This window comes from Nocardia sp. NPDC046473, from assembly GCF_040645995.1.
Taxonomy (GTDB): domain Bacteria; phylum Actinomycetota; class Actinomycetes; order Mycobacteriales; family Mycobacteriaceae; genus Nocardia.
Window position 1 is genome coordinate 1 of the sequence record NZ_JBEYZJ010000003.1, and the last position, 460,048, is coordinate 460,048.

The 460,048-nt window shown below is 67.2% G+C and carries 437 protein-coding genes, 2 tRNA genes, 1 other RNA gene and 1 pseudogene (1 of these 441 cut by a window edge); 227 read left to right on the plus strand and 214 right to left on the minus strand.

Going from position 1 to position 460,048, the window contains the following annotated elements; all coding sequences use genetic code 11:
* Positions 1–751: 751 nt before the first annotated feature.
* Positions 752–1,000 (minus strand): phosphopantetheine-binding protein, encoded by a 249-nt coding sequence (locus ABZ942_RS09990; RefSeq protein ID WP_357380394.1) that lies wholly within the window; start codon positions 998–1,000, stop codon positions 752–754.
* Positions 1,001–1,531: 531 nt separating this feature from the next.
* Between ABZ942_RS09990 and ABZ942_RS09995 the strand changes: the two genes are divergently transcribed.
* From ABZ942_RS09995 to ABZ942_RS10020, 6 genes are all read left to right on the plus strand, one after another.
* On the plus strand, positions 1,532–4,711 hold the full coding sequence (locus tag ABZ942_RS09995; protein WP_357380395.1) for an NACHT domain-containing protein: 3,180 nt from the start codon (positions 1,532–1,534) through the stop codon (positions 4,709–4,711).
* A gap of 190 nt (positions 4,712–4,901) precedes the next feature.
* Complete coding sequence (locus ABZ942_RS10000) at positions 4,902–5,969, plus strand: hypothetical protein (RefSeq protein WP_357380396.1); 1,068 nt, start codon at positions 4,902–4,904, stop codon at positions 5,967–5,969.
* Between the two features lie 153 nt (positions 5,970–6,122).
* Positions 6,123–6,935, plus strand: coding sequence for an SAM-dependent methyltransferase (locus ABZ942_RS10005; protein ID WP_357380397.1), 813 nt, complete (start codon positions 6,123–6,125; stop codon positions 6,933–6,935).
* A 105-nt stretch (positions 6,936–7,040) separates the two neighbouring features.
* On the plus strand, positions 7,041–7,517 hold the full coding sequence (locus tag ABZ942_RS10010) for a hypothetical protein (RefSeq protein ID WP_357380398.1): 477 nt from the start codon (positions 7,041–7,043) through the stop codon (positions 7,515–7,517).
* A 15-nt stretch (positions 7,518–7,532) separates the two neighbouring features.
* Positions 7,533–8,270, plus strand: coding sequence for an ATP-binding cassette domain-containing protein (locus ABZ942_RS10015; protein ID WP_357380399.1), 738 nt, complete (start codon positions 7,533–7,535; stop codon positions 8,268–8,270).
* Positions 8,267–9,118: an ABC transporter permease gene (locus tag ABZ942_RS10020; protein WP_357380400.1), complete on the plus strand. Its 852-nt coding sequence runs from the start codon at positions 8,267–8,269 to the stop codon at positions 9,116–9,118. The genes ABZ942_RS10015 and ABZ942_RS10020 overlap by 4 nt, the downstream gene beginning before the upstream one ends.
* On the opposite strand, the gene ABZ942_RS10025 is transcribed toward ABZ942_RS10020, so the two are convergent.
* The 6 genes from ABZ942_RS10025 to ABZ942_RS10050 form a co-directional block, all read right to left on the minus strand.
* Positions 9,119–10,516 (minus strand): cytochrome P450, encoded by a 1,398-nt coding sequence (locus ABZ942_RS10025; RefSeq protein ID WP_357380401.1) that lies wholly within the window; start codon positions 10,514–10,516, stop codon positions 9,119–9,121.
* Entirely contained in the window at positions 10,509–10,640 is a 132-nt protein-coding gene (locus ABZ942_RS10030; RefSeq protein WP_357380402.1) for a hypothetical protein, read from the minus strand. The genes ABZ942_RS10025 and ABZ942_RS10030 overlap by 8 nt, the downstream gene beginning before the upstream one ends.
* A gap of 901 nt (positions 10,641–11,541) precedes the next feature.
* Positions 11,542–12,672, minus strand: a complete 1,131-nt coding sequence (locus ABZ942_RS10035; RefSeq protein WP_357380403.1) for a sigma-70 family RNA polymerase sigma factor — start codon at positions 12,670–12,672, stop codon at positions 11,542–11,544.
* A gap of 324 nt (positions 12,673–12,996) precedes the next feature.
* The gene (locus tag ABZ942_RS10040) at positions 12,997–13,266 is read right to left on the minus strand and encodes a molybdopterin dinucleotide binding domain-containing protein (protein WP_357380404.1); all 270 of its coding nucleotides are present in this window, start codon (positions 13,264–13,266) and stop codon (positions 12,997–12,999) included.
* 489 nt (positions 13,267–13,755) lie between these two features.
* Positions 13,756–14,619 carry a hypothetical protein gene (locus ABZ942_RS10045; RefSeq protein WP_357380405.1) on the minus strand — a complete coding sequence of 288 codons (864 nt, stop codon included), beginning with the start codon at positions 14,617–14,619 and terminating at the stop codon, positions 13,756–13,758.
* A gap of 12 nt (positions 14,620–14,631) precedes the next feature.
* A complete protein-coding gene (locus ABZ942_RS10050) occupies positions 14,632–15,291 on the minus strand; it encodes a maleylpyruvate isomerase family mycothiol-dependent enzyme (protein WP_357380406.1) in 660 nt (219 codons plus the stop codon).
* 81 nt (positions 15,292–15,372) lie between these two features.
* On the opposite strand from ABZ942_RS10050, the gene ABZ942_RS10055 reads away from it, so the two are divergent.
* Positions 15,373–15,810 (plus strand): MarR family transcriptional regulator, encoded by a 438-nt coding sequence (locus ABZ942_RS10055; RefSeq protein WP_357380407.1) that lies wholly within the window; start codon positions 15,373–15,375, stop codon positions 15,808–15,810.
* Between the two features lie 353 nt (positions 15,811–16,163).
* Complete coding sequence (locus ABZ942_RS10060; protein WP_357380408.1) at positions 16,164–16,646, plus strand: nitroreductase/quinone reductase family protein; 483 nt, start codon at positions 16,164–16,166, stop codon at positions 16,644–16,646.
* Between the two features lie 753 nt (positions 16,647–17,399).
* Here ABZ942_RS10060 and ABZ942_RS10065 read toward each other — a convergent pair.
* The 3 genes from ABZ942_RS10065 to ABZ942_RS10075 form a co-directional block, all read right to left on the minus strand.
* Complete coding sequence (locus tag ABZ942_RS10065) at positions 17,400–18,164, minus strand: heparin lyase I family protein (RefSeq protein ID WP_357380409.1); 765 nt, start codon at positions 18,162–18,164, stop codon at positions 17,400–17,402.
* A 498-nt stretch (positions 18,165–18,662) separates the two neighbouring features.
* Positions 18,663–20,021 carry an IS110 family transposase gene (locus ABZ942_RS10070; RefSeq protein WP_357380410.1) on the minus strand — a complete coding sequence of 453 codons (1,359 nt, stop codon included), beginning with the start codon at positions 20,019–20,021 and terminating at the stop codon, positions 18,663–18,665.
* A gap of 340 nt (positions 20,022–20,361) precedes the next feature.
* Positions 20,362–20,434: transfer RNA gene (locus ABZ942_RS10075), tRNA-Ala, on the minus strand.
* Positions 20,435–20,556: 122 nt separating this feature from the next.
* Here ABZ942_RS10075 and ABZ942_RS10080 point away from each other — a divergent pair.
* Positions 20,557–21,957, plus strand: a complete 1,401-nt coding sequence (locus ABZ942_RS10080; protein ID WP_357380411.1) for a DUF222 domain-containing protein — start codon at positions 20,557–20,559, stop codon at positions 21,955–21,957.
* Between the two features lie 401 nt (positions 21,958–22,358).
* Here ABZ942_RS10080 and ABZ942_RS10085 read toward each other — a convergent pair whose 3' ends face one another.
* The 7 genes and pseudogenes from ABZ942_RS10085 to ABZ942_RS10115 form a co-directional block, all read right to left on the minus strand.
* Entirely contained in the window at positions 22,359–23,162 is an 804-nt protein-coding gene (locus tag ABZ942_RS10085) for an SAM-dependent methyltransferase (RefSeq protein ID WP_357380412.1), read from the minus strand.
* 109 nt (positions 23,163–23,271) lie between these two features.
* Positions 23,272–24,009, minus strand: coding sequence for a thioredoxin domain-containing protein (locus tag ABZ942_RS10090; protein WP_357380413.1), 738 nt, complete (start codon positions 24,007–24,009; stop codon positions 23,272–23,274).
* Between the two features lie 817 nt (positions 24,010–24,826).
* Positions 24,827–26,005: pseudogene (locus ABZ942_RS10095) on the minus strand (MFS transporter); the annotation flags it as partial.
* 37 nt (positions 26,006–26,042) lie between these two features.
* Positions 26,043–27,683 carry a phosphoglucomutase (alpha-D-glucose-1,6-bisphosphate-dependent) gene (pgm, locus tag ABZ942_RS10100; protein WP_357380414.1) on the minus strand — a complete coding sequence of 547 codons (1,641 nt, stop codon included), beginning with the start codon at positions 27,681–27,683 and terminating at the stop codon, positions 26,043–26,045.
* A gap of 47 nt (positions 27,684–27,730) precedes the next feature.
* Positions 27,731–28,030: a CrcB family protein gene (locus ABZ942_RS10105; protein ID WP_357380415.1), complete on the minus strand. Its 300-nt coding sequence runs from the start codon at positions 28,028–28,030 to the stop codon at positions 27,731–27,733.
* The gene (locus ABZ942_RS10110) at positions 28,027–28,368 is read right to left on the minus strand and encodes a DUF190 domain-containing protein (RefSeq protein ID WP_357380416.1); all 342 of its coding nucleotides are present in this window, start codon (positions 28,366–28,368) and stop codon (positions 28,027–28,029) included. The genes ABZ942_RS10105 and ABZ942_RS10110 overlap by 4 nt, the downstream gene beginning before the upstream one ends.
* Before the next feature lie 61 nt (positions 28,369–28,429).
* Positions 28,430–28,636: a CrcB family protein gene (locus ABZ942_RS10115; RefSeq protein ID WP_357380417.1), complete on the minus strand. Its 207-nt coding sequence runs from the start codon at positions 28,634–28,636 to the stop codon at positions 28,430–28,432.
* A 456-nt stretch (positions 28,637–29,092) separates the two neighbouring features.
* On the opposite strand from ABZ942_RS10115, the gene ABZ942_RS10120 reads away from it, so the two are divergent.
* Positions 29,093–30,250: a lipase family protein gene (locus ABZ942_RS10120; RefSeq protein ID WP_357380418.1), complete on the plus strand. Its 1,158-nt coding sequence runs from the start codon at positions 29,093–29,095 to the stop codon at positions 30,248–30,250.
* Positions 30,251–30,488: 238 nt separating this feature from the next.
* Here the strand turns inward: ABZ942_RS10120 and ABZ942_RS10125 are convergent, their stop codons facing one another.
* The gene (locus ABZ942_RS10125; protein WP_357380419.1) at positions 30,489–31,988 is read right to left on the minus strand and encodes an MFS transporter; all 1,500 of its coding nucleotides are present in this window, start codon (positions 31,986–31,988) and stop codon (positions 30,489–30,491) included.
* A gap of 117 nt (positions 31,989–32,105) precedes the next feature.
* Between ABZ942_RS10125 and ABZ942_RS10130 the strand changes: the two genes are divergently transcribed.
* Positions 32,106–32,777, plus strand: coding sequence for a TetR/AcrR family transcriptional regulator (locus ABZ942_RS10130; RefSeq protein ID WP_357380420.1), 672 nt, complete (start codon positions 32,106–32,108; stop codon positions 32,775–32,777).
* Positions 32,778–32,830: 53 nt separating this feature from the next.
* A complete protein-coding gene (locus ABZ942_RS10135; RefSeq protein ID WP_357380421.1) occupies positions 32,831–34,129 on the plus strand; it encodes a D-arabinono-1,4-lactone oxidase in 1,299 nt (432 codons plus the stop codon).
* Positions 34,130–34,141: 12 nt separating this feature from the next.
* Here ABZ942_RS10135 and ABZ942_RS10140 read toward each other — a convergent pair whose 3' ends face one another.
* The gene (locus tag ABZ942_RS10140; protein WP_357380422.1) at positions 34,142–34,894 is read right to left on the minus strand and encodes a Sir2 family NAD-dependent protein deacetylase; all 753 of its coding nucleotides are present in this window, start codon (positions 34,892–34,894) and stop codon (positions 34,142–34,144) included.
* A 127-nt stretch (positions 34,895–35,021) separates the two neighbouring features.
* On the opposite strand from ABZ942_RS10140, the gene ABZ942_RS10145 reads away from it, so the two are divergent.
* The 3 genes from ABZ942_RS10145 to ABZ942_RS10155 all read left to right on the plus strand — a co-directional run bounded on the left by ABZ942_RS10145 (position 35,022) and on the right by ABZ942_RS10155 (position 37,398).
* Positions 35,022–35,924, plus strand: a complete 903-nt coding sequence (locus tag ABZ942_RS10145; protein ID WP_357380423.1) for an oxygenase MpaB family protein — start codon at positions 35,022–35,024, stop codon at positions 35,922–35,924.
* Between the two features lie 519 nt (positions 35,925–36,443).
* The gene (locus tag ABZ942_RS10150; RefSeq protein ID WP_357380424.1) at positions 36,444–36,857 is read left to right on the plus strand and encodes an arsenate reductase ArsC; all 414 of its coding nucleotides are present in this window, start codon (positions 36,444–36,446) and stop codon (positions 36,855–36,857) included.
* 139 nt (positions 36,858–36,996) lie between these two features.
* Positions 36,997–37,398: a VOC family protein gene (locus ABZ942_RS10155; protein WP_357380425.1), complete on the plus strand. Its 402-nt coding sequence runs from the start codon at positions 36,997–36,999 to the stop codon at positions 37,396–37,398.
* 89 nt (positions 37,399–37,487) lie between these two features.
* On the opposite strand, the gene ABZ942_RS10160 is transcribed toward ABZ942_RS10155, so the two are convergent.
* The 3 genes from ABZ942_RS10160 to ABZ942_RS10170 all read right to left on the minus strand — a co-directional run bounded on the left by ABZ942_RS10160 (position 37,488) and on the right by ABZ942_RS10170 (position 39,662).
* Positions 37,488–38,249, minus strand: coding sequence for a helix-turn-helix transcriptional regulator (locus ABZ942_RS10160; RefSeq protein ID WP_357380426.1), 762 nt, complete (start codon positions 38,247–38,249; stop codon positions 37,488–37,490).
* A gap of 70 nt (positions 38,250–38,319) precedes the next feature.
* Positions 38,320–38,826: a hypothetical protein gene (locus ABZ942_RS10165; protein WP_357380427.1), complete on the minus strand. Its 507-nt coding sequence runs from the start codon at positions 38,824–38,826 to the stop codon at positions 38,320–38,322.
* A 260-nt stretch (positions 38,827–39,086) separates the two neighbouring features.
* Positions 39,087–39,662, minus strand: coding sequence for a transposase (locus ABZ942_RS10170; protein ID WP_357381827.1), 576 nt, complete (start codon positions 39,660–39,662; stop codon positions 39,087–39,089).
* A 686-nt stretch (positions 39,663–40,348) separates the two neighbouring features.
* Between ABZ942_RS10170 and ABZ942_RS10175 the strand changes: the two genes are divergently transcribed.
* The 7 genes from ABZ942_RS10175 (at position 40,349) to ABZ942_RS10205 (ending at position 46,338) form a co-directional block, all read left to right on the plus strand.
* Positions 40,349–41,119: a dienelactone hydrolase family protein gene (locus ABZ942_RS10175; RefSeq protein ID WP_357380428.1), complete on the plus strand. Its 771-nt coding sequence runs from the start codon at positions 40,349–40,351 to the stop codon at positions 41,117–41,119.
* A 212-nt stretch (positions 41,120–41,331) separates the two neighbouring features.
* Positions 41,332–42,723 (plus strand): phosphatidylglycerol lysyltransferase domain-containing protein, encoded by a 1,392-nt coding sequence (locus tag ABZ942_RS10180; protein WP_357380429.1) that lies wholly within the window; start codon positions 41,332–41,334, stop codon positions 42,721–42,723.
* 8 nt (positions 42,724–42,731) lie between these two features.
* The gene (locus ABZ942_RS10185) at positions 42,732–43,661 is read left to right on the plus strand and encodes a threonine/serine dehydratase (protein ID WP_357380430.1); all 930 of its coding nucleotides are present in this window, start codon (positions 42,732–42,734) and stop codon (positions 43,659–43,661) included.
* A gap of 88 nt (positions 43,662–43,749) precedes the next feature.
* Positions 43,750–44,295, plus strand: a complete 546-nt coding sequence (locus ABZ942_RS10190) for a thioredoxin family protein (protein ID WP_357380431.1) — start codon at positions 43,750–43,752, stop codon at positions 44,293–44,295.
* 81 nt (positions 44,296–44,376) lie between these two features.
* Entirely contained in the window at positions 44,377–45,300 is a 924-nt protein-coding gene (locus tag ABZ942_RS10195) for a hypothetical protein (RefSeq protein ID WP_357380432.1), read from the plus strand.
* Positions 45,301–45,377: 77 nt separating this feature from the next.
* Positions 45,378–45,581: a hypothetical protein gene (locus ABZ942_RS10200; RefSeq protein WP_357380433.1), complete on the plus strand. Its 204-nt coding sequence runs from the start codon at positions 45,378–45,380 to the stop codon at positions 45,579–45,581.
* A 43-nt stretch (positions 45,582–45,624) separates the two neighbouring features.
* The gene (locus ABZ942_RS10205; RefSeq protein ID WP_357380434.1) at positions 45,625–46,338 is read left to right on the plus strand and encodes an SGNH/GDSL hydrolase family protein; all 714 of its coding nucleotides are present in this window, start codon (positions 45,625–45,627) and stop codon (positions 46,336–46,338) included.
* Here the strand turns inward: ABZ942_RS10205 and ABZ942_RS10210 are convergent.
* The 3 genes from ABZ942_RS10210 to ABZ942_RS10220 form a co-directional block, all read right to left on the minus strand.
* Complete coding sequence (locus tag ABZ942_RS10210; RefSeq protein WP_357380435.1) at positions 46,335–46,943, minus strand: dihydrofolate reductase family protein; 609 nt, start codon at positions 46,941–46,943, stop codon at positions 46,335–46,337. The two genes, ABZ942_RS10205 and ABZ942_RS10210, sit on opposite strands and share 4 nt — an antisense overlap.
* Positions 46,944–47,020: 77 nt before the next feature.
* Positions 47,021–47,737 (minus strand): class I SAM-dependent methyltransferase, encoded by a 717-nt coding sequence (locus ABZ942_RS10215; protein WP_357380436.1) that lies wholly within the window; start codon positions 47,735–47,737, stop codon positions 47,021–47,023.
* A 108-nt stretch (positions 47,738–47,845) separates the two neighbouring features.
* Entirely contained in the window at positions 47,846–48,802 is a 957-nt protein-coding gene (locus ABZ942_RS10220) for a helix-turn-helix domain-containing protein (RefSeq protein ID WP_357380437.1), read from the minus strand.
* 152 nt (positions 48,803–48,954) lie between these two features.
* Between ABZ942_RS10220 and ABZ942_RS10225 the strand changes: the two genes are divergently transcribed.
* Positions 48,955–49,404: a hypothetical protein gene (locus ABZ942_RS10225; protein ID WP_357380438.1), complete on the plus strand. Its 450-nt coding sequence runs from the start codon at positions 48,955–48,957 to the stop codon at positions 49,402–49,404.
* A 3-nt stretch (positions 49,405–49,407) separates the two neighbouring features.
* On the opposite strand, the gene ABZ942_RS10230 is transcribed toward ABZ942_RS10225, so the two are convergent.
* The 6 genes from ABZ942_RS10230 to ABZ942_RS10255 all read right to left on the minus strand — a co-directional run bounded on the left by ABZ942_RS10230 (position 49,408) and on the right by ABZ942_RS10255 (position 54,078).
* Positions 49,408–49,761: an HPF/RaiA family ribosome-associated protein gene (locus ABZ942_RS10230; RefSeq protein ID WP_357380439.1), complete on the minus strand. Its 354-nt coding sequence runs from the start codon at positions 49,759–49,761 to the stop codon at positions 49,408–49,410.
* Between the two features lie 120 nt (positions 49,762–49,881).
* Positions 49,882–50,541, minus strand: coding sequence for a VC0807 family protein (locus tag ABZ942_RS10235; protein ID WP_357380440.1), 660 nt, complete (start codon positions 50,539–50,541; stop codon positions 49,882–49,884).
* A gap of 118 nt (positions 50,542–50,659) precedes the next feature.
* A complete protein-coding gene (locus ABZ942_RS10240; protein ID WP_357380441.1) occupies positions 50,660–51,475 on the minus strand; it encodes a mycofactocin-coupled SDR family oxidoreductase in 816 nt (271 codons plus the stop codon).
* A 25-nt stretch (positions 51,476–51,500) separates the two neighbouring features.
* Entirely contained in the window at positions 51,501–53,030 is a 1,530-nt protein-coding gene (locus ABZ942_RS10245; protein WP_357380442.1) for an NAD(P)/FAD-dependent oxidoreductase, read from the minus strand.
* A 13-nt stretch (positions 53,031–53,043) separates the two neighbouring features.
* Positions 53,044–53,649, minus strand: a complete 606-nt coding sequence (locus tag ABZ942_RS10250) for a TetR/AcrR family transcriptional regulator (RefSeq protein ID WP_357380443.1) — start codon at positions 53,647–53,649, stop codon at positions 53,044–53,046.
* Positions 53,650–53,739: 90 nt separating this feature from the next.
* Positions 53,740–54,078 (minus strand): hypothetical protein, encoded by a 339-nt coding sequence (locus ABZ942_RS10255; protein ID WP_357380444.1) that lies wholly within the window; start codon positions 54,076–54,078, stop codon positions 53,740–53,742.
* A gap of 194 nt (positions 54,079–54,272) precedes the next feature.
* On the opposite strand from ABZ942_RS10255, the gene ABZ942_RS10260 reads away from it, so the two are divergent.
* Positions 54,273–55,028: an AAA family ATPase gene (locus ABZ942_RS10260; protein ID WP_357380445.1), complete on the plus strand. Its 756-nt coding sequence runs from the start codon at positions 54,273–54,275 to the stop codon at positions 55,026–55,028.
* A 3-nt stretch (positions 55,029–55,031) separates the two neighbouring features.
* Here the strand turns inward: ABZ942_RS10260 and ABZ942_RS10265 are convergent, their stop codons facing one another.
* On the minus strand, positions 55,032–55,436 hold the full coding sequence (locus tag ABZ942_RS10265) for a hypothetical protein (RefSeq protein WP_357380446.1): 405 nt from the start codon (positions 55,434–55,436) through the stop codon (positions 55,032–55,034).
* Positions 55,437–55,539: 103 nt separating this feature from the next.
* On the minus strand, positions 55,540–56,475 hold the full coding sequence (locus tag ABZ942_RS10270) for an aminoglycoside phosphotransferase family protein (RefSeq protein ID WP_357380447.1): 936 nt from the start codon (positions 56,473–56,475) through the stop codon (positions 55,540–55,542).
* Between the two features lie 103 nt (positions 56,476–56,578).
* Between ABZ942_RS10270 and ABZ942_RS10275 the strand changes: the two genes are divergently transcribed.
* Together ABZ942_RS10275 and ABZ942_RS10280 are read left to right on the plus strand one after the other, a co-directional pair.
* Positions 56,579–56,830 carry a glutaredoxin domain-containing protein gene (locus ABZ942_RS10275; RefSeq protein WP_357380448.1) on the plus strand — a complete coding sequence of 84 codons (252 nt, stop codon included), beginning with the start codon at positions 56,579–56,581 and terminating at the stop codon, positions 56,828–56,830.
* 321 nt (positions 56,831–57,151) lie between these two features.
* Positions 57,152–57,700 carry a hypothetical protein gene (locus ABZ942_RS10280; RefSeq protein WP_357380449.1) on the plus strand — a complete coding sequence of 183 codons (549 nt, stop codon included), beginning with the start codon at positions 57,152–57,154 and terminating at the stop codon, positions 57,698–57,700.
* Positions 57,701–57,733: 33 nt separating this feature from the next.
* Here the strand turns inward: ABZ942_RS10280 and ABZ942_RS10285 are convergent, their stop codons facing one another.
* Positions 57,734–58,882: a hypothetical protein gene (locus ABZ942_RS10285; RefSeq protein ID WP_357380450.1), complete on the minus strand. Its 1,149-nt coding sequence runs from the start codon at positions 58,880–58,882 to the stop codon at positions 57,734–57,736.
* Positions 58,883–59,513: 631 nt separating this feature from the next.
* Here ABZ942_RS10285 and ABZ942_RS10290 point away from each other — a divergent pair.
* From ABZ942_RS10290 to ABZ942_RS10330, 9 genes are all read left to right on the plus strand, one after another.
* Positions 59,514–60,563 carry a family 2 encapsulin nanocompartment cargo protein terpene cyclase gene (locus tag ABZ942_RS10290; protein ID WP_357380451.1) on the plus strand — a complete coding sequence of 350 codons (1,050 nt, stop codon included), beginning with the start codon at positions 59,514–59,516 and terminating at the stop codon, positions 60,561–60,563.
* A gap of 461 nt (positions 60,564–61,024) precedes the next feature.
* Complete coding sequence (locus tag ABZ942_RS10295) at positions 61,025–62,392, plus strand: family 2B encapsulin nanocompartment shell protein (protein ID WP_357381829.1); 1,368 nt, start codon at positions 61,025–61,027, stop codon at positions 62,390–62,392.
* 3 nt (positions 62,393–62,395) lie between these two features.
* A complete protein-coding gene (locus ABZ942_RS10300) occupies positions 62,396–62,599 on the plus strand; it encodes a hypothetical protein (RefSeq protein ID WP_357380452.1) in 204 nt (67 codons plus the stop codon).
* Positions 62,600–62,615: 16 nt separating this feature from the next.
* Complete coding sequence (gene ispH, locus ABZ942_RS10305; RefSeq protein WP_357380453.1) at positions 62,616–63,587, plus strand: 4-hydroxy-3-methylbut-2-enyl diphosphate reductase; 972 nt, start codon at positions 62,616–62,618, stop codon at positions 63,585–63,587.
* Positions 63,584–65,401 carry a 1-deoxy-D-xylulose-5-phosphate synthase gene (locus ABZ942_RS10310; RefSeq protein WP_357380454.1) on the plus strand — a complete coding sequence of 606 codons (1,818 nt, stop codon included), beginning with the start codon at positions 63,584–63,586 and terminating at the stop codon, positions 65,399–65,401. The genes ispH and ABZ942_RS10310 overlap by 4 nt, the downstream gene beginning before the upstream one ends.
* Positions 65,402–65,405: 4 nt before the next feature.
* Positions 65,406–66,539: a flavodoxin-dependent (E)-4-hydroxy-3-methylbut-2-enyl-diphosphate synthase gene (ispG, locus tag ABZ942_RS10315; protein ID WP_357380455.1), complete on the plus strand. Its 1,134-nt coding sequence runs from the start codon at positions 65,406–65,408 to the stop codon at positions 66,537–66,539.
* Positions 66,527–68,254 carry an FAD-dependent oxidoreductase gene (locus tag ABZ942_RS10320; RefSeq protein WP_357380456.1) on the plus strand — a complete coding sequence of 576 codons (1,728 nt, stop codon included), beginning with the start codon at positions 66,527–66,529 and terminating at the stop codon, positions 68,252–68,254. Before ispG ends, ABZ942_RS10320 begins: the two co-directional genes overlap by 13 nt.
* Positions 68,251–69,387, plus strand: coding sequence for a polyprenyl synthetase family protein (locus tag ABZ942_RS10325; protein WP_357380457.1), 1,137 nt, complete (start codon positions 68,251–68,253; stop codon positions 69,385–69,387). The genes ABZ942_RS10320 and ABZ942_RS10325 overlap by 4 nt, the downstream gene beginning before the upstream one ends.
* On the plus strand, positions 69,384–70,253 hold the full coding sequence (locus ABZ942_RS10330; protein WP_357380458.1) for a geranyl diphosphate 2-C-methyltransferase: 870 nt from the start codon (positions 69,384–69,386) through the stop codon (positions 70,251–70,253). The genes ABZ942_RS10325 and ABZ942_RS10330 overlap by 4 nt, the downstream gene beginning before the upstream one ends.
* A gap of 165 nt (positions 70,254–70,418) precedes the next feature.
* On the opposite strand, the gene ABZ942_RS10335 is transcribed toward ABZ942_RS10330, so the two are convergent.
* Positions 70,419–70,913, minus strand: a complete 495-nt coding sequence (locus tag ABZ942_RS10335) for a hypothetical protein (protein ID WP_357380459.1) — start codon at positions 70,911–70,913, stop codon at positions 70,419–70,421.
* Between the two features lie 268 nt (positions 70,914–71,181).
* On the opposite strand from ABZ942_RS10335, the gene ABZ942_RS10340 reads away from it, so the two are divergent.
* The 3 genes from ABZ942_RS10340 (at position 71,182) to ABZ942_RS10350 (ending at position 72,712) form a co-directional block, all read left to right on the plus strand.
* A complete protein-coding gene (locus tag ABZ942_RS10340) occupies positions 71,182–71,523 on the plus strand; it encodes a metalloregulator ArsR/SmtB family transcription factor (RefSeq protein ID WP_357380460.1) in 342 nt (113 codons plus the stop codon).
* A 65-nt stretch (positions 71,524–71,588) separates the two neighbouring features.
* Positions 71,589–72,092: an SRPBCC family protein gene (locus ABZ942_RS10345; protein ID WP_357380461.1), complete on the plus strand. Its 504-nt coding sequence runs from the start codon at positions 71,589–71,591 to the stop codon at positions 72,090–72,092.
* Positions 72,092–72,712, plus strand: coding sequence for a dihydrofolate reductase family protein (locus tag ABZ942_RS10350; RefSeq protein ID WP_357380462.1), 621 nt, complete (start codon positions 72,092–72,094; stop codon positions 72,710–72,712). The genes ABZ942_RS10345 and ABZ942_RS10350 overlap by 1 nt, the downstream gene beginning before the upstream one ends.
* Positions 72,713–72,726: 14 nt before the next feature.
* On the opposite strand, the gene ABZ942_RS10355 is transcribed toward ABZ942_RS10350, so the two are convergent.
* Positions 72,727–73,077 carry a hypothetical protein gene (locus ABZ942_RS10355; RefSeq protein WP_357380463.1) on the minus strand — a complete coding sequence of 117 codons (351 nt, stop codon included), beginning with the start codon at positions 73,075–73,077 and terminating at the stop codon, positions 72,727–72,729.
* A gap of 152 nt (positions 73,078–73,229) precedes the next feature.
* Here ABZ942_RS10355 and ABZ942_RS10360 point away from each other — a divergent pair, with 152 nt between their 5' ends.
* Entirely contained in the window at positions 73,230–73,640 is a 411-nt protein-coding gene (locus tag ABZ942_RS10360) for a pyridoxamine 5'-phosphate oxidase family protein (protein WP_357380464.1), read from the plus strand.
* A 1-nt stretch (position 73,641) separates the two neighbouring features.
* Here the strand turns inward: ABZ942_RS10360 and ABZ942_RS10365 are convergent, their stop codons facing one another.
* The gene (locus tag ABZ942_RS10365) at positions 73,642–73,887 is read right to left on the minus strand and encodes a hypothetical protein (protein WP_357380465.1); all 246 of its coding nucleotides are present in this window, start codon (positions 73,885–73,887) and stop codon (positions 73,642–73,644) included.
* An 11-nt stretch (positions 73,888–73,898) separates the two neighbouring features.
* On the opposite strand from ABZ942_RS10365, the gene ABZ942_RS10370 reads away from it, so the two are divergent.
* On the plus strand, positions 73,899–74,294 hold the full coding sequence (locus ABZ942_RS10370; RefSeq protein ID WP_357380466.1) for a helix-turn-helix transcriptional regulator: 396 nt from the start codon (positions 73,899–73,901) through the stop codon (positions 74,292–74,294).
* 3 nt (positions 74,295–74,297) lie between these two features.
* On the opposite strand, the gene ABZ942_RS10375 is transcribed toward ABZ942_RS10370, so the two are convergent.
* The 4 genes from ABZ942_RS10375 to ABZ942_RS10390 all read right to left on the minus strand — a co-directional run bounded on the left by ABZ942_RS10375 (position 74,298) and on the right by ABZ942_RS10390 (position 77,947).
* Entirely contained in the window at positions 74,298–74,891 is a 594-nt protein-coding gene (locus ABZ942_RS10375; RefSeq protein WP_357380467.1) for an ATP-dependent Clp protease proteolytic subunit, read from the minus strand.
* Positions 74,892–74,893: 2 nt separating this feature from the next.
* Positions 74,894–75,496, minus strand: coding sequence for an ATP-dependent Clp protease proteolytic subunit (locus ABZ942_RS10380; protein ID WP_357380468.1), 603 nt, complete (start codon positions 75,494–75,496; stop codon positions 74,894–74,896).
* Positions 75,497–75,707: 211 nt separating this feature from the next.
* A complete protein-coding gene (locus ABZ942_RS10385) occupies positions 75,708–76,883 on the minus strand; it encodes an acyl-CoA dehydrogenase family protein (protein ID WP_357380469.1) in 1,176 nt (391 codons plus the stop codon).
* A gap of 203 nt (positions 76,884–77,086) precedes the next feature.
* Positions 77,087–77,947, minus strand: coding sequence for a helix-turn-helix transcriptional regulator (locus ABZ942_RS10390; protein ID WP_357380470.1), 861 nt, complete (start codon positions 77,945–77,947; stop codon positions 77,087–77,089).
* A 101-nt stretch (positions 77,948–78,048) separates the two neighbouring features.
* On the opposite strand from ABZ942_RS10390, the gene ABZ942_RS10395 reads away from it, so the two are divergent.
* On the plus strand, positions 78,049–78,798 hold the full coding sequence (locus ABZ942_RS10395; protein WP_357380471.1) for an SDR family oxidoreductase: 750 nt from the start codon (positions 78,049–78,051) through the stop codon (positions 78,796–78,798).
* A gap of 50 nt (positions 78,799–78,848) precedes the next feature.
* On the opposite strand, the gene ABZ942_RS10400 is transcribed toward ABZ942_RS10395, so the two are convergent.
* From ABZ942_RS10400 to ABZ942_RS10410, 3 genes are all read right to left on the minus strand, one after another.
* Entirely contained in the window at positions 78,849–80,417 is a 1,569-nt protein-coding gene (locus tag ABZ942_RS10400; RefSeq protein WP_357381831.1) for an ABC transporter substrate-binding protein, read from the minus strand.
* Positions 80,418–80,631: 214 nt separating this feature from the next.
* The gene (locus ABZ942_RS10405; protein ID WP_357380472.1) at positions 80,632–82,353 is read right to left on the minus strand and encodes a thiamine pyrophosphate-dependent enzyme; all 1,722 of its coding nucleotides are present in this window, start codon (positions 82,351–82,353) and stop codon (positions 80,632–80,634) included.
* Between the two features lie 45 nt (positions 82,354–82,398).
* The gene (locus ABZ942_RS10410) at positions 82,399–82,671 is read right to left on the minus strand and encodes a GlsB/YeaQ/YmgE family stress response membrane protein (protein ID WP_357380473.1); all 273 of its coding nucleotides are present in this window, start codon (positions 82,669–82,671) and stop codon (positions 82,399–82,401) included.
* A gap of 149 nt (positions 82,672–82,820) precedes the next feature.
* Between ABZ942_RS10410 and ABZ942_RS10415 the strand changes: the two genes are divergently transcribed.
* Genes ABZ942_RS10415 through ABZ942_RS10430 form a run of 4 tightly spaced genes read left to right on the plus strand, consistent with a single transcriptional unit; the run spans position 82,821 to position 85,922 of the window.
* Entirely contained in the window at positions 82,821–83,576 is a 756-nt protein-coding gene (locus ABZ942_RS10415) for a glycosyltransferase (protein WP_357380474.1), read from the plus strand.
* 44 nt (positions 83,577–83,620) lie between these two features.
* On the plus strand, positions 83,621–84,565 hold the full coding sequence (locus ABZ942_RS10420) for an acyl-CoA dehydrogenase family protein (RefSeq protein WP_357381833.1): 945 nt from the start codon (positions 83,621–83,623) through the stop codon (positions 84,563–84,565).
* Positions 84,547–85,299, plus strand: coding sequence for a PIG-L deacetylase family protein (locus tag ABZ942_RS10425; RefSeq protein ID WP_357380475.1), 753 nt, complete (start codon positions 84,547–84,549; stop codon positions 85,297–85,299). Before ABZ942_RS10420 ends, ABZ942_RS10425 begins: the two co-directional genes overlap by 19 nt.
* Positions 85,296–85,922 carry an SAM-dependent methyltransferase gene (locus ABZ942_RS10430; RefSeq protein ID WP_357380476.1) on the plus strand — a complete coding sequence of 209 codons (627 nt, stop codon included), beginning with the start codon at positions 85,296–85,298 and terminating at the stop codon, positions 85,920–85,922. The genes ABZ942_RS10425 and ABZ942_RS10430 overlap by 4 nt, the downstream gene beginning before the upstream one ends.
* Positions 85,923–85,941: 19 nt before the next feature.
* Here ABZ942_RS10430 and ABZ942_RS10435 read toward each other — a convergent pair whose 3' ends face one another.
* Together ABZ942_RS10435 and ABZ942_RS10440 are read right to left on the minus strand one after the other, a co-directional pair.
* Positions 85,942–86,523, minus strand: a complete 582-nt coding sequence (locus tag ABZ942_RS10435) for a TerD family protein (protein WP_357380477.1) — start codon at positions 86,521–86,523, stop codon at positions 85,942–85,944.
* A gap of 120 nt (positions 86,524–86,643) precedes the next feature.
* Positions 86,644–87,078: a MarR family transcriptional regulator gene (locus ABZ942_RS10440; RefSeq protein WP_357380478.1), complete on the minus strand. Its 435-nt coding sequence runs from the start codon at positions 87,076–87,078 to the stop codon at positions 86,644–86,646.
* 202 nt (positions 87,079–87,280) lie between these two features.
* Between ABZ942_RS10440 and ABZ942_RS10445 the strand changes: the two genes are divergently transcribed.
* On the plus strand, positions 87,281–88,705 hold the full coding sequence (locus ABZ942_RS10445) for a pyridoxal-dependent decarboxylase (protein ID WP_357380479.1): 1,425 nt from the start codon (positions 87,281–87,283) through the stop codon (positions 88,703–88,705).
* On the opposite strand, the gene ABZ942_RS10450 is transcribed toward ABZ942_RS10445, so the two are convergent.
* The 5 genes from ABZ942_RS10450 to ABZ942_RS10470 all read right to left on the minus strand — a co-directional run bounded on the left by ABZ942_RS10450 (position 88,702) and on the right by ABZ942_RS10470 (position 92,010).
* Positions 88,702–89,361, minus strand: a complete 660-nt coding sequence (locus ABZ942_RS10450) for an RraA family protein (protein ID WP_357380480.1) — start codon at positions 89,359–89,361, stop codon at positions 88,702–88,704. The genes ABZ942_RS10445 and ABZ942_RS10450 overlap by 4 nt on opposite strands.
* Before the next feature lie 66 nt (positions 89,362–89,427).
* Positions 89,428–89,751: a hypothetical protein gene (locus ABZ942_RS10455; protein ID WP_357380481.1), complete on the minus strand. Its 324-nt coding sequence runs from the start codon at positions 89,749–89,751 to the stop codon at positions 89,428–89,430.
* Between the two features lie 3 nt (positions 89,752–89,754).
* Positions 89,755–90,498, minus strand: a complete 744-nt coding sequence (locus ABZ942_RS10460) for an amidase domain-containing protein (protein ID WP_357380482.1) — start codon at positions 90,496–90,498, stop codon at positions 89,755–89,757.
* Between the two features lie 539 nt (positions 90,499–91,037).
* Positions 91,038–91,289 carry a hypothetical protein gene (locus ABZ942_RS10465; protein WP_357380483.1) on the minus strand — a complete coding sequence of 84 codons (252 nt, stop codon included), beginning with the start codon at positions 91,287–91,289 and terminating at the stop codon, positions 91,038–91,040.
* Between the two features lie 61 nt (positions 91,290–91,350).
* Entirely contained in the window at positions 91,351–92,010 is a 660-nt protein-coding gene (locus ABZ942_RS10470) for an MspA family porin (protein ID WP_357380484.1), read from the minus strand.
* Between the two features lie 517 nt (positions 92,011–92,527).
* Between ABZ942_RS10470 and hemF the strand changes: the two genes are divergently transcribed.
* Positions 92,528–93,436: an oxygen-dependent coproporphyrinogen oxidase gene (gene hemF, locus ABZ942_RS10475; protein WP_357380485.1), complete on the plus strand. Its 909-nt coding sequence runs from the start codon at positions 92,528–92,530 to the stop codon at positions 93,434–93,436.
* 49 nt (positions 93,437–93,485) lie between these two features.
* On the opposite strand, the gene ABZ942_RS10480 is transcribed toward hemF, so the two are convergent.
* The 12 genes from ABZ942_RS10480 to recQ form a co-directional block, all read right to left on the minus strand.
* The gene (locus ABZ942_RS10480) at positions 93,486–94,250 is read right to left on the minus strand and encodes a class I SAM-dependent methyltransferase (RefSeq protein WP_357380486.1); all 765 of its coding nucleotides are present in this window, start codon (positions 94,248–94,250) and stop codon (positions 93,486–93,488) included.
* Between the two features lie 65 nt (positions 94,251–94,315).
* A complete protein-coding gene (locus ABZ942_RS10485) occupies positions 94,316–96,085 on the minus strand; it encodes a sugar-binding protein (protein WP_357380487.1) in 1,770 nt (589 codons plus the stop codon).
* 104 nt (positions 96,086–96,189) lie between these two features.
* Positions 96,190–96,867 (minus strand): amidohydrolase family protein, encoded by a 678-nt coding sequence (locus tag ABZ942_RS10490; RefSeq protein WP_357380488.1) that lies wholly within the window; start codon positions 96,865–96,867, stop codon positions 96,190–96,192.
* Complete coding sequence (locus ABZ942_RS10495) at positions 96,824–97,153, minus strand: helix-turn-helix transcriptional regulator (RefSeq protein WP_357380489.1); 330 nt, start codon at positions 97,151–97,153, stop codon at positions 96,824–96,826. Before ABZ942_RS10495 ends, ABZ942_RS10490 begins: the two co-directional genes overlap by 44 nt.
* Entirely contained in the window at positions 97,110–97,427 is a 318-nt protein-coding gene (locus ABZ942_RS10500; protein ID WP_357380490.1) for a hypothetical protein, read from the minus strand. The genes ABZ942_RS10495 and ABZ942_RS10500 overlap by 44 nt, the downstream gene beginning before the upstream one ends.
* A gap of 176 nt (positions 97,428–97,603) precedes the next feature.
* Positions 97,604–97,975, minus strand: a transfer-messenger RNA (tmRNA) gene (ssrA, locus tag ABZ942_RS10505).
* Between the two features lie 79 nt (positions 97,976–98,054).
* Complete coding sequence (locus tag ABZ942_RS10510) at positions 98,055–98,918, minus strand: DMT family transporter (RefSeq protein WP_357381835.1); 864 nt, start codon at positions 98,916–98,918, stop codon at positions 98,055–98,057.
* Positions 98,915–99,388: an SsrA-binding protein SmpB gene (gene smpB / locus ABZ942_RS10515; protein WP_357380491.1), complete on the minus strand. Its 474-nt coding sequence runs from the start codon at positions 99,386–99,388 to the stop codon at positions 98,915–98,917. The genes ABZ942_RS10510 and smpB overlap by 4 nt, the downstream gene beginning before the upstream one ends.
* Before the next feature lie 65 nt (positions 99,389–99,453).
* Positions 99,454–99,690, minus strand: a complete 237-nt coding sequence (locus ABZ942_RS10520; RefSeq protein WP_357380492.1) for a hypothetical protein — start codon at positions 99,688–99,690, stop codon at positions 99,454–99,456.
* A gap of 67 nt (positions 99,691–99,757) precedes the next feature.
* A complete protein-coding gene (locus tag ABZ942_RS10525; RefSeq protein WP_357380493.1) occupies positions 99,758–100,825 on the minus strand; it encodes a metallophosphoesterase in 1,068 nt (355 codons plus the stop codon).
* Between the two features lie 101 nt (positions 100,826–100,926).
* Positions 100,927–102,417 carry an alkaline phosphatase gene (phoA, locus tag ABZ942_RS10530; protein WP_357380494.1) on the minus strand — a complete coding sequence of 497 codons (1,491 nt, stop codon included), beginning with the start codon at positions 102,415–102,417 and terminating at the stop codon, positions 100,927–100,929.
* Positions 102,418–102,650: 233 nt separating this feature from the next.
* Positions 102,651–104,528, minus strand: coding sequence for a DNA helicase RecQ (gene recQ, locus ABZ942_RS10535; RefSeq protein ID WP_357380495.1), 1,878 nt, complete (start codon positions 104,526–104,528; stop codon positions 102,651–102,653).
* Positions 104,529–104,755: 227 nt separating this feature from the next.
* On the opposite strand from recQ, the gene ABZ942_RS10540 reads away from it, so the two are divergent.
* The 3 genes from ABZ942_RS10540 to ABZ942_RS10550 all read left to right on the plus strand — a co-directional run bounded on the left by ABZ942_RS10540 (position 104,756) and on the right by ABZ942_RS10550 (position 106,924).
* A complete protein-coding gene (locus ABZ942_RS10540; RefSeq protein WP_357380496.1) occupies positions 104,756–105,724 on the plus strand; it encodes an SMP-30/gluconolactonase/LRE family protein in 969 nt (322 codons plus the stop codon).
* A 64-nt stretch (positions 105,725–105,788) separates the two neighbouring features.
* On the plus strand, positions 105,789–106,301 hold the full coding sequence (locus tag ABZ942_RS10545) for a GNAT family N-acetyltransferase (protein WP_357380497.1): 513 nt from the start codon (positions 105,789–105,791) through the stop codon (positions 106,299–106,301).
* On the plus strand, positions 106,301–106,924 hold the full coding sequence (locus ABZ942_RS10550) for a histidine phosphatase family protein (RefSeq protein WP_357380498.1): 624 nt from the start codon (positions 106,301–106,303) through the stop codon (positions 106,922–106,924). Before ABZ942_RS10545 ends, ABZ942_RS10550 begins: the two co-directional genes overlap by 1 nt.
* A 117-nt stretch (positions 106,925–107,041) precedes the next feature.
* Here the strand turns inward: ABZ942_RS10550 and hisN are convergent, their stop codons facing one another.
* Together hisN and ABZ942_RS10560 are read right to left on the minus strand one after the other, a co-directional pair.
* A complete protein-coding gene (hisN, locus tag ABZ942_RS10555; protein WP_357380499.1) occupies positions 107,042–107,827 on the minus strand; it encodes a histidinol-phosphatase in 786 nt (261 codons plus the stop codon).
* Between the two features lie 164 nt (positions 107,828–107,991).
* Positions 107,992–108,582, minus strand: coding sequence for an NAD(P)H-dependent oxidoreductase (locus tag ABZ942_RS10560; protein ID WP_357380500.1), 591 nt, complete (start codon positions 108,580–108,582; stop codon positions 107,992–107,994).
* 141 nt (positions 108,583–108,723) lie between these two features.
* On the opposite strand from ABZ942_RS10560, the gene ABZ942_RS10565 reads away from it, so the two are divergent.
* From ABZ942_RS10565 to ftsX, 6 genes are all read left to right on the plus strand, one after another.
* Positions 108,724–109,572 (plus strand): helix-turn-helix transcriptional regulator, encoded by an 849-nt coding sequence (locus ABZ942_RS10565; protein ID WP_357380501.1) that lies wholly within the window; start codon positions 108,724–108,726, stop codon positions 109,570–109,572.
* An 83-nt stretch (positions 109,573–109,655) separates the two neighbouring features.
* Entirely contained in the window at positions 109,656–110,771 is a 1,116-nt protein-coding gene (prfB, locus tag ABZ942_RS10570; protein ID WP_357380502.1) for a peptide chain release factor 2, read from the plus strand.
* Positions 110,772–110,887: 116 nt separating this feature from the next.
* Positions 110,888–111,733 carry a mechanosensitive ion channel family protein gene (locus ABZ942_RS10575; protein WP_357380503.1) on the plus strand — a complete coding sequence of 282 codons (846 nt, stop codon included), beginning with the start codon at positions 110,888–110,890 and terminating at the stop codon, positions 111,731–111,733.
* 13 nt (positions 111,734–111,746) lie between these two features.
* A complete protein-coding gene (locus ABZ942_RS10580) occupies positions 111,747–111,944 on the plus strand; it encodes a hypothetical protein (protein WP_357380504.1) in 198 nt (65 codons plus the stop codon).
* 94 nt (positions 111,945–112,038) lie between these two features.
* Entirely contained in the window at positions 112,039–112,728 is a 690-nt protein-coding gene (gene ftsE, locus ABZ942_RS10585) for a cell division ATP-binding protein FtsE (RefSeq protein ID WP_150402602.1), read from the plus strand.
* On the plus strand, positions 112,728–113,633 hold the full coding sequence (gene ftsX / locus ABZ942_RS10590) for a permease-like cell division protein FtsX (protein ID WP_357380505.1): 906 nt from the start codon (positions 112,728–112,730) through the stop codon (positions 113,631–113,633). The genes ftsE and ftsX overlap by 1 nt, the downstream gene beginning before the upstream one ends.
* Before the next feature lie 58 nt (positions 113,634–113,691).
* Here ftsX and ABZ942_RS10595 read toward each other — a convergent pair whose 3' ends face one another.
* Positions 113,692–114,060, minus strand: coding sequence for a MerR family transcriptional regulator (locus tag ABZ942_RS10595; RefSeq protein ID WP_357380506.1), 369 nt, complete (start codon positions 114,058–114,060; stop codon positions 113,692–113,694).
* A gap of 59 nt (positions 114,061–114,119) precedes the next feature.
* Here ABZ942_RS10595 and ABZ942_RS10600 point away from each other — a divergent pair, with 59 nt between their 5' ends.
* Positions 114,120–114,881, plus strand: a complete 762-nt coding sequence (locus ABZ942_RS10600; RefSeq protein WP_357380507.1) for an alpha/beta hydrolase — start codon at positions 114,120–114,122, stop codon at positions 114,879–114,881.
* 67 nt (positions 114,882–114,948) lie between these two features.
* Here the strand turns inward: ABZ942_RS10600 and ABZ942_RS10605 are convergent, their stop codons facing one another.
* A complete protein-coding gene (locus ABZ942_RS10605) occupies positions 114,949–116,466 on the minus strand; it encodes a hypothetical protein (protein WP_357380508.1) in 1,518 nt (505 codons plus the stop codon).
* A 133-nt stretch (positions 116,467–116,599) separates the two neighbouring features.
* On the opposite strand from ABZ942_RS10605, the gene ABZ942_RS10610 reads away from it, so the two are divergent.
* Both ABZ942_RS10610 and ABZ942_RS10615 read left to right on the plus strand, forming a co-directional pair.
* Positions 116,600–117,991: an acyl-CoA dehydrogenase family protein gene (locus tag ABZ942_RS10610; RefSeq protein ID WP_357380509.1), complete on the plus strand. Its 1,392-nt coding sequence runs from the start codon at positions 116,600–116,602 to the stop codon at positions 117,989–117,991.
* A gap of 34 nt (positions 117,992–118,025) precedes the next feature.
* Positions 118,026–119,255, plus strand: a complete 1,230-nt coding sequence (locus tag ABZ942_RS10615) for an acyl-CoA dehydrogenase family protein (RefSeq protein ID WP_357380510.1) — start codon at positions 118,026–118,028, stop codon at positions 119,253–119,255.
* A 58-nt stretch (positions 119,256–119,313) separates the two neighbouring features.
* Here ABZ942_RS10615 and ABZ942_RS10620 read toward each other — a convergent pair whose 3' ends face one another.
* Genes ABZ942_RS10620 through ABZ942_RS10630 form a run of 3 tightly spaced genes read right to left on the minus strand, consistent with a single transcriptional unit; the run spans position 119,314 to position 120,694 of the window.
* On the minus strand, positions 119,314–120,159 hold the full coding sequence (locus tag ABZ942_RS10620) for a class I SAM-dependent methyltransferase (RefSeq protein ID WP_357380511.1): 846 nt from the start codon (positions 120,157–120,159) through the stop codon (positions 119,314–119,316).
* 17 nt (positions 120,160–120,176) lie between these two features.
* The gene (locus ABZ942_RS10625; protein WP_357380512.1) at positions 120,177–120,515 is read right to left on the minus strand and encodes a VOC family protein; all 339 of its coding nucleotides are present in this window, start codon (positions 120,513–120,515) and stop codon (positions 120,177–120,179) included.
* Positions 120,515–120,694, minus strand: coding sequence for a CopG family transcriptional regulator (locus ABZ942_RS10630; RefSeq protein WP_357380513.1), 180 nt, complete (start codon positions 120,692–120,694; stop codon positions 120,515–120,517). Before ABZ942_RS10630 ends, ABZ942_RS10625 begins: the two co-directional genes overlap by 1 nt.
* A 1,251-nt stretch (positions 120,695–121,945) precedes the next feature.
* Between ABZ942_RS10630 and ABZ942_RS10635 the strand changes: the two genes are divergently transcribed.
* From ABZ942_RS10635 to ABZ942_RS10660, 6 genes are all read left to right on the plus strand, one after another.
* Positions 121,946–122,578 (plus strand): hypothetical protein, encoded by a 633-nt coding sequence (locus ABZ942_RS10635; protein ID WP_357380514.1) that lies wholly within the window; start codon positions 121,946–121,948, stop codon positions 122,576–122,578.
* A 111-nt stretch (positions 122,579–122,689) separates the two neighbouring features.
* Positions 122,690–123,193 carry a winged helix-turn-helix domain-containing protein gene (locus tag ABZ942_RS10640; protein ID WP_357380515.1) on the plus strand — a complete coding sequence of 168 codons (504 nt, stop codon included), beginning with the start codon at positions 122,690–122,692 and terminating at the stop codon, positions 123,191–123,193.
* A gap of 360 nt (positions 123,194–123,553) precedes the next feature.
* Complete coding sequence (locus ABZ942_RS10645) at positions 123,554–125,179, plus strand: acyl-CoA synthetase (RefSeq protein ID WP_357380517.1); 1,626 nt, start codon at positions 123,554–123,556, stop codon at positions 125,177–125,179.
* 170 nt (positions 125,180–125,349) lie between these two features.
* Positions 125,350–127,008, plus strand: coding sequence for an acyl-CoA synthetase (locus ABZ942_RS10650; protein WP_357380519.1), 1,659 nt, complete (start codon positions 125,350–125,352; stop codon positions 127,006–127,008).
* Between the two features lie 168 nt (positions 127,009–127,176).
* Positions 127,177–127,740: a hypothetical protein gene (locus tag ABZ942_RS10655; RefSeq protein WP_357380521.1), complete on the plus strand. Its 564-nt coding sequence runs from the start codon at positions 127,177–127,179 to the stop codon at positions 127,738–127,740.
* A gap of 413 nt (positions 127,741–128,153) precedes the next feature.
* A complete protein-coding gene (locus tag ABZ942_RS10660; RefSeq protein WP_357380523.1) occupies positions 128,154–129,644 on the plus strand; it encodes a PepSY-associated TM helix domain-containing protein in 1,491 nt (496 codons plus the stop codon).
* 214 nt (positions 129,645–129,858) lie between these two features.
* Here the strand turns inward: ABZ942_RS10660 and ABZ942_RS10665 are convergent, their stop codons facing one another.
* The 4 genes from ABZ942_RS10665 to galK form a co-directional block, all read right to left on the minus strand.
* A complete protein-coding gene (locus ABZ942_RS10665; protein ID WP_357380525.1) occupies positions 129,859–130,350 on the minus strand; it encodes an FBP domain-containing protein in 492 nt (163 codons plus the stop codon).
* 214 nt (positions 130,351–130,564) lie between these two features.
* Entirely contained in the window at positions 130,565–130,819 is a 255-nt protein-coding gene (locus tag ABZ942_RS10670) for a hypothetical protein (protein WP_357380527.1), read from the minus strand.
* Positions 130,820–130,828: 9 nt separating this feature from the next.
* Positions 130,829–132,568, minus strand: a complete 1,740-nt coding sequence (locus ABZ942_RS10675; RefSeq protein WP_357380529.1) for a sodium:solute symporter family protein — start codon at positions 132,566–132,568, stop codon at positions 130,829–130,831.
* A 216-nt stretch (positions 132,569–132,784) separates the two neighbouring features.
* Positions 132,785–133,918, minus strand: a complete 1,134-nt coding sequence (galK, locus tag ABZ942_RS10680) for a galactokinase (RefSeq protein ID WP_357380531.1) — start codon at positions 133,916–133,918, stop codon at positions 132,785–132,787.
* Positions 133,919–134,401: 483 nt separating this feature from the next.
* Between galK and ABZ942_RS10685 the strand changes: the two genes are divergently transcribed.
* Positions 134,402–135,892 carry a GGDEF domain-containing protein gene (locus ABZ942_RS10685; protein ID WP_357380533.1) on the plus strand — a complete coding sequence of 497 codons (1,491 nt, stop codon included), beginning with the start codon at positions 134,402–134,404 and terminating at the stop codon, positions 135,890–135,892.
* 4 nt (positions 135,893–135,896) lie between these two features.
* Here ABZ942_RS10685 and ABZ942_RS10690 read toward each other — a convergent pair whose 3' ends face one another.
* Both ABZ942_RS10690 and ABZ942_RS10695 read right to left on the minus strand, forming a co-directional pair.
* A complete protein-coding gene (locus ABZ942_RS10690; protein ID WP_357380535.1) occupies positions 135,897–136,676 on the minus strand; it encodes a DUF6319 family protein in 780 nt (259 codons plus the stop codon).
* 149 nt (positions 136,677–136,825) lie between these two features.
* A complete protein-coding gene (locus ABZ942_RS10695; protein ID WP_357380537.1) occupies positions 136,826–137,455 on the minus strand; it encodes a TetR/AcrR family transcriptional regulator in 630 nt (209 codons plus the stop codon).
* Positions 137,456–137,694: 239 nt separating this feature from the next.
* On the opposite strand from ABZ942_RS10695, the gene ABZ942_RS10700 reads away from it, so the two are divergent.
* The 5 genes from ABZ942_RS10700 (at position 137,695) to ABZ942_RS10720 (ending at position 143,965) form a co-directional block, all read left to right on the plus strand.
* Complete coding sequence (locus ABZ942_RS10700) at positions 137,695–139,062, plus strand: NAD(P)-binding domain-containing protein (RefSeq protein WP_357380539.1); 1,368 nt, start codon at positions 137,695–137,697, stop codon at positions 139,060–139,062.
* A gap of 4 nt (positions 139,063–139,066) precedes the next feature.
* Positions 139,067–140,212: a serine hydrolase domain-containing protein gene (locus tag ABZ942_RS10705; protein ID WP_357380541.1), complete on the plus strand. Its 1,146-nt coding sequence runs from the start codon at positions 139,067–139,069 to the stop codon at positions 140,210–140,212.
* The gene (locus tag ABZ942_RS10710; RefSeq protein WP_357381837.1) at positions 140,212–141,252 is read left to right on the plus strand and encodes an NAD(P)-dependent alcohol dehydrogenase; all 1,041 of its coding nucleotides are present in this window, start codon (positions 140,212–140,214) and stop codon (positions 141,250–141,252) included. Before ABZ942_RS10705 ends, ABZ942_RS10710 begins: the two co-directional genes overlap by 1 nt.
* A gap of 16 nt (positions 141,253–141,268) precedes the next feature.
* Positions 141,269–142,927, plus strand: coding sequence for a class I adenylate-forming enzyme family protein (locus tag ABZ942_RS10715; RefSeq protein WP_357380542.1), 1,659 nt, complete (start codon positions 141,269–141,271; stop codon positions 142,925–142,927).
* Between the two features lie 180 nt (positions 142,928–143,107).
* Positions 143,108–143,965, plus strand: a complete 858-nt coding sequence (locus tag ABZ942_RS10720; RefSeq protein WP_357380544.1) for an alpha/beta fold hydrolase — start codon at positions 143,108–143,110, stop codon at positions 143,963–143,965.
* Positions 143,966–143,974: 9 nt separating this feature from the next.
* Here the strand turns inward: ABZ942_RS10720 and ABZ942_RS10725 are convergent, their stop codons facing one another.
* Entirely contained in the window at positions 143,975–144,259 is a 285-nt protein-coding gene (locus ABZ942_RS10725; protein ID WP_357380546.1) for a hypothetical protein, read from the minus strand.
* Between the two features lie 203 nt (positions 144,260–144,462).
* On the opposite strand from ABZ942_RS10725, the gene ABZ942_RS10730 reads away from it, so the two are divergent.
* On the plus strand, positions 144,463–145,464 hold the full coding sequence (locus ABZ942_RS10730; RefSeq protein WP_357380548.1) for a DoxX family protein: 1,002 nt from the start codon (positions 144,463–144,465) through the stop codon (positions 145,462–145,464).
* Here ABZ942_RS10730 and ABZ942_RS10735 read toward each other — a convergent pair.
* Complete coding sequence (locus ABZ942_RS10735) at positions 145,461–145,892, minus strand: STAS domain-containing protein (protein WP_357380550.1); 432 nt, start codon at positions 145,890–145,892, stop codon at positions 145,461–145,463. The genes ABZ942_RS10730 and ABZ942_RS10735 overlap by 4 nt on opposite strands.
* Before the next feature lie 90 nt (positions 145,893–145,982).
* Positions 145,983–146,660: a hypothetical protein gene (locus tag ABZ942_RS10740; RefSeq protein ID WP_357380552.1), complete on the minus strand. Its 678-nt coding sequence runs from the start codon at positions 146,658–146,660 to the stop codon at positions 145,983–145,985.
* A 298-nt stretch (positions 146,661–146,958) separates the two neighbouring features.
* Here ABZ942_RS10740 and ABZ942_RS10745 point away from each other — a divergent pair, with 298 nt between their 5' ends.
* Genes ABZ942_RS10745 through ABZ942_RS10780 form a run of 8 tightly spaced genes read left to right on the plus strand, consistent with a single transcriptional unit; the run spans position 146,959 to position 157,484 of the window.
* The gene (locus ABZ942_RS10745) at positions 146,959–147,834 is read left to right on the plus strand and encodes a TauD/TfdA family dioxygenase (protein WP_357380554.1); all 876 of its coding nucleotides are present in this window, start codon (positions 146,959–146,961) and stop codon (positions 147,832–147,834) included.
* Positions 147,831–148,370 carry an FcoT family thioesterase gene (locus ABZ942_RS10750; RefSeq protein ID WP_357380556.1) on the plus strand — a complete coding sequence of 180 codons (540 nt, stop codon included), beginning with the start codon at positions 147,831–147,833 and terminating at the stop codon, positions 148,368–148,370. Before ABZ942_RS10745 ends, ABZ942_RS10750 begins: the two co-directional genes overlap by 4 nt.
* The gene (locus ABZ942_RS10755; protein ID WP_357380558.1) at positions 148,367–149,905 is read left to right on the plus strand and encodes a long-chain-fatty-acid--CoA ligase; all 1,539 of its coding nucleotides are present in this window, start codon (positions 148,367–148,369) and stop codon (positions 149,903–149,905) included. Before ABZ942_RS10750 ends, ABZ942_RS10755 begins: the two co-directional genes overlap by 4 nt.
* A gap of 5 nt (positions 149,906–149,910) precedes the next feature.
* A complete protein-coding gene (locus ABZ942_RS10760; RefSeq protein ID WP_357380560.1) occupies positions 149,911–150,147 on the plus strand; it encodes a phosphopantetheine-binding protein in 237 nt (78 codons plus the stop codon).
* Positions 150,114–154,613: an amino acid adenylation domain-containing protein gene (locus tag ABZ942_RS10765; RefSeq protein ID WP_357380562.1), complete on the plus strand. Its 4,500-nt coding sequence runs from the start codon at positions 150,114–150,116 to the stop codon at positions 154,611–154,613. Before ABZ942_RS10760 ends, ABZ942_RS10765 begins: the two co-directional genes overlap by 34 nt.
* Entirely contained in the window at positions 154,607–155,656 is a 1,050-nt protein-coding gene (locus ABZ942_RS10770; RefSeq protein ID WP_357380564.1) for an ABC transporter substrate-binding protein, read from the plus strand. Before ABZ942_RS10765 ends, ABZ942_RS10770 begins: the two co-directional genes overlap by 7 nt.
* Positions 155,653–156,699, plus strand: coding sequence for an iron ABC transporter permease (locus tag ABZ942_RS10775; protein ID WP_357380566.1), 1,047 nt, complete (start codon positions 155,653–155,655; stop codon positions 156,697–156,699). The genes ABZ942_RS10770 and ABZ942_RS10775 overlap by 4 nt, the downstream gene beginning before the upstream one ends.
* On the plus strand, positions 156,696–157,484 hold the full coding sequence (locus ABZ942_RS10780; protein WP_357380568.1) for an ABC transporter ATP-binding protein: 789 nt from the start codon (positions 156,696–156,698) through the stop codon (positions 157,482–157,484). Before ABZ942_RS10775 ends, ABZ942_RS10780 begins: the two co-directional genes overlap by 4 nt.
* Positions 157,485–157,486: 2 nt before the next feature.
* Here ABZ942_RS10780 and ABZ942_RS10785 read toward each other — a convergent pair whose 3' ends face one another.
* Positions 157,487–158,269, minus strand: a complete 783-nt coding sequence (locus tag ABZ942_RS10785) for a glucose 1-dehydrogenase (RefSeq protein WP_357380570.1) — start codon at positions 158,267–158,269, stop codon at positions 157,487–157,489.
* 87 nt (positions 158,270–158,356) lie between these two features.
* Between ABZ942_RS10785 and ABZ942_RS10790 the strand changes: the two genes are divergently transcribed.
* Positions 158,357–159,208, plus strand: a complete 852-nt coding sequence (locus ABZ942_RS10790) for a helix-turn-helix transcriptional regulator (protein WP_357380572.1) — start codon at positions 158,357–158,359, stop codon at positions 159,206–159,208.
* 8 nt (positions 159,209–159,216) lie between these two features.
* Here the strand turns inward: ABZ942_RS10790 and sigC are convergent, their stop codons facing one another.
* Positions 159,217–159,783, minus strand: a complete 567-nt coding sequence (sigC, locus tag ABZ942_RS10795; RefSeq protein ID WP_357380574.1) for an RNA polymerase sigma factor SigC — start codon at positions 159,781–159,783, stop codon at positions 159,217–159,219.
* Between the two features lie 142 nt (positions 159,784–159,925).
* Here sigC and ABZ942_RS10800 point away from each other — a divergent pair, with 142 nt between their 5' ends.
* Positions 159,926–160,669: a zf-HC2 domain-containing protein gene (locus tag ABZ942_RS10800; RefSeq protein ID WP_357380576.1), complete on the plus strand. Its 744-nt coding sequence runs from the start codon at positions 159,926–159,928 to the stop codon at positions 160,667–160,669.
* Positions 160,670–160,679: 10 nt separating this feature from the next.
* Entirely contained in the window at positions 160,680–162,941 is a 2,262-nt protein-coding gene (locus ABZ942_RS10805; RefSeq protein ID WP_357380578.1) for a heavy metal translocating P-type ATPase, read from the plus strand.
* 69 nt (positions 162,942–163,010) lie between these two features.
* Here ABZ942_RS10805 and ABZ942_RS10810 read toward each other — a convergent pair whose 3' ends face one another.
* Positions 163,011–164,984: a cytochrome c oxidase assembly protein gene (locus ABZ942_RS10810; protein ID WP_357380579.1), complete on the minus strand. Its 1,974-nt coding sequence runs from the start codon at positions 164,982–164,984 to the stop codon at positions 163,011–163,013.
* 111 nt (positions 164,985–165,095) lie between these two features.
* Complete coding sequence (locus tag ABZ942_RS10815; RefSeq protein ID WP_357380581.1) at positions 165,096–165,926, minus strand: mycofactocin-coupled SDR family oxidoreductase; 831 nt, start codon at positions 165,924–165,926, stop codon at positions 165,096–165,098.
* A gap of 230 nt (positions 165,927–166,156) precedes the next feature.
* Here ABZ942_RS10815 and ABZ942_RS10820 point away from each other — a divergent pair, with 230 nt between their 5' ends.
* Entirely contained in the window at positions 166,157–166,393 is a 237-nt protein-coding gene (locus ABZ942_RS10820; RefSeq protein WP_357380583.1) for a hypothetical protein, read from the plus strand.
* 6 nt (positions 166,394–166,399) lie between these two features.
* Here the strand turns inward: ABZ942_RS10820 and ABZ942_RS10825 are convergent, their stop codons facing one another.
* Positions 166,400–167,692, minus strand: a complete 1,293-nt coding sequence (locus tag ABZ942_RS10825) for a cytochrome P450 (RefSeq protein WP_357380585.1) — start codon at positions 167,690–167,692, stop codon at positions 166,400–166,402.
* Positions 167,693–168,068: 376 nt separating this feature from the next.
* Between ABZ942_RS10825 and ctaD the strand changes: the two genes are divergently transcribed.
* Together ctaD and ABZ942_RS10835 are read left to right on the plus strand one after the other, a co-directional pair.
* Positions 168,069–169,772, plus strand: a complete 1,704-nt coding sequence (ctaD, locus tag ABZ942_RS10830) for a cytochrome c oxidase subunit I (protein WP_357380587.1) — start codon at positions 168,069–168,071, stop codon at positions 169,770–169,772.
* A gap of 61 nt (positions 169,773–169,833) precedes the next feature.
* Positions 169,834–170,481: a class I SAM-dependent methyltransferase gene (locus tag ABZ942_RS10835; RefSeq protein WP_357380589.1), complete on the plus strand. Its 648-nt coding sequence runs from the start codon at positions 169,834–169,836 to the stop codon at positions 170,479–170,481.
* A 61-nt stretch (positions 170,482–170,542) separates the two neighbouring features.
* Here ABZ942_RS10835 and ABZ942_RS10840 read toward each other — a convergent pair whose 3' ends face one another.
* Together ABZ942_RS10840 and ABZ942_RS10845 are read right to left on the minus strand one after the other, a co-directional pair.
* Positions 170,543–171,061, minus strand: a complete 519-nt coding sequence (locus ABZ942_RS10840) for an AAA family ATPase (RefSeq protein WP_357380591.1) — start codon at positions 171,059–171,061, stop codon at positions 170,543–170,545.
* Positions 171,062–171,091: 30 nt separating this feature from the next.
* Complete coding sequence (locus ABZ942_RS10845) at positions 171,092–171,637, minus strand: PadR family transcriptional regulator (protein ID WP_357380593.1); 546 nt, start codon at positions 171,635–171,637, stop codon at positions 171,092–171,094.
* A 45-nt stretch (positions 171,638–171,682) separates the two neighbouring features.
* Here ABZ942_RS10845 and ABZ942_RS10850 point away from each other — a divergent pair, with 45 nt between their 5' ends.
* On the plus strand, positions 171,683–172,255 hold the full coding sequence (locus ABZ942_RS10850) for a peptide deformylase (RefSeq protein ID WP_357380595.1): 573 nt from the start codon (positions 171,683–171,685) through the stop codon (positions 172,253–172,255).
* A 175-nt stretch (positions 172,256–172,430) separates the two neighbouring features.
* Entirely contained in the window at positions 172,431–172,832 is a 402-nt protein-coding gene (locus tag ABZ942_RS10855) for a hypothetical protein (RefSeq protein ID WP_357380597.1), read from the plus strand.
* Here the strand turns inward: ABZ942_RS10855 and ABZ942_RS10860 are convergent, their stop codons facing one another.
* Positions 172,833–173,651 (minus strand): amidohydrolase family protein, encoded by an 819-nt coding sequence (locus ABZ942_RS10860; RefSeq protein ID WP_357380598.1) that lies wholly within the window; start codon positions 173,649–173,651, stop codon positions 172,833–172,835.
* A gap of 385 nt (positions 173,652–174,036) precedes the next feature.
* On the opposite strand from ABZ942_RS10860, the gene ABZ942_RS10865 reads away from it, so the two are divergent.
* A complete protein-coding gene (locus ABZ942_RS10865; protein WP_357380600.1) occupies positions 174,037–175,557 on the plus strand; it encodes a HAMP domain-containing sensor histidine kinase in 1,521 nt (506 codons plus the stop codon).
* 5 nt (positions 175,558–175,562) lie between these two features.
* Here ABZ942_RS10865 and ABZ942_RS10870 read toward each other — a convergent pair whose 3' ends face one another.
* From ABZ942_RS10870 to ABZ942_RS10880, 3 genes are all read right to left on the minus strand, one after another.
* Positions 175,563–176,348, minus strand: coding sequence for a PIG-L family deacetylase (locus tag ABZ942_RS10870; RefSeq protein WP_357380602.1), 786 nt, complete (start codon positions 176,346–176,348; stop codon positions 175,563–175,565).
* Positions 176,349–176,577: 229 nt separating this feature from the next.
* A complete protein-coding gene (locus ABZ942_RS10875; protein WP_357380604.1) occupies positions 176,578–177,903 on the minus strand; it encodes a deoxyribodipyrimidine photo-lyase in 1,326 nt (441 codons plus the stop codon).
* Positions 177,904–178,020: 117 nt separating this feature from the next.
* Positions 178,021–178,587 (minus strand): lipocalin family protein, encoded by a 567-nt coding sequence (locus ABZ942_RS10880; protein ID WP_357381838.1) that lies wholly within the window; start codon positions 178,585–178,587, stop codon positions 178,021–178,023.
* 131 nt (positions 178,588–178,718) lie between these two features.
* Here ABZ942_RS10880 and ABZ942_RS10885 point away from each other — a divergent pair, with 131 nt between their 5' ends.
* The 5 genes from ABZ942_RS10885 to ABZ942_RS10905 all read left to right on the plus strand — a co-directional run bounded on the left by ABZ942_RS10885 (position 178,719) and on the right by ABZ942_RS10905 (position 183,755).
* A complete protein-coding gene (locus tag ABZ942_RS10885; protein WP_357380606.1) occupies positions 178,719–179,081 on the plus strand; it encodes a hypothetical protein in 363 nt (120 codons plus the stop codon).
* 90 nt (positions 179,082–179,171) lie between these two features.
* Positions 179,172–180,017, plus strand: coding sequence for a MerR family transcriptional regulator (locus tag ABZ942_RS10890; protein WP_357380607.1), 846 nt, complete (start codon positions 179,172–179,174; stop codon positions 180,015–180,017).
* 363 nt (positions 180,018–180,380) lie between these two features.
* Positions 180,381–181,703 carry an FAD-dependent oxidoreductase gene (locus ABZ942_RS10895; RefSeq protein WP_357380609.1) on the plus strand — a complete coding sequence of 441 codons (1,323 nt, stop codon included), beginning with the start codon at positions 180,381–180,383 and terminating at the stop codon, positions 181,701–181,703.
* Entirely contained in the window at positions 181,700–182,422 is a 723-nt protein-coding gene (locus ABZ942_RS10900; RefSeq protein WP_357380611.1) for a DUF1365 domain-containing protein, read from the plus strand. Before ABZ942_RS10895 ends, ABZ942_RS10900 begins: the two co-directional genes overlap by 4 nt.
* A 76-nt stretch (positions 182,423–182,498) precedes the next feature.
* Entirely contained in the window at positions 182,499–183,755 is a 1,257-nt protein-coding gene (locus ABZ942_RS10905) for a cyclopropane-fatty-acyl-phospholipid synthase family protein (protein WP_357380613.1), read from the plus strand.
* Positions 183,756–183,764: 9 nt separating this feature from the next.
* Here the strand turns inward: ABZ942_RS10905 and ABZ942_RS10910 are convergent, their stop codons facing one another.
* Positions 183,765–185,108 carry a TIGR01777 family oxidoreductase gene (locus ABZ942_RS10910; protein WP_357380615.1) on the minus strand — a complete coding sequence of 448 codons (1,344 nt, stop codon included), beginning with the start codon at positions 185,106–185,108 and terminating at the stop codon, positions 183,765–183,767.
* Between the two features lie 86 nt (positions 185,109–185,194).
* On the opposite strand from ABZ942_RS10910, the gene ABZ942_RS10915 reads away from it, so the two are divergent.
* Complete coding sequence (locus ABZ942_RS10915; protein WP_357380617.1) at positions 185,195–186,172, plus strand: SDR family NAD(P)-dependent oxidoreductase; 978 nt, start codon at positions 185,195–185,197, stop codon at positions 186,170–186,172.
* An 85-nt stretch (positions 186,173–186,257) separates the two neighbouring features.
* Positions 186,258–187,064 (plus strand): nuclear transport factor 2 family protein, encoded by an 807-nt coding sequence (locus ABZ942_RS10920; RefSeq protein ID WP_357380619.1) that lies wholly within the window; start codon positions 186,258–186,260, stop codon positions 187,062–187,064.
* Between the two features lie 53 nt (positions 187,065–187,117).
* Here ABZ942_RS10920 and ABZ942_RS10925 read toward each other — a convergent pair whose 3' ends face one another.
* A complete protein-coding gene (locus ABZ942_RS10925; RefSeq protein ID WP_357380621.1) occupies positions 187,118–188,014 on the minus strand; it encodes a sterol desaturase family protein in 897 nt (298 codons plus the stop codon).
* A 206-nt stretch (positions 188,015–188,220) separates the two neighbouring features.
* Between ABZ942_RS10925 and ABZ942_RS10930 the strand changes: the two genes are divergently transcribed.
* The 3 genes from ABZ942_RS10930 to ABZ942_RS10940 all read left to right on the plus strand — a co-directional run bounded on the left by ABZ942_RS10930 (position 188,221) and on the right by ABZ942_RS10940 (position 190,736).
* The gene (locus tag ABZ942_RS10930) at positions 188,221–189,384 is read left to right on the plus strand and encodes a histidine kinase (protein ID WP_357381840.1); all 1,164 of its coding nucleotides are present in this window, start codon (positions 188,221–188,223) and stop codon (positions 189,382–189,384) included.
* Positions 189,381–190,052 (plus strand): response regulator transcription factor, encoded by a 672-nt coding sequence (locus tag ABZ942_RS10935; protein WP_357380622.1) that lies wholly within the window; start codon positions 189,381–189,383, stop codon positions 190,050–190,052. Before ABZ942_RS10930 ends, ABZ942_RS10935 begins: the two co-directional genes overlap by 4 nt.
* Positions 190,053–190,172: 120 nt before the next feature.
* Positions 190,173–190,736, plus strand: a complete 564-nt coding sequence (locus ABZ942_RS10940; RefSeq protein WP_357380624.1) for a hypothetical protein — start codon at positions 190,173–190,175, stop codon at positions 190,734–190,736.
* A gap of 54 nt (positions 190,737–190,790) precedes the next feature.
* Here ABZ942_RS10940 and ABZ942_RS10945 read toward each other — a convergent pair whose 3' ends face one another.
* Positions 190,791–191,597, minus strand: coding sequence for a VOC family protein (locus ABZ942_RS10945; RefSeq protein WP_357380626.1), 807 nt, complete (start codon positions 191,595–191,597; stop codon positions 190,791–190,793).
* Positions 191,598–191,800: 203 nt separating this feature from the next.
* On the opposite strand from ABZ942_RS10945, the gene ABZ942_RS10950 reads away from it, so the two are divergent.
* Positions 191,801–193,063 (plus strand): MFS transporter, encoded by a 1,263-nt coding sequence (locus ABZ942_RS10950; RefSeq protein ID WP_357380628.1) that lies wholly within the window; start codon positions 191,801–191,803, stop codon positions 193,061–193,063.
* A 3-nt stretch (positions 193,064–193,066) separates the two neighbouring features.
* Here ABZ942_RS10950 and ABZ942_RS10955 read toward each other — a convergent pair whose 3' ends face one another.
* A complete protein-coding gene (locus tag ABZ942_RS10955) occupies positions 193,067–193,693 on the minus strand; it encodes an SDR family oxidoreductase (RefSeq protein ID WP_357380630.1) in 627 nt (208 codons plus the stop codon).
* 103 nt (positions 193,694–193,796) lie between these two features.
* Between ABZ942_RS10955 and ABZ942_RS10960 the strand changes: the two genes are divergently transcribed.
* A complete protein-coding gene (locus ABZ942_RS10960; protein WP_357380632.1) occupies positions 193,797–194,495 on the plus strand; it encodes a TetR/AcrR family transcriptional regulator C-terminal domain-containing protein in 699 nt (232 codons plus the stop codon).
* 14 nt (positions 194,496–194,509) lie between these two features.
* Here ABZ942_RS10960 and ABZ942_RS10965 read toward each other — a convergent pair whose 3' ends face one another.
* Positions 194,510–195,199: a S1 family peptidase gene (locus ABZ942_RS10965; protein ID WP_357380634.1), complete on the minus strand. Its 690-nt coding sequence runs from the start codon at positions 195,197–195,199 to the stop codon at positions 194,510–194,512.
* Between the two features lie 359 nt (positions 195,200–195,558).
* Between ABZ942_RS10965 and ABZ942_RS10970 the strand changes: the two genes are divergently transcribed.
* A complete protein-coding gene (locus ABZ942_RS10970; protein ID WP_357380635.1) occupies positions 195,559–196,005 on the plus strand; it encodes a GNAT family N-acetyltransferase in 447 nt (148 codons plus the stop codon).
* A gap of 50 nt (positions 196,006–196,055) precedes the next feature.
* Here ABZ942_RS10970 and ABZ942_RS10975 read toward each other — a convergent pair.
* A tRNA-Met gene (locus ABZ942_RS10975) sits at positions 196,056–196,129 on the minus strand.
* 551 nt (positions 196,130–196,680) lie between these two features.
* On the opposite strand from ABZ942_RS10975, the gene ABZ942_RS10980 reads away from it, so the two are divergent.
* The gene (locus tag ABZ942_RS10980; RefSeq protein ID WP_357380638.1) at positions 196,681–197,241 is read left to right on the plus strand and encodes a transglycosylase family protein; all 561 of its coding nucleotides are present in this window, start codon (positions 196,681–196,683) and stop codon (positions 197,239–197,241) included.
* A gap of 236 nt (positions 197,242–197,477) precedes the next feature.
* Here the strand turns inward: ABZ942_RS10980 and ABZ942_RS10985 are convergent, their stop codons facing one another.
* A complete protein-coding gene (locus ABZ942_RS10985) occupies positions 197,478–200,474 on the minus strand; it encodes a UPF0182 family protein (protein WP_357380640.1) in 2,997 nt (998 codons plus the stop codon).
* Positions 200,475–200,846: 372 nt separating this feature from the next.
* Here ABZ942_RS10985 and ABZ942_RS10990 point away from each other — a divergent pair, with 372 nt between their 5' ends.
* Positions 200,847–201,455 carry a PPA1309 family protein gene (locus tag ABZ942_RS10990; RefSeq protein WP_357380642.1) on the plus strand — a complete coding sequence of 203 codons (609 nt, stop codon included), beginning with the start codon at positions 200,847–200,849 and terminating at the stop codon, positions 201,453–201,455.
* A gap of 2 nt (positions 201,456–201,457) precedes the next feature.
* Here the strand turns inward: ABZ942_RS10990 and ABZ942_RS10995 are convergent, their stop codons facing one another.
* On the minus strand, positions 201,458–202,483 hold the full coding sequence (locus tag ABZ942_RS10995; protein ID WP_357380644.1) for a PDZ domain-containing protein: 1,026 nt from the start codon (positions 202,481–202,483) through the stop codon (positions 201,458–201,460).
* A 126-nt stretch (positions 202,484–202,609) separates the two neighbouring features.
* Between ABZ942_RS10995 and ABZ942_RS11000 the strand changes: the two genes are divergently transcribed.
* The 4 genes from ABZ942_RS11000 to ABZ942_RS11015 all read left to right on the plus strand — a co-directional run bounded on the left by ABZ942_RS11000 (position 202,610) and on the right by ABZ942_RS11015 (position 207,018).
* Positions 202,610–204,040: a zinc-dependent metalloprotease gene (locus ABZ942_RS11000; RefSeq protein ID WP_357380646.1), complete on the plus strand. Its 1,431-nt coding sequence runs from the start codon at positions 202,610–202,612 to the stop codon at positions 204,038–204,040.
* A gap of 86 nt (positions 204,041–204,126) precedes the next feature.
* Positions 204,127–205,032, plus strand: a complete 906-nt coding sequence (locus tag ABZ942_RS11005; RefSeq protein WP_357380648.1) for a hypothetical protein — start codon at positions 204,127–204,129, stop codon at positions 205,030–205,032.
* A 77-nt stretch (positions 205,033–205,109) separates the two neighbouring features.
* Positions 205,110–206,453, plus strand: a complete 1,344-nt coding sequence (locus ABZ942_RS11010; protein WP_357380649.1) for an AarF/UbiB family protein — start codon at positions 205,110–205,112, stop codon at positions 206,451–206,453.
* A gap of 145 nt (positions 206,454–206,598) precedes the next feature.
* Positions 206,599–207,018 (plus strand): SSI family serine proteinase inhibitor, encoded by a 420-nt coding sequence (locus tag ABZ942_RS11015; protein ID WP_357380651.1) that lies wholly within the window; start codon positions 206,599–206,601, stop codon positions 207,016–207,018.
* Here ABZ942_RS11015 and ABZ942_RS11020 read toward each other — a convergent pair.
* A complete protein-coding gene (locus ABZ942_RS11020; protein ID WP_357380653.1) occupies positions 206,955–208,349 on the minus strand; it encodes a solute carrier family 23 protein in 1,395 nt (464 codons plus the stop codon). The two genes, ABZ942_RS11015 and ABZ942_RS11020, sit on opposite strands and share 64 nt — an antisense overlap.
* Positions 208,331–209,434, minus strand: a complete 1,104-nt coding sequence (locus tag ABZ942_RS11025) for an aryl-sulfate sulfotransferase (protein ID WP_357380655.1) — start codon at positions 209,432–209,434, stop codon at positions 208,331–208,333. Before ABZ942_RS11025 ends, ABZ942_RS11020 begins: the two co-directional genes overlap by 19 nt.
* 142 nt (positions 209,435–209,576) lie before the next feature.
* Here ABZ942_RS11025 and ABZ942_RS11030 point away from each other — a divergent pair, with 142 nt between their 5' ends.
* On the plus strand, positions 209,577–210,185 hold the full coding sequence (locus tag ABZ942_RS11030; RefSeq protein ID WP_357380657.1) for a helix-turn-helix domain-containing protein: 609 nt from the start codon (positions 209,577–209,579) through the stop codon (positions 210,183–210,185).
* Positions 210,186–210,348: 163 nt separating this feature from the next.
* Here ABZ942_RS11030 and ABZ942_RS11035 read toward each other — a convergent pair whose 3' ends face one another.
* From ABZ942_RS11035 to ABZ942_RS11045, 3 genes are all read right to left on the minus strand, one after another.
* Positions 210,349–210,633 (minus strand): WhiB family transcriptional regulator, encoded by a 285-nt coding sequence (locus tag ABZ942_RS11035; protein ID WP_357381842.1) that lies wholly within the window; start codon positions 210,631–210,633, stop codon positions 210,349–210,351.
* A 176-nt stretch (positions 210,634–210,809) separates the two neighbouring features.
* The gene (locus ABZ942_RS11040) at positions 210,810–211,136 is read right to left on the minus strand and encodes a hypothetical protein (protein WP_357380659.1); all 327 of its coding nucleotides are present in this window, start codon (positions 211,134–211,136) and stop codon (positions 210,810–210,812) included.
* A 111-nt stretch (positions 211,137–211,247) separates the two neighbouring features.
* The gene (locus ABZ942_RS11045; protein WP_357381844.1) at positions 211,248–213,416 is read right to left on the minus strand and encodes an ATP-dependent DNA helicase UvrD2; all 2,169 of its coding nucleotides are present in this window, start codon (positions 213,414–213,416) and stop codon (positions 211,248–211,250) included.
* Positions 213,417–213,467: 51 nt separating this feature from the next.
* Between ABZ942_RS11045 and ABZ942_RS11050 the strand changes: the two genes are divergently transcribed.
* Entirely contained in the window at positions 213,468–214,733 is a 1,266-nt protein-coding gene (locus tag ABZ942_RS11050) for a low temperature requirement protein A (RefSeq protein ID WP_357380660.1), read from the plus strand.
* Here the strand turns inward: ABZ942_RS11050 and ABZ942_RS11055 are convergent.
* The 3 genes from ABZ942_RS11055 to ABZ942_RS11065 are packed head-to-tail and all read right to left on the minus strand — an operon-like array spanning position 214,728 to position 216,043.
* Positions 214,728–215,180 carry a MarR family transcriptional regulator gene (locus ABZ942_RS11055; protein ID WP_357380662.1) on the minus strand — a complete coding sequence of 151 codons (453 nt, stop codon included), beginning with the start codon at positions 215,178–215,180 and terminating at the stop codon, positions 214,728–214,730. The genes ABZ942_RS11050 and ABZ942_RS11055 overlap by 6 nt on opposite strands.
* Positions 215,181–215,189: 9 nt before the next feature.
* Positions 215,190–215,624 (minus strand): EVE domain-containing protein, encoded by a 435-nt coding sequence (locus ABZ942_RS11060; protein WP_357380664.1) that lies wholly within the window; start codon positions 215,622–215,624, stop codon positions 215,190–215,192.
* Complete coding sequence (locus tag ABZ942_RS11065; RefSeq protein WP_357380666.1) at positions 215,621–216,043, minus strand: hypothetical protein; 423 nt, start codon at positions 216,041–216,043, stop codon at positions 215,621–215,623. Before ABZ942_RS11065 ends, ABZ942_RS11060 begins: the two co-directional genes overlap by 4 nt.
* A gap of 121 nt (positions 216,044–216,164) precedes the next feature.
* Here ABZ942_RS11065 and ABZ942_RS11070 point away from each other — a divergent pair, with 121 nt between their 5' ends.
* Positions 216,165–216,395, plus strand: a complete 231-nt coding sequence (locus ABZ942_RS11070; RefSeq protein ID WP_357381846.1) for a mycoredoxin — start codon at positions 216,165–216,167, stop codon at positions 216,393–216,395.
* Positions 216,396–216,455: 60 nt separating this feature from the next.
* On the opposite strand, the gene nudC is transcribed toward ABZ942_RS11070, so the two are convergent.
* Both nudC and ABZ942_RS11080 read right to left on the minus strand, forming a co-directional pair.
* Entirely contained in the window at positions 216,456–217,358 is a 903-nt protein-coding gene (gene nudC / locus ABZ942_RS11075) for an NAD(+) diphosphatase (protein WP_357380668.1), read from the minus strand.
* Between the two features lie 45 nt (positions 217,359–217,403).
* Positions 217,404–218,468 carry an NAD-binding protein gene (locus ABZ942_RS11080; RefSeq protein WP_357380670.1) on the minus strand — a complete coding sequence of 355 codons (1,065 nt, stop codon included), beginning with the start codon at positions 218,466–218,468 and terminating at the stop codon, positions 217,404–217,406.
* Between the two features lie 131 nt (positions 218,469–218,599).
* Here ABZ942_RS11080 and ABZ942_RS11085 point away from each other — a divergent pair, with 131 nt between their 5' ends.
* Entirely contained in the window at positions 218,600–219,013 is a 414-nt protein-coding gene (locus tag ABZ942_RS11085) for a hypothetical protein (RefSeq protein WP_357380672.1), read from the plus strand.
* On the opposite strand, the gene ABZ942_RS11090 is transcribed toward ABZ942_RS11085, so the two are convergent.
* Both ABZ942_RS11090 and ABZ942_RS11095 read right to left on the minus strand, forming a co-directional pair.
* A complete protein-coding gene (locus ABZ942_RS11090; protein ID WP_357380673.1) occupies positions 218,970–222,818 on the minus strand; it encodes an ATP-dependent DNA helicase in 3,849 nt (1,282 codons plus the stop codon). The two genes, ABZ942_RS11085 and ABZ942_RS11090, sit on opposite strands and share 44 nt — an antisense overlap.
* A gap of 199 nt (positions 222,819–223,017) precedes the next feature.
* Entirely contained in the window at positions 223,018–226,818 is a 3,801-nt protein-coding gene (locus tag ABZ942_RS11095) for a PD-(D/E)XK nuclease family protein (RefSeq protein WP_357381848.1), read from the minus strand.
* Positions 226,819–226,913: 95 nt separating this feature from the next.
* Between ABZ942_RS11095 and ABZ942_RS11100 the strand changes: the two genes are divergently transcribed.
* The 6 genes from ABZ942_RS11100 (at position 226,914) to ABZ942_RS11125 (ending at position 231,746) form a co-directional block, all read left to right on the plus strand.
* Positions 226,914–227,690 (plus strand): alpha/beta fold hydrolase, encoded by a 777-nt coding sequence (locus ABZ942_RS11100; protein ID WP_357380675.1) that lies wholly within the window; start codon positions 226,914–226,916, stop codon positions 227,688–227,690.
* Positions 227,691–227,693: 3 nt separating this feature from the next.
* Positions 227,694–227,990 carry an MGMT family protein gene (locus ABZ942_RS11105; RefSeq protein ID WP_357380677.1) on the plus strand — a complete coding sequence of 99 codons (297 nt, stop codon included), beginning with the start codon at positions 227,694–227,696 and terminating at the stop codon, positions 227,988–227,990.
* 40 nt (positions 227,991–228,030) lie between these two features.
* Positions 228,031–228,774, plus strand: a complete 744-nt coding sequence (locus ABZ942_RS11110; RefSeq protein WP_357380679.1) for a VOC family protein — start codon at positions 228,031–228,033, stop codon at positions 228,772–228,774.
* An 89-nt stretch (positions 228,775–228,863) separates the two neighbouring features.
* Positions 228,864–230,597 (plus strand): NTP transferase domain-containing protein, encoded by a 1,734-nt coding sequence (locus tag ABZ942_RS11115; protein WP_357380681.1) that lies wholly within the window; start codon positions 228,864–228,866, stop codon positions 230,595–230,597.
* 44 nt (positions 230,598–230,641) lie between these two features.
* Positions 230,642–231,400 (plus strand): class I SAM-dependent methyltransferase, encoded by a 759-nt coding sequence (locus ABZ942_RS11120; RefSeq protein WP_357380683.1) that lies wholly within the window; start codon positions 230,642–230,644, stop codon positions 231,398–231,400.
* 145 nt (positions 231,401–231,545) lie between these two features.
* Positions 231,546–231,746, plus strand: coding sequence for a hypothetical protein (locus tag ABZ942_RS11125; RefSeq protein ID WP_357380684.1), 201 nt, complete (start codon positions 231,546–231,548; stop codon positions 231,744–231,746).
* 70 nt (positions 231,747–231,816) lie between these two features.
* On the opposite strand, the gene ABZ942_RS11130 is transcribed toward ABZ942_RS11125, so the two are convergent.
* Positions 231,817–231,942 carry a hypothetical protein gene (locus tag ABZ942_RS11130; RefSeq protein WP_357380686.1) on the minus strand — a complete coding sequence of 42 codons (126 nt, stop codon included), beginning with the start codon at positions 231,940–231,942 and terminating at the stop codon, positions 231,817–231,819.
* 14 nt (positions 231,943–231,956) lie between these two features.
* On the opposite strand from ABZ942_RS11130, the gene ABZ942_RS11135 reads away from it, so the two are divergent.
* The 5 genes from ABZ942_RS11135 to mtnC all read left to right on the plus strand — a co-directional run bounded on the left by ABZ942_RS11135 (position 231,957) and on the right by mtnC (position 237,765).
* Complete coding sequence (locus tag ABZ942_RS11135) at positions 231,957–234,269, plus strand: arylsulfatase (protein ID WP_357380688.1); 2,313 nt, start codon at positions 231,957–231,959, stop codon at positions 234,267–234,269.
* Positions 234,270–234,373: 104 nt separating this feature from the next.
* Positions 234,374–234,721: a DUF1330 domain-containing protein gene (locus ABZ942_RS11140; protein WP_357380690.1), complete on the plus strand. Its 348-nt coding sequence runs from the start codon at positions 234,374–234,376 to the stop codon at positions 234,719–234,721.
* Between the two features lie 127 nt (positions 234,722–234,848).
* Positions 234,849–236,507 (plus strand): S-methyl-5-thioribose-1-phosphate isomerase, encoded by a 1,659-nt coding sequence (mtnA, locus tag ABZ942_RS11145; RefSeq protein WP_357380691.1) that lies wholly within the window; start codon positions 234,849–234,851, stop codon positions 236,505–236,507.
* Positions 236,504–237,079: a cupin gene (locus tag ABZ942_RS11150; protein WP_357380693.1), complete on the plus strand. Its 576-nt coding sequence runs from the start codon at positions 236,504–236,506 to the stop codon at positions 237,077–237,079. Before mtnA ends, ABZ942_RS11150 begins: the two co-directional genes overlap by 4 nt.
* Positions 237,076–237,765 (plus strand): acireductone synthase, encoded by a 690-nt coding sequence (gene mtnC, locus ABZ942_RS11155; protein WP_357380695.1) that lies wholly within the window; start codon positions 237,076–237,078, stop codon positions 237,763–237,765. Before ABZ942_RS11150 ends, mtnC begins: the two co-directional genes overlap by 4 nt.
* Positions 237,766–237,769: 4 nt before the next feature.
* Here the strand turns inward: mtnC and ABZ942_RS11160 are convergent, their stop codons facing one another.
* The 5 genes from ABZ942_RS11160 to ABZ942_RS11180 all read right to left on the minus strand — a co-directional run bounded on the left by ABZ942_RS11160 (position 237,770) and on the right by ABZ942_RS11180 (position 240,471).
* Positions 237,770–238,204, minus strand: a complete 435-nt coding sequence (locus tag ABZ942_RS11160) for a YdeI/OmpD-associated family protein (RefSeq protein WP_357380697.1) — start codon at positions 238,202–238,204, stop codon at positions 237,770–237,772.
* Between the two features lie 19 nt (positions 238,205–238,223).
* A complete protein-coding gene (locus ABZ942_RS11165; RefSeq protein WP_357380698.1) occupies positions 238,224–238,676 on the minus strand; it encodes a VOC family protein in 453 nt (150 codons plus the stop codon).
* Positions 238,677–238,831: 155 nt separating this feature from the next.
* Entirely contained in the window at positions 238,832–239,089 is a 258-nt protein-coding gene (locus ABZ942_RS11170) for a hypothetical protein (protein ID WP_357380700.1), read from the minus strand.
* Between the two features lie 29 nt (positions 239,090–239,118).
* Positions 239,119–239,997 (minus strand): hypothetical protein, encoded by an 879-nt coding sequence (locus tag ABZ942_RS11175; RefSeq protein ID WP_357380702.1) that lies wholly within the window; start codon positions 239,995–239,997, stop codon positions 239,119–239,121.
* 63 nt (positions 239,998–240,060) lie between these two features.
* Positions 240,061–240,471: a cupin domain-containing protein gene (locus ABZ942_RS11180; protein ID WP_357381850.1), complete on the minus strand. Its 411-nt coding sequence runs from the start codon at positions 240,469–240,471 to the stop codon at positions 240,061–240,063.
* 229 nt (positions 240,472–240,700) lie between these two features.
* Here ABZ942_RS11180 and ABZ942_RS11185 point away from each other — a divergent pair, with 229 nt between their 5' ends.
* A complete protein-coding gene (locus ABZ942_RS11185) occupies positions 240,701–242,404 on the plus strand; it encodes a metallophosphoesterase (protein WP_357380704.1) in 1,704 nt (567 codons plus the stop codon).
* Position 242,405: 1 nt separating this feature from the next.
* Here ABZ942_RS11185 and ABZ942_RS11190 read toward each other — a convergent pair whose 3' ends face one another.
* From ABZ942_RS11190 to nirB, 8 genes are all read right to left on the minus strand, one after another.
* Positions 242,406–242,747, minus strand: a complete 342-nt coding sequence (locus ABZ942_RS11190; protein WP_357380706.1) for a TfoX/Sxy family protein — start codon at positions 242,745–242,747, stop codon at positions 242,406–242,408.
* A 42-nt stretch (positions 242,748–242,789) separates the two neighbouring features.
* Entirely contained in the window at positions 242,790–243,767 is a 978-nt protein-coding gene (locus tag ABZ942_RS11195; protein WP_357380708.1) for an alpha/beta hydrolase family protein, read from the minus strand.
* A gap of 40 nt (positions 243,768–243,807) precedes the next feature.
* On the minus strand, positions 243,808–244,521 hold the full coding sequence (locus ABZ942_RS11200) for a DUF6875 domain-containing protein (RefSeq protein ID WP_357380710.1): 714 nt from the start codon (positions 244,519–244,521) through the stop codon (positions 243,808–243,810).
* Positions 244,518–248,666 carry an amino acid adenylation domain-containing protein gene (locus tag ABZ942_RS11205; protein WP_357380712.1) on the minus strand — a complete coding sequence of 1,383 codons (4,149 nt, stop codon included), beginning with the start codon at positions 248,664–248,666 and terminating at the stop codon, positions 244,518–244,520. Before ABZ942_RS11205 ends, ABZ942_RS11200 begins: the two co-directional genes overlap by 4 nt.
* 246 nt (positions 248,667–248,912) lie before the next feature.
* Entirely contained in the window at positions 248,913–249,671 is a 759-nt protein-coding gene (locus ABZ942_RS11210; protein ID WP_357380714.1) for a sirohydrochlorin chelatase, read from the minus strand.
* Positions 249,668–250,879, minus strand: coding sequence for a uroporphyrinogen-III synthase (locus tag ABZ942_RS11215; protein WP_357380716.1), 1,212 nt, complete (start codon positions 250,877–250,879; stop codon positions 249,668–249,670). Before ABZ942_RS11215 ends, ABZ942_RS11210 begins: the two co-directional genes overlap by 4 nt.
* A 5-nt stretch (positions 250,880–250,884) precedes the next feature.
* A complete protein-coding gene (nirD, locus tag ABZ942_RS11220; protein WP_357380718.1) occupies positions 250,885–251,286 on the minus strand; it encodes a nitrite reductase small subunit NirD in 402 nt (133 codons plus the stop codon).
* Between the two features lie 64 nt (positions 251,287–251,350).
* Entirely contained in the window at positions 251,351–253,861 is a 2,511-nt protein-coding gene (gene nirB / locus ABZ942_RS11225) for a nitrite reductase large subunit NirB (protein ID WP_357381852.1), read from the minus strand.
* Positions 253,862–254,432: 571 nt separating this feature from the next.
* Between nirB and ABZ942_RS11230 the strand changes: the two genes are divergently transcribed.
* Positions 254,433–255,692, plus strand: a complete 1,260-nt coding sequence (locus tag ABZ942_RS11230; protein ID WP_357380720.1) for an ABC transporter permease — start codon at positions 254,433–254,435, stop codon at positions 255,690–255,692.
* 59 nt (positions 255,693–255,751) lie between these two features.
* Positions 255,752–256,180: a hypothetical protein gene (locus tag ABZ942_RS11235; protein WP_357380722.1), complete on the plus strand. Its 429-nt coding sequence runs from the start codon at positions 255,752–255,754 to the stop codon at positions 256,178–256,180.
* Between the two features lie 20 nt (positions 256,181–256,200).
* Here the strand turns inward: ABZ942_RS11235 and ABZ942_RS11240 are convergent, their stop codons facing one another.
* Positions 256,201–256,818, minus strand: coding sequence for a WHG domain-containing protein (locus tag ABZ942_RS11240; protein WP_357380724.1), 618 nt, complete (start codon positions 256,816–256,818; stop codon positions 256,201–256,203).
* 85 nt (positions 256,819–256,903) lie between these two features.
* Here ABZ942_RS11240 and ABZ942_RS11245 point away from each other — a divergent pair, with 85 nt between their 5' ends.
* The gene (locus ABZ942_RS11245; RefSeq protein ID WP_357380726.1) at positions 256,904–257,650 is read left to right on the plus strand and encodes an alpha/beta hydrolase; all 747 of its coding nucleotides are present in this window, start codon (positions 256,904–256,906) and stop codon (positions 257,648–257,650) included.
* A 95-nt stretch (positions 257,651–257,745) separates the two neighbouring features.
* On the opposite strand, the gene ABZ942_RS11250 is transcribed toward ABZ942_RS11245, so the two are convergent.
* Entirely contained in the window at positions 257,746–259,002 is a 1,257-nt protein-coding gene (locus ABZ942_RS11250) for an MFS transporter (protein WP_357380728.1), read from the minus strand.
* 65 nt (positions 259,003–259,067) lie between these two features.
* On the opposite strand from ABZ942_RS11250, the gene ABZ942_RS11255 reads away from it, so the two are divergent.
* Positions 259,068–259,739 (plus strand): FCD domain-containing protein, encoded by a 672-nt coding sequence (locus ABZ942_RS11255; RefSeq protein ID WP_357380730.1) that lies wholly within the window; start codon positions 259,068–259,070, stop codon positions 259,737–259,739.
* 215 nt (positions 259,740–259,954) lie between these two features.
* Positions 259,955–261,463, plus strand: coding sequence for a nitrate/nitrite transporter (locus ABZ942_RS11260; protein WP_357380732.1), 1,509 nt, complete (start codon positions 259,955–259,957; stop codon positions 261,461–261,463).
* Between the two features lie 76 nt (positions 261,464–261,539).
* Here ABZ942_RS11260 and ABZ942_RS11265 read toward each other — a convergent pair whose 3' ends face one another.
* The 3 genes from ABZ942_RS11265 to ABZ942_RS11275 all read right to left on the minus strand — a co-directional run bounded on the left by ABZ942_RS11265 (position 261,540) and on the right by ABZ942_RS11275 (position 264,851).
* Positions 261,540–262,394, minus strand: coding sequence for a TIGR02569 family protein (locus tag ABZ942_RS11265; protein ID WP_357380734.1), 855 nt, complete (start codon positions 262,392–262,394; stop codon positions 261,540–261,542).
* A 189-nt stretch (positions 262,395–262,583) separates the two neighbouring features.
* Positions 262,584–263,768 (minus strand): adenylyltransferase/sulfurtransferase MoeZ, encoded by a 1,185-nt coding sequence (gene moeZ / locus ABZ942_RS11270; RefSeq protein WP_357380736.1) that lies wholly within the window; start codon positions 263,766–263,768, stop codon positions 262,584–262,586.
* Between the two features lie 96 nt (positions 263,769–263,864).
* On the minus strand, positions 263,865–264,851 hold the full coding sequence (locus ABZ942_RS11275; RefSeq protein ID WP_357381854.1) for a DUF3152 domain-containing protein: 987 nt from the start codon (positions 264,849–264,851) through the stop codon (positions 263,865–263,867).
* A 504-nt stretch (positions 264,852–265,355) separates the two neighbouring features.
* On the opposite strand from ABZ942_RS11275, the gene ABZ942_RS11280 reads away from it, so the two are divergent.
* Positions 265,356–266,012, plus strand: a complete 657-nt coding sequence (locus ABZ942_RS11280) for a TetR/AcrR family transcriptional regulator (protein WP_150402487.1) — start codon at positions 265,356–265,358, stop codon at positions 266,010–266,012.
* Between the two features lie 212 nt (positions 266,013–266,224).
* On the opposite strand, the gene ABZ942_RS11285 is transcribed toward ABZ942_RS11280, so the two are convergent.
* Together ABZ942_RS11285 and ABZ942_RS11290 are read right to left on the minus strand one after the other, a co-directional pair.
* Positions 266,225–266,452 carry a DUF3107 domain-containing protein gene (locus ABZ942_RS11285; protein WP_040738278.1) on the minus strand — a complete coding sequence of 76 codons (228 nt, stop codon included), beginning with the start codon at positions 266,450–266,452 and terminating at the stop codon, positions 266,225–266,227.
* Between the two features lie 163 nt (positions 266,453–266,615).
* Positions 266,616–267,167 (minus strand): YceI family protein, encoded by a 552-nt coding sequence (locus ABZ942_RS11290; protein ID WP_357380738.1) that lies wholly within the window; start codon positions 267,165–267,167, stop codon positions 266,616–266,618.
* Positions 267,168–267,269: 102 nt separating this feature from the next.
* Between ABZ942_RS11290 and ABZ942_RS11295 the strand changes: the two genes are divergently transcribed.
* A complete protein-coding gene (locus ABZ942_RS11295) occupies positions 267,270–268,106 on the plus strand; it encodes a helix-turn-helix transcriptional regulator (RefSeq protein WP_357380740.1) in 837 nt (278 codons plus the stop codon).
* Between the two features lie 3 nt (positions 268,107–268,109).
* Here ABZ942_RS11295 and ABZ942_RS11300 read toward each other — a convergent pair whose 3' ends face one another.
* Genes ABZ942_RS11300 through ABZ942_RS11310 form a run of 3 tightly spaced genes read right to left on the minus strand, consistent with a single transcriptional unit; the run spans position 268,110 to position 270,838 of the window.
* Positions 268,110–268,799 (minus strand): ferritin-like fold-containing protein, encoded by a 690-nt coding sequence (locus ABZ942_RS11300; RefSeq protein WP_357380742.1) that lies wholly within the window; start codon positions 268,797–268,799, stop codon positions 268,110–268,112.
* Positions 268,800–268,857: 58 nt separating this feature from the next.
* A complete protein-coding gene (locus ABZ942_RS11305; protein WP_357380744.1) occupies positions 268,858–269,925 on the minus strand; it encodes an alpha/beta fold hydrolase in 1,068 nt (355 codons plus the stop codon).
* Between the two features lie 55 nt (positions 269,926–269,980).
* On the minus strand, positions 269,981–270,838 hold the full coding sequence (locus ABZ942_RS11310) for a hypothetical protein (protein WP_357380746.1): 858 nt from the start codon (positions 270,836–270,838) through the stop codon (positions 269,981–269,983).
* A 367-nt stretch (positions 270,839–271,205) separates the two neighbouring features.
* On the opposite strand from ABZ942_RS11310, the gene ABZ942_RS11315 reads away from it, so the two are divergent.
* From ABZ942_RS11315 to ABZ942_RS11335, 5 genes are all read left to right on the plus strand, one after another.
* On the plus strand, positions 271,206–272,966 hold the full coding sequence (locus tag ABZ942_RS11315) for a DEAD/DEAH box helicase (RefSeq protein ID WP_357380748.1): 1,761 nt from the start codon (positions 271,206–271,208) through the stop codon (positions 272,964–272,966).
* A gap of 27 nt (positions 272,967–272,993) precedes the next feature.
* Positions 272,994–274,229: a PQQ-binding-like beta-propeller repeat protein gene (locus ABZ942_RS11320; protein WP_357380750.1), complete on the plus strand. Its 1,236-nt coding sequence runs from the start codon at positions 272,994–272,996 to the stop codon at positions 274,227–274,229.
* 141 nt (positions 274,230–274,370) lie between these two features.
* Complete coding sequence (locus ABZ942_RS11325) at positions 274,371–274,982, plus strand: acid phosphatase (RefSeq protein WP_357380752.1); 612 nt, start codon at positions 274,371–274,373, stop codon at positions 274,980–274,982.
* Positions 274,979–275,464, plus strand: coding sequence for a GNAT family N-acetyltransferase (locus tag ABZ942_RS11330; protein WP_357380754.1), 486 nt, complete (start codon positions 274,979–274,981; stop codon positions 275,462–275,464). Before ABZ942_RS11325 ends, ABZ942_RS11330 begins: the two co-directional genes overlap by 4 nt.
* 10 nt (positions 275,465–275,474) lie before the next feature.
* The gene (locus tag ABZ942_RS11335; RefSeq protein ID WP_357380756.1) at positions 275,475–276,161 is read left to right on the plus strand and encodes an endonuclease V; all 687 of its coding nucleotides are present in this window, start codon (positions 275,475–275,477) and stop codon (positions 276,159–276,161) included.
* Positions 276,162–276,187: 26 nt separating this feature from the next.
* Here ABZ942_RS11335 and ABZ942_RS11340 read toward each other — a convergent pair whose 3' ends face one another.
* Positions 276,188–276,616, minus strand: coding sequence for a hypothetical protein (locus ABZ942_RS11340; RefSeq protein WP_357380758.1), 429 nt, complete (start codon positions 276,614–276,616; stop codon positions 276,188–276,190).
* Positions 276,617–276,712: 96 nt separating this feature from the next.
* Between ABZ942_RS11340 and ABZ942_RS11345 the strand changes: the two genes are divergently transcribed.
* Together ABZ942_RS11345 and ABZ942_RS11350 are read left to right on the plus strand one after the other, a co-directional pair.
* The gene (locus tag ABZ942_RS11345) at positions 276,713–277,657 is read left to right on the plus strand and encodes a diacylglycerol kinase family protein (RefSeq protein WP_357380760.1); all 945 of its coding nucleotides are present in this window, start codon (positions 276,713–276,715) and stop codon (positions 277,655–277,657) included.
* Between the two features lie 252 nt (positions 277,658–277,909).
* Positions 277,910–278,164 (plus strand): WhiB family transcriptional regulator, encoded by a 255-nt coding sequence (locus tag ABZ942_RS11350; protein ID WP_011211115.1) that lies wholly within the window; start codon positions 277,910–277,912, stop codon positions 278,162–278,164.
* A 231-nt stretch (positions 278,165–278,395) separates the two neighbouring features.
* Here ABZ942_RS11350 and ABZ942_RS11355 read toward each other — a convergent pair whose 3' ends face one another.
* From ABZ942_RS11355 to ABZ942_RS11370, 4 genes are all read right to left on the minus strand, one after another.
* Complete coding sequence (locus tag ABZ942_RS11355; RefSeq protein ID WP_357380762.1) at positions 278,396–279,910, minus strand: histidine kinase N-terminal domain-containing protein; 1,515 nt, start codon at positions 279,908–279,910, stop codon at positions 278,396–278,398.
* Between the two features lie 20 nt (positions 279,911–279,930).
* On the minus strand, positions 279,931–280,146 hold the full coding sequence (locus ABZ942_RS11360; RefSeq protein WP_357380764.1) for a biotin/lipoyl-binding carrier protein: 216 nt from the start codon (positions 280,144–280,146) through the stop codon (positions 279,931–279,933).
* 291 nt (positions 280,147–280,437) lie between these two features.
* Complete coding sequence (gene rsrA / locus ABZ942_RS11365; protein ID WP_357381856.1) at positions 280,438–280,707, minus strand: mycothiol system anti-sigma-R factor; 270 nt, start codon at positions 280,705–280,707, stop codon at positions 280,438–280,440.
* A 20-nt stretch (positions 280,708–280,727) separates the two neighbouring features.
* Positions 280,728–281,561, minus strand: coding sequence for a sigma-70 family RNA polymerase sigma factor (locus tag ABZ942_RS11370; protein ID WP_357380766.1), 834 nt, complete (start codon positions 281,559–281,561; stop codon positions 280,728–280,730).
* 173 nt (positions 281,562–281,734) lie between these two features.
* Between ABZ942_RS11370 and ybaK the strand changes: the two genes are divergently transcribed.
* A complete protein-coding gene (ybaK, locus tag ABZ942_RS11375; RefSeq protein WP_357380768.1) occupies positions 281,735–282,229 on the plus strand; it encodes a Cys-tRNA(Pro) deacylase in 495 nt (164 codons plus the stop codon).
* 72 nt (positions 282,230–282,301) lie between these two features.
* Positions 282,302–282,607, plus strand: a complete 306-nt coding sequence (locus tag ABZ942_RS11380) for a hypothetical protein (RefSeq protein ID WP_357380770.1) — start codon at positions 282,302–282,304, stop codon at positions 282,605–282,607.
* Positions 282,608–282,634: 27 nt separating this feature from the next.
* Here ABZ942_RS11380 and ABZ942_RS11385 read toward each other — a convergent pair whose 3' ends face one another.
* Complete coding sequence (locus ABZ942_RS11385; protein ID WP_357380772.1) at positions 282,635–283,414, minus strand: SOS response-associated peptidase; 780 nt, start codon at positions 283,412–283,414, stop codon at positions 282,635–282,637.
* 207 nt (positions 283,415–283,621) lie between these two features.
* Between ABZ942_RS11385 and ABZ942_RS11390 the strand changes: the two genes are divergently transcribed.
* The 3 genes from ABZ942_RS11390 (at position 283,622) to rsgA (ending at position 287,658) form a co-directional block, all read left to right on the plus strand.
* A complete protein-coding gene (locus tag ABZ942_RS11390; RefSeq protein ID WP_357380774.1) occupies positions 283,622–285,130 on the plus strand; it encodes an aldehyde dehydrogenase family protein in 1,509 nt (502 codons plus the stop codon).
* Positions 285,131–285,352: 222 nt separating this feature from the next.
* The gene (aroA, locus tag ABZ942_RS11395) at positions 285,353–286,645 is read left to right on the plus strand and encodes a 3-phosphoshikimate 1-carboxyvinyltransferase (protein WP_357380776.1); all 1,293 of its coding nucleotides are present in this window, start codon (positions 285,353–285,355) and stop codon (positions 286,643–286,645) included.
* On the plus strand, positions 286,642–287,658 hold the full coding sequence (gene rsgA / locus ABZ942_RS11400) for a ribosome small subunit-dependent GTPase A (RefSeq protein ID WP_357381858.1): 1,017 nt from the start codon (positions 286,642–286,644) through the stop codon (positions 287,656–287,658). Before aroA ends, rsgA begins: the two co-directional genes overlap by 4 nt.
* 37 nt (positions 287,659–287,695) lie before the next feature.
* Here rsgA and ABZ942_RS11405 read toward each other — a convergent pair whose 3' ends face one another.
* From ABZ942_RS11405 to ABZ942_RS11415, 3 genes are all read right to left on the minus strand, one after another.
* Positions 287,696–288,097: a nuclear transport factor 2 family protein gene (locus ABZ942_RS11405; protein ID WP_357380778.1), complete on the minus strand. Its 402-nt coding sequence runs from the start codon at positions 288,095–288,097 to the stop codon at positions 287,696–287,698.
* A gap of 130 nt (positions 288,098–288,227) precedes the next feature.
* Positions 288,228–291,080 carry a preprotein translocase subunit SecA gene (secA, locus tag ABZ942_RS11410; protein WP_357380780.1) on the minus strand — a complete coding sequence of 951 codons (2,853 nt, stop codon included), beginning with the start codon at positions 291,078–291,080 and terminating at the stop codon, positions 288,228–288,230.
* 204 nt (positions 291,081–291,284) lie between these two features.
* The gene (locus ABZ942_RS11415) at positions 291,285–291,977 is read right to left on the minus strand and encodes an Rv3235 family protein (RefSeq protein ID WP_357380782.1); all 693 of its coding nucleotides are present in this window, start codon (positions 291,975–291,977) and stop codon (positions 291,285–291,287) included.
* Between the two features lie 22 nt (positions 291,978–291,999).
* On the opposite strand from ABZ942_RS11415, the gene ABZ942_RS11420 reads away from it, so the two are divergent.
* The 4 genes from ABZ942_RS11420 to ABZ942_RS11435 all read left to right on the plus strand — a co-directional run bounded on the left by ABZ942_RS11420 (position 292,000) and on the right by ABZ942_RS11435 (position 296,800).
* Positions 292,000–293,421: a wax ester/triacylglycerol synthase family O-acyltransferase gene (locus ABZ942_RS11420; RefSeq protein WP_357380783.1), complete on the plus strand. Its 1,422-nt coding sequence runs from the start codon at positions 292,000–292,002 to the stop codon at positions 293,419–293,421.
* A 10-nt stretch (positions 293,422–293,431) separates the two neighbouring features.
* Entirely contained in the window at positions 293,432–293,971 is a 540-nt protein-coding gene (locus ABZ942_RS11425; RefSeq protein ID WP_357381860.1) for a hypothetical protein, read from the plus strand.
* A 149-nt stretch (positions 293,972–294,120) separates the two neighbouring features.
* Complete coding sequence (locus ABZ942_RS11430; protein ID WP_357380785.1) at positions 294,121–295,278, plus strand: ferredoxin reductase; 1,158 nt, start codon at positions 294,121–294,123, stop codon at positions 295,276–295,278.
* An 82-nt stretch (positions 295,279–295,360) separates the two neighbouring features.
* A complete protein-coding gene (locus ABZ942_RS11435) occupies positions 295,361–296,800 on the plus strand; it encodes a fatty acid desaturase (protein WP_357380787.1) in 1,440 nt (479 codons plus the stop codon).
* 55 nt (positions 296,801–296,855) lie between these two features.
* Here ABZ942_RS11435 and ABZ942_RS11440 read toward each other — a convergent pair whose 3' ends face one another.
* Positions 296,856–297,854, minus strand: coding sequence for an endonuclease/exonuclease/phosphatase family protein (locus ABZ942_RS11440; RefSeq protein ID WP_357380789.1), 999 nt, complete (start codon positions 297,852–297,854; stop codon positions 296,856–296,858).
* Positions 297,855–298,220: 366 nt separating this feature from the next.
* Between ABZ942_RS11440 and ABZ942_RS11445 the strand changes: the two genes are divergently transcribed.
* The 3 genes from ABZ942_RS11445 to ABZ942_RS11455 all read left to right on the plus strand — a co-directional run bounded on the left by ABZ942_RS11445 (position 298,221) and on the right by ABZ942_RS11455 (position 300,732).
* A complete protein-coding gene (locus tag ABZ942_RS11445) occupies positions 298,221–299,495 on the plus strand; it encodes a fatty acid desaturase (protein WP_357380791.1) in 1,275 nt (424 codons plus the stop codon).
* Positions 299,496–299,674: 179 nt separating this feature from the next.
* Positions 299,675–300,295 carry a 5,6-dimethylbenzimidazole synthase gene (gene bluB, locus ABZ942_RS11450; protein ID WP_357381862.1) on the plus strand — a complete coding sequence of 207 codons (621 nt, stop codon included), beginning with the start codon at positions 299,675–299,677 and terminating at the stop codon, positions 300,293–300,295.
* Positions 300,296–300,486: 191 nt separating this feature from the next.
* Complete coding sequence (locus ABZ942_RS11455; protein WP_357380793.1) at positions 300,487–300,732, plus strand: hypothetical protein; 246 nt, start codon at positions 300,487–300,489, stop codon at positions 300,730–300,732.
* Positions 300,733–301,808: 1,076 nt separating this feature from the next.
* On the opposite strand, the gene ABZ942_RS11460 is transcribed toward ABZ942_RS11455, so the two are convergent.
* The gene (locus tag ABZ942_RS11460; RefSeq protein ID WP_357380795.1) at positions 301,809–303,101 is read right to left on the minus strand and encodes an acetyl-CoA C-acyltransferase; all 1,293 of its coding nucleotides are present in this window, start codon (positions 303,099–303,101) and stop codon (positions 301,809–301,811) included.
* A 318-nt stretch (positions 303,102–303,419) separates the two neighbouring features.
* On the opposite strand from ABZ942_RS11460, the gene ABZ942_RS11465 reads away from it, so the two are divergent.
* From ABZ942_RS11465 to ABZ942_RS11480, 4 genes are read left to right on the plus strand one after another with little or no spacing between them, the layout of a single operon-like run.
* Positions 303,420–304,127, plus strand: coding sequence for a helix-turn-helix transcriptional regulator (locus tag ABZ942_RS11465; protein ID WP_357380796.1), 708 nt, complete (start codon positions 303,420–303,422; stop codon positions 304,125–304,127).
* A gap of 1 nt (position 304,128) precedes the next feature.
* Positions 304,129–304,566: a hypothetical protein gene (locus tag ABZ942_RS11470; RefSeq protein ID WP_357380798.1), complete on the plus strand. Its 438-nt coding sequence runs from the start codon at positions 304,129–304,131 to the stop codon at positions 304,564–304,566.
* Positions 304,567–304,615: 49 nt separating this feature from the next.
* Complete coding sequence (locus ABZ942_RS11475; protein WP_357380800.1) at positions 304,616–305,131, plus strand: hypothetical protein; 516 nt, start codon at positions 304,616–304,618, stop codon at positions 305,129–305,131.
* Positions 305,128–306,207 carry an MAB_1171c family putative transporter gene (locus ABZ942_RS11480; RefSeq protein WP_357380802.1) on the plus strand — a complete coding sequence of 360 codons (1,080 nt, stop codon included), beginning with the start codon at positions 305,128–305,130 and terminating at the stop codon, positions 306,205–306,207. The genes ABZ942_RS11475 and ABZ942_RS11480 overlap by 4 nt, the downstream gene beginning before the upstream one ends.
* Before the next feature lie 142 nt (positions 306,208–306,349).
* Here the strand turns inward: ABZ942_RS11480 and raiA are convergent, their stop codons facing one another.
* From raiA to ABZ942_RS11510, 6 genes are all read right to left on the minus strand, one after another.
* Complete coding sequence (gene raiA, locus ABZ942_RS11485) at positions 306,350–307,069, minus strand: ribosome-associated translation inhibitor RaiA (RefSeq protein ID WP_357380804.1); 720 nt, start codon at positions 307,067–307,069, stop codon at positions 306,350–306,352.
* A gap of 227 nt (positions 307,070–307,296) precedes the next feature.
* Positions 307,297–307,941, minus strand: coding sequence for a ComF family protein (locus ABZ942_RS11490; protein WP_357380806.1), 645 nt, complete (start codon positions 307,939–307,941; stop codon positions 307,297–307,299).
* Positions 307,942–308,040: 99 nt separating this feature from the next.
* The gene (gene lpqB, locus ABZ942_RS11495; RefSeq protein WP_357380807.1) at positions 308,041–309,861 is read right to left on the minus strand and encodes an MtrAB system accessory lipoprotein LpqB; all 1,821 of its coding nucleotides are present in this window, start codon (positions 309,859–309,861) and stop codon (positions 308,041–308,043) included.
* Positions 309,862–309,937: 76 nt separating this feature from the next.
* Positions 309,938–311,656 (minus strand): MtrAB system histidine kinase MtrB, encoded by a 1,719-nt coding sequence (gene mtrB, locus ABZ942_RS11500; protein WP_357381864.1) that lies wholly within the window; start codon positions 311,654–311,656, stop codon positions 309,938–309,940.
* A 115-nt stretch (positions 311,657–311,771) separates the two neighbouring features.
* Positions 311,772–312,458 carry an MtrAB system response regulator MtrA gene (mtrA, locus tag ABZ942_RS11505; RefSeq protein ID WP_174567705.1) on the minus strand — a complete coding sequence of 229 codons (687 nt, stop codon included), beginning with the start codon at positions 312,456–312,458 and terminating at the stop codon, positions 311,772–311,774.
* 69 nt (positions 312,459–312,527) lie between these two features.
* Entirely contained in the window at positions 312,528–313,175 is a 648-nt protein-coding gene (locus tag ABZ942_RS11510) for a dTMP kinase (RefSeq protein WP_357380809.1), read from the minus strand.
* 125 nt (positions 313,176–313,300) lie between these two features.
* Here ABZ942_RS11510 and ABZ942_RS11515 point away from each other — a divergent pair, with 125 nt between their 5' ends.
* The gene (locus ABZ942_RS11515) at positions 313,301–313,549 is read left to right on the plus strand and encodes a hypothetical protein (RefSeq protein ID WP_357380811.1); all 249 of its coding nucleotides are present in this window, start codon (positions 313,301–313,303) and stop codon (positions 313,547–313,549) included.
* 56 nt (positions 313,550–313,605) lie between these two features.
* Here the strand turns inward: ABZ942_RS11515 and ahcY are convergent, their stop codons facing one another.
* Positions 313,606–315,090 (minus strand): adenosylhomocysteinase, encoded by a 1,485-nt coding sequence (gene ahcY, locus ABZ942_RS11520; RefSeq protein ID WP_357380813.1) that lies wholly within the window; start codon positions 315,088–315,090, stop codon positions 313,606–313,608.
* Positions 315,091–315,191: 101 nt separating this feature from the next.
* Here ahcY and ABZ942_RS11525 point away from each other — a divergent pair, with 101 nt between their 5' ends.
* On the plus strand, positions 315,192–316,238 hold the full coding sequence (locus tag ABZ942_RS11525; protein WP_357380815.1) for a glycerophosphodiester phosphodiesterase: 1,047 nt from the start codon (positions 315,192–315,194) through the stop codon (positions 316,236–316,238).
* An 18-nt stretch (positions 316,239–316,256) separates the two neighbouring features.
* On the opposite strand, the gene ABZ942_RS11530 is transcribed toward ABZ942_RS11525, so the two are convergent.
* The 8 genes from ABZ942_RS11530 to cofD form a co-directional block, all read right to left on the minus strand.
* A complete protein-coding gene (locus tag ABZ942_RS11530; RefSeq protein WP_357380817.1) occupies positions 316,257–317,438 on the minus strand; it encodes an alkane 1-monooxygenase in 1,182 nt (393 codons plus the stop codon).
* A 295-nt stretch (positions 317,439–317,733) separates the two neighbouring features.
* Positions 317,734–318,354, minus strand: a complete 621-nt coding sequence (locus ABZ942_RS11535; protein WP_357380819.1) for a TetR family transcriptional regulator — start codon at positions 318,352–318,354, stop codon at positions 317,734–317,736.
* A gap of 40 nt (positions 318,355–318,394) precedes the next feature.
* Positions 318,395–318,577, minus strand: coding sequence for a rubredoxin (locus ABZ942_RS11540; RefSeq protein ID WP_357380821.1), 183 nt, complete (start codon positions 318,575–318,577; stop codon positions 318,395–318,397).
* Entirely contained in the window at positions 318,574–318,747 is a 174-nt protein-coding gene (locus ABZ942_RS11545) for a rubredoxin (protein ID WP_357380823.1), read from the minus strand. Before ABZ942_RS11545 ends, ABZ942_RS11540 begins: the two co-directional genes overlap by 4 nt.
* Entirely contained in the window at positions 318,744–319,994 is a 1,251-nt protein-coding gene (locus ABZ942_RS11550; RefSeq protein ID WP_357380825.1) for an alkane 1-monooxygenase, read from the minus strand. The genes ABZ942_RS11545 and ABZ942_RS11550 overlap by 4 nt, the downstream gene beginning before the upstream one ends.
* Before the next feature lie 183 nt (positions 319,995–320,177).
* Positions 320,178–320,696, minus strand: a complete 519-nt coding sequence (locus ABZ942_RS11555) for an NUDIX domain-containing protein (protein ID WP_357380827.1) — start codon at positions 320,694–320,696, stop codon at positions 320,178–320,180.
* On the minus strand, positions 320,693–322,033 hold the full coding sequence (locus tag ABZ942_RS11560) for a coenzyme F420-0:L-glutamate ligase (protein WP_357380829.1): 1,341 nt from the start codon (positions 322,031–322,033) through the stop codon (positions 320,693–320,695). The genes ABZ942_RS11555 and ABZ942_RS11560 overlap by 4 nt, the downstream gene beginning before the upstream one ends.
* A complete protein-coding gene (gene cofD, locus ABZ942_RS11565; RefSeq protein WP_357380831.1) occupies positions 322,033–323,031 on the minus strand; it encodes a 2-phospho-L-lactate transferase in 999 nt (332 codons plus the stop codon). The genes ABZ942_RS11560 and cofD overlap by 1 nt, the downstream gene beginning before the upstream one ends.
* A 522-nt stretch (positions 323,032–323,553) precedes the next feature.
* Here cofD and ABZ942_RS11570 point away from each other — a divergent pair.
* The 7 genes from ABZ942_RS11570 (at position 323,554) to ABZ942_RS11600 (ending at position 330,082) form a co-directional block, all read left to right on the plus strand.
* A complete protein-coding gene (locus ABZ942_RS11570) occupies positions 323,554–323,787 on the plus strand; it encodes a WhiB family transcriptional regulator (protein ID WP_029901515.1) in 234 nt (77 codons plus the stop codon).
* A gap of 190 nt (positions 323,788–323,977) precedes the next feature.
* Complete coding sequence (locus ABZ942_RS11575; RefSeq protein ID WP_167768837.1) at positions 323,978–324,457, plus strand: metallopeptidase family protein; 480 nt, start codon at positions 323,978–323,980, stop codon at positions 324,455–324,457.
* Positions 324,458–324,692: 235 nt separating this feature from the next.
* Positions 324,693–325,082 carry a DUF3499 domain-containing protein gene (locus tag ABZ942_RS11580; protein ID WP_191093956.1) on the plus strand — a complete coding sequence of 130 codons (390 nt, stop codon included), beginning with the start codon at positions 324,693–324,695 and terminating at the stop codon, positions 325,080–325,082.
* 53 nt (positions 325,083–325,135) lie between these two features.
* Complete coding sequence (locus ABZ942_RS11585) at positions 325,136–326,512, plus strand: phosphomannomutase/phosphoglucomutase (protein ID WP_357380833.1); 1,377 nt, start codon at positions 325,136–325,138, stop codon at positions 326,510–326,512.
* A gap of 118 nt (positions 326,513–326,630) precedes the next feature.
* The gene (locus tag ABZ942_RS11590) at positions 326,631–327,833 is read left to right on the plus strand and encodes a tobH protein (protein WP_357380835.1); all 1,203 of its coding nucleotides are present in this window, start codon (positions 326,631–326,633) and stop codon (positions 327,831–327,833) included.
* Positions 327,833–329,050 (plus strand): mannose-6-phosphate isomerase, class I, encoded by a 1,218-nt coding sequence (gene manA / locus ABZ942_RS11595; RefSeq protein WP_357380837.1) that lies wholly within the window; start codon positions 327,833–327,835, stop codon positions 329,048–329,050. The genes ABZ942_RS11590 and manA overlap by 1 nt, the downstream gene beginning before the upstream one ends.
* Positions 329,051–329,161: 111 nt before the next feature.
* Positions 329,162–330,082 (plus strand): cation diffusion facilitator family transporter, encoded by a 921-nt coding sequence (locus tag ABZ942_RS11600; RefSeq protein ID WP_357380839.1) that lies wholly within the window; start codon positions 329,162–329,164, stop codon positions 330,080–330,082.
* Here ABZ942_RS11600 and ABZ942_RS11605 read toward each other — a convergent pair.
* Entirely contained in the window at positions 330,079–331,533 is a 1,455-nt protein-coding gene (locus ABZ942_RS11605) for an NAD(P)/FAD-dependent oxidoreductase (RefSeq protein ID WP_357380841.1), read from the minus strand. The two genes, ABZ942_RS11600 and ABZ942_RS11605, sit on opposite strands and share 4 nt — an antisense overlap.
* 53 nt (positions 331,534–331,586) lie before the next feature.
* A complete protein-coding gene (locus ABZ942_RS11610; RefSeq protein WP_357380843.1) occupies positions 331,587–332,177 on the minus strand; it encodes a TetR/AcrR family transcriptional regulator in 591 nt (196 codons plus the stop codon).
* A gap of 106 nt (positions 332,178–332,283) precedes the next feature.
* On the opposite strand from ABZ942_RS11610, the gene ABZ942_RS11615 reads away from it, so the two are divergent.
* From ABZ942_RS11615 to ABZ942_RS11625, 3 genes are all read left to right on the plus strand, one after another.
* Positions 332,284–332,709 carry a DUF4267 domain-containing protein gene (locus ABZ942_RS11615; RefSeq protein WP_357380845.1) on the plus strand — a complete coding sequence of 142 codons (426 nt, stop codon included), beginning with the start codon at positions 332,284–332,286 and terminating at the stop codon, positions 332,707–332,709.
* 185 nt (positions 332,710–332,894) lie between these two features.
* Positions 332,895–333,110 carry a DUF4287 domain-containing protein gene (locus ABZ942_RS11620; protein ID WP_357380847.1) on the plus strand — a complete coding sequence of 72 codons (216 nt, stop codon included), beginning with the start codon at positions 332,895–332,897 and terminating at the stop codon, positions 333,108–333,110.
* Positions 333,111–333,162: 52 nt separating this feature from the next.
* Positions 333,163–333,429: a hypothetical protein gene (locus ABZ942_RS11625; RefSeq protein WP_357380848.1), complete on the plus strand. Its 267-nt coding sequence runs from the start codon at positions 333,163–333,165 to the stop codon at positions 333,427–333,429.
* A 240-nt stretch (positions 333,430–333,669) separates the two neighbouring features.
* On the opposite strand, the gene ABZ942_RS11630 is transcribed toward ABZ942_RS11625, so the two are convergent.
* Positions 333,670–335,037 carry a cation:dicarboxylase symporter family transporter gene (locus ABZ942_RS11630; protein WP_357380850.1) on the minus strand — a complete coding sequence of 456 codons (1,368 nt, stop codon included), beginning with the start codon at positions 335,035–335,037 and terminating at the stop codon, positions 333,670–333,672.
* Positions 335,038–335,162: 125 nt separating this feature from the next.
* Between ABZ942_RS11630 and ABZ942_RS11635 the strand changes: the two genes are divergently transcribed.
* A complete protein-coding gene (locus ABZ942_RS11635) occupies positions 335,163–336,761 on the plus strand; it encodes a sensor histidine kinase (protein ID WP_357380852.1) in 1,599 nt (532 codons plus the stop codon).
* Positions 336,758–337,456, plus strand: coding sequence for a response regulator (locus tag ABZ942_RS11640; protein ID WP_357380854.1), 699 nt, complete (start codon positions 336,758–336,760; stop codon positions 337,454–337,456). The genes ABZ942_RS11635 and ABZ942_RS11640 overlap by 4 nt, the downstream gene beginning before the upstream one ends.
* 51 nt (positions 337,457–337,507) lie before the next feature.
* Here ABZ942_RS11640 and ABZ942_RS11645 read toward each other — a convergent pair whose 3' ends face one another.
* From ABZ942_RS11645 to rfbD, 3 genes are all read right to left on the minus strand, one after another.
* Positions 337,508–338,587 (minus strand): NDP-sugar synthase, encoded by a 1,080-nt coding sequence (locus tag ABZ942_RS11645; RefSeq protein WP_357380856.1) that lies wholly within the window; start codon positions 338,585–338,587, stop codon positions 337,508–337,510.
* A gap of 130 nt (positions 338,588–338,717) precedes the next feature.
* On the minus strand, positions 338,718–339,614 hold the full coding sequence (locus tag ABZ942_RS11650; protein WP_357380858.1) for a glycosyltransferase family 2 protein: 897 nt from the start codon (positions 339,612–339,614) through the stop codon (positions 338,718–338,720).
* A 91-nt stretch (positions 339,615–339,705) separates the two neighbouring features.
* Positions 339,706–340,575: a dTDP-4-dehydrorhamnose reductase gene (gene rfbD, locus ABZ942_RS11655; RefSeq protein WP_357380860.1), complete on the minus strand. Its 870-nt coding sequence runs from the start codon at positions 340,573–340,575 to the stop codon at positions 339,706–339,708.
* A 293-nt stretch (positions 340,576–340,868) separates the two neighbouring features.
* Between rfbD and ABZ942_RS11660 the strand changes: the two genes are divergently transcribed.
* The 3 genes from ABZ942_RS11660 to ABZ942_RS11670 all read left to right on the plus strand — a co-directional run bounded on the left by ABZ942_RS11660 (position 340,869) and on the right by ABZ942_RS11670 (position 344,554).
* Positions 340,869–342,293, plus strand: a complete 1,425-nt coding sequence (locus ABZ942_RS11660) for an LCP family protein (RefSeq protein WP_357381867.1) — start codon at positions 340,869–340,871, stop codon at positions 342,291–342,293.
* Between the two features lie 3 nt (positions 342,294–342,296).
* Entirely contained in the window at positions 342,297–343,019 is a 723-nt protein-coding gene (locus ABZ942_RS11665; RefSeq protein WP_357380862.1) for a TIGR03089 family protein, read from the plus strand.
* Positions 343,020–343,246: 227 nt separating this feature from the next.
* Positions 343,247–344,554: a cytochrome P450 gene (locus ABZ942_RS11670; protein WP_357381869.1), complete on the plus strand. Its 1,308-nt coding sequence runs from the start codon at positions 343,247–343,249 to the stop codon at positions 344,552–344,554.
* A 67-nt stretch (positions 344,555–344,621) separates the two neighbouring features.
* Here the strand turns inward: ABZ942_RS11670 and ABZ942_RS11675 are convergent, their stop codons facing one another.
* On the minus strand, positions 344,622–346,208 hold the full coding sequence (locus tag ABZ942_RS11675) for a carboxylesterase/lipase family protein (RefSeq protein ID WP_357380863.1): 1,587 nt from the start codon (positions 346,206–346,208) through the stop codon (positions 344,622–344,624).
* A gap of 150 nt (positions 346,209–346,358) precedes the next feature.
* On the opposite strand from ABZ942_RS11675, the gene ABZ942_RS11680 reads away from it, so the two are divergent.
* On the plus strand, positions 346,359–346,583 hold the full coding sequence (locus ABZ942_RS11680) for a zinc ribbon domain-containing protein (RefSeq protein ID WP_357380865.1): 225 nt from the start codon (positions 346,359–346,361) through the stop codon (positions 346,581–346,583).
* A gap of 39 nt (positions 346,584–346,622) precedes the next feature.
* Here ABZ942_RS11680 and ABZ942_RS11685 read toward each other — a convergent pair whose 3' ends face one another.
* The 4 genes from ABZ942_RS11685 to ABZ942_RS11700 all read right to left on the minus strand — a co-directional run bounded on the left by ABZ942_RS11685 (position 346,623) and on the right by ABZ942_RS11700 (position 350,286).
* A complete protein-coding gene (locus tag ABZ942_RS11685) occupies positions 346,623–346,898 on the minus strand; it encodes a SelT/SelW/SelH family protein (protein ID WP_357380867.1) in 276 nt (91 codons plus the stop codon).
* 14 nt (positions 346,899–346,912) lie between these two features.
* Positions 346,913–347,302: a YchJ family metal-binding protein gene (locus tag ABZ942_RS11690; protein ID WP_357380869.1), complete on the minus strand. Its 390-nt coding sequence runs from the start codon at positions 347,300–347,302 to the stop codon at positions 346,913–346,915.
* A 103-nt stretch (positions 347,303–347,405) separates the two neighbouring features.
* Entirely contained in the window at positions 347,406–347,861 is a 456-nt protein-coding gene (locus tag ABZ942_RS11695; RefSeq protein ID WP_357380871.1) for a hypothetical protein, read from the minus strand.
* A 7-nt stretch (positions 347,862–347,868) separates the two neighbouring features.
* Positions 347,869–350,286: an AAA family ATPase gene (locus ABZ942_RS11700; protein WP_357380872.1), complete on the minus strand. Its 2,418-nt coding sequence runs from the start codon at positions 350,284–350,286 to the stop codon at positions 347,869–347,871.
* Positions 350,287–350,710: 424 nt separating this feature from the next.
* Between ABZ942_RS11700 and ABZ942_RS11705 the strand changes: the two genes are divergently transcribed.
* From ABZ942_RS11705 to ABZ942_RS11720, 4 genes are all read left to right on the plus strand, one after another.
* Complete coding sequence (locus ABZ942_RS11705) at positions 350,711–353,584, plus strand: SWIM zinc finger family protein (protein ID WP_357380874.1); 2,874 nt, start codon at positions 350,711–350,713, stop codon at positions 353,582–353,584.
* Complete coding sequence (locus ABZ942_RS11710; protein ID WP_357380876.1) at positions 353,581–354,681, plus strand: AAA family ATPase; 1,101 nt, start codon at positions 353,581–353,583, stop codon at positions 354,679–354,681. Before ABZ942_RS11705 ends, ABZ942_RS11710 begins: the two co-directional genes overlap by 4 nt.
* Positions 354,682–354,720: 39 nt before the next feature.
* A complete protein-coding gene (locus ABZ942_RS11715; protein WP_357380878.1) occupies positions 354,721–357,159 on the plus strand; it encodes a DUF5682 family protein in 2,439 nt (812 codons plus the stop codon).
* A gap of 94 nt (positions 357,160–357,253) precedes the next feature.
* On the plus strand, positions 357,254–358,414 hold the full coding sequence (locus ABZ942_RS11720) for a VWA domain-containing protein (RefSeq protein WP_357380880.1): 1,161 nt from the start codon (positions 357,254–357,256) through the stop codon (positions 358,412–358,414).
* Between the two features lie 213 nt (positions 358,415–358,627).
* Here ABZ942_RS11720 and ABZ942_RS11725 read toward each other — a convergent pair whose 3' ends face one another.
* The 4 genes from ABZ942_RS11725 to ABZ942_RS11740 all read right to left on the minus strand — a co-directional run bounded on the left by ABZ942_RS11725 (position 358,628) and on the right by ABZ942_RS11740 (position 363,534).
* Positions 358,628–359,455, minus strand: a complete 828-nt coding sequence (locus ABZ942_RS11725) for a phosphatase PAP2 family protein (protein WP_357380882.1) — start codon at positions 359,453–359,455, stop codon at positions 358,628–358,630.
* 231 nt (positions 359,456–359,686) lie between these two features.
* Positions 359,687–362,215: an FtsX-like permease family protein gene (locus tag ABZ942_RS11730; protein ID WP_357380884.1), complete on the minus strand. Its 2,529-nt coding sequence runs from the start codon at positions 362,213–362,215 to the stop codon at positions 359,687–359,689.
* Complete coding sequence (locus ABZ942_RS11735) at positions 362,215–362,991, minus strand: ABC transporter ATP-binding protein (protein WP_357380886.1); 777 nt, start codon at positions 362,989–362,991, stop codon at positions 362,215–362,217. The genes ABZ942_RS11730 and ABZ942_RS11735 overlap by 1 nt, the downstream gene beginning before the upstream one ends.
* A gap of 105 nt (positions 362,992–363,096) precedes the next feature.
* Entirely contained in the window at positions 363,097–363,534 is a 438-nt protein-coding gene (locus ABZ942_RS11740; RefSeq protein ID WP_357380888.1) for a MarR family transcriptional regulator, read from the minus strand.
* A gap of 30 nt (positions 363,535–363,564) precedes the next feature.
* On the opposite strand from ABZ942_RS11740, the gene ABZ942_RS11745 reads away from it, so the two are divergent.
* From ABZ942_RS11745 to cqsA, 4 genes are all read left to right on the plus strand, one after another.
* Entirely contained in the window at positions 363,565–364,671 is a 1,107-nt protein-coding gene (locus ABZ942_RS11745; protein ID WP_357380890.1) for a substrate-binding domain-containing protein, read from the plus strand.
* Positions 364,672–364,773: 102 nt separating this feature from the next.
* Positions 364,774–365,052, plus strand: coding sequence for an FmdB family zinc ribbon protein (locus ABZ942_RS11750; protein ID WP_357380892.1), 279 nt, complete (start codon positions 364,774–364,776; stop codon positions 365,050–365,052).
* Positions 365,053–365,068: 16 nt separating this feature from the next.
* Entirely contained in the window at positions 365,069–366,322 is a 1,254-nt protein-coding gene (gene fmdA / locus ABZ942_RS11755) for a formamidase (protein ID WP_357380894.1), read from the plus strand.
* 207 nt (positions 366,323–366,529) lie between these two features.
* Positions 366,530–367,768 (plus strand): alpha-hydroxyketone-type quorum-sensing autoinducer synthase, encoded by a 1,239-nt coding sequence (gene cqsA / locus ABZ942_RS11760; RefSeq protein WP_357380896.1) that lies wholly within the window; start codon positions 366,530–366,532, stop codon positions 367,766–367,768.
* Between the two features lie 60 nt (positions 367,769–367,828).
* Here cqsA and tuf read toward each other — a convergent pair whose 3' ends face one another.
* From tuf to ABZ942_RS11800, 8 genes are all read right to left on the minus strand, one after another.
* Positions 367,829–369,007 carry an elongation factor Tu gene (tuf, locus tag ABZ942_RS11765; protein WP_357380898.1) on the minus strand — a complete coding sequence of 393 codons (1,179 nt, stop codon included), beginning with the start codon at positions 369,005–369,007 and terminating at the stop codon, positions 367,829–367,831.
* Between the two features lie 391 nt (positions 369,008–369,398).
* Positions 369,399–369,635: a hypothetical protein gene (locus tag ABZ942_RS11770; RefSeq protein ID WP_357380900.1), complete on the minus strand. Its 237-nt coding sequence runs from the start codon at positions 369,633–369,635 to the stop codon at positions 369,399–369,401.
* A gap of 508 nt (positions 369,636–370,143) precedes the next feature.
* Complete coding sequence (locus ABZ942_RS11775) at positions 370,144–370,350, minus strand: hypothetical protein (RefSeq protein ID WP_357380902.1); 207 nt, start codon at positions 370,348–370,350, stop codon at positions 370,144–370,146.
* A 380-nt stretch (positions 370,351–370,730) separates the two neighbouring features.
* Complete coding sequence (locus ABZ942_RS11780) at positions 370,731–371,657, minus strand: hydroxymethylglutaryl-CoA lyase (RefSeq protein WP_357380904.1); 927 nt, start codon at positions 371,655–371,657, stop codon at positions 370,731–370,733.
* Positions 371,654–371,812 carry a hypothetical protein gene (locus tag ABZ942_RS11785; RefSeq protein ID WP_357380906.1) on the minus strand — a complete coding sequence of 53 codons (159 nt, stop codon included), beginning with the start codon at positions 371,810–371,812 and terminating at the stop codon, positions 371,654–371,656. The genes ABZ942_RS11780 and ABZ942_RS11785 overlap by 4 nt, the downstream gene beginning before the upstream one ends.
* The gene (locus ABZ942_RS11790) at positions 371,809–373,026 is read right to left on the minus strand and encodes a CoA transferase (protein WP_357380908.1); all 1,218 of its coding nucleotides are present in this window, start codon (positions 373,024–373,026) and stop codon (positions 371,809–371,811) included. Before ABZ942_RS11790 ends, ABZ942_RS11785 begins: the two co-directional genes overlap by 4 nt.
* 136 nt (positions 373,027–373,162) lie before the next feature.
* Entirely contained in the window at positions 373,163–374,092 is a 930-nt protein-coding gene (locus ABZ942_RS11795; RefSeq protein ID WP_357380910.1) for a TauD/TfdA family dioxygenase, read from the minus strand.
* A 615-nt stretch (positions 374,093–374,707) separates the two neighbouring features.
* A complete protein-coding gene (locus ABZ942_RS11800; RefSeq protein ID WP_357380912.1) occupies positions 374,708–375,478 on the minus strand; it encodes a deoxyribonuclease IV in 771 nt (256 codons plus the stop codon).
* Positions 375,479–375,607: 129 nt separating this feature from the next.
* On the opposite strand from ABZ942_RS11800, the gene ABZ942_RS11805 reads away from it, so the two are divergent.
* Complete coding sequence (locus tag ABZ942_RS11805) at positions 375,608–377,257, plus strand: protein kinase (RefSeq protein WP_357380914.1); 1,650 nt, start codon at positions 375,608–375,610, stop codon at positions 377,255–377,257.
* Positions 377,241–379,073, plus strand: a complete 1,833-nt coding sequence (locus ABZ942_RS11810) for a serine/threonine-protein kinase (protein WP_357380916.1) — start codon at positions 377,241–377,243, stop codon at positions 379,071–379,073. The genes ABZ942_RS11805 and ABZ942_RS11810 overlap by 17 nt, the downstream gene beginning before the upstream one ends.
* A gap of 30 nt (positions 379,074–379,103) precedes the next feature.
* Here the strand turns inward: ABZ942_RS11810 and ABZ942_RS11815 are convergent, their stop codons facing one another.
* On the minus strand, positions 379,104–379,937 hold the full coding sequence (locus ABZ942_RS11815; RefSeq protein WP_357380917.1) for a GNAT family N-acetyltransferase: 834 nt from the start codon (positions 379,935–379,937) through the stop codon (positions 379,104–379,106).
* A 121-nt stretch (positions 379,938–380,058) separates the two neighbouring features.
* Complete coding sequence (locus ABZ942_RS11820) at positions 380,059–380,349, minus strand: hypothetical protein (RefSeq protein ID WP_357380919.1); 291 nt, start codon at positions 380,347–380,349, stop codon at positions 380,059–380,061.
* Positions 380,350–380,643: 294 nt separating this feature from the next.
* Here ABZ942_RS11820 and ABZ942_RS11825 point away from each other — a divergent pair, with 294 nt between their 5' ends.
* On the plus strand, positions 380,644–381,156 hold the full coding sequence (locus tag ABZ942_RS11825) for a hypothetical protein (protein WP_357380920.1): 513 nt from the start codon (positions 380,644–380,646) through the stop codon (positions 381,154–381,156).
* A gap of 38 nt (positions 381,157–381,194) precedes the next feature.
* On the opposite strand, the gene ABZ942_RS11830 is transcribed toward ABZ942_RS11825, so the two are convergent.
* Entirely contained in the window at positions 381,195–382,322 is a 1,128-nt protein-coding gene (locus tag ABZ942_RS11830) for an acyl-CoA dehydrogenase family protein (RefSeq protein WP_357380922.1), read from the minus strand.
* Positions 382,323–382,331: 9 nt separating this feature from the next.
* Positions 382,332–383,504: an acyl-CoA dehydrogenase family protein gene (locus ABZ942_RS11835; RefSeq protein WP_357380924.1), complete on the minus strand. Its 1,173-nt coding sequence runs from the start codon at positions 383,502–383,504 to the stop codon at positions 382,332–382,334.
* 268 nt (positions 383,505–383,772) lie between these two features.
* On the opposite strand from ABZ942_RS11835, the gene ABZ942_RS11840 reads away from it, so the two are divergent.
* Positions 383,773–384,666 (plus strand): hypothetical protein, encoded by an 894-nt coding sequence (locus ABZ942_RS11840; protein ID WP_357380926.1) that lies wholly within the window; start codon positions 383,773–383,775, stop codon positions 384,664–384,666.
* 42 nt (positions 384,667–384,708) lie between these two features.
* Here ABZ942_RS11840 and ABZ942_RS11845 read toward each other — a convergent pair whose 3' ends face one another.
* A complete protein-coding gene (locus ABZ942_RS11845) occupies positions 384,709–385,854 on the minus strand; it encodes an epoxide hydrolase family protein (protein WP_357380928.1) in 1,146 nt (381 codons plus the stop codon).
* Between the two features lie 96 nt (positions 385,855–385,950).
* Here ABZ942_RS11845 and ABZ942_RS11850 point away from each other — a divergent pair, with 96 nt between their 5' ends.
* The gene (locus ABZ942_RS11850; RefSeq protein ID WP_357380930.1) at positions 385,951–386,943 is read left to right on the plus strand and encodes a YafY family protein; all 993 of its coding nucleotides are present in this window, start codon (positions 385,951–385,953) and stop codon (positions 386,941–386,943) included.
* Here the strand turns inward: ABZ942_RS11850 and ABZ942_RS11855 are convergent.
* On the minus strand, positions 386,928–387,854 hold the full coding sequence (locus tag ABZ942_RS11855; RefSeq protein ID WP_357380932.1) for a hypothetical protein: 927 nt from the start codon (positions 387,852–387,854) through the stop codon (positions 386,928–386,930). The genes ABZ942_RS11850 and ABZ942_RS11855 overlap by 16 nt on opposite strands.
* A gap of 168 nt (positions 387,855–388,022) precedes the next feature.
* On the opposite strand from ABZ942_RS11855, the gene ABZ942_RS11860 reads away from it, so the two are divergent.
* The 4 genes from ABZ942_RS11860 to ABZ942_RS11875 are packed head-to-tail and all read left to right on the plus strand — an operon-like array spanning position 388,023 to position 391,318.
* Positions 388,023–388,748, plus strand: a complete 726-nt coding sequence (locus ABZ942_RS11860) for an alpha/beta hydrolase (protein ID WP_357380934.1) — start codon at positions 388,023–388,025, stop codon at positions 388,746–388,748.
* A 38-nt stretch (positions 388,749–388,786) separates the two neighbouring features.
* Positions 388,787–389,227, plus strand: a complete 441-nt coding sequence (locus ABZ942_RS11865; protein WP_357380936.1) for a hypothetical protein — start codon at positions 388,787–388,789, stop codon at positions 389,225–389,227.
* Positions 389,220–390,554 (plus strand): hypothetical protein, encoded by a 1,335-nt coding sequence (locus tag ABZ942_RS11870; RefSeq protein WP_357380937.1) that lies wholly within the window; start codon positions 389,220–389,222, stop codon positions 390,552–390,554. Before ABZ942_RS11865 ends, ABZ942_RS11870 begins: the two co-directional genes overlap by 8 nt.
* On the plus strand, positions 390,551–391,318 hold the full coding sequence (locus ABZ942_RS11875) for an ESX secretion-associated protein EspG (protein ID WP_357380939.1): 768 nt from the start codon (positions 390,551–390,553) through the stop codon (positions 391,316–391,318). Before ABZ942_RS11870 ends, ABZ942_RS11875 begins: the two co-directional genes overlap by 4 nt.
* A gap of 31 nt (positions 391,319–391,349) precedes the next feature.
* Here the strand turns inward: ABZ942_RS11875 and ABZ942_RS11880 are convergent, their stop codons facing one another.
* Together ABZ942_RS11880 and ABZ942_RS11885 are read right to left on the minus strand one after the other, a co-directional pair.
* Entirely contained in the window at positions 391,350–391,973 is a 624-nt protein-coding gene (locus ABZ942_RS11880) for a phosphoribosyltransferase family protein (RefSeq protein ID WP_357380941.1), read from the minus strand.
* Positions 391,974–392,106: 133 nt separating this feature from the next.
* Positions 392,107–392,955, minus strand: coding sequence for a carbon-nitrogen hydrolase family protein (locus ABZ942_RS11885; protein ID WP_357380943.1), 849 nt, complete (start codon positions 392,953–392,955; stop codon positions 392,107–392,109).
* A gap of 62 nt (positions 392,956–393,017) precedes the next feature.
* Between ABZ942_RS11885 and ABZ942_RS11890 the strand changes: the two genes are divergently transcribed.
* Together ABZ942_RS11890 and ABZ942_RS11895 are read left to right on the plus strand one after the other, a co-directional pair.
* Positions 393,018–394,808, plus strand: a complete 1,791-nt coding sequence (locus tag ABZ942_RS11890) for a DEAD/DEAH box helicase (RefSeq protein ID WP_357380945.1) — start codon at positions 393,018–393,020, stop codon at positions 394,806–394,808.
* Between the two features lie 259 nt (positions 394,809–395,067).
* Positions 395,068–398,433 carry an AAA domain-containing protein gene (locus ABZ942_RS11895; protein WP_357380947.1) on the plus strand — a complete coding sequence of 1,122 codons (3,366 nt, stop codon included), beginning with the start codon at positions 395,068–395,070 and terminating at the stop codon, positions 398,431–398,433.
* A 10-nt stretch (positions 398,434–398,443) separates the two neighbouring features.
* Here ABZ942_RS11895 and ABZ942_RS11900 read toward each other — a convergent pair whose 3' ends face one another.
* Complete coding sequence (locus ABZ942_RS11900) at positions 398,444–399,622, minus strand: amino acid deaminase/aldolase (protein WP_357380948.1); 1,179 nt, start codon at positions 399,620–399,622, stop codon at positions 398,444–398,446.
* Positions 399,623–399,782: 160 nt separating this feature from the next.
* Positions 399,783–400,262 (minus strand): TetR family transcriptional regulator, encoded by a 480-nt coding sequence (locus ABZ942_RS11905; RefSeq protein WP_357380950.1) that lies wholly within the window; start codon positions 400,260–400,262, stop codon positions 399,783–399,785.
* A 416-nt stretch (positions 400,263–400,678) separates the two neighbouring features.
* On the opposite strand from ABZ942_RS11905, the gene ABZ942_RS11910 reads away from it, so the two are divergent.
* Positions 400,679–401,425 carry a tyrosine-protein phosphatase gene (locus tag ABZ942_RS11910; protein WP_357380952.1) on the plus strand — a complete coding sequence of 249 codons (747 nt, stop codon included), beginning with the start codon at positions 400,679–400,681 and terminating at the stop codon, positions 401,423–401,425.
* A gap of 7 nt (positions 401,426–401,432) precedes the next feature.
* On the opposite strand, the gene ABZ942_RS11915 is transcribed toward ABZ942_RS11910, so the two are convergent.
* The gene (locus ABZ942_RS11915) at positions 401,433–402,698 is read right to left on the minus strand and encodes a long-chain fatty acid--CoA ligase (RefSeq protein ID WP_357380954.1); all 1,266 of its coding nucleotides are present in this window, start codon (positions 402,696–402,698) and stop codon (positions 401,433–401,435) included.
* Positions 402,699–402,790: 92 nt separating this feature from the next.
* The gene (locus tag ABZ942_RS11920; protein WP_357380956.1) at positions 402,791–403,585 is read right to left on the minus strand and encodes an enoyl-CoA hydratase/isomerase family protein; all 795 of its coding nucleotides are present in this window, start codon (positions 403,583–403,585) and stop codon (positions 402,791–402,793) included.
* Between the two features lie 38 nt (positions 403,586–403,623).
* Here ABZ942_RS11920 and ABZ942_RS11925 point away from each other — a divergent pair, with 38 nt between their 5' ends.
* The 7 genes from ABZ942_RS11925 to ABZ942_RS11955 all read left to right on the plus strand — a co-directional run bounded on the left by ABZ942_RS11925 (position 403,624) and on the right by ABZ942_RS11955 (position 416,213).
* Entirely contained in the window at positions 403,624–404,646 is a 1,023-nt protein-coding gene (locus ABZ942_RS11925; protein ID WP_357380958.1) for a glutathione S-transferase C-terminal domain-containing protein, read from the plus strand.
* Positions 404,647–404,745: 99 nt separating this feature from the next.
* On the plus strand, positions 404,746–405,477 hold the full coding sequence (locus ABZ942_RS11930; protein WP_357380960.1) for a hypothetical protein: 732 nt from the start codon (positions 404,746–404,748) through the stop codon (positions 405,475–405,477).
* The gene (locus ABZ942_RS11935; RefSeq protein WP_357380962.1) at positions 405,474–406,478 is read left to right on the plus strand and encodes an ATP-binding cassette domain-containing protein; all 1,005 of its coding nucleotides are present in this window, start codon (positions 405,474–405,476) and stop codon (positions 406,476–406,478) included. Before ABZ942_RS11930 ends, ABZ942_RS11935 begins: the two co-directional genes overlap by 4 nt.
* Entirely contained in the window at positions 406,475–407,257 is a 783-nt protein-coding gene (locus ABZ942_RS11940) for an ABC transporter permease (protein ID WP_357380965.1), read from the plus strand. Before ABZ942_RS11935 ends, ABZ942_RS11940 begins: the two co-directional genes overlap by 4 nt.
* A 53-nt stretch (positions 407,258–407,310) precedes the next feature.
* Entirely contained in the window at positions 407,311–410,988 is a 3,678-nt protein-coding gene (locus ABZ942_RS11945; protein WP_357380966.1) for an ABC transporter ATP-binding protein, read from the plus strand.
* A 126-nt stretch (positions 410,989–411,114) separates the two neighbouring features.
* Positions 411,115–414,891 carry a multifunctional oxoglutarate decarboxylase/oxoglutarate dehydrogenase thiamine pyrophosphate-binding subunit/dihydrolipoyllysine-residue succinyltransferase subunit gene (locus tag ABZ942_RS11950; RefSeq protein WP_357380968.1) on the plus strand — a complete coding sequence of 1,259 codons (3,777 nt, stop codon included), beginning with the start codon at positions 411,115–411,117 and terminating at the stop codon, positions 414,889–414,891.
* Between the two features lie 632 nt (positions 414,892–415,523).
* On the plus strand, positions 415,524–416,213 hold the full coding sequence (locus ABZ942_RS11955; RefSeq protein ID WP_357380970.1) for a hypothetical protein: 690 nt from the start codon (positions 415,524–415,526) through the stop codon (positions 416,211–416,213).
* 84 nt (positions 416,214–416,297) lie between these two features.
* Here ABZ942_RS11955 and ABZ942_RS11960 read toward each other — a convergent pair whose 3' ends face one another.
* Positions 416,298–416,930, minus strand: coding sequence for a TetR/AcrR family transcriptional regulator (locus tag ABZ942_RS11960; RefSeq protein WP_357380972.1), 633 nt, complete (start codon positions 416,928–416,930; stop codon positions 416,298–416,300).
* A gap of 68 nt (positions 416,931–416,998) precedes the next feature.
* Here ABZ942_RS11960 and ABZ942_RS11965 point away from each other — a divergent pair, with 68 nt between their 5' ends.
* The 7 genes from ABZ942_RS11965 to ABZ942_RS11995 all read left to right on the plus strand — a co-directional run bounded on the left by ABZ942_RS11965 (position 416,999) and on the right by ABZ942_RS11995 (position 425,660).
* Positions 416,999–418,525, plus strand: coding sequence for an NAD(P)/FAD-dependent oxidoreductase (locus ABZ942_RS11965; RefSeq protein ID WP_357380974.1), 1,527 nt, complete (start codon positions 416,999–417,001; stop codon positions 418,523–418,525).
* Positions 418,522–419,352 (plus strand): SDR family oxidoreductase, encoded by an 831-nt coding sequence (locus ABZ942_RS11970; protein WP_357380976.1) that lies wholly within the window; start codon positions 418,522–418,524, stop codon positions 419,350–419,352. Before ABZ942_RS11965 ends, ABZ942_RS11970 begins: the two co-directional genes overlap by 4 nt.
* A 16-nt stretch (positions 419,353–419,368) precedes the next feature.
* Entirely contained in the window at positions 419,369–420,283 is a 915-nt protein-coding gene (locus tag ABZ942_RS11975; RefSeq protein ID WP_357380978.1) for an alpha/beta hydrolase, read from the plus strand.
* Between the two features lie 118 nt (positions 420,284–420,401).
* Positions 420,402–422,195, plus strand: coding sequence for a long-chain fatty acid--CoA ligase (locus ABZ942_RS11980; protein WP_357380980.1), 1,794 nt, complete (start codon positions 420,402–420,404; stop codon positions 422,193–422,195).
* A 191-nt stretch (positions 422,196–422,386) separates the two neighbouring features.
* Positions 422,387–423,043 carry a hypothetical protein gene (locus ABZ942_RS11985; RefSeq protein ID WP_357380981.1) on the plus strand — a complete coding sequence of 219 codons (657 nt, stop codon included), beginning with the start codon at positions 422,387–422,389 and terminating at the stop codon, positions 423,041–423,043.
* A gap of 80 nt (positions 423,044–423,123) precedes the next feature.
* A complete protein-coding gene (locus ABZ942_RS11990; protein WP_357380983.1) occupies positions 423,124–424,962 on the plus strand; it encodes a molybdopterin-dependent oxidoreductase in 1,839 nt (612 codons plus the stop codon).
* Positions 424,963–425,033: 71 nt separating this feature from the next.
* A complete protein-coding gene (locus ABZ942_RS11995; protein WP_357380985.1) occupies positions 425,034–425,660 on the plus strand; it encodes a Uma2 family endonuclease in 627 nt (208 codons plus the stop codon).
* A 77-nt stretch (positions 425,661–425,737) separates the two neighbouring features.
* Here the strand turns inward: ABZ942_RS11995 and ABZ942_RS12000 are convergent, their stop codons facing one another.
* From ABZ942_RS12000 to ABZ942_RS12025, 6 genes are all read right to left on the minus strand, one after another.
* Positions 425,738–427,219, minus strand: a complete 1,482-nt coding sequence (locus ABZ942_RS12000; RefSeq protein WP_357380987.1) for a DHA2 family efflux MFS transporter permease subunit — start codon at positions 427,217–427,219, stop codon at positions 425,738–425,740.
* Positions 427,216–427,977 (minus strand): PadR family transcriptional regulator, encoded by a 762-nt coding sequence (locus tag ABZ942_RS12005; RefSeq protein WP_357380989.1) that lies wholly within the window; start codon positions 427,975–427,977, stop codon positions 427,216–427,218. Before ABZ942_RS12005 ends, ABZ942_RS12000 begins: the two co-directional genes overlap by 4 nt.
* Before the next feature lie 249 nt (positions 427,978–428,226).
* On the minus strand, positions 428,227–428,943 hold the full coding sequence (locus ABZ942_RS12010) for an ABC transporter permease (protein ID WP_357380991.1): 717 nt from the start codon (positions 428,941–428,943) through the stop codon (positions 428,227–428,229).
* Entirely contained in the window at positions 428,940–429,608 is a 669-nt protein-coding gene (locus tag ABZ942_RS12015) for an ABC transporter permease (protein ID WP_357380993.1), read from the minus strand. Before ABZ942_RS12015 ends, ABZ942_RS12010 begins: the two co-directional genes overlap by 4 nt.
* Positions 429,605–430,765, minus strand: a complete 1,161-nt coding sequence (locus ABZ942_RS12020; RefSeq protein WP_357380995.1) for an ATP-binding cassette domain-containing protein — start codon at positions 430,763–430,765, stop codon at positions 429,605–429,607. The genes ABZ942_RS12015 and ABZ942_RS12020 overlap by 4 nt, the downstream gene beginning before the upstream one ends.
* 10 nt (positions 430,766–430,775) lie before the next feature.
* Positions 430,776–431,663: an ABC transporter substrate-binding protein gene (locus ABZ942_RS12025; protein ID WP_357381871.1), complete on the minus strand. Its 888-nt coding sequence runs from the start codon at positions 431,661–431,663 to the stop codon at positions 430,776–430,778.
* Between the two features lie 244 nt (positions 431,664–431,907).
* On the opposite strand from ABZ942_RS12025, the gene ABZ942_RS12030 reads away from it, so the two are divergent.
* Both ABZ942_RS12030 and ABZ942_RS12035 read left to right on the plus strand, forming a co-directional pair.
* On the plus strand, positions 431,908–432,807 hold the full coding sequence (locus ABZ942_RS12030) for an ABC transporter substrate-binding protein (protein WP_357380997.1): 900 nt from the start codon (positions 431,908–431,910) through the stop codon (positions 432,805–432,807).
* A 41-nt stretch (positions 432,808–432,848) separates the two neighbouring features.
* Positions 432,849–433,064 carry a hypothetical protein gene (locus tag ABZ942_RS12035; RefSeq protein ID WP_357380999.1) on the plus strand — a complete coding sequence of 72 codons (216 nt, stop codon included), beginning with the start codon at positions 432,849–432,851 and terminating at the stop codon, positions 433,062–433,064.
* Between the two features lie 9 nt (positions 433,065–433,073).
* Here ABZ942_RS12035 and ABZ942_RS12040 read toward each other — a convergent pair whose 3' ends face one another.
* The 4 genes from ABZ942_RS12040 to ABZ942_RS12055 all read right to left on the minus strand — a co-directional run bounded on the left by ABZ942_RS12040 (position 433,074) and on the right by ABZ942_RS12055 (position 437,689).
* The gene (locus ABZ942_RS12040; protein WP_357381873.1) at positions 433,074–434,261 is read right to left on the minus strand and encodes an NADP-dependent malic enzyme; all 1,188 of its coding nucleotides are present in this window, start codon (positions 434,259–434,261) and stop codon (positions 433,074–433,076) included.
* A gap of 447 nt (positions 434,262–434,708) precedes the next feature.
* Complete coding sequence (locus ABZ942_RS12045; protein WP_357381000.1) at positions 434,709–436,475, minus strand: FAD-binding protein; 1,767 nt, start codon at positions 436,473–436,475, stop codon at positions 434,709–434,711.
* A 96-nt stretch (positions 436,476–436,571) separates the two neighbouring features.
* Complete coding sequence (locus ABZ942_RS12050; RefSeq protein WP_357381003.1) at positions 436,572–436,820, minus strand: hypothetical protein; 249 nt, start codon at positions 436,818–436,820, stop codon at positions 436,572–436,574.
* A gap of 14 nt (positions 436,821–436,834) precedes the next feature.
* Positions 436,835–437,689, minus strand: a complete 855-nt coding sequence (locus ABZ942_RS12055) for a PHP domain-containing protein (RefSeq protein WP_357381004.1) — start codon at positions 437,687–437,689, stop codon at positions 436,835–436,837.
* Between the two features lie 139 nt (positions 437,690–437,828).
* On the opposite strand from ABZ942_RS12055, the gene ABZ942_RS12060 reads away from it, so the two are divergent.
* Positions 437,829–438,905 carry a magnesium and cobalt transport protein CorA gene (locus ABZ942_RS12060; protein WP_357381006.1) on the plus strand — a complete coding sequence of 359 codons (1,077 nt, stop codon included), beginning with the start codon at positions 437,829–437,831 and terminating at the stop codon, positions 438,903–438,905.
* A gap of 6 nt (positions 438,906–438,911) precedes the next feature.
* On the opposite strand, the gene ABZ942_RS12065 is transcribed toward ABZ942_RS12060, so the two are convergent.
* From ABZ942_RS12065 to ABZ942_RS12075, 3 genes are read right to left on the minus strand one after another with little or no spacing between them, the layout of a single operon-like run.
* Positions 438,912–439,493, minus strand: coding sequence for a suppressor of fused domain protein (locus ABZ942_RS12065; RefSeq protein WP_357381008.1), 582 nt, complete (start codon positions 439,491–439,493; stop codon positions 438,912–438,914).
* A 3-nt stretch (positions 439,494–439,496) separates the two neighbouring features.
* The gene (locus ABZ942_RS12070) at positions 439,497–439,988 is read right to left on the minus strand and encodes a general stress protein (protein WP_357381010.1); all 492 of its coding nucleotides are present in this window, start codon (positions 439,986–439,988) and stop codon (positions 439,497–439,499) included.
* 4 nt (positions 439,989–439,992) lie between these two features.
* Positions 439,993–440,964, minus strand: coding sequence for a CoA ester lyase (locus ABZ942_RS12075; RefSeq protein ID WP_357381012.1), 972 nt, complete (start codon positions 440,962–440,964; stop codon positions 439,993–439,995).
* A 57-nt stretch (positions 440,965–441,021) separates the two neighbouring features.
* Here ABZ942_RS12075 and ABZ942_RS12080 point away from each other — a divergent pair, with 57 nt between their 5' ends.
* The 9 genes from ABZ942_RS12080 (at position 441,022) to ABZ942_RS12120 (ending at position 448,675) form a co-directional block, all read left to right on the plus strand.
* Positions 441,022–442,308: a CBS domain-containing protein gene (locus ABZ942_RS12080; RefSeq protein ID WP_357381014.1), complete on the plus strand. Its 1,287-nt coding sequence runs from the start codon at positions 441,022–441,024 to the stop codon at positions 442,306–442,308.
* Entirely contained in the window at positions 442,301–442,864 is a 564-nt protein-coding gene (locus tag ABZ942_RS12085; RefSeq protein ID WP_357381016.1) for a DUF1003 domain-containing protein, read from the plus strand. Before ABZ942_RS12080 ends, ABZ942_RS12085 begins: the two co-directional genes overlap by 8 nt.
* A gap of 120 nt (positions 442,865–442,984) precedes the next feature.
* On the plus strand, positions 442,985–444,397 hold the full coding sequence (locus ABZ942_RS12090) for a lytic murein transglycosylase (protein WP_357381017.1): 1,413 nt from the start codon (positions 442,985–442,987) through the stop codon (positions 444,395–444,397).
* Positions 444,398–444,510: 113 nt separating this feature from the next.
* Positions 444,511–445,374 (plus strand): lytic murein transglycosylase, encoded by an 864-nt coding sequence (locus ABZ942_RS12095; protein ID WP_357381019.1) that lies wholly within the window; start codon positions 444,511–444,513, stop codon positions 445,372–445,374.
* Between the two features lie 19 nt (positions 445,375–445,393).
* Complete coding sequence (locus ABZ942_RS12100) at positions 445,394–446,530, plus strand: Mrp/NBP35 family ATP-binding protein (RefSeq protein WP_357381021.1); 1,137 nt, start codon at positions 445,394–445,396, stop codon at positions 446,528–446,530.
* 72 nt (positions 446,531–446,602) lie between these two features.
* A complete protein-coding gene (locus ABZ942_RS12105) occupies positions 446,603–446,923 on the plus strand; it encodes a DivIVA domain-containing protein (protein ID WP_357381023.1) in 321 nt (106 codons plus the stop codon).
* The gene (locus ABZ942_RS12110; RefSeq protein WP_357381025.1) at positions 446,920–447,528 is read left to right on the plus strand and encodes a DNA-3-methyladenine glycosylase I; all 609 of its coding nucleotides are present in this window, start codon (positions 446,920–446,922) and stop codon (positions 447,526–447,528) included. The genes ABZ942_RS12105 and ABZ942_RS12110 overlap by 4 nt, the downstream gene beginning before the upstream one ends.
* Positions 447,529–447,669: 141 nt before the next feature.
* Positions 447,670–447,837, plus strand: coding sequence for a DUF3117 domain-containing protein (locus ABZ942_RS12115; protein WP_011211259.1), 168 nt, complete (start codon positions 447,670–447,672; stop codon positions 447,835–447,837).
* Positions 447,824–448,675: a putative RNA methyltransferase gene (locus tag ABZ942_RS12120; RefSeq protein WP_357381027.1), complete on the plus strand. Its 852-nt coding sequence runs from the start codon at positions 447,824–447,826 to the stop codon at positions 448,673–448,675. The genes ABZ942_RS12115 and ABZ942_RS12120 overlap by 14 nt, the downstream gene beginning before the upstream one ends.
* A gap of 114 nt (positions 448,676–448,789) precedes the next feature.
* Here the strand turns inward: ABZ942_RS12120 and glgA are convergent, their stop codons facing one another.
* Entirely contained in the window at positions 448,790–449,947 is a 1,158-nt protein-coding gene (gene glgA / locus ABZ942_RS12125; RefSeq protein WP_357381875.1) for a glycogen synthase, read from the minus strand.
* A 137-nt stretch (positions 449,948–450,084) separates the two neighbouring features.
* Here glgA and glgC point away from each other — a divergent pair, with 137 nt between their 5' ends.
* Entirely contained in the window at positions 450,085–451,299 is a 1,215-nt protein-coding gene (gene glgC, locus ABZ942_RS12130) for a glucose-1-phosphate adenylyltransferase (protein ID WP_357381029.1), read from the plus strand.
* 16 nt (positions 451,300–451,315) lie between these two features.
* Here the strand turns inward: glgC and ABZ942_RS12135 are convergent, their stop codons facing one another.
* From ABZ942_RS12135 to ABZ942_RS12145, 3 genes are all read right to left on the minus strand, one after another.
* Positions 451,316–451,537, minus strand: a complete 222-nt coding sequence (locus ABZ942_RS12135; RefSeq protein ID WP_357381031.1) for a hypothetical protein — start codon at positions 451,535–451,537, stop codon at positions 451,316–451,318.
* A 377-nt stretch (positions 451,538–451,914) separates the two neighbouring features.
* A complete protein-coding gene (locus ABZ942_RS12140; RefSeq protein ID WP_357381033.1) occupies positions 451,915–452,145 on the minus strand; it encodes a hypothetical protein in 231 nt (76 codons plus the stop codon).
* Positions 452,146–452,229: 84 nt separating this feature from the next.
* Complete coding sequence (locus tag ABZ942_RS12145) at positions 452,230–452,868, minus strand: O-methyltransferase (protein WP_357381877.1); 639 nt, start codon at positions 452,866–452,868, stop codon at positions 452,230–452,232.
* Between the two features lie 291 nt (positions 452,869–453,159).
* Between ABZ942_RS12145 and sigE the strand changes: the two genes are divergently transcribed.
* The 8 genes from sigE (at position 453,160) to ABZ942_RS12185 (ending at position 459,399) form a co-directional block, all read left to right on the plus strand.
* A complete protein-coding gene (gene sigE, locus ABZ942_RS12150; RefSeq protein ID WP_357381035.1) occupies positions 453,160–453,819 on the plus strand; it encodes an RNA polymerase sigma factor SigE in 660 nt (219 codons plus the stop codon).
* Positions 453,820–453,881: 62 nt separating this feature from the next.
* Positions 453,882–454,268, plus strand: coding sequence for a hypothetical protein (locus tag ABZ942_RS12155; protein WP_357381037.1), 387 nt, complete (start codon positions 453,882–453,884; stop codon positions 454,266–454,268).
* A gap of 10 nt (positions 454,269–454,278) precedes the next feature.
* Complete coding sequence (locus tag ABZ942_RS12160; RefSeq protein WP_357381038.1) at positions 454,279–455,835, plus strand: trypsin-like peptidase domain-containing protein; 1,557 nt, start codon at positions 454,279–454,281, stop codon at positions 455,833–455,835.
* 78 nt (positions 455,836–455,913) lie between these two features.
* Positions 455,914–456,330 carry a Sec-independent protein translocase protein TatB gene (gene tatB, locus ABZ942_RS12165; protein WP_357381040.1) on the plus strand — a complete coding sequence of 139 codons (417 nt, stop codon included), beginning with the start codon at positions 455,914–455,916 and terminating at the stop codon, positions 456,328–456,330.
* A 91-nt stretch (positions 456,331–456,421) separates the two neighbouring features.
* The gene (locus tag ABZ942_RS12170; protein ID WP_357381042.1) at positions 456,422–457,279 is read left to right on the plus strand and encodes a hypothetical protein; all 858 of its coding nucleotides are present in this window, start codon (positions 456,422–456,424) and stop codon (positions 457,277–457,279) included.
* Positions 457,280–457,426: 147 nt separating this feature from the next.
* Positions 457,427–457,987, plus strand: a complete 561-nt coding sequence (locus tag ABZ942_RS12175; RefSeq protein WP_357381044.1) for a hypothetical protein — start codon at positions 457,427–457,429, stop codon at positions 457,985–457,987.
* A 22-nt stretch (positions 457,988–458,009) separates the two neighbouring features.
* Positions 458,010–458,231: a hypothetical protein gene (locus ABZ942_RS12180; RefSeq protein ID WP_357381046.1), complete on the plus strand. Its 222-nt coding sequence runs from the start codon at positions 458,010–458,012 to the stop codon at positions 458,229–458,231.
* 91 nt (positions 458,232–458,322) lie between these two features.
* A complete protein-coding gene (locus tag ABZ942_RS12185) occupies positions 458,323–459,399 on the plus strand; it encodes an XdhC/CoxI family protein (RefSeq protein ID WP_357381047.1) in 1,077 nt (358 codons plus the stop codon).
* Between the two features lie 72 nt (positions 459,400–459,471).
* On the opposite strand, the gene ABZ942_RS12190 is transcribed toward ABZ942_RS12185, so the two are convergent.
* Positions 459,472–460,048, minus strand: partial view of a xanthine dehydrogenase family protein molybdopterin-binding subunit gene (locus ABZ942_RS12190; RefSeq protein ID WP_357381049.1) — the 3' end only. 1,667 nt of this gene lie beyond the right edge of the window; only the last 577 of its 2,244 coding nucleotides appear in the window; its start codon lies beyond the right edge, outside the window; its stop codon occupies positions 459,472–459,474.

The following is a 460,048-nucleotide window of genomic DNA, read 5'->3' on the forward strand; positions in this document are numbered from 1 at the left end:
ACTCCGAAGAGCGAATCAGAAATATCTAAACTAGAGTCCGAAAATCTAGCAAAACAAAACGCCAGCAAAAAGATTTGCTGACTAAATGTCCGACCCCACCAACCGGGGGGTATGAGAGGCCGGAACCAATTCAAATAATTGGCACTGACATTCATCGACACACTATTGAGTTCTCAAAGAACACACGCACACACCATCGCACAGACAAAATCCGCTTGATCGGTGAGGCAACTTATACAGCTTAGCTCGGCTAAGAAACAAGTACTGTCTCCGAGAGAGCTAGTGTGATTTCAGGCGCTCCTCGTACTACCTCGTTTCCCGGTCCATCCGCTCAGCGTTTCCGCTGCGCTTCTCGGCTCCGGGTCGGTGTCCGTGTCGCTCTGACCTGGAATAAGTTACGCGGCGGCGAACGCTACGTCAAATCGCCTGCGCAGCCCGAGAATTCGCAGGCCAAAGGGCCCGGCACGGTGCCTGTCGCGGTTTACCGGTCTCGAGAGTGCTCACGGTCACACCACCAAGCGATCACCCCTACCTAACGAGCAAGGCCCGCACAGCGGCTAGAGGTCGCGGTTGATCGAGGAGTGGGCGCGGCGGCGCGTGAACGCGCTTGCACCCTGGTGCAATTGACCTCGCACGGTGATCGGACGTACGCACATCGTTTCTACGGCAAGCTCGGATTCGAGGCCGTCCGCCTGGATTCACACTGACCGCAGACTTCTCAGTCGGCGTCTTACGCCTTCTTCGCCGAGCTTCAAGGGGCCAACACGTCCCGCACTGTCAACGTCACGCCCAGGGACGGCAGGCGACTGATCAACCGAATCACCAGAAGCGAGTGACCGCCGAGATCGAAGAACGAGTCGTCCACGCCCACTGTCGGCACATCCAGCAGTTCAGCGAACAGTTCGCCCAGCAGCTGCTCACGTCGCGACTCTGGCGCACGTCCGGAACCGCGCCACGTGCCGGACCGCCGGACGCCGGACGAACACGACCTGCGCCGCATGGGGATCGACCCGGATACCCCGCACCTTCACTTGGTCGGCGGCCCGGCCGACGAATTCCAGCCGTCCATCCGACTGCCACCTATCCCCTGGCCAGGAAATCATCGGCAAGGTACAGCTCCCCGGGCACGACCAGATCCAAGCCATGGCTGGCATCTCGGCACCGCCGTACGTGAGACAGTTTGCGCCCCGACGGGCTGCCACGAGCCGAAGCCCGAGGATCGATGCGCGGGGAAACCATGAGGACTCAACCTTTTCCACCACACCTGGGCACGGCCCCAACGTGCCGACCTCCTGGGGCCGGGACGACACAGTCGTGTCGAATAGGCAAGCCGGTCACCGTTGAAATCCTCGCCTAGTTCGTCCAGCACACACACAACGGCCAGCGCTCGGCCTGATCTGTGCAGAGCGTTTCCTGTTCTGCACCAACTGTTTCCATGTTCAGTGGCCGTTTGCGGCGGATCGGCTGCCTGACGATCGCGGCAGTGGCATCATCGAGGCGATCGTTCTCACGAACGCCTGGAGGGGATCCCATGAGCGCCGAATTGCTGGCGGTGCGGCTCGGAACCACGCTGGTCAGCCGCGTGGCAAGCCTGATGCTGGCCAGAGCGCATCGCAATGACGGGACCCGGCTCGACATGGACGAGCTGATCCGACGGCAGATCCCCGGCCTGCGATCACAACGAAGCGTTCGGCGCCAGTTCGAGCAGGTCGCGGACGCGGTTGCGGCTCGTGTCGAACCGATGTTGGCCAACGAGTTCCGGGATGTCGACGGCACGGAACGCACAGCGGTGGTCAATGCCATCGCAGATGCGTTCACCCGTACGGATTTCTCCGATGCCGCTGTTTTCCAGTCGAATGCCGATCCAGCACAGTTGTCACGTCGTATTTTGGCGGCGGTACCACCCCCGGTAGGTTTCAGTGCGTCCGGGACAGCTCTCTACAACCGACTCGTAGCCGAGTGCTGTGAATACTATGTGCAGATTGTGCGGCACTTGCCTGTTTTCACAGAACGTGCCGTGGCTGAACTCCTGAGCAGGGTCGACGAAATTGGTCAAGATATTGCCAAGGTTATCGAGCAGTTGCCTCGGCGTTCACTGTATGCGCCCGATGGCGCCGATCATGATGAGGCTTTTCGACAGGAGTACCTCGAACTGGTCAGTAAGTCTCTCGACGAGGTGGAGGTGTTCAGCTTCGCCACCGAGACGCCACCGCGCACCAAACTCTCCGTGGCATATATAAGCCTGAGCGTGTCGATGGATCGTTTGTTGTCAGACGATTCCAATTCGCAGCGGCACGCGCATATCCAGCTTCGCGTCGAGGAAGCACTGAGTGACAGCAATCGTGTGCTGCTCCGCGGCGAAGCCGGTTCCGGCAAGACGACTCTCCTGCGTTGGTTGGCTATCAATGCGGCACGCGGAAGTTTCACTGGTGCGCTGACCTCGTGGAATCGACTGACCCCCGTCCTGGTCCGGTTGCGGAGATACTCGTCACGCGAGTTTCCCAAGGTCGGCGAACTGCTCGATGACGTGGCCGGACCGATCACCGGCCATATGCCGCCTGCCTGGGTCGACCGGCAACTATCGGCTGGGTCCGTGTTGCTGTTGGTCGACGGGGTCGACGAACTACTACAAAAAGATCGCGGCAGAGTCCGAGAGTGGATTACTCGAATTCTGCACTCCTATCAGAATATTCGGGTAGTGGTAACTTCCCGGCCCGTTGTCGTGGATCAAGACTGGCTGATCGAGGATGGTTTCACATCTATATCATTCGAGCGAATGTCAACCGAAGATTTGAACGCGTTCGTTCGTCAGTGGCATCAAGCCGTCGCCGCCTCAGGACAACGACTGCCGTGCGCTGTCGAAGAGCTGCCGCACTACGAGCGGTCGATCATCGCAAGTCTTCGAGATCGGAAGCATCTGCACGCAATATCTTCCAACCCGTTGCTTGCGGCCGTGCTGTGCTCGCTACATCTCATCAGATACCAGAAATTGCCGCGGAATCGTATGGAACTTTATCAGGTCGCGGTAGAGCTGTTGATCGATCGTCGTGACGCCGACCGGCATGTGCCAAGTGCCGAGGAGATTCAGCTCAGCATCGCCGACAAGGTCAGCATATTGCGGGATCTGGCATGGCGACTTTCCGACAACAACCTGAGCGAACTCGATATCGACCTTGCGCAGGGCTATGTATCCGAAAAGCTTGCCACGATGCGGCACATCTATTCATACCCCGATCAAGTCATGGATCATCTGCTGAACCGGTCGGGGATCTTGCGTTCCCCTGCAGTGGGACGGTTAGAGTTTGTACACAGAAGTTTTCAAGAGTATCTTGCTGCCGCCGAAATCGCCGCGCAGGACCGTATCGGAAATCTGATCGGACGTGCCGACCAGGATTTGTGGCGGGACGTCGTTGTCATGACCGCGGGGCATGCCAACAGACGGCAGCGCAACGAACTTGTTACTGGGATCCTGAATCGCGCCAATTCCGGAGGGGCGAGCGAGCGGCAGCTGCGCATGCTGGCCATCTCCTGTCTCGAGACGATCGAATCCATGCCGCCGGAGCTTGCTGATCGACTGAAGGTCAACCTCGTCGATCTGGTGCCTCCGCAGAACTATGACGATGCGGTAGCCCTGGCCTCGATCGGGGACCCCATCTTGTGGGAGCTTCCGCGCGATCTCGATGGACTGTCTACGACCACAGCTATTTCCACCATTCAGTGCGTCATGTTCGTCGGTGGCGCATGGGCTATGGAGCTGTTGGCCGGGTACGCCGAGGACCCGAGATGGGAGATCCATGAGAAGCTGTGTGAGGCTTGGCATTACTTCGAACCATCCGAATACGCTCATCGAGTGTTTCCGAAGATATCGGCCGAGGCGAACCTTGCCCTTGTGCTCAGACATCCGAGCCAGGTAGCGCCGATCCTGACATTACCCAACGTCGGTCACCTCACCGTGGCGTACCCGATGAACCTCGCCGATGTTCCCTTCGACAAGCTCCTGGTGGCATCGTCGCTGAGTTTCCTCAGCCTGACCAGTGTCAATGATCTGGATCTTTTGTCGACAACCCCTTCGGCCAGCAACATCCGGGCTCTCGATCTCGTTGCGGGCGATGAGAAGGCCGAGATCACCAACCATGCCTCACTTGCGGCACTGACCGGCCTGTCGACTCTCCGCTTCGGCGGATGGCGTGCACTCCCCGCTCTTGTGGAGATTCCGCTACCTCCGAAAATCTACTCCCTCGGTATCGGTGAAATATCCGATACCGACAGCCTCCAGCATCTCACCCAGTACCGGGGTCTACGAGAACTGGATCTTGCCGGCCGTGGCGCGGCCACCGTACTGACCTCGATTGCGCAACCGCTGGCGGTGGAGCGGCTATGGCTCAGCCGATGCGATCTGGACCAGCAGATATCCACCCTTGGAGTCGTCTTTCCCGCACTTCAAGAATTGCACCTGCTCGATACCGTGCTGCCCGACGACCTGAGCGGAATCGCCGAACTGCCATGGCTGAGTGAGCTAAAGCTCGTCAACTGCACCGGTACGCGCAGCAACCGCGTAAATCTGCGTTCCATAATGCGGTCGAGCAACTCCACGCAGTTGAATATTACTGTGACCGACACTGCCTTCACCGAACCAGAATCGAGAATGACCGAGACCGGCCGCATCACCGTGCGACACGGTAGACAATCGGATCCGGCGATCAAGTTCTGAAGACCTATGAACATCCTCCTGCTCGTGCGATGGGAGACCAAGCCCGACAAAGTCCATCAGGAGGACGTTCCCCACATCGCGGGATGTCACATGCGTATCCGAGGTCTCCCGGCAGTTGAGCAACCCGCACATCTCGGGACGGTCGATATGCGACACTGGCGCTGTGCAGCCTAGGCGCAGGATTCACTTCGTGGGCAGCTTGCCCGCGCCGTTGGACAGTCCAGAGAAGGCAATGGCGTTCGCCGTCGACACAGCCGGTGAATTCCTGGACGGCATGGTTCCGGGCGGTGAAGCGGAACCAGTTCGCGCCCAGTGGTATGTCAGACCCATCATCGACCGGCTCGGTAAAGTCCCGGCGCTGGCGCCCGTGCGCAGCGGTGATTGGTCGACGCTGCGTTCCCGCGACACGTTTCGGCTTCGGGCAGGACGATCGCTGGGCGAAGCCGATATCGATGCCGCGCTCGGTTATGCGGCGGAGGTCAGCCGTGCCATGGACGCGTTGGCCGACGTGCGCCGCACCGATCCCGGACTTCGCTTGCAGGTAGGCATACCAACGCCCTTTGTCATCGGTTTCATCGCCTTCGAGGCGCGGATGCTCAGGTGGCGGCGCGGCTCAGCCGGCCGTGGTGACCGAAGCTTCCCCTATTACCACCCGATTGTCGACGCCACTGTCCGAGAGATCGTCCGTATCCATGAAGCGTTGCGGGACAACGTCGTCTTCCAACTCGAACTGCCGGCGGAGACGCTCGTCTGCGCGGCGACACCCCCGGTCCTGCGGCAGGGCCCAGCCACCGTGGCGGGCCGAGCGATCGCACGCCTCGTCGCACGGGCGCCCCATGATGCCCGTTTCGGAGTGCACCTGTGCTACGGGAGCCTCGACGACAAGCCGGTCGTGCGGCCGAGATCGACGGCCCCGGTCGTCGCGCTGGCAAACGCGATAGCGCGCTACTGGCCTGCGGGGAGGCATCTCGATTTCGTCCACCTCCCCATCGGCGACGGCAAACAGGCGCCGGTTCGGCCGCAGTACTACGCACCCCTTGCCCGCCTCAAATTACCTACCGCCACAAGGGTTATCGCCGGACTTGCGCATCCGACGCAGCCGCTCGCGCAAGCACGACAGGGCCTGGCGGCGGCGGAGTCGGCCTACGGCGGCCGGTTGGACGTCGCGTCCCCATGCGGTCTCGGCCGCTATACAACCGTCGAGCGGGCCCGGTCTGCGGTGGCACAGGCGGTCGCCTTGGCTGAAACAGATCTGTAAAACGTTGTGTCGGAACACGGTTCGCCGGTGATTCAAACCGGGGGGCCGGTTCGGGCGAGCAAAGCAGCGCCGCGTTCGGACAACGCACCACATCCGGGTGACAGATCTATGAACGCCACCCGCCTGAGGTAGCGATCGGCTACCGTTACACCCGTGGTCGAAGGAACTGAAGGGCCGGTGTCGGAGAACGACCGAACGCCGCAACCGTTCAACGGCAACCTGCCGAATTCTGCCCGGGTGTATGACTACCTGCTAGGCGGAAAGGACAATCGCGACATCGACCGAGACATTGCCGATCAAATGCTCGCTCAGGCGCCCGAAGTCACGACCGTGGCCTGGTTCGCCCGGAGTTTCGCGCTTAAAGCGGTCAAGATGGCCGCGGAAGCCGGCATCCGTCAGTTCGTCGATCTCGGCTCGGGTATCCCGAACTCGCCCAACGTGCATGAGGCGGCTTGGGAGATCGAGCCGTCAGCGCGGGTGGTGTATGTGGATTACGACCCGGTTGTGCACGTCCATTGCGAGGCGCTGCTGGCGGACCCCCGTGGTGTCACCGCACTGCTGGGCGACATTCGCCATCCCCACGATATCCTCGATCAGCTGAAGAGCAACGCCCTGATCGACTTCAACGAGCCGGTGGCGATCTTGCTCATCGGTGTGCTGCATTACATCACGGACGACGAAAACCCCGCCGAGATCATCGCCGCCTTCCGCGATCAGTTGGCGCCAGGCAGTTACCTGGCGATCACTCATGGTTCCCTCGATTCCTCCCCGGAGATCCTCCAGGTGCTCACCGGCACCAAGAGCACTTCAGCCCAAGTCGAATTTCGGTCCGCAACACAGACGGAGGCCTTCCTCGCCGGCTTCGAGCTGTTCGAACCCGGTGTGGTGCCAGTACAGCAGTGGCTCCGGTCCGACTTGCCGGAGACTCGAATGGTCATGGACGGTGCCATCGGCCGCAAACCCTGAGGATCCGGCCGGAACAGGAGTAACCTCGAATGCGCCAATTGTTGTTGGCCGCCTGAACATTCGAGCGTGATTCAGGCACTGCTTCAGTCAATCAGAGGATGAAAGATGAAGACCCTCAAAATTGTCGCCGGTATCGTGTCGACGATCATAGCGGTCGCCGTCACCGGCTCTTCGGTTGCCAATGCCCCTATCGCCTCCGCCGCTCCCGGCGAGTTCCTCATCACCAAAGACGTCCCCACCCTGGACGATCTGCACGACCAAGTCGTGTTCCTGATCGAAACACCCGCCTCGGACGAGGCCAAGGCCGCCAATATGGAAGGCGGCATGCGGGCGGTCGTGGTTGCGCGCACCCTCTACAACACCGGCCTGTTCCGAGCCCCGATCGGGTCGAATGACATCACCGGTCCCGAAACCCATGACGGCAACGTGCACACCGCTATGTTGCGCAGCAAGTCAGCGGGACGACCGGATTTGGTTGCGCGTGTGGTCTGGAAGCGCATCGACGGTGTCTGGAAGCTGTCCAACAGCTCCGTGTGCGAGGGCATCAAGGCCGTCGGACTGGCGATTGCCTGCGACTTCTGACCGGCTGCGGGCGCCGTGATCGAGATCCGTGACCTCACGCTGAGCTACCCGGGCGTGACAGTCCTCGAGGTCCCCGAACTGACCGTGGCAGACGGGGCACTCACCTACCTGATCGGTCTCAACGGCACCGGCAAAACCACGCTGCTGCGGTGTATCTGCGGCATCATCGCGCCTGCCACCGGCACCGTCCGGGTCGACGACACCCTCATCCGGGCCAAGCACACCACCCCGGCAACTCTCGGAATGCACCTCAACTACCGAGCCTTCGACCCACGCCACACCGCACGTCGGCACCTGCGCTGGATCGCCCGAGCCCGTGGGATATCCCCCGGCCGGGTCGGCGACGTCCTCGAGATCGTCGACCTCGGCCGGGTCGCAGATCGCAGGCTGGGGCACTATTCGCTCGGCATGCTCCAACGTGTCGGCATCGCCGCCGCATTGCTCTCCGAGCCGCGAACCCTGCTGCTCGACGAGCCCCTCAACGGCCTCGACATCGCGGGCATCCGCTGGATACGCGAACTGCTGCGCCACCTCGCCGACAACGGGACCTGTGTCCTGGTAGCCACGCACCTACTCGATGAGGTCGAACGCAACGCCGACCACATCGTCATCCTCGGCAACCAGCGCATTCTGACCGACCAGCCATTCGCACACCTCATGAACACCCTGGGTCCTGGCGAAACCACTCTCGAAGACGCCTACCTGCGCATCGCCGGCCTGCCCACCCACCGTGCGTTCGGCGTGGCCCCATGAACAGCCCCGGTCCGGCCACCCTGATCCGCCGCGGCATCGCCGCCGAATGGACCCGCACCACCGGACGCAGCTTCCTGTGGACCGCCGCCGTCCCCCTCACCTTCGTGCTGCCGCTGATCGTCACCTTCGGAATCGCCGCCGTCGCAGAACGACTCGCCACCGTCCCCGGACAGAGCTACGTAGCCGCGGTCTCCACCACGAATTCCGTGTACTGGGTGATCACCTTGTCCGTGTCGGTCATGATGGTCACCGCCGCCTACGCCCACGCCACCCAATGGCGCGGTCAGACAAGCGATCTCAATGCCTTCCTGTTTCCCCGATCCTGGACGGTCGCGTTGGCCCGGTGGATCTACTACGGCACCATCGCGGCGATCTCGACAGTTGTGCTGCTCGTCGTCGTCATGGTGACGCTGCCACACCAATTCCCCCAGATCTATGGGGATGTGGACATCACCGACTCCGCCGGTATCCGGTTCCTCTGGACCGTCCCGACCTACGCGTTCGCCGCATGCGGAGTGGGTGTCGCGGCCGGGTCACTGATTCGCACTCCGTCCGCCGCCGTCGCCGTCCTCCTGTTCTGGGTCTATGTGGCCGAGAACTCCCTCAATCTGCTACCCCATGGCTTCACTCTGCAGTCCTACGCCCCGTTCCTCAACGCCGTCGCCGCGACCGGCCAGCAAGTCGCCTTCCTCCCCCGCTTCGGCCGCAACGGATCTCTGCTCTACTTCCTTCTGGTCGCCGCCACCCTCTTCATCACCGCAGCCGTCCTCCCCAGCCTCATTCGCCGGTTGTCCGGGAACCGCAGAATGGCGCTCGCCAAATCAGGCACAACCCCACCAGCCCGGTGATTACGGCGTCGACTGATGCCCAGAGACTGGACGAACCTCGAGCGGAAGCCTGCCCATCGCCGGGATCGGACCCATGGCACGCGGGAGCTTCTTGGTGGGCACCGGCTGGAATTCCCACTTCGACAGCAGACTGTGCAGTGTCGTTTGCATTGACATCCAGGCATAGTTGCTACCGATACACATCTGGTTGCCCATGCTGAATGGAACGAAGCTCCTGCATTTCGAACCGGAGCTCGTGGCCGGCCACCGATCGGGGTCGAAAGTGTTCGGATCGGCGAAGATACGCGGGTTGCGGTGAATAGCGGCCAGGCTGTAGCCGATATCGGTCCCCGCGGGAAAGGTGAAACCGTCGAGTTCGACCGTCGCGACGGTACGTCTGGTCTGCAGTAGCGGCGAATGGAACCGCGTGACCTCGTTCAGGAACCGGTTCAAATAGTCGAGTTGGTCCAGGCTTCGGGGGCTGAAATCTCCTGCTGCGGAGATCTCTTGCTGCAGTTTCGACGCCACCTCCGGACGCTGTGACAACTCGTACAGTGCCCAGGTCAACATGGCGGTCGAGGCGTCGATCCCGCCGAAGAGAATGGTCACGGCCTGCTCTGCCAGGAACTTGTCACTACGGTGTTCGTCACCGAACGAATTCAGCAAGATGTCGATCAGGTCGTTCCGGCGCTCACCGCTGACCCGGCGCGCGACGAGCAGCTGCTGACAATAGTCCCGCAGTTGCGTTCCAGCCGACAGGAATTTGCGGTTCACCGGCAATGGCAGGCTCGCCAACCGCTTCGGCAGCACACTGCCCACTATGGCGCCTGCGCCTATGCTCTCGATCAGACCCGAGATGAGTTGCAGCTCCTCGGCATCGGGTTCGTGCGAGAACATGGACCCGAGTAGGTCGGCGATCACTAACCCCAGCAGCTCGGAACGGACCTCGATAATCTGGCCTGGCCGCCACGAACTCGCCAACTCGTCCGCGTTACGCTTTACGGTCTGCGCGTAGCTCTCCAACTCTGTCCGATGGAACGCTGGTTGCAGCAGACGACGAAGAGCCCTGTGCTGCAAACCATCCGCGACAATCAGCGATTCCTCGAATATGAGACGGATGCGTTCGAAGAGGAGCCCTCGCTCGTAGGCATCGGAGTTCTCTACCAACACCCTGTGCAGTAATTCAAAATCGGTAATGACGTAGACAACGCGACTTCCGATATCGACACGCACTATTTTCCCGACGCCGACCAGATCCACCATGAACTGGACGGGATCACGCCACAATTTCCACCCGTGCCCGAGAACCGGCAAACGTCCAGGCGCGCACGGGACGTCACGGAGATCCACCGCATGCGGCCTTTCTATCGGCAGGTTCGAGGCCAGAGACTTCGAGTGATCGGACGACATCTCAGACATCAGCGATCCCGCTCCTTCCCTGATGCTCGTCGGCGATGTCGCCGAACAACCGGTCCACGCCGTCGGCGGCACGACGCTGGATGTCCTGTCTACGCGAAGCGGTCCTTACGACTAGATCAGTCACAGCCAACTCCCGGATCAGCGGTCGAGCAACGATCTCCGCACATCTGTCGACAAACCTGCCTCGGTCTCAGACTTCCCCGATCGTCCACGCAAGGACTCCGGTTCGAATACGTGTCGACCGGGCTGGACCACTGAGGCCTGTTGCCCATCAACACGTTACATTAGCCGGGTTCTTGAACCGGCCCCGACTATATGCCGAAACGCCAACGGCCCGAGCGTCATTCACGGCCGAATCACACCTTCCCATTGATGCCGATCGCGGTCGGACAGCTGGTCCGGGCTCACCACCTTGTCGTAGGCAATGAACACGCTGAAAGAGATGGGTGCGACGAACGGAGCGAGGACGACCGCTCGCGGCGACGAACGAGTCACAGTCGCGGCACGGGAGGCAGTGCGCGCAGATCTACCTGAGCCGCTGTCACGTTCCGTACCCGCCTCGACATGCACCAAGGGGCTGATGCTGGTACGCGACCGTGACCGCGCCGAGGGCGTGAGGCTCGCGCAAGCTGCACTGAACGCGCTACCCGGGAAGTATTCACTCACGGTCAGGATGCTCATGGGCGAGAGCACTGGCCCGGCAACGACCGCCGTCGGCCGGCAGGAGCCTCCCAGGTGACTACTCGCGCTGTAGCCAAATCCGCATGATCGCAACGACAAACCCGCCTGCCGCCGCAATAACCGCAGCAGACGCTGCTCCGAAAACCACCAGGGCAACCACCGAGGCAAGGACGGCCACCAGCACCAGGCCATTGTGTTCGATATCGCGCCCTGTGGGACAAGGCGGTGTCGGCTGATTACAACCTGGCGGATCGCCTGGAGCCGGAGTTACGATCGCTGACATTCCGTTTCGTTCTCCGCTCGGGCATCTCGCACAATTTCCATATTTCGGCCGAGTAATGCGGTCACGCATCGAAGAACCGGGAGGCCTGTACACGGATCCGGTTCAACCGTTTCGAGACCGCGCTGTGGTTGCGATATCCCATGATCTCGGCGATCTCAGTCAGGTTGGTGATCCCACTGTAGACCAGAACTACCACTTCCCTGTCTTTCTCATTGAGCAGTGCCAGGAAGTCTCCATACACCATGCGGTCCACTATCTCCGTCTCCGGCCCCTGGACAGGGATGATGTCGGTCAGTTCGACAAAGCGGACCTTGATTTGGGATCGTTTTCGATACAGTTTTCGCTCGAAATCCTCCCGGGCGTACGTCCATCGATCAGAGAAATCGTCTTCGGCACGGTTGGAACGGACAGCATCTAGAATCCCTCTCAGCTGTTCATTCTTGTCGGCCTGATCAACGGTTCGGCGGACCATGTCTGCCGCCTCCCGCTCTCCCCTCCACATATCCATGACCGCGGTATCAACTGGGAGCTTCTCGCGCAGCGTCTGTTGGATTGTCGCTCCTACCGGGGGGATCCAAAAGTCGAGGTTATGTGCAAGCAATCGAATTGGGTCCGAGGCCGTGAACCCGCTTATCGGTGACCCAGGAACAAGGTGACGCCATACGGTCGATGCCCATGCCCGCGAGAGACGATTCTCGAAGTCCAGGGGAAGCTGAGGCTCTCCAGGGAACCAATCCATTCGATATGGCCAGTGCCCGCGAGATAGCAACGGAAGACCGTACCGCTCTACGGTTGACCGGGAAAGCAGATGGAAGAGTGCCAGGTACTCGGGGTAGCGCGACCGCGTGCGCAGGACCAACAGAGCATTTGCATTGTTGCTGCCCAGCGCCTTCTCCAGCCTCGAGGGGATCCCATGCCCTGTACATGCGGTAGCCCAGCCCAGCTGCCGAAACTCCCAACAACCGTTCCAACCCTCGACCGCGAGAGCCAGCCTCGGGTTGTTGCGTGGGTCGGCGGGCATGGGAACAGTCACGTACTCGGGAGGCGGCGCAGCTCCAATCGAGGGGTCGAAGGTATGCATGCCTACGCTGATTCTCTGTAGACACGGGTACTGATCAGACGCTGCCCGCTCATCGCCGGCGCCCAGCATCGCAGCGAGACGTGTGTTGGGCAACCTACGTTCATCGAGCATGGTCGAATCCGTCGCAACTAAATCGGTGAAGCTCATATACACGTCACGACAGCCAGGTCGCGTTTCGTTCCGTCGATCGTAAACCCCCTGGTGCGAAGTCCTAGTTCGCGGTCGAGATGTTGAAACATCGCCGCAAGCAGCTGACGGCGCGGAAGCCGGCATCGACACTCTGGTGTTCCCGTCTGCGGCACGGACGTCGCGCGCCAGAACGTCGGCCATGCATGACAGCGGGTTCGCGATGCGCTCGGCATCCCCGTGGGACGCCGGATCCCTTCCAGGCCGGTAACCCAACGGTTTCCACGGAGGTAAGGCCGTGGTGGAAGATCAGCCGGTCTGGTCGTCTTTTATCGCCTCGACTCGCGCGGGAACGTGTTTGTACCACGGTGTTCCGATGATGGGGTCTTGGTGTCGGGCGCTGGTCAGCTCGTTCGGGGAGACGCCGGTTGTGACCGAGTTTCCGTTGGCGTCGGGGTAATCGAGGCCCATGCCGTTGGGGAGGGCCACATGCCCGGGCCGCATGGTGTCGGTGATTTCGATGGTGACGATGGCGGTGCTGGTTTCGGTGGTGATGCGTGCTTGCGTGTTGTCGGTCAATCCCAGCCGGTCGACGACCTAACTCCGGGTGCCCGAGCGGTGTTGTCACGGGTCAGTGGCAACACCCCAACCGGATTTTGGTGCTGTCCGGCATCCGCTCATCAGGATAAGACGTTCTGCACCGCACTTATCCGTGCTGACTTCAGTCGACACGAGTGAGTGGTAAGGCCGGCGGTGCGCGCGTTTCGAGCGGAAGGCAGCCAACCTCAAACTAGTCGGCTACCAACGCATCTGGAACGTTTGCCTCGGCCGAATGTCGAGCGATTCGGGCCCGTCTCCCGGATCCGTTGATGAATCCGCCTGAGCGGTCTGCGACTTCGCCGTCAGATCGACAACTCGACGGCGAGGTGGAGTTCCACGAGACCGGGAGCATGGGCTCGATCCGAGCCCATGCCGACACGGCCATGACACCGACACACCCGAATCCACACAGCGGGTTGGCGACGCCTTGAACAAACTGCATGCCAACCTAGCGGCTGGCGGCATTTGTCAGCAGGGCTCGTGAACGGTGTTGCTCCACAACCAGCCCGTAAGGTCGTTGGGATTGCTGCGGCCATCGCTGGCGGAGAAGTGGACCGTGCGCGCCCCGTGACAGATTGGGCCGGTGGGGAATCGGAAGTTTCCGTCTCGGTCCGCGCTGATCTCGAACCGTCTCTCGGGCAGGTTCGGGTCGAGACCGTTGTCGTATACGGCACGAGCGTGCACGGCAGCCGATGGCAGGAATTCGCCGCCGCTGACGGTGAAGGCCCCGCCGCCATCGGGTTGCACCGCGATGTGTGGTGGTGGTGCGGGCGGCGGAGTGGTGCCTGCCTGCGGGATCCGTACCCAGGACCGCACGGACCAGCCGTGACAGGCCGCACCGCCGAGGTCTTTATCGCAGCCCTCGACACGCACCTCGTACTTTCCGTCCCCGAACGGATGTGGGGTTTGAGCGCGGCCCGTCGTGCCGCCGGGGTCCGGTGTGATGTCGCGCTGATCGACGTGGCCGCGCAGGTCGTCCCAGTGGACGATGAAAAAGCGGTACGGATGGGTTGGACCCCAGTCCGAGTAGATGGTGTGATCGACTGCCCAGTTGGCAACTGGTCCCTGGTCCGCGGACCAGACGATTTCACCGTGGTCGAACGACTGTGCGCGGCCGTTGTCCCGCCCTCCTTCCGGTGACGTGGGGCAGCCGAGCGGACCGTATTGGGCGCGCAGAGCCTGCCATTTGGACCCGATGGCGCCATAAACCGGGACTCGGCATCCGGTGTCCTGCTGGGCGATCGGGTGCGCCGAGGTGCTCGCCGCAGCGGCTACTACGTTGGCGGCGATCACGGCTGCGAAGACAACTTTTGCGGATCGGAACAGTGACATGGTTTTCTTCTTTCAATGGGGGTGGCGCTCGACACGAAGGCGAGCCGCGAGGGCCCTAACGCCCTCTCCCGCAAGGTGGTCCAGACCGGCCGGGCGACCGGTGATGACAAGCAGTAGCGCGACTATCGGTCCGCGGACCTGCGCGCCACTGCCGATCGTCCAGTCCAGGTCGGTAGCAGTGAGGCGGAAGCCGTCGAGTCGGTGCTCGTTCCAGACGGGCCAGCCGACCTGCCAGGCACGCGAGGCCGCCGCCGCGGCGGCCGTTGCGGGAACGCCGATATGACGCCCCAAGGGGATGGCGATGTCCTGGCCATGGACGATGACGTCGAACAGTGTGTTGCCGAAGTTGGTGAGTGCAGGCAGCTTTCGAGAGCTTGCGTTGTCATGGATGTCGCTGACCAACTGCGCGGTGGGTCGTTCGGCAGCGGCGCGGGTGAGGCGATCGATCGCACGGTTGTAATCGCCACGCGCCCGCACCAGTGTGCGAGCGATTTCGCTCATCGGCGGGGAAAGCGGGGTGAGGCACAGATGGGCGGCCACGTCTCGAATGCGCCAGCCCGCGCACAGTGAGGGCATCTCCCATTCCTCGGCACTCAGCCCGCCGAGCACGTCCGCGATCGCGAGACGCTGTTGCTCGATCACCTGCCATGCGCGGTCCTCGTCGAACGCCACGGGTTCCACCTCCGCTAGCATTAAGTCAGCTTCTCTGACTAATTTAATCAGCTTATCTGACTATCTACAAGGGAGTAAATCGTGTCCGAGGCCGTCCCGAACGTCGCAACGTTGATGTTCATCGCTTACCGGTCGGTAGAGAATCGGGTCTTCGCCGCGCTGGCCGATGCGGGCTTCGGCGAGGTCACCCACGCCCAGGGACGACTACTGGCCCGAATCAACCCTCAGGGCAATCGGCTCACCGACCTCGCCGAACAGTCTCAGATCACCAAGCAGACTGCAGGATTCCTCGTCGACCAGCTCGAGCACGCCGGATACGTGGAGCGGATACCCGACCCGACCGACGGCCGCGCCCGCCTCATCCGACTCGCCGACCGCGGCATCCGCGGCGCCCAGACCGCCAACGCCGAAGCTGCAAGGGTCGAAGCCGAATGGGAGGAACACCTCGGCGCGCGGCAGATGGCCCAGCTGCGCACGATCATGACCCATCTGCGCGAGATCACCGACCCCTACACCTGAGCGCACCGCTCGTCGTCTCCGCGGATTTCGAGGCACTGCCGCGGACCAGCGATAAGGCGATACGCGTCCGCACAAGGTCAGAACGGTTCGAACCGGTTTTCAGCCACCCGCACCCCGAGCAGTGACCCGGTATCGGGTGACATCGGTGGACCACACCGCGCCCTGAGCCGGGGATATGTTCTCGCCGAGAGAGTTTCCGCGGGCTGGTCCATCCGTGGACCCAGCGGTGAGCGAACTGACTACCGCCGAGAAAGCGCACGTTCCGCAGCAGGCACCGGCTTGCCGAAACCAGAACGCACTAGCCGCGACCCGCGCGTTAGCGAACGTCCGCATCTGGCGAGAAGCGCGCATCCATGGGGACGCGCACTTCTGCCGATTATGTGATCCTCGTTGTCCGCAACAACATCCGAATCGACGATCGGAACGGAATGTTCGAGTACAACCCTGAAGTCATCGCCGAGTTCCGTGCCAACCGCGGCCGGGTCGGCGGCCGATTCGCCACGTTCGAGCTGGCATTGCTGACCACCGTCGGCGCCCGGACCGGCCTGACGCGCATCAGCCCTGTCGTGTACTTCACCGACGGTGGCGACATTTTCGTCATCGCCTCCGCCGCCGGTTCCGACCGGAATCCGGTCTGGTATCACAACCTCGTCGCCAACCCGGAACTCACCGTCGAGGTCGGTGCCGACAGCTACCGGGCCGAAGCGACGCCCACCGAGGGTGAAGAGCGGACCCGGCTGCTCGCGAAGGCCATAACCGTCCAACCGGGTTTCGCCGAGTTCGAGGCCAAGACACGGCGACTGATCCCGGTGCTGCGGATCACCCGAATCAGTTGATTCGTGGCCTGGCCACGGGGCGGGCGTTTCGAGCGGACGGTGGCCGGCGTCTGATTGGCTGGCTACCAGCATCTCTGGAACGTCCGCCGACAAAGGCCAGGAAAGCGCGGAGGACATAAATGATCACCTCCCTGCAAGCGCGACCGATGCCACCAGAAAGGATACGGCGAACGAGGTAGCAGCAGCGAAGAAGGCCGCAAAAGCCGCCCGTGCCGCTGCCGGCGCCCGTACCGACGTCGCCTTGGCAAACGCGGCCACCGAGGCCGAGAACGCCGCGATCGTCGTCTACAAGATGGACGGCCCGAAGATTCCACTGATCAAAGAATAAGCCCGCTGGAATCCAACGATGTGATGCCGCAGCGGCCGCACGTGCCGTACGGCGCGCGTTGGTCAGTCGATCAGATCGGCTGTCTAACAGGCTGGACACGCCGACGCCACAGTCTGTGGGCTCGCCTGGATCCGCACTCCCGCACCGGCCTGGTAGACGCGCTCGAGTCTCAGAGCGGCCAGGTGCGGGAAGACAACAGCCACCAAACCAAGATCAGCACACCGGAACCATGATCAAACATCAAGCAGCAGGGCGTATTTCACCTCAACCATGCCCGTCCAGCAACACACGGTAATGCCGAGAAGCGCGCACTACTGCAATGCTGGCCGACCTGTTCCAGTCCCTGTGCCATGCACCGGCACTGGAACAGACCGACCAAGCTCATTGTGTTCTGGTGAGTCCGTTCGCCACCCGCTCGGAGCAGGTCATTTGATGCGGCGAATCCGGGGGCTGTCGAGGTAATGCTTCAGATTCTGGCCGGGGTTGTTCCGGTTGTAGACGCCCCACTTCGGAGACCCTGAATAGTCCCAGGTGCGCCCTCGGAACTCCTGCGCCTGGGTCGGGCCGTTGTTGTCGTCCCGGCTGAAGTCCTGGGCTTCCCCGTTGAGGTACAGGCGAATCCATCCCTGTGTACGATTTCCCGAGAAGCGGACACGGAGGCGAATGTCTTGCCACTGACCGGATTCGATCGCTCCCTCCCAGATGGTCACTGATTGCCTGGATTCGTTCGAGTGAACGAGATCCAATCCGAGGCCACTCCCAGCCTTCTTGCTCACTTTCAAGTGAAACGGAGAGTCCTGCACGCCGCCTTGGTAGGACCTCCAGTCGAAAACAATGTAGCTGCCGAACTTCTGGCTCTCTTCGTCGGTCATGGGCATCAGCAGACTGCTCCAGCTGATGTCGTAGATCTCTCCCTCGTCCCATGCCTCGTAACGAGCACCTGGTTCGTAGAGCGGCACGATCCCACTGGACTGACAGCGAACGCTTGTGTCGTGGGATGGCTTGTCGAACAACCACACCCGACCGCGCGTCTCCTGCGGGTCGTCGACGACCTTGATGCTGGCCTCGGTATCCACATCGACCTGAACCTGATGGAATATCTCCAACGGGTCCTTGTCGTAATCCGACTTGTCCGCCGAGCGAGGAGTGGTAGTCCCCACCCAGTCCAGATACCTCTCGCTACTACTCATCCAACACCCTTCCCATCCGCCGAACCGCAACCATCCTCTGCTCTCGCAGAGGCCCTACCAGCAACCTTGTGCAGAACACTCGACCCGCACCACTCGGCTTCGTGGCGGAGCGAATGACGCCTCGCCACATACGAGATGGCCCTAGGGCGATGTTGATCGTTCAAGGTTGCTGCGATGTAAGTTAGCGGACTGCCCGGCCGGCGGGCTACCAATGACCCAGGCGCGGAGATCATCTCGGCGATCACAGCACTTTGCCGACCATGCTGCGGGCGGACATCCGCTCATCAGCGTAAGACGTTATAAGTCAAGCGGTTCGGTCGGTGCTCCGTGGTCTGTCGTCGTCCCGGCATAGCGTTAATGGGGTTGGTGCCCGGCAGCGTGTAATCGGGTTTGTGTGACGACAGGTCGGAGCTGCCCATGATGAGCGACGAGATCACCAGGGTTGTGTCTCGATGCCGCGTGGGGCTCGCCCCGACCTTCCGCTCGACCGGGCCGCCGTTAGGCGGCGGTCGAGATCATGGTGGTTGCCGAGGTGGTCGTGCCGTGGGTGGCGATGTGCGGGTTCCAGGGTTGTCGGGTCGTAACGACCGCGTGGAGCTGGCGCAGGATCGCCGCGGCGATCACGGCCTGAGCTTGGGTGGGGGTGAGCGGGTTGGCCTCTCGGGTGGTCAGATGCCGATAGCGGGCGGCATAAACCGGGTTGGCGCGTTGGGTGCCCCACACGCCTCTCCAGGCAGCCACCCGCAGCCCGGGACGGCCCGCCCCGGTGAGTCGGGCGCGGCCGGTGAAGGCACCGGACTTCTTCTCCCTCGGTGCGAGACCAGCGTGTTTGACCACCGCCCGAGCGGTGGGAAACCGTGCGGGGTCGCCGGTTTCGGCCAGGATCGCCGCGGCTCCGACCGCGGACAACCCGACGATCGAGGTGACCAGCTCGGTGAGCTTCAGTTCATCGAGGATGCTGGTCATGCGGGCCTCGGTCTCAGCCAGGCGCCGCTTGCCCTCGGCCCAGTCCTCGACCAGCAAGTGCACCCGTTCCAGCGCACCGCGCCGATGCGCGAGCACCCCAGCCCGATCATCGAGTGCGGCAAAGAGTTTCCCGGTGATCCGAAAACACGCCCGCTTCGCACCACCGCGGGTGACCTCGCCACGGACCAGGCGCTCGAGCCGGTCTCGGCCCAACCGGCGGCTGCGCGCGAAATCGCCGCCATCGCGACCGCAGATCACCCCTAACGCCGCCATCCAGGTCCGGGATTTGAACGGTTGCTGGGCAGCCTCGAGCGCGGCCGGCCACACGCACTCGAGCAAAGCCCGGATCTGCTGGATCTGGGAGACCATCTCGACCAGCAGTTGCTCGCGGCGCGCACCCAGATGCCGCAACCGGCCCCAGGTTTCATCGACCGGCTCGGGGGCATAGCAGCGCAACTGCGCGGTCAACCGCGCGATCAGCACCGCGTCTTTGTCGTCGGTCTTGTCCGTGGTCAAATCCTCGGCACGGCGTGACCACGCGGTCATCGCGGGCTGCACACACACGAATAACATGCTCCGATCAGCGGCCAGCTGCCCCAGCACTCGCCACCGATGCCCGGTCGGTTCACACGCCACCGTCACCCCAGCGAACCCGGCCGCAGCGGCGCGTTGCCCGGCCCAGTCCAACGCGGCACCCATATCCCAGGCTCGGCACCGGAACGTTCTGCGGGCCAGGACTTTCGAATCATGGTCACACACGACGACCATCTGTTTACGATCGGCCAGATCAATCCCCACGATCGCGTTCTCGATCGGCACCAAGGCCCGCAAACGCGCCAAACGCGCGTTGCGGTTGCGATCACCCCGGGACACACCGCTACCGTTACCCATGGAACGTCCTCCTCACGGCGATGGGACACCAAGCCCGACAAGCGCATCAGGAGGACGTTCCCCACGTCCACGGAATCGACGCACTAAACGTCTTTCTATGCCGCTGCGCGGGCGGCTCGGATCGACTAAAATCGCTGGCTGGCGATCGAGTCCGGCTGCGGCTTAAGACATCCTCTATGCCGCTATGGAGCGATTACCATGGCCAAGTACTACGCCGCGCAGCGTACTAGCAACGACCGAGTTGCGTGCCGCCGACCACGACGCCCTCAAACGCGCGGTTCTTATGCTGTCCAGAAACAGAAATCCGCAGGCCCTGGCGACCTGCGGATTCTTAATGAAGTGGAGCTAAGGGGACTCGAACCCCTGACCCCCACACTGCCAGTGTGGTGCGCTACCAGCTGCGCCATAGCCCCGAGTGGGTTGCTTTCAGGTTTCCCTGACTGCCTGAACGAAGTTACACCACGGGTACGGCGGCGGCCAAATCGCGTTGAATCGGGGGTGGCGGAGTGGGACCGGCGGTCGTAGACTCGAACGCATGTTCGAAGGAAACGATCTCTCAGCGCTGGACTTTCAGGCCATGAGCGATGAGGGGCTGATCGACGCCCTTCGGACTGCGCATGGGGCTTCGGCGGCGGCGCAAGCGGCGGAGGTGTTCGCGGTACGGGAGTTGTATCGGCGGCATCGGGCGGCGAATGCGGAGCCGGGGCCGGGTGGCGTGCGGGCAGGTGAGTTCGCGGCTACGGAGGCGGCGGTGGCGTTGCAGGTCGATGAGGGGTCTGCAGCGGCGATGATCGATGTCGGGTTGGCGCTGGAGGATTGGTTGCCGCGCACGCGGGCGGAGTTCGCGGCGGGGCGGATCGACCTGGCGAAGGTGCGGGTGATCATCGACAACACGCGTGCGGTGGCCAGGGATGTGCTCGGCGAGTTGGAGCCGAGGTTGCTGGAGACGGCGGAGCGGACTACGCCGGTGCGGCTGCGACAGGCGGCGCGGCGGTGGGCGGCGCGGCTGGATCCCGGTGGGGCGCAACGGCGGCGGGAGCGGCGCCAGGATGATCGGGACGTCCGGATTCGGGCGGTGCAGGACAGCATGGCGGTGTTCGACGGGCTGCTGCCCGCGCCCGGCGCGCAGACGGTGGCCATGCGGCTGCGGGAGATGAGTTTGCAGGTGTGTGCATGGGATCCGCGGACGATGCCGCAGCGGCGCGCCGACGCGCTGGTGGCGCTGGCCGACGGGTCGGGGCAGTTGCGGTGCACATGTGGGCGCGGTGTGCGATGTCCGAAGGAGGATATGGTGGGCGACCCGCCGCGCCGGCCGTTGATCCAGATCGGGATTCCGGCCGACACCTTGCTCGGAATGCGGGACGCGCCCGCGTTTCTGGCCGGGTACGGACCGATCGATGCCGCACTGGCCCGGATCCTCGCCGAACATGCCCGGTTCCAAGTGATTCCGGAACAGTCGGACGATGACCCGGGCACGCGGGCACCACGCCTGGATCGGGAAGTGCGTGCGCGGGACGGGATGTGCCGGTTCCCGGGATGCACGATTCCCGCGGCCGAATCGGAACTCGATCGGTCACTCGCCGAAGCAACGGTGCTGTGCGCGCGTCACCATCGCCTGAAAACGTTGGCAGACAACAAGAAAGCGCCATGGGAAACTTGGTTGGCCGACCCGGATCGATTGCAGTGGACCGCGCCGACCGGCGAGGTGCACACCACCGCCCGCGAAGGCGCCCGATACCTGTTCCCGCACAGGGACATCGACGTACCGACCGGCCCGACCGACGCCCCACCCCAGGCACTCGCGATCAACCTCCCCGACGACCTCGCCTACCCCTTCCGCGGCCACGTCCTGGTCCACCGCCAACTGTGCCAAGTCACTCCGGAGGACGAAATCCCCGATGACACAACAACTCCCGCGATCAGCACGGCGCAGTGAACCGCCGAACCGATGCGCGAACCCACTGACCAACTGAAAACTCGACGCGCGGCGGTCCCGGCCGACTGGGGAAGCAGGACCGCGCCGTCGAACGGGCCGAGCCGCCGACTGGTGGAGCCGGCGGCTCGGCCCATGAACCAACCGACTCGACGCCGAGAGAATGTCCGGGCCATCGAACGCGACCGTCCTGCGACCAACCGAATGCTCGGCGGTCCGGCTGACTGGGGAAGCCGGGTACCCCACCGAGCGGGCCGAGTCCGCGACGAGTTCGTTGGCTCGGCCCCCGAACCAACCGAATGCTCGGCGCCCGCGGTCCCGGGGAACTCCTGGAGTCGGATCGCCCACGTCGAGCGGGGCCGGGCCGCGACAGGGTGGTGTGTCCGGCCCGGCCCCACCCACGCTCAGGACTTGACGGCAATCCCGCCGACGATGATCTCCTCGACGAGAGTCAGCTTGTCGCGCACGATCTTGTCTGGTCGCCAATACGACAGCGGCACCAAGCCGGGCTCGACCAGGTCGCAGCCGCGGAACAAACGCATGATCTCCTCGCGGGTGCGGAACCGCCCGGTACCGAGGAAGTCGAGGAACGACTTCTCCAACGCGCGCGATTCGTCACCGGTGTCGAGGAAGTGGGTGATGAACAGGTGGCTGCCCACCGGCACGGCATCCAGGTACCCGTCGACCACGCCCTCGGGATCCTCGTCGTCGTGCAGGTGATGCAACATGCCGACGAGCATGATGGCCACCGGTTCGGAGAAGTCGATCATCTTCTGCACCTCCGGATGGGCCAGCACCGCGGCGGGGTCGCGCAGATCGGCGGTGATGACGCGCGTCTGACCGTTCTCGCCCAGTAGTGCGCGCCCGTGCGCCAACACGATCGGATCCTTGTCGACGTAGACGACCTTGGACTCCGGCTGCAGCGCTTGCGCGACCTGGTGGGTGTTCTCCATGGTGGGCAGGCCTGCACCAAGGTCGAGGTACTGCTTCAGTCTCGCTTCGCCTGCGAGATATTTGACCCCGCGGCCGAGCACCGCCCGATTCAGTTTGGCCAGCTCATCGACCTCGGGCATGGTTTCCCGCAGGTGGTCGAGCACGACTTCGTCGGACGGGTAATAATCCTTACCACCGAGTAGCGCGTCGTAGACTCTCGAGATACTCGGCTTCGACACATCGAACTCGACTGGGGCCGACTCGGAATTCGTCATCGTTCATCCCTTTACGCGCGATACTCGGGCACATGACCGCTTTCAAAAAAGCCTAGCCACGCAAGTCGATGTCGCGCGGCGCATTTGCTCGATCCATGTCAAGTCGTCATCAGCGGGTCAGGGCGACTACCCAGTCCTCGTTGTTCACCTCGATCTTCGTCTTTCCGTCGAACACGGCGGGCGTTGCCGCGGAGCCGCCGAGGGCCGCGCCGAGGGCATCGGTCGTCGCGGTCGCGCTGGTGCGGGCCGCGTCGACCTTGGCGCCGGTGGAGATGCACTGCAGCACCGACTCCGGCGCGCCCGCGACCCTGGCCTGCGCGGCGAGTTCGTCGTTGCTGAGGTCGGCGCCGCCCTCGCTCGGGCGTTTGGTGGTGAACAGTTCGGTGTGGAACTTCGAGTACACCGGACCCGAACCACCCTCTGCGACACACTGATTGGCGGCCACCGCGCGCGACGAATAGTCCTTGCTCCGTGAGCGGGGATCGAGGAAGTTCACCAGCCGGTAGCGCACCGCCAGCTTGCCCTCATCGATCTGCTGCGCGATCTCCTGACCGTAGATGCGTTCCATGTTGCCGCAGCCGGGGCAGATCGGATCCTCGAAGATATCGACCGTCTTCGGCGCACCGGGCCTGCCGAGCAGAATCGAACCGTCCGGCTCCAGCATCACGTGCACACCGGGATCGTGCGCGGCCCCGTACCCGTCGTTGCGCACACTCGCCTCGTCATGCCCGCTGCGGATCGCCACGATAACGATCACCGCGATCAACGCGAGGGCAACGGCGCCCAACGCATAGGTGGTCTTGCTGGACATGGGCCGCGGGGTGTAGTTCGAACGCGCTTCGCTCACCCCAACACTCTGCCGCAACCGACCAACACCCCCGCCGCCAACCCCCACCCGCTGCGAGACTCCGCACACCTGGTCCACCCGTCAACCGTCCGACCGCCATGTACAGGTCCCGCCGCGCACAAATTCGCGCCACGCGCACAACCCATCCAGTAATAACGGACGCAGCAGACAAATCCGTGCGCGGCCTCACCGCCGCGCACGCGCCTGACTGAGGACACCGCCGCAGCGAGCCCACAACGGGAGCCTGGCGCGACTGCCGCGCACGAATTCTCGGCAAGCGCACAACTCATCCAACAATTTCGCGCGCGGCAGGCAAATCTGCGCGCGGCCGTGCCTCTGCCACTTTCCGTGGCTGAGCTGACAACACAGCCACGCTCGACACCGCGCACCTGCTGCGTATGCATTCGCACTACGCGCACAACTTGTTCGGCGAGTTCGTGAGAGGGAGGCGAATCCGTGCGCAGGATCCCTGTCGCTACCCGGCTGTGACGCAACGACCTCGGCGGGGCAGAAGGGGAATGCGCGGCGGCTAGCGCGCGACCGAATTGCGGGCATTCGGTTCGGTGTCCACGTCGGTCACCTCGCCCCGCATCGGGCCGCCGATACCTGGCACCTCAGCTATGGGCCGCGCCGCACTGCCGATATCGGGCATCACCCGCTCGGCGGTAACAGGCTCGGCAATCGGTGGCACCGGACTGTCGGCGATCGGTGCGCCCGCCGCATCGTTCACCGCGTGGTCGATGTCGGGATCATGCCCCGCCAGGTGATGATCGGCCCCGTTCGCACCACAGCCGTGGTCGCATTCCGACTCCCGCACCGGATCTTCCCGCTTACGCAACGGCTCCGGCACCACCGCCCACGCCACCGCCGCGACGGCGAGCAGCGCGCCGGTGACGGCAAGCGCGAGGCCATACGACGCCTGCTGCGCCAGCGCGCCCACCGCGACCGGGCCGAGCACCGTGCCGAGATCGGCCGCCATCTGGAAGCCCGCGAGCACCGGTCCGCCGCGGGCGTTCGGGCCGATGATGTCGGCGACCGCGGCCTGCTGGGTCGGCGTGAACATGCCGGCGCCGAGGCCGGCCACGAACGAGGTGGCGAGCAACCAGGGCAGCGTGTCGGCGATGCCGAGACCGGCCGTGCCGAGCGCACAGATCAACGACCCGGTGATCAGAAAAGGCTTGCGCCCCCAGCGATCGGAGTATCGACCGGCCAGGAAGAGCACCGCGATATTGCCCGCCGCGAACACGGTCAACGCCACCCCGGCCATGCCGGGCGTCTGATGCAGCACCTCCACGACGAGCAGCGGCACCAACGCCATGCGCACACCGAATATCGCGGCCCCGTTGGCGAAGTTGGACCACAGCACCGCCCGATACTCCGGCCGGACCCACGCTTCCCGGAACGACATCATCCGCAGGCCGCCAACGGGTTCCGGCGCGGCAAGCTGCGAATTCCGCAGGGCCAGATACACCGCGACGGTCACCACGAGCAACGCGACCGCGTAGATCACGAACGGCATCCGCAAGCCGAACCCGGACAGTGCCCCACCGACCAGCGGACCGCTGACCGACCCGATCAGAAAACCGGTCGACCACAGCCCGGACACTCGACCGCGCGCAGCAGGCGGCGACATCCGAATCACCAGCGCCAGCGACGACACGGTGAACATGGTCGACCCGACCCCGCCGAGCGACCGCAAAACCATCAGCTGCCAATAGCTTTGGGCCAGCGCACTGGCACCGGTGGACAGCGCGACGATCAGCAGACCGGTGAGATAGACCGACCGCTCCCCCAACCGCTGCACCAGCCGCCCACTCACCGGCGCGAACAACAACCGCATCAACGCGAACGCGCTCACGATCGCCGAGGCCGCCGCGACGCCGACCCCGAAGCTGCGGGCGAACTGCGGCAGCACCGGGGCGACCAGCCCGAACCCGATCGCGATGACGAACGCGCCGCCGACGAGCACCCAGATCTCGATGGGCAGTGGCTCCACCCGGTCGCTGGACCGTGCCGCGCCGACTGCCGACGATCTACTCACCGGCTAGCGCCTGTCCCACCACTTCCTCCGCGGCCGCCTGCACCTGCGCGAGGTGCTCGGGACCGTGGAACGACTCCGCGTAGATCTTGTATTTGTCCTCGGTGCCGGACGGCCGGGCGGCGAACCACGCGTTCTCGGTGGTCACCTTGAGCCCGCCGAGCGGCGCGCCGTTGCCCTTCGCCCTGGTGAGCACGGACGTGATGGGCTCACCGGCGATCTCCTTGGTGGTGATCATGTCCGGAGTCAACTTCGCCAGCAGCGCTTTCTGTTCCGTCGTCGCGGCCGCGTCGATCCGCGCGTAGGCGGGACTGCCGTACCGGCGTTCGAGTTCGACGTAGCGCGCCGACGGGCTCTGCCCGGTGACCGCGGCGATCTCGGCGGCGAGCAGCGCGAGCAGGATGCCGTCCTTGTCGGTGGTCCACACGGTGCCGTCCATCCGCAGGAACGACGCGCCCGCGCTCTCCTCACCACCGAAAGCGAGGCTGCCGCTGAACAATCCGGGCACGAAGAACTTGAAGCCGACGGGCACCTCGTGCACGTCGCGGCCGAGCACGCTGACCACCCGATCGATCATCGACGAGGTGACCACCGTCTTGCCGATCTTGGTGAGCGCGTCCCACCCCATCCGGTTCGCGACGAGATACTCGATGGCCACCGCGAGGAAGTGGTTCGGGTTCATCAGCCCGCCGTCGGGCGTGACGATGCCGTGCCGGTCCGCGTCGGCGTCATTGCCGGTGGACAGGTCGTAGTCGTCCTTGATCGCGATCAGCGAGGCCATCGCGTAGCGCGAGGACGGATCCATCCGGATCTTGCCGTCGCTGTCGAGGGTCATGAACCGCCAGGTGGGGTCGACGAACGGGTTGACCACCTCCAGCTCGAGGTCGTAGCGCTGCCCGATCTCTTCCCAGTAGTCGACGCTCGCGCCGCCCATCGGGTCGGCGCCGAGCCGGATGCCCGCGCCACGAATCGCGTCCAGGTTCAACACGTTCGGCAGGTCGGCGATGTAGTGGTCGAGGTAGTCGTAGCGCTGGACGTTGGTCTCCAGCGCGTGCTGCAGGGTGGTTCGCTTGATCCCGGCGAGCCCGCTGCGCAACAGTTCGTTGGCGCGCGCGGCGATGGCGTCGGTGGCCGTGTTGTCGGCCGGACCGCCGTGCGGCGGGTTGTATTTGAAGCCACCGTCGCGCGGCGGATTGTGCGACGGAGTGATCACGATGCCGTCGGCCTGATTGCGGGTGCCGCCCCGATTGTGGCGCAGCACAGCGTGACTCAGCGCCGGCGTCGGCGTGTATCGGTCGCGGGCGTCGATCATCGCGGTCACGTCGTTGGCGGCGAGTACCTCGAGCGCGGTGACCATGGCGGGCTCGGACAGCGCGTGGGTGTCCCTGGCCAGATACACCGGACCGGTAATCCCGCGGGTCGCACGGTATTCCACGATCGACTGGGTGATCGCGAGTATGTGCGCCTCGTTGAACGCGGTGTCCAGGCTGGAGCCGCGATGTCCCGACGTGCCGAAAACCACCTGCTGTGCCGGATCCGACGGATCCGGAATCTGGCTGTAGTACGCCGTGACCAGATGTGCGATGTCTTCCAGATCGGTGGGACGCGCGAGTCGCCCTGCTCGATCATGGGCCATGCTCGGGTCTCCCTTCCGTATCGGCTGCGCCCTGCTCGTCATCAGGATCATGGCCACAACCACTGTGTCGTCGACGCGGCGACGAAGACCGCGATCAGGCAGGCCGCGACCGTCACCGGCCGGAGCGTCTCGTGACCGAAGGTGCTGAACCCGGTCAGCGCGCCGCGAAAACCCGTACCGGCGGCGGCTGTCGGCCGATTGCCCGCACTCGCGCCGCTCAATCCACCGAGCAGCGCCGAACCGACAATGTTAACGGTCTGCGTGCCAAGTGGCAGCAGAGCACCGAAACGTGCTGGTACGACAGGATCTACGCGACGCCGAACGGGCGCGTCGAGCGGCAGGATCATCGGGCGGCTCCCTGCCACAGTTCCAGCGGCGAGAGCGCGACGTTGAGAGTGGTGAACAGCTCGGCGTTCTGCTCGACGAACGCGCGCAACCGGTCGGCTTCGTCGACGAGCATCAGCACCAGCGGCAGATGGTCGGCCATGTCCAGGACGCGCGTGGTGTGGATCCGCGAGGACGCGCCGTAGCCTTCGATGCCACGCCACACGCTCGCCCCGGCCAGGCCGGTGTCGCGGGCGCGTCCCATGATCTCGGCGTACAGGGGGGTGTGCCGCCATTTGTCGTCCTCGTCGAGCAGCACCGTCAGTCGCGCCGCGGGTTGCCACTGTCCTGCGTCTCCCACTGCCTGGCCCCCTTCCGTCGTGCCGTTGCCGTTGACTGTCGAGTGATTCCCGTTTCCAGCCTCAGCGACGCCACCACCGTTCCCCCGAGCTAGCAGGCGCCTGGACCGCGGCGCCCGATTCGAGCAGTCTACGAACCGCGACACGGTAGGTGGAAAAGGTGGTGAAGCCGCCGAGCACTCCGATACCGGGAAAGGGACGCAGCAGTTTCTGGGCTACCCATCTCGCGATGCTCAGAACCATCAGAATCCCGATAGCAAAGCATCCCATGACATTTACCGCGAGCGTCGACCAGGGGACCCGCTCGCGCCACCGCGACCGGACACCCGCCGCCGCTGTCGCCGACGAGTGCGCCGAACGAGATCTGCCCGGGCTCCGACGGTTCGATCAGCGCGGTACCCCCCGCCTGCTGCCCCTCCGCGCCGAATGCCACCTGCGCAATGTTATCGGTTGGACCGGTCGGTCCGTTCAGCCGGACCTACCGGGAAAGACACTACGAACAGCGTTGTTCGTTGACATCCGGCCGAGTTCCGCGTACGAATGGCCTGAAGGTTTGGCCGAAGTTGCCTCCACCCCTCACTTACTCAGGTCGGAGCAACGATGGCGGCACAGCGGGCACAACCGAATGCGCAACCGGAGACGGCGGAGGCTCGCCGACCGGCGCGTCAGCAAACCTCAGGCAGACGACAGCTAGCCGTCGGCCGTACTCTGCGTCGACTCTCGATCGTGGCCCTCGCGACGGCCTCGGCCGGGCTCGGACACCTGGCGCCCGCGGTGGCCGCACCGATCTATCCGGTGCCCGACGGCGACGGCTTCTACAGCGCGCCACCGGATGTCGCGAACTTCCAGCCGGGCGACGTGATGCGCAGCAGGCCGGTGGCCGCCAACGGTTTCCCGGGCGCGACGGCCTGGCAGCTGCTCTACCGGTCGACCAATTCCGCCGACGAACCGATCGGCGCGATGACGACACTGCTGCTGCCGCCCGGTGGCGGCATGAACCGGCCGATCGTGTCGTATCAACCGTTCGTCAACTCACTCGGCATGCAGTGCGCGCCCTCGCACAGCATCTTCGACGGCACCATGCAGGAGGCGCCCGCGCTGAACGCACTGCTGGCCAGGGGCTGGGCGGTCGCGGTGCCCGATCATCTCGGACCGACCAGCGCCTACGGTGCCGCGCGCCTCGGCGGCAGGCTGACCCTCGACGGCATCCGCGCCGTAAAGCGTTTCGGCCCAGCCGATCTCGGCGGCAGCGTGGTCGGCATGGCGGGCTATTCGGGTGGCGGCATGGCGACCGGGTTCGCCGCGGCGCTCGCGCCGGAATACGCGCCGGAGTTGCCGATCGTCGGCGCGGCGCAGGGCGGTGTCCCGATGAACATCGGCAAGCTGGCCCAGGACGTCGGGCTGCAGCGGAGCCCGCTGTTCGGCCTCGGCTTCGCGGCCGCCATCGGACTCGAGCGCGAGTACCCGGCCGAGTTGGAGATGGCTCGGATCCTGAACCCGGCCGGCTTCGCGCTGCGCAGCCAGATCGCGAACGCCTGCACCAACGACATCATCAACGCAGGCGCGAACAAGAGCTTCAACGATGTCTTCTACGGCGCGATGGACGCCGACCCGACGGTGGTCCGCATCCTGCACGAGAACAGCATCGAGATCTACCCCGGCGTCCCGCGCACCCCGATCTACGAATGGCACGGCGCCAACGACCAGGTGTCACCGCAGCTGGTGCGTGACGTCCTCGGCCGGTACTGCGGCCAGGGCGTCCGCGTCCAGCTCGACCTGATCCCCGGCGCCGACCACGGCACCGCGATGGTGCCCGGCGCGATCAACGCGTTCAACTACCTCGGCGACCGCTTCGCCGGTATCCCGGCACCCAGTAACTGCTGAGTCGGTCAATACAACACAGCGCCCGCAGTCTTCGTTGACTGCGGGCGCTGTGTCGTTCGAGCGAACGCAACACTCGGGACTCTGGCGACCACCACAGCGCGAGTTCTGCGAGCGCGTTCGCGGCCCGTCTCGCGTCCGAGTGGTCGAAGCGCATGCGCCGCAGGCGCGAGTCTCGACCACTCGGACGCGAGACACCCGGGGCCGCGAACACGCCGCGGCCACGCGGCCAATAACACCGTCAGTGCGCGAGCACCGGCTCACCTTCCGACGGCACCGGCACCGTGTTCGGCATCAGCACCGCGGTGATCACCGCGCCTGCCACGAAGATCGCCGTGGCCCACCAGAAGCTGGTGGTGTAGCTCTCTACCGCGGACTGCGCGACGGTCAACGGATCCGGCGCACGGGTCGACAGGTAGTTGGTGGCGGCCGAGGCGGCGATGGTGCTGAGCAGCGCCGTGCCGATCGAGCCACCGACCTGCTGGCTGGTGTTGATCATCGCCGAGGCCACACCGGCGTCCTCGTGGTGCACCCCGGAGGTCGCCCCCTGGAACGCGGTCGACATCGCACCACCGAGGCCGAGGCCGAGCAGGATCAGTGCGGGCAGGATGTGCGAGGAGTATCCGGTCTCCAGGCCGATCTGGGTCAGCCAGGCCATACCGCCCGCGGCGATCAGGAAGCCGCCCGACATGACGACCTTCGGGCCGAGCTTCGGCAGCACGAACGAGGGCACCGTGGTGGACGAGACGACCATGGCCGCCACCATCGGCAGGAACGCCAGGCCGGTCTTGATCGGCGAGTAGCCCATGCTCAGCTGCATGTAGTAGGTGAGGAACAGGAAGATCGCGAACATCCCGATGCCCATGACGAACACGGTCAGGAATGAGCCACCGCGGGTGCGGTCCAACACGATGCGCAGCGGCAGCAGCGGATGCGCGACCTTGGTCTCCAGCCAGGCGAACACACCGATCAGCACCGCGCCGCCGATGAGGAAGCTCAGCGTGACCGGATTGGTCCAGCTGGTCGACTCGGCGTGCGAGAAGCCGTACACGATGCCGAACAGCGCGGCGGTCACCACGATGGTGCCGGGGATGTCGAGTTTGGGCCGGTTCGTGGTCACGTGCTTGGCCAGCAGCAGCACTGCGCCGACCAGGGCGACGGCCGCGAAGGCCAGGTTGACGAACATCACCCAGCGCCAGTTCGCCCACTCGGTGAGCATGCCGCCGAGCAGCAGGCCGATCGCACCGCCCGCACCCGCGACCGCACCGAAGATGCCGAAGGCCTTGGCCCGCTCACTCGGTTCGGTGAAGGTAACGGTGAGCAGCGACAACGCGGCCGGGGCCAGCAGTGCGCCGAATACACCCTGCCCGACGCGCGCCGCGACCAGCATCTCGAAGCTGGTGGCCGCGCCACCGACCGCGGAGGCGCCGGCGAAGCCGATCAGGCCGATGATGAAGGTGTTGCGGCGACCGAAGAGGTCGCTGAGCCGGCCACCGAGCAGCAGCAAGCTGCCGAACGCCAATGCGTAACCGGTGACCACCCACTGCCGGTCGCCATCGCTGAAGCCGAGGTCGCGCTGGGCGGCCGGCAGGGCGATGTTCACGACGGTCGCGTCCAGCACGACCATGAGCTGTGCCACGCCGAGGACGGCGAGCACCCACCAACGCAGGGCGTGCGAGCCGCGACGGCCCTGATCCGTTTTAGCGGGGGCGGGTGCCCCACGGTCGAACGTGGTAGTCATGTGTCCCCTTTGTCTCGAGTATTGATGCGGAGTTGATGCCTCCGGTTATCGTAAGAAGCTACCACCATAACGGAGAGAACGCCTCCGCTTAATCCCGATACTTGATAGGATGTGAGTGTGAATCACGCCACGGCCCTCTCTCCGCCCCGCCGCCTGCGTGCCGATGCCGCACGAAATCAGCAGCGGATCATCGCCGCGGCGCGCGAACTCTTTGCCGATCACGGACTCGAGATCACCCTCGACGACGTCGCCGAACGCGCAGGCGTCGGCGTCGGCACCGTCTACCGACGCTTCGCCAACAAGAAGGAACTGATCACCGAAGTCTTCGAACAGAGCATCAGCGAGTTCGCCGAGGCGGCCGACGCCGCCTACCGGCACGCCGATCCCTGGTTCGGCCTGGTCGAGTTCTTCGAGTACGCCTGCAGGCACATGGCGAAGAATCGCGGCTTCAGCGAGGTGATGCTCGAGCTGGAAGACGACGTCGACCGGTTCGTCGTCGTCCGCGACCGCATCAAGCCGACCGTCACGGCCATCGTCGATCGCGCCCGCGACGCCGGCGTGCTCGCCCCGGGCATCGAGCCCTCCGACTTCTTCGCGCTGATCCACATGGTCGACGGCATCGCCGAGTTCGCCAGGCCGGTCAATCCCGATGTCTGGCAGCGCTACATGGCGATCGTGCTCAACGGCGTACGAGCCGACGGCACGCCGCCGCAGCAGCTATTGATGCCGCCGCTCAACGACAGCGAGGTAGAGCAGGCCAAAGGCGCCTGCGCGGGACGCAAAAGGTAACAACTGCGTTATTAGCAGGCCATACCACACGCCGATCCCCTACAGTTGGTCACATGACCAACTCGTGGGTGAACTGGGCTGGCGATCAACAGTGCGCGCCGGCCACCATCGCCTCCCCGCGCACCGCCGATGAGGTCGCCGAGATCCTCGGCCGAGCGAGCGACGCCGGACAGATCGTGCGCGTCGCCGGAGCGGGACATTCGTTCACCGACACCGTCCTGACCGATGGCGTGCTACTGAACCTCGCGAACCTCAACCGCGTGCTCGACGTCGACACCGCCACCGGACGCGTCCGGGTCGAGGCGGGCATCACCCTCAACGCCGCGAGCAACGCGCTGCACGAGCACGGCCTCGCCTTTCCCAACCTGGGCGACATCGATGTACAGACCGTGGCGGGCGCCACCGCCACCGGTACCCACGGCACCGGGTCCACCCTGCAAAACCTCTCGGCCGCACTGCATTCCATCGAACTAATGCTCGCCGACGGCAGCCGGGTCGAGTTGAACGCGCAGACCGACCCCGAGGGCTGGCGCGCGGCCAGGGTCAGCATCGGCGCGCTCGGCGTGATCACCGCCGCGACGCTGCAGCTGGTGCCGTCGTTCGTGCTCGAGGGCATCGAGCGGCCGGTCCCCGTGGACGACATCCTCGCCGACCTGGACGCCTACGTCGACGACAACCAGCACTTCGAGTTCTACATGTTCGGGCACAGCCCGCTGGCGATGACCAAGCGCAACAATCCCGTCGACCTACCCGAGCAGCCGCGCGGCAAGGCCGTCGACTGGCTCACCGACATCCTGATGTCCAATTACACCTTCGACGCGCTGTGCAAGCTCGCCCGCCGGCAACCGCGGCTGGTGCCGTACATCCAGCGCGGCGCCGCCTACGCGGGCAGCTACCGTCGCCAGGTCGACCGCTCCTACCGGGTCTTCGCGTCCCCGCGCCTGCTGCGCTTCACCGAGATGGAATACGCGATTCCGCGCGAGCACGCCGCGACGGCGATCCGCGAAATCAAGGATCTCTCAACCAAATTCCATACCGCGATGCCGATCGAGGTCCGCTGGGTCGCCCCCGACGACGCGTTCCTCTCCCCCGCCGCCGGGCGCGACACCTGCTACATCGCGGTGCATCAGTACCGAGGCATGGCGTACGAGCCGTACTTCCGCGCCTGCGAGGCGGTGTTCGACAAGTACAACGGCCGCCCGCACTGGGGCAAGCGGCACTTCCAAACCGCAGACACGTTGCGCGAGCGCTACCCCGACTGGGATCGCTTCGCCGAGGTGCGCCGCAGGTTCGATCCGAAGGGCCGCTTCAGCAACGCCTACCTGAGCCGGGTCCTCGGCCCCGTCGACTGAACATGCGTTCGGTCATGCGCGGGCGGCGAGTATCTCGGCGACCAGGCGTGGCACGGCGGTGCCGATGGGTTCGCGGACGAGCTCCGTGGCCATCGAGTCATACGGCGTCGCTTCGTTGTTGACGATGATCAGGTCCGCGCCGTTCTCGACGGCGATGGCGCACATCGAGGCTGCGGGCTCGACCTGCAGCGAGCTGCCGATCGCCAGGAAGATGGCGCTGGTCTGCGCGGACAACGCGGCCTTCATCATGGTGCGCCGGTCCAGCTGCTGGCCGAACATGATGGTCGCCGACTTCAGCACGCCGCCGCACTGCGGGCACGGCGGGTCCGCCTCGCCCGCCGCGACGCGGTCCAGCACCGCGGCCATCGTTGTCCGGTAATCACATTCGACGCAGACCACCTCGAACATGTTGCCGTGGATCTCGATCACCCGGTCGGTCGGCGAACCGGCGCGCTGGTGCAGCCGGTCGATGTTCTGGGTGATGATCGTGACCGCGCGTCCCGCCTGCGCCAGCTCGGCGAGCGCGACGTGCGCGGCGTTGGGTCGGGCCGCCCAGGCCGGGTTGTCCCGCCGGGCCAGCCACGCGCGTTGGCGCAGTTCCGGATCTGCCAGGTAGTTGTCGTAGGTCGAAAGCAGTTCGGCGATCGGATCTTTCGTCCACACGCCGCGCGGACCGCGAAAGTCGGGGATGCCGGAGTCGGTGGAGATGCCCGCCCCGGTGAGCACCCCGATGCGGCCGTCGCGGCTGCGCCACTCGCTCGTCATAGCAGCAAAGCCTAGGGCGCACGGAACCCTCGCGTCATCCACGCTCGGTCAACCCTACTCAAGATGATGAGAGAATGTTACGCTAATCCTCTCATCGCTTTATGGGTGTTGATCAAAGGAGATCACGATGACCGCGTCCGCCGCCCTCGAAACCACCAGCGCGCGTGCGCGCCGTCCGTTCGAGCCGGGTACCCGCCTGTGGGATGAGACCGGGCTGATCACCTTCTCGTTGACCGCCGGTTCCGCCTTTCTGCTGCAGACCATGGAGCCGAGCATCTCCGCGGTGGTCGACGAACATTCCACCTTCCGCACCGACCCGATGGGTCGCGCGCTGCGCAGCATCGCGTCGGTGATGATGTGGATCTACGGCGGCGAGGAGGCCCTCGTCGAGGCCGATCGGCTGCGCACCATGCACGCCTCGCTCAACACCACCGACGCGCACGGCGTCCGGCACAAGGCGCTGGCCTCGGGGCCGTGGGCCTGGGTGCTGCACACCGGAACGTTCGCCTTTGCCGAAAACGCGAAGTACTTCGCCCGCAATCCGCTCTCTCCGGCGGAGAAGGAGGCGGTCTACCGGGAGATGGCGCAGTTGATGCGCAACTTCTCGGTGGCGCCCAAGGAGATTTCGGCGAGCTATGCCGAGTTCGAGACGTTCTTCGCCGACATGGTGGCGAACCAGTTGCAGGCCACCGGGACCGCGCGCGACTACCTGCGGGTGATCCGGTCGGTCGCGCCGCCGAAGCAGTTGCCGCGGATCTTCGCGCCACTCTGGCGGCGGGCCGTCGCCCCGGTCGGGCGGATGCAGTACTTCGTGACGGTGGGTACGACACCCGAGGTCGCGCGGGAAAAGCTCGGACTGACCTGGAGTGAATCCGATGAGCGCAGGCTGCGGGCGCTGGGTTGGGTGATCGCCCGCACGGTTCCGCTGCTTCCGGAACGGGTGCGGTACTTCCCGATCGCCTATGAGGCCCGTCGCCTCGAGCGTGATCGTGCGCGACTGCGCAAGATGATCGACTTCCGTCCGATCTGAGCAGCTGCGACGGCGCTGTGGCCACCTCCGGCTACGGCGCCGTTTTTGTTGTGCGGCAGTAGCTTTCGGCAATCACCAACGCGTGTGTTGCCATCTTCTCAGTTGACACGAACGCGGGTGATACCGCCCAGTTCGGACATCGGCCGATTACACGCTGGCAACCCGTTGTGCGCCAACGACTCTCGCCACGCGCCCATTGCCCGAGCAGAATCCGGCGCCAGCCTTCTTACAAAACCGTCCAGTCCGAAAACGACGTCCTGCCGATCCCGACAAGCACAGCATCGCAGCAACCGAGGGGCGTCCGCGCAACCGCTGTGCAGCAACAATTTTCGAGCCCTATGCCCTGAACCGCAACGGGCGTCAATGCGGACGAGGACCTGTCCGCAGTAACGATCTTCGTCGCGCTGGTATACGTATCCCGTACGCTTCGACAGCGTTTCGGCCTCAACACGCCGGATAACCCTTATCTGGCAGCACAGACAGTCCAAGCTTCAGATCCGCTCACCGAAAGGCGCTTCTATGCCGCACAAGCCCAGCGTGCTGTTCATCTGCGTGCACAACGCGGGCAGATCGCAGATGGCCGCCGGGTTCCTCACCGCGTTCGCGGGCGACCGGATCGAGGTGCGAACCGCGGGCAGCGCACCGTCCGCCGCACTCAACCCGGTCGCGGTCGCCGCGATGGCCGAGGTCGGCATCGATATCTCGGGCCAGACCCCCAAGCCGCTGACGATGGACGCGGTGGGCATCTCCGATGTGGTGGTGACCATGGGCTGCGGCGACGCCTGCCCGTTCTTCCCCGGCATCAGCTATCGCGACTGGGTGCTGCCCGATCCGTCCGGGCAAACCATCGACGTGGTCCGCACCATCCGCGACCGCATCCAAATCCTGGTCGAAAACCTGATCGCCGAACTCGTCCCCGCCCTCGCCCGCTGAGCGTCTTCGCACATCCGCTTCGTTCCTCGCACACCCTCTGCATGGCGGGGGCTGTACAGCGCGAATCGCGCGTGCGAAGAACCGCGCACTGTCCGATTCGTTCAAGACCGGCCGGGGCCTGGCTGATTACCGTGCGGGTATGACTCCACAACTCGACGTCATCGGCATCGTCGTCACCGATATGCCCGCCTCGGTCGCCTTCTACCGCCGCCTCGGCCTCGACTTCCCCGCGGGCTCCGAGGCAGCGCCGCACGCCGAGACCGCCCTGCCCAACGGTTTCCGGCTGGCACTCGACACCGAGGCCACCATCCGGTCCTTCCACGCCGACTGGCAACCTCCGACCAGCGCGGGTCGCATCGGACTCGCTTTCCGCTGCGCCGGCCCCGCCGAGGTCGACTCCGTCTACACCGACCTCACCGACGCCGGCTACCACGGCGAGCTGAAGCCCTGGGACGCCTTCTGGGGCCAGCGCTACGCCGTCGTCCAAGACCCGGACGGCAACGGCATCGACCTCTACGCGGCGCTCCCGACCACCGACTGAGCCGACTCCGCCCGCGCGGTGCTCGCCTGGATGATCAGTCACCGCGGCGGGCCGATTCCTGTGCTCGGCCCGTAACCCGACACGACTTGTCAGCCCACCATCCGCAGTGGGTCCGGTCCTTCCGACACCGCCCCGGTCGACCGAGTCAGTACCTGCCCCAACGGCATTCCGGTGAGATCGCGCACCTCCCGTGCCAAGTGCGCCTGATCCGCGAACCCGGTCGACGCGGCGGTGTCGGCGAACGACATCCCACGCCGCGCCGCCGCCAGCGCGCGCTGCATCCGCAACACCCGCGCCAACGTCTTGGGCCCATAGCCGAACGCCGCCAGCGAACGCCGATGCAACAGCCGCGTATTCAGCCCGGCCGCCTCGGCGGTCGCCCCCACCGACCACCCCGCGTCCAACGCCGCGACCACGCGCCGCAACACCGGATCGGGCGGCGCCACCTCCTCGACCCGCCGCAACGCGATCCGCTCCAATGCCGACACCGGATCATCGGCCTCGCCGAGCTGCTCACTCAACCGCCGCACCGTCCTCGACGACCACACATCGGCCAGCTCTATCCGCTGATCCCGCAACTCATCCGCAGGCACCCCGAGCAACGCAGGCGCAGTCCCGGGAAAAAACCGAAGCCCCACATACCGCGTCCCCACCGCCACCACCGGCCGATAGGCCCGAGTGTCCGGCCCCGCGACAAGCAGCCGCCCGCCAACCCACAACAGATCAATACATCCGTCCGGTAACACCGGCGACCCGGCGTCGTCGCCAGTAACCGTCCGCGTCCACACCACGGCCTCCCCGAACCTGGACGGCCGCTCCCGATACCCCAGACCATCCCAGGCATCGTCCACATCCTCGACGCTACCGCCACCCTCCGACATGCTCGACGGTCGACGATTCAGTGGATCCGAACAGGCGGGCTCAGCGTGGTGGCGGGGTGGGGAACACGCCGCGCGGCACGACCCGGACGAACGCGTCAGGGTGTGCGGCGGCGATTTTCGAATCAGGGTCGGTGCAGCCGACCGTGACATCGCCGACCGGGGCGGCGGAAAACGTCCACACCGTCATCCAGTCCTTGCCATTCACCGATTCGGTCTTTTTCACATCCGAGGAACGGAGATCTTCGTTCCGGCCGGAACTGTCGACCACCGTGCAGCGCAGCTCATTTGCGGCCGGTCCCCACTCGGCGGGCATCCGGATATCCATCACGGCGTCGGCCGGAACGGCGACTTTTTTGGTCTCGCCGAGCGCGATCCGCACGCCACCACCGGTTTCGCTGTCGTCGCCCGAAGCGGACGTGCTCGGTTCCGAACTGGAGGTCCCCGGATTACTCGACGAGGACGATTCCTTGCTCGCCGACTTGTCGTCGGAACACCCCGACACGACGACCGCGACCAGCGCCGGACCCACCAGCCAAATCAATTTCACAGATCAAACCCTCTCGTCGCGCCCACTTACCCGGCGATTGGTACGGATCAGCGATCGAACTGCGGGGTGCTCGTCGTGATCATGTGCACGCCGCCGACAGACAGAGCATGACAACTTCGGAGTCGAATGGAGACTACACGCGCCCGAAATCGCCGATTTATTCAGTAATTTGCCGGAGTAATGTTGGCTCGTTCGTTGTCACCATTACACGGAGACTCGTCTGTTAACGCTTCCCTTGCCTGAAGCAGGAGATTCACAGCTCAGACCGCAACCGAACCACCCACCTGAGGGAGGTGACCCGCTTGTCTCACGTCCTCGACACTGTTGTGGCCGCGTTCTGCCACAACCAGAATCACTCTGGCAGCGTTCCGATCCCGACCAGCGGTATAACCGCAGTCGCAACACCGGAAGGTTCTCTCGCACAGTTCCATTCGCTTGGCTCTCGCAAAACAGTCACTGCACGTCATCGACGTATAGGCGGGCTGAACCAACACCACCCTCCGGCCAGCCCGCACACCACACTCGATCAACGCTCGCTTCGCCGCACCGATCGCCGCATCCGCGGCTTTACGCGCCATCGTGGACTTCGCCAGAAACTTCGGCCGGAAATCCTCCACCGCCACCAACCCATGCTCGGCGACAACACGTCTCGCCCACACCCGCGAATCATGTCGGGTTTGACGGGCCGCTTTCTCGAGCAGCTTCGCAGCCTCGCGAGTCGCCCGCTGATAGCCGCGAGACTGCGGGCGCCCTTTGCCGCTGCGCCGACGCGCCATGCGGCGTTGCGCTTTCGCCAGTTCCGCCGCGCACCGCTTCCGGTGCCCCAGAAAGGGCAGGTCGAACCGGGTGTCGCTGGCCGTAGCCGGTAACGCTCACACCCCAGTCGATACCGACACCACCGGTCGCTACCGGCACGGTTTCCACCTCCCGGTGGACGACGAACGAGGCATACCAATGCCCTACACTGTCCCAGGTGATACGGACCGACGTCGGGTCCGACGGCAGCTCCCGCGACCACACCACCGGGATACTCACCCCCTTCGCCAGGACCAGCCTGCCGTCACCGATGCTGAACCCGCGCACGGTGTACTCCAGCGACGGCAGCGCCTTCTTCCGTGGCTTGAACGCTGGCCGACCACGCCCCTTGACCTTGAACGAATCCTCGAGGGCCCGCGCATAAGTGCGCAGCATCTGCTGCTGGGCCACCTGCGACCCCTCCCGCAACCACCCTGTCCGCCCCCGCGCCTCAGTCAGCAACTTACCCAGCTTGCCGAAACTCAGACGTGCACCCGACTTCTGCTGATACACAGCCTCATTCCACTGAAACCGGCACCGACCCCACTCCGCGACCAACGCCCGCTCCGCCCGCACACCAGGACGCAGCCGATAGCTATACCGCACCACCTCCTCCACACCCGACAACCTAACCGCCACCACCGACAAACCACACCACCCAACCAGCGAAAGGAGGATGGCGCTTCCCCTCCCCCTCGAACGAGGGAGTACCCGCGCCAAACACCTGATGACTTCACCTGTCGCGTTCCACGCGGTCGAAATCCCACTGCCCGACGGCACCGCCGACGCCTACTTCGCCCATCCCGACGACGGCGCCGCCCACCCGGGGCTGCTGTTCTATCAGGACGCGCTCGGCCTGCGACCGTGGCTGCGTGAGATGGTGGAAACCATTGCCGCGCATGGGTTCGCCGTACTCGCGCCCAACGTCTTCTACCGCTCCGGCCACGCCCCGGTGCGGCCCGTGCCCGATTTCACCGAGCCGAACGCGATGGGCGAGTTCTTCGCAGCCCTCGGCCCGGTGCGCGCGGCACTCACCCCCGACAAGGCCATGCAGGACGCGCACGGCTACCTCGCGTGGCTGTCCGCCAACGAGCTGGTGGCGCCGGGCGCGCTGGCGACGACGGGCTACTGCATGGGCGGCCGGCTCGCGCTGCGCACCGCGGCGACCTTCGGTGACCAGGTGGCCGCGGCGGCCAGCTTCCACGGCGGTTTTCTGGCGGCCGACGACCGGCCGGACAGCCCGCACCACACCGCGGCCGATATCACCGCCGAACTGTTCACCGCGCACGCCGACCACGACTCGTCCATGCCCGCCGAGGACATCACCCGCCTCGAGCAGGCGCTCGACAAGGCGGGCGTTCGCTACACCTCGGTCGTCTATCCGGACGCCCAGCACGGTTTCACCATGCGGGACACGCCCGCCTATCGCGAGGACGCATACCAGCGCCACCTGCATGATCTCCTGGCTCTGCTGAATCGCACCGTCAACGCGGAATAAAGAACTATTCATCCGATGTTTTGGCTGGAGTCGGCATCGACTCCAGCCGCCAGGCCGGGTGTGCCACTACGCGACCAACCGGCCGGTTTTCGGGGGCCGTTGCCGCTGGAACCGCCGGTTCCGCATAGTGTTGTGAGTAGGCGATCATCGGGAGGACCACATGGCAGAGCTGGTGTGGATGGAGGAACGCGACAACGGGGTGGAGTCCAGGCGTGAGTGACGAACGGGGCATGGCAGCGGCGGCTCAGCGCTACTCGGGCTTCACCGGGTACCGGCAGGCCGCACTCACGACCACTCCTTCTACCCGTCCGGTCTTCATCGGCGTCGCGCTGATCGTCAGCGTGTTCCTGGTGTACGCGGCCCACCCCGCAGCGAAAGACGGCGCGGACCACGCATGGTTCGTCGGTATCGCGGTGGCGGGCGTCTTCGTCGCCCGCGGTCTGCACCTGCGGCGTCCGATCACCTTGGCGCACTTCGCGGTCGCCGTCCTGGTGCTGGCGATCGCGAGCCTCGCCTACCGCGCGGAGCACCCCGGCATCGGTTTCGTGCTGCTCGCCTCCAGCGGATTCATCATGGTGCTGCCGCAGTCGAGCAAGCCACAGCCCGAACAGCTCTATCGCGTCGCCGAACTGGTGGGCCGGACCGAACTGGACCCGCTGGCCCCGTTCGCCCTGCACTCCTCGAAAACCTACTTCTTCAACGCGAACTCGACCGCCGGAATCGGCTACCGCACCCGCTTCGGCATCGCCGTGGTGGCGGGCGATCCGATCGGCGACCGCGCGGCGTTCCCCGCCTTGCTCACGGACTTCTCCGAATTCGCGATCAACCAGGGCTGGCGGATCGCGGTGCTCGGCGCGAGCCCGGACCTGGCCGAGATGTGGCAGCGCCGCGCGCTGGATCACCGTGGGCTGCACGCCGTTCCGATCGGCCGCGACGTGGTGATCGACGTGGACAACTTCGCCCTGGTCGGCAGGAACTTCCGCAACCTGCGCCAAGCCGTCAGCCGCACCCGCAATTTCGGCGTCAGCACCGAGATCGTGGACGAGTCCGCGCTCACCGACGCCCAACGCGACGGGCTGCTCGCCATCGTCGACTCGTGGGGCAGGGGCAGGCAGACCCGCGGTTTCTCGATGATCCTGGACCATCTGCTGGACGGGCGGAACCCGAACATGCTGGTGGTCATGGCCAAGGACGAGGACGGCACGCTGTCGGGCTTCCAGCGCTACGGTGTCTCCAACCGCGGCCGCGAGCTCACCCTCGACGTACCGTGGCGGCGCAAGGACGCGCCGAACGGCCTGGACGAGCGGATGATCATCGACCTGGTCGACTACGCCCGCGAGCACGACATCCACCGGATCTCGTTGGCCTTCGCGCCGTTTCCCGAGCTCTTCGCCGACAAGGCGAAGTCGCGCACGGCGAAGCTGATCTATGTGGCTGTGCACCTTGGTGATCCGCTGATCCGGCTGGAGTCGCTGTATCGGTTCCTGCGCAAGTTCCACGCGCTGACCGACCAGCGCTACGTGCTGATCCGCTGGCGCGAGGTCGTCATCGCCGCCGCCGCGCTGCTTACCCTGGAGTTCGCACCGCACCGCCGCGAACACTGAGGAAGCCGATGGAACTGACCCACAGCGATATCAAGGCCGCCGTCGAGCGGGTGGCGGGCCGGGTCCGGCCGATTGCCCTCGCCGACGACGGGCACCTGAGCTTCGCGCTGGAGTTCCTGCAGCACACCGGCAGCTTCAAAGCGCGTGGCGCGCTGAACTTCCTGCTCGCCCATCGAGAGAACGGCACGCTGCCGGACACGGGCGTGACCATCGCGTCGGGCGGCAATGCCGGACTGGCCTGCGCCTGGGCCGCGCGCAGCCAGGGCGTGCGGGCCACGGTGTTCCTGCCGGCCACCGCGCCGAAGGTGAAGGTGGACCGGCTGCACTCCTATGGCGCCGAGGTCACGCTGATCGGCACGCAGTACGCCGACGCGCTTGCGGCCAGTCGCGAATTCGCCGCGACGACAGGCGCTCTGCTGTCGCACGCCTACGACAACCCGCTGATCGCGGCGGGCGCGGGCACGCTGATGGAGGAGATCCATCAGCGACTCCCCGACCTCGACACCGTGGTGGTCGCCGTGGGTGGCGGCGGGCTGTTCGCCGGAATAGCCACCGCCGCGGATCATTACGGCGTCCGGACGATCGCGGTGGAGCCGTCGCGCTGCCGTGCCCTCAACGCGTCGATCGAGGCGGGGCACCTGGTCGACGTGGACATCGATTCGATCGCCGCCGACTCCCTCGGCGCCCGCCGGGCCACCGAACTGGCGCTGTATGCCGCGCAGAACTACAACGTCACCTCGGTCCTCGTCGACGACGTCGACATCATCGCGGCGCGGCGCGCCATCTGGGAAGACCGCCGCCTCGTCGTCGAATACGGTGCCGCCACAGCGCTTGCCGCACTGCGCGGCGCCAATCCACCGTTCCGGCCGGCGCCCGGCGAGCGGGTATGCGTCGTGGTGTGCGGCGCGAATACCGACCCGGCCGGTCTGACGACGTAAGCGCGCGATGGCGCCGCCCGGATTTCCGGCGAACACCGCCGAGCGGCGTTAGGCTCGTACCGTCTTCGATCCCGACGGAAGCACTTCCATGGCGCTCGCATCCCGCATGGTTCCCCTCGGCACACCGGCACCGGACTTCACGCTGCCCGATCTAGATCACCGGACGCATTCGCGCGCGGACTTCGCCGGCGGGCCCGGCCTGCTCGTCGTCTTCGCGTCCAACCATTGCCCGTACGTCAAGCATCTCGAATCGGCGCTCGGTGAGGTGGTCGATTCGCTCCCCATGCCGACGGTGGCGATCTGCACCAACGACGCCGCCACCCATCCCGACGACGCGCCGATCCGGCTGCGCGACCAGGCCATTCGCGCGGGCTGGACGTTTCCCTACCTCGTCGACGAGGCACAGGAGGTCGGCCGCGCCTTCGAGGCCGCGTGCACCCCCGACTTCTTCCTCTACGACGCGGCCCTCACGCTCGCCTACCGCGGCGCCTTCGACGAATCCACCCCCGGCAACGGAAAACCGTTGACCGGCAACGAGTTGCGTGCCGCCATCGAAGCCGTGCTGGACGGCAAGCCGGTGCCGCAACCGCACCGGCCGAGCATGGGCTGCTCGATCAAGTGGCGTACCGACTGACGATCCGCGACGACAAGCAGTGCCCGGTGGGCGAAAATAGCAACGTCAAGGACTCGACCGTCCGACGAAAGGGGAGGGACGTTGGCAACCATCGTCCTCGTACACGGGATCGCGCAGGAGCAGGCCGCAGCCGACACACTGGAGGCGCAGTGGCTGCCCGGACTCGCGGGCGGGGTACGCAACCACGGCGACAACGACCTAGCTGATCGCCTGTGGCGCAACGGTTTACCCGGCGACATCTCGACCAGGATGGCGTTCTACGGCAATCAGTTCCTGGCCAAGGGCGCCCAGGGCACCGCGGTGGGCGACCTCGACGACGAGCAGCTCGAGCTGATGGAGCAACTCGCCGAGGAGTGGTTGGCGACCGCCGCCGAGCACGCGGGCGACCAGCGCGACCGGGCGACCGCCCAGCGGTTGGTCGCCGTGCCACCGCCGGACGCTCGACCGCAGGGCGCCCAGGCCGCACTGCGCCCGGCCCTCAACGCACTGGTCCGGCTGCGCTGGTTCGCGCCGTTCGGCATCGGGCTGGCCGAGAAGTTCGTGGTGCGAGCCCTTTCCCAAGTGACCCGCTACTTCACCGATGAGTCCGTCCGTGAGTACGCCCAACAGCAGGTGCTCGCCCACGTCGGCCCCGAGACCAAGCTCGTCGTCGCCCACTCCCTCGGCTCAGTGGTGGCCTATGAGGCGCTGCACCGGGTCGATCAGGAGGTGACCCTGCTGACCATGGGCTCGCCGCTCGGATTGCGCACCGTCATCTACGACCGGCTCCACCCGAAGCCGTCCACCGTCCCCAAATCCGTTGCCAGCTGGCACAACCTGGTCGACCGCGACGACCTCGTCGCCGCCCACCTCGACCTCGTCCCGTTCTTCCCACCGTTCCCCGGCGCCGAGGTCGCCCCGATCACCGAGGAACCGGTCGACAACGGCGCCAGCCCGCACGACTCCACGAACTACCTGACCAAGGAGATCACCGGCGGCATAGTCACCAAAGCACTGACGGGCTGACCATTCAACCCGCGTCTGCATGTCCTGATCGAAAACGCCAGCGCGCCGATCAGGAAAGTCAGTGCCGCGGCGCATATTTGACTGCTACCGACCAGCCAGAACGCGAACCGCACCCGACGGACCGTCGCGCCAAGCAGATCGTTCTGACACCGACAGGCAAGCGCCGCCGCGCCACCGCCGTCGAGCTACTCGGAGCCGAGTCGCCACTCACCTCGCTCACTGCCACACAGCAGCAAGCCCTGCGCGATCTACTGCACGCCATGGCGGAAACCCAGGACTGAACACCACTTGATATAGACATACGTACGCACGTATTGTTTGTCTATGACCGTGGCGATCCCCACCACCGAAGAAACCGATCCATTCTGCCTGCCGCCCCTGGAGGCCGCGGCGCTGCTCTACGACGCCCCGTGGCAACGATTCGGCGTGATCGGCGACAGCTTGTCCGCGGGCACCGGCGACCCGAGCCCGGGCTACGCCACCCTCGGCTGGCCCGATCGCGTCGCCGACATCCTGCGCCGCGTGCGTCCCGACCTCGAGTATGTCAACACCGCGACAGACGGGGCGACCACCGTGGAAACCCTACGGCGCCAAGCAGATCAGATGCTCGAGTTCGCCCCCGACCTCCTGCACCTACCGTCCGGCGCGAACGATATCGTCCGCCGCACACCCGATTTCGGCGAGATCGAACAGAACCTGCGCGACATGTACCGCATGGCGGCGAGCACCGGAGCCAGGCTGACCGTCTTCACCCTCGGCAAAGCCTATGTCGTGCCGGTCTTTCCGGACTGGCGCGACCGCGTCCGTCGAGTCAACGACCTCACCCGAACGCTGGCCGCGGAATTCGGCGCCACGGTAATCGACATGTGGGACCACCCGATCAACGATCGCCCGAACCTGTTGAGCGCGGACGGTATTCACTTCAGCACCGCCGGCCAGGCGGTGCTGGCGGCCGAAGTGGTCAAGCAGCTCGCGCATTTACTGGAAGCCCCCACGATGCGGGCCGGGCACGGCGGCCCGCATCGGATCGACCACTAGTCCTTCGGCAGCGCGGCTTTCGCTTCCTCGTAGCCGCCGGTGGGCGCCGCCTCGTCCTTGGTGTAGACGAGGTGCAGCACACCGGTGCTGAACGTCTCCGAGGAGAGCAGCCGCAGCGGCAACGTCGAGTCGCGATCGTCGAACAGCCGCAGGCCCTTACCCACCACGATCGGGTGCACCAGCAGATGCAGCTCGTCCAGCAACCCGGCCGCCAGCAGCTGACGCACGATGGAGACCGAACCGCTCATCCCGATATCGCCGCCGGGCTCGTTCTTCAGCGCGGCCACCGCCTCGAGCAGATCACCCTTCAGCACCTCGGAATTACGCCAGGTGAGGTCCAGGTCCTGATGCGAGACAACGATCTTGCGGGCATCGCCCATCGACTTGGCCATGCCCGCGTCCTCGCCGCCCGCATCCTCGCGGTCCGGCCAGGCCGCCGCGAAGCCCTCGTAGGTGACCCGCCCGAGCAGCAGCGTGTCGGCGGTCCCCAACTGCGCGGAGACCGCCGCACCCATCTCCTCGTTGAAGTACGGGAAGTGCCAGTCCTGCGGGTCCGCGACGACGCCGTCGATCGCAACGAACATGCCTGCGGTGATTTTCCTCATCGTCCATCTCCTGGATCAGTAGTGCCGGTGTTGCCTGATCTGACGGAGCGACGATCGGAAAATCATCGGCCGCGGCATCAGACCCGTTCAGCCTCCACTACCCAGATCGGCAGCAGCATCGAACCCGCCGAGTCGAACTCGAGCTGTGCCGCGCTGCGGTCCATCACCGCCTTGAACTCCGGCGACGGCTTGATCGCGGTCAGCTTGCCCGCGCGCAGCTCGGTGAGGTTCCAGTCCGGCGCTCGGAAGGTCGCGCGCAGTTCGTCCTCGCCGATCGAGTACGGGGCGTACGTGTCGGAGAAGTCGGCCTCGGAGAAACAGAATTGGATCAATCGCGCGCCGGGCCGCATCACCCGGCGCAGCGCGGCCACGTGCGCCTGGCGCTGCTCGGGATCGAGGCAATGTGCGAGGGCACTGCTGACGACGGTGTCGAACCGGCCGTCATAGCCGGTGAGCACGGTCGCGTCCGCGACGGCGAACTCCGCGGTGACACCGCCCTCGGCGGCCTTGGCGCGCGCCTTCTCGATCGCGGTCGGCGCGAAATCCAGCCCGGTCACGTGATAGCCGAGGCCGGCCAGGTAGATCGTGGTATCCCCTGGGCCGCAACCGATGTCGAGCACGTCGCCGGTGATCCGGCCCGCCTGCTCGAACTCGACGAGCAGCGGTTGCGGCCTGCCGATCTCCCATGGCAGCCGGTCCATGGTCAGGCCCTCGACGATGGTGCCGCCTTGATAAGCCTGTTCGAAATCGATGGTCGTCGGGTCGAGCTCGGGTATTCCGTCATTGGCGGTCATAGCTAACCTGTCCCTCGCCTTGATGGTGGATCGGGAAATTCAACGGCTGAATTCTAACCAGAAACGGAGTAAGAGTCTCCGTTTTGACGTGACATGCTTTCCGCCGATTCAGCCGCCGACGGCGGCCCCATGGAAGGCGGCGCGGTAGCTGTGCGGACTGGTGCCGACTATCCGCTTGAAGCGGTCCCGGAACGCGGTGGGCGAACCGAAACCGACCTGCCCCGCGATCCGGTCGACCGGGTGGGCGGTGGACTCGAGTAGGTACTGCGCCTGGCGAATTCGCGCCCGCAGCAACCACTGCAGCGGCGTGGTTCCGGTCTGTTCCCGGAAGCGGCGGTTGAGCGTGCGCGTGCTCATCCCCGCCTGCGCGGCGATCTCGTCGAGGGTCAGATCCTTTGCGAAATTGTCCTGCAGCCACCGTGTTACGGGTTCCAGCACCGAGCCGCGCGGAGTCGGCGGCTGGTCGTGCACGATGAATTGCGCCTGTCCCCCTTCACGTTCCAGCGGCACGACGGACAATCGGGCCGCGTCGGCGGCGACGGCAGAGCCTTGATCACGACGAATCAGGTGCAGGCACAGGTCGATTCCCGCAGCAGCGCCCGCCGAAGTGAGCACTTGACCGTTGTCCACGTAGAGCACGTCCGGGTCCACCTCGATGGCGGGATAGCGGGCCGCGAACTCCGTGGCGGCGGCCCAGTGCGTTGTCGCGCGGTGTCCGTCCAGCAGACCGGTGGCCGCCAGCACGAACGCGCCGACACAGATCGACGCGATGCGGGTGCCGCGGTCCGCTGCCTGCCGCAGCGCATCGAGGACCTCGTCCGGGACCGGCAGCGCGAGATCGGCGCGGCCGGGCACGATGATGGTGTCCGCATCGGCCAACGCCGTCAGGTCGAACGGCGGCCGCAGCGTGAACGCCCCGGCGTCCACCGTCTCCGTGACACCGCAGACCCGCACCCGGTACGCGGCTCGACCGTCGGGCAGCCTGGCCGCGCCGAACACGTCGATCGGCGTGGTGAGGTCGGAGGGGATGACCTTGTCCAGTGCGAGCACAGCCACGACATGCATGACCTCAGCGTAGGCGGCCACCTGATTCGAGCCAATGCCTGTGACCTGCGTCATTCGCCAAAATACGATGTCGGGGCGGCTGGCGAGAATCGACCGGTGTGTGGCAGTTTCGCCTATTCCTCACCGGCCGATTCACCGTTAGCCTCGCCGCTGTGACGAAGTTTCTGCTGTCGGTCCATGTGCTGGCCGTGATCCTCGCCGTCGGACCGGTGACGGTCGCCGCGAGCATGTTCGCGCCGACCACCCGCCGAGCCCTGGCCGAGCCCGGTAGCGAACCGGTCGTGCTCGCCACACTGCACCGCATCTGCCGGGTCTATGCCTACCTCGGCATCCTCGTCCCGATCTTCGGCGCGCTCACCGCACTGAGCCTCGGCGTGCTCACCAACACCTGGCTGATCATCTCGATCGGCCTGACCGCGGCCGCCGCCGGCGTGCTCGGGCTGCTGATCCTGCCCGGCCAGCACAAGATCCTCGCCGACCTGCCTGGCACCACGCCGACGCTGATCCGCCGACTCGGCATGGACACAGGCATTTTCAACCTGCTGTGGGTGGCCGTCACCGTGCTGATGATCGTCAGGCCGGGTTCGACCACCGGGGCGTGACGCCTACTCGGGCGCGGCCATGTGCCTGATCGTCTCGCCGCCCTTGGCGTGGTGCAGGCGGCCGAATTTGCTGTCGAGCAGGTGCGCCATGCTGTCCGCCGCGCCACGAATCGCCTCTTCGAGGGTTTCCCCGCGATGGGTGGCCGCCACCGGATGCTGTCCGGCGGGCCGCGCCTCCAGCACGCACTGCTTGTCTTCCGGCCCGCCCTTCTCACCGTTCAGGTCGGTCAGGTGGGCCTCGACCCGCGTCAGCTGATCGCTGAAACGGTCGAGCACCGAGGCGATCTCGGCTTCCGCCCACCGCATCAGGTCTTCGCCGCCGTGGATGCCGCTTCCGGTATTGATCTGGATCTGCACAGCTTTCTCCATTCCGTTAGGTAGCAAACTCCACGAAACCGACACTACCTGCGCGAACCCTGTGGTCGATGTCATAACGAAAGGCCCGGTCCGCGTGGACCGGGCCTATTCCGCTACTGATCAGGCGCGTTGACCACGCTTGCGGGCCAGCATGGAGATCGCGAACAGCGGCCCGACCACACAGATCATCAGCACCGGCGACAGCCACGCCATCGTGTGGACCGGCAGCTGGTAGGCGAGCACGACCCGCAGCACACCCTCGCCGAGCAGGCCGCCGCCCCACAGCACCGACAGCGCGGTGAACGCCCTGCGCTTGTCGGGATTGGTGCGGTAGGCCGCCTCGAATTCGGCCAACTTGGCCGGGCCGCTCGCGGCGATCCCCTTGCGCGCCGCCAGGTAGATCAGCGGCTTGCCGATCATGGCGCTGATCAGAAACGCGAGCCCGATCAGTACCGTGCCCACGGAATCCTTGGCGATCATCAGCCGAGCATCGCCGGTGACCAACGAGAGCACGAGCCCGACGACGAAGCTGCACAGGACGATTGCCGAAATCACCTCGAGGCGCCGGGACCGGATCGCCAGAAAGATCAGCATCGCGGCGGAGAGCACGGTACCGGCGAGCAGTCCGGCGAAATCGCTGTAACCGAGCGCGTGCATGGCGAAATAGGCGCCCACCGGGACGGCGATATCGCGGGCGAGCGGCGCCAGCCAGGTGCGCACGCCGCCGGACGACTCGGTGGGCTGATCGACCGTGCTGGTGTCGGCGTTGGTCATGGTCATCGGAGTTCTCCTCGTCGGCGTATTCAGCGGTGCGCTACGAGAATTGACGCTACGGGCGCCGACGAGCGAGCGAATCTGTCAACCATCACGACTGCGGCATGACAGATGTCATGCCGGGTTACCGAGCCAGGTAACCCTTGTCGACGGGGATCTGGGCGCCGGTGATGACACCCGACGCATCCCCCGCCAGCCACACCACGACCTCGGAGATCTCCTCGGGTTCCACCAGTCCGTCGGTCTTGAGCAGGTTCGGCTGGAAGCTGTAGACGAAGGTGGGGTGCTTCTCGAACATCGAGTACATCGACGTGTCGTTGCCGAGCGGGGTGTTGGTGCCGTACGGCAGCACCGTGTTCGCCCGGATGCCGTACTCGCCGAGCTCGATGGCCAGGGACTTGGTCAGCCCGACGACGCCGAATTTGCTTGCGGCGTAATGGCCGCAGCCGGGCGGCGCCTTGACACCCGCCGAGGAACTGACGGTGATGATCGATCCGCCGTTGCCCGCCTCGATCATCGCGGGCACCGTCGCCTTGATGGTGTTCCACACGCCGACCAGGTTGACGTCGATGGCCTCCTGGAACTGTTCGGGCGAAATCTCCCAGAGCCGGCCCCAGCTGCACACCCCGGCATTGGCGACCACGATGTCGAGGCGGCCGAAGGTGGCGATGGCCTCGGCCACCGTGTCCTGCAGCCCGGCCAGGTCGCGCACGTCGACCTGCTTGGACAGCATCTTGCGCCCCTCGCCCTCGACCAGCCGGGCCGTTTCGGCCAGGTCCTCGGGCTCGGCCATCGGATATCCGCTGAACGGCGTGGCCTGCGCGCAGACATCGATGGCGACGATGGCGGCGCCGGCCCTGGCCAGCCGGACCGCGTGCGAACGTCCTTGTCCGCGAGCGGCTCCGGTCACCAGTGCGACTTTTCCGGCGAGTGCGGTCATAGTGTTCCCTCGATTCTCGATGGATTCAGTTGTGTGCTGTGAACGAGTAGTCGTCGATCGGCGAGAACCGGCTGAACCACAGTGCGCCACTGATGGTTTGCGGCCGGTAGTAGAGCGCCTCGCCCTGTGAGTTGACGAAATAGGTGCGCAGGCCGGGGTTGCAGTCGACGGTGTAGGTGCTGATGACCTTGCCGTGCCGGTTCATCTTGCGGACCCAGCGACCGAACGCTTCGGTACGGACCTGTGCCACAGTGGCTTTCCGTCGGCCCGCCTCGGTGATGACCCGGACGGCATGGCGCGCGGTGAGGTCGACGAAGGTATGCCAGGCCGCGCCGACGAAGCCCTGCGGCGCGACCAGCGACCAGCGATTGGGCAGGCCGGGATGGGCCGAGCCGCCATAGCTGCGCAGTCCGTTGCTCCGGTACTCATCGGCCAGATCGAAGCCGTTGGGGCCCAGGGTCTTTCCGGCCTGGTAGGTTTCCGGATCGGTGAACAGCTCGTAGCCCGTTGCCAGGACGATGAGGTCGTACGGACGTTCCACGCCGTCAGCCGTGCGAATGCCGTCGGCGGTGATGCGCTCGATCGGATTCGCCACCAGCGACGCCGAATCCGATTCGAGCGCACTGAAGAAGCTGCTCGACAGCACGGGGCGCTTGGCGAGGATGCCGTAGCGCGGCACCATCGCCTTCCGGTCGGCGTCGTTGCTCACCTTGCTCCGCAACAGGATTCGATACAGGCCGCGCCAGATCTTGTCGTACTGGGGCAACACGGCGGCGAGCAGTTTGCGCGGCAGCAACGGAAGTACGTTGCAGATCAGTTGCAGCGGCAGCTCCATGATCGCCAGCACCGATCCGTTGATTGCCGCGGCGACGCCTGGGATGGCCAGAATCCGTTGCGCGCGTGGCGAAAACGCGAAGTCGGGCTTAGGCAGAATCCAGGAGGGAGTGCGCTGATAGACGTCCACCTGCTCGGCCGCGTCGACGACCGCCGCGACGATCTGCACCGAACTCGATCCGGTGCCGATCACCGCCACTCGCTTACCGGCACAGGAGTATCCGGCGTCCCACGCGTTCGGGCGCAGTATCGTCCCGCCGAATTCGTCGGTGCCCGCGATGGTGTCGGTCGATTTCGCGTTGATGTATCCGCCGACGGCATTGATGACGAACCGTGCCCGGACCGGCTCATCCCCGGCGATGTCGAGCACCCAGACCTGGTCTTCGTCGTCCCATACTTCGCGCTCTACCGTGCAGTTGCCGCGAAAGTACTTGTACAGGTTGAGATCCGTGGCAACCTGCTGGTTGTATCGCTGGATCTCGGCGCCCTCCGGGAACAGCCGCGACCAGTCGGCCTTGCGAGCGAAGGGGAATTGGTAGAAGAGGGTCGGTATGTCGACCGCCAGGCCGGGATACACATTGTCGCGCCAGCTGCCGCCGAAATCGCCTGCCCGATCCAGGATTACGAAATTCGTTAGGCCGGAACGCAATAGGTGATGCGCCGCGGTGATACCTCCGGGCCCGGCTCCGATGATCGCGACCTCGAAGTCTGCACTTGCCATCTGTTTCTACTCTCTAGGTGACACGGGGTGCGAGACCGTTCAGCAGGAAGTCGCTGGTGCGAGCCCGCACGTCGTCCGCACTGCCGAAACCGGCTACGGCGAACGGCAAGATCTCCAAACTGAGCAGCACACGCACGATCCAGTCGCCCGCATGCAGCGGCTCCAGCCCGGGGTCCACTTCGCCGCGATTTTGCGCCTCGGCGACCAGCGTCGCCCAGAAGGTGGCCCAGCTGAGGCACAGGTTGTCGCCGTAATGCTCCAGCAGCGTGACGATGATGCTTTCGGTGCGCAGCGCGGGCGAAAAGGCTTGCGGCGTCTTGACGTGGTCGTAGATCATCGCCGCCGCCGCGCCGATCTGATCGCGCAGCGTCGGCAACGGCCGCACGCCCGCCGCCAGTCCCTCGATGAAGGCGTTGCACAGGTACGCCAGCCCGGCGTTGATCGCGGTTTCCTTGTCGCCGAAGCCGTTGTAGACCGTCCCGCGCGATACTCCGGCGATCTTGGCGACCTCGGTCAGCCGAAAACCGTTGACCCCGAAGCGCCGAACGCATTCCGCCGCACCTTGGACCAGTTCGATCGAGGCTTCTCCCCAGGGTGCGTCCTGCGCCGCGCTGCTCATGTTGAACATATTGCGTCAATATGTTCAAAGCGTCAAGAGTGGGTCGACGAATTCCGCGGACGGAAGGTGTCTCGACGGGCTACGAGTGCGTCAATCCCACAGTGCCGCAACGACAGTCTGATAGTCGCCCGATTCGAGGGTCGGTCGCCCGGTCGCGAGCAGCCACCGTTCGACCGCGCGATCGCCGTCGGTGCGATACGTCCGCTGCTCACCGCGCGCGATCTCGATGACGCCGCGCCGCACCCGCAGGATCTCCTCGTCCGACAGTCGCGCGATGAAACCCCGGTAGGCACTGTCGTTTTCGACATCACCCACCGTCGATCGCGGTGCCGCGGCGATCAATCCGTGTAGCTGCGCCTCGTCCCCGGGCGCCAACTGCCACTTCGGATTGGGCTTGTCGGAATGGATGTCGAGTTCGACCCTGATCATTACCGTTCCCCTGACGACAGCGCGCCGCTCACCACAGCGGCAATAACCGTCCCGCGCGAAGACTCCGGCAACACTGACCTCCGCATGGGCGCCTGGATGGGGAGATGGTAGCCCCGGGGCGCCGCGCCCACCACTCGGCGAAACAAATTCTGACCAGGCAATTCCGCACGCGGTCTGCGCATTTACCATGGGGCGTGCGCAAGGACGTCGAGACACCCGGATTCCTCCGCGAGATGCGGTTCGCGTCGGATGGCGTCGACATGGCCGAATATCCGTTCTGTCTGCCCGCCGTGACGCATCTCGCCGAGGTGGGCAGCCTCGCGCTGTCGCCGGGCGTGACGTTCTTCGTCGGCGAGAACGGCAGCGGGAAGTCGACGCTCGTCGAGGCGCTCGCGGTCACCCTCGGCATGAATCCGGAGGGCGGCAGCCAGCATTATCGCTTCACCACCCGCTCGACCGAGTCGGTCCTCGGCGACCATCTGACGGTGAAGTGGGGCATCGACAAGCCTCGCAGCCGATTCTTTCTGCGCGCCGAGTCGTACTACAACGTCGCCACCCAAACCGAGGAGCTCGGGCCCGACCAGTTGGCGATCTTCGGTGGCGTGTCGCCGCACGAACGCTCCCATGGCGAGTCGTTCGTGGATCTGATGCGGCTTCGGTTCTTCCCGAACGGCCTGTACCTGCTGGACGAGCCAGAGGCGGCATTGTCACCGCGTGGCTGCATGGCAGTACTGGCGCTGTTGTCGGACCTGACCGCGAAGCGCTGCCAGTTCGTGGTCGCGACCCACTCCCCGATCCTGCTCGCGCTGCCCGGCGCCACCATCTACGAGATCGCCGAGGACGGCGACATCGGCGAGGTCAGCTACGACCAGGCGCTACCGGTCCGCCTGACCAGGGATTTCCTCGCCGATCCGGACCGCTACCTGCGCCACCTGGTCGATGGGGAGTAGCGCTCAGCCGCCGAAGACATTGCAGCCGTAGCCCAGGTGCACGCCGTTACCGACCCGCAGGTCCACGCTGGCCGCAACGCTGTCGTCGGGCGCCTGCGCGGCACTGATCGTGTGCAACCCCGGCGTCGCGGGTACCCAATCCACGAGCGCGACACCGCCGGACGGTCTCACCGTAGCGAACGGAATCCCGTTGTCGTAGAACACAACCGGCTGCACCACATCGGTCAGCTTCGCTTTCGCCTGATAGGTACAACCGGTCCCATAATTGGTCGCCGACCCGAAATTGATCCCCGGCGACATTCCGACCTGCGTCACCGTCGCGCCCGCGCCGGGCATGACACCCACCGCAGCGGCGCCGACCATTCCCGCAACAACCCCGACTCGCATCCAGATGGTTCGCTCCGCCATGAATTCGGTCCTAAGTCCTGGGCGCCGGAGCACCACGCCCCAGCGAGATACCTTGCATCCTCACTCCCCCAGCCCACTTCTGTGACACAAACGGCCGAATGTTTCAGATCAGTCCGCGAATGTCGTCGGCGATACCGGGCAACGGCGTCGTCTCGCCGATGGAGGCGAACCAGTCCCACAGCTCGAGGGCGTGATAGAGGCGATAGAGCGTCGATCGTTCGGACCAGTCGTCAGGTAGCGGGCCATAGCCCTGCGCCAGCGCAGCTCGCTTTACCGGGTTACCGCGGATGGCGTAGTAGTCGGTCTTGGCGAGATCCAGGAGTGGGTCTGCGGCAGCGGCGTTCTCCACATCGATGAAGCCGGTCACCGTCCAGTTGCCTGCGTCTTGCTGCACGAGAACGTTGCCTTCATGGAAGTCGTTGTGGCACAACACCGGAGCTTCGCAGCGACGGAACAGATGAGTTCGTTTCGCAACATAGGCACGGATAGCTGCGTGCAATGCCGAGTCACCACCGAGTTGTTCGAACTCGGCGAGCTTCTTGGTGAACTGGCGTGTCATGTAAGCGGTGTTGTCCGGCTCCGGATCGAGTATTCGGGTCGTCAGATAGCCGTAGGCGGACAGCTCGATGTGATGAATCGCCGCGAGGGCCGCGCCCAACTGCCGGTAGACGTGGGCAAGCTGCGCGTCGTCGAGATAAATGCTGATGTGTGAAAGCGGTTGGCCGGGCAGCGTCGTCATGACCGTGCAGGCACAACCCAGCGGCCCGATATCCGGCTCCACCCGCAGGATCACCGGAATCGGAACCACGCCGCCGGCCTGCAACAGCCGATACACGTGAACCTCTTTGGCCTGCTTCCAGCGCCACTGATCGGCATATAGCTTCACGATCACCGATCGCGCAGGCTCCGCGCAGCGCACTTCGTAGACCGAGCTCAGCTGCCCGCCCGTCCGAGCGCGAATATCGGTCACAACCGCATCCGGCCATACCGGACGGAGGATTTCGGTGGCCTGGTCCTCGTCGAGAGGTCGATCGAACACGCACTCGACCGTAGACAAGGCCGCATCGCCGGTCGACCGAATTTCCCATACGCTCGAAAGGACCCGCACGCGCCCAGGACAACGAACGCACCGAGGACTAGTGATGACCGATTCCGGACCGTCCGATCCCATCACCGTCTATTGGCGCTGGGGTTGTCCCTACTGTCTGCGGCTCGGTGCCCGGCTGCGGCTTGCGCGGATTCCGTTCCGGCGGGTCGACATCCGTGATCCGAAGGCCGCGGCCGAGGTGCGGGCGATCACCGGCGGGGACGAGATCACGCCGACCGTGCTCGTGCACGGGCGTGCGCTGGTGAACCCGAGTATCGGCGAGATTCGCGTCGCACTGGCGGGTTGATCAGTCGGCAGACAATTCGAACTTCAATAACGTATTCGTTGCCAGGACAGTTCTGGATGGGTGTAATTTTCAGTCATTTCAGAGCATTTCACGCACTCCCGCGTACACCCGCTGAGCTGGCATTTTGCCGCACCTCACCGGGTACGCTAACCTTTCCGCGATCCATCTGATTCCGCTGGTAGGGCATGTGGCCGCCGCACATAGCCTGCCCTTGCGGCCCGTGATTCGGGTCGACAATCGGGCCCCGGACAATGCGATGGACGCTGTTCGAAAATTCTCATGAGCACGCCAGAGTCTGCTTCACAGTTTCAGATGGCAGTTATGCCAGGAATCCATGACGCACAGGTGGCTCTTGGCTCGGCTGCCGGCGTCGCCGAAACAGCAATGGGAGGTAGCGTTTCTATGCGTACATCGAAGGTTCTGGCCGGCAGTGCGCTGGCGATCGCCGCGGCGATGCAGATCGGTTTGGGCGGTGCGGCTTCGGCCGCTGAAGGCGAGTCGCTTGCCGTCGCCGCCGCGGCCGTCGATAAAGACGGAAAACTGATGGTCGACGTCCTCTACACCTGCGCCACCGATGCGAAGCACAAGATGCTGAGCATCTCCGCCGAAGAAACGGACAAGGACGGCAAGACCGTCGCCGAAGGCACGGGCACCGGCAAGCTCGTCATTACCGACTACGACCCCGACACGAAGAAGAACACGGAGAAGCCGGGGTGCAACGGAGAACAGCAGCGGTTGACCGTCACCGTCGAGCCGGATGACGAGGCGAAGAAATTCGTCAAGGGCGGAATGGGCACCGTAACAGTATCGTTCAGCGATGACGTCCAGTTCAACGCGAAGCAGAGCGGCGTGAAGTTCATCGGCTGGTAGCACAACGACGACCAGTCGGCCCCGGTCCGGGAGTCACATGAACGATGTCTCCTTGGTCAACCCGAGGGATTCGTCGCCACCGGTGATGATCGGCTGACAGTTGCCGATGCCGGTCGCACCGGTGGAATCGGTTACCCGGACCACGGTGTCGCGGATCTGATGTAGGCGGCGAGCGGATTCGTAGGTGGAGCAGTCCTCGATCCGCTCGCCGTCCACGTGCAGCCCCGGCCCGAGCCATGAACCGTGGTGCCGCCCTTCGAATCCGAAGTAGAGCCCGGCACCGAGATGAAACCCGGTGTCCGACAAGGTCTCCACCTTCAGCACTCGCTCGGTGCCGTCTTCCGTCGTCGCACGGAGCTCACCACCGAGCAGCCGCCGGTTGTCCGGGTCGAAGGACAGGTCAGGCACCAGGTCCTGCCACTTCTCGAACCGACCGTCCGCATGCTCGACCCCGCCCATCACCGTCTTGCTGAAAAACCCGTCCATCTGCACGATTTGGTAGTGCAGGTGCAGTCCGTATCGTGACCCGTCCGCCCGAGTCATCAGAATCGGCGCCCAAATCATCCGGAACGACACCTCCGGCGGCAGATCCATCGACTCCACATCACCGAGCGGCACGCCGACGTCGTACCGCACACCCCACGAGTGATCTCTGGTCGACACCCAGTCGTCGAACGTGGTCCGCACCCCATCGATGCTGACCCACCCCCTGGCGGTACCGATCTGGTGATAGCGCACCAGATCCGACATCACCCGATACCCTCGCCGCATGTGCGTGCGATCCTCGAGCTGCGCGGGCAACGCCGCCTCGAACGTCCACTCGAAAGCCACCGGCTGACAATCGTTTTCCGCCAAGCTGAAGCGAATCTTCCGCAGCGGCTCCACGATCTCGTACTCGATCGGCCCCACCGACAAAACCTCCGGCGTCGGCAGCAACGTCCGACTCCCCCGTACCGTCACCTGCTCGACCCCGCGCGAAACCCCCGCGTACCCGTCGAGCACATTGCGATTCTTGTACTGCCCCAACCCGAACCCGAGCTGCACCGACCCATCCGGCGCGCAAGCCATCGCACACACCTTCTCGGTCCACGCCAAGTCACTGGTGCCGACCGTAGCAACGGTATCGACGATCTGATGATTAAAACCTTCGTCGGCAGCGCCGAGCGGTCCGATCGGATTCACACCCCCGTCGTAACACCCCGGCCTGTCCTCCGTCGACCCCCGATCCCGCCCACCGGTCGAGGAGCGTCGTCTCGGCCCCCGGCGGACAGCGCCGTCGTTTCTGTCGACCGCTCGCAATAACAACACGAGCGCGAAATACCAAGCACCACAGAGATTAACAGCAATTCGACAGCAATAGCGAAAGGAGTTCGAGTCAATTTCCCTCGCACACAACGAATTTCGACAACCCGGACATCACACAGCAAGCCGACATCAACCATCGGATCCGAACTGCGAACCTTACTGCGAAGTACGGGTTTACGCAGAATAGCCGATGGCTATAAACTACTCATGGGCGTACCTTGATCAGATCGTTCGTCGGGATCGTTCCCGAGATCATCACACACGCAACGGCTTCCACAGTGCGTTGTGCGCCGGTATTCGCTACAGCCAAAAGAATCCACCATTGCGATCGCCCCGACCCGACCACAGCGGGTTCGCGGCATTCGTATCATCGTCGAGCGCCGAGCCGACATCCCACGGCAGCGCTGACCGAGGGGAAATGCACATCATGGAGACGCTGGCTTCCGACCTATCCACACCACCACCCGCTCAACCGACAAACGCATTAGCTACGAACGCATTACAGCGTGTGCTGACAGCGCCGACCGGGGTGGGTACCGCCGCGGCCCGCGCACCAGGTCTACCCACACCCGCCCCGCCCTATCTGGAAAGACAGTGGGGCGACGGCTCCGCCCCGCCGCTGTATTGCCCTGCGCCGGAACGAAACGACGTAGCGCTCGCCGCAGAGGTCGAGCAGCGCCTGGCCGCATGGGCTCTCGACGTCGGCTTCTCCCCCGACGAGATCGACCATCTCCGCGCGGTCGGCTTCGGCAGCTTGATGATGCTCACCCATTCCCAGAGCAACGACCCGGACCTGCTGCTGCTGGCCGCTCAACTGAATACCGGATGGTGGGCGGCCGACGACTACTACGCCGACGACACCGCCCTCGGCGCGGTACCCGAACTACTGTCCCCCAGACTGGCCCTGGCGATGGCCGCCATGGACCCGCTGCCACCCGCAGGTGAATTCACCCCGCCGCTCGAGCGCGCGCTGCAATCCGACCTGGTACTTCGCACCCTGGGTTCGGCCGTCGACCACCTGCACAGGCACGCGACCCCAGCCCAGATCCAGCGCGTCTGCTACTCCACCTTCTCGATGTTCGTGGCCTGGACCGCCTACGCCACCTGGCGGCACACCGGCGACCTACCCACCGCCTGGGAATACCTCGGGGCACGCCAGCACGACAGCTTCTACACCTCGATGACACTGATCGATGTGGTCGGCGGATACGAACTGCCTGCCAACCTGTTCTACGAGCCGCGAGTGCGCCGTGCGGCAATCCGGGCCGGCACCGCCGCGGTCCTCGTCAACGACCTCATGTCGGTAGCAAAAGACGCCGCCGACGAGGTGCCGGTCTGCAACATGGTGCTGCTGATAGCGGCCGAGCGGAACTGCTCGATCGAGCGCGCGACCGAGATCACCGTCGACCTGCACAACAGGATCGTCCGCGACTTCCGAGCGGGCCACGACGAGCTGCGCGCGGTACCGTCGCCAGAACTCCAACTGTTCCTGCACGGGTTGCAGGCTTGGCTGGGCGGCGGATTCGAATGGCATAACACCAATCCGCGGTATCACTGACGATACCGATCCTCCACGGGTCGACGGGGCAACGGCGACACCATAAGGGAGGTTGGTACCCGCGGTGCGTGAAAGCGCCGCCATGCTCCGGTCAAATCTGCCGTATCACAAACGCTCAAGCCGCTGCATGCTTCGACTCGGTCAGTAATGTCGGAGCATTTACCGTCACGCGCGGAATATTGATTCCGAGCAGCGTGTGACGTAATTGATCGCGCCCATTTTCCGAGCATTCTTTCGCCGAAAAACATTGGTAGATAAAGGTTTACGAGACATCCGATCAGGGCATACCATAGATCAGGAAGTCGAATTCATATTCTCGGAACCCGACCTGAAAGCCGCGAAAGCGACGGGTCGCATCGCATCCGTATTCCACCCCCAGCAAAGAGGGCATCGCCATGACTGTTACGCGAGACTCCGAAACCTCTCGACTTGCCGAAGGCCCTGCCGAAGTGACCAAGCAAATGTCGCTCAGCACCGCCGCCGCCCGAAACTTGGCCACCACCACCAAGACTCCGCCGCAGATGGCAGGCATCACCTCGCGCTGGCTGTTACGTCAGCTGCCCTGGGTACAGGCCTCCGGCGGGACCTATCGGGTCAACCGCAGGCTTTCCTGGCGCCGCGGCCGCGGTCGCGTGTCGTTCGTCCAGAACGGCGCCGACAATGTGCGGATCATCCCGGAGTCGCTGGCGGAGATCCCCGTCCTGCACGGTTTCAAGGACAACGACGTACTGACGGAATTGGCAAATCGGTTCTCCCCCAGAGACTTCCAGCCGGGCGACCTGCTGGTCGAGGAGGGACATCCGGTCCGCGAGGTGTTCATCCTCGCGCACGGCCGCCTCGATCGCATCACCACCGGCGAGTACGGCGAGCAGGAATTGCTCGGCGTGCTGACCGACGGCGACCACCTCGGCGACGAGGCGCTGATGCAGGCGGATCCGCTGTGGACCGCCAGCGCGCGCGCCTGCACGGCGGGCACAATCCTTGTGCTGCAATGGGATTCATTCCTCGAGCTGCTCGACAGCTCACCCGAGTTGCGCGAGCACCTGCGCAAGGTCGTGAACGAGTCGAGCCGGCGGGTCAATTCGAAGGGTGAGGCCGAGATAGCCCTGGTCGCAGGCCATCAGGGCGAACCCGTGGTGCCCTCGACCTATGTCGACTACGAGCTGAGTCCCCGCGAATACGAACTCTCGCTGACCCAAACCGTGCTGCGGGTACACACCAGGGTCGCCGATCTCTACAACGAGCCGATGAATCAGATCGAACACCAACTGCGGCTCACCATCGAGGAGATGCGCGAGGAGCAGGAGTGGGAACTGTTGAACAACAGGGACTTCGGCCTGCTGCACAACACCGACTATGACCAGCGATTCTCCACCCACTCCGGCCCACCGACCCCCGACGACATGGACGACCTGATCTCCATGCGCCGCAACACCAAACTGATCCTCGCCCATCCCAAGGCGATCGCCGCGTTCCTGCGCGAATGCAACCACCGCGGTCTGACGCCGGGCATGACCTCGGTCGAGGGACACAATGTGCTGGCCTGGCGCGGGATACCGATGTTCCCGTGCTCGAAGATCCCGATCAGCGAGCGGCAGACCTCCTCGATCATCGCCATGCGCACCGGCGAAAAGGACCAGGGCGTGATCGGGCTGCACCAGATCGGTATCCCCGACGAATTCGAGCCGAGCCTGAACGTCCGATTCATGGGCGTCGACGATCGCGCCCTCATCGAATACCTGGTAACCGCCTACTACTCGGTCGCGGTGTTGGTCCCCGATGCCATCGGGATCATGGAAAACGCCAATGTCGCGGCCCCGAAGGGTTGAGCCATGACCGGTCTTCCCTCCTCGATCCCACCCGGACCCACCGGGCTGGGAACGGCGTCCGCCCGCATCGTGGACGCTCTGCGGCGCGGCGGCGGCCCGCCCCGTCCTGCCGCCGCGCCGCCACCCGGGCCGGTCGATCCGGTCGACGAAACCGTCACTGCCACCACACCCCCGAGCAGCCGCACGCCCGTGCACTGCACCCGCTGAACGAGCGGAGGATCGCATGGCCACCACCGAAGACGCCGGCCGGAACCGCCCGAGGACGGTACTGCTGGCCTCGCCGCGCTCGTTCTGCGCGGGCGTCGAACGAGCCATCGACACGGTGGAACGGCTACTCGCGGCGCCGGGCCGCAGCGAGCCGGTGTACGTGCGCAAGCAGATCGTGCACAACAGGTACGTGGTGGACGATCTGGCGGCCCGCGGTGCGGTGTTCGTCGAGGAACTGGACGAGGTCCCGGCCGGCGCGACAGTGGTGTTCTCCGCACATGGTGTCTCGCCCGAGGTGCGCGAGCAGGCTCGGGACCGCGGGCTCACCACCGTCGACGCCACCTGTCCGCTGGTCACCAAGGTGCATTCGGAGGCTCGGCGTTTCGCCGCCCGCGGCGACACGGTGGTGCTGGTCGGACACGCGGGCCACGAGGAGGTGGAGGGCACCCGCGGCGAGGCGCCGGAGGCAACCGTCGTCATCGATGATCCCGCCGAGGCCGCCGCGCTGCGGGTCGCGGACGAGTCCAAGGTCTCGTTCCTCACTCAGACGACACTGTCGGTCGAGGAGACCGAGGCGACGATAGCGGCGCTGCGCCAACGCTTTCCACTGTTACGCGGACCCGGTAGCGCCGACATCTGTTACGCGAGTACCAACCGCCAATATGCCGTGGAGCAGGTCGCCGCGCGCAGCGACGTGGTCCTCGTTGTCGGTTCGACGAACTCGTCCAACTCCCAGCGCATGGTCGAGGTCGCCGAACGGCACGGTACCCCGGCGCATCTCGTCGAAGACGCCTCCGCCATCCAGCCCGCCTGGATCGCGCCCGCCACGATCATCGGTCTCTCCGCGGGCGCCTCGGCGCCCGCGGTCCTGGTCGACGCGGTGATCGCGGCGCTGCGTTGCTGGGGACCGATCACGGTCGAGGAGTGCGTCACCACCGTGGAGGATGTGTCCTTCGCACCACCGACTCCCGTCAGGCGCCGATCATGAAGTCCCCCTTGCCTTTACCTGAGACACTGCTCGCCGGGCTGTCCGGTCCGGACGACCTCCGGGCGCTGCCGAGGGACCGCCTGGCCGCGCTGGCCGCCGAGATCCGCGAGCTGATCATCGGCACCGTCCTGACGACCGGCGGCCACCTCGGCCCCAATCTCGCTGTCGTCGAGCTGACCATCGCGCTGCACCGGGTGTTCTGTTCGCCGCGCGATACCTTGCTGTTCGACACCGGACACCAGTCCTACGTGCACAAGATCCTGACCGGCCGCGGGCACGCGTTCGCCACCAGCCTGCGGCAGCCCGGCGGGCTGTCCGGGTATCCGAATCGGGCCGAGTCTGTCCATGACGTCATCGAAAATAGCCACGCGTCAACGGCACTCGCCTATGCCGACGGTATCGCCAAAGCCCGCGCGCTGACCGACTGCCGGGATCGCGCCGTGGTCGCCGTCGTCGGCGACGGCGCGCTCACCGGCGGCCTGGCCTACGAGGCGCTCAACAACATCGGCGCGGCCCAGCACCGGCCGGTCATCGTGGTCCTCAACGACAACGGCCACTCCTACTCGCCGACCTTCGGCGCCATCGCGGCGCACCTGGCGCAGTTGCGCGGGACGGTCGGCCGGGATTCGCGCACTGCGTCGTGGTCGCGCCCCGCGAACCCGACCGTGTTCGAACAGCTCGGGCTGGCCTACCTCGGGCCGTTCGACGGCCATGACGTCGGCGCACTGGAAACCGCACTGCGCCAAGCCAAGAGCCTGGGCAGGCCGGTCGTGGTGCACGCGGTCACCGTCAAGGGCAAGGGCTACGGACCGGCCTGCGCCGATCCTGAACGGATGCACACGGCGAGCCCGAAACCCGTTGTCCCCAAGCCAGGTTCGCCGACCGCCTCGTGGACCGACATCTTCGCAGGCGAGCTCGTCGACCTCGGCGCCAGGCGCGGTGACGTCGTGGCGATCACCGCGGCGATGCCGGGCCCGACCGGCCTGACCCGGTTCGCCGAGCGCTATCCGGACCGCTGCTTCGACGTCGGCATCGCCGAGCAGCACGCGGTGGCCAGCGCCGCGGGCTTGGCGATGGCGGGCCTGCACCCCGTGGTCGCCCTGTATTCGACCTTCCTCAACCGCGCCTTCGACCAGCTGCTGCTCGACGTCGCGCTGCACAGACTGCCGGTCACCTTCGTGCTGGATCGGTCGGGCATCACCGGCCCGGACGGTCCGAGCCACCACGGCATGTGGGATCTCACCCTGCTCGGCACCGTTCCTGAACTACGGGTAGGCGTGCCGCGGGACGCGGTTCAGCTGCGGGTGATGCTCGATGAGGCCGTGGCGCACACGGCGGGGCCGACCGCACTGCGTTTTCCGAAGGCCTCCGTCGACGCCGCCATCGCCGCCATCGATCGGGTCGGCAGCCTTGATCTGCTGTACCGCTGCGGAGCGCCCCAGCTCCTGCTGGTGCCGATCGGGCCGATAGCCGCGGAATGCGTTGCGGCGGCGCGGAACCTGACCGACAGCGGCATCGGTGTCACGGTGGTCGACCCACGCTGGCCACTGCCGGTACCCACGGAGCTGCTCGAGCTCGCCGCCGAATACGAGCATGTGATCACCGTCGAGGACAACATCCGGCACGGCGGCATCGGCGCCCACCTCACCCGCGCGCTCGGCGATGCCGCCATCGACCTGCCCGTGACCACCATGGGCCTGCCGCAGCGCTTCCTCGGACACGGCAAGCGCGCCGAGATCCTCATCGCCGCAGGGCTTTCCGCCACAGGCATCACGGAAACCGCGCTGCGCCACGCGAACCACCTCAGGAGGTAGTCCAGTGACCACCAGTGAGCTAGACCGATCCGCTCCGCCGCCCGGATTGCCCCGCCGCCACACCCGCAGGCTCACCGTCGGCACGGTACCGGTCGGCGGCGGCGCACCGATCTCGGTGCAGACCATGACGACCACCCGCACGGCCGACGTCGACGCGACGCTGCAGCAGATCGCCGAGGTCACCGCGGCGGGCTGCGACATCGTCCGGGTCGCGGTGCCGACCCAGGAGGATGCCGATGCGCTGGCCGCCATCGCGGCCAGGTCGCCGCTGCCGGTCATCGCGGACATCCACTTCCAATCCCGTTACGTCTTCGCCGCCCTGGACGCCGGCTGCGCGGCCGTGCGGGTAAATCCCGGCAATATCAAGCAGTTCGACGATCGCGTCGGCGACATCGCCAGGGCCGCGATGGCGGCCTCGGTGCCGATCCGCGTCGGTGTCAACGCGGGCTCGCTGGATCGCCGGATGCTGGCGAAATACGGGTCCCCCACCCCTGAGGCACTGGTCGAGTCGGCTTTGCTGGAGGCGGCGCTGTTCGAGGAGCACGGCTTCACCGACCTGAAAATCGCGGTGAAACACCACGATCCGCTGACGATGATCACCGCCAACCGGCTGCTCGCCGAGCGCTGCGACTATCCGCTGCACCTCGGCGTCACCGAGGCGGGCCCGGTGCTGCAGGGCACCGTGAAATCAGCGGTCGCGTTCGGCGTACTGCTCGCCGAGGGGATCGGCGACACCATCCGCGTCTCGCTGTCCGCCCCGCCGGTCGAACAGGTGAAGGCGGGCAATCAGATCCTGCAGGCACTCGGGCTGCGGCCACGCAGCCTGGAAATCGTCTCCTGCCCGGGCTGCGGGCGGCTCCAGGTCGACATCCACCAGTTGGCGAAGCGGGTGGAGGCGGCGTTCCAAGGCTTCCCGCATCCGCTGCGCGTCGCGGTGATGGGCTGCATCGTCAACGGGCCCGGCGAATCCAAAGAAGCCGACCTCGGCGTGTCGTCCGGCAACGGCAAGGGCCAGATCTACGTCAAAGGTCGCGTCATCCGCACGGTCCCCGAGAACCAGATCGTCGATGCCCTGCTTGCGGAAGCGATGACGCTGGCCGAGGCGGCCGAATCCGAGGAGCAGCCATGGCCCATGTGATCACGCAACAGTGTTGCAACGACGCGAGCTGCATCCCCGAGTGTCCGGTCGACTGCATCAGGCCGACGCCGGATCAGCCGGAATTCGCGCGCGCCGAGATGCTGTACATCGACCCGGCCTCATGTATCGACTGTGGCGCCTGTGTCGATGTCTGCCCGGTGGACGCGATCTCGCCCGATGAGGATCTGGTCGGCCTGCCCGCTCGGTTCACCGACATCAATGCCGCCTACTTCCGCAGGTATCCGCTGCAGGCCGATGTCACCAGTCCACTGCCCGCCCCGCAGCGCCTGCCGAAGGGACATCCGCCGCTGCGGGTCGCCATTGTCGGGTCCGGCCCAGCCGGGTGCTACGCCGCCGCGGAACTGCTGGCGCGCGCCGACGTCGAGATCACCATGCTCGAAAAGCTGCCCACACCATGGGGTCTGGTGCGCGCCGGGGTGGCGCCGGACCATCCGGATACCAGATCCGTAACCGACACCTTCGCACAGACGCTGACGGCGCTCCGTTGCTACCTGAATACCTCGGTGGGCGAGCATATTTCGGTCGCCGAGTTGCTCGAACATCATCATGCGGTCATCGTCGCGGTCGGCGCCGCGGCGGACCGGCGGCTCGGCGTGCCCGGCGAGGACCTGCCCGGCTGCCATTCGGCGACCGAGTTCGTCGGCTGGTACAACGGCCATCCCGGCTACTCCGAGCACAGCTTCGACCTGTCCGGGGAACGCGCCGTGCTCGTCGGCAACGGCAATGTGGCGCTCGACGTCGCCCGCATGCTCGCCGCGGAGCCCCGCGATCTGGCCCGCACCGATATGGCCGACTACGCGATCGCGGCGTTGCAGGACAGCAAGATTCGAGAGGTGGTGGTGCTCGGGCGGCGCGGGCCCGTGCAGGCGGCGTACACCGGCCCGGAGTTCCTCGGGCTCGCCTACCTGCCCGGGGCCGATGTGCTGATCAACGAATGCGAACTCATGCTCGACCCGCACAGCCAGGCACTGGCCGACGATCCGGGCGCAGATCCGTCGTTGCAGCTGAAACTGAAGCTGGCCCAGCAGTACTCGCGCACCGCCCCACTCCCGATCCTCGGACGCAAACACATTCGGCTGCGCTACCTCGTCACGCCCGTCGCCGTACACGGCACCGATCGGGTCGAGTCGATCGAGCTCGCCCACACCGAGATCGTCTCGCGCGATGGCGAATTGGTGGCGCGAACGACCGACCGCACCGAGACGGTCGGCACCTCACTCGTCTTGCGATCGATAGGTTCGTGCGGCGTCGCACTGCCCGGTTTGCCGTTCGACGAGCGGCGCGGGGTGATTCCGAACGATCGGGGACGCGTGCTGAGCGCCGAACAGCGGCCGATGGCAGGGGTTTACGTGACCGGTTGGATCAAACGCGGCCCGGTCGGCGTGATCGGCACGAATCGAACCTGTGCACAGGAAACCGTCGACCGGTTGCTCGCGGATTTCGCCGACGGATCACTGGCCGAACCCGCGCGCAGCCGGGAATCGCTGACCGAGTTGCTCGCCGAACGGCAGCCGGACGCCATCGACCACGCGGCCTGGCAGGCCATCGACGCCGCGGAGCGCGCCGCGGGCCGGCGACACGGGCGCCCGCGAGTGAAGCTCACCAGCATCGAAGCCTTGCTCCATGCCGCACGATCGGCGACCGAGACCGGGCCGGATCGCACCGGATCCGCAACCGAAAGGGCAAGCGCGTGAACGCTTCCACCACCTCTTCGCCGCCGGCAGATCTGGTATCTATCCGGCGACAGATCGACACCATGCTGGCCGACTTCGTCGCCGCCAAGGCGCGCGCCGCCACCGCGACCCGCCTGCCGGTGGACCTGGCCGAGGCCGTGCGGGAATTCCTGTCCGCAGGCGGCAAACGCATCCGGCCGCTGCTCTGTGTCCTCGGCTGGCTGGCCGCGGGCGGCAGTCCGGACATCCCCGAATCGGTCCTGCGGGCCGCGGGCGCACTGGAGATGTTCCACGCGGCAGTTCTCATCCACGACGACATCATCGACAGCAGCGACACCCGCCGTGATCGGCCGACGGCGCACCGTGCGCTGGCTGTACGCCACCAAACCCGTTCCGATGCCGATTGTTTCGGCGAGCACGCGGCCATCCTGCTCGGCGACCTCGCCTTCATCTGGTCCGGCGAACTGCTGCACACCGCGGGACTGACGCCCCGCATGCTGACAGCCGCGCTGTCAGTGCTCGACGCCATGCGCGGCGACGTCCAGTACGGGCAATACCTGGACCTGCTCGCCACCGGGCACCCCGACGCCGACCTCGACCGCGCGTTGCAGATCATCCGCTACAAGACCGTCGCCTACACCTGCCAACGCCCACTGCAACTCGGTGCCGCGCTCGCCGACGCCGCGCCGGAGGTTCACGCGGCGCTGCTCGCGTACGCCAGCCCGCTCGGTGAGGCCTTCCAACTCCGCGACGACCTGCTCGGCGTCTTCGGCGACCCCGCTGTCTCCGGCAAGTCCAGCGCCGACGATCTACGTGACGGCAAACATTCGGCCCTGATCGCCATCGCCTTCGCCCGCGCGGACGCGGCGCAGGCAGCGCAGTTGCGTGCGCTGCTCGGTAACCCGGAACTCGACGAGAAGGCGGCGGCGCATTGCCGCGCCATCATCGCAGCGACCGGGGCCGCGACCGAGATCGGGCGGATGATCGCGGGCCGTCGCGACCTCGCGCTTGCCGCTCTCGACGCTCGGCCGCTGCCACCGTCGGCGAGTAATGCGCTGCGCGCGATGGCGATTCGCATCACGGCCATCGACACCAGCTCCGTAACAGCAGCACATCCAGCGGAGATCCGACAACCCGAGGGAGTGAAACCATGACCATCACCGAACCGCCCACCCCGCAGGCCGAACCGGTACTGCGCAGCGCGTACCAGCAGTCGATCGCCGAGTATTGGAACAGGGAGAAGGACCCGGTCAACATCAAGCTCGGCGAGGTGGACGGGCTCTACCACCACCACTACGGCATCGGCGACTACTCCCCCGATGTGCTGACTATGCCTGCCGCGGAACGCGATTCGGCGATCATCGCCGAAATGCATCGCCTCGAGACGGCGCAGGCCGATGTGCTGCTCGAGCATCTCGGCGCCATCGATGCCGCGGACCGAGTGCTCGACGCAGGCTCCGGCCGCGGCGGCACCAGCTTCATGGTCAACCAGCGTTTCGGCTGCCAGGTCGACGGCGTCTCGATTTCCGAATCCCAGGTCAACTTCGCGAATACCCAAGCCGCACAACGCGGTGTGGGCAAACAGGTCCGCTTCCACTTCCGCAATATGCTCGACACCGGGTTCGACGCCGGGTCCGTGCGGGCGATCTGGACCAATGAGACCACCATGTATGTCGACCTGCAGCAACTCTACAGCGAATTCGCCAGGCTGCTCCAGCACGGCGGTCGCTACGTCTGTATCACCGGCTGCTACAACGATCTCACCGGCGGCCGCTCCCGCGCGGTCAGCCAGATCGACCAGCACTACATCTGCAATATCCATCCGCGCAGCGAGTACTTCAAGGCGATGGCCGCCAACGGTCTGGCACCGATCGCCGTCACCGACCTGACCGCCGCAACAATCCCCTACTGGGAATTGCGCGAACGTTCCTCGGTGGCCACCGGCATCGAGAAGGCCTTCCTCACCGCCTATCGGGAGGGCAGCTTCCACTATCTGCTCATTGCCGCAGACCGCATCTGAGATTCGAGGCGTGGGTCCACTCGGTGGCGCGCGGCAATGGTTTCGGCCAGCGCCACCGGTTGGTCTCGGGCGACGAGGTGTCCGGCATCGGGAATGCGGGTCACCGTACGGGTATCGCCGATGACCTGCAAACCACCCAAGCCTGTCTCGGCGCTGGGGACAGATTCAGCACCTCGACTTGCGGGAGCGGGCGGCTGCCCGGAGCAGCTCCGCGAGCACTCCGAAAGCGAGCACCACCACGCCGACCGCCAATGCCCGCCCTGGCGCGTCGGTGGTGAGGGTCTCGCCCAGGCTCTGGCCGGGTAGGAATACCAGCGCGGTGATCGTGACCGCGGCGAAGCACAGCCCGTACGACAGCGCCGCCGCGACCAGCGGTCGCAGTGTCCGCAGCGGCGTCAGCGGTGTGTGCGCCAGCCGCCAGGCGAACCCACCGCCGCCGACCAAGGTGAACGCGAGCCATCCGTAGTTGGTGGTGCTGAACCCGTTGATGCCGTGAAAGTCGAAGTGGCGGGCGCCGCCGATCACCAGATCGACGGTCGCGGCGGCAGCGAGGGACGCAAGCCACGGCCACATCGGCACGAATGCCATGGCCCCGTGCCATACCGCGCCTGGGCGCCACACCACGTCCGGCCCTGCACCAGAGGTTTGAGAATCCGCCATCCGAGCCTCCCCTGCGATTAGCTCCCGCAACAAGTCCCATCGTGCGCGCGCCAGCGGACAGCCACATCAGGGACAACCCCGGAATTCCCCCTGAGGACGTTCCTCGCCACCACGACCTATCGGAAAATTCACTGCCCCTATGCAGATCGGCTGGCCAACTTGGTCAGCGAGCGGCCTATTCGAAGTCCCCAAGCCTGATCAGCGCCGTGTTCCCCCTTCGAGATCGTTGACGACTTGACGCATGCCGATATGGGAATATGATCAAGGCATGGCACGAGCAGCGACGACGTCGGATGTTTTCAACGCGATCGCCGAGCCGCAGCGCCGGGAGATCCTGGTGCTGTTGCGGGCGGGTGAGCGACCGGTGACCGAGCTGGCCCAGGCGCTGGGGATGACTCAGCCGGGGGCGTCCAAACACCTGCGGGTGCTACGGGAGGTCGGGTTGGTGCGGGACCGCAAGGTGGGCAAGCAGCGCGTGTACGGCCTCGACGGTCGCGGGCTGCGACCGGTGCACGAGTGGACCGGCGGGTTCGAGCGGTTCTGGAACGAGAGCTTCGATCGGCTGGACACGTACGTGCAGGACCTCGAGCAAGCAAGGCAACGAGATTGACCGATGGCTGCGGAACACACCAAAGACCAAGCACCACACAAGAAGACACACGAAGGGAAACTCCGATGGGTTCGGCAGAAATGGCAACGGCGGGCGTCGACACCGCCGACCGCGAGATCGTGATCACCCGGGTCATCAGTGCCCCACGGGAGCTGGTGTTCGAGGCGTTCACCGAAGTCCGGCACCTGTCGCACTGGTGGGGACCGAACGGATTCACCACCACCACTCGGGCGTTCGACTTCCGCGTCGGCGGTGCGTGGGACTTCGTGATGCACGGCCCGGACGGGACCGACTACCAGGAGTGGATCTCCTGGACCGAGATCACCCCGCCGGCGCGAATCGCGCTGCGGCACGGCGAGTTCCGCGCCGACCCGAACGCCTTCGAGTCGGTCTTGACGTTCGCGCCCGACGGCGCGGCGACCCGGATCGAGATGCGCACCCTGTTCCCCACCAAGGAACTGCGCGACGAGGCGGCCGAGAAATACCACGCGATCGAGGGCGGCAAGCAGACGCTGAACAACCTCGCTGCCTACGTCACCGAGATGGTCCGGAAGGGGGCGGCGAGCTGATGGCCGGGAAGGTTTTCTTCAGCGTGTCGATGTCGCTGGACGGTTTCATCGCCCCCGAGACCGCCGGGGAACTGATGGGCCAACAGTGGATGGAACTGCAGCAGTGGGTATTCCCGCAGCGGTTCTTCCGGGAGAACCTGAAGCTCGGCGCGGGCGGCGAGGAAGGGCTCGACAACGACATCGTGCGGGAGACGTTCGAGCGCACCGGCGCGAGCGTCATGGGCAAGCGTATGTTCGACGCCGGCGAGCAGATGTGGCCCGACGAAGCACCGTTCCGCACGCCGGTCTTCGTCGTGACGCACGAGAAGCGTGATCCCTGGGAACGGCCTGGCGGCACCACCTTCCATTTCGTCAACGACGGCATCGAGACGGCACTCGACCAGGCTCGCGCGACCGCAGGCGACCGAGACGTCCGCGTCGCGGGTGGCGGCGCGACGATCCTGGAGTACGTGAACGCGGGCCTGGTCGACGAGTTCTCGATCGCGCTCGCGCCCGTGCTGTTCGGCTCCGGAATCGGCCTGTTCGAGGGCGTGGACGCGAGCCGGGTGGCTCTGGAGCCGGTCCGCGCGCAACCGACGCAGCGGGTGACCCACCTGACGTACGCAGTCCGGCAGCGGTAACTGCCGACCTCAGGTCAGCGGCGGCGGAGGCGGGCTCGCGGGACCTGGCCGTCGGCGGAGGTGGCGCCCTGGCGTTCACTGGCGAGGGCGAGCATGGCCAGGCCGGTGTCGCGGATCAGCATGTCGAGATCTTCGACGAGTGCGGTGACGGTCGCGCGGACCTGGGGTTGGGCGACTGGGTCGAGGTCGTCGAGTACATGGTGCAGTTGCAGCCCGACGTCGAACAGGTGGCGGACCAGCCGGTCGCTGGCATCGGCGAATTCGGTACTGCTGCCCGGCTTTTCGAGCGGCACCGCGGCGGATCGGTGCGGCAGGCGGATGCGCGTCGGGTTGCCCGTGTAGCCGCGCCGCGCGGAATATGGCATGCAGTCCTCCTCGATCGATAAGTGGCTCGACGCCACACTCGAGCCACCCTTCGGGACTCCAGGCAATCCTCAATTTTACGGATACTCGGGCAATTTTCGCCATCGGGTGTCCATGCCCCGAAACGACCCGAAACAGGTGGGACAATGGGGACATGCCCGCCAACCGCGCAAGCGAGACGCGTGAGCTGTCGGTAGAGGACTCCCTGGACCTGCTCCACACCGTCCGCTTCGGCCGTATCGCGTTCTCGCGGCATGCTTTACCCGCGATCCGTCCTGTCCGGCACACGGTCGTCGACGGCTGCATCGTGATCGCCGCCGACCCGGCCATGATCCGCACGTTGCACCGACAGGTCGTCGCCTACGAGGTCGACACCATCGATCACCAGACCAACCTCGGCCGCTGCGTGATCATCACCGGCGTCGCCGACACCGTCACCGACCAGCAGGAGCTCGCGCACTACCAGCCGCACCTGCAGCCGGAGGTCGGGTTGGACGGCCAGCTGATCGTGATCGATCCGGACATCATCACCGGCATCGAGTACATCGACAGCAACGGCGCCTGACCTACGACTGCGCGCCCGGCACCGGATAGACGGCGTCCACCTCGACTTCGACCAGACAACCGGCAGACTGGCCACCTCCAGCGCGAAACGAGTCGGTCGCGCGGCATTGCGGACCACCGGCCGGATCGCCGTGCACGACCCACCCTCCTCGAACTTGCTGCGCACCTGCGCCGCCCGGCTGACGCTCGTTGCGGCGTAGTTGTCTGCCGTGGGCGAACATCGGCCGGATCGGCTCGGCCAGGTGCAAGACTCGTCGATATGGCAGCAGAAGAGGATGGCGTCGTAGTCGATCTCGATGCGCACCGCCGCGGCCAACCGCGCCGCAGGGTCGCTGCGCCTGAGCCGCGCCGGGATCCGGTCGATGCCGCGTCGCCGCTGCTGCGGGCCGTCTATGGCGAAGTGCTGCGCGACGAGCGCCAGGATCAGGACCGCACGCTGGCCGAGGTCGCGACCGAGGTCGGCATGTCCAAGCAGTACCTGTCCGAGATCGAGCGTGGACGCAAGGAAGCCTCCTCGGAGATGCTGCACTCGATCTGCGGGGCGCTCGGGCTGCGCATCGAAACGCTGCTCTTTCGCGGCGCTCGGAGACTGGGCGCGCTGCGGCATCTCAACCGCCCGGTCTCCGAGGCGCGCGTCGAACTGCTTGCGGCCTGATCGTCAGTGGTCGCGGGTGAAGATCAGCTCGTCGGCCAGGCCGTACTCCACGGCTTCCTGCGCGGTGAAGACCCGATCGCGGGCGGTGTCCTTGCGTAACTGCTCGATGCTCTGACCAGTGTGTTTGCTGAGGATCGCCTCGGTCTGCGAGCGGATCCGCATCACCTCCGCCGCTTGCAGCGCCAGGTCTGAGATGGTGCCCTGCCCCTGCGCCGACGGCTGATGCAGCAGCACGCGGGAGTGGTTGAGGACGTAACGGCGCCCGGCCGTGCCCGCCGACAACAGCACCGCCGCGGCCGACACCGCCTGACCCATGGCATAGGTCTCGATTGGCGTCCGCAGGTACTGCATGGTGTCGTAGATGGCCAGCATCGCCGTGTTCGAGCCGCCGGGGGAGTTGATGTAGAGGCTGATCTCGCGATCCGGCGACTCCGACTCCAGGTGCCACAGTTGCGCCATCACCACATTCGCCACGCCGTCGTCGATCTCGGTGCCCAGGAAGATGATTCGATCGTTGAGCAACCGGCTGAAGACGTCGAACGAGCGCTCGCCGTTCGGGGTCCGTTCGATGACATTGGGAATCGTGTACTGAGACATGGTCACAACCCCGCTCGGTGTGCATTGGTGAATGGTGCGATCTGCGCGAAGTTGGCGGCGATCTCGTCGACGATGCCGTATTCGCGCGCCTGTTCCGGCGTGAACCAGCGATCACGGTCGCTGTCCGAACGGATCTCCTCCAGCGAATGCCCGGTCTCCGCGGCCAGGATCTGCTCCGACTGCAGCTTCATGTACTCCAGGTTCTCCGCCTGGATCGCGATGTCCATCGCGGTGCCGCCGATGCCCGCGGACGGCTGATGCATCATGATCCGGCTGTGCGCCAAGCTGATTCGCTTGCCCTTGGTGCCCGAGGCCAGCAGCACCTGCCCCATGCTGGCGGCGAATCCGACGGCAACGGTCGCCACGTCGTTCGGGATCAGCTTCATCGTGTCGTAGATGGCGAGCCCGGCGAGCACCGACCCGCCCGGCGAATTGATGTAGAGGACGATGTCGCGCTTGTCGTCCTCGCTGGCCAGCAGCACCAGTTCGCTGCAGGCCCGCTCCGCCATCGCGTCGTCGACCTCACCGGTCAGTTGGATCGTCCGATGGCGGAACAATCTGTCGGCTAGTTGTCCCCGGTAGTCCAGGTGCGATGTTTCGATCATGGATCAGGTCTATCCCCGCCGGACCCTCAGCTGTCGCTGTGTCTGCCGACAGCAGACCCGAGTGTGCGCTGACGACGGATGGTGTTGCGGAAGTGGGTCCGACGACGGCCCGTACACCAACGAGATTCCCGGCCCGGCGGGTTCGATCGGCGTGCCGTGCCGCCGCTACGTCAAGCGCGTCGACTGACCCGCTCAGCGCAACTGACCCCGCTCAGCGCACGCCGAGCACGAGCGGGAATTCCGGCTGCCCGCCGAGCAGGAACGCGCCTGCGGTCTGGATCATCTGGTCGTGCGCCATGAGATGGGTTGTCATGGTGCTCATGTCACGCAGCCAGACATCGAGCGGGTTCGGCTTGTAGACGGATTCGGTGCCGACCAGCTCGCACAGCCGGGCGATGATGTGCCGACAGGCGCGGTATGAATGCGTGCGGGTCAGCAGGGTCTGGATCCGGATGTCCGCGGGCAGATCGGCGAAACGGTGCTCGTCCAACGCATCCCACTGCGTGCGCAGGCTGTCGACGACCGCGCCGCGGGCGACGATGTACTCCATCTCGCACTCGCCCAGAATGTATTGCGCCCGATAGTTGTCCGCCCACTTCTGCCCGGTGGCCGCGATGACCTTGCCCTGCGCGAGCTCCCGGACGTAGTCCAGCGCGGCCCGCGTCGCGCCGAGCGGAATGCCCGGCATCACCCGGGCCAGCGTCTCCGGTTCGGCGAGTTTGCCGGTGCCGCTTCTCGGTTCGAAGAAGTCGAAGCAGTGGTGCTCGGGAATGAACAGGTCGTCGGTCGCGTAATCGTTACTGCCGCTGCCACGCAGGCCGGTGCTGTCCCAGGTATCGAAGACCTGGACCTGATCGCGCCGCATGCAGAACATCTTCGCGATCGGCGCGCCGTCGGCGCTGGCCATGTCGTCGCCGTCGAAGATCATCGCGCCGGCGACCACGAGGTCGGCATGGTTGATGGCGCTGCCCAGCTTCCAGCGGCCGGTCAGCCGGTAGCCGCCGTCGGTCCGCACCGCTCGCCCCGAGGGCGCGATCAGTCCGGCGGTGATCAGATCCCGCGTCGGCATCAGCTCGGCCAGGGCCTGCTTGTCGAGGAATCCTGCGTAGATGCCGGTCGCCGCCCCGATCATCGCGCACCAGCCGGTGGCGGTGTCGCCGTAGGCCAGTGCCTCGAACACCTCCATCTGCTGCAGCGAGGTCAGTCCCGGCCCGCCGAGCTCGGCACTGAATCCGATCGCGTAGATGCCCATCGACCGCAGTCGTTCGACGATATCGGCGGGCAGCTGCCGCGCCGCTTCGATCTCCTGCCGTCGCTTCGCCACCTCGGGCGCGAAGGCACGCGCCGCAGCAAGCAGTTCTTCCGCCGACGATGCTCGTCCGCTCACCATTACCCCAATCAGGTCCAGCCGCAATCGAATTGGCGTCACTGCCTGCAATAGCAGGGTAGCCCGGATGTCGACCTCCGACGCCGGAAACCATGTTCCCGGGAACGGCACAGGTCTGCCCGTGCGGCGAGCACGCCTGTGCTCGAGTATGTCCCGCCACCGCGACCCCCGCCAGCATCCGGATCGCTGACCGAACCGACGGGCTAGTCGTGCACTGTCGCGTGCGATTCCCGCAGCACCGGATCGCCGACCGCGACCATGCTGCCGAGCAACGCCAGCGCACGCTCGGACTCGGAGCCAGGTTCCGCGTGATAGGCGATGAGCAGCTGCCCAGGCGCACCGTTCACGGAGAACGTTTCGTACGACAGCGTCAGCTCGCCGACCATGGGATTGAGGAACCGTTTCTTTCCGGCGGTTTTAGCCCGGATGTCGTGGCGTGCCCACAGCTTTCGGAAGTCGTCGCTCTTCAGCGACAACTCGCCTACCAGCTCGGTCAGCCGCGGATCGTCGAGATCGCCCGCCGACGCCCGCAGACTCGCCACCGTCTCCGCGGCGTGGATGGCCCAGTCCGGGTAGACATTTCGCGCCTCCGGATCGAGAAACATCATCCGGACCTGATTGATGCCGGGCACCGAACACGCATTGACCGCGACGGCCAGCGGATTCGCGGCGAGCACGTCCAGGTGCCTGCCGAGCACCAGCGCGGGCGTGTGCGGCCACGCCTGCATCAGGGCGAGCAGGCCGGGGCTCACCCGCTCGGGCCGCTGCGGCGCGCGCCTGCGCCGCAGCACCGGGCGCGCCAGCTCCCGCAGATGCGCGACACCTTCCTCGTCCAGCGCGAACACCCGCGCCAGCGCGACAACCACCTGCTCGGACGGGTGCCTGTCGCGACCTTGCTCGAGTCGCACGTAATAGTCCGCGCTCATCCCGGCCAACATCGCGACTTCCTCACGACGCAGCCCGGCCACCCGGCGCTGGCCGCCACCGGACATCCCGAAATCCTCCGGGCGGACCAGCTCGCGCCGTGCCCGCAGAAAGGCGCCCAGTCGGTTGTCGGAGTCCATCCTTCGAGGGTAGGGCAGCGTCCGGCAAGCTGGGTGGCCCTCCCGCTACCAGGAAGTCCGTACCCTGGCACGAGGCCGTGACCAGCACGAATGTTGTGGTCATGACAAACAACCTCACCGGCCGCGTCGCGGTCGTCACCGGAGCGTCCAGTGGAATCGGCGCCGCCACCGCCCAGCGGCTCGCGGCCGACGGCGCGAAGGTCGCGCTGCTCGGACGGCGCAAGGATCGGCTCGAAGAGCTGGCCGCCCAGATCGGTGGCGAGGTGCTCGCCGTCGAGGCCGACGTGTCCGTACAGCAGTCGATGTTCGACGCCGCGGCCACCGTGCGGGCCGCGTTCGGGCCGATCGACCTCGTCGTCGCCAACGCGGGCGTCATGCTCGCCGCACCGTACGAGTCGGCGGACACCGACGAGTGGGGCCAGATGGTGGGCACCAACATCAATGGATTGCTCTACACCGGAAGGGCTTTCAGCGATGATCTGCTCGCCGCGGCGAGCAACGGCCAACGCGCCGACCTGGTGCACATCGGTTCGATCGGTGGGCACCTGGTGTTCCCCAACTACGCCGTCTACTGCGCGACCAAAGCCGCGGTCGCGCACCTGACCCGCAACCTACGCGCCGAATTCGGACCGCGCGGTGTTCGAGTGAAGACCATCGAGCCCGGTTTCGTCGGCACCGAACTCGGCGCGGGCATGCGCGACGAGGACCAGAAGGCGGGCCTCGCCGAATGGCGCAACGGGTTCGAAATCCTTGTCCCCGAGGACATCGCGGACGCGATCGGCTACGCGGTCGGCGCCCCGAAGCGGGTCAACATCGCCGAAATGATCGTCGTACCAACCCCGCAGGGCTGAGACAGCCGAAAGGCCCGCCGGCGCAACGTCGGCGGGCCTTTCGCGATCGGTTACTTCTCGATGCCCTCGAAGTCGAACAGGCCGTTCCAGGCCAGCTCGGCCTTCTTCACCTTGTCCGAACGGCCCGCGGCGGCCGCGTAGTCGAACATCGGGATGTCGGCCATGTCCTTGAAGAGCAAGGCCTGCGCCTGGCCGACGAACTTGTACGACTCGTCCAGGGTGGGGGCCGCCAGCGCGGCGTCCAGCAGCTTGTCGAAGTCCAGATTCTTGTATTTGACGTCGTTGCCGTCGGAGTAGCTGTAGTACTGCGAGCTCAGGAACTGCAGCATGGTCGGGTAGTCGCCCTGCCAGCCGTAGCGGAACGCGGTGCCGATGGTTCCGGCGTTGATCGAGTCACGGATGTTCTTGAACGTCGGGTACGGCGTGCCGACGGCATCGATACCGAGGGTGTTCTTGATGCTGTTCGCCGTCGCCTCGACCCAGCCCTGGTGGCCACCATCGGCGTTGTAGGCGATCTCGTAGCGACCCGACCACGGGGCGATGGCGTTGGCCTGGGCCCACACCTTCTTGGCCTCTTCCGGGTTGTACTTCAGCACCTCGTTGCCCGGCACGTTCGGGTTGAAACCGGGCAAGGTACGCGCGGTGAAGTCGAGCGAAGGCACCCGGGTGCCGTGGAAGATGTTCTCGCAGATCTGCTCTCGGTTGATCGCCATCGAGAGCGCCTTGCGGCGCAGCACCCCTTCCTCGCCGCCGAAGTGCGGGGCGGTGGACTGGATGCCGACGGCCGCCTTATACGCGATCGGCTTGGTGATCGCGCGATCGCCGAGGTCGTTCTTGTAGGTGCCCATCGCGCTGTCGGGAATGACATCGAGAGCGTCGAGATTGCCCGCTTGCAGATCGGCGTACGCCGTGTCGAAGGACTGGTACATCACAAAGCGCAGGCCCTTGTTCTTGGGTGCGCGGCCGCCCTTGTAGTCGGGGTTGGGCACCAGGTCGATCTGCACGTTGTGCTGCCAGGCGCCGTTCTTCGCGAACTTGTACGGGCCGTTGCCGATCGGGTTCTCGCCGAACGCCTTGATGTCCTTGAACGCAGCCTCGGGCAGCGGGTAGAACGGCGCGTAGCCCAGCTCGGTCTCGAAGTCGATCGATGGCTGCTTCAGCGCGACGGTGAAGGTGTGGTCGTCGACCACCTTCAGCCCCGACATCGTCTGAACCTTGGCATCTTTCGCCGACACCTCGTCGAACCCGACGATCGGGCCGAACACATAGCTCTGCAGCTGCGCGTTGGTGGCCAGCGCGCCGTAGTTCCACGCGTCGACGAACGACTTGGCCGTTACCGCCGAGCCGTCGGAGAACTTCCAGTCCGGCTTGATGGTGATCGTGTAGTTCTTCCGGTCGGTCGTCTCGATCTTCTGCGCCATCTCATCGTGCGCAGTTCCGTTGGCGTCGTAGTACTTCAAGCCCGCGAACAGCCGGTCGACCACTCGCCCGCCCATGTTCTCGTTGGTGTTGGTCGGCACCAACGGGTTCTGCGGCTCACCGGCGTTGGTCGTGACGATGCCGGCATCGCCGCCGTCATCACCCGACGAGCATGCGGTCAGCCCCAGGCTTGTGGCCATCAGTGCGGCCGCGAGTAGCGCACCAGCTCTTGTGAATCTCACGCGTTCTCCCGATTTCGAACAGGTCATCGGGACACGCCGGGACACGCATCAACCGCACGCGCCCCATCCCGATCACCTTGGAATGTTCTCGGACAGTAACCATTCCGAGACCAATTGTCATGGGATCCACCGATGATCGGACCGGGGGCGCGTCGCCGTACGCGACAATCTGTCAGGCGCGACTCTCCAGGGTCTCCTTGACCTTGGCGATCGCGAAGCCCCACGCCTGGTCGAAGGTCGGTTTCGGCGGGATCGAGATCTCGTCCGGGTTGGTGACGACATCGAGCAGCACGGGTCGACGCGACGCGAAAGCGTCCGCGACCGCCTTGTCCAGGTCCTCAGGATCGGTCACCCGGCGCGATTCCAGGCCCATCGCGGCCGCGACGGCGGCCAGATCCGGATTGTCGAGCACGGTGCCGAACTCGGGCAGGCCGCCCTCCTCCTGCTCGAGTTTGACCATGCCGAGGCGCCCGTTGTTGAACACCACCAGCGTGACCGGCAGGTCGTAGGTGACCGCGGTGCGCAGGTCGCCGAGCAGCATCATCAGCCCGCCGTCCCCGCAGAACGCGACGACCTGGCGTTCGCGGTCGAGGATCTGCGCGCCGAGGGCCTGCGGCATCGCGTTGGCCATCGACCCGAAGTTGTAGGAGCCGATCAAACGCCGGGACCCGCGCAGGCTGAGGAAGCGGGACAGCCACACCGTGGACATGCCGGTGTCCGAGGTGAAGATCGCGTCGTCGGCGGCGTGCGTGTTCACCGCCGCGGCCACCGCCTCCGGGCGGATCAGCTGGTCCGGGTTGTCCAGGTGGCGCCGGATGCGGCCGAGCAGTTTGCGGTCGTGTGTGGGTTCGGCCAGGCGCTGCTGGAGTTCGGTCCACCGGTGGTACTCCGATTGCGCCTTCTTCAGGTGCTTGTCTGAGGCCTTGGTGTCCAGCTTCAGCAGGAGTTCACGCAACGCGGGGCCGGTGTGGCCGACCAGCGCGACGTCGACCGGCGTGCGGCGACCGATGTGGTCGAGGCGTGCGTCGAGTTGGATGACGGTCTTGCCGGTGGGATACCAGTCGCGGTACGGGAAGTCGGTGCCGACCATGAACAGCACGTCGCAGTCCTCGAGCGCCGAATTGGCGGCGGGGTTACCGATCAAACCGGTTTGACCGACCGCATACGGATTGTCGTGCTCCAGACCTTCTTTGGCCTTGATGGTGAGCACCATCGGTGCCGACAGCTGTTCGGCGAGCCGCAACACCTCTTCGCGCGCTTCCCTGGCCCCGATACCGACGAGCAGGGTGACCCTGCCCGCCTTGTTGAGCGTCTCCGCAGCCTGCACGATTTCGGTCGCGCCAGGGACAATCGTGCGGTCGCGCGCGACGAACCTCGGGCGCACGTCGGTGTCCAGCTTCAGACCACCGATGTCTCCCGGAATGGTCAAAACGGAGACGCCCTGCCGGGACACCGCCGCGTTCACCGCCTGTTCGAGCAGTCTCGGCAGCTGCGCGGCGTTGGTGACCGTTGCCGTGAACTCCGAGACGTCACGGAAGACCGCGTCATTATCGACCTCCTGGAAGTACTCGCTGCCCATCTCGGAGGTCGGCACCTGGCCGCAGATGGCCAGTACCGGTGCGTGTGATTTCTTGGCGTCGTAGAGACCGCCCAGCAGATGGATCGAACCGGGGCCGACGGTGCCCGCGCACACGCCGATGGTGCCGGTGAGCTGGGCTTGCGCGCCAGCGGCATAGGCAGCCACCTCTTCGTGTCGCACGCCGATCCATTCGATCCGATCCTCGCGACGGATCGCGTCGGTGATCGGGTTGAGCGCGTCGCCGACGACACCCCAGATCTGGGTGACGCCCTCGTCGGCCAGCGCAGTGACGATCATTTCCGCAACCGTGGTCATAGTCGACTCCTCCGCGTCATAGACGGTTCTGCTGGGCGGCCGCTGTCATCGAGACACTCGCCGACCGGTGACCAGACCCACCAGGAACAACAGGATCACCGCGCCGGCGATACAGGTGAAGAAGCTGAACCACAGCCCGCCACCCTCGACGTCGACACCGAACAGCTTCAGCAAGAACCCGCCGAGCAGACCGCCGACGACACCTACGACGATATTCAACAGAATGCCCTGCTGGGCGTCCGTCTTCATGATCTTGCTGGCGATCCATCCGGCCAGACCGCCGATGATGATCCACCCGATTATGCCGAGACCCAGCATGATGTCCTCCTGTTGGTCGTTGGCACGCCGGAAAAAAGCGCGCTGCGCCGGTCATACCCCCGGACGGGCAGACCAAGCAGAGCGGCGAGGTTCACCACATCGAGACGCGCTGACCGTTTGCCGGTGCCGCCGCAGGGTAGCCGGGAGCCATGACCGACTCCCGTCCCCGCGACAGAGTCCCTATCCCGCACGCCGGCGATGCCGCGCTCGGTGGCGCCGTCGCCCGGATGCTGGTCGTCGTTCCGGTGCGCAACGAGCAACGGCTGCTGCCCGCCTGCCTATCGGCGTTGGCGCGGGCCGCGGGGCACGTCGATGTTCCGGTCCGGATCCAACTCGTGCTCGATGCGTGTACCGATGAGTCCGCGGGCGTGCCCACCTCGAATGTCGAGGTGATGACGATCGACGAGCGCAATGTCGGTGCGGCCCGCGCGCTCGGATTCGCCCATGCCGGCGCGACCTGTGCGGCCGAGACCTGGTTCGCGACAACCGATGCCGACTCCGAAGTCGATGATCTGTGGTTACGTGCCCAGCTCGACTACGCGCGTGCCGGAAGTGATGTGGTCGCCGGCATCGTCGGCGTGCGCGAGTGGGCTGATCATGCCGCCGCCACCCGGCGGAGCTACGAGCAGCAGTACCGCACGAGCGGCGCACACGGCCATGTGCACGGCGCGAATCTCGGCTTCCGGGCCGATGCCTATTGGCGGGTCGGCGGCTTCCGGCAGCTGCGAACCGGCGAGGACGTCGACCTGGTGTCCCGCATGGCGGCCGGCGGGGCGTCGATCGAATGGGCCGAAGACGTCGTCGTCACCACCTCGGCGCGCCGTGTGGGCCGGGCACCGCGGGGGTTCGCTGCTCATTTGCGGAGAATTGAAAGCACGTATCGCACCGAGAGTAGGAGTGCCTGATGCCGCCGACTGAGGTTCTCGACGCTTCGGCAGCGCCGAGCGCGATGGCGGGCGCGCTGCGGCGGCTCGCGGATTCCGGTCGGCTCGAGCTGCCTTATCCCGGATCAGGACGCACCATCGAGCGCTGGCGCCGCCTGGCTGATCTCACGTTCGGCAATGTGGTGGTCGGGCGGATGGCGGAGGCGCACGCCGACGCCGCGGCGATTCTGGCGGAGCTCGGCGGTGGTGTGGTCGAGCGTGGGCAGATATGGGGAGTGTGGGCGGCCGAGCCGCCGAAGCCGGTGCTGCAGGCGCGATTCGGGTCCGGTGGATGGACTCTGGCGGGGCGCAAGCCGTGGTGTTCCGGCGCGACGATCTGCACGCACGCCCTGGTCACCGCGCGGGCCGGGGACGAGCGCAGGTTGTTCGCCGTCGACCTCGATCAGTCGTCGGTCCGCGCGGTGCCGGGCACCTGGCACGCCGTGGGGATGCAGGAATCCGATTCCGGCGCAGTGGATTTCACCGCTGCCGTCGCCGAGCCCGTCGGCGGTCCCGGCGCATACCTGACCCGGCCGGGCTTCTGGCACGGCGCCGTCGGCGTCGCCGCCTGCTGGTACGGCGGTGCCGCTGCCGTCGCCCGCACCCTGCACGACCGCGCCACCGACGAGCACGCCCTGGCCCACCTCGGCGCGGTGCTGAGCGGATTGCGCGCCGCCGCACTGTGTTTGACCGATGCCGCGCGTCAGATCGACGCCGACCCCACCGACCGTTCCGGCCTGGCGCGGATCCGCGCCGGGACGGTGCGGGCGGTGGTCGAGGACGCGGCGACGGCGACCATCGACCGGGTCGGGCGCGCGCTGGGGGCCGGCCCCCTGTGTGCCGACGCCGAGCACGCGCACCGCGTCGCCGACCTCACCGTCTACCTCCGCCAAAGTCATGCGGAGCGGGATCTGGCCGACCTCGGCCGTGCCTACGCGGAAAAGGAGTTCTCATGGTTGCCGAACCACTGATCGATCTCGCCGCCCGGGGCACTCCGGAGCGCACCTGGACCCGGTGGCGTAACCGTCGCCCGGAACTGTCGCTGACCGGCTGGCGGCATTTGATCGTCGTCGCGCCGCACCCCGACGACGAGGTGCTCGGCGTCGGGGGCCTCATCGCGCTGGCCCGCTCGCACCAGCTGCCGGTCACCGTCGTCACGGTGACCGACGGCGAGGCGTCCCATCCGGGCTCGCCCACCTGTTCGCCCACCGAGATCGCGGAGCGGCGGGTGGCCGAATCTCGCCGTGCCGCACAAGAATTGGGTGTCGAAGCGCCGATTCGGCTCGCCATCGGCGACGGCAGGGTCGCCGCCGACGAGGCGGCGGTGACCGAGGCGTTGGCGGGCATTCTCGCCGACTGCGGCCATGCGGGCGCGTGGTGCGCGACGACCTGGCGCCGCGACGGTCACCCCGACCACGAGGCCGTCGGCCGGGCCGCCGCGGCGGCGTGCGCGGGTACCGCGACCCGACTACTGGAGTTCCCGGTGTGGATGTGGCACTGGGCAACTCCCGAACATCCGGTGGTCCCCGCCAGCCGTGCCCGCACGTTGACCTTGCCCGCGACGGCGGTCGACGCCAAGCTGCGCGCCCTCTCGCAATTCCACAGCCAGATCCTGCCGATGTCGGCGGATCCCGCCGACCAGCCGATCCTGCCGCCGCACGTGCTGGACCGGTTCACCGGCAACACGGAAACGTTCTTCGTATGAGCGAGACCGGTTTGGCCGCAAGCTATTTCGAGGGCATGTACGCCAACGATCCGGACCCGTGGGGCTTCACCACCCGCTGGTACGAGCAGCGCAAGCGTGCACTCACCATGGCCGCGCTGCCGAAACCCCGCTACCGCAGCGCCTTCGAACCCGGCTGCTCGATCGGCACCCTCTCCGCGGAACTCACCGGCCGCTGCGATCGACTGGTCTGCACCGACATCGCGGCCCAGGCCCTCGATTCAGCGGGCCAACGCATCGACCGGCTGCCCGAATCCGCGCGCGGCGCAGTCGAATTCCGCCGCTGGGCGCTCGGCGAGCCGTGGCCCGACGAACATTTCGACCTGATCGTACTCAGCGAAGTCGCCTACTACCTCGACTCCGTCAGCCTGCGAACCGCTTTCGGCCACGCCGTCGACCACCTCGGCCCCGACGGCACCCTGCTCTGCGTGCACTGGCGCCGAAAAGTCCCCGAATACCCCCTCTCCGGCGACCACGTGCACGCCATCGCCCGCACCACCCAGGGCCTGACCGCTCTGGCCGGCTACCACGACGAAGACCTACTCCTCGACGTCTTCACCGCAGGCAACCCGATCTCCGTCGCGACAACCGAACACATCGAGTAAGCGACGTCCCCGACCTTCGTCAGGCCATCGCGAAGCGGAGCAGGGCCTGCTTGTCGCCCTGCTTGATCTTGCCTTTGCGGTTCAGCACCTCGAGCTGCCAGACGGAGCCGGAGCGGAAGGCGCGGGCCACGGCGTTGGCGTTGTCCGCGCCGAGCAGCGACGGCCAGATGTCAGCGACCTGCTGACTGCTGCCACCGCTCGCGTCGTAGACCTTGAAGCTGATGTTGTTGGCCTTCTCGAACGAGCTGCCCTTTTTGAAGGCGGCCGCGACGAAGACGATGGCGTCGATGCCGCCGGGCACGTCCGAGAACGTGACGTGGACGGTCTCGTCGTCGCCGGCGGCGGCGCCGGTCTGTTCGTCACCGCTGTGCAGGACCGACCCGTTGCCGAGCGGGTCGAGGGAGTCGAGTCCGGCGAAGCGGACCGGCTCGGCGCCCTGCATGAGGATGGCGATCAAGTCCAGGTCGACGCCCTTTTTGCGGCGTGCCCAGCCGAGTGCCCCGCCGCTGGTCCCCGCCGACGGATCCCAGCTCACGCCGACACTCAGCTTGGTGACGCCGGCGAGATCCGCGGCGCCGTCTTCTTTCTTGAGCGTGATCATGGGTTCAGATTAGCGGGCGTTCCGTAACTTCAAGCGCCGGAAGGATTCTCATGCGGGCGATCGACGAGAACAGCCGCACCGCTCTGAAAGTTATTGATAGCCAATAGCTCTCGCCACTGATCAGGCAATGGAATTGGCCTTCGACAGCAGCCGATGCAACTGCCGCTGCTCCCTGGCGGACAGTCGGCGCAGCGGCAGATGCTGGGTCATCGCGTCGACCAGCTTCTCGCGTTGCGCGAAGCCCGCGGCGGTCAGGGCGACCACTTTCACTCGCTTGTCGTCCGGTCCGGGTAGTCGCTCGACGGTGCCGCGTTTCTCCAGCTTGTCGATGATGAAGGTGACCGTCGACGGGTCACTGCAAGTGCGGCGGGCGAGCTCGGACATCGACGGCAGTGCGGCCGTCGGGGTGAGATGCCAGAGCACATTCGCCGACGGCACGGTGAGATCCAATTCACGCAGGACGCTCACGAGCGCGGCGTCGAGCTGGTCGGATACCGAGCGCAGCTCGGCGAGCAGGCGATAACCCAGGTCCGCTTCAGGCAGGTCCGCTGTCACGCAGCACAGTGTAGCCAGCTACTTGCAGTCTCCTACGAAGTTACTTTGACACTCAAATCTTGATGCGGTGATTTCGGCGGTTTTGTCGGTTGCTCGGAGGTTGAAGATCACCTGCGCTTTCGGCGTGCCGCGGTGGCCGGTGGCCAATCACCTTGGCCGACTGGCTATTTACAAAGGGGGTTGGTGCGCGGTTCGGTGAGGCATGGCTGATCCGCTCGAAGAACAAGACGTCGCGGCGCAGGCGCTGGCATTGGTGAACCAGGCGGCAGGGCCGTACCTGGCGAGTCTGCCGGAGCGACTGGTGCACGACGCCGCCCACGACCCACGCATCGATGACCTCGGCGGTCCACTGTCCGAGCACGGCACCGGCGCGCTGGCGGCGGTCGAGGAGTTGCTCGCGGTCGGCACCCGCGCGGCCGTGCACACCGCCGGACCGCGCTTCTTCCATCTCGTGGTGGGCGGGGCGACCCCGGCAGCGCTGGCCGGCGACTGGGTAACCGCACTGCTGGACCAGAACTCGGGGCTGTGGGTCACCTCGCCACTGGCATCGCGCACCGAGACCGTCGTGCTCGGATGGCTCAAGGATCTGTTCGGACTGCCTGCCGAATTCGGCGGGGTGCTCACCCCCTCCGCCACCTTCGCGAACCTGACCGGGCTGGCGGCGGCCCGCTACTGGTGGGCCGAACGGCACGGGGTGGACGTGGTCGCCGACGGCTTGGCCGGACTGCCGCAACTGCCGGTCCTGACCAGTGGATACGTGCACGCCAGCACCCGCAAGGCGCTGCAGATCCTCGGTTGCGGCCGAGATACCTTGCGCACCTTCGTCCGCGACGATGCCGGGCGAATCGACCTGGCGGCGCTGCAGCGAGCGCTGGTCGAACTCGACGGCGCGCCTGCGGTGATCGTCGGCAACCTCGGCGAGGTGAATACCGGCGATTCCGATCCCATCGACGAACTTGCCGATCTGGCCGAGCAGTATCGTTGCTGGCTGCATGTCGACGGTGCGTTCGGGCTGTTCGCGGCACTTTCACCGCGCACAGCACACCTCGCCCGCGGCGTCGAGCGCGCCGATTCGATCACCGCCGATGGTCATAAATGGCTGAATGTTCCGCAGGAGAGCGGGTTTTCGTTCATCAAGGACAACTCCCTGCTCGGCAAGACATTCGGTGGCTGGGGTGCGGCGTATCTGCCGACGCTCGACGACGGACAGATCAGCTACAACATGCACGGCCCCGAATCCTCGCGCCGCGCAAGAGCATTCCCCATCTGGGCGACCTTGCGGGCCTATGGTCGTGCCGGGTACCGGGAGATGGTCGAACGCCATCTCGATGTGGCCGCCCACCTCGGCCGAATCGTCGACGAGGCACCCGATTTCGAACTACTTGCCCCAGTCCAGTTGTGCGTCACCTGTTTCCGCTACCGCCCACCGAGCGTGCCGGAATCCGAACTGAACGCCCTCAATGCCCGCCTGGGCGCGGCGATCCTCGAGGACGGTCGCGTCTACGTCGGCACCACCACCTACCGAGACATGACGGCGCTGCGACCGACCTTCGTGAACTGGCGCATCACCGAGCCCGAGGCGGACCTGCTTGTTCAGGTCATCCGGGAGATCGGACCTCAGCTCTAGGCCAGGAACTGGAGTGCTGAGTGCTCACCGTTCTGCAGGGCGGCGGTGTGCGCGGCGACGTTGATCCCGTCGCTCAACGTCGCGCCCGCATCCAGTTTCGCGATGACCCTCGCTTCCGCCGCTTTGATGGCCGTCGCAGCCTCGAACAGCGACTCGATTCGATCGGGATCGACGACGACGATGCCCTCTTCGTCCGCGAGGACCAGGTCACCGGGCGAGATCGGGACACCGCCGCAGGTCACCGGAACCTGCAGCGCACCGAGCTGAGACGTGCTCCCCGCCATGGGTGTGACGAATCGGCTGTAGATCGGCAGCTCACAGCCGCGGACATACCCGATATCGCGGTAGCCTCCGTCGACGATGATCCCGCCGAGCTCACGGATAACCGCGCCGCGCGCGAAAATCTCACCGGCGAAGGCGATTTCACTGCCACCACCGTCGACGACAATGACGTCACCGGGTGCTGCGGACTCGATTGCCCGCAGCACACCGAAGAAGTCTCCCCGACATTGCACGGTGAACGCCGGCCCGACGATCCGCACCCCGGCAGATCGCGGCCGAATCCCGCTGTCCATCACCCGAATCGACTTGTCGGCATCGCAGAGCGCCGTCGTGTCCAGCGCATGAAACTTCGCGACAAGCTGATCAACCAGCATCGGCGCCCCTTCAAGGCTCGGAGTATGCCGTCGGTTCGACTGTACTTTCCCAGCCCGGCGCGGGCACTACAGCGGGTCTTGGATATTGAAGGTGTAGATCTCCCCGTCGTACCAGAACAGCACCGCCATGGCAGCTTCCGGCGGGTCGACTCGACAGTACTCGAGACCGGTCAGCGGAATAGCTTTCTTCGCCACACATTCCACCGGACCCCGGGATTTCGGAATGGGCCCTTTCAACGCGAAGCGGTTGCCGGACACCGCAATCGTCTCCGGCCCCTGCCAATACCAATCAGGCCTACCGAACAACCACCAGTAGTAACCGAAGACGACCGCAACCACGAAAACAACAGCAGTCAGCAAAACCGTGACCACCTTTTTCCGCCTAGTCATCTCTCATCCTTCACCTGGATACGTCATATGCGCGAACAGATAATCGATGGGGACGTTCGACGAATCATACTTCGGTAGCCACCACGGTTCGTGGCGGCGATTGCTCGTATGCATGTCGACGACATCACCCCATACCCGCGTGCCGTCGGGCATGGTGACCCAATCCTTGCCGACGTAGACCGCAACGTGATCCATTCGCCCGTCCGGCGTTTCGCCGTCTCCGTGATCGTAGAAAATCAGGTCGCCCGGTTGGAGCCCCATCTTCGAAGGCAGGTTCGGGTCCGGCACAGTATCGATACTGTCGCGCCGGAACCCGCCCGACAGCTTTCCCCGCGGACCGCCCCTGGACCCATCGTTGGTGAGAATGAATCTGAGCAGCGAAGGGGCGTAGGTCCATGTCCTGGAATCTTCCCAGTCCCTACCGAACAAGTTCTCGTCATAGGCCGAGAACCATGCGTTCGGATCGTTGTCGTTCGGGTCGTTGAGCGAGTCACGGGACATGATCTGCGAGAATCCGCCCGCCGCCAGTACTTGAGAGGCAAAGTTGGCGCAATCACTCTGCGTGTCCGAGTCGTAGAACGGATACTCACTGTTCGGATTCATCACGTGCGCCTCGGCGTAATCGACCGCGGACTGCCGGGATGAGGACAGGCCGTCACGGACGAAAGTGCGTGACGGCATCGCGGCACCGAGGCTCGTCCTCGACCGGCGCACCAGCGGCGCAAGGAACGCGGCTGCGCCGGTCAACAGCAGCAGGGGGACGTGCCCGCCGGAACCCGGACCGCTGGAGTCACTTACGGACTCCACGGCGGGCGGCGCCGGTGGCGCTTCGGTCGATGCCGGTGGAATTGCCGGCGGCTGCTGAGGTACCGCGATCTGCTGTGGCAGCGGCACATCGGGGACTCCCGGCACGGGCATCGGTTCCGGCTGCGGCCGGCTGCCGGGCAGTTGAGTTCCGGGCACGGCGACGATCGGTGCGTTGCTACCAGGCGGCAGCGGTGGTGGCGTGAGCGCTCCGGCTTGGCTGCCGCCGCTGTTGACGCTCGGGGGTTGGCCAGGCATCGCCGGCTCAGGCAACGGTGGCGGTGCGGTTGGCGGCCCCGGGGGTGGTGTCGGCGGGAGCGACGGCGTGTCGATGCAGGGCCAGCCCGGGTGCATCTGCTGCCATTCCGCGCATGGCACAGCGGAAGCGGCGGGGGTGGCGAAGGAGGCGAATCCGACTCCGATGCCTGCCGCAGCGGCCACGAGGGCCGCCCCGGCCAGCCGGTTGATCGTTGCCGGGCGGGTCATCGGCCGCTCCGGCGTGCCTTTACCTGCGCATACGTGGTGTCGATACCCCACCAGGTCAGGCGTCCGGCGATGGACATGTAGAGGAAGAACGCCAGGTAGACCAGGATCGCGCCGTAGTCGTCGGCCCAGCCCGGCATCCGGTCCAGGCGGGCGAACGCGGCGATCAGCAGGAACAGCCCGGCCAGCAGGGCCATCGGTGCCCATGCGGCGTTGTTCGGTTCCGCAGCGGTGCGATCGGTGCTGGTCATGACTTTTGGGTGTCCTTCCGGGATCCCGCTACTGGATTGGAATGCGTTGCGCGGGTGAGGGTTAGAGCCAGATGGGGTCGCCGTAGGCGGTGGTGGTGTTGTCCGCGGTGGGGGTGGACATGGTCGCGGTGGCGAAGGAGCGCAGCGAGACCGGGCCCATGCAGGCGTCGACCTTGACCTCGACTTGGTCCATGGCGATCGAGGCGCGTCCGGAAGCGAGGGCCTTCTTGCCGAACTCGACGGTCGCGATCGAACCGGGCTTGAGGGTCGTCGAAACATTCGGCGAGACCGAGGCATTGACGCCGAGGCTGACGCTGGGCGGGTAGGAGATGTTGAGGGAAGCGTTGGGGCCGAACGACATTCCCAGACTTGTCGTCAGGCCGCTGGAAACGTCTATCTGGCAACCGATTTGATAGCCGAAACTGACCACCGCGGCACTGACGGGTTGAGTGCCCTTACCGGTGACCTCGGCGATCGCCTTCAACGACACGAACCCCTCGCGGGTGAACATCGTCGCGGCCAGGTTCGGGTATCGGTCCAGGGTTTCCGAGGTCTTGGTGACCGTCAACGTCCAACCGTCATCGGTCGTGACCACACGCGCCTTGTCGGCAACCGCGTCCGCCGACGCCGTTCCTTGCCCATTGGCCAGCAACCCCACTGTTATCGAGCTCGTGCACAGCACCGCTGCCACACCGCTCCGCCGAAACGCAACCCTGCTCATCGAAATCCATCCTTATCTCGTCGAGTTTCAGCCCAGAATCAGGCAGGGCGGCGTTGTCCTCCAAGATAAGGAAAACTCATGCAGCTAACTTTTGGCAACCTTATAGTTGCGACGAATGGCCGCCGTGACCATCCGTTAACCATTTGGACATCCGACCAGTCCAGGCCGAAGCCGGTGATCCAGGATTCAACAACCGATTTATGGCGTTCATCACGCCAAGGCCGTTATCACTGCTTCCACACCAATCGGTGGCGACGGTTGCCTGCGACAGAGTGCGCACGCCTAGCCTCGCCGCGCCGAGCCGACCACGTGGCCATGTGCGGTCAGCAATCCGGGCGCCACCAGGGTCACGCTCCGCCCACAACCGTACGCGGATCCTTCGGAGCCGGGATCGGCATCCCGTCGGTATCTTCGGCGGCAATCTCACTGATGCCACGAGAATTCGGGTGTCACCTCCCTCGTCATCGCATGCGATGCTGGATACGAGCCGAAGCGGATGGGAGACCGAGGAGGCCGGGTGGGGAATTCACGCACGCAACACATCGCCGATCGACTCATGCTGGAACAGCAACGGTTGGTGGCGGCTTTCGAAAAGTTCGACGAGACAGGACGATTCCGGCCCGCGCCCTGGCAGCGCCCGGAGCTCGGCGGCGGACTGGCCTGCGTCTTAGCGGACGGTCAGATCTTCGAACGGGCCGGTGTGAACGTCTCGCTGGTCAGCGGCAAAGGCCTGCCGGAAGTCGCCGCCGGATCGGATATCGCAGGCAGGCCGTTCACCGCAACCGGCATCTCGCTCGTCCTGCATCCGGCCAACCCCTTCGCGCCATCCTTCCACGCAAACTTCCGCTACTTCGAAATCGACGCCACCACATGGTGGTTCGGCGCAGTCTGCGACCTCACCCCCGCCTACGGATTCGACGAAGACGCAATCCACTTCCACCGACCCCTCCAGAACTGGTGCACTCGCCACGGCCCCAACTGGTACCCGACCGGAAAAGCCGCCTGCGACAAGTACTTCCAGATCCCGCATCGCAACGAAATGCGCGGCATCGGCGGAGTCTTCCTGGACCGCCTCACCGGCGAATTCGACCCGCTCCTGGCATTGATCACCGACGGCATCACCACCATCCTCCCCGCCTACCTGCCAATCCTCCGCCGCCGCTGCCCCACCCCCTACGGCAAACGAGAACGCGAGTGGCAACTACTCCGCCGAGGCCGCTACATCGAATTCAACCTCGTCCACGACCGAGGAACCCGCTTCGGCCTACAGACCCAGGCCAACACCGAAGCGGTCCTGATGTCCCTCCCACCCATCGCCACCTGGCAGTCCCACACCACCCCCCAGCCCAACACCCCGGAAGCCGACACCGCCCGCTTCCTCCAACCCACCGACTGGGTATCGAAACCCGATATCCCAGCAAGCTGATCGCGTCGTGAGGAAGCAGTTTCGAGCAATAGACCGTGTCGGCAGTTGATCATGGGCGAGAAAAGACTGCGCGCACCAGTGGGGGACGTACCGGGAGGAATTCGACCCTTATTGCCGGGTCGGCGGCTGCGGCGAGGGCGGTCAGCGCTTGGGGGCGGTAGGCGCGGAGCATGCTGATGATCGCGTCGTGCAGAAACGGCAGGATTGTCAACGGGCCCTTGCGGAATGCGCCGGGCGCCGCGATGACGAGTCCCAGCGCCGGGATCAGCGGGAGCATCGGGGTTGGTAGCCGGGCCAGGTCGATCACCAGGAATTTGGTGCCGATGCGGGTGGCCTCGGCGATGGCGCGCCAAGCCTGCGCGGGCGGTAGGTGGTGGAATGACATCGCGAAAACAACTAGGTCGTAGCTGTTTTCGGCGGCGTCGAGGGCGGTGGCGTCCATTACCCGAGTGGTCGCGCGTTCGTGCGCGGCGATGGTGGCGACGGAGGTGGGGTCCAGGTCGGTGATGGTCACCGTGGCGGTGGGGTGTAGTTCGAGGATCTTCGCCGACAGTTTCCCGTGGCCCGCACCGAGTTCGAGGATTCGCGGGCTGTCGATGTCGGCGACCAATGCCAGTGCGGTGCGGGCGTTGTCCTCGTGCCAGTCCTGACGGTCCAGCTCGCTGATGACCACCTGCTTGATGCGATCCGGCACGTCGTAGCGGTCGATGTACTCGAGCACGTCGGTCTGCATCCGCCGGTCCAGCCACGATGCGCTCGGGCCGCCGCGCGGCATCGTCTCGATGTCGACGACACATGATTGCTGCTCAGTCATGACGTACCAAAATCCCTTACTCGGCGGTGTTTTCACGGTACCGGGTTCAGGTGACGCGAGCCGACCTAGCGGACGGGCCTAGGATTGCCCGCGATCGGGACTCCGGTGCGCTCGGCCTGGGCAAGCGAGGCAGGTGAGTCGGCGCTACGGGCGGCGGTTTGCGGTATCGCGGGCGGCATTTCGGCTGTCGGCTGCGGCCGATAGTCGGCGAGGGTCGCGGTGCCCCACACGTAGGGATCCGCTTGGGCGCTGCCGAACGGTGACCAGGCGAGGCGGGTTTGGCCGGTCTTGTCGTCGGTGTCGGAGTCGTAGACGAGGATGTTCATCGCGAACCTGGCGGGATCGACCGGTGCGGGCAACGCGGTGAGCGGGATCTTCACCTCGACCGAGTAGCCGCGGTACGGCTCGGTGACGTTCGCGGCCAGCCGCATTCCCGGCGGCGTCGCGCCCTGATGGTTGTCGGCGTCACGCTCGGCCGCTGGGCCGCTTCGGGTGTACGGCAGGATGCCGGTTTTGAAAGTGGTTGAGGTGTCGTCGGATTCGCCGCGGGGATCGATGACGATCTCGACCGAGTCGGTGCGCCAATGCCTTTTGAGGTCATCGGCCGACAGCTCGGCTCCTTTTCGATCGTCGGTCACGTTGACCAACACGTACAGGTCGTCATCGTGCCTGGCCAGTTTCGCAGTCGCCGAGCAACTACCACCACCCTGCCAAACCGCAAGCGGCAGTTCAGGTCCCGGGTACTCCCCCGGCCCCTCGACGCCGTTCAGGACCGGAGCGGTCGCGACGGCCGGGATCGTGGTGGTCGGGTTCGGCGGGTAGTCCGGCTGGACTCGGTTGGCCAACCAGGGCAACCCGATTCGGTCGGCCCAGCCGGCGAACTCGGCGTACAACGGTTTCAGCCCCGTTTGCCGCTGCACCGGAACGTCGACGTACCGGCCGTCCTCGGCCAGCACGGTGAACCAGTCGGCAGGGAGCTGCTGCGGATCCGTCGGCAGCTGCGCGGGCTTGGCCGCGAAACCCTGTGTCAGATATAGGCGAGTCGCGTCACGCCCGACCTGCGCCCAAGTCGCATTGTGTGCACGCGAGCGGACACCGGACCATACGCCCATCACCGGCAACCCGGACTTCGGATCGGTGCGCCGTTGTTCGGCTACGTCCGGTCCGAGCAACGAGTCGAACCCGTAGTTCTGGGCAAGCAGCCGGGTGGGATGCCATGTCGCCAGCCCCTCGCCGCCGATCTGCTCGGGATATGCATGCGGGTCACCGGCCAGCCGGAACGCCTCGATACCGAGGCGAGCCGAAAGCTGGTGGCCACCATGCTGATTGAACGGTCGAGGATCCATCACCACGATCGTGTGCGGGGTGGTCAGGCGAACCAACCGCACCAGCCTGGCCAGCGTGTCCTGCTCATCCCAGATACGCGCGGTCAGCGGTGCGGACAAGGTGTACCAGAAGTCCGGCTTGTCGAGATAGTAGATGTTCTCGATCCCGGCAAGCGCCGTCGCTTTGCGTTCCTCGGTCTCGCGGATCAGCCCCAACTCGGGCCCTTCTTCCAGACCCACCGCATTGCCGCCGCCCTCACCACGCGTGACGGTGACGACGGCGGTAGTCCAACCCAGATCTTCGTGCCACTGGCCGAAGGTCGCGAGGTTGCTCGATTCATCGTCCGGATGCGCGCCGACGAACAACACATCCGTATGAGCAGGATCCCCCGCCGCGTCCCGGCGCTTATTGTCCGAAGAACAATCCGCCAGCACCAAGGTTGCGGCAGCCAAGGCCGAGGCGAGAACAGCCCGGCGACTCAGCACGGTCTCGAAGCCTGCTCCCGCCATCCCCTACCTCCAGTCGTTGCCCACCGTGTCGCACGTCGAATCACAACACATCGGCAATCGCGTCCCGCACACCGGTGATGAACTGACCTGTTGAACGCCAGCGATCAGATGCCGAACAATGCGGCGGCATTGGATTCGAGAATCGCCTTCGCGGCAGCGGGATCGATGGATGGGTCGCTGATGTAGTCGATCGCGCGGACGAACACATCTCCGTCTTCATACGGGAAGTCGGTACCCAGCAACAGACGGTCGGCACCGAGTGAGTCGACGGCGGCACGCAGGGCGGGCAGGTAGCCGTGGCCCACCCACATGCGGTGGGCGGCGATACTTGGCAGCTCCGGCGTGTCGGGCGCTTCCCACGCGTACTGATTGTCCGCGCGCTGCAACAACATTGGCAACGCACCGCCGAAGTGCGCGTTGATGATTTTGATGTTGGGGTAGTGGGTCGGGATGCCGCTGGTGATCAGTTGCAGAACCGAGATGGTGTCCTCGATCGGCGCCCCGGCCATCCAAGCCATGTTGTGGTCCGCGATCAGCGGCGAGCATGCGCTGTTACCTGCCGGGTGGAGGAACAGCACAGTGCCGCGTCGATCGAGTTCTGCGAAGATCGGCGCGAATTCGGGCTCCACCAGCGCACGATCGAGGACAGTCGTGTGAGCAGCGGCGACCTGCTTTGTAACACCAGCATGGCGCAGGCGGCTGGTGCCCGAAGGGCCAGGGAACGTTCCCCGAAACAGGCTAGGCGACCTTGACGCTCCAATCGCCAACGTGAGCGACAACATCCAGGGTTCCTCCGAGCGCGATGATGTAGTCACGAACCAAGTCCATGGACGTGATCTTGCCGTGCTCGATCTGTGAAACCCTGGCCTGTGAAACTCCCATCAGCTCGGCGACCTGGGCCTGCGTCGCCCCGCACTGCTTGCGGAGTTCAGCGAGCTGGTGTCCGCGCTGCTCCGCACGCATTTGCTCGCGGCTCTCATCTCGCGCTGCGACACGGTCAGGGGAATCCCATGTCGGGTCGATTTCACGAGCTCGACGCTTGGCCTCTTCCCAAGACACACCCTTCATGACTCATCCTTCGTTGCTCGGTAGTCCTTATAGCGCTGTTCGGCGAGCGGGATCGCATCTCGGAACCAGCCGGGGTTCGAGGGCGAAGCTCTTTGAGGTTGTGCAGTGCCTTGCTGGACTGGATCCGATCGACCAACGGTCTTCCCAGCTCCGGTCCACGCTCGGCCAGTTCGTCCAGCGCTTCCTCAATCTTGTCGGCGATCATCGGCTCGTTCTTCACCAGGTCGAGGAACCAGTCGTTGACTGGCTCAAGTAGCAGGATGCTCCATCGCACCGAACAATTATAACTAATCCTTATGCCGGTCGGGGTTCGATGCAGCATCAGGGACATGGCGGGAATCGAACCGCGGGCCGGGTAAATCCGCAGGTACAAGCACCGTCCGCTATGCGACTCGATCCAGTCACCGGTAAAACGAAAACCCGCAGGTCCTTGACCTGCGGGCCTTCTAACAGTGGAGCTGCCGGGAATCGAACCCGGGTCCTCTGCCGTGTTTCCAGGGCTTCTCCGTGTGCAGTTCGCTGTGTCTCTACTTGGATCTCTGGGTCTCGCGAACAAGCTCAGATGACGATCCCAGTCGCTGTTTGATGTTCCATTCTGGTCCGCGACCGGCCAGAACGGTAAGTCCCGCTAGCTGATGCCAGTACCCGGGTCGTGGGACGAACCCGGACTGACAGACTTGCTCTGCTACTTAGGCAGCGAGAGCGAAGTCGCGCTGATTGGAATCGGCGCTTAATTGGTTGCGATGACGCTTACGGTGGTCTCTCGCCTGCACCGACACGCTTCCCCTGAATCTACGTACAAAGTCGAAACCGTTCAGCCCCGTACGTCCCGGCACCTTGCCGGGCTGTTCATGCTAACACCGGCCACAGACCGGTTCTTCCCATTATCCGGCGGGTGTCCTCACGCTGCGGCGATGAGCCCGACGGCGATGAGGGCGAGCACCATGCCGACCTGCTGTTGCCGGCCGACGCGTTCGCCGAGCAGCACCATGGCGAGCAGGACGGTGGCCGCGGGGTACAGCGAGCCGATCACGCTGACCAGGGAGAGCAGCGAGCCGTGGAACGCGTGCAGCAGGGCGATGTTGGCGATCACGTCGAGCACGCCGATGTAGCAGGCCAGACGCAACGGCTCGCCACGCAAGCGTTTGAACTGCCTGGCGGACAACGCGGTCACCCACACCACGCCGGTGGCGGCGCAGCGCTGCGCGAGCAGCGGCCACAGCCCGGACGACGCGGCGGTCTGATGCAGGAAGACGAACATGAAGCCGAAGGCCAGTCCGGATCCGACCGTCAGCAGCGCGACCTTCTTGGTGAACCGCAACTCACGTCCGCCGGTGATCTCCTCGGTGACAGCGTCCGGTGATTCCCGGCTGACCAGCAGAACGGCGACCAACGCGAACGCGATACCGATGAAGGCGAGCAGCCCGGGTCGCTCCCCGATCACCAGCCCGACCAGTACCGGAACGCCCGCCACCAGCACCGCGGTCAGTGGCGAGACGACCGCCATCGGCCCGCTGGCGAGCGCGGCATAGAACCACCAGACCGCGACACCGCTGGCGACGCCTGCGGCCAGGCCCCAGCCTATCGATGCGGCGTCCGGGGTCCCGTCGACGAACGGCAGGAGCAGCAGCACCAGCAGGACCGAGAACGGATACGAATAGATGACGACCCGCAGCGCGGTCACCTTTCGGGCCGCGACACCGCCGTAGAAGTCGCTCACGCCGTAGCCGAGGGCGGCGAGCAGAGCGAGCAGGACCGCGGTCAGCGCATGCCTTTGATCCGCCGCCCTAGCTCACGAGTGACCTCGCGCTCGGCGTCCCGCTTCGCCAGATCCTGCCGCTTGTCGTAGTCCTGCTTACCCTTGGCGAGGGCCAGTTCGACCTTGACCTTGCCGTCGGAGAAGTACATGGACAGCGGGACCAGCGTCTGGTTGCCCTCGCGGGACTTGCCGACCAGGCGGTCGATCTCGCGCTTGTGCAGCAACAGCTTCCGGATCCGGCGCGGCGAATGGTTGGTCCAGGTGCCGTGGCTGAACTCCGGGATGTGCAGCCCACGCAGCCACACCTCGCCGTTGTCGACCGTCGCGAACGCGTCGACCAGCGAGGCCTTGCCCTCACGCAGGCTCTTGACCTCGGTGCCGACCAGCGCGATCCCGGCCTCGTAGACGTCCAGGATCGTGTAGTTGTGCCGCGCCCGGCGGTTGGTCGCGATGACCTTGCGCCCCTGTTCCTTCATAACGATCAACCTTAAGTGACGCGGCAACCGGATTATTCCCTGGTAGTAGCGCGGCACCCGCGGCACTAGCCACCTGGGCGCAGGGTGACCCAGAGGGTGAGCAGGGCGATGAAGGCGACGACGAGCAATACCGTGGAGAATCGGGGTCGGCCGGGTCGTGGAGGCGGGCGATGCCGCAGCCACACACTCTCGACGGTCGGGTCGATCCCCCGGCGAGTGTTCGGCGGTGCGTCCGGAACATCGGTGCTTGGGGAATTGCCCGACGAGTCGCCCCCGTCGTCCGGGCCGTCACCGTGAGCCATAGCGAGCACGGTAGCCCGCGCCGCCGCGACACGCCGCAATTCCCGCGTGCCGCAACATAGTTGGTACTCAGGCGAGACGTCGGGCGAAGACCTGGGTTGCGGCGGCGGTCGCCACGTCGACGGTGAACACGCGCAGGTCGACGGTGGCCGGGGTGAGATCCAACACCATGAAACCGAGCTCGTGATAGTTCTCGAACAGCGCGGGGTGCTTGCCGCGCGGGGTCACCGCGGGCTCGGCGGAAACGGTCTTGGCGGCGGCCCCGGACACGATCTGGCGGGTGCCCTTGGACTCGACGGTCGGCTCCAGCACCTGAAGCGAATGGTCGTGTCCGGAAAGCAGGAACTGGCAGGCGCCGGCGACGTGGTCCTCGATGAGGTGCTTCACGTGGATGCCGTTGATCGGATCGATGGGCAGGTTCTCGTAGTGGCCCGCGTCGCCGTGCGGACCGTTGTTGAGGTACGGCTGGTGGGTGCAGGCGATCTTCCAGGTGGCGGTGGATTCGGCGATGGCCCGGTCGAGCCAGGCGCGCTGCTCGTTCATGAACTGCCCGTCCACCGACCAGTAGGGCGACAGGATCGGCGGAATATAGGCGGCGAGCGGGTTGACGTCGAGGACGAAGAACTCGACAACGGGGTTCTGCTCCGGCGCCCGGACCGAGTAGTACCGGCTCGGCATCCACCAGCGCGGCGAGTTCGCGTGGTACTCGACCTCGTGGTTGCCGCGCGCCAGCCAGGCGCCGTCACCGGGGAAGACGGAACTGGTGTCGTGGTTGCCGAGCACCATCAACCAGGGGAAATCCAGTCCGGCATTGGGGGTTTCGAACTTGTCGGCGAATTGGCGGTCGGTGCCGCTGTTCGGGCCGAGTTCGTAGATGTTGTCGCCGAGGCCGAGCGCGAGGTCGACGGGTTCGCGGCGATGGAACTCGCGCATCGCGTTGGCGACCGCCCACTGGGTACGTGTCCCGGTGCCCGCGTCGCCGGTCACCAGCACCCGCAGCTTGCGGCCGGTCGGGAAGGGAAACTTGGTGACACCGGCCGCGACCGGCACCGCCTGTGCGGGCGAGAGGCCGACCAGCGACGCGACGCCCGCCGCGCCGGCCAGGAAGCCCCGGCGACCAAAACTGTTGTCAGGCATGCGATGTCCTCCGCAGTCCGGTGCCCCGCCCGGCGACCATCTTCGCCCATCGGGCGAACAATGGCGATGCCGGGGCGGGGCACCGGATCAACTGGGGAGGACTACTTCGCGGCGGCGACCGGCTTCTTGTTCCGGTCCAGGCCGAGCGCGTCGGACATGGTGAAGAACAGGTCGGTCTGGTCGGTCAGGCCGACCACGTTGGCCGCACGCGGGCCGTAGGCGGCGACCCGCAGCTGGGTGCCGGTGTGCTCCTGCGAACCGCCCGCTTCGGCGTTGCCGTAGGAGACGCCCATCTCGGCGCCGTCCTTGGTGACGACCTTGCTGGTCAGCGAGAGCGACTTGGTCTCCAGCGGCACGATCTGGCTGCTGTGCGCGTGGTCGGCGGTGACGATCACCAGGGTGTTGCCGTCGTTCTTGGCGAATTCGAGCGCGGCCTGCACGGCCTCGTCGAGGTCGACGGTCTCACCGACCTGACCACACGGGTTGGCGTTGTGGTCCTGCTTGTCGATCGAGGCGCCCTCGATCTGCAGGAAGAAGCCATCCTTGCGCGGCTTGAGCAGGTCGATCGCCTTGCGCGTCATGGTCGCCAGGTCGGGCTGGGTGGCGGCGCGCTCGGGGTTGGGCTTGCAGGTCTGCGCGGGCAGGTTCAGACCGTTCTGCACAGCGTTGTCACCGGTCCAGCGGACCGGCATGTTGCCGGGCGTGAACAGGCCGAGCACCGGCGCGTCCTGGTCCGCCTTGGTGACGCCGTCGAGGCCGGCCTTGTCGGCGACGAGGTTGTAGCCGCGCGCCTTGGCCTGGTCACGCAGGGTCTGGCCCTGCCACTGGCCGCCCGCCGCCTTCTGCTCGAAGCTCTTCGAGCCACCGCCGAGGGTGACATCGGCGCGCGTGTTGAGCAGCTGCTCGCTGATGGAGCCGAGGCCGCCCTTCTCCAGCGCGTTGGTCGGGCACTTCAGTGCCGTCTCCTCCGGGCCGTAACACTTGCGGTCGGTGACGTGTGCGGCGAGCACGGCCGGGGTGGCGTCCTGAATTTCGGCGGTGGTCACGTTGCCGGTGGCCTTGCCGTTGGCCTTGGCGATCTCCAGCAGGTTGGTCTGCGGGGCACCCTTGAGGTCGACGCCGATGGCGCCGTTGTAGGTCTTGGTTCCGGTGGACCACGCGCTGCCGCTGGCCGCGGAATCGGTGACGTAGTCCGGCTTTCCGGTGTTCTTGTCCAGCGAATAGTGGGTGTAGGAGCCGGTGAGCGGCAGCGCGTCGATGCCCTTGAAGTAGCCGCCCGCACCCTCGGCGACGTTGCGCGCCACCGTGATTTCGGAGTCGCCCATGCCGTCACCGATCAGCAGGATGACGTTCTTGGCCTGGTTACCGTTGAGCGAGGCGCGCAGGGCGTCGGTCCGCTCGCCGGTGGTGCGGCGGGCGCCACCGTTCTCGGTCACCGTGCCTTTGGCGTTCGGGCTGAGGAGATCGCCGTTGCCCTGCTTCGTGGAATCGGACGAACCGCAGGCGGCCAGGGTCCCGACGAGAACGGCGGCGCCCAGAATGGCGCCCGCACGGAACCGGCGGGGCATGGAACGCGACGAGACAGGGGGCATGAGCGAAAACTCCATTGTTCGTAGATACGTCGGTTGGTGGGAGCCTTGCGATCGCTTCTGAACAAAAAGGGCATAGCGGGCAACCAGGCGGTTACCGGACGATTTCCCATTAGCGGGGTCCGCATGGGTCTGCCAGCTGCGCGACACACGAAAACTACTGCCGCACAGTAACTTTCACACAGGATGAGGTGTCGAACCCACCTTCTGGCCATTTGACCAGAAGGTGCAGAATGTCACTCTCCGGCCAGGACCTCGAGCACCTGCTCGCCGTACTTGGCCAGCTTGTTCTCGCCGACGCCGGTGACCGTGCCGAGCTCGGCCAGGCTGGTCGGCTTGCGCGCAACGATCTCGCGCAACGTGGCGTCATGGAAGACGACGTAAGCGGGAACGCCCTGTTCCTTGGAGGTCGCGGCCCGCCATTCGCGCAGCCGCTCGAACACGGGCTGATCCGCCGGTGCCATGTCGGCGGCCGGGGTCTTGCCCGCCTTGGCCGCGCGCGCCGGCTTGGTCGGCCGTTCGCGCTCGCGGCGCAGCAGCACCTGACGTCCGTCGAAGAGCACCTCGTTGCTCGCGTCGGTGAGCGTCAGCACGCCGTAGTCGCCGTGCACCGCGAGCAGCCCGCCCGCGAGCAATTGCCGCACCACGCCACGCCATTCGATATCGCGCAGATCGGTGCCGATGCCGAAGACCTTCAGCTCGTGATGATCGTGCTGGAGCACCTTGGGGTTCTTCTTGCCGAGCAGGATGTCGACGATGTGACCGGCCCCGAAGCTCTGGCCGCGTTCGCGTTTGAGCCGCAGCACCGTGGACAGCAGCTTCTGCGCGGGGACGGTGCCGTCCCAGGATTCGGCCGGGGTGAGGCAGGTATCGCAGTTGCCGCACGGCTGCTGGTCGTGCTGACCGAAGTAGTTGAGCAACTGCACGCGCCGACAGGTCACCGTCTCGCACAGCGCGAGCATGGCGTCCAGGTGCAGCTGCAATTGCCTGCGATGGGCGGCGTCGCCCTCCGAGGAGTCGATCATCTTGCGTTGCTGCACAACGTCGTTGAGGCCGTACACCATCCACGCCGTGGAGGGTTGACCATCACGGCCCGCCCGGCCGGTCTCCTGGTAGTAGCCCTCCACCGACTTCGGCAGATCGAGATGCGCGACGAAGCGCACGTCCGGCTTGTCGATGCCCATGCCGAAGGCGATGGTCGCGACGACGATCAGACCGTCCTCGCGCAAGAACCTGGTCTGATTCTCGGCGCGGGTGCGGTTGTCCAGGCCCGCGTGGTACGGCACCGCGCTGACGCCGTTCTCGGTGAGGAACGCCGCGGTCTTCTCCACCGAGTTGCGGGACAGGCAGTAAACGATGCCCGCGTCACCCGCGTGCTCGGTGCGGATGAATTCCAGCAGCTGGCGATCGGGCTTGTTCTTCGGCTCGATCCGGTACTGGATATTCGGCCGGTCGAAGCTCGCGACGAAGCGGCGGGCCGCGCCGAGGTCGAGGCGCTGCACGATCTCGTCGCTGGTTTTCGCGGTCGCGGTCGCGGTCAGCGCGATGCGCGGCACATCCGGCCAGCGCTCGTGCAGCATGGACAGCGCCAGGTAGTCGGGCCGGAAGTCGTGGCCCCACTGCGAGACACAGTGCGCCTCGTCGATGGCGAACAGCCCCACCTTGCCGCGATCGAACAACTGCGCCGTCGTTTCCAACCGCAGCCGCTCCGGCGCCAGGTACAGCAGATCCAACTCCCCCGCCACGAACTGTGCCTCCACGGCGCGGCGCTCGTCCGGGAACTGGGTCGAATTCAAAAAGCCCGCACGCACGCCGAGCGCGCTGAGCGCGTCCACCTGGTTCTGCATCAGTGCGATCAGCGGCGAGATCACCACCCCGACGCCGGGCCGCACCAGCGCGGGCACCTGGTAACACAGTGACTTACCACCGCCGGTCGGCATGAGCACCAACGCGTCACCACCCGCGACCACGTGCTCCACGATCTCGCGCTGATCGCCGCGGAAGCTGTCGTAGCCGAAGACTCGGCGTAGAACCTCTTGCGCCGCACCGGATCCGGTGCCTACACCGGGATCGGTGTCGGTCGCCGTGGCCGCGAATGCATCGGGGGGAGTCACCCGGCCCATCCTACGAGCGCACGCTCGCGGCGCTACCGGTACGTCGCCCGGATTTCCCAGCTCGGGTCCCGAGTGGTCCACATGTGGATAAAACCAAAACCGGTTGAGCAAGGCCGCGACACTGACCTGCGGCTCCCGTCGATAGGCCGGAATTCAGCGCACTGCTCAGGTCCCGAGCTGCTGTTAGGTTGGCGCACATGGCAATAGGGATGGGGAGTGATCGACCTATGGCGATCAGCACGGGGACTGCTCGAATTCGGTCGGTGCTGCTCACCGCGGCGGTCGCGGCGAGCATCGTCGCTGCGGCGCCGACGGCGACCGCGGACGCCTTGCCGCCGATGTGCGCGGATGGCTGGGAAGCGACGACTCTGGTCGAGGGAGCGGGCAACCTGGAGAACCTCGACGCCGACGGCAACGGCGGGTTCTATGTCACCGGCCTCCTGGACGGATTCCTCGCCCGGGTGGACAGCGCCGGTCGATTCGAGAAGGTGTTGACCGGGCTCGATCATCCGGCGGGTGTGCGGGTGGCCGGCCCGTACGTCTATTTCGTCACCGGGGACGGGCTGACGGAAGCGCCTGGCACATTGCAGCGGTACGAGGTGGCGACCGGTGCGGTGACGGTCCTGCTCACCGGCCTGAACGGTCCGAACGGTCTGCTGCTGCTACCGGACGGCGATCTGCTGTTCACCACCATCGGCGCCTCCGGCCCGCCGACCGGAATCTCCCGCTACCGGCCGTCCACCGGCAAGTACACGCGCACCTGGTCCGACGTGCCGCTGTCCAACGGCATCGCGTTGGCGCCCGACGGAATGTCCATCTACGCAGACAACCTGACCATGCGGATCTTCCGCATCCCGCTGGACGCCCCCGATAAGCAGGTCGTCGTCGCCGGCATCCCGAACCTGATCTCGCTCCCCGACGACATGGAGGCGACCCGCGCGGACACGCTGTACGTCGCCGACCACGCGTTCGGCTCGATCAACAAGGTGAACACCGCGACCGGCGCGTCCTGCGCGATCATCACCGGCCTGATCAAGCCCGGCCCGATGCGCAACCCACCGGACGGAACCACCTCGGTCCGGATCGCCCGCGACGGCGACAGCTGGGCTTTGTACATCACCGGCATGGACGGCACCCTGCGCCGACTACGGCCACCGGCAGGCATCGACCTCACCCCCGTCACACCCACCCGGTAGAAACGAAGGAGCCCGCCCGTATTCCCAACGCGGATCGGGCGGAGTTCGTGGAAAGGAACCAAGCATGCCGGAAGCGGCTCCCATGATCATGGCCACGCCCGACGACGCCGAGGACATCGCCAAGCTGCGCGATCGGCTCGCGCAGTGGATGGTCGACAACGGCATCAACCAGTGGACGCCCGGCGAGTACCCCGCCTCGGTCGTCGCCGAGGAAGTGACGCGCGGCGAATGGTTCGTCTGGCGCGACGAGACCCGCTCGCTGATCGCGGTGGTGCGCGTGGTCTGGCGCGACCCGGAGTTCTGGGGAGCCGACGATGCCGAGGCGGGCTACATCCACGGATTGATGGTCGCCCCGGAATGGCGCGGACACGACCTCGGCGGGCGGATCATCCAGTTCTGCACCGACCACACCCTCGCCAACGGCATCACCCGGCAACGCCTCGATACCGCCGCCAACAACCCGGTGCTCCGGAAGTACTACACCGCACAGGGTTTCACCGAGCTCCGCGAGGCACCGCTACCGCCCCAGTTCCGCGGCACGACCACCGTCGTACTGATGGAGAAGATGCTGGCCTGATGACCGGAACGGCCACCCGGTATCTCTATCTCGCCCGGCATGGCGAGGCGACACCGGACGAGAGCACCCTGAGCGAACGAGGTCGCAGCCAGGCCTGGCTGCTCGGTGAGCGGCTGCGGCACAGCCCACTGACACAGGTCCACCACGGTCCGCTGCCCAGGGTGACCGAGACGGCGCAGCTGATCGTCGACCGCTTGGACGGGGTGCCCCTGCGTGCTGCGGCAGCCGCGGGCGACTACCTGCCCTACTTGCCGAGGAAGGACGAACTACCCGCGGAGTCCGCGGACGCCCTGCTCGGCTTCCTCGCCCAATTCCCCGCCGAGCAGCGCGACCACGGACCGCGGCTGGCACAGCAGGCCGTCGAGCAGTTCACCGGCCCGGTCGAGGGCGACGCACCGCGCCACGAGCTGGTCGTCACGCATGCCTTCCTCATCGGCTGGCTGGTGCGGGCCGCGCTCGACGCGCCGAGGTGGCGCTGGATGGGGTTCAGTCCCGCCAACACCGCACTCACCGTAATCCGTTATGCCCCAGGCAGACCCGACTCCGTGCTGCTCTTCAACGACACCGGCCACCTGCCACCGGACCTGCGCTGGACCGGCTTTCCACCGGAGCTCCACCTCTGAGCGGGCCGTGCCTCGACCACACCGAAGGCGTGACACGACAGACGCAGTCTCGCCGCGCTACGACCCGAGCCGCCGTCGAACCCGGCCGGACAACCTCCGCACCGACGCCCGCGCGACTCAGGGCTGCAACCGACGCAACGTCTCGTCGTGCAACAGACCGTTGGTTGCCACCGCGTCGCCACCATGCGGCCCCGACTGCCCGGCAAGGGAGGTGAACCGCCCACCCGCCTCACGGACCAGAATGTCGAGCGCCGCCAGATCCCACAGTGACACTTCGGGTTCGGTCGCAATATCGAGCGCACCCTCCGCGAGCAGGCAATAGGTGAAGAAGTCGCCGTAACCACGAACCCGCCACACCTCGTCGGTGAGCGCGAGGAAGTTCTCCCGCAATCCGCGCTCCCGCCAGCCGGACAGACTGGCGAAGCCAAGGCTCGCCGAGCTGAGCTCACCAACGGCGGACACCGAAATCGCCTTCGGCGCTTCGCCATCGAAGCTGGCCCAGGCACCCGCCCCGGCCGCCGCCCACCAACGCCGGGACAAGGCGGGCGCACTCACCACGCCCACCACCGGCACACCGTCTTCCAGCAGTGAGATCAACGTCGCCCAGATCGGCACGCCGCGGACGAAGTTCTTCGTGCCGTCGATCGGATCGATCACCCACTGCCGCCCGGTGAACTCGGCGTCCCCGCCGAACTCCTCCCCCAGCACCGAATCGTCCGGTCGCTGCTCGGAAAGCACCTGCCGGATCGCCTTTTCCACCGCGAGATCGGCATCCGACACCGGCGTCAGGTCCGGCTTCGCGTCCACCTTCAAATCGAGCGCCCCGAACCGGGCCCTGGTAATGCCGTCGGCCGCATCGGCCAACCGCAGCGCGAGTTCGAGGTCAGAAGAGTCCACAGCCACGCCCGCACCCTATCCGGTCACCGCACCACCCGATCCGAGCGGCACGACTCCGACCTTCCGCACAGACAGCTGTGAGCAGCCGAGAATCTGAATTGCCGGATCGCGATGCCCCTCGGACCCTGGCGCCGGACTGCGTAGCCGCTGGACCGTCCTTTCAGCGCCCATCACCCCACCGCGACAACCGTGCGCGCCGCCGCCAAAGCATCAGCCCACCACTGCAACTGATCCAGCATCGCCAACGCCGCCGCTGCGGGCTCGTCCGGTTCGCGAAGCCGGCCTGCCTCATCGAAGAGCAGGTAGTAGCGCGGAAACGAAACGTAGTTACGCACAGTATGGGCGTTGAGCTCGTTGAATATCTGCCGCAGATGTTCGATGGCAAGCAACCCACCGCTCGCGCCGCTGTACCCGACGAAACCTATTGCCTTGGCATCCCATTGGGTGAAATGCCAGTCGATCGCAGCCTTCAACGCAGCCGGAATGCTGCGGTTGTAATCGGGCGTGACGATCACGAACGCGTCCGCCGCCGCGAGCCGCTCGGTCAGATCGAGCATGCCGTCCGGTCGCTCGGGATTCGGATCGATCGCCGGTGACACAGCGGGCAACGCCAACGGCAAATGCGCCTCGGCCAGGTCGATCACGTCCACCTCGAACGCGCCGTGCTCTCTGGCATGCTCGGTGAACCATTCGGCCACCACCGGTCCGAAGCGTCCTTCCCGGACGCTGCCGATGATCACCGCGAGTTTCAATGCCGACATCAGACTTCCTCCCACAGATTCGCCGACCGTGCTCGGCCGCAGCTCCCAATCTGCTGGCCATTGCCACACCCAGGAAGACCGCCGTAAGAGTGGTAGTGACAGGGACACCCGCCAACCGCCACCACTTGTTACGTTCGAAGAGTGAGCGACAACGAGCTGGGCCTATTCCTGCGCACCAGGCGCGAGGCGGTCACCCCGGCCCAGGTCGGCCTGGCCACCGGCCCACGCCGCCGCACCCCTGGCCTGCGCCGCTCCGAACTCGCCACCCTTGCCGGGGTAAGCGTCGAATACATCACCCGACTCGAGCAGGGCCGCGATCGCCGCCCCTCACCACAGGTGCTTTCCGCGCTCGCCGACGCGCTGCGCCTCCGCACAAGCGAGCGAGTGCACCTGCACGTCCTCACCAAATCCGCCGACGCGGGCTTCAACTGCCTCGGCGGCGGCCAACCGCCGCGCGAGGTGCGCCCCGCGGTCCGCGCCATCCTCGACCGCCTCGAACCCGCACCCGCAGTGGTCGTGAACAGACTCACCGAGGTCCTTGCCCACACCGACGGCTACCACCGCCTGATGGCTCCGTTCGGCCTGTTCGACACCACACCGGCGAACCTGGCCCGCTTCGTCTTCACCGACTCGCGCGCCCGCACGGCCTACCCGGACTGGCATCACCTCGCAGACCAGATGGTCGCCACCCTCAAACACGGGCCCTTCCGCAAGGATCCACACATCGCCGCGCTCGCCGACGAACTCACCGTCACGGTCGGCCCGGAATTCACCGACCGCGTCGAGACCATCCCCAGCCTCCCGACCGCCACCGGCATCACCCGATTCGACCACCCCGACGCGGGCCGGCTGCGGCTGGCCTACGAGATCCTCGACCTCTCCGCCGACGACGACCAGCACCTGATCGTCCACCTCCCCGCTGACGAATCGACCGCCGCCGCCCTCGACCAGCTCGCGGGCCGCCGTCCGGGCGCACTGCGCGTGGTCTGACTCCGGGTGCGGGTGCCGAACGCAACCCATTCGAAGCGCACTGCTGATTTAGTAGCTGCGCCATACCAGTAGGCTTGACCATCGTGCATCCTGACGTTTCTGCTGATCTCGCCGAACTCGACGCCACGCTCAAGACGGTCGAATCGGTCCTCGACATCGAGGAGCTGCGCCGACGCATCGATGAGCTCGAGCACCAAGCCGCGGATCCCGATCTGTGGAACAACCAGGATCACGCTCAGCAGGTGACCAGCGAGCTCTCGCACGCGCAGGGCGAACTGCGCCGCGTCGAGGAATTGCGCCAGCGTCTCGACGATCTGCCGGTGCTGTACGAACTGGCCGAGGGCGAAGAGGGCGAGTCGCAGGTGAGCGCGCTCGCCGACGCCGACGCCGAACGCGCCGCACTGCACGGTGACGTAGAGGCGCTCGAGGTCCGCACCTTGCTGTCGGGCGAATACGACAAGCGCGACGCGCTGGTCAACATCCGCTCCGGCGCCGGTGGCGTGGACGCCGCCGACTGGGCCGAGATGCTGATGCGCATGTACATCCGCTGGGCCGACCGGCACAAGTACTCCGTCGAGGTCTACGACACCTCCTACGCCGAAGAGGCGGGCATCAAGAGCGCCACCTTCGCGGTGAAGTCGCCCTACGCCTACGGCACGCTGTCGGTCGAGATGGGCACGCACCGGCTGGTGCGGATCAGCCCGTTCGACAACCAGGGCCGCCGCCAGACCTCGTTCGCCGAGGTCGAGGTGCTGCCGGTGGTCGAGACCACCGATCACATCGAGATCCCCGAGGGCGATATCCGCGTCGACGTCTACCGGTCCTCGGGCCCCGGCGGACAGAGCGTCAACACCACCGACTCGGCGGTGCGCCTGACGCACATCCCGACCGGCATCGTGGTGACCTGTCAGAACGAGAAGTCCCAGCTGCAGAACAAGATTTCGGCCATGCGCGTGCTGCAGGCCAAGCTGCTGGAACGCAAGCGGCAGGAAGAACGCGCCGAGATGGACGCGCTCAAGACCAACGAGGGCGCATCGTGGGGCAACCAGATGCGCTCCTACGTGCTGCACCCGTACCAGATGGTCAAGGATCTGCGGACGAACTACGAGGTCAACAACCCGTCGGCGGTGCTCGACGGCGATATCGACGGCTTCATCGAGTCGGGTATCCGCTGGCGCATGCGCGAGCAGCCGAGCTAGTTCGTTGCGGGTAGCGCAATCGCCGCCGGACGCGGCCGCTTGCGCGGAATGGTAGGACGTACGGCGGTAACCTGTCTGGCGTGCGTCCAGTTGGGAGTTCAGTCGAGGTGTTGACCATGTCACTCGCAACGACCTCGGAAACCACGAACTGGCTACGTTCCAACGGGCTCGAGATCGTGCTGTTGATCCTCGGCGCCGTGCTGTTCAGCCGGTTCGCCACCTTCCTCAGGGATCGGATCACCCGCAAGATCGACGCCGAATTCCGCGGCGGCGACGCGCTGGTGCGCACCGAGGCGGCCAAACACCGGCACGCGCTGGCGCAGGTGGTCACCTGGGTGGTGCTGACCATCGCCTACGTGCTGATCGGCGTGGAGGTGCTGCAGCGGCTCGGCTTCGCGGTGACCGGCCTGGTCGCCCCGGCCGCGGTGCTCGGTGCCGCACTCGGTTTCGGCGCGCAGCGCATCGTGCAGGACATCCTGGCCGGGTTCTTCCTGATCACCGAACGGCAATACGGCTTTGGTGACGTAGTTCGCATCGCGGTGACTGGAGCCTCGGAGATGGCAGAGGGTACGGTCGAGGACGTCACGTTGCGGATCACCACACTGCGCAATTCCGACGGTGAAGTGATCACCGTGCCCAACGGCCAGATCGTGAAAGTGACGAATCTGTCGAAGGATTGGGCACGCGCCGCAATCGACGTTCCGGTGTCCGCGAGCGCGGACATCACCAGGGTCAACGAGATCCTGCACGAGGTCGGTACAAAGGCGTACGAAGATCCTCGACTCAAACCACTGCTACTCGACGAGCCCACGGTGATGGGTGTCGAGGACTTGACCGTTGACCAGATGAACATCCGAATGGTTGCCCGCACCTTGCCGGGCAAACAGTTCGAAGTCGGCCGCGAACTGCGGGTGCGAGTAGCCGCGGCGTTGCGCCGGGAGGGAATCAGTGAGACCACGTAGAACCATCTCGCTCTTGAAGGAAGCGGTGCGCCCCACCGCCATGCTGAAGGAATCGAGACCACGTCGCTCCACCGCGATCCTGATGGCTGCTTGGGTCGCCACGTTGGTGCTTTACCTGTTCGTCAAGCCCGATCAACCTTTCGCGCCTGGCTCCGAGCCGACCCTGAACACCGTTCCAGCAGCGGTGAATCCAGCGGTCGCGCCGCGCTGATCCGGACAAACGCCACGCTGAGCTCGGCGGACTCGCCGGGCGTCGGCGATCGGCAACGCGGTAGATACAGCGTTGCTGGTTACACTGGCTCCCCGTGATCACCATGCGGAACGTCACCAAGTCGTACAAGACCTCGACGAGACCCGCGCTGGACAACATCACCGTCGATGTCGACAAGGGCGAGTTCGTCTTCATCATCGGACCGTCCGGCTCGGGCAAGTCCACCTTCATGCGGCTGCTGCTGAAAGAGGAGAGCCCCACCGCGGGGCAGATCCAGGTCGCCGACTTCCGAGTGGACAAGCTGCCCGGCCGCAAGGTACCGAAGCTGCGCCAGCGGATGGGGTGCGTCTTCCAGGATTTCCGGTTGTTGCAGCAGAAGTCGGTGCACGACAACGTCGCGTTCGCGCTGGAGGTGATCGGCAAGCGACGCCAGTTCATCGACCGCACCGTCCCCGAGGTGCTCGACATGGTCGGTCTCGGCGGCAAATCCGATCGACTACCGTCCGAGCTTTCCGGCGGCGAGCAGCAGCGGGTCGCGATCGCCCGCGCCTTCGTGAACCGGCCGCTGGTGCTGCTGGCCGACGAACCGACCGGCAACCTGGATCCGGATACCAGCGGCGACATCATGATGCTGCTGGAGCGGATCAATCGGATCGGCACCACGGTGCTGATGGCCACCCATGACAACCACATCGTCGATGCCATGCGCAGGCGAGTGATCGAACTCGATCGCGGCCGCCTGGTGCGCGACGAGGCGACCGGTGTCTACGGGGTGGATCGCTGATGCGCGCGAGTTTTCTGTTCAGCGAGGTCTTCGCCGGTCTGCGGCGCAATGTCACGATGACCATCGCGATGATCCTGACCGTCGCGGTCTCGCTCACCATGCTCGGCGGCGGTCTGCTCGCGGTACGGATCGCGGACAAGACCGAGCAGTACTTCCTGGATCGGCTGGAGGTGCGGCTGTATCTCACCGAGGACGTCTCCGCCAACGATCCGGACTGCTCCCGCGATCCGTGTAAGGCGCTGATGGCGGATCTGAAGGCGACCAAGGACGTCGAATCGGTCCAGTACCTGAGCCGCGACGACGCCGTTCGCGAGGCCAAGGAGAAAACGTTCAAGGACCAGCCCGAGCTGGCCAAGTACGTCAGCGAGACACCGCTGCCCGCGTCGCTGCGGGTGAAGATGAAGAACGCGGAGCTGTATCCGCAGATCTACGAGAAGTTCTATCAGCGGCCAGGCGTCGGCATGGTGCGCAATGACAAGGATATCGTGGACCGGCTGGTCAGCTTGTTCGACGGGTTGCGTAATGCGGCATTCGGGCTAGCCGTACTGCAAGCGTTGGCCGCGTTGCTGTTGATCGCGAACATGGTGCAGATCGCCGCTTTCACCCGGCGCACCGAGGTCGGCATCATGCGGCTGGTGGGTGCGACGCGTTGGTATACGCAGCTGCCGTTCCTATTGGAGGCAGTGGTCGCCGCGTTGGCCGGTTCGCTCGTCGCGGTGGGCGGGCTGTTGCTCGCGCGGCCGTTGGTGATCGATCGAGCGCTCGGAGATCTGTTCGCCAGCAAGGTTTTTCCGCGGATCACCGGGGACGACATCGCGATGGTCGCGTTGGTGATCGCGCCGGTCGGCATCGTCTTCGCCGCGCTGACCGCGTATGGCACGTTGCGGTACTACGTGCGCGAATAGTGTTGAGCCACTAGCGAGAGCCGGTCCAGAGCCTGGGCCGGCTCTCGTCGGCTATCGGTCAGCTCGCTGGCATTGCCTCCCTGATCGAAGCGCGCTTCACGGCGAGCAGCTCCCGCTGTCGCTCGAGTGCGGCGATCTTGTCGTCCAGGTCGCTGTGGCGGCTCTCGACAACGTCCAGGGACATGTCGCAGGCTTGAATCTCCTTGTTGACGTGGTCGATCGCGCAGGGCATCAGGCTGCGGATGTCTTCGGTCGACAGGCCCGCGGCCAGCATGTCCCTGATGTGGCCCACCTGTTCCGGCGCGTCGGCGGCGTACGAGCGGTAACCGAGCGCGTCACGCTGCGGCTGCAGCAGGCCCTGCTCCTCGTAGTACCTGAGCAGACGGGTACTCACCGAGGTGCGGCGCGCCAGTTCTCCGATCAACATATGACCTGCCTCACTCTCGCCTTGCCTTCACACTCATGTGAATTCCTAACTTGGCTGGCATGACAGCAATTCCCCTGCGGACCACGGTGCACGGCACCGGACCGGGCCTCGTCCTCGCACACGGGGCGAGCGGCACCATCGAGACCAACTTCGGTGTGCTGATCCCCGCGCTCGCCGCGACACATACTGTGGTCGCCTCCGACTATCCGGACAGCGATATCCCGCTCACCCTCGACGGTCTCGCCGACGCGCTCGTCGCTGCCGCGGTCGATGCCGGGGTCGAGACGTTCACCATCGTGGGTTACTCCCTCGGCAGCACGGTTGCCGTGCGCGCCGCGGTGCGCCATCCGGACCGGGTGCGCGGACTGATCCTCGCCGCGGGATTTGCCAAGGCAGACAACCGCGCCCGCCTCGCCGTGCAGATCTGGCAGGACCTGCTCGGCCGCGGTGACACCACCACGTTCGCCCGCTTCGCTCTCGCACACGCGTTCAGCGCCGCATTCTTCAACGGCCTGCCCGCCGACCAGATCGACGAACTCGTGCAAGTCGGCGCGACAACCATCCCCGGCGGCACGCGCCGGCAGGCCCACCTGGTCGAAATCGTCGACACCACTGTCGATTTGGGGCGCGTCACCGTGCCGACGTTGGTCGTCAGTGCCACCGAGGACCTCTTGGTCGATCCGTCGAATTCCCGCTTTCTGGCCGAGACCATCCCCGGCGCGGAATACGCCGAGATCGCGGCAGGGCATGTGCTCATGGCCGAACAGCCCGATCAGTGGCGCAAAACCGTCGAGGACTTCCTCACTCATCACCGCCTGTAGCTCAGTCGCCGAACGGGACATGGCGGCGTCATGTCCCGTTCGACGCTCGATGCAGTCTTGTCCGGCGTCAGCCGAGGTGCTTGGCATGTGGCCATAGCTCGGACCAGGGAGCGCGGAGGTTTCGGCAGATGAACAGGGGTGCGCCCTGTTCGTCGTTGTCGATGTCGCGGGTGTTGTCGATGCGGCCTGCGGGTTCGACGTCGGTAAAGGCGCGTGCCAGCTGGTCTCGATCGATGCCGACTGCGAGCACCTCGGTGGCGGTGTCGCTCGGTGGCCCCCACCACCAGTAGGAGTTGTGGCCGGAGTGGGGTTTCGGCAGGTTGTAGGGCGCACCGAAGCGTTCGATGGCACCGGCCTCGCCGTAGTTGCCGGTGAGGATGGCGACGTCGCTGCCGAGTCGCGCACGCACCTCCCCTACCTGGCGGGTGAACTCGGGCCAGCCGATCGTTTCGCCCGCGTCGTAGTTGATCGCGAGGACCGGCGAGTCCTTCAGCACGGAAATCGGCAGTACCGGCAGGAACAGCACCGCTGACGAAATCACGTTCAGTGCGACCACGAAACTCACTGCCGCCCAACGAATTCTCCGCTGACCCAGCCACGCGGCGAACGGGACCGCGCCGGCCGCGAGCAGGATCGGATACATCCCGCCCAGGTAGTATGCCTTCCCTCCGGTCGCCAAGAACAACACGAAGAGCAGGCCGTAAGCGACGGCGAAGGCACGATATCGAGTGTCGCGAGCCAGCCGCCACAAGCCGAACACCCACAACGGCGCCAACAGTGGTCCGATCAACCCGAACTGCAAGAGCACGAACATGATCGGCGAATCCGACGTCCCCGAGGAACCGCCCGCGATTGCCCGGCTCATCTCCCACTGCGGCCACCCGTTGCGCGCCTGCCACACCAGGTAGGGCAGCCAGAGCAGCACCGCGATAGCGATGGCCATCGGAAAGAACTTGGTGGCGAACAGCTTTCGGGGGCCGAATACCAGCAGCGATACCAGCAACGCGAGCACCGGGAAGATCAGCAGCAGCTTGTTCTGCAACCCGAGACCGACCACCAGGCCGATCAGCAGCCACCACCGTGGACCGCTGAGCCGGAACATATTTCGGCGCGCTCCGGCCGCACGACCTTCAGCCGCAATGTCTTCCGGCCGATCATCCTCGCGGAGTCCACCGATCTCCCGGATCAGTATCAGCACCACCAGCGACACCACCGACCACGCGGCCAGATCGAACACGGCGGTGCTCAACAAGTGCCCGGCCCCCATAACCACCGCCGCACTCGCCACCGTGGCGGCCGCCAGCGCCTGCGCTCCCCGCCCGCCCCCGAACTCCCGCGCCATCAGCCCGGCGCACACCACCACCAGGGTGGCCGCGAGCACTGCGGGCAGCCGCAGCAGCAATAACGAATCGGGATCGATCGCCGCCATCACCTTGGCAATCAGCGGCGTTAGCGGCGGCTGATCCGGGTACCCCCACGAAGGGTGGCGACCAGCCGCCAGAAAGTACAACTCGTCCCGGTGATACCCATAACGTGGGGCACATGCGATCAGGACAACGGCGAACAGCGCCGCGACAATAGGCACCCGGCCAGCCTGGCATAGATATGGGGCGTATGCTGCACCTCGACGCGGTTCTTACTCTGGAGTAAGATAGTCTTACTCAGGAGTAAGATAGCCGGGGCCAAGACCTCACCCCACCCACCCGAGAAAACAGGTGATGATGAGCACTCGAGACAGCGCAACGAAGCGAAGTCCAGACACGTCCGCAGTCGGCCTCAGCCACCCCAAGCGGGACTGGATGGGCGCGGCCATGCGGGTGATGACGACCATTACCGGGTCGGAGCTCGCCGAGAAGTACAACCTGCGCAAGCCGATCGAGCGAGTCACCTACGAAGGCACCAAGACCGGTTTCCGCACGCTCGGCGCCGCCACCCGCGCCTTCGCCAAGGTCACCGGCAACGGTGCGCCGAAGCGGCTCGCGCCCAACGAGGCGAAGACGAAGGACTTCTTCGACCTCACCCCGAGCGACGAGCAGCAGATGATCGTCGAGACGGTGCGGGAATTCTCCGAAGAGATCCTGCGCCCGGCCGCCTACGACGCCGATGCCGCCGCGAAGGCCCCGCGTGACCTGCTCGAGCGCGCCGCCCAGCTCGGCATCACGCTGATCAACGTCCCCGAGGAGCTGGAGGGCGCGGCGTCCGAGCGCGGCGCGGTCACCAATTCCCTTGTGGCCGAGGCGCTTGCGCACGGCGACATGGGCTTGGCGCTGCCGATCCTCGCGCCGAGCGGCGTCGCGGTCGCGCTGTCCCAGTGGGGCACCGACGCGCAGCAGAAGACCTACCTGCCCGCCTTCACCGGCGAGAACGTGCCGCAGGCCTCCGTGGTGATCAGCGAGCCGCGCGCGCTGTTCGACCCGTTCGCCTTGCAGACCAAGGCCGTTCGTTCGCCGAGCGGCTACCGGATCTCCGGCGTGAAGAGCCTGGTGCCCGCCGCCGCGGATGCCGAGCTGTTCCTGATCGCCGCCGAACTCGACGGTCGCCCTTCGCTTTTCATCGTCCCGTCGGACACCCCGGGCCTGGTGGTCGAGGCCGACCCGAGCATGGGTCTGCGTGCCGCCGGTCTCGGTCGCCTGCTGCTCGACAATGTCGCGGTCGGCGCCGAAGCCATCCTCGGCGACGGTGACGCCAAGCAGCGCGCCGAGGACTACGCCGACGCCGTTCGGCTGGCCCGCCTCGGTTGGGCCTCGCTCGCGGTCGGCACCGGTCAGGCCGTGCTGGACTACGTGATCCCCTACGTGAACGAGCGCGAAGCGTTCGGCGAGCCGATTTCGCACCGGCAGGCGGTCGCCTTCATGGTCGCCAACATCGCGATCGAGCTCGACGGCCTGCGGCTGGTCACCCTGCGCGGCGCCTCGCGCGCGGAGCAGGGTCTATCCTTCGCCCGTGAGGCCTCGCTGGCCCGAAAGCTGGCCACGGACAAGGGAATGCAGATCGGCCTGGACGGCGTGCAGCTGCTCGGCGGCCACGGCTTCACCAAGGAACACCCGGTCGAGCGCTGGTACCGCGATCTGCGGGGCATCGGCGTCGCCGAAGGTGTCGTGCTCATCTAACCGGCCCGTTCCTTACCTTCCAGGAGACCTCCCCATGATCAACCTCGAACTCCCCAAGAAGCTGCGGGCCAGCGCCAACCAGGCCCACCAGGTCGCGACCGAGATCTTCCGGCCGATCTCGCGCAAGTACGACCTCGCCGAGCACGAGTACCCGGTCGAGCTGGACACCATGGCCGCCATGGTGGAAGGCCTCGCCGACTCCGGCACCCAGAAGATCGGCGGCGCTGCGGGCGGCCGCGAGGACGACAGCGAGTCGGACGCGCACGCCACCGAGCTGCTCGGAAACAGCAACGGCGGCAACATGTCCGCGCTGCTGAACGCCCTGGAGACCTCCTGGGGCGACGTCGGCCTGATGCTCTCGATCCCCTACCAGGGTCTTGGCAACGCGGCCATCGCGGCCGTCGCCACCGACGAGCAGCTCAAGCGCTTCGGCAAGGTGTGGGCCTCGATGGCCATCACCGAGCCGTCGTTCGGTTCCGACTCTGCCGCCGTCACCACCACCGCCGTGCTCGACGGCGACGAGTGGGTACTCAACGGCGAGAAGATCTTCGTGACCGCAGGCCAGCGGTCCACCCATATCGTGGTGTGGGCGTCGGTCGACAGGAGCCTCGGCCGCGCGGCGATCAAGTCGTTCGTCGTGCCGCGCGACGCTCCCGGTCTCTCGGTGGCCCGGCTCGAGCACAAGCTCGGCATCAAGGCCTCCGACACCGCCGTGCTGCTGCTGCAGGACTGCCGGATTCCGAAGGACAACATCCTCGGTAGCCCGGAAGTCAACGTGGAGAAGGGTTTTGCCGGGGTCATGCAGACCTTCGACAACACCCGTCCGCTGGTGGCCGCGATGGCGGTCGGCGTGGCCCGCGCCGCCCTCGAGGAGCTGCGTGCCATCCTGACCGACGCTGGTGTCGAGATCTCCTACGACACCCCACCGAACAACCAGCACGCCGCGGCCGCCGAATTCCTGCGCATGGAAGCCGATTACGAGTCCGCCTACCTGCTGTCGCTGCGCGCCGCGTGGATGGCCGACAACAAGAAGCCGAACTCGCTCGAGGCCTCCATGTCCAAGGCCAAGGCCGGCCGCACCGGCACCGACGTCTCGCTCAAGGCCGTCGAGCTGGCCGGCGCCATCGGCTACTCCCAGCGCACCCTGCTGGAGAAGTGGGGCCGCGACTCCAAGATCCTCGACATCTTCGAAGGCACCCAGCAGATCCAGCAGCTCATCGTGGCTCGCCGGGTGCTCGGCAAGACCAGTGCTGAGCTGAAGTAGTAAGTCGCACAACGGAAACCGGCGTCGGTCCACTGTGGACCGGCGCCGGTTTTTTGTGTTAAGTGGTGGCGATCAGGAAGTCTTCTCCGGTCGAGGGGCGGAGGCCGTCGGTGCGGTCCGCGAAGTAGCGGTCGGCCAGAGCGGTGCCCGAAACATGTTGGGTGGCTTTGAAACCAGCTTGCTCCGCTAGTTCCTGTATTTCCGGTGGGGTGTAGAAGCTGATGAACGGGGTTCCGGCGGCGCGGGCCCCCTTTTCGGAGGCTTGGAGTCCGGAGCGGTCGGGGGCGGCGAGTAGGTCGGTTGGCAGGAGGAAGGTCATTGCGAGCGTCGAGCCGGGGGCCAGCGCGGATAGCTGTCGCAAGGTGGCTGCGGTGGTTTCCTTGGTGAGGTACATGCTTACGCCGGTGGAGGTGACGACTGCGGGGCGGGCCGGATCGAAACCGGCGGCAAGCAGTTGGTCCCACCAGGATTCGGTTGTCTCGAAATCGACCGGGACCAGCCGCAGCCAGGTGGGGATGGCGAGGTCGAGATCGGTCAGGCGCTGCCGTTTCCAGGCTTGGGTGGCTGGTTGGTCGATCTCGAAAACGGTTAAACGAGAGGCTATCTCGGGTCTGCGCTGAGCGAAGGTATCCAAACCCGCGCCCAGCAAGACGTACTGGTCGACACCTCGGTCGGCCTGTTCGGCTACCAGGTCTTCGATGAATCGCGCGCGGGCCACCATCGATGCCCGGAATCCGCTGGTACCAACAGGATCCATATCCGGACGGCTGCGCCAGTCCGCGTCGGGTGCGACGAGTCGCAGGCCGAGCTCGTCCTCTAGTACATGTGGCGGCGGGTCGACCTGGACGTGCATCGCCCGCCACAGGGCGGTTCGTACGGCCGTGTTGTCCGGCACCTCTGCCATGCGGGTTCTCCTTACGGCTACTTCTCGGCCTGCAGGGTCCAGAGACGTCCGTCCGGGTCGCGGACGGTCATTTCCCTTGTCCCGTAGTGGGTTTCCTCGAGCGGCGTGACGACCTCGACGGCCGAATCGGTCGCGATCGCCTCCGTATCGGTCGCTTTCAGCACGAGTTGCATCCCGGGCGTCTTGTTCTTGGGCACCTCGGCGATGAATACGTAAGGGCCGTCACCGTTTCGGAGCTGACCGGAGTCGTGGTCGGTCTCGAACTCCAATTCATAGCCCAGCGCCTGGAAGAACTTCGCCGCCTTGCCCCAGTTGTGCGTCTCCAGGAAAACAGCCTCAATGCCATTGGTAGTCATCAGGATTCCTTTTCGATCGAGTTGCGTCGTTGCCCGTCGGCGTCATCGAGGTAGGCGCGCAGCGCCGCGGCAACCAACGCCGACAGTGAGAGCCCCGACTCGATGGAGTGGTGTTTGACCTGCTTGATCAGCCCGACCGGCAGGTACACGTTGAACTGCTTAATCTCCTCATCGCCCACGCTAGGATGCTAGCATCCTAGAAAGCTAAGCGCTACGGCCCGCTTTCGCCGAGAACGACACCGCAGCAGGACGCCTCGAACTACCTGCACACATGCGGGAGGACTTGGTAAGATCGGGTCATCACGAGAGTGATGCCGAGCGGTGGGACCGCCGCTGCGAACGACGGCCCCACCTGATGGGCTGGGTTACCTAGCCTGCCAAACTCGGCGGACCAGGATGAGCGCCCCGGCGATTACGACAGCAGATGCAAACGTGATGCCGTAATCGACCGGGGCCTTGCTCTTTACCCGGCGATGTTTCGCCATTCCCCACCACCTCCTCCCTGGGCGCGATGTTTGGACCGTGTCCATCGCCCCTCGGAAGGAAGTGGCACCACAATACCTGGGCCTACCAACAACTTTCGGCCCGATTCGCAAATCAGTGCGAACACATCCGTTTCACAATTCGCGCTCGACGGCGCACCACCCTGTACGCAAACCTTTTGGCGGCGAACGAATTACAGCATTTTAGCCAGATAGGAACGTTCCCGACGGGGACATCCTCCACCGACAGGCCGGATCTCGCAGTCGTCTGGCAGGCAAGCGCCCGCTCGAGGTAAAGTCGATGTGTCACCTGTGGGTGACGCCGAGCGGTGAGACCGCTGCTCCAACAGCGGCCTCACATGTGGGTATTTACCTATGCGCCCGCACTCGGCGGACCACAACGAGCGCCCCGGCGATCACGGCAGCAACTGTGAGGATGATGCCGTAATCGACCGGGGCCTTGCTCTTTTTCCGGCGATGTTTCGCCATACCCACCACCTCCTCCCTGGGCGCGATGTTTGGACCGTGTCCATCGCCCCTCGGAAGGAAGTGGCACCACAATACCTGTGCCCACCAACAACTTTCGGCCCGATTCGCAAATCAGTGCGAACACATCCGTTTCACAATTCGCGCTCGACGGCGCACCACCCTGTACGCAAACCTTCTGGCGGCGAACGAATTACAGCATTATGGCCAGATAGGAACGTTCCCGACGGGATATCCTCCACCGACAGGCCGGATCTAGCACGGTCAGTCGTTGCAGCACAGCCGCCGTCCGGGACACGCGCTCCCCCAACGTGTCCCTAGCGCAAAAGCGACACGTGCGGGCGGATAGTGGACCCGGGTAGGGAATCGCTGGCAACGTAACGGCCCGCGTTTCTTGATCGACAAATTCAGCGGACGAATTTTCTTTCGAGCTGTACCAGAGACCTCGAGGAGCAACTGGATATGGAACGACTGAGCGTGACGCGTCGACTCGCCAGCGTCTTGGCCGCCACGGCGGTGGTAGCGAGTGTTTTTGCGGGGAATGCCGGTGCCGAACCGGCGAGCGTTGACTGGGCCGGTGCGGTGCAGCAGTTGCGGGCCGCGGCCGCGGGGAATCCGGCGGCCGAGCAGGCGGTGGATCGGCTGGTGGCTTCCGGGCAGGTGCGTAAGGCGGGGCAGGTGGCGTTGCCCGCGCAGCCGTTCCAGATTCCGGCGCAGTCGGATATCGGGCGTGGTGACGGGCCGGGTGTGTACGGGTCGGGCATCGCGCTCGGGCTCGACGGGTTCCGGTTCGGATTCTTCGGCGGGCCCGGCACGATCGCGCCGAATCAGGGTGGCGCCAAACTGGAAGTGCTGTGGATCAACGTGTCCACCGGGCAGAGCGGGACCGAGGTGCTCTACGAACACCAGGACGTTCCCGTGGACACCACGATCCGGACGCGACCGCTCAATCCCGGCGGCGGCATGATCGTGGCCGCGGTGTACGGCAGCCTGTGGCACCGCTGGTCGGTTCCGGTGAGCGATGCGAATCCGGACGGATACCAGTACCAGCTGGGCACGATCTCGGTTCCGTCGTTCGGCGCCGTCTACAACTGATCGATTCGACGCTTCGGGTCCCGCGACGTGCGTCGTGGGGCCCGAACTGTCACCGGAGGACCCGCGATCGACCTCTTGTCTGGAATTACGTAATTCCGTAGCTTCGGTGGCGTGAGTCTGGAAGAGCGGGTTGCGGAACTCGAACGGCGGCTCGACGAATTGGCCGAGGTGCACGCAAACGGTCACGTGGCGGCGAACAGCGATGACCGCTGGGCGGCGGTCCGCCTGCACGAGGAGTTCGTCGCGGACGACGAGCCGAACGGCGGCGTCCTCTTCGCCGGTTCGGTCCGGCTACCGACCGACGAGCACTACGGGTGGCAGGCGACGTTCACCACCGGCGACCTTATCGAGGACGACTGGGCCGAGACTGCGGAATGCCTTGCCGCGCTTGGCAATCCGGTACGGCTACGACTCCTGCGGGAAATCATGGGTGGCCGGCGGACCGCGGCGGAACTCGTCGGACTGGAGGGTGTCGGCACGTCCGGGCAGGTCTATCACCATCTGCGACAGCTGGCGGCGGTCGGCTGGCTGCACACCGCGGGCCGCGGGCGTTTCGAGGTGCCCGCGGCCCGGTTGGTGCCACTGCTCATCGCATTGGCCAGCGCACGGCGCTGACCGCGGGCTCAGCAGTTATCGCTACCGCAACTGCACGAGCCGCCAGACTGGCACCCGCACTGGCAGGACGGACCGCACGAGCAGTCCGCCGGTACCGCAGTCGATCGAACAAGCTTGATGATCATCGTTGACTCAGCTCCATTCTCTCTCTTCGACTACCCCCTACCGGTATCGAACGCGCTCCGCGCGGCGCTGTCAAATAGCCGTCGGCGCGGTCGGCGCGAAACACCGATGCCCGATAACTCGACACGTAGCTGTGTGACACCCGACACGCCGCTGCTACGGTTATGACCTCAGTTACGCCGTTCGTATATCGCTAGGTCGAGTACCGACGCGAGTTTGCTGGTGGAGGTGTTCGACATGAAGGTGGCGCACGCGCTTGAGAACCTCAAGGCGCTCGGGGTGCTCCGGTCCCGCGGTGTTTCCGATCCGCGCAAGCCGCTGGAAACCCTTCGGACACTGAGGGAATCGCAGATCTTCGGCCCGCAGGCCACCTTGATCCGGCACAACGCGCGCATCGCCCCGGACTCCCCCGGCTTGGCCGACGAGCGCGGCGAACTGACCTACGGCCAGATCGACAAGCAGTCGACCGCGATCGCGCGGGGTTTGCAGGCGGCCGGGATCACCGAGGGCACCGTCGTCGGCGTGCTGGCCCGCGATCACCGCGGCCTCATCCTGGCGATGGTCGCCGCGAGCAAGCTCGGCGTGCGGATCGCGCTGATGAACACCGGGTTCGCCAAGCCGCAGTTCGCCGAGGTGTGCCAGCGCGAGAAGGTCAAGGCGATGCTGCACGACAGCGAGTTCCTCGGCCTGCTCGACGCACTGCCGGCCGACCTGCCGCGCTTCCTCACCTGGGTGGACGAAGGCACCGAATTGCCCGAGGGCGCACAGACTCTCGACGATCTGATCACCGGCAACTCCAGCGCCGAGCTGCCCAACCCGAGCAAGCCGGGCGGCTTCATCATCCTCACCAGCGGCACCACCGGCCTGCCGAAGGGCGCGACGCGTGCCAAGGTGTCGCCGCTGGCTACCGCGCAGTTCTTGGACCGGGTCCCGTTCCCGTTCCGGGGCGCCCAGGTGATCGTGTCGCCGATCTTCCACAGCACCGGTTTCGGCAGCTGGCTCGTCGGCATGGCCATGAGCAACAAGGTGGTGATGCGCAGGCGCTTCGACGCCGAGGCCACGTTGAAGCTGATCGCCGATCACAAGGCGGAACTGCTGGTCGCGGTGCCGACCATGCTGCATCGGATGACCGAACTGGACCCGGCGATCCGCGCCAAGTACGACATCTCCTCGCTGAAGGTCATCCTGCTCGCGGGCTCGGCGCTGTCGCCGGAGCTCACCGTCAAGGCCACCCAGGTGTTCGGGCCCGTCCTGTACAACCTGTACGGCTCCACCGAATGCTCGGTCGCCAGCATCGCCAATCCGGAGGAGCTCGCGCTGGCCCCCGGCACCGTCGGGCGCGCGCCGATCACCTGCGAGGTGCGGCTCTACGACGACAACGACAAGCAGGTCAGCGCAATCAACACCACCGCGCGCATCTTCATCCGCAGCGGCACACCGTTCGAGGGCTACACCGACGGCCGCCACAAGCAGATCATCGACGGCTACATGTCCAGCGGTGATGTCGGTCACTTCGACGAGCACGGCCTCTTGATGGTCGACGGCCGCGACGACGACATGATCGTCTCCGGCGGCGAGAACGTCTTCCCGCAGGAGGTGGAGAACCTGCTGCTGGAGCGCACGGACATCTACGACGCGGCGGTCGTCGGCGTGGACGACGCCGAATTCGGAAAGCGGTTGCGCGCCTTCGTCGTTCCCGAGCCGGGCTACACACCCGACGGCGAGGAGATCAAGGCCTACGTCAAGAACAACCTGGCCCGCTACAAGGTGCCGCGCGAGGTGATCTTCCTCGACGACCTGCCGCGCAACCCGACCGGCAAGCTGCTGCGCCGGGTGCTGGTGGAGCACGAGGTCACCCCCTGATCTCGGCGCGGCGACCCCAACTGGTTACCCATCGGTAGCCGCTGTTGAGATACGTGACACATCGGGTTACAGATGCTTGCTACTGTTAGCGATAGCACTGGATCCCGAAGCTGCGGTCCGCACCACCCATCGGCTCACACCGGGTGGGGCCGCCGGAAGGTTGTTGTCGAATGGTTGTCTCCTTCCCCGCGTTGAGTGGCACTGCCCGCAAGGCGGGCGATCTCGCCCTCGGCGTGAACGTCATGGTCAAGCGGCGGCTGTTCAATCCGCTCCGGCTCGATCACGCCCTGCGGTCCGCGTTCAACGTGGTCAAGTTCGGCCCGTTCGCCGGCGTCGCCATGCATGCCGCGCAGACCAGGCCGGACGCGGGCGCCATCGTCGACGAGCGCGGTGAGCTGACCTTCGGCCAGCTGAACGAGCAGTCGAACGCGTTTGCCCGCGGCCTCGCGGCGCACGGCATCCAGCCGGGTGACGTGGTGGCGGTGCTGGCCCGCGATCACCGCGGCATGGTGCTGAGCCTGCTCGCGGCGGGCAAGCTCGGCGTGCGCGCGGTGCTGATGAACACCGGGTTCGCCAAGCCGCAGTTCGCCGATGTCGCCGCGCGCGAAAAGGTGAAGGCGGTGCTGCACGACAGCGAGTTCGTCGACCTGATGAGCGCCATCCCCGCCGAGATTCCCCGGGTGCTCACCTGGGTCGACGCGAAGGACAACGTCGATCCGTCGATCGCGACCATCGAGTCGCTGTCCGCGGGACAGTCCACCGCCGCGCTGCCCGCCCCCGCGAAGGCCGGCGGCATGATCATCCTGACCAGCGGCACCACCGGAACGCCCAAGGGCGCGCCGCGCGACAAGGTGAGCCCGTTCGCCTCGGCCCAGTTCGTCGACCGAGTGCCGCTGCCGCACAACGGCACCATGGTGATGGCGGCGCCGATCTTCCACGGCACCGGCCTTTCCCAGTTCACCATCGGCGTCGCCCTCGGCAACCGGGTCATCTTCCAGCAGCGCCGCTTCGACCCGGAGCAGACGCTGGCCAACATCGTGAAGTACCGGGCCGATTCGCTGGTGGTGGTGCCGACCATGCTGCAGCGCATCCTCGACCTGGACGACGAGGTGCTGGCCAAGTACGACCCGAGCACCATCAAGGTGATCTTCGCGGCGGGCTCGGCCATCGCCCCCGACGTGGTCACCCGCACCCTGGACTACTTCGGCGACACCCTCTACAACCTGTACGGCTCCACCGAATGCGCGGTCATGACGGTCGCCACCCCCGAGGACCTGCGCAAGGCGCCGACCACCGCGGGCAAGGCCCCGGTCGGGATCCGGATCGTGTTGCTGGACGAGAACCGCAAGCCGATCACCCGGCCCGATGTCACCGGAACGATCTTCGTCGACAACGGTTTCGCGTTCAGCGGCTACACCGACGGCCGCACCAAGGAAATGGTGGACGGCATGATGAACAGCGGCGACGTCGGGCATTTCGATGCCGAGGGCCTGCTGTACATCGACGGCCGCGACGACGACATGATCGTCTCCGGCGGCGAGAATGTCTTCCCGCTCGAGGTGGAGAACCTGATCGCCGGGCGCGAGGACATCTTCGAGGCCGCCGTGGTCGGCGTCGACGATCGCGAATTCGGCAAGCGGTTGCGCGCGTTCGTGGTTCCCGGGCCGGACTCCACGCGCGACCCGCAGGAGATCAAGGACTTCGTCAAGGCGAACCTGGCCCGCTACAAGGTGCCGCGCGAGGTGATCTTCCTCGATGAGCTCCCCCGCAACGCCACCGGCAAGCTGCTGCGCAAGCCGCTGATCGAGATGGAGATCGAAGCGAGCTGACCGCACACCTGCGTCTCCTGATTTGCCGCATGCGATTCCGAGCGCGGCAAATCAGGGGACGTGCGGCTGTGATGTGCGCGTGATCGGCGTGCGAGTTCGATCTTCTGTTGTTCGTCCGGCGTTTGTCACTGGGGAATTTGCGCGCAATTCGTCGGCTACTATCAGCGCGTGAGTATCGAGTTCGGCCGGTCTGCCGCGGGGTATCGCGGTGCCATCGCGCGGGTGCGCGGTGGTTCGGCCGGGGCGATCTCGGGAACCATTTCCGTTGCGGCACACGGCTGGGCGTCCGGCGGGATGGTGCCGGACGGTACGACGCTTGCCTTGCTGGTTGCCGCCGCCGCGATTATCGGCGCGCTGGTGGCCGGGCTCGCGCCGCTGCGGGACACCTCGGTCGGGCTGGTCACGGCGCTCGTCGCCGGGCAGCTGCTCGGCCACTTGACCATGGGATTCAGCTCCGGGCACATGCATCACGGCGATGCCCAGCTGACGCCGGCGATGCTCAGCGCACACCTGATCGCGGCCGTTGCCGCCGCCATTGTCATCCGCGGTGCGGAAGCCGCCTATCGAGCCGGAACCGCGGTGCTCTTCCGGGTACTGCGGCCGCGCCGGTCAGCACCAGTTCTCGCCGACCCGGCACCGCTGCGCACCAGCCACCGGGATCGCGTCATCCTGCGCCTGTTCGCCGCCGAATCGCGGCGAACCCGCGGCCCACCGCTCGCCGTCGCCAGCTGACTTCGCCTTAGCGCTGCACCCACGAAGCGCGTGTTCCCATGAGCGCCTTGATCGTTCCAGCGAACATTTGGCTAGTCTTCGCATGCGAGTCGACTTATCGGCGAATGGCGAACCGAGATTCCCACCGCCGTTGTCCCTCGCCGTCTCGTCGACATGACCATTCCGTCGAACTCGTTGCCACCGTGGCGTTGCGGCACCGACGTCCGCGCAAACCCTGCTGATCAGTGGGCGTCATCACCGCACTCGCGGGTCCGGGGCGTCGAACCATGTCGATCCGACCCCAATTCCCTCGACATGCGTTGTCGCCCAACCGATGCCGCCGGCCATGCCGCACCTGAAGCACCGATCCCGACCGCACCTCGGGAACAACGCCCGCCCCCACCGGGTTCCCGAACCGCAGAAACGAAATGACCGTGAGCACAACAGAAACCATCACCGCTGAAGCCGAACTACCACCGCCCACCCCCGAGCCGACACCGCGGCCGACCCCCGCACGCAACAAACCGACGGCCCGAAATGGGTTGTACGCGTTGGCCATGCGCCTGCATTTCTACGCGGGCATCTTCGTCGCCCCGTTCATTCTCGTCGCCGCCGTCACCGGCGCCCTCTACGCCATCTCACCTACCCTCGAGTCGATCGTCTCGCGTGACCTGCTGACGGTCGAGGCGGGCGGCGCGCCGAAGCCGCTGGCCGAGCAGATCAACGCCGCCGTCGCGACCCAACCGAACCTCACACTGGCCGCGGTCGCGCCCGCAGCCGGCGCCGAGGACACCACCCGCGTGCTGTTCAACGACCCGTCACTCGGCGAATCCGAACGCCGCGCCGTCTTCGTCAACCCGTACACGGCCCAGCCGGTCGGCGACTCCGTCGTCTACGGCAGTTCCGGCGCACTCCCCCTGCGCACCTGGATCGACCGCCTCCATCGCGACCTGCACCTGGGCGAGCCCGGCCGCCTCTACAGCGAGCTGGCCGCGTCCTGGCTGTGGGTCATCGCGCTGGCCGGTCTGCTCGTATGGGTGCGCCGCGTGCGCACCAGGCGGAACCGGAACTCGGCGGCCTGGCTCTTCGCACCGGACCGCGCGCAGAACGGCCGCGGCCGCACGGTGAACTGGCACGGCTCCGTCGGCATGTGGGTGCTGCCGATCATCCTGCTGTTGTCCGCGACCGGCATGACCTGGTCGATCTACGCGGGCGAGAACATCACCGAACTGCGTCAGCAGCTGAGTTGGACCACGCCGACCGTCGCCACGGCACTACCGGGATCCGCCGCACCCGAACACCATTCGGGCGGCGAGCACCACGAGGGCCACGTGATGACACCCGCCACGGTCGACCCGATCTTCCGAATCGCCCAGGTAGACCGCGTCTACGAGACGGCCCGCGCCAACGACGTGACGCAGGCCGCGGAGATCACCTTCCCGGCCAAGTCGGATCAGGCCTTCACCGTGAAGGAACGCCGGATGCCGGGCACCTACACGGTCGACGCGGTCGCGATCGACGGCGCCACCGGCGCGGTCACCGACCGGCTCGCCTACGCCGACTGGCCGTTGATGGCCAAGCTCACCAACTGGGGAATCCAATTCCACATGGGCTTGCTGTTCGGTCTGCTCAACCAGTTGCTGCTGCTCGTCGTCATGATCGGACTTATCACCGTGCTGGTGCGCGGCTACCTGATGTGGTGGCGCAGGCGGCCGACCCGCCGGACGGGACGGCCCGCGCTGGGCCGGGCGCCGAAACGGGGAGCGTTGCGCCGGACCTCGCCGTGGTTGGCGGTGCCGGTGCTGGCCGCGGCTTTGCTGGTCGGCTGGTTCGTCCCGCTGGTCGGGCTGAGCCTGCTCGCCTTCCTCGCCATCGACGTGCTGATCGGCCTCACGGCACGGACGCGTACCGCGAAAGCCGGGTAATAGATGGTTCCTCTCCGGATGAGGCGGTCTGGCTGCGGCCAGGCCGTCTCGACCGGAGAGGAACCTCGCGCACCCCGAGTGTGCTTGCCCTGTCGCGGAACTCGGGGTGCGGGTTCGACGAGCCGAGTGTCAAGTGTCGGCGCATGGCATCTACCTCCATTTCGAATAGTGCGGACTGCTTCAGCTAGCGATGTGCATCAGCTAGCGGCTGGATCTAGGTGTACAGCCTGGCGACGAACGCCTGCATATTGGCGAGCATCCGCTCGACCTTCTGCTCGGGATTCAAATTCTCCCGGTACCGATTGCCCAGTGCCGGAGTCTTTTTGCCCCGCGCGTACAGCGAGCAGGCCAGGTCGGTGCACATGTAAGTGCCGACCGTGTTGCCCTTGCGTCCGGACGGACCCGCCTTGGCCGCCGTCAGCAGGGACACGCCGGTGCCGGTGTGCGTGGTCAGGCAGATCGAGCACATCTGGGCCCGACCCGACCCACCGGTTTCGTAGCGCAGCGCGACCCCGATCAGCTCGTCGTCGTCCTTCGGGATGACCAGATAGCACCGGCCGGGCAGCGACGGGTCGCTCCAGCCGAGAAAGTCGAGATCGTCCCAGGGGCGATCGTCGAGATCTTTTGGCACCGGCAGCTTTTTGGCCTCGGTCTTGGAACAGTTGATGAACGACGACCTGATGTCGCGCTCAGTCACTGGTTTCATGGCGGTTCACTCCATTCCTGATTCATTAGCCGAACAAACCGAACTGACGTTACGGGGCGGGGCGGCCATCGAACAAACGCATTTCGCTCAGGAATACCAGCTGTTCAGCTACTTGTGAACAGAATCACCGACCGATCGGTCTGCACTGCGTATTGTGCAACGCACAACGAAAAGCCCCGCCCGGTAGACCAGGCGGGGCCTTTACGCACGCTCGCTACGGGGTGGCCGACGGCTTGTCGTCGATCTCCGCGGCGGGCGATTTCTCCGGCACGGCGATCGGACGCAGCAGCACCCAGGCGATGAAGAGCAGGCCGACCACGCCCATCCCGATCCCCGCCCAGAGGTTGACGTTGATATTGCCGGTCTTGGCCTGGTCGGCAGCGGTATTGCTGACCAGGCCGGTGATGATCAGGACGACGCCATAGCTGCCGAGCAGGGTGCCGACGATGGTGCGGATGTCGAAAAGCATTGCGGCTCCTTATCCGACGATGATGTTGAGGGCGATGACGAGGACCAGGGCGATGCCCGCGAGCAGCACCGGGCGCTGATACCAGGGCAGCGAGTCCTGGTCCGGATCGGTGCGAGCTTCCTTCGGGGTTTCCGAATAGACCAGGCCGACGAGTTCGGCCACCGGCTTCGGCTTGGTCACCTGGGTGACCAGCACGCTCACCACGATGTCCACCACGAACGCGACGCCGGCGGCCAAGAAACTCGAACCCTGACCGGACAGGTGGAACACCTTGGTCTGGTGCAGGATGAAAACCACCACGGCGGAACCGGTTCCGAACACCAGACCCATCCAGCCCGCGGTCGGCGTCATCCGTTTCCAGAACATGCCGAGGATGAACGTCGCGAACAGCGGTGCGTTGAAGAAGCTGAACAGGGTCTGCAGATAGTCCATCATGTTGCTGAAGCTCGACGCGATGAACGCGGTGAAGATCGCCACCACGGTCGCGCCGACAGTGGCCAGCCTGCCGATGGTCAGGTAGTACCCATCCGGGCGGTCCTTGCGCACGTACTGCTGCCACAGGTCGTAGCTGAAGACCGTGTTGAACGCCGAGATGTTGGCCGCCATGCCCGCCATGAATGCCGCGAGCAGACCGGCGATGCCGACGCCGAGCAGGCCATTCGGCAGCACCTCCTTCATCAGATACAGCAACGCCTGGTTGTAGGTGGTGTCGCTGGTGAAGTCCGGATTCGCGACCTTGGCCGCCTTGTACTCGCTCATCTGCGGCACCAGCACCGCGCTGATCATGCCGGGGATCACCACGATCAGCGGGATGAACATCTTCGGGTAGGCGCCGAGGATCGGGGTGCGCCGGGCCGCCGAGATGGAGTGCGTGGCCAGCGCGCGCTGCACCTCGACGAAGTTGGTGGTCCAGTAGCCGAACGAGAGCACGAAGCCGAGCCCGAACACGATGCCGATCACCGAGAGGATGTTGTTGCTGAATCCGCTCAGTTCGTTACCCGGCCAGGATTCCAGTTGCGTCCCGCCGCCGGGCGACGCGGTCACCTTGTCCCGCAACCCGTCCCAGCCGCCGACCTTGTGCAGGCCGACCAGCGTGAGCGGCAGCAGCGCGGCCACGATGACGAAGAACTGCAGCACCTCGTTGTAGATCGCGGCCGACAGCCCGCCGAGGGTGATGTAGGAGAGCACGATCACCGCCGCGATGACCACCGACAACCACAGCGGCCAGCCGAGCAGCACGTTCAGGATGCTGCCGAGTAGATACAGGTTGACGCCCGCGATCAGCACCTGGGCGATCGCGAAGCTGAGCGCGTTCACCAGGTGCGCGCCGGTGCCGAAGCGCCTGCGCATGAACTCGGGTACCGAGCGCACCTTCGAGCCGTAGTAGAACGGCATCATCACCACGCCGAGGAACAGCATGGCCGGGATGGCGCCGATCCAGAAGTAGTGAAAGGTCGGGAAGCCGTACTGGGCGCCGTTTGCCGACATGCCCATGATCTCGACGGCGCCGAGGTTCGCGGAGATGAACGCGAGACCGGTAACCCAAGCGGGCAGCGAGCGCCCGGACAGGAAGAAGTCGATGCTGGACGAGACGCGCTGTCTGGCGAGCAGGCCGATGCCGAGCACGAACACGAAATACAGGGCGACCAGGACGAAGTCGACGGGAGCCGCGTCCAGCCGCAGGGTCGATGAAGCGTCTAACAGGGTCGATGCCGTCGGCCGCGGTTCGGCGGCGAGCAGCGCGGACATCAGAACAGAATCGGCAAGCGGCACAGCGTCCCTCCTGGCGGTGAAACCGGGCGTCGAGCGAGCTCTTTCGTGGTGCGAGATCGTGCGTCTACGGGTGGTACTGCATGGCGCGCGACTCACTCGTCGCCGACCGAATGGTGTCTCGGCCGACACCTACTCTGCGTGATTGTGCCTGACTCGCGGGCCACAATCGTGCACAAAAACCTGGGCGGTCGCTCAATCCGCGCGGTGCGCGCCGGCCGCAGGGCCGACGACGAACGTACGCGGTTCGGCAAAGCCCGCGTCGGCGAACCGATTCCGCACCGCGGCCACCACGGTGTCGGTGCTGTCCCGATCGACGAGCGCGATCACACTACCGCCGAATCCGCCGCCGACCATCCGCGCGCCGTGCGCCCCGGCCGCGAGCGCCGCGGCGACGGCGGCGTCCAGCGCGGGCGTGGACACCTCGAAATCGTCACGCAGCGAGGCGTGTCCTTCGGTGAGGACCGGCCCGATCGTGCGTGGATCGGCGCCACTGCGCAATTTTTTGGCAACTGTCAGCACTCTGGCGTTCTCGGTGACCACGTGTCGCGCTCGACGACGCAACACTTCGTCGGTGATGCGGTCGAGCGCGGCCACCGCATCGATGTCGCGCAGCGCGGGCACGCCGAGTTCTGCGGCGGCAGCCTCACATTGGGCGCGGCGCTCGGCGTAACCGCCGTCGACGTGCTCGTGCGGCTGGCCGGTGTCGATCACCAACAGCTCCAGCCCGAATCGCGCGAGATCGAACGGAATCTGTTCGTGCGCAACAGTATTCGTCGCATCGGCGCTGCCGTTTTCGACGAAGCGCCGGATGTCGAGGAACAGCGCGTGCCCCGCCGTGCACAGGATCGCGGCGGACTGATCCAGCAAACCGGTCGGCGCGCCGACATAGTCGTTCTCCGCGGCGCGGGCGAGCTCGATCAGTTCTCGCTCGGTGACGGTGGGCGCGAACAGATCTCGCAGTGCGATGGCCACCGCGCAGGACAACGCCGCCGAGGACGACAACCCGGCGCCGATCGGCACCGCGCCGTCCAATTCGAGGTCGACCCCGTCGATCGGGTGGCCGCGCCGCACGAACTCGGCGACCACACCGAGCGGGTACCGGGACCACCCCGGCACTCGCGCACGCTCGGCCGCGAGCTCGGCCACCGCGACGAGAACCGTCTCGTCCGGCCGCTGCCGCGAGACCACCCGCACCATCGCGTCCGTGCGCACCCGCGCCGCGCACTCGACCACCAGCGGCAGCGCGATGGGCAATACGAAGCCGTCGTTGTAGTCGGTGTGCTCACCGATGATGTTGACCCGCCCCGGCGCTACCCACGTCCGCACGTACCCTCCACGTCTGTCATGTCCACTTGCCTTGCCACACGTTACGAGACACCCCGCCAGAACAACGCTTTCCGCTGCCGAAGCTGCGCGATTCACCACCGATTTCAAGATCACCCGACACAGCACCCGCGCTATTGCGTCGGTTTCACCCTTTGTTGTGCCAAGTGCACGACATCGGCCCGCATTTCATGCCATGATCGAATCAGTTGTCCAGGTTCTGGTCGCCGATCGCGCTGCGCTCGGTGGGACATTTGCTAGGACCACAACACTCGGTAATCGTTCGCCGAGAGCATGCGCGCGGTGCCCGGGAGCAAGCGAACGTCGAGGTCGTAGTGGAGGATTCACCCGTCTGCTACGCGGCTTGGTTCACAGGGATGGAGCGACCAAGGGGGGCTGATGACAGTCAGCGAAGGCCAGCCGAAAAACCAGCGATATCGATTCCGAACATGGTGGTACGCACTGCTTCCGGGGGGAAGCGCGGCCGTGATCGCAATACATGTGACGGCCAATTCCCAACTGTTGTCGCTGTTCACGATGTCGGCCGTGCTCGCGGGCACGCTTGCCATGATCGGCGTCGGGCTGTGGGCGTATCGCCCGACGCGCCCGCTGCCCTGGTATCTGCTGTCCGCCTCGGCCGTGCTGTCGGCCGCAGGCGCGGCGCTGCGCAATACGTCCGACGACGGGCTGCATCCGGTCGATGACATCTGCACGCTGCTCGCCTACGCGGCAGTCGGCCTCGCCGCACTGATCTGGTTGCGGCCACGTCAGGTCCGCTCGAACTACGACCTGCTGCTCGACTCCGGATTGATCGGGCTCGGCGCGCTGCTCGCCTCGTGGACGTTCCTGATCTCACCGATCCTGCGTGCCGACGGCACCACCATGAACACCGTGGTGGCAGCCAGCTACCCGGTCCTGGACGCATTGCTGTTGACGCTGGTCGCGCATTCGATGGCCACCTCGACCCGCTCGGAATCCTCGCTGCGGCTGCTGCACGTCGGGTTGATCATCGTGTTGATCGGCGATCTCGGCCACAGCCTGCAAAAGGCGGGCGCGGTGTCGATCGGCCGTCCGATGCTGATGGCGCCGTTGCTCGCGACCTACACGATCGTCGGTGTCGCGGCACTGCACCCGACCATGACCGGACTCGGTACGCCGCGGCGGATCCATCCGCACCACTCGCGCCAGCGCGCCAGCTTCATCGCGGTCGTGCTGATCGTCGCGTCGCTGGTGCCGGTGGTCGGCTCGTCGCTCGGCACGCTCGATCGAGTGGTGGTCTCGTCGTTGTTCGCGCTGCTGCTCATCGGGGTGCTGGTGCGCAGCGAGCGCGCCATCGTGCGCAGTTCGCGCAGCGAGCGGCGGGCGCAGTATCAGGCCGACCACGACATGCTCAGCGGACTGTTGAACCGATCGGCCCTGCTCCGCACGCTGAACCTCAACAACGAGCGCTGGGCCGAGCGGCCGGTATGCCTGCTGTTCATCGACCTGGACGGCTTCAAGATGGTCAACGACAGCTACGGGCACGCCGTCGGCGATGAGCTGATCGCGAACGCCGCCTCCCGAATTCGGCGGGTGGTGCTGCGTGATGACGTGGTCGCGCGGTACGGCGGCGACGAATTCGTGGTGCTGTCGCCGCTGGACCGGCAGGAGGCCGCGACGCTGGCCGAACGGCTGCTCGGCGCGTTCGTCCGGCCGTTCGAGCTGAGCGCGGGCGAGATCCCGATCACCGCGAGCATCGGGATCGCCTGCGGTGGCCCGCGCAGCACCGAATCCACCGTCTACGACCTGATCCGGGACGCCGATTCGGCCATGTATCACGCGAAGGAATACTCGCTCGGCTACGCGTTCCACGACGACGCGCGGCACGCGCCCGACTCCGTGCGGCACATGGCCAACGACCCGGCGCGGCACACCGCGAACGAGTCCGGGCGGCGGATCTGGCGCGCGGGCACCAGATCCACCAGCACCGCGGTCTGAACTACTAGTCGACCAGCTCGTCGAGCAGCCTGCGGGCCGCCTCCAGCTCGGCCTGCAGCTGCTGCACCTTGGCCTCCTGGGCTTCCCTGGCCGCGTCGAGAATGCCCGCCACCACTTCGGCCACCTCGGGGTGCAGAATCTTGGCGGCCTGCGCCACGGCGGAGCTCGGCACCGCCAGACCACGCACGGCACGCTTCTTGCCACTGACCACGTCGACGGACCATTCGCCGTCGGCGGTGCCGGTGAGTGTGACGGTGACCTCGGGCGTCTTCGCCTTCGGTCGCGCGGGGGCCTTGGCCGCCTTGGCCGCGGTACCCGCGGGGCTCGGCTTGGCCGCGGGCTTGCTCGCGCCGCTGTCTTGTTCGTCCGATTCCGGGGTGCTCGCAACGGGTTTCGGGACGACCGGTGGCGGCGTGACAGAACTGGGTGTGGTTGGTGTCGCAGTGCTCGTCAAGGTCGACGGCTGGGTCACGGGTGATTCCTTCCTGGTTGTCGACTTCGGCTGGGCAGTGGAAACGGTTGCCGCCCCTCGTGGCGGCTTGGTCAACGTCACTTCTGTCGGAGAAAAGGACAGTACATCCTTCGATCCGGTGGGCCGGACCTGCAGGAAGTCTCCATCGGCCGGATCGCCGAGGGAGATCACCTTTCCCGACCGACCTTCCGGCACGCCCACCGCGGCAGCGGTGAACCACACCATGGGCGGGCGGCCGCCGGCGATATCCGTGGCGATCCGCTGAATCTCGCTGTCCGACAATGGCTTGGGCTTGGTTTTAGGCGACGGCATGGTGACTCCGAGCAATATTCGTGGATGGCTGCGTGCACAGATGATGCCGCACCACACCGACAGATTTACACTCCGCTTCGAAATCGAGTCCCAGAACACGATTCCCGCGCGGTCAGCGAATATCGAGCTACGCCCGGCGGAGCGTGCGATCAGCCTTGTTCGACCGGCGCCTGCAGCGCGGGGAACCAGATATCGGTGAGCACCTCTGCGGCGCGCTCGGCGGACACATTGATGGTGCCCTGCACCGCCCAGCGGGTGAAAAACCGCTCGAGTTGAGCGACAAGCAGTTCCACCCGCAGCCGCGCCTCGTCGGCGCGGTCGGCGGGCCACCGGGCGAGGTAGGAGGTCATCGCGTTGGGCAGCGCGATGATCCCGTTGCGGGCGATCTCGCGGAACTCCGGCTCCAGCGCGGTGGCCTCGTCCCAGGCGGGCAGCAGGTCGCGATATTCGTGGAACCACTCGATGGCTCGGGTCATCCAGGCGACGAACTCGGCCCGGGAGCCGGTGTCCAGCACTCGATCCAGGTCCTCGTAGAAGTGCAGCGCGCTGGGGGCGGTGCTCTGCTCGGCGATCGCGCGCAGCACCTCGAGCTTGCTGGTGAAGTGCAGATAGAAGGTGGCCCGACTGCAGCCGACGGCGGCGGCGATGTCGTCGACCCGCACCGCCGCGTAGCCGCGCGTGCTGAACAGCTCCTTGGCACCGGCCATCAGCCTGGTCCTGGTCTGCTGCTTCTGCTCGTCCCGCAGGCTGTTGCCCGCCGGATTCGGGTTGGTACGCAACGACTACCTCTTGTCGGTCGAAAGTTCTGCTGACGTGCGACTTTCGGTGAGCAAGTCTACTGGTGCCCGCACTGCGCACCGCCTCCACTAGACAATATGTCATTCACTAGACACGCTGTCTAGCGAGTGTTACGTTGTTGCCTACGTCACTCCGGAAGCCCAACGGCTACGGACGGTTTCGGCGCCGGGCGCGCCACCGCAGGCAGGTGACCGGCCCTCCCAGCACGAGGACAAGTGAATTGACTCAACCCACTCTGCCCAAGGTCTGCATCATCGGCGCAGGCCCCTCCGGGATCACCACCGCGAAACGGCTGCAGGACTTCGATATTCCGTTCGACCTGTTCGAAGCGTCCGACGAGGTCGGCGGCAACTGGTACTTCAAGAATCCCAACGGCATGTCGGCGTGCTACCAGTCGCTGCACATCGATACCAGCAAGTTCCGGCTGGCCTTCGAGGACTATCCGGCGCCCGAAGGTTGGCCGGATTTCCCGCACCATTCGCAGCTGTTCCAGTACTTCAAGGATTACGTCGACCATTTCGGCTTCCGGGACAAGATCCTGTTCAACACCAAAGTCACTGCGGCCGAACGGCAGGCGGACGGACGCTGGCTGATCACCGCCGGCGACGGTCGCACCCGCGACTACGACGTATTGATCGTCTGCAACGGTCACCACTGGGATCCGCGCACCCCCGACTATCCCGGCGAATTCGACGGCGTGCTGATCCACAGCCACGCCTACAACGACCCGTTCGACCCGGTCGATATGCGCGGCAAGAAGATCGTGGTGGTCGGCATGGGGAATTCCGGGCTGGACATCGCCTCGGAATTGTCCCAGCGGTTCGTCGCGGAAAAGCTCATCGTCTCCGCCCGGCGCGGTGTCTGGGTGTTGCCGAAATACGTGCACGGCACGGTCGGCGACAAACAGAGTGTGCCGGCCTGGATTCCGCGCAAGATCAGTATGAAACTCAAGCAGCGCTTCGTCCGCAAGTTCCGCGGCGACATGGAGTTCTACGGGCTGCCCAAGCCCGATCACCGGCCGTTCGAGGCGCATCCGTCGGCCAGCGAGGAGTTCCTGCACCGCGCGGGCTGCGGCGATATCGCGTTCAAGCCGGCCATCACGGCGTTGGAGGGCCCGCGAGTTCGTTTCGCCGACGACAGCACCGAAGAGGTGGATGTGATCGTCTGTGCCACCGGCTATCACATCAGCTTTCCGTTCTTCGCCGATCCGAACCTGGTGCCGGACGAGCAGAACCGCATCCCGCTGTTCAAGCAGATGATGAAGCCGGGCGTGGACAACCTGTTCTTCCTCGGCCTGGCGCAACCGCTGCCGACGCTGGTGAATTTCGCCGAGCAGCAGAGCAAGTTGGTCGCCGCCTACCTGACCGGCAAGTACCTGCCGCCGTCGGAGTCGGAGATGCACGAGGCGATCCGCGCGGCCGAGGAGCGCAGGAGCGGGCGCTACTACAACTCGCCGCGGCACACCATCCAGATCGAGTTCGAGCCGTATGTGCGCGATATGAACAAGGAAATGGCAAGGGGGGCGAAGCGGGCCACCGCGAACGGCCATGCGCTACCCGTGCCCGCCAGGGTGCTCGAGAACGCGTGAAACGATGACGACTTCCGGCTTCTGTACGGACCAATTCGCCGGTGTACGAGACGAATTGGCGAACCAGCTGGCCTCGGGCGAAGAACTCGGCGCGGCCATCTGCGTGACCGTCGACGGCGAACCCGTCGTCGACATCTGGGGTGGGTATCGCGATCTCGAGCGCACCGAGCCGTGGACCGAGGACACCCTGGTCAACGTCTTCTCGGTCAGCAAGACGATGACCGCGCTGTCCGCGCTACTGCTGGTCGATCGCGGCGAGCTGGACGTGCGGCAGCGGGTCGCCCACTACTGGCCGGAGTTCGCGGCGAACGGCAAGGGCGACATCGAGATTCGGCATCTGCTCGGCCATACGTCCGGCGTCTCCGGCTGGGAGCGACCGATCGAGCTGGCCGATATCTACGACACCGAGGCGGCCGGCGCCCGGCTCGCGACCCAGCCGCCATGGTGGGAGCCGGGCACCGCGTCGGGCTATCACGCGCTGAACTACGGGCATCTGGTCGGCGAAGTGATCCGCCGCATCACCGGCCGCGGCCTCGGGCAGTTCTTCGCCGAAGAGCTCGCCGGTCCGCTGGGCGCGGACTTCCATATCGGCACCGGCCCCGAACACCACCACCGGATCGCGCCGCTGGTGCCGCCGCCGATGCTGCAGTTCGACCTGGCCTCGCTCGATCAGACGAGCATTCTGGTCAAGACGCTCACCAGTCCACTGCTCGATCTGCAGGAGGCCAACAGCACCGCGTGGCGGCAGGCCGAGATCGGCGCGGTGAACGGCCACGGCAATGCCCGTTCGGTGGCCCGGATCCAGTCGCTGGTCTCCGGTGGCGGCGTGCTGGACGGCCGAAGGATGTTGTCGGAGCAGACGATCGACCTGATCTTCGAACAACAGTCGGACGGTACCGATTTGGCGCTGCTGGTGCCGCTGCGCTTCGGCATCGGGTACGGACTCCCCCAGCCACAGACCGCGCCACAGGTCCCCGACGGCCGGGTCTGCTGGTGGGCCGGGCTCGGCGGCGCCATCGTCGTCAACGACCTCGATCATCGAATCACCTTCGCGTACACCATGAACAAGATGGCGCCGGGACTGATCGGGTCCCCACGCGCCGACGCCTACCTGCGCTCGGTCTTCACCGCCGCCGGAGTCCGCGCATGATGCGGGCGCTGCAACTGACCGAGCCGGGCGTGCTGGAACTGCGCAAGGTGCCGATCCCCACGATCGGCCCTACCGATCTGCTGCTCCGGGTCGGTGCGGCCGGGATCTGTCATTCCGATCTGCATGTGCTGCACATTCCGTTCCGGATGCGCGAGGAGCCGCTGACCCTCGGACACGAGGTCGCGGGCACCATCGAGGCGGTCGGCGCCGAGGTCGACGGCCGCACCGCGGGCGAACGCGGCATCGTCTACCTGTGCTGGTCGTGCGGCGTGTGCCGGGAGTGCGTGCGCGGCAACGAGAATGTCTGCCTGGCGGCGGGCCGCACCGCGATGCCGCCGTGTCCTGGGCTCGGTCCGGACGGCGGCATGGCCGAGTACATCCGTATTCCGGCAAGCTCTTTCGTGCCGATCGGTGACCTCGACTTCGTGCAGGCGGCCCCGATCGCGGACGCAGCGTTGTCCAGCTATCACGCGATTCGTGGTGCCCGCGAACACCTTCGGCCCGGTTCGGTCGCGGTGGTGATCGGCATCGGCGGGCTCGGGCATGTCGCGGTGCAGATTCTCGCCGCGACCAGCGCGGCCCGGGTGATCGCCGTCGACGTCGGCGCGGACAAGCTCGACTTGGCTGCCCGCTGCGGCGCGGCCGAAGGTCTGCTCGCCGGTGCCGATACCGCGCGCGACATTCTCGACCGCACCGACGGTCGCGGGGCCGACGCGGTGTTCGACTTCGTCGGCGTCGACCAGACCGCAGCGCTCGCCGTGGCATCGGTGGCACCCAACGGCGCCTACCGGATGATCGGCCTCGGCGGCGGCACACCGGAGATCACGGCGGGCCCCGCGACCGGGCAGGGTTGGCCGTGGGGAGCCTCCATCCGAAAGTCGTACGGCGGCACCAAATCCGACTTGATCGAGTCCGTCGCCCTGGCCCATTCGGGCAAGCTCAGGGTCGAGGTCGAGCGCTACGACCTGGCCGCAGGTCGCGACGCGCTCGACCGACTGGAGCGCGGCCTGGTCACCGGCCGCGCGGTATTGGTTCCATAGACAGGAAGTGCGGTATATGACAAAGCCTTTCGATCCGCAGGCGTTCGCCGCCGCGGCGGTGGCCCGGCTGACCGGTCCCGGTGGGCGCTTCGAGATGGTGGTCGAGGATGTGCTCGGCGCGCCGGTGCCGGTAATGCGACATCGGGGGAGGTCGCTCGGGGACTTGCTGGCCGCGTCGGTCAGCTGGGGTGAGCGCGATTACCTCGTCACCGAGGAGCGCAGGCTGTCGTTCACCGAGCACGCGGCCGCGGTCGGTGCGCTGGCCAGGGCGCTGCGCGATCGATACGGCGTCGAAAAGGGCGATCGGATCGGCATTCTGGCCGCTAACACGGCGGAATGGGTGATGACGTTCTGGGCCGCGCAATGCCTCGGCGCGATCGCGGTGGGCTACAACGCGTGGTGGACGCCGCGCGAGATCGCCTACGGCGTCGAGCACACCAAGCCCGCCGTGCTGGTCGTCGACGCGAAACGCGCGGCGCTGGTGGCGGAGCTGGATATTCGCGTGCCCGTGCTCACCATGGAACATGATCTCCCCGCGCTGATCGACGAATTCGACAGCGGCACACTCCCATTGACGGAGGTGGAGGAGGACGACCCAGCGGTCGTCCTGTACACCAGCGGCACCAGCGGACGCCCCAAGGGCGCGGTGCATTCGCAGCGAAACGTGCTGGCGGTCATCGGCTATCACCAGTTCAACGACGCGTTGGGCGCCGAATTCGCCGGCGCCACCGAACCACCGAGCGGCCGCAGGTTTCTGCTCACCTCGCCGTTGTTCCATATCGCCAGCCTGCACAACCTGGTGGTGCCGCGGCTGGTGACCGGCGACACCGCGGTGATCTACCAGGGCTCTTATGACGCGGATCGGGTACTGCGATTGATCGAACGCGAACGCATCACCAACTGGGGCGCCATGCCGACCATGGCCACCCGGCTGCTGGAGCAGGATCTGTCCCGGTACGACCTGTCCTCGCTGGCCTCCTTCTCGCTGAACTCGGCGCCGTCCTCCGCCGCGCTGCAACATCAACTGCGCGAACAACTTCCGGTGGCCAAGACCGCCCTGGTGACCAGCTATGGGCTCACCGAATGCAGCACCGCGGCTACCCTGGCCAGTCCCGCCGAGCTGGCCGCGTTCCCGGATACGGTGGGCCGCCCCGTCATCGGGGCCGCCGTGCAGGTCCGCGACAACGCGGGCAACGCCGTGCCGGACGGCACCGAAGGCGAGATCTGCGTGCGCAGTGTGTACGTGATGCTCGGCTATTGGGATGACGCAGCGGCGACCGCGGCGGCGATCACCGAGGACCGCTGGCTGCGCACCGGCGATATCGGCGTGCTGACCGACGGCAGGCTCCGATTGTCCGGTCGGCGTTCGGATCTCATCCTGCGCGGCGGCGAGAACGTCTACCCCACCGAGATCGAACAGTGCCTGGAGGAGCATCCCGCGGTCCGCGAATGCGCGGTCATCGGCGTACCCCACCCAGATCTCGGCCAACAGGTCGCCGCCTTGGTTGTCGTCGAAAGCGCCTCGGCGACAACGGAAGAGGAGCTTCAAGCCTTCACCGCCGAGCGGATCGCCTACTACAAGGTGCCCGCCCGCTGGCGCCTCACCACCACAGCGCTGCCGCGCAATGCGACCGGCAAGGTCATGCGCACCAGCATCGCCCACGGATGGGACTGACACGATCTAGTAGACCGGTTCTATGCTCGTCACTTCCGTAGCTTTCGTTCTTCGTCCTCAGCATGAGCCGTCCCCGGCAGGGGCGGCCTGATCGTTGTCCACACCGCAATGCAAACAACGACGTAAAATTGGGACCGGATCGGGTGACGTTGCGCACCCGGCCGCTCGCAAGGAGTCAATGTGGACATTTTCGAGCATCAGGGCAGGGCTGTGGCCTTCGATCGCGCGGGTAGCGGCACGCCGGTGGTGTTCCTGCACAACGCGGGCACCCAACGCCACATCTGGGACGACCAGGTGGCGGCGCTGCAGCGCGACCACCAGGTATTCGCCCTCGACCTGCCCGGTTACGGTCAATCCGACCAGCCCGCGGATGGCTACCGCCTCGCCGACTACGTGCGCATGCTCGACGCCTTCCTCGACACCCACCGGCTCACCGACGTGGTGCTGGTCGGCAACTGCCTCGGCAGCGCCACCTCGCTGAGCTACACGATGGGGCATCCGGACCGGGTCCGGGCTCTGGTCCTGATCAACCCGCTGACCTGGGACACCGTCAGCTCCGGCCAGTCCGCGGCGATGGCCTGGGCGGACGCACGACTGCCACTGGGCCCGCTGGCCCGCAGGCTGGCGCTGCCCGGCCGCGTCATTTCCATGATCGTCGCCAACCAGCTCGGTGCCCGCGGCAAGCGCCAGCAGCTGCAGCACTCGCCCCGTCTGCGCGCGCATTGGTCCGATCGCGGCCGCCTGCACGCCCTGCACGAGCTCGTCCAGGACTTCCCCCGCTACGCCACCCTCGATCGGTTCGACCCGCCGCCGGATTTCCCGCCGATCTGCACGATCTGGGGCAAGCAGAACCGCATCCTCTCGGCCGAGGCCGGTGCCCGCCTCAATCGCGGACTGCACGTTCAGACGGCCGTCGAGCTGGCGGACTGCGGCCACCTGCCCATGGTGGAGGACCCGGACAGGGTCACCGCGATCATCTCCGATTTCCTGGCGACGACGAGCCGGGCCACAGTCCCGAAGGCCGTCGGCGGTCCCTGACCGCGCTCCTCAGAGCGGCGCTGCGGTCGGGTAGAGCGCGGTGAAACTGTCAGAACGCACACCGCAACCGGCGCACTCGAATTCGATGCCCATGGTGAGCAGCCAGTGGATACGGGTGTGACACGTGTCGCACATGAAGTCGACACCCTCGGCGTGGCAGCAGGGCCGCTTGCGGATGAACCATTCGGCTCGATGTCGGCACGGGACGGTATCGAAGCGGAAGGTGCAGCCGGGCGCGACGGGGAGCGGGGCGACGATTGCCTCGAAAGTCGTTGGGGCGGTGATGAAGTTCATCGGCGGTACCTTCCGGCGGGGCATGGCGGACCATGTCGGGCGGATCTCCTCGGATCCACACCATGCTGATCGTTCGCCAAATATTTGCCGTTACTCGGTGTAGATTCGACGTCCGATACGCCCGTTACTCCCCGTCCACCGGGTTTGATGCGAGACCTTCCGGGAACCCGGTCGAATAGAGCCGTCGAGGAAAGGGATCCGTCATGTTGTTACGCCGACTTGCCCGCCCGCTTTTGGCCACTGTCTTTGTCGTGGAGGGTGTCGATACGTTGCGGCACCCGGAAACACGCGTCAAGGCGGCGACCGAGCTGGTGCAGCGAGGCCAGCGTCAGCTGCCCGAGGAATACGCCGCGAAGTTGCCGAGCGATCCAGGGACTGTCGTACGGATCAATGCGGGCGCTCAGGTAGCTGGCGGTGTGCTGCTGGCCCTCGGCAAGGCGCCACGCCTGGCCGCGCTGGTCTTGGCCGCGACCGTCATCCCGGCCACGGTCACCGAGCAGGACTTCTGGAACGAACCGGACCCGGCGCAGAAGGCGAGTAAGCGGAATGCGTTCCTCAAGGATCTCGGGCTGCTCGGCGGGCTGATGATCGCCGCGGCCGATACCGAGGGCAAGCCGTCGCTGGGCTGGCGGGGCAAGCGGGCCGCCCGTGACGCCGCCGCGACGGTCACCGCAGCGCTGCCGTTCACCGGTTCTTCGGACAGCGCGACCGGCGAGCTGCTGAAGCGTCGCGCGCACGAAGTCGCCTCGGCGGCAGGCAGTTTCGGCAGCGCCGCAGCCGCCAAGGGTTCCGAGCTCGCCGAGACCGTGCAGCAGCACAGCCCCGAATGGGCCGCTGCCGCAAAAGAACACGCCGCCCCGCTGGCGGAGACGGCCAAGGAGCGCGGCGCGGAACTGGCCGATGTAGCCAAGCACCGCGGCGCCGAATGGGCCGAACTCGCGCGCGAACGCGGACCGAAGTGGGCGGAGCTCGCGCGCGAACGCGGCGCGGAACTGGCCGAACTGGCCAGGGAGCGCGGCGCGGAACTGGCCGATGTGGCCAAGCACCGTGGCGCCGAATGGGCCGAGCTCGCCAAGGAGCGCGGCGCGGAGTTCGCGGAGGTCGCCAAGGAACGCAGTGCCGAGTTGGCGGACGCCGCACGTGAGCGTGGCCCCGAACTCGCCGACACCGCTCGCAAGCGCGGCGGCCGGTTCGCCCGCCGCTAGGCCGTTTCTTCGTATCCGACAGCGGCGTCGGCCAGCGCGGCGTCCAGCGACCGTACCCGATGGAAGCTGGGCGCCAAGCCGGTCACCTCCAGCGCGCGATCGACACAGCGCGCCTCGGTGATCAAAACCATTCGCCGCCTGGTCTTTTCGGCCTGGGTCTTGGCGTCGACGAGGACCCGGAGCCCGGCGGCGGCCAGGAAGGTGACCGGCGACAGGTCGAGCACGATCATGTCCGGCCCTGCGCCGAACACCCGGCCGAGCTGATCACGAAAGCTCGGCGCGGTACGCAGATCGATATCGCCGTCCACGAGCATCACGGCGATATCGCGGCGCGGACAACACACCGAAAAACGAAGAATGTCAGTGACTTCCAGTGCCGACCGGTTCGGAGGTGGGGCAGCGAACCGCTCGTCGTCGTTGAGGGACATTTGCCGACTCCTCGGCCTGCCCCGCCCGGGACAGACCTGTCTACCAAGTGAAGCATGGCAGGTCAGGTCTGGACAACGACCGGATTTCGCTCAGCTCGTCGCCTGCTTGCCGAGCGCACCCGCGAACAGCAGGCCACCGATGACCGCGGCGGGGACGCCGAGGGCGATGGTGCCGATGATCGCGCCGATCGGGGCCGCGGCGGCACCCGTCACCAGGCAGCCGCCGAGGAAGCCGGGAACGGCGAGGACACCGATCGTCGGGACGGCCGCCGCCGCGCCGACCAGCGCGCCACCCGCGACACAGCCGATGCCCGCGCCGATCGCGGTGCCGATCAGGGTGCCGAGCGCGACGCCGAGGCCGGCGACCGTCGCGAAGTTCATCACGGCGGTGTTGAAGTCGGTGGATTGCGGGTCGATGGCGATGTCGCGCAGCTCGGCCGGGGCGGGGTGGGCGGCGGCCGGGTCGGTGCTCGGCGTCAGGGTGGCGGTGTTGCCGTCGATCGTCGCTGTGATCGGCCACACTTTGTTGTCACGCTGATAGCTGAGCGGCATCGAGACGAGCTCGTGGCCGGTGCGGTCGTTGATCAGGAACTGGCCGTCGCCGGTGGTCAGCTCGCCCGCGTCGACGGTCAGCACCACCGACTTGTCGACCATGCTTGCGGTGTAGTGCATTTCGGATGCCGCAGGGTCGGCATGTGAGGTGCCCGCCGAACCGACCAGTGCGGCAACCGTGCACGCGGCCACTGTCACGAATGTTGTTCTGCCCATGGGAATCCCTCATCTTCTCGCCTCGGCATGATCCGGGCGCGCGGTCTCAGGTGCGCTCACGGCGCCCTGCTGAGTACGAAAGTTGTTGCGGATAAGCAAGATTGGCGAGTCAGCCGAGACTGGTCGGGTCGCCGTGCGGAGCGGTACTCGGTACCGCGGAAGGACGCTAGCCCTACGTCGGCGTGCCGTGCAACCAGTGCTCGCCAAGTGTCGTCCAGCTCACAACGGCCACCGCGACACGGACAATTCGCCCGAAATTGCCGGGAACTACCGGGTGTAGTGGGCCGACTAACTGGTCATGCAGCGAACAGCCATGCGGATCAGCCCGCAGGGAGATTTCGGTGTGGTGGTCGAGGACTTCGACCCCACATCGCGCGATGACGTCCATGCGGTCAAGCGCGCCGTGTACCGCGAGCGGATCGCGGTGCTCAAGGGCATCGAGCTCGATCCGCACCAATTCGTGGAGCTGGCAAGCGGTTTCGGCGAACCGGTCCGGTACTACGAACCGATCTACCACCACCCGGACGTGCCCGAGGTGTTCGTGTCGTCCAATGTCGACACCGGCAAGCAACGGGTCGGCGTGCCCAAAACCGGGAAGTTCTGGCATTCGGACTACCAGTTCATGGCGCGCCCGTTCGACCTGACCTTCACCCACACCCAGGTGGTGCCGACGCACAGCCGTGGCACCTATTTCATCGACCTCGCCCGCGCCTACCAGCAGCTCAGCCCCGAACTGCGGCGATCCGTGGCCGATACGGTGGCGACACACAGCGTCCGCCGCTACTTCAAGATCCGGCCGAGCGATGTCTACCGGCCCATCTCGGAGGTGCTCGCCGAGATCGACCGCAAGACGCCGCCGGTGACGCTGCCGACTGTCCACCCGCACCCACACACCGGGGAGCCTGTCGTGTACGTCAGCGAGGGCCTCACCGAGTCCATCACCGCGGCCGACGGCACCGATCGACCCGATCTGCTGCACGAATTGCTTTCTGCCACAGGACAGCTCGATGACACCTTCGAGCATCCGGCGATCCGCCTGCAGACCTTCGAACGGGGCGATCTGCTCATCTGGGACAACCGCAGCCTGGTGCACCGGGCCCTGCACAATTCCACCTGTGAGCCCGCGGTGTCGCACCGGGTCACCGTGTACGACGACGAGGGCATCCCGGCGTGACCGGCGAGGTGTTCCCGAACGATCCGTGGCTGCTGTCGGAGGTGCTGCGCTGCTACCGGCCGCACTGTCGCTACCTGCGCGAGCTGACGGTCCAGGCGCAGGGCGAACAGGCCAGTGCCACTGGCATATTCGAGATTCCCGAGTCCTGCTACATCGACGCGACCGGTCACCTCAACTCGGTCGAGGTGAACATCTGCTACAACCAGATGCTGTACCAGACCATCGCGGTGCTGGTGCGGCATCGGGTCGGCCCGCTGTTCGGCGACTGGACCATGGACGACTACTGGCGGCGCCAGCTGCCCGACATCCTGATCACCCGGCTCGACAGCGAATTCCGGCGGCCGATCGACCCGCAGCGGTTCTACGGCGAGTTCGTCCTCGGCGGTAGTCAGCAGCGCACGAGCTCGATCGACGGCGCGCCGTTCACGTCGCTGGACACGTCGTTCCGCTGTTGGGACGACAACGGCGGGCTGTGCGCGGGCACCGTGCGCTTGGCCATCGTTTCCGCGGCACGTCCGCTGGGAGCGGTCCGATGAGTGGACCCACCATCACCTCGATGCTGGCCAAGCACGCGCGGAATCGACCGGACACCCTTGCCATCGCGTGCGCCGGCGTGGGTCTCGACTACGCGCGGTTGCGCGCCGACAGCATCCGGCTCGCCCGTGCGCTGCGGGCCGTCGGGATCGCCGAGGGCGGCCGGGTGGCCTACCTCGGCAAGGAATCCGTCTACTACTACGGCCTGTTCTTCGCCTGCGCGCGGCTCGGCGCGGTGCTGGTGCCCATCAATTTCCGGCTGACCGCGCCGGAGGTCGAGCACATCATTCGAGATTCCGGTAGCGCGCTCGTGCTGGTCGACGCCGATACCGCCGACGTCGCCAGGTCTGCCGCACCGGATGTGCGGTCGGTCCTGATGGATGGTGACGAGTTCGCCGGATGGCTGGCCGGTGTCGCCGACCCTGATCTCGACGAGCGACCGTCGGGTCGCGACGACGCGGTGATCCAGCTGTACACCAGCGGGACCACCGGATTACCCAAAGGTGTTGTGCTCGCACAGCGCAGCTTCTTCGCCATCGCGGACGCGCTCGGCGAGGCCGGGCTGGATTGGCTCGAGTTCCGCGACGGCGACCGCAATCTGATCGGCATTCCCGGCTTTCATGTCGGTGGAATCTGGTGGGCCATGCAGGGTTTCGCGGCCGGGATCACCAATGTGGCGATGCCGCAGTTCGACAGCAGCACCGCGGTGGCCATCATCGAGGAAGCCCGGATCACCACCATGTGTGTCGTCCCGTCGATGCTGCGGCTGATCCTCGGTGAGCCGCGGGTGACGCCGGAGGCGGTCGGCTCGGTGCGCAAGGTCGTCTATGGCGGATCGCCCATTTCGGAGACGCTGCTCCGCGAAGCCTTGGACCTCTTCGGTGCCGAGTTCGCACAGATCTACGGGCTGACCGAAACCGGGAACACCGCAATCTGCCTGCCGCCCAAGGAGCATGTACCGGGCAATCACCGGTTGGCCGCGGCGGGCCGCCCGTATCCCGGTGTGTCCGTGCGGATCATCGATGCGTCCGGCACGCCCCGGCAGCCCGGCGAAGTCGGTGAGATCTGCCTGCACTCGCCGGCCGCCATGCTCGGCTACTGGAATCTGCCGGAGGCGACGGCGGAAACCCTGATCGACGGCTGGATCCACACCGGAGACGCCGGATACGTCGATGCCGACGGATACCTCTACATCCGAGACCGGTTGAAGGACATGATCATTGTCGGCGGCGAGAACATCTATCCCGCCGAGATCGAGAACGCGCTCGCCCGCCATCCGGCCGTGGCGGATTCCGCGGTGATCGGCGTGCCGGACGACGCGCTCGGTGAATCGGTGCACGCGTTCGTCGCGTGCCGGCCCGGCGAGCAGGTGCGGGTGCGCGAGCTGATGACGTTCTGCCGGGAGCACCTGGCCTGGTTCAAGATTCCGGTGCGCTTCGAGTTCGTCGAACGTATTCCGCGCAATCCGAGCGGCAAGATCCTGCGCTGGCAGCTGCGCGACCGGTTCTGGGCCGACCGGGACAGACAGGTCAACTGAGCGCGATGGAACCACTCACCTATGACACCGTGCGGGCGGATATCGCCGATGTGCTCTATCTGGAGCCGCACGAATTGACCGACACCGACGACCTTTTCGCCGCAGGACTGGACTCGGTGCGATTGATCGGATTGATCGAACGCTGGAAGTCGCGCGGCGCGGCACCGGCCTTCGTTGACCTGGCCGAGAATCCCACGGTGGCCGCCTGGTGGCCGTTGCTCGCGCCGCGGCCTGCGCCGTGAGCGAAGGGCGGCCGCTGACCTCCGCGCAGCTGGGCGTCTGGCTCGGTCAACAGCTCGACCCGACCTCGGCGGTCTTCAATATCGCCGAGTACGTGGATATTTCGGGGCCGGTGGCGGTGGATGTGCTGGTGGCCAGCATTCGCGCGGCGGTCGATGAGGCTGGGGCGCTGCATATTCGGTTCATCGAGGACGGTCCGCAGCAGGTTGTGCAGACTCCCACCTGGGCGGTCCGCGTGGTGGATGTTTCGGACGAGCCGGATCCGCTGCGCGCCGCGCTGGATCTGATGGCTCGAGACGTTTCCCAACCGGTGGACCTGACCGGCGACATCCTGTTCGCGCACATCGTGTTCCGGCTCGATGCGCGGCGGACGCTCTGGTATCACCGGGTGCATCACATCCTGCTCGACGGCTACGGCATGGCGTTGATCGCGCGACGTGTTGCCGAGCTGTACACGGCGAGCGTGATCGGAACCGCCCCGCCGTCTTATGCATTCGGGTCGTGGGACGCCGTGCTCGAGGCGGATGCCGCCTACGCCGATTCCGCGGACGTCGAGCGCGACCGCACGTTTTGGCTCGACTATCTCCGTGACCGGCCCGCGCCGGTCACCTTGTCCGGGGCCGCGCCACGCTCGACATCGGTTGCGGGGCCGACACTTCGGGAGTTCACCTCGCTGGATCCCGAGACGGTCGCACTGCTGCGTAACGTCGCGGAGGCCTCGCGCGCCAATTGGACCGATGTGCTCACCGCCGCGATCGCCGCGTACGTGCACCGGATGACCGGAGCCGACGAGGTGTGTCTCGCGCTGCCGGTCATGCTGCGTACCGGCACCCCGGCGCTGCGTGTGCCGTGCATGACGCTCAACGGCGTCGCCCTGTGGACCGACTTCGCGGACGATCCGACGCTCACGGAGCTCACCGGCCGGGTCGCCCGTCACCTGGTCCGCAGCCGACGCCATCAGCGGTACCGCAGCGAGCAGGTGCGCCGCGACCTGGGCTTGGTCGGCAGCGATCGCAGCATGTACGGACCGTCGGTCAACATCATGCTGTTCGACTACGATCTGAGCTTCGGCGATTGCACCAGCGCGGTGCACAACGTCACCGCGGGCATGATCGATGACCTGGTCTTCAATCTCTATGACCGGATCGACGGCACCGGTCCCACGCTCTACCTCGACGGTCACCCGGGTGCATATACGGCAGCCGAGTTGACCACCCACCTGCAACGCTTTACGGCGTTCCTCCGCCGCATCCTGGACCAACCGGATCAGCGGCTCGACACAGCCGACCTGCTCCTGCCCGGGGAACGAGAGTGGTTGCGCGCCAACAGCCGTGGCGTCGATCGGCCGCGGCCGGACAGCACCGTGCACGACCTGCTGGCTGCTCAGGTAGCCCGCACCTCGACGGCTACCGCTCTCGTTGCCACCGGCACGCCGCGGGCTCTCACGTATGCCGAACTGGCCGCGCGGACGCGAGAAGTGAGTGCCGCGCTGGCAGCGGCTGGTACTCGCCGCAGTGACGCGGTAGCAGTGCTGCTTCCGCGTACCAGCGACGCGATCGCAGCGCTGTTCGCCGTACTCGCCTGTGGTGCAACGTATGTACCGTTGGATCCCGGACAGCCGGCACCACGGTTGGCGCTACTCCTCGACGGTCTGATGGGCGCTCCCGATGGGTCAGCACTCGCCGCCGTCGTCACCACGACCGCGCTGGCCGTGCTGATACCCGACGCGCTACACGACCGTGTCATCCCTCTCGACGAATTGCCATACACCGCAACGACACTGGCTACTGGCGGAGACGCGCCGCCGGACGGCGAGGTTCCCGACCCGAGGAGTGCGGATCGATCCGCACCAGACCTGGTTGCCCCAGCGAGCGCCGCCGTGCCCCGCCGCGCGCATCCCCCGATCCGACTGCATCCTGAACATCCAGCGTGGGTCATTCACACCTCGGGCACCACCGGAACCCCCAAGGCCGTGGTCATTTCGCATCGAGCGGTGGTGAATCTGTACCACCACCATCGCGAGCATCTGATCGAGCCCGCGGTGGCGGCGCAGGGTGGGCGGCGGATGCGGGCGGCGCTTACCGCATCGATGACATTCGATACCGCGTGGGAAGGGTTGCTCTGGCTGCTCGCCGGACACGAGTTGCACTTCATCGATGACGACTTGCGACGCGATCCTGATCGCCTAGTGCGCTACATCCAAGACCAGCGCATCGATTTCCTCGATGTCACACCGACTTTCGCGCGCGAGCTACTGACCGCCGGTCTCCTCACCGGGGCACATCGTCCGACAGTGATCGCGCTCGGCGGTGAGGCGGCAGATCCAGCACTGTGGACCGCGCTGCGGGCCGAGCCGGGTCTCTCGGTCTACAACCTTTACGGCCCGACGGAATGCACCGTTGACGCCACCTGGACCAGCATCGACGGGCACGCGCAGCCGTCCATCGGAATTCCGGTCACCAACGGCCGCTGCTACGTGTTGGATCGAACCTTGCGTCCGGTGCCGCCAGGAGTTGTCGGCGAACTGTACGTCGGCGGAATGCCGGTTGGTCAACGGTATCTCGGCCAATCGGCGGCGACCGCGATGCGCTTCGTGGCCGATCCGTTCGATCCGAACGGCAGCCGCCTCTACCGCACCGGCGATCTGGTGCGGCGGCACAGGAACGGTCATCTCGAATACCTGGGCCGCGGCGACAGCCAGATGTCGTTGCGCGGCTATCGGATCGAGGTCGGCGAGGTAGAGGCCGCGCTTGTCGCACATCCGCAGGTCGACGCGGCGGCGGTGCGTGTCGATGCGGAGGTCCTTGTCGCCTACGTGGTGCCCAGCCCCGGCGTAGGTGAGCCCGAGGCCCAATCCCTGCGTTTACATATGGCCGGACTGCTGCCCGACTACATGGTGCCGTCGGTGTACGTCGTGCTGGATCGTCTGCCGCACACCACGAACGGGAAGCTGGACCGAGCGGCACTGCCCACGCCACCGGACGCCGAGTTCACCCAACGGCCCCCGCGTACTCCCACCGAGCGTGCGCTGGCCCGGCTCTTCGCCGAGGCACTCGAGGTCGAGTCGGTCGGCATCGATGACGACTTCTTCGCACGCGGCGGGCATTCGCTGCGCGCGGCCCGGGTGCTCAACGGCATCAGGGAAGCCTTCGGAGTGCGGTGGGACCTGCGCGCCATGTTCGACACACCCACCGTCGCCGGACTCGCCGAACGCCTCGAATCCGGTCGTGACGGCGACGAGTCGACCTGGACGGCAGCGGATCTCGAAGCGGACACGCAGCTCGACGTGACCATCCGCGCAACGGCCGAGCCACCGGCGGAGCCGCAGACAGTGTTGCTCACCGGTGCCACCGGATTTCTCGGCGCGTTCCTGCTGGCGGCCCTGCTCGAACGCACCGACCTGCAGGTGTACTGCCTGGTGCGCGCGGACGATGATCCAGCAGCGCTGCATCGCATCCAATCCGCCTTTGCCCGTTATGGTCTCGACAGCACGCCGCCGGACGGTCACACGCGCCGGATCACCGCGATCGCGGGCGATCTCGCCCTCCCCCGGCTCGGCTTGTCACCCACGCGCTACCAGGAGTTGGCCGACACGGTCGATGCCATCGTGCACAACGGCGCCCGAGTGCATCATTTCGAGCCGTACTCTCGGCTGCGTCCGGCGAATGTCGAAGGCACCGAACGCATTCTGCGTCTCGCGACCACCGGCACGCTGAAGCCGGTGCACTTCGTGTCCTCCGTCGACACCGCCTTCGCCGTCGACGGCAACCCGCCGATCCTCACCGAAGACCGGCGGGTGGCCTCGATGTCGTTGCCCCACAACGGCTACGTGGCCAGCAAGTGGGTAGCGGAGGGCCTGGTGTACGCCGCAGCCGACCGCGGCGTACCGGTTACGGTGTACCGCCCCGGTCGCATCGGCGGTCACTCGCTGACCGGAGCCTCCGGCCCGGATGACGCGTTCTGGAGCCTGATCCGCGCGATGGTAGTCCTCGAGGCCGTCCCGGACGCGATCTACGACGCGGGCACCATCGACATGGTGCCGGTGGACTGGGTCGCCGCCACCATCGCGCACCTGGTCGCGCACCGACCGACGGCCCGAACCTTCCATCTGACCAGCCAACACCCGCTGGCGTTCGCCTTCATCGTCGATGCACTGCGCGATCGCGGGTACCCGATCGCGGCTATCCCTTCCTCGATCTGGCAAGCGAGGTTGTCCGCCAGGGCGGATCGGGCGTCGGCACAGGACGACCACTCGTTGACCATTGCCCGCGCGCACACCGCCCATCTGGCACCTCCGGGCGACGCAGTCATTTACGGACGCGACAACCTCACCGATTCATCTCTCCCCCAACCGGATTCCGCCACGGCACTCGCCGCCGGAATCGACTACCTGATCCAAACCCAATTCCTCCCTGCGCCACCGGCCGTCCCGGTCCTGGCGCACCGATCGAAGAGGCACCCATGCTGATCACACGCGCGCTGCTACTGACGCTCGCGGCAAGCACCCTCGCCGTCACCGGCTGCACGACCTCGGTGACCGACGCGACGGACAACACACCGTCGTCGGCCACCGAGGGTGTCACCAAATACCCGGTGTCCCTGGAGAATTGCGGCAAGACCTACACGTTCACCGAAGCACCGAAACGCGTCGTCGTGATGAACGGCGGCTCGGTCGGCGAGGTGTCCTCGCTCATCGCCCTCGGCGTCGCCGACCGGGTGGTGGCCAACGCACAGTCCTACGGCGCCTCCGACGTTCCGGACCGCGCCGCCGCGATCGATGCACTGCCGACCGGCAAGTTCACGCCGAACGCCTTGCAGGACATCCCCCGCGAAGCGATGCTGAACCAGCACCCCGACCTGGTGATCTCCACCGGCGGTGGCGGTTTCGCCGCCGATCAGGGTTTCGCGACCCGCGAGGAACTGGCCGCCGCGGGTGCCAATACCTATGTGCCCCGGGCCAACTGCGGCGTCACCGGTGCCGTCACCGGCACACCGACGATCGAGGAAAGCTACGCCCTGCTGCGCGATCTCGGCGCCATCTTCGACGTGCCCGGCCGAGCCGAACGTCTCATCGCCGACTCACAACGCGCCATCGCCACGACCGCGGGCCGAGTCGCCGGGCAACCGAAGAAGAATGTGCTGCTGGTCTTCCCTGGTATGGGTATGGGCGACTCCTCGGACTTCTCCGCGATCGCGGCGGGCGGCATCTGGGACGACGTCATCGACAAGGCGGGCGGGGTGAACCCGTTCAACCGGGACGACGGCACCACCTTCGTGACGATCAGCAAGGAGCAGCTCGCGGTGACACCGATCGATGGGCTCATCGTGGTCAACTACCGCAGCCCCGACATCGACGCCGCCGCCAAGCGGATCCTCGAGCAGTTTCCGCAGTGGAGCGCCACGAAGACCAATAACTATGCGGTGCTGTCGGATTCGATCTATCTCGGCCCGAGCAACGACATCGCCGTGCAGCGCATCGCGAAACTCGTGCACCCCGAGCAGTTCCGGTGACCCGCAGCACTACCCGTCCACCGCTGACCGCGACGCCGCTGCCGATCGCGCTCGCCGTGTCGGCGGCGGTTTTGCTCGCCGTGATGCTGCTGTCGATCGCAGTGGGCTCGGTCACCGTGTCCGTTGCCGACACCGGCCGGGTGATCTTCGCTCATTTGTCCGGGAAGACACCGGATGTCGGCTTCACCGTCGACCAGATCGTCTGGAACTACCGGCTGCCCCGGGTGATCCTGGCCGCGCTGTGCGGCTGCGGTCTCGCGGTGGCGGGCGTGATTCTGCAAGCGCTGGTGAACAATCCGCTGGCCGACCCGTATGTGCTCGGGCTGTCGTCCGGCGCCTCGCTCGGCGCGGTGACCGTGATCGTCACCGCCGGTGGCGTACTCGGCGGCATCGGGGTGACCGCCGCGGCCTTCTGCGGCGCGATCGCGACCATCGCGGTGGTGTTCCTGCTCGGGCAGCAACGCGGCACCTTGGCGCCGACCCGCTTGGTGCTGGCGGGTGTCGCGGTGGGCTATCTCCTGCTCGCCGCGACGAACTACCTACAGTTGCGCGCCACCCCGAATGAGCTACGGACGGTGATGTTCTGGACGATGGGCAGCGTCGCCGGGGCGAGCTGGGATCGGCTCGGCACGGTCACCGTGGTCGTGCTGGTGACCGTCGCCGTCGTGCTCGCCTTCGGGCGTCGGCTCAATGTCCTGGGCACCGGGGATGAGCAGGCCACCGCGCTCGGCGTCGATGTGCGCGCGCTGCGGATCATCCTGCTGGTGCTCGCCTCGCTGCTGACCGGCGTGCTGATCGCGGTGGCGGGCGGAATCGGCTTCGTCGGCTTGATGATTCCGCACCTGATCCGCCTCGCCTTCGGCATGGACCATCGGCGGGTGCTACCGCTGTCCGCGCTGATCGGTGCCGCGTATCTGGTTGCAGTGGATCTACTTTCGCGCACCATCGACGCACCGAACGAATTGCCGCTCGGCATCTTCACCGCCGCGTTCGGCGCGCCGTTCTTCCTCTGGCTGCTGCGCCGAAACGGTGGACTGGCATGACCTCCTCGGCCGAATTGTCCGTCGCCGGAGTAAGCGTCACATTCGGCGACGCTCGGGTCCTCGACCAGGTGACTCTGCACGCACCGCCTGGCACGGTCGTCGGCATCGTCGGCCCCAACGGCAGCGGCAAGACCACCTTGCTGCGCACCATCTACCGGTCATTACAACCCACCGCGGGCATCGTCGCGATCGATGGTGCCGACATCGCCGGAATGTCGATCCGCGCCGCGGCTCGCGCAACCGCCGCCGTCCTCCAGAATGGTTCCGGCTCAACGGAACTCACGGTCGCCGAGGTGGTCGGGCTCGGCCGCAATCCGCACCATGGCCTGTTCAGCCGGGATACCGCGACCGACCACCAGGCCGTCGACGACGCCATGGCACGAACCGGCAGCACCGCCTACGCGGACCGCACCATCGGCTCCCTGTCCGGCGGCGAACGCCAACGTGTGCTGCTCGCACGGGCACTCGCGCAACAGCCGCGCCTGCTCGTGCTCGACGAGCTGACCAACCACCTCGACGTCCGAGCCCGCTTCGAACTGCTCGACCTGATCCGCACGACCGGCATCACCACCCTCGCGGTGCTGCACGAACTCGACCTCGCCGTGCGCTGCTGCGATCGACTGGTGGTGCTCGATCACGGCAGCGTCGTCGCGGCGGGCGAGGTGCTCGAGGTGATGACGCCCGAGCTACTCCGAAAGGTGTTCGGCGTGCACGCCACCGCGACCCGCCACGACGACGGCATCATCCGATTGCATTACGCCGCAAACCCTTTGGCAGAGGCCTGACGTCACGCGCGCAGGCCGCCGTCGACGCGCAGGACGGTGCCGGTCACATAGGAGGAGCGGTCGCTGAGCAACCATGCGGCGGCCTGGGCGATTTCGTCTGGATCGGCTACCCGGCCCAACGGGGTGAGCGCATTGAGACGCTCGATGACGCCCGGCGAGTCCGCCTCCCAGTCCTGGATCATCTCGGTCAGCGTGCTGCCCGGTGCGATCGCATTGACCCGGATACCTTCCGGACCGTAAGTGACAGCGGCCGATTCGGTGAGGCTGTTGACCGCCCGCTTCATCGCACCGTAAGCGGGCAGCTCCGCATTGCCCATCAGACTGCCGACACTGGAGGTGTTGACGATGGCGCCCGTGCCCGCGGTCGCCCGGATGGCGGCTATCTCGGCGACCATGGACAGCCACGGGCCCTTGAGATTCACGGCATAGACATAGTCGAAATCGGCCTCCCGCACCTGATCCATCGGACCGGACGGCACCAATGCCGCCCCGTTGTTGAAGGCGACGTCGAGCCGTCCGTACCGGTCGACGGTGTGGTCGACGGCAGCGCGCACGCTATCCGGATCGGCCAGGTCGCACACCACATAGTCGGCAGTGCCGCCCGCCGCCCTGACCTCCTCGGTCACCGCCTTCAGCTGCGCCTCCGTCCGGGCGGCGAGCATCACCTGGGCACCCTCCCTAGCGAACAGTCGTGCCGCCGCCGCGCCGATACCGCGTCCGGCGCCGGTGATGAAGGCGACCTTGTCTGCCAGTAGGCCCGCATGCGTAGTCAGTGTGTTGTCCATGGCTCCGAGCCTCGGCCCGAACGCCGAACCGAGCCAGGTACCGGCTGTACCTGGCTCCGTTCCGCGACTGCCGAGCACACTGAAGGTGTGGACAGACGAGAACTGGCGGACTTCCTGCGCAGCAGGCGTGAGCGGATCACCCCGGCCGACGTGGGCCTGCCCGCCGGGCCCCGCCGCCGCACCCCGGGGCTGCGCCGCGAGGAGGTCGCACAGCTGGCTTTCATCTCGACCGAGTACTACACGCGGCTGGAACAGGCCCGTGGCCCGCGCCCATCGCGCGAAGTGCTGAGCGGTTTGACTCGCGCACTGCGCCTTTCGGACGCCGAACGCGACCATCTGCACCACCTCGCCGGGGCACCGCCCGGCCCACCCGCCGGGCCGTCGCGCGAGGTGCGGCAGAGCATCCTCGACCTGCTGCGCCGGCTGCCGCAGGCCGCCGCGATCGTGACGTCGGCTACCTGGGAGGTGCTCGCCTGGAACGAGCTGGCGGCCGCGTTGATGGAGGACTTCTCCGCCCTGTCGCGACGCGACCGAAACCTGGTGCGGCGGACCTTCCTCGGGCCGCGCCTGCACGGGCGGCGGTTGTACGGGGTGTCGGACGCGGACACGTTCGCCCGCAGCGCGGCCCAGGATCTGCGCGCCGCGGCCGCCCGTTACCCCGACGATCCGGAGGTGAACGAGCTGGTGGCCGAGCTGCGCGCCGGAAGCCCGGAGTTCGCGCGCCTGTGGGCATCCCACGATGTGACTGCCGAGCCCACCCTGTGCAAGACCTTCGAGCATCCACTGGTCGGCCCGATCGCCGTCAATTGCGATGTCCTCGACATCGCCGACCGGGACCAGCGAGTCGTGATCTACACTGCCACCCCGGGCTCACCGACCGAGCAGGCCCTCCAGCTGCTGTCGGTCATCGGCACCCAGCGCATGGACGCCACTGCGTGAGCCCGGCGTCAGCCGTTGGCGCTGCGCCTGGTGCCGAATCTTGTTGCGGCGACTAGATCTTCGCGGCCGCGGGCCACGCGGGAGCGGACCGTGCCCACCGGGCAGCCGCAGACCGAGGCGGCTTCGGCGTAGGACAGCCCGAGCACCTGGGTGAGCACCAGCGCCTCGCGCCGCTCCGGCGCGAGATCGTCCAGCAGCAGGTTGAGTTCGACGATCTCGGTCAGCCCGTCGCGCCGCGGCACCTGCCGATCGGCGGCCGCGACCCAGTCGACGCCGTGCGCGATCTTCGGCCGCGCCACCGCCATCCGCACCTGATCGACCACGACCCGGCGCGCGATGGACAGCAGCCAGGTGCGCGCGCTGGCGCGGCCCTCGAAACGCTTGATGCTGCCGAGCGCCCGCAGGTAGGTCTCCTGGGTCAGGTCGTCGGCCCGGCCGACCTCGGTCAGGTGGGCGAGCAGTCGCCACACATCTTTCTGGGTGGCCCGGATGAAACCTTCCAGTGCCCGCCGGTCGCCACGCGCCGCCGCCAGTGCCAGGCGGGTCGTCTCGTCATCTTCGGCGGGCGTCGGCATGGTGTCGACAATAACCCGCGGCCACGGCGTCGACGGACCGGCCCGGCCGAGGTAACGCAGGTCACCACGCTGGTTTCCGTGAGCGGCGCCACCAAAATCAACCGCCGGGAACTTCGGTGTCCGAATAGACGACAATCTGGACGTGGAGTGCAAAGTGTGCCGGACGGCGCTGTCGGCCCGGATCGACGGCGAGCGCGAAACCGTGCCCGCCGCCCGGGTGGACGAGCACCTCGAGCAGTGCGCCGAGTGCTGCTCCTGGTACGTCGCCGCGGTGGAGACCTCGAAACTATTGCGCAGCGGCTCGGCGTACGCGCCGGACCTGACCGATGCGATCTTCGCCGCCGCCGAGTTGGAGCGGCCGCAGCCCTCGCCGCTGGCCAGGCTGCGCGCCGCCGTGCCGACCTCGCGCATCGCGTTGACCCGTGTCCTGCTCGGTGTGCTCGGTCTGCTGCAGTGCGCGTTGGCCCTGGCCCAGTTGGCCGGGCTCGACTTCGGCATGAGTCACCATCACGGCGCCGAGATGACTCGTCACCTGCTCAACGAGAGCACCGCGTGGAGTCTGGCGATCGGTGTCGGGTTCATCTACTGCGCACTGCGGCCGCACGCCGCCGCCGGGGTGCTGCCGGTGCTCGGTGTGCTGGTCGCGGCGTTGAGCGCGTTCGTGGTGTCCGATCTGTACTCCGGTGTGGTGCCGATCTCCCGGGTCCTCTCGCACGGACTGCTGGTCGTCGCGCTGGTGCTGGTCGTTGTCGTGCACCGGACGCGCCGCCCGGAGACCTCGCCGCCGACCCGCGACCGCGTCCCGGTCGACCTGGTGCTGCCGCCGGGCGCTCAGCTCGGGAGGCGCACCCGCCACCTCCGCTCGACCCAAGACCCCGCAGCCTGAACGGAATGTCATGACCATCGAGCTCGACTCGATCACTCGCACCGAACCGAACCGCATCTCCCTGGCCGTCACCGGGATGAGCTGCGCGGCCTGCTCCACTCGGGTGGAACGCAAGCTCAACAAGATCGACGGGATCACCGCATCGGTGAACTATGCCACCGGGATCGCGACGATCGACGCTGTCGGCGACATCACCGCCGAGCAGTTGTGTGCCGAGGTCGATGCCACCGGGTTCGGGGCGTCGCCGATTACCGACCGCTCCGAACCGATCAGCTCGGCGCCCGAGGACGCGGCGGTCAACGACCTGCTGCGCAGGCTGGTCGTCGCACTGATGGCGTTCTTCCCACTGGCCGACCTGTCGGTGATGTTCGCCACCATCCCCAGCACCCGGATCACCGGGTGGCAGCTGATCCTCACCGTGCTCGCGCTGCCGGTGGTGGTCTGGTCGGCGGCGCCGTTCCACCGCAAGGCTTTTGCCAATGCCAAGGTCGGTGCGGCGAGCATGGACACGCTGGTCTCGGTCGGCGTGATCACCGCGACGCTGTGGTCGCTGGACACGATGTTCTTGCACCCCAACCGTTCCGGGCCCGCGCCCGACGGCGTGTGGGCGGCGATCTGGGCCAGCGATGCGATCTACCTCGAAGTTGCCGCCGGCGTCACCGCATTCGTGTTGGCGGGACGGTATTTCGAGGCGAAGGCGAAGCGTTCGGCGGGCAGCGCATTGCGGGCGCTCGCCGCGCTCGGCGCGCGTGAGGTCACCGTGCTGACCCGCGACGATCGCGAAATGCGGGTTCCCATCGGTGAACTCGTGGAGGGGCAGCGCTTCGTGGTGCGACCCGGCGAGACCATCGCCACGGACGGCCTTGTGGTGTCCGGCGAGTCGAGTGTCGACGCCAGCGCGATGACCGGTGAATCCATTCCGGTCGACGTGCATACGGGTATGGCGGTGATCGGCGGCACCACCGCGCTCACCGGGCGGTTGATCGTGGAAGCCGCTGCGGTAGGCGCGGATACGAAGCTGTCCGGGATGATCCGGCTGGTCGAGCAGGCGCAGACCGGCAAGGCGCGGATGCAGCGGATCGCCGATCGGGTGTCGGCGGTGTTCGTTCCGTTCGTCTTCCTGGTGACGGCCGTGACGTTCGTGATCTGGCTGGCGACCGGCTCCGGTGCGGATCGAGCCGCGGCGGCCGCGCTGGCGGTACTGGTCGTGGCATGCCCGTGCGCGCTGGGCCTGGCGATTCCGACCGCGCTGATGGTGGCCTCGGGACGCGGTGCGCAGCTGGGCATCTTCATCAAGGGCCATCAGGCTTTGGAAGCCACCCGGGACGTGGACACCGTGGTGCTGGACAAGACCGGCACCGTCACCAACGGCGCGATGAGCGTGGTCGCGGTGATCGAGCACGAGTCGTTCAGTACGGCGGAGGTGCTGCGGCTGTCCGGCGCGGTGGAGGCCGCGTCCGAGCACGCGGTCGCGGCCGCGATCACTCGGCACGCGCGCGAAGCGATCGACGAACTGCCCTCGGTCGAATCCTTCGAGGCCCTACCGGGATTGGGCGCGCGCGGCCTGGTGGACGGCCGCCGGGTGCTGGTCGGCCGGTCGCGGCTGTTCGACGATCAGGGCATCGGCATCCCGCAGGACCTGAATCGTGCTGTCCGGCAGCAGGAACGGTCCGGACGCACCGTCGTGCTCGTCGCCGTCGACGGTGTTGTCGTCGCGGTGATCGCGGTCGCCGACACCGTCAAGGAGACCGCGTCGGCCGCGATTGCCCGGCTGCACCGGCTCGGGCTGCGCGTCATGATGTTCACCGGCGACAACGCCTACGCGGCGCAGTCGGTGGCCGACGAGATCGGCATCGATGAGGTTGTCGCCGAACTGCTTCCGGAGGGCAAGGTCGAGCTGATCGCCCGCATGCAGGAGCAGGGACATCGCGTGGTGATGGTCGGCGACGGCATCAACGACGGCGCCGCGCTGGCCACCGCCGATCTCGGCATGGCGATCGGCGCGGGCACCGATGTCGCGATCGCGGCCGCCGACGTCATCCTGGTGCGCGAGGACCTCGGCGCGGTCGCCGACGCCATCGAACTGGCCCATGCCACGCTGCGCACCATCAAGGGAAACCTGGTGTGGGCCTTCGGCTACAACGTCATCGCCATCCCCATAGCCGCACTCGGCTTCCTGAACCCGCTGATCGCCGGCGCGGCCATGGCATTCTCATCGTTCTTCGTAGTCTCGAACAGCCTGCGCCTACGCCGAGTTCGCTTCCACCACTAACCGACCGAAGGCGCCCTTCACCCCCGCACACAGACCGACGGGCGCCTTCGGTCGACCGGGTCGGTGGGGTCAGCGGCGGGATTGCGCCAGTTGTTCCAGCATGGCGTTGTAGGCGGCGAGGTCGGAGTCGGCGTAGGCGTCGTCCTTGCGGTCGGTGCGTATCGCGGTGCGGCGGTCTTGGGCCACCCACTGAGTGAGTAGTGCGCCGACTACGAGCAGGATCGGGATTTCGCCGGAGACCCAGGCGATGCCGCCGCCGACGCGTTGATCGGCGAGTAGGTCGATGTTCCACGGGAGCTGCAGGTTGGTGTAGAAGCGGGAACCGATGACGGTGTTCATCGACATCACCGCGACACCGAAGAAGGCGTGAAAAGGCATGACCGCGAACAAGACTCCGAGCCTGCCGAGGTGTGGCAGGCGGCGCGGGCCCGGGTCGACGCCGATGATGCCCCAGTAGTACAGGTAGCCGACGATCAGGAAGTGCACGTTCATCAGCACGTGCCCCCAGTGGTATCGGATCAGGCTCTCGAACAGCGGCGTGAAATACAGTCCGTAGAGCGAGATCACGAACAACGACAGCGCCGTCGCGGGGTGCGCGATCACCGCGGTCGGTCGCGAATGCAACAGGGCGAGCACCCATTCGCGCACACCGTGCACCTGGCCGCGCTTGGCCGCGGGCACGGCGCGCAGCAGCAGGGTGACCGGCGCGCCGAGGACCAGCAGCACCGGCACGAACATGTTCAAGGCCATGTGCGTGATCATGTGCATGCTGAACATCGCGAAGCCGTAGGTGCCGATGCCCGAGGAGGTCGCGATCAGCAGCGCCACGCACCCGCCGATCCACGAGGCGGTCCGCCACCGGGACCACTCGTCGCCGCGCCGCCACAAGCGCAGCACGCCGAGCGTGTACAGCACGATCGCGGCCAGCGCGGCGGTGCCGAGCACGATGTCGAAGCGCCACACCGTGATCAGGCGCAGCAGGTTCGGTCGATCGAACAGGTCGAAGCCGAGGAACACCTCCTGCGCGGTGAACGATCGATCGGCGAAGGCCGGCGCAGGCTGGACCGCCATGGCCACCGTCGCGGCGATCGCCACTGCGGAAAGCGCTCCGCTGCAGGCGATCAGGAACGCGGTCCGGGCGCCGGGATCATGGTGCTTCGACACCGCGCGCATCGTCGGTCCGAGGTCGACGCCGACGGCGACCACCACCAGCGCCAGTCGCCCGTACCCGGTGGTCAACACAGCAGACCACGGCAGCAGGATCACCCAGAGCACCAGACCACTCAGGGTTGCCGCCGCCAGACACAGCAGCACGATCACCGCGCCGCGGCGGACCGCGGTGCGCGCGTGTGATCCGTTGCGGCGCAGGTGGTCCGCGACGCACCACAGCAGGCCGGGCAGCACCGACACCGCGAGCTGGAAGATGATCATCGCGCCGGTTCCGTAGTCGTGATTCGGCCCCTCCCCCGCATTGCCGACCATCGCGGGCGGCAGCACGCCGATGGCGGCCACCATCAGCAACACCGCTGCCCCGTTCCAGGACAACAGCATTCGGGCGCCCAGCGTCACCACACCGGCCAGCACGGCGACCACGATCCACGCCTTGGGCTTCTCGCTGGCATCGATCAGCGCGCCGAGCGCACCGATCCGGAAGAGGCCGGAGACCGTCAGCCCACCGACATTCGCCGCGGTGACCGGGATCAGCGCCAGCGCCGACAGCAGCCACATCAGACCGGCTCGCTCGGCGAGCCGCAGACCGGAATAGCCGTCGACGTCGAGGCGGCCGCGGCCGGTGACGGCGGTACAGCACACCGCGTAGACCAGGGCGCCGAGCGCGGTCGCGCCGGCCAGCGCGGCGACCACGCGCAGCAGCACGTAGCCGAGCACATCTGCGAAACCGGGATAGGCGGTGCCGGCGGCTCGGTAGGGCGCGTCACCCGCCTCCACCACCGAGCCGATGACGAGGGCGAGCAGAACGGCCGCCGCGACCAGCCAGACGAGGTGGACTGTCGAGCGTTTCACCTGCACGTTGCCGTCCACCATCCTCGAGAACGAAAGTTCGCCCGGAACCGGGCCTCGTTGATCGGTCGGATCCGGCGCCGGGAAAGTTCCGGCGCCGCGACGACTGCGACGCAGGTCACATTTTGTCGGCGCTCAGACGGTGTTGGCGCTGAGCCCGCCGGAGATCGTCAAGGCCTCGCCGTTGAAGTGCCGCCCTTGCTCGGACACCAGCATCAACACCGCGTCCGCGACCTCGGCCGGTGCGATCAGATCGGAGTTCGGCGGACCGGCGGCGAACATCGCCATCACGTCCTCCTTGGTGGGATTCTCCTTGTCCGGCACCATCATTCGATACATCGCCGGATTCTGGATCATGTCGGTGTCCACGCCCCCGGGCAGCACCGCGTTGACGGTGATGCCGTAGTCCACCACCTCCAGCGACAACGACTTGACCAGCCCGAGCACACCCCACTTCGCCGCCGCATAGTGGCCGGCGTTGCGCACGCCCATCCGAGCCACGATGGAGGCGGTGGCCACGATGCGGCCCCACCGGCGTTCGATCATGTGCGGCACCACCGCGCGGAAGGTGTGGAAGACGCCGTTGAGGTTGATGTCGATCATGTCGTGCCACAACTCGTCGGCCATCTCGGCGATCGAGGAGTTGGAGGCGATGCCCGCGTTGGCGAGCAGGATGTCGATGTGACCGAAGTCATCGATCGCGCGCTGGGCGACCGCGTTCATCTCCGTCTGGCTGCGCACGTCGGCTTTGAGCGCCACGCAGCGGCGTCCGGTTTCCTCGACCAGCTTGGCCGTTTCGGCCAGATCCGACTCCGAACTCATCGGATACGGCACGCTCGCCACCTGTTCGGCGATGTCGCACACCACGATGTCCGCGCCCGCCACCGCCAGCGCCACCGCGTGCGCACGCCCCTGACCTCGGGCGCCACCGGTGATCAGCGCTACCTTGCCGTCCAGCTGCCCCACGTCGGCCCCTCACCAGATCGGTACTTGTTCCGCCGAACTCATCGTTTCACGCTGGCATGTCGTGTAGCTGGCGTTTACGTTCGTATTGTCCAGAACTACACACGAAACGTTCCAGGTCGGCGCAGCGACGAAGTGTATGCGGTGTGCGTCGCAGCATCAGGCAGTACTCGCCGGCGGCACATCGCGCAGGCGCGCGGCCCAGCGCGCCCACAATGGTCCCAGGGGGCCAGATGACCGATTGTGAGTACTTCGCCGTGGATCTCGACCAGCTCGCCCGACCTTTCGACAGCACACCGACGACCGACTACGACGCGACCGTGGCCCGCTCGATCGACAGCCCGCGGCTGCGCCGACTCGTGCATACCGCGGTCGGTCTCTCGCACGACTCCATCGATCTGCTGTCCACCATGAGCGACCGCCTGCGCGCCGTCGAGGGCATGCTCATCCAGGACCCGCTCGAGTTCTGAGCGGGCTCAGGCGGTGCGACTGGCCGCCGGCAGCCCCGGCGCGGCCGGTATCCGTTGATAGCCACGGAGATTGACGAGATCGCGCCGCTCGGGGGCGCCGGTGAGCCGCAGCTCGGGGAAGCGATCGTAGAGCGCGGACAGGGCGACGGCGCCCTCCATCCTGGCCAGGCTGGCGCCGAGACAGGCGTGCACGCCACTGCTGAACGACAGGTGCTCGCGTGCGTTGGCCCTGGTGACATCGAACGCGCCGGGGTCGGCGAAGACGGCGGGGTCACGGTTGGCGGCACCGAGCAGCAGCGTGACCGAGTCACCGCGGGCAATCTTCCGATCAGCTATTTCCATGTCGCACAACGCAGTTCGTGAAGTCATCTGGACCGGACTGTCGAATCGCAGGATCTCCTCGATCGCGTCGGGCCACCGGTCCGGCTCGGCCCGCAGCAGGGCGAGTTGGTCCGGATGGTCGTGCAACACCACCATGCCGTTGCCCAGCAGATTCACCGTGGTTTCGAAACCGGCCCCGGCCAGCAGCGTGACGGTTGCCTTGAGTTCGGGCATGGTCAGACTGCCATTGACGGCCAGTTGGCTGAGGATGTCGTCGCCGGGATCGACTCGCAGCCGGGCGATGTGTTCCTCGATGAATTCCTCGCTCGCCCGTAGGGCGGCGATGGCATCGCGGAACGCGCGCCACGAGATGCCGATGTCGAGCAGTGGCGCGCCCGCGTGCCCGAGCTCGAGCATGTAGTCCTGCTCTTCTCTTGGCACACCGAGGATTCCGCAGATGATCGCCACCGGAAGCAGTGTGGCGAAGTCCGCGATCAGGTCGGCGTCGCGGCGCGACGCCAGCCCGGCGAGCAGTTCATCGGTCACCTCGACGATGCGATCATGCAGGCGACCGACCGCACGTGGGGTGAATTCCTGCGCGACGAGTTTGCGATATCTCGTGTGCTGCGGCGGGTCGACCATCAGCATCGACGGCGGTTCGACCGGGTTGGCCAGCTTCAGGTCGGTCGCCCGCACCAGCCTGCGCATCGACCGGGGCAGCTTCAGCGCCTCCGGCGCGCTGGCACCGAAATTCTTGTCGCGCAGGATCGTTCGACATACCTCGTGGTCGGCGGTGACCCAGGTGAGCCCGGTGCGGACCAGGCGGCCTTGCTCGCGAATGCGGTTGCCGAACAGGTAGGGGTTCTCGGCCAGGGAGTTCGTCAGGATCTCCGAGAGCGGATCACCGTCGCGGGCGCGCTTATTGAAGTACATGCGCGGCATGCCGTGCAGTGTTGCCCAACGAACCCAGGTTTTCATTTCGGCCCCCGCCTGTCGTTTGTTGGCCCTCACGGTACGCACCCGAATACCGCGGCGCATCAACCCCCGGTCGCAGATAGCCCTGATATCCAGGGCGTATCACTCCGAGCGGACCACACAGCGGTTCCCGACCCGCAGAAGACCAGTTGGAGAAGCTTATTCGCGCCGCCGCGGCAAACCTTCGGCAAAGCTGATCTAGGGGTGGCGTGAGACAGCGGTCACATGGTTTGGTTGATACAGGCCGGTCGCGCCGGCCTCGAGTTGCCCGGCGGTTCGGAAGGTGGCGACGGCTGTGAGTGTGACGCAGACCGAACAACTTCAGGCGGTTCGACCATATCCGCGACGGCGGGGGCCGAAGGGTTCCTACCTCTGGAAAATGATCACGACCACCGATCCGAAGGTGCTCGGGATCATGTATCTGGTCACGGCGATGAGCTTCTTCTTCATCGGCGGGCTGATGGCCCTGCTGATGCGCGGTGAGCTGGCCCGGCCGGGGATGCAGTTCCTGTCGACGGAACAGTTCAATCAACTGTTCACCATGCACGGCACGATCATGCTGCTGTTCTACGCGACACCGATCGTGTTCGGCTTCGCAAATGCCGTGCTGCCCTTGCAGATCGGGGCGCCGGACGTCGCGTTCCCTCGGCTCAACGCGTTCAGCTACTGGCTGTACCTGTTCGGCGCCATCATCGCCACCGCGGGCTTCATCACCCCGGGTGGTGCGGCGGACTTCGGCTGGACCGCCTACACCCCGCTGAGCAATTTCGAGCATGCGCCGGGTGCGGGCGGTGATCTGTGGATCATGGGGCTGATCGTGGCCGGCGTCGGCACCATTCTCGGCGCCGTCAATATGATCACCACGATCATCTGCCTGCGCGCCCCCGGCATGATCATGTTCCGGATGCCGATCTTCACCTGGAACATCCTGGTCACCAGCATCCTTGTGTTGCTTGCCTTTCCGATCCTCACCGCGGCACTGTTCGCGCTGGCGATCGACCGGCATCTCGGCGCGCACATCTACGACACGGCCAACGGCGGTGTGCTGCTCTGGCAGCATCTGTTCTGGTTCTTCGGGCATCCCGAGGTGTACATCGTGGCGTTGCCGTTCTTCGGCATCGTGACCGAGATCTTCCCGGTGTTCTCGCGTAAGCCGCTGTTCGGTTACAGCGCGCTGGTGTATGCGACGATCTCGATCGGCGCACTGTCGGTGGCGGTGTGGGCGCATCACATGTATGCGACGGGATCCGTTCTGCTGCCGTTCTTTTCGCTGATGACGTTCCTGATCGCGGTGCCGACGGGGGTGAAGTTCTTCAACTGGATCTTCACCATGTGGCGCGGGCAGTTGACGTTCGAGACGCCGATGCTGTTCTCCCTTGGCTTCCTGACAACGTTCCTGTTCGGTGGGCTGTCCGGTGTGATCCTGGCCAGTCCGCCGCTGGACTTCCACGTCACCGACTCGTATTTCGTGGTGGCGCACTTCCATTACGTGCTGTTCGGGACCATCGTGTTCGCGACGTTCGCGGGTATCTACTTCTGGTTCCCGAAGATGACCGGCCGGATGATGGACGAGCGGCTGGGTAAGTGGCACTTCTGGACCACGTTCGTGGGATTCCACACGACCTTCCTGGTGCAGCATTGGGTCGGCGCCGAGGGGATGCCGCGGCGCTATGCCGACTATCTGCCGAGCGATGGCTTCACCACGTTGAACACCATCTCCACGATCGGCGCTTTCATCCTGGGCGCCTCGATGTTGCCGTTCATCTGGAATGTCTTCAAGAGCTTCCGGTACGGCGAGGTCGTCACGGTGGACGACCCGTGGGGCTACGGCAACTCCCTGGAGTGGGCGACCACCTGCCCGCCGCCGCGGCACAACTTCTACGAGCTGCCGCGGATTCGATCCGAGCGTCCGGCGTTCGAGCTGCACTATCCGCACATGGTCGAGCGGATGCGGACCGAGGCGCACGCGGGCTGGGGCTCCGGGCATCGGTCGGCCATGCTCGTGGAGGACCGCGCACTAACGCAGGAGAAAGCCGGGCCCTCACTGGAGAAATCCGCAGAGACCGAACCCACCGACGAATAGTTGTTGCCAAAGCAGCAAAGAACTTTGCCGTTATGGCTCCGCGACAGGGATCGTGGTGTCCATGACCGAGACACACACCCACAACACTGACGGCAACACGGTTGAGTTCTGGGAGAACTTCTACCAGGAGCGGGAACAAGTCTGGTCCGGCTCACCCAACTTCCTGCTGGTCCGCGAAATCTCGTCGGCCGCAGCCGGTTCCGCACTCGATCTGGGCTGCGCCGAGGGTGCCGACGCGATCTGGCTGGCCGAGCGCGGCTGGCAAGTCACCGCCGTCGACGTCTCGGAAACCGCACTGACCCGGGCCCGCGCCCGCGCCGCCGAACAGGGCATCACCGACATCGACTGGCAGCGCCACGATCTCGCGAACACCTTCCCCGCCGGCCGATTCGACCTCGTCACCGCCCAGTATCTGCACTCCCCCGTCGCCCAAGCCGATGAGCGCGAAAAGATCCTCCGCCGCGCGGCCGAAGCCGTCTCCCCCGGCGGTCAACTCCTGATCGTCGGCCACGCCGAATGGCCGTCCTGGGTAGAAAACCCACCCCACGACGTCCACTTCCCCACCACCACCGAGGTCATCGCCGGACTGCACCTCGACCCCAACGAATGGACAGTCGAAGTGAACGGCCTGGCCGAACGCGAGCTCACCGGCCCCGAGGGCCAGCCCGGCGTCCGCAAGGACAACGTCCTCCGCATCCGCCGCCACTGACCGCGAATCAATCCGCCCCACAACACAACTCAACATCGAGGCGCGCGACCCGGCCGCGCGATCACACCAGACGCTCGATTCGCGCGGCCAGATCAGCAGGATCAACCGGCCGGGTCGTATCAACCCGAACGATGGGCGCAAGCCCAAGCGGCACCGCCTGCCCGGTCCACTTGTCCCAGTCCTCGGCAAGACGCTGCTCATCGCAGTACACCGCCGCCCGCCGCCGACTCGCATAGCGGGCCCTCGCTACCTCGGCGGGAACGTCACACCAAACCTCCACAACGCGGTCGGCCCTTGCCTTCTCGATTCCAGCCCTGGCGAACCCCAGATCCCGCGGCCTGAACCACCAAGAGTCGACAACAACCGTCCCCGAAGTCGCCCCGGCCAACGCCCACACCGCATCCATCGCAATGCCACCCAACGCGGGAATCACGGCATCATCATCGACACAATCCGCCAACGCCTCCTTGACCACATCCTTCGACAAGAACGTCGCACCCAACGCCACCGCCAACGGCCGCCCTAACGTCGACTTCCCCGCCCCCGGCAACCCATTGACCAGCACCAAGAATTCAGCCACCCACCCATCATGGTGGACCTCAGGTTCCAGTCAGCGTGTGGATTCGAGCTTGTCGATGTTGGCGAGAACCTTTTCGTGCCAGTCGATCTCGGATTGGATGCGTATTCGGGCGTGGTCGACGATCAGGTCGTCGACCAGGTTCTGGTCCGGCCAGCGGCGGTCGAGCTGGTGTTCGATGCGGGAGCTTCGGGCATGGAGGGCGGCGATGCGGTCCTCGAGGTAGCCGCGGAGTAGTTCTCGATCGAGGTCCGCGCTGACCGCCAAGGCGAGATCGACTACGTCCGGACGGATTTCGACGTCCGTGAAGGCCTCCTCCCGCAGCACGCGGAGTTCGCGGCGGCCCTCGTCGGTGATCTCGTAGACGGTGCGGGCAGGCAGTCCGCCTTGCTGCTCGGTTCGCAGCGGGCGGATCAGGTTCTCGTCCTCCATGCGATGCAGGGCGCCGTACAGCGAGCCGGGTTTGACGCGAGACCACAGTTCGGCGCGATCCAAGCGCGCGTCCCGGCGCAGCTGATGACCATGCATCGGGCCCCTTTTGGCCAGGGCGGCAAGCACGAACAACCGAGTCTCGTTCACGCCCATAGTCTGTCACGACTACTCGTATTTGAGTACTCTGTTTGCATGGCTGTTCGACCAATACTGATCGCGGGCGACCCTCGATTGACCATTCCCGCAACGCCTGTCGCCACCTTCGACGACGAACTAGCGGCCTTCGTCGACGATCTCTACGAAACCAATACCGCCGCCAACGGGGCGGGCTTGGCCGCGAATCAAATCGGCGATGACCGGGCGGTATTCATCTACGACCTGGTGGACAACGGGGTTCGGCACCGCGGCTGCGTCGTCAATCCGATCCTCGATACCTCCGAGATTCCGCAAACCATGCCCGACCCCGAGGACGATCTCGAGGGCTGCCTATCGGTGCCGGGCGAGTGGTATCCCACCGGGCGTGCGCACTGGTCGAGGGTCACCGGAGTGGACGTGACCGGCCGGCCGGTCGCCATCGAGGCCACCGGATACCTGGCGCGCTGTCTCCAGCACGAGACGGACCACCTCGCGGGGCGCCTCTATCTCGAGCGCCTGATCGGGCGGAATCAGCGGGCGGCCCGCCGAATGATCAAGGCCCACAGCTGGAATCGCCCCGGCAGGACGTGGCTGCCGGAAATAGGCCGACGCCCTGTCGACGGGGACTGATCAGTGCAGGACGCTGTAGGTAGCGGCTAGGACGAAGCCGTGTGAGCGGGTTTGCGGATCGCTTGGAGTTTCGCCGTGCGGGCTGCTTATCTACGGTGTAGACGGACACATGTCGGTGAGCTTGATGCGCGTTGACCTGGCGGCGCGTCCCGCCACTGCTCGAGGAGGCTGCTCGATGACACGGATTCGACTCGCGGCGCTGCTGGTATTGGTGGCCTTCGGCACGGTGGCAGCGGGTTCGTCGGCCGTTGCCTTCCCCGTAATCGTTGTCGCGGAACAGGTTCGGCCGGAGGGACGGTTCTCCGTCGAGGTGCACGCGACGGTTTTGCCGACCGGCGTCACCTACAACGTCGAAGGCGCCGGGTGGGCGCATGATGCGACCGTGCACATCTATGTGGCGGGCTGGTCCCGGCTACCGACCACGCGGAGTTGGGGGCAGGCCGACACCGACGCGCACGGAAACTTTCACTTCAGCCGGTTCGAGCCGTATATAGCCGGTGAGGAGGGCCAACTCGAGTTGTCCGTGGTGGATCCGGATACCGGTCACCGCAGCAAGACCCCGATCCAGCATCCCTGATCACCCGGCGTCGAGGCGGAAGACGCGGCGGGCGTTGCCGGACAGGAACAACTCGCGAACTTCGTTGTCCAGCTCCAGATCATCGAGTCCGGCGAGGGCATGGTCCGGCATTATCATCGGGAAGTTGGTGCCGAACAGGACCTTTTCGCGGCCGTGCTTCTTCAGATACGCCACCAGCTCGGGTGGGTAGCGGCGCACGGTGTAGGCCGAGGTGTCGATGTAGACGTTCGGGTATTTGGTTGCGACCGCGATCATTTCGGTGGTCCACGGGTAGCCGATGTGGCCGCCGACGATGGTCAGTTCGGGAAAGTCCAGGGCGACGTCGTCGAGGTAGGGAATCGGCCGCCCGGTCTCCGAGCTGCGCAGCGGACCGGTGTGACCGACCTGGGTGCAGAAGGGAATGCCCAGCTCGACGCATTCGGCGTAGAGCGGATAGTAGCGGCGATCATTCGGCGCCAGCCCCCACAACCATGGCACGATGCGCAGCGCCTTCATCCCCAATTCCGTTACCGCACGGCGTAACTCGTGGACTGCGGCGACCGGCTTACGCAGATCCACCGAGGCGACACCGACCAGCCTGCCGTCGGATTCCGCGACGAACGCGGCGACCTCGTCATTGGAGATCAACACCCCTTCGGGCCCGTACCAGGCACTGATCAACGCGAGGTCGACGCCGCCCGCTTCCATCGCGGCCAGCGTGGCGGCCACCGGCGGCTGCTCGGTCGGCAGCGGCGCACCCCACCGCCGCAGCGAATCGAACATATCGTGCTGGATCATTCGCATCGTCGGATGCTGCGCCCACGCATCGATGATCGCCATCGCCACTCCCCACCACTATCGGATCGGCCAACGCCGTTCACGGTATCCAGGCCCCGTGCGCTACCCGGCCGGATTCAGCAAAATCACGCGCGCGATCGAACTCGCCGAAGATGGGCCGAAATTCGTGGGGTGATCCGCCTACCGAATGGGTACTAGGTCTTTACGCCGTATCACCGCTGATCGGCACGGAACCAACCGGCCCGGGTGTCCGTAGCGCAACGGCGCGGTGCGGGCGCCCCTGGTCGGTTCCTCACAGCAGATACCCAGCTCGCTCGCAGCTCGGACAGCGGTAGCGACGTAATCATGTGGTCATGATCGGCACACCTCTCGCGCGAATCGGGATCGGCGTTGGTCACCTGCCGCGAGCAGCACAGCCGAGCCCGGCATGAACGCGCGCGCACAGCTGTCGCGGCGCGTGGCGTCGGTGCCGCTGCGGATCGGGCTGGTGATCGCGTTGCTCCTGCTGACGGCGGTGGCGCTGATCGCCTCGGGCGCGGCGGTGACGTCGGCGTTGAGCCAGTCGTTGACCCAACGCACCGACGAGCAGCTCTACGACGCGTCCCGCAGCTGGGCGCAGCCCCGGCCGATGAAGCAGGTACGGACGAATGACGGCTCCGTACAATGGGTTCCGGCCGACTCCCCTGGCCCGTCGCCACAGCCCCGATCGGTGGCCGAGCAGCCCCGCCGGTTCTTCGAGCTGCACAAGAGCGCGAGCGGTCAGGTGTTCTTCGAGGTGCCCGGCGGCGGAAATGCCTCGGGCGTACCGGATCTCAGCGGACAGGTCGGCGACAGTCCGACGACGGTCGGCTCCGCCGACGACTCGTCGGTGCACTGGCGCGTGCTGACCGCGTCGAACCAATTCGGCTCGACCACCATCGGATTGCCGCTGAGCGACAATCAAGAGACGGTGTCCCGCTTGATCTTCTTCGAGCTCGCCACCGGCACCATCGCCTTGGTCGCGCTGGGTGTGGTGGGCTACCTGGTGATCCAGCGCAGCCTGCGACCGCTGCGCGAAGTCGAGGACACCGCGGCGGCCATCGCGGGCGGCGACCTGCACCGCCGGGTCCCGGTGCGCGGCGTGGACACCGAGGTCGATCATCTGGCCCGCTCGTTGAACGAGATGCTCGCCCAGATCCAATACGGTGTCGCGGCAACCGAAGCCTCGGAGGAGGCGGCCCGCCGTTCCGAGGCCAAGATGCGCCAGTTCGTCGCCGACGCCAGCCACGAGCTGCGGACGCCGCTGACCACTATCCGCGGTTTCGCCGAGCTGTTCCGGCAGGGCGCGACTACCGACGCCACGATGGTGGTCGGGCGCATCGAGTCCGAGGCCGAGCGGATGGGGTTGCTCGTCGAGGATCTGCTGCTGCTGGCGCGATTGGACGAAAAGCGGCCGCTGGAGCGCAAACCGGTGGATCTGCTCGCGTTGGCGGGTGACGCCGTGCACAACGCCCAAGCGATAGCCGCCCGCCAGAAGCCAACGCCCAGTTCGCTCGAGCGGCGCATCGGTGTCGTGGTGGACGCCGGCGAGGGCACGATGGACGTGATCGGCGACGGGCCGCGACTGCGCCAAGTACTCGCCAATCTGCTCGGCAATGCCCTCGCGCACACTCCGCCCGAGGCCGCCGTCATGGTGCGGCTCACCCCCTTTCGCGACGAGGTCCGCATCGACGTGATCGACTCCGGACCCGGATTGTCGCCCGATGCCGCAGCCCGCGTCTTCGAGCGGTTCTACCGCACGGACACCTCCCGGACCAGGGCGAGCGGTGGCAGCGGGCTCGGTCTCTCGATCGTGCACGCGCTGGTCGCGGCACACGGCGGCCGGGTTACGGTGCACAGCGAACCCGGTGAAGGGGCCGTCTTCACGGTCACGCTGCCACGCTGTCAGGCTGTCGACGTGATCGCCTGACCGAGTCAGGCGGGCTCGAAGATGTCGTCGAGCGGCTGGTCTACCGGCTCGGCCCCCTCCTCGATGAACCACTCCCAGTGCATCACCCGGCCCAGGATCGGAGTCGGCAGCCGCAGTATGACTTTGGCGATCGCGGCGAAGGAGCCCGATCCCTCGATGATCGAACGATGCGCGGCGACAGCGGCTTTGCGCTGGGCCGCGTAGCTGCTCACATCGATGCGGTGGGTGATCTCGGAACCCGCGCTGTAGAGCGAGCCCAAGACGGAAGGGCCGACCCGGACCCGCAGCGATCGGAGGAAACGCACTACGTGAGCCACGTTTTCGCGAGGCATCGTCGCATCCAGCACCCGCGGCACACCGGCCAACTCGGCGGCGCGGGTACCGACCTCGTGTACCCGCACGTGGTCGCGGTGCCCGTAGCCGCCGTTGCGGTCATAGCTCAGCAGGATCTGGGCGTTCTCCTCGCGGAGGATCGCGGCGAGTCGCTCGGCGGCCTCGTTCACGTCGGCGCGCAGGAAGCGGATGCGATCCGGCGGGTCCGCGAACAGCACGGCACCGTGACCGCTGTCGGCGTAGCCGAGGTGCACCACCCTGGCGACGCCGAGCGCGGCCGCACTCGCCGCTAATTCCTTTAACCGCAAGGCTTTTTGCCCGTCAAGCGCGGCCATGTGCCCGTCGGTGGCCACGACGATCACCGTCCGGTGCCCGGCCGCCGCAGCGGCGGCCAAGGTGCCTCCGGTCAGGAGAGTTTCGTCATCCGGGTGCGCATGGAAAGCGACGACGGTTGCCATCGGATCAGTCTGGCACCCGGCTGCGGCGGTGTCGTCAGCCGCCGAGGACGAGTAGCGACAGTGCTTTCTGCAGGGTGTCCAATACGCGACCGATGGTGATCACAATGTCTACGGTGCCCATCATCACAGGCCCCTTTCCTCGGGCAAGGCAAAGCCTCGATGCATCGATTCAAGACCTGGCGCTCGGGATTAGGAAGGGCATTGCGACATCTGGGGCAATATCGGTGCGCTACATACCGACGCATTCGATGATCGGCGCGGGGTAGGTGGCGGGATCGATGTTTTCGCGCCACGGCGTGTGCACCGCCGCGCCGGAAATATGCGCCAGCTCGGGCAGCCAGCGACGCACGTAATCGCCGTCCGGGTCGTAGCGCTTGGCTTGGCGCAGCGGGTTGAGCACCCGATTCGGCCTGGTATCGGTGCCGGTGCCGGCCACCCACTGCCAGTTGAGTTGATTGTTCGCCAGATCCGCGTCGACCAGCCAGTGCAGGAAGTGTTCGGCGCCGATCCGCCAGTCCACCCGCAGCGATTTGGCCAGGAAGCTGGCGGCAATCAGCCTGGCGCGCCCCGGCATCCAGCCTTCGGCCTGCAATTGCCGCATGGCCGCGTCGATGACCGGGTATCCGGTCCGGCCGTCCTGCCAGGCCGCGACGGCTTGCGGATCTTCGCGCCAGCTGATCGACCGGGGCCGATAGTCCGACCATGCGGCGTCCGGGCGAGCGGCGAGCAGTTGGTGGTGGAAGTCGCGCCACGCCAGCTGCCTGGCGAAGGCTTCGCCGCCGGGTGTCGACATGTCGACCCGGTGCACCAGCTCCACCGGTGATACGCAACCGAAGTGCAGATACGGCGACAGGTGGGAGGTGGCGTCGGCGGCGAGGTCGTCGTTGCTGTCTTCGTATCCCTCGATCGGACCGGACAGCCAGTCCCGCAGTATCTTTCGTCCGGTCGTCTCGCCACCGACCGCGAGCTGCGGCGAGGTCGTGCCCGCGCAGAGTTCCTCGGCTTCCGGCAGCGGATCGCTGTCTACCGGCGGCATGGTGAGCTCGCGGGGTTTCCCGAACGGCCTGCGCTGATGTGTTTCGGCCCATCGCCGGAAGTACGGCGTGAAGACGGCGAAATGGTCCCGCCCGGTGGACGGCATGAGCACCTCGGGATCGGCGGCGGTGATCGAGGCGGCATGGGTGTGCAGCAGACAATCGCGCTGCGCCAGTTCTTCCCGCAGCGCCGTTTCGCGCTTACGGCTGTACCCGCTCACATCGGCGGCGATGTGCACACTGTCGGCATGCACCTGCGCAGCCACGCGCGCCACTTCCGCAACGACATCCCCGCGCCGCACCACCAATCGCCCGCCGATGGCCCGTAGCTCGGCGTCGAGTTCGCCCAGCGCCGCGGCGAGGAAACGCGCGCGGTTCGGTGCGGCGAAACGACCGGCCGCGATCGTGTCGTCGACGACGAAAAGCGGTACCACCGCGGCGCCTTCGCGATGTGCGGCGGTGAGCACGGGGTTGTCGTGCACCCGCAGGTCACGGGTGAACAGGGCGATGGTGACGGTCATCTACTCCTCTTCGCGGGGTGGTGGGCCCCGGCGCTCGTGAGGGCGGCGCCATGGTGGCGTGGGCGGCTCAATGCCCGGCACCTATGACGCAACCCTCACGAGCGCCGGAGAAAGCGGTCAGAGCGTGCAGAGCGGAACGATGTCCGCGCGACCACCGGTGGTCGGTGAGGTCAGGTACAGGCACGGGTCCTGGCCTGCCGCAACGATTTCCGCGCGTACCTGCGGCCAGGTGGTCGCATCGAGCATCGGCGCGCGAGCGAGGACAAAGCCGGAGGTCCGGCCGGGATCGGTGACGACGGCCCAGGAATAGTCCGGGCCGAGGGCGGTCACGATGTAGTTGGTCGGCCCGTCGATCCGGTCCTGGGTCGGCACGCCGGGAAAGCTGACGTGCAGCTGCGCACCGGTCATCCGGTCGTTGACCGTTGCGGTGCCTGCGATTTCGTTGTTCATGTTCGACCAGGTGGTGCAGGTATTGCGGACCGCAACGTTGCCCTGCGGGTCGAGCGCGTAGTTCGCCTGCGTATCGCGCGCGCAGACGAGGTTGAAGTACTGCGGCACCGCTGCGAGCTGATTCCAGGTACCGAGGTACCGGGTCAGGTCGAGCGACGATACCGGTGCCGGAGCGGCGACCGGGACTGCTTGCGCGCTACCAGGCGCCGAGATCGCGACGGCCGATCCGACCATGGCAATCAACAGGCGAACGGGGTAACGCTTCGTTCGAGATGTCACGCGAACTCCTCGGAAATCGACGACACTGGCCATGTTAGCTCATAACGATGCATGATTGATGCAATGCACCCATCAAGGAGGAACCTGTGAGCTTTTCCTGGCTGCCCCGGATCGCGGGCGCGCTGACGGCGGGATACGGCGTCGCGGTCGCGGCACGGCCCGCCGTCATGCTCGGACCGTGCGGCTGGTCCGCCGATGATCCCGCCCTGCGCGCGGTAGCCAGGATGACCGCGTTGCGTGATGTCGCATCCGGGCTGGCCATGCTGGCGGCGCCGACGCCGAACGCACTTCGGCTGGCGATTGCCGCGCGAGTGATGGCCGACATGTCCGATGCCACGGTCCTGGGGATCGCGTTGCGCGGACGACCGCAGCGCGGCAAGGCGATCGCGGTCGCGGCGGGTTGGGGCCTGCTGTGTGGCGCGACCGCGGCCACCACCGTACGGAGCTGAGCGCCGTGCCACGAGCGCCGGACAACGCACGCGACGCGCGGCCGCCCGGGCATGGCGAATCGGGCGAACCGGAACAGGCAGAATAGGGCGATGTCCGCCGGTTCCGCTCCCGCTTCCGACGCGGCCGGATACACGGTCCGCGCGGTTGCCGAGCGCCTCGGCATCCCCACGGCGACGTTGCGGAGCTGGAACCGCCGCTACAACATCGGCCCGCCGCAGCATCGCCCCGGCAAGCACCGGCTCTACACCGAAGCCGATATCGCACTGCTCGGGCAGATGCTCACCCTCATTCAGGATGGCGCGAGCCCGGCGGGCGCGGCGGCCGCGGTGCGCGGACCGGCGCCGCGATTGGGCGACCGATTCCCGTTGCTCGCCGCGGCATTCACGCTCGAGACGCATGCGGTGTCCAACTATCTGGAGGCGCACTTCCGCGCGTTCGGGGTGGTGGACACCTGGGATCGGTTGTGCCGCCCCGCCTTCGCCGACATCGTCGCGCGCCAGGGCGCGGGCGAGGGGTGCATCGATGTGGAGCACCTGCTGTCCTGGTGCATCACCTCGGTGCTGCACCGCACTAATCCGCCGCCGGATGTGCCTGCGCCGCGGCCGGTCGTGCTGGCCTGCACCAGTGGTGAGACGCACGCTCTTCCGCTCGAAGTACTGCGCGCAGCACTGGCCGAGCGCGAGGTCAGCGCGCACATGCTCGGCGCCGATGTGCCGGCCGGTGCGTTGACCGACAGTCTGGCGCGTCACGATGAGCCCGCCTCGGTGATGTTGTGGTCGCAGCAGGAATCGACCGCGCTGAGCTCGGCGGTGCGGGCTTGCCTCGAGGCGGGGTCGCGGGTGTTCGTCGGCGGGCCCGGCTGGGATTCGGTGATCCTGCCCGAGGCCGCGGCACGTGTCGCGAGCCTGTCGGATGCCGTCGATCACCTGAGCTGACCTGCTCGCACTGCCTGGGTAGCGCCGCGAACTGCCGCCGCACCTTGGCGTCTGGTCGCGGTCCCGACGAGGAACGGTCGCGCGAACCCGCGCCGTATCCGATTTCTCACTTCGCGAGCAATCCGCCGACGGACCCGAGGCGAAGTCCTTCCCGAGGTCGATCACACCCTGACGACTCAGCCTGCGCTCACAGCTGCCCACGAGACGCATCGTACGTTGCCTTTGCCATGAAACGATGCATAATCGAGGCAACACACTGAACGGCGCGGCGCGACGGGCAGCAACGATGACCCGGTCGCTCGACCGAGTTGGCAACCAGTCGGACACCGCCCTTCGCGGGTGACCGGCGACAAGGAGGATCACATGAGCGAATACCCCGAGCCGAGCGCGGACGGCGCCCGGCGGGTCGCCGTGATCGGCAGCGGCGTGGCCGGATTGACCGCGGCCTGGGTATTGTCGGGATCCGCCGAGGTGACCCTCTACGAAGCCGACCATCGACTCGGGGGTCACGCCGACACCCATGCGGTCGCGGCGCGCGACGGCGCGGCGATCGGCTTGGACACCGGGTTCATCGTGCACAACGACCGCACTTACCCGACGCTGCTGCGGCTGTTCGGTGAACTGGGCATCGCGACCCAGGAATCGGACATGAGCATGTCGGTGCGCTGCGACGGGTGCGGTCTCGAATACGCGGGTGCCCGCGGTGCGGGCGGACTGTTCGCTACGCCACGATCCATAGCCCGTGGACGCTACCTGCGCCTACTCGCCGAGGTGCCGCGGTTCCATCGCCTGGCTCGCAACGAATTGGTTCGAGAGTCCGAAACCGGCCGCACTGTAGCGGAATTCGTCTTCGCGAACGGTTTCTCCGACTACTTCGTCACGCATTTCCTCACCCCGCTCGTCGCGGCGGTGTGGTCGTGCGATCCGGGCACCGCGCTGCAGTACCCGGCGCGATATCTGTTCACCTTCCTCGACCATCACGGCATGCTGACGGTGTTCGGCTCCCCCACCTGGCGCACCGTCGTCGGCGGCTCGGCCACCTACGTCCGTGCCGTCGCCGAGCGACTCGACACCGTGCTGGCCGGCACGCCGGTGCGAGCTGTTCATCGCCTCGCCGACGGCGTCGCGGTGCGCGACGACGCGGACGAGATCAGGGTGTTCGACGCGGCGGTCATCGCCACCCACCCGGACCAAGCGCTGCGGCTACTCGCCGAGCCGACCGGCGCGGAAGCCGAAATCCTTTCCGCCATGCCGTATTCGGTGAATCACACGGTGCTGCACACCGACGCGTCGGTGCTGCCGCGCGCCCCGCGAGCACGGGCCTCCTGGAACTACCGGCTTCCGTTCTGCGCGGCACAGCCGGATCGGGTGCTGGTCAGCTACGACCTGACCCGCCTGCAGCGACTCGACGACGAGCCCCGGTTCCTGGTCACCCTCGGCGATGGCGACCGGGTCGATCCGGAGCTGATCATCGATCGGATGGTCTACCAGCATCCGCGCTACACCCCGAGTTCGGTGGCGGCGCAGCGCAGGCTCGGCGAGATCGGTTGTGCCCGAATTGCTTTCGCGGGCGCCTATCACGGCTGGGGCTTCCACGAGGACGGTGCGCTGTCCGGGCTGCGCGCCGCCGAGCGGCTCGGTGCGCGATGGACAGTCAAACCTGTTGCGGCCGTGCGTACCTCATGAAGGCGCAGATCGTCCGCACTCGGATCCACCACGTACGCCGCGCCCCGCTGCACCACGAGTTCAGCTACCGCAGCTACAGCTGGCTGGTCGACCTCGACGATATGCCGAGACTGCCGCGCTGGCTGCGCCCGCTCGCCGGATTCCGCGCCGCCGACCATCTCGGCGACCCGCAGCGTACCCTGCGCGAAAACGTCGACGGCTACCTCGCCGAGCACGGCATCGACCTGCGCGGTGGTCGTGTCCTCATGCTCGCCAACGCGCGGGTGCTCGGCTACGTGTTCAACCCGCTGACCCTGTTCTGGTGCCGCGACAGCACCGGCGACCTGGTCTGCGTCATCGCGGAGGTGCACAACACCTACGGCGAACGGCACTGCTATCTGATCCGCCCCGACGACCACGGCGTCGCGACCACCGAGAAGCGCTTCTACGTGTCGCCCTTCAACGAGGTGAGCGGCGAATACCGGATGCGACTGCCCGAGCCGACCGACCGCCTGCGAGTATCCATCACCCTGACCGATCACCAGCCGATTTTCGCCGCCTCGATGACCGGGCGTTGCCATTCGGCCACCGTCCGTACCATCCTGCGCGCGACAGTGGCGGTACCCCTTGCCCCACTTGTGGTCTCGGCGCTCATTCGCAGGCACGGCGTGATTCTCTGGGCGCGCGGCCTGCCTCTCGTCCCCCGACCGGTCAAGCACTTCGAGGAGTATTTGCAGTGAGCGAGCGTCAGCGAGCGAACCAAGAATACCGCGTGCCGATGCGCGCGACGGATCCGAGCGCTAGCGAGGTGGAGTCGTGAGTATTCAAACGCACGTCACGGCACAACCCTCGACGTACTGGCCCGATGTCGAGCGAGTGCCGACCGGTACTCGCGCCGCGATCGCCGCAGGGGTGGCGCACCGGCTGTTCCGGCGGGCGGTGCGGACGCTCCCGATCCGGGTCGAGTACCCGGACGGAGCGGTCCTCGGCCGTGGTGCGGCAGACGCGCCGCGGCTGATCCTGCACCGCCCGGATGATTTCACCGCCAGGCTCGGGGTGGGCGGGCTGATCGGCTTCGGCGAGGCGTATATGGCGGGTGACTGGTCGGCACCCGATCCGGCCGCGACGCTCGCGGTGTTCGCCGCGAACATCGACACACTCGTTCCCGCGCCGCTGCGGGCGCTGCGCCGCCTCTATGTCTCGAAACATCCTGCCGCCGAACGCAACAGCGAATCGAACAGCCGAAGCAATATCGCCAGGCATTACGACCTGTCGAACAATCTGTTCGAGCTGTTCCTGGACGAGACGCTGACCTATTCCAGCGCGTTGTTCCCAGCCACCGCGCCGCCGCCACGCTGGGCCGACCTCGCCGTCGCGCAGCAGGCGAAGATCGATCGGATACTCGACCGAGCCGGTGTCGGGCCCGGCACCCGCCTGCTCGAAATCGGCACCGGCTGGGGCGAATTGGCGTTGCGTGCGGCCGCCCGTGGCGCGACCGTACGTTCGGTGACGCTGTCGACGGAGCAGCGCGCACTGGCCCTGAATCGCATTGCCGCCGCAGGACTCGCCGAACGCGTCACCATCGATCTGCTCGACTATCGCCAGGTGACCGGCGAATTCGACGCGGTGGTCTCGGTGGAGATGATCGAAGCGGTCGGCTACGAATATCTGGACACGTTCTTCGAGACCATCGACCGGGTGCTGGCGCCGGGCGGGCGCGCGGTGATCCAGGCCATCACCATGCCGCACCATCGCATGCTGGCCACCCGCTATACCTACACCTGGGTGCAGAAATACATCTTCCCCGGCGGTTTCCTGCCGTCCACCCGGCTACTCGCCGATGTGGCCGGACGGCGTACCGAACTCGTTGTCCGCGAACAACTGTCGATGGGCGAGCACTACGCGCACACCCTGCGACTGTGGCAACAGCGGTTCAATGCCCGCGCCGACCGCGTCGCGGAATTGGGCTTCGATCCGATCTTCCGGCGGATGTGGCGGCTGTATCTGGCACACGCCGAGGCCGGATTCCGGTGCGGTTACCTCGATGTACACCAGATCCTGCTCACCCGCTGAGCGCGCGGCTCAGCGGCGGGCGCGACCGAGCAGATGTCGCAGCGCCGAGGCAAGATCCGGTGTGCGGAACCGATGCCCGGCCTGGTCCAGCACGGCGGGCACGACCCGTTGACTCGCGGCGGCGAGTTCGCGCGCCCCCTGCTCGCCGAGCAGCAGCGCCGGGCCGAACTCGGGCACCGGAACCAGCGCGGGCCTGCGCAGCACGCCGGCCAGGATGTGGGTGTATTCGCTGTTGCGAACAGGTTGCGGCGCAACGGCGTTCACCGGGCCGGACAGGGTGTTGTCCCACAGCGCGCGATAGTAGATATCCACCAGATCGTCGATGCCGATCCAGGACAGCCACTGCTCGCCGTCACCGATCCGGCCGCCGAGTCCGGTCGCGAACAGCGGCCGCAGCAGTCGCAGGGTGCCGCCGCGCGGCGATTGCACGATGCCGGTGCGCACCTTGACCACTCGGACCCCGGTGGCGGCGTCGGCGGCCGCCTCCCATGCGTCGACCACGTCGGCGAGGAAACCGTCACCACGCGAGGCGTCTTCGGGCAGCCGCTCGTCGCCGCGGTCGTAGCCGTAGTAGCCGACGGCGGACGCGCTGACGAAGGTCGGGACCCCGGCGCGGGCGGCCAGCGCGGCGAGCCGCTCGGTCGGTCCGATTCGGCTGTCGAGCACGGCCCGCTTGTGTTCGTCGGTGAATCGGCCCGCGATGGACGCACCCGCAAGATGCACCACCGCGTCCACTCCGTCGAGCAGGTCGGGCGCGGGATCGTCCGGATTCCATTGCCGCTCGCCAGTTTTCGGTGGGTGCCGGACCAGGCGGAGCACGGTGTGGCCGCCGGTCGTCAGGAACGCGGTGAGCGCCGAGCCGACCAGTCCGGACGCGCCGGTCACCGCAATCGTCTTGGCCGCGAAGCCCGCTCGCGCCGCGTCCGCGTGCGCGGCAAGATCGTCGGCCAATTGCCGATAGCGGTAGTCGAACATCGGGCGCAGCAGGAACGCGGGCACCGGCGACTCGACCCGATCCAGCACCCTGGTGTGCGTCTCGTCGACCACCTCGAAATCGTGCGTGTGCCGCCAGCGCAGCAGCAGGCCCGTGGGCAGCGAACCGAGACCGTCGACGGCGATCCGATCGACGAATCGCTGCGGCGGGTCGTAGCCGGCGGGATCGTGTCTCGCCACCCAGCGCAGCCCGCCGGGCAGGCCGAGCACGGCGGTACCGTCGGCCAGCGAATCGGCCTCGGCGAGCACCGCGGCCGGCTGCCACGGCGGCGCGAGCCGCGCGAACGCGCCTGGTCGGGCATACCAGTCGAAGACCTCGGACCGGGGTGCCGTGACGACGCTCGAACACTCGATGCCCATGCCTCGACTCTAGCGAGACAACCGGCCAATGCAACGTTCATGCATCGTTATTGCCAGATCTTGTCCACACACCGGAGAATTGCGCCATGACCGATGCGTCCGGTACACCCTCATTCTTCGACTCCCTGCTCGACCGGACGATCGTGCCGGGTTACAGCCGCCTCGGCTTTCGGTTCCGCCGTCGCGGCTGGTCCGCGGACGACCCACATCCAGACACCATGCGCGGTCGCACGGCGTTGGTGACGGGAGCGAATTCCGGTATCGGCAAGGCGATTGCGGCCGGACTGGCCGGGCTCGGCGGCTCGGTGATACTCGCCGTGCGCGACCGCGAACGTGGCGAGCAGGCCTGTCGCGAGATCCGCGCGGCCGACCCGGCCGCCGATGTGTCGGTGACGGTCTGCGACCTGTCCGATCCGGGTTCGGTGGCGGCCTGCGCAGACGAGCTCAGCGATCGACTACCTCGGCTGGACGTGCTGATCCACAACGCGGGTCTGCTGCCACCCCGGCGCATCGAAACCGCCGAGGGCCAGGAGTTGACGCTGGCCACGCACGTGCTCGGCCCGCTGCTGCTCACCGACCGGCTGGTGCCGCTGCTCGATGCGGCCGACGGGTCCCGAGTGATCCTGATGTCCTCCGGCGGTATGTACGCTCAGCAACTCGCCGTCGACGACCCCGAATACCGGAATGGTCGATATTCCGGCACCACCGCGTATGCCCGCACCAAACGCATACAGGTCGCGTTTACCCCGTTACTGGCCGAACACTATGCACCCCAGGGTATTTCGGTACACAGCATGCATCCCGGCTGGGCGGACACACCCGGCGTCGTCACGTCGCTGCCTGCCTTCCATCGACTCATGCGGCCGCTGCTGCGCACGCCCGAGGAGGGCGCCGACACCGCGATCTGGCTCGCCGCGACCTCGGCCACGCTGCCGTCCGGCCGGTTCTGGCACGACCGCAAGGTGCGTCCCGAGCACTATCTGCGCCGCACGCACTACACCGCCGACGAGGTCTGGCGGCTGTGGCTGTTCTGCCGGGAAGCCGCTGGTCTCGCCGTCGGATAGCCGACCGGAGCGGCACGCGAAACTGGCCCAATTGGAACTTGTTCTACCATGGGGTCGAGTCATCGTCGACATCGGAGGATTTGTCATGCCGCTGGAACCCTCGGCCGCGGAGCTGTTGGCGGCCGTCCAGGCATCACCACGCGCGGTCGCCGCGCACGACAAGTCCGCGTGGGTCGACTTATTCACCGCCGACGCCGAGGTGAACGACCCGGTCGGCGCCCGCCCGCACATCGGCCGCGCCGCCATCGAAAGCTTCTTCGACACCTTCATCGGCCCGAACGACATCGCCTTCCGGGTCGAGCACGACATCGTGCAGCCGCCGACGGTGGTGCGCGATCTGACCATCGAGACCACCATGTCGACCGGCGCCAGGGTCTCGGTGCCGATGCATCTGCGCTATCAGCTCGTCGAGGCGGACGGCGACTGGAAGATCGCGCACCTGGCCGCGCACTGGGAGCTCGGCCCGATGATCGTGCAGCTCTTGCGTACCGGGCCGAGCGGGCTCGGCGCCGCGCTGCGGCTCGGGCCACAGCTGATCAACAATCTGGGCGTCGAGGGCGCGCTCGGCATGATGCGGGCACTCGGCGGGATCGGGCGGACGGGCAGGCGCGTGACGTCCCGGCTGTTCGCTGCGGCGGGCAGCACGGACATCGTGCGCGTCCGCGGACTGCTCGGGCACTATGCCGTTGTCGAATTGCCCGCGGGCACACCGATTTCGGTGGAGGAGTTCACCAATCGGGCACGAAACATGCGGTGGGGCAAGCTGATCGCGGCCGGTCGCACCGTGACGGCGTCGGTGCGTTTCGGTGATACCCGCGGCGTCGCGTTCGTCGAATTCGCCGCGGGCTCGCCGAGCATCGCCAGCCTGCGCTTCTTTCTCGACGGTGCGTGAGATCGGCTGCTGAATAGGCAAATCGGGCGATGCGAGGCATCGCCCGGTCTGGCTCAGGTGAGTTGGACCGACTTGGCCGGTGGCACTGGTTCCGGCGTGACCTCTGCGTGCTCGGTCCAGCCGGGCGGCCCGAAGACATAGCCGAGGCGGCCGCGCCAGGTGGTGGCACCGCGCACGTCCCGGACGAGTCCGGCCAGCTCGTGGTAGTTGACCTTCAGCGGGTTGTCGGTGCCGATGTTCTTGGTGAGGCCGTAGCGGATCGGCTCGGATTCGGCGGCGAAGCTGCCGAACATGCGGTCCCAGATGATGAAGATGCCGCCGTAGTTCCGGTCGATGTAAGGCTGGTTCGAGCCGTGGTGGATGCGGTGATGCGCCGGGGTGTTGAACAGGAACTCGATCGGGCGCCCCAGCGTGCCGACCCGCTGGGTGTGGATCGGGAACTGGTAGAGCAGGCCGATGCTCTGCAGCAGGAAGATCATCCACACCGGGAAGCCGAGCAAAGCCGCTGGCACCCAAGCCATTCCGCGCAGAATATTGGCCACCGGATGCACCCACGGCAGGCGGATCGCGGTGGACAGGTTGAAGTGCTCGCTGGAGTGGTGGACGCTGTGCGAAGTCCAGAGCAGGCGGACCCGATGATCGGCGCGATGCGCCCAGTAGTAGCAGAAATCGGTGACCACCACGCCGAGCACCCACACCCACCACGACGTCGCCGACAAGTGCAGCGGTGTGATCGCGGCGGCCGCCACCACCGCGGAGAACGGAATCAGGTACTGCGTCAGCGGTTTGCTGAGCCGCCCCAGGGTGAAGGTCGCCACGTTGGATGCCGTGTCGCGCCCGGACCCGCCGTTGTTCGGCCGATCGGGATCGCGGCGATACGCGATCCATTCCACCACCATGAACAACGCGAATGCGGGGAGGGCATAGGTCAACAGCTCCACTCGGTCCACCGGATCTCCTTGATCGTCCGTCGTCGAATCTCGACGCTACGGGCGATGGCCTGCGCAAACATCGCGCCGCCGAGGGATTCGGCGTCCCCCGCGCGGGGGACGCGACAACGCCGTGCGCAGGGCAGAGTTAGCGGGCCGGGTGGCCGAGCTGGCTAGGATCGCCGCGACGGCTCCGACGACCAGAAGGTGGTGGCGAACTGTTGGACGTGAGCAGGTCGCTGGCCCGGCAGTCGCTGGTGGTCGCGGCGGTCGCGGCGCTGATCGACGCCGTCGGGCTCGGACTGTGCGGCGTATTCGCCGTCGCGCCGTGGCAGGCCGGTGCGGTAATGGCGGGCATCGTCGTCGGCGATCTGGCATTGGCCGCGCCGCCACGCACCGCGGGTGTGGTCGCGGTGGCCCAGGTCGTGGTCCGGCTGGCGGCCGCCTGGCTGCTGCACCGGCACGGTTTCGACGGGCAATTCGCCGGTGTCGGCCTGTTGGTAGCCGGGTATCGCACCGGGGCCTGGCTTTCCGGACCGAAATCGGTGTCGACGATGCTCCTGCTGTGCGGCGGCGTCGCCACCTCCCATTTGTTGTCGCGCGACCATGCCGGACATGACTGGCGGCTGATTGTCCCGTCGACGGTGGCCGCGGGCTGCGTGCCGTGGCTGGTCGGCCGGTACACGGCGGCACGCGGCGCCTACATCGCCGATCTCGAGCAGCGGGAGCGGCTGCGGCGACAGGAGCATCAGGTCGCGCTGGAGCGAGCGGTGACCGAGGAGCGGGCGGCCATCGCGCGAGACCTGCACGATGTCATCTCGCATCACGTGAGCGCCATCGGGATCCACGCGGGCGCGGCGCGAATGGCCATGGCGGACACCACGAATGGCGCGGCGACCCGTTCGCTGGCGGCGGTGGAGTCGAGCAGCCGGGCCGCGATGGTGGATCTGCGGCGCCAGCTCGATCTGCTGCACGGCCGCGACGACGCAGGACAGCGGCAGCCCGGGCTGGTCGATATCGACGGACTGATCGAGCATGTGCGAGCCGCCGGACTGACCGTCGAAGTCGCCGTACGTGGTTCGGTGGTCGAGTTGCCGGAGTCGTTGGATGTCACGGTGTATCGGATCGTGCAGGAGATGCTGACCAACGCGTTGCGGCACGGTGACGGTGCGCACGCGCGGCTCGCGGTGGTGTATCAGCCGAATCGAGTGGTGATCCGGGCTACCAATCCGATTCCACCCGTACCGAATTCCAGCGATACCGCCGTTCCGCGCGGCCTCGGCGGGATTCGCCGCCGCACCGAGCTTTTCGACGGCGCACTCGACTACGGACCCGATTCTTCCGGAACCTCTTGGCACACGACGGTTTCCGTCCCGATCGGCGGATCATGAACCGGCCGATCCGGGTGCTGATCGCCGACGATCACAGCATGTTCCGCTCCGGACTGCGCGCGGTCGTCGACAGCCAAGCCGATTTCGACTGCGTCGCCGAGGTCAGCGACGGTCGCGCGGCCATCGCCGAAACCGCAAGGCTGCGACCGGATGTCGCGATTCTCGACGTGCGGATGCCGAAACTGGACGGACTGGCCGCCACCGAGGCGATCGTCGCGGCGGGCGGCACGCACGTGCTGGTGCTCACCACCTACGACAGCGACGCCAATCTCTATCGCGCGCTGCAGGCCGGGGCGAGCGGGTTTCTGTTGAAGAGCCTGCCGCCGGAGGAACTCGTCGCCGCCATTCGCATCGCCGCCCGTGGGGATGCGCTGATCGATCCGTCGATGACGCGCCGACTGGCCGCCCGGTTCGCGACGACCCTCGCGCCACCGCACACGCCGCCCGAGGTGGAACATCTCACCGCCCGCGAGTTGGAAGTGCTGCTGTTGCTCGCCGATGCGCGCAGCAATGCCGAGATCGCCGCGTTGCTCGGTGTCGGCGAGGAAACGGTCAAGACACACGTCTCTCGTGTGCTCGCCAAACTCGGTGTGCGCGATCGCATCCACGCGGTCGTCTATGCCCACGAGCACGGTCTGGTCGCTCGCACCCCGCCCGGATATCGCTGATCAGCAGGCCGGTGACCAGCGGGGATGCGACACGGCGCGCCACCCGAGGTCTTCGCAAATACGACCAAAGGGACGTACGGTCAATCCGACTGCCTGGTCTTCTTCGAGGGATGGAGCGCTATGCGTAGGGATCGCCCCCGAGTCGTCGTCCTCGTCCTCGCGTGTTCGGCGCTGTTTCTTTCCGGAATCGGCGTCGCGGCCGCCAACGACGGCAGCGGCCAGGCGTCCGGTGCCCGTTCGGTCGAGCAGCAAGCCCTGATCCACCAGGCGCGGCAGCGGGCTGCCAGTGCCCGCGACCGCGCCGAATCCGCTCGACGCGCCGGCGTTCCGAACGCGAAAACCGGCGGGAAGGCGAAGACCAGCGTCGGCCCGCGCGACACCATCCACACCGGGATCGACAGCGCGACGAAGGCCGCCGAGGCCGCCTCGACGGCCGCCACCGCCGCCCAGGCCGCCGCCGACGCGGCCCGCGCCGCCTTGACCGCCGTGCTCGCCACCGAGGACGCCACCACCAGCTTCCTCAGCGCCTTCGAGGCCGATCGCGCCGTTCGCGCGGCCGACGAGGCCGCCGCCGCACCTGAGAATGTCGAGCTGGCCAATGCCGCCGCGGCGGCCGAGAACCGGGCCGTCCGGGCGAGCACGCGACGGACCGATGCGGCCGTTCCCTCGATCACCAAGCGGTAGTCAAGACAAAGGCCAGCGCCGAAACGCTGGCCCTTCCTTTATCTTCCCGTGCGACTACGCGCTGGCAGGCGGCTCACTCGCTGTCGTCGTGGGATCGATGACGCCGAACGCCTCACCTTGCGGACCCTGCAGCACGCCCATCCGGCCGAACGGGCTGTCGTGCACGCCCATCAGGACCGTCGCGCCGAGTTCGGTCGCCTTGGTGACCGCCGCGTCGGTGTTGTCCACCTGGAACCAGCTCAGCCAGAACGACGGGGAGTCGCCGGGTGTCTTACTCGCGTCATTGACGCCGCCGACCGGGGCGGCGCCCTCGGTCAGGCCGAAGGTGGAATAGACGAAATCCTGGCCGTCGCCGATTTCGGTGTAGTGCCAACCGAATACGGCCGCGTAGAACTCCTGGGCCTGCTTGTACTGATCGGTGTGCAGTTCGTTCCAGCAGTAGGCGCCGTCCTCGTTGTAGATGCCTGCGCCGGAGTGCGCCTTGGCTTCCCACACCCCGAAGATCGCGCCGACCGGGTCGGCGGCGACGAACATCCGACCGACATCGAGCACGTCGAACGGCGGCATCATCACCGAACCGCCTGCCGCCGTGACCTTTTCGGCGATCTCGTCGGCACTGTCGGCGGCGAAGTAGGTGGTCCACACCGACGGCATCGCCATGCCGTCCGGCTTGAGCCCGATCCCCGCGGCAGGCCTGCCGTGGCGTAGCGCCATCAGATAGCCGCCCGCGTCCGGCGGGCTATCCAGGATTTCCCAGCCGAACAGGTCCCCGTAGAACTCACGGGCACGCGTGGTGTCGTCGACCTGACTGTCGACCCAACACGGGGTCCCCTGTTGCCAGCTTCCATCATGAGTGGGCATATCCGTGGCCTCCTGACCTCGGTGTACTGAAGTGCGGCCGGACGCGGCCGGCACGCGGCAAGTCAACCACCGCGCCACTACCGGACAGGGCGGAATCGGCGTTCCGGACGGGCACGTTCTGGAAACGGCCGGGCAAGCGACGCGAACCGGACACACCACGCTGATTTGTTGCCGGAAGGGGTCTTGATCAGGAGTATGGCGGGATGATCACAACATCCGACGTCGGGCGGGAACCGCTACGGCTGGACGAGCTTCCGGTTCGTCCCATTCATCGCAAGTTGGTGGCGCTCGTCGGTGCCGGATTGTTCTTCGATCTCTACGAGCTGTTCCTCGCCGGGACGATCACCGGGGTGCTGAAGCAGGAGATGCACCTTTCGACGTTTCAGCTCAGCGGGATCCTGGCGTCGGCGTTCGCCGGGCAGTTCCTCGGCGCGCTGGTGATCGGGCGGTTGTCGGATGTGTTCGGCCGGCGGCGGATGTTCATGATCAACATCGCGTTGTACTCCGGGTTCACGCTGCTGGGCGCGTTCAGTCCGAACATCGTGTTCCTGATGGCGACGCGATTCCTGGCCGGGCTCGGGATCGGCGCCGAGATGACGGTGTCGGATACCTATCTGTCGGAAGTGGTTCCGCCGCAGGTGCGTGGGCGGATGATCGCGATGGCGTACACGATCGGGTTCTGCGCGGTGCCGACCGTCGGGTTCCTCGCCAAGTGGCTGGTTCCGTTGCAGCCCTTCGGTGTCGACGGCTGGCGCTGGCTGTTCGTGATCGGCGGGCTCGGTGCCGCGGTGGTGGTCGTCGCGCGGCGAGACATGCCGGAGTCGCCGCATTGGCTTGCGCGGCAACAGCACAAGACGAAGGGCCTGCCGTTCAGCGCGATCGTCCGGCCGCCGTACCGCGGCAAGACGACGCTGTTCTCCGCGGTGATGATCCTGCAGGTCTTCGGCTACTACGGATTCGGCACCCTGGCGGTACTCGTGTTGGACCGCAAGGGATTCGAGGTGGTCACCTCGTTGAGCTACTTGGCCATCACCTATCTCGGCTACCCGCTGGGGTCACTGCTGGCGATCCCGTTGATGGAGCGGATAGAACGCAAGTATCTCGTCATGGGGACCGCGACACTGATGGCGCTGTTCGGCCTGACCTTCGGCTTCGCCACCAGCGTGCCGCTCATCCTGTTGTCGGGCGGGTTGTTCACCATCGCCAGCAATGTCTTCTCCGACGCGATCCACGCGTACCTGCCGGAGTCGTTCCCGACCGCGGTGCGCGGCACCGCATCCGGCGCGACCTATTCACTGTCGAAGGTGAGCACCGCGCTGCTGCCGTTCCTGTTGCTGCCGCTGCTCGACCGGGCGAACGGGCCGGGGCTGGTGTTCTCGGTGATCACCGTCGCGTTGCTCGTGATGGTCGCGCTCGTGGGGGTGTGGGGTCCGATCACCGGCAGGCGTGCCCTCGATGAGGTGTGAGCCTCATTGAGCGAGGGTGGGCGCGGCGTGCGACCAGCGGTGCTCGGTCAGTTCGCCAACGATGAAACGGGCCAGATCGGTGACCGGCACTTTCCAACCGCCGCTTGGTGTTACGCCGTCCTCGACTCGGTACGTCGCGGTCGGTGGGTCGTCGGTCAGGCGGGTGGGGCGGACGAAGGTCCAGTCCACGGTGGATTCGCCGATGATGGATTCCATCAGGCGCATGTCGCCGTAGAGCTCGTTCATCAGCGTTCGCGCCAAGAGGCGGTACCACAGTGCGTGATTCGGGTCGTCTCGGCGGACGCCGCTGGAGGTGATGGCGATCAGGCGGGGCACTCCGGTGGATTGCATCGCCGAGACCATCGCTCGGGCAGCGTCGGAATAGAGGCCCTCGGCATGTCGGCCCGCGGGGCCGATCGCGCTCACCACCGCGTCGTGACCCGCGACGGCCGCGCGCACGCTGTCCGGGTCGCGGACGTCGGCCCGGGCCACCGTGAGCCGTTGCTGGTCGACCGATGACAGCTTCGCCGGATCGCGGACCGCTGCGGTGACATCGTGACCGGCGGCCAGCGCCTCGGTCACGATTACTCGCCCCGCTCGTCCGGCGGCTCCGAAAACGATCACCTTCATGGCAACTCCTCTGCGTAGTCTCTCGATCAGTGATCGTAACGATCACTGATCGTTCCGAACGATGCTCGCTCCGACCACTGTTTGTCAAGCTAGGATTCGACACATGCCCGGCAGCCCCCGCCCCAATCCCCGCACCAGCCCCGCGAAGGCGCCACTGAGCCTCGAGGCGATCGTGGCCGCATCCCTCGACCTCGTCGACGAGTTGGGCTGCGCCGCGGTGAGCATGCGTCGAGTGGCGCAGGTCCTCGATACCGGCTCGGCGTCGCTGTATGTCTATGTGCACGACCGGCGTGAGCTGATGCTCCTGACGCACGACCTCGCCCTGGCTGCCGTCGAGCTGCCGACCGATGGCGATTGGCGCACTAGGCTGGAATTACTCGTCGAACGAACCGTCGCCGCCCTCGCCACGCACCGCGACCTCGCCTCCGTCGGATTCACCGAGGCCCCCACCGGTCCGCACATCCTGCGCCTCGTCGAAGAGATGCTGCGCCTGCTCCGCCTCGGCGGCATCCAGGACGCCGCCTGCGCCTGGGCCGTCGACCTACTCGGCCAATACATCGCCTCCGCGGCGTTGGAGGCCGCGGCGCGGTCCGGTGAACCCGCCGAATCCGTGGACGACACCGCAAGTCGACTCAGCACCCTCTACCAAGCCCTCCCCGCCGACGAGTACCCCACGATCCACGAACTCGCCCCGCTGCTGACGGTCGGCGGCAGCGCACGGGAGACATGGAAGCTGCGCGTCATCCTCGACGGGATCCACACCCGCGACGCGGAAGAGGCCGCTCAGCAAGGCGCTCAGTAGTCCGTCCGGGTTGATCAGATGGGGTGGAAGGCGGTGCCGGGGCCGCCGCCGGTGTTGATCGCGGTCAGGATGTCGGTGATGGGGTGGGTGTAGGCGGGTGAGTGGACGGGGTTGGTGGCGGTGACGCATTCGACGTTCATGTCGAGTCCGGCGACGCCGACCACTCGGCCGTTGTTCATGCCGACGAGTTGGTCGCCCGCGGTGACCGGGCCGCCGGAGTCGCCGGGGCGCGAACAGGTTTGGTTCAGGATGCGGTCGCCGAGGTGGCCCCAGACGATGCCGCAGTCGAATCCGGTGGAACGGCCGTTCTCGCAGACCACACCGCCCTGCTCCGGGTAGGCGCCGATACCGGTGATCACGGTGCCGCCGACCTGACGCACCGGAGTCACCTTCGCCGGGTCGAACTCGATCACCGCGTAGTCCAGGTCGTCGTTCACGTCGACCACCCGGCCGAGGTCACCGGCGCCCCAATCCTGTTCCGAGGCAATGGTGTCGCCGAGCACGGCACAGTGGCCCGCCGTCAGGCCGACCAAGCGGCCCGCGCCGTCATGACCGATCGTGGTCAACGTACACAGCTCGTAGTCGTCGAGGATGATCCCCGAGCCGCCGCCCATCAGTACCCCAGGCTCCGCGTGAGCCGGACCGGCAGCAACAGAAGCAGCGACCACCGCAGTGGTCAGGACAGTCAACCGAATCGTGTTCATCAAGTCTCCTCGGTTAGGAATGAACCTCCGGAACACCTGCAGCGAACATCGATAGCAATCTGAGGGTGAACGTACCCCCAAGATCATCAAAAGATCGGACAAATCGGGTATAACCCCAGGTATGCGGCACCTTCCAACCGCTGCCGACCGGCACGAGCGGCTAGCGCCAGACGCGCTCACCGTGCCGCGCACACCTTCTCCGCCCGCGCACGGAATCAATAGCAAATCAGTGCGCGGCTCAACAGGATCTACGCGGTGGACAGGTCGCACCCGCTCGCCGTGCGATGGGCAGTGGCCTGGCGGAGTTGGCGCGAAGTGGACCTCGGCGGGGCATCGCGGCAGCGCTAACGTCGGGTGCTGTGACCGAAATTCGCGAAATCAGCGCAGATCAGACGAAGTTGGCGGCGGCGGCGCTGCTCGAGCTGCGGCCACGCTGGGGCACGGTCGACGCGCTGGTCGAGTTCATCGACACCGACCTCCGGCCGCACGGCTACCGGCTCGTCGGGGTGTTCACCGAGGCCGACGACTCAGCCGTCTCGGTGCTGGGGTTTCGCGAGGCTTGGCACAGCGCGTGGGGTCATCACCTGTATGTGGACGACCTGATCACCACTGCCGCCGCCCGCGGTCGCGGCCACGCGGATCTACTTATGGCTTGGGCGAAACAGGAAGCCCTAAGGCTGAACTGCGAAGCTGTCCATCTCGATTCCGGTGTCGGCCCGGACCGCGCCCCCGCCCATCGCCTCTACATGCGCCATCACCTGGCAATCACCGCTCACCACTTCACGGTGTCGACAGACAGCTACTGACAGAAAAGACGAATGGCCCGGAACTGTGTGTTCCGGGCCATTCGTCGTTGTAGCGGGGACAGGATTTGAACCTGCGACCTCTGGGTTATGAGCCCAGCGAGCTACCGAGCTGCTCCACCCCGCGTCGGTAAACACAACATTACACACGGGTTCACGTTGATGCCAAATCGCCTGGTTGGAGGCGTATTTGCTGCTCTTGAACGGGGCAGCGAGGCGGGGTTCTACGGCAGGAAAGTGGCGACAGAGAGCGGGGTCACACCCGACCGGAGGGCGACGGTCCGCGACGGCGGGCAACGGTTCGATGATGCGGATGGGCCTATCACTGGTTGCGGCAACTGGTTAAACGTGATGCGGGTCACAATATCGTAGTGATCTCGAACACATAACGTTGCTATAACAGACCGTCCAGAATGCGTGTCGACAGCATTTACGACCTGCACAAAGGGCCATATTCGGGTTATTCGCATCATGGAATGCGAGTGTTATCAAGACGTGATCTGCCGAGATTTCTTCGTTACCGTGCGTTCACGGCCCGGATCATCCGTGAAGGGCTCGAACTCGAACCGTTCGAATACCGGCGACCCTGTCCCACGGTTCGAGGATCCCCGACAACCTGGGGGCAGGGACCGGCGGCTGTTTCGCCGAGTTGGTAGGCGCAGGGAGGGAAATGCACTTATGACTGAGAACCGGAAGTTCAACGCCCGCGCCCTCGGCTTTGCCGCCGTTACCGGCGCCCTTGTTGCCGTCCCGTTCGCACTCTCCACCGCGACCGCATCGGCCGCGCCTGCCCACAACTGGGACGGCGTCGCACAGTGCGAGAGCGGCGGCAACTGGGGCATCGCCACCGGCAACGGCTTCTACGGCGGCCTGCAGTTCTCGCAGAGCACCTGGGCCGCCAACGGTGGCCACGGCTCCGCCAACAACGCCAGCAAGGACGAGCAGATCCGAGTCGCGGAGAACGTGCTCGCCAGCCAGGGCGCAGGCGCCTGGCCGGTGTGCGGCCAGTACCTGCGTCCCGGCACGTCCGAGCCGGAGCCCCAGGCGGTCCAGGAGCCGGAGCAGGCTCCGGCGCCCGCCGCACCCGCCCTCCCTGCCGTCCCCGGCAGCCCCAAGGCCTTGGTCGAGCAGGCCAAGTCCGTCGGCAGCGACCTGGCCAAGCAGCACGGCCTGGACGCTCAGTTCCAGCAGATCCTGGACCAGAACGGCTCGCTGATCGAGTCGATCGCGGGTCGCTGAGTATCGGTCGATATCGGATCGGCGCTGCTATCTCTTGACGGGATAGCAGCGCCGATCCGTTTGTCCGGCGAGCAAACTCGAATGGGTATTCATGAGTTTGCTACCAAGGTTCTGGGAACCAACGTCGGTACTACAACCACATCGGAAAACAGCATTCGGAACCGAAACAGTATTTACCGTAACGAAATACGCCGCCATCATTGATGGCGGCGTATTTCGTTCCGTTACCGAAGTTGCTAGCGCCCTGCGTCCTGGTACGCCTTGACCGCCGCGTCCAGTTCGTCGAGTGCTCGACCGAAGTCCTGGAAGTTGCCCGTGCGCATAGCATTACGCACCGCGTCGATCTTCTGGTTCAGCGCTGCGGCCGCGGCATCCTTGGCCGCGGAGGAACCGGTCGGCGGCGCGGTGCCCGCCGGCGGCGGGGTACCGGTATTCGGCGGCGGCGTGCCCTGATCCACCGGCGGCGGCACGGAACCCGGACGCGGCCGGGTACCCGAGTCACCGCCGAATGGTGTTGCCAGCGCACCACTTCCGGGCAGCACCTGGTTCAACGCCTCGGCCAAGGTGGAGGCATAGCCGACCTTCACGCTGCCCGCGTCGTCCCGGTAACTCACCAGGACGCGCAGCAGCTGCGGGAAGGTCGCGGTGTTAGCTCCGGTATTACGTTCGTTGTAGAACGGCTCAACATAGAGAATGCCGCCGTCGGCGATCGGCAAGGTCAGCAGATTGCCATACTTGATCTTGTTCGAGTTGGACAGCAGCGTCTTCTCGCGCGAGACCTCCGGCGCCGTCGTCATCCGGTTCTGGGTCTGCTGTGGGCCGAGGGTCTGCGTATCGGTCGGCAACCGCAAGATGGTGAACTTGCCGTAATCGTCCGGATCCGACCGCACCGAGATATACGCCGACAGGAACTGACGGTTGTAGCCCACCATCGCGCTGGTCAGATTGAAGACCGGCTTGTTCCCGCCCTTCGGGTCACCGAGCAGCACGTAGTAGGGCGGCTGGTTGGCCGGTGCCCCGCCGTCGATCGTCGGATCGGCGGCCACCGACCAAAAGGCGTTGTTGGTGAAGAACTCGCGCGGATCGTCGACGTGGTACTTGGTCAACATCTCGCGTTGCACCTTGAACAGGTCTTCCGGATAACGGAAGTGCGCGCGCAACTCCGGCGTGATCGAGCTCTCCGGCTGCACCGCCCCGGGGAACACGCCCCGCCAGGCCTTCAGCACCGGATCCTTCGAGTCCACCTCGTACAGCTTCACGGTGCCGTCGTAGGCGTCCACGGTGGCCTTGACCGAGTTGCGGATGTAGCTGACCTGCTTACGCGGCAACAGCCGGCCGGTCTTCTTGTCGATGCTGTCCTCGACACCGTCCAGCGACGTCTTCTGCGCGTAGGGGTAATCATCCAGCGTCGTGTACGCGTCGACGATCCACTGGATCCGCCCGTTGACGACCGCGGGGTAGGCGTTGCCGTCGGTGGTCAGCCAGGGTGCCACCTTCTGCACCCGCTCCCGCGGATCGCGATTGAAGATGATCTTGGAATCGTTGCCGATGGCCGAGGAGAACAGGATGTTGCGCTCGGCGTACTTGGCGGCGAAGGCGAGCCGGTTGAACCAGTTGCCGATCGGCACGCCGCCCTTGCCGTCGTAGGTGAATTGCTGAGTGTCGGAATCGTATTCGCGGGGCCGCTGGGCGTCCTTCGCGCCGACGATCGCGTAGTCCGGGCTGGCCTGCGAGATCACCTCGCCGAAGTAGATGCGTGGCTGGTCGACCTTGATCTTCTGCTTGTCCGTCGGCGTGAACAGGTCGCTGACCATAAAGATCGGGTAGCCGCTGTCGCTGCTGCCGCCGGTCGCGTTCGGGTCGTCGGTCTGCGGCTTGTTCACCCGGTTCGCGGGCGCGGCGACGAAGCCGTTGCCGTGCGTGTAGACGGTGTGCTGGTTGATCCAGTCCTTCTGGTTGCCGCTCAACGCCGCGGGCGACAGCTCACGCGCCGCCACGATGTAGTCCTGCACATCGCCGTCGAGGTTGTAGCGGTCGATGTCCAGCGACTCCGGGAACCCGTAGAAGTTCTTCAGCTGACGCAGCTGAGTGAAGGTGGGCGACAAGATGTTCGGATCGAGCAGCCGGGCGTTGCCGATGGTCGCCGCATCGACCGGAACCTGCAGCGGGCTCTTGCTGCTCTCGCCCTTGTAATCCTGATACGTGATCTTGTCGTCGGTGATCCCGAACGCCTGCCTGGTCGCGGCGATATTGCGTTGGATGTATTCGCTTTCCTTGTCCGCCGCGTTCGGGCGCACCGAGAACTGCTCGACCACCAGCGGCCACACCGCGCCGACCAGGATCGAGGACAGCACCAGCAGCGCGGCCGCCATGGCGGGCACCCGCAGATCGCGCAGCACGATGCCGGCGAAGAAGGCGAGCGCGCAGATCACCGCGATGGACAACAGGATCAGCTTGGCGGGCAGCACCGCGTTGATATCGGTGAAGGAACCACCGGTGAAGGTGGGCTCCTTGCGGCTGCTCATCAACAGCTCATAGCGATCGAACCAGTACGCGATCGCCTTGAGCAGCACGAAAAGCCCCGCGAGCACGGCCAACTGGATGCGCGCGGCGCGGGTCAGCGTGCCCTCGCGACCGCTCAGCCGCAGACCGCCGAACACGTAATGCGTCACCAGGCTGGCGAAGAACGCGATGACCACCGCGACGAACAACCAGTTCAGAATCATCCGATAGAACGGCAGCTCGAAGGCGTAGAAACTGACGTCGAGATGGAACTGCGGGTCCTGCTGGCCGAACGAGCTGCTGTTCAGGAACAGATTGACGGTGACCCAATTCGATTGCGCCACCAGGCCGGAGAGCAGACCGAGCAGCACCGGGATGCCGACACCGAACAGCCGCAACCTGCTCATCACGGTGGTGCGATAACGCGCGATCGGATCGTTCGGACCGGCCACCGGCACGAACACCGGCCGGGACCGATAGGCCAGCAGCAACGCCAGCCAGACGACCAGACCGACGAAAAGCGCGACGGCGAGGAACAACAGGATCCGGGTCCGCAACACAGTGAGATACACGTTGCGGAAACCGACCTCGCCGAACCACAACCAATTGGTATAGGTATCGGTCAGTCGTGGACCGAGCAGCAGCAACGCCGCGAGGGCAATGGCCGCCAGCAGCAGTACGCGGCTGCGTCGGGAAAGCGAAGGTAATCCGGTGGGGGGCCGCATGCCCACGGTGCCACTCTCCAAGGTCCGGCGGCACTCGCGCCGATACGTCCGGCCGAGATGCCGCAGTCCGATGTTGCGGGTGGTCCTTTCGGACCGTGGCCCCACTCTACGGAATCGGACAGTTTTATTTGCCGCGCGGGCGCGGCAGTGTTCGCGGCCCCGTGTGTCAGCATCGCGTAGCGATTCGATGAGGGGTGGTGGTCGGGCGACGGGTGGGCCTCGTGTTTGAGCTGTCGAGACTCGCGCCTGCGGCGCATGCGCTTCGACAGCTCAAACGCGAGACGGGTCGCGAACGGCGCTCGCAAAACTCGCGCGTGGTGGTCACGCAAACTACGAAGCTGCGGGTTTGTGGAATACCCGCTAAGTCGATTTGATTGGATGTTCCCCGTGACCCCCGCAGATCTGCACGCCGAACTCGTCCTCGCCCGCTCCGTCCGCGAGGTCGCCGAATTCGTCGACGTCGAAGGGTGGGGCAGACCGCCGCAGATGTTCGCGCTGGTGCCCACCGCCGACCTGGTCGCGGCCCAGCCCGAGCTGCTCGAGGAAGTCGACGAGGCGGCCGAGCTCACTCCCGTTGCCCAGGAACTGTTTCCGGACGACATCACCGGCGGCTCGGTGGCGCTCGACGAGTTCCTCGCGACCACCAGCTGGCCGCCCGCCGTGCAGGGCTGCGTGCTGGTGCAGGAGATCGTGGTGCTGCCGCCGGACGCCGAATCCACGCTGGACGAGGCGCTGGTGCCGCTGCTGGCCGACCACGAGGCGGCCGACGCCGCCGCGCGGGCCGCCGCCGAGGCCCATCCGGACCGGCGCGAGGCCCGGCTGTTCGCCGCGGTGCTGCGCGAGGGCGCGTCGCTGTGCCTGCTGCAGCTGCGGCCCGAGGACGACGCCGACGACTTCGGCGATCTGGACCTGCGCACCTACCCGAACCTGGCGCCCAACCTCATCGACGCGCTGCACGCCACGCTGGAGTGGTCCGGGCTGGACTGACCTCAGCCGCAGCTGACGGTTTCTTTGCCCGCGTTGATGTCGTTGAGCGATTGCACGGCACCGGTGAGGGTTTCGACCTTCACCAGGCGCAGGCCGTCCGGGGTGCGTTGCTTGGCCTCGTTGCAGTTCGCGGCGGGCACCATGAAGGTCTCCGCGCCAGCGTCACGCGCGGCCATCATCTTGTATTGGATCCCGCCGATCGGCCCGACCTTGCCGTCCTGATCGATGGTTCCGGTGCCCGCGACGAACTTGCTGCCGTCCAGCTCACCGGGAGTGAGCTTGTCGATCAGCGCCAGGCTGAACATCAGACCGGCCGACGGGCCGCCGATGTCGGCGAGGTTGAAGTCCACCTGCAGCGGCGGGCGCGCGCCCTCGCCCGGTGTCACGCCGAGGTAGCCCTTGTTCTTGTCGTCGGGTCGGGCGCCGAGGGTCACCTGCACGGTCTGCTCGGCGCTGTCGCGGCGAATCTGCATGGTCAGCTGGGCACCCGGCGGCTGTGCCGACACGGCCGTGACCACGTCCTTCGGCGCGGCGATCGGCGCGCCGTTGATGCTGATGATCTCGTCGCCCTGGTGCAGCACGTCCTTGGCGGGGCCGTCGTCGGCCACCTTGCGCAGCAGCACCACGGTCGGCATGTTCAGGTAGTGCAGCGCCGCGACCTCGGCATTGCCCTCGGAATCCTTGAAGTCCTGCTGATTGGACTTGTCGATCTCGTCCCGCGACACCCCGGGTGGGTACACCTCGGAGCGCGGCACCAGGCCGTGCTTGCCGCTCACCCAGAAGCCGAACGCCTCGAAGATGCTCAACCCGTCGCGCACCGACACGGTGGTCATATTGAGATGGCCGGTGGTCGGGTCCACCTCGGTGCCTCGGACGTCCACCACCTCTTTGCCGTCGACCTTGCCGAGCGTGTTGAAGGTAGGGCCGGGGCCGAGTGCGACGAACGGCACAGTGAGCACGGTGCCGAGCGCGCCGAGCACGAGCACCGGGATCAGAGCGGCCACCAGGGTGAGGATCCGACGATTCACCTGGACCACAGTAGTGATGGCCGCCGTCGAACGACGGTAGAGGCGGGCATTCGGCGTTCCCGCGCGTCCCCGGTTTCGCGCCGCGCGAACATCAACTGCCTGCACTGGACGCGTAACGTGAAGCGTATGAGTGACGTCCCCTTCGGATTTTCGAACCGCGACGACGACGACCGCAAGCGCGGTGACGAGCCGGGTGGTCCCGAGTCGAACAACCCGTTCGGAGTGGGTGGACCGGGCGGCGGTTTCGATCCTTCACAGCTCGGGCAGATGTTGACCTCGCTCGGTCAGATGCTCAGCGGCATGGGACAGCCGGGTTCGGCGCAGTCCGGCCCGGTGAACTACGACGTCGCCAAGCGACTGGCCCGCCAGCAGCTCGGCGCGAGCGTGCCGCCGGTGTCGGCGAGCACCGCGAGTGCCGTCGCCGACGCCGCGCACCTCGCCGAGTTGTGGCTCGACGGTGCGACCACCCTGCCCGCGGGCGCGAGCAAGACCGTCGCGTGGACCGCCAACGACTGGATCGAAGAGACGCTGACCACCTGGCAGCGGCTGTGCGACCCGGTGGCCCAGCAGATATCGGGCATGTGGACCGCGTCGCTGCCCGAGGAAGCCAAGGAATTCGCGGCGCCGATGGTCGGCATGCTCGGTCAGATGGGCGGCCTCGCGTTCGGCTCGCAGCTGGGCCAGGCGCTGGGCCAGCTCGCCAAGGAGGTACTGACCTCCACCGACATCGGTTTGCCGCTCGGTCCCACCGGAACCGCCGCCCTGCTGCCCGCCGCGATCGCCGAGTTCAGCGCGGGCCTGGAGCAGCCGGAGAGCGAGATCATGGTGTTCCTCGCGGCCAGGGAAGCGGCGCATCAGCGGCTGTTCGGACACGTGCCGTGGCTGCGCCAGCAGGTCCTCGCCGCGGTCGAGGACTACGCGCGCGGCATCCGGATGGACTTCTCCGCACTGGAGGAAGCCGCCCAGGGCATCGACCCGACGGCGCTGACCGATCCGAGCAAGCTCGAGGAGATCCTGTCGCAGGGCACGTTCGAGCCGCAGACCACGCCGGAGCAGAAGCAGGCGCTGGAACGGCTGGAGACCCTGCTCGCGTTGATCGAGGGCTGGGTGGAGGTGGTGGTCACCGATGCCGTCGGTGACCGGCTGCCCGGCGCGGGCGCACTGGCCGAGACGCTGCGCCGCCGGCGCGCCACCGGTGGTCCGGCCGAGCAGACGTTCGCGACCCTGGTCGGTCTGGAGCTGCGGCCGCGCAAGCTGCGCGAGGCCGCGGCGCTGTGGCGCGGGCTCACCAGCGATGCGGGCATGGAGAAGCGCGATGGCGTCTGGGCACACCCGGACCTGCTGCCCGACTCCAACGACCTGGACTCCCCCGCCGGATTCATCGATTCGGTGATCGGCGGCGGCACCACCGCGTTCGACGATCCGCTGGCGCAGCTCGCGGAGACCGAGGCGCGGGAAAAGGCCGAGCGCGATAAGTCCGACGAGGCCGCCCAGCGGCGCGCGGACGGCGGCGAGTCCGGCCCTGACCTGGGCAAGGACAGCGGCACGTCCGCCTGATTGCCCTGTTGGTAGTGCCGAATCCCTGTGGATAACTGCGGGATTCGGCACCGGTCGGTCGGCCCGGACTGCGCATACTGCCGGGCATGACATCACTGTGTCGTGGTCCGATGCTGCCCCCGCAGCTCACCGTGCTGGTGCGCCCGTCCGGCACCGTGCAGCTCGGCTGGCATCCCGAGACCGCATTGCTGCTCGACGCCGCCGGGCTCGACGCCGACACCGTGCTGGCCTTCCTACGCCTGCTGGACGGGACCCAGACGCGGCCGCAAATCGTCTGGCGGGCCGGCGAATGCGGCATCGAGCCGGATCTCGCGGTGGCGCTGCTCGACGTGCTCGACGAAGCCGGGCTGCTCGAACATCCCGAGGATCGCGGCGGGCGGATCCGGTCGGTGCGGGTGCACGGGCTCGGGCCGATCTCGGACGCGATCGTCGCGGGGCTGCGCAAACTCGGTGTGCGGCCGAGCCGTTCGCGCGACTACCGTCCGCACGCGGCGCCGGTGTCCAGCTGGCGGGCCGACCTGGTGGTGCTGGCCGACACGATCATCGCCGACCCGCGGCTCATCGACGATCTCGTGCGGCACCGGATCGCCCACCTGCCGGTGCGGATCCGCGACGGCCGCGGCGTGATCGGCCCGCTCGTACTGCCCGGCGCGACCAGTTGCCTGCGCTGTGCCGACCTGCTGCGCGCCGACAACGACGCGGACTGGCCGCATCTGGCCGCACAGTTGCTCGACCGGGTCGGCCACGCGTCGCCGGCCAAGATCGCCGCCACCGCCGCCCTCGCGGTCAGCGAAGTGGAGGACATCCTGGCGCTGTCCACCCGCCGGAAGCTGGCCACGTTGGATGCGACTCTCGAATTAGACCTGGCCGCACGGCTGCTCGATCGGCGGCAGTGGCCACGCCACGCGGACTGCGATTGCCGGCGAATTCCCGCTGGGCTCACCGCATGTCGAGCGCGCCCGCGGCCGCCGACCGGATCGGCGAGCAAGTGACCGGGGTCACTCCCGTCGGCGGCGCCGATTCAAGATTGCCATGGCTAAGTTGTGGTTCCTTCCGCCATGATGGGTACGTGTCTGAGATTGTGCGCCGTCGCTCGTCCCGTAACGCCAAGTTGGCCAAGATTCCGCTCGGCATCGCCGGGCGGGCGGCCGTGGGGTTCGGGAAGAAGCTGGCGGGCGGCGACCGGTCCGAGATCAACGCGCAGCTGAACCAGAAGGCCGCCGAGCAGCTGTTCACCGTGCTCGGCGAGCTCAAGGGCGGCGCGATGAAGTTCGGGCAGGCGCTCAGCGTGATGGAGGCCGCGGTCCCCGAGGAGTTCGGTGAGCACTACCGCGAGGCCCTCACCAAGCTGCAGGCCGCCGCGCCGCCGATGCCGGCCGAGACCGTGCACCGGGTGCTCGACCAGCAGCTGGGCACCCAGTGGCGGCAGCGGTTCCAGGAGTTCGACGACAACCCGGCCGCGTCGGCCAGCATCGGCCAGGTACACAAGGCGGTGTGGTCGGACGGGCGCACCGTCGCGGTCAAGGTGCAGTACCCCGGCGCCGACGAGGCGTTGCGCGCGGACCTCAAGACGCTGAACCGGATGACCGGGCTGCTCGCGTCGGTCATTCCCGGCGCCGACGTGAAACCGATCCTGGCCGAGATCACCGAGCGCACCGAGGAAGAACTCGACTACCGCAACGAGGCGGCCAACCAGCGCGCCTTCGCCAAGGGTTTCGACGGGCACCAGGAGATCGTGGTGCCCAAGGTGGTGGCCAGCGCGCCGAAGGTGATCGTCACCGAATGGCTGGACGGCACCGCCGTCTCCTCGATCATCAAGGCGGGTGCCGAGGACCCGGCGGGCACCCGCGAGCTGCGCAACCGGGTCGCGGGCCTGATGGGCCGCTTCCACTTCTCCTCCCCCGAGACCGTCGGCCTGCTGCACGCCGACCCGCACCCCGGCAACTTCATGATGCTCGCCGACGGCAAGCTCGCCGTCATCGACTTCGGCGCCTGCGCACCGATGCCGAACGGCTTTCCCGTCGTGCTGGGCCGGATGCTCGCGCTGGCCGTCGAGGAGCGCTTCGAGGAACTCACCGCGCTGATGTACGACAACGGCTGGGTCATCCCGGGCCGTACCGTCACGCACAAAGAGATCGCCGACTACCTGCGCCCGTTCACCGATCCGATCAAGTCCGACTCGTTCCACTTCACCCGCAAGTGGATGCAGCGGGTCGCGGGCAAGGCCTCCGACATCTCCAGCCAGGAGATGAAAACCGCACGCGCCCTGCAACTCCCGGCCGAATACGTGATGATCTTCCGCGTCCTCGGCGGCTCCGTCGGCATCCTCGCCCAGCTCGACGCCGAACTGCCCTTCATGGAACTGGTCCGCACCTGGATGCCCGGCTTCCGCGAGGAGCGCACGGCCAGCTGAGCCGAAGATGTAGCGCGACCCACACAGGCGTAAGCTGCCCCGTCGGCGGGACCCTGCCGGGCGACGTCAATTGCGGGGAGCGGGGTGGCTGCTCGATTAACCTCGTCTCAGGTCGGATCGGCTCCGTCTACGAAGGGTGATGGCCATGTCGCGCACCGGTCGGGTAATCGGTGTTTCGATCAGTGCGGCGGTAGTACTCGGGGCATCGATGGCCCCAGCGGTCGGCGCCGCGACCGACGAGGACGCGCAATCGGTGGTGTCGCTCTCGGTGGGGCCGGGCGTATCGGTCAATGTGGTCGACAAGCGAGTCGTCAGCTTGACGTGCGCGCCGAAGATCGGCGGCACCCATCCGAAGGCCAAGGAAGCCTGTAAGAACCTGACGGCCGCCGACGGAAACATCCGGGAGCTGGCGGATTTCACGGTGCCGCCGCTGTGTTCGCAGGATTTCGATCCCATCGTCGCCACCATCGACGGTGTCTGGCGCGGGCGGCCGATCTCCGATCATGGATTCTTTTCCAATACCTGCGTACTGCGCGCCACGACGGTGGCGGTATTCGACTTCTGACTCCGTTGCGCCAAAGGTGAACGGCCGTCACCGGTTTCGGTGCGGCGCAGTCGGAGGGCGAACACCAGGTGCACCAGCACGCCGACGAGGGCGGTCATCGTTACTCCGCTGCCGAGCAGCAGGCGCAGATCCGTGGGAAAGCCGCGATAGAGACCGGGGATCAGAATCGGGAGCAGGCCCGCGGTCAAAGCTGCTGTGGCAGTGAGGAGTACCGAGTCGGAGGTCAGGTCGACGTCGCGGAACATGCCGAGACCGGCGGTGATGATCATGGCGAAGGTGATGGCCGCCGTGCCGCCGACGACCGGGCCGGGGAGCGAGTTGACGAGGCGGCCGATGGGGGCGAGGAATGCGGCGACGACGAGCAACGCGCCGGTGATGGCGGTGATGTAGCGGCTGCGAATGTTGGTGAGGCGGATCAGGCCGATGTTTTCGCCGCTGGTGACCATGGTCGGGCCGCCGAAGAGGCCGGACAGCAGCGAGGTGACGGCGTCGCCGCGAATGGCGCGGCCGACGGTCAGCGGCGCGTCGATCTGCTTGTCGACGATCTTCGCGTTGAGCACGGTTTGGCCGGTGGCCTCGGCCATCGACCCGATGCTGAACACCAGCAGCGGAACGGCGGCGAGCAGGTCGAAATGCGGTGTGCCGAAAAGGAATAGGCCGGGTGCCTGCGCGAGCGCCGAGCCTGATTGCAGATGGAACTGCCCCAGGCTCGCCGCGACGGCACTGCCGACCGCCATGCCGAGCAGCACGGACAAACGGCGCCAACCCGCGGGAAGCACTCGGTAGGCGAGCACCGTCGCGCCAATAGTGCCGGCAGCCAGCACAACCGAACGCACCGGCGACCGATCGTCGGGCGTGGTGATCAGATTGCCCGCCACCTTCACCAGGTTGATGCCGATGACCACGATCATGCTGGCGATCACGACGGCGGGCAGCCGAGTGACCAGCCGCCGGGCCAGCGGGACGAGCACGATCCCCGCCAGCGCGGTGATGATGACCGCACCGCTCGCGGTCGCCGGATTCGATTCCTGCGCGATCTGAATGAACAGCACCACCGCGGCGCCACCGGGCAGCATGACGAACGGCAAGCCCGCGCCGAGCCCGAACCGCCCGCTGGACTGCAGGATCGTGCCGATGCCGCTGAAAAGCAAAGTGGCGCAGAGTAATGCGCGCGACTGCCCGTCATCGAGATGCAGGCTGCGGCTGATCAACAACACCGAGGCGATCGGCGTCGCGACCATCACGACCAGATGCTGCACCGCCGCCGCGAGCGCCCGACCGGGCGGCGGCGCCTCGTCGACCGGATGCCCGGTCATCGCGCCGGCAGCCACGGAATGTCCTGGTAACGATAGGCGCGGAAGATGGCGTTGGAGATACCCGGAAAGACCTGCGCGGTATCGGGATCCGGGTACGCGGTGAACGACGGCACCACGTACTCCCAGCAGATCTGGTGCGCCGGAGTCACTTCGAAGATACGACCGAACGCCGCCTCGGTGATGAGGGTGTTGCCGTTGGGCAGCCGCTGCGCGCCGCCCATGAATGGTGTGAAGAACGCCTCGCGCGGCGAATCCTGGTAGCTCCAGGCGACTTCGCCGGTGGCACGGTCGATTTCGATGACCCGGCTGTAGGTCACCGATTCGCCGGTGCGGAAGGTGCCGTTGTCGAACAGCAGGATATTGCCGTCGCCGACGGGCGTGGCGTGGTGCTGCTGAGCGACGGTGGCACGGTCGGCGAGGGTCGAGACCGCACCGGTGCGTCGATCGATGGCGATCACCGCGGACACGCTGCGCAGGCTCGCCACCAGGGTGTCGTCGTCGAGCGGGTGCACGCTGTTGATCAGCGGCCAGTGCTCACGCCAGTAATGCGGTTGCAGCGCAAAGTCTTTCGGATCGAGCTGCTCGGCCGCCCGCCACTCCCAGAGCAGGCTGCCGTCCGGCGCGACCTCCCTGATGACGTCCGACCAGACGATGCCGTCGGCCTCGGTACCGGGCACCCCGCCTTCGATGCGCGCCGCGGCGGCCCCGGTCAGCGGTTCGACGCCGGTGTAGAGGATGCGGCCGTCGTCGTAATGGTGCGCGTCGTGATGCTGGAAGTCGTCGCGATGCTCCGACAGCAGCGTCGCGTCCTTGTCGTAGCGGCCCATCGATCCGCCGCTGTACTTACGCCACATCGCGAACAACGCGGGCTGCGCCAGTGTCGCGCCGTTGTAGGCCAGCGACCCGTCGGCAAGCAGCCGGGCATGCCGGCCCGGCCGATAGGGCAGGTGCCAGCGATGTACCACCTCGCCCGCGAGATCGACCAACTCGACCAGACCGCGCCCGGCCAACGGCGCGTACAGCGTGTATCCCGGCGACGCCAAGGCCGCATCGATGCCGATCAGCCCGGTTCCCCGGCGCTTGAGGGTGTTCTGCTCCACCAATCCTCCTGAATATTCAGTGCCACTGAATATTCAGTACGCTAGATACCACTGGAAGTATTGCGATCACCGTGATGTAAACACGAGGATTCAGTACCCCGCTGCTGACAATGTGCGATGCAACGAGAGAGGTTTTGAGTAAGTGCAGCAGAACGGAAGCGACGACCAGACGCGCTGGCCCGGGCTCGGCAACGTCGTGCACGACCGCAGGCGTGCGGCACGACTGACGCTGGCCCAGCTGGCCGCGAAGACCGAATTGTCGCAGTCGTTCCTGAGCCAACTGGAGAACGGGCGGACGAACACGAGCCTGCGCTCGTTGCAACGCATCGCCGACGCGCTGGGCACCACGGCGACGGAGCTACTGGCGGCGGCCGACAGCACGCCGGGCTCGGTGATCGTCCGGGCCGGCGAGGGCGTACTCGAGCAGGCCGATCGGAACAACGACGGTTCGGTGCGCTCGCTGGTCCACGGACCGCGGGACCTGCGCGCGCTCGAGTTCACCGGTGGCACCGACCGGGGCGAGCGCGAATTCACGCATCAGAACGATGAATTGATCTACGTGGTCTCCGGGACCATCACGGTCGCCGCCAACGGCGAGGAGGTGACGCTGTCCACCGGAGAGTCCTACTACTGCCCGTCGGGCGTGCGCCACCGCTGGTGGGCGCACGCCGACGACACCAGAACACTACTGCTCGCCGTTGCCGACGGGCTGACGGTCCGCCGGGCCCCGCACGGGCCACGACGAACCTGATCCCCATCCCCCATTTCCCCGAAAGTACTGCACGACAACGCAAACGAGCCGCTCACCGAGCGACGGTGAGCGGTTCGTCTGCTTTCTCGTTCGTTGGCTCGGCCCGTGTCAGGACCAACCGAATCGAGCACATCGACCGGAGGGAGGGAAGTCAGTCCCGGTTTCATGCCGGGATCGCGACCTTGCGCGGACGTCCGCGCGGGCGCTTACGGGCGATGACGACCCCCTGATCGAAGATCTCGCCACCCCAGACACCCCACGGCTCGCGCCGATCCATGGCCGCGGTCAAGCAGCCCTTTCGGATGGGGCAGCTGGCGCACAGCGCCTTGGCCTGCTCCAACTGGTTGGGGCTCTCGGCGAACCAGAGATCGGGATCTCCGGCTCGACAAGGCACGGACTTGTTGCCCTCCCGGGTCCGAGTGGTCGGCGCCACGGTTCCGCATGTCACGTCAGTAGTGGCCGATGGCCAATCCTGGGCGGTGAACACGTCGTTCTCCTTCAGCTCGTTGCAGCGGTTCGTTGTGTTGTCCGCGAAACCGGGGCCGACTGGCTGAAGGGCCGAAAAGAATGGCCACGGTTTCGCGGTGTGCGATCCGTGGCCAGGAGGTCTGGGAGGGAAGTTCCCTACCTAGGTATTCGACATCTCTGTCGAGTCCTGATCACGATCGCTTGGTGTGCGGGACGAAGGCGTGTTGCCTGCAGCGCCGCCGGCTCATAACCGGCTGCTGCGGCGACGTTGACGTCTGCCGTTTCGACGACAGACGGGTGCCAGCCACCCGCACTGGGCTTGTCCAAAATGCACATCTGGGCATGCGTGCGCTCGAGTTGCGCCTGCGTGCCGAAGACTCCGATTTCGGACAGACCGATCCCCTGCAAGGCGAGGATCCCCCGGGAGGCCGACATGGGTGAATTCACCGCAACGTCGATCGCATTGAAGAAATTGATGTTCACGTCTGCCTCCCTCCTAACTCGTTGTGTCTGTTTGAACTCAGCGCGCCGGGATAACCTCCCGGTGCGTAAAACCCACCATAGGCAAGTTCGCCGGGTGGTACAACCTATTTTCTACCTGCGGTTTTGGGGTCTTGCGCGCAGCCGCGAGGCAATGATCGCGAGGACGTCGGCGCCGTACTGTTCGAGCTTCTTCGCGCCGATGCCCGCGATCGCGGCCAGCGCGGCGTCGTCACCTGGGAGTTGTTCGGCGATCGCGGTCAACGTGGTGTCGGTGAACACCACGAATTCGCGCACCTGCAACGCCTGTGCCTTCTCCGCGCGCCACTGCTGCAGTGCCACCAGAAGTTCGGCATCGAGATCTGCCGGGCAACGACGACAGCGGCCAAGCATAGTCGCATAGGTGCCGATCAGTGGTTTCGCACACACTCGGCAGGTGGGACGCATGCCTTTCGCCTCGACTACCGGCGTCGCGATCCTGGACGCGGGCGAATCATCGGGGACGAGGCCGTTGAGGAACCGGGACCGGCGGCGGGTGCGTCGCCTGCCCTCGCCGCGGGCCAGCGCCCAGGACAGCTGCAGATGTTCGCGCGCCCTGGTGACGCCGACGTAGAGCAGCCTGCGCTCCTCCTCGAGTTTCGCCTCGTCGCCGACCGAGCCGTCGTCGGCGAGCACGTGCGCGATCGGCAGCGTGCCGTCGGCCAGCCCGACCAGGAAGACCGCGTCCCACTCCAGCCCCTTGGCGGCGTGCAGCGAGGCGAGCGTGACGCCCTGCACGGTCGGTGGATGCCTGGCCTCGGTGCGGGCTGCCAGTTCGCGCAGCAGGCCAGGCAGGTCGAGCTTGTCGTCGTGGGTGACCAGTTCCTCGGTCAGGTTGACCAGCGCGACGAGCGAGGACCACTTCTCCCGTGCCTGCGCACCGACGGGTTCCTCGGTGGTCAAGCCGACCGGCGCCAGCACCGCGCGGACCAGGGTGACCAGTGCGGCACCGCTGCGTGCCTCGTCGGGCAGGTCGTCGCGCGAGGCGGCCTGACGCAAGACCGATATGGCCTGCCGCACCTCGGCTCGCTGAAAGAATCCCTCACCGCCGCGCACCTGGTAGGCGATGCCGCGCTCGGTGAGCGCCTGCTCGTAACTCTCGGACTGGGCGTTGATCCGGTAGAGCACGGCGATCTCGGCGGCGGGTGTGCCCGCGTCGATCAGCCGTTTGATCGACTTGGCCACCGCGGCGGCCTCGGCGGGGCCGTCGTCGTATTCGGCGAAGACCGGCTCGGGCCCGTCGGGCCTCTGGCCGATGAGCTGCAGCCTGGTGCCCGCGATGCGGCCGCGCGCGACGCCGATCACCCGGTTGGCCAGCGAAACCACCTGCGGGGTCGAGCGATAGTCCCGTTCCAGCCGGACCACGGTGGCGTCGGGGAAGCGGCGAGAGAAGTCGAGCAGATAGCCCGGGGTGGCCCCGGTGAAGGAGTAGATCGTCTGGTTGGCGTCGCCGACCACGGTCAGATCGTCGCGTTCGCCGAGCCAGGCGTCGAGCACCCGCTGCTGCAGCGGGGTGACGTCCTGGTACTCGTCCACCACGAAGCTGCGGTAGCGGCCGCGGAATTCGTCGGCCACCGCCGGATAGTCCTCCAGCGCCGCCGCGGTGTGCAGCAGCAGATCGTCGAAGTCGAGCAGCAGTCCGTCCGGCGTGGCCTTGAGCTTCTCGTACCCCGCGTACACCTCGGCCACCCGCAGCGCGTCGTACGGCGTCTCACGACGCTGCTTGGCCACCGCCGCCGGATAGTCCTCCGGCGCGATGAGCGAGGCCTTTGCCCACTCGATCTCGCTGAGCAGGTCGCGCACGCTGTCGGTGGCCGAGGAGAGCCCGGCCCGGTTCGCCGCCTGCGCGACGATCGGGAACTTGCCGTCGATCAGCCGCCACGGCACATCGCCGACGATCTGCGGCCAGAAGTATTTGAGCTGCCGCAGCGCGGCCGCGTGGAAGGTGCGCGCCTGCACCTGGTTCGCGTCGCCGCCGAGGCCGAGCGCGCGCAGCCGGCTACGCAGCTCCCCCGCCGCCCGCGCGGTGAAGGTGACCGCGAGCACCTGGTCGGCCTTCACGTGTCCCGTGGACACCAGATGCGCGATCCGATGGGTAATAGTCCTGGTCTTGCCGGTGCCCGCCCCCGCGAGTACACACACCGGACCCCGTGGCGCGCGCACGGCGGCGGCCTGTTCGGGGTCGAGCGAATCCAGCTCGGAGCCGGTCGGTTGGTGTGTACTGGTTGGCGACACGGCACCCATCATGACAGTGCCCGCCGACAACTCTCGCCGCGCGCGCAATACTGTCCCCTCGTGGCACACGACACGCCGTCGACCGACGCTCGACCCGCCGACCGGCACGCGACCTGGATGGAGTTGTTCTTCGACCTCGTCGCGGTGGCCGGCATCGGCCAGCTCACCCACCTGCTGCACCGCGGCCCCTCGCTCGGTGACTTCGCCCTGTATATCCTGCTCTACCTGGCCTTTTGGACGGTATGGGCGTGCATAATGCTGTACGGCAACATCGCCCGTGACCACACCAGGATCTATCTGATGCTCGGGGCGATGCTCGGCCTCGGCGTGATGGCCGCGGCGGTGGCCGGGATCCCGGACCGGCACGCGACCACGTTCGCCGCGGTCTACGTGCTCGTGCGCCTCGTCGCCGCGCAGGTCTGGGGCCGCGGCAGGCTGGTGGTCGATTGGCCGATCGCCCAGCTGTCGGTCGGCGTGCTGCCGTGGATCGCCTCGCTCTGGGTGCCCGAACCCTGGAAGTACTATCTGTGGGCGCTCGGCCTGGTCATCGATCTGTGGCTGATGTTCGCGGTGAGCGGCGACAAGATGATGGTGGGCGCACAGGAGGCGATCGACCGCCGGATCCGCGACTCGCGCCGGTTCAAGGACATCGAGCCACCGAAAGTCAAGGCGTTGCACGCCGATTCGGTGCATCTCGGCGAGCGGCTCGGGCTGTACGTGATCATCGTGCTCGGCGAGGGCGTCATCGCGGTGATCACCGCGGTCGGCGGTGTGGTGTGGCACCCGAAGGTGCTCGCCCTCGGCTTCGGCGCGTTCGTGGTGCTGGCGAGCCTGTGGGCGCTGACCCTGATGTACGGCTTCGTGCCGCGACTGATGAACGGTGACGGTCCGGACGGCTCGATACCGCGGCCATACGTGATGGCGATGCACTGCTGGATCACCGCCGCGATCGCCACCATCACGGCTGGTCTCGGCCTGGCCGTCGAACATGCGGAGGGGCACGTGTCCACCGGCATCGGCTGGTCCCTCGGTGGCGGTGCCGCAGCATATTTCGTGATCACCGGAATCGGTGGCGCACGCAGCGAAGCGGGGTGGCGCTGGGTGCTGTCCTGGCCGTTGCCGTGTGCGGTGCTCGCGGTGCTGCTCGGCGCCGTCGGTCCGCACATCGGGGCCCTGGGGCTCGTGTATGGCGTTGTGGCCCTGTACATCTGGGCCCTGCTGTGCCAGACGCACGCCGCGGGCCAGTGGGGCGCCGGGTCCGATCTGCCGACCTGGAAGCGGTGGCGACGGCGGGACCACGGCCTCGGGATCGACGAGGTTCTATAGTCGCCGCAGGCTGCGCAGGTCGGTGGCGAATTGGCCGGTCCGCGCGCCGAGCGGGCCGAAGAACTCGCGATCGCAGGCCTCGACCGCGACCACCGCCCGATTCGCCAGCGCCGCACCGGCTTCGGTGGGCACCAACGATTTCGCCCGGCGATCGCTCGGGTGATCGCGGCGCTCGACCAGCTCCTTCTGCTCGAGCGCGCGCAACACCTGGGAGGTCATCATCGGGTCGGTGGCGGCGTGCGCGGCGAGGTCGCGCTGCATCACCGGATCGCCGGCCGCCGCGAGGTAGGTGAGCGAGGCGAGCAGCACGAATTGCACGTGGGTGAGATCGAACGGCGCAAGCGCCGCGCGCTGTGCCGCCTGCCACCGGTTGGTCACCTGCCAGAGCAACAAGCCGGGACTCTCGTCGGCCTGCTCGAACTCGGTGCGTAGCCCCTCATTGCTCATCGGCCTCCCTCACTCGCCGGTCATCGCCTTCGCGATCACCGCATGATCGTGTGCGGTGAGTTCTATCAGGCCGCGCCGCAAAACCATTCCCCAGTTCGGTGAGCTGGTCAGATCGAGCTCGTCACGCAGTTCGTCGATCGCCGTCTCCTTCGCGTCGGTCCGGTAGCTGACCGACCGGCGCCACGGCTCGAAGCAACTCCCGTCCGGCAGATCGACTGGGTCGGCCTGCCAGGCGGGGCGGTCGTCGATGGTGCCGATCGCGGTGAACGCGCGGATCTGCGCGCCGGAACGGATACCTTCGCGCGGCGAGTAGTAGATGAGCGTGTCGCCGGGCCGCATGCGTTCGACGGGCGTGCGCTTGCCGTGATTGGCCTGCGCGAAGCCGAGTTCGACGCCGCGCAGCACATGCTCCTTGGACACGACGCCCAACCAATACCTGGTCATGCCCGCACCCCCTCGGTTACGGCAATGAGCGCGTCGAGGTCAGGCCGGACGGACTTGGCCAGGTCGCCGCCCATCACCTTGGTCCACAGCCAGCGCAGCGGGCCGTCGATCGAGACGGTGACGCTGATCGTGGTGCGGCCGTCGGCCACCGTGATCTGGTGGTCGAAGGTCAGCCGGGCGCCGATGAGCTTGGAGACGTCGACGAATTCGGTGTCGCTGAGCCGCTCGACGACGAACGGCACCTTCGGTCCCCCCTTCGGCTTCAGCGTCCCGGTCGCGCCCTGGACGAACGGGCCGTCGAGGCGAACCCATTCGGTGTCGTTGTTCCATTCCGGCCAAGTGGCCATATCCGCCCATTTGGCGAAGAAGGCGGCGGCCGGTGCGGTCGAGCTGGCTTGCGTGGTGGCAATGATCGTCATGCGATTAGTATGCGCGCTTACTAAAAGCAGCGCAAGCGGCAACGGAAAAAGACTTGACTGGAACACCCGCGACCTGATCGACGTTGCACACTCCGTGACTGAAGCAACGCCCGACCTGACGATGTACTCGACCACGTGGTGCGGCTACTGCCGCAGGCTGAAGAAGCAGCTGGACGAGTCCGGTATCACCTATATCGAGATCGACATCGAAGACGATCCGGCATCGGCCGAGTTCGTCGGCAGCGTCAACGGCGGCAACCATGTGGTGCCGACCGTGAAGTTCGCCGATGGGTCCACCGCGACCAACCCGACGCTGGTGGCCGTCAAGCAGGCGCTCGCCGCACTGGCCTGATCACTACGCAGTTCTGAAATACGCGCGGGCCAGCTCGGCCCGCGCTGATTTCCCTTGTGCTCAGTCGAGCTCGGCCCAGGACTCCATGATGGTGCGGGCGATGGAGATCGACCCCGGCAACAACAGCCGCGCGCCCGTTCCCTGCGCCGACCAGTCGCCCGCGTTCAACGCCTCGCGCACCTCCGCGCGGGTGAACCAGTGCGCCTCGGCGATCTCACCGTCGGAGAAGACCAGCGGCTGGGCCGGATCACCGACCGCGGCGAATCCGAGCATCAGCGATCGCGGGAACGGCCACGGCTGGCTGCCCAGGTAGTTGATGTCGCGGACATCGACGCCGACCTCCTCCTTGATCTCCCGCTCAACGCAGCGCTCCAGCGACTCGCCCGCCTCGACGAACCCGGCGAGCAGCGAGAACAGCGTCTCCGGCCAGCTGTGCTGGCGCGCGAGCAACACCCGGTCGCCGCCGTCGTGGATCAGGCAGATGACCGCGGGATCGATCCGCGGGAACTCCTCGTAACCGCCCTCGGTCACCCGCGACCAACCGGCCTTGCTCGGCGTGGTTGCCGTGCCGTCGGCGCTGTTGAATCCCGCCTTGTCGTGCCAGTTCAGCAGCGCCACCGCGGCGGAGAGCACGCCTGCGGTGAGATCGTCGACCGTGTTCGACATGCCGCGCAGATCGGTCAGCGAGCCTTGCAGCTCACGATCGCGCACGGCCCACAGGTGCGCGCCGCCGTCGATGCCGAGGAACACCGCCTCGAGGCTCGGCTCGGGCGACAGGTCGATCGCCTTGTCCAGCACGAGCGCGCCATCTTCGTATCTGACCTGGCCGCGGGCGTTCACCCGGAGCAGCTTGGCGTCGCGCCAACCCTCCTGGAGAGCCTGCGCGTCGGCCCGCGTCTCCTCGGCGCGATCGAGCACAGAACGGGACAGCTTGGGAACACCATTGAGCTGAAAGACCGGCACCCACCGAGACTATCGCGCCGGGCCGACAGCGCCCCTCGCGCGGCCTTACTTGGCCGCGCGGCGGATGTAGAGCAGCTTGTCGCCCGCCTCGAGCGAGTCGACCTCCGGCTCGCCGACCCTGGCCAGCACGCCGCCGCGCACCACGCCGAGCACGATGTCGCCCAGATGCCGTGGCGAGCCACCGACTTCCGCGGACTCCACCTCGCGCTCGGCGATCGCGAACCCCTCCTCCGGGGTGAGCAGGTCCTCCATCATCTCGACCACCGAGGGCGTGGTCGTCGCGATGCCGAGCAACCGGCCCGCCGTCTCCGAGGACACCACCACCGAGTCGGCGCCGGACTGGCGGACCAGGTGGGTGTTCTCCGCCTCGCGGATCGAGACCACGATCTTGGCGCTCTTGGTGAGCTCGCGGGCGGTGAGGGTGACCAGCACCGCGGTGTCGTCCCGGTTGGTGGCGACCACCACCGAGGACGCGTTCTGCACACCGGCCAGCCGCTGCACGTCGGACTGGGTCGCCGAACCGTGCACCGTCACCAGGCCCGCGTTGGCAGCCGCGTCCAGTGCGACGACATCGGTGTCGACCACCACGATGTCGGCGGGCTGCACGTTGTCGCCAAGCATGGCATCGATCGCGGTCCGGCCCTTCGTGCCGTATCCGACGACCACGGTGTGATTGCGCACGCTGTGCCTCCATCGCTGAATCTTGAAAGCCTGCCGGGACCGTTCCGTCAGCACGCCGAGGGTGGTTCCGACGAGAACAATGAGGAAGAGGATGCGCAGCGGGGTGATGATCACGATGTTGACCAGCCGCGCCTCGGCCGTCACCGGGGCGATATCGCCGTAACCGGTGGTGGACAGCGACACCGTCGCGTAATAGAGCGCGTCCAGGAAGCCGAGCGGATCGCCGGCGTTGTCGTGGTAACCGTCGCGGCCGACGTAGACCACCAGGGCCGCGGCGAACAACAACCCGACCGCGAACAACACCCGGCGCGACAGTGAAATCCACGGGCTGGTCTGGACTTCCGGGATGCGCAGCACGCCGACCAGGGCGAAATGCGGGCGATTCGACAGCCCGAGCGTGCGCGCTCGATCACCGAACACCGGACGCACCCGTCCTGATAGTCCTCGTGTCGGATGTCTCCGGCATTGTTTGTCCCGCCAGCACAGCACGGGAGCCTACCTGCTGCCCGCGATACCACCCGGTCTCGACGCGAACACCTAATAGATGTAAAGGTGCCCTCATGGCAGATAACGCGCACACCCCCGTCCGCAACTCCGGTCGACGGCCGGCCCTGGCCCTCGCCGCCTTGCTGTTCCCCATGGGGGTGCTGCATTTCGTCATGCCGAAGCCCTTCGACGCCATCGTGCCCAAGGCGCTGCCCGGCGAGCCCCGGAACTACACCTACGCCTCGGGCGTTGCCGAGCTCGGCGTCGCCACCGCCCTGGTGATCCCGCGGACCCGCAGCCTCGGTGGGCGACTGGCCGCGCTGCTGTTCCTCGCGGTCCTGCCGGCGAACGTGCAGATGGCCGCCGACGCGCTCGGCAACAAGAAGGCGTCGCAGCTGTTCAAGATCGGCACGGTGCTGCGGCTGCCGCTGCAGATCCCGCTGATCACCCAGGCGTTGAAGGTGAGCCGGTCGGCGCGGAATTCCTGATCAGCTCGGCCAATTCGGCGGCCCCGGCCAGCTCGGCCGGGGCGATGGTGCGGCCGGTGCGCACGTAATGGAAAGCGGCACTGATGCGTTCGAGCATCTCCTGCTCGGGTCGGCCCGTCCTGGCCGCCATCAGCCTGGCCCAGGCCAGCCGATAGACGGCGAGCTGCATGGCGACCGCGGGCTCCTCGGCGGGGGTCGGCTCGGCGCCGGTCTTCCAGTCGACCACGATCCAGCCGCCGCCGGGTTCGGCGAACACCGCGTCCATCCGGCCGCGAATCACGGTGCCCGCCAACGACGTTTCGAACGGGACCTCCACGTCGATCGGACTGCGGTTGGCCCACGACGAATTCAGGAACGCGTCCTGCATCGCGGTCAGCTCGTCGTCCACGCCCGCGTCTGCGGCCGCGCTGTCGGCCGCGCCGGGGAGTTCGTCGAGGCCGAGTAGGCGGGTCGAACCGAACCAGCGCTGCACCCAGGCGTGGAACGCGGTGCCGCGGCGGGCCAGCGGGCTGGGCGGGAACGGGAGCGGGCGGCGCAGGCGCGCAGCAAGTTTCGTCGGGTCGGCGCGCATCTCCACCAGGGCGGTCGCGGCGATCTGGCCGGGGAGTTCGACCTCCTCGGCGGCGGCCTGCTCGGATTCGAATTCGGCCAGTAGGGCGTCGACGTCGGCGGCCCAGCCATCGGGGTCGTCGGGGTCCGGCGTCGGACCGAGGGGGTAGTCGTCGATGAATTCCGCTGCGGCGAAGGCGATGTCCTCGTCGGAGAGGTGATCGTGCATGGGGTCGGGTGGGATATCGGTGAGGTGCGCAGGCTCGTCGGGGGCGTGGACCGGTGCGTCCATGGGATCCGGCGGGAAGGCATCGATGTCGTCCGGCGGCTCGAGAGCGTAGGGCTCGCTGAATTCGTCGGTGGCTAAGGTGGTTTCGTCGAAGAGGCCCTCGGGAGCCTGATCTGGTTCGAGCGCCGAGCCCACGTCGGTTGTTTTGGGGGTGTCGCGAGGTGGGGCAGGCTTGCTGCGGAGTTCGGCCAGGGCGGCGCGGACCAGGGCGGCGCCCTGTTCGATGGGGTCGCGGCGGTTGCCGAGCGGGTCGCGTGGCCATTCGGCGGTGGCGGGGTTGTCGGTGAACGGATTCACCGCGTCGTGCTCCGGTGGGTCGTCCCAGCGGGCAATGTCGACGACGCCGTTGGCGGGGCTGTCGGCGGATTCGCTGGCGTGCTTCAATTCGAGCAGGAAGTCGGACGGGCCCTTGGGCGAGGTTCCGGTTTCGGCCCAGTGATGCGACGAAACGAGCAGCACGCGTTCGGTTCTGGTGAGTGCGACGTAGAAGAGGCGGCGCTCTTCGTCGATGCGACGGCGTTCCAGTGCTTCCTTGTGTGATTTGATGGCGCGTTCGAGGTCGGCGCGGTCGTACAGGTCGGCCAGGTCGAGAACGGGCACGCCCTCGGCCGCGTCGTCCTGTTGCCGGTCGCCACGCAGTTTGGTCGGGAGTTCGGCGAGGGCGCCGAGCCAGGTACCCGACGCCGTTCCGGACGGGAACACGCCACGTACCACGTGCGGTACCGACACGATCTCCCACTCGAGACCCTTCGCCGCATGCACGGTCAGCACCTGCACCCGATCCTTGGCGACCTCGACTTCGCCTGGCTCCAAGCCGTTTTCGACCGATTCGGCGGCGGCGAGGAAGGACAGCAGCCCGCTCAGCGCCGCACCGGAGTCGGCGGCGTACCCGGCGACCACCTCGGCGAAGGCGTCCAGGTGCTCACGCCCGGCGCCTGTGCCCGACATGGCCCGACGGGCCTGCGTCTCCACGCCGACGCCGATGGTGCGCTCCACATCGGCGACGAGCTCGGTCAGCAATTGGCCGCTGCGTTCGCGTAGTGCGGCGAGCTCCCTGCTCAAGGCCTCGATGCGCACGAAACCGGACTCCGAATATTGTTCGCGCGGACCGGGATCGGCGATCGCGTCGGCCAGGCCCGCCTGTTCGGCGGGTTCCGGCGCCACCTCGCGCAATGCCGCGGCCAGTGTGCTCCCGTCGGTGATCTCCGGCGCGTCACCGCTGGAGAAGCGGCTGATCGACAGAGTGCGCGCGCGGCGGGCCAGCGCCGCGATGTCGGCGACGCCGATGCGCCAGCGCGCGCCGGTGAGTACGCGCATCGCCGCACTGCCGGAGCCGGGTTCGGCGATCAGCCGCAGCGTGGCGACGATATCGGCGACCTCGGGGGTGGCGAGCAGACCGCCGAGCCCGACGATCTCCACCGGTAGCCCTTGCGCGCGTAGGGCTTCCGCGAGCGGTGATGCATCGGCGTTGCGCCGCACCAGCACCGCGGAGGTGGGCGGTGGCTCCCCTGCGGCCCGACGGACCGCCCACTCCTCGGCGATCCGCTCGGCGATCCAATCGCGTTCCTCGGCAACGGTGTCGGTCAGCGCGAGGGCCACCACGCCCTGCCCCGCATCAGGTTTCGCACGCAAGGCGTCGACCGTCACGCCGCCACCCTCGATAGCCTTGCGGCGCAACGGGTCCGCGACCAGGTTCGCCAACGCCAACGCCTCGGGTGGATTGCGCCAGCTGGTCAGCAGCGGCAGCGTCGGCGCGGGAACGCCGGGCGCCATGGGGAAGTCGGTGGCGAAGCGCGGCAGGTTCGCGGCGGACGCACCGCGCCAGCCATAGATCGATTGCATCGGATCGCCGACCGCCGTGACGGCCAGCCGCTGTTGGCGGCGCAAGGCAGCTTCCTCTGCAACGGCATTCGCGGGCTTGGCGGCGCTGCGCTGTCGTTGTCGCTCCGACTCCTCGTTCATCGGCCGGTTGACGTATCGCGGCTCCTGCACACGCGACCCGCCCTGCGCGTCAGCCGGCGCAGATTCGGCAGGCGTCGCATCGTCCTCGAGTGCACCACCGAAAAGTGCGGCCAGCAGGACTCGTTGGGCGTGCCCGGTGTCCTGGTACTCGTCGAGCAGGACCAGCCGGAAGCGGGTACGTTCGGCGGCGGCGACCTCGGGGTGCTCGGCGGCGAGGCGGGCCGCCAGGGACATCTGCGCGCCGAAATCCAAGGCCCCACGGCGACGTAACGCGTCGGCCAGTTGCTGGACCAGCGGCAGCAGGGCGATGCGTTCGCGCTGGACCTGGAGGATGCCGAGCAGGGCTTGGCTCGGTCCACCGCGCTGGCGTGGGCCGGGCGGCAGGGTGTGCACCAGCTTTTCCAGGTCGGTGTGCGCCTCGGCCAGCTGTTCCGGCTCGACCAGATGCTCGGCGAGTTGTCCGGACAAGGCGAGGATCGCCTCGGTGACCGAGACCGGGGTGCGGTCGGTGTCCAGGTCGCCGTCCCAGGTGCGCACCACCTGGTGTGCGAGCTGCCAGAGCTGGGTCTGGGTGAGCAGCGTCGCCGAGGGTTCCACCGGCAGCAGCAGGCCGTGTTCGGTGAGCAGCCTGCCCGCGTACGAGTGGTAGGTGCTGATCTCGGGCTCGGCGCCGGACAGCTGCGCCCGCAGCTGACCCGACGGGTCGAGCTCGCGCAGCAGCGGCGCGCCCGCCAACCGGGCCAGCCGGGTCCGGATGCGAGCGGTCAACTGCTGCGCGGCTTTTCGGGTGAAGGTCAGGCCGAGCACCTCGTCGGGCAGCACCAGGCGATTGGCCACCATCCACACCACGCGGGCGGCCATCGTCTCGGTTTTACCCGCCCCCGCGCCCGCGACGACCAGCGTCGGGCCGGGTGGTGCGGCGATCACCGCCGCCTGTTCGTCGGTGGGTGGCGGCAGGCCGAGCGCGTCGGCCAGTTGATGCGGCGTGACCCGTCCGCCGGTCACGGCTGCGCCTCATCGGCGTCGCACGCCGGCGATCCCGGGGGCACCGGGCCGCGGGGCCGCGCACGACGGACGCGCTGAACCGCACCGCGACGTCCGATACTCGCGTGTGCAGCGGCATCGATCGCTCGCTCCGGTATGACCGTGCAGCACAGACATTCGGCGCCACAGATCGGCAGCGGGACGCGGAAGCGCTTTTCCCTCACTCGTCGGTCACCTGCCTGCCGGTGTCCTGGACCGGGCAGCTGCCCGCGACCGGGCAGTGGCGGCAGCCGTCATTGCGCATGGCCAGGTAGCTCGGCCCCTGGGTGGCCGCGGCGGCGTCGTGGATGGTGTCGCGCCACTTGTCGAGGGCTTCGGGGTCGAGCGGCGGTTGCATGCGCTGGGTGGCGCCCTCCTTGCTGCTCGGCTTGGCGACGTACACCAGCCGAGCGCCGCCGGGCTCACCCAGCGTGCCGGATTCGGCTGCGGCTGAAGCCTGTTCGCCCGCAGCCGATTCACCCGCCTCGGCACGCGCTTCCTCGGTGGCCGCGTCGAGCGCGCCCATCGCCGCCGCCACCTGATATGTCGCCAGCTGCGCGTGATCGACCGCCGCCTGCTTGGTGACCGGCGACTTTCCGGTCTTCACATCGACGATCACGAAGCGGCCGAGCGCATCCCGCTCCAGCCGGTCCACCCGGCCGCGAATCCGCACGGGCCGTTCGTCTTCCGTGCGCGGCGGTAGCACGCAGTCGACCGGCACCTCGACCCCGGCCTGGGTGAGTTCGCCGCGGGTGTTGCGCACCCAGGCCATGAAGGTTTCCAGCATGGTCTCGGTGCGGCGCAGCTCCTGCCGGGAATGCCAGCCGGAGCCGGGATCGACCGACTGCCAGGCCTTGTCGAGCGCGGCCCGCACCTGCGCCTCGGGCACCTGCCCGGCCAGCGCCTGCACCAGCGTGTGCACCAGGTTGCCCTTGACGGCGTGCGGGTTGTCGCCGTCGGTGCCGCCGTGCCGTTCCAGCGCCCAGCGCAGCGGGCAGGTGCGCAGCAGCTCCACGGTGGACGGCGACAGGCCCACCGCGCTGTCGTCCTCCTCCCACAGCGTCCGCTGCGAGCTCAATTCGGCTGTGCCATACCAATCATCGGGATGGGTGCCCGGCACGCCCGCACTCGCCAGACGAGCCAACTGGTGCGCGGCGCGCTGCCTGCGGTCCGGGTCAGACTCGGGATCGCAGACAGCGCCACGCAATTCGGCCACCAGCGAATGCATCACCAGGGCGCGACCGGGGTCGGCGATCGGCAGCGCTCCGGGTTCGCCGTCCTCGTCGTGCCCGAGCAATTCGGCAAGGAACCGCGACGGAACCAGATCCCGTTCGCCCGACACCGATTCCACCGCGGTGACCAGCAACGAACGCCGCGCCCTGCTGCACGCGACCAGCAGCAGCCTGCGTTCCTCGGCGAGGATCGGCGCCGCGCGGCTCACCTGTTCACCACCATCGATGACACCGGCGGTCAGATCGACCAGGTCCTCGGTGTTCAGCAGCGTGCCGCGCGACCGCGGGTTCGGCCAAATCCCTTCCTGCACAGCGGCAACCGCGACCACGTCCCACTCCCGGCCCGCGGCGGCGTGCGCGCTGAGCAGGGCGACGGCCTCCTTCGGCGCGGTGCGCGGCAGCGAGCCGTTCGGAATCTCCTGCTGCAGCAGGTATTCCACGAACCCTTCGATGCTCGCGCGGGGCAGCCGGTCCACGTAGCCAGCGGCGGCGTCGAACAACCCGACGGCGGCATCGAGATCACGGTCGGCCTGCATGCCGACGGCGCCGCCGCGTTCGGACTGCCCGACCCAGCGGCGTTCCAGTCGCGAGGCGGTCCACAGTGCCCACAGCACGTCCTCGAGACCCGCCCCGCGACGACGCGCCTTGCGGGCCCGTTCCAACGCGTCGAGCACCCGCCGCAGCGGCGCCGCCTCGACATCGGTCAGCCGATCCAGGATTCGCGAGTCCCCGACCCCGATCAGCAGATCCCGCAACACTTCTGCGGAGGATTGATCGATGCCGTGTCGCAGCTCGACAGCCTCGCCACTCTCGTCGGGCCTGCCGGAGTCATCCGCACCCGATTGGCGGCTCTCAGCACCAGCGTCGGCCACACCGACAGCCCCTTCGGCGTTTGCATCGGCAGGGCTGATGGGCTGGTCGGCAGCCTCATCGCGCTGTTCGGCCTCGCTGGCTGCACTACCTTGTTCGGCCTCGCTGCCCCGCCATTCGGAGTCTTCCGGAGTCCATTCAGGCTCTACGCCATACCAATCGGCGTCGTCGGCATCCCGCTCGAGACTGCCCGGACTCGGTTCCGGCAGCCCAGCATTCCGCTCCGAGCTTTCGATTGTCCGTTCGGCACTCCGCTCGGAATATTCACTCTCCGGGGCTGCCCGCCCGGACTTTGCCCGGTTTCGCTCGGACTCCAGCACGCTGCGGCGCACACCACGCCGCAACCGCCGCAGCGTGATCTGATCGGCACCGCCGAGCGGACCCGCGAGCAGATCCAACGCGTCCTCCGGCTCGAACGCCGAGCCCTTCTCCCCCGCGAGCACCGCGCGCAACGACAGCAGCATCCAGGCCGCACCGCGCCGCCGGGCCAGCGGCGTATCCAGCGCGGGCTGCTGCACCGGCACCCCCGCCGCGAGCAGCGCGCGGCGTAGCGGCGGCAACGACAGCGGCACCGACCGGACGATCACCGCCATCCGCGACCACGGCACCCCGCCGGTCAGGTGCGCCCGCCGCAGGTGATCGGCGATGAGCGCGGCTTCTTTCGCCGGGGTGGCCAGCACCCGCACCCGTACCTCGGTGCCGTCGTCGGCCGGTTGCTCGGCCCGCTTCGGCAGCGAAAAGCGTTGCGGCGCACTGCCGGGCAACTTGGCCGCGATCCTGGCGACCGCCAGCTGCACCGGTCCACCGGCCCGATGGTTGTCCCGCAGGATGATGCGCTGTCCGTCCGGTGCGGCCAGATCGGCGACGAACCGCGTGTCCGCGCCGCGGAAGGCGAAGATGCCCTGATCAGGGTCGCCCGCGACGACGGTGGTGTGCGCGCTGTGCCCGATCGCCCTGACCAGGATCGCGGCCTGTGGATCGAGATGTTGCGCGTCGTCGACCAGCAGGTACCGGATCCGCGCCCGTTCGGCGGCAAGCAGTTCGGCGTCACCGGCCAGCGCGTCCAGCGCGGCGCCGATCAGCTCGGCGGCATCCAGCGCGGGCGCGGTCGCCTCCGGCGCCTCGACGCCCACCGACCAGCGCAACAGCATCGTCTGTTCGTAGCGCACCGCGAACTTGCCCGCCGCCACCCACTCCGGTTTACCGTGCTCGCGGCCGAGGCGCACCAGATCCTCCGGCCCGAGCCCGCGTTCGGTGGCGCGCAGCATCAGGTCACGCAACTGTTCCGCGAACCCGCCGAGCGCCAGCGCGGGTTGCAGGCGTTCCGGCCACAGCCCGTGCGCCCCTTCAGCGATGTCGATCAGGTCACCGCGCAGCATTTCGCGCAGCACCGCATCCTGTTCGGCACCGGTCAGCAAACGCGGTGGCGGGTTGCCGTGCGCGGTCGCGTGCCTGCGCAGGACCGAGAAAGCATAGGAGTGCAGGGTGCGGGCCAGCGGCTCCCTGGTCGCGCCGGGTACCCCGCCCTCGGCGTCGGGACCGGGATGGGGGCCGGCCGAAGACGAAGCCGAGGGGGTGGGTGAACTCAACCGGGCGGTGATGGCGTCGCGGGCCGCGCTCGCCGCCTGCTTCGAATGGGCAAGGACCAGCACGGATTCGGGATCGTCCCCGGCCGCGATGCGTTCGGCCGCGAGATCGACGAGCAGCGCTGTTTTGCCCGTGCCCGGTCCGCCGAGCACCTGCCAGGGCCGCCACCCCGGGCGCGTCGGCCCGGCCGCGGCCGCGGCGTCCAACAGCGCGCGAACGTCGGCGCCCCAGGCGCGCGGCCTGGGTGCCGCCACGTTCCGGCGAACAAGTCGCACCGCGCTATCCGATCGCACCACGCGGGCTATTGCAACAGACACGACCGACACGCCGACGGCCCCCTCGCGCGACTCGCCCAACGAGTGTTCGCGGCACCGGTCAGAATGGACCGGTGTCTGCTCTGAATGTCTATCGATTCGGCCCGGCGACCGGACCGGCGGTGCTGGCCCTGCACGGTGTGACCGGCCACGGCAAACGCTGGGAACACCTGGCCGCCAACCATCTCCCCGACGTCCGGATCATCGCGCCTGACCTGCGCGGACACGGGCGATCGAGCGCGCTGCCGCCGTGGACCTTCGAGGCAGTGGTCGATGACCTGGTCGAGTTGCTCGTCGCGGAGACCGCGGACCCGGTGACTGTGGTGGGGCACTCGTTCGGCGGCGCGAGTGCGTTGTATCTCGCGCAGCGCCGCCCGGACCTGGTTCGCCGGCTGGTGCTGTTGGATCCGGCCATCGCGCTCGAGCCGGATCTGGTCGGCGGCATCGCCGAATCGCTGCTGGCCGAGCCCGACTACGTGTCCGTGGCCAGGGCTCGCGAAGACAAACTCGCCTCCGCCTGGGCGGATGTGGCGCCGGACATTCTGGCGGCCGAGCTCACCGAACATCTGGTGCCCACGTCGCAGGGCCGCTTCGCCTGGCGGATGAGCCTTCCCGCGATCACCTCGTACTGGGGCCAGCTGGCCCGCCCCTTCGTGTTGCCACCGCGGGACCTGCCGACGGTGCTCGTGCAAGCGTTGAAGGTACAGCCGCCGTTCGTCACGCCCGCGTTCCTGGCCGCGCTCACCGAGCACCTCGGCGACCGCCTCACCGTGCACGAGTGGGACAGCGATCACATGATCCCGCAGGCCCTGCCCGCTGAGACGGCCGCGCTGATCCGCTCGGTGCTCTGAGCGATGGCCACCACCGACGATCAGGTCGAGCGGGTTCGAGCCCTGGTGGCCTCGATCCCGCCCGGCCGGGTGGCGACCTACGGCGACATCGCCGCGGCCGCCGGACTGTCCACACCGCGCACGGTCGGCTGGATCATGCGCACCGACGCCGCCGACCTGCCGTGGCATCGGGTGATCGGCGCCGGCGGCAAGCCCGCCGCGCATCTGGCGGACCGGCAGCTGCGGCTGCTCGCGACCGAGGGTGTGCCGATCCGAGAGGGACGAGTGAACCTGCGGGCGGCGCGTTTTCCGTTTCCGTGAACGTGCACGCGGCGAGCGGCGCGACGACTACCGTTGGTTCATGTCCACCCGCCTGGCGTGTGTCGTGTTCGATGCGGACCGGCCTCGGTTCATCGCGGACTTCTGGGCCGAACTGCTCGGTTGGGGCGTGACCATCGATCGCCCGGAACAAGTGGACGTGGCGGCCCCCGACCCCGACGGTGCCGACCTGGCGCTGGCCTTCCTGCCCGCCGTCCGGGCCAAGCACGGCAAGAACCGTATTCATCTCGACCTGGCCAGTCGTTCGATCGACCATCAGCGCCTGCAGGTGGATCGCGCGCTGTCGCTCGGCGCTCGTCGCGTCGACATCGGGCAGGGCGCGGTGCCGTGGGTGGTGCTCGCCGATCCCGAGGGCAACGAATTCTGTGTGCTCGAACCGCGCGAGGAATATGTGGACACCGGCGCCGTCGCGGCGATCGTGATGGACACCCGAGATCCGCTGCGACTGGCCGAATTCTGGTCCACCGCGGCCGGCTGGCCGGTCGCGCACGGCGGCGAGCAGGTCGCCGGGCTGCGGTCGGCGACCGGGCTCGGCTCGTGGCTGGAGTTCGTGCGCACGCCCGAGGCGAAGTCCGGCCGCAACCTGCTGCGTCTGAATCTGGCCTCGTTCGATGATCAGGCCGCCGAGGTGGCCCGGCTGCGGGCCGCCGGTGCCACCCAGATCGCTGGTGTGCACCCGTCGACCGCGCCGAGGCTCACCCTCGCCGATCCGGAAACCAACGAGTTCTGCCTGCTCCGGCCCGTGCGCGACTGCTCGACCGTGTAGGCAGTCCTTGCTCTAGGCCGCCTCCCGGCCGTGCGGCGGCGACGAATTAGCATGTCCGCCATGGTGTACCTAGCTCGAGGCCGCGCTCGGTGACCGCTGCCGACGCGATCGTGCTCGCGGGTGGCCGGGCCAGCCGGATGGGCGGTGTCGACAAACCGGCGATCGTCATCGGTGGTCGATCCATGCTCGACGCCGCCTTGGCCGCCGTCGCCTCGTGCGCGCACACGGTCGTGGTCGGGCCACACCGGCCCGAACTGCCGCCGGAGATCAAGCAGACGCGGGAGGTGCCGCCCGGGTCCGGGCCGGTCGCGGCGATCGGCGCCGGTTTGCGTTCGCTCGGCTCGGCGGCGCCGCTGGTGGTGGTGCTCGCGGCCGATCTGCCGTTCCTGTCCGCCCGGTCGATCACCGAGTTGATCAGATATACCTGCGAATCCGGGGCCGACGCGGTGTTCGCGGCGGACGAGTCGGGACGGCCGCAGTATCTGATCGGGGTGTGGCGGCGGACCGCGCTGGCGGCGGCGCTCAACCGGTTGGATTCGCTGATCAATCAGCCGATGAAGGCGCTGATTCCCGCCGATTCGGCGATCATCGCGCTGCCCGGTGTCGCCGACTGCGATACCGACGAGGAAGTGCGGCAGGCCCGCGCCGCGGTCGCCACACCCGCGCTCTCCCTCGATGAGGCACGGAACATCCTGCGCGACAACCTCTCCCGGCTCATCAGCTACGAAGCCGACCTGCGCTCGGTGCGCGGCGCGGCGCTCGCGGCGCCCTTGGCGGCCGTCGGGCCGCTGCCCCGCTTCGACGTCTCCGCGATGGACGGGTACGCGGTGGCGGGCGAGGGGCCGTGGCGGTTGCGCCGCGACATCGGGTTCGCGGGCGGTCAGCGCCCGGTCGGGCTGCTGCCCGGCGAGGCGGTGCGCATCGCCACCGGCGCGCACGTGCCGGACGGCACCACCGGTGTGGTGCGCGACGAATTCGTCCGGGTGGCACCGGATGACCGCCTGCATCGCCTACCGGACACCCCGATCAGGGACGACGTCCGCCGCCGTGGCGAGGACCGGCACCCCGGCGATCTCGTTGCGCCGCAGGGAACTCCGGTCACCGCCGCGTTGATCTCCGCGGCGGCGAGCGTCGAGGTGACCGCCGCGGCGGTGCGTGGGCCGGTCCGCGCCAGGATCGTGATGACCGGCGACGAGATCCGCAGCGAGGGTCCGCTGCACAACGGCCAGACCCGTGACTCGATCGGACCGATCCTGCCGGACCTGCTGTCCTGGTACGGGATTCGCACCACCGACCGGGTCCATCTGCGCGACACCCCGAACGGCTTCGACGAGGTGCTCACCGCACCGCTCGACTGCGACCTGCTGGTGATCGTCGGCGCGACGGGCAGTGGCGCGGCCGATCAGCTACGCGCCGCGGTAGACCGCACCGAGGCACGAGTCCTGGTGCGGCGACTACGACTACGGCCGGGTGGCTCTACTGTTGTCGCCGAACTGTCCTCGGGCACTACGGTTCTCGGCCTGCCGGGCAATCCGTTCGCCGCCGTGGCCACCTTGCTGGCGCTGGCTCCCGCCCTCGTCGAGGGCCGCACCGGCGGCGCCGCTCGCCACCCCCTCCTCGGCCCGCTGCACAATGCCGCCGAGATAGCGGGACCGGTCGCCCGCATCGTCCCCGCCCGCTTCGCCCCGCAGGGTGGCTGGCTCGGCGACCCGAACATCCGCACCGCCCACCTCGGCGGCCTCGTCGACCGGGACGGCCTGGTCATCGTCCCCGCCGACGCCACCGACGGCGCGACGGTCGAGTTCCTGCCGCTGCCCGGGTAGGAAACCTGTTGCCTCGACGGCAACCACTCGGCAACAATCGGGGCATGGGACGCAGCTTCGAGGATCTGGTGGCGGAGGCCGGTGCGGTCTCCGTGGCCGGCTGGGATTTCGGGTGGCTCGATGGGCGGGCCAGCGAGCAGCGGCCGTCGTGGGGGTATCAGCGGGTGCTGGGTGAGCGACTGGGCAAAGTCGCTGCGGCACTGGACATTCAGACCGGTGGCGGCGAGGTGCTCGCCGGGGCCGGGAAGCTGCCGCCGCTGATGGTGGCGACCGAGTCGTGGCCACCGAACATCGCCAAGGCGACGCAGCTGCTGCATCCACTGGGGGTGGCGTTGGTCGCGGATCCGGATGAGCCGCCGTTGCCGTTCGGCGACAATGCCTTTGATCTGGTGAGCAGTCGGCATCCGGTCACCGTGTGGTGGTCCGAGATCGCGCGTGTGCTTCGGCCATCCGGCACCTATTTAGCGCAACATGTCGGCGATGCAAGTGTTTTCGAACTCGTCGAGTATTTCATCGGCGCACAAACCGAGGAAATTCGTAAGCGCCGCAATCCGGATGACGATCGGGCCGCGGCGATCGCCGCCGGACTCGAAATCGTCGATCTCCGATACGAACGGTTGCGCGTCGAGTTCGGCGATATCGGCGCGGTCGTGTACTTCCTGCGGAAGGTGCCGTGGATGGTCCCAGACTTCACCGTGGACCGGTACCGCGACCGGCTCCTGGCTATGCACGACGAGATCGAAGCAAATGGTCCATTCGTCGCCCACTCGACCCGTTTTCTTATCGAAGCGCGCAAGCCTTAACGCATCAATATCGCCTCTACCTGGGGAAACACTCCGGATCGCCGATGCGACAGGCAATTTTCACTTTCCCTTCCGGAATTGCTCGCGGCTCGCTATCGTGAGTGACGTTAGGCGAATATCAATCCCCGGAAAGGACCGAGTGGAGATGGCTGAAAAGTCCAAGAAAACGCCTAAGAAAATGCCGAGGCAGATGGATCGGCAGCAGCAACAGCAGCGCCAGGATCAAAACCAGAACCAGGGCATGAACCGCCCCGGCGCCCCCTCGGACGGCAACCGCATGCCGAACCAGCGCCAGTCGGACGAAGATCGGCGTAACGCCGATCAGCGCCGGATGGGCCACAACTAACTGATCTGCACCGCGTGCCGCCGGTTCACAGTGGAACCGGCGGCCGCGGCTGTGGTCGTTGCGCCGCGCCTCAGGCGCGCGGTACCGCCACCCGATGCACCACCGCGAGATCGTGGTTGACGAACAGGTAGCAACCGGACAGGCCACCGGTTCCGCGCACTGTGCGCGAAATGCTGGTGACCTGGCGATATTCCACGGTTTACTGGCACGATGCCTGTTCCCTCCCATGCCCGCGGTTATGAGTCCTTTGCCGGCACCATCGGACGCACCACCGCGGATTCGACCCCCGAGTGGACCTCTCCGCCGACGGCACCGGCGGACGCGCCGAACATTATCGTGGTGCTGGTCGACGACATGGGATACAGCGACATCGGGCCGTTCGGCTCCGAAATCGACACGCCGACCCTGGATCGGCTGGCCGCGCGCGGTGTCCGCCTGACGAACTATCACACCACGCCGCTGTGCTCGCCATCGCGAGCCGCGCTGCTGACCGGAATCAACTCCCACCGTGCGGGTTTCGGCTTCGTCGCCAACGCCGATCCCGGATATCCCGGCCTACGCCTGGAACTCGCCGACGACGTGCTGACGCTGCCGGAGATCCTGCGCACCAACGGATACGCGACCTACGCGGTCGGCAAGTGGCATCTGGTGCGTGACGCGACGATGAACCCTGCGGCGCACCGGGATTCGTGGCCGACCCAGCGCGGCTTCGACCGCTACTACGGCTCGCTGGAGGGCCTGAACTCCTTCTACTATCCGAATCAGCTGGTGTCGGACAGTTCCGTGGTCGACGTCGAGGAGTACCCGCAGGGCTACTACCTCACCGACGATCTGACCGACAAGGCGATCTCCTATATCAAGGATCTGCGCGCGCACGATTCGACCAAGCCGTTCTTCCTCTACTTCGCGCACGTCGCCATGCACGGCCCGCTGCAGGCCAAGCCCGCCGACCTGGCCAAGTACCGCGGCCGCTACGCGGAGGGCTGGGACAAGCTGCGGCAGAACAGGTTCGCCGCGCAGCTGGCGCAGGGCCTGTTTCCCGAGGGCACCGAGCAGAAGCCGCGTAACACCGAGCCCGGTTACGAAGCGGCGGAATGGGATTCGCTCTCCGCAGACGAGCAGCGCCGCTTCGCCAGGTACATGGAGGTGTACGCGGGCATGGTCGACAGCATCGACCAGAGCCTCGGGCGCATCCTCGACACCCTGGAACAGCTCGACGAACTCGACAACACCATCGTGGTGTTCACCTCCGACAACGGCGGCACCGCCGAGGGCGGCCCGGAGGGAACCCGCACCTACTTCGCCGAATTCGCGCATATCGACGATCCGGACTGGGTCGGCGACGTGCCGCTCGACGAGGAGCTGATCGGCACCGCGCAGCTCGGCGTGCACTACCCGCGCGGCTGGGGGCAGGCGTCGAACACGCCGTTCCGGTTCTACAAGGGACAGACCTTCGCCGGCGGCGTGCGGGTGCCGTTGGTCGTGTCCTGGCCGAAGGGGCTGGCGCGGACCGAGGACGACAACGGCATCCGGCACGGGTACGCCTACGTCACCGACCTCGCGCCGACGTTGCTGGAGCTGGCCGGGTTGCCGCGGCCGAGTGCGCGTAACGGCTTGCCTGCCAAGGAGTTCGACGGAATCTCCGCCGCCGGGTTGCTGCGCGATCCGCAGGCACACACCAGGCACACCGAGCAGTACTCCGAGATGACCGGACATCGCGGCTTCTATCGCGACGGCTGGAAGCTGTTGTCGCTGCATGAGCGCGGCGCCGATGTCGACGCGCCGAACTGGCAGCTGTTCGATGTGCGCGCCGATCCGACCGAGCTGCACGACCTTTCGGCGCAGTTCCCGGAGAAGGCGGCCGAGCTGGCCGCCGCCTGGGACGAATCCGCCTGGGCCAATACCGTTTTCCCGCTGCTCACCCGGCAGGATCTGGCCCGCAGGCGGCCCGAGGAGCGGCGGTTCAGTGAGCCGCTGCGGCTGCTGCCCGGCACTCCCACGTTGGAGCGTTACCGCTCGCAACGCCTGATCGCCTACCGGGACTTCACGATTACCGCAGAGCTGGACAACTATCAGCCCGGCGAGGAGGGAGTCCTTGTCGCACACGGTGATCCGCTCGGCGGCTACCTGCTCTACCTCGAGGACGGCTGGCTGACGTTCGGGGTGAACAGCTACGGCAGGTACGACTCGGTGTCGACGGGTCCGCTCGCGCCGGGCACCCGACGGATCTCGGTATCCGCGACAGTACGTCCGCGCCTGCGCTGGGATTTCAGCGTCGAGGTCGACGGCACCCGCGTCGCCGAACTTCGCGACCAGGTGCAACTGGTCGGCATGTCGCCGTGGACCGGCATCTCTGTCGGAGTCGACGCCAGGGGCCCGGTTTCCTGGGACCTGCGGGAGCGCCGTGGCGCCTTCCGCTACACCGGCGCGCTGCGCGCGATCACCTACACCCCCGGCCCGATCCGAGTGCCGACGGGCACCATCGAGGCGGTGGAGCGGGAAGCGGAATTCGTTGCGGAATAAGCGGATCGGCGCTTACCCCGGAGGTAATTGTCCCGCCCCGGTGTGCGGCCTACGTTCGGGTCGGCGTCGCTTCTCGGCGACGTTACCGAGCAAAGGAACAGTTCATGTCCGCCTATGGCTTCGCCCATCTGCGCGCCCGCAGGCCGCACGCCGACATCCTCGAGTACCTGGAGCGCATTCAGGACACGTTGGATCCGTTCCACGGTCACTTCGTCATCCACGGCCCGCCGGCCGAGATCGCGGAGGGCAGCTGGCCCGGCAGCATGGTGCTGATCGAATTCCCCGATCTGGACACGGCCCGGGCGTGGTACCGCTCCCCCGCGTATCAGGCGATCATCCGCCTGCGCACCGATCACATCGATGGCGATCTGCTGCTGATCGAGGGCGTCGGGCCGAACTACGACCCGCGCGAACGGGCCGCGAAGCTGCGCGCCCAGGCCGCCGCCGAGTAGTCCGGCTCGCGCGGCCACGAGCTGCCGGTGATCGACTGCGGACGTTCGGCCGACTTTCTCCGAGCCACCCCGGTCCGATACCGTTGACCAGGCACAACACGGCTCCACGCGATAAAGGATGCGCCTGATGGACGACAGTTCTCTGATCTGGGACGACGGTGCGCTGGTCACCATCGACCAGCGTGGGCTGCCGCACGAAGTCCGCGAGCTGCGGCTCGACACGGTCGATGCGGTCATCGACGCCATTCAGGTGCTGGCCATTCGTGGCGCACCCGCCATCGGCATCGCCGGAGCGTTCGGCGTGGTCATCGCCACCATCGCGCACACCGTCGACGGTGTGGTGGACGAGGTTCGAGCGCAGGCCGACGCCGACCGCATCGCAGCCGCCCGGCCGACCGCGGTGAACCTCGCGTGGGCGGTGCAACGAGTGCGCGCCAAGGTCGCGCAGGGCGCCGACGCCGTGCTCGCCGAAACCCTGGACATGCTCGCCGAGGACGGCCGGGTCAACCGGGCCGCCGCGACGCACGCCGCCGATCTGGTGCAGCAACTCTGCCCGGACCGGCCGCTGCGCGTGCTCACCCACTGCAACACCGGACGGCTCGCGACGAGCGCGTTCGGCACCGCGATCGGCACGCTGCGGGTGCTGTCCGATCGTGGGGCGATCGAGAACGTGCTGGTCGACGAGACGCGGCCGCTGCTGCAGGGAGCGCGGCTCACCACCTGGGAGCTCGCCGAGGCGGGCATTCCGCATCGGCTGACCATCGATTCCGCGGCCGCCTGGGCCATGGCGACCGGGCAGGTCGACTGCGTGCTGGTCGGCGCGGATCGGGTCACCGCGAACGGGGACGTGGCGAACAAGATCGGCACGTATTCGCTCGCGCTCGCGGCTCGGCATCACGGGATTCCGTTCATCGTGGTGGCGCCGGAATCGACCCGCGATCCGCACATGGCGACCGGGCGCGACATCGTTGTGGAGGAGCGGGCGGCCGCCGAGGTGATCGGATTCGGTGGTGTCGCAACGGCTCCCGAGGGGACCGAGGTGTTCAATCCGGCGTTCGATGTGACGCCAGGTGAATTGGTGACGGCGGTCGTCACCGAATTGGGTGTGGTGCATCGCGCGGTCGACGGCGGGAATCTCCTGCCCGGCAAGGCAATTGCTGATATCGCGCGCGGGCTGTACCAGCGCGGATGGATGCCGGGCACCGCAGGCAACATCTCGGTGCGGACCGGCGAGACGGCCGTGATCACCGGCAGTGGCTTGTCCAAAGGTGAACTCACCGAACACGACATGGTGATCGTGCAGGTGGCGGATTCGACGCCGATCGCGGGCAACAGCCGGAAACCCTCGGCGGAGACCACGATTCACACCGCGGCCTATCGAGCCACGGCCGCGCAGGCCGTCGTGCATATCCATCCGCCGTATGCCACCGCGCTGGCGACTCGCTCCGGCGCGTCCGACGAGGTCACGTTCCTGCGCATCACCGACTATGAGCTGATCAAGGGTCTCGGTGGCACCGATCCCGCCGCCATCGACATCCCGGTGTTCCCCAACTGGCCGGATGTGCCGCGCATCGGCGCCGATATCGAGCGCTACCTCACCGATCACCCCGCCGCTCCCCCGGTCCTGTTCATCTCCGGGCACGGGATCACCGCGTGGGGGGACAATCTTTCCCAGGCGCGCGATCGCGCCGAATGCCTGGAAGCCTTGTGCGAGCTGGTCGCCCGCACCGGGCGGCGTCAGGCCTTCGGTGCGCACGACGAGATTCTCGAGATTGGACTGACATGACCCTGCTCCAGGTGATGGCCGCCGACAACGCGGCCGACGTGCGGGTGCGGACCACCGACGACGCGGTGATCGGCACCGAATTGGCAAAGCACGGCATCACTTTCGGTCGCTGGCCGGTGGTGGACAACGCCGCGGCGGTCGCTTCCGACGAGCTGCTCGCGCACTACACCGACCAGGTCGCCGAACTGAACGAGTCCGGGCGCTACAAGCACATCGATATCGCCCGCATCCACCCGGACGACGCGAACCCGGAGTGGCCGCAGATCGCCAAGGGCGCGCGGGAGAAGTTCCTCAACGAGCACCGGCACGCCGAGGACGAGGTCCGCTACTTCGCCGCCGGCCGCGGCTGCTTCTACCTGCACCTCGGGCACGAGGTGCTGGCCGTCGTCTGCGAGGGCGGCGACCTGCTCTCGGTGCCCGCGGGCACCCTGCACTGGTTCGATATGGGCAGCCGGCCCGACTTCATCGCCATCCGCTTCTTCGAGGAGGAAGACGGCTGGGTCGGCGATTTCAGCGGCGACCGGATCAGCGAAGGGTTCCCGACCCTCGACGAACTGCTCACCAACTCATGATCACCACGGTAGTTGTCGACATCGAAGGGACCACCAGCCCAACGAGTTCGGTGCGCGAGGAGCTGTACGGCTATACCCGCGAACGGCTTCCGGCGTGGTTGGCCGAAAACCGCACGGACGCGGCGGCTCCCATCATCGCCGCCACCCGGGAACAGGCCGGGCGGCCCGAGGCCGACACCGACGAGGTTGCCGACATCCTGCGCGGCTGGCTCGATTCCGACGTCAAGGCCGAGTCGCTCAAGGCGGCCCAGGGACTGATCTGCGCGGAAGGTTTCCGCAACGGCGCGCTGCACGGCGAGTTCTTCGACGATGTGCCGCTGGCGCTGCGCGCCTGGCACGCCGACGGTCTCGCGCTGTATGTGTATTCGTCGGGATCTATTCGCAATCAACAGGATTGGTTCGCGTTCGCCCGCGGTGGCGAGCTGGCCTCCTTGATCAGCGGCCACTTCGACCTGTCCACCGCGGGCGGCAAACGCGAGGCCGCGTCCTACGAGAAGATCGCGGGCGCGATCGGCGCCCCCGCCGACCGCATCCTCTTCCTGTCCGATCACCCGGACGAGGTCGACGCGGCCGTCGCGGCAGGCTGGCATGCCATCGGTCTCGCCCGTCCCGGCGAGCCCAATCCGCCACGCCCACCGCATCGTTGGGTCGATACGTTCGCCGACATCGATCCTGGCGCACTGTAGCGGATCAGCTCAGCGACTCGACGACCTTCGCGATCCGCCGGGTGCGCGTCTCCGCGCGTTTGGCCTCGACGACCGCGGTGACGTGTTCGCGCCGCCGCGAAAAGGACAACTTGTCGAAAGCGGCGCGGAGACCGGCGGATCGCAGTGCGTCGGCGAGGTCGTCCGGAACCTCGACGGTTCGCTCGCCCTCGTCGCGCACCACGGTCACCACAACTCGGTCGCCGGGCTCCTTACCCAACTCGGTGCGGATCGCCTTCAGCATGCCGAGGCACGGCCCGGCGCCCATGTCCGCGATGGAGCCGCGGTACTCGACGCCGTCGAAGGCCGCCGCGACCGGAATCCGGCCGCCTCCGCCCAGCGCCGCGACCACCTCGCCCGGTACCGCGACGTACGCGCCGCCACCAGCACCGGACTCGATGGTCGCCTCGAATTGCTGCATGATCCGACCCTGAACGCTCTCAGGCGTTGTCATGCGCATCCTGCAGCGTCTCGAGGTCGAGCTTCGACATGCTGCGCAGGGCGGTCCCGACGGCGATGGTCTTGGCGGGATCGGCGCTGCCCATCAGGGCGGGCAGCGCCGCGGGAACGATCTGCCAGGACAGGCCGTAGCGGTCGGTGAGCCAGCCGCACGGGCCGGGCTCACCCCCGTCGGTGAGGGCGTCCCACAGCCGATCGATCTCTTCCTGTGTCTCGACCACCACCTGCAGCGAGGCCGCGTCGGTGAACGTGTGGCCCGGCCCGCCGTTCATCAGGGTGACCGCGTGGCCGTCGAGGTCGAGCGAGACAACAAATGCCGCCCCGTCCGAGCTGCGGGAGACATCGGTGATCCGCGAGTTGGGCACCACCGCGGTATACAAATTGGCTGCCTCTTCGGCCGCGTTGTCGAACCAGAAGTAAGTATTGACGGACATGATGGGCTCCTCGCCGATGGTGTGTGACTTGCTGTCACCCTCTGGTCGGAGCCACCATCCCCACTTCGACCTATCTCCCCAAATTCCCCAAAAGTTTTTTCCGCTGGGTTTGACCTGGACCTTCGGTAAGGCCACCATGGCTTTCCGGACTGCACCTAGTCATCGACGAAGAGGTCATCGACCTTGGCAACTGTCGCCGACCTACGTAGCCAACCGCGCAGCACACCAAGGTCGGTGCACGACGTGATGCGGTCCCGCACATCTTTCTCGACGACGAATCCACGACTCTCCAGGATCCGCAGAATGCCTATGACGCGTCCCACGGTCAGCCCCTCGATCCACCCTTCGATCCATCCCTCATCCCGCAGGCGTTGTGAGGTCTCCGAGCGGAAGAACGACAGGTCAATCGGCATGCTGACCTCCAGGGCGGGTCGTGCGCCGATTATGCATGTCGATCATCGACAAAGAGGTCGGCAGCATTGGGCACCGTCGCCGAACGACGGAGCCAGGCACGCAGCACGTCCTGGTCTTCGCACGATGTGATGCGCAGATGAGCATCGGGCGGAACTTCGATCGATCGCGCATCGAGGATGTCGAGAATGCTTCTGACGACCGCCTTGATCTCCCCCTCTTCACGCAGGCGCTGCGAGGTCTCCGAACGGAAGAACGACGGATCGAGCGACATCAGGTGCCTCCAAATTTCGGCGGCCTGGCTATTGCCCAGGCCGAGTTCGGTGAGTTCGGCGAAGACGTAGGCGTCCTCTTCGTCAATCCCTCGCAGTGCAGCGGCCAGCGATTTCAGTATCGCATCAATGCATGGATCTTTGGCGTGCGTCATTGCGGAGAGTGCGGCTAGGGGGACGTCGGCGGCTGCGACGGCGGGATCGGTCACGACGGGCACGTTGTCCGGGCCGAGGACTAGGGGGCGCATGGTGAGGCTGGCCCAGAACGAAGGGCCGAACTCGGCGGGGCAGGCGGCCCACTCCGCAGTGCGTCGGTCGTGGCAGACGACCAGGAGCACTGCCGGAAGGCGGTACTTCGCGTGGGCGTGGGCCAGGTAGTACGCCCACGCCGAGGGCTTGTCCGGGTCGACCTCACCTTGGGCCTCGACCAATAGCAGAAATCGACCCGACGGCGTAGTGAACCGTAATAGGGTGTCGACTCGGCGCTCGAGTGGTCTGATCTCGGTGAGATCGGTTGGTAGCAAAACTACTTCGGTTGGGTCATCCAGGGGGACATTCAACTCGCGGAAGGCGCGCGCGAACATCGCTGGGTGGTCTTGGAAGATCCGGTGCAACGCTTCATGTTGAGAACCGACCATGCCGACGAAGATACCTCGAGAATCGAAAGTATGTTCGAGTCACAATAAGTGTGCGGATATCGATTAGGCGCAGGGTGGGGCGGGGGCGTCTTGGAAGAGGGGTTTGCCGGTGGGTGGGGTGTAGATGACGTCGAGGACGAGGGGGTCGGGGCCTAGGTTGCGGCCGATGTGGACGTTCCAGTCGCCTTCGGGTTCGTAGATGAAATCGCCTGCGTGGTAGATGGGGGCTACGCAGTCGGGGCCGGGGTGGGTGAGGGTGCCTGCGCGGATGAGGCCGAAGACGGGGCCGTCGTGGTAGTGCCAGCCGGTGGAACCGCCTGGGGCGATGGTGATTTCGCGGACCACGAGGTCGGTGCCCGCGACGAACGGGAGCAGTCCGGCGGGGATCTGGGCTTGGGCGAGGGTGACGGCGGTGATGTCCGTGCCGGGCGTGGCGTCGGCGGGAGCGCCAGTGCCGAGGGCGGCGCCGAGCATGATCGCGACGGCGGTCGCGCGGGTGAATGGCGTCATCGCGGGAGCATATCGGGCGGCGCAGGGCACGGACAGGTGAATTCGGGCTGGTCGTCGCTGAATTGCCGGCTTCGGATGTGCGCCGGGGTCGTCTGGCGGCGGGTGTCCGGATCGGCAGAGTTCACCCATTGTTCGCACTCGGCTCGCAGTGTCGAGTTGCCGGGTCGGCTCGAGCGGTAGAGCATCGGTCGTTATGGCGTCGAATCCGCTGAATCCCGTAGGCGATATTCCGGAAACCGGAATTCCAGGCGGGCTCTCCGCCGAGATGACAATGGCCGAGCAGCACGAATGGCACCGCGGCTATTTACGCCGGCATCCGGTGACGCGCCGCAATATCCTGCGCGGGGCCGCGGCGGCCGCGGCCGTGGCGGCGGTCGGCACGTCGCCGTTCGGTAAGCGCGCCTACGCCCAGGACGCGCAGCTCGCGGTGGGTGGGCGCCACGTCGGGTTCGGGCCGGATTCGACCAGCCAGCTGCGCTTCGCGGCCCAGCTGTCCAGGCAGCCCGCGGGCACCAAGGTATTTCTCGATCACGGACCCACGCCCGCGCTCGGCGCGACGGTGGAGGCCGAGGTGCGCAACCTGCTGACCCAGCTGCCGAGCAGCGACGGCGGAGTGCTTGCGGCAGAACAGTTCTACGCGCACGCGCCGGTGGACGGACTGCCCGGCCGGGCGCCACATTTCTACCGCTGGCGCACCGCCGACGGGTTCGCCGGCGACATCCGCGCCGCCGCCACCGCGATGCCCACCGCACGGGCCGCGATCGTGCCGTTCCGCTTCACCATGATGGGTGATCAGGGCACCGACGAAACACCGGCACAGCCATCGGGTGTCGCGCCCGGCGACTACGACGACAAGTACTACAAGGCCGACAACGATCCGAACGCACCGCACGCCACCAACGTGCTGCGCCAAATCGCCGCGGCCAGACCGGATTTCCACATCCTGGCGGGCGACATCGCCTACGCCGATCCGTCCGGCGCGGGCAAGCCCGCCCAATTCATTTCGCACGGTGCGCAACTCCCGGACGGCTTCGACAAGTTCAACCCGTACGTGTGGGACGTCTACTTCGGCGCGATCGAGGCCAGCGCAGCGCAGACGCCGTGGATGTTCGCGACCGGCAACCACGACATGGAGGCGACCTACGGCAGCCTCGGCTACGGCGGACACACGGCGCGACTCGACCTTCCCGGCAACGGGCCGTCCGGCTGTCCGTCGGCGTATTCGTTCACCTACGGCAATGTCGCGGTGCTCTCGCTCGACGCCAACGACGTCTCCTACGAGATTCGCGCCAACACCGGGTATTCCGGTGGGGCGCAAACGAGTTGGGTGGAACGCACGCTCGCCGCCTACCGGGCGAACCCCGGCATCGACTTCCTCGTCTGCTTCTTCCACCACTGCGCCTATTCCACGACCGACGCGCACGCCAGCGACGGCGGCGTGCGCGATGCCTGGGTGGCGCTGTTCGACCACTACCAGGTGGACCTGGTGCTGCAGGGACACAATCACGTGTTCGAACGCACCGACCCGATCCGCGGCAACGCGGCGACGAAGGTCGCGGGCGACAACTCCGTGGTCTACCCGGAGACCGACGGCACCGTCTACTACACGGTCGGCGGCGGCGGTCGGCCTCGCTACGACTTCCAGCCGGGCTCGCGGGAGTCCTACCGCGGCAACGAAATACCGGACACCTCGGTGCCCAACAGCTACGTGTGGTCCGCCGGCGGCGACAAGCAGGACGAGGCCGCCCCGTGGTCGCGGGTGCGCTTCCGCAACTACTCGTTCCTGCGCGTCGACGTCCGTCCCGGCGTCTTCGCGAGCGAAATGGACGTGACCGCCGTCGACGAGTACGGCCGCGAGTTCGACCGGGTCACCTACCGCAGGCAGGTTCGCGGCTGACCTACTTCTTCTTTTTCGGCGGCAGCGACCGCGCGTAGCCGACGCCGCGGTCGACCCATTCCCGCAGCACCGTGTCGTCGTCGGCCGCGTCAGGGGTGACGTACAGCCAACCGACCCTTTCGCGGCCGCCCATCACCATGGGCTGGACGAATTCGATGGCGAGCAACCGGTCGTTTTCCTTCGGATCGACCCGGACCAGCAGGCCGCCCCGCCTGCTGGCCGCCACCGCCATATTGCCGCCGATCAGAAAGGCCAGCCCGCCGAACATCTTCCGCTCGGACAGCTCGGGCCCCGGTGTGATCAGAAACCGAATGCGGTCGGCCAGTTCCTCGTCATATGCCATAGCGGAATTGTCACCCCCGGCACCGACATGTTCGACCGCTACTCAAGCGCCGATCGCCCCGGCGAACAGCGGCCAGGACAGGTGCACGTCGTCCTGCCAGTAGGTCCAGGCGTGCGTGCCCGCCGGGCGCAGGTTCGCAGTGACCGGGATGCCGAGCTCGTTCAGCCGGTCCACGAACGGCCGGGTGCAGCCGCCGACGACCGTCTCCATCACGCCGCCGACCAGCATGCGATCCGCCAGGCGGGCCGGGTTGCCGTCGATACCGCGGTCACCGATGTTGTCGTGCTCGCCCGGCGCCCCATTGCCCGATGAAACGTACAGCGCCAGCCCGCGCAAGCGTTCGGCCTGCACCATCGGATCGTTCGCAGCCCACGCCGGGTTTTCCGGCCCGCCCCACATATTCGACGCGTTCGCGCCGAACACCGCGAGCTGCGCCGAGACGTACGCCTGCGCCACCGGATCACTGGTGCGCGGGCAGCCGCTGTAGGCGCCGACCGCCTGGTAGAGGCCAGGTGCGCCGGTCGCGAGGTTCAGGGCCGAGGTCGCCGACATGGACAGTCCCGCAATGGCATTGCGGCCCGTCATGCCGAACTTGGCCTCCAGCAGTGGCGGCAGTTCCTTGGTCAGGAAGGTGGTCCACTGGTTGCGCCCGAGTACCGGGTCGTCGCGTAACCAGTCGGTGTAGTAGCTGGCTCGCCCGCCCATCGGGACGATCACGTTGACGTTCTTGTCCGCGAAGAACTCCGCGACATCGGTGCGCCGCGTCCACGGGCCGCCGTCCTCGCCGCCGTCGACCGCGTTGAGCAGATACAGCGCGGGCGCGCCCGCGCCCGGATGCGACATCCACAGCGTGATGGGCTTGTTCATGGCCGCCGAGTGCACGACGACCTCCAGTTCCCGCCCGCCGAGCGGTCGCACATCGAGGATGCGGGAATCGGGATCGGCGGCGGCCGTACCGGCCGGGACGATCGCGGCGACCACCGCGAGAAGGGGAACCAGGCATCGCATCAGCCGGCGCATGGCGTCGAGTATCTATCAGGGGCGCCGGGACGCCCGGCATTCACCGGGCGTGTTCGCCGAACGAATGAACGCGCAGGTCGGTGATGGCATCATCGGCGACATCGGCTATTTGCAGTCGCTCAGCAATCGACCAGCGCAATCGACGCGGGAGGTCGGGCGCGACCTGTGTCAGATACGCGTACAGCCATTCCGCGCGGCCGACCAGGAACGGGAAATCGGTGTTCATCATCTTCCGGATCACCAGCATCGGCAGCGGAGCGTCGAGGGGGCGGAAGTCCTTGTTCCACAAGCCGGATACGCCGCAGCCCGGATAGAACTGGCCGAGCATCAGGCCCTCGTCCACCACGGCGGTCTTACGCGCCAGATGCACGGCGTCGACCAATTCGTGGCGGGTGAGTCCGGGAAAGAGGGTGACGGTGGTCAGCATTCGGGCGTCGGCGTCGGTGCGCAGGCAGCGATAGATCTCGAAGGCGTCGTCCACCGCCGCGGTCATGGTTTCGACGGTGAGGTCGTTGCCGCCGGGAACTGCAGCGGCCCACAGACTGTGGTGCGTCATCGTGTGGCGGACGAAGGGACACACCGGGCCGTCGCGGCCCAATTGTGGATGTGGGTGGACCAAGTGGTCGCCGATGTAGCGAATCAAGGTGGCGGCGTCTGGATTCCGCCGCTCCCACTCCCCTGGATCGTCGAAGACGTTGCACCACTGGAACCCGGTGCGCGCACCGACGTGCCCGCGCGCGGCCGAGGCGGTCACGGCGCGCTCCGTGCTGCGGCCGGCACGGTTATGCGCTCGAGGTGCCTGGCCAGGATCGGGCCGATCACGCCGACCACCGCCGCGTTGGTGAGCTGGGCGTGGGTGGCGGCCACCGGGTGTTCGATGAGGTCGCCGGTGACGAACGGGCGCCACAGCTCGGCGCCGAACAGCTCGGTCACGCCGCGGGTGGCCGAAAAGTACAGCAGGTCACCGTCGAAGACGCCGGGGCGGTAGCTGTGTGAGAGGGCGACGCCGTCGACGTAGCCGCGATGCAGCCGCTCGAGCTGGGACGCGGACAGGCCGCTACCGAAGGACGCACCCGCGCTGGCCAATTCGGCGGCGGCCTCGACGGCCGTCACCTCGTGCGCGGCGTCGGCATCGTCCGGTTCGTCACCGAGCAAGTGGGTCAACAGGTCTCGCATGCGCGGTACCGGCGGCGGGTTGGCGCCGTCGGGGAAGACGACGCTGTCCAGCATCGCCAGCGCGGCGACCGAGGCGCCGCGGGCGCGCAGCCGGACGGCGATGGCGTGCGCGATCTGACCGCCGAGCGACCAGCCGAGCAGGTGATACGGGCCATCCGGCTGGACGCTGAGCATCGCGTCGACGTAGGCGTCGGCGAGGTCGTCGATGGTGCTGATCGTTCGGTCGGGGCCGGTCAGGTTCGGCGCCTGCAGGCCGTACACCGGGCGGTCGGTGATGTAGCGCGCCAGCCCGGCATAGCACCAGGCCAGTGGGACCGCGGAGTGGACGCAGAACAGCGGGGGTCGAGTTCCCCTGCGGCGCAGCGTGAGCAGGACGCCCAGTGCGTCGTCGGCGGTGACGTCCGCGCCGTCGTAGCCGGAGATCCGTTCGGCGAGCGCCGCGACGGTCGGTGTCGTGTAGAGCCAGCGCACAGTCACCGGGACGTCGGTCGCGGCGGCCAGCTCGGCCGAGACCGCCACGCCGAGTAGGGAATTCCCGCCGAGCTCGAAGAAGTCGTCGTCCAGGCCGACTCGCGGTTGCCCTGTTGCCCTGCCGATGTGCTCGGCGACCAACTGCTGTGCCGTTGTCTCGGGGGCTCGATACGGACGCGGTGCCACGACCGGGGACGGCAAGGCGGTGCGGTCGAGTTTTCCGTTGCCCGACACCGGTAGTCGATCGAGTTCGATCAGCGCCGACGGCACCAGCGCCGCGGGCAGCGTGCCGCGCAGACTGCGCAACGTCTCGGCGGGATCGAACCGAATCCCCGCTGCCGCCACCACATAACCGACCAGCCTGGCCTCCGGCTGCCCGGCATCGGCGACGGTCACCACCGCGTCCGCGATCCCCGGCTCCGCGCGCAGCGCCGACTCGATCTCCGCCGGTTCGATGCGCCGTCCGCGCACCTCTACCTGCCCGTCCACTCGGCCGAGGAATTCGAACGCGCCGTCCGGGCCCGCACTGACCAGATCGCCGGTGCGATACAGCCGTTGCCCGATGCCGAACGGGTCGGCGATGAACCGAACGGCGGTGCCGGTCGGGTTGCGGAGGTAACCGTCCGCGACACCGAGACCACCTAGGTAGAGCTCGCCCCTGGCACCAGGCGGCACCTGCGCCAACCGCGAATCGAACACCACCGCAAGCACTCCTGGCAACGCCGCGCCGATCGTGACGGGCTCGTCGGGCTTCATGGCCGCGGTTTGCGTTGCCATGACGGTGGTTTCGGTCGGTCCGTAGCCGTTGAACAGGCGGACGTGCGGCGCCCACGCGCGCACCAGTTCCGCCGGGCAGGCCTCGCCGCCGACCACGACGGCTTGCAGGCCGGGCAGGTCGGCGGGTGTCAGGGTGGCGAGAACCGCGGGCGTGGTGAGGAAGTGGGTGCTGCCGGTGTCCTCGAGCAGCCGGGCCAGCGCACCGCCCGCGACCACCGACGGCGGCTCGACCACCAGTCGGGCGCCTGCCGCGAAGCAGGCCAGCAGTTCGAGCAGATGCGCGTCGAACGACGGTGCGTGTGCGTGCAGTACGACCGAATCCCGGCCGACCCCATAGTGTTCGGTGATGTAGCCGGTCAGCGACCCGAGCCCGCGATGGGTGACCAGCACGCCCTTCGGTGCGCCGGTGGTGCCCGAGGTGTAGATCAAGTAGGCCGCATGGTCGGGCCGCAGCGACCGTGGGCGCTCCTTGCCGTCGATCGGCGTGCTCGCTCGGCGATCGACTTCCGCCACGGTCCGGGAGTCGTCGAGCATCAGCCAATGAATGCCGCACCGGCTCGCGCTCTTGCGTGCACCGGCTGCGTCATCGGTCCGCGTGGCCGGACGCTGTCTACCGTCCCCTACGGGGATGGGCTCGACGTCACGATCGGCGAAGGCGGTGTCACACGGGAGGTGGTCGCGCACCGCGGTTACCGTAAGCCCTTGTCGCGCTCCGGAATCCGCTATCACCGTGGCGATGCGATCGGTGGGGTCGTTCGGGTCGACCGGCACGAAACACGCGCCGGCCTTGGCGACCGCCCAGAGCGCGAGCACCGATTCGAGTGATCGCGCGATGGCGACCACGACGAACTCGCCTGGTCGAGCGCCGCCCGCCATCAGTTCGCGCGCCCATCGCGAGGACGCCTCGTCCAGCTCGCGGTAGGTCATCGTGCGGCTGCCGCCCTGTATCGCGACGGCGTCCGGCACGAGGCCCGAGCGCAGCAGTTCGGGCAGCACCCGGATCGGTCCTGCGGGCTCCGCGGCCACCGGGGCGGGCGGTGTGAGGTCCAAAGCCGGTATCGGGCAATCGGATTCGGCGGCGAGGAAACGGGCGAAGTAGTCGAGGAACATGCGGTGCTGCCAGGCCACCATGTCGGGCCGGTAGCGGGCCGGGTTGGCGTGGAAGTCGATGCTGATCGAGCGTTCGTCGGGACCGGCCTGATAGCCGTTCACCAGCAGGTCCTCGACCGGGCCGAGGGACAGCAGCCGCACCTGGCCGGTCAGCGCCCCGAGGCCGAACGGCTCGGTGAATCCGAGCACGTTGACGACCGGCCCGAATCCGCCGCGCACCACGTGGTGTTGCCCGCGGTCGCGTTGCATGTCCTCGTACCGGTACCGCTGATGGCGTAGCGCGCCGATCACTCGCGAGCGCACCTGGGCGATGATCGCGCCGACGGTGGCGGTGTCGAGGCCACTCAGCCGCAGCGGCACCACATTCGACATGGAACCCGCCGAGCGGCGCAGCGCCGCGGTGGGACGCGCGGTGACCGGCAAGGTGAGCGTGACCTCGCCGCGGCCGGTCATTCGGGCCAGGTAGCAGGCGAAGGCGGTGACGGCCAGTTCGGGGAAGGTCGCGCCGTGGCGAGCACGGGCGGCGGCGACCAGTTCCGCCGTCGCGGCATCCAGCGTCGCGGTCACCCGGTGCGGTCGTGGCTCCGGTGCGGCGGGGCGTCCGGCCAGGCCGAGGGGTTCGCCGAGTGTTTCGAGTTGGTTGTGCCAGTAGTCACGGTCGGCCTCGGCGCGGGGCGAATCCTGGTATCGGCGTTCGTCTTCCAATAGCTCGGGCACCGACATTGCCCGGATGGTCTTCGATCGGGCCACATCCGGGGCTGTCGCGGATCCTGCCCCGTCCTGCCCCGACGAGCCGCCGAGCCCTTGCCCCGCAACGACTTCCGAGCGGTAGAGCTCGCCCGTGCGACGCAGCACCGCCGCGGCTCCCACGCCGTCGACGACGATGTGGTGACTGCGCAGATACAGCAGATGATGGTCCGGCGCGATCTGGAACACGGTCGCGACGGTGAGATCGTCGGTGCGCGGATCCAGCGGGGAGCTGTAGTCGCGTTCCATCTGATCCTGCGCCACGCCGATCGGATCCGTCTCGTCGGTCAGATCCACTACCCGTATCGGCAGCTCCGCCGCTTCGTCGACGTACTGATGCGGATACCCGTCGACGAGGCGGAACCGCAGGTTCGGCGACTCGAGTTCGCGGGCCGCGCGGCGGGCGCACCGCGACATCAGGGCGACGTCGAGCGGGCCGGTCAGGTCCAGGTACATCGCGACCGTGATCGGCACCGACGGGTGCAATTGCTGAGCCACCCACCAGCGCAGCTGCGCCGTCGACAATGGATACATCGACTGTGCCGTTGCCGCCGCCCGGTCGAGCGACACGGCGTAGTCGGCTCCGGTCAACACGCCTCCCTCGGATTCGGCAGCCACCGCTGAATCGTCCATGGGCAAACTTACGGCATCCGCGCCCGAACAGGCCGTAATTCCAGCGCGATCGGCGCGTGCTTAGGCCACTGTCAGCGCAAATGAATCTGGCCCGGGTGTTCGGGCCGGCTCAGCTCCCACGATCAATCCGCCACAGCTACTTCGCGCTACGCAATGGCAGATACCTCGACAGTGGCGTCCTCGACCTCGCTCGCGGCCCATCCGGCAGACAGATCGGCCGTCGCGTCTCACTCAGACGACGCGCGACCGCACCAGGTCCCGCGCGGCCGCGCGATAGCGGTCGGCGATGAGCCGGACCACGGCGGGATGAACGCCGATGGGTTCGGCGACACCGTCGGCACCCGCATCGTGCAGGCGTTGCTGAAACAGGCCGTGCGCCAACAGGTACGACGCGATGAACACGCGATCAGTACCGGAATCACGAAGAGCGGCAACGACTTCCGGTACGCGAGGCGTTCCCGTAGCGATATAGCCGAGACGGACCGGCGTGCCGATGCGTTCGGTGAGCATGGCGGCAGCCCGGCGAACATCCTGGCGGGCACGGGGATCCGAAGAACCGGCGGCGGCGAAGACCACCGCGTCGCCGGGTCGCCAGCCCGCGGCACGCAGGCGCATGGTCATGATCCGGGCCAACGCCGGGTCCGGCCCCATCGCCGGGGTGACCGCCACCGCCGGGTGGCCGCTGTCGGCGACTTCCCGTGGGACGTCCTGATACACGTGATAACCGGAGGCCAGGAACGCCGGAACGACCACGGCGGGAACGGATTCCCCCGCCGGATCGGTCAGATCGCGCAGCACCTCGGCGGGCGACGGACCGAGTACATCGACGAAAGCGGTTCGCACGGGCGAGATCCCGGGTTGCTCGGCATCGCGCCCCGAAACCGCGACGCCGAGCTCCCTGGCCACCGCCTCGGCCAGCGCGGCGATCATCTGTACCCCACGAGTACTCCTGGTGCCATGCGCCACCAGCACTAGGGCGGGGTCACTCACGATGTCCCCATGGTCTGCACGTACCGCGTCGGCGCGCCGACGACGGGCTCGGGCCGCGGGTTGTTGTCGATGCATTCGGCCGCGTCCAGCGCCAACCGGTAGCCGCGCTTGACCACCGTCTGAATCGCCTTCGGCGCACCGAGTCCCGCGCGCAGCCGAGCGATCGCGGTCTCCACCGCGTGGGTGTCGTCACCGCCACCGGGCAGTGCGGCCAGCAGGTTCTCCCTGGACACCACCCGGCCCGGCTGCCGGGCCAGCGACCGCATCAGCGCCATCGGCGCGGGCGCGAGCTGACGCACTTCACCGTCGACCACCACGCAGCCGCCGCGCACGCTGAGCGTGTGCCCGGCGGCGTAGATCCGGTTGGCCCGCCGCGGCAGTTCCTCGGCGACGTGCCGAGCGAGCGCACCGAGCCGGGCCCGGCCCGGCATCGATGTGGCCACGCCGAGTTCTTCCAACGGCGCCGCGGTGATCGGGCCGACGCACGCGGCGAGCACCCGCCCGCGTAGCGCGTGCAGCACCCCCTCGAGCAGCCCGGTTTCCTTGGCGCGCATCAACATCGACGCCACGGCGGGCGCGCTGGTGAACGTCACGCAGTCCAGGTTGGACGTCACGATCGCCTCGATCAGCTGGTCCATCGGCCCCTGATCCTCCGGCGGCATCCACCGATACACCGGCACCGGCACGACATCCGCACCGGCACAACGCAATACCTCGCAGAAGTCGGGCACCGGCTCCCATTCGGTGGTGGCGCCGTGCAGTTGCACCGCGATGCGCACGCCCTCCACGCCCTCGGCGAGCAGATGGTCGAGCACTTCCGCAGATGATTCCGAGGCGGGTGACCATTCTTCGCGCAATTCGGCGGCTCGGATGGCGCCCTTGGCCTTTGGCCCGCGCGCCAGCATCCGAGTGGCCCCTAGCGTCGCGCGCAAGTCCTCCGCGACACCCCAGCCTTCGGCCGCCTCCATCCAGCCACGGAAGCCGATACCGGTGGTGGCCACCGTAATTCGCGGCGGGTCGACGATGAGCTGGCGGGTGACCCGCTCCAGCTCGGTGTCGTCGGCCAGCGGGATGATCCGGATGGCCGGGGCCGACACGATGTCGGCGCCGCGGCGCAGCAGCAGCGTGGCGAACTCGTCGGCTCGTCTGGCCGCCGTGATGCCGATGGTGAACCCGGCGAGGCAGGGGCCTGCGTCGATGGTTGTCATGCGGTTTACCCGTCCGAGGAAGCGAGCCCGGAAATTACCGGCTCGTTGGAGACCGAAACGATGCCGTCGGCTACGCGGACCGCGTACACCGGCAGCAGCGCCGATTCGTCGTCCAGGCAGCGCCCGTCGACCAGGGAGAACGCCTGCTTCAGCAACGGTGAGGCGACGACGGGGACGCCGCCGCGGTCACCGACGATGCCGCGCGAGATGACCGCGGCCCGGCCGATCGGATCGATATTGCCCACGGCGTAGAGCATGCCGTCGGCCAGCAGGAATAGGGCGGCCTGGCGGCCACCTTTCAGCAACACCGCGACGCCGCGGCCGGGGATCAGGTAGTCGAGCCGGCACGCTTGGGTCCAACCGGTGGCGGTAACTGCGGCGATGCCGGGGGTATCGATCACGGTCATGGGTGTCTTCCTCCAATCGCCTTACCCATTGGTACAGGCGCCCTGTTTCTATGGGGTTAAGCCGTCATTTCCCGTGCGTGGCGACCGGAACGTCCGGCATACCGAGCAGCACCGGTACCTTGCGTTCTCCGGTTTCGTCGAACGAGATTGTGGGGTCGGTCTCATCCGGGGCGTTCACGAAGGAAACGAAGCGTGACAGCTTCTCCTCGTCTTCCAGGACGGCGGCCCACTCGTCGCGGTAGCCCGCGACGTGCTGGGCCATCGACGCCTCCAACTCGTCGGCTATGCCCAAGCTGTCCTCGCAGACGACCTGCTTCAAGTAGTCGATCCCACCCTCGAGTGCCTCCTGCCACGGCGCGGTGCGTTGCAAGCGGTCGGCGGTGCGGACGTAGAACATCAGATAGCGGTCGATGTACTTGATCAGCGTCTCGTCGTCGAGCTCACCGGCGAGCAGCACTGCATGCTTGGGCGAAAGCCCGCCGTTGCCACCGACATACAGATTCCAGCCGTGTTCGGTGGCGATCACGCCGACATCTTTACCGCGCGCCTCCGCGCACTCGCGGGCGCAGCCGGAGACGGCCAGCTTCAGCTTGTGCGGGGAACGCAGTCCGCGGTAACGCTTTTCGAGCAGCACGGCCATGCCGACCGAGTCCTGCTGGCCGTAGCGGCACCAGGTGGAGCCGACGCAGCTCTTCACCGTGCGCAGCGACTTGCCGTACGCGTGACCGGATTCCATGCCGACATCGACGAGGCGTTGCCAGATCCGCGGCAGCTGTTCGACCCGCGCGCCGAACAAGTCGATCCGCTGGCCGCCGGTGACCTTCACGTAAAGGTCGAATTCCTTGGCGATTTGACCGATGGTGATGAGCTGGTCGGGTGTCACCTCGCCACCGGGCATCCGGGGCACCACCGAGTAAGTGCCGTTCTTCTGCAGGTTGGCCAGGAAGTGATCGTTGGTGTCCTGCAGCGCGGCCTGCTCGCCGTCGAGGATGTGCTCGCTGGAGGTCGAGGCCAGGATGGAGGCGACGGTCGGCTTGCAGATGTCGCAGCCGGTTCCCTTGCCGTACTTGGCGATCAGGCCGGAGAAGGTGCGGATGCCGGTGACCTGGACGATCTGGAACAGCTCGGCCCGCGACTGGCCGAAGTGCTCGCACAGCGCCTTGGACATCTCGACGCCGGACTGCTCCAACAGCTTCTTGAGCATGGGAACGCAACCGCCACAGGAGGTTCCGGCGGACGTGCACTTCTTGATACCAGGAATGTCGCACGCGCCGTCCTCGATGGCACCGCAGATCGCGCCCTTGGCGACGTTGTTGCAGGAGCAGATCTGCGCGTCGTCGGGCAGCGCGTCGGCCCCCAATTCCGCACCGGCGGGCGAGATCAGCGCAGCGGGTTCGGCGGGCAGCGGACGCCCGACCAAGGGCCGCAGCGCGGCGTAGGCGGTGGCGTCGCCGACCAGGATGCCGCCGAGGAGGATCTGCGCGTCATCGGAGACAACGAGTTTCGCGTAGGTGCCCTTGGCGGCGTCGTGCAGCACCACCGACAGCGCGCCCGCGGTGCTGCCGTGCGCGTCGCCGAAGCTGGCCACGTCGACGCCGAGCAGCTTGAGCTTGGTGGACATGTCCGCGCCAGGGAATTCGCCTGCGCCGCCCAGTAATCGGTCGGCGACGATCTCGGCGGTGGTGTAGCCGGGCGCGACGAGGCCGTAGCAGGTGCCCTCGACCGCAGCGCATTCGCCGATGGCCCAGATGCTCGGATCCGACGTCTGTAAGCCCAGATCGGTGATGATGCCGCCGCGCGGACCGACCTCCAGTCCGCTGTCCCTGGCAATCTGATCGCGCGGCCGGACACCCGCGGAGAAGACGACCAGCGATGCCTCGATCACCGAATCGTCGGACAGGCTGACCCGAATACCGTTGTCGGCCTCCTCGATCGACGCGGTGCCGACGCCGGTGTGCACATGCAGGCCCAGGTCGGTGACCAGCCGTTCCAGAATCGCGCCGCCGCCCTCGTCCACCTGCGCGGGCATCAACCGCTGGTTGTATTCGACCACATGCGGCGTGAGGCCGAGCAGCCGAAGCGCATTCGCGGCCTCCAGGCCGAGCAGGCCGCCACCCACCACGACGCCGACCGCGCCCGGTCCGGCGGCTTCTGCGGCCGCTCTGATGCCGTCCAGATCGTCGATGGTGCGATAAACGAAGCACTCCGGTCGGTCATGACCCGGCACGGGCGGTACGAACGGATACGAGCCCGTGGCGAGCACCAGCGCGTCGTAGGCGATAGCGTCGCCCGCCGACGTGGTGACCTTGCGGGCGTCCCGGTCGATCGTCTCGGCGCGCTGCCCGAGCCGCAGCTCGACCAGCGCGTCCCCGGCGTACTCGTTGCCGGGCAGCGCCAGCGCCGCGGTATCCCAGGTGCCCACATAGCCGGACAGACCGACGCGGTCGTAGGCGGGCAGCCGCTCCTCGCTCAGCACGACCACCCGCCACTGCCCCGCCTCGTCCCGCGCGCGCAGCGCCTCCACGAAACGGTGCCCGACCATGCCGTGACCGACGACCACAGCGGTCTTACGCAGTGCGGGTTCGACTGAGTGATGCGTCGGCGTGCTCAAGAAGGGCCTCCAATGATCCGGTTGGCCCCACGGTAGGAAACAGGTATTGCCGCCATGCTGCGCGCGATGACCGCAGCATCAACGGTTGCTCACGGGTCGACGAATACCCACGTGAGTTCAGCGCAATGTTGCACGAAAGTGCGCAACCATTGCTAGCCCGCCTCTCCGCGTATTCAGGCCGGACCCATGTGCCACGGCAGCAACGTCGGCGACCGGCGGCGAGTTGGCGGCGGAGTCAGCCCGTACCCGGCGAGTTACCCATGTACTCCTGAAATCAGCCGGCGAGGTGTGACGCGCAAATGATGAACTCCTCCGCACCGCACCGCAACTCGAACAGTGAGGCCGGCCGGCGCCCTCGCCGGCCGAGTACGACGCATGCCGAAAGTCGACCTCGGATATGGCCGCCGAGCAGTTATGGGCGGTGTCACACGCTCTCATGTTGACGGTGTTCACATGCCCGGTTAAGTTAACGCCGTCAACATCACGGAGTGCCTGCGAGCAACGCGCTCGACGAGCGAACCAAAGGACGAACGATATGCACGCCACCGCACTCCTGCGCAGCCCGAAGATCTGGATATTCACCCTGTTCGGCGCACTGCTGGCCATCGTGCTGACCGTCGGATACCTCGGCGGCGCACTGGACACTGACACGCCGACCCAACGGGTACCCATCGCCTGGGCCGACACCGACCAGGGCGACGGCGCCCAGCACCTGGGCGCCGCGCTGACCGACGAGGTCCTGACCGGAGGCGCCCACGAGTCGGCGCACTGGCTGCCCTTCACCGACGAGGCGCAGGCCCGCGAGCTGCTCACCACGGGCACGGCCTATGCCGCAGTGGTGATCCCGGCCGACTTCAGCGCTCGCGCCGACGCACTGACCGACCCGCGAGCCCAGCCCGACGCGGTCCGCGTGACTGTGCTGACCAACCCGATCGCCGGCCCCGCGGCCAGCGGTACCGCCAACGGCATCGCACAGGCCGTGCTCGCGCGGCTGTCCCAAGAGCTGGGCGCACAACTCGCCTCGGCGCACGCGGCGGATCCCGCGCCGCCGACCGGCATGCTCGCAGGTGGGCTCGCGGCCGACCCGATCCGGGTCACCCTCACTCCGGTCGGACCGGTCCCCGCGCACAGCGCAGGCGGAATGGCCGCGTTCTACTACACCCTGGTACTGATCCTGACCGGATTCCTGCTCGCCCAGCTGCTGCACTCCGGTGTCGACGGCGTGCTCGGATTCACGCCGCGAGAGTTCCTGCACAAGCGCGCCACCCATCCGCCGCTGCCGATCAACCGGGTGCACACGCTGCTGGCCAAGACCGGGCTGATGGTCGGCTGCGCGGCCGTGGCGGGCACGGTGATCGAGGCCGTCGCGATGCTCGCGTTCGGCATGCCCACCGAACATCCGCTGGGCCTGTGGGGACTGTCGATGCTCGCGGTCGCCACCGCCGGTGTGCTGCCACTGGTCCTGCTGGCCGTCTTCGGCGCACCGGGCGCGCTGGTCGCCACGATTGTCCTTGTGGTGTTCGGTGTTCCGTCCTCCGGCGGCGCCTACCCACCCGAGCTGCAGCCGGAGGTGTTCCGGTGGCTCGGGCAGATCCTGCCGATGCGGCACACCACCGATGCCGCCCGCGACCTGATCTTTCCGGTCACCGGCGACGCGGTGATCGGCAGCGTCCTCGTCATCGCCCTGTGGCTGGTGGCCAGCCTCGCCGCCGGACTGCTCGTCACCGCCTTCTACGACCGCACCGGCCGCCACCGCGTCAGCGCATACGAACGCGCGCAGGCCGACCGCGCTTGAACCCACCGCACCCACCCCGAAAGACAGGACACGCCTTGACATCTCCGACGCCCGAACCCATGACCGTCAACAGTTGGTGGGGTGCCGTGACCAAGACCGGCCCCTGGCAGGTGCCCGCCTCGATCATCGCCACCTCGACGATGGGTTCCATCACGCTGGACTTCACCACGGCCCAGTGCGCGCACGACGAGGTCGAGATCCGCGTCGACTGCCGGGCAGGCAAGATCGTGCTGATCGTGCCGGACGAATGGGCGGTGGATACCGATCGGCTCAACGCCACCGGCGCGGGCGTCGACCTGACGCCCGGCCGCCGACCGCAACCCGGCATGCCTCGACTGCGGATCACCGGCCAGGTCACCTGGGGGCGCCTGGTGATCACCGACCTGGCCGACTATCACAGCGAACGAGACGAGCGCGCCGCCCGGCGCGCGGTCCGCGACGATCGCCACGCCGAGCGGCGTGCGGCGCGTCAGCAGCGCCATCACTGATGAACCGAACAGCCTGCGGCTCAACCGGTCAGCGCGTCGGTGATGAAAAGCTGTGTCCTGGTGATGGTGTTCTCTCGTTCGACATCCGCGAGCCCGCTCAGCGGGCCACCGTCGAGCAGGAATTCGGCCAGGCCGTGCACCGTGACCCACACCGAGAGCTCCGCGCCGGGGCGCCGGGCGGCAGGCATGCGCCCGCTGCGCACCAGCTCGTCCAGCGCCTCCGACAGCAGGCGGAAAGACTCCGAGCCCGCGGCGGTCGGCGTGTGCTGATCGAACGCGGCTCGGAACCAGCCGGGCTCGGTCTCGGCGAAGCGCAGATACCCGCGCCCCAAGGCGTGCAGCCGGGCCAGGCTCTGGTCGCCGGGTGCTCCCCCGTCGACGTGGCCGGGTACCTGCTCGGCGCGCATCGCCGCGGTGAGCGCCTGCTGCGCATGGGCTTTGACCGCGGCCAACAGGTCGAGGTGGTTGGCGAAATGCCGATACGCGGAGGTCGCCGATACCCCGACTTGCCGCGCGACCTCGCGTAGCACCACCGCCTGCGGACCACCGTCCCTGGCCAGCGCGACGGCGGCCGCCACCAGCGCGTTGTGCAGGTCGCCATGGTGGTAGTGCTCCCGCTGGACCGACGAGCTCGCCATAGGCAGGCACCCCACCCTTCACCGTTGTTTTCCTCGAAACCACAAGTTGACACCGTCAACTTAGCACTCCAGAAAGGCCATACTCATGAGCAAGCCCACCATCGTTCTGGTGCACGGCGCCTTCGCCGATGGCACCAGCAGCTGGCGCGCCGTCGCCGGCATCCTGATCGCGCGCGGCTACCCGGTACTCGCCGCCGCGAATCCGCTGCGCGGCCTGCACCACGACGCCGAGTCCCTGCGCGCGGTCCTTGCCGCGCTGACCGGCCCCGTAGTGCTGGTCGGCCATTCCTATGGCGGTGCCGTGATCACCAGTGCCGCCACGGAATCCGACACGGTCACCGCCCTGGTCTACGTCGCCGCGTTCGCGCCAGACCGAGGCGAGACCGCGGGTGAACTCGATGAGCGCTTCGCGGGGCAGGCCCAGCACGTCACCACGGCGCGGCCGCTACCCGGTGCCGATCAGGCCGCGCCCGATGGCCCGCCGCAGGTCGAGTTGACCATCCTGGCCGCCCACTTCCACGAGGTCTTCGCACCTGATATCGACCCGGCCGACGCCGCGGTGCTGGCCGCCACTCAGCGGCCCCTCGCCCTCGCCGGGATGCTCGAGCCCATGGGAGCGCCCGCGTGGCAGCGCCTGCCCGCCTACTACGTCTTGGCTACCCGCGATCAGATGATTCCTGTTGCGGGACAACGACTCATGGCCGAACGGATGCAGGCCACCACCATCGAGGTCGCCACCGGCCACGCCGCCATGCTCGGTGCACCCGAGGCCATCGCCGAGCTGATCATCGCCGCCGCGAAACAAGCACAGATTTCGCGAGAACATGGGTAACTCACCGGGTACGAGCCAACTCGCTCGCAACCTGACCGCCCGCCAACGCAGCTATTGCGGCACCTGAGTCTGGCCTGAATACGCGGAGAGGCGGACTAGCTCCAGGTGTCTTCGAGCATCCGCGGCTTGCAAGCCTGCCAGGCGCCGGCGAGCAACACCAGGACGGCGACACCGAGCAGCGCGAACGGTGCGAGCCAGCCGTCGGTCATCGAGTGCAGGACGCCGAACAGCAGGGGGCCGACGCAGGCGACGGCGTAGCCGACGCCCTGGGTGAAGCCGGAGAGCGCGGCGGAGCCACCGGGGGTGCTGGTGCGCAGGTTGATCAGGGTCAGTGCCATCGGGAACGTGCTCGGGCCCAGGCCGAGCAGCACCACCCACAGGATCGGCACGCTCATCGGGGCGACGATCAGCCCGACGAAGGCGGCGATGAAAAAGGCCGCACAGCCGAGCACGACGGGGAACGGATTGCGGAATCGCGTGACGACCGTCGGCGCGCTGAGCGCCGCGGCCAGGCCGACGACCGCGAACAGTCCGAGCATCGAGCCGCCGAATCCGGCGCTTGCTCCGGCGTCGCTGAGGATCTTGGGCAGCCAGGTGAACATCGCGTAGGTGATCAACGAGGTCATGCCGAACATGCCCGCCATGCCCCAGGCGACCGGGGAACGCCAGACGCGTCCGGCGCGCGGTGCATCGGTGGGCAGTGCGGTGGTGTCGTGGACATCGCGGCCGCGCCGGTCACGCAGCACGCCGAGCCACGGCAGCACGGCCGCGAAGCCGAGTACCGACCACAGACCGAGCGAGAACCGCCAGCCGTGCGCGTCGGCGATCGGGACCGCGACGAACGCGGGCACCACGGTGCCGAGCTGCACCATCATGATGTACAGCGAGCTGACCACCGCGAGCCGATCGGCGAAGTAGCGCTTCACCAGCGGCGGGATCACCACGTTGCCGATGCCCATGCCCGCGAGGGCCAGGGCGGAGAAGACGAGGAGTTCGCCGGTGCCCGACAGCAGCACCCGGACGAGCTGGCCGAGGCCCGCCATCAGCATGGCGATCAGCGCGGTGCGCTCCAGTCCGAGGCGGCGCACGAGCACCGGGGTCAGCAGCCCGGACACCGCGAACATCGCGGTCGGGATCATGCCGAAGACACCGACGACCGCGGTGCCGTAGCCCACGTCGTCACCGATGCGCTCGGCCAGTGGGCTGAACGCGGTGACCGCGACGCGGAGGGTAAGCGCGGACATAACGATGGCCGCGAGAACAAGTAGACGGCCCTCCGTCAGCGCGCGCCGACGCTGCTCGACCTGCGGTGATTCCTGCTCGGTCGAGGTTTTCTGGAGGGTTGCAGTCACTGCGAAATCATAGGATGACCGGATGATAGGAGGCAACGATTTGTGATGAGCGGTACTCTATGCAAGTGCAACCAGTCCGGCGCACCAGCCTCATCGCCCAGGTCACCGAGCAGCTGCGTGCCGAAATCCGTTCCAGCCGTTGGCCCATCGGCTCCCGCATCCCTACCGAACCGGAGCTGACCGAGCTCACCGGAACGGGTCGAAACACCGTGCGCGAGGCCGTCCAGGCGCTCGTGCACGCGGGGATGTTGGAGCGACGCCAGGGTTCGGGAACCTATGTGATCGCCTCCTCCGACCTCGGCGGGACGCTCGGCAAGTACTTCGCCGATGCCGAAGAACGTGACGTCCTCGAACTACGCCTCGCGCTAGACACCACGGCCGCCGCGCTGGCCGCGCGCCGCCGCGACGACGGCGATATCGCGAACCTACTGCAGCTGCTCAGTGAACGTGACAAGGCCTACAACGACGACAACCCGACCGCGATCGAGTCCGACGTCGAGCTACACCGCGCCATCGTGGTGGCCAGCCACAACGCCGTCTACCTCGAGTTCTACGACTCGCTGCTGCCGATCATCGAACAGGTGATCCGGGCCAGGACGTTGAAATCCGACGACTCCTTCCCCGAGGCACACGCCGAGCTGGTGCACGCCGTGATCGACGGCGATCCCCAACGGGCGGCAGAGGCGGCCAGGTGCTTCCTCAACACGCTGATCGCCGAATACCCGGACGTGCACTGACAGCGCTCGGTCGCCCGCAACGGACGTCAGGTGAGCAACTCTCACTTGGCGTCCGTTGCGCATGTGAGTCGGAATTGCCTCGAACGTCACGCGAAGCCACGGTGCCGCAACAACCGGGCCCTACGTTGTGAAACGACCGTAGCTAGGCAACTCGACTCCGCCGGCGGCGCCAGTGCCGCGATGAGGGCCGGTCGAGTGCGAACGAGAGGACGCCGATGACTGCCATCGCAGCCACATCCGGCACCGAGTCGGATACCGCGACTGACGCTCCATCGGACCCACCGACCTTCCGGCACCAGACTCGCGGCCGCTGGCTGGAGCAGTGGGAACCGGACAACCTGAAATTCTGGGAGTCCGGCGGCGCGCAAACCGCGCGCAAGAACCTGATCTTCTCGGTGTTCGCCGAGAACCTCGGCTTCAGCATCTGGGTCATCTGGGGCACCGTGGTCACCAGCATGGGCGCCGCGGGCTTCGGCTTCCTGGCCGGCCTCGGCAAGGGCGACCCGACCGCGGTGAGCAACGCGCTGCTGCTGTCGTCGACCCCGACGTTGGTCGGTGCGGCACTGCGCATTCCGTACACCTTCGCCATCCCGAAATTCGGCGGGCGGGCCTTCACCGCGTTCAGCGCGGCAATGCTGCTCATTCCCACGCTCGGCCTGGTGTACTTCATCAACCAGCCGGGCACGCCGATGTGGGTCTTCATGATCCTGGCCGCGCTCGCCGGTGTCGGCGGCGGCAACTTCTCCTCGTCGATGTCCAACATCAACTTCTTCTTCCCCGAGGGCAAGAAGGGCGCGGCGCTCGGCATCAACGCCGCGGGCGGCAATCTCGGTGTGGCACAGACTCAATTGGTGCTGCCGCTGCTGATCACGCTCGGCACGCACATCATGGCCAAGGACGCCGGGGGCTACCGCTTCGGCATCACGCTGTCCGTCCTGGTGTGGATCCCGTTCATTCTGCTGGCCCTGTTCGGCGCACTGCGCTACATGGACAGCATCGCGACGGCCAAGTCCGACGGTAAGTCCTACAGGCTGGCGCTGACCAACCCGCACACCTGGGTGATGGCGGTGCTCTACGTCGGCACGTTCGGCTCGTTCATCGGGTTCTCCTTCGCCTTCCCGACACTGATCAAGGCCAACTTCCCGAGCCTGGCCAATATCGGCTGGATCAGCACCATCGGCAACCTTGCCTTCCTCGGCGCGTTCGTCGGCTCGTTCAGCCGTCCGTTCGGCGGCTGGGTCTCCGACAAGATCGGCGGCGCCAAGATCACCCTGTGCGTGTTCGTCGGCATGGCGGTCGCAGTCGCGCTGATCATGGCCTCGCTGGAGCTGAAAAGCTTTCCGCTGTACCTGATCTCGTTCCTGGTGCTGTTCGTGATGACCGGCATCGGCAACGGCTCGACCTACCGGATGATCCCGACCATCTTCAGCGCGATCTCCAAGAAGTACGCCGCCGAGCACGGGCTGGACCTCACCGAGTCGACCGCCTCGGCCCGGCGGCAGGCCGGTGCGGCGATCGGCGTGATCGGCGCGGTCGGCGCCTCGGGCGGCTGGGTGTTGCAGCAGGCATTGCGGTTGTCCAACACGCACTATCACACGATGGCCCCGGCCTTTTGGGGCTACGCCGTGGCGTTCCTATTGATGGGCGCGGTCACCTGGTGGTTCTACCTGCGGTCCTCGTTCGCCGTGGACCGGGTGCCGTCGCTGGCCTACGCCAAGGTGTAACCGGCACAACGCATAACGCAAGTCGGCCGTCGAAAGTCAGTAATTCACAAGGCTTTCGGCGGCCGACTTCTGCGTTCTAGAGCATGAGGCGGACCATGTCCGCCGTGCGCGCCAAACCGGGGAACGCCTCCGGCGTCGAACGCGGATGCAGCGCGTGCACGGCGAGCCGAAACATGACCGCGCGCAACAACATCTGCGGCCATTCCGGCAGATCCCGCCAGCGCTCCAGCAGTCCGTCGTCGGCACCACCCCAGGCCAGCGCGTCCACCACGATCACCCCCGCCGCCCACGGCGCGGGCCGCCAGTACGGCGTGATGTCGGTGAGGCCGGGGGTGAACGTCCCGGCGAACAGCACCGTCCCGAACAAATCCCCGTGCACCAGTTGGGCGGGCGTCTGCACCGGCTTGCGCAGGGTGGCCAGCTGGCCGATGAGTTCCATGCTGCGCTGCCCGTCGGGCGAATCCGCCGACGGCAGGGCGCCGCCCGCGCGCAGGCTGCGCAGCGGCACCGCCTCCCAGGCGGCCCGGTCGGCGGCGACGAACACATCCACATCGACCCACGGGGCCACCGGCGGCTGCACCAGGAACCGGGGCCGCTCGAGATGCGTCGTCGCCTGATGCAGGCGCAGCGACACCGAAACCACCTCGTCGTGCCTGGGTTCCGGGATACCTTCCAGATAAGTGTCGGCCCGCCAGCCGGAGACCACGTAGCGGCCGTCGGTCGCGCGCACCGGGCGGGCCAGGCGCAACCCGTCCACCTTCAGCGTCTCGCGCACCTTGGCCGACCACGCCGCACGCGCGTGATCGGCGACCGGGCTGAGCACCACGTCCCCGAACCGCCAGCCACCTTCCCAGTCGCCCGAGGTGACGGGGGAAACCTCGCGTAGACCGAACGTGGAGCGCACGTGCTCGGGGGGTTCCACAGAAGTCACGGCCGTACCGTACCGCCGCCGCCGACCCAGTACAGCACGCCGCGCCGAACCGCAACCCCCGCCCCCCACCGACCGAAGGCGCCCCTCAACCCGCCCCAACAGACCGCAGGCCACCTTCAGTCGGTGCGGACCAAGTGACCGAAGGTGGCCTGCGGCCGGTCTGACGGGGTGAAGGACGCCTTCGGTCGGTCAGTAGACAGGGAGGGTGGGGTCGATCTGGCGGGCCCAGGCGATGACTCCGCCCTGGAGGTGGGTGGCGTCGGAGAAGCCGGCGCGCTTGAGGGCGGCCAGGGCTTCGGCGGAACGCACACCTGTCTTGCAGTGCAACACGATCGGGCGGTTCTGCGGCAGCTCGGACAGCGCCTCGCCGGACAGGATGCGGTCCTTCGGAATGAGTTTCGCGCCCTCGATGTGCACGATGTCCCACTCCACCGGCTCGCGCACATCGATCAGCTCGATGTCCTTGCCCGCGTCGAGCAGATCCTTCAGCTCGTGTGCGGTGACCGTCGAGTCGGCCGCGGCGGCCTGGCCCTCCTCGGATACCACCCCGCAGAACGCCTCGTAGTCGATCAGCTCGGTGATCGGCTGACGCTCCGGGTCGCGGCGCAGCTTGATGGTCCGGTAGTTCATGTCCAGTGCGTCGTACACCATCAGGCGGCCGAGCAGCGGCTCACCGATGCCGGTGATCAGCTTGATCGCCTCGGTCACCATCACCGAGCCGATGGACGCGCACAGCACGCCGAGCACGCCGCCCTCGGCGCAAGACGGCACCATGCCCGGCGGCGGGGCCTCCGGGTAGAGGTCGCGGTAGTTGATGCCGCGCCCGTCCGGCGCGTCCTCCCAGAAGACCGAGACCTGGCCCTCGAAGCGGTAGATGGAGCCCCACACGTAGGGCTTGCCCGCCAGCACCGCCGCGTCGTTGACGAGGTAGCGGGTGGCGAAGTTGTCGGTGCCGTCGACGATCAGGTCGTAGTCGGCGAACAGCTCGACGGCGTTCTCCGGCTCCAGCCGAATCTTGTGCAGCCGCACGTCGATGCCGGAGTTGATCTCGAGGATCGAATCGCGCGCGCTGTCGGCCTTCGGGCGGCCGATGTCGGACTCGCCGTGGATGATCTGGCGCTGCAGGTTCGAGGCGTCCACCTCGTCGAACTCGACGATGCCGAGGGTGCCGACGCCGGCCGCGGCCAGGTACAGCAGCGCCGGCGAGCCGAGCCCACCCGCGCCGATCACCAGCACCTTGGCGTTTTTCAGTCGCTTCTGCCCGTCCACGCCCAAATCAGGAATGATCAGGTGGCGGCTGTAGCGGGCGACCTCGTCCTTGGTCAGCTCCGCGGCCGGCTCGACCAGCGGCGGCAGGGACTTAGGTGATGACACGTCCAGGACTCCTCGAATCGAATGGGTCGATCTCGACGTACAACACCCGCGACCAGACCGTTCTTCCCGACCTATCGTCGCGCACCGGGTATCGGGTCAACCGCGGGGGTACGGCCAGGGGTTGAAGCGGCAGCGCTTGCCGTCCATCGGGACCACACCGTCCGGTTCGAGGGCGGCGATGTCGTTGTTCTTGGTGCCGAAGGTCTGCTGCATCATCACCGGGGCGAGGCCGCCGTCGGTCTCGCACGGCTGGTGCTGGTGGTAGCCGATGGCGTGGCCGACCTCGTGGTTGATCTGGTACTGCCGGTAGGAGCCGATATCGCCCTCGAACGCGAGCGCGCCGCGCACCCAGCGGACCTCGGAGAGCACCACCCGGCCGAGATCGGCGTTGTAGCAGGACGAGTCGATCGGAATCTCGAAACCGCACGCCTTGCGGCTGGATTCGCGGGAGGTGAGTGAGACGCGGAAGTCGGTGTCGCCCTGGTCGACTCGACGGAAGCCGAACTTCTGGTCGTGCGTCCAGCTTTTCGGGTTGGCGAGGGTGGACTCGATCAGCTTCGCCACGGACTGGTCGCCGCCGAAGCCCGAAGTGTCGACGCCGTCCTCGATCTCGACGGTATAGCGGAATACCGAGTCGGCGCCGGTGCCGATCTGGGCGGTCGACCCCGGCACCACATGCCAAGTGCCCGTGCCGGTTTCGGCGAAGCTGCCGCCGTCGGGCAGCGCGCCGGTCGGCAGGTCGGTGGGAAAGTGGCCGTCGCCGGTCGGCCCGCCGATGATGCCGTTGCTCGCGGCGCGTGGACTCAGGTGCCCGAGGCCGGGCATGCCACTGACCGAGGTCGCCGGGTCGGAACCGCGTACCGCGTCGACGACCACCAATACCGTGACGGCGAACAGCACCGGCAGCGCATACGCCCGCCAACCATAGGTGGAGACGAATCGTCCCAGGGCACTTTGCTTTTTGACGCTGCGGTCGGGACGCTCCCTGGTTCGGCCCTCGGTCGCGGCGGTGGGATCCCAACTGGCACGCAGTGGTTGGTGCGAACGATCCTGCTGACCGTAGAGGCCGAGCGGGTCGTAGATCTCGACGCCGTTGCGGTCACGGCGCGGTGCGGGTGAATCAGGCTGAGCGGCAAGCGGATCCGCTGACCGTGCGGCGCCGTGGGGGCGGGCGGCACGGTCGGGGCGACGGCCTGCGCCGTCGTCGGCATCGAGCGGTGGCGCAGCGCCGGGGCGGGCTGCTGCGCCAGGTCGTGCATCCGGCCTTGACCTTGCCACGGGTTCCGACCCTACGGAACCGGGCGCGCCGGGGCCAGCACGGCGGCGCGAGTCGCGCTCGCCGCCGGACGTGACCGGCGGATCGGCGTGCCGCTCCCCGGGTCGGTCGGCGCGGAAAGTCACGAACACCAGGTTCTCACAGCAGGCAAGTGCCGCCGTCGGGCACGCCACATCGGCCCGGTGGTGCGACATTTGTCACCGTGTTCCACCAGTTCTCCGGGGCCGGTCGGCGGCCGGGCAACAACCGAGTATCGTTCTTGGGATACCCGGTGCTTACCCCTTGCCGGGGAATCAACTGGGAGAGCCGAAATGACTGACCTCGTGGACCGGATGGCGTCCCGTAGATCGTCGTCCGAGCCCGCCAAACGCGGCACCCGGCTTCCGCGTGACGAGCGACGTCTACAGCTACTCGCGGCGGCAAGCGAAGTCTTCGTGCAGCGCGGTTACCACGCCGCTGGCATGGACGAGATCTCGCAGTGCGCCGGAGTGAGCAAGCCGGTGCTGTATCAGCACTTCACCAGCAAGCTGGAGCTGTATTTGGCGGTGCTGCAGAACTACGTGGACATGCTGGTGTCCAGCGTCCGGCAGGCGCTGCGGTCGACCACCGACAACCGGCAGCGCGTGCGCGCCGCCGTGCAGGCCTACTTCGATTTCGTCGACAACGAGATGCAGGGTTTCCGACTGGTCTTCGAGTCCGACCTGACCAGCGAGCCGCAGGTGCAGCGCCGGGTCGAGCAGGCCACCGAGGCCTGTGTCGACGCGGTCTTCGATGTGGTCGCGCACGATTCCGGCTTGGACCCGTACCGGGCGCGGATCCTCGCGGTCGGCCTGGTCGGCGCGAGCCAGTTCACCGCGCGCTACTGGCTGGAGGCCGACCGGCCCATCCCGAAGGAGGAGGCCATCGATACGACGGTCTCCCTCGCCTGGGGTGGTCTGTCGCGGGTTCCACTGCACCCGATCGACTGAGGACCTATCCAAGAGGACCTAATCTAAAAGCCTCCGGCACCCGACCAAGTGGTCGGGTGCCGGAGGCTTTTAGATTCAAGGCCCACTGTGACAACTGATTTCAGGAGCACGTGGGTAACTCATCGGGCACGGGCTGGCACGGCCACCGACGGCCGCCGACATCGACGCCCCCGCACCTAGATCTGGCCTGAATACGCGGAGAGGCGGATGGGCTAGACCGTGGCGAAGCCGACTCGGCCGCTCGTCACGGTGCCGATCTCGACGTAGGCGACCTTCGAGGCCTGGATCAGGAACTTGCGACCCTTGTCGTCGGTCAGGGACACGACGCCGCCGCTGCCGTTCAGCGCACCGGACACCAGCGCCTCGACCTCTTCCGGGGTCTGCGAGCTGTTGATCAAGAGCTCGCGCGGGCTATCCGAAATACCGATCTTGACCTCCACGGCCAACCTCCGAACGTAAGAGTCCTGTGCTGTCGATCCAAGGCTAGTGCAGGGCAACGCCGTGCTGGCACACACCTGCCTGCGCCCTCAGCGAACAAGGCAACGGCCCGCACACACAGCAGCGGCCCGCACACCGTTGTGCGGGCCAGCTCAGCATGGGGTGTTACTTGGGCTCGACGAGCTGGATCTCGAGCTCGATGTTCACCTTGTCGCTCAGCATGCCGGGCAGCAGGCCGCCGACACCGAAGTCGGTGCGCTTGATGGTGCCGGTGGCGGAGAATCCGGCGTGGTTGTCGCCGGTGGCGCCGAACTCCTGCACACCACCCCACTCGACGTCCAGGGTGACCGGCTTGGTGATGCCGCCGAGCGTGGCCTCCCCCTCGACCTCGAAGCTCTCCGCGATCTGCACCGGCCCGGTGGCGCGGAAGGTGAGCGTCGGGCGGTTCTCGGCGTCGAGGAAGTCCGCGGTGCGGATGTGCGCGTCGCGGTCGGCGTTGCCGGTGTCGAACGACTCGAGGTGGATGGTCGCGCCGATGGTCGCGGCGCCCGACTCGTCGACCACGAATTCGGTCTCGAACCGGGTGAATCCGCCGCGCACCTTGGAGATGCCGAGGTGGCGAACGGTGAAGGCCACCGACGAGTGCGCGGTGTCCAGGGTCCAGGCGCCGGGCTTGAGCGACTGGGTGGCCGTGGTGGATTCGGAAGAAGTTGTCATACCAACCACCTTTGCCGGACCACGGTCCGTTAACCAGACCGCCGTTATCCTGGACCTGACAGGGCGAGGCTAAGCCTCCTAGGACACGGCACGATGGGACCCATGGCACGCAACGGATTCGCGGAATTCCTCATCGCACGGCGCGCTGAACTGCGGCCCGGCGACGTCGGCATGCCGGAGGGCAGGCGCCGCAGGACGCCGGGGTTACGCCGCGAGGAGGTCGCCGTCCGCGCGGGGGTGAGCGCGGATTATCTGGCCAGGCTCGAGCAGGGCCGCGATACCAACCCCTCGGTGGCGGTGGTCGACGCCCTCGCCGACGCGCTGTTGCTGCGCGGCAACGAGCGCCACCACTTCAGCATGCTCGCGCTCGCCTCCGGCAACGAATCACGCTGCCCCGGTAGCGAATCCGCCGAAGAGAAGGTCGCCGATACGATCCAGTCGATCCTGCGCGCCTTGCAGCCGACTCCCGCGTTCGTGGTCGGGCGCCGACTCAATGTGCTCGGCTGGAACGCGGCCTGGGCCGACTTCGTCGCACCGCTCGGCCTGCTCGACACGGAGGGGCAGCCGAACCTGGCCTGGTTCACGTTCCGGGATCCGAACGCGCGGGAGGTGCTGCGGAACTGGTCCGAGGCGGCGGATATGTTCGCCGCCGCGCTGTCGCGCGCCAAACTGCGTTGGCCGGGCGATGATTCGCTGCTGGAAACGATCGACGCGCTGCGCCGCAATCCGGATTTCGCGGCCCGCTGGAAGCCGCATCATGTCGGCGCGAGCATCTCCGGCCTGCTGCACATCGATCATCCGGTGCACGGCTTGGTGCAGGTCCCGTTCGAGACGCTGGAGGCCGACCGCGATCAGAGCGTCATCGTGTGGCTCACCGATCAGGCCCAGGCCCAGACGCACGGCCTGCGACTGGTCCGACCGGCGGCCGTCAACGAATAACTCCTAGATGCCGAGCTTCACCATGCGCTCGGCATGGCTGGCCTGCATGCGCTCGAACAGCGCGGCGATGCCGTTGAGATCGCCTGCGGCACCGAGCACCAGTTCGGTCAGCTCGTCGCGCTGCGCCATGACGTACTGCGCCTGGGTGATCGCCTCGCCGAGCAGGCGCCTGCCCCACAGGGTGAGCCGGTCGCGTTCGGAGCGGCTGGTCACGACCGCGCGCCGCACCTCCTCGACGACGAATTCGGAGTGGCTGGTCTCGGCGAGCACGTCGCGGACCACCTCGGCGACCTCGGGCGGCAGCGCGCCGGCGATCTCGTTGTAGAAGTCGGCGGCGATGCCGTCGCCGACGTAGAACTTCACCATCGACTCGAGCCAGGTGGAGGGGTCGGTGGACGCGTGATAGGCGTCCAGCGCGCGCACGAACGGCGCCATCGCGTCGAAGATATCGACGCCGCGCTCGGCCAGCGCCGACTCCAGCGCGTTGAAGTGGCCCATCTCGGCGGAGGCCATCTTCGCCACCGCTACCTTGCCGCGCAGCGTCGGCGACAGCTTGGCCTCCTCGGCCAGCCGGTAGAACGCGGAGATCTCACCGTAGGCGAGCACCGCGAACAGATCTATGACGCCGGGATGGTCGGCGAGGACGGAATCAGTCGACGTAACACCCGGCGCGGCAGGTGATTGTGCTCCCATAAGCACAGCCTAGTACTCGAAAACTCGCATGCCGCCGGGGAACGAAAGTTGTCCGAATTCAGGCGGTCTCCCCGAGGAACTTGTCCAGATAGGCCCATGTCGTGTCGCGGGCCTCCGGTCCGGTGAGGATGCCGAGGTGGCTGCCGGGGGCGGTTTCGTAGCGGACCGAGGCGGCGCCGGTGAGCGTCCGGGTGCCCGCCTCGACGGCGGCAGCCGCGGTGATCACGTCGGCAGGACCCCCGACCAGCAGGACGGGTGCGCTGACCTGAGCCAACTCGATACGCCGCGTGCCGAGCCGCACGACGCCGCGGCCGATGTCGTTGTTCAGGATCAGCCTGCCCCACAGCTGGTTGTAGAAACGGCCGGGATAGCCGGGCATCTCGGCCATGAAACGGTCGATGGTTTCCATCCGGGCCAGCGTCTCGGTGCGCGTGATATTGCTCGCGACGAACCACGGACGGGTCAGCTCGCGGTCCCAGGAGGTGACCTTGTACGCGATCCGGGTCAAGGGCGCGGGCACACCGCCGGCGGCGCGGATAAGCGTCGAGGTCCCGACCCCGCCGGTGAATTTGGCAACCGCGCGCAACTGCGGGATGCCGGTCATCTTGTCGTAGTCCAGCGGTGCGCCGACGGCGGTGACGGAGCGGATCGGCAGCTCGGGATGCGCGGCGGCGGTGAGCAACGCCAGCGTGCCGCCGAGCGACCAGCCGACCAGATCGATCGGCCTGCCGTCGCGATCGGCGGAGGTGCGCAGCACCGCCTCGGGCAGGATCTCGTCGATCCAGTCCTCGAAGCCCATCCGCCGATCGCCGAAGGTGATGTCGCCGTAGTCGATCACGTACGGCGAGCGGCCGGTCTCCAGCAGGAACCCGGCCAGGCTCTGGTCCGGGCGCAGGTCGAAGCAGCTGGCGGGCGCGGCCAGCGGCGGCACCAGCAGCACTGCGGAATCCGTTGTGGCCGAGACTGTTTCGGCGTCACCAGCACGATGCTCGAAACGGCGCAGCTGGCGATGGGGCTCGTCCCACAGCACCGTGGACGGGGTGGGATCGGGCGCCTCGACGCCCGAACCGAAGGTCAGGGCCCACGCGTTGCGGGCGGCGGTCGTGACGGTGTCCGCGATATTCACCCCGAAAATGTCTCACATCTCGGTACCGGCGGTAACAGGCAAGTCGGGTTTGCGGTTACCGCTTGCCCATCGCGAGGGGATTCGCCGCAGGCACGATGGCGGCGTGCACCCGGTCGGCCAGCGGCGCGAGCGAGTTCGTCAACTCGGTGACGGAGTCGGCGGACAGCACCGCGAGCGCGCCTTTCCAGGCCGCGTCGTCCGTGCTCGCCTCGACCCGCCCGAGCAGGTCGGCACCGCTGCCGGTCAGCGCCGGACTGACCGGCTCCCCCTCGACCACTCCCCTGGCCCGCAATTCATCGAACGCCGCCGCCCACTCCTTTTCGGACACCCCCCGCGCCCCGCGCAGCACCGATTCGGTCGCCTTGCCCGCCGCGGCCTGCATGACCATCGCCTGACGCCCGGTCAGGCCGTGCGCGACCAGCGCGGCCACGTGTCCGTCGCCGCGATGCTCACGCAGCGCGGTGGTCAGTTGCCACAGCGCGCCCACCGGATCCGCGGCCAGCGGCAGCGCCGCGTTCGCCGCGAAGAGCGGCCTGCCGGTCGGGTCGGCGTGGTCCAATACCGGCGCGAGCAGGGAGACCGCGCGGGCACACTCCGCCGTACCCGCGCCGAGACCACGCAGCAGCGCGGTGGAGAGGTCGAGCCTGACCTCGAGGCATTGCTCGGGGGTGGCCCGCGACCAGGCCCCGGGCAGGGCTTTGCGCACCATTTCCGGATGGAAACCGGCGAAGATCGCCTGCACTGTGGCGGGGGTCACCGCGCCGAGCGGCGCCGCCCGAAATGCGAAGTAAGTTTGCCAGTAACCGCGCAGTCCGATCGCGACTCCTGCCTCCTTGACACCGGTCCCGAAATAGACCACGTCATGTAGTGGCTCGAGAGTCTTCCAGATTTGCCGCGCGGGATGAATTGCCATGTCGCGCAGCGTACGTCGATGAACAGCGCGGCGATACCGGAGTTCGGTTTCCGAATATTCGACGGCGGCAATTCGAGCCGCGCACAATATCACGCTACAATCGCACCGGACAACGAAAAGTTTCGCTCGATGGAGTTGCCAGATCTGTGCGCGTGCCGCCCCGCGGTACCGGCCGATCGGCATTACGAGCCGAGGTTTCGTCGTTCAGGAAAATGTGCGCGCACCAGCTCCGCATCACCAGTGCGCCGCGCCGATGTCTCCCGAGGTAGCCGCCTAGCCGCAGCACCCGAAGACATCCGGAGCGTGGCCGGGTGAGTATCACAGGCGGAGACGTGGTCGTCGCGGGCCGACCGGTCCGCCCCACCTCGTGCGCGCGGGACGCGATTACGAGGAAGGCACGAACCTGAGCAAGATCACTGTCGAACAGGAACCCGGGGTCGCGGAGACGCTGTTGACCGCCGAACTGGACGCAACACATACCGCACCCACATTTGCCGAATTGGGCGTTCGCGACGAAATCGTGCGCGCGCTCGACGAGATCGGCATCGAACGTACTTTCGCTATTCAGGAACTCACCCTTCCGTTGGCGCTCGCCGGTGAAGATCTCATCGGTCAGGCCCGCACCGGCATGGGTAAGACCTTCGGTTTCGGCGTGCCGCTGCTGCATCGCATCGCCACCGCCGACACCGGCACCACGCCGCTGGACGGCACGCCGCGGGCGCTGGTCATCGTGCCGACCCGCGAGCTGTGCATCCAGGTCACCTCCGACCTGGAGAACGCGAGCAAGTACCTGACCAACCACCAGGGACCGCTGAAGGTGGCCTCCATCTACGGTGGCCGGCCCTACGAGTCGCAGATCGCGGCGCTGCGCACCGGCGTGGACGTCGTGGTCGGCACCCCGGGACGCCTGCTGGACCTGGCGAATCAGAACCATCTGATCCTCGGCAAGGTCGGCGTGCTGGTGCTGGACGAGGCCGACGAGATGCTCGACCTCGGCTTCCTACCCGACATCGAACGCATCCTGACCATGGTCCCGGACAAGCGCCAGACCATGCTGTTCTCGGCGACCATGCCGGGCCCGATCATCACCCTGGCCCGCACGTTCCTGAGCCGCCCGACGCACATCCGGGCCGAGGAAGCGCACGAAACGGCCATCCACGAGCGCACCGCGCAGTTCGTCTACCGCGCGCACGCGCTGGACAAGAGCGAGCTGGTCGCCAAGATCCTGCAGGCCGAGGGCCGCGGCGCGACCATGATCTTCACCAGGACCAAGCGCACCGCGCAGAAGGTCGCCGACGATCTGGCCGAGCGTGGTTTCTCGGTCGGTGCCGTGCACGGTGACCTCGGTCAGATCGCCCGCGAGAAGGCGCTCAACAAGTTCCGCAAGGGCGGCATCGACGTGCTGGTCGCGACCGACGTCGCGGCGCGTGGCATCGACATCGACGACATCACCCATGTCATCAACTATCAGTGCCCCGAGGACGAGAAGACCTATGTGCACCGGATCGGGCGCACCGGCCGGGCCGGGCGCACCGGTATCGCGGTCACGCTGATCGACTGGGACGAGCTCGGCCGCTGGGCCGGCATCGACAAGGCGCTCGGCCTCGGCATCGCCGAGCCGGTGGAGACCTACTCGCGCTCGCCGCACCTGTTCGCCGAACTCGGCATCCCCGAGGGCGTCACCGGCACGGTCCGCAAGGCCAAGCCGGAGCGCGATGAGGACGCGGTCGTGGTGGAGCGCCCGGCGCGGGCCCCGCGCAAGCGCAACCGCAAGCGCACCGTGCGCGGCCAGCCGATCGACGAGAACGAGACCAACGAGAACGGCACCGCGTCCAACGGCGACGCGGACTCGACGCCCAGCAACGGCGCGCACCCGGCCGATGACGCACCCGCCGACGAGAACGGCGACCAGCCTGCCCGTCGTCGGCGCCGTCGGCGCAAGCCCGCGGGCGAGGGCGACAACGGCGGCGAAACCGCTGCCGCGGCGGCCTCGAACGACAACGGAATCGGTGACGTGGAGTCGGGCGACCAGCCCGCGCGTCGCAGGCGCCGTCGCCGTAAGCCCGCCGGTGAAGGCGTGTCCGAAGACAGTGGTAGCGCGGTAGAGCCCGCCACGGCTTCGGTCTGACCGGCCGGATCCGCTACTCTCGCAACCGTGCTCGCACCCGAGCGGCGAACGCGCGCCGACGTCATCTCCGCTGCCGCGATCGCCGTACTCGTGGTGATCGCGGCGGTAGTGGTGTGGGTGCGCGGCGATGCGAACGGCACCGAGTCGGTGACCGCGAGCTCGCCGGTGCCGACTCCGGTCGCCGCCGACCAACTCCCGGCCTCGCTGCGTGAGCTGTGGCACGCGCCCGATTCCGCCAGCAGCCGGGCGTTGACCTCGGCAGGCGTCGCGGTCACCGCGGACGACGGCACGGTCACCGGCCACGATCCGCGCACCGGCCAGGACCTGTGGCACTACCGGCGTGACATGCCGCTCTGCGGGGTGGAAGGCCAGTTCAGCACCGTGGTCGCGGTCTACCGAGACGAGCGCGGCTGCAGCCAGGCCACCCTGCTGGCCGGCGACAGCGGCGCCAGGCGCACCGCGCGCAGCAGCTACATGGACGAGTCCGTGCGGCTGTCGGTCGACGGCACCTATGTGCTCGCGCAGGGCCCGAAGCGGCTGGAGATGTGGCGCTCGGACCTGGTGCGCACCATCGAATACGGGTTCGTCGACGCACCGGTGAACGTGAAAACCCAACCGCGCAAAGGCTGCACGCTGCTGTCGTCGGGATCGAGCCCGTCCCGGCTCGGCGTGGTCGAGCGCTGCCCTGACGATCCGGCCGACCGGCTGACCATGCTGAATCCCGCACCGAAGGACAACACGGTGCCCGAGGAGTTCGGTTCGCATATCTTGACCGGCGCGGGCGCGGATTCCCCTGACGCACGGGTACTCGCGGTGTCGGACAGCAGGATCGTGCTCTATCTGCCCGGTGGCCCGGCCGCCGCGGGCGTGGAAGCGGCGGCACCGCGACTGGCCGTCTACGACGCGACCGGTAATCCGATTGTGGTGCACCAGCTTTCGGCACCGCTCAGCGACAAGACGGCGACCACCCGAATCGGTTCGGCCTACCTGGTTTTCACCGGCAACAGCGTTATCGCGTTGAACGGCAGCACCTTCGACCCGATCTGGACCGCGGCCAACGCGCTCGGTTCGCCGAGCATGATGGCGGGCCGGCTGCTCATGCCGACCCAGGGTGCCATCGCCGCCCTCGATCCCGCCTCCGGCGCCGAGGTCGGCCGCATCCCGGTGGACCGCCCCGGCTACACCGGCGCGCCCATCTCGCTCGCGGTGCTCGGCACCACCATCCTCGAGCAGCGCGGTACCGAGCTCTACGCCCTCGGCTGACCACCCCGCTGCTCGCGGACTACCGGTCCAAGGTCGAGCAGCCTACCGCCGCTGGTGCTGCTGATCCTGGAAAAGCCGAGCTGACCGGCGGTAACACCGGCCGGACGGTACGGCTCGCCGCGCGTGCACAATGATGGATCCATGTCCGAACTCGACGATGCCCGACTAGTGCTGCTGCGACACGGCGAGACCACCTGGTCCACCCAGCGCAAGCACACCGGCCGCACGGACCTGCCGCTCACCGAGCTCGGCGAGGTCCAGGCCAGGGCCGCAGGCCCGTTGCTGACCACGCTGAAGCTGCGGGATCCGCTGGTCCTCACCAGCCCACGTCGCCGCGCGGTAGACACCGCGGAACTGGCCGGACTCACCGTCACCACCGTCGACGACGACCTGGCCGAATGGGACTACGGCGACTACGAGGGCCTGACCACCGCCGAGATCCGCGAGACGGCACCGGGCTGGACCATCTGGACCGGCGACGTGCCGGGCGGCGAGTCCGCCGAGGCGGTACAGGCCAGAGCCGATCGAGTGCTCGCCGCGGTCGAACCGCGACTACCCGAACGGGATATCGTGCTCGTCGGGCACGGACACTTCTCCCGGGCATTGATCGCCCGCTGGGCGGAATTCGACGTGCGGGAGGGCCGCCGGTTCGCCATGTCGACCGGCGCGCTGACCGTGCTCAGCTATGAACACAACGTGCGAACCATCTTGTCGCACAACCTGGTTCCCACCGCTGATGGAGTAACACTGTGACTGCAGAACTACGCCGCGCCGTCCCCGCCGACGTGCCCGGCCTGGTCGGCCTCGTCCACGACCTCGCCGAATACGAGAAGGCCGGCGACCAGTGCACGGTCACCACGGCACAGCTGGACACCGCGCTGTTCGGGCCGGAGCCGAAGGTCTTCGCGCACGTGGTCGAGGAGGACGGCGAGCTGGTCGGCTGCGCGATCTGGTTCCTCAACTTCTCCACCTGGAACGGCGTGCACGGCATCTACCTGGAGGACCTCTACGTCAAGCCGGAAACGCGCGGCAAGGGCTACGGCAAGGCGCTGCTCGCCACCCTGGCCAAGGAGGCCGTCGACAACGGCTACCGCAGGCTCGACTGGGCCGTACTCACCTGGAACAAGCCGTCGATCGATTTCTACGAATCCCTCGGTGCCGCAGCGCAAGACGAGTGGGTCGGCTACCGCCTCACCGGCGAGCCGCTCGGCAAGCTGGCGAAGGAAGCGCAGTAACTTACCGACGATGACTTGGCTCGCACCTATCGACGAAGACTCCTGGCCGACCACCCCGGACCGAGCCATGGCGATCCAGGACGAACTTCGACCGATGGTCGAAACAACCGGGCCGACACGGGAATTCCGCACCATCGCCGGACTCGACTGCGCCTACGCCGACACCGGCGCCGTCGCCGCGGCCGTCGTCGTGCTCGACGCGACCACCATGGAAACCGTCGATTCGGCTGTCGCACATGGCACTACGGAATTCCCGTACCATCCCGGCCTGCTCGCATTCCGCGAATTACCCACGACCATGCGGGTATTGGCGCAACTCGGTACCGCGCCCGACCTGCTGGTCTGTGACGCACAGGGTTTGGCGCATCCACGGCGCTTCGGCTTCGCCTGTCACATCGGCGTGCTCACCGGCATACCGACGATCGGCGTCGCCAAATCCGTCTGGGGCGACTACCGCGAACCCGGCCCCGAGCGCGGCGCGCGCACCGATCTCACCATCGACGGCGAGGTGGTCGGCCGTGCCCTGCGCACCAGCACCGGCGTGAAACCCGTCTTCGTCTCGATCGGCCACCGCATCGACCTCGACACCGCATGCGCCCAGGTGCTCGCCCTCACGCCGCGCTACCGGCTCCCCGAGACCACCCGCCGCGCCGACTCCCTCTGCCGCACCGCGCTGCGCGCCGCCGTAGCCGAATAAGCCGCATGGCGGTCAAGCCCCGTTGATCAGGATTTCTCCGGCTCGATGGCGTAGTCGTCGGCCATCCACCGGGTGGACGCCGGCGCGAACAGCAGCACCAGGGTGGCGACCACGACGACACCGAGCAGGCTGCCGTAGACCGGCTGATGCGAGTCGGTGAGCAACGACCAGGTGACCGGCAGCAGCAGCAACTGGGCGATCACGGCGATCGCGCGCCCCCAGCGCTTTCCGAACAGCAGCCCGATACCCGCCGCGAGCACCGCACCACCGAGGATGGCGAACCAGGCCGCCGTGCCGTACCCGCTGGCCTTGGACTGATCGTGGCCGAGCAGCCCGCGCACGATCAACACCAGCGCGACGATCACGGCGACGGCGCCCTCGAGCGTCACCAGCCCACCCGCACCACGCACCGTCCTCGGCGCGCCACCGGAAACGTCACCCTTACGTTCAGCCACCCGGCAAGCCTACGACCCGCCGTAGTCGTCGTCGCCGCGACCGTTGCGGTTCAGCGGCTTTTCGGACCGGATGCGGCGGCGATTAGGCTGCGGGACGTGCGGACGCTGCTGATCGTGAATCCGAATGCCACCTCGACCACTCCGGCGACTCGGGACCTGCTGGCGCACGCCCTGGAGAGCCGCACCCAGCTGACCGTCGCGCACACCCAGCATCGCGGCCACGCCGCTGAATTGGCGCAGTGGGCGGCCACCAACGAGATGGATCTGATCGTCGTGCACGGCGGCGACGGGACGGTCAACGAGACCATCAACGGCTTCCTGCCGTTGCCCGAGCTCAACGACGGGCAGGCCTGGCTGCCCCGGCTCGGCGTGATCCCCGGCGGCTCGGCGAACGTGTTCGCGCGGGCGCTCGGCATCTCCCCGGACCCGGTGACCGCTACCAACCAGCTCATCGATCTGCTGACGCTGGACCGGGACCGCCGGATCGGGCTCGGCCTGGCCGATGACCGCTGGTTCTGCTTCAGCGCGGGCGTCGGCCTGGACGCCGACGTGTGCGAGGCGATCGACGAGAGCCGCGCCGACGGGAAGACCGCCACACCTGCCCGCTACCTTCGAACAACCGTACGACAGTTCTTCCGGGCCAAGCGCAACGAGCCGAGTGTCCGAATCGAGGTCCCGGGGCACGAACCGGTCACTGACGTGCATTACGCCTTCGTAACGAACACGACACCCTGGACCTACCTCAACACCACGCCGGTGCACACCAATCCGGGCACCAGGTTCGAAGATGGTCTCGGCGTGTTTGCCGTGCGTTCCATGGCGGTACTGCCTACACTGCTGCTTGCCAGACAGCTCTTGGCAGTCGACGGAAACCCCAAGTCTCGCAATTTGTTTCGCGAAGACAACGTTCCGTCCGTGCGCATCGAGACGAAGGAACCCATCGGTCTGCAAATCGATGGCGACTTTATCGGGAAGCGCAACGTGGTGGATTTCACGGCCGTGCCCGCCGTCTTGGATGTCGTGGCGCCGCGACCAGAGTGATGCAGGAAACGCACGAAAAACATCGTGGTAGTGCTGCGAAAACTGGGTAGAGCGAGTACAAAGGACCGGGCAGGTTCCCCTAACGGGGGCCGATAGAGCGTGAGCTTCCCCACGGTGCACCAGATACCTATTGACATCTACGGTGTTCGTGAAAGCATTCACAAGCAACCGTGCGGAAACATTCGAGTCGCACAAGTGAACGATCCACAAACCGTCGGCGCCATTTGCGGCGCCCAGCAAAGGAGCAGAGGAATGGACTGGCGCCACAAGGCCATCTGTCGCGACGAGGACCCCGAACTGTTTTTCCCGGTGGGTAACAGTGGTCCTGCGCTCGCGCAGATTGCCGATGCCAAGCTGGTCTGCGCTCGCTGCCCCGTTACCGCTGACTGCCTGTCCTGGGCCCTGAAGTCCGGACAGGATGCCGGCGTGTGGGGCGGTATGAGTGAAGACGAGCGCCGGGCGCTCAAGCGTCGCAACGCACGCACGCGCACCCGCACCGTCGTCTAGCAGACGATCGGATTTACCGGACCATTCAGCCCCCCGGTCCGGTAAACGCATTTAAGCCCGGCACCCCCAAGGTGCCGGGCTCTCTTGTGCGACAACGCATATAACGAAACGACTGACCAGGTCGCCCCTGCCCGGGAGGGCTCCCGCTGAAGACAAAGAACCCATAGCAACGGACTAAGACAAACACCGAGCTGGTCGAACCTCTCGAAATAGCCGAACTGAGCCGAACCACTAACGGCCCGAACGTCGGCCCAACGGAACCCGCAGTACCGCATCGGTTCCGATGTCTGCGCCCGGGTGCAGCCCGATCGAACCACCGAGTTCCGCCGTCACCAGCGTGCGCACGATTTGCAGGCCGAGGCGGTCGGAGGATTCCAGGCTGAAACCGGCGGGCAGGCCGCGGCCGTCATCGCTGATGATCACGTCGAGCCAGCGCGCCGAACGCTCGGAACGGATTGTCACCGTGCCGTTCTCGCCGGAATCGAAGGCGTGCTCGATCGCGTTCTGCACCAGTTCGGTGAGCACCATCACCAGCGGCGTCGCGCGTTCGGCGGAGAACACACCGAGCGAACCCGCGCGACGCACCTTGATCCGTGCGGTGTGCACGGTGGCCACGTCGGCCATGATCGGCAGCAGCCGATCCACCACCTCATCGAGATCGACCTCTTCGTCCACCGACATCGACAGCATCTCGTGCACCGACGCGATCGAGGTGACCCTGCGCACCGACTCGGTGAGCGCGACCTGCGCCTCCTCGTTCTCGGTGCGCCGCGCCTGCAGCCGCAGCAGCGCGGCGACGGTCTGCAGGTTGTTCTTCACCCGGTGATGGATCTCCCGGATGGTGGCGTCCTTGCTGAGCAGCGCCCGGTCTCGCCGTTTGACCTCTGTGACATCGCGCACAAGTACTGCGGCACCGGCCAATTCGCCGTGCGGGCGCAGCACAAGGGTGCGCAGCAGCACGGTCGCGCCGCGCGCCTCCACCTCCATCCGGCGGCCGGTGCGCCCGGCCAACGCGGCCTGGATGTCGCCGACCACCTCTTGGGCGTCGAACGGATCGGTGATCAGCGAGCGGGTCAGCACCGCGAGATCCTGACCGGCGAGATCGGCCTGCAGACCCATCCGGTGATAGGCGGACAACGCATTCGGGCTGGCGTAGACGACGATGCCCTCGGTATCGAGGCGGATGAAACCGTCACCGGCGCGCGGGCTGGAATGGGTGGCCGCGCGATCCTCGGTGGTCGGGAAGGTGCCGTCGGCGATCATCTGGCACAGGTCGTCGGCGCAAGCGACATAGGCGATTTCGAGCGTGCTGCGCACCCGGGAGCGCTGCACGTCGGTGTCGCGGCTGAGCACCGCGATGACATCGTCACCGCAGCGCACCGGGATGGCCTCGCGGATCGCATGCACCGGTGTCGGGTGATAGACGCCCGCGGTCTCCACATCACGATCGGCGCGCACGATCTTGCCGGACATCAACGCCTCGAACACCTGCGGATGATCGGCTTGCAAGGCAAGGGTGCCGACCAAGTCCTCGTGGTGCACGGTGGACGCCGTGGTCGGACGGCACTGCGCGACACACACGATGTCGGCACCCGCCGCGATCGGTCCCGCGCCGACCCAGAGCTGCAGATCGGCGAAGGACAGATCGGCAAGCAGCTGCCAATCACCCACCACGCGCTGCAGATGGTCCACGGCGACGCCGGGTAGGTCGGTGTGTTCGGCTAACAGTTCACTCAGCGTGGCCATGTAGATCTACCGCTATCGCTCTAGGAGATGACTGCGATCAGGTGACCGGCTTTGATGGCATCGCCCTCTTTGACGCCGATCGAGGTCACAGTGCCGCCGACCTCGGCGAGCACCGGGATCTCCATCTTCATCGACTCGAGGATCACCAGGGTGTCGCCCTCTTTGACCGTATCGCCCTCTTTGGCCACGACCTGGTAGACGACCGACACCAGCTCGGCGAGCACTTCCTCAGCCATCTGACACCTCATTCGTTCGGTTGGTTCGCCGCAGGTCACTCGGCGAGTCCGCGCGGCCGAGCCGCACGGCCTGCATCCGCTGAAGGTATAGCCAACCACACGTGAAAGAATGGCCTTCAATCAGAAGGGAGACTACTCATGGGTAAGCGCGGACGTAAGAAGCGTAGTCGCAAGGGCAACGCGGCCAACCACGGCAAGCGGCCAAACGCCTGAGTGAGAGCTCGGCCGAAAAACGCAGAGCGGCACGCACTTCCATAAGGAAGGCGTGCCGCTGGTGTTTGCGAGGGTGACCTAGGAGTCGGCGGAGTCGATCTTGGTCTCCACCACGGTCACCGTCCGGCGAATCTCGAAGGTCAGTCGCTCGCGCAGCGCGTCCGGCGCGCGGTCGCCGCCGCACTTGCGGCTGAGCAGACCCTTGATCTTCTCCTCGACGCCGTAAGCCTCGATGCAGGGCGAGCAATGATCGATGTGGTGCTGCAACCGAGCACGGGTCTCCTCATTGCACTCACCATCGAGCATCAGCCAGATATCGGTGAGTACCGCGGTGCAGTCGAGATCCATGTCCGGGTCCCGCTCGGTGTTCACTGCTTGACCTCCTGGCGTTCCCCCGAACGGTTGAATCCACGTTCGCGCGCCACATCGGCGAGCAAACCCTTGAGCTGCTTGCGACCACGGTGCAGCCGGGACATCACGGTACCGATGGGAGTGCCCATGATGTCGGCGATTTCCTTATATGGGAAACCTTCGACATCCGCGTAGTACACGGCCATCCGGAATTCCTCCGGCAGCTCCTGCAGCGCGGCCTTGATGTCGTCGTCGGGGAGGGCGTCCAGCGCCTCGACCTCGGCTGAGCGCAGACCCTGCGAGGTGTGCTCGGCGGTAGCGGCGAGCTGCCAGTCGGTGATCTCGTCGGTCGGGTATTGCGCGGGCTGGCGCTGCTTCTTGCGGTAGGAGTTGATGTAGGTGTTGGTCAGGATCCGGTACAGCCACGCGCGCAGGTTGGTGCCTTCTTTGAAGGACTTGAACCCCTGGAACGCCTTGACGTAGGTCTCCTGCACCAGGTCCTCGGCGTCGGCCGGGTTCCTGGTCATCCGCAGCGCGGCACCGTAGAGCTGGTCGAGCAGCGGGAGCGCGTCCCGCTCGAACCGCTGGGCCAGCTCGGTTTCGTCCACCGCGGCACCGTCTGTCACCACGTCAGTGCTTGCTTCGCGGCCCTCACGGGTCTCTGCGTGGTCACGCTCCGCTGCCGCCTCCGGGCCCGTCGCTCGCGCCGCATGGTCGCTCGTCACACCTGTCCCTTCGATCGCCGTACCTGCCAAATCTACCGGCACTGGCAATGCGTAGGGGAATCCGGCTTCCGTCGGTGACGCCTTCGTCCAGATCGGACGCTCGTCGAGCAGCACAGGCACCGACATCTCCTTCACGTCATTTACGGGGCTGATCAGTGGCGACGGCCGGGTTTTCGTCCCGTCCGAGCGCTCTGTACTCGCTTCCAACATGCGGGACACGTCCTGTGTTCCCGCAGCGAAACGCCAGCACCCGAAAACCCGTTGCGGATCGGGCGGGTCTCGTCGTTAAGGTTTCCGCCATGGCAGGAGCCTCGACACCGGCGATCCGGACGCTGACCCAGGCCGAGATTGCTCATCGGGTGCACGCCTACAAGCACGATCCGCGCGCCGATTCCTACGGCACCGAGGCGGTCGACGCGCTGGCCGTGGAACTGGGTGTGACGGCGGCGCAGGTCTTCAAGACGCTGGTGCTCGAATTGGCGAACGGCTCGCTCGCCGTCGCGGTGCTGCCGGTGCCGAATACGTTGTCGCTCAAGGCCGCTGCGGCCGCGCTCGGTGTGGCGAAGGCCAGCATGGCCGACAAGGCGAAGGCCGAACGGACGACCGGTTACGTGCTCGGCGGCATCTCCCCGCTCGGTCAGCGCAAGCTGTTGGCGACCGTCGTGGACGATTCGGCGCTGAGCTGGGATCGCATCCTGTGCAGCGCCGGACGACGCGGGCTGGAGATCGAGCTGGCGCCCGCCGATCTGATCCGGCTGACCTCGGCGGTGACCGCCACAGTGAGGACCGGTTAATTCACTTGATTCGACACAATCTGTGCGTCAATGGACACGCCAGATTCGTCCGACTCGAGGATGTGATGCGAAATGCCCGCGCACCAGCGTGTCCGCACCGTGATCGTCGCCCTGCTCGGAACCTTCGCCTTGGCCGTCGGCGCGCTCGCGCTAGCGGCCCCGACCGCCGTCGCCGCGCCGACCCAGGTGGACTTCCCGTTCGACGGCCTGGGCGCCGACGACGCCCCGAGCACACCAAACGCGACCAAGCCGGACGAGCGGGGGAAAAAGGCCGAGAAGCTCGGCGGCACGGTGACCACCCAGATCATCGACCTGGCCACCGGCATCGTCAAGTGCGGGCTCAATATCGCGAGCCCGGCCGTGAAGTGTTCGCTCTGAGGTAAGTGAGCGTGCGGAGCTGGGCGATCAGAGCAAACTGATCTGCCCGGCTTCTTCGTCGGCCGACAGCCGCTCGAGCAGTTCCGGCCCGTTGTTCTTCACGCTGTTGACCAGCGACGGCACCGGCCGCGCTACGATCCCCGCGATCGAAGCCTCGCTCGGCGTCGCCAGCAGTTCGGCCGGCGCCGGGTGGTCCGGGTCCAGCCACGCGTCCCAGTGCTCCTGCGGCATGGGCAGCGGCATGCGGTCGTGGATGCGGGTCAGGTCGCCGACCGCGTCGGTGGTCAGGATGGTGCAGGACAGCAGCGGCTCGCTCTCTTCCAGGGACTTGTCCCGCCACACCGACCACAATCCGGCCATGTACAGCCGGGAGCCGTCGGCCGGTGCCATGAAGAAAGGCTGCTTGACCGCCTTGCCCTTGGCGCCGGGGTCCGACTCGACGACCCACTCGTACCAGCCGTCCATCGGGACCAGGCAGCGCCGGTATTTCACCGCGTCCCGGAACGAGGGGGTGGTCGCGGCCTTATCGGCGCGGGCGTTGAACAGCGGCTTGCCCTTCACCGGAACGCCGGGCTCGGCGGCCTTGGTCCACAACGGGATCAGGCCCCAGCGCATCCGTCGCAGCCGCAGCTTGGGCTCGTCGTCCTTGTGTCCGTGCTCGTGCCGCTCCACCACGGTGAGGATCTGCGTCGTCGGCGCGACGTTGTAGTTGGTGAAAGTGCCCGTCGTGCTTTCGGTTTCATCGATCGCATCCAGCTCGACCGCGAGCCGGCCGGGGTCTGTCGTGGTCGCATATCGTCCGCACATATCCCGATACTCCCACCCACCACCGACAATCTCATGGACAATTGAGTCATAGCTGGTGACCAGTTGAGAGTTTTGACCTACCATTCTCTCAGAGGATGGGTAGTCTCTGTGCCCGTCTGCTGACGCTTGCGCACCGACCGGCCACCGCCAGGAGCACCGGGATCGACGTCGTCCCGAGCATCCACCCGGCAAGAGGAGAAACTCATCGTGACATCCACCGATACCAAACCGGCCGACCACGACACGGCGCTCACGTCGGTCAATCCCGCAACGGGCGCGGTGCTCGGCACCCATCCGATCGCGGACGAGGCCGCGGTGCTCGCGGCCGTCGCGAAGGCGCGCACGGCCGCCGCCACCTGGGGCGCGTTGAGCTACGACGAGCGCAAGACGCACCTGCTGCGCTGGTCGAGCCAGCTGGTCAAGGACTCCGACGAGTTCTGCAAGCTGATCCACGAGGAGAACGGCAAGCCGCTCGACGACGCCTTCCTCGAATTGATGCTCGCGCTCGAGCACATCGCCTGGGCGGCCAAGAACGCCAAGAAGGTGCTCTCGCCCAAGAAGGTCTCCCCCGGCGCGTTCATGTCGAACTTCGCCGCCAGGGTCGAACAGCGCCCGCTCGGCGTCGTCGGCGTGATCGGCCCGTGGAACTACCCGGTCTACACCCCCAACGGCTCCATCGGTTACGCGCTCGCCGCAGGCAACACCGTGGTGTTCAAGCCGAGCGAATTCTCCACCAGCATCGGCAATTTCCTGTCCGACGCGTTCGCCAAGGCCAACCCGGAGCTGCCCGAGGGCGTGTTCATCACCATCAACGGTTATGGCGCGACCGGCGCGGCGCTGGTCAAGGCGGGCGTCGACAAGCTCGCATTCACCGGCTCCACCGCGACCGGCAAGCGGATCATGGCCGCCGCCGCGGAGAACCTCACCCCGGTGCTGCTCGAATGCGGCGGCAAGGACGCAGTGATCGTCGCGGGTGACGCGGACGTGAAGGCCGCCGCCGACGCGGTCGCCTGGGGCGCCACCGCCAACAGCGGTCAGACCTGCGCCGGCGTCGAGCGGGTGTACGTCGACCGATCGGTGCGCGACGAGTTCGTCGCCGAGGTGAAGAAGATCCTGGAGAAGGTCGGTCCGGGCTCGGGCGCGGACGCCGCCTACGGCCCGATGACCATGCCCAGCCAGGTCGATATCGTGCGCCGCCACATCGAGTCCGCGCTGAAGAACGGCGGCACCGCGGTGCTCGGCGGCCCGGAATCGGTGAAGGCGCCGTTCATCGAGCCGGTGGTGCTGGTCGACGTGGACGAGAAGTCCGAGGCGGTGCAGGAGGAAACCTTCGGCCCGACGGTCACCATCCGCACGGTCGACGGCGTCGACGAGGCGGTCGAGCTGGCCAACAGCTCCAAGTACGGGCTGTCCTCGGCGGTGTACTCGAAGAAGAACGGCCTGGAGATCGCGCGCAGACTGCACGTCGGGGCCACCTCGGTGAACTCGGTGCTCGCCTTCGCCGCCATCCCCGGCCTGCCCTTCGGCGGCGTCGGCGACTCCGGCATCGGCCGCATCCACGGCGAGCCGGGGCTGCGCGAATTCGCCCGCCCGCACTCGATCGCGGTGCAGCGCTTCGCGATTCCCGGCATGGCACTGCTCAGCTACTCGCGCACCCAGTCCACCATGAAGCTGCTGCGCAAGCTGGTTCCGTTCATTCACGGACGGCACAAGTAAGGAATTCGGTTGCGCGAGAAGCCCGTAATAGTCGAGCCGGAATCTTGGCGTCCCCGCCGGCTCGACCACCACGGAGCGAGCCCGACGAGCGACCCGTTCGCGGCCGTCTCGCGTCCGAGCGGTCGAAGCGCATGCGCCGAAGGCGCGAGTCTCGACCGCTCGGACGCGAGACTAAGGGGCCGCGAACCACGCCGCGGCCACGCGGCCAATTAAGCTAGCCTCGTGAGTTTCTGGCCAGCGCCCCATGTCGATGTCCCTGTACACGCGACCGTGACCCTGCCTGGATCGAAGTCGATCACGAACCGGGCATTGATCTTGGCCGCACTGGCCGACGGTCCTTCGACGCTGTCCGGTGCGTTGCGCAGCCGCGATACCAACCTGATGATCGCCGCGTTGCGTGCGCTCGGCACGAGCATCGAGGGTGACGCGGACACGCTGACCGTGACGCCCGCCCCGCTGCAGGGCGCCGGCGTCGACTGCGGACTCGCGGGCACCGTGATGCGCTTCCTGCCGTCGGTGGCCGCGCTCGCCGCGGGCGATGTCGCCTTCGACGGCGACGCCCAGGCCCGAGTTCGCCCGCTCAGCACCATCTTGGACGCGCTGCGCGCCCTCGGCGCCGACATCGACGGCAACACGCTGCCGTTCACCGTGCACGGCAAGGGCGCGCTGCGCGGCGGCACGGTGACCATCGACGCGTCCGGGTCCTCGCAGTTCGTTTCCGGCCTGCTGCTGTCGGCGGCGCGGTTCGACGAGGGCCTGATCGTGCATCACGACGGCAAGGCGCTGCCCTCGATGCCGCACATCGAGATGACCGTGGAGATGTTGCGCCGCGCCGACGTGCAGGTGCAGGCGCCCGAACACAGCCGGTTGGCACAGACCTGGCAGGTGACCCCCGGCCCGATCCGCGCGGTGGATTGGGACGTCGAGCCGGATCTGTCCAACGCGACGCCGTTCCTGGCGGCCGCCGCGGTCACCGGCGGCGAGGTCAAGATCCCGCACTGGCCGCGGCTCACCACCCAGCCCGGCGACGTGATCCGCGAGATCCTGGTGCGAATGGGCGCGGAGGCGCGTGTCTTCGACGGCGTGCTGACCGTGCACGGTCCCGATCGCCTGGCGGGTATCGATATCGACCTGCACGACGTCGGCGAACTGACCCCGACGGTCGCGGCACTGGCCGCGCTCGCCGATTCCCCGTCGTGGTTGCGCGGCATCGCGCATCTGCGCGGCCACGAGACCGACCGGCTCGCCGCGCTGTCCACCGAGATCAACCGGCTCGGCGGCAAGGTCACCGAGACCGAGGACGGGCTGGAGATCGTGCCCGCCGAATTGCACGGTGGCCGTTGGCATTCCTACGCCGATCACCGAATGGCAACGGCCGGAGCGATTCTCGGGTTGCGGGTGCCGGGCATCGAGATCGAGGACATCGGCACGACGGCCAAGACTTTGCCGAATTTCGTTGCGCTGTGGGAACAAATGCTCGATCCGACGCTCTCCGATCAAGGAGCGGCGCACTGAGGAAGCGCGAGTACGACGAATCCGACGTCCGGGTGCGCCCGGGCAAGAGTTCGCGTCCGCGCACGAAAACCCGTCCGCAGCACAGTGATGCGGAATCCGCCATGGTGGTCTCGGTGGACCGCGGCCGCTGGGGCTGTGTGCTCGGCGGCGATCCGAGCAGGCACATCGTCGCCATGCGTGCCAGGGAGCTCGGCCGCACGCCCATCGTGGTCGGCGACGAGGTGGATGTGGTCGGCGATCTATCCGGCCGACCCGATTCGCTGGCGCGCATCGTGCGGGTCACCGAACGTCGAACGGTGTTGCGGCGCACCGCCGATGACACCGATCCGTTCGAGCGGATCGTCGTCGGCAATGCCGAGCAGCTGTTCATGGTGGTCGCCCTCGCCGACCCGCCGCCGCGCACCGGATTCGTCGAGCGCTGCATGGTCGCCGCGTATGCCGGCGGACTGCATCCGGTGCTGTGCCTGACCAAGCACGATCTGGCCGCCGAGTCCGAATTCGCTTCCGCCTTCGAGGATCTCGACCTGACCATCGTTTACGGCGGCGTCGACGACCCGTTGGAGCCGGTGCTCGAGCTGCTCACCGGTCGCCTCACCGCGTTCATCGGTCACTCCGGCGTCGGTAAGTCTACTTTGGTGAATCGCCTTGTGCCAGACGCATATCGGGCTGTCGGCGCGGTATCCGGCGTCGGCAAGGGCAAGCACACGTCCACCCAGTCCGTTGCCCTGCCGCTGCCCGGGGGCGGCTGGGTCATCGACACTCCTGGCATCCGCTCCTTCGGCCTGGCCCACATCACCCCCGACGACGTGGTCGCCGCCTTCAGCGACCTCGCCGCCGCCATCGAGGACTGCCCGCGCGGCTGCACCCACCTCGGCCCACCCGCCGACCCCGAGTGCGCACTGGACAAGCTACCCGGCAAAGAACGCCGGGTGGCCGCCATCCGCCTCCTGCTCACCGCCCTGAACGCCAACGAACACTGGCAGACCAGCAGCGGTCCGCGACCCATCGACTAGCGGGTCTCGGCCGCTGGGGACTTTCCCCACTGCGGACTCAGCCGGGTAGCGCCGCGCTGGTTCGTTCCTGCCCATCGGACTGCCCCGGCGCGAACGGCCACTCCTCGAACCAGGTGCAGCGGCCGTCCTGATCGAAGCGCAGCACCCATAGGTCACGCCAGCGCGCGGGCTGGTCGGGATATTCGACCTCCGCCCGGACTACCGCGGTAAGTCCGTCCACGGCAACGACTTCCGGCTCCATGCTGAACGACTCCTCCGGGCTGTCGCGCCCGGTCTCCCAGAATTTCGCCAGCGCGGGTAACCCGGTGAGCGGTTCCGCCCACGGCGACACCTGATATCCGATTTCGGGGGCGAAGAGGTCGCCGAGTTGCCCGGTACCCGGCGATCGCCAGGCCCGTTCGTATTCGCTGACCCATGCCTCAACTGTGCTGCGGTCCACGAGCGCCGAAACTACGCCTGTTCGCCGGACTACGGGCGGGTTCCAGCGCAAAGGCGCCCCCACCGGCCATCGGGTCCGGAACGCACAAGCGCCCAGGGACGGGAGTCCCTGGGCGCTTCGGCGTCAACCGTCAGTGGCGACGACGCGGCTTAGGTGCACGCTTCGTCTTGTCCTGCGCGCGGGCGGCCTCGCGGCGCTCGCGGCGGGTGGTGCCATCGCCGTACTCCTCGGCGTCGCTGTGCACCTCGCGGTGCCCACCCTCGTCGGGGCCCGAGTAGCTCAGGCCGCGCTGGCTGCCGGAGTCGATGCCCTTGGCGCGCAGCGCCGCCGGGGCGGCGCTGCCGTTGGGCAGCGGGGCCTCGTCGGTGGGCAGCGGGCGCGGCGCGGCCATCGCACCGACCGGCGAACGCAGGCCCTGATCGACCGAGACGCCTTCCGGCTGCGGCTGCTGCACCTCGACCTGCAGGTTGAACAGGAAGCCGACCGACTCCTCCTTCAGGCCCTCGAGCATCGCCGCGAACATGTCGAAGCCCTCACGCTGGTACTCGACCAGCGGGTCGCGCTGCGCCATCGCCCGCAGGCCGATGCCCTCCTTGAGGTAGTCCATCTCGTAGAGGTGCTCGCGCCACTTGCGGTCCAGCACCGAAAGCAGCACCTGCCGTTCGAGATTGCGCATGCTGCCCTCGCCGGCCAGCCCGTCGATCTCGGCCTCGCGCCGCTCGTAGGCCTCGTGCGCGTCGTCGAGCAGCGCCTCGAGCAGTTCCTCGCGGCCGAGGTCGCCCGCCTCGCCGACCGCGGTCTCGCCGGTCAGATCCTTGTAGCTGACCTTGACCGGGTACAGCGTCTTGAGCGCCGTCCACAGCTTGTCCAGATCCCAGTCCTCGACGTAGCCCTCTGCGGTGGCGCCGTTGACGTAGGCGGTGACCACGTCGGTGATCATGCTCTGGACCTGGCCCTCCATGTCCTCGCCGCGCAGGATCCGGTTGCGCTCGCCGTAGATGATGGTGCGCTGCTGGTTCATCACCTCGTCGTACTTGAGCACGTTCTTGCGGATCTCGAAGTTCTGCTGCTCGACCTGGGTCTGCGCGCTCTTGATCGCCTTGGAGACCATCTTGGCCTCGATCGGCACATCGTCGGGCAGGTTGAGCCTGGTCATGATCGACTCGAGCGCGGCGCCGTTGAACCGGCGCATCAGCTCGTCGCCCAGCGACAGGTAGAACCGCGACTCGCCGGGGTCACCCTGGCGGCCGGAACGACCACGCAGCTGGTTGTCGATACGCCGCGACTCGTGCCGCTCGGTGCCGAGCACGTAGAGCCCGCCCGCGTCGCGCACGATCTCCGCGTCCGCCGAGGTCTGCGCCTTGACCTGATCCAGCGTCGGCAGCCAGGCCTGCTGGTAGGCGTCCGGCGTCTCGACCGGATCCAGGCCCTCGCGGCGCAGGATGAGGTCGGCGATGATGTCCGGGTTGCCGCCGAGCACGACGTCGGTACCACGACCGGCCATGTTGGTCGCCACGGTCACCGCGCCCGGCCGGCCGGCCTCGGCGATGATCTCGGCTTCCTTCTCGTGGAACTTCGCGTTCAGCACGGTGTGCGCGATGCCGCGCTTGGTGAACTGCTTGGACAGGTACTCCGAGCGCTCGACGCTGGTGGTACCGATCAGCACCGGCTGGTCGCGCTCGTGCCGCTCGGTGACGTCATCGACCACGGCCGCGAACTTGGCCTCTTCGGTCTTGTAGATCAGGTCGGACTGGTCCGCGCGGATCATCGGCTTGTTCGTCGGGATCGGCACCACGCCCAGGCTGTAGATCTGGTGCAGCTCGGCCGCCTCGGTCTCGGCGGTACCGGTCATGCCGGACAGCTTGTCGTAGAGGCGGAAGTAGTTCTGCAGGGTGATGGTGGCCAGGGTCTGGTTCTCCGGCTGGATCTCCACCCCTTCCTTGGCCTCGATCGCCTGGTGCATGCCCTCGTTGTAGCGGCGTCCGACCAGGATGCGGCCGGTGAACTCGTCGACGATGATGACCTCGCCGTCGCGGACGATGTAGTCCTTGTCGCGCGAGTACAGCTCCTTGGCCTTGATCGCGTTGTTCACGTAGCTGACCAGCGGCGAGTTGGCGGCCTCGTAGAGGTTGTCGATGCCGAGCTGATCCTCGATGAACTCGACGCCCGCCTCGTGCACGCCGATGGTGCGCTTCTTGATGTCGACCTCGTAGTGCAGGTCTTTCTTCAACAGCGGTGCGATGCGCGCGAATTCGGCGTACCACTTGCTGGAGGCGTCGGCCGGGCCGGAGATGATCAGCGGCGTGCGCGCCTCGTCGATCAGGATGGAGTCGACCTCGTCGACCACGGCGAAGTTGTGCCCGCGCTGCACCAGATCGTCGAGCGAGTGCGTCATGTTGTCGCGCAGGTAGTCGAAGCCGAACTCGTTGTTGGTGCCGTAGGTGATGTCGGCGCCGTAGGACACCCGCCGCTGCGCGGGCGTCATGCCGCCGAGGATCACGCCGACCTCGAGTCCGAGGAAGCGGTGCACGCGGCCCATCCACTCGGAGTCGCGCTTGGCCAGATAGTCGTTGGTGGTGACGATGTGCACGCCGTCGCCGCTGATCGCGTTGAGGTAGGCGGGCAGCACCGAGGTGAGCGTCTTGCCCTCACCGGTCTTCATCTCGGCGATGTTGCCGGTGTGCAGCGCGGCGCCGCCCATGATCTGCACCTTGTAGTGCTTCTGGTTCAGCACGCGCCAGGACGCCTCGCGGGCCACCGCGAACGCCTCGGCCATCAACGCGCCGAGCGGATCCGCGTGCCCCTCCTCGACCATGTCCGAGTACCGCTCGCGGAACTCGTCGGTCTTGCCGCGCAACTCGTCGTCGGTGAGTAGCTCGTACTCCGACTCGAGGTCGAGAACCTGATCGGCGAAGTTGGCGAGCCGCTTGACCATGCGACCTTCACCAATCCGTAGCAACCTCGTCAGTGTCAGCGCAGGCACGGGTCTCGTCAGTCCTCTGGTCGGTGTGTCATTTCGTGTCGTCGGCGCCGGGCCGCGGGGTGGGGCTCACGGCCGGCGTGCGGGTTCGCACTCCGAGTGCGGAATCCGCTGCCCGCCCCATGGTAATGCGGTGCCGATCGTAGGTGCCGACGAGCAGCGCCGTTCGGCCGGATCAGCGCGTGGCCGTGTCGTCCGCCCTGGTTCTCACAGTACGCGGAACGCGGTCAGCTGCCAGCCTGCCCGGTGCAGCACCACGCACGCGGCGACCGCGAAGACCCGGGGCCCGCGCTGATAGCTGCCGTACACCTCGGCCGAGGTGGAGCCGGTCAGCTCGACCCCGAGCTTGGTCAGGTGCGCAGGACCGAGACCATGCCCCGGTGGTGCGGACCGCGCGAGCGTCTCGATGGCGGCGAGCACCGACGGTGCGGCGAGCCTGCGCAGCTGCACCACCGGGCGCCTGCCGTCCAGCACCTCGAGCACCAGTCTCAGCGAACTTTCAGCGAATCGACTTGCCGCGGAACCTGTTTCACCGTCGGTGCCGTACGATAGAGGACGTCCGTCGTGCCGGGCGCGTCGCTTGGCCACCCGATCGGTCGGCCCGCTATGTGACGGCATGCGACGGCAGGGCAGCGCGGCTCGTGGCGACAACGCCTCCGACCGACCGCGATCCGGCCGATCACCATCCAGCGGCGGCTCGAGCCGCGGTGCAGGTGAAAGCGATGGCCGTCGACTGTGCATTCGGTGTCCCCCTGTGATCGAATCGAGTTCCCCTTGCTCGAGTCGAACAGCTTGCCACGCCGAGCCGGGTGGGTAAAGGGGATCGCCGATTTCACCGGATACGCCACAACGGAGGAGCTGAAACCCTGTGGCGACAGCACAATGGGCGTGAGGCGGCATCGAAAAAGGAGCACCGGGCAGCGTGATCACGAGACTGACGCCGCAGGACGCGTCGTTCTATCGGCTCGAGTCGAGCAGCAATCCCATCCACATCGGCTCCCTCGCCATCCTCCGGAATACCGAGCCGGGCAGCGGCACCGCCGAACCGGTGCTCGACTACGACCGGCTGGTCGATCTGGTCGACGCCAGGCTCTCGCTGGTTCCCCGCTATCGCCGCAAGGTGCGCGAGATCCCGTTCGCGCTCGGCCGCCCGGTGTGGGTGGAGGACAGCCAGTTCGACATCACCTATCACATCCGCCGCTCCGCCCTGCCCACTCCGGGGACCGACGAGCAACTGCACGAACTGGTGGCCAGGCTCGCCTCCCGGCCGCTGGACCAGACCAGGCCGCTGTGGGAGATGTATCTGATCGAGGGCCTGTCCGACGACCGCTGCGCGATCTTCACCAAGACGCATTCAGCCCTGGTCGACGGCGATACCGCACTGGAGATCGGCCACGTGATCCTCGATACCGGCCCGTCGCCGCGCGAGCTCGCCGACGACGCGTGGCTCGCGCCGCGCGAACCCAACGAGGTGGAACTGCTCGTCGGGGCCTTGACGCACCTGGCCGCCCAGCCGCGCGAAGCCCTCGAAGTGGCCAGGCACGCGAGCGGGCACGCCTTCGCGGTGATCGGTGCCGCGGGTCGGGCGATGGACTCGGTGGTCTCCGCCGTACGCGCCGCGACGACCGGTGCGCCGGACAGCCCGTTGAACGCGCGCACCTCGCGCAACCGCCGCTTCGACGTGGTGCGCACCGACCTGGAGGACTACCGCAAGATCCGCAAGCGCTTCAACTGCTCGATCAACGATGTCATCCTCGCGGTGGTCACCGGTGCGCTGCGCAACTGGCTGCTCTCGCGCGGCGAGGGCCTCATCGAATCGACCACGTTGCGCGCGGTGGTGCCGATGTCGGTGTATGTCGAAGGGGCGGACGGCGATCAGCTGAAACCGGCGAGCGAGGTGTCCTCGTTCCTGATCGATCTGCCGGTCGGCGAGCCCAATCCGGTGATGCGTCTTTCGCATATCGCGCACGCCACCGAGGCCAACGGCAGGCAGCATCGCGGCGTTCGCGCGCGCACGCTGGTGCATCTGGCCGGGTTCGCTCCGGCGAGCCTGCATGCCATGAGCGTGCGTGCGGCGAGTACCTTCGCAGAACACACTTTCAATCTGGTGATCACCAACGCACCAGGTCCGCAGACTCCGATGTTCATCGGCGGCGCGCGGATGCTGGAGATGTATCCGGTGTCGCCGCTGCTGCGCAATCAGGCCTCGAGCATCGGGATCACGTCCTATGACGGACGCGTTTTCTACGGACTCAACGCCGACCGCGACGCGATGGCCGACATCGGCGTGCTGGCCGCGTCGGTGCGCGATTCCATGGAGGAGATGCTCGGTGCCTGCGTCTGATCAGGAGAAAATGCGGGTCTATATCCCCGCGACGGTGCCGATGCTGCGCGAGCTCGTCACCAACCGGGAACTGCACCCGATCGGCGGCACCGCGTTCGCGGTGACCCCGGCGCTGCGCGAGGCCTACGCCTCCGGCGACGACGAGGAGCTCGCCGAGGTGGCGATGGGCGAGGCCGCGCGCGCCTCGCTGCGCCTGCTCGCCGCCGAACGCGACGGGACCGACGAACCGGCCGACGATGCCGAGCCGGTCGCGGCCGGTCGGCCGGTGTATCGGCGCGCGGTGATCGCCGCGGACGTGACCGGCGCGAAGCTGCGCCCCGATCTCGACGATGCCGTCGTCAAGCTGGCCGGGCCGATCAGCTACGACCAGATCGGCTGCGTGCACGTGGACCTGGTCGAGGCCGAGCCCGAGGTGGCCAAGGCCGTCGACGTGGTGGACGCCGCCGACCTCGGCGACACCGACGCCGAATTCGTGCTCGGCGACGCCGAGGATCACCAGCTGGCCTGGTACGCCGCGCAGGAATTGCCGTTCCTGCTCGAACTGCTCTGACGTTCCCTTATCGCCCGGACCTAGTGACGGCCGGCCGGTCGGCCGGGATGATAAGGGTGACGGCCACGACACGTCAGCTAACCTACGATGCCGTAACCTGGCTGTTGCGTGGGCAGCGCATCCGACCTACAGGAAGACGAACGGCAGCGATGAGCTCGAAAACTGGGGGATTCTCCGTGCGGGGCGTGCGAGAGTGGCTGGAGGCTCCGGCCGCCGCTGTCGCCGAGCGCGGCGGCAGGCTGAACGTGCTGCGCGGGGCCGTGGCACGCGTCACCACCCCGCTGCTGCCGGATGATTATCTACACCTGGCCAACCCGCTGTGGTCGGCCCGCGAACTGCGCGGTCGCATCGTCGACGTGCGCAAGGAGACCGCGGATTCGGCCACCCTGGTGATCAAGCCGGGCTGGGGCTTCGACTTCAAATACGAGCCGGGCCAATACATCGGCATCGGCGTGCTGATCGACGGGCGCTGGCACTGGCGGTCCTACTCGCTGACCTGCCCGCCGAACTGGTCGGACCCGGAGGCGGGCGGCAAGCGCGTCATCTCCATCGCGGTGAAGGCGATGCCGGAGGGCTTCCTGTCCAGCCACCTGGTCAGCGGCGTCCCGGTCGGCACCGTGGTGCGGCTGGCCGCACCACAGGGCGGTTTCGTGCTGCCCTACCCGCCGCCGGAGAAGGTGCTGTTCCTCACCGCGGGCAGCGGCATCACCCCGGTGCTCGCGATGCTGCGGTCGATGGACCGGCGCGACATGGTCACCGACGTGCAGCACCTGCATTCCGCGCGCACCGCCGAGGACGTCATGTTCGGCGCCGAGCTGCGCGACCTGCACGATCGGCATCCGAGTTTCACCTCGCACCTGAACCTCACCGGCGAGCACGGCAAGTTCGCGCTGGCCGGGCTCGACGAGAAGTTCCCCGACTGGCGCGAGCGGCAGACCTGGGCCTGCGGCCCGGCCGCGATGCTGGACGAGATCGAACACCACTGGCGCGACGCGGGCGTCGCGGACCGGCTGCACGTGGAGCGGTTCGAGATCGCACGATCCGCGGTCGGCGAGGGCGGCACCGTCACCTTCGGCAAGACCGGCCGCACCGCCGAGGTCGACGGCGCGACCAGCCTGCTGGAGGCGGGCGAGTCCGCGGGCGTGCAGATGCCGTTCGGCTGCCGGATGGGCATCTGCCAAACCTGTGTCGTGACACTGAGTTCCGGACACGTGCGTGACCTGCGCAACGGTGACGAGCATCGCGAGGGCGACAAGGTGCAGACCTGCATCTCCGCCGCGGCGGGCGACTGCACCCTTGACGTCTGAGCGTGCCCCGGGCCTCGGCTCGGGACGCCGCCGACGTTCTTTGGGTACCCTCAAATCAAATTGAGCAGCGAAAGGACACCCGGTGGCAATCACCGATATTCAGGCGTTCGCCCACCTGACTGCGGCAGACATCGAAACACTGGGGCAGGAGCTCGATTCGATCCGCCGCTCGGTGGAGCAGTCACGCGGCGAGCGTGACGCGAAATACATCCGACGCACCATCGCCGCGCAACGCGCACTCGAGATGGCCGGGCGCGCGGTGCTGTTCGGCAGCCGTAACCGCTGGGCCTGGCTCACCGGCACCGCGATGCTGTCGGTTGCCAAGATCGTCGAGAACATGGAGCTCGGGCACAACATCAGCCACGGGCAGTGGGACTGGATGAACGATCCGGAGATCCACTCCAGCACCTGGGAGTGGGATCAGACCGGGCCGTCGTCGCAGTGGCGGCGAGCGCACAACTACTCCCACCACACCTACACCAACGTGCTCGGCAAGGACGAGGACCTCGGCTTCGGCATCCTGCGGATGACCCGCGACGAGAACTGGCGCCCGATCCACCTGGTGCAGCCGCTGGCCAACCTGGTGCTGGCCGCCACCTTCGAGTGGGGCATCGCGCTGCACGACTGGAGCATCGAGAAGGAACTGTCCGGCACGCCGAAGGGGCTGATGACGGAGCCGAACCGCGAGTTCGGCCGCAAGATCGCCCGGCAGGTGGCCAAGGACTTCCTGTTCTACCCGGCGCTCACCGGCCCGGCGTTCATGTCGACGCTGAAGGCGAACGCGACCGCCAACCTGGCCCGCAACCTGTGGGCCTACGCGGTGATCTTCTGCGGCCACTTCCCCGACGGCGCCGAGAAATTCACGATCGAGCAGCTCGAGGGCGAGACCAGCGGCGAGTGGTACCTGCGGCAGATGCTCGGCAGCGCCAACTTCAAGGCCGGGCCCGCAATGGCGTTCATGAGCGGCAACCTCTGCTACCAGATCGAGCACCACCTGTTCCCGGACCTGCCGAGCAACCGGTACCCGGAGATCGCGGTGCGGGTGCGCGAGCTGTGCGACAAATACGACCTGCCCTACACCACCGGCTCGCTCGGCAAGCAGTACCTGCTCGCCTTCCGGACCATCCACAAGCTCGCCCTGCCGGACCGTTTCCTGAAAGCCACCGCCGACAACGCGCCCGAGACCTCCTCGGAACGCAAGTTCGCCGGCATCACGCTGCCGTCGCTGCCTAGTTCGGACACCGCGAGCTGGCTCGGCGTCGATCCGGAAACCGGGCAGCGGCGCGGCCTGCGCTCGGCGATGCGCGAGGCCAAGGTGGTGCTCAAGGAGAAGGCGCGGCAGGAGAAGGAAATGCTGCGCGAGGCCAAGCGCGCGCTGCGCGAGAAGGCCGAGCACGAGAAGGAAGCGCTGCGCGAGGCCACCGTGGCGCTGCAGGAACGCGCACGCACCGAGCAGGCTTCGCTGCGCCGCAAGGCCGTGCGGCAGCGGGCTTCGTTGCGGCGCACGCGCCGTCGTCGATGAACTGACCAGTCGAGGGCCGGTACTCAGCGAGTACCGGCCCTTTATTGTCAGGAAGTCACCAGCGCACCTTCAGGTCGCTGACGACGGCGGCATGATCGGAGTAGAAGACTCCGGGACCGTGCCGCCGCATGCGCTGATCCACCACGCGGGCCGCGCGCGTTTCGATCTTGCCCTTGGCGAAGAGGAAATCGATCCGCTGATCGGTGAGCAGTTTCTCGGTGGGGAGCGGGCTCCAGGTGCGGCCGGGGACGGCGCAGACATCGGGGTTGGCCGCGCGGAAGGTGTCGACGAAGCCCGCGTCGGTGACGGCCTTGGTAGCAGTCAGCGGATAACTCAGCCCGAAGTGGTTGGGACAGTTCGCTTGGCTCGGCGTCCAATCCGCGCCGGGCAGCGTGTTGAAATCGCCACCCATCAGCACCGGCGCGGTGTTGCCGCCGAGCATCTTCGGAATCTGGTTGTTCACGATGTCGGTGATGTATTGCGTCTGTGCGCGTTCCGCCTGCACGACGGCGGCGACAGGATGGCGCGGTTCGCGGCCGTCGCGGCGGTCGATCGCGTTCTCGTCGATCAGATAGCCGTCCCACGGGTCGGTGTAGGTGAGCCAGGTGGCGAACAGATTCAGCTCGCCGTCGTGCGGCACCCGCACCCGAACGCCGCCGAGATTGAAGTCGCTCACCGGGCCGCCCTGCGGCTTCTGATAGGTCGCGACGACCTCGTACCTGGTGAAGATCCACAGGTTGTCCGACCCGGCGGGGCGGTCGGTGATCTTCACTCCGGTGTAGCGGCCGTTGTGTGCGCGGCGGGTCAGCGCGTCGGTGATGGTTTCGCCGGAGCCGTAGGTCTCCACGGCGAAGAACACGTCCGGTTTGATGTCGATCACCTGATCGATCAGGTCGTTCAGATTGTCCGGCGTGGGCTCACGGCCACCGTGCAGGATGTTCCAGGTCAGCACGCGCACTCGCTCGTGGTCGTCGGCGTGCGCCAGTGGCGCGGCGCCTGCCAGTGCGGTGCTCGCCAGCAGAACTGCCGTGAGCAACGCCTTGGATAATCGCATTGTCGAACTCCATTCGTCAGGGACGCTGGAAGTTAGGTGAATATTCGGAACGGCGCATGACTGGCTGGCAAAAGTTCGGCAAAGTGGCTGGTTGACCGGATGTCCCCAGTGCGAGTGGGGATCCGATCCGGGTCCGCACGGGGAAAAGTCGCTACGAGTTGCGCGAATCCGCTCGACGGAGCAGTATCAACCACCGAATGGGCAGGCTTCGCCACTCCGGAATTCGCTGCGGGAGAAGGCTTTACGCCGTAACCTCGATGCGACCGACCTAGCATCAAACGCCCGGGATCGCAATGCGGGATTTACCACATCGGCGTTCAGGTCCTCGTAACCTACGGTCTCGTAACTTACGGTACTGTAACCGCCATGGCGATCTCGGATGTCAAGGAATATGCACATCTCACCGAGGCCGACGTGGAAGCACTCGGCGCGGAATTCGACGCGATCCGGCGGGATATCGAAGCCTCGCGCGGCGCGCGCGACGCTCGGTACATCCGCAACGTGATCCGTCTGCAGCGCGCACTCGAGATCAGCGGCCGCGGCGTGCTGTTCGCCAGCTTCTTACCGCCGGCCTGGCTGGCCGGCGTCGCCCTGCTCGGCACCGCCAAGATCATCGAGAACATGGAGATCGGGCACAACGCCATGCACGGGCAGTGGGATTGGATGAACGATCCGGAAATCCACTCCAGCACCTGGGAATGGGACAATGCGGGCGCGGCCAAGCACTGGAAGCACACGCACAACTACCTGCACCACAAGTACACCAACGTGCTCGGTATGGACGACGACATCGGCTACGGTCTGCTCCGGGTCACCCGCGATCAGCGCTGGAAGCCGTTCAACCTAGGCAACCCGGTCTACAACCTGGTGCTGCAGCTGCTCTTCGAATACGGCGTCGCGATCCAGCACATGGAGCTGGGCAAGCTGGCCGCGGGCCGGTTCAAGCCGGGCACGCCGGAGCGGGCCGATTTCGAGCGCAAGCGCAGCGAGGCGCTCACCAAGATGGGCAAGCAGGTGGTCAAGGACTACGTGATCTTCCCAGCGCTCACCGGCCCCGCGTTCTTCTCCACGCTCACCGCCAACCTCGCCGCGAACGCGATCCGCAACGTCTGGTCCAACGCGGTGATCTTCTGCGGCCACTTCCCCGATGGCGCGGAGAAGTTCACCAAGGCCGATATCGACGGCGAAACCAAGGGCCAGTGGTACCTACGCCAGATGCTCGGCAGCGCCAACATCTCCGGCGGCCCGCTCACCCACTTCATGACCGGCAACCTCAGCCACCAGATCGAACACCACCTCTTCCCCGACCTACCGAGCAACCGGTACGCCGAGATCGCGGTGCGGGTCAGGGAACTGGCCGAAAAGTACGACCTCCCCTACACCACCGGCTCGCTGCCGGTGCAGTACTTCAAGGCCTGGCGCACCATCCTCAAGCTGTCGCTGCCGAACAAGTACCTGCGCGACACCGCCGACGACGCGCCGGAGACGGCCTCAGAGCGCAAGTTCGCCGGCACCGCCGGCCCGGTCATCGACCCGGAGACCGGCAGGCGCCGCGGACTGCGCACCGCGCTGGCCGAGGGCAGGAAGCGTTTCACCCGCCGTCCCGCCCCCGTCGAACGCGCACTGCAATTGACCAAGTGAACTGACCGGCCCTGGTCGCTCGATCCGGTCCGACCAACATTGGCAGTGGCGGTAACCAACCCGATTGACCGAGACAACGACTGTGCGGGCGGCACTTCGGGTCGCCCGCACAGTCGTGTCCGGGCCGCGGGTTGCCGTCGGCGGGCGGCTGGTTGACTGGGCGCATGTGTGCTGCTGAGCTGAGCGTCTACGAGGCCATTCGAGTGCGGCGCGACGTGCGGGCAGAGTTCACCGGGGAGCCGGTGGACGACGCGACGCTGTGGCGGATCCTCGAGGCCGCGCATCGGGCGCCGAGCGTCGGGAATTCGCAACCGTGGGATTTCGTGGTGGTGCGCGATCCGAGCACGCTGCGCAAGTTCGCGGATCATGTGGCGGACAAGCGAATCGAGTTTCGTTCCGGGCTGCCGCCGGAGCGCGCGGCCACCTTCGAGCCGATCAAGATCGAGGGCATCGTCGAGAGCGGCACCGGCATCGTGGTCAGCTACGACCACGGCCGCGGTGGCCCGCAGGTACTCGGCCGGGCGACCGTTCCCGAAACCGGTGTCTATTCCGCCGTGCTCGCGATCCAGAACCTCTGGCTGGCCGCCACCGCGGAGGGCATCGGCGTCGGCTGGGTCTCTTTCTACGACCCTGAATTCCTCACCGACCTGGTCGGCCTCCCCGAGGGCATCCACCCGGTCGCCTGGCTGTGCGTCGGACCCGTCCACGAATTCCAGCAGATCCCCGACCTGGAACGATTCGGCTGGCGTACCGGCCGCCCGTTGCAGGACGCCATCCACCACGAGACCTACCGCGCCTAACGCACACTTCCTGATGTCCCGCACGCGTTTTCGCCTGTAATTCGGTGTGCGAGATATCACCGAGCGTGCGTCTACTCGGCCGGGCACGCGAGGATTCGCTGGCCTGACGAGTGGGTAAGCCAAGGACGGATCCATCTCGGACAATGGATTTTTCGCGGATGCATGTTCTTTCAGGGCTCAGGAGGTTTGCCATGGCCAATGTCGACGCCGTACGGCTGTCGAATGAGCTCGGCATCGATCTCGCGTCCGCCATGCTCCGCCTGCGCCGAGAAGCCCTCCCCGGCGAAACCAATCACGACACCTGCCTGCGAATCATCGCCAGCGAAGGCCGCAAACCCCAGACCGCCCGGCGCACCTACACCGGCTACGGCATCCGCCCCACCGCAGACGGCACCATCCCGGTAATCCCCCCGGACCGCCCGCACCGCCCCCGATAACGCAACCCCACCCAGCCCCCAACCCGCCGAGCCCGGCTGAGTCGAAGCACCAGCGCCGCCCATGCTTCGTCCCGCCGCGCACAAAATCGCCAGCTGATTCCCGCGCAGCAGACAAACCTACGCGCAGCAAGCAAACCCGCGCGCGACAGACGAACTCAGACTCGGCAAGCAATCCCCGCGCGCGACAGGCGAATCTGTGCGCGACAGAACGCCCTCCGCTGCGCAGGTTCTGTCCCGCCGCGCACGAAATCGCCAACTGATTCGCGCGCAGCAGACAAACCTACGCGCGGCGGGCAAACCTATGCGCGGCAAGCAAACCTATACGGAGCAGGCAAACCCGTGCGCGGCAAGCAACGCGTGCGCAGGGAGCAGATCTGCGCGCGAGAGAACAGCCTCTGCTGCGCAGGTTTCGCCCTGCCGCGCACGAAATCGCCAGCTGATTCGCGCGAAGCAGACAAACCTACGCGCAGCGGGCAAACCCGTGCGCGGCAAACAAACCTATACGCAGCAGGCAAACCCGCGCGCGGCAAGCAACGCGTGCGCAGGGAGCAGATCTGCGCGCGAGAGAACAGCCTCTGCTGCGCAGGTTTCGCCCTGCCGCGCACGAAATCGCCAGCTGATTCGCGCGAAGCAGACAAACCTACGCGCAGCGGGCAAACCCGTGCGCGGCAAACAAACCTATACGCAGCAGGCAAACCCGCGCGCGGCAAGCAACGCGTGCGCAGGGAGCAGATCTGCGCGCGAGAGAACAGCCTCTGCTGCGCAGGTTTCGCCCTGCCGCGCACGAAATCGCCAACTGATTCGCGCGTAGCAGACAAATCTGCGCGCAGCGGGCAAACCTGTGCGCGGCAAACGAACCTATGCGCAGCAGGCAAACCTATGCGCGACAGACGAATTCAGGCACGGCAGGCGAACCCGCGCGCGGCAAGCGAGCCGCTGCTGCGCGTGTCTTGTCCTGCTGCGCATGTCCTGCTGCGCATGTCTTGTCCTGCTGCGCACGAAATGGCTAGCTGATTCGTGCGCGGCAGGACGAACCGTGCGCGGCAGGGAAGGCTGGGCGGCGGATAGTGTCTTTGTTAGACGCGCTCGAGTACTGCTGAGGCTCCGATGCCGCCTGCGGCGCAGATGCCAAGGAGCGCAGCGTTTTTGCCGGTGCGGGCGAGTTCGTTTGCCATGGTGGTGACCATTCGGGCGCCGGTGGCGCCGAACGGGTGGCCGAGGGAGACCGAGCCGCCGTGCACGTTGAGGGTGTCGATGTCGATCTCGCCGACGGCGGTGTCGCGGTCGAGGCGGGACTTGGCCCACTCGGTGCTGCCCAGCGCGGCGAGCACGGACAGCGTTTGCGCGGCGAAGGCCTCGTGGATGTCGACGAAATCGATGTCGCTCAACGACATCCCGGCCTTGTCCAATGCACGCGGCATGGAGATCGCCGGTCCGATGAGCACCTGGTCGGTCGGATCGACGCTGACGTAGCTCCAGGAGCGGAACGCGGCGAGCGGCCGATAGCCGAGCTCCAGCGCCTTCTCCTCGCTCATCAACAGCACTGCGGAGGCGCCGTCGGTGAGCGGGCTGGCGTTGCCTGCGGTAACCGTGCCGTTTTCGGCGAACACCGGCTTCAGTTTCGATAGTTTTTCGATGCTGGTGTTGCCGCGTACCAATCCGTCGCGATCGATCTCGGTGCCCTCGGGCGTGCGCACCCGCAGCACCTCGTCGTCGAATCGGCCCGAATCGATGGCCGCGGCGGCACGGTGGTGCGAGCGGGCGGCGAACTCGTCCTGATCGGCGCGGCTGATGCCGTGGATGCGGGCCATCTTCTCGGCCGACTCCCCCATTACCTCGCCGGTGGTGCGCTCGGCGATCTTCGGCCTGCTCGGCAGCAGATCGGTGAACGGCGCGAGCTGCGCGACCGCGGACAGATAGTCCTTCGGCTTCGGCTTGCCCAGGGCCAGCGGCGCCGCGGCATGGACCACCTTCTGCGGCAGCTTCACTTCGGCATTGGAGGTGGAATCGCTGCCGCCCGCGATCATGATGTCGTATTCGCCGCGCTCGATCGCGGCCGCGGCGGAGGTCACCGCCTGCAGGCCGGAGGCGCAGGCCCTGGTCACCGTGTATCCCTCGCAGCCCGGATCGAGCCGCAGGTCGAGGGCGATCTCCCTGGCGATGTTCGGCGCCGCGCTCGGCAGGATGACCCCGCCCCACACGATGGCCTGCACCTGCGCGCCGGGCAGCCCGGTCCGCTCCAGCAGACCACGGACCGCGGCATCGGCGAGCGCGATGGAATCCATGCGCGTGTATCCGGTGAACGCACGCACGAACGGCGTACGCGCACCGGACACGATAACGGCACGGCGAGCAGCCTTGGTGGCCATGCGATTTCCTTTCGAGAGATCTATGACCACTAAACTTACTCCATAGTAAGTTCACCGTCGACCCCCTTCGCCGACGGTGATCCCGTGCGCAGCGGCGATCCCCTCCACCGTCGCTAGTTCCGGCCTGTCACGCGCCGTTGCGCAACAGACCGGAGGCGCCCGTCCCGACGAACGCCCCTGCCCGTCTCGGAACGCTTCAGAAGGCCGTAGTCGGCGACGACTCGGCGCATCAGAACAGTAGCAATATTGCTACCGATTTTTCAAACACTTTCTATTGATTTGCCTTTCCCCCTGGTCGCGCCTACCCTTGAGTGCACTATGCATAGCCCTTCGGAGCTGTCGCGGCGCCAGAAGAGATTCGGCCGAATCATCAAGGAGCGCCGGGATGAGCTCGGACTCACGCAGTTACAGATCGGCGACCTCGGCGGGCCATCGGCACCGACGATTCGCAAGATCGAGGACGGCGACGCGGCGATCAGCACGACCACGCTGAACAAGCTCGACGCGCCGCTGCGCTGGCTGCCGGGCAGTGCGGCGCGAACCTACGCGGGCGGCACCCCCGCCGTCGCCGACCCCGTGCCTACCGCGCGCCACCCCGGCGAGTCTGTCGTGGCCGGTCCCGACTCGATCCGCTTCGAAATCGCCGACCTCACCGGTCTGCTCGCGACCGCGGGCCGACTCAACGACGCCGTCGAAAAGGGCAGCGCGACCGATCCGCAGCTGGTCGCCGCGATCGGCGAACTCAACCGGGTGGTCTCCACCCTGTCCGCGCGCTACGCGACCACCATGCTGGAACGCAACGGCGGCCCGGGCCGAGTACTTCACCCCCTCGTCGAAATGGCGTTCGCGCACCTGCTCGAGGTGCCCGCCGAAGCCAGCGACGCGACCGAACTACAGGAACGGCGGTACCGGCGCTGGCTGGCCGGACGCTCGGAGGACGTGGATGCTGCGACAGCAGGCCAGTTCCAGGCACGCTGGCTGGCTGCCAACCTGGCCACGACCGCGAGTCGAAACGGTGGGCACTGAGATGACAGACGATGCGCCGATCAATGGGAAGCTCACGCTGAGCCACAAGATCAATCGGCTCTTCGCGGTCGTGCATCCACGCTCCGCACCGGAGCGCAGCAATGCGACGGTGGCCGAGCAGGCGGGCGGCTACCTGCGCCGAGCCGTCCCGGTGAGCTACCTCGAGCGACTACGCAGCGGCGAATTCGACGGTGAGAACGCCGCGGGCACAGTCGAACCGGAGCTGCTCGCGGCCATCGCGCAGACCTTCGGTGTTGCCGCCGACTACCTCACCACCGCGGGTCCGGTCGCCGCGGCCATCGACCGCGAGCTCGAGCTGCTCGCGACCATGCGCGATGCCAATGTCTCCAGCATCGCGCTGCGCGGTTCCAACATCGATCAGTCGATTCTCGCCAGGATCATCGAGAGCACCGATCGCCCCGTACCGCCGAGTCGGTAATATCGCTACCTACACGGGGGCAACGAGCTTGCTGTAGGAGATCGATCGCATGGCCATGCAGGCCCGGTTCCGGAACCTGACCCGGGACGTACCGATACCGCACCCGTGGAATCTGTCGAGCTATCTCGACGATGTCGCGCAGTATCGCGGCCGGAGCATCACCCTGCTGCCGATCGATACCGCGCTGCTCGCGGGCACCGGATGCGGCACCGGCAGCGGGCTGTGGATCGCCAAGCAGGACAGCGATGTCATCGTCTACGGCGCGGACACCACCGAGTGGCACGCCGAGCACATCATCGTGCACGAGCTCGGCCACATGCTGCTCGGCCACGGCCCGGAGCAGCCGACCGACGGCGAACCCGCGCCGACGGTGGCCGCGGTCGCCGAACTGCTGCCGTCGATCTCGCCGGAATCCATCGCGCACGTCCTCGGCCGCACCGACTACGGCACCACCCGCGAACGCGACGCCGAAACCTTCGCCGACATGGTCATGCTGCACGCCATGCGGCCACCGCGCCGAGACTCGTTGCTGCACCGCACATTCTTCCGCGACCGCCGTCGGTGAGCTCGCCCGTCCCCGCGCTGGTCGCGGTGCCGGTCATCGTCTTCGTCGTCGCGGTCGCCCTCGGGCGCTTCGCGCTGCTCAACGGCACCGCGATCGACCGCCTGCTCAACCGCGTGCTGGCCTGGACCGCACTGTCGCTGGTGCTGCTCGAGCGGGGCGTCGCGCCGCGGTTCGGCAGCCTGCTGCACCAGCTGTCGATGGGCGCCACCATGCTCGCCATCGCGAGCCTCTTCGGCGCCGTGCTGCGGTGGGCCGGCGCCGACCCGCGCCTGGCCGCGCGGCGCCAGCGCTACTTCGACCTGGCCGCCGCCGCATCCGTGCTGCTGATCCTGATCATCGGCACGCCGTATCGGCGGGCCGGGACACTGCTCGGCCAGGACAGCAGCTGGCAGGAGTTCGTGGTGTCGACGGTGATGTGGATTCCACTCATCGCGGTGGGCACGCTGGTCTGGCGAGTCGGCCTGCGTGAACTGCGCGGCGGCGGCGTGACGCGGTACGAACGCGTCGTCTTCTCCGCCCTGCTGGCCGCGCCGGTCATCGCGGGTGTCGGCCTGGTCAGCTCGATCGCCCGGCACGCCGGCCGTTGGCAAGCCGACGATCCGCACCTGACCCGTTGGGCCGCACCAAATTTCGGCACGGTGTTCGTGCTGGCCGCGATGCTGGCTGTCCCGCTGACCGAGCTGTTGACGGCGCGCACCGGCTGGGACCGAGCCGGGCGGCACTGCCGCCGACTGTGGCCGCTGTGGCGCGACCTCACCGGGGCGGTGCCCGAAATCGTGCTTCCCGCAACGGGTTCGATCCCGCCGGACGCACGCTTGCTCCGCATGACGGTCGAGATCCGCGACGCGCTGATGCAGCTGCACCGGTACCTGCCCGCTGATCATGCGACAGAACTCGCCCCACCGAGCAGTGCGTGTTACGCCCGGCAGCTGCGGCAGGCCATCACCGCCAAAAGCAACGGCGGCACACCGACCGCAGCCCCGAGTGTTGCCGGTCGCTTCGGTGCGCCGTCGAGCGATATCGACTCGGATATACGTCGCTTGCTCGACCTCGCACGAGCCTGGACCAAACGCTGAACGCCCACGGCGACAACGGGTCTGACGTAATTCGTAGCGAAACCGAGCCTAGGCGGTGCTGATCACTTCGACCGAGGCAGGTCTCCGGGCACCCAACTCGAGCGTTGACTGCCCGGAGCGGCGGATGGGTGGGAACCCTGGACTATGCGAGCCGGATCAGGCCGTAGTCGAAGGCGTGCCGACGATAGACAACCGACGGTCGGTCGGTCTCTCGGTCTTGGAAGAGGAAGAAGTCATGGCCGACGAGTTCCATCTGGTAGAGGGCGTCGTCGACGGACATCGGGGTGGCGGTGTGCACCTTGGTGCGAACGATATGGCCGGGTCCGGCCGCGTATTCGGAGTTTTCCAGCAGTTCCTCGGGGCGACGGCGCGCGTCGCCGTCGGGGTGGTCGTGCGCGGCGCCCGCGCCGTTTCCGTTCGGCTCGACGAAGAGCGAGTCGTCCACCAGATCGGCGGTCGCCTGGGCTACGGACACCGGGGTCTTGTCTCCGTAGTGCACCTTGCGGCGATCCTTGGTGCGGCGCAGGCGGCTCTCCAGCTTCGCCGTCACCGATTCGAGCGCGGCGTAGAAACTGTCGGCGCAGGCCTCGGCCCGCACGATCGGGCCCTTGCCGCGCGCGGTGATCTCCACCCGCTGACAACTCTTGCGCTGCCGACGATTTCGCTCGTGGAACAGCTCTACGTCGAAAATGAAAATGGACGGATCAAAACGTTCGAGCCGGGAGAGTTTCTCCGCGACATAGATTCGAAAATGATCCGGAACTTCGACATTGCGACCCTTGACCACGACGTCCGCGCGGGGCGTCCTGGTGTGGTCCGCAATGGATTGTTCGGTCACGTCCAAGGTGCTGTCATCCAACACCGAAGGAGCGGCGTCTTGCACTGAAGGTCGTGAAGAAGTCGTCACGCGTACCTCCCGAATATGGCCGCACAGACAACGTGCGTGCGGCGGGAATGAGCCGTGCCGATCGACGATCTCTCGGCACTTGATGTCCGAGGCGCCACCTCCAAACTCCCGGTTCGGGTGTGTGTTCGCGACGCTAGTACGACATCGGGGAGTGCGCCAGTGTTCACGCAAATTTCCCGGAGTCAAGCAGCACAGGTAACCAGTACGGCGTGTGGCCGCAGGCCGATCCGAGCCAGCGCACGCACCGACTCTCGGGCCGTCGCACCGGTTGTCAGCACGTCGTCGACCAGCACTACCTCGGCGTTTTCCGGAATCCGCGGACCGGCCCCGCAGCCGGGTATTGTGGTGACGCGACCGCCGAGATTGTGAGCCCGCTCACCGGGTGTCAAGCCCACCGAATCACGCACACCCCACCACACCCGCAACAGAGATATCATCTGGCTATCGGGCAGACAACTCGCGGCTACCCGCGTCATCCGCAGCACCGGATCACCGCCGCGCCTGCGCGCCGCGACCTTCCGGCTCGGCGCGGGCACCAACAGCAGTGGCCGATCCCCCGCCCGTAAACGCGCGAGCCCGCCGGCGAGCGCCAGCCCGAGCGGCGCGGCCAGATCCCGGCGCCCGTGCTCTTTGGCCGCGAGCACCGCGCGCCGCCCCGGCCCTGCGTACGGCCCGAGCGCCCAGCACGGCACCCCCGGATCGGTCCTCGGCCACACCCGCGTCGGCGGACTCGCGAGCGCCGCCGCGCATTCGGCGCACCAGCCGACACCGGCGGCGCGGCAGCCCGCACACGCGGCGGGCAGGATCAGATCCAGCAGGGTCCGCATCGCCCGAGTGTGCGCGCACCCACCGACAAGGTCGGCATGCCCGGCCCGGCAAACCGCTGATCCCGTTGCAGCAGAACGGTTTACACTGTCCGAATGGAGTCAGCCCGGCAGCACCGGGACGGCGTTCGCGCCGAGCCCGGGCACCTCACGCCAGTACGGCTCGCCGCCATCCGGATTGCTGGTCAGCTCCAGCACCGCACGAGAATCGGCGGCGTACTGGTGTTCCGGGGTGGCACTGACCTGGCGCACCGGCGCCGTCAGGTTCCGGCTGGTCTGCGGGATCGGCTGCGAGCCGTCGATCGACACGGTGCCGACCGGGTCGACATTGCCCTCCCTGGAGATGATCAACCGGTCACTGCCGAACCACGACAACGACACGGCGGCCGCACTCGAATTGACGCCGACCGGCAACGGCGAGGCCAGCGCGAAACCGCCGCCCGGCTTCGGAATGACCACCGCGACATAGACTTTGCCGTCGGCGATCAACGCGGCCCGCACGCCGGTCCGGGAGATCCGCAGCTCCGTGATGGGCGCGTGGAAGGTCGAGCCCGATCCCGCGGCGGTGAGCGCCGAGGTGTCCACATCCTGGATCGAGACGGTGTTGGTGGTCCGATCGTTGACCGCGCGGATCACCCGCTCACCGTCGATGACCGCCCACGCGGCGGTGCCGTCGATGTTCCAGGACGGCCGGGTGATGGTGGTGCCCGTCAGGACCGGAATCGCGTTGCCGCCGTAGGTGCCGATCATCAGGGTGCGCGGCGGCTCCGCGGGACGTCCGGTATCCGCGACGCCGGCGACCAGCTGACTGTCCGGCGAAAGCGCCGCGGACAACAGGTTGTTCACGGTGCCGAAGTAACCCGGCGCGGGCGCGATGGGGGCGTTGTTCTCCGGTACCTGCACCAGCGCGCCACCGCGCAGCGCGTGCAGACCGACCTGACTGTTGCCCAGCGTCGGCTGGCTGTACTGCTGGACGTCGGCGACCGACCAGCCGCTGCCGGTGAACCGATCATCGAACGGTTTGCCGTCGGCGAGCAGCACATAGGGGCCGGGCACGTCCGCGCCGGCGAGGGTGAGCACCACCTGCGCGGCGAGCAACTCACGATCGTGCGGACTGAGCGCCGAGGCGCCGGCGAAGTCGATCTTCACCCCGCCGAGCCCGACGCCGACCTCGTCCGGATCGCCGTTGGCCTTGGTGATGGGGCCGCGCAACGTGATCGGCGCGGCCAGCTCGTTGCGCAGCACCGGCGCCAGCGCGGGCTGGGTGCCCTCGCCGAGCATGCCGAGCAGCCGCTGGGTCAGCTGCGCCTTCGGCACGGCGGCCCAGCGCAGGTCTGGGACGACGACGCTGCTGGTCGGGTCGACGAAGTAGAGCGCATAGCGCCGGTACGACTTGCCGAACGCGATCGCGTCCATCACGACACCGTCGGGCAGCTCGTCGATGCGCCACTCGTCGTTGACCTTGGTCATCTCGATCTTGTTTTCCAGCGGCGGGTCGGCCGACGCCCGGTACGCGCCGTTGCTGTCCAGGTCGGCGACCTTGCGCGCCCGGATCCGATAGGTCGCCTTGTCGCCGGTGCGCGACTCGCGCAAGGTATCCGGCTTCTCCACGATCGTGGTGCCCGCGGAATCGTCCCACTGCGCGGCGGCCGACGGGGTCATGTACTGGCGGGCCGCCAGGTGCCGGTTGGTCGGGTCGGCGGTGGCCAGCAGGAAGTCGCGCAGCAGCAGGTCGGGATCGCGTCCCTGGATGGGGGCGGGCGGTCCCTCCGAGGTCGGCTCGCGGTTGATGGTGCCCAGCGCCTGCGGCGCCGAGGATTCCGGCAGGCTCGCGCACCCGGAGAGCACGACCAACGCCGCGAGGGCGGCCGCGCCGAACGCGAACAGCCGCTGCCACTTCGCCGAACCGACACGCCTGCTCATGAAAACCCTTCCCCGGGACGCGGCGCCCCGTCGGAGATGCGCATCGGATGGCTCTGGCCGGGCGGGTGACGCCGACTCATGACGGTACGTCTCCCGATTTCGGCGCCGCGTCGGCACCCGCCTGCGACGGCGTGACAGCCGACGACCCGTTGCCGCTCGCCGGTGCCGCCGCGCCGTCGCCCGGCGTCGTATCCGGTTCCGGCTCAGCCGAATTCGGCACGACCTCCAGTTCGACCTGCCTGACGACGGTCTGCTTGCGAATGGGTTCCAGCGAGAGCGGGCTCGCGCCGAGCTTCTTGCCGCGCACCAACGGCAGCGTCAGCCGGAAGCTCGCGCCGACGCCGACCTCGCCCCAGGCTTCCAGCCTGCCTTCGTGCAGGTTCGCGTCCTCCACGCTGATCGACAGGCCGAGGCCGGTGCCGCCGGAACGGCGCATCCGAGACGGATCGGAGCGCCAGAACCGGTTGAAGACCAGCTTCTCCTCGCCGGGCCGCAGGCCGACACCCTGGTCGCGCACCACCACGGACACCGCGTTGGCGTCGCCGTCGCCGCGCATCCGGATCAGCACCGGCTTGCCCTCGCTGTGATCGATGGCGTTGGCGAGCAGATTCCGCAACACCCGCTCGACCCGGCGCGGATCGACCTCGGCGACCAACGGGTCCTCCGGCAGATCGATGACGACCTCGACACCGGCGTCCTTGGCCAGGTGGCGCACCGTCGAGATGGCCGCCCGCGCACACATCCGCACGTCCAGCGATTCGACCTGCAATTCGGCGACGCCCGCGTCGTGGCGGCTGATCTCGAGCAGATCGTTGAGCAGTCCCTCGAACCGGTCCAGCTCGTTGACCAACAGCTCCGCACTGCGAGCCAGCGCCGGATCCAGATCGTCACTGCTGCCGTGGATCAGGTCCGCGGCCATCCGCACGGTGGTCAACGGGGTGCGCAGCTCGTGGCTGACGTCAGAGGTGAACCGGCGCTGCAGGTTTCCGAATTCCTCCAGCTGGGTGATCTGGTTGGACAGGCTCTCGGCCATCTCGTTGAACGCCTGCGCCAGCCGGGCCATGTCGTCCTCGCCGCGCACCAGCATGCGTTCCTTGAGCCTGCCGTCGGCGAAGCGACCGGCGATCCGCGCCGCCGATCGAATCGGCAGCACCACCTGCCTGGTCACCAGCGCGGTGATCGCGGCGAGCAGAACAAGTAGCACGATGCCGCCGATCAGCATGGTGCCGCGCATCAGCGACAGGCTGCGCGCCTCACTGGCCAGCGGGAAGATGAGATAGATCTCCAGCGTGGGCACTTCGGTGCTCGGGCTGCCGATGATCAGGGCGGGCCCGTGATACCCGCTCGAGTCCGAGACGGTGGTGAACTGGCGGCTGACCTGTCCGCGCCGCACGAAGTTGCGCAGCTCGTTCGGCACGTCCTGGATCGGCCCGGCGTTGACCTCCTGCTGGCTGCTGCTCACCATCACCAGCGCCACGTCGTAGCTGCCCGCGACACCGGTCTGCGGGCTGCCGTCGCTGGACAGCGCGTTGCGCGCCTCTTTCAGCTGCGCACCGGTGTCGTGCGTGCCGACCAGCTGGCTGTGAATCGCGTTGCGGGCGCGACCCATCTCCTCGACCGCCGCGTTGATCTTGGTGTCCAACATCCGGTTGGTGATCTGATCGGTCAGCACCACACCGAGGATCGTGATCACGATCAACGACAGGGTGATGGTCGACACCGCGACCCGCAGTTGCAGCGATCGCTGCCACAGGTGACCGAGCAGCGTGCCCAGTTCGGTGAACCGGGCCCCCACCGCGGCCAGTCGCCGCTCCAGTTGGTTTCTGGAGCGATCGGTCACTGCCGCGCCTCGTCGGCGCTCGATGCCTCCGTCCGCACGAACGCTGCCACGAGTCGCGCACCGCGACCGATCACGGCGGTCCGGCCTTGTAACCGACGCCACGCACGGTCAACACGATCTCCGGATTCTCGGGATCCTTCTCGACCTTGGCGCGCAGCCGCTGCACATGCACGTTCACCAGTCGGGTATCGGCGGCATGCCGGTAGCCCCAAACCTGTTCGAGCAGCACCTCACGGGTGAACACCTGACGCGGCTTACGAGCAAGCGCGACAAGCAGATCGAACTCGAGCGGCGTCAGCGAAATCTGCGCGCCGCCACGAGTCACCTTGTGCGCGGGCACATCGATCACGATGTCGGCGATGGACAACAGCTCGGCGGGCTCGTCCTCGGTGCGGCGCAACCGAGCACGCACCCTGGCGACGAGTTCCTTGGGCTTGAACGGTTTGACGATGTAATCGTCGGCACCGGATTCGAGTCCGAGCACCACGTCGACCGTGTCGGTCTTCGCGGTGAGCATCACGATCGGTACCCCGGAATCGGCCCGCAGCACGCGGCATACATCGATGCCGTTCATGCCGGGCAGCATCAGGTCCAGCAACACCAGATCGGGGCGGATCTCGCGAACCGCCGCCAGGGCCTGTGTGCCGTCGCCGACCACATGCGGGTCGAACCCTTCCCCGCGCAAGACGATCGTGAGCATCTCTGCGAGTGCCATATCGTCGTCGACGACCAGAATCTTCGGCTTCATAATTACTATGTTGTCATCTCCCAGGCCAGGATCGGGCTGCCACGCCAACACTGGTGTGAACCCGCCGCACATCTAACCCTAGCGGGTAATCAAATCGGCCAATCGCGCAGCCAACGTGGCTGGATCGTCACCGGATCGGAATATCCACCACGGCCCATACCAGTTCCGTTGAGCGAGCCCACGGTACACCTCGCCGGTGCGGTGCTGCAGTCCGCCATCGCGTTCGTACGCGTCGAGCGCCCGGCTGTCGTCGAGCTCGCCGCGTCGGCGCGCCCGCTCTGCCGCGACCTCGGTCGGCACGTCGAGCAACACCTGTAGCGCGGGCACCGGCAGTTCGAACCGCCCGAATTCCAATTCCCCTACCCAACGCACGATTTCACCGTCGTCCGATTGTTCGAGCCGGGCCGCCGAATACGCCGCATTGGACGCGACATAACGGTCGAGCACCACGATGTCGTTGTCGGCCAAGAGCTTCGCCAGCTCGTCTCTGGCCCCCGCCCGATCGAGTGCGAACATCAGCGCCATGCCGTTGATCGATTCGGCCAGATCGCCGTGACCACCGCGCAGCGCCTCGGCCGCCAGATCGGCATGCACGGATTGTCCGTAGCGCGGAAAGGCCATCGTTTGCACGCGCAAGCCGCGCGCCCGTAGCTCGCCGGCAGCCGCATCGATCAGCGTGCGCTTGCCTGCACCGTCGAGGCCCTCCACCGCAACCAATGCACTCATGCGCAGCAGGTTAGTGGCCGGCCGCCGCGAGCCGGTGCGCGGGTTCGGCTGCCGGGTAACGTTTCTGCACCGGATCGCGACTCTTGCACCATCTACCACAGTTGAACACGATCATCTGGAGAACCATGAGCTCGTCCGTCATGTCCCGCACCCCGATCCGCATGCCCCTCGCCGCCATCGGATTCGGCGCGACCCTCGTGCTCAGTGGCGGTACCGCCGCAGCCGCACCGCTCACCGTCGAGCCCGCCGCAGCGCCGGCGGCCGCCGACTCCGGTCCGGCCGTCGTCGCCGACAGCGGCAGTGCGAGTGGGTCGGCGTACCCCGGTTCGATCCTGTGCTGGCTGCTGCACCCCAGCCCGACCTGCCAGCTCTGATATCGGCCGATCGAACCCGTCCTGCCGGTCCGAAAGGACCGGCAGGACAACAGGTCTCAGTAGCGGTAGTGCTCAGGCTTGTACGGGCCGTCGACGTCCACGCCGATGTACTCGGCCTGATCCTTGGTGAGCTTGGTCAGCTCGCCGCCGAGCGCCTCGACGTGGATCTTGGCGACCTTCTCATCGAGGTGCTTGGGCAGGCGGTAGACCTCGTTGTCGTATTCGTCCGGCTTGGTCCACAGTTCGATCTGCGCGATCACCTGGTTGGAGAAGCTGTTGGACATCACGAACGACGGGTGGCCGGTGGCGTTGCCCAGGTTCAACAGGCGGCCCTCGGACAGCACGATGATCGACTTGCCGGACTCCTTGAACGTCCACTCGTCGACCTGCGGCTTGATGTTGATCCGGGTCGCGCCGGAGCGCTCCAGGCCGGCCATGTCGATCTCGTTGTCGAAATGACCGATATTGCCGAGGATCGAGTGATCCTTCATCGCCTTCATGTGGTCGAGGGTGATGATGTCCTTGTTGCCGGTGGAGGTGATGACGATGTCGGCGTCGGCGATCGCGCCGTCCACGGTGACCACGTCGTAGCCGTCCATCAGCGCCTGCAGCGCGTTGATCGGGTCGATCTCGGTGACCTGCACCCGGGCGCCCTGTCCGGCAAGCGATTCCGCACAGCCCTTGCCGACGTCGCCGTAGCCACAGATCAGCACCTTCTTGCCGCCGATGAGCACATCGGTGCCGCGGTTGATGCCGTCGATCAGCGAGTGGCGGGTGCCGTACTTGTTGTCGAACTTGGACTTGGTGACCGAGTCGTTGACGTTGATCGCCGGGAACACCAGCTCGCCCGCGGCGGCGAACTGGTACAGCCGCAGCACGCCGGTGGTGGTCTCCTCGGTGACGCCCTGCACCGAATCGGCGATGGCGCTCCACTTGCCCTTGTCAGACTCGAAGCGCTCGCGCAGCAGGTTCAGGAACACCGTGTACTCGGCCGAGTGGCTCTCGTCCGCCGGCGGCACGACGCCCGCCTTCTCGAACTGCGCGCCGCGCAGCACGAGCATGGTGGCGTCACCGCCGTCGTCGAGGATCATGTTGGCCGGCTCGTTGGGCCAGGTGAGCATCTGCTCGGCGGCCCACCAGTACTCCTCCAGGGTCTCGCCCTTCCAGGCGAAGACCGGGACGCCCTTGGGCTCGTCGATGGTGCCGTGCGGGCCGATCACGATGGCGGCCGCGGCGTGATCCTGGGTGGAGAAGATGTTGCACGAGGCCCAGCGAACCTCGGCGCCGAGCGCGACCAGGGTCTCGATCAGCACGGCGGTCTGCACGGTCATGTGCAGCGAACCGGAGACGCGGGCACCGCGTAGCGGCAGCACCTCGGCGTATTCGCGGCGCAGCGCCATCAAGCCGGGCATCTCGTGCTCGGCGAGCCGGATCTCCTTGCGGCCGAATTCGGCCAACGCCAGATCTGCCACCTTGAAGTCGATGCCATTACGGACATCGGCGGTGAGTTCAGTTCGGGCGCCAAGTTCTGAGGTCGTCATAGCCTCTGTCTGCCTCTCCTGGAATGTCGGTACCAACACGCAAGGTTAATCGCTGGCGCGGCGGATGGGTACACCGTACTCACCCTTGCTAGCTTGGCGCGATGCCGAACCTCCGCGCCATAGTCACGGCCGCCGTCGCCGGGTCCCTCGTCCTCGGTGTGAGCGCCGCCTGCGACAGCCGATCCGACTCGTCACCGGCTACTGCGCCGCCAACGGTGGAGCTGCAGGCACACCGCGGCGGACGCGGTCTCACCGTCGAGGAATCGCTGGCCGGCTTCACCAAGGCGATCGAACTCGGCGTGAGCACGCTGGAACTGGACATCGTGCTCACCAAGGACAAAATGCCGATGATCTGGCACGACCCGACGGTGCTCGCGACCAAGTGCACGGACACCGCGCCCGTGCAACCGGACGATCCGCAGTTCCCCTACGTGGGCAAGCTGGTGCACGACCTGACCTACGCGCAGACCCAAACGCTGGACTGCGGCAAGACCCTCACCGACTTCCCCGGCCAGCAGGCGGTGCCCGGCAATCGGATAGCCACGCTGCCCGCGCTGTTCGATCTGGTGAAGACATACCGTGGCGCGCACCTGCGCTACAACATCGAAACCAAGGTCGAGGCCGAACATCCCGAGCAGTCGGCAACGCCGCAGGAGTTCGTCGACGTCATTCTGAGCACGGTCGCCGCGGCGGGCGAGACCGGCAATGTCGATATCCAGAGCTTCGACTGGCGGTCACTTCCGCTGGTACGCAAGGCGAATCCGGCGATCCCGACGGTGGCGCTCTATGACGACACCACGTTCGTCGCGGGCTCGAAGTGGCTCGGCCCGATCCGCTACGAGGACTTCGCAAGCGATCCGCTCGGCGCGGTGAAGGCGCTCGGTGCCAATGCCGCCTCGCCCGGCTACTCGGCCCCGTACGGCAAGAAGGCGGGCGAACCCGGCTTCGGCTTGGTCGCGGACAAGGCTTACGTCGAGCGCGCGCACGAGCTCGGCCTGCGGGTGATCCCGTGGACGGTGAACGACAAGGCCACCATCGCCGCGCAGCTCGATACCGGCGTGGACGGCGTGATCACCGACTACCCCGACCGCATGCGGGAGGTATTGCAGGAGAAGGGGTTGCCCCTACCTCCTGCCTACCACCGCTGAGCCGGGGTAGTCGGGGAGCTACGCGGCGCCGGACTCCGGCACGTCGGACTCCGCCGAATCCTGCTGCGCGGTGGCCGGTTTGTGCTGCGCGGTGGCCGAACCCGCCTGCGCCTGCGCCGAATTCGCCTGAGCCGCAGCGCTCAGCGTCGCGACGGTGCCGTACTGCTCCAGCAGGCGGCGGCGCTTGCGCGGATGGATGTTCGCCTTGGTGACGTCGCCCTCGTAGTGCTCGAGCACCCGATGGTCCATGATCGCCCGCCACACCGGCGGCACGATCGCGAACAGGATCATCGTCGCGTACCCGGCGGGCAGCTGCGGCGCCTGCATCGAACTGCGCAGCGTCTGGTACCTGCGGCCGGGATTGGCGTGATGGTCGCTGTGCCGCTGCAGATGGAACAGGAAGATGTTGGTGACCAACCGATCGCTGTTCCAGCTGTCGCGCGGCGAGCAGCGCGCGTAATTCCCGTTCGGGCGCTTGGCCCGCAGCAGGCCGTAGTGCTCGATGAAGTTCACCGTCTCCAGCAGCGAGGCGCCGATCACGGCCTGCAGGATCAGCCAGGGCAGGATGCCGATCCCGAAGATCGCCATCATCGTGCCGAACAGCACGATGCTCATCGACCACGCCTGCAGGATGTGATTGTGCACGCTGAACCAGCGCAGGCCTTTTCGCTCCAGCCGCACCCGCTCCAGCTCGATGGCCGAGCGGAAGCTGCCGAACACACTGCGCGGCAGGAACTCCCACAGCGTCTCGCCGAGCCGGCCGCTGGCCGGGTCCTCCGGAGTCGCCACCCGCACGTGATGTCCGCGGTTGTGCTCTACGAAGAAATGTCCATAGAACGACTGCGCCAGCGCGACCTTGGCCAGCCAGCGCTCCGCGTGCTCGACGCGATGGCCGAGCTCGTGCGCGGCGTTGATGCCGATGCCGCTGACGAAGCCGAGAGTGGCCGCCAGGCCTAGCTTGTCGACGATGCTCAGCTCGTGCCCGGCCCACATGGCGCAGGCGATGAGCAGGCCGATCAGTTGAACAGGAAGGAAAAGATAAGTGCACCACCGGTAGTACCGGTCGTTGCTCAGCAACTCGTAATCCTCATCGCGCGGGTTGGTGCCGTCCTCGCCGACAACCCAGTCCAGGACCGGGATGACGATCAACACGATGATCGGACCGATCCACCAGAACACCTTTGCGCCCGTTTGCAACACAAGTTGCGAGGGCAAGAGAGCGCTCAGTGGAGCGATCAAGCCGAAAACCCATAAGTGACGTTTGGGATCTGTAGATACCGCCGGTTTGCCAACCGTTTGCACGTTTGCCCCGCTAAATAGGAACCCTAACTCCGATGTACGAGAATAGTTCCAGACTGTACGGCCGTTTCGCCGAACTTGGAGGCTGAAACGTGATGAGGGTTACATCCATGGCAGTTGGTTTTTAAGCGGGCTCACATGTGCTTGAAGTACTGGCTTACTTAGTGCAAACAGACTGGGGTTCTTGACGGTTCGATCAGTGATCGATCCGGGCCGCCAGAATCGCCTCGACGTACGGACTCAGCAACGCACTCAACTCACCCGGTGCGTCGCGTCCCGGATCCGGCGGCGTGGGGATGTAGCTCATCGCGATGCGAACGAGCGCGTGCGCGATGACGTCCGATTCGGCTGCGGTTGCCGACACCCAGCTGTGCTGAAAAGCCAGCGACAGTCGGCGGGTCGCTTGGTCGAGCAACGGCCCAGCATCGAGGGTGATGAGCCGCAGCAGATCCAATTTCACCTCGCCGGCGAGCAGTGATTGCACCAGCGGATCGGATGCGGCATCAACAAAGAAATTGGTCATTCCCTCACGGAACGCCGCGCGCACATCACCGACATTGCCGGTGATGGCCGCGTCCACGTGATCGACCAGATCGTCGGCCAGGCGCAGCGCGTACGACTGCGCGAGGCCACTGCGGGAACCGAACTCGTTGTAGAGCGTCTGCCTGCTGACCCCGGCCTTGGCCGCCACATCACCGAGGGTGATCTTGGACCAGTCCCGTTCGGTGAGCAGATCGCGCATCGCCCCGAGGACCGAGGCGCGCAAGAGTTCACGCGCCGCTTCCTGATAGGGGACGCGGGTTCCGGAGCGCGGCATACCGGCGACACTGTCACGGGCGGTTCCCGCAGTCAAAACCTCACGACCGTTCTATTTCGACCATGTAGAAGTCGGCCTTGGCCGCGCCGCAGTCCGGACAGGTCCAGTCGTCGGGGATATCGTCCCAGCGGGTCCCCGCCACGATCCCGTCCTCCGGCCAGCCCTTCGCCTCGTCGTATTCGAAGCCGCATTGAATGCACTGAAAGAGTTTGTAATCTGTCACTTAACAGCTCCCATCGGTTCGAAGTCGATCTTTTCCCGGACGCCACAGTCCGGACAGGCCCAGTCGTCGGGAATTTCCACCCACGGCGTCCCGGCGGGAAATCCTTCGTGCGGGGCACCTTTCGCCTCGTCGTAAACGTAATCACAGACGGGGCAGCGGTACTTATTCATGCCTGCGCCTCGCCGGTCGCGACACCGCCGCGGTAGCGGGCAATGACCTTGTCCCGCTTGGCCGGGTGGATGTTCGCGCGCGTGATGTCCCCGTGATAGTGCGCGAGCACCCGCTTGTCCATCACCCGGCGCCACAGCGGCGGGAAGTAGGCGAGCAGGATCATGCTGGCGTAGCCGCTGGGCAGGTTCGGCGCACCGTCCCAGCTGCGCAGCGTCTGGTAGCGCCGGGTCGGGTAGGCGTGATGGTCGCTGTGCCGCTGCAGGTGGTACAGGAAGATATTGGTCACGATGTGGTCACTGTTCCAGCTGTGCACCGGCGCGGGGCGCTCGTAGCGGCCCGACGAAGTGCGTTGCCGGACAAGGCCGTAGTGCTCCAGGTAGTTGACCGCCTCGAGCAGGCTGAAGCCGATCACCGCCTGCAGCACCAGGTACGGCAGCAGGGCGATCCCGAACACCGCGACCAAGGCCGCGTACAGCAGCGCCGACATCAGCCACGCGCTCAGCACCTCGTTCTTCGGGCTCCACCATTTCTTGTCCAGCCGGGCCAGGCGCGTCTTCTCCAACCGCAACGACGACGTCAGACTGCCCCACACGGTGCGCGGCCAGAAGGCCCAGAAGCTTTCGCCGACACGGGAACTCGCCGGATCCTCCGGCGTCGCGACGCGTACGTGATGGCCGCGATTGTGCTCGATATAGAAATGCCCGTAGAACGACTGGGCCAATGCGATTCGGGACAGCCAGCGCTCCAGCTGAACCTTCTTGTGCCCCAATTCATGTGCGGTATTGATGCCGATGCCGCCGAGCATGCCGACGGTGATCGCCAGGCCGATCTTGTCGACCAGCTGCAGGCCGCCGTCGAGACCGAGCCAGCTCACCTGGTCGGCGGTGATCAAATAGCAAGCCATGATCAGCGAGGCGTACTGGAACGGCAAATACAGATAGGTGAGATAGCGGTAGTACTTGTCGTGCTCCAGGTACTCCATCACCTCGTCCGGCGGATTGTCCCCGTCGGGACCGAAGAAGATGTCCGCCAACGGAATCAGGATGTACACCAGAATCGGCCCGAGCCAGAACGGCACCTGGGCCAGCCGGTGCCAGCCAAAAGCGTTGAGCGCCAGGATCAGTGGGATGCCGATCGTGAAAAGGCCGGTCGGGGCGAACAATCCCCACAGCCACATATAACGCTTGCGATCACGCCAGTCCGGGGTGGACACCGGCTGCGCGGACGTGTCGGCCTCTGTCGACATCGTTGTCTCCAATCCAAAAGCGGCACGTCACGTGTGACGTGCATTACCCCTGAAATGGACGATATAGATCGATTTGTCGTTTGTCTAGACAAATCAGCTGATTTGTAAAGCGATGTGGGCGGCGCGAACGCAAACACCCCGGTCGGCGCAGTGCCCGACCGGGGTGTTGGTTGTCGAGGGGTGTTACCGCAGCAGCACGTCGGCGTTCGCGGGCAGCGCGTCGACCGGCCACCAGCGCAGATCGGTGGACTCTGCGCTGCGCACCGGGACGGCGCCCGCGGGCGCGGTGATCCGGAACAGCAGATCGAGATGCCTGGTCGGCACGCCGAGCGAGCAGGTGATCGGATGCGCCTGCGCCCCATACAGTTCCGGCTCCAGCCGGAGCCCGTCGATGCCCGACTCCTCGGTCGCCTCGCGCAACGCGGCGCCGGCCACCGTGTCGTCACCCTCCTCGCAGTGGCCGCCGAGCTGGATCCAGCTGCCGACCCGGGGATGCAGGGTCAGCAGCACCTCGCGCTCGTCATGCGAGAAGACCACCGCCGAGGCGGTGATGTGCCCCGGCACATGCTCGCGCAGGCAGCCGCGCGGCGCCGACCCGAGGAACGCGAGCATCGCCTGTCGCAACGACTGGTCGGAACCCTCGGCGGGAGACCAGGTTTCGAGCAATGCCGTGGCCGACGCGCGCAGCGAATCCGCCGTCACAGTTCGACCAGGCCGAAACCGGATCCAGGTACCGGACGCGGCGTCAGTTCCTCCAGCGGATGACCGATGGCAATGGCACCCAACGGATTCCAGTCTTCGTCGAGACCGAGTACGGCACGGGTGATCTCCGGCGCGAAGATGGTCGAGCCGATCCAGCAGCTGCCGAGCCCCTCGGTGGCCAACGCGACGAGCAGACCCTGGACCGCCGCGCCGACCGCGACGTTGAACATGGTGCGCTCGTTCGCGCGCCGCCGCTCGTCCGGATAGTCGTGCGCGCCGTCCGGCACGCAGAACGGGATGATCACCTCGGGTGCGTCGAAAAGGATTCGGCCACGGGCGATTCGGCGCTCCACCCGCTCGGGCTCGAGACCGTCGGCGGTGAGATCGGCGCGCCACTTCTCGGCCATCGACGCCAGCAGCTGATTACGCACAGCCCTCTTGCGCAGCCACACGAAGCGCACCGGGCGGGTGTGGTGCGGCGCGGGCGCGGTCAGCGCCACCGCGACCGCGGCGCGGATACGTTCGGGATCGACCGGGGCATCGGCGAACTGGCGGATCGAGCGGCGCAGCAGCACCGCCTCGCGGCGCCCCTGCTCGATCGCCTCGGCGGTGCCGAGCCAGAACAGGTCGTCGACGCCGCCGCGCAACAGATCCGCGGCACTCGACCCGTCGTCGGTGATCGGCAGCCCGCGCACCACCGCGACCGGCACGCCGCCGAGCTTGCCCTTCACCAGATCCGCCGCGGCGGCCAGCTCGTCCGCGATCGCCACCTGGGTGACGTGCAGCTCGTTGCCCTGCCCGTCCACCGCGCCCGCGTAGTCGTGCAGCACGCGCAGACCCGAGGCGCCGATCGCGGTGTCGGTCTGGCCGTTGCGCCAGGCCCGGCCCATGGTGTCGGTGACGACCACGGCGACCTGCACGCCGAGCCGCTCGGCCAGCGCCGAACGCAAGGCCTTCGCACTGGCATCGGGATCGGCGGGCAGTAGAACCAGTTCGCCCTGTTCGACATTGGAGCCGTCGATGCCGGACGCGGCCTGCACGATGCCGAGCTTGTTCTCGGTGATCAGGGTGCGGCCCTTGCGCGCGAGCACCCGCACCGCCTCCTGCTCGACCAGACTGCGGCGCAACACGTCACGCTCGTCCGGATCCAAGGGCGCCTCGACGATGCGGCCCTCGACCTTGGCGACGATCTTGCTCGTCACCACGAGCACGTCACCGTCGGCCAGCCAGGGCGCGCGGTCGGCGAGGTGCTGGGCGAGATCGTCGCCGGGCCGGAACTCGGGCAGCCCGGTGATCGGCAGGATGCGCAGCTCACCTGCCGCGTGATCGATGGTCATTACGGCTTCACTCCCGCGAGGTCCAGCGCCTCCCGCACCATCTCGGCGGTGGTCGGCGGATCGGTCATCAACAGCGGCACGCTGCGTACTTCGACACCGGGCACGTCCGCGGTATCGGTGGTGTGGATAAGCCAACCATCCAAAATGCCGGTGGCCGAACGGGCCCCGTAGTACCGGCCGATCGCCTCGGCGGTCGTCTCGACGCCGATCACCGACAGGCACTCGTCGGCCATCCCGCGCAGCGGTTTTCCGTCGATCACACCGGAAATCCCGATCACCTTGGCGTCAGTGGTGCGTAACGCGCCGCGAATACCGGGCACTGCCAGGATCGCGCCGATGCTCACCACGGGGTTCGAGGGAGCGAGCAAGACCACATCCGCCGACTCTATGATCTCGATCACATTTGGGCTCGGTTTGGCGTCCTCTGCCCCAATTGTGGCGAATCCATGGGTCTCGATGTTCGCGCGATAGCGAACCCACCACTCTTGGAAATGGATCGCCTTACGTTCGCCAGGGTTGTCCGGGTCGCTCACAACCACATGCGTTTCACACCGATCGTCGGTTGCCGGGATCAGTTTCACGCCCGGCTGCCACCGGTTGCAGAGCGCCTCGGTCACCGCGGACAGCGGGTACCCGGCGCGCAACATTTCACTTCGAACCAGGTGCGTGGCGAGGTCGCGATCGCCGAGGCCGAACCAGTCCGGCTGCGCGTTGTACTTCGCCAGCTCTTCTTTGGCATGCCAGGTCTCGGCGGGCCTGCCCCAGCCCCGCTCGGTATCGATGCCGCCACCAAGGGTGTACATGCAGGTATCAAGGTCAGGACAGATCCGGAGGCCATGCATCCAGACGTCGTCACCGACGTTCACGATCGCGGAGACATCGGCATCGGGCAGCAGTTCCCGGACGCCCTGGAGGAAGCGGGCGCCGCCGACACCCCCGACCAGGACGGCAATCCGTGGCCCGCCGACGGGTTCGGTGTCCGCTTGAAGGGAAGTCACATCCGCACAGCCTATGCGCTGCCGGACCGGGCGATGTTCGGGCCATAGTTGCTGGTCATTTGCCCTACTCCGACTCAAGATCATCTTCGAAAGCGTTCGCGGATAGTAACGGAATAGCGACGGCCGCTTGACCATCGACACGTCCGGCGTGTCTAATCACAGTCATGTCATTTCGGGTTCGCGCGAGAGTGCAAGGCGCGAACGGCTTTTCGAACAGATGTTCGCATCGAGATGACGAGCTCGGGGACGTCCGCGGGACAACGTCGCGGGGTATGGCCGTCGGTAAGCGTGTTGGTCCGACGGATCGAATCATTCTGCGCTAACACACAGTGAGGAGGCGGAGCGATGGCCAACGAGATGGTCTCGCCGACCGATTCCACAGCAGGCGCAGCACGTGGCGTCTGCGCAGACAACGGCTGGATTGAACGTGAGGGGGGTGACGAAGTCTTGACGCCCGGGCACAGCACGGGCGACGAAACGTCGACGCCCCGGCTCAGCCTGGTCGTCACGGGCTTCGACGAGATGTTCGAATCCATCGAAGAGCAGTGGCAAGAGCGTGCCCTGTGCGCGCAGACCGATCCGGAGGCGTTCTTCCCAGAGAAGGGCGGCTCGACTCGCGAGGCGAAACGGATCTGCATGGGCTGCGAGGTGCGCGACGAGTGCCTGGAATACGCACTCGCCCACGATGAGCGCTTCGGCATCTGGGGTGGCCTCTCCGAACGCGAGCGCCGCCGCCTGAAGCGTGGCATCGGCTAGAAAAGACTTGGGTTGGCCCCCGAGTTATCCGCAAGCGCGACAAGTCGCCACGGCGACAACGATTCTCGCGACACACGGGTAGCTCCGGGGGTACGCCCGAGCCCCCGCCCGCAGTCCGTCGGCTGGCACCGCGACCGACTGGGGCAGCACTGGGTGCGCAGGCGCCGGGCGGGCTGACTAGGTTTTACTCATGGCACGTTCCCGGAATCGTCGTCCGCCGACCGCACGGTCGGTGATCCGCCGTGGTCGCGGGGTACGTGGGCCGATGTTGCCGCCCACGGTGCCCGCCTGGCGCACCCGGGGTCAGAAGTTCGACCGGCTGGTGCTGGAGGCGTTCGCGCCGCTGGACACGCGCTGGCACGACCGGCTCACCAAACTCGATATCGCGGTCGATGATGTGCCGAAAATTCGTCCGCTGCACCCTGATTCGGTCACCTGGCCGGACGAGGTGGTCGCCGACGGACCGGTGCCGCTGTCCCGGCTCATCCCGGCGGGCGTCGACCGGCACGGCACGGCGACCCGCGCCCGGGTGGTGCTGTTCCGCAAGCCACTCGAGTTGCGCGCCAGCGATCCCGACGATCTGGTCGACCTGCTGCGCGAGGTCCTGGTCCAGCAGATCGCCACCTACCTCGGCGTCGATCCGGACATCATCGATCCCGAACCCGAGTAGAAATCCACCAAGCCGCGCGCACCTCGGTAACGAATGTTGTTGCGAGCAGCGATAACTGATTACCGACACCGCGTGCGCGGCCCGCAGACCGCACACCGACCCGGCCTCGGGTGCCAGGCACCCGGCCCGAGGCCCTTCGCCCGGCATGCGGCAGCCGCCGCGTGACGGGAGTTTTTGCCCGAATCCTGAGCGTGTCTAGCCACATCGGCACGCCGAGAGGGTTACTCTCATCGGCGTGATCCCCATGCGTCGTTGCTGCCGTCCAGGTTGCAAGAATCCGGCCGTCGCGACGCTCACCTATGTGTACTCGGACTCGACCGCCGTTGTCGGACCGCTCGCGACCGTCGCCGAACCACACTCCTGGGATCTCTGCGAAACACACGGCTCCCGCATCACCGCCCCGAAGGGCTGGGAAATGGTTCGCCACGAAGGCGGATTCTCCTCCAGCACACCGGATGACGACGACCTGACCGCGCTCGCCGAAGCGGTCCGCGAGGCAGGCCTGCGCCGCCGCCCGCCGGAACAAGACCAGCGCGGCTATCGCGACTACGCGCCGCCGCCGCAGCGCACCACCCGCACCGGCCGCCGTGGCCATCTGCGGGTACTCCCCGACCCGCCTTCCTGAACAAAGCAAGGACCGGGTCAAACCCGCGCCGTGTACCCATTAGGGTGGTGGGCATGACAGTCGCCCGCTCTGCCGAATTCGTAAACGCGGTGATCAAGGCTTACGACGTTCGCGGTGTGGTCGGTGAACAGATCGACGCCGAATTCGTCAGGGACATCGGTGCATCGTTCGCGCGGCTGATGCGCGCCGAAGGCGCGACGCGGGCCGTCATCGGACACGACATGCGCGACTCCTCCCCCGAGCTGTCCAACGCCTTCGCCGACGGCGTGCTCGCCCAGGGCCTCGACGTGGTGCACATCGGGCTCGCGTCCACCGATCAGCTGTACTTCGCCTCCGGCAGCCTGAACTGCCCCGGCGCCATGTTCACCGCGAGCCACAACCCGGCCCGCTACAACGGCATCAAGATGTGTCGCGCCAAAGCCATTCCGGTGGGCCAAGACACGGGCCTGGCCACCATCAAGAGCGAGGTCGCCGAGGGCGTGCCCGGCTACGACGGACCGGCAGGCACCGCGACCACCGTCGACCTGCTCGCCGATTACGCGACGTTCCTGCGCAACCTGGTCGACCTGTCCGCGGTCCGCCCGCTCACCATCGCCGTGGACGCGGGCAACGGCATGGGCGGCCACACCGTGCCCGCCGTGTTCGACGCGCTGCCGCAGGTGACCATCGTCCCGCTGTACTTCGAGCTGGACGGCTCGTTCCCCAACCACGAGGCCAACCCGCTCGATCCGAAGAACCTGGTCGATCTGCAGGACCTGGTGGTGAAGTCGGGCGCCGACATCGGACTCGCCTTCGACGGCGACGCCGACCGCTGCTTCGTGGTGGACGAGAAGGGCGACCCGGTGTCGCCGTCCACCATCACCGCGCTGGTCGCCGAGCGCGAGCTGGTCAAGGAACCGGGCGCGGTCATCATCCACAACCTGATCACCTCGCACGCGGTGCCCGAGCTGGTCACCGCGCTCGGCGGCACCCCGGTGCGCACCAGGGTCGGCCACTCGTTCATCAAGCAGCAGATGGCCTCGACCGGTGCGGTATTCGGCGGCGAGCACTCCGCGCACTACTACTTCCGCGACTTCTGGGGCGCCGACTCCGGCATGCTCGCGGCGCTGCACGTGCTCGCCGCGCTCGGCGAGAAGGACCGCCCGGTGTCGGAGCTGATGGCGGCCTATGAAACGTATGCGGCCTCCGGAGAGATCAATTCCACAGTGCCGGACGCAAAGGAGCGGACGATGGCTGTGGTGGAGGCATTCGGGGATCGGACGATCTCGGTGGATAGGCTGGACGGCGTGACCATCCAGCTGGCCGACGACGCCTGGTTCAATCTGCGCGCGTCGAATACCGAACCGCTGCTCAGGCTCAACGTCGAAGCCCGATCGCCGGAGGAAGTAGACGTACTCGTAACCGAGATTCTGAGCATCGTCCGCTCCTGACTGGAATAGTGGAATCACAGGCCTTGGATTCGCCCGACTCGGGCCCGGCGTGGCAGCTGACCCGGGAGCGAGCGAGGGCGGAAACGACTCAGCGCGATGAGGGGAGGTGGGACGCCCGATGATCGCTGGAACACCTGTACTCGACCTCGATGACGCTGCTTCGCTGGAGGCGGCCGATACCGGCGGCGCCCTGCGCTCGGCCGCCTCCGGCGGCGCTCAGGTCCGTGCCACCGCGGCAGCCGTCGGTGAGGACGCGCTCGCGCGCCTGGACGGACTGCGACCGCGCAGCTTGGTGCTCGTCTCCGGCTCCGGCCGGGCCGCGCGCGCCGCGAGCCTGCTCGTCGCCGCGCTCGGTGACCGCGCGGGGCTGCCCGTTGTGCCCGTCACCGCATTGCCGCCCTGGGTCGGCCCACTCGATGTCGTCCTCGTCGCCGGTGACGACGCGGGCGATCCACGCCTGACCGACGCGGTGGACCGTGCGCTGCGCCGCGGCGCCGAGGTGGTCGTCGCCGCCCCCATCGAGGGACCGATGCGCGCCGTCGCGGCGGGCCGGGCCGCCGTGCTGGCCCCTCGGGTCCAAGTGCTCGATCACAATCGGCTGCTGCGCTTCCTGGCCGCAGGCGTCGCCGTGCTGCGCGCGGTCGACCCGCAACGCAGCGGCGCGTTCGTGCCCGACCTCACCGAGCTGGCCGATGTGCTCGACGCCGAGGCGTTGCGGGCCGGGCCGACCAACGAGGTCTTCCGCAATCCGGCCAAGACGCTCGCCTCGCGCATGCATCAGCGCGGTGTCGTGCTGGCCGGCGACTCACCCGCCGCGGCCGAGCTGGCCGAGCACGGCGCCGAGGTGCTGCTGCAGTCGGCGGGCCGGGTCGCCACCGCGGTGGATCTGGCCGAGGCGGTGGCCGCCAAGTCTCGAATGGTCGAGGCCGCAGGCGAATCCGCGCCCGGCTTCGATCCGCTGTTCCACGACGAGGAGCTCGACGGGCCGGTGCAGGTGGAGCGCATCCGAGTGTTCGTGCTCAGTGCCGACGCCGATCAGGCGGCCGCGCGGCGCCGGATCGCCGTGTTCGGCGGCACCGGGTCCAGCCTGGTCGACGCCGACCTGGTGAACGCCGAGCTCGACCTGCTGCACACCGGGCTCATCGATCCGTCCGTGCCCGCCCCGCCGCGTCCCGAGGAGCCCGCTCCCGGTACCGGCGGCGAACTCGAACAGCTCGCCGTGCTCGCGGTGCGGCTGGAAATGGCCGCCGCCTACCTACGGCTGATCGGAACCCGCGGCACCGCGACCGACAGCCAGGGGCAGTTCGGGGGAAGCTACTAGTGCACGAACTCGTTGGTGCGCTGCGCTCGTATGCCTGGGGCTCGCGCACCGCGCTCGCTCAGCTGTGCGGCCGACCCGTCCCGTCCGCCCATCCGGAGGCCGAACTGTGGTTCGGCGCGCATCCGGCCGATCCCGCGCACGTCCTGATCGACGGCGACACCCGGTCGCTGCTCGATTTCGTCGCCGAGGATCCGCAGCGCGAATTGGGCCCCGCCGCGCGGGAATTCGGCGGCAAGCTGCCGTTCCTGCTGAAGATCCTGGCCGCCGAGGAACCGCTCTCGCTGCAGGCGCACCCGAGCACGGCGCAGGCCAGGGCCGGTTTCGAGCGGGAGAACCGCACCAAGGTGCCGTTGGACTCGCCGATGCGCAACTACCGCGACGACAACCACAAGCCGGAACTCGTTGTCGCGCTGGACCGATTCGAGGCGCTCGCCGGATTCCGCGACCCGCACCGCACCGTCGAACTGCTGCGCGCACTGCAGGTCGACGGTCTCCGGTCGTTCGCCGATCTGCTTGCCGCGCAACCGGATTCCGACGGGCTGCGCACCCTGTTCACCACCTGGATCACGCTGCCCCAGCACGTGCTCGCCACGCTGCTGCCCGCGGTGCTCGACGGCTGCGTGCGGTACCTGTCCGGAAAAGGCAAGCGCGAGTTCACTCCTGAGGCGCGCACCACGCTCGAACTCGCCGAGGCCTACCCCGGTGACGCCGGTGTGCTCGCGGCGCTGCTGCTGAACCGGCTGACGCTGGAACCCGGCCAGGGTCTGTTCCTCGCGGCCGGCAACCTGCACGCCTACCTGCGCGGACTCGGCGTGGAGATCATGGCCAACTCCGACAACGTGCTGCGCGGCGGCCTCACACCCAAGCACGTCGACGTGCCGGAACTGTTGCGGGTGCTCGACTTCGAGCCGATCAACCTGCCCGTCGTGCTGCCGGAACCGGCGGGCGACGGCTCGGTGCGGTACCGCACGCCGGCACCGGAATTCGAGCTGCGCCGCTTCGACCTCACCGCGGGCTCGGCGCAGGTCCCGCTCACCGCGGCGGGTCCCGGCATCGTGCTGTGCACGACGGGGTCGGTGCGGCTGCTGCACGGCGAGTCCGAATTGACGCTGGAGCGCGGCGCGGCCGCGTGGATCTCGGCCGCCGACAGCGACATTCGCGCCCGCGCGCTCGACGGCGCGGCCCAGCTGTTCTGCGCCTGCGTCGGCAAGGTCTGATTCGGCGCGGATTCGCGCGACGGCGGTGATCGGTCGGGCATCGAGCCTCCGGGTGTCGGCACACGCTAAGTTAGCCAAGATCGGGCAATTCGGAGAGAGGACGTCCAGGGCATGTCGGCTGGTGGTGGCAAGAAGGCGATTCTCGCCGCGTTGTCGGCGAACGCGGGGATCGCCGTGGCGAAGTTCGTCGGTGCGCTGATCACCGGTTCCGGGTCGATGCTCGCCGAGGCGGTGCACTCGGTCGCCGACACCGGCAACCAGGCCCTATTGCTGCTCGGCCAGCAGCGCGCGTCGCAGGAGGCCGACGCGCTGCACCCGTTCGGGTACGCGCGCAATCGCTACTTCTACTCGTTCATCGTCGCGCTGGTGCTGTTCACCCTCGGCTCCGGGTACGCGCTCTACGAGGGCGTGCACAAGGTCCAGCATCCGGAGGAACTGAGCTCGCCGATCGTGGCGATCGTCATCCTGTTCATCGCGATCGCGCTGGAGTCCTACAGCTTCCGGACCGCGATGCGGGAATCCGCGCCGCTCAAGGGCGAGGCGAGCTGGTGGCGGTTCATCCGTAACTCGCGCAGCCCGGAGCTGCCGGTGGTGCTGCTGGAGGACACCGGCGCGCTCGTCGGCCTGGTGTTCGCCTTCGCGGGTGTCGGGCTCACCATGCTCACCGGCAATGCGGTGTGGGACGGTATCGGCACCCTCGCCATCGGCGCCCTGCTCGGCGTCATCGCCATCGTGCTGATCGTGGAGATGCAGAGCCTGCTGATCGGTGAAGGTGCTACCCCCGCCGAGGACCGGCTCATTCGAGAGAACCTGGTCGACGGTGAGCGCATCGATCGGGTGATCCACCTCAAGACCCAATACCTCGGTCCCGAAGAGCTTTTGGTGGCCGCCAAGATCGGCGCGGTGCCCGGCCTCGACGTCGCTCAGCTGGCCAAGGCCATCGATGACGCGGAAGCGCGCGTTCGTGCCGCAGTGCCCGCGGCGCGCGTCATGTACCTCGAACCCGATCTCTACCGCACCGAGTCCGTCTAGGGTTCGCGCAGCAATTCCAGAGGGTCGGCGGTGACGCCGAAGCGCTGGCGCAGCACGTGGCGGGCGGCGTGCAGGCCGGACATGCCGTGTACGCCGGGGCCGGGTGGGGTAGACGAGGAGCACAGGTACACGCCGGGAAGTGGTGTCGCGTAAGGGTTCCAGCGCGCGGTGGGGCGGAAGGCGAACTGGCGCAGGGTCATCGCGCCCGCAGAGATGTCGCCGCCGATGTAATTGGCATTGTGCGCGGGCATTTCGGCCGCGGTGTAGACGTGCTCGGCGAGGATCAGGTCGCGGAAGCCGGGGGCGAAGCGCTCGACCTGAGCGATGATCGTCTCGCTGATGTCGCGGGTGGAACCGTTCGGCACATGTGCGTAGGTGTAGAAGGTGTGCTGTCCCTGCGGGGCACGGGTCGGATCGACCACGCCGGGCTGGATGGACAGCACATATGGGCGCTCCGCGTGTTGACCTGCGGCGACGGCACGTTCGGCGGCCATCGCCTCGGCGCGGGTGCCGACCAGATGCAGGGTTCCGGCGCGGTCGAGGCCATCGGCCTGCCAGGGCACCGGGCCGGAGAGCGCGAAATCGACCTTGCAGGCGGCACCGCCGTAGCGGAAGGCCCTGAGCCGCTTGACGTATCGGTCCGGGAGCCGATGGCCCGCGATGCGGAGCAATTCGGCGGGCGCGAGATCGAGCACGACCGCGCGGGCGTCGTCGAACTGCCCGAGCGAGTCGATGCGGTGGCCGGTGTGCACCTGACCGCCGAGCCGTTCCAGTTCGGCGATCAGCGCGTTCGGGATCGCCTGGCTGCCGCCCCGCGGGATCGCCCAGCCGCCCGCATGCGCCAACGTGCCGAGCAGCAGGCCGGCGCCGGCGGCGGGCACCCGGCGCGGCGGGGTGATCGCGTGGGTGGCCACGCCGGTCAGCAATGCGGCCGCAGCGTCGTCGCGAAACCTGGTGTTCCACAACGGCGATCCCTGTTCGAGCGTCCGCAGCCCGAACCTGATGGCGGTCAGCAGGTCCTTGGGTGGACGGCGCAGGTCAGACATCGCGAGGTCGACGACCGACTCCCAGTGCTGCACCAGCGGTTCGAACAGTGCGCGCCAGGTGGCGCCGTCGCGGCCGAGGCCCTCGGCGGTCCGCTCCAGGTCACGCCAGGCCACTGCGGCCGTGCCGCCGTCCATCGGATGACCGTAAGACGCCTCCGGCGTGAGCAATTCGACGCCGTGCGCCGCGAGATCGAACGCGCGGAAGAACGGCGACGCCAACGCCATCGGATGCGCACCGGCGCACACGTCGTGCTGGAATCCCGGCAAGGTCAGCTCGGCCGTGCGCGACCCGCCGCCCGCCGTGAACTCGGCCTCGAACACCTCCACCGAGAGCCCGGCCTTCGCCAGGATCACCGCGGCGGCGAGACCATTCGGCCCGGAACCGACGACCACAACATCAGGCATATCCCCACGCTACCGATCGGCCCGCCCCGGTCCGCCAAATGTGTGGTGGGCGACTAGGCGGAATCGGCGCCGACCGCGGCCAGCCATTCGGCGACCAGGATGTCGATGCGCTGGTCGCGCAATTCCGGCCGGAGGCGGCCGTGGCTGTCCAGGGTCGCGAGGCCGTGCATCGCGCTCCAGGCCACCTCGGTCCGGGCGCCGAGGTCCGCCGCGTCGACGAACGGACGGAACAAGGCCTCCAGTTCCGCGAAGCAGTCGATCAGCGGCTGCGGCGCGTCCAGGCCCCAGACGAGGTCGACGTTCATCATGAACATCGCCTCGTAGCGGGCCGGGTTCGCGGCCGCGAAGTCCAGGTAGGCGCGGGTCACGCGGTACAGCGCGTCGGCCGGGCTGGTCGCCTCTTCGTGGCCCTGGTGCAGTACGACAGCCAAGTCGGCGATGCCCTGCAGGGCCACCGCCGTCACGATCGCGGACTTGCCCGCGAAGTGGCTGTACAGCACCGGCTGGCTGTACTCGATCCGCTCGGCCAGCTTGCGCACGGTCACCGCCTCCCAGCCCTGCGATTCGGCCAGCTCACGCGCGGTGTCGATGATCTGCTGATGGCGTTCGGCTCGTTCGCGTTCCTTGCGGGTCTGGGGACTCATGCCAAAATACTAGCAGCGCTAGACAAACTATCTGAGCTCCGTTATGGTTGCTCGCGAACCTAGCAATGCTAGATATCACAGTGACACCGCACCAAGGAGCAGCACCATGACCATCTCGCGCATCGCCACCACCCTCTCCCTCATCGGCGCGGCCTTCATCCTCTACATCGGCCTCAGCTACCTGCTCACCCCCGACACCACCGCGCCCGGCTTCGGCCTGCCCGCCTGGCCGACCGGCGACGCCACCGCCTTCATGAACCTGAAGGGCGTGCGCGACACCGTCCTCGGCGTGCTCATCCTGGTCCTGCTCGCCGCGAAACAGCGCTACGCCCTCGGCATCGTCACCCTGGTCATCGCCCTGGTCCCCGTCGGTGACATGCTCACCGTCCTCAGCTGGCACGGCTCCCCCGCCGCCGCCTTCGGCATCCACGGCCTCACCGCCGCCCTCGTCTTCCTCACCGGCGGCCTGCTCCTGCGCGAACACCACCAGGCCACCAAGACCACCCCGCAGCCCGTACCGATCAACGCCTGACTCCCGAACCCACTGTCTGGTACCGGCATTCGCCCGGCGCCGGACAGTCCCGTATCCGGACCCCGTCGCGCAGAACAAGATTCACCACTTCCACGTGACACGGAACACAAAGCCCCGCCGCTGAATCTCCCCACCCAACCCCGTCAACACCACTGAACGCACAACAACCACAGGAGCCCACCCCCATGCCGACCAAGCCCCACGGCCCCGCGTCCTACTTCCCCTCCATCGAAGCCAAATACGGCCGCCCCATCGAAGCCTGGAAATCCGCCATGCGCGATTCCGGCCTCACCTCCCACAAGGCCCTCGTCGAATGGCTCGAGAGCGAACACGCCCTCGGCCACGGCCACGCCACCGCCCTCACCCAACACCACCTCAACCCCGAAAAGTGGGCGTCCTGACACTGGCCGGCGACCGTATCCGGATCAGCCAACTGCTCAGTAGACTCAGGACATGACCGCAGCACACAACGAGTACGAAGAGGTCCATCGCCTGGTGGATCATCTGTCGGCCACTCAGGTTCGACGGCTGCGGTTGCTCGTCGCCGAAGACCCCGAACTCGGCAAGATCGCCGGCGCCCTTGCCGAGGCCCACGGCCAACAATCCGAAGCCACGCCGCGCCGCCGATCCTTGGGCTTCATCGGCACCCTCGAAGCAGAACCGGACCTAGCCGAGCGATCGGCCCAAATAGTTCGCGAGGGCTTGGGCGGCACCGAGTGATCGTCCTGGACACCGGCCGATCGTCGCCGCTATCAACAGTCGCGACAATCGGCACAAGGAGTGCCGATCTACTCGAGACGGCCGAGGGCCCACTGATCGTGCGGAATGTGGCAACACTGGACCTCAGGCCTTTCCGCTTGGTGCGACCGCGCCATCTGTCGGCGTTCAACCTGATGCCCTGACTCCGGACAGCGCGAAGGGCCCGCAGATCCTGCGGGCCCTTCGTGTTTCACAGGGCAGCTAGGCCGAGACCAGGTCCTTGGTGTCGGGCCCCTGCTGCGGCTGCGCGGCGTGGTCGTTGTCGACCATGGTCTGTTCGTCGAAGGGGAGTTTGCGGTCGAGCACTTCGTGGGTGCGGTCGACGTCGATGGTTTTGGTCCAGGTGCCGATGAGCACGGTGGCGACGGCGTTGCCGGAGAAGTTGGTGAGGGCGCGGGCCTCGGACATGAAGCGGTCGATGCCGACGATCAGGCCGACGCCGTCCAGCAATTCGGGGCGGTGACTCTCCAAACCGCCCGCCAGCGTGGCCAGGCCAGCGCCGGTGACACCGGCCGCGCCCTTGGATGCCACGATCATGAACAGCAGCAGGCCGATCTGCTCGCCGATGTTGAGCGGCTTACCCATCGCATCGGCGATGAACAACGACGCCATTGTCAGGTAAATTGCTGTGCCATCCAGATTGAACGAATATCCGGTCGGCACAACCACACCCACGGTCGTCCGCTCGACGCCCAGGTGTTCCATCTTCGCGATCAACCGAGGCAGCGCCGACTCGGACGACGAGGTCGCGAGGATCAGCAGGTACTCACGGGCCAGATAGCGGACCAGCTTGAACACCGACACCCGGGCAATGGCCCACATCATCACCCCGAGCACGCCGAACACGAATATCAAGCAAGTCAGGTAGAACGCGATCATCAACGTTGCCAACTTCAGCACGGCATCCAGACCACTCTTACCGACCAGATTGGCGATCGCGCCGAACGCACCGATCGGCGCCAGCCACAGAATCATCACCAGCACCCGGAACACGAGCTTCTGGATCAACGCGACGCCACGCACGATCGGCTCGCCGGTCTTGCCCATGGCCTGCACCGCGAAACCGACCAGCAGCGCGATGAACAGCGCCTGCAGCGTGCTGCCCGACGTCAACGACGACAGCATGGTCGTCGGCACGATGCTGGTGAGGAAGTCCCAGGTGCCGCCGGCGCTATGCGCGGTCTTCGCCAGATCCTTGCCCGCATTGACCGTCTTGCCGAGGTTCAACCCGGTGCCGGGCGACAGCAGATTGCCGACCACGAGCCCGATGACGAGCGCGACGGTCGACATGACCATGAAGTACGCGATGGTGAGCCCGCCGACCTTGCCGACGGTGGCCGCCGACCGGATCGAGCCGATGCCGAGCACGATGGTGCAGAAGATGACCGGCGCGATCATCATCTTGATCAGGTTGACGAAGATGGTGCCGAGCGGAGCAACGGATTGCCCGAACCCGGGCGCGAGCCACCCCACGAGAATGCCCGCGATGACCGCGACGATGACGGCCAGATACAGCCAGTGGGTGCGGTCACGCTTGCGCGGTGGTGCTTCCGGTGTCGCTTCGCTCATAAGTGGTGATGTCCTCCGAAGTGGTGCCGACGTGAGGTGCCCCACGCCTTCCAGGCAGAATGATGGCGGTCCGGGTGACGCCGGTCACGGTTTGGTGCATTACGTTCAGCGGAGGAAGGCAGCCAGTGAGACGCGGTCGGCTATCCCTGGCCGGTCAGGCCTTCGCGCTACAGCTGATCGTGTTGATCCTGATGGTCGCTGTCGGCGCGGTCCTGGCGGTGCTCGACGCACGCCACCACAGCGACGTGACGACCACCCGCGAAGTACGGGATGTCGCGGTGAGTGTGGCTGAGGCACGGTCCACCCTGAGCGCCATCTACACCACCGACCCGACGGCCCAACTGCAACCGGTGACCGAGCGCATTCGCAACGCGACCGGCATGGACTTCATCGTCGTCATGGCGCCGGACCGCACCCGCTACACCCACACCAACCCGGCGATGATCGGGCAGCCGTTCAGCGGGAACATCGACCGCGCGCTGGCCGGGGAGACCTTCACCGAAACCTTCACCGGCACCCTCGGCCCGTCTATCCGCGCGGTGACGCCGGTCTATGACGGTGGGCGCGTGGTCGCGCTGGTGTCCGCCGGGGTGACCAGAGCCAAGATCGGCGACCAGGTCGCGACGCAGCTGCCGTTGATCCTCGGCGTCGCCGCGGCGGGCCTGATCGTCTCGGGCAGCGGGTCGTTCCTGCTGAGCCGTCGGCTGCGCAGACAGACACACGGGCTCGCGCCCGACGAGTTGCGGGCCATGTATGAACAGCACGACGCGGTGCTGCACTCGATCCATGAGGGACTCGTGGTCTTCGGCATGGCGGGCGAGCTCGCCGAGGTGGTCAACGACGAGGCGCGCAGGCTGCTCGAACTGCCCGACGGCGAGGTGCGCCGCGGCGACCTGCCGACCTCGATGCGGCAGATGAGCTGGGGTGTGGTCCGCGACGAGATGCACGTGACCGGTGACCGGATCCTGCTCATCAACCAGGACATCGTCACCTGGGAGGGTCGGCCGATCGGCACCGTGATGACCATTCGCGACCACACCGAATTACGGGCGGTGATGGGCGAACTCGACTCGGTGCGCAGTTTCGCCGAATCGTTGCACGCGCAGGCGCACGAATCGGCCAACCGGCTGCACACCGTGATCACCATGGTCGAGCTGGGCCGCTACACCGAGGCGGTCGACTTCGCCACCTCGGAACTGCAACTGTCCCAAGCACTCATCGATCGGCTGCTCGGCGCGGTCGGCTCGCCCGCGCTGGCCGCGCTGCTGCTCGGCAAGGTGAACCAGGCGGCCGAGCGCAGCATCGAGTTGACCATCACCGAGGAGACCGCGCTCGACTCGATCGAGCCGCTCACCCCGCAGGAGACGGTCACGCTGGTCGGCAACCTGATCGACAACGCCATCGACGCCGCCGCCGACAGCCCGTCGGGCTGGGTGGAGGTCACCGTGCGGCACCAGGGTGAGTCGACCGGGGAAGACGCCGAAGCTGTTTCGGCGGAACAACATTCGGCGTTGTATGTGCGCGTCGCCGACAGCGGTCCCGGGATGTCGGAGCAGACATTCGCGCGGGCGTCGCAGCGGGGTTATTCGACCAAGGCCGACCATCACGGGCTCGGCCTCGCCCTGGTCCACCGGCTGGTGGCCCGGCACGGGGGGACCATCCGTACCGACCTAGATCCGGAAAGCGCGGTAACCGTGACGATTCCGCGAAAGGACGCACAGTGATCCGAGTGCTGATCGTCGAGGACGAACCACTCATCGCCGAGGCACACCGCGCCTATGTGGACCGCATCGAGGGCTTCACGCCCGTCGGGGTGGCGCACACCGGTCGCGAGGCGATGCGGGCGGCCGCCGACGCCGCGGCCGAGGGCACGCCGATCGACCTGGTGCTGATGGACATCGGGTTACCCGACGCCAGCGGCCTCGATGTCGCCGCGGCACTGACCGGCCTCGCGCCCCGGCCCGACGTCATCGCCATCACCTCGGCCCGCGATCTCGCCATGGTGCGCACCGCCGTCTCGCACGGCGTTGTCCTCTATCTCTTGAAGCCGTTCACCTTCGCCGCTTTTCGCGACAAACTCGACCGCTATCGCGAATTCCGCACCGCCCTCCCGGCAGGCGAAACCGCCGTCTCCCAGCACGACATCGACCGCGCCCTCAGCGCGCTCCGCACCCCCGACCAGCGCGCCACCACCCCGAAAGGCGTTGCGCCGCAAACCCTCGACGAAATCTCACGCACCGTCCGCGCCGCCCCCGAGGGCATCACCGCAGCCGACACCGCGAGCACGATCGGGGTATCCCGCATCACCGCATGGCGCTATCTGGAGAAACTGGCCGACGACGGATTAGTAACCCGCCGTTCGGATTACGGCCGCGCGGGCCGTCCGAAAACCCGATACGTCTGGAAAACCAAAGCCTGACAGAAGTCTTCGCGCAGAACCTCGAAAGATGTTCTGCGCGAAGACTTTCGATCAGACGTCGGTGGAGAAGCGGATGCCGCCGTCCGGGATTTCCACGCCGGGCCAGACTCGCGCGCCGCGTAGTAGTTCGCAGCGCGCGCCGACCTGCGCGCCGTCACCGATGACGCCGTCGCGCACCAGGGCCCGCGGCCCGATGCGGGCGCCGAAGCCGATGATCGAGCGTTCGACGGTGGCACCGGCCTCGATGATGGCGCCGTCGAAGATGACCGCGCCGTCGAGGCGGGCGCCCGCGCCGACCTCGGCCCCGCGACCGACCACCGTGCCACCGATGAGCAGCGCGCCCGGCGCGACGCCGGCGCCGGGATGGACGAGCGATTCGCCGCGCTGTCCCGGCAGGGCGGGCGAGGGCGCGATGCCGCGGACCAGGTCGGCGGAGCCGCGGACGAAGTCCTCGGGAGTACCCATGTCGCGCCAGTAGGACGAGTCGACATGCCCCTGCACGCGCGCGCCTTCGGCCAGCAGCGTCGGGAACACCTCACGTTCCACCGAGACCGGGCGGCCCGACGGGATCTTCTCGATGTATTCGCGGCGGAAGACGTAGCAGCCCGCGTTGATCTGATCGGTCGGCGGATCCTGCGTCTTCTCCAGGAACGCGGTGACCCGGCCGTTCTCATCGGTCGGCACGCAACCGAAGGCCCGCGGGTCGCTCACCCGAACCAGGTGCAGTGTGACATCGGCGTTCGTCGACTCGTGCGTATCGAGTACCGCACCGAGGTCGGTGCCGCCGAGCACGTCACCGTTGAACACCATCACGGTGTCGGCGCGCAGCTTGGGCAGCACATTGCGGATGCCGCCGCCGGTACCGAGCGGCTCGGTCTCGGTGACGTACTCGAGGTCGAGGCCGAGCTCGGAGCCGTCGCCGAAGTGCTCCTCGAACACCTCCGCCTTGAACGAGGTGCCGAGCACGACGTGCGTGATCCCGGCGTCGGCGATGCGGGCGAGCAGATGCGTGAGGAACGGCAACCCGGCCGTCGGCAGCATCGGCTTGGGTGCCGAAAGGGTGAGCGGGCGCAGTCGTGTGCCCTGCCCGCCCACCAGGATCACGGCGTCGGTGCCTGCATTTCCTGCCATTCAAGGTCCCCTGTTCACAGTGGATCGATTGTTGCGCACGCGCCGATCGGCCCGCGGCCTACGCCAGTTCACGCCGGGCCGCACCGACACAAGGTGCGGGCCCGTCGCCCATTGTCGCTCAGTCGCGCGCTCAGTGACCCGCTTCTTGCGCCTGTTGGCGCAGCGCAGATCGAACCGCAATCCGGGAGCGCACCGCAAGTCCGGCCCGCAACGCGAGCCGCAACGGCAGCTGCCACCAGCGCGGATGCCGGTCGGCCTGGAATCGGTACGCGCTCGCGTGGTGCGCGGGCAGCATCACCTCGGGGTGCCGTCCCGCGGCGTGCCCCTTGGCGTGGGTGACCTCGGCCGACGGCACGAACACGTTGTGCCAGCCCGCCTTGCCCATCCGGTCGCCGAAGTCGACGTCCTCCATGTACATGAAGTAGCGCGAGTCGAAGCCGTCGATCGAATCGAAGGCCGCGCGCCGCACCAGCAGGCAGGACCCGGACAGCCAGCCGACGACGCGCTCGGAGATCTGCTCGTTCTCCTGACGGTAGCGGCGGGTCCACGGGTTCGTCTTCCACACCGTGCCGAGGATCGCGTGGCCCGCGCCGTCCAGCAGACCAGGCACCTGGCGGGCGGAGGGGTAGACGCTGCCGTCCGGTTCCAGCACCAGCGGGCCGAGCGCACCGGCCCGCGGCCAGCGCTTCGCCGCCTCGAGCAGCTTGTCGATGGAATCGGTGCCCCAGCGGATGTCCGGATTCGCGATCACGACGAACTCGATGTCCGGATCGATCTCGGCGACGGCCCGGTTGATCGCGCCGCCGTAGCCGATATTGCCGCCGGTGCGCAGCAACCGCACATGCGAATTGGCCTCGGCGATCAGTTCGGGCACGCCATCGGTCGACCCGTTGTCGGCGAGAATCACCTGCGGTTTCTCCGAGGTGGCGTCAGCCAGCGTGGTGATGAAGTGCTCGAGATGCTCGCCCGGTGAATAGGTCACCGTGACAACGGCCAGCCCCTGACGGGCGGATTCGGACGCGCTCACGACTCCACCTCGCTGACGCTCGGCTCCGTCGTGACCGCTTCGGCGGCCGTGCCTATGGTTCGCTCGCTGCGCTCACTCACGACCGCACAGCCTAGTCGGACAACCTCGCCAGCGCGTCGCCCAGTGCCGCCTGCCACTGGCGCAACGGAGTCAACCCCGCTTCATCCCAGGCACGGTGCGACAACACCGAATATGCCGGGCGCCGTGCAGGTCTCGGAAAAGCGGACGAGTCACACGGCCGGACCCGCTCCGGATCCGCCCCGACCCCTTCGAAGACCGCCCGCGCGAGATCGAACCAGGTGGCCTGCCCGGCATTGGTGGCGTGCAGCAGCCGGGGTGCGTCCGGACGACCCGCGAGTTCCAGCAGCGCGGCCGCGAGATCCGCCGCGTAGGTGGGTGCGCCGAGCTGATCATCGACCACGTTCACGGTGTCGCGTTCCCGCTCCAGCCGCAGCATGGTGGCGACGAAATCGCTTCCGCGCCCGGCATATACCCACGCGGTGCGCACCACGTGCGCCTCCGGGGCAAGCTTCAGCACAGCCTGCTCACCAGCGAGTTTGGACTTCCCATAGACGCTGACCGGCCCGGTCGGATCGGTGGTCTCGTACGGACGGTCGTGCACACCCGCGAACACATAGTCGGTGGACAGTTGAATAAGCCTGGCCTCGGCCCGCGCACAAGCAGCGGCCAACACCGCAGGCCCGGTCTCGTTGCTTGCGAAAGCCGCCGCCACCTCGGACTCGGCCCGGTCGACCGCGGTGTGGGCGGCGCAATTGATCACCACATCACCCGGTTCGAGCACGGCGGCGACCGCGGCCGCATCGGTGATATCGAGGTCGCGGCGTCCGAAGGCCCGGGCAGCGGGCGCGAGCCGGATCAGTTCCTGCCCGAGCTGCCCGCCTGCTCCCGTCACGACGAGGCGCGCGGGCCGGGCGGCGTCGGACGATGTCGAAGCTGTCACGGGGTCGAGTCTGGCACGCCGCCACACCTGCGGATTGCGGGTGCCCGGGCCGCCATTCGTTAGCCTTCAGTCAGTTGCCCTCGGCTGGCGCCCACCGCGAACAAGGGTTTGCCGTATGGGTGCCGGGGGATACAGAAAGGTGGGGTGGTCACTCAGCCCGTGCTGTCGAAAGAGGCCCCGAGCTTGTCGAAAGGATGTCGAGTTGTCGAGAGGACACAAAGTAGCTGCGGCGCAGGAGGTCCCGGGTGACCCGGCCGCGTCGCGCTGAATCGTTCTTACCGGCGGGTGGCCCGCTGCGTGCCTTCGCCGCGGTGTTCGCCGTGGTGGTGCTTGTCATCACCGGCTTCGCCTGGCACAGCGTCGACAGCCTGATCTCCAATATCGAGCGGATCGGCAACCTCGGCCTCGGCGGCGGGCGCGACGGCGCCGTGGACATCCTGTTGGTCGGTGTCGACAGCCGCACCGACGCGCACGGCAACCCGCTGAGCGATCGGGAACGCGCGCTGCTGCACGCGGGCGACGAGGTCGGCACCAACACCGACACCATCGTGCTGATCCGAATACCCAACGACGGCCGATCCGCGACCGCCATCTCCATTCCCCGCGACTCCTACGTCGACATTCCCGATCTCGGCAAGGGCAAGATCAACTCGGCATACGGCGCGACCAAGGAAACCCAGCGGCTGAAGCTGATGAACCAGGGCGTCTCGGAAGCCGACGCGGACAAGCAGTCCACCCAGGCCGGCCGCCAGGCGTTGATCAAATCCGTCGGCAACCTCACCGGCATCAACGTCGACCACTACGCCGAGGTGAGCCTGCTCGGCTTCGTGCTGCTCACCGACGCGGTCGGCGGGGTCGAGGTGTGCCTGAACAATCCGGTCGACGAATGGATGTCCGGCGCCGACTTCCCGGCGGGTCGCCAGCGCCTGGACGGCCCGTCGGCGCTGAGCTTCGTGCGGCAGCGGCACAATCTGCCGCGCGGTGATCTCGATCGCATCGTGCGCCAGCAGGTGTTCATGGCGCAGCTGGTCGGCCAGGTGCTCAATACGAAGACGCTCAGCAACCCCGGAAAGATGAAGCAGCTCAGCGACGCCGTCGGGCGCACGGTGGTGCTCGACGACAACTGGGACGTGCTCGCGTTTCTGCAACAGCTGCAGGACCTTTCGGGCGGGCAGGTGAAATTCGAGACCATTCCGGTCACCGATCTGAACTACATGACCGACCGCGGCGAATCGGTGGTGCGGGTCGACCCCAAGGCGGTGAAGTCCTACGTCGGCTCGCTGGTCGACGGGAAGTCCGCCGAATCCGATGAGCCCACAGTGGATCCGGGCACGGTGACTGTCAGCGTGTACAACGCCAGCGGTGTCGGCGGTTTGGCCGGTCAGGTCGCGCAGGCGTTGAGCAGTAAGGGTTTCCACGAGGGTCTGGTCGGCAACTACACCGGCCCCAGCGTCACCGGCAGCCGGGTGCTCGCGGCGAACACCGCCGACGCCAAGGCCAAGGCGGTGGCCAAGGCGCTCGGTGGGCTGCCGGTGCTCGCGGATACAACGCTGTCGCCGGATTCGGTGAGCGTGGTGCTGGCGAGCGACTATTCTGGTCCGGGCTCGGCGGCCGGGGGCATGTTCGACTTCTCCGGAACGTCGAGCGCCACCGCGACGCCAGTCCCGCCCGCCCCACCGATCGACGCAGGCCAGAACGGACCGAAATGCGTGAACTAGACCATGCGTGAATTCGACCAGGCGCTCACCCTCACCGAGAAGGTGCTCGATCCGATTCTCGCGCGCGAACCAGCGAATCCGCGCGTCACCTACTACGACGACGCCACCGGCGCTCGGATCGAGCTGTCCGGGCTGACCCTGGCGAACTGGGCGGCCAAGACGGCCAACCTGATCCGCGACGAGTTCGGCCTCAGCCCCGGCGCCAGGATCGCGGTGCTGCTGCCCGCACACTGGCAGACCGCCGCCGTGCTGCTCGGCTGCTGGTGGGCCGGCACCGAGGTGGTGCTGCGTCCCGACCAGGATGCCGAACTGGCCCTGGTGACCCCCGACCGGATCGACGACGCCGACGGCATCGCCGAGGTCGCCGCGCTGTCCCTGGACGCGATGGGCGCACCGGTGCGTGACCTGCCGATCGGCGTCACCGACTTCGCCACCTCCGTGCGGGTGCACGGCGATCAGTTCCTGCCCGGCGGCGCCGGTGCCGCACTGGACGGCATGCCGGTGGCGGAGGTGTTCGCCGAGGCAAAGAAATCGGCTATGCGCCAAGGGTTTTCGGAGGGCGACCGAGTACTGTCCAGCACCCCCTGGGACACCCCCGCCGAACTGATCGACGGCTTCGTCGCCGTACTCGCCGCAGGCGCCTCCCTGGTCCAGGTGGTCAACCCCGACCCCACCCTCCGCGACCGCCGCATCGAATCCGAACGCGTCACCGCCCAGCGCGCCTGAACCCCAGCCGCACGCCCTCTATGTGCGGCTGCGTTGGTGGGCCTGATCGAATCGAACCGTGGGAAGGTTCGGCACAGTAGTTTGGAGGCAGTAGGGGTGAATTTGTCGGCGGATTTCGGCGGGTTCCTCCTACCACGGTATAGGCGGAAGTCCGACTAGAGGACGTTCCACATTCTGGCCGGGTTCCGTACGGTGGAGATATCTCACAACGACGGAGTTGGTGAATGATGAAGCCGCAGTATTGGTTCCGCTGGTTATCCGTCCAAGGCGCGCCCCGGCTCGTGCTGCGCCTACAGGCCCGACGTGGTGAGCCGTTCGCCGAACTGATGGGTGGGCCCACCGGGTTCGCCGATCCGTATCCCCTCATCGAGCAACTGCGCGGCGAGGGCAGGCTGATCCGCACCTCCATCGCCTGGGCGAGCTTCGACCACGAGCTGTGCCGATCCATCCTGCGCGACAACCGATTCGGCGTGCGCAGCACCGAAAGTTTCAATACCCCGGCCCCGATGCAGAAGCTGGCCAAGTATTTCCCGCTGCCGCCGAACCCGGTGGAGCCGCCGTCGATGCTGGTGATCGACCCGCCAGAGCACACCAGGATGCGCAAGCCGGTCGCCTCCGCGTTCACCCCGCGCGCCATCGGCAGGCTGCGCGACCGCGTCGAAACGGTCACCGCGGAACTGCTCGACGCGCTGCCGTCCGGCGGATCCGCGGATCTGGTCACCGCCTTCGCCGCGCAGGTCCCGATCGCGATCATCTCCGAAATGCTCGGCTTCCCCGACTCGGACAAGGAGCGGTTCCTGCACTGGGGCGACCAGCTGACACCGCTGCTCGACGTCGGCATCTCCTGGCGCGCGCACCGGCGCGCGCTGCGGGCCATGGAGGTGATGAACGAGTACTTCGACGCACACATCGCGCGGCTGCGCCGCACTCCGGGCGATGACATCCTCAGCACCCTGGTCACCGCGGGCGAGCTGGACATGTTCGCGCTCAAGGCCTCCGCGAGCCTGCTGATGGGCGCCGGCTTCGAGACCACGGTGAACCTGATCGGCAACGGTGTGGTCCAGTTGCTCGAGCACCCGGAACAGTTGGCGCGGCTGCGCGCCGAACCCGAGCTGTGGCCCAATGCCATCGAAGAGGTGCTTCGCTTCGACTCGCCGGTCCAGACGACGGCGCGAACGGCGTTGTGCGACGTGGAGATCGACGGCACCCAGCTGCGCGCGGGCGATACCGTCGTGCTGTCACTGGCCGGCGCGAACCGCGATCCCGCGGTGTTCGCCGAGCCGAACCGCTTCGACGTCGGCCGGGCGAACGCCAAGGAGCACTTGTCGTTCAGCACCGGCGTGCACGTCTGCCTCGGCGCCAGCCTGGCCCGGATGGAAGGCGTCTACGCCCTGCAAGCCCTGTTCGACCGCTTCCCTGATCTGCAACTCGACGGACCGCCGCGGCGGCGAAAGTTGTTCACGCTGCACGGATATGAGCAGCTGCCGGTCCGTCTCGGCCGCCGGGCTCGCACCCCCGAACCCACCACCGTCTGACCGCTGCCCGGTTCCGCACGATCCGTGGATCTCGTTGCGGGTCAAGGGAACCGAGCGGCGGCGCCGATCAGCTGAAGCCGACCGCCTGCTCACCCCAAGCGGTGTGCAGGTCCGCGTCCGGGTCGTCGACCACGCGGTCGACGGTGTCGATCACCAGGGTGGTGCGGGTGGACGGGCGGTACGGCGGCCAATGTTTCGAGCCGTCGAGCGCGGCGGGCACGCCGTGCGTGGCAAAGGCCAACCAGCGCCGCATCATCCGGCCGGATACCTCCATGGCCACCTTGCGGCCACCGAGCCAGAACGTCGGATCATGGTTGAACGAGCCGAAATTGCCGAACACGTACGGTAATTCGGTGGCGTGGCCCGCGCCGACCCGAGCCGCCCGCAGCATCGGCGTCGCATGATCGAAGCGGTACATCCAGGTCGGTGAGTGCTGTGCGTGCGCGTCGGCCACCCAGTGCGCGGGCATCCGGAACGCGGCGTCGCCGGACATGGCCAGCGCGCCGCGCGTCTTGTCCAGATCCGGGTAGGCGGAGGTGATTTCGGCGATCCGCTCGTGCGACAGCTCCGGGTGACTGGCCGCCACATCGCTGAGCATCGCGTTCACCGCGTCCGGGGTCACCGGCATGATCGGCGAACGGAACACCCGGAACAGCGACGCCTCGTCCTTGTTGGTGCCGATCATCAACGGCACCCGGTGCGAGCGCCCGTGCTGGAACCGATCGATCGGATAGGTCGGCAGCAGATCGCCGTCCACCACCGGCGCCGCCGCCAACCGGCCCGGCTCCTTCAACGGGATCTCGTCCAGCAGGATGCCGGCGACCTCGACGATCTTCTCGATCGGCCAGTCGAGCAGCTCGATGGCCCGGTGCGCGGGCAGTTCCAGCAGCTCGAGGAATCGCCGGGCCACCCCGGCCGCCCGCTCCTGACCGAACACCGTGGTGGCCGGCGGGCTCTCCGCGATGGCCTTGTGGAACAGCCCGGCCGCCCGCGGCGAGGTCAGCAGCGCGGTGACACAACCGGCGCCGGAGGATTCGCCGAACAGCGTGACATTGCCCGGGTCGCCGCCGAACGCGGCGATATTGTCGCGCACCCATTCCAGCGCGGCGATCTGGTCGTGCAGCCCGAGATTCGGCGTGAACGGGCCCGGCAGCGAGGACAGATCGAGGAATCCGAGCGCGCCGAGCCGGTAGTTCACGGTGACCACCACGACGTCACCGGTCTCGGCCAGCTTGCGTCCGTCGTAGATGCCCTGCGCCGCGGTGCCGAGGCAGTAGGCGCCGCCGTGCAGCCAGACCAGCACCGGACGCGGTTCGCCCGTCTCGAAGGTGTGCACCACGTCGCCGACGTCGCGCCGCGGTGACCAGACGTTCAGCCAGAGGCAGTCCTCGCCCATTCGCAGGTCGGAATCGACGGGGACCATGTTGCCCATGGTCTGCGGTGCGATATCACCGAAGGTGGCGCAATCCCTGGTCCCGTCCCATTCGGGCGCGGGCAGCGGCGGCATGAATCGATTGACCCCACTCGGTGCCGCCGCGTAGGGAATGCTGCGCCAAGCCGCCACCGGGCCGTCCCAGCGTCCGCGTACCTCGCCCGAGGTCGTGCTGGCGATAGGCTCGGCGCCGCTCACTTCCGTTTCGAACTGAGTGGTCATGCTCGCACCTCCTGCCAGGGACCCATCGGTGTGCTGCCGGTTTGCTCCAGCGGGTCCCGCACCTCGTGATCTCTTCTTCGAGAGTACGTCCATGCTGACGACCTGGGAACGCGACGCACCATTATGAGATCCCGGCGGTACGCTTGACCGATGCCGAGTTACAGCTATCGGTGCCGCAGCTGCGGGGACACTTTCGAGATGAACCGCCCGATGGCGGAGTCGTCGGATCCGGCGTCCTGCCCGAGCGGCCATGCCGACACAGTCAAGCTACTGACCACGTTTGCCACGGTCAGCCGGGGCAATGCGGCGCCCGCGCCGAGCCAGGCCGCGCGTCCCGCCGGTGGCGGCTGCTGCGGCGGCGGCTGCTGCAGCTGAGCAACGCCCTGCCCCGGTGTCGTATTGCCAGGGCGGGGTTCAGTCGCGACGATCGGCGTGGCCGAGATCACGGTCCGGTGCGACCCGGTCCCGTACCCGTTGTTTCAACACCGTGATATCGGGAAAACCGCCGTCTGCCTTGCGTTCCCAGATCTGCTCGGCATCGACGGTGATCCGGAATACGCCGCCCGTCCCCGGAATCAGTGCCACCTCACCGAGTTCGGTGGCGAAGGTGGTCAACAGCTCCTGCGCCATCCAGCTCGCGCGCAGCAGCCATCGGCACTGGGTGCAGTATTCGATCGCGACACGGGACATAGTGGGCACGTTACTCAGGCTTCGATCTCACCGTCGAGGTAGACCCAGGCACCCTCGGCACGCCGGAACCTGCTGACCTCGTGCAGCGATCCGCGCGTGCCGTCCGCCCGATAGTGCGCGACGAACTCGACCAACCCGGTCTCGTCGAACAGCCCGCCGTCGGCGGTGCGCAGTATTTCCAGGAACAACCACCGCTGGTCCGGGTCGAGCGCCAACTCCGCCGGCCTGGTCAGCGGATGCCACGATCGGCGTAGATAGTCGGTGTTCCCGACCGCGAAAGCCGTGTAGCGCGAACGCATCAACGCTTCGGCGGTCGCCGCCGCCCGCTTCCCGCTCAGCACCGGCCCGCAGCAGTCGTCGAAGGCCTCGCCCCGGCCACACGGACACATCCGCGTCCCACTCATGCCTCGATTGTTGCGCGCCGCCCGCAACAAGATCGGGCCGGGTCGGCCAGACCAGCCGCGAGCGGTCCGCCCAGCCGGTCGATTCCGACGACGTAGTCGATGCTCAGCGCGCCTCGACGGCCGACAGGGCCTTGGCGATCGCGACGGTTTGTTCGCGCCAGCGGCGTAGGTCGGTGACGCTCGGCGCGAGTTCGTAGTCGTGGTGGTGCGCAGCTCTCGAGAGCGCGGCCCACAGCGCGGCGACCTGCGCCGCCACCTCGGGCCCGGCGAAGGTGCGCAGCGCGATCAGCTGCGCCCGCATCGGGCAGCGCATCAAGGCGGGCGCCAGCCGCGCCCACAGCTCATCCACGCACTGCTCCAACGCGATTCGCAGAATCCACGCGGTGGCGCGGGACCACAGCCCGCCCGCATCGGTCACCGATCCGGCCAGTAGCCGATCCACCGTGTCGAGCCGCTCGGCCACCGACGGCCGTGGCCGCCGCTGGCCTTTCGCCGGTCCACGCTGCTTACCGCGCCCGCCGTTCGGTCCGCGGCGCGGCCCGCGCTGCGTCATCGCCATCGCGCCGTCATTTCCCGAGCCACGCGACGAATCGTTCGGTCTCGGTGATCAATTCGCGCATGCTGCGGCCGATCGGCACGTGCGCGCCCGCGGTCGCATCGCGCAGCGCCTCGACCACCCATTTCCCTTCGCGCGCAACGAGATGCTTGTTGAGATCATCGACCTTGCCGCCGACGCCCATCACCGCGAGCGCGACCTTGGCCCTGGTGGATTGGGCCGCATCGATGTGACGCTCCACCTCGCGATGGTTCATGCCGTCGGCGAGCAGGGTGCGTCTGGCCCGGCCGAGGCTCGCCGCCTCCACCGCGGAACGGCAGCAGGTGGCGACGAGTTCGTCGGCGATGGCCTGCGGCAGCTGCGGGGTGCGCACCAGCGCACGGGCATCGTCGAGGTAGCGGCGGACCGGGTCGCTGGACACCCGCACCTCGACCACCGAACGGTCGCGGCGCTGCACCTCCAATACGGTGGCGTCCAACTGCATTCGGCGCACCGCCTCGGCGAGGCGCTCGTCGTGGGTGAACACGACCACCTGCCGGGTCCACGCGACCGCGGCCAGCACCCTGGCCAGCCCGTCCACCTTCGCCGGGTCCATCGCCTGCACCGGATCGTCGATCATGACGAAGCGGAACGGGCTCTCCTCGACCGTGGCCCGCGGCAGGAACAGCGACAGCCCGAGCGCGTGCAACTCGCCCTGACTCATCACGCCGAGCGCCGCGCCGTCCACATCGTCGACGGTGACATCGAGCAGCACCCTGCGGGCCGTTCCGGCGTTGCCCTGCAAGGTGATCGAGCCGAGTTCCACGTTGCTTTGCTGACGCAGCGTCTGCCAGACCCAGCGCGCCGTGGTCTCCAGCGGCGTCATCCGCTCGCCGCGCAGACCGGCGGTGGCGGACTTGAGCCAGTCCTCGGCCTTCTTGACGGTGCGCAGTTCGGCCGCGTGCGCGGCGACCTCGCGTGCGCCCTCCAGCCAGCTCACGATGCGCGGCACCAGCGGGGTCCACACCTCGTCGAGGCGGTCGAGTTCCTTGCGGGTTCCCTGCTGCACCAGATCGAGCTCGTCGACCAGCCGCGCGTGCGCGCCGCGCAGCCGGTCCGGCAGGTCGGTGCTGTAATCGGCGGCCGTGAGCGCGGCCCAGTCGGCCCAGGCCCGGCGCACGGCGGACGTGTCCACCGACGGCGGATTGCGCGGGTCGAAATCCAGTTCCGGCGGAATGAGATCCGGCAGCGAACGCGCCGCGCGCAGGGCATCACCGAGTTCGGTGCGTGCGGTGGTGAGCGCGTCCACCCTGGCGGCCAGGGTGGTGATCGAGGCGTCGGCCTCGCGGGCCCACGCGTCGTCCAGGTCGCCGCGACCGCACACCGGGCACGGGCAGGTGCCGCTCGCCATGTGGTGATCGCGAGCCCGGCGCAACAGCTCCAGCACGCGCAGATCGGCCTCGGCGTCGGCGGTGGTGCCGAGGGTCAGCGCCGTGCCGCATTCCGCGAGTCTGGTGGCCACCTGGGCTACCTCCGCGGCAGTCGGCAGGGTGAGCCGCACGATCGCGCGCAGGCCCGCCGGACCGTCCGGGTCGTCGAAGGTGCCGATCACCTCGCGCCCGACCGCGGCGAGGTCGGGCTGGGCGGGGCGGAGCAGGCCGTTCACCCGCACGGCACGATCGTCGGCCACCGTCTCGAGTGCCTCCAGCAGCTCGAGCCGTTCCTGACGCGAATCGCGCACGGCGCGTTCCAGTTCCAGGCGGCGCATCCGAATTCGCTCCTGCGCCAAGGTCAGTTCGTCGAGGCCGAGCAGTTGGTGCAGCGCGTCGAACAGGTCGCTCGGTTTGCCGTCAACCAGCGCGCCGAGCTCGCTGTAGGACAGGAACGGGCGGTAGAGCTCCAGCCGACCGGCCCAGCGATCGATGTCGAATTCAGTTGGCGCGGTGGGCGGGTGCTGTTCGGTCCAGGTCGCGTCGGGCAGGTCCGCGTCGGCGGCCCATTCCTTGGCGATGGTCAGCTGCGGCTTGGTGCCGGTGGTGAGCAGCTCCACCTCGATGCGGGCGGTGCCGCCGTCGTGCAGGTTGCGCCAGCCCTCCCGCCAGGCCGCGGATCGACCGTCCCAGCGGCGATTTCCGCCGGTGAACACCAGCTCGGCGGCCTCGGCGAAGCTGGACTTGCCGCTGCCGTTGCGGCCGACCACCAGGGTGAGGCCGGGGCCGGGCGGCAGTTGCAGCTCGGCTTGCGGACCGATGCCGCGGAAGCCGCGGACCCGGATGGCGCGCAGGAAGATCCCGCCGTCGTCGAATTCGGTTGCCCGATCATCGTTCTCGGTGCCACCGAGGGCGCGCAGGACGGTACGCGCGACCGACGGTGTCACCGCGGGATCCGCAGCGAGCCTGCGGGTCACCACCTCGGTCAACCGCGGCACCGGATCGGCGTCGGGACGCAATTTGGTTGGACCCCCTCCACCACCGAGCCGCTACACGTCCTCCGACCCCCGCGCGCGGCGCCACTGTCGAAGCTGTGCGAAACGCTACCCGATCGCGTCGAATTCGCCCACTGGAGGAAATCGTCCGGTCCCGATGCGAATCTGCCCGCGCGGGGATGGATATGGCCATCGAAACGGCTGGGGCCGCGCCTCGATGTCCACCCCTCGCCAGCCCCGGCGGGCAGCTCGTCGGTGTATCACCCGATTTGGATGGTTCGGTCGAGCCGAACAGGACAGAATGCCAGAGAATACCCATGTACGCAAGAGGTTTTCGGCAGCGAAACCCGGGACGGCACAGCAATTTCCGTGCGGAACACACCGGCCGGGTCCGCACTTGTCGGTGGCCCGGTGTACAAATCCGGTCAACCGAGGAACGGGGGAAGACATGACGCGCTGGAGCGAGGACCAGGTCACGGCGCTCGCGCCGGACGCGAGCTCGCTGTCGGCCGCGCGGAAGCTCGCGAGCCGCTGGCGCGATACCGGGCAGCACGACACCGCGCTGTGGGGACTGTGTCAGGGCAGCGGCGCCAAGCCGTATCAGACGATCGTCGACCTGTCCGGGCCCGCGTACAAGTGCTCCTGTCCGAGCCGCAAGTTCCCGTGCAAGCACGCGCTGTCGCTGTTGCTGGAGTGGGCGGCCGGCCGGGTCGAGGTGGCGCCCGGGATCGCCGATTTCGCGGGGAGCTGGATCGACGGCCGGATCGCCAAAGCCGCCAAGCCGGCGGCCGAGGCCGCCGCCCGCACCGCGAATCCGGCTACCGCGGAGCAGCGGCGGGTGCGGGTCACCGCGGGATTGGCCGAACTCGATGTCTGGCTGGGTGATCAGGTGCGCACCGGCCTGGCGCAGACCGACCGATCGTTCCGGGCGTTCGAGTCGATCGCCGCGCGGATGGTCGACGCGCAGGCGCCCGGCGTCGCCTCGACCCTGCGTCAGCTGCCGACCGCCGTGGTGACCAGGGCCGACTGGCCGGAGGTCGTGCTGCGCGAATACGCACGGCTGCACCTGCTCATCACGGCGCATCGCAGGCTGGACGAGCTGACGCCCGAGCTGCGCGCCAGCATCCGTGCCCACGTCGGCTATCCGAATCCCGCCGAGGCGGTGCGCACCGAGCCCGCGGTGCGGGACCGGTGGATGGTGCTCGGCGTGCGAATCACCGAGGACGAGCGCCTCTACACCCGGCGAACATGGTTGTACGGGCGCGAGTCTCGGCGCTGGGCGCTGGTGGTCGACCACTCGTTCGGGACGCCGGGCTTCCCCGCCGACGTGCCGCCCCTCGGCCTGCTGGCCGACGCGGACCTGCACTACTACCCCGGCGCCGCGCCGCTGCGCGCGCTGTGGGGTGAACGGCACGGTGCGGCAGAACCTTTCACGACACTGCCGACCGATCCGGAGCGGCCGGGCACGGTGGCCGCCGCGCTCGCCGACCACGCCGCGGCGCTCGGCGACGATCCGTGGCTGCGCGGCTGGCCGGTGCTGCTTGTCGACGTGGTGCCGGTGCACACCGAAAGTGGTTGGTACATCGCCGAATCCGACGGCACCGCGCTGCCGGTGGCGCCCACCGAGCAGCCGTGGCGGCTGCTCGGCGTGTCCGGCGGTCATCCGGTGACGATCACCGCCGACTGGACCATCGAGGGCTTGGCGCCGGTCTCGGTGTTCACTGCCGGTGAGGTGATCGATCTGGCCAGACTCGATCCGGTCGGACGGAGTGCACCGAATGCCCGAGTGGCACCTTCGTCGAACGCGGCCGACCTGACCTCCGTCGCGCTGCTCGGCACCGCACGCCGGGCGCCGGACCTGACCCGGCTCGCCGCGCCGGTGGCCGACGCCGCCGACCGACTACCCGCCGACCCGGCGCTGCGCCTGCTCGAATCCGCCGCGCTCCAGGATGTTTTCGCGCGGGGTGGGGTGCGTGCGGCCACCGCGAAGGCGCCCGAGCCCGCCGAGGACGACACCCGACGGCTGCTGCCGCATGTCGCGTCCGGTCGCCTCTCACGGATGCTGCAGGAAAAGTCGCCGTTTCTGCCCGAATGGTTCACGGCAGCAACGCCATACGACTATCGCGCCCCCGACGCGCTGTGCGGGCAGCTGCTCGACCAGGCGAAGGCCAACACCGAGCTGCGCGAGCCGCTGCTGCGCCTGGCAGGCACCCGAGGGCGCTGGCTCGCGGGCCAGCATCCGGAATGGCGAAACCTGGTGCGCCAGCAGCCCGCAACGGCACCTACCGAGGAGGTCTGGCAATTCGGGCAGCCGCCCGAGCGCCGGGGCTGGCTCGCCGAGTTGCGCCGCCGGGATGCCGACGCGGCGCGCGAAACGCTTGCCACGGCGTGGCCGAAGGAATCCGGTCCGTTGAAGGCCGAGCTGCTCGCCGTACTCGCCGACGGGATTTCGCGGGCCGACGAGCCGCTGCTGGAAGCCGGGCTGGACGATCGGCGCTCCGATGTCCGGCGGACCGCCGCCGGTCTGCTGACGCTGCTGCCGGATTCGGCGTTCGCGCACCGCATGACGCGGCGGGCCGACGAGTGGGTCCGCGTCGAGCATCGGCTGCGGCACACCGAACTCGTTGTCGCCCTGCCCGATACGCTGGACCCGCCCGCACATCGCGACGGCATCACCGACCGCAGTGTCGAGTTCACCTATCGCTGGGGCGGCGCACCCGACGTCACCGCGGGCAGGCTGCGTCAGCTGGTCGCGGCCACGCCGCTCGGTCACTGGGCGAACGTACTCGGCACACCCGACAAGGCGGTCAAGGCGGGCATCGATGATCGCTTCCGGCAGCCGATCTTCGATGGCTGGGTGGATGCCGCACTGGCACAGCATGATTCGGCGTGGGCGCGGGCACTGTTCGACGCCGGTGTGCCGACCGACGTCGCCATGCTACGCAGGCGCGAGCTGTTCGCGCTGCTGCCGATGGCCGACCGCACCCGCCACCTGCTCGACCTGGACGGCTCCTGGCTCTCCGAGATCGAGGCGCTGCTGCCGGCGATGGGACATCCCTGGCCGGAACCGCTGGCACAGCACCTGATTCTGCTGTTGTTCGAGCGGGCCCGCGCGGCGGCCCGCCGCCCGGAATCGCACGGCAATACCCCCAACGCGCACCGGTCGCTGCTGTCCGCGGCGTCGGTACATCTACCCGTGACCGCCGCGAGCGCCGCTACCGTGGTGGCCCGCCGCTGCGGCGATCCCACCTGGGAGCGAGCGTTCGATCAGCTCGCACACGACCTCAACCACCGCTCGATGATGCTCGAGGAGTTGCAGTGACCACTACCGACGTGACGCCCGACCTGCTGCGTCCGCACGCCGAACAGGCCTACGCCGACGAACTGCGCGCCCTGGTGGCCGCCGACGAACGCCCGCGCCCGCCGTCCTGGCGACTCTCCCCGTGGGCGGTGGTCACCTACCTGCTCGGCGGCACGCTCGACGACGGCACCGTGATCAGCCCGAAGTACGTCGGCCCACGCAGGCTGATGGAGGTGGCCGTCGCGACGCTCGCCACCGACCGGGCGCTGCTGCTGCTCGGCGTGCCGGGCACCGCCAAAACCTGGGTGTCGGAGCATCTTTCGGCCGCCATCTGCGGGGAATCGACGCTGCTCGTGCAGGGCACGTCGGGGACGGCGGAGGAGGCGATCCGGTACGGCTGGAACTACGCGCGACTGCTCGCCGAGGGCCCGAGCGAGGGCGCGCTGGTGCCGTCGCCGGTGCTGACCGCGATGCGCGCGGGGTCGATCGCCAGGATCGAGGAGCTCACCCGCATCCCGTCCGATGTGCAGGACGCGCTGATCACCGTGCTGTCCGAGAAGACGCTGCCGGTGCCCGAACTCGGCACCGAGGTGCAGGCGGCCAAGGGTTTCAACGTCATCGCCACCGCCAACGACCGCGACCGCGGCGTGAACGAGCTGTCCTCCGCGCTGCGCCGCCGGTTCAACACCGTGGTGCTGCCGCTGCCCGCCAGCGAGGACGAGGAGGTCGCCATCGTCAGCCGCCGCGTCGAACAGCTCGGCGCCTCGCTGGAACTGCCGAAGGTGCCCGCCGCGGCCGAGGAGGTGCGCCGGGTGGTGCGCGTCTTCCGCGAATTGCGTTCCGGCATCACCGCCGACGGCCGCACCAAGCTCAAATCGCCCTCCGGCACCCTGTCCACCGCCGAGGCCATCTCGGTGATCACCAACGGGATCGCCCTGTCCGTCCACTTCGGCGACGGCGTCCTGCGGGCCGCCGATATCGCGGGCGCCGTCCTCGGTTCGGTGATCAAGGACCCGGTCGCCGATGCCGTCGTGTGGACCGAGTATCTGGAAGCCGTTGTGCGCGAACGCCCGGAGTGGTCGGACTTCTACCGGGCGTGCCGCGAGGTCTCCGGGTGAGCGGCGGAGTCGGCAGGCGGACGAGCAGGGGGTGACACCATGACGCAGGCGCAGCAGGGCGCGGCCGACCGCGACTCGCAGTCCGGCCCACAAACCCGGGTGTTCGGCATCCGCCATCACGGTCCGGGTTCGGCGCGCTCACTTCGGTTGGCACTGGAGGCCTTTCAGCCCGACACCATCCTGATCGAGGGACCCGCGGACGCCGATCCGCTGGTCGGGTATGTCGCGGCCGAGGGCATGACGCCGCCGGTCGCGCTGCTGGCCTATGTGCCCGATGCGCCGGCGAAGGCCGCGTTCTGGCCCTACGCGGTGTTCTCGCCGGAGTGGCAGGCGCTGCGGTATGCCGCCGAATACGGTGTGCCCGTTCGGTTCTGCGACCTGCCCGCCGCCATGGTGCTCGCCGCCGAGGAGGAGCCCGGCGATCGGTTCGACCCGTTGACCGAGCTCGCCGCCGCGGGCGGGTACGACGACGCCGAACGGTGGTGGGACGCGGTCGTCGAATCCGCCCCCGACGCAACAGCTTTCGACGCGATCACCGAGGCGATGGGCGCACTGCGCGAATCCGCCGAGCAGGATGCGATCGAGCTCGAGCCGATCGACGCCATGCTGGACGACCAGGGCGCGGTGGTGGAACACGATGCCGACGAACGAGACTCGCCCGGACAGGAGGCGACGATCGACCTGCGACCGGACGACGACGCGCGGGTAGCGGGCACCAATTCGGTCGCCGAGGCGACCTCCGACGTCATCGCGCTGGAGCCGATCCGGCTCGAGCCCGTCCGCATCGACGCGCACACGCTGCGGCGCGAGGCGTACATGCGGCAGACGATGCGCAAGGCGCTGAAGGATGGGGCGGTCCGCCTCGCGGTGGTGTGCGGGGCCTGGCACGCGCCCGCGCTCGCGGGCAAGCTCGGGCCCGCGGCCGCGGATACCCGGCTGCTGAAAGGACTTCCGAAGACGAAGGCCATGCTGACCTGGGTGCCATGGACGCATTCGCGGCTGTCCACGATCTCCGGATATGGCGCGGGGATCACCTCCCCCGGCTGGTACCACCACCTGTTCACCGAGACCGAGCGGCCGATCGTCCGCTGGCTCACCAAGGTGGCAGGGGTGCTGCGGGCGCACGATCTGCCGGTGTCGAGCGCGCACATCATCGAGGCCGTCCGCCTCGCCGACGCCCTCGCCGCCATGCGCGATCGCCCGCTGGCCGGGTTGTCCGAGGTCACCGAGGCCACTCGCGCGGTGATGTGTGCGGGCGACGAGACGATGCTGCGGCTGGTCGTCAACGAACTCGTCATCGGCGAGGCGCTGGGCGCCGTGCCGGAGGGCACCCCGACCGTCCCGCTCGATGCCGATCTGCGCGCCCGGATCCGCACGCTGCGCATGAAACAGGAGGCACTGTCCCGAGTCCTCGATCTCGACCTGCGCAAGGAACGTGAGGTCGAGCGCTCCCGCTTGCTGCACCGGCTACGCGTGCTCGACATCCCCTGGGGCACGCTCACCACCAGCGAGGTGCGCAGCACCGGCACCTTCCGGGAGACCTGGACGCTGGAATGGCGACCGGAGTACGCCATTTCGATCATCGAGGCCTCCCGCTGGGGCACCACCATCCGCACCGCCGCCCAGGCGAAGATCCTGGACACGGCGAGCCGCGAGGACAGCACCGTCGGCGATCTGTCCGCGGCACTGGAGGTCGCGCTGCTGGCCGATCTCGGCGGCGCCACCGACGGATTGATCACCCGGCTGGAATCGGCCGCCGCGCTGGACCACGACATCACCCACCTGCTCGCCGCGCTGCCCGGCCTGATCAGGACGCTGCGCTACGGCGACGTCCGCGGCACCGACACCAAAGCACTAGCGCACGTCGCCGACGGCCTGCTGGTGCGCGTCTGCGCGGGCCTACCCGGCGCCGTCACCGGCCTGGACACCGGCGCGGCCACCGAACTGCGCGGCATGCTCGACGCGGCGCACACCGCCATCCACACCCGCGACGACGGCTGGGCCACCGGCGAATGGCTCGGCGCCCTCGGCAAGCTCGCCGATCGCGACGACGTGCACGGCGCCCTCGTCGGCCGCGCCGTCCGGCTGCTCTGCGACGCGGGCATCATCGACGAGACCGATTCCGCCCGCCGGCTTTCCGCCGCACTGTCGGTCGGCAATACCGCCGCCGCGAAGGCCGCCTGGGTCGACGGCTTCCTCGGTGGCCGCGGGCTGCTGCTGGTGCACGACCGAGAGTTGTTGCGTCTCATCGACGATTGGCTGCGCGCACTGCGCGAAGACCAGTTCGTCGAGACACTCCCCCTGCTGCGCCGAACATTCGGCGCGTTCGAGTCGGGCGAGCGCCGCGCCATCGGCCGAGCGGTGCGCGACGGCGGTGCCGTCGCCAGCCGAAACGGCGAGGACGACGGCGGTTTCGACGTCGCGCGCGGCACCATCGCCCTGCGCGCCGCCGCGGAAATCCTGGGGGTGTCGGTATGACCAAGCGGCTTGCCGCGCATTCCGGCGCGGCCGCCACGACGCGACGATTCCGATCCGGGACAACCCATGGCTCGACCGACACTCAGGGGATGCGATGAACGCTGTCGATGAAACACAGGCGCGGCGTTGGCGTTTGGTGCTCGGCACCGCCGCCGAGGAGGGGCTCGGCGGACTCGGCGAGGCCGACGACGTCGCGATGGACCGGGCGCTGTCGGCGCTGTACAACGACGACGAGAAGACCTCCGGCAAGCGTGCGGGCGGGCTGCAAGGATCCGCGCCTCGGGTGGCGCGCTGGCTCGGCGACATCCGCAATTACTTCCCCTCGACCGTCGTCGAGGTGATGCAGCGCGACGCGGTGCAGCGGTTGAACCTCACCCAGCTGTTGCTCGAGCCCGAGTTGCTCGAGGCGGTCGAGCCCGACGTGCACCTGGTCGGCACCCTGCTGAGCCTGAACCGGGTGATGCCCGAAACCACCAAGGCCACCGCGCGGATGGTGGTGCAGAAGGTGGTGCGCGAGATCGAACAGCGCATCGCCGCGCACACGGTGGCCGCCGTCTCCGGCGCGTTGAACCGGGCCGCGCGCGTCTCCCGCCCGCGGCTGCGCGATATCGACTGGGATCGCACCATCCGTAAGAACCTGGCCAATTACCTGCCCGAGCATCGCACCGTGGTGCCCGAGCGGCTGGTCGGCTACGGCCGCAAAGCCCAAGCGGTACAGCGCGATGTCGTGCTCGCCATCGATCAATCCGGCTCGATGGCCGCCAGCGTCGTCTACGCCTCGGTCTTCGGCGCCGTCCTCGCCTCCATGCGTTCGCTGAAGACCTCGCTCGTCGTCTTCGACACCGAGATCGTCGATCTCACCGACAAACTCGACGACCCCGTCGACGTCCTGTTCGGCACCCAACTCGGCGGCGGCACCGACATCAACCGGGCCATCGCCTATTCACAAACCCTCATCACCCGCCCCACCGACTCCCTGTTCGTGCTCATCTCCGACCTCTACGAGGGCGGCGTCCGCGACGAAATGCTGCGCCGCGTCAACGCCATGAAGGAATCCGGCGTCCAGGTGGTCGTGCTGCTCGCCCTCTCCGACGAGGGCGCCCCCGCCTTCGACCACGACAACGCCGCCGCCCTGGCCGCCCTCGGCGTCCCGGCCTTCGCCTGCACCCCCGATAAATTCCCCGCCCTACTCGCCGTAGCCCTGGACCGCGGCGACCTGCAAACCTGGGCCAACGCCAACACGAGCCACAGTTGAGGTGCGCCGCGCGGGCGTAGCGATCAGCCGGACAGGCTGGAGATGGCGGAGACCAGGTTGATCAACTGCAGAGCGATACCGAGCAGGGTGGAGAGCGTGGTGAGGAATTCCATCGGGCTCCTATCTGAACGGGCTAACCGGACGGCTCAGGAGATCGTACGACAGAGGTCACCGGTGTGAGCCGGGTTCGACGGTCCGCTGGGCAACGAGTTTTCAGCTGGTCACGAGCGGTTTTTCCGCAACAGGGCCCATGATGCCCCAGGCGGTCGCCGAGGTCGGGACGAGCTTCGGGTGCAGCAACGCCGCCACGGCCAGCAACCCGATCGCAACGATGATGTCGAGCCAGTAGTGATTGCCGGTGCCGACGACTATCAACGTTGTCAGCACCGGGTGGGCCAATGCCAGCCAGCGCCACGGCGTGCGGGTCGCCGCGACGACGGCGAACGCGAGCAGCAGCGCCCAGCCGACGTGCAGCGAGGGCATGGCGGCGAACTGGTTGGACAGGCCGCCGGATTCGGCCGAGCCGTAGACGGATTGACCGTGCACGGCGGCCAGATCGACGAAGCCGTACTCCGGCAGCATGCGCGGCGGCGCGAGCGGCATCAGCACGTGCACGACGAGTGCGGCGGCGGTCAACGCCACCATCAGGTTCCGCGTCCATCGATAGTGCTCGGGCCGAAACACCCACAGCCACAACAGCACCGCCACCGCGACGGTGAAATGCGCGGTGGCGTAATAGAAATTGGCGGGCAGCGCGAAGGAGTTGTGGTGCACGAAGACCGACTGCAACGTCGTCTCCTCGGGCAGCCAGAGCCGATCCTCCAGACCGAGCATGCGACGAGCGTTGCTGAACGCGCGCACCGTGTCGTCGGCGGTGACCATCCGGCCGACGCGATACCCGAGATAGAGCACGGTGATCAGCACCAGCTGCCCGGCCGCCTCGCCGCCGCGGCCGTGCACCGCCGCCCGCATCCGCTCGACGATCCCACTCGGCGCCAGCTCGAGCCCGGCACTCGGCCCGCCAAGACCAACAGCCACCATTGCCCGCGGCCTCCTTCTCCGTTGCACCAGGCCGATCCCGGCAATTAAGTGGAGTTACATCCTCCGTTTAACTTAACACCACCTGCCGGACAACTTCACCAGGGGGTGACGAGACAGACACCACGATCGCCGCAGGTGCCCGGACCTGCTGTGGGCCCGTCGATTCCGCCGGCACCGCGGAAAACAGCACGGCGGGCCCTGACGAATCAGGGCCCGCCGAACAGCGGTTTACTACAGGTCGGCGATGGCTGCCAAAGGGGGCGTTCGGGCCGCGCGGACCGCGGGCCAGAGGGCGGCCAGCACGCCGACCACGGCAGAGCTCACCAAGACGAGCACCAGTTGCGACCACGGGATGGCGATCTGATCGAGGCCGAGATCGCGCAGCGTTCGCAGGAACCCGACGCCGAGCCCCAACCCGAGCAGCATGCCGATAATCGCGCCGAACACGGCGATGAGCATGGATTCCAGATAGATGGTTCGGCGCACTTGCGAGCGCTGCATCCCGACCGCGCGCAACATGCCGATCTCACGCCGCCGCTCCACCACCGACAGCGCCAAGGTGTTGACGATGCCGAGAATGGCGATCACCACCGCCAGCGCGAGCAGGCCGTAGAGGATGGCGAGCAGGGTATTGATCTGCTTACCTTGCGCGCCTTTGAATTCCTCCCGGTCCTCCACCTGGACCACCGGGAACGGCTCGACCGCCTTCTCCAGATCGCTGCGCATCTCGGTCAGGTTCGCGCCGGGCTCGGCGGTGACCAGCACGACGACGTTGCTCTGGAAGTTGACCGGCACCACCTCCTTGTACACAACCGGCGATACCACCAGCGCGCCGAGCAGCGGCGTCTTGCGGTAGATGCCGGTGACGGTGAGCGGCACCTTCTTGCCGTCGAAGCTGGTCGGCGAGATCTCCTGGCCGACCCGCCAGCCCCGCTTGTCCGCCTCGTCCTCGGACACCAGGATGTCCCGGTCGCCGAGAGTCGCACTGCCGCGCAGTATTTCGTAGTTCAGGGCCTGACCGAGGCGCCCGTCGGGTGAGGTGCCACCGATCTGGTCGTCGCCGAGTTTGAAGCCGACACCGCGGATCCCGACCACGTCGGCCACGCCGGGCACCGACTTGCGGACCGCGTCGGCGGCGCCGAACGGCACTCCGACGAATTGCTGTCCCGCCAGCACGTATTCGGACTTCACGCCCTTGTCCACCAGGACGCCGACACTCGCCTTCGCCGAGGCGCCGAGCATGCCGATCGCGGTCACCAGCATCAGCCCGAGCGTGAGCGCGAAAGCCGTTGCGGCGGTGCGGCGCGGGTTCCGGGCGGCATTGTTGCGCGCCATCCGCCCGATCGGACCGAACGGGCGGATCAGCACGCCGAGCCCGCCGACCACCGGCCGCGAAAGCGCGGGCGCGGCAAGCAGTACCGCGAGAATCAGCGCGAGCGCACCGATACCGACGGTCAAAGCCGCGTTGCCGCCGGTGGATTGGGCACCGACATAGACGAGCACCGCACCGGCCACCGCGAGCACCGCACCGACCAACGTCCGCACCCGCAAAGAGTCACCGGCCGAGGCGAATTCCTCGCGCATCGCCTCGACGGGCGGAATCTTGGCCGCCCGCCGGGCGGGCGCGTAGGCGCTGAGCACCGTCACAGCGAGGCCGACCAGCAGCCCGACCACGATGGTGCGCGGCAGCACCGCCAACGTCCCGGTGGGCAGCCCGAGATCGAACGCGTTGAGCACCGCGGACAACCCGAACGCCAACCCGACGCCGGCCGCCAATCCCAGTGCGCTGCCGACCAATCCGATGACGAACGCCTCCGCGACCACGGACCGCCCGACCTGCTGTCTGCTCGCCCCGACGGCGCGGAGCAGGGCCAGTTCACGCAGTCGCTGCGCGACGATCATCGAGAAGGTGTTGTAAATGATGAACGTCCCGACGATCAGCGCGATCGCGCCGAACGCCAGCAGGAAGTAGTTGATGAAGTTGAGCGCGTTGGAGACTTCCTTCTTCAGGTCCGCGCGCACCTGATCGCCGTTCTGCACCTTGTAGTTCGGCAGATCCTTGATGAGATTGTCGCGCAACTGGTCGCCGGGTATGCCGGTGGCCGCGATGTCGACGTAGGCCACGTGCAATCCGTCGGTGAACAGCTTGCGGGCCTGCGCGTCGTCGAACAGCACGCCGATGAATCCGCCGGTGTCCGAAGGCACCTGGTAGATGCCGGTGAGGGTCACGTCGATGGGATTGCCCTGCGACGGGATCATCACCTTGGTGTGATCGCCGATCTTCAGCCCGGCCCGTTCGGCGCCGCCGATATTCAGCGCGATCTCACCGGCTTTCGCGGGCGGCACGCCCTGGACGAACTTGTTCGGCTCGGCGACCGCCTGCTCCGGCGGCAGATACGACTGGCCGAAGGTGGGCGCGCCACCGGTCTGGATCGCCTTCTTCCCGTCCGGCGTCAGCAACACCAAGGTGCCGTTCACGCTCGGCGCGATCGCCCGCACGCCGGGATACTTCTGCAGTTCGTCGACGATGTTGTTCGGAACCCCTTGCGCCTGGCGCTCTTTGGGACTCACCCGAACGTCTACCCCCTTCGCCTGGCCGGCGAAGATCCCGTCGAAGGTGCGCTGCAGCGTGTCGGTGAACACGAACGAGCCCGCGATGAACGCGGTACCCAGCACCACCGATAGCAACGTGAGTGCAAGCCGAACTTTATGTGCGGCGAGGTTACGTAGCGCAACCTTCCGCATCGGGCTACCGCTCATCAGGCTTGCTCCAGCGCCTTCATCCGGTCGAGCACGGTATCCGAAGTCGGATCACGCATTTCGTTGACGATCCGGCCGTCGGCCAGGAACACCACCCGGTCGGCGAACCCGGCGGCATGCGGCTCGTGTGTGACGATCACCACGGTCTGCCCGAACTCGTCCACCGCGGCCCGCAGGATCGAAAGCACCTCCTCGGAGGCCCTCGAGTCCAGGTTGCCGGTCGGCTCGTCGCCGAAGATGATCTCCGGTTTACCCGCCAGCGCCCGCGCGCAGGCGACCCGTTGCTGCTGCCCGCCGGACAACTCGCTGGGCCGATGGGTGAGGCGATCGTTGAGGCCGAGCCGCTTCAGCACGGTGTCCAGCCACTCCTGATCCGGCTTGCGACCGGCGATGTCCAGCGGCAACGTGATGTTTTCCAGCGCCGTCAGCGTCGGCACCAGGTTGAAGGCCTGGAAGACGAAGCCGATCCGATCCCGGCGCAGCCGCGTCATCTGCTTGTCCGAGAGCCCGGCCAGGTCGGTGTCGCCGATCCGGACGGTGCCGGTGCTCGCGCTGTCCAGTCCGGCCAGGCAGTGCATCAGGGTCGACTTGCCGGACCCGGAGGGCCCCATGATCGCCGTGAATTCCCCCTTCGCGAACTCGGCCGACACCCCGTCCAACGCCCGGACCTGCGTATCTCCCGACCCGTAGACCTTCGTCAGGTCGATAGCGCGGGCCGCGACATCGGTCGGAACCGCCACATCAGCGGTGTCGGCACCCAAAGCTTGCGAAGTCATGCACACCAGTCTTACCGCGTTCCGGCCGGCGCGCCATCAGGGAATTCCCCGACTCGCCAGGTATCGATGCGCGGCGACGGGTTCCGTGGTAGCGACCGCGACGAGTTACGTGGTCGCGGGCTCGGTGTGCAGTCGATCGACCATGGCGGCCAGCGACTTGGCCAATCGCGCGTTCCGCTGGGCGAACGCGTCGAGGCCGCTCGCGCCGACGGCCCGGTTCATCGTCTGGTACGCCTGCAGCCCGCGGCGAGTCGGGAACACCAGCACTCGGCGGCGATCGGTGTCGTCGACCTTGCGGTGCACCAGGTTGTCGGCGATCATCCCGTCGATCAATCGGGTCAGGTTGGCCCCGGTGAGCAGCGTCGCCTCCGCGAGGCTCGACATCGGGTGGCCGACACCGTCCACCACCGCGGCCAGCGCATGCCAGCGCACCACGGAGTTCTCGCCGAGGCTGCTCGCGATCGCCCGGTCGAGTTCCTGCGACGCCCTGCGCACAAGCCTGGCCAACTCCTCCAGGGCGGCGGGGGCGGTGCTATGGTCCACGGCAGTACTATATCCAACCCCGTACGGTTAATGTTCAAACGGAAATATCCGGTGGTGATTCCGTTGTCGTGCTACGGCTTTCGTCGCTCCACGGTCGACATCGCGCTCGTGGTGCCACGAAGCGGGTCCGCCGGCATGTTCGGCCCTTCCTGTGAGGCCTGCGCTGCACTGGCCGTCGCGGATATCAACGCCGCCGGCGGAATTCTCGATCGGCCGGTCCGGCTACATCCGGTGGACGCGGGCGCGCCGCTACCCGCCCTCGCCGCGACGATCGACCGGATGGTCAGCATGGGCGTGGTCGACGGCGTGGTCGGCTGGCATCTGTCCAACGCACGCAAGGTGATCACGCCACATACGGCGGGCCGGGTGCCCTACGTCTACACCACGTTCTACGAGGGTGGCGAGGACTCCGACGGCGTCTACATGGTCGGCGAGACGCCTGAGCAACAGCTGTTCCCCGCGCTGCGCTGGCTGCGCGCCGAGCACGGCATCCGCCGCTGGTGCGTCGTCGGCAACGACTACGTGTGGCCACGGGAAACCGCAAGGGCCACTATCGAGTTCACGGCGACCACAGATATCGAGATCGTCGGGCAGACCTACATCCCGCTCGGCGGGCGCGACTTCCGGCGCGCACTCGAGCTGATCCACCGCTCACCGGCCCAGGGCGTGCTGTTGTTCATGGTCGGCGCGGACTGCGCGGCATTCAATGGGGCCTTCGCCGAGAGCGGCCTCGACAGCGACCGGCTGCGGCTGAGCATGATGATCGGCGAGGACGTGCTGTACGCGGGCGGCGCCGACAGCACGCGCGGCTTGTTCACCGCGAGTGGCTATTTCGAGAGCGTCGTGTCGCCGGCCGGCATGGATTTCGGCGCGCGCTATCTGCGCGAGTTCGGCCCGGCCGCGCCCGCGCTCAACAACATCGGCGAATCCTGTTACGAGGGACTGCTGTTGTTCGCCTCGCTCGCCGAGTCCGCCCGCAGCCTCGACCTGCGCGCCATCGAACGCAACGCGCCGCGGGTCAGCTACGGCGGCCCGCGCGGCGAGGTGCGGGTGCGCGGCGCGCACACCACCCAGCCGGTCTATCTGGCCGATGCCGACGCGCTCGAATTCAGCGTGCTCGCCGAACTCGACTCCTGAATCCGTAACACGAACTTCACCTTGCGGTTTCGCTGCGGCGACCTGCCGGGCTTTGTATCGTCGTCATACGAAACATATTCATATGAAAATAATGAGGTCCCCGTGCCCCTCTACTGGTTCCACTGCCGCGCTTGCGGCGGCTTCGATCTCAGCTTCACGATGGCCGACGTGCCCACCGTCGCGCCGTGCCCGGACTGCGCGTCGAGCAGCAAACGACAGTTCGGCGTCGCCGCGCTGATCCGGCCCGGATCGGCCGCCACCCGGCTCATCGATGCGACCGAACGCACGGCGAGCGAGCCGTCCGTCGTAGCCGCACCGCCGCCACGCAGGTCCGTGCCGGTAACCCGAAACCCATTGCACCGCAAGCTTCCCCGCCCCTGAGACCAAAGGAAATACGATGCCCGAGTTACTGTTCCCACTCGATTCCGGCAAGCGGTTCACCGAGCAGCAGCTGGTCGGCCACAATCGCTGGCATCCCGACATCCCCGCTGCGGTGACCGTCAAGCCGGGCGCCGAGTTCCGGGTGCATGTGCGCGAGTGGTTCGACGGCGCCATCCACAATGACGACTCCGCCGACGACGTGCTGAACGCCCCACTGAGCACCGTGCACTGCCTGTCCGGCCCGTTCGCGATCGAGGGCGCGCAGCCCGGCGATCTGCTCATTGTCGACATTCTGGACATCGGCCCCATCCCGCAGGAGGATTCGGGCCCGCTGGCCGGTCAGGGCTGGGGTTACACCGGCATCTTCGCCACCGACAACGGCGGCGGCTTCCTCACCGAACACTTCCCCGACGCCTACAAGGCGATCTGGGACTTCAGCGGACAGACCACCACCTCGCGCCACATTCCCGGGGTGAAGTTCACCGGAATGACCCATCCCGGCCTGATGGGGACCGCACCGTCGGCCGCGCTGCTGTCGAAGTGGAATGCCCGCGAAGGGGCATTGATCGCGACCGACCCGCAGCGGGTGCCGCCGCTGGCGCTGCCGCCCGAACCGCGCGACGCCGTGCTCGGCACGCTGTCCGGGGCCGAGTTCGACCGGGTGGCCGCCGATGCCGCGCGCACCGCGCCGCCGCGGGAGAACGGCGGCAATCAGGACATCAAGAACTTCACCCGCGGTAGCCGGGTGTTCTATCCGGTGTTCGTCGACGGCGCGCACCTGTCGGTCGGTGACCTGCACTTCTCCCAGGGCGACGGCGAGATCACCTTCTGCGGCGCGATCGAGATGGGCGGGTTCATCGACCTGCGGGTCGATCTCATCAAGAACGGCATGGAGCTCTACGGCGTCAGCGAGAACGCGATCTTCGTGCCCGGCAATTCCGGCCCCACCTACTCGGAATACCTTGCATTTTCGGGCACCTCCGTCACCATCGGCGGCGAACAGCGCTACCTCGACTCGCAGCTGTCCTTCGAACGCGCCTGTCTGCACGCCATCGACTACCTCACCAAGTTCGGCTACCGCCCCGAGCAGGCGTATCTGCTGCTCGGCGCGGCACCCATCGAGGGCCGCTTCTCCGGCGTGGTCGACATCCCCAATTCCTGTGCCACCGTCTATATCCCGACCGCCATCTTCGACTTCCCCATCGTCCCGACGGCGGCCGGCCCGACCCGGATCGATCCGGGCCCCGGCGCACCCCGCGCCACCCGCTGACCCGGCATCGCGAACGCACCGCCCTCGGATTGCTGAAACATTGCGCATCACGCGCAACCTGGGTCAGCAATCCGAGCGGCGGAGATGTCCGACCTGGTAATTAGTGGTCAACCGTCAAGTTATTCAATATGACCCAGGCCCGACGCCGCGGTGGTTCAATCGACACGCGTGTGCTCTGAAGTAGCTGTTGTTAGCGAAAGGAGTGTCATGGGCCCGACCGTCGCCGAACGGATCCGCCTGCGCGTCGATAGATTTCATTCGGAAAGGCTCGCCGGGCAATGGGGTGGGCGGCACATCCTGCACGGCCGCGCGCCCGGATACGGCGACATCGTGCTCAGTAGCAACGACTACTTGGCGTTGGCCGCCGATCCGCGGATCACCCATGCGATCAGAACCGCGCTGCGGGCGGCATATTCTCCGAGATTCGCCTCCGGCGCGTACCTGCCCGGCAATCATCCGCAGGTAGCGCTGGAACGCGCCTTCGCCGATCATCTACGCGCGCCCGCCGGAATTCTCTGTCAATCCGGATGGGACGCGAAGGTCGGGCTGATGCAATCGATCGCCGACCCCGCGACTCCGGTCTACATCGATCAATTCGCGCACATGTCGTTCTGGCATGGCGCGAAAGCGGCGGGGGCTCAGATACATTCGTTCCGGCACAACTTTCCCGGTCATCTCCGCGAGCAGATTCGGGCACACGGGCCGGGGATTATCGCGGTGGACGCGATCTACGGCACCAACGGCAGCCGCTGTCCGCTGACCCAGATCTGCGATGCCGCCGACGAAACCGACAGTGTGCTCGTCGTCGACGAATCACACGCGCTCGGCACCGACGGCCCGGCCGGTGCGGGCATGGTGGCGGCGCTCGGGCTCACCGAACGGGTCCCGTACCGAATTGCCAGTCTGGCCAAGGCCTTCGGCGGCCGGGCCGGGTTCGTCGGCGCGAACAGCATCGATTTCGTCGACTACTTCAAGCTGGAATCCCATCCCGCGGTTTTCTCCGCGACACTGCTGCCGTACGAAATCGCCGGCCTCGCCGCGACACTCGACGTGATCCGCCTCGACAACTGGCGGCGGCAGCGACTACGCGAGCTGTCGACCATGGTGCGCCGGGCGCTCACCACGCTCGAATTCGATCTCGAAGGTTCGGCGAGTCACATCGTCGCGCTGCGGGGCGGACCCGACGCGCGTGCGATGGCCATGCGGGACTTCCTGGAAGCGCGCGGCGTTTTCGGCGCTCTGCTGTGCGCGCCTACCACTGCCCGCAACCACAGCCTCGTTCGCTTCGGCCTGCACGCCGGTCTCACCGACCAGCAGGTCGAACGAATCATCGGCGCGTGCACCGAGATCCGCACCCACTTCGGTGCGACCCCGCCCATCGAGCCCCAGTCCAGACCGGCCAAACACGCCCAACCTGCCCACGCCACGTTGTCGAGTGGCGCCTGAGGGCCGCGAGGCGCCACTCGACCGAGCGCGGGGACCGGTGCGGTCCCCGCGCCCACACCGCTAGTCGGTGCTCAGGACGGTGCCTGCGCCGACGGTGCGGCCGCCCTCGCGGATGGCGAAGCCGAGACCCGGCTCCACCGGGGTCGGGCGGCCCAGCTCGACGGTCAGGTCGACCGTGTCGCCGGGCATCGCCAGCCGCGTGTCATCGGGCAGCGTCACATCGCCGACCACGTCGCCGGTGCGGATGTAGAACTGCGGGCGGTAGCCGCTGCTGATGGGCGTGCGGCGGCCGCCCTCCGCGGTGCCGAGCAGGTACACGCGGGCGGTGAACCCGCTGTGCACGGCGACGCTGCCAGGTTCGGCGACGACCTGACCGCGGCGCACCTGGCCGCGCTGGATACCGCGCAGCAGCAGGGCGACATTGTCGCCCGCTTCCGCGAAATCCATGGTGCGGCCGAAGGTTTCGACGCCGGTGACGACCGAGGACAGCTCGTCGTCGAGGCCGAGCAGCGCCACCCGATCGCCGAGCCGGACCCGGCCGCGCTCCACCGCGCCGGTGACGACGGTGCCTCGACCGGTGATGGTGAGGACGTTTTCCACGGGCAGCAGGAACGGCGCGTCGGTGTAGCGGACGGGAATCGGCACGTGTGTGTCGATAGCGTCCAACAGCTCGACCAGCGCGGCGGTCCACCGCTCGTCGCCTTCCAACGCACGCAGGCCCGAGACCCGGACCACCGGGACGTCGGTGCCCGGATAGCCCTGGGCGGTGAGCAATTCGCGCACCTCCAGCTCGATCAGGTCGAGCAGTTCCGGGTCACCCGCGTCGGCCTTGTTGAGGGCGACCACGATGTGCTCGACGCCGACCTGGCGGGCCAGCAGCACATGCTCGGCGGTCTGGGGCATGACGCCGTCCTGCGCGGAGACCACCAGGATCGCGCCGTCCAGCTGGGACGCGCCGGTGATCATGTTCTTCACGAAGTCGGCGTGGCCCGGCATGTCGACGTGCGCGTAATGCCTTGTCGCCGTCTCGTATTCGACATGCGCGATATTGATGGTGATGCCGCGTTGCGCCTCTTCCGGGGCGCGGTCGATGCGGTCGAACGGCACGAAGCTGCCGCCGCCACGCTCGGCGAGTACCTTGGTGATCGCCGCGGTGAGGGTGGTCTTGCCGTGGTCGACGTGGCCCATGGTGCCGATGTTGAGGTGCGGCTTGGTGCGGACATAGGTCTTCTTGGACATGGTTCTTCCTGGCTTGGCCGTCGGGCACGCGCGAATGTGCCCGACGATGTCGAGCGGGACCTCAGCGACGGGGCGACCTTCCCCGTCCGAGGTCCCGGGACATCCCGGGGAAGGTCAGCTTCGGGCTCCGTCGAGCTGCGCGGCGACTGCTGCCGATGCGGCCAGGACAGCGGCCATCGCGCCCGCGACTGCGGACGATGCGGCGATGGCGTAGCTGAACATGTCAGAAATAGTAAGAACCGAGGCTTGCTGCGCGCGACCGATTTTCCGGCTCGGGTGAGCGGGAGGTGGCTGCGGCGCCAGTGGAGTGGGGGCTCGGTGCTGTCCCACTCGGGTGTGGAAGGGTTGGTGCTCTGCCCCGCCGAGGCGAGGCAGAGCACCGGTGGTGAAACTAGGAAACGCCCGGGCAGCCCTTGATCGGGCTGGCGCAGGCCGCGCCGCTGCCCGAGCTCAGGATCTTGGCCAGGCCCGCGGTCAACGCGGCCGAGCCGGTCAGCGGGGCGTCGGCGATCTGGGTCTCGGCGACAACCTGGGTCTCGACGACCTCGGCCGACGCGAGGCCGGAGCCACCGAGGACGATGGCGGTCGCGCCGACGAGCAGGACACCGAACGTACGGAACTTCTTCAAAGACTTTCCCTTCAGAGAACAGCGGTGGGCACTCCCTCGGTGCCGACCCGATAGAGATATCACGGGCCGGACGCGGTGGAGCACGATTCCTGGACACACGTCCACAATCTGGGTAACCAAGGATTCGCAAGACGGGCGGACATCTCGCAGCGGAAAACAGGCAAGTCCCTGTCCCGTAACCGATTCGACACCGGCCTGTTCAGCGGGCGTTTCGCTCACGGTCATCACGATTGAGACACTAGCGAACGATTGGCTACTTTGAGATATAGCTCACACACTCCACAATACGGACCATCGATGCCTGGTCAGCGATGCTTGCCACAGCCGATCCACTGAAATATCAGTGCAGCCAACCCGATCCCGCAACATTCGGGATGCAAGTCTCGCCGCGCAGGTTTCGCTTCGGCGCATCGCCTACCGGAGGATCGTCAGCGAAGCTGGCTGAATGTTTACCAGCAGCCCGTCCAGGCGCTCGATGCGGCGAGCATCGGGCACCTCGATGCTCAGACTACTTCGGGCAACCCGCGCCACCCGGGCAGAACGGGCCGCCGCTGCTGCCGGTGCTCAGCAGCTTGCCGAGGCCGGTGACCAGCGCCGAGGAACCGGCCGACGAACCGGAAGCGGTGGTATCGTCGGCCACCGCGAGTCCAGAACCCGCCACCACGATCGAGGCGGCGGTGAGACACACGAAACCGAACGTACGAATCTTCTTCAAAGACTTTCCCTTTCAGAGCGCATTCGACACAACCCTCGGTGCCGACCGCATAGAGGTATCACGGCGTCGGTGCCGCTGTAATGCCCCCATTTAGTCGAACGCGCACGGATAGATAACTGAAGGTTCCCTCAGTCGAGTCGATCGTGTCGCCGAACCGAACAAAAACCATTGTCACGCAACCGTTTCGCTACATGCTATTTCGAGCGATGCCGTTCGGGCGCCAACACTTTTTCACATCCGGCGAATTCACGGCTATGTGAGATTTGGGTCACATAACTTCCGGATAACTGCCTGCTCATCGATATCGGGCCGAGATCCACACGCGCCCAACATAATCGACATACCGACACTTGACGTCTTTCGACATCAGTGAAATATCATTACGAAATAACTGTTCGGCTAACCCATTCGAAGGCATCGGCTTTCGAACGTGCGCCCTCGGCGGTGCGGGAACGATTCGGCTCACCGAGTTCGGCGAGTAGTTCCTCGGATTCGTCGACCAGCGTCGCGAGGGTCGCCGGAGTGAACCATTCGGGTCGCGTCGCGAACAAGATGTCTTCGGTCGAGGTATTACCGCTGGCGCCGGGCGCGAACGGGCAACCGCCGAGACCGCCGAGCGAACCGTCGACCATCGTGGCACCCGCTCGAATGGCGGCCAGGGTGTTGGCGACCCCCATCCCCCAGGTGTCGTGACCGTGGAAGACGATGCGGCGCTGCGGTGTTCGAGTACGGACGGCGGTGATCAGCTCGGCGACCTGAGCGGGGTGAGCTTGGCCGAGGGTGTCCGCGATGACGATGTCGTCGGCGCCCGCGGTGCGCGGGTCGTTGGCGATGGCGATGACCCGTTCCGGATCGACCGGCCCGTCGAACGGGCAGGTGAAGCTGGTGGCCAGGCACAACTGGATCGAGCCGCCCACCGCCTCGGCCAGGCGGACCGCATCGGGCATCGCGGCCACGCTGTCCTCGGTGCTGCGGCCGATATTGGCCTTGTTGTGTGCGTCCGAGACCGAGAAGCAGTACTGGAAGTTACGCACTCCCGCCGCGGCCGCCTTCTCGACGTGCCGCGGCGTGGCCACCCACACCCAGCAGCGTTGCAGCTCTTCGGGATTCAGCGCGGCGATGAGCTCCATGGTGTTCGCCATCGGCGGCACCAGATCGGGCCGCGCCATGGAGCCGATCTCCAGTTCGGGCACGCCGAGCCCGAGCAACCTGCGAACAATGGCCGCCTTCCGCTCGACCGGCAATACTTTTCCGGTGAGCTGCAAGCCATCTCGCAGGGTGACATCACGCAGGACCGCCGCGGTCACCGCTCGTCTCGCTCCTGTCGCGGCGCGCACATCACGCCGCCCCACGGCTTTTCGTGCACACCGGCCGGGTTCGGATGCACCGTCGGCCGGGTGAACCCCGGTGAACGGATATCGCGCGGGCCGCGCCCTGGCGGGCGCCTGCGGTCCAGTTTCATTTCGCCTCCAAGGCGTCGATCTCGCTGTCGCTCATGCCGAGTAGCCCGGACAACACTTCGTGCGTGTGCTCACCTAGGTCGGGGCCGATATTGCGGATGGGCAGGGACTGCTCGCCGATCACCGGGACGATGCCGGGAAAGCCGACGGTCTTCGGTTCCGCCGCACCGACATCCACCGAGAACGGCTGAATCATATTGCGCGCCTTGTACTGCTCGTCGTCGACGATGTCAGCCGCAGTGTAGATGGGGCCGCATGGGATGCCGGCGGCTTCGAGGATCTTCAGTGCTTCGGCGCGCGTGTGCTGAGTGGTCCATTCGGTGATCGCGGCATCGAGGCGGTCGTGCTGGCGCCAGCGGCCGGCGTTGTCGTGCAGTTCCGGGTCGGCGGCCAGGTCGGGGCGGCCGATCACCTGCATGTAGCGCTGGAAGATGGCGTCGCCGTTGCCGCCGATGATGATGCTGACGCCGTCGCTGCACGGGTAGGCGTTGCTCGGGGCGATGCCCTCGACCAACCCGCCGACGCGGCCGCGGTTGATACCGTAGGCAAGATAGTCGGGGACGAGGGATTCCATCACCGACAGGATCGTCTCGTTCAGGGCGACGTCGATAACGCGCTCGCGCAACGGAATCGGCGTCTCGTCCGGTTTGCGTTCGCGCTGGAACAACGCCATCACGGTGCCGAAGGCGGCGTAGATGCCTGCGATCGAATCACCGATGGATACGCCGGTGCGCACCGGCGGGCGGTCCGGTTCCCCCATCAGTTCGCGCAGGCCACCGACCGCCTCGGCGACGGCGGCGAAGCCGGGCCGCGAGGCGTGTGGACCGGTCTGCCCGTAGCCGGAGATTCTGGTGATCACCAGGTCCGGGTTCGCCTCGTTCAGCACCTCCGGGCCGAGCCCCCACTTCTCCAGCATGCCGGGGCGGAAGTTCTCCAGGAGCACATCGCACTGGCGGATGAGGTCGAGCACGACCGCCCGACCCGCTTCGCTGCGCAGATCCAGCGTGATCGACTTCTTGTTCCGGTTGACGGTGCGATAGAGCATGGAGGTGTCGCCGCCGTAGAGCCGCCAGTTGCGCAACTCGTCCCCGGCCTTCGGCCGCTCCACCTTGATGACCTCGGCGCCGAAGTCACCGAGGATGCGCCCGGCGGTCGGCGCGGCAATGTAATTGCCCAGCTCCAGGACGCGAACACCGTCCAACGGCCGAATACTCATCGCACTAGTGTCTCAGGGGCCGCAGCGGCGGCGCACGACGACACCTCGCTGCCGCCGAACAAGATCGTGCGCCCCGGCAGCGGCGCACCATCGATAACCGTCAATTCGGCGAGCCGGTGCGCCGGGCGTCCCGCGCTCAGGACGCGAGCAGCTGCGTGTTTTCGACGATCGAGTAGTGCTCGGCATTGCCGGTGATGCTGGTGCTCGCGGTGCCGTCGACGCCGACCGGGATATCGCCGGCCAGGGTGATCCGGGTCAGCTTGCGCGGCTGGTCGTCGTAGTCGTCGATGGCGTAGTGCTGGGTCGCGCGGTTGTCCCAGATCGCGACATCGCCCGGCGCCCAGTTCCAGCGTGCGGTGTTCTCCAGCCGGGTCACCCGATCCTGGAACAGGCGGTACAGGGTCTGCGATTCGGTGGTGGACAGGCCGACGAAATGCTTCACGAAGTGACCGAGCAGCAGCGCCCGCTCGCCGGTCTCCGGGTGCACCCGAACCACCGGATGCTCGGTCTCGAAGGAGCTCGACTCGAACTCGGCACGGTAGGCCTGGGTATTCGGTCGCAGCGGTTCCACGTTGCGGGCCGCATAGTCGTACACGTTTGTGTGCACCGCACGCAGGTTCTCCGCCAGCACCTTCAGCGACGCGGGCAGCGACTCATAAGCGGCGACAGTGGAAGCCCAGGTGGTCGAGCCACCGTAGGTCGGCAGGTGCACCGCACGCAGGATCGACGCCTTCGGAATCCGGTCCACGAACGTGACATCGGTATGCCAGCTGTTCGCACGACCGTGCTCGGAGTCGATCGCCAAACTCTTGACCCCGTGCGAAGTTACCGTCGGATGCGGCGTAGTCGGACTCCCGAGCAACTGCGCGAACTCGTACTGCCCGTCCTCGTCCAGATGGTCCTGCCCACGAAAGAAGATCACCTTGTGCTCCAGCAGCGCACGCCGAATCGCATCGACAGTCCCCCCACCCAGATCCCCACCGAGCCGAACATTATCGACCCGAGCCCCGATCCGAGCACCGAGCTTGGTCACCAAGGCAGTGCCAGATGCGTGCGCGACCGTCATAAGATCACCTTCGCTATAGAACCGACAATCACACCCCGAGCACACCACCCAAACCCCCACCCCAACCAGGTTTTCCGTCGCCCTGATCCCAACCGCACCCCGCCGCAGATCTGCACTCTCTCTCGGGATTTGCACCGAGATCGTATAGCGCCCCTATGACTCGCCTCGATGCTCGCGTTGTGTGCCGTGCCCGGCTTTGGGCGCACGTCAGGTGCGCGGTGTCGCCCGCCGGGCGCTCCGAGTCGGTATTCCCCGAGATCTGCACTCTCACTCGGGATCTGCACTCGGAATAGGGCCCTAGAGTCGGTGCTGATCCCGAGAGAGAGTGCAGATCTTTGGCGGGGGTGGTGTTCCTCGCGCACATGCTTCACCCATCGCGCATCTGACGAGATGTTGACAGGTGTGTGACGGATAAAGGTGCGATGCGAACCATCAAGCTGCCGTACCCAACTCACCTGCAGGCGGGTGCGCAGCACCCGCCCTCTCCGCCTCCCGACAAAGGGTGCGCAGCACCCGCCCCCTCCGCCCCCTCACAAAGGGTGCGCAGCACCCACCCCACAACCCCGCCCACACAACACAACCTCCCCCTCCCCGGAAAGCCACCCGACAACCAACTCAGCCCATGTACTCCCGAAGATAAGCCAAATCATCGGCAACCCCCTCGGCCGGCGTCTCCAAAATGACCGGCGCCCCTGCGGTTTTGCAGACCTCGGCGAGCAGTTCGGGATCGATGGTGCCGTCCGAGAAGTTGGCGTGGCGGTCGGCGCCGGAGTTGAACTCGTCCCGCGAGGAGTTCAAGTGCACCAGGTCGATTCGGCCGGTGATCGCCTTGATGCGGTCGACTACACCGATCAGTTCTTCGCCGCCGGCCCACGCGTGGCAGGTGTCCAGGCAGAAGCCCGCGCCGAAATCGCCGACGGCGTCCCACAATCGGGAGATGGAGTCGAAATGCCGGGCCATCGCGTGGTTGCCGCCCGCGGTGTTCTCGATCAGGATCGGCACGGCGAAGCCGCCCTTGTCCTGCTGGCGTTCGAACAGCTTGCGCCAGTTGTCGATTCCGGTCTCCAGTTCGGCGTCGGAGCGGACGTGTCCGCCGTGCACGACCAAGCCGAACGCGCCGAGGTCGGCGGCGGCCTTGGCCTGCTGGGCGACCGCGTTGCGGGAGGGCATCCGCAGCCGATTGTTCAGGCTGGCCACATTGATCTGATAGGACGAGTGCACCACCACGTCGATCGGGCTTGCCACGATCTCCTCGGTCCGCGGGTGCGGGGTCGGCTTGTCCCAGCTCTGCGGATCGACGACGAACATCTGGATGACGTCGGCACCGAGTTTCTCACCGAAGCCGATCGGGTCGCCGTCGAGCCGGACGTGTGCTCCAATGCGCATAGGGGCCAGCTTAACGACCACCACCGACAGCAATCCAAGGATGCCGAACGGCGGTTGTTGCATCGTGTGGGCCCTGCGAGATACATCGGTAGTATCCGCGCGCTCGACCCGACAACGGGGGTGAACACCGTGTTGCAGACCGGCCAGGTCTTCGCTGGCTATGTCATCAAACGTGTCCTCGGCCATGGCGGCATGGGCACCGTTTACCTGGCCGAGCATCCACGACTGCCGCGGCTGACCGCGCTCAAACTGCTCAAACGCGAGCTGTACAGCGAGGTCGAGATCCGGCGCCGCTTCGAGCGGGAAGCCGATCTGGTCGCACAACTCGACCATCCCAATATCGTCACGGTGTACGACCGCGGCACCGAGGACCAGCAGCTGTGGATCTCCATGCAGTACGTGCCCGGCGCGGACGCCTCCTGCGCGGACGTGAACGTGCTCGAGCCGGGGCGGGCCGTGCAGATCATCAGCGATACCGCCATCGCGCTCGATTTCGCGCATGCCAACGAGGTGCTGCACCGCGACGTGAAACCGGCCAACATCCTGCTGGCCAAGGCGCCGATCGGGCAGCCGGAGCGGGTGCTGCTCACCGACTTCGGCATCGCGGGCGTGCGCGGCAGCGACACCACGCTCAGCTCGAAGGGGTCGATCACCGCGACGCTGGCGTTCGGCGCGCCGGAACAGTTGATGGGGCAGCCGCTGGACGATCGGGCCGATCAGTACTCGCTCGCGTGCACGTTGTTCTGGTTGCTGACCGGTGCGGCGCCCTATCCCGGCGTGAATCCGGCCGCGGTGGTCAACAGCCACTTGTTCGCGCCGGTGCCGACGCTCAGCCGGCTGCGCCCCGGCCTGCCGCCCACGCTGGACGGGGTACTGGCCCGCGCGATGGCCAAGACTCCCGCCGACCGGTTCGCCGACTGCGTGGAGTTCGCCGCCGCGGCCCGCCACGCACTCGCGGTCGGCAGATCGCGGCACCAAGCCGGGCCCGCGCACGGCGGATTCACCCCCAACGCACGGCCCGAGCCGGTTCCCCCCACGCGCACGTTCCCACCGGACCGTCCGCCCCACTCGACGACGCCGCCTGGGCGTCCGCCTCACTCGACGTACCCACCAGACCATCCGCACCGCTCAACGCCGCCACCAGACCGGTCGCCTCATTCGACGGGGGCATCGGACCATAGGCACGCCCCGACGGTGCCGCCAGACGGTCCGCACCGCCCGACGGTGCCGCCAGACGGTCCGCACCGCCCGACGGTGCCGCCGGGCCATTCGCCCCACTCAACGCCACCAGACCGGCCGCCTTACTCGACGAGCCCACCAGACCAGAGCGCGCCGCCCGACAGCCGAACACCCGCCGCCGCGGAGACCGGACCGACCCCGCGCGAAACAACCGCGCCCCCAACAACATCCGCACCACCGCCGTCGAGACCGGTACCACAGTCGAGACCCGTTCCGCCACCGGCCTTCCTGCCGCCGCGCCGGACGGTCCGGCGCGGCACCATCGAACTGCCGAACCTGCCCATGCGCCCCGGCTCAGCACCCCGACGGCAGCAGCCGCCGCCGGACGCGCGGCCTCCGCCGATAGCGGTTCGCTATCGAATGTCACTGGTATTACCCCGCTTTCGCTGGGTGGCCTTCGGTTCAGTGACTACTGCTATGGTTTCGATGTTTTCCGTGGTCCGGCCCGTGCCTGATCGCGCGTTCTTATGCTGTGCGCCTGTTCGTCGGTGGGTCCCGACGGGCGGCGGGAAGTGGAGCAGACATGCTGGCCAGCGGTGACGTTTTCGCCGGTTATGTCATCGAGCGGCAACTGGGTCGCGGTGGCATGGGTTCGGTCTACCTGGCGAAACATCCTCGGCTGCCGCGGATGACCGCGTTGAAGCTGCTGAACCGGGAGATGTTCTTCGACAAGGAGGTGCGGGCGCGGTTCGAACGGGAGGCGGATCTGGTCGCCCAGCTCGATCACCCGAACATCGTCACGGTCTACGACCGTGGGCTCGACGACGAACAGCTGTGGATCTCCATGCAGTACATCGACGGTATCGACGCCGCGTCGGTGCAACCGCAGGCGCTGCCACCCGAACGCGCCGTGCAGATCATCAAGGAAACCGCGGACGCCCTCGACTACGCGCACGGTATCGGCGTGCTGCATCGAGACGTGAAGCCCGCGAACATCCTGCTCGCCCGCTCCGGCAGCGGCCGCGGCGAGCGCGTCTACCTCACCGACTTCGGCATCGCCCGCTTCCGGGACGACACCGGCCATCTCACCCAGACCGGAACCTTCACCGCCACACTGGCTTACGCGTCGCCCGAACAGCTCACCGGCTCGTCGCTGGACCACCGCTCGGATCAGTATTCGCTGGCGTGCTCGCTGTTCTGGTTGTTCACCGGGACCGGCCCGTTCTCGGCGACCAACCCCGCGGCGGTGATCCAAGGTCATCTGCAGGGTGCGCCGCCCGCATTGAGCAGCCACCGCCAGGGCCTGCCGTACGCGCTGGACAGCGTGCTGGCCAAGGCGATGGCGAAGCGACCGGACGAGAGGTTCCCGAGCTGCGCCGACTTCGCAGCGGCCGCCCAGCATGCGCTCACCAATCCCAGCGCACCATCGATACCGGTGATCGGCGGCCCGCGGCCGTTCACCGCGCCGCCGACCCCGGTGAGCGGACCGCGCCCGACCACCGGACCGAGGCCGACCACAGGTCCCCGGCCGACCACCGGACCGCCCACCCCGACTTCCGGCGCGCCCTACCAGGGACCATACGGCCAGGGGCGACCACAGAGCGGGCCGAATTACCTTGCGGGACAATCCTTCCCGACGCCACCCCCGGCCACCCTGGTGGCCCAGCAGCACGGGGCCGGGCAGGCAGCACAGCCGACCAACCCGTACACGGGGCCGCAATCCGGGTACAACTCCGGGCCGCAATCCGGCTACAACAACTACACCCCGCCGCCACCCATGTCCCCGGTCAGTGTCGGCGGGCGACCGCCGAAGAAATCCCATGTCGGCCTGATCGTCGGCATCTGCCTTGCCGCCGTGGTGCTCATCCTGGTGACGCTCGCCATCATCGGCGCGGTCAGCGATTCCAGTTCGTCCTCGAACACCACGACAACCACCTCGGCCGGTGCCCGGCCCGGCACCGCCGTGCCCGCGACCGCGGACTCGATCAGCGCCGAATTCCCGCGCATGGTGCCCGCGACCAAGACCGAGCAGGTCGGCTACAACGGCGCCAAATGCTGGAATACCGACACAAGCTACACGCCGACGCCGAGCGATGGTGACCCGGAGTTCGGTGCCTGGGCCTGGCAGTGGCGCTGCTACGGCGGCGGCGACAACGCGGATCCGCTCTACCGCATCTATGTCTACAAGTCCGCCGCCGACGCCCAGTCGGTACTGAAGACGCTGCCGTCCAACAGCAAGTCGATGGACTCCAATGGCGGAAAGTCTTATACCAACTACAAATTCGATGCCAGCGGCCCGAAGATCGTCACTGTTTTCACAGGTGATCCGGACCGCGCCCAGTACCTGATGTTCACCGACGGCTCCGGTTCCATCGATCAGACCCTGCGCTGGTGGCGCTCGACCCCGCTGAACTGAGTTCGCACCGGCGGTGGAACACGAAGTCGGCTAACTGAATTCGTGGTGCACGAATTCGTGCGTCGGATGGAAGCCGATGGCCTGGTATATCTTGCCCGCGGTGCGGTTGGCCGTGTCGGCGAACAGGCAGACGTCCAGATTCTCGGCCCGTAGCACCTGCGCGATGTGGGCGGTGACGGCGCTGGCGTAGCCGTGGCCGCGCTGTTGGGGCGGGGTGTAGACGAGGCCGATGCGGGACCAGCCCTGGACCGGGATCTGGTGGGCGGCAAAACTTACCGGCCGCCCATCTCGCTCCCAGAACCAGATCATGCCTGCGGCGACCCGTTTGCCGATGGCCGCCTTGTCGAGCGCGATGGCGGGGATCCCGGCATCGTCGTGCATGGCCGCAGCCCATTCGAGGCACAGCGGCAGCTCCGATTCGGTTGCCCGGCGCGGCGTTCCGGGGACATCGGGGATGCGCAGTGCACCGAGGCGGTACAGCCGACTGGTGAAGGACGGCCGGAAACTGACGCCGAATCGGTCGCTCCAGCGTTGCGCGAACTCCGTCGCGTCGGCGACGACTCCTTCGACGCCGGTGCTTTCCGGCACCACCTCCGCCAGCGCGTCGGCCACCGCGCCCACGCTGCCCTCGGGCAGCTCACCGAGATACACGTCCCAGCGTTGCGCCCGCATGGCGACGCCGACCACGGTGGCATCGTCGGCGTATACCGCTAGGAACTGTGCGGCTCGGTCGGGGGTCTGGATGCCCGTGACCTGATTCGCGATGCTCGTGGTGATCACGGTATGCCGCAGCGGATCACGGAGCAGGAACGACTCGGTGCGCGAGCGGAACTCGGCCGCATCCGTGGTGATCTCGATCCTCATGATCATCCACGGTAGGCGGCGAAACCGTTGCGCGCCCGAATTTTTCGGTGACCGGCCACGATCGCTCGGCGACCGACCGACCGGTAGTCAGGTGCGGTCGTGGCGTCAGTTGGGTTCGGCGTCAATCTGTTTCGTTGCCGCCGCTGCCACCTGTGCGGAGTTTGAGCAGGATCAACCCTGCGGTGCACGCGAGAATCAGTCCGGCGACGGTGATTTCGACGTGTAAGCCGGCGATGCCGAGGACAGCCCCGACGATGCCACCGACGAAGAAAAGCCAGGCGAATGTCCGCGAAACGATCGTGGACAGCGAGCGCGCTGACTTGTTCGACACGAGATGCTGCGTAGTAGCCGACACCGCATCCTTGGCGGCTGCGGACGACTCCCGCTGCGACGCTGTCGAGTAAGCTCCCATCATCTACTCCTCGATGACGCCGATCAGAGAACCAATGCCGCGTTCATCACACAACGCTTCTCTCATCTGGGTACAGGCGTCTCACGCGTAACTTTGCTCACACGCTACGACTATGCCCGGCCGTATGACAGCGACACGTGCCCACGACACGCCGAAGAGATCAATTCGATATCTGAATTGAGAGTGTTTAAAACGATACGCTTCGGCGCACCGTCGGCGACCGTTTCGTCTGGCCGCGTGGACCGCGCTCGAGTAAGGTGATGCCGACTCGAACCGCAGCAGGAGTGATCACCGATGGAGAGCACCAGGACCAAGATCGCAGGTCCGGCGATCGCCGCAGGGGCGATCTCCGTCGGGCTCGTCCTCATCGGCGCCTGCGGAATCGGCAAGCAGGACACCTACGTCGCGCCCCCGCCGTTGCAGTCGGACCCCAACGTGGCACCCGTCGCGCACGAGGGATCCAGCGCGACGATGCCGAAGGTGGCGATTCCCCCGTCGCCGACCTGGCAGATCGCGCCCTACCAGGCGCCGCATGCGACGCCGTTCACCGGATTCAGCACCACGACATCCGGCGAGACGCCGCCACCGGAAGAGGCGCCGGGCGCCCTGCCGAACGGGAACGTGCCGCACGAGCGCCCCTCCGAGGACGCCCGGCCCACCACGTCCGAGCCGACGACCACGACCGAAGCCCCCACGACGCGGCCGACCACCACCCGGCCGACGACAACGCGGCCGCGACCGACCACGACGACTCCGGACGAACCGACAACGCATCCGTACGGCAGCCAGTCGACCGACGACGAGTGACTTGCGGTGGTGCGCCTATCGCACACCACCGCAAGGGTTTACAGCTCGGGCAGCCCGTACTCGCCGACCTTCGCGCTGAGCACCCGCAGGTGCTCGAGCCCGCCGCCGAACGTGCGCTCGATCGCGGTCAGCCTGGCCACGTAGTGACTGACCGGATACTCCGCGGTCACGCCGATGCCGCCGTGCATCTGGATGGCTTCCTGACCGATGTGCCGCGCCGAGCGACCGACCTGGAGCCGGGCCCGCGACGCGACCTGGGGGTCGATCGCGTCGTCGGCGACCGCAGCGGTGGCGTAGAGACTCATGCTGCGCGCCAGTTCCAGCGAGACGTACATGTCGGCCGCCCGATGCGTGAGCGCCTGGAACTTCGACAGGGTGACCCCGAACTGCTTGCGCTGCTTCAGATAATCGGTGGTCAACCGCAGCGCCTCCGCCATCGCACCGACGGATTCCGCGCACAGGCTCGCCTGCGCCTGCACCAGCGCCGACTGGATCGCTTCGGCCGCATCGACACCGCCGCTGAGCAGTTCGGCGGTGGCCTGCTCGAATTCGAGCTGCGCGCCGCGCTGTCCGTCCACCGTGCGGTAGGACCTGCGGGTCACCCCCGTGGCCTCGGCCGCGACCAGGAACAGCCCGGTGCCGCCGCCGGGCAGCTGCGCGCTGACCACCAACTCGTCGGCGCAGTCGCCGTGCATGACCGGGTTCTTGACGCCGGTCAGCGCGTATGAATCACCTTGCGGCACAGCAGTGCTGGCGAGTTCGGCGGACGGCCAGCGCATGCCGGGTTCGCCGTGCGCGAAGGCGAGCAGCTTGCTACCCGCCGCCACCTCGGGCAGCACCCGCTGCCGCTGTTCGGCGCTGCCCGCGAGGGCGATCAGCGCGCCGGGCAGCAGCACCGCGTCCAGGATCGGCTCCGGCGCCAGCCTGCGCCCCACCTCCTGCAGCACGACCATCGTCTCCACCGGGCCGGCGCCGACGCCGCCGTCCTCCTCGGTGAAAGTCAGTCCGAGCACACCGAGTTCGGCGAGCTGCTGCCACACCTCGCGGCTCCAGCCGAGTTCGGTGTCGGTGACCTTCAGCCTGGTCTCGGGGTCGTAGTTGCGGGCGAGCAGGTCACGTACCGTGTCCCGCAGCATTTCCTGTTCATCGGTGAGATCGAAATCCATGGCGGCGCCTCACAATCCGAGGATCGTGGAGGCGATGATGGTGCGCTGCACCTCGCTGGAGCCTCCGTAGATGGTTGTCTTGCGGTAGTTCAGGTAGCTCGGGCCGCTGCGCTGCGCCCAACCGGGCGAGGCGATCTCACCGGCGCCGACCGGCAGCATGTCCGGGCCCGCGATGTCGACCAGCAGCTCGGTGGCGGCCTGCTGCAGCTCCGAGCCGCGCAGCTTCAGCACCGAGGACGCCGGATTCGGCTTACCGTCCGAGGAATTCGAGACCACGCGCAGCTGGGTGAGTTCCAGCGCGAGCAACTCGTTCTCCAGTTCGGCGACCCGCGCCGCGAACAGCGGATCGGTAAGCAGCGTGCCGTCACCCGACTTCGTCTGCGCCGCATATTCTTTCGCAATGCCGAGCTTCACCTTGGTGCGGCCGACGCCGGTGATGCCGGTGCGCTCGTTGCCGAGCAAGAACTTGGCGTAGGTCCAGCCCATGTTCTCCTCGCCGACCAGTTGATCGGCCGGGACGCGGACGTTCTCGAAGAACACCTCGTTCACCTCGTAGCCGCCGTCGATCAGCTTGATCGGGCGGATGGTGACGCCGGGCGATTTCACGTCGAACAGCAGGAACGAGATGCCCGCCTGCTTCTTCGCCGCGGTCGGGTCGGTGCGCACCAGGCAGAAGATCCAGTCCGCGTACTGGGCCAGCGTGGTCCAGATCTTCTGGCCGTTGACGATGTAGGAGTCGCCGTCGCGGACCGCGGTGGTGCGCAGCGAGGCCAGGTCCGAGCCCGCGTCGGGCTCGGAAAAGCCTTGGCACCACCAGATGTCGAGCGCGGCGGTGGGCGGCAGGAAGCGCTGCTTGAGCTCCTGCGAGCCGAAGTGCGCGATCACCGGGCCGACCATCTGCGCGTTGAACGTCAGCGGGTCCGGCACCGAGGCGAGCTGCATCTCGTCCTGCCAGATGTGGCGCTGCAGCGGAGTCCAGTCCTTGCCACCCCACTCGACCGGCCAGTTCGGCACCGCGAGGCCGTTGTCGTTCAGCGCCTTGTGCGAGCGGACGATGTCGTCGCGGGACAGCTCCTGGCCATACTTGAACCGCTCACGGATCTCGGCGGGGATCTCGGTCCGGTAGATGTTTCGCAGTTCGTCGCGGAACGCGACTTCGTCTGGGGACAGGCTTATTTTCATACGCAGCTCCGTCTGTGTCTCGTAACGTCCGAGTCCAAACTACTCCGCGGTAATCCTCACTCCGCGTATACCTGCAAATGTGTCCCACTCCGGCCCTTCATATGTGGACCCAGTGAACAGGCTCGATATGTGATCTCAGCGAACAGACTCGCCGGTGTGTCTCCCAAACCTGGCCAAGTCTGCGCTACCTGGGCGGTATTCCGGACGAACTGGTACGTTGCTGCACGTGGGTTGGGGACCCCGAGACTTTGCGTATCGAGGAGTTCGAGTGAACGGCAGGACCATCGCACGCGCCGCATCGGCCGTGACAGCTCTCGGCATCGGCGCGGCGCTGACCATCGGTGGTACGGCTACCGCCGATCCGGAACCGTCGCCGCTGGACACCGGGCTGGCCCACCTCACCGAAACCGCAGGCCCCGACCCGACCGTGCAGGCGGGTGTCGGCGCGCTGACCGAGTACACCAAGCTCGCCGACGTGGCCGGACTGCGCCACGTCACCAGCGCCTTCACTCCGTTCGCCTACGCCGCACCCACTTTCGGCTGCGGCAGCATCGGGCCGGTCACCACCATCATCGCCGCCGCGACCACCGACGGGGTCGGCAACAGCCAGGACCTCAATGTCGCGCCGGGCACCCTGCGCTTCAGCGCGACGCCCGCGCACACCGGCACGCCGCTGGCCTCGGGCCTCGTCGTGGCCTGGGTCAACATCAACAACGGCGCCAGCGGGATCGACCCGCTCGACGACATCACCGAGTACGGCCTGCCGTCGCTGTCCAAGACGGTGAACAGCGGGCCCGGCACGGTGATCGCCTCGATGTGGGGCATCATCGACTACCCGTTCGCGCACTGCTTGATGACGCCGACCGTCGGCACCTTCATGGTGCCGGACCAGCCGGTGATCCAGCCGAAGCCGTCGAACACGAACGCTCCGGGACTGGTCACACCGGGACCCAACGGGACCGAGATCGGCCCGGAGCCCGCGCCGACCGTCGAGCAGCAGCCCGCGCCTGCGCCCGCTGCTCCGGCACCGGCCCCCGCGCCCGCTCCCCCGGCACCCGAGGCCGCTCCCGCACCGGCACCGCCCGCTCCGCCGACGCCGACCACCCCGAGCGCGCCTGCCGGTGCGGCGGTGCACGGCGAGTTCAGCAAGCCTGCCAACTGACCCGACGGCACCGCCACGGGTGACGGTGCCGCACAGTCCGATTCAACTGACCTTCGCGAAGAAGGCGCGGATGTCGGCGACGTGCATCTCCGGAAGTTCCATCGGGACGAAGTGATTGCCGGTGTTGCCCTCCGGCCAGTGCGCGATGTCGTTGTCGCGCTGGGCAAGTCGCAGCATCAGCGCGGAACCGCCGCCGTAAACGCCGGTCGGCACCAGCTTTTGCCCCTTGGGCCAGGCAAAACCGTTGTCGCCGAGGCCGTTGTACATCGGCCAGGATGAGCTGGCCGCCGTATTGGTGAACCAGTACAGGCTGATGTTCGTGAGCAGGTGATCTCGGTCGATGACGTCCTCGGCCCGGTCGGCGAGCGGCGCGAATTCGTTGAACTTGTGTATCAGCCAGCCGAGCAGGCCGACCGGCGAGTCGGTCCAGGCATGCGCGAAGGTCTGCGGCGCGGCGTGCAACAGGACGTGGTGGTTCACACCGGTCATCCACTTCTGCATCAGATCCCATTCGGCGCGCTCGTCCGGGTTCATGGTCGGCACGTCGGCCGCGGTCGGCATGCCGATGCCGCCGTCGATGTGCACGCCGATCACCCGATCCGGCGCCGCGATCGCCAGCTCGGGCGCGACGTAGGCGCCGAGATCGCCGCCCTGGGCCCCGAATCGCCGGTAGCCGAGCCGAGTCATCAGCTCGAGCCACATCCCGGCCACCCGGCCCGGCGTCATCCCCACTTCGTGCGGTCCCTCCGAGAACGCGAAGCCGGGCACCGACGGCACCACGACATGGAAGGCCTGCGCCGGGTCGAGGCCGTGCTTACGCGGATCGCTGAGCAGGCCAATGGTTTTGCTGAATTCGACGAAGGTGTTCGGCCAGCCGTGGGTCAGGATCAGCGGCACCGCGTCCGGCTCGGGCGAGCGCACGTGCACGAAATGCACGTCGAGGCCGTCGATTTCGGTGCTGAACTGCGGAAACTCGTTCAATGCGGCTTCCTGTGCGCGCCAGTCGAATTCGGTCCGCCAGTAGTCGGCGAGCTCTTGCAGGTAAGCGACCGGTACGCCGCGGTCCCGACCCGAACCGGGCAGCTGCGCCGACCAGCGGGTGCGGCGCAACCGGTCGTTCAGGTCGTCCAGGTCGGCCTGCGCGATGTCGATGCGGAACGGGCGAATTGCGGTGCGATTGTCGGTCATCGGTGCTGCTCCTTGCGGTTGTTCTGGCGATCTGTGCACCACGTTAGGAGTGATCTAGGACCAGCTATGTCCTAGTTTTCTGGAATCCTCGAATTCATGAACGACACACCCGCTCGGTTGCTGCGCCTGCTGTCGCTGTTGCAGACCCCGCGCGAATGGCCGGGCAGCGAACTGGCCGAACGGCTCGGTGTCACCGATCGCACGGTACGCCGCGATATCGACCGGCTGCGTGAGCTGGGCTATCCGGTGGACGCGACGATGGGCGCGGCGGGCGGCTATCGCCTGGTGGCCGGGTCGGCGCTGCCGCCGCTGCTGGTCGAGGACGACGAGGCGGTCGCCATCGCGGTGGGTCTACGGGCCGCCGCGGGATATGCGGTCGCGGGCATCGAGGAGGCGTCGGTGCGCGCGCTCACCAAGCTGGAGCAAGTGCTGCCGACGAAGCTGCGCCGCAGGGTGCGCGTGCTCGGCACCGCGCTGGCGCTGCCCACCGACACCGGTCCGCTGGTGGATCCGGAGGTGCTGACGGCGCTGGCCGCTGCCGTAACCAACAGGGAGCGTGTGCGTTTCACGTATCGCGATGGCGGTGGCGCGGAATCGCGACGACATGCCGAACCGGCCGGACTCGTTCCATCGCGGCATCGCTGGTACCTCGTCGGCTTCGACGTCGATCGCAATGACTGGCGCATCTACCGGGTCGATCGCATCGAGCGACCACAGCCGACCGCCGCCCGGTTCAGGCCGCGCGAACTACCCGCCGCCGATCCCGCCGCATATGTGGCCGGGCACCGAACCAACTGGGGCACGCCGACTTTCCGCCTCTCGGTCACCATTCACGCGCCCGCGAGACGGATCACCGGTCGACTGGGCGACGAACCGGGCGACGTCATCGCAATCGACGAGAACACCTGTCGCCTCGACACCCACCGCGACGACTCCCCGGAATGGTTGGCGCACCGGCTGATTGCCCTCGGCGTCGATTTCGAGGTGCACGAACCGCCGGAGCTGTTCCGACAGCTGCGCACGGTGGCCGCGCGCATCGACCGCGCTATCGGCGGCCCGCTTCCAGCTGACGCTCAGCGCGGCAACTGAATTCGCAGGACCGCACCGTTCTCGGTACCCGCGATCAGCTGATCGGGCTGCCCCGGCATGGCGACGACCGAGGTCAACGGCTCACCGCTCAGCACGGCGCAGGCAGCGCCGGTAGCCGGATCGACGCGGACGAGTTGGCCGAAAACTGTGGTCACATAAAGGATTCCGGACGAATCGACGAGGAGATCATCGGTGAAGTCCGGAATACCGGGCAACGGTGAAGCGATGTCCGCGACAACAGAGGCGGCGCCGGGAGCATCGATCGGGACGCGCAGAATCCGGCCGAGCGGGCCGCCGTTGGAGGTGACGTAGAGCACGCGGTCGCGCACGACGACACCGTTCGCACTTCCCTTGGGAGCCTGGTCGGTCCACGCCGTGTCGATGGTGCCGTCCGGGCGGACCCGGATCACGCCGGACAACGACGCACCGAGGTAGAGGTTGCCGTCCGCGTCGAACGCGGCGCCGTTGGGCATGGTTCGCACCCCGGAGACGAAGACCTCGGGCTTCGGGTCGGCCGCTGTCGGGTCGAAACGGACCACGCCGCCGGGACTGACCAGGCTGGTCGGCGTGTCCCCGTAGACGACATAGAGCAAGCCATCCGGGCCACTGCGCACGGCACCGGGGAAGTCGACCGGAACGGTCGCGGTCAGCGCACCGGAACGGTCATAGCGCTGCACCACATTGCGGTACACCCGCGAGACCCACAGGTTGCCGGCGACGTCGTAACCGACGTTCTCCGACCAGTCGAGCATCGGTACTCCGGCGGGTACCGCGGTCGCGGCGAGCGCGGGCGCGCATGCGGCGACCGGCTGCGCGGCGAGCGGGTCCGCGGTGGCGGCCGGCGCGGTGCACGCCAAGGCGATCAGGGCGGCGGGCCACAGCACGGAGCCTGGGCGACGGAGTCTTCTCAACGGGCACCTCGGTCTCTGCAAGCCGGTAGAGCAATCGGCTGGGAGTCTAGCCACCTGAACAGAAGAGGTCCGTTCTCACACCGTGCCTGGCCGGGGCGAAGACGCGCGACGGCGGCCGGATACATCGTGAAGTCCCATGAGCGACAAAATCTTTGGCAAGATCAGGGGATGCCATTTTTCGACGGCGAGCGCGGCCGGATGCATTATCGGCGGTGGCCGATCGAAAACAGCGTTGCGACAATACTGCTGCTGCCCGGAATAGGTCAGCACAGCGGCCACTACCACCGATTCGCCAGGACGCTGAAGGCCGCGGGCATCGAAACGTGGGCGCTCGACACCTCGGGACAGGGACTCAGCGAGGGCGATCACGGCAACCCCGGCACGCTGGTGGAGTTGGTGGCGGACGCGGCGCGGCTGTTCGACCTCGTGCGCGCCACGGCGCCGGCACCGCCGCTGGTCCTGATGGGCCATTCGCTCGGCGCGGTCACTGTGCTCGGTCTATTCGGCGCCGCGGAGCCGGAAAGAGGCGCGGCGGCCGCGGATACCAGCGCTTTGGAGCGCGCCTACCCGCTGCGGCCCGCCGTTGCGGCCGACGCGGTGCGCGGCCTGGTGCTGTCCGGAGTGTCGAAGCGGGCGCTCGGTGGGGGCACGCCCGGCGCGCTGGGAACACCGCTGCCGCGCAACCTTCCGATCCTCGCGGTGCACGGCGTCGAGGATCGGCGAGCGCCGATTGATGCGGTCAGGGTATGGACTCAGCGCCACGAATCGGTAGATTTACGCGAGTACGCCGATGCCGGGCATGATCTGCTGCACGAGCCGGTGCACGCGCGAGTCGCTGCCGACATCGCGGACTGGATGCAGGGTGTCGTCGTGGGGTTGGCACGGCGCCCGTGAGCTGAGCCTCGCTCAGAGATGAGGAAGGGGGACGTCAGGTGCCATCTAACGAGAACGCCAATGGGGTCGCAAGCCCGGATCTGTCGGAATTCACGGCGCCCGGTGTCAGTGCCGCGGGGCTACACACCGCGGTCAACGACGGCGAGCTGTGGATCGACCGCGTGCTCGTCGCGAGCGGGGTGCACGAACGATGCGCGCGCCGCTACGAGCAACTGGCCAATCAGATCGAGGATCAGATCCGGTCGCTCAACGCGGCCTCCTCGCTGCCCGGGTTCGGCGGGTTCGCCTCCGGCGACGCGCTGCGCGCCGGCTTCGAGACGAAGGCGCACGCAGCGCTCACCCGATTGTGGGAATACGCCGAAGCCGCCAGGGAACTCGCGCTGACCTTCCGGGCCGCCGGCGCGGCCTACCATCGCGCCGACCATGTGCTCGCCTCGGCCGTCGGCCGACTCGACGCGGAGGGAGCAGCCCATGCGTAAGTTGCCGCACACGCCCGAGCGCACGCTCAGCAGGCGCAACGACCCGCCGTACGCGCCGACCGTCGAGGTCTTCGACAACCTCACCCATCAGGAGATCCACGAGAAGGTTCAGCTGATGAAGCCCGCCGTGCTCACCGGCGGGCAGCAGGCCTGGGGTGCCGCAGCGGCCGGGCTGGCCGACGCGGTCTCGCAGGCGCACATCGAGATTCGCGCGGCCATCGCCGATGGCTGGCGCGGCAGTGCGGCCCAACGCGCTGCCGAAGCCGTACAGGGATTCGAGCAGACCGGGCAGGACCTCGCCGACGTGCTGGCCGTCGTCTCGCAGCGGTTAGGTCAGGCGGGCGACGCGGCGGAGGCCTTGCGGGCCGCGGTGTCCGCGCCGTCCGGGAAGACACCCGATCTGGGTGCGGCGCTGCTAGATCCGACGCAGGCCACCAGCAATGTCGCCGACCAGAAGACGACCGAGCACACGCGTCAGGACATCGTGCGCTCGATGAACGACATCTACACCGGCGTGTTCATCCCGACCGGCACCGACGTGCCCGCATTCCTGGACGAGCAGTTCGGTGACGCGCCGACCACGCCGAGCGGTGCACCGGTCAGCAAGGTGACCGGGTCCGGCGTCGATGCGGGAACTCCTGTCGCGCAACAGGTTCCACTGAACACCTCGTCACTCGCGGCGCAACCCGCCGACGCACCGGCCGCGGAGGCGCCGGTCGAGGAGCAGGTCGCGTCCGAACAGCAGCAAGACGAAACCACACCGGCAGCGACGGTTGCCGCCGCCAGTGGAGCTACCGATGCGGGCGCGGGAAGTCCCGCCGCACCTGCCGCACCCCGAGTCACAGCGGCCGCAACGGATACGCCGCTGTCCTTGGCACCGGCCGCGACCAGGCTGCACACCGCGCCCGCCGCCACTGCGGCTGCGACACCGAGCACCACCGCCGCGTCGGCTCAACAGGTCGTTGTCCCGACCACACCGGGCACTGCGAGCTCGAACGCCGACGAGCCGCGCAAGCGCGACGAGCGACGCGGCAGTAGTAGTAACAGCAGCAGCGACGCGGTCAGTGGTCTCGGCGCGGGCGCGATGGGCGGCCTGATGGGTGGGGCGATGGTCGCGGGTGACGCACCCCGCCAAGGATCCAGCGTCGCCGCGAACGCCGCCAACGCGAGCGCACGCGCCGCGCGCTTCGACGAGGAGGACGAGGACGACTTCCACTTCGATGACCTCCCGACCTATCTCGAACCGTCCGACGACAACGGCGAGCTGATCGGCGCCATCGATCCGACCACGCCGCCGGTGCTCGGCGAGTGGACCGAGCTGGAGTGAATTGGACGCTGACGCCGGACCAGTTCGCGCTGGCCTGGGCGCGCACCGACGGCGACCGGATTCCGTATCCGCTGGCCGTCCGTTTGTCCGCGCGCGACACCGCTGAGCGCGACACCCAACTACCGGCATTGCAGAGTTGGTGCGATCGGGTGCTCGACGCCGACCTAGAAGCGGCGCTTCGCGTGCTCGGCGCGCCGGAACTGCGGATCGAGGTGTTCGGCGAACGCGACGGCGCGCCGGGCTCGGACGCGGTCCGGCCGGTGCGGGTGCTCGGCGCCGCGGCGGGCAATGTCGCGGTGGTGGCCGCGCAGCGACCCGGCGCGACCGCGGACCGCGGCGGTGATATCCGGCTGTTCGTCGGCAGTGTGAAAAGCCTGACCGCCCGGGTCGTTTCGATGCTGCCGGAGCGGACGCCGGGCACCACGCCACGACTGACCGCGCCGCTGACCCGGGTCGGCGAGGACAGCCGCGACCTGGTCACCGTTCCGGTCGCGGGGCCGACGGTGCCAAGCCGCATCCGCAGAATGCTGCGGCAGCCGCGTGACGGCATCGGTCAGATCGTGGTGTCCGCCAGGCGCGGCGAGGGTGAACTGCGTCCGTTCGGGGTGCTCTGCTGGATCGATGTGGTCGACGACGGTCGCTACTCGGTGCGCACCGGCACCGACGTCGACATCGTTCCGGTAACCGCGCACGGTTTCATCGCCCAGCTGCGCCCGATGGTCACCGCGGCCGAACGGGCCAGCGCCTACGCCGACCGCTGGTGAAATTCACCAGCAGAAGTCGTGCGTGGCGAGGTCAAGCGAGGAGGGTGGTCACTTCTTCGTCAGCTAGTTGGTGGAAGTCCTCGTAGGCGGTGCCGACGCCGCCGAGAGTTCGCGGGACCAGCGGGCACACAACCTGATCCGCTTCCGCAGCGACTCTGCGCAAGGCCTCCGCCGAAGAGACCGGGATGGCCACCACGATCTGGGCAGGCTGATGCAGGCGGGCGACGCGGCAGGCGACCAGCACGGTCGCGCCGGTTGCCATACCGTCGTCGACGATCACCACGGTGCGCCCGTCCAACGGAATCGGTTTCGCCTCGCCGCGCCACACCGTCCGGCGCCGATCCAGTTCCACCCGCTCGCTGTCCTCGATCGCGGTGAACTCCTGCGCGGTTATCCCGATGTGTGACAACACATCCGAGTTGAGCACCCGCACCCCGTCCTCGCCGATGGCACCCATCGCCAACTCCGGCTGCCACGGCACACCGAGCTTGCGGACCAGCAGGATGTCGAGGTCACCACCGATGATCTCGCGCACCCCGGCGGCCACCGGAACCCCGCCGCGCGGCAGACCGAGCAGCAACGGATATGCCGCGCGCAAGTCCTCCAGATGCGTAGCGAGCGCGCGACCGGCCGATGTCCGATCTGTGTAGATCATCCAGCAAAACGCTACGCCCACCCGCCGCCCGACCACCGCCGCTTCGCGATACTGCGGCCGATCCGTCGCCACTCAGCGGATCACTGAGCGATACTGCACCGCCCCGACCAGCAGCCCGCCTCGCGAAACCGAGTCAGTTCCGCTGGGCGATCGCGAATCGCCGTAACTCGAGGCTCGGATTAGTAGTACGGACCTCGGCCAGATGGACAAGGTCGATGCCGGCGGTCAACACGCCCGCTTCGTCGCCGAGTTCGGCGAGCACCGCACCGGTCGGATCGATGATCATCGACGCGCCCGCACCGCGTGGCGCGGCCTGATCGGCAGCGGCAACGTAAACGGTGTTCTCGATGGCCCGGGCACGCAGCAACGTCGTCCACTGATCGACCTTGGCCGGACCGGGTATCCACTGGGCGGGCAGCACCAGCACCTGGGCGCCCGCGGTGGCCACCCGGCGGATGCCTTCCGGGAAGCGCAGATCGAAACAGGTCTGCAAGCCGAATGTCACGTCCGCCACACCGAAGACGGCCGGCGCCTCGATCGCGCCCGGCTCGACCACCTCCGATTCGACGAAGCCGAAGGCGTCGTAGAGGTGCACCTTCCGATACTTCGTGACGAGCGTTCCGTCGGGCCCGAGCACCACGAGCGTGTTGCGGATCCGGCTACCGCCCGGCGCCACCTGCTCCACCATTCCGGCGACCAGATGCACGCCGAATTCGCGGGCGATCTCACCGAGTCCGGTGACGAACGGCCCGGTCAGCGGTTCGGCGACGGCCACGACACGCTCATCGAGCCGAGTGACGGCAAACATCGAGTATTCCGGCGCGACCACCACTCGCGCGCCCCGATCGCGGGCCGCGCGCACGTGCTCGCGCAGTGCGGAAAGGTTGGCCGAGGGATCGGTGCCGGGGGCGAACTGGACGACCGCCACGTCCAGCTGGTTCGGGCCTGGGGTCTGATTCGTTTCGGAGCTATCCAGTTGCATACGTCTCACCGTATTGGGGCGGTGGCCGGGCAGGCCAGCACGAGGCAGTAAACTCCTGGTCAATGAGTACCAATCAGGTCGACAGCGTTCCTGGCGACAACGACAGGGACAACGACGGCCCGACCTTCGCCGATCTCGGGATCGATGACCGCATTCTCGCGGCCATCGCCGATGTGGGCTATGAGTCGCCGTCACCGATCCAGGCTGCGACGATTCCACCACTGCTCAGCGGCGCCGATGTGGTCGGCCTCGCGCAGACCGGCACCGGCAAGACCGCAGCGTTCGCGATCCCGATCCTGATGGGTCTCGAAACCGCCGGCAAACTCCCGCAGGCCCTGGTGCTCGCGCCGACCCGCGAGCTCGCGATCCAGGTGGCCGAGGCGTTCGGCCGCTACGCCACGCACATCCCCGGGTTGCATGTGCTGCCGATCTACGGCGGCCAGGCCTACGGTGTGCAGCTGTCCGGCCTGCGCCGCGGCGCGCACGTGGTGGTCGGCACGCCCGGCCGGGTGATCGATCACCTGGAGAAGGGCACGCTCGACCTGTCGCAGCTGAAGTATCTGGTGCTGGACGAGGCCGACGAGATGCTGAAGATGGGCTTCCAGGAGGACGTCGAGCGCATCCTCAAGGACACGCCGTCCACCAAGCAGGTCGCGCTGTTCTCCGCGACCATGCCCGCGGCCATCCGCAAGATCTCCAAGCAGTACCTGAACAATCCGGTCGAGATCACCGTCAAGTCGAAGACCTCCACCGCGACCAACATCACCCAGCGCTGGGTGCAGGTCTCGCATCAGCGCAAGCTGGACGCGCTGACCAGGGTGCTCGAGGTCGAGTCGTTCGAGGCGATGATCATCTTCGTGCGCACCAAGCAGGCCACCGAGGAGCTCGCCGAAAAGCTGCGCGCCAGGGGCTTTTCCGCGGCCGCGATCAACGGCGACATCGCGCAGAACCAGCGTGAGCGCACTATCGGACAGCTCAAGTCCGGTTCGCTGGACATCCTGGTCGCCACCGACGTCGCCGCGCGCGGCCTGGACGTGGACCGCATCTCGCACGTGGTCAACTACGACATCCCGCACGACACCGAGTCCTACGTGCACCGCATCGGCCGCACCGGCCGGGCCGGGCGCAGCGGTGAGGCGCTGCTGTTCGTCGCGCCGCGCGAACGCCACCTGCTCAAGTCGATCGAGCGGGCCACCAGGCATCCGCTGGAAGAGATGCAGCTGCCCAGCGTCGACGACGTCAACGCGCAGCGGGTCGCCAAGTTCGGCGACAACATCACCGAGAGCCTGACTTCGTCGAACCTGGCGCTGTTCCGCAGGCTCATCGAGGATTACGAACGCGAGCACGACATTCCGCTCGTCGACATCGCGGCGGCGCTGGCCGTGCTGTCGCGCGACGGCGACAACTTCCTGATGCAGCCCGAACCGCCGGAGCCGGTGCGCGAGCGCCGGGAACGCCCGGATCGCCCGCGCCGCTTCGAAGGTGACGACGATCGGTCCGGTTTCGGTCAGCACAGTCGGGCCAACGGCACCGAGCTGGCGACCTACCGGATCAGCGTCGGCAAGCGGCACCGCGTGGTGCCGGGGGCGATCGTCGGCGCCATCGCCAACGAGGGTGGCCTGCGCCGCAGCGACTTCGGGCACATCAGCATCCGCCCCGACCACAGCCTGGTCGAGCTGCCCGCCGACCTACCCCCGGAGACCCTGGAAGCGTTGCGTCGCACCAGGATCAGTGGCGTCCTCATCCAGCTGACGCCCGATCAGGGTCCGCCGGGACAGCGCTCGTTCACCCGCGGCCCGCGCCGCGAGGGCGCGCCGGCGAAGCGGCCGGAGCGGCGTAAGCCGCGCTCCTGAGACCGGGCAGGGTCCGCCGAGATCAAGCGTGCTAGCTAGAGTGTTGCCGTCCGTGCGTAATTAGTGCCGACGGCAGCGGGTGTCCCGCGAAAACTCGAGACGTGATGAGCGACAATGGCGCAGCCTGCTCATCGATGCCGACCGGGTGCGGGTGTCCCGCAGCGACCCGAGGCGTCGATGGGCGACAATTGCGCAGCCCGTTCATCGTCGCCGACCGGGTGCGGGTGTCCCGCAAGACACAGGAGGGCCGCGTTTGTTCGTGTTCGGTGATCGTGTCGTCTGCTCCGCCGTCGACCTCGTGCGCGCGGCGCGCTGTGAATTCGCGCTGCTCCGCGCCCTCGACACCGAACTCGGCACCGTCGCGGCCGATCCGGAAACCGCCGCCGAATGGGCGCCCGAGCCTCGCACCTGGTTCGACGACTCGCGCGACCGCAGGCTCAGCGACTTCCGCGACCGGTTCGGCAGCTCGATGGTGGAGATCCAACGCCCGCAGCACAAGTCGGACAGTCCGGAGACGCTGATCGCCGCGTTGACGGCCGCGCACGCGGAGACCATCGCGGCGTTGCGGGCCGGCGTGCACGTGATCCACGGCGCCACCTTCTTCGACGGCGCCTTCGATTGTTCCTGCGATTTCCTGGTTCGAGCGGGTCATCGAGTGCGCTACACCGTGCACGGCACCGCGCACAGCAAAGCCGACCGGGTCGGCACCGCACTGGAACTCGCCGCCTGCGCCGACGCGGTGGACAACAGCGGATCGCTGACCGGCCCGCTGATCCGGCTGCATCTCGGCGAGGACAACACCGCCTACGCGCTGAGCGATCAGATCCCGGTGTATCGGTCCCGCAGGCGCAGAGTCGAACACATCCTGGACGAGAAGCTGAGCGAGCTGCTACCCGTGCAGTGGGGTGATCCCCGGTATCTCGCCTGCGGACGATGCGGAACCTGCACGACGGCCGCGGCGACCGCGCGGGATCTGCTGCTCGTCGCCGGCATGCCGACCACGACCAGGGCCCGGCTGCGCGAGGCGGGCGTAAGCACCATCGACCGGCTGGTCAGCACCGAGAGCACCGTGCGTGGCGTGCCGCCGCGCACCTTCACCGCGCTGCGCCGCCAAGCCGAAATCCAGCTGCGCCGGGAGGATTCCGGCCTGCCGACACACAGCCTGATCGATCCGATCGCGCTCGGCGCACTACCGCCGCCCTCGCCCGGCGACCTCTCGCTCACCGTCGAGGGTGGTGGGCGCACACCGCTGGCCGTGGACGTCGGCGGTCCCGGCACCGTGCACCTGACCTTCCGCGGACCGTTCGGCAGCGCCGGCGAGCCGGGCAGCGAGGCGGCCGGGCAGCGGCGGGCGCTGGAGGAAGTGCTCGACTATCTCGCGCAGCGGCGGCGGATGTATCCGGACATGCACATCTACCACTACACCTCCGCGGTGCGCAGCGCGCTGCTGCACTGCACCGGCAGCACCGGTGTCGGCGAAGAGATCGTGGACGAGTTGCTGTGTGACGGTGTGCTCGTCGATCTGTATCCGATCGTGCGCAACGCGCTGATCGTCGGTGAACGTTCCTACCGGTTGAGCAGGCTGGCGCGGCTGCTGCCCGGCGCGGCGCATTCGCCCGCCGCCGAGCGGGATTGCCTGACCGTGCTGCGGCTACGGGACTGGCTGTTGGACCGGGCCGCCGAGCAGCGGATCGATCCGCAGGCGAGCACGCTGGAGCGGGCCGGGTCGTGGTGTCAGGTGGCCGGTCCCGACGAATTGGAGCCGATACCGCCCTCGCGGCCGTCCTCGTTCGAGGCGGCGCTCGCCGAATACGCGGCGGCGCAAGACGAACCGCGGCACGTCGCCGCGATGATGGCCGCGGCGCTCGGCTATCACCGGCGCGAGCGGCAACCGCTGTGGTGGGCGCACGTCGATCGGCTCAGCCATCCGGTCGACGAATGGGCCGACGCGCCAGGGGTGCTGGTCGCCGAGTGGGGCACCGTCGACACCAAGTGGCATCGCAGTCCGGACCGGCCGACCATGCGCCGCTACCTCACGCTGACCGGCCGGATCGGTTCGAGCTGGAGTGCGGGCGGGCCGGGACCGGCCACGGTCCTGACGCCCGGCGCCACGGTCTACACCTTCTACGACCGGCCCGCGGCCGCCGGAATGGTCACCGCCGTCGGACGCCGCGCCACCGCCGTCGCCACCGTGCTCGGCTGCTCGGTGGACGCCGAATTCGACGACGCGGTTCGCCTGGAAGAACTGCTGCCGGACGGCTGCGAGCCCTACGACGAGCTACCGACCGCAATCGCCCCCGGCCTACCCGCCTGGGACTGGAACGCCGAAACCGCAGTCGAATTCGCCGCCCAGCAACTGCTTGTCGCGCTCCCGGAGATTCCGGCGGGCGCCGTGTTCGACCTGCTCGCCCGCCGCCCGCCCCGGCTGCGCACCGGGGCCGCGCTGCCCGAGGTGCACGGCGATCATGCCGCCGCGATCACCGCCGCGATGCGCGAACTCGACAACTCCTACCTCGCGGTGCAGGGGCCGTCGGGCACCGGCAAGACCTCCACCGCCGCCCGGGTGCTGGAACGCCTCGTCACTCGGCACAAATGGCGGATCGGCATTGTCGGACAGACACATTCGACCGTGGAGAACCTGCTGGACGCGGTCGTGCGGGTCGGCGTGCTGCCGGAACTCGTCGCGAAGAAGGACGTCGAGTCGGTGGGGCCGGAATGGGTCGTCATCGATGCCTCGCGGTACGCGCGCTTCCTGGACAACGCCATCAGCGGCTGCGTACTCGGCGGCACCCCAACGGATTTCGCGAACGAAGAGATGGTGTCGCGCGAAGGGCTCGATCTGCTGGTGATCGCGGATGCGGGGCGCTTCCCGCTCGCCGATGCCGTCGCGGTCGGGGTCAGCGCGCGAAACCTGTTGCTGCTCGGCGATCCCGTGCCACCGGCCACCCACAGCGCACACCCGGAGCCGGTCGGCGAATCGGTGCTCGGCTGGCTCGCCGAGGGACGGCACACGCTGCCCGGCGAACGCGGCTACTTCCTGGATCGCACCTGGCGGATGCATCCGCGGGTGTGTGACCCGATCTCCCGCCTGTACTACGACGGACGCCTACGCGCCAACGAAACCGTCACCCTGGCAAGGGAACTCGATGGCGAAGCCCCTGGCGTGAGCACCGTCCTGGTCCCCCACCACGGCAATGCCACCGAATCCGCGGCCGAGGCGCGCGAGGTAGTCCGCCGCGTGCGCACGCTACTCACCATGAACTGGACCATCGGCGCGACAACCCGACGACTGCATCCCCACGACATCTTCGTGGTCGCGCCCTACGCCGCCCAGGTCGGCCGGATCCGAACCCTCCTCGCCCGAGCCAGGATCGAGGACGTCCTCGTCGGCACCCCGGACCGATTCCGCGGCAGGGAGGCAGCCGTGGTGCTGCTCTCGATGACCACATCCAGCCCCGCCGACGCCCCCTACGGCATGCCGTTCCTGTTGTCCCGCGCCCTGCTCCACGCCGCCCTCTGCCGCGCGATGTGGAAAGCGATCATCATCCGCTCACCCCTGCTGAGCGAGTACCTGCCGCCGTCCCCGGACGAGATGCCCGACCTGGCCGGGTTCCTGCGGCTCTGACGAATCGCGCTCAGCCGAAGCAGTTTCCCTCGCCGCGGTAGGTGGGGACCGTTGTTCGGGTGCCGTCCGAGTCGACCAGGTGCACCTTGTCGAAACGCTCGCACAGTTCGCCCGCCTTGGCGTGGCGGAACCACACTCGGTCGCCGATGCGCAATTCTGCCGCGCCGGTCAACGGCGTCTGCACCTCACCGGTGCCCTCGGTGCCGATAAGACGTAATCCGGTGGGCCACACCGGCTTCGGCACACGAGAGGGGCCGGTCGGGCCGGAGGCGATATAACCGCCCGCGAAAACCGTTGCGATGGAAGGGGTTGGGCGGCGCAGGACCGAGGTGGCGAAAAACAGTGCCGGCCTCGGCGTGAAGGAACGGTAGTGGTCGAACAGTGTCGGCACGTACAGGCCGGAGCCCGCGGTTACCTCGGTGACGTCCGGGTCCGCGATGCTGACCTCGATCGAACCGGTGCCGCCGCTGTTGACGATCTCCAGCTTGCCGGTCACCGAACGCACGGCGTCGAGAACGCGCTTGCGGCGCTTGGTGATTTCCACCGCAGAGGCCCGCTTCATCAGGCGCAGCGCGACATTGCTGTCCGGCATTCCCGCGATCTGCGCCTCGTAGGTCATCACGCCGACCACCTCGAACTTGCGGCGCAATGCCGCGCCGGCCAGGGTGGCCGCCTGTTCTGGTGTGCGAATTGGAGAGCGGCGGACGCCGAGGTGGATCGGACCGATCCGCAGCGAGGCGTCGACATCCAGGCAGACCCGCGGGCGCACCCGGTCGGTGCCGATGGCGGCGCGGATGAGGTCCAGCTGGGCGACATCGTCGATCATCAGCGTGATGGAGCGGAGCAGTGTCTCGTCGGCGGCGAGTTCGGCCAGCGCGGCACGGTCGACAGTCGGGTAGCCGAGCAGAATGTCGCGGGCGCCGCGACGGGCCAGCCAGATGGCCTCGGCCAGGGAGTAGGACATGATGCCCGCGAAGCCGCCCGAGGCGGTGAGCTCATCGCCGAGCACTTCTTCGAGGATGGCGCGACAGCGCACGGATTTGCTGGCGACCCGCACCGGGACACCGTTCGCGCGGCGCACCAGGTCGGCGGCGTTCGCACGCAATGCGGTCAGGTCGAGGGCGGCCAGCGGCGGGTCGAGTTCGGCGGTGGCCGCGTGCAGCCCCGCGATAGGAGACGTCTCGCTCACGACTCCGCCTCGCTAACGCTCGGCTCCGTCGTGCCCGAAGGCGCTGTGTTGTCGGTTCGCTCGCTGCGCTCGCTCACGGACCTACTCAACCACCAAACTGGTCAAACGTCCAGCATTTGCGAGTTTCCCATTTCCCGAGGTCATCGCACTCAGTGGGCCGCTATACCTCGGCGGCCCTGGTCGCCAAGCTGCTCACCAGATCGTCGAGCACCACCAGCATTGTCTCGTCATTGCAATCGGCAAGCCAGCGCAACACGGTGCCTTGCAGCACCGAGACGGCGTAGGCGGCGATAGCGTCCACCGGTTCCAGCCACTGCGCGCCCGAACGATCGGCGCAGAGCTGCAGGAACGCGGCAACCTCGGTATCCATCTCCCGGTAGGCCGCGGTCGCGGTCGGGTCGGCGATGCAGTCGGTCTGCGCTGCCCAACGCCGACGCAGGGTCTGCAATGTCGCCTCGTAGGCCTGCACCTGCTTGGCCGGTGCGGCCTTGACCAAAGGCCAGTACGCGCTGACGCCGGCATGCAGTAGCACCCGCAGTGCGCGCACACCTCCGTGGTCTAGTGACGCGGCCGCCTTTTCGACGGCCTCGCAGATGGTCGGCCGCAGCCGAACCACTGCGGTGTCTCCTCGTACGCTCAACGACGACTCCCTCGGCGAAAAGATCTCGCGCACCCTCGTCGGCGCGACTCGTCGAACATGGCGGGCAATTCGCTGGAAACCCCAGGCTGCCCGGTCCAACGTTCATCAATGGTAGAGGGTTTCCGGGGTTTGAGAACAGGTTCAGTGGGTAATTCCAGACTGAAAGAATGTTTTGTTACCCAAACGGAATAGTGGGGGTACCACTCCGCCCTGCCCGGATTTCCCTCCCTCGAGGTCACTCTCAGCCCTGCCCGGCCGAAAAGCAGACCGTTGTTCACTCTACGGGCGGGCTGGAACGCGCCCCGAATCCTGTGGCGGATCACACAGCTGAACCGCGCAAATCGGTCACCTACCGGTGTGCCGTTCGATCCGTGAACGACACCCGCTCGACGCCGACGGCCGGATAGCCTGGATCGGTGACTCTCTCGCCGCCAGCCGACCAGTACCTCATCTCCGGCACCTTCAACTTCCGCGACCTCGGCGGACTCCGCACCGTCGACGGCGCCCAGATCCGCCCCGGCGTGCTGCTGCGCTCGGCGCAGCTGACCGGGCTCGACGAGGCGGGCCTGGCCGCGCTGCGCGAACTGCGCGTCAGCGACGTGCACGACCTGCGCGGCGAGCGCGAGATCGACCACATCGGCCACGACCGGGTGCCCGAGGGTGTCCGGGTGAACGTCACGCCGTTCGACGCCCGGATGGCCGAGGCGCCGCCGCACCACACCGACGCCCAGGGCGCGTTCACGCACATGCTCGAGGTCTACCGGATGTTCCCCGCGCTGCCCGAGGCGCACGCCGCGATCACCGCGCTCGCGCAATCGATCGCGCAGGGCGAAGGCGCGGTGCTGGTGCACTGCGCGGCGGGCAAGGACCGCACCGGCTGGGCCATCGCCACGCTGCTGCGCGCGGTCGGCGTGACCGAGACCGAGGTAAAGGCCGACTATTTGGCGAGCAACGGCGCCGTCCCGGCACTTCGTGCCATGATGACGACGAAACTGCTCGGCGGCGAAGAACTGTCGATTGACCTGCTGGGAGTGCGCGAGGAATACCTCAGCACCGCTACCGCATCGATGCACGAGTTGCACGGTGACGTGGACACCTATCTGACGAACGCCGGGATCACCCCGGACCTGCGTGCCCGGCTGCGCGAGCGGATGCTGGAGTGACGCAGGATCATTCGGTCTGAATCGGGCCACGGCGCACCAGGCCGTCGGCATCGATGGTGACCTGATCGCCGGTGTGGAACCAGGTTCCGGTGAAGCGGGCCGCGGTGGTGGTCGGGTCGTTCCAGTAGCGCGGGGAGACGTTCGGGCCGCGGCACAGCAGTTCGCCGTGCCCCGCCTGCGCCTGTGGCCCGCAGAGCGCCAATTCCGTACCGCCGAACGGGAATCCGAGCACGGCGTCGGCATCGGCGACCGGTTCGGCATCGTCGACGGCGAGGCCGATACCGCTGGTCTCGGTGGCGCCCCAGATCGACCACTGCCGGGCCGCCGGGAACATCCCGCGCAGTTCGGCGGCCAGGTCCGCGGGAGTTGCCGGGGCCGCGGCCCGTTCGCCCCGATGTCCGGCCTTGCTGATCCGGCCGATGCCCTCGGTGCGCACACCGTCGTCACGCAGCGCGGCCAGTTGGGGCAGCAGGCGGGCGAAGATCCGCGGCGTCGCCGACATCATGTCGATCCGTTCGGCCACAATGGCTTCCGCGAGTCCGCGGCCGTCCCTGGCCAGCACCACGGTGCCGCCGACCGCCAAGGTCGGCAACAGCTGGTCGACGCAACCGCTGGCATGGGCGAGCGGCAGCAGCACCAGGTTGCGCAAGCCGTCGGTCGGCAGATCGAGCGCGCAGACCACCGAACGTATTGCCGACAACAGGTTTTCGTTGGTCAGCTCCACTCCCTTGGGCGCGGTGGTGGCGCTGAGCGGGGTGCCGCTGGTGTAACTGAGCAAGGCCAGATCACCCAGTGCCGCACCGTCATCGATGAACGCGGCACCGTCGGGCAGTTCGGCGCCGCGGGCGATATCGCGACCGAGCACGAAATCCGCACTGCTATCGGCGATCACCCGCTCGGCCACCGCGTCCGGCAAACCGTCGTGTACGAGCACCGGTACCGCACCACTGAGCAGCGCGCCGAGAAACGCCTGCACCCAGCGAACCCCGACGGGCATATGCACCGCGACCCGATCGCCGTAACCGATGCCGTGCTCCTGCAGCCCGCCCGCGATACGGGACGCGGAGTGCCACAGCTCCCGGTAAGTCAGCCGGGGACCGCCGATCTCGACCACGGCCTCGCGCGTCGAGAACGCGTGCACCTGCAGATCGAGTAACTCGGTGAGCGCCGGGGTGAGGTTGCCGTAGCGCAGCACACCGTCGGCCCCGCGGGCCAGCGGGTTGTCCTGGGCATAGCGGCGAGTCAGGGGGTATTCGACGAGCAACTGCGACATTCGTCCTCCGCGCGCCTCGAGTCAGCAGGCCCTGCGACTATATGACGCGAGTCACACTTTAGCCGGGAGAGGCGACGAACGTGTCCTGTCTGTCACCGCCCGGTGTAGGTCGCCTTCCCCGGCCCGACTTCGAGGAAGCTGCGGACCGCGCCTTTGAGGTCGGCGGTGTCGAAGAGTGCGCCGGACACCTCGGGTGTCACCGAATCCGCGTGTGCCACACCGCCGGAGCGCCACGCCTCGATGATCTTCTTGGTCGCGGCATGCGCGACGGTCGGGCCCTCGGCCAGGCGATGCGCCAATTCCCTTGCGGCCGTGTCGACCTCGTCGTGGATCGCATTCACCACGCCCCACTCGGCCATGGTCGCCGCGTCGTACAGGTCGCCGGTCATCACGAACTCGCGCGCCCGGCCCGAGCCCGCGCGTTCGGCCAGCCGCTGCGGACCGCCCATCGACGGCGTCAGGCCGACCACGGTCTCCACCAGGCCGAACTTCGCCTTCGGCGCGGCCAGGATGATGTCGCAGGCCAACGCGATCTCGAAGGCTGCGGTCAGCGTCAGTCCGTGCGCGGCGAATACCACCGGGCACGGCAGCGCCTCGAGCGGATGGATGATCTGTGCGAACAGGGTCCGCCACAGTTCGGCGCCCTGCTCGACCGACAAACCGTCGAAGACGTGCACGTCGACACCGCCGGACACCAGCTTGCCCTCGGCACGCAGCAGCAGCGCGCGCGGCGGGTTGGCCGACAGCTCGGCGAAGTCTTCGATCAGGGCGTCGAGCATCGACTGGTCGAAGAGATTGAGGGGCGGATTGGCGAGGGTCAAGGTCGCCACCTGCGCCCCGCCGTCGGTGATTTCGCGTTCCAGGCGGGTGGCCTTCGATTCGGTCATTCGGCCAGACTAGGTCCTCCGTCTGCGAGACTGTCCAGGTGACCAAGTCGGTGGAAAGTGGCTCCTACGTCGAGCCCGGCGAGTTCAAGCGGGACACCAACTACATCACCACCCGGATCACGGCCGATGGCCACGACGGCTACCCCGTCGAGCCGGGCCGCTACCGGTTGATCGCGGCGCGGGCCTGCCCGTGGGCAAACCGCACGCTGATCGTGCGCCGCCTACTGGGGCTGGAGGACGTGCTCTCGCTGGGGCTGTGCGGGCCCACCCACGACAAGCTCAGCTGGACCTTCGATCTCGATCCCGGCGGCGTCGACCCGGTACTCGGCATCCCCCGGTTGCGGGACGCGTATCTGAAGCGGTTCCCGGACTATCCGCGCGGCATCACGGTGCCCGCGGTGGTGGATGTGCCGACCGGTCAGGTGGTGACCAACGACTACGCGCAGATCACCCTCGATTTCTCCACCGAGTGGACCGAGTTCCATCGGCCCGGCGCACCGCAGTTGTATCCCGAAGCGCTGCGCGCCGAGATCGACGAGGTGAACCTCGCGGTGTTCCGTGACGTCAACAACGGCGTCTACCGCTGCGGTTTCGCCGGCTCCCAGGACGCCTACGAGACCGCCTACGACCGGCTCTTCAATCGACTGGATTGGCTCTCGGAACGCCTTGTGGCGCAACGCTATCTGGTTGGCGATACGATCACCGAGGCCGACGTGCGGCTGTTCACCACGCTTGCCCGGTTCGACCCGGTGTATCACGGCCACTTCAAGTGCAACCGCAGCAAACTGAGTGAGCTGCCGGTGCTGTGGGCCTACGCCCGCGACCTCTTCCAGACGCCCGGTTTCGGCGACACCACCGACTTCGCGCAGATCAAGGAGCACTACTACGTGGTGCACCGCGACATCAATCCGACCGGAATCGTGCCGAAGGGACCGGACCTGGCGAACTGGCTGACCCTGCACGGCCGAGAGTCGTTGGGCGGGCGCCCGTTCGGCGACGGCACCCCGCCACCGCCGCCGGTCGAGGCCGAACGCGTGCCCGCGGCGCACCAACCGGGCTGATGGAACCGATCAGGCTGGGTACATCGTTGTCATGACGAGCTGAGGGTGGACGTGCCATTACAGTTCAACCCAGCAGACCGGAAGAGGAGGGTGCCGCCGATGTTCAAAGGCGCGTTCGAGAAGACGGTGGTCCAGCTACTCGATACGGGGTCTCGCCTGCAGGCACCCGCGGTCGCCAAGTATGTCGACCGAATCCGGCGCTCCCACCCGTCGGAAAGCCCCGCACAGATCATCGAGCGCCTGGAGAACCAGTACCTGCTCGCGGTGACCGGTAGCGGCGGTGCCGTCGGCGCGACGGCGGCGGTACCCGGCGTCGGCACGGTCGCGGCCATCGCCGCGGTCAGCGCGGAGACCACCTTCTTCATGGAAGCCTCGGCCGTGTTCACCCTCGCGGTGGCCGCGGTGCACGGCATCTCGCCGGAGGACAAGGAGCAGCGCAGGGCACTGGTGCTGGCCGTCGTGCTCGGCGAGGGCGGGATGGAGATCGTCCAGAAGACGGTCGGCAGTTCGGCCAAGAACTGGGGCGAGGTGTTCGCCAACCGAATCCCCGGGCTCTCGTCCATGAACGACTCGCTGCTGAAGCGATTCATCATTCGCTTCATCACCCGCCGCGCCGCGCTGATGGCGGGCAAGGTGGTGCCCGCCGGCATCGGTGCGGTGATCGGCGGTGTCGGCAACCGGGCGATGGGCAAGACCACGATCAAGAACGCGCGCACCGCCTTCGGGCCGGCACCGGTGGTCTGGCCCGCCGACCGGCACCTCATCATCGACGCCGATCCGCTCACCGCGATCGATCCGTCGAAGCCGCAATCGCCCACCAAGCCGTCGTGACCGCGGTGCCTGCGCTCGCCTTCTCCGTCCGCGGCCTGACCAAGCGCTACGGTCTGGTTTCGGCCATCGAGAACGTGAGTTTCACCGTCGCGTCCGGCACCACCGCCGCCCTGGTCGGGCCGCAGGGCGCGGGCAAGACCACCATTGCGCGGACGCTGCTCGGGCTGCTCGAACCGACCTCGGGGACAGCGGCGGTCGGCGGGCCGGGGACCAATCGGGCTCGCGGCGACGCGGATCGCGATGTCAGCTCGGCCCGCGTCGTCGGCGGGGTGCTCGCGCCGCGCGGCCTGCATCCCAGCCGGACCGCGCGTGACCATCTGCGGGTGTACGCGGCGGCGGTCACTGTGCCGGACGGGCGCGTCGACGAAGTGCTCGAGCTCGTCGGGCTCGGCGACGCAGCCGGATCGAAGGGCGGTGCGCTGTCGGCCGGGCAGCAGACGCGGCTGGCGCTGGCCACCGCCGTGCTCGGCGATCCGCCGCTGCTGATCCTGGACGAGCCGATGGACGGCCTCGAAGCCGCGGAACGTGGTTGGCTGCAAGACTTTCTGCGCAGGCATGCCAAGCGCGGCGGTAGCGCGCTGGTGACCAGTGAGAGCCTCGCGGCGGTGTTACCCGGCGCGGACAGTGTGATCGTGTTGAACGAGGGTGCGGTGGTCTATCAGGGCAGTCCGGCACGGTTGCGTCGCGGTCATCCCGATCGACTCGTCGTCGCGGCGTCCACCCCGATCGCGTTGGCCACCACGCTGGCCGCGCGCGGGTTCACCGACGCGGTGATCCGGCCAGACGGGCGGCTCGCGGTGGCCGAAGCCACCGAGGCCGATATCCGGGACGCTGCGACCGCGGCACAGGTGCGGTTGGACAGCATCATTGCCGACCTGATCCATCCCGATCGGGTGCTCGCGTCGCTGACCAAACCGCCGACGCCGACCGTCTCGCCCTATCCCGGTCTGGCCGGGGCAGCTCATCATCCGACGCCGACGCCCTACGGAATTCCACGATGATCACGATTGTGCCCCCGGACCTGGTGCCCGCCGTCAACTCCGAGGTACGCAAGGTCAGCACGCTGCCGCTCAGCCGATACCTGGCCGGAGTGCCGCTGGTCGTCGCGCTGCTCGCGAGCATGGCGAGCGCGCTGCTGGCCGGCAAGGCCGATCCCAAGAGCGAACCCGTCACCGGCACCGCGACGATCGGCCTCTACGTCGGTATCGCGGTGGTGGTGCTGGCGGCGGCGATCTTCGGCGCGGTCGGCACCGGCGCCGAGTACCGGCATCAGACGATGCCGGTGACCGCGCTGTTCACCGCGGACCGTGATCGGCTCACCGCCGCGAAGCTGCTGGTCACCGGCGTGTCCGCGCTGGCCGTCGCGCTCGCGGTGGAGGTCGTCTCGGTGGTGGCGCTCTTCGCTTTCGGCCGAGGCAAATTCGACTTCGGCGTGGACCTGGCGGCGGTGCTCGGCGGCGGACTGCTCGCCGCGGTCTGCTGGTCACTGATCGGCGCCGGGCTCGGACTGTTGCTGCGGTCGTCATCGACCGCGATCGTGGTCGTGCTCGGCTGGCTGGCCATCGCCGAGCCCCTGCTCTGGCTGATCGCCAACGGCGTCGGTGCCACCGGCTTCGTCACGCTGTTCCCGGGTTCGGCCACTCTCAGCACCGTCGCGGTCGGCTCCTACGCCGACAGCGACTTCCTCGCGCCCACCCCGGCCGCCGTCGTCGTGCTGCTGCTGTGGACCATCGGCATCGGGGGTGCGGGCTGGTGGAACCTGCGTCGCCTCGACCTCTGAACCGGTCTGCGGGAACAACGACGTGTCGGTGAGCGTCGTTACCGTGGATGGTTATGGGCGGGGTTGTCGAAGCGAGTACGAGCACCGAGTCACCTGAGCGCGACGCGGGCGGTCCCGGCTGGATTCGTCGGCTGTGGGCCGAGAGCCGGTCGCACAAGGGCACGCTGGCGGGGCTGAGTGCGGCCGTGCTGGCGGGTGCGGCGGTGGAGATCGCCGGCCCGCTGCTGACGAAGCGCGCCGTCGATGCCGCGGGGATCGGTGCGACCGGGGTCATCGCGATGGTCGCCGTGCTGCTGCTGTTACTGGCGCTGGGCAGATTCGCGGCCGGGTTCGGGCGGCGGCTGCTCGCGGGCAAGCTGTCGCTGGACGTGCAGCATTCGCTGCGGGTGGATCTGCTCGGGTCGCTGCAACGGCTGGACGGGGCGGGCCAGGACGCGATCCGGACCGGACAGGTGGTGTCACGGTCGATCACCGATCTGCAACTGGTGCAGGGATTGCTGGCGATGGTGCCGCTGTCGAGCATGGCGGTGCTGGAGTTCCTGCTCGCCGCGGTGGTGATGATGTGGTTGTCGCCGCCGCTGGCGGTGCTCGCGCTACTGGTCGTGCCCGCGATCGCGGTGGTGGTCTATCGGATTCGGCCGCGGTTGTATGCGGCAACCTGGTCGGCGCAGCAGCGCGCGGCCGATGTCGCGCAGCACGTCGAGGAGACCGTCACCGGTGTCCGGGTGGTGAAGGGGTTCGGGCAGGAGGCCCGGATGGTGGACGTGCTCGAAAAGCACAGTCGCACCCTGTATTCCGAGCGGATGCGCGCGGCCGCGGTCGACTCGCGGTTCGCGCCGACGGTGGCCGCCATCCCGCAGCTCGGCATGGTCGGCGTGATCGTGCTCGGTGGCCTGCTCGCGCTGCACGGGACGATCGGGATCGGCACCTTCGTCGCGTTCGCCGCCTATGTCGCGACGATGACCGGGACGGCGCGGATCATGGCGGGCGCGCTGGTCCTCGCGCAGCTGACCCGCGCCGCCGCCGAACGGGTGTACCAGGTGATCGACACCGCGCCGCTGGTCACCGATCCGCCCGAGCCCGCGCCGCTACCCTCGGGTCCGCTCGGCATCGAGATCGACGCGGTGACTTTCGGATTCGATCCGGCACAGCCGGTGCTGCGGGAGCTGGACCTGACCGTGCGGCCCGGCGAGACGGTGGCGATCATCGGGCCAGCGGGTTCCGGGAAGACCACGCTGTCGCTGCTGCTCCCCCGCTTCTATGCGCCCGACGCGGGCCACATTCGGTTGTTCGGCACCGAGACATCCGACGGCCGAGTCGATATCGCGAAGGTGCGCGCCGCCGAGCTGCGCAGTGCGATCGGCGTGGTGTTCGACGATCCGTTCTTGTTCTCCGACACCATCGCCGCCAATATCGCCATCGGCCGACCGGAGGCCACCGACGCCGAGATCCGGCGGGCCGCGAAGTCGGCGGCGGCCGACGACTTCATCGGCGAACTCCCCGACGGCTATGACACGGTCGTCGGTGAACGCGGCCTCACGTTGTCCGGTGGGCAACGGCAACGCATCGCGCTCGCCCGCGCGCTGCTGGCACAGCCACGCATTCTCGTGCTCGACGACGCGACCTCGGCGGTAGACGCGATCACCGAGGCTGCGATCTTCGGCACCCTGCCCGATCAGGCCGGGCGCACCACCCTGATCCTGGCGCACCGCGAATCGACACTCGCGCACGCCGATCGGGTCATCCGGCTGCCCGCGCCGCTCGGTGCGCACCTACCCGAGCACCGCGCGGCCGCCGCGATCCCGACCACGGTCGCCGACGGCAGTGCGGGCCGCACCTTCGCCGCGGCGGCCGCCGACCTCGCCGAAACCCCTGAGCTGCGCCGGAATATCGCACTCCTGCCGCCGGCCACCGAGCAGCCGAAGCTGGATGACCAACGGCTGCGCCGGCCCGATCCGGAGTTCCGGCTGACCAGGCTGTTGCGGCCGGTCCGCGCGCTGGTGATCACCGCGGTCGCGCTGCTACTGCTCGACGCGCTGGTCGGGGTGGCCTTCCCGCCGATCGTGCGGTTCGCGATCGACACGGGCGTCGGTCGTGACGATGCCGGTGCGCTCGGCCTGGCCGCCGGGCTCGGCCTCCTGCTGGTCGCCGGCGGCTGGCTGGTCGGGGCGGCGAACACGCTCGTCACCGCGCGCACCGGCGAGCGGGTGCTGTACGGCTTGCGCATCCGCAGTTACGCGCATCTGCAGCGGCTCGGGCTCGACTACTACGAGCGGGAACTGTCCGGCCGGATCATGACGCGGATGACGACCGATCTCGACTCGTTGTCCACTTTCCTGCAGACCGGGCTGGCGACCACCTTGATCGGCGGGTTGACCTTCGTCGGGATCGCGGTGGCGCTGTTGGTGATCGACGTCTCGCTGGCCCTGGTGGTGCTGGCCACGCTGCCGCCGCTGTTCCTGGCCACGGTGCTGTTCCGCCGTTACGCGTCCACGGCGTACACCGTGTCCAGGGAGAACGTCTCCACGGTGAACGCCGACTTCCAGGAGAACGTCGCGGGACTGCGTGCGGTACAGGCCAATCGGCACGAGCCGGTCGCGGCCCGCCGCTTCGCCGAGTACTCCGATCGATACCGGCGCAGCCGGATGCGCGCCCAGGCCTCGATCGCGCTGTACTTCCCGTTCGCCACCGCCTGGTCGGGTGTCTCGTTGGCCGCAGTGGTCTTCGTCGGCGCACGCGAGGTGGCCGCCGGGACCACGACGGCAGGCACGCTGGTCGCGTTCGTGCTGTATCTGGAACTGCTGTTCGCGCCGGTGCTCGCACTGTCGCAGGTGTTCGACGGATATCAGCAGGCCCGCGTCGGGCTGCGCCGGATCGGCGAACTGCTGCGCACCCCGTCGGCCATCGCGAGCGATCGGGCCGACGCGGTCCCGATCGAGCAGCGGCTGCGCGGCGAGGTCGTCCTCGACGACGTGCGCTTCCACTATCCGGGGGTCGAGGCGCTCGCCTTGGACGACGTCTCGCTGACGATTCCCGCGGGCAGCACCCTGGCCCTCGTCGGACCCACCGGCGCGGGCAAGTCGACCATCGTCAAGTTGCTGGCCCGCCTCTACGACCTCCCGGCCGACGGCACCGGCGCGATCCTGGTCGACGACACCGACATCCGTGATTACCGTCTCACCGACTACCGCGCCCGCCTCGGCATCGTGCCGCAGGAGGCGCACCTCTTCAGCGGCGACGTCGCCGGCAACATCGCCTTCGGAAAACCGTCCGCGACCGAAGCCGAGATCGCCGAAGCCGCAGCTGCCGTGGGTGCGAGCGACATGATCGCCGCCCTCCCACACGGCATGCGCCAGCCGGTCGGCGAGCGCGGCCGCGGCCTGTCCGCGGGGCAGCGTCAGCTGATCGCGCTGGCCCGCGCCGAGCTGGTTCGCCCCGACCTGCTGCTGCTCGACGAGGCCACGGCTACCCTCGACCCGGACGCCGAGGCTTCGGTGCTTGCCGCGAGTCGCTCGCTGACCCGCGGCCGGACCACCGTCCTCGTCGCACATCGGCTCGGTACGGCGGCGCGGGCCGATCGGATCGCCGTCGTCGAGCACGGCCGGATCGCCGAAATCGGCACCCACGTCGAGCTGCTCGCCGCGGGCGGACCGTATTCCAGACTGTGGTCAGCGGCACGTGAGACCGGGGGAATATTCTCGGTGGCGGACAAGTCGTCTTTTATGAGGTGAGGTTTGTCGGGTGGTCAGTCGCTCCGTCGGTTTGCTGCTGGGCCTATCCTCAGATAGGGCGCATCGGCGCGATTCCGCTGATCCCCGTGCCGGGCACGTCACAAACGTCGCAGCGCGAAGAACGAAATGAGGCGAACACCTGCTGTGAGCAGCTCAACTTCCCAGTTCGGACAGAACCAGTGGCTAGTCGATGAGATGTATCAGAAGTTCAAGCAAGATCCATCTTCGGTCGATGAGAGTTGGCACGAGTTCCTCGCCGATTACACGCCCGAAGCCACGGGTGATTCCGGTAACAGCTCGGCCGCCCCGGCCGTAGCCGCACCCGCGCAGGCGCCGACCCCGGCTCCGGCACCCGCGTCGGTGAACTCGGCCCCCAGGGCGAACTCGGCCCCCAAGGCCGCCGCACCCGCGGCCGCACCGGCCAAGGCCGCGGCACCGGCGAAGGCCACCGCGCGCACGCCGCAGACCACCCCGGCGCCCACCTCCAACGCGGCGCCCACCTCCGGTGGCCCGAAGACCGACAAGACCGACGAGACCAAGGTGCTGCGTGGCGCCGCCGCCGCGGTGGCCAAGAACATGGCCGCGTCGCTGACCATCCCGACCGCGACCAGCGTGCGCGCCATCCCGGCCAAGCTGATGATCGACAACCGTCTGGTCATCAACAACCACCTGGCCCGCACCCGTGGTGGCAAGATCTCGTTCACCCACCTGCTCGGCTTCGCGATCGTGAAGGCCGTCAACGCGTTCCCGAACATGAACCGGCACTTCGCCGAGATCGACGGGAAGCCGAACGCGATCACCCCCGCGCACACCAACCTCGGCCTCGCCATCGACCTGCCCGGTAAAGACGGCAGCCGTTCGCTGGTCGTCGCGGCCATCAAGGGCACCGAGGAGATGACCTTCGGTCAGTTCCACACCGCCTACGAGGACGTCGTCCGACGTGCCCGCGACGGCAAGCTGACCGCTGACGACTTCGCCGGTGTCACCATTTCGCTGACCAACCCGGGCACCATCGGCACCGTGCACTCGGTGCCCCGCCTCATGCCGGGTCAGGGCGCCATCATCGGCGCAGGCGCGATGGAGTTCCCGGCCGAGTTCCAGGGCATGAGCGACGAGCGCATCGCCGATATCGGTGTCGGCAAGCTGATAACGCTCACCTCCACCTACGACCACCGCATCATCCAGGGTGCGGAGTCCGGTGACTTCCTGCGCACCATCCACCAGTTGCTGATCTCCGACGAGTTCTACGACGAGATCTTCCACGGCCTGGGCGTGCCGTACGAGCCGGTGCGCTGGCGCAAGGACATTCGCGAACGCGGCGTCGACAAGAGCACCCGCGTGCTCGAGATGATCGCGGCCTACCGCAACCGCGGCCACCTGATGGCCGACACCGACCCGCTGCGGCTGGTCAAGGACAAGTTCCGCAGCCACCCCGACCTCGACGTCACCCAGCACGGGCTGACCCTCTGGGACCTGGACCGCACCTTCAATGTCGGCGGCTTCCACGGCCAGGAGCAGATGAAGCTGCGCGAGGTCCTTTCGGTCCTGCGTGACGCCTACTGCCGGCACGTCGGTGTGGAGTACACCCACATCCTGGAGACCGAGCAGCTGCAGTGGATCCAGGAGCGGGTCGAGCAGAAGCACGTCAAACCGACTGTCGCCCAGCAGAAGTACATCCTGAACCGGTTGAACGCGGCGGAGGCCTTCGAGACCTTCCTGCAGACCAAGTACGTCGGGCAGAAGCGCTTCTCGCTGGAAGGCGCCGAGGCCGTCATTCCGATGATGGACGCGACCATCGACCAGTGCGCCGAGCACTCGCTCGACGAGGTCATCATCGGCATGCCGCACCGCGGCAGGCTGAACGTGCTCGCCAACATCGTCGGCAAGCCGTACTCGAAGATCTTCACCGAGTTCGAGGGCAACATGAACCCGGCCGGTGCGCACGGCTCCGGCGACGTGAAGTACCACCTCGGCGCGCACGGCACCTACCTGCAGATGTTCGGTGACAACGAGATCGAGGTCTCGCTCACCGCGAACCCCTCGCACCTGGAGGCGGTCGACCCGGTTCTCGAGGGCCTGGTCCGCGCCAAGCAGGACCTGCTGGACAAGGGCGACGGCCCCGAGGGCTACTCGGTCATGCCGCTCATGCTGCACGGTGACGCCGCGTTCGCGGGTCAGGGTGTGGTCGCCGAGACGCTGAACATGTCGGGTCTGCGCGGCTACCGCGTCGGCGGCACCATCCACATCGTGGTGAACAACCAGATCGGCTTCACCACCTCGCCGGAGAACAGCCGCTCCACCGAATACTCCACCGACATCGCGAAGTTCATCGGCGCGCCGATCTTCCACGTGAACGGCGACGACCCGGAAGCCTGCGACTGGGTGGCCCGCCTCGCGGTCGACTTCCGGCAGAAGTTCCGCAAAGACGTCGTGATCGACATGGTCTGCTACCGGCGCCGTGGCCACAACGAGGGCGACGACCCGTCGATGACCCAGCCGTCGATGTACGACGTCATCGACACCAAGCGTTCGGTGCGTAAGGCCTACACCGAGAGCCTGATCGGCCGTGGCGACATCTCGCTGAAAGAGGCCGAGGACGCGCTGCGCGACTACCAGGGTCAGCTGGAGCGGGTGTTCAACGAGGTCCGCGAGCTGGAGAAGTACACGCCGGAGCCGAGCGAGTCCGTCGAGGACGACCAGAAGGTGCCGACCACCGTGCAGACGGCCGTGGACAAGGCGGTGCTGCAGCGGATCGGCGACGCCTTCCTGAACGTGCCCGACGGCTTCAACGTGCATCCGCGCGTCAAGCCGGTGCTGGAGAAGCGCCGCGAGATGGCCTACGAGGGCAAGGTCGACTGGGCCTTCGCCGAGCTGATGGCCTTCGGCACGCTGATCGACGAGGGGCGCGCGGTGCGCCTGACCGGTCAGGACTCGCGCCGCGGCACCTTCACTCAGCGGCACTCGGTGATCATCGACCGCAAGACGGCCGAGGAGTACACCCCGCTGCACAACATCGGCAGCGCCAACCCCGGTTGGTTCGCGGTGCACGATTCGGCGCTGAGCGAATACGCCGCCGTCGGTTTCGAATACGGCTACTCGCTGGGCAACCCGAGCGCACTTGTGTTGTGGGAGGCGCAGTTCGGTGACTTCGTCAACGGCGCGCAGTCCATCATCGACGAGTTCATCTCCTCCGGTGAGGCCAAGTGGGGCCAGCTCTCCGACGTCGTGCTGCTGCTGCCGCACGGTCACGAGGGTCAGGGTCCGGACCACACTTCCGGTCGCATCGAGCGCTTCCTGCAGTTGTGCGCCGAGGGCTCGATGACGGTCGCCGTGCCGTCCACCCCGGCGAACTACTTCCACCTGCTGCGCCGCCACGCACTGGACGGTATCCGCCGCCCGATGATCGTCTTCACCCCGAAGTCGATGCTGCGCAACAAGGCCGTCGTGTCGGATCTGAAGGACTTCACCGAGAGCAAGTTCCGCTCGGTGTTCGACGAGCCCTCCTACGAGCAGGGCATCGGCGACCGCAGCAAGGTCAAGCGGGTCCTGATGACCAGCGGCAAGCTCTATTACGAGCTCGCCGCCGAAAAGGCCAAGCAGAAGCGTGAGGACGTCGCGATCGTGCGGATCGAGCAGCTCTACCCGCTGCCCACCTACCGCTTGAACGAGTCGCTCGACCGCTACCCCAACGCGACCGATATCGCGTGGGTCCAGGAGGAACCGGCCAACCAGGGCGCCTGGCCCTTCTTCGGCCTCAACCTCCCCGAGGTCCTGCCCGACCGCCTCGGCAAGCTGCGCCGCATCTCCCGCCGCGCCATGTCCGCCCCCTCCTCGGGGTCGAGCAAGGTGCACGCGGTGGAGCAGGCGGAGATCGTCGCCGAAGCTTTCGAGCCGACCAGCTAGTCGGCTGGCCCAACGCCGGACGCCGGGTCGAATCCGCTCCTCGCAGTGGCGGATTCGATCCGGCGTCCGGCGTTTCGGTGGCGGGTTCGAAGAACTAGGACACTCGGTATATTGCTACGGGTTACCGGAACCGTCGGATATGTACGGGGTAATTCGATACTGTTGAATATTGATGGCCGCCGTGATCGGCGCGATTGTCGGCACAGCACTCCCCGACCTGCCCCCTCGGATCCTTCCCCTGATGATCGACTGATGATCAGCTTATGATCCCCCGATGATCAGCTGACCGGGCGATTCACCCGATCGAAAAAGGGCTCGCCACAACGGAATCGGTGCGGTCGACCCTTTCGTCATACCCCGATATGAAACCCTCGATTTGACGGTTCGCGCAGTGGTCTCGCCACGTGGAAGCAATCAATTCGCGCCACCGTTTGCGTTGACCTCGGTTAACCGATGCCGGTAAGCCCCAAGAAATAGGGGCCTTTCGCCGAACCGAACGTGGCGCTGGTCACATTATTCCGGATTTCGAAGGATCGTCGGATATGAATATCTCTGTCGATCAATACCAACGCTTCGATTCGTCTGGGGGACAAGGCGTTCCAAAGCGATCGGGGGCGGGAGAGAAAGCCTAAATGTTCCATAAGACTGTCATGCGCGCAGGCCGCAACATCCTCACGGTCGTGCTGCCCTTCGCGGTAGTGGCAACCCTCGCCAGCGCGGGCACCTCGTCCGCGACCGAACTGGCGGACCAGCAGGCTCGGTGGGCCGACAGCCTGACGGCCCAGGGTGCCGAGCAGGGCGTCGAATACAAGACCACCACGTCTGCGGACCTGAAGTCGATCTCCACTGTGCTGAACAGTGGCAAGTTCACGCTGACCGCGGATTCGTCGGCGGTGAAGGTGGAATCGGCCACCGGCGCGAAGGTCACCGAGTTCCCGATGTCGATGAAGACGGTGGCGGGCAACACGATCGCGCTGGCGCCGCAGATTTCCCCGGACGGGAAGACGCTGGTCGTCACCCCGCAGGTGACCCCGGAGGTCGCTGCCGAGCTGAACAAGGCCACCGCCACCGGTGACCTGAAGCCCATCGCGACCAACCCGGACGCGCAGAACCACGACCCGGTTGCCAACGGCCTCGCGGCCGGCGCCCTGGTCGGCCTCGGCATCGCCGCGGTCCTGTGCATCCCCGCACTGATCGTCTTCATCGTGGGCTACTTCGCCTGCATCATCGCCAGCGGCATCAGCTACGTCGTGTTCGCCGCGGTGATCGGCGCGATCCTCGGTGCGACTGCCCCGCAGGTGATCCCGCAGGTCCTGCAGTAACGATCAACCGACCGGGCGATGCACCGGTCGACAAGAGCCCGCCCCCACCGAACCCGGTGGGGGCGGGCTTTTTCGTCGTACCGTTCAGCCGCGCAAGGCTTCGGCCAGCGCCGGGCTCAGCGCGAGGGCGGGCAGCGATTCCACCAGCAAGTCGATGAGTTGCGTTCGGGTAACCGGCTTTTCGCTCAGCCAGGTGAGAATCGTCTCCTCCACGAAGGCAATCCACCCGCGCACCGCGAGCGAGAGCCGCGGCCGGTCGGGGTCATCCGGCGGAATCGGCACCTCGGCGAGCACGAGTTCGGCGATCGCACTGCGGGATTCGTTCACATAGGTGACCATGCCCGGGTTGTAGCTCGACGGTCCGCGCAGGATCGCGTGATAGGACGCGCGGTTCTGCTCGACGTAGTCGACATAGCGCTCGACGGAGTCGCGGAGCATGTCGAACAGACCGAGGCTGCGATCGGGGGCGGTCGCGGTCAGGAATTCCGCGCTGACGTGTCGCGCGATGGCCTCGTGGAACTCGTTCACCGAGGCGAAGTAGTGGAACAGCAGGCCGCGCGAGATGCCGGCCTCTTTGGCGATGTCGTCGACGGAGACGTCCTGGAGCGCGCGCTCGGCGAGCATCTCGGCCCCCAGGGTGATCAGTTGCAGGCGGCGTTCGTCCGGGCTGAGCCGGACACGCTTGGTCTCTCCCGAACCGGAACGACTGGTACTCACACCGACATCCTACTGAACGTGATTCAATACTGTTGACTGATGCTCAATAAGCCTCTACGCTCGGATACATGAGTCGCAAGGTTACAGACAAAGCTGTCGGCGACCGGCCCGTTCGCCGTGTCAAGACAATCATCATCGGCGGCGGGTTCTCCGGGCTCGGCCTAGCCATTCGGCTCAGCCAGCAGGGGCACAACGATTACCTCGTACTAGAGCGCGGCAGCGATGTCGGCGGCACCTGGCGCGACAACACCTACCCCGGCGCGGCCTGCGACGTCCCCTCGCACCTGTACTCCTATTCCTTCGCACTCAACCCGGACTGGTCCCGCTCGTTCTCCCGTCAAGGCGAGATCCAGCAGTACATCCAGGGCGTGGCGAAGAAGTACAACGTGCGCGACAACCATATCTTCGACTGCGACGTGACCAGCGCACGCTGGAACAACGAAACCGTCACCTGGCAGATCGAGTCGTCCAAGGGCAGCTTCGTCGCCGACACGCTGGTCTCCGCGGTCGGTGCGCTGTGCGAGCCCGCGCTGCCGGATATCAAGGGCATCAACGACTTCCAAGGCGAGCTGTTCCACTCGGCCCGCTGGAACCACGACGCCGACCTGACCGGCAAGCGGGTCGCGATCATCGGCACCGGCGCGTCGTCCATCCAGATCGTGCCCGCCATCGCGGACAAGGTCGCCCACCTCGACGTCTACCAGCGCACCGCGCCGTGGCTGCTCCCCCGGATGGACCGCCCGTACACCAAGGTCGAGCGGCTCGCCTTCAAGCACGTGCCCGGCTTCCAGCGCCTGTCCCGCGCGGCCATCTACGCGGCGCGCGAGACCCAGGTCGTCGGCCTCGCCAAGTTCCCCCCGCTGATGCAGGCGTTCGAGCTGATCGCCAGGGCCAAGCTGCTGGCCGAGGTCCGCGATCCCGAGCTGCGCGCCAAGGTGACGCCGAACTTCCGGATCGGCTGCAAGCGCATGCTGATCTCGAACAACTACTACCCGGCACTCAGCCGCGACAACGTGGACGTGGTCACCGACGGCATCGCCGAGGTGCGCGCGAACTCGATCGTCACCCAGGACGGCACCGAGCGTGAGATCGACGCGCTCATCGTGGCTACCGGCTTCCACGTCACCGATTCGCCGACCTACGACACCATCGCGGGCCGCGACGGACGCACGCTGAGCGAGGTCTTCGACGAGATCGGTCAGCAGGCCTACAAGGGCGCGTCCATCGCCAACTTCCCCAATATGTTCTTCCTGCTCGGCCCCAACGTCGGCCTCGGCCACACCTCGATGGTCTACATGATCGAATCGCAGCTCAACTACGTCGCGGACGCGCTCGCCACGGTCGACAAGCTCGGCTTGGAGACGGTCGAAGTGCGCCGGGACGTGCAGGACGAGTTCAATGTGGACCTGCAGCGCAAACTGAGCAAGAGCGTCTGGCTCAACGGCGGCTGCGCCAGCTGGTACCTGGACAAGCACGGCAACAACACCACGCTGTGGCCCGACTTCACCTTCGAATTTCGTAGGCTCACAAAGTCATTCGACGTCGACGCGTACAAGACCACCCGATCCGACCTGAAAGTAGGGGCTGCACAGTGAGCAATGATGCTTACTTCAAAGACAAAGTCTGTGTGATCACCGGAGCCGGCTCCGGCATCGGTCGCGCACTCGCCGAGAACCTGGCCAAGCGCGGCGCGAAGCTGGCGCTGTCCGATATCGACACCGAGGGTCTGGCCGAGACCGTGCGGCGCTGCGAAACCCTCGGCGCCGAGGTCAAGTCCGACCGGATCAACGTGGCCGAGCGCGAGGCCGTGCTGCTCTATGCCGACGCGGTCAAGGCCCATTTCGGCAAGGTGCACCAGATCTACAACAACGCCGGTATCGCCTACCACGGTGATGTGATCAAGTCCGAGTTCAAGGACATCGAGCGCATCATGGACGTCGACTTCTGGGGTGTCGTCAACGGCACCAAGGCGTTCCTGCCGTACCTCATCGAATCCGGCGACGGGCACGTGGTCAACGTGTCCAGCCTGTTCGGCCTGATCGCGGTGCCCGGCCAAAGTGCCTACAACGCGGCCAAATTCGCGGTGCGCGGGTTCACCGAGTCGCTGCGCCAGGAGATGCTGGTCGGCAAGCACAAGGTCAAGGTCACCTGCGTGCACCCCGGCGGCATCAAGACCGCCGTCGCGCGCAACGCCACCTGGGCCGAGGGCATCGACGGCAAGAAGGCCGCCTCGATGTTCGACGCGAAGCTGGCCATGCACACCCCGGAGATGGCCGCGCAGACCATCACCGAAGGCGTGCGCAAGGGCCACGGGCGCGTGCTGATCGGCTGGGAGGCCAAGCTGCTCGACGTGTTCGTCCGCGTCACCGCCTCCGGCTACCAGCGCATCGCCGCCGTCGTGAACCGTCCGTTCCTACCCTGATTCGAGTTCTATAACCATGCGGGACATCAATCTTCCGCTGCCCGTCGCACGAGCGGTGCTGCATCCGATCTTCCGCGTCACGCTGAACAAGCGGGCGCCGTGGTGGATGCAGCGCTTGCTGCTCGAGGTCGGCTCGGCCGCGCAACTGGTGCCCGCGGGCACCACCATCGATCGGATTCGGCTGGGCGGCAGGCCCGCCGAGCGGATCACCGCCACGGCGACGCCCAACGGTGCGGTGCTCTATCTGCACGGCGGCGGGTACGCGGTCGGCTCGCCGGCCACGCACCGGTCCCTCGCGGCGCGGCTGGCGCACGAAACCGGTTCCACCGTCTACGTTCTCGACTACCGACTGGCCCCGGAGCACCCGTTCCCGGCCGCGCTCGACGACGCCGAGGCCGCGTTCCTGGAGCTGGTCGAAAGCGCGGGCTACCGACCCGACCAGATCGCCCTCTCCGGCGATTCGGCGGGTGGTGGTCTGTCGCTGGCCACCGCGCAGCGGCTGATCGCGCGGCACGGGCACACCCCGGCCGCGCTCGGCCTGATCGCGCCGTGGACCGATCCGAACCAGATCCCGGAACGCGCCGGCGACCTGGTGATCAACCGGTTGTGGTCGCGCGCGTGCGCCGCGGCCTACCTCGGCGGCGGGGATTCGAGTGATCCTGGTTACGCGCCACTCACCGGCGAATTGGTCGGGCTGCCGCCAACCTATGTCCAGGTCGATGTCGACGAGTTGCTGCACGGGCAATGCGGTGATCTGGTGACTGCGCTGCGTACGGCGGGCGTGCACGTCCGATTCACCGAGACCAAGGGTTTGTGGCATGTCGCGCAACTGCAAGCCGCGCTGGTCGCCCCGGCCGCCGCGGCACTCAGCGAACTGGCCGCGTTCCTGCGGGAAGCGATTCAGCCGGTCGATATCCGGGACTTAGGATAGTTGGGAAGCGGGTCCGTACTCGGGTGTTACGCACGGATCCGTTTCTGGTGGTCGACCTCACGGCCCTGATCCAGGTGTCGTAGATTACTGGCGAGTAAACCCACGTGGAAGGGCACTGATGCGAGAGTTCGAAGTCCCGGCTTCCTACACCATTCCGGAAGACGCGAACAATTCCGACAACGTCTTCCGGCACGCCGAGCAGTCGCCCGAAGCGGTGTTGTTCAACGTGCCGAACGGCAGTGGTGGCTGGCGGGACGTGACGGCCGCGGAGTTCGCGAAGACCGTCACCGGCGTGGCCAAGGGACTGATCGCCTCGGGCATCGAACTCGGCGACCGCGTCGCCATCATGGCCCCCACCCGCTACGAGTGGGCCGTGCTCGACTTCGCCATCTGGGCCGTCGGCGGCTGCACCGTCGCGATCTACGACAGCTCGGCCGCCGAGCAGGCCAAGTGGATCCTGCAGGACTCCGCCACCAAGCTGCTGTTCGTGGACAGCGACAAGCACCGCGCGATCATCGATGAGATCGACGCGACCGCGCTGACGGATCTGAAGGAGACCCTGCAGATCGACAAGGGCGTCGTCGACGAGCTGATCGGCCGCGGCTCCGACGTGGCCGACCAGGCCGTGCACGACCGGCGCAAGCAGGTCAACGCGGACTCGCCCGCCACCCTGATCTACACCTCCGGCACCACCGGGCGCCCCAAGGGCGTCATGCTCTCGCACGCCAACCTGTACGCCGAATCCCGGTCGGACCAGATCGCCCTGGGCACGTTCATCCGGCCGGGCAAGCGGACGCTGATGTTCCTGCCGCTGGCGCACGTCTTCGCGCGCGCGGTCGCGCTGGTCGCGTTCGACGCCAAGGTCACCGTCGCGCACACCTCCGACTGGTCCACCCTGGTCGACCAATTCGGCAGCTACCAGCCGCACTTCATCCTCTCGGTGCCCCGGGTATTCGAGAAGGTGTTCAACAGCGCGAAGCAGAAGGCGCACGACGGCGGCAAGGGCAAGATCTTCGACGCGGCCGCGGAAACCGCCATCGCGTGGAGCGAGTCGCTCGACAACGGCGGACCCGGGCTGGTGCTCAAGCTCAAGCACGCCCTGTTCGACAAGCTCGTCTACAGCAAGCTGCGCACCGCGCTCGGCGGCCACTGCGACGCCGCGGTCTCCGGCGGCGGCCCGCTCGGCGCGCGCCTGGGCCACTTCTTCCGCGGTGTCGGCGTCACCATCTTCGAGGGCTACGGGCTTACCGAGACCACCGCGGCCATCACCGTGAATACACCGGAGAACATCCGGGTCGGTTCGGTGGGCCAGCCGATCGAGGGCCACGGCGCCAAGATCGCCGAGGACGGCGAGCTGCTGCTGCGCGGGTCCGTGGTGTTCGACGGCTACTGGGGCAACCCGGAAGCCACCAAGGAAGCCTTCCAGGACGGCTGGTTCAAGACCGGCGACCTCGGCGCCATCGACGCGGACGGGTTCATCACCATCACCGGCCGTAAGAAGGAACTCATCGTCACCGCGGGCGGCAAGAACGTCTCGCCCGCGCTGCTCGAGGATTCGCTGCGGGCCAACCCGCTGATCAGCCAGGTGATGGTGGTCGGCGACGGCCAGCCGTACGTCGCCGCGCTGATCACCCTCGACCCGGAGGCGCTGCCCAGCTGGCAGAAGAACCACAACGTGCCCGAGGACACCCCGATCGAGAAACTGATCGAGAACCCGGACCTGGTCGCCGAGGTCGAGGCCGCGGTCGCGGAGACCAACAAGAAGGTCTCGCACGCCGAGGGCATCAAGAAGATCCGCATCCTGCCGATCGACTGGACGCAGGAGACCGGCGAGCTCACCCCGAAGCTGTCGCTGAAGCGTGCGGTTGTGATGAAGCAGCATGCGGACGATGTAGCCAAGATCTACAGCTGAATCGCAGTCCCGAGCGCCGCACGCGAGTTCCCTTCGCCCGACAGCGATTTCGACTCCAGACGCCTGATTTCGTGAGAACATGGGTAACTCGCCGGGTACCGGCTCACCTAGCCAGCTGGCCGACCGCCAGCCGCCAACGCCACTACCGCGGCACACATTCTGGCCAGAAGACGCGGAGAGGCGGGGGAGCGATGACTGACGGCGCAAGGAAATTGCTCGATGAGATCCAGGGTGAGTTGGCGCCACGGGACGGGGATAATCGGCTTGTTCCGTTGATTGCCTCGGGGAAGGCAGCGCGGGCGGTGTTCGCGGCGATCGCTACCGAGGAGTGGCGGATCACCGGGAGTGATTGGCGCAGTTTCCATGAGATGGCGGCGCGGGCGGCGGACTCGGAGGCCCGCGCGTTCTTCGGCATGCTCGCGCCTGGTGAACAGCAGGCGCAGGTGATGTTGGAGGCGCTCTTCGCCGTGGCCGGGGCGGATCCGGGGACCGAACTGCCGCGGGCGGGATGTCAGGCATATCCGGCCTATGTGGCCTGGCTGGCGATGAATGGCGAATCGTCCTCGGTCGCGGCGGGAATCTACGCGAATTTCGCCGCCTTCGGCGCTTACTGTCGCGACGTGGCCGCCGGTATGCGCGAGCACTACGGCTTCGACGACGCGGCCTGCGCGTTCTTCGATTTCTACGCCACCGACGTGCCCGAGATCGAACAGCAGGCCCTGCGCGCTATTCAGGCGGGGCTCGACTCCGGACGGCTGAAACGCGACGAAGCCCACCTCTATGCCCGCCTCTTCCAGAGCTACGAGCTGCTGTTCTGGAATACCCTCGCCGACGAATTCGCCGGATAGGCGTCCGCCGACAAGATCAGGCAATTGGCCGTCATGAAATGGTCATATTCCTGCGGCTTTACCGCAGTACGCTCGAATTCATGGCCGATCTGCGATCGCGGGTGGCGGCCGGGATCGTCTCGGCAGCGGCGGCGCTCGGCGTCGCGGAACTGCTCGCGGCGTTTCTCGGCCCCGACAGCGCGCCCCTCAATGCCCTCGGCGCGACCGTGGTGGACCACACCCCCGACGGTCTGCGCGAATGGGCCATCACCACGTTCGGCACCAGCGACAAGACGGTGCTGTACATCTGCATGGCCGTGGTCGCGGTGGTTGTCGCCGGACTGGCCGGTGCGATCGAACGCACCTCGCGCGCAGCGGGTTCGACGATGCTCGCGATCTTCGGCGTGGTCGCCACGATCGTCGCGGTCGGTCGGACCAGCCTGTCCGGTGCGCTGCCGACCATCGTCGGTGTCGCGGTCGGCATCTATGCATTGCGGGTGCTGACCCGCCGGATCGATGAGGTCGTCGAGGTATCCGAGCAGGCTTTCGCGAAAGCTCGCACCGACGCCGAGCACTCGGCAACATCACCGGATCGCCCCGCGATGTCGAACGAAACACACAGCACCGGAACAGGATCCACTGTCGCGGCGAGCACGACTGCCGCCCCCGAAGCCACCATCGCGGCCGATCCCGCCACCGGACAGCCGACGACCCATGAGCGGCTCGACACTGAGGCCGCAGCTGTCCGACCGACGAGCGAAACCCAGAGCGCCGGAAAGGAATCCGCGGCTCGCATTTCAACGTCCAGCCCTGCGGGTGCTATCTCCGCAGACACCATCGACCCGGCCAGCGTGGGGCGGGAAGCGGCGGCACCGCAACGGCGGCGAGTACTGCAAGGTCTGCTGGTGGCGGGCGGTCTGGCCGTTGTCACCGGAGTCGGCGGGCGGTTGCTCGGGACAAGCCGCCGGGATGTGTCGGGTGAGCGTGCGGCGGTGGAGTTGCCCCAGCCGACCGCGCCGGAGGTGCCGATCGCACCGGGGGCCGATCTGCGGGTGCCGGGGCTGACGCCCTACCTGACATCCAACGAGGACTTCTATCGCATCGACACCGCGCTGATCGTGCCACAGCTGTCCAAGGACGACTGGTCGCTGCGCATTCACGGCATGGTGGATCGCGAAATCCGGCTCACCTGGGCGGATTTGGCGAATCGACCGGTGCTGGAGCGGCTGGTCACGCTGGCGTGTGTGTCGAATCCGATCAATGGTGACCTGATCGGCAATGCCCGCTGGCTCGGCTATCGGCTCGACGCACTGCTCGCCGAGGCGGGCCCGCATCCCGACGCGGACATGATGCTCTCGCACAGCACCGACGGCTTCACCGCGGGCACCCCGCTGTCGGTCCTCACCGACGGCCGCGACGCCATGCTCGCCGTCGGCATGAACGGCGAACCGCTCCCGGTCGTGCACGGCTATCCGGCCCGCCTCGTGATCCCCGGCCTCTACGGTTACGTCTCCGCCACCAAATGGGTGACCGAACTGGAGATCACCCGCTTCGACCGCGCCACCGCCTATTGGACCCGCCGCGGCTGGTCCGCCATGGGCCCGATCAAAACCGGCACCCGCATCGACACCCCGCACGTCCGCGGCCGAATCAAGCAGGGCCGCAACACCATCGCCGGTGTCGCCTGGGCCCAGCATCGCGGCGTCCGCGCCGTCGAGGTCCAGATCGACAACGGCAACTGGCAACCCGCCCGCCTGGCCGACGAACTCTCCATCGACACCTGGCGCCAATGGACCTACGACTGGGACGCCACCCCCGGCCAGCACACCATCCGCGCCCGCAGCACCGACGGCCCCGGCGACGTGCAAACCGCCGACCGCGCCGACGTAGTCCCCGACGGCGCCACCGGCTACCCCTCCGTCACCATCCAGGTCAGCTGAATCGCAGATACCGCAGCGGTGCCGCCCGTAGGCTCGCGCGCGAAATGAATCGCCAGCGGCCAGGGGGAATGATGTCTGCGATAGTCGACTGGGCCCGGGTGGAAAACCTCCAGCCCGAGCCGATCATGGTGGAGATTTGGCAGACGTTGCCCGAGGAGTTCCGTCGGCTGGTCGAAGTGACGAACGGCAACGCCGTCCGTGCGGAGACATCGACGCGACTTCATCAGGAGGCTGTAAGCAGAATCGCCGACTTGATCCGTTCGGCCGCCGTCGCACCCATCAACCAGCACAACTGTGATCCCTTGGACGTGTATATCGACATCGATGTTGTCTTATGGGAGATACCCCGGGCAACCATCAGACGACCGAGCGTCATTCTGCTCAGCCGAGCACCTCACGAAGTGCGACCGCTGTCCGCTCACCAGGTGAAGCTCGTCGTCGAGGTAGCAACCGGTGCTACGTCGACGATTTACACCGTCACCAAGAAGTCGGAATACGCACTCGCCGGTATCCCCTGGTACTGGATTGTTTGGATAGCAGACAACCAGGTTTCGTCGATCCAGATCCATGTCCTCGATCACGCACTTGGCCAATACCGTCTGCACGCTCTCCTGAAGCCGTCCGAAGTGGAGACCTTCGTAGAAATGCCGATCCGGATCGAGGTCGACTGGGGTCAGCTCACAGGCCTCACTCGTTGAACACTGCGGTCATCGGTCCGCGCACAGCACCGCGCCCCGCGGACGAAGGTCCTTGGGGCGCGGTGGTTTTCGACGGGTCAGCCGACCAGCGACTCCTCCTTGGCGAGCTTGTCCTTCGGGCCGGCCTTGGCGGATTTGCCGTGGTGGACGAAGAGGGCGGAGGCGAGGACGCCGACGAGCAGGATGCCTGCGGGCAGCAGGGCGGACTGGCTGAGGGCGGTGCTGAAGGTGTCCTTGACGAATTCGGGGATGGGGCCTTGGCCCGCACCACCTTCGGCGACCTTGCCGCCGCCGAGTCCGTTGGCGGACATGCGGGCCGCGATCAGCGCGCTGATCGCCGCACTGCCGAGGACCGAACCGATCTGCCGGGTGGTGTTGTAGACACCCGCGCCCGCGCCCGCCTGCTGGATCGGCAGGTTGTGCGTGGCGGTCGTCGCGAGCGGACCCCAGATGCAAGCGTTCGCGAAGCCGGCCAGCGCCGCCGAGACGAGGAACCACCCGATGGACGAGTCCGGCGTCATCAGCGCGGAGAACCAGAACACCGACACCGCGAACAGCGCGAAGCCGATGGTCGGCAGGATCCTCGGGTGCAGGCGGTCGGAGAACTTGCCGACGAACGGCGCGAAGATGAGCGTGCCGATGGCCATCGGCGCGAACACCAGGGCCGACTTGGTCGGCGACATCTCCCGCACCGCCTGCAGGTAGAAGTAGGACGGCACCATGAACGCGGTGACCGTGGCACCCATCGCGGCGATGGCGGTGTTGGACAGCGCGAAGTTGCGGTCCTTGAACAGGTTCAGCGGCAGCAGCGGCTCGCCGGTGTTGCGGGCCTGGTTCACCGCGAACGCGGCGAGCACGAGCACACCCGCGCCGATCACCAGCCAGATCTTCAGTGACCAGTCCTCGGTGTTGCCCTCCTGGATGCCGAAGACCACCAGGAACATGCCGACGCCACTGAGCAGCACACCGGGGATATCGAACTTGTGCCGATTGGTCGGCAGCGCGGGCACCAGCCAGACGACGAGCGCGAAGGCGACGATGCCGATCGGGACGTTGACGAAGAAGATCCACTTCCAGCTGAGGCCGTCGACCAGTACACCGCCGAGAATCGGCCCGACCAGCGTGGCTAGACCGGCCACCGCACCCCACAGGCCCATGGCCGCGCCGCGCTTGTCCGGCGGGAAGGTGCGGGTGATCACCGCCATGGTCTGCGGCGTCATCAGCGCGGCGCCGATGCCCTGCGCGGCGCGCGCGGCGATCAGCATGCCGATGGTGCCGGACAGCCCGCACCACAGCGAAGCCGCGGTGAACACGGTCAGGCCGATGAGATAGATGTTCTTGGGGCCGAAGCGATCACCGAGCCTGCCGGTGACCAGTAGCGGCACCGCGTAGGCGAGCAGGTAGGCGCTGGTCACCCAGATCACCTTGGAGATGTCGGTGTGCAGGGCCGTCATGATGGCCGGGTTGGCGACCGCGACGATCGTCATGTCCAGCAGGATCATGAAGAAGCCGACGACCAGCGCGGTGAGCGCCAGCCACGGATTGCGTTGAGTGGTCATGGATTCGGTGTTCCTATCTCGGATGTTCCCGACAGCGGGGGAACAACGACGGGGGTGTGCCTGGCATCGGGATGGTGGTGCGCCAACCGTCTCGTGTGCGGCGTCGGTGGTGGCGCGTCCGGGTTTTCGCTATGCCATGGGTGATGGTGGTGTCTATCGGCTCGTGCGCCGGTCTCCGGATCGAAGTCGTCCCATTCCAGGTCGCCGGTCGCCAATTCGGCGAGAAAGCCGTTCACCCAGGCGATCTCGGCGCCGATCATGGCGTGCAGATACGGCAGAACGATGACGTAGCGACGTGGCACCTTGCGCTCGCCCGCCCAGCCGATCAGCATCGCCACTTCGGCCAGTTCGGCTTCCAGATGCGCGACCCGCTCCCCCAGCAACGCGATCACATCATCTTTGGGCAGGTTGTGCGACTCGGCCAACGCGACCGGAAACACCGGGTACTCCGGCGCGGGATACCGCAGGATCTCGGTGATCCGGTTGCGCAGCGTGGCGCGCCCGGCCTCGGTGATCCGGTAGGTGGTGCGCTCGGGCCGGTTTCCCGCCCGGTCGACCCCTTCGGCCCGCACGAATTCCTGCTCGGCCAGCCGCGCCACCGTGTGATATAGCGAGCCGGGGCGCACCTTGATCAACGCGTCTTCGCGGCGCGCGATCAGCAATTGATACATCTCGTACGGATGCATGGGCTGCTCCTCGAGCAGCGCGAGCACAGCGATCGCCATGGCCGTCACCGCCGGACGCGCTTGCTGCGCCATTTTCCGTCACCTCCTGCTGATCGCTCGCGCGCGGTCGTGGCGCGAGCCGGGAGTCATCGACCCGCGAGGCGAACGCTAGCCCCCGCCTCCGACATGCTCCATGCTCCATGCTTAATATTCCACGTGGAATATACGGCGCGGAACAATCAGGCCGCAAGACCGGATAGGCCAGCAGAATGGTGATCGCGAGCACAAGAAAACCGGCCCCGACATGAGTCGGGGCCGGTCTGCAGTGGGCTACGCGGCAGCTCAGTTGGCGGACTGCACGCCGAGGTCAGGGGCCACCGGCTGGGCATCGGTGCGACGCAGCCGCCCGGTGCCGGGAGCGCTCGCCCAGACCGTGAACGCCAGCAGACCGTCGAGGACCATGGCCAGAACCGCGACCAGCAGCGCGCCGACGAGGACGCGGTCGTACCGATAGACGCTGATGCCGTCGAAGATGTAGCGACCGAGGCCGCCGAGGTTGACGTAGGCCGCGATGGTCGCGGTGGCGACCACCTGCAGGGTGGCACCGCGCAGCCCGGTGAGCAGGATGGGCAGCGCGTTGGGCACCTCGACGCGGAACAAGATCTGCGTCTCGGTCATGCCCATGGCGCGCGAGGCGTCGACGACATCGGCTGGGACATTGGCGATTCCGGCGTAGGCACCGGCCAGCAGCGGCGGAATGCCCACTGTCACAAGGGCGAGCAGCGGCGGGATCAGCCCGAGACCGAGGCCGAGCACCAGGAAGATGAGCAGGCCGAGCGTCGGCAGCGCGCGCATGGCGTTGGCGAAACCGACGAGCACGGCGGCACCGCGCTTGGTGTGGCCGATCACCAGACCGAGCGGCAGCGCGACCGCGGCGGAAATGGCGATGGTGAGGAAGCTGTACCAAAGGTGTTCGGCGATACGGTGTTCGATGCCCGCGGGCCCGCTCCAGTTCGCGCCGTCGGTGAGGTAGTGCCAGGCGTCGATGAAAAGGTTCATGCGGCACCGCCTTTCGCCTTCGCTGACCTCACGTCGGCCCGCACCCACGGCGTAGACCAGCGGCCGAGCAGGTAGACGAGACGGTCGAAAATCAAAGCGAGCGCCAGGATCACGATGATGCCTGCGACGATCTCATCGGGATAGTCGCGCTGATAGCCCTGGGTGAACAGCTTGCCGACCCCGCCGACGCCGATCAGCGCGCCGACCGACACCATCGCGATGTTGGTCACCACCACCACCCGCAGGCTGGACACGAAAACCGGGATGGCCAGGGGCATATCGACGGTGAGCGTGCGCCGCAGCGAACTGAACCCGACCGCGTCGGCGGCGTCGATCACCTCGGCCGACACCGAATCCAGCGCCGCGGGCACCGCGATCACCAGCAGCGCGGTCGAATACAGCGTCAGCGCGATGATCACGTTCAACGGATCGATGGTGGAGATCCCGGCCAGCGGCGGGATGATCACGAACAGCGCCAGCGACGGAATGGTGTACGCCAGGCTCGCCGTGGTCACCGTCACTCGGCGCAGCCAGGAGACGCGACGCACCAACGCGCCCACCGGAATCGCGATGATCAGCCCGAGCGCCAGCGGCACCAGCGCCAGGTAGAGATGGGTTTTGGTGAACCCCATGATCTCGGCGAAATTGTCGACCAGGTACCTCACGTCGGTCCCCCGCCACTCACTTCCTGTTCGAAGAAGTGCCGGTTGCGCTCGGCGTCTTCGACGGCCCGCTGGTCGGCGAGCTGTTGCAGGATCTCGGTGGCCAGCACGCCGCCGCGCACCGCACCAGAATCATCCACGGCGACACCGACTCCGGAGGGCGAGGAGATCGCGGCGTCCAGCGCCTGACGCAGATCACCGGTCGGCGTGAACAGCGAGCCACCCGCGGCGGTACTGTCGGCCAGCGACCGCCCGCCGCGCACCGCCTCCACGCCGGTCACGTCGATCCAACCGGCCGGCTTGCCGTCCACCACGATCAGCACCCAGTCGCCGCGATCCAACCGCAGCGCCGGGACCTCCGCCGCCGTCGCGGTCCGGATCGTATGCAGCGGAATATCTTTCGCGGAACGGAAGGACAGCCCGCGATAGCCGCGATCACGCCCGACGAATTCGGCGACGAAATCGGTCGCCGGTTGCGACAGCACATGATCCGGCGCGTCGTACTGCTGCAGCACCCCGCCGCGCCCGAACACCGCGACCCGATCGCCGAGGGTGATCGCCTCGTCGATGTCGTGCGTGACGAACACGATGGTCTTCTGCAATTCGGCTTGCAGCCTTTGCATTTCGCTCTGCAGCTCGGCCCGCACCACCGGGTCGACCGCGCTGAACGGCTCGTCCATCAACAGCACCGGCGGGTCGGCGGCCAGCGCCCTGGCCACCCCGACGCGCTGCTGCTGCCCGCCGGAGAGCTGCGCCGGATACCGGCTCGCCAGCGCCCGATCCAGTCCCACCCGGTCGAGCACTTCGAGCGCGGCCGCACGGGCGGCCTTGCGCGAATCACCGCGCAGCACCGGCACCGTCGCCACATTGTCGACGACCGTGCGGTGCGGCAGCAATCCACCGCTCTGGATCACGTAACCGATACCGAGCCGCAGCTTTACCGGGTCGACCTTCGAAATATCCTGTCCGGCAATGGTGATCGTGCCGGAGCTGGGCGTGATCATGCGATTGATCATCCGCATCGAGGTGGTCTTGCCGCAGCCGGACGGGCCGACGAACACGGTGAACGAACCGGATTCGATACGCAGATCCAGGTCGGTGACGGCGCGGGTGCCGTCCGGGTAGGTCTTACTGATACCGCGGAATTCGATATCGGACAACGGTTTTCCCCTAGCCGGTCGGCGTGTTCAGTCCCTGCGCGGTCGCCCAGGCCACCGCGGCGGCCTTGGGCTCGGTCTTGCTGGCGCCGGACACCGCCTCGTTCAGTTTGATCAGCTCCGCGGTGGTCAGCTTGGCCGAGGCGGCGTTCAGCGCGGCCAGCGCCTTGTCTGTCTTCTTGGCCGTGTTGAACAGCGGGACCACGTTCTGCGCGGGGAAGTTGTGCTTCGGATCCTCCAGCACCACAAGGTTGTTCTGCGTGATAGCGGGCGAGGTGGTGAAGATATCGGCGGCGGTCACCTGGCCTTCGACCAGCGCGCGCACGGTGGCGGGCCCGCCGCCGTCGGCGATCGGCACGAAGTTGTTCGCGGCGATGTCGAGGCTGTAGTTCTTCTTCAGGCCGGGCAGACCGCCCGCGCGCTCCTGGAATTCCGCGGGCGCACCGAATTTCACCTCGGCGGCGTGCGCGGCCAGGTCGGCGATGGAGTGCAGGTTCCAGCGCTCGGCGGTGGCCTTGGTGACCACGACCGCGTCGGAATCCTCACCGGGAGCCGGGGTGCCGATGGCGAGATCCGAACCGAGGGCCTTGGTGAGCGCGCTGTTGACATCGGCCGCGCTGGTCGCGGTCGCGCTCTTGTCCAGGTACTGCAGCAGGTTGCCGTTGTAGTCGGGAATCACCGAGATGGCGCACTGCCGCACGGCCGGGACGTAGGCCTCCCGGCTGCCGATGTTCAGCTTGGTGTCGACCTTGAATCCGTTGACGCGCAACACCTCCGCGTACACCTCGGCCACCGTCTCGGACTCCGGGAAGTTCGCCGAGCCGACGATGAGCCCGTCGCCGCCGCAGTCGCCCTTGCTCGCCAGCGGGTCGGAGTTGCCGCCACACGCGGACAGGATCATGGCGACGGCCAACGCCGCGGCGGCAACGATGAACCGGGTGGCGCGCAGTGTGAGGCGCAGCGCCGACCGGCCATGCCGCGCCGCATGGGGGGTGATCGAGGTTTTCACTGGAGTCCTTCCGGCCTGACGGGCAGTGCGAGGTCCCGGGGCAACACAGCCACCGGTACATTCTGGGTGTCCATACTGCCCGCTTCAGGGTGTTCGTGTTAGCTCTGTCGGTCTCTCGGAGAGTTGGTGTCGCCGGATGGTGTTGCCCGCGTCGCTGCGGATGCTGGCTCGAGTACTGGTCGTCGCGACCGCCACACTGGCCGTATCCTGCGGTAACAGTGATCAGGGCGCGCGCATCACGGTTGGTGCGGGTGATTCGGTCGAGTCGACCGTGCTCGCCGAAATATATGCGGGCGCGCTGGCCCGGATCGGCACGCGCAGCTCGGTCGAGCCGCAGTCCGGCAGTCGCGCCGACTATCTCGCGGCGCTGGACGCGGGCCGGATCGACCTGATCGGTGAGCACAACGGCGCGCTGCTGGCCTTTCTCGACAGCACCGCCACCGACCGCGCACCCGACCTCGACAAAGTGCCTACCGCGTTGAGTAAATCGCTGCCCGAGGGTCTGGTGGTCACCGATGCCGCCGACGGCACCGATATGCGACCGCGGGTGGTGCTGAGCTCCGAGGTCGCGACGCATGACAACGTGCGCACCGTCGGCGATCTCACGCCACGCTGCGGCACGCTCACGGTCGGAGTCGCATCGGTGCCGGACCTGATCGCGCTGCCGCCCGCGTTGGAGCAGGTGGCGGACTGCCACTTCGCCGCGACAGTGCCGTTTCCTGATGCCACCGCACTACGAAAAGCCCTGCTGGACGGGCAGGTTCAGGCCGGACTGCTGACCGGCCCGCCCGCCGTCGTGCCCGGGTCGACCGACGGCCTGACGATCCTGTCCGACGACAAGTACGCGGTGCGCACCGAGAACGTGGTGCCCCTGTTCCGCAAGGGCAAGCTCGACGAACGCCAGATCAAGAAGCTGAATTACGTTGCGGGCGAACTCACCACCGACGATCTCGCCACGATGATCCGCACTGTCCGGGACGATCACGCGAAGCCGGCCGAGGTAGCGCGCGTGTGGCTGGACGACCACTCGCTCTGAACATCGCACGTTCCGCACCGGACCTGGCTAACGTCTGACGCGTGAGTATCAGGTTCATCGGCGGTTACGTGGCGCTCGTGGCGATATTGCTGTTCGCCTGGACGACCTACTCGGACAAGAATCCCGTGTTCGCGGCGGCGTTGGTCTTCGCGCTGTGCGCGATGATCGCCATGAACATCTGGATCCATCTGTCGCTGCGGCAGCACACGCGAAAGGCGCCCCGTCCCGAGCGGGACAAGGCGCCTTCCAGCGACTGAACTGACTTACTACGCAACGCCTTCGGCGCGCGCGGCAGCCGCGACGGCCTCGGCGACCGCCGGGGCGACCCGCGGGTCCAGCGGGCTGGGCACGATCTTCTCCGGGCCGAGCTCGTCGGCGACGACGCTGAGGATCGCGTCGGCGGCGGCGATCTTCATGCCCTCGGTGATGCGCCGGGCGCCCGCGTCGAGCGCGCCCTTGAACACGCCGGGGAAGGCGAGCACATTGTTGATCTGGTTCGGGAAGTCGCTGCGGCCGGTGGCGACGATCGCGGCGTACTTGCGCGCGACCTCGGGGTGAATCTCCGGGTCCGGGTTGGACATCGCGAACACGATCGACTCCGGCGCCATCGAGGCGATGAGCTCCTCGGCGATCAGACCGGCGGACAGGCCGAGGAAGACATCGGCGCCGTTGAGGGCCTCGGCGGCGCCGCCGATCAGCCCGCGCGGGTTGGTCCGGGTGGCCAGTTCGGCCTTCACGTCGTTGAGGTCGCCGCGCTCACGGCTGATGATGCCCTTCGAGTCGAGCACGGTGACGTCCCGAACACCCGCGGCCAGCAGGATATTCGTGCACGCGACACCGGCCGCGCCCGCACCGGACACCACGACCTTCAGGTGGTCGATGGCGCGACCCTGCACCTTGGCCGCGCCGTTGAGGGCGGCGAGCACCACGATGGCGGTGCCGTGCTGATCGTCGTGCATGACCGGGCAGTCGAGCGCCTCGATGAGTCGCTTCTCCACCTCGAAGCAGCGCGGCGCCGAGATGTCCTCCAGGTTCACCGCGCCGAAGCTGGGGCGCAGCCGGATGACCGTCTCGACGATCTCGTCGACGTCCTTGGTGTCCAGCACAATCGGGATCGAGTTGAGTCCGGCGAACTTCTTGAACAGCGCCGCCTTGCCCTCCATCACCGGCAGCGAGGCGCGCGGGCCGATATCACCGAGGCCGAGCACCGCGGTGCCGTCGCTGACCACGACGACGAGGCGGTCGGTCCAGGTGTAGCGCTTGCAGAGCTCGACGTCCTGCGCGATCGCCCGGCTCACCTGAGCGACGCCCGGGGTGTAGGCGATCGACAGGTCGCGCTGGGTCTCCAGCGGCGAGCTGAGTTCTACCGAGAGCTTGCCTCCGAGATGTCCCGCGAAAATCTCGTCGTGGGTGATTTCGGAAAGACTTGCAGTGGCATTCGGTGCGTCAGTCACAGGTGACACGATTTCACTCCTGCTCGGGCCGGACAAACCGGGGGACGGTTACCGCCGGGTATATAGGTATAAGTGTTTTCATTACGCTCATCGAGTGCGCTGACCGGTACGTTTCGCTGTTACGGCGGGTCACGAAAACCCGTAGCCGATTTCGCTGACGTGGCGCGGCACTGATCCGCGGAGCGGGAGCCGGACGGGTAGGTCCGGACAGAACATGCGGCGTGATCCTCGGGTCGCGACGGTGCGTCGCGAGGCGGAGATCTCCGTAACTCCAGTACCCGGCGGTGGCTTAGGTAAAGGAATCCGACACATTCTGCCAGCATGGTCCGCGACTTGCCAAACCGGTCGGGTTTCCGCTGTGTCGTGCGCCGGTATCCAGCCTACTGCGGCGGAATTACCGGGTGGTAAGGGAAAACTCGCGCGCGGGTGCGGCCCGGCGGTGAGCTGTCACAACGCGATCGGGCCCGCCGGTGTGAGGTGCGGGGCGGTCCCGTCCTCGTCTTCGGGCAGGATCTGCGGCGCGTCCGGGATCGCCGCCGAGCGCGCGCTCAGCACACCCGCCTCCCTGGTGTGCGCGACGGCGGGCCCGCGGGCGTCGAGCACGAGGGCCTCGCGCCTGCCGCGCGGAAACGGTTCGCGGACAGGCGCCACCACAATCTCCGTGGCACCGACGACGCCGGCGTCCAACGCCGCGATTTCCCGCGCGTCCGGCCGCACCCACACGTTGTCCAGGCCCCCTGACATCAGCCGCACCCGCCAGTCCGCCTCGGCCCCTGGATGATCGGTGCGCCGATGCATGCCGCGGCTCTCGGTCCGCGCCAGCGCGCTGTACTTGGTCCACCGTGCCACCGCGAGCAGGGCCGCCGCCTGCCTGGCCCGCAACCGATCCAAACCGGTACCGCCCAGGTCGAATTCGGCACCGGGCCACATCGAGTCGAGTTCGCCGATGCTGTCGACCAAGCTGCCCGCGCTGCGCCAATAGCTGCGCCGCAACGGCAGCGTGTGTTCCTGCACCAGTCCGACCACGGCGCGCGGATCGATCCGCGCCACCGCGCTGAGTCCAGCACCGGCCACCTCGCACACCGGGCTGCGGCGGTCGGCCGTGCGCGCATACCTGGCCGCACCCGTGCCCGCCCACACGCCGGACGCGATGGCCCACGCGCCGCCCTGACCGCCGAAGCCGCTGACCGCACCGGTGATCGGCTCCCTGGTGGTCACGTCGCCCGCGCCGAACAGCCCGCCGACCGTGGTCGCGCAGTCCGGGCCCGCGAGGCGCAGGCCGCCGGTGCCGCGCACGGTACCCTCCAACACGGCCCGCAGCGGCACCCGCCCGGTGCGGTCGACCAGACCCTGCTCCGATAGCCAGCCGCGCATCGTGGCGGGCACGTCGTCGAGTGCCGCGAACACCCGGCGGCCGTCCGCGATCGCGGCGAAGGCCGCGGCCCGATGGCCTTCCAGGACCGTGCCCGACTCGTCGTACAAGGTGGCGAAGTGCAGCCCGAGGCCGAGCGTGGAATTCAGCGGCGCGGCGGGCCGCGGCACGTTCACCACGGGGGTCAGGCCGTATGCGCTGGAGAACTCCATGCCCGAGAGCTGGGCACCGGCCTCCGCGGCGAACAGCAGTCCGTCGCCGGTGTCCACGTCGGTGCCCGCCCCGCCGGACAGGAACGCGCAGCCGCCGGTGGCCACCACCACGGCACCCGCTCGCACGGTCCACGCCTGGAATTGATTGTGCTGCTGCACCCCGGTCGCCCCGGCGACCTTGCCGTCGCGATCGACGAGGAGTTGCAATGCGGGATGGTGATCGAGGATGTGCACGCCCGCGTTGAGCACGCTGCGCCGCATTCGGCGTAGATAGCTGGCACCGTCCAGATACACCCGCAGCGAGGAACCCGGCCCCGCGCCGGGGAATCGATAACCCCAGCGGGCCAGCTGTTCGACGCGCAGGTGCGTCTCCTCCAGCACCCGATGCATCCAGTCCGGGTCGCCGAGTCCGCCGCCGTGTGCGTAGCCGCGGCGCACCGCCTCGTCCCTGGCCGGTCCGGGCGGGATGTTCCACAGGGAGGTGGTGCCGTGGGCGGTCGGGCCGCTGGTGCCGCATCTGGCCTTGTCGGCGAGCACGACCCTGGCCCCGGTCGCTGCGGCGGATACGGCGGCCCAGGTTCCGGCGGGCCCGCCGCCCAAAACCAGTACGTCCGTCTCGAGTTCCGCCACAAAGAGAAATGTTCGGCCACAATTCACGGAACCGCAACCATTAACGGAATATTTATCGCTGCCGTATTCGATCTGTTGTCAGCGAGCGGGTGTCGATCAGCTCCACCACTGGGTCCACAGCAATAATCCAGCGGCAACAAAAACAACCGCAGATCCGGAAAAGGCGGCTAAACCCCGACGCTTATCCGAATAAATCTGTGCCGCAACGGCAATCACTGCGGACACCACATGCCACGTCACCGATTCACTGCCCGGACCGGGGAAGTCCCGCCGGGCCGCGGCCACCGCGGTGCCGATGACGACGAGCATCAGCGCCACGGTTCCCGCGGCGACCGCCCCGCTCACCCCGCGAACCACCTTCACGAGGCGATCACCGGCACGCCGGTCGCCTTACCGGCCAGCACCTCGAATTGCCCGGGGTCGGTGGTGAACTGACCGAGGTGGATGGTCTTGTTGCTGCCGTGATAGTCCGACGAGCCGGTGGTGAGCAGGCCGAGCTCGGCGGCCAGGTCGGCGAGCACCGCGCGATCCTGCGCGGAGTGGTCCGGATGGTCGAGCTCGAGTCCGCCGAGCCCGAGCGTGGCCAGCTCGCGGATGTCGTCCAGCGCGAGCAGCCTGCCCCGCTTACGGGCCCGCGCGTGCGCGATCACGCTGACCCCGCCTGCGGTGGCGATCATCTCCACCGCACGCCGCAACGGCGTGTCTGCTTTCTCCGCGTAGTACGGGCCGTGCGGCGCGAGCAATTCCTCGAACGCGGCATCGACACTCGGCACCACGCCCGCCGCGACCAGTGCCCTGGCCAGGTGGGGACGGCCCGCGGACGGGCCCGCCGAGGCGAGCACGGCATCGGGATCGATCGGTAATCCGTCGGCCACCATCCGCTCGGCCATCGCGCGCACCCGCTCGACGCGCTCGCCACGCAGCCGCTCGCGTTCGTCGGCGAAACTGCGATCGGTCGGGTCGAACAGATAGGCCAGCAGATGCACCGGCACCGGCCAGCCGTCCTCACCGAGGCCGATGCACGACATCTCCATGCCGCGGACCAACGTCAGGCCCTTCGGCAAAGCATCGACCGCCTCGGTCCAGCCCGCCGTCGTGTCATGGTCGGTGATCGCCACGACGTCCAAGCCGGCGGCGGCCGCGTTCCGTACCAATTCCGCTGGGGAGTCGGTGCCGTCGGACGCGGTCGAATGGGTGTGGAGGTCGATGCGCACGCCTTCAGTCTTACAGTGTTCGATCGGCGTCGTTCGAGGGTGCCTGCGTGGTCACGCTTCGCTACCGCCTCCGGGCCCGTCGCGCACGCCGCTTGCGCATGCCAGGAACCGCACTCCGCAGGCGACGTAGCATCACGATGTGCCGTCTATTCCGCCGCTACCGTCGTTCCGCGGCTCGAACCGTCCGGTCCGCGCCCTGCCGCGGATCCCCATCCCGACCGCGCGGGCGATTGTCGACTGCGGCGTCTATGTCGAAGGGCGGCGGCTGCCGGGCCGATTCACGCACAAGGACGCGATGGCCGAGGTCAACAATCGCGGCACCGGATTCGTCTGGGTCGGCCTGCACGATCCGGACGAGGCCCAGATGGCTGATATCGCCGAGACATTCGGCCTGCACGCGCTCGCGGCCGAGGACGCCGTCACCAAACATCAACGCCCCAAACTGGAACGCTACGACGACACGCTGGTGCTGGTGATGCGCACGGTCGCCTACGTCGAACACGAATTGCACAGCATCAGCGAGATCGTGGAGACCGGCGAGATCATGGTCTTCGCCGCGCCGGACTTCGTGGTGTCCGTACGCCACGGCGAACACTCCGAATTGGCTTCGCTCCGTAAAGAACTGGAGGCCGATCCGGCCAAGCTGATGTTCGGCCCCGGCGCGGTGTTGCACGCGATCGCCGATCACGTGGTCGATTCGTATATCGAAGTGACGCAGTCGGTCGAGCTCGATATCGATGCGATGGAGGAAGAGGTTTTCACCCCGCGCAGCCAGGTCGCGATCGAGTCGATCTACCAGCTCAAGCGGGAAGTCGTCGAACTTCGCCGGGCGGTGAACCCGCTCGCGACTCCGCTGCAGTTGCTCGGGCACAAGCCGGATATCCCGCTGCCCAAAGAGATTCGGCGATACATGCGCGACGTGGCCGACCACCACGCCGGTGTCGCCGACCGGATCAGCGACTTCGACGAGGCACTGAGCGCGCTGATCAGCGCCGCGCTGGCCAAGGTCGGCGTGCAGCAGAACACCGACATGCGCAAGATCTCGGCCTGGGTCGCCATCGCCGCGGTGCCGACGATGATCGCGGGCATCTACGGCATGAACTTCACGCACATGCCGGGATTGGAAGCGACCTCGGGCTTTTGGGTGGTCATCGTGGTCACGCTGGCCATCTGCATCGGGCTGTACGCCAACTTCCACCGCAACAACTGGCTCTAGCCCGAATTACAGGCTGGCGGCGCCTCGTTCGGGGTCGCGCACGTCGATTCCCGCCTCCGCCCACGCATCACGCAGCGCCTGCGCCCCGCGCACCCGCACCCACGCCGCCTCGGTGGCGGTCACCGGCGTCACTGCGAAGTAGCGAACCGGCTCGGCGGGCGCGGGCAGCACTACCTCGGGAATCCCGCTGTCCCCCAACAACACCGCAGAGAACGGCGCACCGTGCCACATCGGCTCGCCCAGGTCCATCAGCGCATCCGCTTGCAGCACAACACCTTCCACTGCGGGCGCGGCGGCGAGCACGCCCAGCGTCTTCGCCAGGCCCGAGCTCGCACCCGCTGTGCCGCGCAGCGTGAGCACCAGCTCGGCCCGCGGCCCCTGCACCGGATCGGCAAGCAGCGCACTGGGATCGCCCATCGGATGCCGGGAACCGCCCACCGTCGCGTAGTGCACCAGCTCGCCGTCGATGATCCGCAGGATCTCGATCGGCTCCAGCCCGAGGAACGTCACCGACGCCGAATCGACGCCGGTCGCCGGCACACCGAAATGGTCGAGCACACCGGTGCGGACCGTCGACACCACCTCCATGCGTCAGATGGCCAGCCGCGCAAGCATGTCCCGCGCCTGTTCCGCGGACTTCGGGTCGCACAGCACGTCGTAGCGCCCGGCCACCAACTGCATGGTGGACGCGAAGTCGCGCTGGCCCTTGGTCGCCGCGTACGGGATCGAGGTAGAGATGACGCCGAAGATGACGCCGCCGACCAGACCGACCAGCAGTGGGCCGAACGCACCGCTGGTGGTGAACAGGCTCAGCAACAGACCGAGGAACAGGCCGAGCCAGGCTCCGCTCACCACACCGCCACCGATGACCTTGCCCCACGTCAGCCGGTAGAGGACCCGCTCGACCTGCATCAGGTCGACGCCGACGATCGTCACGTCCTGCACCGGGAACTGCCCGTCGGCCAGGTAGTCGACGGCCTTCTGCGCCTCGGCGTAGGTCGGATAGGAGCCGACCGGCCAGCCGGACGGCGGCGTCGGCAGGCCCTGCCGTGCGCGATTCGAGTTCCCTAAGGGATTCGTCATGTCTCTATTCTGCTATTTCTACCGGTTTTCCGGGGGGTGTGAAACGCGTGGTACGCGTCATTGCCGCGGCCCGGCCCTTTTCCGCGATCACCTGGGCCATTTTCGCACTGGCCTCATCGATCATTTCGTCGCCGAGCATCACCGCGCCGCGCGCGCCGCCCTCGGCCGAGGTGTGGAAGGCGTACGCGTCGAGGATCAGCTCTGCGCGATCGTAGTCGGACTGCCGTGGGCTGAAGATCTCGTTGGCCGCCTCGATCTGGCCGGGATGCAGCACCCACTTGCCGTCGAAGCCGAGCGCGGCGGTGCGCCCGGCGGCCCGGCGGAAGCCGTCCACATCCCGAATCTGCAGGTACGGGCCGTCGATCGCCTGCAGGCCGTGCGCGCGGGCGGTGAGCAGGATCGTCATCAGGATGTGGTGATAGGCATCACCGGTGTCGTAGCCCTCCGGCTGTTCGCCGACCACCAGGGTGCGCATGTTGATGCTGGCCATGAAGTCGGCCGGGCCGAACACCAGCGCCTGCACGCGCGGGCTCGCGGTGGCGATCTCGTCGATATTGCGCAATCCCAACGCGTTTTCGATCTGCGGCTCGATGCCGATGCGGCCGACCTCTAGGCCGGTGGCCTTCTCCAACTGGGTGAGCAGCAGATCCAGCGCGCGCACCTGACCGGCATCGGTCACCTTGGGCAGCAGGATGGCATCCAGCGCGGTACCCGCGCCCTCGACGATGGTGATCACGTCCGTGTAGGTCCACTGGGTGGTCCAGTCGTTGACGCGGACCACGCGCAATTGTGATCCCCAGTCGGAATCGTTGAGCGCCGCCACGATATTCGCCCGCGCCTCGGCCTTGGCGGGCGGTGCGACGGCGTCCTCCAGGTCGAGAAATACCTCGTCGACGGGCAGGCCCTTGGCCTTTTCGATCATCTTCTTGTTGCTGCCCGGACAGGCGAGCACCGAACGGCGCGGCTTCAAGATCACTCCCGTCGATCGTGGTGTGGTACTTACACCCGCTCCCGAACCTCTAGCCTGGCAAGCATGGCAGCTACCAGGGTGTACGTCGCCAGGCTGGCCGGCCTGGTGGTGTTGGGACCGGACGGCGAGTCTATCGGCCGGGTCCGCGATGTCGTCGTGGCCATCCGGTACGACCGACAGCAGCCCCGCATTCACGGCCTCGTCGTCGAATTACCCACGCGGCGGCGCATTTTCGTGCCGATCCTGCGGGTCACCGCGATCGAGCCCGGCGTGGTGACACTGAACACCGGGACGGTGAGCCTGCGCCGCTTCCACCAACGGCCCGGCGAGATGCTCGCGCTGGCGCAGATCGTGGATTCTTCGGTGCGCGTGGAGGATCCGGATCTGCCGGACCTCACCGACGTGGATGTCGTGGTGGTCGATCTCGGCATGGAACAGACCCGGACCAGGGATTGGCGGGTGACCAGGGTCGCGGTGCGCGGACATCGCCGGATCGGGCGTCGGCGCACGGTGCATGTGGTGGATTGGATCGACGTCTCGGGACTGACGCCGCGCGACATCGACCAGCCAGGCCAGGAGGTCACCCAGCTGCTCGAGCAGTTCGAGGGATTGCGGGCCGCCGACGTCGCGCACCTGCTGCGCGAGCTGCCGGAGAAACGTCGCATCGAGGTGGCGGTCGCGCTCGACGACGAACGCCTCGCCGACGTGGTGCAGGAGCTGCCCGACGACGAGCAGGTCGACCTGCTCGGCCATCTGGAGGTGCGCCGCGCCGCCGACGTGCTCGAGGCGATGGATCCCGACGACGCCGCCGACCTGCTCGGCGAGCTGCCGGTCAACGAGGCCGAATCGCTGCTCGCGCTGATGGACCCGGAGGAATCCGAACCGGTCCGCAGGTTGCTCGAACATTCCCCGTACAGCGCGGGCGGCCTGATGACGCCCAAGCCGGTGATCCTGACGCCGTCCACCACGGTCGCCGAGGCGCTGGCCCGGGTGCGCAACCCCGATCTGACGCCGGCGCTGGCCTCCATGGTGTTCGTGGTCCGGCCGCCGACCTCGACCCCCACCGGCCGGTATCTCGGGTCGGTGCACATCCAGCGGCTGCTGCGCGAGCCGCCTGCCCATCTGGTCGGCGGCATCCTCGACGCGGGGCTGGCTCCGTTGCGAGCAGACGTCCCGCTGGCCGCGGTGACCCGCTACTTCGCGACCTACAACCTGGTCTGCGGACCGGTGGTGGACGAAGAGAACCACCTGCTCGGCGCGGTCAGCGTCGACGACGTGCTCGACCATTTGCTACCCGATGACTGGCGTGACCAGGAAGAGCTACACGAAGGGATAGCTGGACATGAGTGACAAGGTCGGCGGCGCGCGGCAGCGGCTGGAGACGCCGGTCGAGTCGCGGTTCCGCATCGATTGGGATGCGGACGCGCTCGCGCGCAGCAGCGAGCGGGTCGCCAGATTCCTCGGCACCGGCCGCTACCTGGCTATTCAGACGTTCGTCGTCATCGTTTGGATCACGTTAAATGTGGGCGTCATCGCGTTGCGCTGGGATCCATATCCGTTCATTCTGTTGAATCTGGCGTTCTCTACCCAGGCCGCCTATGCCGCACCGTTGATCCTGCTCGCGCAGAACCGGCAGGACAACCGCGACCGGGTCTCGCTGGAGGAGGACCGGATGCGGGCCGCCCAGACCAAGGCGGATACCGAGTTCCTCGCCCGCGAACTCGCAGCACTGCGGATCGCGGTCGGCGAAGTCGCGACTCGCGACTATTTGCGCAGGGAATTGGAGGAGATGAAGGAGATACTCGATCGGATCGAGGGTGCGGGCAACAACAAGCCGCAACGCAAGAAGAGTTCCGGCCGAAAGCAGGCACCAGCCCCGGTTTTACCGCCTGTAGCTGACGATTGACCGGAAATACCGAACAACTACCTGACTGGTGGGTAACCTGGACAGCGTTGTCCCGAGCGGCGCCGGGAAGGGGATGTCCCAGATAGCCGCTCACACGACGTAGAGGATTGGTGTGGCTGAATGCGTATATCTGCTCCGATAACCGTCTCGGCCCTGGTCGTCGCCGGTCTTGTCGCCTCCGGCTCAGCCTCCGATCCCTCCTCTCCAGCCGGCGCGCCCACCGCACCTGAGGCTTTGCTGGCCGCATCGACGAATCCGGCCGGATCCGTGGACGCGTCCGGCAAGTCGGGCGAGACCGGACTGTCTAAGACAGTTGGACTCCTTCCGGTCACCCAGGAATCGCCCCGCAAACTCCGGGCAATGACTCCGTCCGACGGCTCGGCGCCGTTCGCCGGGCGAGTGCCGCTGCAGGAGATCTCGCTGCCACTGATCGGCGGCGCGCTCGGTATCCCGGAAATCGTGCTCGCCGCGTACCGCAACGCCGAACTCGCGCTGGAGTCGTCCACGCCCGAGTGCGGATTGTCCTGGAGTCTGCTGGCCGGCATCGGCCGGATCGAATCGGGCCACGCGGGCGGCGGCCGCACCGACGCCGCGGGCACCACGATCTCGCCGATCTACGGCCCCGCGCTGGACGGCACGCTGCCCGGTAACGAGATCATCAGGGAAGCCAGCGGCGGTTACGTCCGCGCGGTCGGGCCGATGCAGTTCCTGCCCGGCACCTGGGCCCACTACGCCGCCGACGGTAACGGCGACGGTGTCGCCGACCCGAACAACGTCTTCGATGCCGCGCTCGCCGCGGGCAAGTACCTGTGCTCGGGCGGGCTGAACCTGCGCGATCAGGGCCAGGAACTACAGGCGGTGCTGCGCTACAACAACTCGGCGGCCTACGCGGCCAATGTGCTCAGCTGGGCGGCGGCCTACCGCACCGGCGGCGCGCCGACCCAGGTCACCATCTCCCCCGATCTGATCCCGCCGGGCAGCGCGCCCGCCCAGATCCCGGACATGACCGCGGTGACCTACACCAACAACACGCCGACCACGACGGCCCCCACGACGCCGCAGACCACCACGGCACCGACGCCGACCGAGGTGATGATCACCATCCCCGGCCTGCCGCCGATCCCCTGTGGCATCTTCTGCCCGCCGCCGCCGAAGCCGCTCAATCCCTGTGAGCCCGCGGTGATTCCGGCCCCGATGCCGCAGCCCGGCGAGCCGGCCGAACCCGCCGCCGTGCCCGGCGCACCCGCACAGACCTTCGGTGCCGGCGTGGCCGCGCCGAAGGATCCGGCGCACCCGGAGCCGCCCGTCGCCCCGGTCTGCACGCCGCCGGAGGCCGCCCAGCAGCAAGCCCCGGCACCGGCCCCCGCGCCCGGCCAGCAGGCCGTACAGACGCCGGAAGCGGCACCGGAGGCTGCGCCCACCGTCACGGTCGATCCGGCGGCACCGACGGTAGACGCCGCGCCGACCCAGCAGCCGGGCATCACGTTGCCGTTCGGCATCGTGATCCCGCTGCCGCCCGCCCCCCAGGGCTGACGCCACACTCGAAGCAGGTCACGAAGTAGTAACAAAAAGGTCTCGGATGCGGTAGTCTCCTCTTCGTCAGATCACGAAGGGCTCACATCGAGCCGTTGGAGGGTCACCGCACAGTGGGGCGTCACCGAAAACAACCAGCTGTCACCGTTAAACGCAGCTCGGTTATTGCATTGACCGGATTGGTTCCCGCTGGACTGATGGCGTGCACCGCCGCGTCCAATGTGGGACATGGAACTGCCGCGACAGCGGTGGCACAGCACCTGCCGGGGGACGATCAGGACGAGCTGGGGGCCAAGCCCGCAGCTCTGATGACCGACCCGGGCGCGACGACCGAATTCGTGGCCAACAAGATGGCCAAGCCGAGCGGTCCGCCGGTGGTGAAAAGCGTTGCGCTGGCGGATGGTCGGCAGCTCGCGTCGCTGCCCGCCGGGCCGATGGGTGTGCCGGGCATCGCGGTCGCGGCCTATCAGAACGCCGAACGCATCCTCGCCGAGGAGAACCCCACCTGCGCCATGCCGTGGTCGATGCTCGCCGGGATCGGCCGCGTCGAATCCACACACGCGTACGGCAAGATCGACGCCGACGGCAACCCGCTCACCAAGGTCTACGGCCCGGTGCTCGACGGAAGCCTCTACGGCAACAACGTCGTTCACGACACCGACGGCGGCGAGCTGGACGGCCTGGCCGGTTACGACCGCGCGATCGGCCCGATGCAGTTCCTGCCGCAGACCTGGAAGCGCTACGCCGCCGACGGCAACGGCGACGGCATCGCCGATCCGCAGAACCTCTTCGACGCGGCACTGACCGCCGGAAAGTACCTGTGCGACGGCGGTTTGAACATGCGCGACCTGGCCCAGCAGTCCAAGGCGATTCTGCGCTACAACAACTCGATGGCCTACGTCGCCAATGTCATGGCCTGGGAAACCTCCTATGCCAACGGCGTCGCACCACGGGCCGGGGACCTGCCCAGAATTTGACACGCCTAAAATTCCTGCCATGCCAGTAGTTACGGAATCGGATGTGCGGGGCGCTCTCGCCAAGGTCGACGATCCGGAAATCCGCAAGCCGATCACCGAACTGGGCATGGTGAAGAGCATTGCGATCAGTGCGGACAGCAATGTCCACATCGAGGTCTACCTGACCACGGCGGGCTGCCCGCTGCGCACCGAGATCATCCAGCGGGTCACCAAGGCCGTGGCCGACGTGTCCGGCGTCGGCGCGGTCACCGTCGACCTCGATGTGATGAACGACGAGCAGCGCACCAACTTGCGCAAGCAGCTGCGCGGCGACTCCGCCGATCCGGTCATCCCGTTCGCCCAGCCCGGCTCGCTGACCCGCGTGTACGCGGTCGCCTCCGGCAAGGGCGGCGTCGGAAAGTCCAGCGTCACCGTCAATCTCGCCGCCGCCATGGCCGCGCGCGGGCTCTCCGTCGGCATCCTGGACGCCGACATCTACGGCCACTCGATCCCCCGCATGCTCGGCACCGACGCCCGGCCCACCCAGGTCGAGAAGATGATCATGCCGCCGCAGGCGCACGGCGTGAAGATGATCTCCATCGCGCAGTTCACCCAGGGCAATACGCCGGTGGTGTGGCGCGGCCCGATGCTGCACCGCGCGCTGCAGCAGTTCCTCGCCGACGTGTTCTGGGGCGACCTGGACGTGCTGCTGCTCGACCTGCCGCCGGGCACCGGCGACATCGCCATCTCGATCGCCCAGCTCATCCCCGGCGCCGAAATCCTCGTCGTCACCACCCCGCAGATCGCCGCCGCCGAGGTGGCCGAGCGGGCGGGCGCCATCGCGCTGCAGACCAGGCAGCGGATCGCCGGCGTGGTGGAGAACATGTCCTGGCTCGACCTGCCCGACGGCAGCCGGATGGAGCTCTACGGCGCCGGCGGCGGGCAGGTGGTCGCCGACCGTCTCACCCGCGCTGTCGGGGCCGACGTGCCGCTGCTCGGGCAGATTCCGATCGAGCAGGCCGTGCGGGAAGCGGGCGACGACGGCACGCCGATCGTGCTGCGCTCCCCCGAGACCCCCGCCGCCAAGGCGCTGCTCGACATCGCCGACAAGCTCGCCGTCCGCCGACGCGGACTGGCAGGCATGTCGCTGAACATCGACACGACCCGCCACGGGTAGCGGAGCGCGACGACCGATTTCCGCGTGGGCGTTGTTCGCTCGCTGTCGGTGGGTGGCAATAAGCTCGGGGGCATGCTCACGTTGCTTCTGTACGTGCTGATCGTCGGTCTTGTTGCCGCGGTGCTGTTCCTGCTCGCCAGTGCGGTATTCGGGCGGGCCGAGGAGCTGGGCCCGCTGCCGGAGGGGACCACGGCCACCGTGCTGCCTGCCGAGGGGATCTCCGGCGCCGATGTCCGGTCGCTGCGGTTCCAGCAGGTGGTGCGCGGCTACAAGGCCTCGGAGGTGGACTGGTCGCTGGCCAGGCTCGCCGCCAGAATCGACGAGCTACAACATCAACTGGCCGAAGCGCAGGCCGCACGCTGGCAGGCGCCGGTCGCGCCGGAGGCCAAATGAGCCCGGCCGCGATGCCCCTGGCCGAGGACGACGGCCGGGTCCGCTGCCCCTGGCCGCTGGAAACCCAGTTGTACCGCGACTATCACGATTTCGAGTGGGGAAAGCCGCTGCACGGCGACGACGCCCTCTTCGAACGACTCTGTCTCGAGGCGTTCCAGTCGGGCCTGTCCTGGATCACCATCCTGCGCAAGCGGCCCGCCTTCCGGGCCGCGTTCGCCGGTTTCTCGATCGACCGCGTGGCCGAGTTCGGCGAGGCCGACACGGCGCGGCTACTCGCCGACACAGGCATCGTGCGCAACCGGCTGAAGATCGAGGCGGCGATCGGCAACGCCCGGGTTGCGCGCGAACTCGATATCGGACTGGACACATTGCTCTGGTCGTTCGCACCCGCCCCACGGCCGCGCCCGAAAACCGGGGCCGATGTGCCCGCCAGCACACCCGAATCCGTAGCTCTGGCAAAAGAATTGAAGCGGCGCGGGTTCCGTTTCGTCGGGCCCACCACGGCCTATGCACTGATGCAGGCGACCGGGATGGTAGACGATCACCTGACCGATTGCTGGGTCGGTAGTGACGTGTCCGACACAGTCCGACCGGTCACTTTTTGAACTCAGGTATCCGTCCACATCCGCGATAGGGAAGAATGGGACAGGTGTAGCTCGCCAAATGCCGGCGAGCTCGCTGGTTGGTGACAACTGGAGTTCCAAGAAAGTGCGCAGCATATCGCGCAGATCTGGAGGGAGCAGAGGATGGCGGCCATGAAGCCCCGTACCGGGGACGGTCCCCTCGAGGCAACCAAGGAAGGGCGTGGAATCGTCATGCGGGTTCCACTCGAGGGTGGCGGGCGTTTGGTCGTCGAACTCACGCCGGACGAGGCCGCGGCGCTCGGCGACGAACTGAAGAGTGTCACCAGCTGATACCTCAGCGCTGGCCGCTGTGGCCGGTCTGCTGGCTTGCCCGGAATGCGCGCTCGGACTCGAGCCGTGTGATCGGGTATTGCGCTGCGGACACGGGCACAGTTTCGACATCGCCAAGCAGGGCTATGTCAGCCTGCTGACCGGCGCGTCGACCAAAATGACCGGTGACACCGCGGCCATGCTGGACGCGCGTGCCACCTTTCAGGGTAGGGAACATTTCGCACCGATCGCCAGCGCGGTAGCAGAGGCGGTCGGGCCGGACACGCATGCGTACGGCACAGTGCTGGAGGTGGGCGCGGGCACCGGCTACTACCTGGCCGGTGCGCTCGACGCCGCACCGTCGACCCGCGGCATCGCGCTGGACGTGGCCAAACCTGCCGCCAAACGCTGCGCCCGCGCGCATCCACGGGCCGCGGCGGTACTCGCCGACGCCTGGCGCGGGCTGCCCGTCCGGGACGGCACCCTGTGCGCCGTGCTCTCGGTGTTCGCACCGCGCAACCCGGCCGAGGTCGCCCGGGTGCTCACCGCGGACGGCCGATTCGTCGTCGCCACCCCCACCGAACGACACCTGCGCGAATTGATCGGACCGCTCGGCATGGTGACCGTCGACCCGGACAAGGATCGCAGGCTCGACACGGCCGTGTCCGGCCACTTCGCCGCGCTCGACCGCATCCTGGTCGAATACCCGATGAAACTCACGAGAGCCGACGTAGCCAACGTCGTCGGCATGGGACCCTCCGCCCACCACGCGTCCGCCGAGGCCCCCCACATCGCAACCCTCCCGGAAACAACCGAGGTCACCGCCTCGGTACTCGTCTCCACCTACCGCCCGACCTGACCCCGCAAACCCGACCGAAGGCGCCCTTCAGCACCCGGACCAACCGAAGGTCGCCTTCGGTCGGAATTCGAGATCGACCGAAGGCGACCTTCGGTGGGGGACCTGGGTCAGACCTCAGGACTTGCGGACCTGCTCGTAGACGTCGACGGTCTGCGCCGCGATCTGCGACCAATCGAATTCGGCGATCGCCCGCGCCCGTCCCGCCGCACCGAACTCGGCGGCCAGCACGGGATCACCGGCGACCTCGTTGATCGCCGTGGCCAATGCCCGCTCGTACTCCTCGGGCGCGTTCGGGTCGTAGTGCACCAGCCGCCCGGTGTCGCCGTCGACGACCACCTCGGGGATGCCACCCACGTCCGACGCGACCACCGCGGTCGCACACGCCATCGCCTCCAGGTTCACGATGCCCAGCGGCTCGTACACCGACGGGCACACGAACACCGTTGCGGCGGCCAGGATCTGCCGGATCTGCTCGGTGGGCAGCATCTCGCGCACCCAGAACACGTTGCCTCGGCTGCGCTGCAGCTCCTCGACCGCGGCGGCCGTCTCCGCCTCCAGCTCCTTGGTGTCCGGCGCGCCCGCGCACAGCACCAGCTGGATGTCCGGATCGAAGTCGCGGGCCGCGGCGAGCAGATGCCCGACACCCTTCTGCCGGGTGATCCGGCCGACGAACGCCACCATCGGCTGATCGGTCCGCACACCGAGCACCGCGAGCACCGGCCGCGCGCCCGCCGCCACCGGCCCCGGGTACCACATGCCCGCGTCGATGCCGTTGTGTACAACGTGCACCCGGTCCGGGTCGACCGCGGGATAGGCGTCGAGCACGTCGTGACGCATGCCCTCGCTCACCGCGATGATCGCGTCCGCGTGTTCCACCGCGTTGCGTTCCGACCAGGAGGAGAGCCGATAGCCGCCGCCGAGCTGTTCGGCCTTCCACGGCCGTCGTGGCTCCAGCGAATGCGCGGTCAGTACGTGTGGGATGCCGTAGAGCGTGGCCGCGAGGTGTCCGGCCAGGCCGGTGTACCAGGTGTGTGAATGCACCACGTCCACCTGTCCGGCGGCGTCGGCCATGCGCAGCTGTGCGGACATCATCTGCAGTGCGGCGTTGGCGGCGTAGAGCTGCGGATCAGGTTGGTGCACCACGGCATCGGTGCGCGCGACACCCATGCAATGCACGGTGACCTCGCACAGTCGCCGGAGCTGCGCGGTCAACTGGGTGACGTGTACCCCGGCCCCGCCATATACCTCCGGTGGGTACTCGCGGGTCAGCATCGCGACCCGAAGCCGCTCGTGCGCGCCGGAATCCGCCGTCGAGCGCGGGGTGTCCGTGCCGAAACTCACCAGGTTCAAAGTAGACGTTCACCTCCGCTGGGGCCACTCGCGCGGCGGTTACCCGGTAGTTTGGCAGTGTGAGGAGCCAGCCGCACGTACTCGGGATCGTGCTCGCCGGTGGCGAGGGCAAGCGACTCTTTCCACTCACGGCGGACCGTGCCAAACCGGCGGTGCCATTCGGCGGCGCGTATCGACTGATCGATTTTGTCCTCAGCAACCTGGTCAACGCGGGTTTCCTGCGCCTGTGTGTGCTCACCCAGTACAAGTCGCACTCGCTGGATCGGCACATCTCGCAGACCTGGCGACTGTCCGGTTTCGGCGGCGAATACATCACCCCGGTGCCCGCGCAGCAGCGGCTCGGGCCGCGCTGGTACACCGGCAGCGCCGACGCGATCATGCAGTCGCTGAACCTGATCTATGACGAAGACCCCGACTACATCGTGGTTTTCGGCGCCGACCACGTGTACCGGATGGATCCGGAGCAGATGGTCAACCATCACATCGAGTCCGGCGCGGGCGTCACCGTCGCCGGTATTCGGGTGCCGCGCAGCGAGGCGAGCGCGTTCGGCTGCATCGACTCCGACGAGTCCGGCCTGATCACCCAGTTCCTGGAGAAGCCCGCGCATCCGCCCGGCACGCCCGACGATCCCAATGTCACTTTTGCGTCAATGGGCAACTATGTCTTCACCACCAAGGTGCTGGTGGATTCGATCAAGGCCGACGCGGACAACTCCGACTCCGATCACGACATGGGCGGCGACATCATTCCGGCGCTGGTCGCCGCGGGCCAGGCCGGCGTCTACGACTTCGCCGACAACGAGGTGCCCGGCGCGACCGAACGCGACCGCGGCTACTGGCGCGACGTCGGGACCATCGACGCCTTCTACGACGCGCACATGGACTTGGTCTCGGTGCACCCGGTCTTCAACCTGTACAACCGGCACTGGCCGATTCGCGGCGCCGCCGAGAACCTGCCGCCCGCGAAGTTCGCCCAGGGCGGGCTCGCCCAGGAGTGCATCGTCGGCGCGGGCAGCATCCTGTCGGCCGCCACCGTCCGCAATTCGGTGCTCAGCTCCAATGTGGTGATCGACGACGGCGCGACCGTCGAGGGCAGCGTGCTGATGCCCGGTGTCCGGATCGGCCGTGGCGCGGTGGTGCGCCGGGCCATCCTGGACAAGAACGTGGTGGTCGGCGAGGGCGAGATCATCGGTGTCGACCTGGACCGCGATCGCGACCGCTTCGCCGTCAGCAACGGCGGCGTCGTCACCGTCGGCAAGGGCGTCTGGGTGTAGCGAACCTCGTCGGCGATCAGAGCCGCGGCGCGGGCGTAGCCGGGCAGAACGGCGCGCAGGGGCCGGGGGTACGCGGCACGGTCGATTTCGACGGCTGGCCGAAGTCGGCTGTGCTCACCAGGTAGACCACCAGCACCGCGGCCACGAGGACAAGGGCGAAGGCGACCAGCGCCCCGCCCCAGTGAATCTGCGGGCGCCCGTCGTCATCGTTGTTGTTGTTCAAGATGTAATAGATCACTCAGATCGCACCTCTTCCGCATGCCCCCGCCCGGGGCATCACCGCTCTGGTCTCGGATGTGCTCTGAGCAGCATGCGCCTCGAATCGCCGCGCTGTTGCTGTATTCGCCGACTCGCCCGCGACGGCACTGGTGACCGGCCCACCCCTCCCGGGTCGGTCACCAGCTATCCGGCCTGCCTCCGCGCGCGTCCGTGCTGTGCCTCCCCTTCTCGAACGCGACCTGTCGAAGGCGAACCGATCATCGTACATCCGTTGCGGGCCTTCGCATTCCATGACATATCCCCTACCTGGTCGCGCAATGCTCAGCACGACAAGCGAATTCGCCAGGATGCGCAAAGTCACGCGCCACCTATCGGTGCGCGTGACTCGGGAAAGAACTACTGGCCGGGCGCGGGCGGCACCGGGCAGAACGGCTCGCAAGGCCCATGTGTCGGGGTGACTTTCGCTGGGCCGGTATGGAAATCGGCGTTGCTCACCACCACCATCACGACCACCGCGGCGACAATGATCAAGCCGAAGAACAGCAGCGCGGGCCGCAGCCAACTCGATCGAGTTTCGAAGATGGTGTGGCCGATGTGGCCGATTTCGAACAGTTCGTGCCCACGCATCGCAGTACCTCCACCACCCGAATACCCGGCGCGGCACAAGGAAACCGCGATGTCGGTACGAATGTCGGAGCGCGTGTGGCGTGCCTAACCGCGCGAGGCGCAGAGCAACCCGTCGCCGACCGGGATCAGCACGCTGGTGAGTTCCGGATCCTCGGCGATCGCGCGGGTGGCCGCGCGCACCGCCTGGGTGGCCGGATCCCGTTGCGCCGCATCGGGTACTCGCCCGCCGAGCAACGCGTTGTGCAACAGAATCGCGCCACCCGCACGCAGCAGTCGCACCGCCTGGGTGACGTACTGCGGGTGCTCGAGCGGCGCGGCGTCGATGAAAACAAGGTCGTAGGCTCCGTCGGCGAGCCGGGGTAGCACGTCCAGCGCACGGCCGTTGATCAGCCGGGTGCGGGCGGGCGGAATCTCCGCGGCGCGGAAAGCCTCCTTGGCAGCGCGCTGGTGCTCGGGTTCGGAATCGATGGTGGTCAGCGTGCCGTCCTCGCGCATACCGTCCAGCAGCCACAGCCCGCTGATCCCGGCGCCGGTACCCACCTCGACCACGGCTTTGGCGTCGAGCAGCTGTGCGTACATGCTGAGCAGCGCCCCCACCGACGGCGGTATCGGCACCGCACCGAGTTCGGTGGACCGTTCGCGCGCGCTGACGAGGATCTCGTCTTCTACGACGGATTCCTCCACGTAGGCGAGATTTCGCTCCAAATTCGATGCCACGCCTATGAGGTTAATGCTGGGCGGCTTATCTGGGCGTTCCGAACGACCCCGCGCCGCTGAGCAATCTCCCCGCCAGTTTCTCAGGTGTCCCTCAGCATCTCCATATCCAGGCCATATCAGGACAGGAAAGAGTAGGGGCAACGCAAGACCAACAGACCGGCTCGACACGGGACACGGGAACAACAACAGACAGGTTGTCGGTTGTATCCCCACGTAACGGTTTCAGGTCCGAAAGAGATTTTGGATCGAAGCTGAGTTCCGAGTTTACGGTCCCTAGTAGGAGGTAGCCCCATCCACATGGTCGATGCGGCGCGTGAGCACGCCACCCTGCCAGAGCAGATTCTGCCGATCGAGTCCGACGCCGCCGAGGAGGCCGTCGACCTGACCGGTACCGCTGCTTTCGATGCCACCGGTGACCGGGCGGCCATGCCGTCCTGGGACGACCTGGTCCGCGAACACGCCGACCGTGTCTACCGCCTTGCCTACCGTCTTTCCGGCGACGCCCAGGATGCCGAGGACCTGACTCAGGACACCTTCATCCGGGTATTCCGCTCCTTGTCCAGCTACCAGCCGGGCACCTTCGAAGGCTGGTTGCACCGCATTACCACCAACCTGTTCCTCGACATGGTCCGTCGCCGCAACCGCATCCGGATGGAGGCGCTGCCCGAGGACTACGACCGGGTCCCGTCCGAGGGTCCCGACCCGGAGCAGGCCTATCACGACGCCCGCCTCGACCCGGATCTACAGCGCGCGCTCGATTCGCTCGCGCCGGAATTCCGCGCCGCGGTCGTGCTGTGTGACATCGAGGGACTCTCCTACGAGGAGATCGGCGCTACGCTCGGCGTGAAACTCGGCACCGTGCGCAGCCGGATTCATCGTGGGCGACAGGCACTGCGGGACTACCTTGCGCATAATGGAAGTGAGCAGCGGTTCGCCGCTGAAGCAAGTATCGGGTGAGCTGGACGAAGCCGGCATCGCCCTACGGTTCGGATGATGTCGGTTGGAAGGATGAGCACCGAATGAGTGGCGACTCCAGCACGCCCGGTCGTCCGCCTCGATTCCGTCCCACCGAGCACCTGGCCAGCGAGGCTATCGCGGCCTATGTGGACGGCGAGTTGCGGATGAACGCCTATCTGCGTGCCGCCCAACATCTTTCTCTGTGCCCGGAATGCGCGGCCGAGGTCGACGCACAGCAGCAGGCGCGTATCGCGCTGCGCCAATCTGGCCCGATCTCGATTCCGCACGGGCTACACGACAGCCTGACCAGAATTCCACTCGCCGATCTGCCCGGCGCCGCGTCGAGCCAAACGTCGAGCGCCGACGGGACTCCGCGCAACGAGGCAGTTTTCGGTTTTCTCACCGATTCGTTTGCCGCGACTCGGTGGACAACGTGGTGGCGCAAGTAGAGTTTCCCGGGTGACCACGGAATCGACGAATACCGGATCGGCCGAGACCCCGGATCGCGTCCAGGGCAGGCCCACGGATTCGGCGGGCGACAGGGGAAACCTGCGACCGCCGGACGCGCCCGTGTTGGGACCGCGACCGGTATACCGACCCCATGTCGACAACCACACGGCCAGCGCGTTCCGCAGGCCGGCGGGTCAGCGCGGTTCGTTCGCCGAGCCGCTGCCCCGCGGCGCGACGCCGGTGGCGGGCCAGGACATGCAGAACCGTCCGCCGGACGCCGTGCTCGCCGAGGCGTTCGGCCGTCCCGAGGGTTCCACCGAACTGCTGCAGCGCGATCCCGACGCGGCCAACGGCGCCGCACCGATCGCCGGCCCCGTCGATCCGTGGCGTGATCCCGACTCCGCCGCTCGACTCGGCGCCCCCGCGGTGCCGACCCCGAAGGCCCAACCGCTGCCGCAGGCCCAGCGCCTCAGCGCGCGTGAGGTCCTGTTCGGCTCCCGAGTCGCTCCCAAGGCGCTTGCCCTGCTCGCACTCGTCGCGCTCGCTGTCGGCGTGCTGGGCGGCCTGGTCGGCAGGCTGACGGCCGAACAGTCTTCCGATCTGACCTCGCGCAAGGCGACGCTGCAGCAGAGCGCGGACACCGAACAGCAGCCGCACAGTCAGATCGCCAAGGTCGCCAACGCCGTGCTGCCCGCCGTCGTGTCCATCCGGGTCACCGTCGGCGACAACGGCGCGACCGGCTCCGGCGTGGTGATCGACGGCAAGGGCTATATCGCGACGAACAATCACGTGGTCTCGATGGCCGCCCAGGACAAGACCAACCGGGCCGCCATCCAGGTCCAGTTCTCTGACGGCACCAAGGTGCCTGCGAACATCGTCGGACGGGACCCGAAGTCCGACCTCGCGGTGCTCAAGGTCGATGTGAAGAACCTCACCGTGGCCAACCTCGGCAAGTCCGGCGACGTCCAGGTCGGCGACGAGGTACTCGCCATCGGCTCTCCGCTCGGCCTGAGTAAGACGGTCACCTCCGGCATCGTCAGCGCGCAGCACCGCCCGGTGAAACTGCAGGGCGAGGGCAGCGACACGAACGCGGTGATCGACGCGGTGCAGACCGACGCGTCGATCAACCCCGGCAACTCCGGTGGCGCGCTGGTGGACATGGAAGGCCGGGTCATCGGCATCAACACCGCGATCCGCAGCGAGACCGGCGGTTCGGTCGGCCTCGGCTTCGCGATCCCGGTGGACCGGGTGACCGAAGTGGCGCAGATCTTGATCAAGGACGGCACGATCCACCACCCGACCATCGGCGCCAGCCTGCGCAGCAAGGTGGTGGCCAACGAGCAGATGAGCGGAGCCGAGGTCGCCGACGTCACGCCGGGTGGTCCGGCGGCCAAGGCCGGGATCGTGGAGAAGGACGTCATCGTGAAGGTCGGCGACCGCGAGGTGACCGGTCCGGATGAACTGGTAGTCGCGGTGCAGGCACGCAATATCGGCGACACGGTGAACGTGGTGTTGATCCGGGACGGCAGGCAGGTGGACGTGCCGGTCACCCTGGAATCCGACTGAGTTCGCCAACCCCCGGCCGACTCCGTCGGCCTGCCGTCCCCACGCGCCGCTGGTCGAAAGGCCGGGTAACCTGAGGACGTGTTCAGCAATATCGGCTGGAGCGAGATGATGATCTTGCTCGTCGCCGCCCTCGTGATCCTCGGACCGGAGCGACTGCCCGGCGCGGTTCGCTGGACCACGCGCAGCCTGCGCCAGGTGCGCGACTACGCCAGCGGCGCGACCTCGCAGCTGCGCGACGAGCTGGGCCCGGAGTTCGAGGACCTGCGCAAGCCGCTGGCCGACCTGAACGAGTTGCGCGGCATGTCCCCGCGCTCGATGGTAACCAAACACCTTCTGAACGGCGACGATTCGATCTTCCGCAACATGGAGGACGCGCTGCCGGACAAGAAGGACCTCTACGGCACCGGCGGCGCGATGCCGGATTATCCGATGCCGAAGCTGGAAAAGCCGTTGGAGCGCAACGAACGTCCACCGATCGACACCGACGCCACCTGACCCGCGCAAGCTGGCGCAATCGCGTCACGAAAAGGGTGCAGTGTCAAGAGTTCTAAACACTTTGGCCTGTCCAGCTGTCTAGACTTCCCACATGTCGGCCGATGACGTGGCGCGCGTTTTCGCGATCGAGGACAAGGTCGAGCGACTGAAGGCGGCCACCGATGGTGTGGCTGCGGCCCAGCAGACCATCAATGAGCTCACCAGGATTCGTCGTGCGGTGATCCGGGAGCTACACGCCGAGGGCTGGACCTTCGCCAGAATCGGTGCGGCAGCGGGGCTTTCCCGCGCGCGCATCCATCAGGTGAGCACTCAGGGTCCGGCACCGGAGGGTCTGTTCTTCGGGCACGGGACGCTCACGGTGCTGGTGCCGGAGGTGCGGGCGGGCCGGGTGATCGGCGCACCGGATCCCGCGGCGCCGCACCGGCTGGTCGAGCTGCTCCGCGAGCTCGGCTTCACCGCCTCGGTCGAACACTTCCTACCCGGGCGACCGGTCGACCTGAACCGGGACGGCCTGATCGTGCTCGGCGGGCCGGAACTCTCGCCGAGCGTGCGTCAGCTGATCGCCGCCGACCCGCGGCTGCGGCGCGCGGTGGCCAGGGCGGGCGATGCCAGGCGCGGCATCGAGGACCGGGCCGCCCGCCGGGTCTATCGGCCCGGCGGGCCCGACCCGCACGACATCGCCTACCTGGCCCGGCTGCCGCGTCCGGACGGGCGCGGCTCGGTGCTGATGATCGACGGCATGCACCCGCCGGGCTCGCTGGGTGCCATCCGATTGCTCGCCACCCGGCTGGCCACCCTGCACGAACGCGCGGGCACCCATCTGTTCTCGGTGCTGGTGGCCTGCCGGTTCGACCGGGCTACCGGCGAACCCCTGGAGGCCGAGCTGCTCACCCCGGTCTATCGGCACGACCCCGAAAACCGTTTGCCCGCACCGGGTATCCGTCGCTGAAATCCGCAGGCGGCGGGCGTGTGGCCGATGGCCGCCGATACCTGTCGTGACCAAATTGTGTCGCGGGTCACTCCACTCTTCCGTTCGGGAAATCTTGGTGCAATGCTTGAATAGCTAGACATTAACTATGCGTGATAGGTGAGCTCGATGAGTGTTGAACTTTCGACGGCGGCCAGTTCCGCGCCCACTGTCCGGACGGTGCGCTCGCAGCAGGCCCAGCCCGCGACTGTCGATGCGGCGGACCCGATCATCACGACCCACCGGGTCACCTACAGCGACCGGCTGAAGTTGTTCATCGGTGCGGGCGAGACCATCGACAACTTTCTGCGCCCACTGCGCAGACTGGATGGCCACCACCGCTATTCGGTCCAGCTGACCTGCCTGCCCGCACCCATGCGGTCGGCCGACATCAGCCCCGCGATCAGCTCCGCCCCCGGGCAGAACTACCTGCGATGCACCGGTTCGGCGGACGCGCTGTTCATCGAGCTCCGCTCCGTCGTCGACGGGGTAGCCCACCTGTGCACCGTCGGCCGAGCCGTTGATCATGACGGTGAGCCCGAGATCTGTGTGCAGGTGCCGGAGAGTATGCCCGCGCCGTGGATCTATCCCGACGAGGTATTCACGGCCGAAGACGCGGCCGAGGTGTTCGCCGGCTATTTCCACACCGGCACGGTCCCACCCGGTCTCGCACTCCGCGAGACCGATTGATGCGTGACCTGAGGAGGCAGTGATGAATCTGCTCGTCACGGTCGGCGGCGCCGTCTTGGCGCTCGGCCTGCTCATCCTGATCACCACCGTCCTGCGACGACCGAGCAAGTCGCCGGGACAACTGACCGTCGCCGCGCTGCAGGCGCGACTCGCCGAGGAGCACGCGCCGACCGAGGAGGCGGCGGAACGCCTGGTCGCGCCGGAACTGGAGCACGCGGCCGCGCAGCCGACCACGGAGTCCTGACGCACGCTGCCCGGCCGGATAGCTTTCGAGTAGCTAGGCTCGATGTAGCCGGTCAACTCCGGCGTGCCCGCTCGAGAGAGGACCCGTGCTTATGCGCGCCATGCTCGAGCAGTTGACATCGCTGGCGGGGCAGGGCCCGGTGGCCTTGGCGCGAGTGGTGGATACGACCGGCCCCGGGCCGCGTGAATCCGGTGCCGCGATGATCGTCACGCAGGCCGGCGAGGTGTTCGGGTCGCTGTCGGGTGGTTGCGTGGAGGCCGCGGTCGTCGAGTCGGCGCGCCAGGTGCTGACCACCGGTCATGCGGTGACCGACCGGTTCGGTTATGCCGACGGCGACGGTATCGCGGTGGGGCTGACCTGCGGCGGCGAGATCGAGGTCTTTGTCGAACGGGTGGCCTCGGATCACGTCCCGATGCTGTCGGAGTTGCGGCGGCAGATCGCGGATGGTCGGCCGGTCGCGCTGGCCACCAGGCTCGATACCACCGCGGAGTGGAAGCTGGTGCGAACCGACTCGACGGAGGCGTGGCACGACGTCGATCGGGACGCACTCGCGCTGCTCACCGCGGGTCGTAGCGGGGTGGTCGGCGCCGACGAATGCGAGGCCGACGCCTCCCCCAGGCCCCGGGTTTTCGTGCAGGTCTTCGGTGCGCCCGCGCGGATGATCCTGGCGGGCGCCAATGATTTCGTGCGCGCGCTGAGCCGGACCGGTCGTCAGCTCGGGTACCGGGTCACCGTCGTCGACGCCCGCGAAACCTTCGCCACCGCGGCACGATTCCCGTCCGCGCACGAGGTCGTGGTGGATTGGCCGCATCGGTACCTGCGCAACGAGCAGCAGGCGGGGCGGATCGATGGCCGCACCGTGGTCTGTGTGCTCACGCACGACACCAAGTTCGACGTGCCGACGATCGCGGCGGCATTGGACATCGAGGAGATCGCCTTCGTCGGCGCCCTCGGTTCCCGGCGCACGCATGCCGAACGCACCGAACGCCTGCGTGCCGCGGGCGTCACCGAGAGCAAGCTGGCACGGCTGAAAAGCCCACTGGGCCTTGACCTCAACGCACGGACACCGGACGAGACCGCGATCTCCATCGCCGCGCAGATCCTCGCCGAGCGCGGCAACGCCTCCGCCCGTCCCCTCGACCGCATCAACGGCCCCATCCACCGCTGACCCGCCGCACCACCCTATTTCCCGCACAGGAAATCGCATGTGTGTGGGAAATCGAGGGTGATGCGGGATGTCTCAGATCAAGTGTTCGATGCGGAGTGGGATGTCGCGGAAGCGGCGACCGGTGGCGTGATGGACGGCGTTGACGATGGCGGCGGCGGCGCCGATCATGCCGAGTTCGCCGATCCCCTTGACGCCCAACGGGTTCACCACGGTGTCATCGACCGCCACGAACGAAATGTCGACCTCGGGGGCATCGGCGTTGACCGGCAGCAGATATTCCAGCAGCGACGCGTTGGCCCAGCGACCGTCCCGGGTGTCGGGCAGCGAGCCCTCCATAAGTGCTTGGGACAGACCCCAATTCATGCCGCCCAGCACCTGGCTGCGCGCCAGTTTGGTGTTGAGCACCCGGCCGGGGGCGAAGGCGCCGACCATGCGGCGGACCCTGATCAACCCCAGCTCCGGATCGACGGCGACCTCCGCGAACTGGGCGCCGAAACTCATCTTCCCGTACGGCGCCGGAGTGGTGGCAGGCCGCCAGCTACCTGTCGTCTCGATATCCGAAAGATGGTTCCGCTCCAGCACATCCGCGTAGGCGTCGCACACTGCGGGATCATCGATCAGCCGCAGTACACCCTCGACCCCTTCGATC

Bases quoted from the DNA above. Each gene is read 5' to 3' on its own strand.
- ABZ942_RS10915 (WP_357380617.1), top strand. From the start codon at position 185,195: ATGACCGATGCGTCCGGTACACCCTCATTCTTCGACTCCCTGCTCGAC.
- cqsA (WP_357380896.1), top strand. From the start codon at position 366,530: ATGGGCCCGACCGTCGCCGAACGGATCCGCCTGCGCGTCGATAGATTT.
- ABZ942_RS10375 (WP_357380467.1), bottom strand. From the start codon at position 74,891: ATGTCTCAGTACACGATTCCCAATGTCATCGAACGGACCCCGAACGGC.
- nirD (WP_357380718.1), bottom strand. From the start codon at position 251,286: ATGACCGTGATCGATACCCCCGGCATCGCCGCAGTTACCGCCACCGGT.
- ABZ942_RS10175 (WP_357380428.1), top strand. From the start codon at position 40,349: ATGACTTCACCTGTCGCGTTCCACGCGGTCGAAATCCCACTGCCCGAC.
- ABZ942_RS11665 (WP_357380862.1), top strand. From the start codon at position 342,297: ATGCGTGAATTCGACCAGGCGCTCACCCTCACCGAGAAGGTGCTCGAT.
- ABZ942_RS10280 (WP_357380449.1), top strand. From the start codon at position 57,152: ATGCCAGGAATCCATGACGCACAGGTGGCTCTTGGCTCGGCTGCCGGC.
- ABZ942_RS10545 (WP_357380497.1), top strand. From the start codon at position 105,789: ATGCCGGAAGCGGCTCCCATGATCATGGCCACGCCCGACGACGCCGAG.
- ispH (WP_357380453.1), top strand. From the start codon at position 62,616: ATGGCCACCACCGAAGACGCCGGCCGGAACCGCCCGAGGACGGTACTG.
- ABZ942_RS10080 (WP_357380411.1), top strand. From the start codon at position 20,557: ATGTTCGAAGGAAACGATCTCTCAGCGCTGGACTTTCAGGCCATGAGC.
- ABZ942_RS10420 (WP_357381833.1), top strand. From the start codon at position 83,621: ATGGCGGGCGCGCTGCGGCGGCTCGCGGATTCCGGTCGGCTCGAGCTG.
- ABZ942_RS11460 (WP_357380795.1), bottom strand. From the start codon at position 303,101: ATGGCCACCAAGGCTGCTCGCCGTGCCGTTATCGTGTCCGGTGCGCGT.
- ABZ942_RS11290 (WP_357380738.1), bottom strand. From the start codon at position 267,167: ATGACAACTTCTTCCGAATCCACCACGGCCACCCAGTCGCTCAAGCCC.
- ABZ942_RS10465 (WP_357380483.1), bottom strand. From the start codon at position 91,289: ATGACCAGCACCGATCGCACCGCTGCGGAACCGAACAACGCCGCATGG.
- ABZ942_RS10275 (WP_357380448.1), top strand. From the start codon at position 56,579: ATGACCGATTCCGGACCGTCCGATCCCATCACCGTCTATTGGCGCTGG.
- sigE (WP_357381035.1), top strand. From the start codon at position 453,160: ATGGTCGATGCGGCGCGTGAGCACGCCACCCTGCCAGAGCAGATTCTG.
- ABZ942_RS10245 (WP_357380442.1), bottom strand. From the start codon at position 53,030: ATGGCAAGTGCAGACTTCGAGGTCGCGATCATCGGAGCCGGGCCCGGA.
- ABZ942_RS10560 (WP_357380500.1), bottom strand. From the start codon at position 108,582: ATGTCGGCATTGAAACTCGCGGTGATCATCGGCAGCGTCCGGGAAGGA.
- ABZ942_RS10825 (WP_357380585.1), bottom strand. From the start codon at position 167,692: ATGAAAACCTGGGTTCGTTGGGCAACACTGCACGGCATGCCGCGCATG.
- ABZ942_RS10940 (WP_357380624.1), top strand. From the start codon at position 190,173: ATGCGTAGGGATCGCCCCCGAGTCGTCGTCCTCGTCCTCGCGTGTTCG.
- ABZ942_RS12155 (WP_357381037.1), top strand. From the start codon at position 453,882: ATGAGTGGCGACTCCAGCACGCCCGGTCGTCCGCCTCGATTCCGTCCC.
- phoA (WP_357380494.1), bottom strand. From the start codon at position 102,417: ATGCCCCCTGTCTCGTCGCGTTCCATGCCCCGCCGGTTCCGTGCGGGC.
- ABZ942_RS11610 (WP_357380843.1), bottom strand. From the start codon at position 332,177: ATGAGTCCCCAGACCCGCAAGGAACGCGAACGAGCCGAACGCCATCAG.
- ABZ942_RS10760 (WP_357380560.1), top strand. From the start codon at position 149,911: ATGGAACCACTCACCTATGACACCGTGCGGGCGGATATCGCCGATGTG.
- ABZ942_RS11705 (WP_357380874.1), top strand. From the start codon at position 350,711: ATGACGCGCTGGAGCGAGGACCAGGTCACGGCGCTCGCGCCGGACGCG.
- ABZ942_RS11070 (WP_357381846.1), top strand. From the start codon at position 216,165: ATGTACTCGACCACGTGGTGCGGCTACTGCCGCAGGCTGAAGAAGCAG.
- rsrA (WP_357381856.1), bottom strand. From the start codon at position 280,707: ATGGATCTCGACTGCACCGCGGTACTCACCGATATCTGGCTGATGCTC.
- ABZ942_RS10735 (WP_357380550.1), bottom strand. From the start codon at position 145,892: ATGTCCCTCAACGACGACGAGCGGTTCGCTGCCCCACCTCCGAACCGG.
- ABZ942_RS12000 (WP_357380987.1), bottom strand. From the start codon at position 427,219: ATGACCACTCAACGCAATCCGTGGCTGGCGCTCACCGCGCTGGTCGTC.
- ABZ942_RS10300 (WP_357380452.1), top strand. From the start codon at position 62,396: ATGACCGGTCTTCCCTCCTCGATCCCACCCGGACCCACCGGGCTGGGA.
- ABZ942_RS10390 (WP_357380470.1), bottom strand. From the start codon at position 77,947: ATGGACTCCGACAACCGACTGGGCGCCTTTCTGCGGGCACGGCGCGAG.
- ABZ942_RS10645 (WP_357380517.1), top strand. From the start codon at position 123,554: ATGAAGGTGGCGCACGCGCTTGAGAACCTCAAGGCGCTCGGGGTGCTC.
- ABZ942_RS10625 (WP_357380512.1), bottom strand. From the start codon at position 120,515: ATGACTACCAATGGCATTGAGGCTGTTTTCCTGGAGACGCACAACTGG.
- ABZ942_RS12030 (WP_357380997.1), top strand. From the start codon at position 431,908: ATGGTGTTGCCCGCGTCGCTGCGGATGCTGGCTCGAGTACTGGTCGTC.
- ABZ942_RS12065 (WP_357381008.1), bottom strand. From the start codon at position 439,493: ATGGAGGTGGTGTCGACGGTCCGCACCGGTGTGCTCGACCATTTCGGT.
- ABZ942_RS10065 (WP_357380409.1), bottom strand. From the start codon at position 18,164: ATGAGTAGTAGCGAGAGGTATCTGGACTGGGTGGGGACTACCACTCCT.
- ABZ942_RS10710 (WP_357381837.1), top strand. From the start codon at position 140,212: ATGCGGGCGCTGCAACTGACCGAGCCGGGCGTGCTGGAACTGCGCAAG.
- ABZ942_RS11945 (WP_357380966.1), top strand. From the start codon at position 407,311: ATGGGCGGGGTTGTCGAAGCGAGTACGAGCACCGAGTCACCTGAGCGC.
- ABZ942_RS10600 (WP_357380507.1), top strand. From the start codon at position 114,120: ATGACAGCAATTCCCCTGCGGACCACGGTGCACGGCACCGGACCGGGC.
- ABZ942_RS12170 (WP_357381042.1), top strand. From the start codon at position 456,422: ATGTCGGCCGATGACGTGGCGCGCGTTTTCGCGATCGAGGACAAGGTC.
- ABZ942_RS10635 (WP_357380514.1), top strand. From the start codon at position 121,946: ATGGAACGACTGAGCGTGACGCGTCGACTCGCCAGCGTCTTGGCCGCC.
- ABZ942_RS10355 (WP_357380463.1), bottom strand. From the start codon at position 73,077: ATGCCATATTCCGCGCGGCGCGGCTACACGGGCAACCCGACGCGCATC.
- ABZ942_RS10235 (WP_357380440.1), bottom strand. From the start codon at position 50,541: ATGACCATGACCAACGCCGACACCAGCACGGTCGATCAGCCCACCGAG.
- ABZ942_RS11870 (WP_357380937.1), top strand. From the start codon at position 389,220: ATGCGTAAGTTGCCGCACACGCCCGAGCGCACGCTCAGCAGGCGCAAC.
- ABZ942_RS10520 (WP_357380492.1), bottom strand. From the start codon at position 99,690: ATGGCTCACGGTGACGGCCCGGACGACGGGGGCGACTCGTCGGGCAAT.
- ABZ942_RS10745 (WP_357380554.1), top strand. From the start codon at position 146,959: ATGCAGCGAACAGCCATGCGGATCAGCCCGCAGGGAGATTTCGGTGTG.
- ABZ942_RS11370 (WP_357380766.1), bottom strand. From the start codon at position 281,561: ATGTCGGTGCCTGTGCTGCTCGACGAGCGTCCGATCTGGACGAAGGCG.
- ABZ942_RS11695 (WP_357380871.1), bottom strand. From the start codon at position 347,861: ATGGCGATGACGCAGCGCGGGCCGCGCCGCGGACCGAACGGCGGGCGC.
- ABZ942_RS10755 (WP_357380558.1), top strand. From the start codon at position 148,367: ATGAGTGGACCCACCATCACCTCGATGCTGGCCAAGCACGCGCGGAAT.
- ABZ942_RS10910 (WP_357380615.1), bottom strand. From the start codon at position 185,108: ATGGGCATCGAGTGTTCGAGCGTCGTCACGGCACCCCGGTCCGAGGTC.
- ABZ942_RS11570 (WP_029901515.1), top strand. From the start codon at position 323,554: ATGTTCGAATCCATCGAAGAGCAGTGGCAAGAGCGTGCCCTGTGCGCG.
- ABZ942_RS11825 (WP_357380920.1), top strand. From the start codon at position 380,644: ATGGAGAGCACCAGGACCAAGATCGCAGGTCCGGCGATCGCCGCAGGG.
- ABZ942_RS11800 (WP_357380912.1), bottom strand. From the start codon at position 375,478: ATGCGCATTGGAGCACACGTCCGGCTCGACGGCGACCCGATCGGCTTC.
- ABZ942_RS10945 (WP_357380626.1), bottom strand. From the start codon at position 191,597: ATGCCCACTCATGATGGAAGCTGGCAACAGGGGACCCCGTGTTGGGTC.
- ABZ942_RS10455 (WP_357380481.1), bottom strand. From the start codon at position 89,751: ATGACTAGGCGGAAAAAGGTGGTCACGGTTTTGCTGACTGCTGTTGTT.
- ABZ942_RS10335 (WP_357380459.1), bottom strand. From the start codon at position 70,913: ATGGCGGATTCTCAAACCTCTGGTGCAGGGCCGGACGTGGTGTGGCGC.
- ABZ942_RS11325 (WP_357380752.1), top strand. From the start codon at position 274,371: ATGTCCGAACTCGACGATGCCCGACTAGTGCTGCTGCGACACGGCGAG.
- ABZ942_RS11140 (WP_357380690.1), top strand. From the start codon at position 234,374: ATGTCCGCCTATGGCTTCGCCCATCTGCGCGCCCGCAGGCCGCACGCC.
- ABZ942_RS10805 (WP_357380578.1), top strand. From the start codon at position 160,680: ATGACCATCGAGCTCGACTCGATCACTCGCACCGAACCGAACCGCATC.
- ABZ942_RS11000 (WP_357380646.1), top strand. From the start codon at position 202,610: ATGAGTGACGTCCCCTTCGGATTTTCGAACCGCGACGACGACGACCGC.
- ABZ942_RS11545 (WP_357380823.1), bottom strand. From the start codon at position 318,747: ATGAATAAGTACCGCTGCCCCGTCTGTGATTACGTTTACGACGAGGCG.
- ABZ942_RS10615 (WP_357380510.1), top strand. From the start codon at position 118,026: ATGATCAACCTCGAACTCCCCAAGAAGCTGCGGGCCAGCGCCAACCAG.
- ABZ942_RS10380 (WP_357380468.1), bottom strand. From the start codon at position 75,496: ATGATCGAAACATCGCACCTGGACTACCGGGGACAACTAGCCGACAGA.
- tuf (WP_357380898.1), bottom strand. From the start codon at position 369,007: ATGTCCAAGAAGACCTATGTCCGCACCAAGCCGCACCTCAACATCGGC.
- ABZ942_RS11850 (WP_357380930.1), top strand. From the start codon at position 385,951: ATGAACGACACACCCGCTCGGTTGCTGCGCCTGCTGTCGCTGTTGCAG.
- ABZ942_RS11385 (WP_357380772.1), bottom strand. From the start codon at position 283,414: ATGTGCGGACGATATGCGACCACGACAGACCCCGGCCGGCTCGCGGTC.
- ABZ942_RS10495 (WP_357380489.1), bottom strand. From the start codon at position 97,153: ATGAAGGGTGTGTCTTGGGAAGAGGCCAAGCGTCGAGCTCGTGAAATC.
- ABZ942_RS11150 (WP_357380693.1), top strand. From the start codon at position 236,504: ATGACCCTGCTCCAGGTGATGGCCGCCGACAACGCGGCCGACGTGCGG.
- ABZ942_RS11515 (WP_357380811.1), top strand. From the start codon at position 313,301: ATGAGCTCGTCCGTCATGTCCCGCACCCCGATCCGCATGCCCCTCGCC.
- ABZ942_RS11490 (WP_357380806.1), bottom strand. From the start codon at position 307,941: ATGCGGACCCTGCTGGATCTGATCCTGCCCGCCGCGTGTGCGGGCTGC.
- ABZ942_RS10060 (WP_357380408.1), top strand. From the start codon at position 16,164: ATGGGGACGCGCACTTCTGCCGATTATGTGATCCTCGTTGTCCGCAAC.
- ABZ942_RS11645 (WP_357380856.1), bottom strand. From the start codon at position 338,587: ATGGCAGGAAATGCAGGCACCGACGCCGTGATCCTGGTGGGCGGGCAG.
- ABZ942_RS10405 (WP_357380472.1), bottom strand. From the start codon at position 82,353: ATGACCACGGTTGCGGAAATGATCGTCACTGCGCTGGCCGACGAGGGC.
- ABZ942_RS12070 (WP_357381010.1), bottom strand. From the start codon at position 439,988: ATGACGAATCCCTTAGGGAACTCGAATCGCGCACGGCAGGGCCTGCCG.
- ABZ942_RS10835 (WP_357380589.1), top strand. From the start codon at position 169,834: ATGACCGAGACACACACCCACAACACTGACGGCAACACGGTTGAGTTC.
- ABZ942_RS10450 (WP_357380480.1), bottom strand. From the start codon at position 89,361: ATGCTGGTTGATCAGCTTGTCGCGAAGTTTCATGCGCTGGACACGACG.
- ABZ942_RS11785 (WP_357380906.1), bottom strand. From the start codon at position 371,812: ATGAAACTGGACCGCAGGCGCCCGCCAGGGCGCGGCCCGCGCGATATC.
- ABZ942_RS10150 (WP_357380424.1), top strand. From the start codon at position 36,444: ATGCCGCACAAGCCCAGCGTGCTGTTCATCTGCGTGCACAACGCGGGC.
- ABZ942_RS11245 (WP_357380726.1), top strand. From the start codon at position 256,904: ATGAGCAAGCCCACCATCGTTCTGGTGCACGGCGCCTTCGCCGATGGC.
- ABZ942_RS12090 (WP_357381017.1), top strand. From the start codon at position 442,985: ATGCGTATATCTGCTCCGATAACCGTCTCGGCCCTGGTCGTCGCCGGT.
- ABZ942_RS10265 (WP_357380446.1), bottom strand. From the start codon at position 55,436: ATGGCGGAGCGAACCATCTGGATGCGAGTCGGGGTTGTTGCGGGAATG.
- ABZ942_RS12175 (WP_357381044.1), top strand. From the start codon at position 457,427: ATGAGTGTTGAACTTTCGACGGCGGCCAGTTCCGCGCCCACTGTCCGG.
- ABZ942_RS10870 (WP_357380602.1), bottom strand. From the start codon at position 176,348: ATGGCAACCGTCGTCGCTTTCCATGCGCACCCGGATGACGAAACTCTC.
- ABZ942_RS11725 (WP_357380882.1), bottom strand. From the start codon at position 359,455: ATGGTGGCTGTTGGTCTTGGCGGGCCGAGTGCCGGGCTCGAGCTGGCG.
- ABZ942_RS10395 (WP_357380471.1), top strand. From the start codon at position 78,049: ATGACAAACAACCTCACCGGCCGCGTCGCGGTCGTCACCGGAGCGTCC.
- ABZ942_RS10595 (WP_357380506.1), bottom strand. From the start codon at position 114,060: ATGTTGATCGGAGAACTGGCGCGCCGCACCTCGGTGAGTACCCGTCTG.
- ABZ942_RS11560 (WP_357380829.1), bottom strand. From the start codon at position 322,033: ATGACCATCGATCACGCGGCAGGTGAGCTGCGCATCCTGCCGATCACC.
- ABZ942_RS10140 (WP_357380422.1), bottom strand. From the start codon at position 34,894: ATGACGAGCGAGTGGCGCAGCCGCGACGGCCGCATCGGGGTGCTCACC.
- ABZ942_RS11355 (WP_357380762.1), bottom strand. From the start codon at position 279,910: ATGGCCACGCTGAGTGAACTGTTAGCCGAACACACCGACCTACCCGGC.
- ABZ942_RS10740 (WP_357380552.1), bottom strand. From the start codon at position 146,660: ATGGGCAGAACAACATTCGTGACAGTGGCCGCGTGCACGGTTGCCGCA.
- ABZ942_RS10480 (WP_357380486.1), bottom strand. From the start codon at position 94,250: ATGACTGAGCAGCAATCATGTGTCGTCGACATCGAGACGATGCCGCGC.
- ABZ942_RS10880 (WP_357381838.1), bottom strand. From the start codon at position 178,587: ATGGTCGGATCGGCCGTCGCGATCTCGGCGCCTGGTAGCGCGCAAGCA.
- ABZ942_RS10860 (WP_357380598.1), bottom strand. From the start codon at position 173,651: ATGGCGATCATCGATGCGTGGGCGCAGCATCCGACGATGCGAATGATC.
- ABZ942_RS10185 (WP_357380430.1), top strand. From the start codon at position 42,732: ATGGAACTGACCCACAGCGATATCAAGGCCGCCGTCGAGCGGGTGGCG.
- ABZ942_RS10025 (WP_357380401.1), bottom strand. From the start codon at position 10,516: ATGTCTGAGATGTCGTCCGATCACTCGAAGTCTCTGGCCTCGAACCTG.
- ABZ942_RS12180 (WP_357381046.1), top strand. From the start codon at position 458,010: ATGAATCTGCTCGTCACGGTCGGCGGCGCCGTCTTGGCGCTCGGCCTG.
- ABZ942_RS10690 (WP_357380535.1), bottom strand. From the start codon at position 136,676: ATGCCGTCGCCTAAAACCAAGCCCAAGCCATTGTCGGACAGCGAGATT.
- ABZ942_RS11190 (WP_357380706.1), bottom strand. From the start codon at position 242,747: ATGGCATATGACGAGGAACTGGCCGACCGCATTCGGTTTCTGATCACA.
- ABZ942_RS11260 (WP_357380732.1), top strand. From the start codon at position 259,955: ATGACTGCCATCGCAGCCACATCCGGCACCGAGTCGGATACCGCGACT.
- ABZ942_RS10875 (WP_357380604.1), bottom strand. From the start codon at position 177,903: ATGACCGTCACCATCGCCCTGTTCACCCGTGACCTGCGGGTGCACGAC.
- ABZ942_RS11860 (WP_357380934.1), top strand. From the start codon at position 388,023: ATGCCATTTTTCGACGGCGAGCGCGGCCGGATGCATTATCGGCGGTGG.
- ABZ942_RS10810 (WP_357380579.1), bottom strand. From the start codon at position 164,984: ATGGTGGACGGCAACGTGCAGGTGAAACGCTCGACAGTCCACCTCGTC.
- ABZ942_RS10620 (WP_357380511.1), bottom strand. From the start codon at position 120,159: ATGGCAGAGGTGCCGGACAACACGGCCGTACGAACCGCCCTGTGGCGG.
- ABZ942_RS10780 (WP_357380568.1), top strand. From the start codon at position 156,696: ATGACCTCCTCGGCCGAATTGTCCGTCGCCGGAGTAAGCGTCACATTC.
- ABZ942_RS10610 (WP_357380509.1), top strand. From the start codon at position 116,600: ATGATGAGCACTCGAGACAGCGCAACGAAGCGAAGTCCAGACACGTCC.
- ahcY (WP_357380813.1), bottom strand. From the start codon at position 315,090: ATGACGACCTCAGAACTTGGCGCCCGAACTGAACTCACCGCCGATGTC.
- ABZ942_RS11920 (WP_357380956.1), bottom strand. From the start codon at position 403,585: ATGACCGAATCGAAGGCCACCCGCCTGGAACGCGAAATCACCGACGGC.
- sigC (WP_357380574.1), bottom strand. From the start codon at position 159,783: ATGCCGACGCCCGCCGAAGATGACGAGACGACCCGCCTGGCACTGGCG.
- ABZ942_RS10240 (WP_357380441.1), bottom strand. From the start codon at position 51,475: ATGACCGCACTCGCCGGAAAAGTCGCACTGGTGACCGGAGCCGCTCGC.
- ABZ942_RS11620 (WP_357380847.1), top strand. From the start codon at position 332,895: ATGCCGACCAAGCCCCACGGCCCCGCGTCCTACTTCCCCTCCATCGAA.
- ABZ942_RS11300 (WP_357380742.1), bottom strand. From the start codon at position 268,799: ATGGGAGCACAATCACCTGCCGCGCCGGGTGTTACGTCGACTGATTCC.
- ABZ942_RS10310 (WP_357380454.1), top strand. From the start codon at position 63,584: ATGAAGTCCCCCTTGCCTTTACCTGAGACACTGCTCGCCGGGCTGTCC.
- ABZ942_RS10155 (WP_357380425.1), top strand. From the start codon at position 36,997: ATGACTCCACAACTCGACGTCATCGGCATCGTCGTCACCGATATGCCC.
- ABZ942_RS10370 (WP_357380466.1), top strand. From the start codon at position 73,899: ATGGCAGCAGAAGAGGATGGCGTCGTAGTCGATCTCGATGCGCACCGC.
- ABZ942_RS10920 (WP_357380619.1), top strand. From the start codon at position 186,258: ATGCCGCTGGAACCCTCGGCCGCGGAGCTGTTGGCGGCCGTCCAGGCA.
- ABZ942_RS11535 (WP_357380819.1), bottom strand. From the start codon at position 318,354: ATGCCGCGCTCCGGAACCCGCGTCCCCTATCAGGAAGCGGCGCGTGAA.
- ABZ942_RS10415 (WP_357380474.1), top strand. From the start codon at position 82,821: ATGACCGACTCCCGTCCCCGCGACAGAGTCCCTATCCCGCACGCCGGC.
- glgA (WP_357381875.1), bottom strand. From the start codon at position 449,947: ATGCTGACCCGCGAGTACCCACCGGAGGTATATGGCGGGGCCGGGGTA.
- ABZ942_RS11180 (WP_357381850.1), bottom strand. From the start codon at position 240,471: ATGCTCGGCGCCGCCCTCGGCACTGGCGCTCCCGCCGACGCCACGCCC.
- ABZ942_RS12085 (WP_357381016.1), top strand. From the start codon at position 442,301: ATGAGTGACAAGGTCGGCGGCGCGCGGCAGCGGCTGGAGACGCCGGTC.
- ABZ942_RS11615 (WP_357380845.1), top strand. From the start codon at position 332,284: ATGACCATCTCGCGCATCGCCACCACCCTCTCCCTCATCGGCGCGGCC.
- ABZ942_RS12185 (WP_357381047.1), top strand. From the start codon at position 458,323: ATGCGCGCCATGCTCGAGCAGTTGACATCGCTGGCGGGGCAGGGCCCG.
- ABZ942_RS12115 (WP_011211259.1), top strand. From the start codon at position 447,670: ATGGCGGCCATGAAGCCCCGTACCGGGGACGGTCCCCTCGAGGCAACC.
- ABZ942_RS10665 (WP_357380525.1), bottom strand. From the start codon at position 130,350: ATGAAACCAGTGACTGAGCGCGACATCAGGTCGTCGTTCATCAACTGT.
- ABZ942_RS10425 (WP_357380475.1), top strand. From the start codon at position 84,547: ATGGTTGCCGAACCACTGATCGATCTCGCCGCCCGGGGCACTCCGGAG.
- ABZ942_RS11055 (WP_357380662.1), bottom strand. From the start codon at position 215,180: ATGAGCAATGAGGGGCTACGCACCGAGTTCGAGCAGGCCGACGAGAGT.
- ABZ942_RS10430 (WP_357380476.1), top strand. From the start codon at position 85,296: ATGAGCGAGACCGGTTTGGCCGCAAGCTATTTCGAGGGCATGTACGCC.
- ABZ942_RS11790 (WP_357380908.1), bottom strand. From the start codon at position 373,026: ATGAGTATTCGGCCGTTGGACGGTGTTCGCGTCCTGGAGCTGGGCAAT.
- ABZ942_RS11380 (WP_357380770.1), top strand. From the start codon at position 282,302: ATGCCCGCGCACCAGCGTGTCCGCACCGTGATCGTCGCCCTGCTCGGA.
- ABZ942_RS11465 (WP_357380796.1), top strand. From the start codon at position 303,420: ATGCATAGCCCTTCGGAGCTGTCGCGGCGCCAGAAGAGATTCGGCCGA.
- ABZ942_RS10220 (WP_357380437.1), bottom strand. From the start codon at position 48,802: ATGCATGTCGTGGCTGTGCTCGCACTGGACAAGGTCATCCCCTCCGAC.
- ABZ942_RS11240 (WP_357380724.1), bottom strand. From the start codon at position 256,818: ATGGCGAGCTCGTCGGTCCAGCGGGAGCACTACCACCATGGCGACCTG.
- ABZ942_RS11880 (WP_357380941.1), bottom strand. From the start codon at position 391,973: ATGATCTACACAGATCGGACATCGGCCGGTCGCGCGCTCGCTACGCAT.
- fmdA (WP_357380894.1), top strand. From the start codon at position 365,069: ATGCCCGAGTTACTGTTCCCACTCGATTCCGGCAAGCGGTTCACCGAG.
- ABZ942_RS10010 (WP_357380398.1), top strand. From the start codon at position 7,041: ATGAAGACCCTCAAAATTGTCGCCGGTATCGTGTCGACGATCATAGCG.
- ABZ942_RS11680 (WP_357380865.1), top strand. From the start codon at position 346,359: ATGCCGAGTTACAGCTATCGGTGCCGCAGCTGCGGGGACACTTTCGAG.
- ABZ942_RS10210 (WP_357380435.1), bottom strand. From the start codon at position 46,943: ATGAGGAAAATCACCGCAGGCATGTTCGTTGCGATCGACGGCGTCGTC.
- ABZ942_RS10865 (WP_357380600.1), top strand. From the start codon at position 174,037: ATGAACGCGCGCGCACAGCTGTCGCGGCGCGTGGCGTCGGTGCCGCTG.
- ABZ942_RS11215 (WP_357380716.1), bottom strand. From the start codon at position 250,879: ATGACAACCATCGACGCAGGCCCCTGCCTCGCCGGGTTCACCATCGGC.
- ABZ942_RS10550 (WP_357380498.1), top strand. From the start codon at position 106,301: ATGACCGGAACGGCCACCCGGTATCTCTATCTCGCCCGGCATGGCGAG.
- ABZ942_RS10980 (WP_357380638.1), top strand. From the start codon at position 196,681: ATGACTGAGAACCGGAAGTTCAACGCCCGCGCCCTCGGCTTTGCCGCC.
- ABZ942_RS11550 (WP_357380825.1), bottom strand. From the start codon at position 319,994: ATGTCGACAGAGGCCGACACGTCCGCGCAGCCGGTGTCCACCCCGGAC.
- ABZ942_RS11685 (WP_357380867.1), bottom strand. From the start codon at position 346,898: ATGTCCCGTGTCGCGATCGAATACTGCACCCAGTGCCGATGGCTGCTG.
- ABZ942_RS11835 (WP_357380924.1), bottom strand. From the start codon at position 383,504: ATGAAAATAAGCCTGTCCCCAGACGAAGTCGCGTTCCGCGACGAACTG.
- ABZ942_RS11175 (WP_357380702.1), bottom strand. From the start codon at position 239,997: ATGGTCGGTTCTCAACATGAAGCGTTGCACCGGATCTTCCAAGACCAC.
- ABZ942_RS10360 (WP_357380464.1), top strand. From the start codon at position 73,230: ATGCCCGCCAACCGCGCAAGCGAGACGCGTGAGCTGTCGGTAGAGGAC.
- ABZ942_RS11165 (WP_357380698.1), bottom strand. From the start codon at position 238,676: ATGTCCGTCAATACTTACTTCTGGTTCGACAACGCGGCCGAAGAGGCA.
- ABZ942_RS11415 (WP_357380782.1), bottom strand. From the start codon at position 291,977: ATGCCGCCTCACGCCCATTGTGCTGTCGCCACAGGGTTTCAGCTCCTC.
- ABZ942_RS11735 (WP_357380886.1), bottom strand. From the start codon at position 362,991: ATGACTTCGCAAGCTTTGGGTGCCGACACCGCTGATGTGGCGGTTCCG.
- ABZ942_RS11470 (WP_357380798.1), top strand. From the start codon at position 304,129: ATGACAGACGATGCGCCGATCAATGGGAAGCTCACGCTGAGCCACAAG.
- ABZ942_RS11065 (WP_357380666.1), bottom strand. From the start codon at position 216,043: ATGACGATCATTGCCACCACGCAAGCCAGCTCGACCGCACCGGCCGCC.
- ABZ942_RS11820 (WP_357380919.1), bottom strand. From the start codon at position 380,349: ATGGGAGCTTACTCGACAGCGTCGCAGCGGGAGTCGTCCGCAGCCGCC.
- ctaD (WP_357380587.1), top strand. From the start codon at position 168,069: ATGATCACGACCACCGATCCGAAGGTGCTCGGGATCATGTATCTGGTC.
- ABZ942_RS11890 (WP_357380945.1), top strand. From the start codon at position 393,018: ATGAGTACCAATCAGGTCGACAGCGTTCCTGGCGACAACGACAGGGAC.
- ABZ942_RS11170 (WP_357380700.1), bottom strand. From the start codon at position 239,089: ATGCCGATTGACCTGTCGTTCTTCCGCTCGGAGACCTCACAACGCCTG.
- ABZ942_RS11360 (WP_357380764.1), bottom strand. From the start codon at position 280,146: ATGGCTGAGGAAGTGCTCGCCGAGCTGGTGTCGGTCGTCTACCAGGTC.
- ABZ942_RS11185 (WP_357380704.1), top strand. From the start codon at position 240,701: ATGGCGTCGAATCCGCTGAATCCCGTAGGCGATATTCCGGAAACCGGA.
- ABZ942_RS11525 (WP_357380815.1), top strand. From the start codon at position 315,192: ATGCCGAACCTCCGCGCCATAGTCACGGCCGCCGTCGCCGGGTCCCTC.
- ABZ942_RS10330 (WP_357380458.1), top strand. From the start codon at position 69,384: ATGACCATCACCGAACCGCCCACCCCGCAGGCCGAACCGGTACTGCGC.
- ABZ942_RS11585 (WP_357380833.1), top strand. From the start codon at position 325,136: ATGACAGTCGCCCGCTCTGCCGAATTCGTAAACGCGGTGATCAAGGCT.
- ABZ942_RS10295 (WP_357381829.1), top strand. From the start codon at position 61,025: ATGTCGCTCAGCACCGCCGCCGCCCGAAACTTGGCCACCACCACCAAG.
- ABZ942_RS10485 (WP_357380487.1), bottom strand. From the start codon at position 96,085: ATGGCGGGAGCAGGCTTCGAGACCGTGCTGAGTCGCCGGGCTGTTCTC.
- ABZ942_RS10115 (WP_357380417.1), bottom strand. From the start codon at position 28,636: ATGGGATGCTTTGCTATCGGGATTCTGATGGTTCTGAGCATCGCGAGA.
- ABZ942_RS10670 (WP_357380527.1), bottom strand. From the start codon at position 130,819: ATGCTTTTCGACATCCGCACCATCGTCGGCACCCTGCTCGGCAGCTAT.
- ABZ942_RS11135 (WP_357380688.1), top strand. From the start codon at position 231,957: ATGCCTGTTCCCTCCCATGCCCGCGGTTATGAGTCCTTTGCCGGCACC.
- ABZ942_RS10785 (WP_357380570.1), bottom strand. From the start codon at position 158,269: ATGGACAACACACTGACTACGCATGCGGGCCTACTGGCAGACAAGGTC.
- ABZ942_RS11440 (WP_357380789.1), bottom strand. From the start codon at position 297,854: ATGCGATTATCCAAGGCGTTGCTCACGGCAGTTCTGCTGGCGAGCACC.
- ABZ942_RS12025 (WP_357381871.1), bottom strand. From the start codon at position 431,663: ATGATCCTGTCCGCGTGTGGCGGCAACTCCGACCCGCTGGCGAGCAAG.
- ABZ942_RS12080 (WP_357381014.1), top strand. From the start codon at position 441,022: ATGGCAGCTACCAGGGTGTACGTCGCCAGGCTGGCCGGCCTGGTGGTG.
- ftsX (WP_357380505.1), top strand. From the start codon at position 112,728: ATGCGCGCGAGTTTTCTGTTCAGCGAGGTCTTCGCCGGTCTGCGGCGC.
- ABZ942_RS11015 (WP_357380651.1), top strand. From the start codon at position 206,599: ATGTCGCGCACCGGTCGGGTAATCGGTGTTTCGATCAGTGCGGCGGTA.
- ABZ942_RS10350 (WP_357380462.1), top strand. From the start codon at position 72,092: ATGGCCGGGAAGGTTTTCTTCAGCGTGTCGATGTCGCTGGACGGTTTC.
- ABZ942_RS11295 (WP_357380740.1), top strand. From the start codon at position 267,270: ATGGCACGCAACGGATTCGCGGAATTCCTCATCGCACGGCGCGCTGAA.
- ABZ942_RS10705 (WP_357380541.1), top strand. From the start codon at position 139,067: ATGACGACTTCCGGCTTCTGTACGGACCAATTCGCCGGTGTACGAGAC.
- ABZ942_RS12110 (WP_357381025.1), top strand. From the start codon at position 446,920: ATGAGCCCGGCCGCGATGCCCCTGGCCGAGGACGACGGCCGGGTCCGC.
- ABZ942_RS10470 (WP_357380484.1), bottom strand. From the start codon at position 92,010: ATGAGCAGGGTTGCGTTTCGGCGGAGCGGTGTGGCAGCGGTGCTGTGC.
- ABZ942_RS11715 (WP_357380878.1), top strand. From the start codon at position 354,721: ATGACGCAGGCGCAGCAGGGCGCGGCCGACCGCGACTCGCAGTCCGGC.
- smpB (WP_357380491.1), bottom strand. From the start codon at position 99,388: ATGAAGGAACAGGGGCGCAAGGTCATCGCGACCAACCGCCGGGCGCGG.
- ABZ942_RS11195 (WP_357380708.1), bottom strand. From the start codon at position 243,767: ATGCGCCGGCTGATGCGATGCCTGGTTCCCCTTCTCGCGGTGGTCGCC.
- ABZ942_RS09990 (WP_357380394.1), bottom strand. From the start codon at position 1,000: ATGCGGCGCAGGTCGTGTTCGTCCGGCGTCCGGCGGTCCGGCACGTGG.
- ABZ942_RS10035 (WP_357380403.1), bottom strand. From the start codon at position 12,672: ATGCTCGATGAACGTAGGTTGCCCAACACACGTCTCGCTGCGATGCTG.
- ABZ942_RS11675 (WP_357380863.1), bottom strand. From the start codon at position 346,208: ATGACCACTCAGTTCGAAACGGAAGTGAGCGGCGCCGAGCCTATCGCC.
- ABZ942_RS11720 (WP_357380880.1), top strand. From the start codon at position 357,254: ATGAACGCTGTCGATGAAACACAGGCGCGGCGTTGGCGTTTGGTGCTC.
- ABZ942_RS11085 (WP_357380672.1), top strand. From the start codon at position 218,600: ATGGCAGATAACGCGCACACCCCCGTCCGCAACTCCGGTCGACGGCCG.
- ABZ942_RS10400 (WP_357381831.1), bottom strand. From the start codon at position 80,417: ATGGCCACAAGCCTGGGGCTGACCGCATGCTCGTCGGGTGATGACGGC.
- ABZ942_RS12005 (WP_357380989.1), bottom strand. From the start codon at position 427,977: ATGGCGCAGCAAGCGCGTCCGGCGGTGACGGCCATGGCGATCGCTGTG.
- ABZ942_RS11690 (WP_357380869.1), bottom strand. From the start codon at position 347,302: ATGAGTGGGACGCGGATGTGTCCGTGTGGCCGGGGCGAGGCCTTCGAC.
- ABZ942_RS10950 (WP_357380628.1), top strand. From the start codon at position 191,801: ATGATCACAACATCCGACGTCGGGCGGGAACCGCTACGGCTGGACGAG.
- ABZ942_RS10525 (WP_357380493.1), bottom strand. From the start codon at position 100,825: ATGCCTGACAACAGTTTTGGTCGCCGGGGCTTCCTGGCCGGCGCGGCG.
- ABZ942_RS12100 (WP_357381021.1), top strand. From the start codon at position 445,394: ATGCCAGTAGTTACGGAATCGGATGTGCGGGGCGCTCTCGCCAAGGTC.
- mtnC (WP_357380695.1), top strand. From the start codon at position 237,076: ATGATCACCACGGTAGTTGTCGACATCGAAGGGACCACCAGCCCAACG.
- ABZ942_RS11980 (WP_357380980.1), top strand. From the start codon at position 420,402: ATGCGAGAGTTCGAAGTCCCGGCTTCCTACACCATTCCGGAAGACGCG.
- ABZ942_RS10965 (WP_357380634.1), bottom strand. From the start codon at position 195,199: ATGAACACGATTCGGTTGACTGTCCTGACCACTGCGGTGGTCGCTGCT.
- ABZ942_RS10715 (WP_357380542.1), top strand. From the start codon at position 141,269: ATGACAAAGCCTTTCGATCCGCAGGCGTTCGCCGCCGCGGCGGTGGCC.
- ABZ942_RS11975 (WP_357380978.1), top strand. From the start codon at position 419,369: ATGCGGGACATCAATCTTCCGCTGCCCGTCGCACGAGCGGTGCTGCAT.
- ABZ942_RS11990 (WP_357380983.1), top strand. From the start codon at position 423,124: ATGGCCGATCTGCGATCGCGGGTGGCGGCCGGGATCGTCTCGGCAGCG.
- ybaK (WP_357380768.1), top strand. From the start codon at position 281,735: ATGGCAGGAGCCTCGACACCGGCGATCCGGACGCTGACCCAGGCCGAG.
- ABZ942_RS11430 (WP_357380785.1), top strand. From the start codon at position 294,121: ATGAGCTCGAAAACTGGGGGATTCTCCGTGCGGGGCGTGCGAGAGTGG.
- ABZ942_RS11885 (WP_357380943.1), bottom strand. From the start codon at position 392,955: ATGCAACTGGATAGCTCCGAAACGAATCAGACCCCAGGCCCGAACCAG.
- ABZ942_RS11310 (WP_357380746.1), bottom strand. From the start codon at position 270,838: ATGGCAATTCATCCCGCGCGGCAAATCTGGAAGACTCTCGAGCCACTA.
- ABZ942_RS10255 (WP_357380444.1), bottom strand. From the start codon at position 54,078: ATGATCAGGGTCGAACTCGACATCCATTCCGACAAGCCCAATCCGAAG.
- ABZ942_RS09995 (WP_357380395.1), top strand. From the start codon at position 1,532: ATGAGCGCCGAATTGCTGGCGGTGCGGCTCGGAACCACGCTGGTCAGC.
- ABZ942_RS10575 (WP_357380503.1), top strand. From the start codon at position 110,888: ATGTCACTCGCAACGACCTCGGAAACCACGAACTGGCTACGTTCCAAC.
- ABZ942_RS10135 (WP_357380421.1), top strand. From the start codon at position 32,831: ATGACCAACTCGTGGGTGAACTGGGCTGGCGATCAACAGTGCGCGCCG.
- ABZ942_RS10145 (WP_357380423.1), top strand. From the start codon at position 35,022: ATGACCGCGTCCGCCGCCCTCGAAACCACCAGCGCGCGTGCGCGCCGT.
- ABZ942_RS11625 (WP_357380848.1), top strand. From the start codon at position 333,163: ATGACCGCAGCACACAACGAGTACGAAGAGGTCCATCGCCTGGTGGAT.
- ABZ942_RS11985 (WP_357380981.1), top strand. From the start codon at position 422,387: ATGACTGACGGCGCAAGGAAATTGCTCGATGAGATCCAGGGTGAGTTG.
- ABZ942_RS10820 (WP_357380583.1), top strand. From the start codon at position 166,157: ATGACCGATTGTGAGTACTTCGCCGTGGATCTCGACCAGCTCGCCCGA.
- mtnA (WP_357380691.1), top strand. From the start codon at position 234,849: ATGGACGACAGTTCTCTGATCTGGGACGACGGTGCGCTGGTCACCATC.
- ABZ942_RS10990 (WP_357380642.1), top strand. From the start codon at position 200,847: ATGTTCCCCGTGACCCCCGCAGATCTGCACGCCGAACTCGTCCTCGCC.
- ABZ942_RS11600 (WP_357380839.1), top strand. From the start codon at position 329,162: ATGTCGGCTGGTGGTGGCAAGAAGGCGATTCTCGCCGCGTTGTCGGCG.
- ABZ942_RS10540 (WP_357380496.1), top strand. From the start codon at position 104,756: ATGGCGATCAGCACGGGGACTGCTCGAATTCGGTCGGTGCTGCTCACC.
- ABZ942_RS10955 (WP_357380630.1), bottom strand. From the start codon at position 193,693: ATGAAGGTGATCGTTTTCGGAGCCGCCGGACGAGCGGGGCGAGTAATC.
- ABZ942_RS10650 (WP_357380519.1), top strand. From the start codon at position 125,350: ATGGTTGTCTCCTTCCCCGCGTTGAGTGGCACTGCCCGCAAGGCGGGC.
- ABZ942_RS10900 (WP_357380611.1), top strand. From the start codon at position 181,700: ATGAAGGCGCAGATCGTCCGCACTCGGATCCACCACGTACGCCGCGCC.
- ABZ942_RS11455 (WP_357380793.1), top strand. From the start codon at position 300,487: ATGGCCAATGTCGACGCCGTACGGCTGTCGAATGAGCTCGGCATCGAT.
- ABZ942_RS11795 (WP_357380910.1), bottom strand. From the start codon at position 374,092: ATGACGGTCGCGCACGCATCTGGCACTGCCTTGGTGACCAAGCTCGGT.
- ABZ942_RS11475 (WP_357380800.1), top strand. From the start codon at position 304,616: ATGGCCATGCAGGCCCGGTTCCGGAACCTGACCCGGGACGTACCGATA.
- ABZ942_RS11510 (WP_357380809.1), bottom strand. From the start codon at position 313,175: ATGAGTGCATTGGTTGCGGTGGAGGGCCTCGACGGTGCAGGCAAGCGC.
- ABZ942_RS11950 (WP_357380968.1), top strand. From the start codon at position 411,115: ATGAGGCGAACACCTGCTGTGAGCAGCTCAACTTCCCAGTTCGGACAG.
- ABZ942_RS10730 (WP_357380548.1), top strand. From the start codon at position 144,463: ATGTTGTTACGCCGACTTGCCCGCCCGCTTTTGGCCACTGTCTTTGTC.
- ABZ942_RS11670 (WP_357381869.1), top strand. From the start codon at position 343,247: ATGAAGCCGCAGTATTGGTTCCGCTGGTTATCCGTCCAAGGCGCGCCC.
- ABZ942_RS10105 (WP_357380415.1), bottom strand. From the start codon at position 28,030: ATGATCCTGCCGCTCGACGCGCCCGTTCGGCGTCGCGTAGATCCTGTC.
- ABZ942_RS11445 (WP_357380791.1), top strand. From the start codon at position 298,221: ATGGCGATCTCGGATGTCAAGGAATATGCACATCTCACCGAGGCCGAC.
- ABZ942_RS10190 (WP_357380431.1), top strand. From the start codon at position 43,750: ATGGCGCTCGCATCCCGCATGGTTCCCCTCGGCACACCGGCACCGGAC.
- ABZ942_RS10935 (WP_357380622.1), top strand. From the start codon at position 189,381: ATGAACCGGCCGATCCGGGTGCTGATCGCCGACGATCACAGCATGTTC.
- ABZ942_RS10250 (WP_357380443.1), bottom strand. From the start codon at position 53,649: ATGAGCAGCGCGGCGCAGGACGCACCCTGGGGAGAAGCCTCGATCGAA.
- ABZ942_RS11830 (WP_357380922.1), bottom strand. From the start codon at position 382,322: ATGGATTTCGATCTCACCGATGAACAGGAAATGCTGCGGGACACGGTA.
- ABZ942_RS10435 (WP_357380477.1), bottom strand. From the start codon at position 86,523: ATGATCACGCTCAAGAAAGAAGACGGCGCCGCGGATCTCGCCGGCGTC.
- ABZ942_RS11160 (WP_357380697.1), bottom strand. From the start codon at position 238,204: ATGCAGCAATTCGAGGCGACCATCGAGTCCGGTGCTGGTGGCGGCGCG.
- ABZ942_RS11940 (WP_357380965.1), top strand. From the start codon at position 406,475: ATGATCACGATTGTGCCCCCGGACCTGGTGCCCGCCGTCAACTCCGAG.
- ABZ942_RS11350 (WP_011211115.1), top strand. From the start codon at position 277,910: ATGGACTGGCGCCACAAGGCCATCTGTCGCGACGAGGACCCCGAACTG.
- ABZ942_RS10215 (WP_357380436.1), bottom strand. From the start codon at position 47,737: ATGACCGCCAATGACGGAATACCCGAGCTCGACCCGACGACCATCGAT.
- ABZ942_RS12140 (WP_357381033.1), bottom strand. From the start codon at position 452,145: ATGCGTGGGCACGAACTGTTCGAAATCGGCCACATCGGCCACACCATC.
- ABZ942_RS11965 (WP_357380974.1), top strand. From the start codon at position 416,999: ATGAGTCGCAAGGTTACAGACAAAGCTGTCGGCGACCGGCCCGTTCGC.
- ABZ942_RS10045 (WP_357380405.1), bottom strand. From the start codon at position 14,619: ATGTCACTGTTCCGATCCGCAAAAGTTGTCTTCGCAGCCGTGATCGCC.
- ABZ942_RS11120 (WP_357380683.1), top strand. From the start codon at position 230,642: ATGGGACGCAGCTTCGAGGATCTGGTGGCGGAGGCCGGTGCGGTCTCC.
- ABZ942_RS10890 (WP_357380607.1), top strand. From the start codon at position 179,172: ATGTCCGCCGGTTCCGCTCCCGCTTCCGACGCGGCCGGATACACGGTC.
- ABZ942_RS10205 (WP_357380434.1), top strand. From the start codon at position 45,625: ATGACCGTGGCGATCCCCACCACCGAAGAAACCGATCCATTCTGCCTG.
- ABZ942_RS11630 (WP_357380850.1), bottom strand. From the start codon at position 335,037: ATGAGCGAAGCGACACCGGAAGCACCACCGCGCAAGCGTGACCGCACC.
- ABZ942_RS11005 (WP_357380648.1), top strand. From the start codon at position 204,127: ATGACATCACTGTGTCGTGGTCCGATGCTGCCCCCGCAGCTCACCGTG.
- ABZ942_RS10895 (WP_357380609.1), top strand. From the start codon at position 180,381: ATGAGCGAATACCCCGAGCCGAGCGCGGACGGCGCCCGGCGGGTCGCC.
- ABZ942_RS10085 (WP_357380412.1), bottom strand. From the start codon at position 23,162: ATGACGAATTCCGAGTCGGCCCCAGTCGAGTTCGATGTGTCGAAGCCG.
- ABZ942_RS11280 (WP_150402487.1), top strand. From the start codon at position 265,356: ATGACTGACCTCGTGGACCGGATGGCGTCCCGTAGATCGTCGTCCGAG.
- ABZ942_RS11605 (WP_357380841.1), bottom strand. From the start codon at position 331,533: ATGCCTGATGTTGTGGTCGTCGGTTCCGGGCCGAATGGTCTCGCCGCC.
- ABZ942_RS11930 (WP_357380960.1), top strand. From the start codon at position 404,746: ATGTTCAAAGGCGCGTTCGAGAAGACGGTGGTCCAGCTACTCGATACG.
- ABZ942_RS10340 (WP_357380460.1), top strand. From the start codon at position 71,182: ATGGCACGAGCAGCGACGACGTCGGATGTTTTCAACGCGATCGCCGAG.
- ABZ942_RS11060 (WP_357380664.1), bottom strand. From the start codon at position 215,624: ATGACCAGGTATTGGTTGGGCGTCGTGTCCAAGGAGCATGTGCTGCGC.
- ABZ942_RS11105 (WP_357380677.1), top strand. From the start codon at position 227,694: ATGGCCACCACCGACGATCAGGTCGAGCGGGTTCGAGCCCTGGTGGCC.
- ABZ942_RS11230 (WP_357380720.1), top strand. From the start codon at position 254,433: ATGCACGCCACCGCACTCCTGCGCAGCCCGAAGATCTGGATATTCACC.
- ABZ942_RS11815 (WP_357380917.1), bottom strand. From the start codon at position 379,937: ATGAGGATCGAGATCACCACGGATGCGGCCGAGTTCCGCTCGCGCACC.
- ABZ942_RS10445 (WP_357380479.1), top strand. From the start codon at position 87,281: ATGGCTGATCCGCTCGAAGAACAAGACGTCGCGGCGCAGGCGCTGGCA.
- ABZ942_RS10490 (WP_357380488.1), bottom strand. From the start codon at position 96,867: ATGTTGTCGCTCACGTTGGCGATTGGAGCGTCAAGGTCGCCTAGCCTG.
- ABZ942_RS10675 (WP_357380529.1), bottom strand. From the start codon at position 132,568: ATGTCCGCGCTGCTCGCCGCCGAACCGCGGCCGACGGCATCGACCCTG.
- ABZ942_RS11125 (WP_357380684.1), top strand. From the start codon at position 231,546: ATGGCTGAAAAGTCCAAGAAAACGCCTAAGAAAATGCCGAGGCAGATG.
- ABZ942_RS11730 (WP_357380884.1), bottom strand. From the start codon at position 362,215: ATGAGCGGTAGCCCGATGCGGAAGGTTGCGCTACGTAACCTCGCCGCA.
- ABZ942_RS10725 (WP_357380546.1), bottom strand. From the start codon at position 144,259: ATGAACTTCATCACCGCCCCAACGACTTTCGAGGCAATCGTCGCCCCG.
- ABZ942_RS11955 (WP_357380970.1), top strand. From the start codon at position 415,524: ATGTTCCATAAGACTGTCATGCGCGCAGGCCGCAACATCCTCACGGTC.
- ABZ942_RS10345 (WP_357380461.1), top strand. From the start codon at position 71,589: ATGGGTTCGGCAGAAATGGCAACGGCGGGCGTCGACACCGCCGACCGC.
- ABZ942_RS10410 (WP_357380473.1), bottom strand. From the start codon at position 82,671: ATGCTGGGTCTCGGCATAATCGGGTGGATCATCATCGGCGGTCTGGCC.
- ABZ942_RS11995 (WP_357380985.1), top strand. From the start codon at position 425,034: ATGTCTGCGATAGTCGACTGGGCCCGGGTGGAAAACCTCCAGCCCGAG.
- ABZ942_RS12010 (WP_357380991.1), bottom strand. From the start codon at position 428,943: ATGAACCTTTTCATCGACGCCTGGCACTACCTCACCGACGGCGCGAAC.
- ABZ942_RS11110 (WP_357380679.1), top strand. From the start codon at position 228,031: ATGTCCACCCGCCTGGCGTGTGTCGTGTTCGATGCGGACCGGCCTCGG.
- ABZ942_RS10855 (WP_357380597.1), top strand. From the start codon at position 172,431: ATGACACGGATTCGACTCGCGGCGCTGCTGGTATTGGTGGCCTTCGGC.
- ABZ942_RS10020 (WP_357380400.1), top strand. From the start codon at position 8,267: ATGAACAGCCCCGGTCCGGCCACCCTGATCCGCCGCGGCATCGCCGCC.
- ABZ942_RS11045 (WP_357381844.1), bottom strand. From the start codon at position 213,416: ATGGGTGCCGTGTCGCCAACCAGTACACACCAACCGACCGGCTCCGAG.
- ABZ942_RS11335 (WP_357380756.1), top strand. From the start codon at position 275,475: ATGACTTGGCTCGCACCTATCGACGAAGACTCCTGGCCGACCACCCCG.
- ABZ942_RS11810 (WP_357380916.1), top strand. From the start codon at position 377,241: ATGCTGGCCAGCGGTGACGTTTTCGCCGGTTATGTCATCGAGCGGCAA.
- ABZ942_RS11745 (WP_357380890.1), top strand. From the start codon at position 363,565: ATGTTCAAACGGAAATATCCGGTGGTGATTCCGTTGTCGTGCTACGGC.
- ABZ942_RS11845 (WP_357380928.1), bottom strand. From the start codon at position 385,854: ATGACCGACAATCGCACCGCAATTCGCCCGTTCCGCATCGACATCGCG.
- ABZ942_RS12105 (WP_357381023.1), top strand. From the start codon at position 446,603: ATGCTCACGTTGCTTCTGTACGTGCTGATCGTCGGTCTTGTTGCCGCG.
- ABZ942_RS11590 (WP_357380835.1), top strand. From the start codon at position 326,631: ATGATCGCTGGAACACCTGTACTCGACCTCGATGACGCTGCTTCGCTG.
- pgm (WP_357380414.1), bottom strand. From the start codon at position 27,683: ATGGCCCATGATCGAGCAGGGCGACTCGCGCGTCCCACCGATCTGGAA.
- ABZ942_RS11235 (WP_357380722.1), top strand. From the start codon at position 255,752: ATGACCGTCAACAGTTGGTGGGGTGCCGTGACCAAGACCGGCCCCTGG.
- ABZ942_RS11915 (WP_357380954.1), bottom strand. From the start codon at position 402,698: ATGTCGCAGTTGCTCGTCGAATACCCCCTGACTCGCCGCTATGCCCAG.
- lpqB (WP_357380807.1), bottom strand. From the start codon at position 309,861: ATGAGCAGGCGTGTCGGTTCGGCGAAGTGGCAGCGGCTGTTCGCGTTC.
- ABZ942_RS10125 (WP_357380419.1), bottom strand. From the start codon at position 31,988: ATGACTACCACGTTCGACCGTGGGGCACCCGCCCCCGCTAAAACGGAT.
- ABZ942_RS11575 (WP_167768837.1), top strand. From the start codon at position 323,978: ATGGCACGTTCCCGGAATCGTCGTCCGCCGACCGCACGGTCGGTGATC.
- ABZ942_RS11425 (WP_357381860.1), top strand. From the start codon at position 293,432: ATGCGGGTCTATATCCCCGCGACGGTGCCGATGCTGCGCGAGCTCGTC.
- ABZ942_RS10320 (WP_357380456.1), top strand. From the start codon at position 66,527: ATGGCCCATGTGATCACGCAACAGTGTTGCAACGACGCGAGCTGCATC.
- ABZ942_RS10850 (WP_357380595.1), top strand. From the start codon at position 171,683: ATGGCTGTTCGACCAATACTGATCGCGGGCGACCCTCGATTGACCATT.
- ABZ942_RS10960 (WP_357380632.1), top strand. From the start codon at position 193,797: ATGCCCGGCAGCCCCCGCCCCAATCCCCGCACCAGCCCCGCGAAGGCG.
- ABZ942_RS10770 (WP_357380564.1), top strand. From the start codon at position 154,607: ATGCTGATCACACGCGCGCTGCTACTGACGCTCGCGGCAAGCACCCTC.
- ABZ942_RS10070 (WP_357380410.1), bottom strand. From the start codon at position 20,021: ATGGGTAACGGTAGCGGTGTGTCCCGGGGTGATCGCAACCGCAACGCG.